Source organism: Bacillota bacterium, assembly GCA_030019365.1.
Classification (GTDB): domain Bacteria; phylum Bacillota; class Sulfobacillia; order JACIYH01; family JACIYH01; genus JACIYH01.
On the sequence record JASEFA010000001.1, the window covers coordinates 115,344 to 576,716 of the forward strand.

The 461,373-nt window shown below is 68.1% G+C and carries 432 protein-coding genes, 1 tRNA gene, 1 other RNA gene, 6 pseudogenes, 1 CRISPR repeat array and 2 riboswitches (2 of these 443 running past the window's edge); of the genes and pseudogenes, 180 read left to right on the forward strand and 260 right to left on the reverse strand.

The annotated features are described in order from the left end of the window. Positions 1-407: the 3' portion of a methylenetetrahydrofolate reductase C-terminal domain-containing protein gene (locus QME70_00545; protein ID MDI6893094.1), read on the forward strand. Its footprint begins 262 nt before the window's first position; 407 of the gene's 669 nt are visible here — the last part of the coding sequence; its start codon lies off the left edge, out of view; the stop codon is at positions 405-407. Beyond that, on the forward strand, positions 404-1,354 hold the full coding sequence (locus QME70_00550) for a methylenetetrahydrofolate reductase (protein ID MDI6893095.1): 951 nt from the start codon (positions 404-406) through the stop codon (positions 1,352-1,354). The genes QME70_00545 and QME70_00550 overlap by 4 nt, the downstream gene beginning before the upstream one ends. 435 nt (positions 1,355-1,789) lie before the next feature. Here the strand turns inward: QME70_00550 and QME70_00555 are convergent, their stop codons facing one another. Continuing rightward, positions 1,790-1,993, reverse strand: coding sequence for a 4Fe-4S ferredoxin (locus tag QME70_00555; protein MDI6893096.1), 204 nt, complete (start codon positions 1,991-1,993; stop codon positions 1,790-1,792). Beyond that, a complete protein-coding gene (locus QME70_00560) occupies positions 1,968-2,174 on the reverse strand; it encodes a histidine kinase (protein MDI6893097.1) in 207 nt (68 codons plus the stop codon). Before QME70_00560 ends, QME70_00555 begins: the two co-directional genes overlap by 26 nt. Positions 2,175-2,461: 287 nt before the next feature. Here QME70_00560 and QME70_00565 point away from each other — a divergent pair, with 287 nt between their 5' ends. Next, positions 2,462-2,719 (forward strand): hypothetical protein, encoded by a 258-nt coding sequence (locus QME70_00565; protein MDI6893098.1) that lies wholly within the window; start codon positions 2,462-2,464, stop codon positions 2,717-2,719. Here the strand turns inward: QME70_00565 and QME70_00570 are convergent. Next, positions 2,641-3,900, reverse strand: coding sequence for a GGDEF domain-containing phosphodiesterase (locus QME70_00570; GenBank protein ID MDI6893099.1), 1,260 nt, complete (start codon positions 3,898-3,900; stop codon positions 2,641-2,643). The two genes, QME70_00565 and QME70_00570, sit on opposite strands and share 79 nt — an antisense overlap. 443 nt (positions 3,901-4,343) lie before the next feature. Here QME70_00570 and QME70_00575 point away from each other — a divergent pair, with 443 nt between their 5' ends. From QME70_00575 to QME70_00640, 14 genes are all read left to right on the forward strand, one after another. Next, positions 4,344-5,186 carry a fumarate hydratase gene (locus QME70_00575; GenBank protein MDI6893100.1) on the forward strand — a complete coding sequence of 281 codons (843 nt, stop codon included), beginning with the start codon at positions 4,344-4,346 and terminating at the stop codon, positions 5,184-5,186. 71 nt (positions 5,187-5,257) lie between these two features. Next, positions 5,258-5,818 carry a Fe-S-containing hydro-lyase gene (locus QME70_00580; protein ID MDI6893101.1) on the forward strand — a complete coding sequence of 187 codons (561 nt, stop codon included), beginning with the start codon at positions 5,258-5,260 and terminating at the stop codon, positions 5,816-5,818. 150 nt (positions 5,819-5,968) lie between these two features. Further along, positions 5,969-7,306: an NADP-dependent malic enzyme gene (locus QME70_00585; GenBank protein ID MDI6893102.1), complete on the forward strand. Its 1,338-nt coding sequence runs from the start codon at positions 5,969-5,971 to the stop codon at positions 7,304-7,306. Between the two features lie 59 nt (positions 7,307-7,365). Continuing rightward, positions 7,366-8,484, forward strand: a complete 1,119-nt coding sequence (gene sucC / locus QME70_00590) for an ADP-forming succinate--CoA ligase subunit beta (GenBank protein ID MDI6893103.1) — start codon at positions 7,366-7,368, stop codon at positions 8,482-8,484. Then, a complete protein-coding gene (gene sdhC, locus QME70_00595) occupies positions 8,484-8,897 on the forward strand; it encodes a succinate dehydrogenase, cytochrome b556 subunit (GenBank protein ID MDI6893104.1) in 414 nt (137 codons plus the stop codon). Before sucC ends, sdhC begins: the two co-directional genes overlap by 1 nt. Before the next feature lie 3 nt (positions 8,898-8,900). Continuing rightward, entirely contained in the window at positions 8,901-9,245 is a 345-nt protein-coding gene (locus QME70_00600) for a hypothetical protein (GenBank protein ID MDI6893105.1), read from the forward strand. A 60-nt stretch (positions 9,246-9,305) separates the two neighbouring features. Beyond that, positions 9,306-11,000: an FAD-binding protein gene (locus QME70_00605; protein ID MDI6893106.1), complete on the forward strand. Its 1,695-nt coding sequence runs from the start codon at positions 9,306-9,308 to the stop codon at positions 10,998-11,000. Between the two features lie 13 nt (positions 11,001-11,013). Next, positions 11,014-11,895, forward strand: a complete 882-nt coding sequence (locus tag QME70_00610; protein ID MDI6893107.1) for a CoA ester lyase — start codon at positions 11,014-11,016, stop codon at positions 11,893-11,895. A gap of 3 nt (positions 11,896-11,898) precedes the next feature. Further along, positions 11,899-13,128, forward strand: a complete 1,230-nt coding sequence (locus QME70_00615; GenBank protein MDI6893108.1) for an ATP citrate lyase citrate-binding domain-containing protein — start codon at positions 11,899-11,901, stop codon at positions 13,126-13,128. Beyond that, positions 13,128-14,033, forward strand: a complete 906-nt coding sequence (locus tag QME70_00620) for a CoA-binding protein (protein MDI6893109.1) — start codon at positions 13,128-13,130, stop codon at positions 14,031-14,033. The genes QME70_00615 and QME70_00620 overlap by 1 nt, the downstream gene beginning before the upstream one ends. Before the next feature lie 103 nt (positions 14,034-14,136). Further along, positions 14,137-15,501 carry an MmgE/PrpD family protein gene (locus QME70_00625; protein ID MDI6893110.1) on the forward strand — a complete coding sequence of 455 codons (1,365 nt, stop codon included), beginning with the start codon at positions 14,137-14,139 and terminating at the stop codon, positions 15,499-15,501. A 22-nt stretch (positions 15,502-15,523) separates the two neighbouring features. Next, positions 15,524-16,420: a fumarate hydratase gene (locus QME70_00630; protein MDI6893111.1), complete on the forward strand. Its 897-nt coding sequence runs from the start codon at positions 15,524-15,526 to the stop codon at positions 16,418-16,420. Positions 16,421-16,515: 95 nt separating this feature from the next. Then, on the forward strand, positions 16,516-17,229 hold the full coding sequence (locus tag QME70_00635; protein MDI6893112.1) for a FumA C-terminus/TtdB family hydratase beta subunit: 714 nt from the start codon (positions 16,516-16,518) through the stop codon (positions 17,227-17,229). Beyond that, the gene (locus QME70_00640; protein MDI6893113.1) at positions 17,216-18,640 is read left to right on the forward strand and encodes a M20 family metallopeptidase; all 1,425 of its coding nucleotides are present in this window, start codon (positions 17,216-17,218) and stop codon (positions 18,638-18,640) included. Before QME70_00635 ends, QME70_00640 begins: the two co-directional genes overlap by 14 nt. 106 nt (positions 18,641-18,746) lie before the next feature. On the opposite strand, the gene QME70_00645 is transcribed toward QME70_00640, so the two are convergent. Next, positions 18,747-20,318, reverse strand: coding sequence for an NAD(P)/FAD-dependent oxidoreductase (locus QME70_00645; GenBank protein MDI6893114.1), 1,572 nt, complete (start codon positions 20,316-20,318; stop codon positions 18,747-18,749). Between the two features lie 222 nt (positions 20,319-20,540). Between QME70_00645 and QME70_00650 the strand changes: the two genes are divergently transcribed. Continuing rightward, entirely contained in the window at positions 20,541-21,770 is a 1,230-nt protein-coding gene (locus QME70_00650) for an aminotransferase class V-fold PLP-dependent enzyme (GenBank protein ID MDI6893115.1), read from the forward strand. Between the two features lie 87 nt (positions 21,771-21,857). On the opposite strand, the gene QME70_00655 is transcribed toward QME70_00650, so the two are convergent. The 4 genes from QME70_00655 to QME70_00670 are packed head-to-tail and all read right to left on the reverse strand — an operon-like array spanning position 21,858 to position 26,809. Beyond that, entirely contained in the window at positions 21,858-24,239 is a 2,382-nt protein-coding gene (locus QME70_00655; GenBank protein MDI6893116.1) for a glycosyl transferase family 36, read from the reverse strand. A gap of 3 nt (positions 24,240-24,242) precedes the next feature. Next, positions 24,243-24,554 (reverse strand): BON domain-containing protein, encoded by a 312-nt coding sequence (locus QME70_00660; protein MDI6893117.1) that lies wholly within the window; start codon positions 24,552-24,554, stop codon positions 24,243-24,245. 19 nt (positions 24,555-24,573) lie between these two features. Then, entirely contained in the window at positions 24,574-25,497 is a 924-nt protein-coding gene (locus QME70_00665) for a glycosyltransferase (GenBank protein MDI6893118.1), read from the reverse strand. Beyond that, positions 25,472-26,809 carry a glycosyltransferase family 4 protein gene (locus QME70_00670; protein ID MDI6893119.1) on the reverse strand — a complete coding sequence of 446 codons (1,338 nt, stop codon included), beginning with the start codon at positions 26,807-26,809 and terminating at the stop codon, positions 25,472-25,474. The genes QME70_00665 and QME70_00670 overlap by 26 nt, the downstream gene beginning before the upstream one ends. A gap of 127 nt (positions 26,810-26,936) precedes the next feature. Here QME70_00670 and mraZ point away from each other — a divergent pair, with 127 nt between their 5' ends. The 17 genes from mraZ to ftsZ all read left to right on the forward strand — a co-directional run bounded on the left by mraZ (position 26,937) and on the right by ftsZ (position 45,441). Next, the gene (mraZ, locus tag QME70_00675) at positions 26,937-27,464 is read left to right on the forward strand and encodes a division/cell wall cluster transcriptional repressor MraZ (protein ID MDI6893120.1); all 528 of its coding nucleotides are present in this window, start codon (positions 26,937-26,939) and stop codon (positions 27,462-27,464) included. Then, a complete protein-coding gene (gene rsmH / locus QME70_00680; protein ID MDI6893121.1) occupies positions 27,464-28,390 on the forward strand; it encodes a 16S rRNA (cytosine(1402)-N(4))-methyltransferase RsmH in 927 nt (308 codons plus the stop codon). Before mraZ ends, rsmH begins: the two co-directional genes overlap by 1 nt. Positions 28,391-28,412: 22 nt before the next feature. Next, positions 28,413-29,087: a septum formation initiator family protein gene (locus tag QME70_00685; GenBank protein ID MDI6893122.1), complete on the forward strand. Its 675-nt coding sequence runs from the start codon at positions 28,413-28,415 to the stop codon at positions 29,085-29,087. A 22-nt stretch (positions 29,088-29,109) separates the two neighbouring features. Beyond that, the gene (locus tag QME70_00690; protein MDI6893123.1) at positions 29,110-31,095 is read left to right on the forward strand and encodes a penicillin-binding transpeptidase domain-containing protein; all 1,986 of its coding nucleotides are present in this window, start codon (positions 29,110-29,112) and stop codon (positions 31,093-31,095) included. Positions 31,096-31,203: 108 nt separating this feature from the next. Continuing rightward, positions 31,204-32,691 carry a UDP-N-acetylmuramoyl-L-alanyl-D-glutamate--2,6-diaminopimelate ligase gene (locus tag QME70_00695; GenBank protein ID MDI6893124.1) on the forward strand — a complete coding sequence of 496 codons (1,488 nt, stop codon included), beginning with the start codon at positions 31,204-31,206 and terminating at the stop codon, positions 32,689-32,691. After that, positions 32,688-34,079, forward strand: coding sequence for a UDP-N-acetylmuramoyl-tripeptide--D-alanyl-D-alanine ligase (gene murF, locus QME70_00700; protein ID MDI6893125.1), 1,392 nt, complete (start codon positions 32,688-32,690; stop codon positions 34,077-34,079). Before QME70_00695 ends, murF begins: the two co-directional genes overlap by 4 nt. Next, complete coding sequence (gene mraY, locus QME70_00705) at positions 34,076-35,032, forward strand: phospho-N-acetylmuramoyl-pentapeptide-transferase (protein ID MDI6893126.1); 957 nt, start codon at positions 34,076-34,078, stop codon at positions 35,030-35,032. The genes murF and mraY overlap by 4 nt, the downstream gene beginning before the upstream one ends. Further along, entirely contained in the window at positions 35,014-36,189 is a 1,176-nt protein-coding gene (gene ftsW, locus QME70_00710; GenBank protein ID MDI6893127.1) for a putative lipid II flippase FtsW, read from the forward strand. The genes mraY and ftsW overlap by 19 nt, the downstream gene beginning before the upstream one ends. 14 nt (positions 36,190-36,203) lie before the next feature. Continuing rightward, entirely contained in the window at positions 36,204-37,331 is a 1,128-nt protein-coding gene (gene murG / locus QME70_00715; GenBank protein ID MDI6893128.1) for an undecaprenyldiphospho-muramoylpentapeptide beta-N-acetylglucosaminyltransferase, read from the forward strand. Between the two features lie 31 nt (positions 37,332-37,362). Next, the gene (gene murC / locus QME70_00720; protein MDI6893129.1) at positions 37,363-38,730 is read left to right on the forward strand and encodes a UDP-N-acetylmuramate--L-alanine ligase; all 1,368 of its coding nucleotides are present in this window, start codon (positions 37,363-37,365) and stop codon (positions 38,728-38,730) included. 84 nt (positions 38,731-38,814) lie between these two features. Then, a complete protein-coding gene (gene murB, locus QME70_00725) occupies positions 38,815-39,738 on the forward strand; it encodes a UDP-N-acetylmuramate dehydrogenase (GenBank protein ID MDI6893130.1) in 924 nt (307 codons plus the stop codon). 28 nt (positions 39,739-39,766) lie between these two features. Further along, on the forward strand, positions 39,767-41,050 hold the full coding sequence (murA, locus tag QME70_00730) for a UDP-N-acetylglucosamine 1-carboxyvinyltransferase (protein MDI6893131.1): 1,284 nt from the start codon (positions 39,767-39,769) through the stop codon (positions 41,048-41,050). 149 nt (positions 41,051-41,199) lie between these two features. Further along, positions 41,200-41,904, forward strand: a complete 705-nt coding sequence (locus QME70_00735) for an FtsQ-type POTRA domain-containing protein (protein ID MDI6893132.1) — start codon at positions 41,200-41,202, stop codon at positions 41,902-41,904. A 6-nt stretch (positions 41,905-41,910) separates the two neighbouring features. After that, complete coding sequence (locus QME70_00740; protein ID MDI6893133.1) at positions 41,911-42,624, forward strand: DUF881 domain-containing protein; 714 nt, start codon at positions 41,911-41,913, stop codon at positions 42,622-42,624. 1 nt (position 42,625) lies between these two features. Then, positions 42,626-42,973, forward strand: a complete 348-nt coding sequence (locus QME70_00745; protein ID MDI6893134.1) for a small basic family protein — start codon at positions 42,626-42,628, stop codon at positions 42,971-42,973. Between the two features lie 74 nt (positions 42,974-43,047). Further along, a complete protein-coding gene (ftsA, locus tag QME70_00750; protein ID MDI6893135.1) occupies positions 43,048-44,280 on the forward strand; it encodes a cell division protein FtsA in 1,233 nt (410 codons plus the stop codon). 96 nt (positions 44,281-44,376) lie between these two features. Continuing rightward, the gene (gene ftsZ / locus QME70_00755; GenBank protein ID MDI6893136.1) at positions 44,377-45,441 is read left to right on the forward strand and encodes a cell division protein FtsZ; all 1,065 of its coding nucleotides are present in this window, start codon (positions 44,377-44,379) and stop codon (positions 45,439-45,441) included. Positions 45,442-45,538: 97 nt separating this feature from the next. On the opposite strand, the gene QME70_00760 is transcribed toward ftsZ, so the two are convergent. After that, a complete protein-coding gene (locus QME70_00760; GenBank protein MDI6893137.1) occupies positions 45,539-46,690 on the reverse strand; it encodes an aldo/keto reductase in 1,152 nt (383 codons plus the stop codon). A 214-nt stretch (positions 46,691-46,904) separates the two neighbouring features. Here QME70_00760 and QME70_00765 point away from each other — a divergent pair, with 214 nt between their 5' ends. The 13 genes from QME70_00765 to ileS all read left to right on the forward strand — a co-directional run bounded on the left by QME70_00765 (position 46,905) and on the right by ileS (position 60,024). Beyond that, positions 46,905-47,537 (forward strand): Holliday junction resolvase-like protein, encoded by a 633-nt coding sequence (locus QME70_00765; protein MDI6893138.1) that lies wholly within the window; start codon positions 46,905-46,907, stop codon positions 47,535-47,537. Beyond that, positions 47,530-49,119, forward strand: a complete 1,590-nt coding sequence (locus QME70_00770) for an FAD-dependent oxidoreductase (protein ID MDI6893139.1) — start codon at positions 47,530-47,532, stop codon at positions 49,117-49,119. The genes QME70_00765 and QME70_00770 overlap by 8 nt, the downstream gene beginning before the upstream one ends. A 491-nt stretch (positions 49,120-49,610) precedes the next feature. Next, positions 49,611-50,618: a sigma-E processing peptidase SpoIIGA gene (locus QME70_00775; GenBank protein MDI6893140.1), complete on the forward strand. Its 1,008-nt coding sequence runs from the start codon at positions 49,611-49,613 to the stop codon at positions 50,616-50,618. After that, complete coding sequence (gene sigE, locus QME70_00780; protein MDI6893141.1) at positions 50,615-51,346, forward strand: RNA polymerase sporulation sigma factor SigE; 732 nt, start codon at positions 50,615-50,617, stop codon at positions 51,344-51,346. Before QME70_00775 ends, sigE begins: the two co-directional genes overlap by 4 nt. A 250-nt stretch (positions 51,347-51,596) precedes the next feature. After that, positions 51,597-52,364 (forward strand): RNA polymerase sporulation sigma factor SigG, encoded by a 768-nt coding sequence (gene sigG / locus QME70_00785; protein MDI6893142.1) that lies wholly within the window; start codon positions 51,597-51,599, stop codon positions 52,362-52,364. Positions 52,365-52,471: 107 nt separating this feature from the next. Then, positions 52,472-53,242 (forward strand): stage II sporulation protein R, encoded by a 771-nt coding sequence (locus QME70_00790; GenBank protein ID MDI6893143.1) that lies wholly within the window; start codon positions 52,472-52,474, stop codon positions 53,240-53,242. Positions 53,243-53,328: 86 nt separating this feature from the next. Continuing rightward, positions 53,329-53,559, forward strand: coding sequence for a YlmC/YmxH family sporulation protein (locus tag QME70_00795; protein ID MDI6893144.1), 231 nt, complete (start codon positions 53,329-53,331; stop codon positions 53,557-53,559). A 48-nt stretch (positions 53,560-53,607) separates the two neighbouring features. Continuing rightward, positions 53,608-54,378, forward strand: a complete 771-nt coding sequence (gene pgeF, locus QME70_00800) for a peptidoglycan editing factor PgeF (GenBank protein MDI6893145.1) — start codon at positions 53,608-53,610, stop codon at positions 54,376-54,378. 92 nt (positions 54,379-54,470) lie between these two features. Beyond that, complete coding sequence (locus QME70_00805; protein MDI6893146.1) at positions 54,471-55,430, forward strand: HlyD family efflux transporter periplasmic adaptor subunit; 960 nt, start codon at positions 54,471-54,473, stop codon at positions 55,428-55,430. A 6-nt stretch (positions 55,431-55,436) separates the two neighbouring features. Continuing rightward, complete coding sequence (locus QME70_00810; protein MDI6893147.1) at positions 55,437-56,153, forward strand: YggS family pyridoxal phosphate-dependent enzyme; 717 nt, start codon at positions 55,437-55,439, stop codon at positions 56,151-56,153. A gap of 66 nt (positions 56,154-56,219) precedes the next feature. Then, positions 56,220-56,822 carry a DivIVA domain-containing protein gene (locus QME70_00815; protein MDI6893148.1) on the forward strand — a complete coding sequence of 201 codons (603 nt, stop codon included), beginning with the start codon at positions 56,220-56,222 and terminating at the stop codon, positions 56,820-56,822. Beyond that, positions 56,819-57,121 carry a DUF167 domain-containing protein gene (locus QME70_00820; GenBank protein MDI6893149.1) on the forward strand — a complete coding sequence of 101 codons (303 nt, stop codon included), beginning with the start codon at positions 56,819-56,821 and terminating at the stop codon, positions 57,119-57,121. Before QME70_00815 ends, QME70_00820 begins: the two co-directional genes overlap by 4 nt. Positions 57,122-57,174: 53 nt before the next feature. Then, positions 57,175-60,024: an isoleucine--tRNA ligase gene (ileS, locus tag QME70_00825; protein ID MDI6893150.1), complete on the forward strand. Its 2,850-nt coding sequence runs from the start codon at positions 57,175-57,177 to the stop codon at positions 60,022-60,024. Positions 60,025-60,097: 73 nt separating this feature from the next. Here the strand turns inward: ileS and QME70_00830 are convergent, their stop codons facing one another. After that, a complete protein-coding gene (locus tag QME70_00830; protein ID MDI6893151.1) occupies positions 60,098-60,688 on the reverse strand; it encodes an HD domain-containing protein in 591 nt (196 codons plus the stop codon). 212 nt (positions 60,689-60,900) lie between these two features. Between QME70_00830 and QME70_00835 the strand changes: the two genes are divergently transcribed. From QME70_00835 to QME70_00940, 22 genes are all read left to right on the forward strand, one after another. Further along, entirely contained in the window at positions 60,901-61,719 is an 819-nt protein-coding gene (locus QME70_00835; GenBank protein ID MDI6893152.1) for an amino acid racemase, read from the forward strand. A 29-nt stretch (positions 61,720-61,748) separates the two neighbouring features. Next, positions 61,749-62,324 (forward strand): ACT domain-containing protein, encoded by a 576-nt coding sequence (locus tag QME70_00840; GenBank protein MDI6893153.1) that lies wholly within the window; start codon positions 61,749-61,751, stop codon positions 62,322-62,324. Beyond that, positions 62,315-63,031 (forward strand): NUDIX hydrolase, encoded by a 717-nt coding sequence (locus tag QME70_00845; GenBank protein ID MDI6893154.1) that lies wholly within the window; start codon positions 62,315-62,317, stop codon positions 63,029-63,031. Before QME70_00840 ends, QME70_00845 begins: the two co-directional genes overlap by 10 nt. Before the next feature lie 150 nt (positions 63,032-63,181). Then, complete coding sequence (cas6, locus tag QME70_00850) at positions 63,182-64,147, forward strand: CRISPR system precrRNA processing endoribonuclease RAMP protein Cas6 (GenBank protein ID MDI6893155.1); 966 nt, start codon at positions 63,182-63,184, stop codon at positions 64,145-64,147. Between the two features lie 237 nt (positions 64,148-64,384). After that, a complete protein-coding gene (locus tag QME70_00855) occupies positions 64,385-65,422 on the forward strand; it encodes a transcriptional regulator (protein MDI6893156.1) in 1,038 nt (345 codons plus the stop codon). Positions 65,423-65,429: 7 nt separating this feature from the next. Continuing rightward, positions 65,430-67,802, forward strand: coding sequence for a CRISPR-associated helicase Cas3' (cas3, locus tag QME70_00860; GenBank protein MDI6893157.1), 2,373 nt, complete (start codon positions 65,430-65,432; stop codon positions 67,800-67,802). Beyond that, the gene (locus QME70_00865) at positions 67,795-69,549 is read left to right on the forward strand and encodes a hypothetical protein (GenBank protein MDI6893158.1); all 1,755 of its coding nucleotides are present in this window, start codon (positions 67,795-67,797) and stop codon (positions 69,547-69,549) included. Before cas3 ends, QME70_00865 begins: the two co-directional genes overlap by 8 nt. Before the next feature lie 23 nt (positions 69,550-69,572). Next, the gene (locus tag QME70_00870) at positions 69,573-70,565 is read left to right on the forward strand and encodes a DevR family CRISPR-associated autoregulator (GenBank protein ID MDI6893159.1); all 993 of its coding nucleotides are present in this window, start codon (positions 69,573-69,575) and stop codon (positions 70,563-70,565) included. A 3-nt stretch (positions 70,566-70,568) separates the two neighbouring features. Further along, positions 70,569-71,369 (forward strand): hypothetical protein, encoded by an 801-nt coding sequence (locus QME70_00875; protein MDI6893160.1) that lies wholly within the window; start codon positions 70,569-70,571, stop codon positions 71,367-71,369. 19 nt (positions 71,370-71,388) lie between these two features. Further along, positions 71,389-72,390: a CRISPR-associated endonuclease Cas1 gene (gene cas1, locus QME70_00880; protein MDI6893161.1), complete on the forward strand. Its 1,002-nt coding sequence runs from the start codon at positions 71,389-71,391 to the stop codon at positions 72,388-72,390. Between the two features lie 75 nt (positions 72,391-72,465). Continuing rightward, positions 72,466-72,729: a CRISPR-associated endonuclease Cas2 gene (gene cas2, locus QME70_00885; GenBank protein ID MDI6893162.1), complete on the forward strand. Its 264-nt coding sequence runs from the start codon at positions 72,466-72,468 to the stop codon at positions 72,727-72,729. Between the two features lie 17 nt (positions 72,730-72,746). Then, positions 72,747-73,346 (forward strand): CRISPR-associated protein Cas4, encoded by a 600-nt coding sequence (gene cas4, locus QME70_00890; GenBank protein MDI6893163.1) that lies wholly within the window; start codon positions 72,747-72,749, stop codon positions 73,344-73,346. Positions 73,347-73,425: 79 nt separating this feature from the next. Next, the gene (gene cas4a / locus QME70_00895; protein MDI6893164.1) at positions 73,426-74,391 is read left to right on the forward strand and encodes a type I-A CRISPR-associated protein Cas4/Csa1; all 966 of its coding nucleotides are present in this window, start codon (positions 73,426-73,428) and stop codon (positions 74,389-74,391) included. A 624-nt stretch (positions 74,392-75,015) separates the two neighbouring features. Further along, positions 75,016-87,292: direct repeats of the CRISPR family, unit length 37 nt; unit sequence CCACCAAGCATCACCCGGACGTAGACGGGACTGAAAG. Positions 87,293-87,683: 391 nt separating this feature from the next. Next, positions 87,684-88,388, forward strand: a complete 705-nt coding sequence (locus QME70_00900) for a TM1812 family CRISPR-associated protein (GenBank protein ID MDI6893165.1) — start codon at positions 87,684-87,686, stop codon at positions 88,386-88,388. 765 nt (positions 88,389-89,153) lie between these two features. Beyond that, positions 89,154-89,789 carry a hypothetical protein gene (locus tag QME70_00905; protein ID MDI6893166.1) on the forward strand — a complete coding sequence of 212 codons (636 nt, stop codon included), beginning with the start codon at positions 89,154-89,156 and terminating at the stop codon, positions 89,787-89,789. Then, positions 89,786-92,818: a type III-B CRISPR-associated protein Cas10/Cmr2 gene (cas10, locus tag QME70_00910; GenBank protein ID MDI6893167.1), complete on the forward strand. Its 3,033-nt coding sequence runs from the start codon at positions 89,786-89,788 to the stop codon at positions 92,816-92,818. The genes QME70_00905 and cas10 overlap by 4 nt, the downstream gene beginning before the upstream one ends. Then, entirely contained in the window at positions 92,815-93,993 is a 1,179-nt protein-coding gene (gene cmr3, locus QME70_00915; GenBank protein MDI6893168.1) for a type III-B CRISPR module-associated protein Cmr3, read from the forward strand. Before cas10 ends, cmr3 begins: the two co-directional genes overlap by 4 nt. 17 nt (positions 93,994-94,010) lie before the next feature. Then, complete coding sequence (cmr4, locus tag QME70_00920) at positions 94,011-95,000, forward strand: type III-B CRISPR module RAMP protein Cmr4 (GenBank protein MDI6893169.1); 990 nt, start codon at positions 94,011-94,013, stop codon at positions 94,998-95,000. Further along, positions 94,993-95,481 (forward strand): type III-B CRISPR module-associated protein Cmr5, encoded by a 489-nt coding sequence (gene cmr5 / locus QME70_00925; GenBank protein MDI6893170.1) that lies wholly within the window; start codon positions 94,993-94,995, stop codon positions 95,479-95,481. Before cmr4 ends, cmr5 begins: the two co-directional genes overlap by 8 nt. Continuing rightward, positions 95,481-96,542: a type III-B CRISPR module RAMP protein Cmr6 gene (cmr6, locus tag QME70_00930; GenBank protein MDI6893171.1), complete on the forward strand. Its 1,062-nt coding sequence runs from the start codon at positions 95,481-95,483 to the stop codon at positions 96,540-96,542. The genes cmr5 and cmr6 overlap by 1 nt, the downstream gene beginning before the upstream one ends. Before the next feature lie 194 nt (positions 96,543-96,736). Continuing rightward, positions 96,737-97,843: a putative CRISPR-associated protein gene (locus QME70_00935; GenBank protein ID MDI6893172.1), complete on the forward strand. Its 1,107-nt coding sequence runs from the start codon at positions 96,737-96,739 to the stop codon at positions 97,841-97,843. 233 nt (positions 97,844-98,076) lie between these two features. Continuing rightward, on the forward strand, positions 98,077-98,775 hold the full coding sequence (locus QME70_00940) for a metal-dependent hydrolase (GenBank protein MDI6893173.1): 699 nt from the start codon (positions 98,077-98,079) through the stop codon (positions 98,773-98,775). Positions 98,776-98,862: 87 nt separating this feature from the next. Here the strand turns inward: QME70_00940 and QME70_00945 are convergent, their stop codons facing one another. The 5 genes from QME70_00945 to QME70_00965 all read right to left on the reverse strand — a co-directional run bounded on the left by QME70_00945 (position 98,863) and on the right by QME70_00965 (position 104,676). Next, positions 98,863-100,047, reverse strand: a complete 1,185-nt coding sequence (locus QME70_00945) for an MFS transporter (protein MDI6893174.1) — start codon at positions 100,045-100,047, stop codon at positions 98,863-98,865. 441 nt (positions 100,048-100,488) lie between these two features. Continuing rightward, the gene (locus QME70_00950) at positions 100,489-101,175 is read right to left on the reverse strand and encodes a hypothetical protein (protein ID MDI6893175.1); all 687 of its coding nucleotides are present in this window, start codon (positions 101,173-101,175) and stop codon (positions 100,489-100,491) included. 486 nt (positions 101,176-101,661) lie between these two features. Further along, on the reverse strand, positions 101,662-103,200 hold the full coding sequence (locus QME70_00955) for an APC family permease (protein ID MDI6893176.1): 1,539 nt from the start codon (positions 103,198-103,200) through the stop codon (positions 101,662-101,664). Positions 103,201-103,311: 111 nt separating this feature from the next. Further along, complete coding sequence (locus QME70_00960) at positions 103,312-103,959, reverse strand: histidine phosphatase family protein (protein MDI6893177.1); 648 nt, start codon at positions 103,957-103,959, stop codon at positions 103,312-103,314. Between the two features lie 189 nt (positions 103,960-104,148). Further along, positions 104,149-104,676, reverse strand: coding sequence for a spore coat protein (locus QME70_00965; GenBank protein MDI6893178.1), 528 nt, complete (start codon positions 104,674-104,676; stop codon positions 104,149-104,151). A 61-nt stretch (positions 104,677-104,737) separates the two neighbouring features. On the opposite strand from QME70_00965, the gene QME70_00970 reads away from it, so the two are divergent. Together QME70_00970 and QME70_00975 are read left to right on the forward strand one after the other, a co-directional pair. Further along, on the forward strand, positions 104,738-105,109 hold the full coding sequence (locus tag QME70_00970) for an arsenate reductase (thioredoxin) (GenBank protein MDI6893179.1): 372 nt from the start codon (positions 104,738-104,740) through the stop codon (positions 105,107-105,109). Continuing rightward, positions 105,106-106,191 (forward strand): class II aldolase/adducin family protein, encoded by a 1,086-nt coding sequence (locus tag QME70_00975; protein MDI6893180.1) that lies wholly within the window; start codon positions 105,106-105,108, stop codon positions 106,189-106,191. Before QME70_00970 ends, QME70_00975 begins: the two co-directional genes overlap by 4 nt. Before the next feature lie 93 nt (positions 106,192-106,284). Here QME70_00975 and QME70_00980 read toward each other — a convergent pair whose 3' ends face one another. Continuing rightward, positions 106,285-106,635: a hypothetical protein gene (locus QME70_00980; GenBank protein MDI6893181.1), complete on the reverse strand. Its 351-nt coding sequence runs from the start codon at positions 106,633-106,635 to the stop codon at positions 106,285-106,287. Positions 106,636-106,805: 170 nt separating this feature from the next. On the opposite strand from QME70_00980, the gene QME70_00985 reads away from it, so the two are divergent. From QME70_00985 to QME70_00995, 3 genes are all read left to right on the forward strand, one after another. Further along, complete coding sequence (locus QME70_00985) at positions 106,806-107,240, forward strand: Rrf2 family transcriptional regulator (protein MDI6893182.1); 435 nt, start codon at positions 106,806-106,808, stop codon at positions 107,238-107,240. A gap of 285 nt (positions 107,241-107,525) precedes the next feature. Next, complete coding sequence (locus QME70_00990; protein ID MDI6893183.1) at positions 107,526-108,758, forward strand: sodium:calcium antiporter; 1,233 nt, start codon at positions 107,526-107,528, stop codon at positions 108,756-108,758. A 372-nt stretch (positions 108,759-109,130) separates the two neighbouring features. Beyond that, positions 109,131-110,369, forward strand: a complete 1,239-nt coding sequence (locus tag QME70_00995) for a sodium:calcium antiporter (protein ID MDI6893184.1) — start codon at positions 109,131-109,133, stop codon at positions 110,367-110,369. Between the two features lie 128 nt (positions 110,370-110,497). Here the strand turns inward: QME70_00995 and QME70_01000 are convergent, their stop codons facing one another. The 7 genes from QME70_01000 to QME70_01030 all read right to left on the reverse strand — a co-directional run bounded on the left by QME70_01000 (position 110,498) and on the right by QME70_01030 (position 117,959). Further along, positions 110,498-110,920 (reverse strand): HutP family protein, encoded by a 423-nt coding sequence (locus tag QME70_01000; protein ID MDI6893185.1) that lies wholly within the window; start codon positions 110,918-110,920, stop codon positions 110,498-110,500. Between the two features lie 40 nt (positions 110,921-110,960). Beyond that, the gene (locus QME70_01005) at positions 110,961-112,136 is read right to left on the reverse strand and encodes an MFS transporter (GenBank protein MDI6893186.1); all 1,176 of its coding nucleotides are present in this window, start codon (positions 112,134-112,136) and stop codon (positions 110,961-110,963) included. A 114-nt stretch (positions 112,137-112,250) separates the two neighbouring features. Then, positions 112,251-114,596: a DNA translocase FtsK gene (locus QME70_01010; GenBank protein ID MDI6893187.1), complete on the reverse strand. Its 2,346-nt coding sequence runs from the start codon at positions 114,594-114,596 to the stop codon at positions 112,251-112,253. Positions 114,597-114,682: 86 nt separating this feature from the next. Next, entirely contained in the window at positions 114,683-115,510 is an 828-nt protein-coding gene (locus tag QME70_01015; GenBank protein MDI6893188.1) for an undecaprenyl-diphosphate phosphatase, read from the reverse strand. 30 nt (positions 115,511-115,540) lie between these two features. Continuing rightward, positions 115,541-116,659, reverse strand: coding sequence for a hypothetical protein (locus QME70_01020; protein ID MDI6893189.1), 1,119 nt, complete (start codon positions 116,657-116,659; stop codon positions 115,541-115,543). A gap of 157 nt (positions 116,660-116,816) precedes the next feature. Further along, complete coding sequence (locus QME70_01025; protein ID MDI6893190.1) at positions 116,817-117,029, reverse strand: YlzJ-like family protein; 213 nt, start codon at positions 117,027-117,029, stop codon at positions 116,817-116,819. A gap of 6 nt (positions 117,030-117,035) precedes the next feature. Beyond that, entirely contained in the window at positions 117,036-117,959 is a 924-nt protein-coding gene (locus tag QME70_01030; protein ID MDI6893191.1) for an ATP-dependent Clp protease proteolytic subunit, read from the reverse strand. Positions 117,960-118,303: 344 nt separating this feature from the next. Here QME70_01030 and QME70_01035 point away from each other — a divergent pair, with 344 nt between their 5' ends. The 10 genes from QME70_01035 to QME70_01080 all read left to right on the forward strand — a co-directional run bounded on the left by QME70_01035 (position 118,304) and on the right by QME70_01080 (position 126,961). Next, the gene (locus tag QME70_01035; protein MDI6893192.1) at positions 118,304-118,705 is read left to right on the forward strand and encodes a chorismate mutase; all 402 of its coding nucleotides are present in this window, start codon (positions 118,304-118,306) and stop codon (positions 118,703-118,705) included. Beyond that, a complete protein-coding gene (gene aroF / locus QME70_01040) occupies positions 118,702-119,769 on the forward strand; it encodes a 3-deoxy-7-phosphoheptulonate synthase (protein ID MDI6893193.1) in 1,068 nt (355 codons plus the stop codon). Before QME70_01035 ends, aroF (QME70_01040) begins: the two co-directional genes overlap by 4 nt. Next, on the forward strand, positions 119,769-120,728 hold the full coding sequence (locus QME70_01045; protein MDI6893194.1) for a prephenate dehydrogenase: 960 nt from the start codon (positions 119,769-119,771) through the stop codon (positions 120,726-120,728). The genes aroF (QME70_01040) and QME70_01045 overlap by 1 nt, the downstream gene beginning before the upstream one ends. Next, positions 120,725-122,110 (forward strand): 3-phosphoshikimate 1-carboxyvinyltransferase, encoded by a 1,386-nt coding sequence (aroA, locus tag QME70_01050; GenBank protein ID MDI6893195.1) that lies wholly within the window; start codon positions 120,725-120,727, stop codon positions 122,108-122,110. Before QME70_01045 ends, aroA begins: the two co-directional genes overlap by 4 nt. After that, positions 122,094-123,014, forward strand: a complete 921-nt coding sequence (locus QME70_01055; protein ID MDI6893196.1) for a shikimate dehydrogenase — start codon at positions 122,094-122,096, stop codon at positions 123,012-123,014. Before aroA ends, QME70_01055 begins: the two co-directional genes overlap by 17 nt. After that, the gene (aroC, locus tag QME70_01060) at positions 123,002-124,126 is read left to right on the forward strand and encodes a chorismate synthase (GenBank protein ID MDI6893197.1); all 1,125 of its coding nucleotides are present in this window, start codon (positions 123,002-123,004) and stop codon (positions 124,124-124,126) included. Before QME70_01055 ends, aroC begins: the two co-directional genes overlap by 13 nt. Then, positions 124,123-125,712: a bifunctional shikimate kinase/3-dehydroquinate synthase gene (locus QME70_01065; GenBank protein MDI6893198.1), complete on the forward strand. Its 1,590-nt coding sequence runs from the start codon at positions 124,123-124,125 to the stop codon at positions 125,710-125,712. The genes aroC and QME70_01065 overlap by 4 nt, the downstream gene beginning before the upstream one ends. Positions 125,713-125,807: 95 nt before the next feature. Next, entirely contained in the window at positions 125,808-126,242 is a 435-nt protein-coding gene (gene aroQ / locus QME70_01070; GenBank protein MDI6893199.1) for a type II 3-dehydroquinate dehydratase, read from the forward strand. Next, positions 126,193-126,639, forward strand: coding sequence for a spore coat protein (locus QME70_01075; protein MDI6893200.1), 447 nt, complete (start codon positions 126,193-126,195; stop codon positions 126,637-126,639). The genes aroQ and QME70_01075 overlap by 50 nt, the downstream gene beginning before the upstream one ends. A gap of 88 nt (positions 126,640-126,727) precedes the next feature. Then, positions 126,728-126,961 (forward strand): spore coat protein, encoded by a 234-nt coding sequence (locus QME70_01080; GenBank protein ID MDI6893201.1) that lies wholly within the window; start codon positions 126,728-126,730, stop codon positions 126,959-126,961. Here QME70_01080 and QME70_01085 read toward each other — a convergent pair. Both QME70_01085 and QME70_01090 read right to left on the reverse strand, forming a co-directional pair. After that, entirely contained in the window at positions 126,958-127,362 is a 405-nt protein-coding gene (locus tag QME70_01085; protein ID MDI6893202.1) for a L,D-transpeptidase, read from the reverse strand. The genes QME70_01080 and QME70_01085 overlap by 4 nt on opposite strands. 47 nt (positions 127,363-127,409) lie before the next feature. Further along, positions 127,410-127,595, reverse strand: coding sequence for a hypothetical protein (locus QME70_01090; protein ID MDI6893203.1), 186 nt, complete (start codon positions 127,593-127,595; stop codon positions 127,410-127,412). A 112-nt stretch (positions 127,596-127,707) separates the two neighbouring features. Here QME70_01090 and cobO point away from each other — a divergent pair, with 112 nt between their 5' ends. The 12 genes from cobO to QME70_01150 all read left to right on the forward strand — a co-directional run bounded on the left by cobO (position 127,708) and on the right by QME70_01150 (position 143,697). Then, entirely contained in the window at positions 127,708-128,319 is a 612-nt protein-coding gene (cobO, locus tag QME70_01095) for a cob(I)yrinic acid a,c-diamide adenosyltransferase (protein MDI6893204.1), read from the forward strand. Positions 128,320-128,405: 86 nt separating this feature from the next. Further along, positions 128,406-129,251: a class I SAM-dependent methyltransferase gene (locus tag QME70_01100; protein MDI6893205.1), complete on the forward strand. Its 846-nt coding sequence runs from the start codon at positions 128,406-128,408 to the stop codon at positions 129,249-129,251. Between the two features lie 18 nt (positions 129,252-129,269). Then, positions 129,270-130,922, forward strand: coding sequence for a urocanate hydratase (gene hutU / locus QME70_01105; GenBank protein MDI6893206.1), 1,653 nt, complete (start codon positions 129,270-129,272; stop codon positions 130,920-130,922). Between the two features lie 16 nt (positions 130,923-130,938). Continuing rightward, positions 130,939-132,093 (forward strand): acyl-CoA dehydrogenase family protein, encoded by a 1,155-nt coding sequence (locus QME70_01110; protein ID MDI6893207.1) that lies wholly within the window; start codon positions 130,939-130,941, stop codon positions 132,091-132,093. Positions 132,094-132,099: 6 nt separating this feature from the next. Then, positions 132,100-133,686, forward strand: a complete 1,587-nt coding sequence (locus QME70_01115; GenBank protein ID MDI6893208.1) for a sigma 54-interacting transcriptional regulator — start codon at positions 132,100-132,102, stop codon at positions 133,684-133,686. A gap of 15 nt (positions 133,687-133,701) precedes the next feature. Further along, positions 133,702-136,398 carry a UPF0182 family protein gene (locus QME70_01120; GenBank protein ID MDI6893209.1) on the forward strand — a complete coding sequence of 899 codons (2,697 nt, stop codon included), beginning with the start codon at positions 133,702-133,704 and terminating at the stop codon, positions 136,396-136,398. Continuing rightward, entirely contained in the window at positions 136,395-137,753 is a 1,359-nt protein-coding gene (locus tag QME70_01125) for an amidohydrolase (GenBank protein ID MDI6893210.1), read from the forward strand. Before QME70_01120 ends, QME70_01125 begins: the two co-directional genes overlap by 4 nt. A gap of 3 nt (positions 137,754-137,756) precedes the next feature. Then, a complete protein-coding gene (gene asnS / locus QME70_01130; protein MDI6893211.1) occupies positions 137,757-139,052 on the forward strand; it encodes an asparagine--tRNA ligase in 1,296 nt (431 codons plus the stop codon). Between the two features lie 109 nt (positions 139,053-139,161). After that, positions 139,162-140,004 (forward strand): DUF4115 domain-containing protein, encoded by an 843-nt coding sequence (locus QME70_01135; GenBank protein MDI6893212.1) that lies wholly within the window; start codon positions 139,162-139,164, stop codon positions 140,002-140,004. 49 nt (positions 140,005-140,053) lie between these two features. Beyond that, the gene (locus tag QME70_01140; protein ID MDI6893213.1) at positions 140,054-141,340 is read left to right on the forward strand and encodes a D-alanyl-D-alanine carboxypeptidase family protein; all 1,287 of its coding nucleotides are present in this window, start codon (positions 140,054-140,056) and stop codon (positions 141,338-141,340) included. A gap of 83 nt (positions 141,341-141,423) precedes the next feature. Then, the gene (locus QME70_01145) at positions 141,424-142,260 is read left to right on the forward strand and encodes an AAA family ATPase (protein MDI6893214.1); all 837 of its coding nucleotides are present in this window, start codon (positions 141,424-141,426) and stop codon (positions 142,258-142,260) included. A 48-nt stretch (positions 142,261-142,308) separates the two neighbouring features. Then, complete coding sequence (locus QME70_01150) at positions 142,309-143,697, forward strand: pyridoxal-phosphate dependent enzyme (protein MDI6893215.1); 1,389 nt, start codon at positions 142,309-142,311, stop codon at positions 143,695-143,697. A gap of 3 nt (positions 143,698-143,700) precedes the next feature. On the opposite strand, the gene QME70_01155 is transcribed toward QME70_01150, so the two are convergent. Continuing rightward, positions 143,701-144,462, reverse strand: a complete 762-nt coding sequence (locus QME70_01155) for a polysaccharide deacetylase family protein (protein ID MDI6893216.1) — start codon at positions 144,460-144,462, stop codon at positions 143,701-143,703. A gap of 178 nt (positions 144,463-144,640) precedes the next feature. Between QME70_01155 and QME70_01160 the strand changes: the two genes are divergently transcribed. The 3 genes from QME70_01160 to QME70_01170 are packed head-to-tail and all read left to right on the forward strand — an operon-like array spanning position 144,641 to position 147,860. Beyond that, positions 144,641-145,147: a DUF4330 domain-containing protein gene (locus tag QME70_01160; protein MDI6893217.1), complete on the forward strand. Its 507-nt coding sequence runs from the start codon at positions 144,641-144,643 to the stop codon at positions 145,145-145,147. Next, positions 145,144-146,730: an O-antigen ligase family protein gene (locus QME70_01165; protein MDI6893218.1), complete on the forward strand. Its 1,587-nt coding sequence runs from the start codon at positions 145,144-145,146 to the stop codon at positions 146,728-146,730. The genes QME70_01160 and QME70_01165 overlap by 4 nt, the downstream gene beginning before the upstream one ends. Next, on the forward strand, positions 146,727-147,860 hold the full coding sequence (locus QME70_01170; GenBank protein MDI6893219.1) for a glycosyltransferase: 1,134 nt from the start codon (positions 146,727-146,729) through the stop codon (positions 147,858-147,860). Before QME70_01165 ends, QME70_01170 begins: the two co-directional genes overlap by 4 nt. An 88-nt stretch (positions 147,861-147,948) precedes the next feature. Here QME70_01170 and QME70_01175 read toward each other — a convergent pair whose 3' ends face one another. Both QME70_01175 and QME70_01180 read right to left on the reverse strand, forming a co-directional pair. Then, entirely contained in the window at positions 147,949-149,364 is a 1,416-nt protein-coding gene (locus tag QME70_01175) for a ribonuclease H-like domain-containing protein (protein ID MDI6893220.1), read from the reverse strand. Between the two features lie 2 nt (positions 149,365-149,366). Then, positions 149,367-151,592, reverse strand: coding sequence for a DEAD/DEAH box helicase (locus QME70_01180; protein ID MDI6893221.1), 2,226 nt, complete (start codon positions 151,590-151,592; stop codon positions 149,367-149,369). Between the two features lie 68 nt (positions 151,593-151,660). On the opposite strand from QME70_01180, the gene bshB1 reads away from it, so the two are divergent. The 23 genes from bshB1 (at position 151,661) to QME70_01295 (ending at position 175,237) form a co-directional block, all read left to right on the forward strand. After that, positions 151,661-152,458, forward strand: a complete 798-nt coding sequence (bshB1, locus tag QME70_01185; GenBank protein ID MDI6893222.1) for a bacillithiol biosynthesis deacetylase BshB1 — start codon at positions 151,661-151,663, stop codon at positions 152,456-152,458. Between the two features lie 77 nt (positions 152,459-152,535). Then, positions 152,536-153,564, forward strand: coding sequence for a glycosyl hydrolase family 18 protein (locus QME70_01190; protein ID MDI6893223.1), 1,029 nt, complete (start codon positions 152,536-152,538; stop codon positions 153,562-153,564). 152 nt (positions 153,565-153,716) lie between these two features. Beyond that, on the forward strand, positions 153,717-155,168 hold the full coding sequence (rimO, locus tag QME70_01195; protein ID MDI6893224.1) for a 30S ribosomal protein S12 methylthiotransferase RimO: 1,452 nt from the start codon (positions 153,717-153,719) through the stop codon (positions 155,166-155,168). 258 nt (positions 155,169-155,426) lie between these two features. Next, the gene (locus QME70_01200; GenBank protein MDI6893225.1) at positions 155,427-155,948 is read left to right on the forward strand and encodes a hypothetical protein; all 522 of its coding nucleotides are present in this window, start codon (positions 155,427-155,429) and stop codon (positions 155,946-155,948) included. A 113-nt stretch (positions 155,949-156,061) separates the two neighbouring features. Continuing rightward, complete coding sequence (locus tag QME70_01205; protein ID MDI6893226.1) at positions 156,062-157,774, forward strand: AAA family ATPase; 1,713 nt, start codon at positions 156,062-156,064, stop codon at positions 157,772-157,774. Continuing rightward, positions 157,771-159,024 (forward strand): competence/damage-inducible protein A, encoded by a 1,254-nt coding sequence (locus QME70_01210; GenBank protein MDI6893227.1) that lies wholly within the window; start codon positions 157,771-157,773, stop codon positions 159,022-159,024. The genes QME70_01205 and QME70_01210 overlap by 4 nt, the downstream gene beginning before the upstream one ends. Positions 159,025-159,026: 2 nt before the next feature. Further along, positions 159,027-159,581, forward strand: coding sequence for an RNA 2',3'-cyclic phosphodiesterase (gene thpR, locus QME70_01215; protein ID MDI6893228.1), 555 nt, complete (start codon positions 159,027-159,029; stop codon positions 159,579-159,581). Positions 159,582-159,772: 191 nt separating this feature from the next. After that, positions 159,773-160,795, forward strand: coding sequence for a recombinase RecA (gene recA, locus QME70_01220; protein ID MDI6893229.1), 1,023 nt, complete (start codon positions 159,773-159,775; stop codon positions 160,793-160,795). Further along, entirely contained in the window at positions 160,782-161,396 is a 615-nt protein-coding gene (locus QME70_01225) for a regulatory protein RecX (GenBank protein ID MDI6893230.1), read from the forward strand. Before recA ends, QME70_01225 begins: the two co-directional genes overlap by 14 nt. Next, the gene (locus QME70_01230; protein ID MDI6893231.1) at positions 161,374-162,384 is read left to right on the forward strand and encodes a metallophosphoesterase; all 1,011 of its coding nucleotides are present in this window, start codon (positions 161,374-161,376) and stop codon (positions 162,382-162,384) included. The genes QME70_01225 and QME70_01230 overlap by 23 nt, the downstream gene beginning before the upstream one ends. Continuing rightward, positions 162,381-163,550: an AAA family ATPase gene (locus QME70_01235; GenBank protein ID MDI6893232.1), complete on the forward strand. Its 1,170-nt coding sequence runs from the start codon at positions 162,381-162,383 to the stop codon at positions 163,548-163,550. Before QME70_01230 ends, QME70_01235 begins: the two co-directional genes overlap by 4 nt. A gap of 1 nt (position 163,551) precedes the next feature. After that, complete coding sequence (locus tag QME70_01240) at positions 163,552-163,815, forward strand: hypothetical protein (protein MDI6893233.1); 264 nt, start codon at positions 163,552-163,554, stop codon at positions 163,813-163,815. 19 nt (positions 163,816-163,834) lie between these two features. Continuing rightward, positions 163,835-164,494: an ATP-binding protein gene (locus QME70_01245; GenBank protein ID MDI6893234.1), complete on the forward strand. Its 660-nt coding sequence runs from the start codon at positions 163,835-163,837 to the stop codon at positions 164,492-164,494. Positions 164,495-164,687: 193 nt separating this feature from the next. Further along, the gene (gene rny, locus QME70_01250) at positions 164,688-166,202 is read left to right on the forward strand and encodes a ribonuclease Y (GenBank protein ID MDI6893235.1); all 1,515 of its coding nucleotides are present in this window, start codon (positions 164,688-164,690) and stop codon (positions 166,200-166,202) included. Positions 166,203-166,256: 54 nt separating this feature from the next. Continuing rightward, on the forward strand, positions 166,257-167,069 hold the full coding sequence (locus QME70_01255; GenBank protein MDI6893236.1) for a TIGR00282 family metallophosphoesterase: 813 nt from the start codon (positions 166,257-166,259) through the stop codon (positions 167,067-167,069). 185 nt (positions 167,070-167,254) lie between these two features. Next, the gene (locus tag QME70_01260) at positions 167,255-167,518 is read left to right on the forward strand and encodes a stage V sporulation protein S (GenBank protein ID MDI6893237.1); all 264 of its coding nucleotides are present in this window, start codon (positions 167,255-167,257) and stop codon (positions 167,516-167,518) included. 192 nt (positions 167,519-167,710) lie between these two features. Next, positions 167,711-168,907 (forward strand): acyl-CoA dehydrogenase family protein, encoded by a 1,197-nt coding sequence (locus tag QME70_01265; GenBank protein ID MDI6893238.1) that lies wholly within the window; start codon positions 167,711-167,713, stop codon positions 168,905-168,907. A 19-nt stretch (positions 168,908-168,926) separates the two neighbouring features. Then, positions 168,927-170,090, forward strand: a complete 1,164-nt coding sequence (locus QME70_01270; GenBank protein ID MDI6893239.1) for a 2-oxoacid:acceptor oxidoreductase subunit alpha — start codon at positions 168,927-168,929, stop codon at positions 170,088-170,090. Next, positions 170,090-171,004, forward strand: a complete 915-nt coding sequence (locus QME70_01275; protein MDI6893240.1) for a thiamine pyrophosphate-dependent enzyme — start codon at positions 170,090-170,092, stop codon at positions 171,002-171,004. Before QME70_01270 ends, QME70_01275 begins: the two co-directional genes overlap by 1 nt. Further along, complete coding sequence (locus QME70_01280; GenBank protein ID MDI6893241.1) at positions 171,001-171,630, forward strand: 2-oxoacid:acceptor oxidoreductase family protein; 630 nt, start codon at positions 171,001-171,003, stop codon at positions 171,628-171,630. Before QME70_01275 ends, QME70_01280 begins: the two co-directional genes overlap by 4 nt. Before the next feature lie 111 nt (positions 171,631-171,741). Beyond that, positions 171,742-172,827 carry a dipeptidase gene (locus QME70_01285; GenBank protein ID MDI6893242.1) on the forward strand — a complete coding sequence of 362 codons (1,086 nt, stop codon included), beginning with the start codon at positions 171,742-171,744 and terminating at the stop codon, positions 172,825-172,827. Then, positions 172,824-173,732: a PHP domain-containing protein gene (locus QME70_01290; GenBank protein ID MDI6893243.1), complete on the forward strand. Its 909-nt coding sequence runs from the start codon at positions 172,824-172,826 to the stop codon at positions 173,730-173,732. The genes QME70_01285 and QME70_01290 overlap by 4 nt, the downstream gene beginning before the upstream one ends. A 14-nt stretch (positions 173,733-173,746) precedes the next feature. Then, complete coding sequence (locus QME70_01295) at positions 173,747-175,237, forward strand: TldD/PmbA family protein (GenBank protein ID MDI6893244.1); 1,491 nt, start codon at positions 173,747-173,749, stop codon at positions 175,235-175,237. Here QME70_01295 and QME70_01300 read toward each other — a convergent pair. Next, positions 175,197-175,427 carry a hypothetical protein gene (locus QME70_01300; GenBank protein ID MDI6893245.1) on the reverse strand — a complete coding sequence of 77 codons (231 nt, stop codon included), beginning with the start codon at positions 175,425-175,427 and terminating at the stop codon, positions 175,197-175,199. The genes QME70_01295 and QME70_01300 overlap by 41 nt on opposite strands. Before the next feature lie 142 nt (positions 175,428-175,569). Between QME70_01300 and QME70_01305 the strand changes: the two genes are divergently transcribed. From QME70_01305 to hfq, 6 genes are all read left to right on the forward strand, one after another. After that, entirely contained in the window at positions 175,570-176,376 is an 807-nt protein-coding gene (locus tag QME70_01305; GenBank protein ID MDI6893246.1) for a hypothetical protein, read from the forward strand. 218 nt (positions 176,377-176,594) lie between these two features. Next, entirely contained in the window at positions 176,595-178,016 is a 1,422-nt protein-coding gene (miaB, locus tag QME70_01310) for a tRNA (N6-isopentenyl adenosine(37)-C2)-methylthiotransferase MiaB (protein ID MDI6893247.1), read from the forward strand. Then, positions 177,973-180,618, forward strand: coding sequence for a DNA mismatch repair protein MutS (mutS, locus tag QME70_01315; protein MDI6893248.1), 2,646 nt, complete (start codon positions 177,973-177,975; stop codon positions 180,616-180,618). Before miaB ends, mutS begins: the two co-directional genes overlap by 44 nt. Positions 180,619-180,652: 34 nt before the next feature. After that, on the forward strand, positions 180,653-182,386 hold the full coding sequence (gene mutL / locus QME70_01320) for a DNA mismatch repair endonuclease MutL (protein MDI6893249.1): 1,734 nt from the start codon (positions 180,653-180,655) through the stop codon (positions 182,384-182,386). A 5-nt stretch (positions 182,387-182,391) separates the two neighbouring features. Next, the gene (gene miaA, locus QME70_01325) at positions 182,392-183,324 is read left to right on the forward strand and encodes a tRNA (adenosine(37)-N6)-dimethylallyltransferase MiaA (GenBank protein ID MDI6893250.1); all 933 of its coding nucleotides are present in this window, start codon (positions 182,392-182,394) and stop codon (positions 183,322-183,324) included. A 47-nt stretch (positions 183,325-183,371) separates the two neighbouring features. Further along, positions 183,372-183,629, forward strand: coding sequence for an RNA chaperone Hfq (gene hfq, locus QME70_01330; GenBank protein ID MDI6893251.1), 258 nt, complete (start codon positions 183,372-183,374; stop codon positions 183,627-183,629). A 2-nt stretch (positions 183,630-183,631) separates the two neighbouring features. Here the strand turns inward: hfq and QME70_01335 are convergent, their stop codons facing one another. The 5 genes from QME70_01335 to QME70_01355 all read right to left on the reverse strand — a co-directional run bounded on the left by QME70_01335 (position 183,632) and on the right by QME70_01355 (position 187,345). Beyond that, positions 183,632-183,901 (reverse strand): hypothetical protein, encoded by a 270-nt coding sequence (locus tag QME70_01335; GenBank protein MDI6893252.1) that lies wholly within the window; start codon positions 183,899-183,901, stop codon positions 183,632-183,634. Between the two features lie 79 nt (positions 183,902-183,980). Further along, positions 183,981-184,760 carry a 4Fe-4S binding protein gene (locus tag QME70_01340; protein ID MDI6893253.1) on the reverse strand — a complete coding sequence of 260 codons (780 nt, stop codon included), beginning with the start codon at positions 184,758-184,760 and terminating at the stop codon, positions 183,981-183,983. Next, entirely contained in the window at positions 184,757-184,894 is a 138-nt protein-coding gene (locus QME70_01345) for a CD1871A family CXXC motif-containing protein (GenBank protein MDI6893254.1), read from the reverse strand. The genes QME70_01340 and QME70_01345 overlap by 4 nt, the downstream gene beginning before the upstream one ends. Beyond that, on the reverse strand, positions 184,891-185,439 hold the full coding sequence (locus QME70_01350) for a TlpA disulfide reductase family protein (GenBank protein ID MDI6893255.1): 549 nt from the start codon (positions 185,437-185,439) through the stop codon (positions 184,891-184,893). Before QME70_01350 ends, QME70_01345 begins: the two co-directional genes overlap by 4 nt. A gap of 148 nt (positions 185,440-185,587) precedes the next feature. Then, complete coding sequence (locus tag QME70_01355) at positions 185,588-187,345, reverse strand: hypothetical protein (protein MDI6893256.1); 1,758 nt, start codon at positions 187,343-187,345, stop codon at positions 185,588-185,590. Positions 187,346-187,568: 223 nt separating this feature from the next. Here QME70_01355 and QME70_01360 point away from each other — a divergent pair, with 223 nt between their 5' ends. From QME70_01360 to QME70_01380, 5 genes are all read left to right on the forward strand, one after another. Further along, positions 187,569-189,257, forward strand: coding sequence for a peptide ABC transporter substrate-binding protein (locus tag QME70_01360; protein MDI6893257.1), 1,689 nt, complete (start codon positions 187,569-187,571; stop codon positions 189,255-189,257). A gap of 96 nt (positions 189,258-189,353) precedes the next feature. After that, on the forward strand, positions 189,354-190,283 hold the full coding sequence (locus QME70_01365; protein MDI6893258.1) for an ABC transporter permease: 930 nt from the start codon (positions 189,354-189,356) through the stop codon (positions 190,281-190,283). A 15-nt stretch (positions 190,284-190,298) separates the two neighbouring features. After that, positions 190,299-191,213 (forward strand): ABC transporter permease, encoded by a 915-nt coding sequence (locus QME70_01370; GenBank protein MDI6893259.1) that lies wholly within the window; start codon positions 190,299-190,301, stop codon positions 191,211-191,213. An 11-nt stretch (positions 191,214-191,224) separates the two neighbouring features. Further along, the gene (locus QME70_01375) at positions 191,225-192,247 is read left to right on the forward strand and encodes an ABC transporter ATP-binding protein (protein MDI6893260.1); all 1,023 of its coding nucleotides are present in this window, start codon (positions 191,225-191,227) and stop codon (positions 192,245-192,247) included. After that, positions 192,237-193,193, forward strand: coding sequence for an ABC transporter ATP-binding protein (locus tag QME70_01380; protein MDI6893261.1), 957 nt, complete (start codon positions 192,237-192,239; stop codon positions 193,191-193,193). The genes QME70_01375 and QME70_01380 overlap by 11 nt, the downstream gene beginning before the upstream one ends. On the opposite strand, the gene QME70_01385 is transcribed toward QME70_01380, so the two are convergent. Beyond that, a complete protein-coding gene (locus QME70_01385; GenBank protein ID MDI6893262.1) occupies positions 193,190-194,578 on the reverse strand; it encodes an amino acid permease in 1,389 nt (462 codons plus the stop codon). The genes QME70_01380 and QME70_01385 overlap by 4 nt on opposite strands. Before the next feature lie 223 nt (positions 194,579-194,801). On the opposite strand from QME70_01385, the gene QME70_01390 reads away from it, so the two are divergent. The 8 genes from QME70_01390 to QME70_01425 all read left to right on the forward strand — a co-directional run bounded on the left by QME70_01390 (position 194,802) and on the right by QME70_01425 (position 204,419). Then, on the forward strand, positions 194,802-195,560 hold the full coding sequence (locus tag QME70_01390; protein ID MDI6893263.1) for a hypothetical protein: 759 nt from the start codon (positions 194,802-194,804) through the stop codon (positions 195,558-195,560). 572 nt (positions 195,561-196,132) lie between these two features. Beyond that, a complete protein-coding gene (locus QME70_01395) occupies positions 196,133-196,513 on the forward strand; it encodes a metalloregulator ArsR/SmtB family transcription factor (GenBank protein MDI6893264.1) in 381 nt (126 codons plus the stop codon). Positions 196,514-197,039: 526 nt separating this feature from the next. Then, entirely contained in the window at positions 197,040-198,155 is a 1,116-nt protein-coding gene (locus tag QME70_01400) for an AAA family ATPase (GenBank protein MDI6893265.1), read from the forward strand. An 11-nt stretch (positions 198,156-198,166) separates the two neighbouring features. Next, the gene (locus tag QME70_01405) at positions 198,167-198,751 is read left to right on the forward strand and encodes a 50S ribosome-binding GTPase (protein ID MDI6893266.1); all 585 of its coding nucleotides are present in this window, start codon (positions 198,167-198,169) and stop codon (positions 198,749-198,751) included. Positions 198,752-198,903: 152 nt separating this feature from the next. After that, positions 198,904-200,625 (forward strand): GTPase HflX, encoded by a 1,722-nt coding sequence (hflX, locus tag QME70_01410; protein MDI6893267.1) that lies wholly within the window; start codon positions 198,904-198,906, stop codon positions 200,623-200,625. Next, positions 200,622-201,953, forward strand: a complete 1,332-nt coding sequence (locus QME70_01415; protein MDI6893268.1) for a methionine gamma-lyase family protein — start codon at positions 200,622-200,624, stop codon at positions 201,951-201,953. The genes hflX and QME70_01415 overlap by 4 nt, the downstream gene beginning before the upstream one ends. Next, positions 201,950-203,536, forward strand: coding sequence for a polysaccharide biosynthesis protein (locus QME70_01420; protein MDI6893269.1), 1,587 nt, complete (start codon positions 201,950-201,952; stop codon positions 203,534-203,536). The genes QME70_01415 and QME70_01420 overlap by 4 nt, the downstream gene beginning before the upstream one ends. A 58-nt stretch (positions 203,537-203,594) precedes the next feature. Beyond that, the gene (locus QME70_01425) at positions 203,595-204,419 is read left to right on the forward strand and encodes a hypothetical protein (GenBank protein MDI6893270.1); all 825 of its coding nucleotides are present in this window, start codon (positions 203,595-203,597) and stop codon (positions 204,417-204,419) included. A 336-nt stretch (positions 204,420-204,755) separates the two neighbouring features. Here QME70_01425 and lexA read toward each other — a convergent pair whose 3' ends face one another. After that, positions 204,756-205,406, reverse strand: a complete 651-nt coding sequence (gene lexA, locus QME70_01430) for a transcriptional repressor LexA (protein ID MDI6893271.1) — start codon at positions 205,404-205,406, stop codon at positions 204,756-204,758. Positions 205,407-205,635: 229 nt separating this feature from the next. Between lexA and QME70_01435 the strand changes: the two genes are divergently transcribed. From QME70_01435 to QME70_01445, 3 genes are all read left to right on the forward strand, one after another. Next, positions 205,636-206,604 (forward strand): ABC transporter ATP-binding protein, encoded by a 969-nt coding sequence (locus tag QME70_01435; GenBank protein ID MDI6893272.1) that lies wholly within the window; start codon positions 205,636-205,638, stop codon positions 206,602-206,604. Continuing rightward, positions 206,597-207,358, forward strand: a complete 762-nt coding sequence (locus QME70_01440) for an ABC transporter permease (protein ID MDI6893273.1) — start codon at positions 206,597-206,599, stop codon at positions 207,356-207,358. The genes QME70_01435 and QME70_01440 overlap by 8 nt, the downstream gene beginning before the upstream one ends. A 106-nt stretch (positions 207,359-207,464) precedes the next feature. Next, complete coding sequence (locus QME70_01445) at positions 207,465-208,199, forward strand: hypothetical protein (GenBank protein MDI6893274.1); 735 nt, start codon at positions 207,465-207,467, stop codon at positions 208,197-208,199. Positions 208,200-208,275: 76 nt separating this feature from the next. On the opposite strand, the gene QME70_01450 is transcribed toward QME70_01445, so the two are convergent. Then, positions 208,276-209,325: a GNAT family N-acetyltransferase gene (locus QME70_01450; GenBank protein MDI6893275.1), complete on the reverse strand. Its 1,050-nt coding sequence runs from the start codon at positions 209,323-209,325 to the stop codon at positions 208,276-208,278. 291 nt (positions 209,326-209,616) lie between these two features. On the opposite strand from QME70_01450, the gene QME70_01455 reads away from it, so the two are divergent. Beyond that, positions 209,617-210,183, forward strand: coding sequence for a Uma2 family endonuclease (locus QME70_01455; GenBank protein ID MDI6893276.1), 567 nt, complete (start codon positions 209,617-209,619; stop codon positions 210,181-210,183). A 419-nt stretch (positions 210,184-210,602) separates the two neighbouring features. Here the strand turns inward: QME70_01455 and QME70_01460 are convergent, their stop codons facing one another. The 10 genes from QME70_01460 to QME70_01505 all read right to left on the reverse strand — a co-directional run bounded on the left by QME70_01460 (position 210,603) and on the right by QME70_01505 (position 218,470). Next, on the reverse strand, positions 210,603-212,372 hold the full coding sequence (locus QME70_01460) for an ATP-binding protein (protein ID MDI6893277.1): 1,770 nt from the start codon (positions 212,370-212,372) through the stop codon (positions 210,603-210,605). A gap of 24 nt (positions 212,373-212,396) precedes the next feature. Beyond that, entirely contained in the window at positions 212,397-213,104 is a 708-nt protein-coding gene (locus QME70_01465; protein ID MDI6893278.1) for a response regulator transcription factor, read from the reverse strand. Positions 213,105-213,165: 61 nt separating this feature from the next. Next, complete coding sequence (locus QME70_01470) at positions 213,166-214,083, reverse strand: peptidyl-prolyl cis-trans isomerase (protein MDI6893279.1); 918 nt, start codon at positions 214,081-214,083, stop codon at positions 213,166-213,168. Positions 214,084-214,311: 228 nt separating this feature from the next. Next, positions 214,312-214,830 (reverse strand): periplasmic heavy metal sensor, encoded by a 519-nt coding sequence (locus tag QME70_01475; protein ID MDI6893280.1) that lies wholly within the window; start codon positions 214,828-214,830, stop codon positions 214,312-214,314. A 423-nt stretch (positions 214,831-215,253) separates the two neighbouring features. Next, a complete protein-coding gene (locus QME70_01480) occupies positions 215,254-215,439 on the reverse strand; it encodes a hypothetical protein (GenBank protein ID MDI6893281.1) in 186 nt (61 codons plus the stop codon). Between the two features lie 23 nt (positions 215,440-215,462). After that, the gene (locus QME70_01485) at positions 215,463-215,585 is read right to left on the reverse strand and encodes a hypothetical protein (protein ID MDI6893282.1); all 123 of its coding nucleotides are present in this window, start codon (positions 215,583-215,585) and stop codon (positions 215,463-215,465) included. A gap of 288 nt (positions 215,586-215,873) precedes the next feature. Continuing rightward, the gene (locus QME70_01490; GenBank protein ID MDI6893283.1) at positions 215,874-216,269 is read right to left on the reverse strand and encodes a helix-turn-helix transcriptional regulator; all 396 of its coding nucleotides are present in this window, start codon (positions 216,267-216,269) and stop codon (positions 215,874-215,876) included. A gap of 201 nt (positions 216,270-216,470) precedes the next feature. Continuing rightward, positions 216,471-217,652, reverse strand: a complete 1,182-nt coding sequence (locus QME70_01495; GenBank protein MDI6893284.1) for a permease — start codon at positions 217,650-217,652, stop codon at positions 216,471-216,473. Between the two features lie 82 nt (positions 217,653-217,734). After that, positions 217,735-217,980, reverse strand: a complete 246-nt coding sequence (locus tag QME70_01500) for a thioredoxin family protein (GenBank protein ID MDI6893285.1) — start codon at positions 217,978-217,980, stop codon at positions 217,735-217,737. 64 nt (positions 217,981-218,044) lie between these two features. After that, positions 218,045-218,470: a metalloregulator ArsR/SmtB family transcription factor gene (locus tag QME70_01505; GenBank protein MDI6893286.1), complete on the reverse strand. Its 426-nt coding sequence runs from the start codon at positions 218,468-218,470 to the stop codon at positions 218,045-218,047. 138 nt (positions 218,471-218,608) lie between these two features. Between QME70_01505 and arsB the strand changes: the two genes are divergently transcribed. Further along, positions 218,609-219,676 carry an ACR3 family arsenite efflux transporter gene (gene arsB, locus QME70_01510; protein ID MDI6893287.1) on the forward strand — a complete coding sequence of 356 codons (1,068 nt, stop codon included), beginning with the start codon at positions 218,609-218,611 and terminating at the stop codon, positions 219,674-219,676. A 218-nt stretch (positions 219,677-219,894) separates the two neighbouring features. Here arsB and QME70_01515 read toward each other — a convergent pair whose 3' ends face one another. The 8 genes from QME70_01515 to QME70_01550 form a co-directional block, all read right to left on the reverse strand. After that, positions 219,895-220,641, reverse strand: coding sequence for an SDR family oxidoreductase (locus QME70_01515; protein ID MDI6893288.1), 747 nt, complete (start codon positions 220,639-220,641; stop codon positions 219,895-219,897). 41 nt (positions 220,642-220,682) lie between these two features. Then, positions 220,683-221,945, reverse strand: coding sequence for a cysteine desulfurase-like protein (locus tag QME70_01520; protein MDI6893289.1), 1,263 nt, complete (start codon positions 221,943-221,945; stop codon positions 220,683-220,685). Between the two features lie 123 nt (positions 221,946-222,068). Beyond that, positions 222,069-223,304 carry a Gfo/Idh/MocA family oxidoreductase gene (locus QME70_01525; GenBank protein MDI6893290.1) on the reverse strand — a complete coding sequence of 412 codons (1,236 nt, stop codon included), beginning with the start codon at positions 223,302-223,304 and terminating at the stop codon, positions 222,069-222,071. Further along, a complete protein-coding gene (locus QME70_01530) occupies positions 223,301-224,512 on the reverse strand; it encodes a glycosyltransferase (GenBank protein ID MDI6893291.1) in 1,212 nt (403 codons plus the stop codon). Before QME70_01530 ends, QME70_01525 begins: the two co-directional genes overlap by 4 nt. Positions 224,513-224,654: 142 nt before the next feature. Beyond that, positions 224,655-224,885 (reverse strand): hypothetical protein, encoded by a 231-nt coding sequence (locus tag QME70_01535; protein MDI6893292.1) that lies wholly within the window; start codon positions 224,883-224,885, stop codon positions 224,655-224,657. A gap of 5 nt (positions 224,886-224,890) precedes the next feature. Beyond that, entirely contained in the window at positions 224,891-226,762 is a 1,872-nt protein-coding gene (locus QME70_01540) for an aldehyde ferredoxin oxidoreductase family protein (protein ID MDI6893293.1), read from the reverse strand. Continuing rightward, on the reverse strand, positions 226,762-227,175 hold the full coding sequence (locus QME70_01545) for a 4Fe-4S dicluster domain-containing protein (GenBank protein ID MDI6893294.1): 414 nt from the start codon (positions 227,173-227,175) through the stop codon (positions 226,762-226,764). Before QME70_01545 ends, QME70_01540 begins: the two co-directional genes overlap by 1 nt. Positions 227,176-227,271: 96 nt before the next feature. Further along, complete coding sequence (locus QME70_01550) at positions 227,272-227,508, reverse strand: zinc ribbon domain-containing protein (GenBank protein MDI6893295.1); 237 nt, start codon at positions 227,506-227,508, stop codon at positions 227,272-227,274. 283 nt (positions 227,509-227,791) lie between these two features. On the opposite strand from QME70_01550, the gene QME70_01555 reads away from it, so the two are divergent. Beyond that, a complete protein-coding gene (locus QME70_01555; protein MDI6893296.1) occupies positions 227,792-228,034 on the forward strand; it encodes an alpha/beta-type small acid-soluble spore protein in 243 nt (80 codons plus the stop codon). Positions 228,035-228,310: 276 nt separating this feature from the next. Beyond that, positions 228,311-229,060 carry an aminoglycoside 3'-phosphotransferase gene (locus QME70_01560; protein MDI6893297.1) on the forward strand — a complete coding sequence of 250 codons (750 nt, stop codon included), beginning with the start codon at positions 228,311-228,313 and terminating at the stop codon, positions 229,058-229,060. Here QME70_01560 and aroF (QME70_01565) read toward each other — a convergent pair whose 3' ends face one another. Beyond that, positions 229,061-229,891 carry a 3-deoxy-7-phosphoheptulonate synthase gene (gene aroF / locus QME70_01565; GenBank protein MDI6893298.1) on the reverse strand — a complete coding sequence of 277 codons (831 nt, stop codon included), beginning with the start codon at positions 229,889-229,891 and terminating at the stop codon, positions 229,061-229,063. Between the two features lie 677 nt (positions 229,892-230,568). On the opposite strand from aroF (QME70_01565), the gene QME70_01570 reads away from it, so the two are divergent. Next, entirely contained in the window at positions 230,569-231,081 is a 513-nt protein-coding gene (locus QME70_01570) for a hypothetical protein (GenBank protein ID MDI6893299.1), read from the forward strand. 139 nt (positions 231,082-231,220) lie between these two features. Then, positions 231,221-231,934 carry a hypothetical protein gene (locus QME70_01575; protein MDI6893300.1) on the forward strand — a complete coding sequence of 238 codons (714 nt, stop codon included), beginning with the start codon at positions 231,221-231,223 and terminating at the stop codon, positions 231,932-231,934. Between the two features lie 73 nt (positions 231,935-232,007). Here the strand turns inward: QME70_01575 and QME70_01580 are convergent, their stop codons facing one another. From QME70_01580 to QME70_01590, 3 genes are all read right to left on the reverse strand, one after another. Beyond that, entirely contained in the window at positions 232,008-232,892 is an 885-nt protein-coding gene (locus QME70_01580) for a phosphotransferase (GenBank protein ID MDI6893301.1), read from the reverse strand. Further along, on the reverse strand, positions 232,889-233,023 hold the full coding sequence (locus tag QME70_01585) for a hypothetical protein (GenBank protein MDI6893302.1): 135 nt from the start codon (positions 233,021-233,023) through the stop codon (positions 232,889-232,891). The genes QME70_01580 and QME70_01585 overlap by 4 nt, the downstream gene beginning before the upstream one ends. A gap of 102 nt (positions 233,024-233,125) precedes the next feature. Beyond that, positions 233,126-233,941: a hypothetical protein gene (locus QME70_01590; GenBank protein MDI6893303.1), complete on the reverse strand. Its 816-nt coding sequence runs from the start codon at positions 233,939-233,941 to the stop codon at positions 233,126-233,128. A 202-nt stretch (positions 233,942-234,143) separates the two neighbouring features. Here QME70_01590 and dinB point away from each other — a divergent pair, with 202 nt between their 5' ends. Further along, positions 234,144-235,094 carry a DNA polymerase IV gene (gene dinB / locus QME70_01595; protein MDI6893304.1) on the forward strand — a complete coding sequence of 317 codons (951 nt, stop codon included), beginning with the start codon at positions 234,144-234,146 and terminating at the stop codon, positions 235,092-235,094. A 336-nt stretch (positions 235,095-235,430) separates the two neighbouring features. Here the strand turns inward: dinB and QME70_01600 are convergent, their stop codons facing one another. The 5 genes from QME70_01600 to surE all read right to left on the reverse strand — a co-directional run bounded on the left by QME70_01600 (position 235,431) and on the right by surE (position 239,056). Further along, positions 235,431-235,823, reverse strand: a complete 393-nt coding sequence (locus QME70_01600; GenBank protein ID MDI6893305.1) for a PaaI family thioesterase — start codon at positions 235,821-235,823, stop codon at positions 235,431-235,433. 283 nt (positions 235,824-236,106) lie between these two features. Further along, positions 236,107-237,234 carry a polysaccharide deacetylase family protein gene (locus QME70_01605; protein ID MDI6893306.1) on the reverse strand — a complete coding sequence of 376 codons (1,128 nt, stop codon included), beginning with the start codon at positions 237,232-237,234 and terminating at the stop codon, positions 236,107-236,109. Between the two features lie 64 nt (positions 237,235-237,298). Continuing rightward, positions 237,299-237,694: a TIGR04086 family membrane protein gene (locus QME70_01610; protein MDI6893307.1), complete on the reverse strand. Its 396-nt coding sequence runs from the start codon at positions 237,692-237,694 to the stop codon at positions 237,299-237,301. Positions 237,695-237,789: 95 nt separating this feature from the next. Further along, positions 237,790-238,026 (reverse strand): alpha/beta-type small acid-soluble spore protein, encoded by a 237-nt coding sequence (locus tag QME70_01615; protein MDI6893308.1) that lies wholly within the window; start codon positions 238,024-238,026, stop codon positions 237,790-237,792. A 208-nt stretch (positions 238,027-238,234) separates the two neighbouring features. After that, positions 238,235-239,056: a 5'/3'-nucleotidase SurE gene (gene surE / locus QME70_01620; GenBank protein ID MDI6893309.1), complete on the reverse strand. Its 822-nt coding sequence runs from the start codon at positions 239,054-239,056 to the stop codon at positions 238,235-238,237. A gap of 52 nt (positions 239,057-239,108) precedes the next feature. Here surE and QME70_01625 point away from each other — a divergent pair, with 52 nt between their 5' ends. Beyond that, on the forward strand, positions 239,109-239,855 hold the full coding sequence (locus QME70_01625) for a 2-phosphosulfolactate phosphatase (GenBank protein ID MDI6893310.1): 747 nt from the start codon (positions 239,109-239,111) through the stop codon (positions 239,853-239,855). Here QME70_01625 and QME70_01630 read toward each other — a convergent pair. Continuing rightward, the gene (locus QME70_01630) at positions 239,815-240,867 is read right to left on the reverse strand and encodes an aldo/keto reductase (protein ID MDI6893311.1); all 1,053 of its coding nucleotides are present in this window, start codon (positions 240,865-240,867) and stop codon (positions 239,815-239,817) included. The genes QME70_01625 and QME70_01630 overlap by 41 nt on opposite strands. A gap of 161 nt (positions 240,868-241,028) precedes the next feature. Between QME70_01630 and QME70_01635 the strand changes: the two genes are divergently transcribed. Then, positions 241,029-242,228, forward strand: a complete 1,200-nt coding sequence (locus tag QME70_01635; GenBank protein MDI6893312.1) for a DUF401 family protein — start codon at positions 241,029-241,031, stop codon at positions 242,226-242,228. A 37-nt stretch (positions 242,229-242,265) separates the two neighbouring features. Here the strand turns inward: QME70_01635 and QME70_01640 are convergent, their stop codons facing one another. From QME70_01640 to QME70_01865, 46 genes are all read right to left on the reverse strand, one after another. Further along, on the reverse strand, positions 242,266-243,078 hold the full coding sequence (locus QME70_01640; protein ID MDI6893313.1) for a DUF72 domain-containing protein: 813 nt from the start codon (positions 243,076-243,078) through the stop codon (positions 242,266-242,268). Continuing rightward, a complete protein-coding gene (ndk, locus tag QME70_01645) occupies positions 243,057-243,512 on the reverse strand; it encodes a nucleoside-diphosphate kinase (GenBank protein ID MDI6893314.1) in 456 nt (151 codons plus the stop codon). The genes QME70_01640 and ndk overlap by 22 nt, the downstream gene beginning before the upstream one ends. Positions 243,513-243,589: 77 nt before the next feature. After that, positions 243,590-244,648, reverse strand: a complete 1,059-nt coding sequence (locus tag QME70_01650; protein MDI6893315.1) for a M42 family metallopeptidase — start codon at positions 244,646-244,648, stop codon at positions 243,590-243,592. Positions 244,649-244,815: 167 nt separating this feature from the next. Beyond that, on the reverse strand, positions 244,816-245,199 hold the full coding sequence (speD, locus tag QME70_01655; protein MDI6893316.1) for an adenosylmethionine decarboxylase: 384 nt from the start codon (positions 245,197-245,199) through the stop codon (positions 244,816-244,818). Positions 245,200-245,293: 94 nt separating this feature from the next. Further along, the gene (locus tag QME70_01660; protein MDI6893317.1) at positions 245,294-246,124 is read right to left on the reverse strand and encodes a fumarylacetoacetate hydrolase family protein; all 831 of its coding nucleotides are present in this window, start codon (positions 246,122-246,124) and stop codon (positions 245,294-245,296) included. A 47-nt stretch (positions 246,125-246,171) separates the two neighbouring features. Continuing rightward, a tRNA-Pro gene (locus tag QME70_01665) sits at positions 246,172-246,248 on the reverse strand. Positions 246,249-246,441: 193 nt separating this feature from the next. Next, positions 246,442-246,714 carry an HU family DNA-binding protein gene (locus tag QME70_01670; protein ID MDI6893318.1) on the reverse strand — a complete coding sequence of 91 codons (273 nt, stop codon included), beginning with the start codon at positions 246,712-246,714 and terminating at the stop codon, positions 246,442-246,444. Positions 246,715-246,920: 206 nt separating this feature from the next. Continuing rightward, positions 246,921-248,399, reverse strand: coding sequence for a stage IV sporulation protein A (gene spoIVA / locus QME70_01675; GenBank protein MDI6893319.1), 1,479 nt, complete (start codon positions 248,397-248,399; stop codon positions 246,921-246,923). 52 nt (positions 248,400-248,451) lie between these two features. Beyond that, positions 248,452-249,783: a ribosome biogenesis GTPase Der gene (der, locus tag QME70_01680; protein MDI6893320.1), complete on the reverse strand. Its 1,332-nt coding sequence runs from the start codon at positions 249,781-249,783 to the stop codon at positions 248,452-248,454. After that, the gene (locus QME70_01685; GenBank protein MDI6893321.1) at positions 249,780-251,216 is read right to left on the reverse strand and encodes a DUF512 domain-containing protein; all 1,437 of its coding nucleotides are present in this window, start codon (positions 251,214-251,216) and stop codon (positions 249,780-249,782) included. Before QME70_01685 ends, der begins: the two co-directional genes overlap by 4 nt. Positions 251,217-251,332: 116 nt before the next feature. Continuing rightward, on the reverse strand, positions 251,333-252,352 hold the full coding sequence (locus QME70_01690; GenBank protein MDI6893322.1) for a hypothetical protein: 1,020 nt from the start codon (positions 252,350-252,352) through the stop codon (positions 251,333-251,335). Between the two features lie 164 nt (positions 252,353-252,516). Continuing rightward, positions 252,517-253,221, reverse strand: coding sequence for a DUF3189 family protein (locus QME70_01695; GenBank protein MDI6893323.1), 705 nt, complete (start codon positions 253,219-253,221; stop codon positions 252,517-252,519). Next, positions 253,208-254,398 (reverse strand): stage II sporulation protein P, encoded by a 1,191-nt coding sequence (locus QME70_01700; protein ID MDI6893324.1) that lies wholly within the window; start codon positions 254,396-254,398, stop codon positions 253,208-253,210. Before QME70_01700 ends, QME70_01695 begins: the two co-directional genes overlap by 14 nt. Continuing rightward, a complete protein-coding gene (locus tag QME70_01705) occupies positions 254,395-255,081 on the reverse strand; it encodes a DUF1614 domain-containing protein (protein ID MDI6893325.1) in 687 nt (228 codons plus the stop codon). Before QME70_01705 ends, QME70_01700 begins: the two co-directional genes overlap by 4 nt. 124 nt (positions 255,082-255,205) lie before the next feature. Continuing rightward, positions 255,206-257,602 (reverse strand): bifunctional 4-hydroxy-3-methylbut-2-enyl diphosphate reductase/30S ribosomal protein S1, encoded by a 2,397-nt coding sequence (locus QME70_01710; protein ID MDI6893326.1) that lies wholly within the window; start codon positions 257,600-257,602, stop codon positions 255,206-255,208. Beyond that, positions 257,583-258,221, reverse strand: a complete 639-nt coding sequence (locus QME70_01715) for a lysophospholipid acyltransferase family protein (GenBank protein MDI6893327.1) — start codon at positions 258,219-258,221, stop codon at positions 257,583-257,585. Before QME70_01715 ends, QME70_01710 begins: the two co-directional genes overlap by 20 nt. Further along, the gene (cmk, locus tag QME70_01720) at positions 258,206-258,922 is read right to left on the reverse strand and encodes a (d)CMP kinase (GenBank protein ID MDI6893328.1); all 717 of its coding nucleotides are present in this window, start codon (positions 258,920-258,922) and stop codon (positions 258,206-258,208) included. The genes QME70_01715 and cmk overlap by 16 nt, the downstream gene beginning before the upstream one ends. A gap of 35 nt (positions 258,923-258,957) precedes the next feature. Continuing rightward, positions 258,958-259,860, reverse strand: a complete 903-nt coding sequence (locus QME70_01725) for a radical SAM protein (GenBank protein MDI6893329.1) — start codon at positions 259,858-259,860, stop codon at positions 258,958-258,960. Between the two features lie 67 nt (positions 259,861-259,927). Further along, positions 259,928-260,200, reverse strand: coding sequence for a hypothetical protein (locus QME70_01730; protein MDI6893330.1), 273 nt, complete (start codon positions 260,198-260,200; stop codon positions 259,928-259,930). Beyond that, complete coding sequence (locus QME70_01735; GenBank protein ID MDI6893331.1) at positions 260,197-261,216, reverse strand: nicotinate phosphoribosyltransferase; 1,020 nt, start codon at positions 261,214-261,216, stop codon at positions 260,197-260,199. The genes QME70_01730 and QME70_01735 overlap by 4 nt, the downstream gene beginning before the upstream one ends. A gap of 11 nt (positions 261,217-261,227) precedes the next feature. After that, positions 261,228-261,749, reverse strand: a complete 522-nt coding sequence (locus tag QME70_01740; protein MDI6893332.1) for an isochorismatase family cysteine hydrolase — start codon at positions 261,747-261,749, stop codon at positions 261,228-261,230. 4 nt (positions 261,750-261,753) lie between these two features. Further along, a complete protein-coding gene (locus tag QME70_01745) occupies positions 261,754-262,518 on the reverse strand; it encodes a pseudouridine synthase (GenBank protein ID MDI6893333.1) in 765 nt (254 codons plus the stop codon). Then, entirely contained in the window at positions 262,418-263,533 is a 1,116-nt protein-coding gene (locus QME70_01750) for a hypothetical protein (protein MDI6893334.1), read from the reverse strand. Before QME70_01750 ends, QME70_01745 begins: the two co-directional genes overlap by 101 nt. Continuing rightward, a complete protein-coding gene (locus QME70_01755) occupies positions 263,534-265,366 on the reverse strand; it encodes a cobalamin B12-binding domain-containing protein (protein MDI6893335.1) in 1,833 nt (610 codons plus the stop codon). It lies immediately after the preceding gene. Continuing rightward, positions 265,356-265,598, reverse strand: a complete 243-nt coding sequence (locus QME70_01760) for a hypothetical protein (GenBank protein ID MDI6893336.1) — start codon at positions 265,596-265,598, stop codon at positions 265,356-265,358. Before QME70_01760 ends, QME70_01755 begins: the two co-directional genes overlap by 11 nt. Before the next feature lie 134 nt (positions 265,599-265,732). Continuing rightward, the gene (locus QME70_01765) at positions 265,733-266,467 is read right to left on the reverse strand and encodes an FCD domain-containing protein (GenBank protein MDI6893337.1); all 735 of its coding nucleotides are present in this window, start codon (positions 266,465-266,467) and stop codon (positions 265,733-265,735) included. 103 nt (positions 266,468-266,570) lie between these two features. Further along, the gene (locus QME70_01770; GenBank protein MDI6893338.1) at positions 266,571-268,028 is read right to left on the reverse strand and encodes an aminotransferase class V-fold PLP-dependent enzyme; all 1,458 of its coding nucleotides are present in this window, start codon (positions 268,026-268,028) and stop codon (positions 266,571-266,573) included. 67 nt (positions 268,029-268,095) lie between these two features. After that, complete coding sequence (locus tag QME70_01775) at positions 268,096-268,629, reverse strand: hypothetical protein (protein ID MDI6893339.1); 534 nt, start codon at positions 268,627-268,629, stop codon at positions 268,096-268,098. Further along, positions 268,626-269,948: an FAD-dependent oxidoreductase gene (locus tag QME70_01780; protein ID MDI6893340.1), complete on the reverse strand. Its 1,323-nt coding sequence runs from the start codon at positions 269,946-269,948 to the stop codon at positions 268,626-268,628. The genes QME70_01775 and QME70_01780 overlap by 4 nt, the downstream gene beginning before the upstream one ends. Positions 269,949-270,012: 64 nt before the next feature. Then, positions 270,013-271,407 carry a hypothetical protein gene (locus QME70_01785; protein ID MDI6893341.1) on the reverse strand — a complete coding sequence of 465 codons (1,395 nt, stop codon included), beginning with the start codon at positions 271,405-271,407 and terminating at the stop codon, positions 270,013-270,015. 182 nt (positions 271,408-271,589) lie between these two features. Next, positions 271,590-272,111, reverse strand: coding sequence for a spore maturation protein (locus tag QME70_01790; GenBank protein ID MDI6893342.1), 522 nt, complete (start codon positions 272,109-272,111; stop codon positions 271,590-271,592). A 40-nt stretch (positions 272,112-272,151) separates the two neighbouring features. After that, positions 272,152-272,745 (reverse strand): spore maturation protein, encoded by a 594-nt coding sequence (locus tag QME70_01795; GenBank protein MDI6893343.1) that lies wholly within the window; start codon positions 272,743-272,745, stop codon positions 272,152-272,154. Positions 272,746-273,209: 464 nt separating this feature from the next. Beyond that, a complete protein-coding gene (gene ligD / locus QME70_01800) occupies positions 273,210-274,130 on the reverse strand; it encodes a non-homologous end-joining DNA ligase (protein ID MDI6893344.1) in 921 nt (306 codons plus the stop codon). 26 nt (positions 274,131-274,156) lie between these two features. Then, on the reverse strand, positions 274,157-275,176 hold the full coding sequence (gene ligD / locus QME70_01805; protein ID MDI6893345.1) for a non-homologous end-joining DNA ligase: 1,020 nt from the start codon (positions 275,174-275,176) through the stop codon (positions 274,157-274,159). 8 nt (positions 275,177-275,184) lie between these two features. Then, positions 275,185-275,979: a Ku protein gene (locus tag QME70_01810; protein MDI6893346.1), complete on the reverse strand. Its 795-nt coding sequence runs from the start codon at positions 275,977-275,979 to the stop codon at positions 275,185-275,187. Positions 275,980-275,994: 15 nt separating this feature from the next. Next, positions 275,995-276,480, reverse strand: a complete 486-nt coding sequence (ytfJ, locus tag QME70_01815) for a GerW family sporulation protein (protein ID MDI6893347.1) — start codon at positions 276,478-276,480, stop codon at positions 275,995-275,997. A 111-nt stretch (positions 276,481-276,591) separates the two neighbouring features. After that, positions 276,592-277,221 carry a hypothetical protein gene (locus QME70_01820; GenBank protein MDI6893348.1) on the reverse strand — a complete coding sequence of 210 codons (630 nt, stop codon included), beginning with the start codon at positions 277,219-277,221 and terminating at the stop codon, positions 276,592-276,594. Between the two features lie 17 nt (positions 277,222-277,238). Next, positions 277,239-277,802, reverse strand: coding sequence for an SMC-Scp complex subunit ScpB (gene scpB, locus QME70_01825; protein MDI6893349.1), 564 nt, complete (start codon positions 277,800-277,802; stop codon positions 277,239-277,241). Further along, positions 277,759-278,508 carry a segregation/condensation protein A gene (locus QME70_01830; GenBank protein ID MDI6893350.1) on the reverse strand — a complete coding sequence of 250 codons (750 nt, stop codon included), beginning with the start codon at positions 278,506-278,508 and terminating at the stop codon, positions 277,759-277,761. The genes scpB and QME70_01830 overlap by 44 nt, the downstream gene beginning before the upstream one ends. Positions 278,509-278,541: 33 nt before the next feature. After that, positions 278,542-279,528, reverse strand: coding sequence for a tryptophan--tRNA ligase (gene trpS, locus QME70_01835; GenBank protein MDI6893351.1), 987 nt, complete (start codon positions 279,526-279,528; stop codon positions 278,542-278,544). A 54-nt stretch (positions 279,529-279,582) separates the two neighbouring features. Beyond that, on the reverse strand, positions 279,583-280,185 hold the full coding sequence (locus QME70_01840) for a site-2 protease family protein (protein ID MDI6893352.1): 603 nt from the start codon (positions 280,183-280,185) through the stop codon (positions 279,583-279,585). Position 280,186: 1 nt separating this feature from the next. Beyond that, entirely contained in the window at positions 280,187-280,411 is a 225-nt protein-coding gene (locus tag QME70_01845; protein ID MDI6893353.1) for a hypothetical protein, read from the reverse strand. 113 nt (positions 280,412-280,524) lie between these two features. Then, positions 280,525-281,853, reverse strand: coding sequence for a diaminopimelate decarboxylase (lysA, locus tag QME70_01850; GenBank protein ID MDI6893354.1), 1,329 nt, complete (start codon positions 281,851-281,853; stop codon positions 280,525-280,527). A 63-nt stretch (positions 281,854-281,916) separates the two neighbouring features. Then, positions 281,917-282,100: riboswitch (Lysine riboswitch) on the reverse strand. Between the two features lie 141 nt (positions 282,101-282,241). Then, positions 282,242-283,717 (reverse strand): spore germination protein, encoded by a 1,476-nt coding sequence (locus tag QME70_01855; protein ID MDI6893355.1) that lies wholly within the window; start codon positions 283,715-283,717, stop codon positions 282,242-282,244. Between the two features lie 3 nt (positions 283,718-283,720). Beyond that, the gene (gene spoVAE, locus QME70_01860; GenBank protein MDI6893356.1) at positions 283,721-284,071 is read right to left on the reverse strand and encodes a stage V sporulation protein AE; all 351 of its coding nucleotides are present in this window, start codon (positions 284,069-284,071) and stop codon (positions 283,721-283,723) included. A 33-nt stretch (positions 284,072-284,104) separates the two neighbouring features. Beyond that, positions 284,105-285,352, reverse strand: coding sequence for a threonine synthase (locus tag QME70_01865; GenBank protein ID MDI6893357.1), 1,248 nt, complete (start codon positions 285,350-285,352; stop codon positions 284,105-284,107). Positions 285,353-285,608: 256 nt separating this feature from the next. On the opposite strand from QME70_01865, the gene QME70_01870 reads away from it, so the two are divergent. Beyond that, entirely contained in the window at positions 285,609-286,973 is a 1,365-nt protein-coding gene (locus QME70_01870) for a cyclic 2,3-diphosphoglycerate synthase (GenBank protein ID MDI6893358.1), read from the forward strand. On the opposite strand, the gene QME70_01875 is transcribed toward QME70_01870, so the two are convergent. From QME70_01875 to QME70_02180, 62 genes are all read right to left on the reverse strand, one after another. Continuing rightward, positions 286,952-287,386: a ferritin family protein gene (locus tag QME70_01875; protein ID MDI6893359.1), complete on the reverse strand. Its 435-nt coding sequence runs from the start codon at positions 287,384-287,386 to the stop codon at positions 286,952-286,954. The genes QME70_01870 and QME70_01875 overlap by 22 nt on opposite strands. Before the next feature lie 3 nt (positions 287,387-287,389). Continuing rightward, positions 287,390-287,857 carry a Fur family transcriptional regulator gene (locus tag QME70_01880; GenBank protein ID MDI6893360.1) on the reverse strand — a complete coding sequence of 156 codons (468 nt, stop codon included), beginning with the start codon at positions 287,855-287,857 and terminating at the stop codon, positions 287,390-287,392. A 129-nt stretch (positions 287,858-287,986) separates the two neighbouring features. After that, a complete protein-coding gene (gene spoVAD, locus QME70_01885) occupies positions 287,987-289,000 on the reverse strand; it encodes a stage V sporulation protein AD (GenBank protein MDI6893361.1) in 1,014 nt (337 codons plus the stop codon). Between the two features lie 34 nt (positions 289,001-289,034). Next, a complete protein-coding gene (locus QME70_01890; protein MDI6893362.1) occupies positions 289,035-289,439 on the reverse strand; it encodes a SpoVA/SpoVAEb family sporulation membrane protein in 405 nt (134 codons plus the stop codon). A 53-nt stretch (positions 289,440-289,492) separates the two neighbouring features. Further along, a complete protein-coding gene (locus QME70_01895; GenBank protein ID MDI6893363.1) occupies positions 289,493-289,729 on the reverse strand; it encodes a dodecin family protein in 237 nt (78 codons plus the stop codon). Continuing rightward, entirely contained in the window at positions 289,677-290,456 is a 780-nt protein-coding gene (locus QME70_01900; protein MDI6893364.1) for a sigma-70 family RNA polymerase sigma factor, read from the reverse strand. Before QME70_01900 ends, QME70_01895 begins: the two co-directional genes overlap by 53 nt. 9 nt (positions 290,457-290,465) lie before the next feature. Further along, positions 290,466-290,900, reverse strand: a complete 435-nt coding sequence (spoIIAB, locus tag QME70_01905; GenBank protein ID MDI6893365.1) for an anti-sigma F factor — start codon at positions 290,898-290,900, stop codon at positions 290,466-290,468. Next, the gene (locus QME70_01910; GenBank protein MDI6893366.1) at positions 290,900-291,277 is read right to left on the reverse strand and encodes an anti-sigma factor antagonist; all 378 of its coding nucleotides are present in this window, start codon (positions 291,275-291,277) and stop codon (positions 290,900-290,902) included. The genes spoIIAB and QME70_01910 overlap by 1 nt, the downstream gene beginning before the upstream one ends. 59 nt (positions 291,278-291,336) lie before the next feature. Continuing rightward, on the reverse strand, positions 291,337-292,086 hold the full coding sequence (locus QME70_01915) for a flagellar motor protein MotB (GenBank protein ID MDI6893367.1): 750 nt from the start codon (positions 292,084-292,086) through the stop codon (positions 291,337-291,339). Between the two features lie 31 nt (positions 292,087-292,117). Then, entirely contained in the window at positions 292,118-292,909 is a 792-nt protein-coding gene (locus QME70_01920; GenBank protein MDI6893368.1) for a flagellar motor protein, read from the reverse strand. Positions 292,910-292,986: 77 nt separating this feature from the next. After that, positions 292,987-294,228, reverse strand: coding sequence for a D-alanyl-D-alanine carboxypeptidase family protein (locus QME70_01925; protein MDI6893369.1), 1,242 nt, complete (start codon positions 294,226-294,228; stop codon positions 292,987-292,989). A 142-nt stretch (positions 294,229-294,370) separates the two neighbouring features. Further along, a complete protein-coding gene (locus QME70_01930; protein MDI6893370.1) occupies positions 294,371-295,567 on the reverse strand; it encodes a phosphopentomutase in 1,197 nt (398 codons plus the stop codon). Further along, entirely contained in the window at positions 295,564-296,454 is an 891-nt protein-coding gene (gene xerD, locus QME70_01935) for a site-specific tyrosine recombinase XerD (GenBank protein MDI6893371.1), read from the reverse strand. Before xerD ends, QME70_01930 begins: the two co-directional genes overlap by 4 nt. Positions 296,455-296,719: 265 nt before the next feature. Next, positions 296,720-297,829, reverse strand: a complete 1,110-nt coding sequence (gene ald, locus QME70_01940) for an alanine dehydrogenase (GenBank protein ID MDI6893372.1) — start codon at positions 297,827-297,829, stop codon at positions 296,720-296,722. 192 nt (positions 297,830-298,021) lie between these two features. After that, positions 298,022-298,639, reverse strand: coding sequence for a stage II sporulation protein M (gene spoIIM / locus QME70_01945; protein ID MDI6893373.1), 618 nt, complete (start codon positions 298,637-298,639; stop codon positions 298,022-298,024). 48 nt (positions 298,640-298,687) lie between these two features. Next, positions 298,688-299,449, reverse strand: coding sequence for an NUDIX hydrolase (locus QME70_01950; GenBank protein ID MDI6893374.1), 762 nt, complete (start codon positions 299,447-299,449; stop codon positions 298,688-298,690). Continuing rightward, positions 299,415-300,173, reverse strand: coding sequence for a hypothetical protein (locus tag QME70_01955; protein ID MDI6893375.1), 759 nt, complete (start codon positions 300,171-300,173; stop codon positions 299,415-299,417). Before QME70_01955 ends, QME70_01950 begins: the two co-directional genes overlap by 35 nt. A gap of 75 nt (positions 300,174-300,248) precedes the next feature. Next, the gene (locus tag QME70_01960) at positions 300,249-300,794 is read right to left on the reverse strand and encodes a 2-oxoacid:acceptor oxidoreductase family protein (GenBank protein ID MDI6893376.1); all 546 of its coding nucleotides are present in this window, start codon (positions 300,792-300,794) and stop codon (positions 300,249-300,251) included. A 2-nt stretch (positions 300,795-300,796) separates the two neighbouring features. Continuing rightward, the gene (locus QME70_01965) at positions 300,797-301,546 is read right to left on the reverse strand and encodes a thiamine pyrophosphate-dependent enzyme (GenBank protein ID MDI6893377.1); all 750 of its coding nucleotides are present in this window, start codon (positions 301,544-301,546) and stop codon (positions 300,797-300,799) included. Then, positions 301,546-302,598: a 3-methyl-2-oxobutanoate dehydrogenase subunit VorB gene (locus QME70_01970; GenBank protein MDI6893378.1), complete on the reverse strand. Its 1,053-nt coding sequence runs from the start codon at positions 302,596-302,598 to the stop codon at positions 301,546-301,548. The genes QME70_01965 and QME70_01970 overlap by 1 nt, the downstream gene beginning before the upstream one ends. Before the next feature lie 31 nt (positions 302,599-302,629). After that, positions 302,630-302,845: a 4Fe-4S binding protein gene (locus QME70_01975; GenBank protein ID MDI6893379.1), complete on the reverse strand. Its 216-nt coding sequence runs from the start codon at positions 302,843-302,845 to the stop codon at positions 302,630-302,632. A gap of 7 nt (positions 302,846-302,852) precedes the next feature. Beyond that, positions 302,853-303,545 (reverse strand): hypothetical protein, encoded by a 693-nt coding sequence (locus QME70_01980; protein ID MDI6893380.1) that lies wholly within the window; start codon positions 303,543-303,545, stop codon positions 302,853-302,855. 3 nt (positions 303,546-303,548) lie between these two features. Next, positions 303,549-304,619 (reverse strand): Glu/Leu/Phe/Val dehydrogenase dimerization domain-containing protein, encoded by a 1,071-nt coding sequence (locus QME70_01985; protein ID MDI6893381.1) that lies wholly within the window; start codon positions 304,617-304,619, stop codon positions 303,549-303,551. A 16-nt stretch (positions 304,620-304,635) separates the two neighbouring features. After that, positions 304,636-305,718 carry a Glu/Leu/Phe/Val dehydrogenase gene (locus QME70_01990; GenBank protein ID MDI6893382.1) on the reverse strand — a complete coding sequence of 361 codons (1,083 nt, stop codon included), beginning with the start codon at positions 305,716-305,718 and terminating at the stop codon, positions 304,636-304,638. A 286-nt stretch (positions 305,719-306,004) separates the two neighbouring features. Further along, positions 306,005-306,760 carry a sporulation transcription factor Spo0A gene (spo0A, locus tag QME70_01995; GenBank protein MDI6893383.1) on the reverse strand — a complete coding sequence of 252 codons (756 nt, stop codon included), beginning with the start codon at positions 306,758-306,760 and terminating at the stop codon, positions 306,005-306,007. Between the two features lie 114 nt (positions 306,761-306,874). After that, complete coding sequence (gene spoIVB / locus QME70_02000) at positions 306,875-308,233, reverse strand: SpoIVB peptidase (protein ID MDI6893384.1); 1,359 nt, start codon at positions 308,231-308,233, stop codon at positions 306,875-306,877. Between the two features lie 116 nt (positions 308,234-308,349). Beyond that, positions 308,350-310,086, reverse strand: coding sequence for a DNA repair protein RecN (gene recN / locus QME70_02005; GenBank protein MDI6893385.1), 1,737 nt, complete (start codon positions 310,084-310,086; stop codon positions 308,350-308,352). Between the two features lie 11 nt (positions 310,087-310,097). Beyond that, positions 310,098-310,550 carry an arginine repressor gene (gene argR / locus QME70_02010; GenBank protein MDI6893386.1) on the reverse strand — a complete coding sequence of 151 codons (453 nt, stop codon included), beginning with the start codon at positions 310,548-310,550 and terminating at the stop codon, positions 310,098-310,100. A gap of 31 nt (positions 310,551-310,581) precedes the next feature. Next, the gene (locus QME70_02015) at positions 310,582-311,481 is read right to left on the reverse strand and encodes an NAD(+)/NADH kinase (GenBank protein ID MDI6893387.1); all 900 of its coding nucleotides are present in this window, start codon (positions 311,479-311,481) and stop codon (positions 310,582-310,584) included. Between the two features lies 1 nt (position 311,482). Further along, positions 311,483-313,366, reverse strand: coding sequence for a 1-deoxy-D-xylulose-5-phosphate synthase (dxs, locus tag QME70_02020; GenBank protein ID MDI6893388.1), 1,884 nt, complete (start codon positions 313,364-313,366; stop codon positions 311,483-311,485). A 650-nt stretch (positions 313,367-314,016) separates the two neighbouring features. After that, on the reverse strand, positions 314,017-314,901 hold the full coding sequence (locus QME70_02025) for a polyprenyl synthetase family protein (GenBank protein MDI6893389.1): 885 nt from the start codon (positions 314,899-314,901) through the stop codon (positions 314,017-314,019). Beyond that, positions 314,828-315,100 (reverse strand): exodeoxyribonuclease VII small subunit, encoded by a 273-nt coding sequence (gene xseB / locus QME70_02030; GenBank protein MDI6893390.1) that lies wholly within the window; start codon positions 315,098-315,100, stop codon positions 314,828-314,830. Before xseB ends, QME70_02025 begins: the two co-directional genes overlap by 74 nt. Beyond that, the gene (gene xseA / locus QME70_02035) at positions 315,097-316,350 is read right to left on the reverse strand and encodes an exodeoxyribonuclease VII large subunit (GenBank protein ID MDI6893391.1); all 1,254 of its coding nucleotides are present in this window, start codon (positions 316,348-316,350) and stop codon (positions 315,097-315,099) included. The genes xseB and xseA overlap by 4 nt, the downstream gene beginning before the upstream one ends. Before the next feature lie 33 nt (positions 316,351-316,383). Beyond that, positions 316,384-317,238, reverse strand: coding sequence for a bifunctional methylenetetrahydrofolate dehydrogenase/methenyltetrahydrofolate cyclohydrolase FolD (gene folD, locus QME70_02040; GenBank protein ID MDI6893392.1), 855 nt, complete (start codon positions 317,236-317,238; stop codon positions 316,384-316,386). Beyond that, entirely contained in the window at positions 317,235-318,635 is a 1,401-nt protein-coding gene (gltA, locus tag QME70_02045; GenBank protein MDI6893393.1) for an NADPH-dependent glutamate synthase, read from the reverse strand. Before gltA ends, folD begins: the two co-directional genes overlap by 4 nt. Then, a complete protein-coding gene (locus tag QME70_02050; GenBank protein ID MDI6893394.1) occupies positions 318,635-319,480 on the reverse strand; it encodes a sulfide/dihydroorotate dehydrogenase-like FAD/NAD-binding protein in 846 nt (281 codons plus the stop codon). Before QME70_02050 ends, gltA begins: the two co-directional genes overlap by 1 nt. A 62-nt stretch (positions 319,481-319,542) precedes the next feature. Continuing rightward, on the reverse strand, positions 319,543-320,667 hold the full coding sequence (locus QME70_02055) for an O-sialoglycoprotein endopeptidase (GenBank protein MDI6893395.1): 1,125 nt from the start codon (positions 320,665-320,667) through the stop codon (positions 319,543-319,545). Between the two features lies 1 nt (position 320,668). Further along, a complete protein-coding gene (gene nusB, locus QME70_02060; GenBank protein MDI6893396.1) occupies positions 320,669-321,091 on the reverse strand; it encodes a transcription antitermination factor NusB in 423 nt (140 codons plus the stop codon). 10 nt (positions 321,092-321,101) lie between these two features. Next, positions 321,102-321,338, reverse strand: a complete 237-nt coding sequence (locus tag QME70_02065; GenBank protein ID MDI6893397.1) for a DUF2273 domain-containing protein — start codon at positions 321,336-321,338, stop codon at positions 321,102-321,104. Positions 321,339-321,360: 22 nt separating this feature from the next. Beyond that, complete coding sequence (amaP, locus tag QME70_02070) at positions 321,361-321,897, reverse strand: alkaline shock response membrane anchor protein AmaP (GenBank protein MDI6893398.1); 537 nt, start codon at positions 321,895-321,897, stop codon at positions 321,361-321,363. Further along, positions 321,894-322,274: an Asp23/Gls24 family envelope stress response protein gene (locus QME70_02075; protein MDI6893399.1), complete on the reverse strand. Its 381-nt coding sequence runs from the start codon at positions 322,272-322,274 to the stop codon at positions 321,894-321,896. The genes amaP and QME70_02075 overlap by 4 nt, the downstream gene beginning before the upstream one ends. 51 nt (positions 322,275-322,325) lie before the next feature. After that, positions 322,326-323,666 (reverse strand): acetyl-CoA carboxylase biotin carboxylase subunit, encoded by a 1,341-nt coding sequence (accC, locus tag QME70_02080; GenBank protein ID MDI6893400.1) that lies wholly within the window; start codon positions 323,664-323,666, stop codon positions 322,326-322,328. A gap of 137 nt (positions 323,667-323,803) precedes the next feature. Continuing rightward, a complete protein-coding gene (locus QME70_02085; protein ID MDI6893401.1) occupies positions 323,804-324,376 on the reverse strand; it encodes a SpoIIIAH-like family protein in 573 nt (190 codons plus the stop codon). Between the two features lie 22 nt (positions 324,377-324,398). Then, positions 324,399-324,995 carry a stage III sporulation protein AG gene (locus QME70_02090; GenBank protein ID MDI6893402.1) on the reverse strand — a complete coding sequence of 199 codons (597 nt, stop codon included), beginning with the start codon at positions 324,993-324,995 and terminating at the stop codon, positions 324,399-324,401. Between the two features lie 2 nt (positions 324,996-324,997). Further along, positions 324,998-325,528: a stage III sporulation protein AF gene (locus QME70_02095; GenBank protein ID MDI6893403.1), complete on the reverse strand. Its 531-nt coding sequence runs from the start codon at positions 325,526-325,528 to the stop codon at positions 324,998-325,000. A gap of 86 nt (positions 325,529-325,614) precedes the next feature. Beyond that, positions 325,615-327,030 (reverse strand): stage III sporulation protein AE, encoded by a 1,416-nt coding sequence (locus QME70_02100; protein ID MDI6893404.1) that lies wholly within the window; start codon positions 327,028-327,030, stop codon positions 325,615-325,617. A gap of 35 nt (positions 327,031-327,065) precedes the next feature. After that, positions 327,066-327,464 (reverse strand): stage III sporulation protein AD, encoded by a 399-nt coding sequence (gene spoIIIAD, locus QME70_02105; protein ID MDI6893405.1) that lies wholly within the window; start codon positions 327,462-327,464, stop codon positions 327,066-327,068. A 14-nt stretch (positions 327,465-327,478) separates the two neighbouring features. After that, the gene (gene spoIIIAC / locus QME70_02110; protein ID MDI6893406.1) at positions 327,479-327,673 is read right to left on the reverse strand and encodes a stage III sporulation protein AC; all 195 of its coding nucleotides are present in this window, start codon (positions 327,671-327,673) and stop codon (positions 327,479-327,481) included. A 22-nt stretch (positions 327,674-327,695) separates the two neighbouring features. Beyond that, positions 327,696-328,211 carry a stage III sporulation protein AB gene (locus QME70_02115; GenBank protein ID MDI6893407.1) on the reverse strand — a complete coding sequence of 172 codons (516 nt, stop codon included), beginning with the start codon at positions 328,209-328,211 and terminating at the stop codon, positions 327,696-327,698. Between the two features lie 19 nt (positions 328,212-328,230). Then, on the reverse strand, positions 328,231-329,250 hold the full coding sequence (gene spoIIIAA / locus QME70_02120) for a stage III sporulation protein AA (protein ID MDI6893408.1): 1,020 nt from the start codon (positions 329,248-329,250) through the stop codon (positions 328,231-328,233). 312 nt (positions 329,251-329,562) lie between these two features. Continuing rightward, positions 329,563-329,967, reverse strand: a complete 405-nt coding sequence (locus QME70_02125) for an AraC family transcriptional regulator (GenBank protein MDI6893409.1) — start codon at positions 329,965-329,967, stop codon at positions 329,563-329,565. Between the two features lie 91 nt (positions 329,968-330,058). Beyond that, positions 330,059-330,616: an elongation factor P gene (efp, locus tag QME70_02130; protein ID MDI6893410.1), complete on the reverse strand. Its 558-nt coding sequence runs from the start codon at positions 330,614-330,616 to the stop codon at positions 330,059-330,061. 28 nt (positions 330,617-330,644) lie between these two features. Beyond that, positions 330,645-331,715, reverse strand: coding sequence for a Xaa-Pro peptidase family protein (locus QME70_02135; protein ID MDI6893411.1), 1,071 nt, complete (start codon positions 331,713-331,715; stop codon positions 330,645-330,647). A 43-nt stretch (positions 331,716-331,758) separates the two neighbouring features. Continuing rightward, positions 331,759-333,156 (reverse strand): dihydrolipoyl dehydrogenase, encoded by a 1,398-nt coding sequence (gene lpdA, locus QME70_02140; GenBank protein ID MDI6893412.1) that lies wholly within the window; start codon positions 333,154-333,156, stop codon positions 331,759-331,761. Then, positions 333,149-333,976: a biotin/lipoate A/B protein ligase family protein gene (locus QME70_02145; GenBank protein ID MDI6893413.1), complete on the reverse strand. Its 828-nt coding sequence runs from the start codon at positions 333,974-333,976 to the stop codon at positions 333,149-333,151. The genes lpdA and QME70_02145 overlap by 8 nt, the downstream gene beginning before the upstream one ends. Next, positions 333,961-334,986 carry a radical SAM protein gene (locus QME70_02150; GenBank protein MDI6893414.1) on the reverse strand — a complete coding sequence of 342 codons (1,026 nt, stop codon included), beginning with the start codon at positions 334,984-334,986 and terminating at the stop codon, positions 333,961-333,963. The genes QME70_02145 and QME70_02150 overlap by 16 nt, the downstream gene beginning before the upstream one ends. Further along, positions 334,983-335,906 carry a radical SAM protein gene (locus QME70_02155; GenBank protein ID MDI6893415.1) on the reverse strand — a complete coding sequence of 308 codons (924 nt, stop codon included), beginning with the start codon at positions 335,904-335,906 and terminating at the stop codon, positions 334,983-334,985. The genes QME70_02150 and QME70_02155 overlap by 4 nt, the downstream gene beginning before the upstream one ends. After that, positions 335,906-337,369 carry an aminomethyl-transferring glycine dehydrogenase subunit GcvPB gene (gene gcvPB, locus QME70_02160; GenBank protein ID MDI6893416.1) on the reverse strand — a complete coding sequence of 488 codons (1,464 nt, stop codon included), beginning with the start codon at positions 337,367-337,369 and terminating at the stop codon, positions 335,906-335,908. Before gcvPB ends, QME70_02155 begins: the two co-directional genes overlap by 1 nt. After that, on the reverse strand, positions 337,366-338,742 hold the full coding sequence (gene gcvPA / locus QME70_02165) for an aminomethyl-transferring glycine dehydrogenase subunit GcvPA (GenBank protein MDI6893417.1): 1,377 nt from the start codon (positions 338,740-338,742) through the stop codon (positions 337,366-337,368). Before gcvPA ends, gcvPB begins: the two co-directional genes overlap by 4 nt. Further along, on the reverse strand, positions 338,742-339,131 hold the full coding sequence (gene gcvH, locus QME70_02170; GenBank protein ID MDI6893418.1) for a glycine cleavage system protein GcvH: 390 nt from the start codon (positions 339,129-339,131) through the stop codon (positions 338,742-338,744). The genes gcvPA and gcvH overlap by 1 nt, the downstream gene beginning before the upstream one ends. Beyond that, positions 339,128-340,240, reverse strand: a complete 1,113-nt coding sequence (gene gcvT / locus QME70_02175; protein MDI6893419.1) for a glycine cleavage system aminomethyltransferase GcvT — start codon at positions 340,238-340,240, stop codon at positions 339,128-339,130. Before gcvT ends, gcvH begins: the two co-directional genes overlap by 4 nt. Before the next feature lie 252 nt (positions 340,241-340,492). Further along, a riboswitch (glycine riboswitch) is annotated at positions 340,493-340,640 on the reverse strand. Between the two features lie 162 nt (positions 340,641-340,802). Then, a complete protein-coding gene (locus QME70_02180) occupies positions 340,803-340,970 on the reverse strand; it encodes a hypothetical protein (GenBank protein MDI6893420.1) in 168 nt (55 codons plus the stop codon). 938 nt (positions 340,971-341,908) lie between these two features. Between QME70_02180 and QME70_02185 the strand changes: the two genes are divergently transcribed. Both QME70_02185 and QME70_02190 read left to right on the forward strand, forming a co-directional pair. Then, complete coding sequence (locus tag QME70_02185; GenBank protein ID MDI6893421.1) at positions 341,909-342,091, forward strand: hypothetical protein; 183 nt, start codon at positions 341,909-341,911, stop codon at positions 342,089-342,091. Further along, complete coding sequence (locus QME70_02190; protein MDI6893422.1) at positions 342,088-343,749, forward strand: ABC transporter ATP-binding protein; 1,662 nt, start codon at positions 342,088-342,090, stop codon at positions 343,747-343,749. The genes QME70_02185 and QME70_02190 overlap by 4 nt, the downstream gene beginning before the upstream one ends. An 85-nt stretch (positions 343,750-343,834) precedes the next feature. Here QME70_02190 and QME70_02195 read toward each other — a convergent pair whose 3' ends face one another. The 15 genes from QME70_02195 to cpaB (QME70_02265) all read right to left on the reverse strand — a co-directional run bounded on the left by QME70_02195 (position 343,835) and on the right by cpaB (QME70_02265) (position 357,854). Beyond that, a complete protein-coding gene (locus tag QME70_02195; GenBank protein MDI6893423.1) occupies positions 343,835-344,860 on the reverse strand; it encodes a hypothetical protein in 1,026 nt (341 codons plus the stop codon). Between the two features lie 387 nt (positions 344,861-345,247). After that, on the reverse strand, positions 345,248-345,754 hold the full coding sequence (locus tag QME70_02200) for a hypothetical protein (GenBank protein ID MDI6893424.1): 507 nt from the start codon (positions 345,752-345,754) through the stop codon (positions 345,248-345,250). Further along, the gene (locus QME70_02205; protein MDI6893425.1) at positions 345,675-346,109 is read right to left on the reverse strand and encodes a nucleotidyltransferase domain-containing protein; all 435 of its coding nucleotides are present in this window, start codon (positions 346,107-346,109) and stop codon (positions 345,675-345,677) included. The genes QME70_02200 and QME70_02205 overlap by 80 nt, the downstream gene beginning before the upstream one ends. Before the next feature lie 214 nt (positions 346,110-346,323). Further along, a complete protein-coding gene (locus QME70_02210) occupies positions 346,324-348,114 on the reverse strand; it encodes a hypothetical protein (protein MDI6893426.1) in 1,791 nt (596 codons plus the stop codon). Then, the gene (locus QME70_02215) at positions 348,111-348,899 is read right to left on the reverse strand and encodes an ABC transporter ATP-binding protein (GenBank protein ID MDI6893427.1); all 789 of its coding nucleotides are present in this window, start codon (positions 348,897-348,899) and stop codon (positions 348,111-348,113) included. Before QME70_02215 ends, QME70_02210 begins: the two co-directional genes overlap by 4 nt. A gap of 18 nt (positions 348,900-348,917) precedes the next feature. Then, positions 348,918-349,991, reverse strand: coding sequence for a GerMN domain-containing protein (locus QME70_02220; GenBank protein ID MDI6893428.1), 1,074 nt, complete (start codon positions 349,989-349,991; stop codon positions 348,918-348,920). A gap of 738 nt (positions 349,992-350,729) precedes the next feature. Then, the gene (locus QME70_02225; GenBank protein ID MDI6893429.1) at positions 350,730-351,020 is read right to left on the reverse strand and encodes a hypothetical protein; all 291 of its coding nucleotides are present in this window, start codon (positions 351,018-351,020) and stop codon (positions 350,730-350,732) included. Positions 351,021-351,167: 147 nt separating this feature from the next. Beyond that, on the reverse strand, positions 351,168-351,719 hold the full coding sequence (locus QME70_02230; protein ID MDI6893430.1) for a pilus assembly protein TadG-related protein: 552 nt from the start codon (positions 351,717-351,719) through the stop codon (positions 351,168-351,170). Then, on the reverse strand, positions 351,719-352,192 hold the full coding sequence (locus tag QME70_02235; protein ID MDI6893431.1) for a pilus assembly protein: 474 nt from the start codon (positions 352,190-352,192) through the stop codon (positions 351,719-351,721). The genes QME70_02230 and QME70_02235 overlap by 1 nt, the downstream gene beginning before the upstream one ends. A 60-nt stretch (positions 352,193-352,252) precedes the next feature. After that, the gene (locus QME70_02240; GenBank protein ID MDI6893432.1) at positions 352,253-352,447 is read right to left on the reverse strand and encodes a hypothetical protein; all 195 of its coding nucleotides are present in this window, start codon (positions 352,445-352,447) and stop codon (positions 352,253-352,255) included. Positions 352,448-352,500: 53 nt separating this feature from the next. Next, the gene (locus tag QME70_02245) at positions 352,501-353,346 is read right to left on the reverse strand and encodes a type II secretion system F family protein (protein MDI6893433.1); all 846 of its coding nucleotides are present in this window, start codon (positions 353,344-353,346) and stop codon (positions 352,501-352,503) included. 137 nt (positions 353,347-353,483) lie between these two features. Next, positions 353,484-354,191 carry a type II secretion system F family protein gene (locus QME70_02250; GenBank protein ID MDI6893434.1) on the reverse strand — a complete coding sequence of 236 codons (708 nt, stop codon included), beginning with the start codon at positions 354,189-354,191 and terminating at the stop codon, positions 353,484-353,486. Further along, positions 354,100-355,614, reverse strand: coding sequence for a CpaF family protein (locus tag QME70_02255; protein ID MDI6893435.1), 1,515 nt, complete (start codon positions 355,612-355,614; stop codon positions 354,100-354,102). The genes QME70_02250 and QME70_02255 overlap by 92 nt, the downstream gene beginning before the upstream one ends. Positions 355,615-355,626: 12 nt before the next feature. Further along, the gene (locus tag QME70_02260; protein MDI6893436.1) at positions 355,627-357,138 is read right to left on the reverse strand and encodes a P-loop NTPase; all 1,512 of its coding nucleotides are present in this window, start codon (positions 357,136-357,138) and stop codon (positions 355,627-355,629) included. Continuing rightward, complete coding sequence (gene cpaB / locus QME70_02265) at positions 357,135-357,854, reverse strand: Flp pilus assembly protein CpaB (protein ID MDI6893437.1); 720 nt, start codon at positions 357,852-357,854, stop codon at positions 357,135-357,137. The genes QME70_02260 and cpaB (QME70_02265) overlap by 4 nt, the downstream gene beginning before the upstream one ends. A gap of 266 nt (positions 357,855-358,120) precedes the next feature. On the opposite strand from cpaB (QME70_02265), the gene QME70_02270 reads away from it, so the two are divergent. Then, positions 358,121-359,782: an S-layer homology domain-containing protein gene (locus QME70_02270; GenBank protein MDI6893438.1), complete on the forward strand. Its 1,662-nt coding sequence runs from the start codon at positions 358,121-358,123 to the stop codon at positions 359,780-359,782. On the opposite strand, the gene QME70_02275 is transcribed toward QME70_02270, so the two are convergent. The 11 genes from QME70_02275 to QME70_02325 form a co-directional block, all read right to left on the reverse strand. Continuing rightward, positions 359,772-360,164: a DUF192 domain-containing protein gene (locus QME70_02275; protein MDI6893439.1), complete on the reverse strand. Its 393-nt coding sequence runs from the start codon at positions 360,162-360,164 to the stop codon at positions 359,772-359,774. The two genes, QME70_02270 and QME70_02275, sit on opposite strands and share 11 nt — an antisense overlap. Next, positions 360,161-361,072 carry a type II secretion system F family protein gene (locus QME70_02280; GenBank protein MDI6893440.1) on the reverse strand — a complete coding sequence of 304 codons (912 nt, stop codon included), beginning with the start codon at positions 361,070-361,072 and terminating at the stop codon, positions 360,161-360,163. Before QME70_02280 ends, QME70_02275 begins: the two co-directional genes overlap by 4 nt. A 13-nt stretch (positions 361,073-361,085) precedes the next feature. Continuing rightward, entirely contained in the window at positions 361,086-362,153 is a 1,068-nt protein-coding gene (locus QME70_02285; protein MDI6893441.1) for a type II secretion system F family protein, read from the reverse strand. A 1-nt stretch (position 362,154) separates the two neighbouring features. Continuing rightward, entirely contained in the window at positions 362,155-363,576 is a 1,422-nt protein-coding gene (locus QME70_02290; GenBank protein ID MDI6893442.1) for a CpaF family protein, read from the reverse strand. Continuing rightward, entirely contained in the window at positions 363,573-364,922 is a 1,350-nt protein-coding gene (locus tag QME70_02295; GenBank protein ID MDI6893443.1) for a response regulator, read from the reverse strand. The genes QME70_02290 and QME70_02295 overlap by 4 nt, the downstream gene beginning before the upstream one ends. Positions 364,923-364,935: 13 nt before the next feature. Further along, complete coding sequence (cpaB, locus tag QME70_02300) at positions 364,936-366,303, reverse strand: Flp pilus assembly protein CpaB (GenBank protein MDI6893444.1); 1,368 nt, start codon at positions 366,301-366,303, stop codon at positions 364,936-364,938. A gap of 19 nt (positions 366,304-366,322) precedes the next feature. After that, on the reverse strand, positions 366,323-367,285 hold the full coding sequence (locus tag QME70_02305) for a pilus assembly protein TadG-related protein (GenBank protein ID MDI6893445.1): 963 nt from the start codon (positions 367,283-367,285) through the stop codon (positions 366,323-366,325). 56 nt (positions 367,286-367,341) lie between these two features. Continuing rightward, positions 367,342-367,752 (reverse strand): TadE/TadG family type IV pilus assembly protein, encoded by a 411-nt coding sequence (locus QME70_02310; GenBank protein MDI6893446.1) that lies wholly within the window; start codon positions 367,750-367,752, stop codon positions 367,342-367,344. A 109-nt stretch (positions 367,753-367,861) separates the two neighbouring features. After that, complete coding sequence (locus QME70_02315) at positions 367,862-368,059, reverse strand: Flp family type IVb pilin (protein ID MDI6893447.1); 198 nt, start codon at positions 368,057-368,059, stop codon at positions 367,862-367,864. Positions 368,060-368,207: 148 nt separating this feature from the next. Continuing rightward, positions 368,208-368,861, reverse strand: a complete 654-nt coding sequence (locus QME70_02320; GenBank protein ID MDI6893448.1) for a response regulator transcription factor — start codon at positions 368,859-368,861, stop codon at positions 368,208-368,210. A gap of 115 nt (positions 368,862-368,976) precedes the next feature. After that, a complete protein-coding gene (locus QME70_02325; GenBank protein MDI6893449.1) occupies positions 368,977-370,212 on the reverse strand; it encodes a sensor histidine kinase in 1,236 nt (411 codons plus the stop codon). Here QME70_02325 and mltG point away from each other — a divergent pair. Continuing rightward, the gene (gene mltG / locus QME70_02330; protein ID MDI6893450.1) at positions 370,192-371,241 is read left to right on the forward strand and encodes an endolytic transglycosylase MltG; all 1,050 of its coding nucleotides are present in this window, start codon (positions 370,192-370,194) and stop codon (positions 371,239-371,241) included. The genes QME70_02325 and mltG overlap by 21 nt on opposite strands. Before the next feature lie 40 nt (positions 371,242-371,281). On the opposite strand, the gene QME70_02335 is transcribed toward mltG, so the two are convergent. From QME70_02335 to QME70_02345, 3 genes are read right to left on the reverse strand one after another with little or no spacing between them, the layout of a single operon-like run. Further along, positions 371,282-371,803: a YqeG family HAD IIIA-type phosphatase gene (locus QME70_02335; protein MDI6893451.1), complete on the reverse strand. Its 522-nt coding sequence runs from the start codon at positions 371,801-371,803 to the stop codon at positions 371,282-371,284. A gap of 28 nt (positions 371,804-371,831) precedes the next feature. Continuing rightward, positions 371,832-372,530, reverse strand: a complete 699-nt coding sequence (gene sigK / locus QME70_02340; protein MDI6893452.1) for an RNA polymerase sporulation sigma factor SigK — start codon at positions 372,528-372,530, stop codon at positions 371,832-371,834. Between the two features lie 58 nt (positions 372,531-372,588). Beyond that, on the reverse strand, positions 372,589-372,762 hold the full coding sequence (locus QME70_02345; protein MDI6893453.1) for a hypothetical protein: 174 nt from the start codon (positions 372,760-372,762) through the stop codon (positions 372,589-372,591). 213 nt (positions 372,763-372,975) lie between these two features. Here QME70_02345 and QME70_02350 point away from each other — a divergent pair, with 213 nt between their 5' ends. Then, positions 372,976-373,182, forward strand: coding sequence for a hypothetical protein (locus tag QME70_02350; protein MDI6893454.1), 207 nt, complete (start codon positions 372,976-372,978; stop codon positions 373,180-373,182). A gap of 232 nt (positions 373,183-373,414) precedes the next feature. Here the strand turns inward: QME70_02350 and QME70_02355 are convergent. The 3 genes and pseudogenes from QME70_02355 to QME70_02365 all read right to left on the reverse strand — a co-directional run bounded on the left by QME70_02355 (position 373,415) and on the right by QME70_02365 (position 375,859). Then, a pseudogene (locus QME70_02355) lies at positions 373,415-373,675 on the reverse strand (DUF1292 domain-containing protein). A gap of 275 nt (positions 373,676-373,950) precedes the next feature. Next, positions 373,951-375,045: a fructose-1,6-bisphosphate aldolase/phosphatase gene (fbp, locus tag QME70_02360; GenBank protein MDI6893455.1), complete on the reverse strand. Its 1,095-nt coding sequence runs from the start codon at positions 375,043-375,045 to the stop codon at positions 373,951-373,953. 130 nt (positions 375,046-375,175) lie between these two features. Further along, entirely contained in the window at positions 375,176-375,859 is a 684-nt protein-coding gene (locus QME70_02365) for a rhomboid family intramembrane serine protease (GenBank protein MDI6893456.1), read from the reverse strand. Between the two features lie 385 nt (positions 375,860-376,244). On the opposite strand from QME70_02365, the gene QME70_02370 reads away from it, so the two are divergent. Then, the gene (locus tag QME70_02370) at positions 376,245-377,708 is read left to right on the forward strand and encodes a DUF4910 domain-containing protein (GenBank protein MDI6893457.1); all 1,464 of its coding nucleotides are present in this window, start codon (positions 376,245-376,247) and stop codon (positions 377,706-377,708) included. A 34-nt stretch (positions 377,709-377,742) separates the two neighbouring features. Here QME70_02370 and QME70_02375 read toward each other — a convergent pair whose 3' ends face one another. From QME70_02375 to QME70_02395, 5 genes are all read right to left on the reverse strand, one after another. Then, complete coding sequence (locus QME70_02375) at positions 377,743-378,546, reverse strand: S-methyl-5'-thioadenosine phosphorylase (protein ID MDI6893458.1); 804 nt, start codon at positions 378,544-378,546, stop codon at positions 377,743-377,745. A 108-nt stretch (positions 378,547-378,654) separates the two neighbouring features. After that, the gene (locus tag QME70_02380) at positions 378,655-379,179 is read right to left on the reverse strand and encodes an adenine phosphoribosyltransferase (GenBank protein MDI6893459.1); all 525 of its coding nucleotides are present in this window, start codon (positions 379,177-379,179) and stop codon (positions 378,655-378,657) included. 30 nt (positions 379,180-379,209) lie between these two features. Next, positions 379,210-380,439 carry an adenosylhomocysteinase gene (locus tag QME70_02385; GenBank protein ID MDI6893460.1) on the reverse strand — a complete coding sequence of 410 codons (1,230 nt, stop codon included), beginning with the start codon at positions 380,437-380,439 and terminating at the stop codon, positions 379,210-379,212. A 12-nt stretch (positions 380,440-380,451) separates the two neighbouring features. Further along, positions 380,452-380,919, reverse strand: coding sequence for a small multi-drug export protein (locus QME70_02390; protein ID MDI6893461.1), 468 nt, complete (start codon positions 380,917-380,919; stop codon positions 380,452-380,454). Between the two features lie 17 nt (positions 380,920-380,936). Beyond that, a complete protein-coding gene (locus tag QME70_02395) occupies positions 380,937-381,206 on the reverse strand; it encodes an IreB family regulatory phosphoprotein (GenBank protein ID MDI6893462.1) in 270 nt (89 codons plus the stop codon). 213 nt (positions 381,207-381,419) lie between these two features. On the opposite strand from QME70_02395, the gene QME70_02400 reads away from it, so the two are divergent. Then, entirely contained in the window at positions 381,420-381,788 is a 369-nt protein-coding gene (locus QME70_02400; protein ID MDI6893463.1) for a helix-turn-helix transcriptional regulator, read from the forward strand. 319 nt (positions 381,789-382,107) lie between these two features. On the opposite strand, the gene QME70_02405 is transcribed toward QME70_02400, so the two are convergent. The 8 genes and pseudogenes from QME70_02405 to QME70_02440 all read right to left on the reverse strand — a co-directional run bounded on the left by QME70_02405 (position 382,108) and on the right by QME70_02440 (position 393,952). Beyond that, positions 382,108-383,610 (reverse strand): radical SAM protein, encoded by a 1,503-nt coding sequence (locus QME70_02405; GenBank protein MDI6893464.1) that lies wholly within the window; start codon positions 383,608-383,610, stop codon positions 382,108-382,110. 305 nt (positions 383,611-383,915) lie between these two features. Further along, positions 383,916-386,657: a PQQ-binding-like beta-propeller repeat protein gene (locus QME70_02410; protein MDI6893465.1), complete on the reverse strand. Its 2,742-nt coding sequence runs from the start codon at positions 386,655-386,657 to the stop codon at positions 383,916-383,918. Positions 386,658-387,339: 682 nt separating this feature from the next. Continuing rightward, positions 387,340-387,870 (reverse strand): hypothetical protein, encoded by a 531-nt coding sequence (locus QME70_02415; protein MDI6893466.1) that lies wholly within the window; start codon positions 387,868-387,870, stop codon positions 387,340-387,342. 46 nt (positions 387,871-387,916) lie between these two features. Beyond that, on the reverse strand, positions 387,917-388,864 hold the full coding sequence (locus QME70_02420; protein ID MDI6893467.1) for a hypothetical protein: 948 nt from the start codon (positions 388,862-388,864) through the stop codon (positions 387,917-387,919). A 151-nt stretch (positions 388,865-389,015) separates the two neighbouring features. After that, positions 389,016-389,255, reverse strand: a pseudogene (locus tag QME70_02425) (DJ-1/PfpI family protein). 62 nt (positions 389,256-389,317) lie between these two features. Beyond that, entirely contained in the window at positions 389,318-391,294 is a 1,977-nt protein-coding gene (locus tag QME70_02430; protein ID MDI6893468.1) for a nitrilase-related carbon-nitrogen hydrolase, read from the reverse strand. A gap of 103 nt (positions 391,295-391,397) precedes the next feature. After that, positions 391,398-391,679, reverse strand: a complete 282-nt coding sequence (locus tag QME70_02435; protein ID MDI6893469.1) for a metal-sensitive transcriptional regulator — start codon at positions 391,677-391,679, stop codon at positions 391,398-391,400. A gap of 140 nt (positions 391,680-391,819) precedes the next feature. Further along, positions 391,820-393,952, reverse strand: coding sequence for a cation-translocating P-type ATPase (locus tag QME70_02440; protein ID MDI6893470.1), 2,133 nt, complete (start codon positions 393,950-393,952; stop codon positions 391,820-391,822). A gap of 930 nt (positions 393,953-394,882) precedes the next feature. On the opposite strand from QME70_02440, the gene QME70_02445 reads away from it, so the two are divergent. The 8 genes from QME70_02445 (at position 394,883) to QME70_02480 (ending at position 404,868) form a co-directional block, all read left to right on the forward strand. Next, positions 394,883-396,472: an FAD-binding oxidoreductase gene (locus QME70_02445; protein ID MDI6893471.1), complete on the forward strand. Its 1,590-nt coding sequence runs from the start codon at positions 394,883-394,885 to the stop codon at positions 396,470-396,472. 60 nt (positions 396,473-396,532) lie between these two features. Continuing rightward, positions 396,533-398,188 carry a glycerol-3-phosphate dehydrogenase/oxidase gene (locus tag QME70_02450; protein MDI6893472.1) on the forward strand — a complete coding sequence of 552 codons (1,656 nt, stop codon included), beginning with the start codon at positions 396,533-396,535 and terminating at the stop codon, positions 398,186-398,188. A gap of 81 nt (positions 398,189-398,269) precedes the next feature. Beyond that, complete coding sequence (locus QME70_02455; protein MDI6893473.1) at positions 398,270-399,916, forward strand: FGGY-family carbohydrate kinase; 1,647 nt, start codon at positions 398,270-398,272, stop codon at positions 399,914-399,916. A 372-nt stretch (positions 399,917-400,288) separates the two neighbouring features. After that, the gene (locus QME70_02460) at positions 400,289-401,422 is read left to right on the forward strand and encodes a YitT family protein (protein ID MDI6893474.1); all 1,134 of its coding nucleotides are present in this window, start codon (positions 400,289-400,291) and stop codon (positions 401,420-401,422) included. A 9-nt stretch (positions 401,423-401,431) separates the two neighbouring features. Next, positions 401,432-402,028, forward strand: coding sequence for a hypothetical protein (locus QME70_02465; GenBank protein MDI6893475.1), 597 nt, complete (start codon positions 401,432-401,434; stop codon positions 402,026-402,028). Between the two features lie 400 nt (positions 402,029-402,428). Continuing rightward, positions 402,429-404,009: a hypothetical protein gene (locus tag QME70_02470; protein MDI6893476.1), complete on the forward strand. Its 1,581-nt coding sequence runs from the start codon at positions 402,429-402,431 to the stop codon at positions 404,007-404,009. A gap of 93 nt (positions 404,010-404,102) precedes the next feature. Then, a complete protein-coding gene (locus QME70_02475; GenBank protein ID MDI6893477.1) occupies positions 404,103-404,258 on the forward strand; it encodes a hypothetical protein in 156 nt (51 codons plus the stop codon). Between the two features lie 190 nt (positions 404,259-404,448). After that, positions 404,449-404,868 carry an EamA family transporter gene (locus QME70_02480; GenBank protein MDI6893478.1) on the forward strand — a complete coding sequence of 140 codons (420 nt, stop codon included), beginning with the start codon at positions 404,449-404,451 and terminating at the stop codon, positions 404,866-404,868. Positions 404,869-405,165: 297 nt separating this feature from the next. On the opposite strand, the gene QME70_02485 is transcribed toward QME70_02480, so the two are convergent. Further along, entirely contained in the window at positions 405,166-406,035 is an 870-nt protein-coding gene (locus QME70_02485) for a nucleoside phosphorylase (protein MDI6893479.1), read from the reverse strand. Positions 406,036-406,728: 693 nt separating this feature from the next. Here QME70_02485 and QME70_02490 point away from each other — a divergent pair. Next, positions 406,729-407,151 (forward strand): hypothetical protein, encoded by a 423-nt coding sequence (locus QME70_02490; GenBank protein ID MDI6893480.1) that lies wholly within the window; start codon positions 406,729-406,731, stop codon positions 407,149-407,151. Here QME70_02490 and QME70_02495 read toward each other — a convergent pair. The 11 genes and pseudogenes from QME70_02495 to alaS all read right to left on the reverse strand — a co-directional run bounded on the left by QME70_02495 (position 407,148) and on the right by alaS (position 421,766). Beyond that, a complete protein-coding gene (locus QME70_02495) occupies positions 407,148-408,167 on the reverse strand; it encodes an NDP-sugar synthase (protein ID MDI6893481.1) in 1,020 nt (339 codons plus the stop codon). The genes QME70_02490 and QME70_02495 overlap by 4 nt on opposite strands. 227 nt (positions 408,168-408,394) lie before the next feature. Then, positions 408,395-409,402 (reverse strand): ketol-acid reductoisomerase, encoded by a 1,008-nt coding sequence (gene ilvC / locus QME70_02500; GenBank protein ID MDI6893482.1) that lies wholly within the window; start codon positions 409,400-409,402, stop codon positions 408,395-408,397. A gap of 22 nt (positions 409,403-409,424) precedes the next feature. Continuing rightward, positions 409,425-409,901: pseudogene (gene ilvN, locus QME70_02505) on the reverse strand (acetolactate synthase small subunit). A gap of 14 nt (positions 409,902-409,915) precedes the next feature. Continuing rightward, positions 409,916-411,568 (reverse strand): biosynthetic-type acetolactate synthase large subunit, encoded by a 1,653-nt coding sequence (ilvB, locus tag QME70_02510; GenBank protein MDI6893483.1) that lies wholly within the window; start codon positions 411,566-411,568, stop codon positions 409,916-409,918. Then, entirely contained in the window at positions 411,565-413,313 is a 1,749-nt protein-coding gene (gene ilvD / locus QME70_02515) for a dihydroxy-acid dehydratase (GenBank protein ID MDI6893484.1), read from the reverse strand. The genes ilvB and ilvD overlap by 4 nt, the downstream gene beginning before the upstream one ends. Next, positions 413,310-414,221: a branched-chain-amino-acid transaminase gene (ilvE, locus tag QME70_02520; protein MDI6893485.1), complete on the reverse strand. Its 912-nt coding sequence runs from the start codon at positions 414,219-414,221 to the stop codon at positions 413,310-413,312. The genes ilvD and ilvE overlap by 4 nt, the downstream gene beginning before the upstream one ends. Before the next feature lie 2 nt (positions 414,222-414,223). Further along, positions 414,224-415,435, reverse strand: coding sequence for a 3-isopropylmalate dehydrogenase (gene leuB / locus QME70_02525; protein MDI6893486.1), 1,212 nt, complete (start codon positions 415,433-415,435; stop codon positions 414,224-414,226). Then, on the reverse strand, positions 415,428-415,973 hold the full coding sequence (gene leuD / locus QME70_02530) for a 3-isopropylmalate dehydratase small subunit (protein MDI6893487.1): 546 nt from the start codon (positions 415,971-415,973) through the stop codon (positions 415,428-415,430). The genes leuB and leuD overlap by 8 nt, the downstream gene beginning before the upstream one ends. Next, positions 415,954-417,183, reverse strand: a complete 1,230-nt coding sequence (locus tag QME70_02535) for a 3-isopropylmalate dehydratase large subunit (protein ID MDI6893488.1) — start codon at positions 417,181-417,183, stop codon at positions 415,954-415,956. The genes leuD and QME70_02535 overlap by 20 nt, the downstream gene beginning before the upstream one ends. Positions 417,184-417,194: 11 nt before the next feature. Beyond that, entirely contained in the window at positions 417,195-418,739 is a 1,545-nt protein-coding gene (locus tag QME70_02540; GenBank protein ID MDI6893489.1) for a 2-isopropylmalate synthase, read from the reverse strand. A 234-nt stretch (positions 418,740-418,973) separates the two neighbouring features. Then, positions 418,974-421,766: an alanine--tRNA ligase gene (gene alaS / locus QME70_02545; protein ID MDI6893490.1), complete on the reverse strand. Its 2,793-nt coding sequence runs from the start codon at positions 421,764-421,766 to the stop codon at positions 418,974-418,976. 618 nt (positions 421,767-422,384) lie between these two features. On the opposite strand from alaS, the gene QME70_02550 reads away from it, so the two are divergent. Continuing rightward, the gene (locus QME70_02550) at positions 422,385-423,581 is read left to right on the forward strand and encodes a M28 family peptidase (GenBank protein MDI6893491.1); all 1,197 of its coding nucleotides are present in this window, start codon (positions 422,385-422,387) and stop codon (positions 423,579-423,581) included. Between the two features lie 109 nt (positions 423,582-423,690). Then, positions 423,691-424,383 (forward strand): DUF554 domain-containing protein, encoded by a 693-nt coding sequence (locus QME70_02555; GenBank protein ID MDI6893492.1) that lies wholly within the window; start codon positions 423,691-423,693, stop codon positions 424,381-424,383. Between the two features lie 54 nt (positions 424,384-424,437). Here QME70_02555 and ruvX read toward each other — a convergent pair. The 8 genes and pseudogenes from ruvX to QME70_02595 all read right to left on the reverse strand — a co-directional run bounded on the left by ruvX (position 424,438) and on the right by QME70_02595 (position 430,238). After that, a pseudogene (gene ruvX, locus QME70_02560) lies at positions 424,438-424,833 on the reverse strand (Holliday junction resolvase RuvX). Positions 424,834-425,026: 193 nt separating this feature from the next. Beyond that, the gene (locus tag QME70_02565; protein ID MDI6893493.1) at positions 425,027-426,028 is read right to left on the reverse strand and encodes an AI-2E family transporter; all 1,002 of its coding nucleotides are present in this window, start codon (positions 426,026-426,028) and stop codon (positions 425,027-425,029) included. Between the two features lie 170 nt (positions 426,029-426,198). Continuing rightward, a complete protein-coding gene (locus QME70_02570) occupies positions 426,199-426,390 on the reverse strand; it encodes a YtxH domain-containing protein (GenBank protein MDI6893494.1) in 192 nt (63 codons plus the stop codon). Positions 426,391-426,438: 48 nt separating this feature from the next. Continuing rightward, positions 426,439-426,657, reverse strand: a complete 219-nt coding sequence (locus QME70_02575) for a hypothetical protein (GenBank protein MDI6893495.1) — start codon at positions 426,655-426,657, stop codon at positions 426,439-426,441. Positions 426,658-426,800: 143 nt separating this feature from the next. Continuing rightward, on the reverse strand, positions 426,801-427,991 hold the full coding sequence (mnmA, locus tag QME70_02580) for a tRNA 2-thiouridine(34) synthase MnmA (protein MDI6893496.1): 1,191 nt from the start codon (positions 427,989-427,991) through the stop codon (positions 426,801-426,803). After that, positions 427,966-428,460 (reverse strand): Fe-S cluster assembly scaffold protein NifU, encoded by a 495-nt coding sequence (gene nifU, locus QME70_02585; protein ID MDI6893497.1) that lies wholly within the window; start codon positions 428,458-428,460, stop codon positions 427,966-427,968. The genes mnmA and nifU overlap by 26 nt, the downstream gene beginning before the upstream one ends. A gap of 45 nt (positions 428,461-428,505) precedes the next feature. Next, complete coding sequence (gene nifS, locus QME70_02590) at positions 428,506-429,675, reverse strand: cysteine desulfurase NifS (protein MDI6893498.1); 1,170 nt, start codon at positions 429,673-429,675, stop codon at positions 428,506-428,508. A gap of 152 nt (positions 429,676-429,827) precedes the next feature. Further along, a pseudogene (locus QME70_02595) lies at positions 429,828-430,238 on the reverse strand (Rrf2 family transcriptional regulator). Between the two features lie 410 nt (positions 430,239-430,648). Between QME70_02595 and QME70_02600 the strand changes: the two are divergent. After that, positions 430,649-430,771, forward strand: a complete 123-nt coding sequence (locus QME70_02600) for a hypothetical protein (protein MDI6893499.1) — start codon at positions 430,649-430,651, stop codon at positions 430,769-430,771. Positions 430,772-430,841: 70 nt separating this feature from the next. Here the strand turns inward: QME70_02600 and QME70_02605 are convergent, their stop codons facing one another. Next, positions 430,842-431,753 (reverse strand): NAD(P)H-binding protein, encoded by a 912-nt coding sequence (locus QME70_02605; GenBank protein ID MDI6893500.1) that lies wholly within the window; start codon positions 431,751-431,753, stop codon positions 430,842-430,844. 201 nt (positions 431,754-431,954) lie between these two features. Between QME70_02605 and QME70_02610 the strand changes: the two genes are divergently transcribed. After that, positions 431,955-434,006: a molybdopterin-dependent oxidoreductase gene (locus QME70_02610; GenBank protein ID MDI6893501.1), complete on the forward strand. Its 2,052-nt coding sequence runs from the start codon at positions 431,955-431,957 to the stop codon at positions 434,004-434,006. Positions 434,007-434,111: 105 nt separating this feature from the next. Beyond that, positions 434,112-435,212: an amidase domain-containing protein gene (locus tag QME70_02615; GenBank protein ID MDI6893502.1), complete on the forward strand. Its 1,101-nt coding sequence runs from the start codon at positions 434,112-434,114 to the stop codon at positions 435,210-435,212. A gap of 23 nt (positions 435,213-435,235) precedes the next feature. Here the strand turns inward: QME70_02615 and QME70_02620 are convergent. Beyond that, positions 435,236-436,534, reverse strand: a pseudogene (locus QME70_02620) (AAA family ATPase). A 128-nt stretch (positions 436,535-436,662) separates the two neighbouring features. Beyond that, positions 436,663-437,700: a low-specificity L-threonine aldolase gene (gene ltaE, locus QME70_02625; protein MDI6893503.1), complete on the reverse strand. Its 1,038-nt coding sequence runs from the start codon at positions 437,698-437,700 to the stop codon at positions 436,663-436,665. A 504-nt stretch (positions 437,701-438,204) separates the two neighbouring features. Between ltaE and QME70_02630 the strand changes: the two genes are divergently transcribed. After that, positions 438,205-438,537, forward strand: coding sequence for an Hsp20/alpha crystallin family protein (locus QME70_02630; protein ID MDI6893504.1), 333 nt, complete (start codon positions 438,205-438,207; stop codon positions 438,535-438,537). Between the two features lie 55 nt (positions 438,538-438,592). Here QME70_02630 and QME70_02635 read toward each other — a convergent pair whose 3' ends face one another. From QME70_02635 to QME70_02690, 12 genes are all read right to left on the reverse strand, one after another. Continuing rightward, positions 438,593-440,041: a succinate CoA transferase gene (locus QME70_02635; GenBank protein MDI6893505.1), complete on the reverse strand. Its 1,449-nt coding sequence runs from the start codon at positions 440,039-440,041 to the stop codon at positions 438,593-438,595. A gap of 298 nt (positions 440,042-440,339) precedes the next feature. Then, positions 440,340-440,663 carry a thioredoxin gene (gene trxA, locus QME70_02640; protein ID MDI6893506.1) on the reverse strand — a complete coding sequence of 108 codons (324 nt, stop codon included), beginning with the start codon at positions 440,661-440,663 and terminating at the stop codon, positions 440,340-440,342. A 264-nt stretch (positions 440,664-440,927) separates the two neighbouring features. After that, positions 440,928-441,124, reverse strand: a non-coding RNA gene (ssrS, locus tag QME70_02645) — 6S RNA. A gap of 160 nt (positions 441,125-441,284) precedes the next feature. Further along, on the reverse strand, positions 441,285-443,072 hold the full coding sequence (gene aspS / locus QME70_02650) for an aspartate--tRNA ligase (protein MDI6893507.1): 1,788 nt from the start codon (positions 443,070-443,072) through the stop codon (positions 441,285-441,287). 16 nt (positions 443,073-443,088) lie between these two features. After that, the gene (gene hisS, locus QME70_02655; GenBank protein MDI6893508.1) at positions 443,089-444,345 is read right to left on the reverse strand and encodes a histidine--tRNA ligase; all 1,257 of its coding nucleotides are present in this window, start codon (positions 444,343-444,345) and stop codon (positions 443,089-443,091) included. 66 nt (positions 444,346-444,411) lie between these two features. Then, positions 444,412-445,224, reverse strand: a complete 813-nt coding sequence (locus QME70_02660; GenBank protein ID MDI6893509.1) for a M55 family metallopeptidase — start codon at positions 445,222-445,224, stop codon at positions 444,412-444,414. Between the two features lie 69 nt (positions 445,225-445,293). Beyond that, a complete protein-coding gene (locus tag QME70_02665; protein ID MDI6893510.1) occupies positions 445,294-445,914 on the reverse strand; it encodes an MBL fold metallo-hydrolase in 621 nt (206 codons plus the stop codon). Further along, entirely contained in the window at positions 445,905-446,381 is a 477-nt protein-coding gene (gene dtd, locus QME70_02670) for a D-aminoacyl-tRNA deacylase (protein ID MDI6893511.1), read from the reverse strand. Before dtd ends, QME70_02665 begins: the two co-directional genes overlap by 10 nt. A 60-nt stretch (positions 446,382-446,441) precedes the next feature. Then, complete coding sequence (locus tag QME70_02675; GenBank protein ID MDI6893512.1) at positions 446,442-448,586, reverse strand: bifunctional (p)ppGpp synthetase/guanosine-3',5'-bis(diphosphate) 3'-pyrophosphohydrolase; 2,145 nt, start codon at positions 448,584-448,586, stop codon at positions 446,442-446,444. A gap of 122 nt (positions 448,587-448,708) precedes the next feature. Continuing rightward, positions 448,709-449,149, reverse strand: a complete 441-nt coding sequence (locus QME70_02680; protein MDI6893513.1) for a lipopolysaccharide assembly protein LapA domain-containing protein — start codon at positions 449,147-449,149, stop codon at positions 448,709-448,711. Between the two features lie 134 nt (positions 449,150-449,283). Then, entirely contained in the window at positions 449,284-451,086 is a 1,803-nt protein-coding gene (locus QME70_02685; protein MDI6893514.1) for a VWA domain-containing protein, read from the reverse strand. Between the two features lie 3 nt (positions 451,087-451,089). Further along, the gene (locus QME70_02690; GenBank protein ID MDI6893515.1) at positions 451,090-452,469 is read right to left on the reverse strand and encodes a magnesium chelatase; all 1,380 of its coding nucleotides are present in this window, start codon (positions 452,467-452,469) and stop codon (positions 451,090-451,092) included. Positions 452,470-452,703: 234 nt separating this feature from the next. On the opposite strand from QME70_02690, the gene QME70_02695 reads away from it, so the two are divergent. Then, the gene (locus QME70_02695; protein MDI6893516.1) at positions 452,704-453,276 is read left to right on the forward strand and encodes a lactate utilization protein; all 573 of its coding nucleotides are present in this window, start codon (positions 452,704-452,706) and stop codon (positions 453,274-453,276) included. Between the two features lie 62 nt (positions 453,277-453,338). On the opposite strand, the gene QME70_02700 is transcribed toward QME70_02695, so the two are convergent. From QME70_02700 to QME70_02715, 4 genes are all read right to left on the reverse strand, one after another. Beyond that, on the reverse strand, positions 453,339-453,689 hold the full coding sequence (locus tag QME70_02700; protein MDI6893517.1) for a cupin domain-containing protein: 351 nt from the start codon (positions 453,687-453,689) through the stop codon (positions 453,339-453,341). 4 nt (positions 453,690-453,693) lie between these two features. Further along, positions 453,694-454,668: an ROK family protein gene (locus QME70_02705; GenBank protein ID MDI6893518.1), complete on the reverse strand. Its 975-nt coding sequence runs from the start codon at positions 454,666-454,668 to the stop codon at positions 453,694-453,696. A 112-nt stretch (positions 454,669-454,780) separates the two neighbouring features. After that, positions 454,781-456,130 (reverse strand): MATE family efflux transporter, encoded by a 1,350-nt coding sequence (locus QME70_02710; protein ID MDI6893519.1) that lies wholly within the window; start codon positions 456,128-456,130, stop codon positions 454,781-454,783. Next, on the reverse strand, positions 456,028-456,597 hold the full coding sequence (locus QME70_02715; protein MDI6893520.1) for an ECF transporter S component: 570 nt from the start codon (positions 456,595-456,597) through the stop codon (positions 456,028-456,030). The genes QME70_02710 and QME70_02715 overlap by 103 nt, the downstream gene beginning before the upstream one ends. A 160-nt stretch (positions 456,598-456,757) precedes the next feature. On the opposite strand from QME70_02715, the gene QME70_02720 reads away from it, so the two are divergent. Further along, positions 456,758-457,159, forward strand: coding sequence for a DUF134 domain-containing protein (locus QME70_02720; GenBank protein ID MDI6893521.1), 402 nt, complete (start codon positions 456,758-456,760; stop codon positions 457,157-457,159). A 158-nt stretch (positions 457,160-457,317) separates the two neighbouring features. After that, complete coding sequence (locus QME70_02725; GenBank protein ID MDI6893522.1) at positions 457,318-457,803, forward strand: DUF6125 family protein; 486 nt, start codon at positions 457,318-457,320, stop codon at positions 457,801-457,803. 2 nt (positions 457,804-457,805) lie between these two features. Here the strand turns inward: QME70_02725 and rpoD are convergent, their stop codons facing one another. The 3 genes in view from rpoD to QME70_02740 are tightly spaced (at most 4 nt apart) and all read right to left on the reverse strand, a layout consistent with a single transcriptional unit that may run on beyond the window. Continuing rightward, positions 457,806-458,891, reverse strand: coding sequence for an RNA polymerase sigma factor RpoD (rpoD, locus tag QME70_02730; GenBank protein ID MDI6893523.1), 1,086 nt, complete (start codon positions 458,889-458,891; stop codon positions 457,806-457,808). Between the two features lie 4 nt (positions 458,892-458,895). After that, positions 458,896-460,740: a DNA primase gene (gene dnaG / locus QME70_02735; GenBank protein MDI6893524.1), complete on the reverse strand. Its 1,845-nt coding sequence runs from the start codon at positions 460,738-460,740 to the stop codon at positions 458,896-458,898. After that, on the reverse strand, positions 460,737-461,373 hold the 3' portion of the coding sequence (locus QME70_02740; GenBank protein ID MDI6893525.1) for a deoxyguanosinetriphosphate triphosphohydrolase. It continues 398 nt past the right edge of the window; the window shows 637 of its 1,035 coding nt (coding positions 399-1,035); its start codon lies beyond the right edge, outside the window; its stop codon occupies positions 460,737-460,739. The genes dnaG and QME70_02740 overlap by 4 nt, the downstream gene beginning before the upstream one ends.

Consider the following 461,373-nt stretch of genomic DNA (forward strand, 5'->3'; position numbering starts at 1 on the left):
CCATCCTCTCCCTGGGGTGCGGGGTGGGGGTCAACTACCTGGCCGAGCACTTCCCCCGCACCTGGGTGGTGCCGGGGCTGAACACCAAGGGGGCGGGAGCCACCCTGGAGGCGGGCGTATGGGAAGAAAGGTGCCTGGCCTGCGGGGACTGCATCCTGCACCTGACGGGCGGTATCTGCCCCCTCACCCGCTGCTCCAAGAGCCTGCTCAACGGTCCCTGCGGCGGCTCCCAGGCGGGAAAGTGCGAGATCTCCCCGGACGTGGCCTGCGGGTGGCAGCTCATCTACGACCGCCTGAGGCAACTCGACCGGCTCGACCTCCTGCTGGAGATCAGAGACCCCAAGGACTGGTCGCGGACCCATGACGGCGGTCTGCGCCGGGTGGTGAAGGAGGAGGCCCGGCTATGAGCCAGAACGGGTGCAAGACGGAAAGCCGGCTAGAGCGGGTACTGCGGGAGGGTCACTTCGCCGTCACCGCCGAGGTGGGCCCCCCCAAGAGCGCCTCTTCCAAGGGGATATCGCGCCACGCGGCGGCCATCAAGGAGGTGGCCGACGCCATCAACCTCACCGACAACCAGACCGCCATCGTGCGCCTGTGCAGTCTGGCCGCCGCCGCGCACGTCATGCAGGCCGGCGGCGAGCCGGTGATGCAGATCACCTGCCGGGACCGCAACCGTATCGCCATCCAGTCCGACCTGCTGGGCGCCTACAGCCTGGGCGTGCGCAACGTCCTCTGTCTGACCGGGGACCACATCAGCTTCGGCAATCATCCCCAGGCCCGCACCGTGTACGACCTGGATTCCGTCCAACTGGTGCGGCTGGTGCACGACATGCGGGAGAACCGCCGCTTCCAGAACGGTGAGGAGATCAAGGTGGCCCCGCCCCGCTTCTTCGTAGGCGCCGCGGAGAACCCCTTCGCCGACCCGGTGGAGTTCCGGGCCCTGCGCTTGGGCAAGAAGGCGAAGGCCGGGGCCGACTTCATCCAGACCCAGGCCGTATTCGACCTGGACCGCTTCGGCCAGTTCATGCGGGTGGTGCGGGACATGGGCCTGGACGAGCAGGTCTTCATCCTGGCCGGTATCGTGCCCACCAAATCGGCGAAGGCCCTCGAGCGCACCGCCACCGTGCCCGGCATGGTGGTGCCCCAGGAGCTCATCGACCGGATGAAGGGAGCAGCCGACCAGGAGAAGGAAGGCGTAGCCATCGCCGTGGAGCTCATCTCCCGCCTGCGGGAAATCCCGGGCGTGCGCGGCGTGCACATCATGGCCATCGCCTGGGAGGAAATCGTCCCCGAAATCGTCAAGGAGGCCGGCCTGCTCCCCCGTCCCCGCCTGGAGGTCGCCAGCCCCGCCTAGGCTCTGCCCCGCACGCAGGTGGGCGCACCCTCGTGGAGGCGGCCACCCCCGCCTGAGGTCAGCTGGAGGAGCCCACACATGAAGATAGCTGAGGGTATCCACAGCTGATGAGAAATCCACCGCTCTGGTATGATTTGGGTGGCGGTTTTTGCGCCGCATCCCGCTGCTGCGGGCACCCCAGGTACCCCCGGGGTGCCCGGCGTCTGGCCGATGTGTGACATAAAGCCGGGGCCGGCTGGTTATGTAACTGGCTGGCGGCCCGGACCGGGGGCAGGTGCGCCAACTGGATAATTCCTCACCGCTTCTCCCGGCCGGTAGTGATGAAAGAATCGACACCGCCGGCATGCAACTCATCAACGACGTGCTGCCGGACAGCGCCGCCAGGTGCGGGCCGAGCGGAAGGAGGGGGGGTCCCCTGCGGACCCTCCCCCATCCCTAGACCATGCGGATGGCCTTGAGCGGGCAGGTGACGGCACATTTGGCACACCCCCGGCACATGGCCACCTGATATGGCACTTCGTAGGGGCTGTCTTGCCTGAGGATGCGGTTCGGGCACACCTGCGCTGCTACGCACACGCCGCCCTCGCAGTGGGCGGCGTCGCACCTGGTGGGGTCAACGACTGCCATGGCTTTCGGCATTGCGGGCCGCCTCCCGAGCCTTCTCCAGCTTCTCTTCGAGGTCCTCCAGTTCCGTGAGCATGGCCGGCCGCACCGAATGGCGGGGCAACCGCCCTTTCAACTCCTCGATTTCGGCCTCCAGCCGCTCGATCTCCGCCTGCAGCCTGTCGGTCCGAGCCCGGGGTTCACCGTTCGCGTCCATGGTCATACCCCTGGGGGTATTATAGCGCCTGGCAGCAGCCTAGTAAACCGCCCCCCCGCGGGTTGGCGAGGGGCCAGCAGGAGGTGTGGCGAATTCCCCCGTCATCAATGTTGATTTCTCCCGTGGCAGGGCCGGGCGAGCATAGCGAACTGGGCCGGGTCCTTCACCATCTCCCGGGCTACGAATTCCGGTAGGGGTAACCGCGGATGCAGCACGTAACTCATCCACAGTCTGATCGGGTCCTCCGGCGTGCGGCACGACGCCATCGGGCCCGCGGCGGGCTGACCGTGCTGGCAGTCATGCACGACCTGAACCTGGCGGCCGCCTGGTGCGACCGTTTGCTGCTCCTGCACGAAGGCCGGGTGTTCGCGGACGGATCCCCTGAGGAAGTGATCACGCCGGAGGTGATCCGGCGCGTCTACGGGGCGGAGGTCCTGGTGCTCAGGAACCCGGTGTGCGGCTCTCCCTATGTGGTACCGGCCCTGCCAGCCCGGAGCCGGGAGACCGCTGCGGCGTCGGGGGCCGTCAGTTCCCGGGCGGGATAGGCGAACAGGTACCCCTGGGCCAGGTCCACGCCGACGGCAACCAGCGTGTCCAGTTCGGGGGGCTGTTCTACCCCCTCCGCCACCGTGGTGCATCCCAGGCGGCGGGCCAGGTGGGCCAGGGTCTCCACGACGACGCGGCGGGCGGGATCCCGGTGGCAGTTGGCCACCAGGTACCCATCTATCTTCACATAGTCTGGTTGCAGCTCCACCAGCGTGCGCAGGCTGGAGTATCCCGATCCCACGTCGTCGAGGGCTACCCCCAGACCGTGGGCGCGCGCCACCTCCACTGCCCGGCGCAGGCGTGCCAGGTCGGAGGCGGCCGAGCGCTCCGTCAACTCCAGGGTCACCTGCCCGGGCTCTATGCGGGCCTCCGCCAGCAGGTCTCCCAGCTTCTGCAGGTCGTAGGCGGGGTCGCTCAGCACCCCGGGGTCTACGTTGAGGAAGAGTCCCAGGTCGTCGAAGAGCCCGCGCACCCCGGCTATGGCCTGGCGGTGGCACAGCTCCTCCAGGCGGATGAGCAATCCATACTTCTGGGCCAGGTGGAAGAGGGTGAGAGGCTCCTGCCACCGGCTCCCTTCCGGCCCCCGGGAGAGGGCCTCGTACCCAACGGTGCGCCCATCGGTCAGGGATACGATGGGCTGGTACACGCTCTGTATCTGCCCCTGGCCCAGGATGGCCAGCATCTCCTGCCGGGAGAGGAAGTCCTCCAGGCCCATGTCGGACTTGGCCATGAGGACAGCCTCTTTCATGGCCTCGTAGATCAGGCGCTCCATGCGGCGGTCGGGACCGGCGCGGATCTCGGCGTACCCCAGGTGGACGGTGAGCTTGCGATCGAGGGGCAGGGTGCACACCGCCGCGTTGAGCCGTACCTCCAGCAGTTCGCGCAGTTGCTCCAGCTGGGGGCCCAGGTGGGGCTTTTCCCCGGGGTTGGGGAAAAAGAGCAGGAAGTCGTCCCCTCCCGTGGTGCAGGGCACGATCCCGGTGGCGTTCCCCAGGCGGAGGCCGGTGTGGCTCAACACCCTGCCCAGGGCGTCCAGGATGGAGTCCCCGGTGCTGGTACCGCAACTCTCCTGTACCGAGGCGAAGCCGACCAGGTCCACGAACACCAGCCCGAGCACCCGGTGACGGCGGGCTATCTTGGCCAGTCGCGGGATGACCTCTGCGACAGCCGGTACCTGCATGTGCAACCCCCCACCGGCGCATTCACATGCCGGTTCGACCCGGTACGCCGAACCCATTCTTCCCTCACTTAATATCGAATCCTGGCCTGTTCCTCTCCAGTTGCCTCCGACCGGGTAGCGCGTGTCAGGTTGCCCGGGAGTTGACGGTGCTGGTGGTGCTGTCCCTTTTCTACGTGGTGGCGGGATATCCGGGTTTCGTGTACATGCAGAAGACGGCCCGGCGCCGCGGTCTGGCCGCCCACTGAGAGGCGTTTCCTTGGGCTGGAAGCAGGAGGGGGCTGGCAGGTGTCGAATCTCTCCATGGCGCCCCGCCGCCCCGTGACCTGCGTTTGCGGGCCGGCGCCGGTTGCGGGCGCGCGCGGGCGGCCGGCTTCTGGGCCGTCTGGCAGACGAGGCACCCGGCGTTGAGGAGTCGGAGTCCTGGCTAGAATGGGGGGAAGGGCATGAGGGAAATCGACGTGGCACGGGTTGCGGAAGCGGTGGCAAGGCTGTGTGAGGAAGCCAGCATGGACCTGGGTGAGGATGCCTTCGCGGCGCTGGAGAGAGCTCTGGAACAGGAAGAGTCGCCGGTGGGGAAGGATGTGATCGGGCAACTGATCGAGAACGCCCGCCTGGCCCGCAAGGAGTGGGTGCCCATGTGCCAGGACACCGGCGTGGCCGTGGTGCTGGTAGACGTGGGTCAGGACGTGCATGTGGTGGGCGGCTCCCTGGAGGAGGCCATCAACGCCGGGGTGCGCAAGGGCTACCAGGAAGGGTACCTGCGCAAGTCGGTGGTGGGCGATCCCTTCGAGCGCAAGAACACGGGCGACAACACCCCGGCCGTGATCCACTACCGGGTGGTGCCTGGGGACAGGCTGAGGATTACGGTGCTGCCCAAGGGAGCCGGCTCGGAGAACATGAGCGCCCTCAAGATGCTGACTCCGGCGGACGGGCTGGAGGGCGTGATGGATTTCGTGGTGGATGTGGTGGATGAGGCGGGATCGAATCCCTGCCCCCCGATCATAGTAGGCGTGGGGGTGGGAGGTACCATGGACCAGGCGGCCCTGCTGGCCAAGCGGGCGCTGGCGCGGCCCGTGGGTCAACCCCATCGCCGCCCCGAGATAGCCGGTGTCGAGGAGAAGCTGCTGCAGCGGATTAACCGGCTCGGGATCGGGCCGCAGGGCCTGGGCGGACGGGTGACGGCGCTGGCCGTGCACATGGAGGTATACCCCACTCACATCGCCTGCCTGCCGGTGGCGGTGAACCTGCAATGTCATGCGGCCCGGCACAAGGAAGCCGTGCTCTAAGGCCGGCGGCCAGCCTCGCGTGGTGCCACGGAGCCAGGCCGGGTTGTCTTGGGCTTGAGGAGGGAGAGCAGATGTCTCTGAAGCAGGTGACCACGCCCCTGACCGACGAGGCGGTAGCGGAACTGCGGGCGGGGGACAGGGTGCTGATTTCCGGGTACATCTATGCGGCACGGGATGCCGCCCACAAGCGGCTGTACGAGCTCTTGCAGAAGGGGGAAGAGCTTCCGTTCGACATCGAGGGGGCGGTGGTGTACTACGTGGGGCCCACGCCGCCCAAGCCGGGGCAGGTGATCGGTTCGGCCGGGCCCACCACCTCGGGACGGATGGACCCTTACACCCCGGCCTTGATCCGGGTGGGACTCAAGGGGATGATCGGCAAGGGCCTCCGCTCGCAGGCCGTGAAAGACGCCATGAAGGAGCACGGGGCGGTGTACTTCGCCGCCGTGGGCGGCGCCGGTGCACTGATAGCGAAGAGCATTGTGGAGTCGGAAGTGGTGGCATACGAGGATCTGGGGGCGGAGGCGATAAGGCGGCTGCGGGTGGAGAACTTCCCTGTGGTGGTGGTGAACGACCGCTACGGTGGTGACCTGTACGAGGAGGGCAGGGCCCGCTACCGCCTGGCCGAGGAGTGAACAACCAGTGAACCACCCGCGTTCCTGTGATGGACGCCGGTCGCCCGCGAGCGAGCCGGGGATGGTCGCTGGCAGCCTGGATGACCGGTGCTGGTGGGTTGGCTGAGCGGGCGAGGGGCAGGACGTAGCAAAACTGAGGAGGAGATGGAGATGGCGACTCCGGAGGAACTGCTGGCCAAGACGAAGAAGCCGGCGCAGGATGCCATGCGGCTGCACCCATACTATCGTGGCAAGATCGAAACCTATCCGCGTTGCGCGGTGCGCAACATGGATGACTTCTCCATCTGGTACACACCCGGGGTGGCGGAGCCCTGCCGGGATATCCAGAAGAATGTCGAGCGGGTGTACGATTACACATGGAAGTGGAACGTGATCGCGGTGGTGTCCGACGGTACCCGCGTGCTGGGTCTGGGGAACATCGGGCCGGAGGCGGCCATGCCGGTCATGGAGGGCAAGGCCCTCCTGTTCAAGTACCTGGGCGGGGTGGATGCGGTGCCCATCTGCCTGCGCACCACCGACCCGGACGAGTTCATCCGCACCGTGAAGCTGCTGGAGCCATCCTTCGGGGGGATCAACCTGGAGGACATCGAACAGCCCAAGTGCTTCCGCATCCTGGAGACCCTGCGGCGGGAGATGGAGATCCCGGTGTGGCACGACGACCAGCAGGGGACGGCGGCGGTGACTCTGGCCGGCCTGCTGGGTGCCCTCAAGGTGGTGGGCAAGAAGCTGGAGGACGCTCGCATCGCCATGATCGGGGCCGGCGCGGCCAACGTGGCCTGTGCGCGGGTGATCATAGGGGCGGGTGCCGACCCCGGGCGCATCATCATGTGTGATTCCCGTGGCATCCTGCACAAGGGCCGCACGGAGCTGCGGGAGACTCACCGGGACAAGTGGGAGCTGGCCCAGAAGACGAACGCCGGGGGCCGCACCGGTGGCATCGCCGAGGCCATGAAGGGGATGGACGCCGTGATCGGGCTGTCGAAGCCCGGTCCCGGGACCATCAAGCCCGAGTGGGTGAAGGCCATGGCGCCCGACCCCGTCGTGCTCACCATGGCCAACCCCGTGCCGGAGATCTGGCCGTGGGAGGCGAAGGAAGCCGGGGTGGCGGTGGTGGCCACGGCGCGCTCTGACTTCCCCAACCAGGTGAACAACTCCCTGGGATTCCCCAGCATCTTCCGGGGGGCCCTGGACGTGCGGGCGCGCACCATCACCGACGATATGTGCATCGAGGCGGCGCGGGAGCTGGCCCGCTATGCCGAAGATAAGGGGCTGAGCGCGGAGTACATCCTGCCCACCATGGAGGAGTGGGAGGTGTACCCGCGGGTGGCCGCTGCGGTGGGGACGAAGGCCATCGAGCAGGGGGTGGCGCGCATCGCCCTCACCCGGGAGGAGCTCAAGGCCCGCGCCGAGCAGCTCATCCGCAAGGCGCGCGACGGTGCGGCCCTCCTCATGCGGGAAGGGATCATCCCGCCGGTGCCGGCCGAATGAGATGAAGGGGGCCGCCCGGCAACCGTACCGGGCGGTCCCCCTCTCCTGGAGGCGCAGTTATGAAACTTTACGAATATCTGGCCAAAGATATCTTCCGGGGCGCAGGTATCCCCGTGCCGGCCGGGCGGCCGTGCCAGGCGCCCGACGAGGCCGCCCGCGCCGCGGCCGAGATCGGGCCTGTGGCCATCAAGGCGCAGATCCTGGCCGGGGCGCGGGGGAAAGCGGGGGGCATCGCCTTTGCCGACACGCCGGAGGAAGCGCGGGAGGCGGCGGCCCGGCTGCTGGGGTCGGAGTTGCGCGGCTACCGGGTGGACAGGCTCCTGGTGGAAGAGAAGCTGATCATCGAGAAGGAGCTGTACCTGGGCATGGCGGTGGAGGGCAGCGCCCGCCGTCCTCTCGTCATCGCGTCAGGCCAGGGGGGTATGGCCATCGAGGAAGTGCCCGAGCGGGCCATCGTGAAAAAGACCCTCGACATAACCTGGGGGATGCAGCCTTACACGGCCAGGGTGCTGGCGCGCCGGCTCGGGCTGGAAGGGAGCCTGGCGCGCCAGTTCGAGGACATCGCCCTGCGCGTGTGGGGGGTGTTCCGGCGCTACGACGCCGAACTGGTGGAGATCAACCCCCTGGCGGTAGCCGCCGGACGGCGGCTGGTGGCGGCCGACGCCCGCCTGAACGTGGACGACGAGGCCCTTTACCGCCACCGCGACCTGCCCCGGGTGGAGGAGGGCACCGACCTCGAGCGGCGGGTGAGGGAGCTGGGTCTTTCCTTCGTGCAGCTTGAGGGCGACATCGCGGTGATGGCCAACGGGGCCGGGATCACCATGGCGACCCTGGACGTGCTGGCCCGCTACGGGGGCCGGCCCGCCAACTTCCTGGATGCGGGTGGGGGGGCAGCGGCGGAACCCACGGCCCAGGCCATCGGCGTGCTCCTGGAGACCCACCCCAGGGTCATCCTGATCAACATCTTCGGGGGCATCACGCGCTGTGACGAAGTGGCCCGGGCCATCGTGAAGGTGAAGTCGGAGCGAGGTCTGCCCGTGCCCCTGGTGGTGCGGCTGGTGGGCACCAACGAGGAACAGGGCACGGCGTTGTTGCGCGATCACGGCATTGCCGCCTTCCGGCAGATGGAGGAGGCAGCGGCCAGGGCAGTGGCCATAGCCAGGGGAGGTGACAGTTGATGTACAAACCGCGGGGCATCTTCATGCGCAATCCCGACCTGGTGCCGGCGTACCTGCGTCCCGGCATGTGGGGCTGGGTGCTGCACCGGGTGACGGGGCTTCTTATCCTGTTCTACCTGCTCCTTCACATCTGGGTGATCGGGCGGGCGGCGGTGAGCCCGGGAGCCTTCGACGCCATCATGGTCACCCTGGGCACGCCCTTCTGGCGGGCGCTGGAGGTGGGTCTGCTGGCCTGCGTGCTGTACCACGGCGTCAACGGCATCCGCATCATCCTGTTCGACCTGGGCTACGGCATCCGGGTGCACCGGGCCTGGTGGTATGCCACCGTGGTGGTGGTGGTGGTGCTGTTCGTGATGGGCGCGGTGCAGATGCTGATGCCGCTGTTCGCGGGGTCCACCTCGCGGGTGGCCTAGGGGGTGAAGGAATTGCGCACCTGGGCCTGGATTCTGCAGCGGGCAAGCGGTGCTGTCCTGGTCTTTGCCCTGGGATTGCACTGGGTGGTCCAGCATCACGTGTCTCCAGGGGCGGAGATCACCTTCGCCGGGGTCCACCTCAAGCTGCAGTGGCTCTTGTACCTGGTGTCCGATGTTCTACTTCTGGCGTTCGCCCTGTTCCACGGGCTGAACGGCCTGCGCACGGTCATCCTGGACTTCCGGGTGTCCCGCTCCGCGGCGGCGGTGCTGACGGTGGTACTGGTGCTGGTGGGGCTGGGAGCCCTGGTGTACGGGGTGCCACCCATCACGGCCTTGCTCAGGGGGTAGCCGACATGCGGCCTTGCTCAGGGGTAACTGACATGCCACCTTTCTCAGGGGGTAGCTGACATGCCATATCATCGCATCCTGGTGGTGGGAGCGGGACTGGCCGGACTGCGGGCGGCCATCGAGGCGGCCGGTGAGGACGTGGCGGTGCTGACGCGGGTGCACCCGGTGCGCTCCCACTCGGTGGCCGCCCAGGGGGGCGTGAACGCACCGCTGGCTAACGTTCCGGAGGGCAAGGAAGACAGCTCGGATCGTCATGCCTTCGACACGGTAAAGGGTTCGGACTACCTGGCGGACCAGGACGCGGCGGAGCTGATGACGCGCCTGGCCCCAGAGCGCATCTACGAGATCGAGCACTGGGGCTGTCCCTTTTCGCGGACCCCGGAGGGCAAGATCGCCCAGCGTCCCTTCGGCGGCGCGGGCTTCCCCCGCACCTGTTACGCGGCGGACCGTACCGGCCACGCCATGCTGCACACCCTGTACGAGCAGGTGGTGAAGCGCGATGTGCGGGTGTACGAAGAGTGGCTGATGCTCGACCTGGTCGTGTCCGGGGGCCGCTGCCGGGGGGTGGTGGCCATGGACATGGTGTCGGGGCGGGTGGAGGCATTCGGGGCCGAGGCGGTGATCGTGGCCACCGGGGGCGCCGGTCGCCTCTTTGTGCGCTCCACCAACTCTCACATCAATACGGGGAGCGCGGCGGCGTTTTGCTACCGGCGGGGGGTGCCGCTCAAGGACATGGAGTTCGTGCAGTTCCATCCCACGTCGCTTTACCCCAACAACGTGCTCATCTCCGAGGCGGCCCGGGGCGAGGGTGGGTACCTTCTGAACCGGGACGGGGAGCGGTTCATGGCCCGCTATGCCCCCAAGGCGATGGAGCTGGGGCCGCGGGACATCGTGGCCCGGTCCATCCAGACCGAGATCGACGAGGGGCGGGGGTTTGAGGACGCCTACGTGCACCTTGACCTGCGGCATCTGGGGGCGGAGAAGATCAAGGAGAGGCTGCCCGCCATCCGGGAGATCGCCATGTATTTCGCCGGGGTGGACCCCATCGAGAAACCCATCCCCATCCAGCCCGCCCAGCACTACACCATGGGGGGCCTGGACGTAGACAGAGACGGTGCCTCCGAGCTGCCCGGCCTTTATGCTGCGGGGGAGTGTGCCTGCGTGAGCGTGCACGGGGCCAACCGCCTGGGCGGCAACTCGCTTTTGGAGACGGTGGTGTTCGGGCAGCTGGCGGGGGCGGCCGCCCTGCGCTACGTGGGGGGTCTGGAGAAGACGGGTGCGGGCGACGGCGCGCTGGACAGGGCGGTGGCGGAGGTGGAGGACCGCATTGGCGAGCTCTTGGGGCGGGAAGACGGGGAGAAGATGGCCACCATCCGGGAAGAGATGAAGCAGGTGATGTTCGAGAAGGTGGGGATATTCCGGCAGGAAGGTCTCATGCGGGAGGCGGTGGAGGAGATCCGCGAGCTCAAGGAGCGGGTGAAGGGGGCGCGGGTGGAGGCCAAAGGAAGGCGGTACAACCTGGAGCTGATGGGGGCCCTGGAGCTTCCTGCCATGCTGGACCTGGCGGAGGTGATTGCCCTGGGTGCGGTGACCCGCACCGAGAGCCGGGGTTCCCACTTCCGGCGGGACTACCCCGAGCGGGACGATACGAACTGGCTCAAGCACACGGTGGCGCGCCCGACCCCCGACGGTCCCCGGCTGGAGTACCGGCCGGTGGTGATCACGAAGTGGCAGCCCGAGGCGCGCAAGTATTAGGGGGAGATGGGGCATGTCGGGACCGATCCTGAGAAGCTGGCTCTTCGTACCTGCCAATCACTCCCGGCGGGTTGAGAAAGCCCTGGGGCTGGAAGCGGACGCCGTCATCCTCGACCTGGAAGATGCCGTGGCCGCGAGCGAGAAGGGTACGGCCCGGCAGATGGCGCGGGAGGCCCTCTCCCTGCCCCGGCATCCCCGCCTGTACATCCGCGTCAACGGGCTGGACACGGGCCTGGCCCTGGACGACCTGGAAGCCGTGGTGCGGCCCGGTCTGGACGGGGTGATGATCCCCAAGGTGGAGTCGGCGCGCGACGTGCACATCGCGGCCTGGCTGCTGGGCCAGCTCCAGGGCCGGCACGGCCTGGAGGAGGGGACGGTGGAGCTGGTGGCCCTGGTGGAAACGGCCCGTGGGGTGGAGAGGGCGGGGGAGGTGGCCGCGGCCCTGCCGGCTCCGGGGCGGATTGCCTTCGGGGCCATCGACTACAGCCTGGACCTGGGGGTATCCCATGCCGGGGCGGCCGAGGCGCTGGGACACGCGCGCGCCCGCCTGGCGGTGACCTGCCGGGCGGCGGGGCTCGAGCCTCCCGTGGACACGGTGTATCCCGACATCCGGGACGGCGAGGGCCTGGAGCGGGAGGCCCGGGAGGCCCGCGCCCTCGGATTCGGCGGCAAGCTGGTCATCCATCCCGATCAGATCGCGCCGGTGAACCGGGTTTTCTCGCCCTCTCCCGAAGAGGTGGCATGGGCGCGCAGGGTGGTGGAGGCATTCACTGCCGCCGAGGAGGCTGGCTGCTCTTCCATCCAGGTGGAGGGCAAGTTCATCGACTACCCCGTGGCCGCCCGGGCCAGGCGGGTCCTGGCGCTGGCCCGGGCCGCGGGAGCGAGGGAGGAATAGGCGGTGGCAAGGCTGCTGGAAAGCCAGGCGCTGGATCTGTTGCGGCAGGCGGGCCTCACGGTTCCCCGGTACGAAGTGGCCCGCGAACCCCGGGAGGCTGAGCAGGCCGCCCTGCGCCTGGGGGGGCCGGTGGTGGTCAAGGCGCTGGTCCCCGCGGGCAAGCGGGGCCGGGCCGGAGGGATTCTCTTTGCCGGGGACGCTGGGGAGGCGGCGCGCTGCGCCGAGAAGCTGCTGGGCACGAACCTGGCCTGCTACCCCGTCGAGCAGGTGCTGGTGGAAGAGCGCCTGGATGTGGACCGGGAGCTCTACCTCGCCTTCACCATCGCTAGCGGGCGCCAGGCCACGGCCGTGATCGCCGGCAGCGCGGGCGGCATGGATGTGGAAGAGCTGAGCCGGCTCCACCCGGAGAAGGTGAGAACTATCCATGTCGACCCCCTCGACGGGCTGCCCGACTTCGCCGCCCGCCAGTTGTGGTACGACGCAGGAGTGGGAGGCAGCCTCCTGCCGCAACTGGGAAGCCTGACCGCCCGGCTGCACCGCCTGTTCGTCAGCCTTGATGCCTACATCCTGGAAGTCAACCCGCTGGTGGTGACCCGGGAGGGAAAGGCAATCCCGGCGGCCGTCCTGATGGGCGTGGACGATGCCGCCGTGTTCCGCCACTCGGAACTGGCCGGCCGGGTCCAGCCGGGCATGGAGCGCACCTGGCGGCCGCTCACGGGGCTGGAGAAGCAGGTGGTGGCGGTCAACGACGCCGATCCCTACCGCGGTACGGCCCGGTACACCGAGATGGAGGGGGGCGACATCGGCTTTCTCTGCGGCGGAGGCGGTGCCAGCCTGCTCCTCTTTGACGCCCTGCGGCAGGCGGGCGGTCGACCCGCCAACTACAGCGAGGTGGGGGGTAACCCCACCGCGGACAAGGTATACGGTATCGCCCGGGCCATTCTCTCCAAACCGGGCGTCAGAGGCCTGCTGGTGGCCCACAACATCACCAACAACACCCAGGTGGACCTGGTGGCCGAGGGGGTGGTGCGCGCCCTGGACGAGCTGGGCCTGGATGCGCGCTCGTTCCCGGTGGTGGCGCGGGAGGCTGGGGTCAACGAGGAGCGGGCGCGCAGGCTTTTCCAGGACAGGGGTGTGGAGTATTACGGCGACGAGATAACGCTGGCGGAGGCGGCCAGGCGGATCGTGGCCAGGGTGAGGGAATGCGCGGGCGCGGGTTCGGAGGTGGGATGATGGCCATCCTGGTGAACAGGCACTCCCAGATAGTCATCCAGGGTATCACCGGCAGGGAGGCTTCCATGGTGACGCGCCACACCCTGGCCTACGGCACCCGCATCGTGGCCGGGGTTACTCCCGGCAAGGGCGGGCAGGAGGTATGCGGGGTTCCGGTCCACGACACCCTGGCTGCTGCCTGCCGGTATCACCGGATCGACACCGCCGTAACCTATGTTCCTCCGGCCTTCGTTTACGATGCCGTGGCGGAGGCGGTGGCCTGCGGCATCAGGTTCGCCTTCATTCCCACGGAGAACGTTCCCCGCCACGATGCCATGAAGCTGCTGGCCCTGGCCCGCCGGGCGGGGGTCAGGGTGGTGGGCCCCAATTCCGTGGGCATCATCAGCCCCGGGGAACGGGTGAAGCTGGGCGCCATCGGGGGCGACAACCCGGAAAGGTGCTTCCTCCCCGGTCCCGTGGGGGTGATCTCCCGCAGCGGGGGGATGACAGCCGAGCTGGCCTGGATGGTGAAGAGGGCTGGCTTTGGGGTAAGCACGGCCGTGAGCATCGGGGGAGACGCCCTCATCGGGAGCACCCCCCGTGATCTGCTCCAGATGTTCCAGGCCGACCCGGAAACCCGGGCGGTGGTCATGTTCGGGGAACCGGGTACCACGTTGGAGGAAGAAGCGGCCGACTTCGTGGAACAGGGCGGCTTCACCAAGCCCCTGGTGGGTTTCGTGGCCGGTCGCTTTGTGGAGGAGCTGCCGGAAGAAACGGTGTTCGGGCATGCGGCTGCCCTGATATCGGGGAAGGTGGGCAGGCCCTCGGCCAAGATATCCCGGCTGCGGGAGGCGGGGGCGCTGGTGGCGGAGGATTTCGAAGACCTCATACCGCTGGTGCGGGAAGCCATGGGCAGGGCCGGTTGAGGCGTGGTGATCCAGCAGGGTGCCGGCCCGTGCCCGGCGGCAGTGCGTCTGGCCACGGCATGCCGCGCCTGCCGGTAACACGTCCTGCGCAGGGGGTGGTGGAATGTACCGGAGTCTATCCCACATGCTGGGGGAGTTTGCCGCCGGGGCGGACGCCGCCCGGTTGCCACCCGCGGCGGTAGCAGCGGCGCGGCGGTGTTTCCTGGACTGGCTGGGGTCGGCCATCGCGGGCAGCGCGAGCGCCCCCGGCCGCATCATGCTGGCGGTGGTGGAGGCCCTGGGCGGTCACCCCCAGGCAACCCTGGTGCCAGTCGGCCTCCGCCTTCCCGTCACCGGTGCTGCCCTGTACAACGGTGCGGTATCCCACGTGGTGGAGCTGGACGACGTCCACCGGGAGTCGATCATGCATCCCGGTGCGGCGGTCATCCCGGCCGCCCTGGCCGCGGCCGAGATGGTGGGGGCGACCGGCCGGGAGTTCATGGCCGCAGTGGTGGCGGGGTACGAGGTGGCCATCCGGGTGGCGGAAGCGGTGACTCCCTCGCATTATCGCTACTGGCATACCACCGCTACCTGCGGGACCTTCGGAGCGGCGGCGGCCAGCGCGAAGCTGCTGGGCCTGGACGGTGAGGGGATCGCTTCCGCCCTGGGGAGCGCCGGTACCCAGGCCGCCGGACTGTGGGAGTTCATCGCCGATGGGGCCATGAGCAAGCACCTTCACCCGGGCAAGGCGGCCATGAACGGGGTGCTGTCAGCCCTGCTCGCCCGGGAGGGGTTCAGCGCAGCCTCCCGCATCCTGGAGGGGGAGAAGGGCTTCTTCCGGGCCACCGCCGCGACCTTCGACGAGAGCCGGGTGGGAGAAGGCCTGGGAGAATCCTTCAAGATCACGGGAGTTTCCTTCAAGGTACACGCTTCCTGCCGGCACACCCATCCCGCCGTCGATGCCGCCCTGGAGGTGGTGCGCCGCCATCGACCTGATCCCGCCGCCGTCTCCTCCGTTCTGGTGCACACATACTCGGTCGCCCTGGACGTGGCCGGCAACCCCCGACCCGCCAGCGTGTACAGCGCCAAATTCAGCCTTCCCTTCTGCGTGGCCCTTGCCATCTGCCGGGGGAGAGCGGGGCCCGGCGAATTCAGTACCGGGGCGCTGGAGGACCCGGACATCAAGGGGGTGATGGAGCGGGTGCAAGTGGTGGTGAACCCGGCGTTCGACGCGGTGTATCCGACCCGCTGGCCCGCCCGGGTGACGGTGCGTATGAACGATGGCAGTGAGCTGACCGGAGAAACCCATCATCCCCGCGGGGACCCGGAAAACCCCCTGGGGACCGACGAACTGGAGGAGAAGTTCCGTGCATTGGTCGTGCCAGTGGTCGGGGACACAGCGGCCGAAGGACTGATCGAGCGGGCGCGTTCCCTGGAATCCGTGGCCGACATGGGCGAGCTCATGTCCTGTTTCGGGCATCAGGCGTAACGGGCCGCAGGGGGTGACGGGCGTGGGGGGCACGATCGGAGATGAACTGATTGGTGAGGTGGCCGGGCGCCTGATCCGCCAGGCGGCGGTGGTCCTGCCCGATGACGTCCGGCGGGCCCTGGCCGAAGCGTGCGACCGGGAAGAGAGCATGCTGGCCCGGCAGCAACTGGGGGCGATGCTGCAGAATGCCCGCGTGGCGGAAGAGAAGGGGGTACCCCTGTGCCAGGACACGGGGGTACCGGTTTTCTTCCTCTCCCTGGGCTCTGAGGTCAGGATAGAGGGGGACCCCGCGCGGGTGCTGGAGGAAGCTGTCCGGCGGGCAACGGAGGACGTGCCCCTGCGGCAGAACGTCATCCACCCGCTCACCCGGCGCAATTCCGGCACCAACACCGGCTGGGGGGTGCCCATCGTGCACTGGGACTTCCTGCCCGGGGCGGACTACCTGGAGATGATGTTCGTTCCCAAGGGATTCGGGGCCGAGATGCGGGCGGCCCAGTGCTGGGTTCTCACCAGCGAGGACGCCGGCCGGGCGGCGGCGAAGGCCGTGCTCGACGTGGTGCAGGACAGCATGGGGGAACCCTGTCCTCCGGTTATCATCGGGGTGGGCATCGGCGGGACGGCCGATCAATCCGCCCACATTGCCAAGAGAGCCCTCTTCCGCAGCCCCCTGGGTACCCGCCACTCCGAGCCCCAGGTGGCGGCGCTGGAAGAGGAGATGCTGCAGGCGGTCAACGAGACGGGGTTGGGTCCCATGGGGCTGGGGGGGAAGACCTATGCCCTGGCGGTCCATGTTGAGATCTGCGGGGCCCATACGGCGGTGGTGCCGGTGTCGGTTTTCATGCAGTGCTGGGCGGCGCGTTACGCAGCGGCCAGGATCTACGGAGACGGCAGGGTGCTGTTCCTGACCCACGCTGGCTGAGATGCGAGAGCGGTCCTGGCGAGGGCCATCTTCTGGTGTTCCTCACCCGCGCTGAGCGGGGGCAGGGCTCGAGCGGGAAGGGAGGCTGACGGGCGGTGCGGGAAGTCAGGCTGGAGGGGCTTCTGACCGAACAGGCTGTGCGCGATCTGAGGGTGGGGGACGTCGTCCACTACACCGGCCCGGTGCATACCATGCGCGACATGGCGCACCGGCGGGCAGTGGACATGCTGGAGCGCGGGGAGGAGCTTCCCTTCGACCTGCACCGGGGAGTGCTCTGGCACTGCGCCCCCGTGGTCAGTCGCGCCGGGGAGGAATGGGTGGTTCGGTCTGCGGGGCCCACCACCAGCTCCCGTTTCACGGAGCTGGGTGCTGCCCTGATCCGTCTTCTGCAGATCAGGATGGTCGTGGGCAAGGGTACCATGGGTGCCCCCGCTGCCAGGGCGATGGCGGAGGTCGGTTGCTGTTACCTCACCATGACGGGGGGATGTGCCGCCCTCTATGCCGACCGGGTGCAGAGGGTGGAGCATCTGGCCTGGGCGGACTTGGGGTTGCCGGAGGCGGTGTGGGTCCTGCGGGTTACGGATCTGGGACCTCTGGTGGTGGGGATCGACAGCACCGGAGCCAGCCTGTACGAACAGATGGGTGCCAGGCTGGCCGGGACTCTTCCCGAGATCTACGCGCGCTCCTCGGTCGACCCCGAACGCAGCTATGCCTACCTGCCCAGGCGCATCGCAGCCGCTCCGGCAGTTTGGCGGCCGGAATCTAGGAGCTACACTCTGGAAAGGCGGGACGGCAGTGGACCGGGCTGAGCGGGCATTTGTGTGGATTGAGGGGAGCAGGGACCGGCTGACGGAACTGAGCGACCGCATCTGGCAGTTCGCCGAACTGGGGCTGCACGAGGACCGGTCGGCCGGGCTTCTCGCCGACGAACTCGAGACAGCGGGATTCCGGGTAGAGCGGGGCGTGGCGGGCATGCCCACCGCCTTCGTGGCCACCTGGGGCGAGGGGCGGCCTGCCATAGGATTTCTGGGCGAGTATGACGCCCTGCCCGGCGTTTCCCAGAGGGTTTCTCCGGTGAGGGAGGAACTGGTGCCGGAGGGACCCGGCCACGGCTGTGGGCACAACCTCCTGGGGGTGGGGGCCCTGGGGGCGGTGATTGCCCTCAAGCAGGAGATGGAGGAGCGGGGTCTTTCTGGCACCCTCAAATACTTCGGCTGCCCGGCGGAAGAGAACTTCAGCGGCAAGGCCTTCATGGCCCGGGATGGTCTCTTCAGGGGCCTGGACGCCTGCCTCACCTGGCATCCCGGCGCCATGAACCTGGTGCGCACCGGTAGTTCCCTGGCCCTCAACTCCATGAACGTGACCTTTCACGGGCGGGCATCGCACGCGTCCGGGGCGCCTCACCTGGGCCGCAGCGCCCTGGATGCGGTGGAGCTCATGAACGTGGGCGTGAACTACCTGCGCGAGCACATCCCGGAGAAGGCTCGCGTGCACTACGTGATCAGGGACGGGGGGCTGCAGCCCAACGTGGTGCCCGCCCGGGCCAGCGTGTGGTACTACGTGCGCGCCCCCGAGCGCCACCAGGTGGAAGAGGTCTACGAACGGGTGCTGAAGTGCGCGGAGGGCGCCGCCCTCATGACCGATACCACTTACGAAGTGGAGTTGCTGGACGGCATCTACAACCTGCTCCCCAACCGGGCCCTGGAGAAGGTGCTGGAAGAGGCCATGGCGGTGGCCGGGGTGCCCCGCTTCGGGGAGGCGGAGCTGGATTTCGCCCGGCGCGTCGCGGAGAGCTTCCCTCCCGGGCAGAAGCCGGGCATCATCGACGAGTTGCCCCTTGACGAGGAATCGAAGGATCTCCTGCGGGCGCAGGTGCTCAACGACACGGTGGTTACCATGCGGGAGGATCTGCCGCCCCGCGGCTCCACCGACGTCGGTGATGTGAGCTGGTGCTGCCCCACTGCCCAGTTCACCACCACCTGCGCCGCCCTGGGCACGCCCGGGCACTCCTGGCAGTTCACGGCCCAGGCGGGCATGGGTATCGGCCACGCGGGCATGCTGGCTGCCGCCCGCGTGCTGGCGCAGGCCGGCCTGAACCTGCTCCTGCACGGGGATGCGCTCGATCTGGCGCTGGCTGAGTTCCGCAAGCGCACGCAGGCCAGGCCCTACCGCCCTGCCATCCCTCCGGAGGTGAAGCCGGCCTTCCACCAGCTGGCCTGAACCGGGCGGAGGGTCAGGTTCGGCGTCATGGTTGCCCTGGCGCTCCTGCTACCAGGCGGTCTCTGAGCGGGCCTCAGGGAGGCTTCCGGGCAGGACGGGGACGGTTTCAGCGGGTGAGCATGCGGGCCAGGGCATATCCGGAGTTGCCCATGACCCCGGGACCCGGATGGGTGGCTGCTCCGGTGAGGTACAGGCGGCGGATAGGAGTACGATAGCGGGACCAGCCGGGGAACGGCCGGAAGAGCAGGGCCTGGTCCAGGTGAAGGCTGCCCGAACCCGTGTCACCGTGCACCAGGTTGGGGTTGAGCCGCTCCATGTCCAGGGGTGAGAGCACCCGCCGGCCCAGGATCTGCCCCTTCAGATTGGGGCAGTAACGGCTGAGGATGTCGATTATCCTGTCGGCATAGCTTTCCTTGATGCGATCCCAGGCCTGGCCCCTGATTTGCCCGGCGGCATCGCCCCTCACCTGATACGGGGCCGGCCGGGCCAGGACCCAGAGCACACATTTTCCTGGCGGAGCGCGGCCGGGGTCCAGGGCGGAGTGCTGGCCCACCACCAGAAGAGGCTCGCGGGGGAGGTACCCCCGCAAGCCCTCGTTGTAGGCCAGGGACGCGTGGTCGACGGAGGGCGCCAGGTGGATGGCGGCCGCCCGCTCCAGTTCGGGGCTGCCTATCCACTCCGGCCTGGCGGCCAGGGCCAGGTCGATTTTCATCAGCGACAGGCCGTAACGGTACTTCATCACCAGGGGGACGAACCCGGCAGGCAGTCGGTCAGCCCCCACCAACTCCAGAAACAGGCGGGTGGGCGCCAGGCCCGCGATGACCGCCCGGCGCGCTTCCACCGCCGTGCCGTCTTCCAGCTGCACACCTGCGGCCGCTCCGCGGCGGACGACGATCTTCTTGACCTCCCGGCCGGTATGGATCTCGCCGCCGAGAGAGCGGAACAAACCCGCCAGGGCCTGCGCCAGGCGGTTGCCTCCTCCGGCGGGAGTGGCCAGGCCGGCTTCCGGGTCCATGCCCAGGCACATGTACAGCCAGCCCGCCAGTGCTCCCCCGACCGTTTCCGGGCCGGCATCCGTGTGCCGGGCTTTGGGGACGAACCAGGCCTGCACCCGGGGATTCTCGAACCAGTACGCCGCGAAGTCGCGGGGCGGAAGGAGGAGCATCCTGAGGAACTGCATGTTGCCTCGCGGACCCAGGGAAGAGCGGATGCCGAGCGCCTTGAGAGCGGCTGGCAGTGAAGGCGGGGGTGAGCTGAGCACTCCGGCCAGGGAATCGCGCACGCGGCTGTAGGTGGCAAAAAGCTCCCGGCAGGCCTCGGCGTCCGCCCGCGAGTAGCGGGCGATGCTGGCCCGGGTCGCCTCGACATCGCCGTAGAGGTAGATGGTTTCGCCATCGGGGAAGAGACTGGCCGAGGGGATCCGGGCGCGGATGTATTTCAGGCCGTGCTGTTCCAGCTCCCCCCGCAGTTCGCGGTAGGCGGGTGAAAGGAAGATCAGGTTGTGGAATCCGGCCAGCACGTCGTGGCGGAAGCCCGGCAGGGTAGCCTCGTCCGTCCTCAGGCAGCCGCCGATCTGGTGGTCGCGCTCGAAGATGGCCACCTTCCAGCCTGCCCGCGCCAGGTATATTCCGGTGATGAGGTTGTTGTGCCCCCCGCCGATCAGGATGCCGTCCGGCACTACCTGTTTCCCCTGCAAAGGAACTCTTCACGGGGGGTGGCGACGGCGAGCCGTCGCGAGCGACTCCCCTGATGAATGTGGCCGGTTTGCCGTCGCAGTATCCCGGCCGGCGCGGGGCCCGACACGGGACCGTGGAGGGGTGGCGCTCCCCCGTATCGCTCCGGTGGGATATAATCTGGGCGCGTGGCCGGTGAGAAAGACCCTGCCGGGAGGGGGAGGGCGATGTCGAGGGAGATCCGGCGGGACGGGATGCTGGCGGAGGGCCAGAGCCCGGAGATGCCAAAGGACCGGATGGTGGTGGAAGGGCAGATCCCGGAGAAGGCGCGGGCCGGCTATCTGAACACGGGCACCAACGGCCTGCTCCCCCAGGTGGCGGCAGAGGCGGTGGCGGACGGGGTCCGCCGCGAACTGGAGCAGGGGCGGCGCTACCCCTGGCACTCGGAATGGGGCGAACAGGTCCTGGGGGAACTGCGCCAGGAGCTGGCGGGCTTCTTCGGGGTGGGATTCCACCAGGTGGCCCTTACATACAGCACCAGCGACGCCATGAACGTGGCGCTGGCCGCCATGCGGTGGCAGCCGGGCGACGAGGTGGTGACCACGAACCTCGAACACCCCGGCCTGCTACTGCCCCTTTACCTCCTGCGCAGGCGGTACGGGGTGGTGCTGCGGGTGGTGGACCTGGGGTGGGGACATGGCACTCCCGGGGAACTCGCGGAGCGGCTGGGCCGCGCCGTGGGGCCCCGCACCCGCCTGGTGGCTCTCTCCCACGTGGCCTTCGGCACAGGCGCGGTGCTGCCGCTGGCGGAGATCACGCGGCTGGCCCACGACCGGGGCATCCCGGTGCTGGTGGACGGAGCCCAGTCGGCGGGGGCGATTCCCGTGGATGTGGGAGCCCTGGGGGTGGACTTCTATGCCGTGCCGGGCCAGAAATGGCTGTGCGGGCCGGTGGGGACGGGAGCGCTGCTGGTGCGGGACGAGATCCTCGGTGCTCTGGAGCTTCCCGCCATTGGCTACGCGGGGACGGAGCGGTGGGAGACCACAGGGTACTTCGTTCCCGTGCCGGGGGCCCGGCGCTTTGAGGTAGCGGGCAGGTTCATCCCCGCGTATGCGGGATGGCTGGCGTCGCTGCGCTGGCTGGGGTCCCTGGGCTGGGCCGAGATCCACACCCGCACCGCGTACCTGGCAACGCGGGCCCAGGCCCTGCTCGGGGGACTCCCCGGGGTGAAGCTGGTGACGCCTTCCCCAGAGCCGGGCCTGGAGCCGGCCGGCCTGGTTTCCTTCCAGGCAGAGGGATACACCCCGCAGCGGGTGCAGGAGGAGTGTGCCCGGGCGGGACTGCAGCTGCGCACCATACCGGAGCCGCCCTGCTGCCGCATCTCCACCGCCTTCTACGTGGCCGAGCGGGAGCTGGAAGCCCTGGCCGACCTGCTCTCCCGCCTTCCCTCACACTGAGGCTCGGGATGACCGCCTGGCGCCCGGAGAGTATGACTTCACCCGTCGGGGCCCGGAGTTCCCGGGCCCCTGGTCTTTCTGCAGGCGCTATGGGCTGGTGGGGCCCATGATGACGCGCACGCGGTGCTCCCTTCCGTCCTCCAGGGGGGGAAGGAGATTGGTGGGCAACTCGTCACCATCCAGGTAGACCCTCTCCACGCCGCGGCTGACGTGCCCGGGGTTTTCCACTTCGATCAGGTAGACGGCCCGGCGGAAGGCCCGGCGCAGCCGGAAGCCGTCCCATTCCGGGGGAATGGCGGGGTCGATGCGCAACCCGTCCAGCTCGGGCCGGGCTCCCAGGATGCCCTGATAACCCGCGATCTGGGCCCAGGCGGCGGTGCCGGTGGTCCAGGTGAACTCGCCCCGGCCGAACCAGGGGGAGTCGGGGCCGTGGACGTACTCGGCGTAGACATATGGTTCGGCCAGGTAGCGGTCGGGGTCGGCGGAGGCGGTGATGAAGGAGCTCTTGCGGAACCACTCGTAGGCGCGGTCGCCGCGGCCCAGCCTGGCTTCCGCCAGGATGGCCCAGGTGACCGGATGGTTGAAGACGGCACCGTTCTCCTTGGCGCCGGGGGCGAACATGGTGATGATGCCCAGGCTCTCGTCCGGCTCCTGGTAGGCAGGGAGGAAAAGGGCGGGCCCGTAAGGAGTGTCCAGATGCTTCCATACGGAATCCATGGCCGCCAGGGCGCGCTCGGGAGGCGCCAGGCCGCTGAGCACGGCCCAGGTCTGGGCGTTCACGTAGATGCGACCCCAGCGGTTGAAGTGGCTGCCGAAGGCGTCCCCCCGGTCGGTGGTGCCCCGTACGTACCACTCGCCGTCCCAGCAGTGCTCGTTCACCAGCCGTGAGATTTCGTCGGCCCGCGCCCGGTAGCGGTGGGCCGGCTCCCGGTTTCCCAGGTGATCCTCGAGGGCGGCCATATCCCGGAGCATCCAGGCCAGGAACTCGGCGGTCATCACGCTCTCGCCCCGGCCCTCGACGCCCACCTGGTCCAGCCCGTCGTTCCAGTCGGCCGCCCCTATGAGGGGGAGCCCGCGGGCGCTCACCCGTCCCAGGGTGTACTCCAGGGACCGGCCCAGGTGGTCGTGGACGGTGCCCTCGCCTCCTCCGTAGAAGGGCACCACTTCCTGAAGGAAGTCCAGGTCCCCGGTCTCCTTGAGGTAGGCGATGACGGCCAGCACGGGCCAGAGGGCGTCATCGGAGTGGCCGGTGCGGGGCCCGGTGTCGGAAACAGGGTCCCAGTTGTGCAGGCAGCCGCCATCGGAAAACTGATGGCGCAGCATTTCCCGCAGCTTACGGGCGGCCGCCCCTGGCTCCATGGGGAGGATGCCCAGCAGGTCCTGGCAGCTGTCGCGGAAGCCGATCACGGACCCGCCCCCGATGTAATACGAGACCATGCGCGACCAGTGGAAGGTGACCCAGGACTGATACTTGGACCAGATGTTGAGGGCCAGGTCGAAGTCCTCATCGGGGGTGGAGGCCCACAGGCGCCCCACGTGGTCGTCCCAGTAGCCGCATACGTGGGCATACGCCCGCCGCACTTCGTTCAGGTCCAGGTACTTTCGCCGCAGGCCGGTGATGGATCCCCGGTCGGGAGCAGCCCCGGCCAGGATGACGAACTCCCGGGTCTCACCCGGTTCCAGGCGCAGGGAGGAGTGCAGGGCTCCTGCCGCGTCCTGGCCCGGGCCCTGGGAGTTGCTACAGCGGCCGCGCTCGACGGCCACCGGGCGGGAGAGACACCGCCCCGGTCCCACGAAGGCAGCCCGCAGCCCGTCAAAGCTCTCCACGGGCAGGCTGGAACAGGTGAAAGCCACCGCCGGCCAGGAGACGTGGGGCCTGGTGGGGCGGGTGGCCACCTCCCACAGCCGGTTTTCCGCCAGGAGGGTGCTGTCGGTCCATTCCACCCGCTTGAACAGGGAGGCAAAGGTGCTTTCCAGCAGGTCGTAGGGGAAGCTGCCCAGGGCCCACTCCAGATAGGAAAACACGGCCAGGTGGCGGGGCCGGGCGGAGCGGTTGGTAAGCCTGACCCACCAAATCTCCAGGTCGTCGCCGCGGGGGACGAAGAAGGTCACCTCCTGCTCTATCTCGCCGGCCAGGCAGTGGATACGGGTGTAGCCCAGCCCGTGACGGCACTCCCACCGGTCGTATGGCGCCTGCACGGGTTGCCAGCCCGGCGACCAGACCTCCCCGGTGTCCTGGTCGCGCAGGTAGATGTAACGGCCCGGCCGGTCCGAAACCAGCATGTCGGCCGGGTGCGCTCTGGTGATGCGGTGGTAGCCGGAGCTCCCGAAAAAGGAGTAGCCTCCCCCGGTCTGGGAGATGAGGGCGCAGTAATGCCCGTTGGTGAGGTAGTTTGCCCAGGGCCGGGGGGTGTCGGGACGGTTGATCACGTACTCCCGGCCATCGGGAGAGAAGCTGCCGTAAGGCACCCTTCACACCTCCAGCCTGTCGTCTTCGTCCCGGGTCAGGGTGAAGTCGGCGTGGAAAACGCCTTCCGTGACGCCATACGGGTGCGGGAAACCGGCCGGTCCCCTCACCTCCAGCTCATTGATCACCTTGCGCACGCCCGTCAACCCGGACACGATGGTCTCCGCCAGCCGGGCTTCGCGGGCGGAACCCACCGTCCCGCGCAGCCGCACCACCCCGTCCTGGGCCACGGCCCGGATGGGTGCGCCGGAGAGCGGGGCTATCTGCCCCAGGACCTCGTGCACCCTCTGCGACAACAGGGCATCTCTCAACTTCATGCTTGAACCCCCTTGGCCGTCAGGAAGTGCCTGCCGCCGGCAGCGCCTCCGGGGTGACCTCCAACTCCCGCATGAGGACCTGGGTCCACAGGCAGGCGAGCAGGGATTCCGCCCCCTGGTTCAGGTTGACCCCCTCGGGGGTAAGGCCGTCGTAACAGCCGCCGGTGGCCGGGTCCAGCAGGGAAACCCCCAGCTGGTTCTGGCCCTGGAACCAGGCTGCCGCCCGGTGGGCCAGCTCCCGGTAGCGGGTCGCTCCGGTCACCAGGTATGCCTCCAGGTTGGCTTCCACCAGATGGGCGGCATCCAGCGGTTGCTCGTCGAAGTCGGCGGGCGCGCCGCCCCGCCGGTACCAGTGCCGGTTTCCCACCAGTTTGGCGCAGCCGGGCCGGAAACAGCAGTCGTCGAGGAAGTCCAGGCTTTCCCTGGCCACGCGCAGGTAGCTGCGGCGTCCGGTGATCACGTACGCAGCCAGCATCCCCTGGGGGAGAACGCCGTTCGCGTAGGTCATGGTCTCCTCGAACCAGTGCCACCCCGGGGCCGCTGCCGCCCGGTAAGCGGCCAGCAGGCGTTGCCCCAGGCGGTGGGCCAGCACCCCGGTGGCGTGGTCGGGGGATGCCTCGTGATGGCGCCGCAGCGCCACCAGGGTGAGGGCCTGGGCGCGGAGAGCCCTCAGGGCCGCGACGTGAGGGAGGGCCCGTGCCCAGAGACGCCCGGCCAGGAGGCGGGAGCCGGGGCCGGCCCGGGGTGAGGCCATGACCTCCACGCACGCCCCCAGGGCGCGGCCGAAGCAGTCTTCGGAGCCATCCTCGTCCAGGAAGCGCCTGGAGTAGTCCATGAAGTTGCGGAACCACCCGGTGGGGTTCTGGGCGTAAGCGAGGAAGGCCAGGTACCGCTCGGCCAGGGCAGCCAGGCGGGGGTCAGCGCACGTGCTTGGCACCCTCATCAGGAGTGCCAGGGCTCGGCTGTTGTCGTCGGTGGTGTACCCGCTGGCCAGGTCCGGCAGGGAATAGGTGGCGTGCTGGATGAGGCCGGTGCAGTCCGTCAGGCGCAGCAGGTGGTCCCAGTGCAAGATGGGGGACGGTAAGCTGTCGGACGCGCTCATACCCCTTGCTCCTTCCCGTTACCTCCCTGAACAGGCTCGCGTAGCGAGCGCCCACCCGGGGCCAGGTCATGGTCATGCCCAGGGCCGCCGCCCGTTGCCCCAGTTGCCGGCGCAGCCGGAAGGACCCCAGGATGCGGTTGACCGCGTGTTCGATGGCGTTGGCGTTGCGGAACTCCACCAGCAGCCCCCGGTTTCCCGCCAGCAGCTCCCGGGCGTGCAGATAGGGCGTGGAGACGATGGCCTTCCCCAGTCCCAGGGCGTATGCCAGGGTGCCGGATACGATCTGGTCTTCCCCCAGGTAAGGGGTGACGTACACGTCGGCGGCCAGCAGGTAGTCAGTGAGCTCCGCCTCGGTGAGGTAGGAGTCCAGGAAGCACACGTGCTCGCTCACCCCCAGGTCGGCCGCCAGGCCCGCCAGGTGCTGCCGGTAGCTTTCCCCGTAGAGCTTTCTCACCACAGGGTGGGTCTGTCCCAGCACCAGGTAGAGCACCCGCGGATGCCGCCTCACGATGCCGGGCAGGGCGCGGAGCATGTATTCGATGCCCTTGCCCGGGTTGATGAGCCCGAAGGTGCACAGCACCTGCCTTCCCGCCAGACCCAGGCGCCGCCTGATTTCCCGGCGGCTCCACGCCCGCACGGCGGGCACGCCGTGAGGTATCACCTGCACCAGGGAGGGGTCGATGCCGTATACCTCCCCGAGCAGGCGGCGGCCGGTCTCCGTCATCACCAACAGGGCAGCCGAGCGTTCCCCCAGCCTGCGGATGATCTCGCGCTGGGCGGGTAGCGGGCGGGAGAGTACGGTGTGCAGGGTTACCACCAGCGGGCGCTGCAGGCGATCCACCAGCTCCAGCACCGTCTCGCCGTGCTCGCCGCCGAAGATGCCGTACTCGTGGTGGAGGTTCACCACCGGGCAGCCGGCCCGGTTCAGGAAGTCGGCGGCCGCCCGGTAGTCCGCGGGGTGGCCCTGGCGGATCTCGCCGATGACGACCCTGCCGTAATCGTATGCGCCCCCGTGGTCGCTTACCGCGATCACCCGGCTCTGCCATCCGGCGGCCTCTACGCCGGCCATGAGGTTGGACACGAAGGTGGCCAGGCCGCAACGCCGCGGCGGAAAGGTGCTCAGGTAGCAAACCATGTTGGCGTCAACAAGCAAGGATCTTCCTCCCCGGTGCATGTTGGGCCGCCCCGGTGTAAGGTTTCCCGGCCCCGGTTTCCCTATCCTGAGGAAACCTTTCCAGATCCCCGGGACGTCGTTCCGCCCAGGAGGAATTCCAGCCCGGATGGAGAATAGGACAAGCAAAGTGGGTCAAAGTGGTGAACGGTGGGGAAGCGGACGGCGAAGGGAGGGGCGGGGCACGTTTCTCGGACAGTACGTTCACAGCATGGACGACAAGGGTCGGGTGGCCATCCCCGCCCGTTTCCGCTCTGAACTGGGGGAGCGCATGGTGGTCACCCGCGGGCTGGATAAATGCCTGTGGGTGTACCCCTGGGAGACCTGGCGCGTCATCTCCGGTCGTTTCACCCAGCTTCCCATCACGCGGGCCCGCAACCGCAACTTCCAGCGCTACTTCTTCGCGGGGGCGGTGGAGTGTGCGCCCGATGCCCAGGGACGCATCCTCATCACCCCCGCCCTGCGCGGGTACGCGGGCCTGGCCCGGGAAGTGGTGGTGGCCGGGGTTTCCGACCACGTGGAGGTTTGGGACCGGGCGGGATGGGAGGCTCTGGAGGAGCAGGTCAACGCCGAGTATGAGGAGATCGCCGAGAGCCTTTACGCCTCCGAGGACGCCCGAGAGGAGGGAGGCCGGTAGTGCACCGGCCGGTGATGGTGGCGAAGGTCCTCGACCTGCTGGGAGTGAGAGAAGGGGGCGCCTACGTGGACTGCACCGTGGGTGAAGGGGGCCACGCCCGCGCCATCCTGGAAAAGGCAGGTCCCCACGCACGCCTGCTGGGCCTGGACCGGGACGGAGAAACCCTGGAGACGGCGGCCCGGCAGCTTTCAGCCTGGGGGGAGCAGGTGTGCCTGCGTCATGAGTCCTTTTCCCGCCTGGAGAACGTTCTGGCGGTAGAAGGCTGGGGACGGGTGGACGGCGTGCTCTTCGACCTGGGCGTCTCCTCCCGGCACCTGGACGATCCCGGGCGGGGTTTCTCCTACCGGCAGGAGGGGCCGCTGGACATGCGCATGGACCGCCGCCAGGAGACCACGGCTGCGGACCTGGTGAATCGGCTGCCGGAGGACGAGCTGGCCTTCATCATATCCCACTACGGCGAGGAGCGCTGGGCGCACCGCATTGCCCGCCGCATCGCGGAAAGCCGGACGCGGGCCCCCATCCGCACCACCACGGAGCTGGCAGCGATCATCAAGGATGCTATCCCGGCCCCGGCGCGCCGGCGCGGGGGACATCCCGCCCGGCGCACTTTCCAGGCCCTGCGCATTGCCGTCAACCGGGAGCTGGCGGAGCTCGAGCAGGGTCTCGAGCAGGCCGCGGCGGCCTGCCGGCCCGGAGGCCGGGTGTGCGTGATCGCGTTTCATTCCCTGGAAGACCGCATCGTCAAGCAACGGTTCCTCGCCCTGGCCCGGGCGGGACGCGGCGCGGTGCTGACGCGCCGCCCCCTGGTGCCGGGGCGCCAAGAGGTGGAAGCAAACCCGCGGGCGCGCAGCGCCAGGCTGCGGGGTTTCCAGGTTGGGGACGAGGGCGGGCAGCCCGAACCCGGCAGCGGAGCGACCATCGCATAGGGCAGCGAGGGGAGGAATAGGCATGGTTATGGCCGATGAGGCCTGGACCGGCCGGTGGGGAGGATACGCTCGCCCGCAAAGGCAACGGGCGGGCCGGGTCCGTCCCGCGGGCGGGGCGCAGGCCCATCCCGTGCGACCCGCCCGGGTCCATGCGGCCGCGCAGGCCCATCCCGTGCGACCCGCCCGGGCCCATGCGGCCGCGCAGGCCCATCCCGTGCGACCCGCCCGGGCCCATGCGGCGGCCGGGGCTCGTGCCGGCGGGGCGGCCCGGGCCCGTCAGGCGTGGGCGGTCCGGCTGCGCACCCTGGCACGCCCGCTGGGTTCGGTGTGGGTGATGGGACCGGCGCTGGTGGGAATGGCGGTACTGGTGGCGCTGGCCCTGGTGTATCTGCACGTGGCCTGCCTGGACACCGGGCACCGCATACTGGCCCTCGAGAAGGAGCTGCGGGCCTTACAGGCCGACAACGAACGCCTGCAACTGGCGGTCCTGCGTCTGGATTCTCCGGCCCGCGTTGAGCAGGTGGCCAGGGATAAGCTGGGAATGGTGCCCGTCCGGGAGGCCCGGGTGGTGACGGCCGCGCCCGACCAGGTGCGCGAGGTCCAGCCGCCGGTGACCGTGTCCTGGCTGGAGCGGGTGGCCTTGTACCTGGCGGGGTTGCTGGAAGGACGGGGAGTGCTGGCCGGTCCGGCCCGATAGGGGCTGAAGGGGGCGCAGGGTGGTGTCGAATCCGCCTCTGAGCCTGCGCAGGCGGGTGGTGCTGCTCTTTTTTGCTTTCCTCCTGTCTTTCGCCGTGCTGGCCGGGCGGCTGGGCTGGCTCCAGGTAGTCAAGGGGGAGGAGCTGCGCAGCCGCGCCCTGGAGGTGCGCATGAACGACATCCCCGTGCAGGCCCGCCGCGGCCTCATCCTGGACCGCCGCGGGCGGGAGCTGGCCCTTTCGGTGGAAGTGAACTCCGTATATGCCATCCCGCCCCAGATCAGGGACGGGGAGAAGACCGCCCGGGAACTGGCCCGCGTGCTGGACATGGCGCCGGGCGAGGTGCTGGACAGGCTGCGCCAGCGCACCTTCTACGTATGGATCAAGCGCCGGATCGGTGAAGAGGAGGCCGCCGCCGTCAAGGCGCTCAAGCTGCCGGGGATCGGGCTCACCCGCGAAGCCCAGCGTTTCTATCCCCAGGGGCAGCTGGCCGCCCACCTTCTGGGGATCGTCGGCATCGACAACGTGGGGCTGGAAGGACTGGAGCTCATATACGATCGGGACCTGCACGGCCAGCCCGGCCGGGTGGTCATCGAGGTGGACGCCCTGGGGCGGGAGATCCCCCAGTCGGAGCGCCAGTTCGAGCCGCCGGTACCCGGCAACAACCTGGTGCTGAGCATCGACCAGGTCCTGCAGTATATATGCGAGCGGGAACTGGAGCGGGCCATGGCACGCACCGAGGCCAGGGCCGGGTCGGTAGTCTTGTTGGATCCTGCCAGCGGCGAGATCCTGGCCCTCACCAGCCGCCCCACCTTCGACCCCGGGCGGTACCAGGATTTCCCTGACTCATACCGGCGCAATCCCGTGGTTTCGGACACCATTCCCCCCGGCTCCACCTTCAAACCCATCACCGCGGCCGCCGCCCTGGAAACGGGTGTGGTTACCCCGTCGAGCGGCTTCTATTGCGGAGGGAGCATCACCGTGCCCGGGCACACCTTCTCCTGCTGGCTGGACGGCGGTCACGGGGCCATCAACTTCGAGCGGGCGGTGGCGGAAAGCTGCAACGTGGCCTTCATCCAAATGGGGCTGAGGACCGGCGTGGATGCCTTCTACCGGTATCTCCACGAGTTCGGGCTCACCTCGCCCACGGGAACGGACGCCGGCACGGGCGAGGCTCAGGGGCTGCTCCTGCCCAAGGAGGAGTGCAAGCCGGTGGACCTGGCCGCCATGGCCTTCGGCCAGACCCTCACCGTGACACCGCTGCAGCTATGCCGCGCCATCGCCGCCATTGCCAACGGGGGCGTGATGACCACCCCCCATGTGGCGAAGGAGATACGCACGCCTGCGGGGGAGCTGGTGCGTGCGTACGAGGACCGGGGGGTGCGGCGGGTCATCTCCCAGGAGACGGCCCGCGAGCTGGTGCGGGCCATGGGCCTGGTCATGGAGGAGGGGACGGGCAGGTCGGCCCAGGTGCCGGGGTACCGGCTGGCGGGTAAGACCGGCACCGCCCAGAAAGTGGAGGAAGGCCGCATCGCCTCCGGCAAGTACATCAGCTCTTTCATCGGATTCGGCCCCCTTCCCCAGCCCCGGCTCCTCACTCTGGTCGTGCTGGACGAACCCAAGGGCGAGTATTACGGGAGCCAGGTGGCGGCGCCGGTGTTTGCCGCCATCATGGCCGATGCTTTCCGCTACCTGGAGATTCCTCCGCAGGGTGTGCCCGCGCCGTCCGCGGCCCGCGGGAGCGGGACCCAGGTCGGGGCGGAGGCAAAGGCGACCGCCGGGCAGGCTGCGCCCCCCGGGCAGGCTCCGCCCCCCGGTACGGTGGCCGTGCCGGACGTGCGCGGGATGAGCATGCGGGCTGCTGCCTCGTCCCTGGAGAAGGCGGGCCTGCGCCTGGTGGCCCGGGGCACGGGCCGGGCGGTCCGCCAGGAACCTGCCCCCGGTGCCGCCTTGCCTCCCGGAGGAGTGGTGAGGGTGGAGTTCGCCCCCCCGCCTTCCCTGCCTCCGTGAGGGGGACCGGCACGACGGGGCACGTTGTGCCCGTGTCCCGCGTCACATAAAATGAACGGGGCTGAGCCACAATACTGGAAAAGTCAGGGGAAAGCGGTGGCCGTTGCTATGAACGTGGGGGAACTGGTGAGGATACTGCCCGAGAAAGACTTAAGGGGCGACCCGGCGACGGAGATCACAGGTCTGGCCTACCACTCCGGGGCGGTGCGCCCCGGGTTCCTTTTCGCCTGCTGGCGGGGGCTGAAGTTCGACGGCCACGACTTCGCGCCCGAGGCGGTGCGCCGGGGGGCGCGGGCTCTCCTGGTGGAGAGAGGCGTGGACCTCCCCCCCGGCGTGGTCCAGGTATTGGTACCTTCCTCCCGGCGCGCCCTGGCCCTGGTGGCCGCCACCTTCTGGGGGCACCCTTCCCGCCGCCTGCGGCTGGTGGGTGTGACCGGCACCAACGGCAAGACTACCACCACCTACCTGATCCGTCACATCCTGGCTGCCTGCGGCCACCGGGTGGGGCTGATGGGCACCGTGCGCAACGTGGTGTGCGACCGGGAGCTGCCGGTGGAGCGGACCACGCCCGAGTCGGTGGACATCATGGCGCTGCTCGCCCAAATGGTGGAGTGCGGGTCTGCTTACTGCTCCATGGAAGTATCTTCCCACGCCCTCGACCAGGAGCGGGTGGCCGGATGCGAGTTCGCTGTAGCGGTGTTCACCAACCTCACCCAGGACCACCTGGACTACCACCCCACCTTCGCGGATTACCTGGAGGCCAAGCTGGGGTTGTTCCGCAGCCTGGGCCGGGGATACCTGGGAAGCACCACGGGCAAGAAGCTGGCGGCGGTCAACACCGACGACGCTTCATACCCTCGCTTTGCCGGGGAGGCCCGCCGGGCGGGGGCGGGCGTGGTCAGCTACGGCATGCACCCTCCCGCCGATGTCACGGCGGCCGGCGTGCGCATGAGCGCGGAGGGGACCTCCTTCCTGGTCCGGACTCCGGCGGGGGAGGCCCCGGTGAGCCTTCCCCTGGTGGGGCGATTCAACGTATACAACGCCCTGGCCGCCCTGGCCGTGGCCGTCGGGGAGGGCGTGCCCCTGGCCCTGGCCGTGCGGGCCCTGGCTGAGGCGCCCCAGGTTCCCGGCCGGTTCGAAAGGATCAGGGAGGCGCGCGAGTTCTCGGTGATCGTGGACTACGCCCACACCCCCGACGGCCTGCGCAACGTGCTGGAGACCGCCCGGGAGATCACGCCGGGCCGGGTGATCGCGGTGTTCGGTTGCGGGGGCGACCGGGACCGGGGCAAGCGACCCATCATGGGCCGGATCGCCCGCGAGCTGGCCGACGTGACCGTCATCACCTCTGATAACCCGCGGAGCGAAGATCCCCGGGCCATTATCGGGGAAATCGAAGAGGGGGTGCGGGCTCCCGGTTACCGCTACCTGCTCGAGCCCGACCGGCGCCGGGCCATATCCCTGGCGCTGGCCGAAGCCGCCCCGGGCGACCTGGTGCTGGTGGCCGGCAAGGGGCACGAGACGTACCAGGTGATCGGGGACCGTACCCTGCCCTTCGACGATCGCCAGGTGGTGCGGGAACTGCTGGCAGGGAGGTGAGGCCGCTGCTGTTCACCGTCGCGGAAGCCTGCCACATCCTGGATGCCCGCCTCCTCTTCCCCGGTGAAAACGCGGAGATCCTGGCGGTGACCCACGACAGCAGGCGGGCGGGTCCCGGGTTTCTCTTCGTGGCCATACCGGGCGCCACCACCGACGGCCACCTCTTCCTGGAGGACGTCTTCGCCCGCGGAGCGGTGGCGGCCCTGATCTCCCGGGAGCCCCCGCGGCATCCGGGTGGTCCCTGCCTGCTCGTCCCCGACACGACCCTGGCCCTGGGCAGGTTGGGACTTGCCCATCGCCTGCGTTTCGCTCCCCTGGTGGTGGGGATTACCGGTTCCCTGGGCAAGACCAGCACCAAGGACATGGCGGCGTCGGTACTGGGGACCCGTTACCGGGTGCTGAGGAACGAGGGTAACCTGAACACCGAGGTGGGGGTTCCCCTGACCCTCCTGCAACTTGATTCGACTCACGAGGTTGCGCTCATCGAGATGGCCATGCGGGGACGGGGGCAGATCACCTACCTGGCCGGCCTGGCCCGGCCCCGCATGGGGGTAGTCACCAATGTGTCCGAGAGTCACCTGGAGCTGCTGGGGTCGGTGGAAGAGGTGGCCCGCGCCAAAGCCGAGCTGGTGGCGGCCCTTCCTCCCGACGGTACCGCCGTCCTGAACGGGGACGATCCCCGGGTGCGCGCCATGGCCGAGGAGTGCCCGGGGCGGGTGGTGTACTTCGGCCTGGGGGAAGAATGCCAGGTACGGGCCACGGGGGTGCAGTCTCTGGCCGACCGGGGGAGCCGCTTCCTCCTCCACCTGGACGGGGAAAGGGCGGAGGTGCTGCTGCCCGTTCCCGGCCGGCACCAGGTGCCCAACGCTCTGGCCGCCGCCGCCCTGGGGTGGGTGCTGGATCTCCCCGCCGCCGACATCGTGCGGGGCCTGCAGGACCCCGCCCTGTCGGGGATGCGCATGGAAGTCCTGCGGCTGGGCGGGCTGACCGTCCTCAACGATGCCTACAATGCCAGCCCCACCAGCACTTCGGCGGCCCTGGAGACTCTCGTGGAGATGCCGGGGAGCCGCCACCTGGCCGTGCTCGGTGACATGCTGGAGCTGGGGTCGCGCACCGTCCCCGGGCACCGGGAGGTGGGGAGGCTGGTGGCCCGGCTGGGGCTGGATCACCTGGTGACGGTGGGCCCCCATTCCCGGGAGCTGGCCCGGGCTGCCCGCGAGGAGGGCATGCCCGCCCCCCGCATCGCCCGGGTGGATGCCGCCCCGGAGGCGGCCCGGCTGGTGAGCGACCTGGTGAAAGAGGGAGACGTGGTGCTGGTGAAGGGGTCGCGGGGCATGAAGCTGGAGCAGGTGGTGGCCGCGTTGCGGCAGAGGTGGGGGCCCAGATGACCGTGGCCGTCCAGCCCCTGGTGGCGGCGTGGCTGCTGGCCCTGGCCGCCGGCAGCCTGATGATTCCCGGCCTGCGCCGTCTCAAGGCGGGACAGGTGGTGCGCAGCGACGGCCCCCGCAGCCACGCCGGTAAGGCCGGTACCCCTACCATGGGCGGGGTGATCTTCCTGGTGGCTCTGTCGGCGGCGGCCCTGTGGTGGGGTCCGCGCACCGGGGCTCTGTACGTCCTCCTCTTCAGCGCCTGGTCCTTCGCATTGCTGGGCTGGGCGGACGACTTCCTCAAGGTGGTGGCCAGGCGACCCCTGGGACTGCGGGCCCGCTACAAGGTGGCGGGGCAGCTGGTGCTGGCGGCGGGCATCGTGGCGGCTTCCCTTCAGCTGGGCCGGGGGACCATCATCGAGGTGCCCTGGTACGGCCCCTTCGACCTGGGACGGGCCTACTGGTTGCTGGGCATGCTGGTGGTGCTGGCCGGGGCCAACTCCGTCAACCTCACCGACGGCCTGGACGGCCTGGCGGCGGGGGCCACGGCCTGCTCCTTCCTGGCGTACGGTCTCATGGCCTGGAGCCTGGGAGAGGAGCCGGTGCTCACCTTCTGCCTGGCGGCGGTGGGGGCCCTGGTGGGTTTCCTGCGCTACAATGTGTATCCCGCTCGGGTGTTCATGGGGGATACCGGTGCCCTGGCCCTGGGGGCGGCCCTGGGGGCATGTGCCATCCTCACCCGCGCCGAGATCCTCCTCCTGCTGATCGGCGGGCTGTACGTGGCCGAGGCCCTTTCCGTCATGCTGCAGGTTTTCTGGTTCCACGTTTTCGGGCGGCGCATCCTGCGGATGAGCCCCCTGCACCACCACTTCGAGCTTTCCGGCTGGCCCGAGCCCCGGGTGGTGGAGTTCTTCTGGGCGTGCTCGGCGGTGTGCGCCTTTCTGGGGCTGCTGGTGTGGCGGGGGATGGGATAATGGCGCGCCCCGGCAGGCCCCGTCCCACCGTGAGGAGCGTGCGGGCGCGGCCCGTTCCCGCCCGGGCGGGCAGTCCCGATCCCCTGCTCTTCCTGGTACTTGTGAGCCTGGTGGCCATCGGCATAGTCATGGTGGCCAGCTCTTCGGCGGCCAAGTCCATGGAGACGCTGGGAGACCGCTACTTCTACCTGAAACGGCAGGCGGTATGGGCCGCCCTGGGCCTGGTGGTAGCCCTCTTCACTTCCCGCCTGAAGTACTGGCACTGGGTGTCGGTGGCCCGCCCCGCCCTGGTGCTCACCGTCTTCCTGCTGGTACTGGTGCTCGTTCCCGGAGTGGGGCGGGCCTCGCGGGAGGCCCAGCGCTGGCTGGGTTACGGATCCCTGGCCTTTCAGCCTTCCGAGCTGGCCAAGGTGACCATGACCATTTTTGCCGCCTACCACCTTTCCCGCCGGGAGGGGATAGCGCGTGACCTGTGGCGGGGGGTGGTACCCCTCCTGTTCTGGACGGGCCTGGCTGCGGCTCTCATCCTGAAGCAACCCGACCTGGGTACTGCGGTGACGGTGGGCGGTACCCTGTTCCTGGCCCTGGTCACTGCCGGCGCCCGTATTTCCCATGTGGCCCTGCTGGGGGTGGCGGCTGTCCCCACCACCTTCTGGGCCATCTTCGCGGAGGAATACCGCCGCCGCCGCTTTCTCGCCTTCCTGGACCCCTGGGCAGATCCGCAGGGGTCCGGGTTCCACATCATCCAGGCTCTCTACGCCCTGGGATGTGGTCGCCTGTTCGGGGTGGGCCTGGGGCAGAGCAGGCAGAAGCTCTGGTACCTGCCCGAGGAGCACACCGACTTCATCTTCGCCATCATAGGGGAAGAGCTGGGATTGGTGGGGGCCGCGGTGGTGGTGGGCCTGTTCTTCCTGTTCACCTGGCGCGGGTTCCGGGCGGCCATGCACGCGCCCGACACCTTCTCGTCGCTGCTGGCGGCCGGGCTCACGGGGATGATAGCCCTGCAGGCGGTGGTGAACATGGGGGTGGTGACCGCGCTGCTGCCCATCACCGGCATCCCGCTACCCTTCATAAGCTATGGCGGATCGTCCCTGGTGTTCTCCCTGGCCGCGGCCGGCATCGTCCTCAACGTCTCCCGTTACAGCCGTCCCCCCTGAAGGAAGGTGATGGTATGGGGGAAAGGGATCTCCGCATAGCGCTCACCGGCGGGGGGACGGGCGGGCACATCTACCCGGCCCTGGCGGTGGCAAAGGTCCTGCAGGAGGATCACGGCGCCTGCCTGCTGTACGTGGGCAGCGGCGGGAGCATGGAGGCCGACCTGGTCCCCCGGGAAGGCATTGCCTTCGAAGGGATCACGGTGACGGGGCTGCGGGGCAAGTCGCTCCGGCAGGTGATGCTGGGGACCGGAAGGGCGGCTCTGGCGGTGGGACAGGCCCTGGCCATCCTGGGACGGTTCCGCCCCCACGCCGTGCTGGGGACGGGAGGGTACGTCACCGGTCCGGTGGTGCTTGCCGGCCTCCTGCGCCGCATTCCGGCCGTTCTGCAGGAGCAGAACGTGGTCCCGGGCGCGACCAACCGCTGGCTCTCTCCCTTCTGCCGGGCCGTATGCGTCCCCTATGCCGGCTGCCTGGTGCACTTTCCCTCCCGGGCCAGGCTGGTGGTGACGGGAAACCCCGTCCGCCCCCGGGTGATCGCCCGCACCCGGGAGGAGGGCTGCCGGTCCCTGGGACTTGACGCCCGCCGCCCCACCCTGCTGGTGCTGGGCGGGAGCCGGGGCGCCCGCCGGGTGGCGGAGGCGGCCCTGGACGCCCTTCCCGCCATCAGGGAGGCTCAGCCCGGCGTGCAGGTCCTCATCATCGCCGGCCGGGACTACTACCCGGAGGCCCGCACCCGGCTGGCCGCAGCGGTGGCGGACGGAGACGTCCGCCTGGAGCCCTACGTCTATAACATGGAGGATGCGCTGGCGGCCGCCGACCTGGTGGTGGGACGGGCGGGGGCCATGACGGTGGCGGAAGTGACCGTGCGCGGGCTTCCCGCCGTCCTCATCCCTTCTCCCAACGTGGTGGGGCGGCACCAGGACTACAACGCCAGGCAGCTGGAAAAGGAAGGAGCAGCCCGTGTGATCCCGGAGGACCGGCTGGATGGACAGGCCCTGGCCGCGGCTGCGAATACCATACTGGGGGATGCTTCTCTGCGGGAGGCGATGGCCCGGAGCTCCCGCCGCCTGGGCCGGCCCGATGCCGCCCGGCGGGTGGCGGATGTGGTGATGAAGACGGGCCGGTTACCCGCGGCATACTAATGGGATGCGAGGGAAGCGGGTGGAGGAGTTCATGCCCAGAGTGCACTTCGTGGGGATAGGCGGGGCCGGCATGTCGGCCCTGGCCGGTGTTCTCCTGGAGATGGGATATGAGGTGAGCGGGTCCGACCTGGCCTCCGGCGACGCCACCCGGCGGCTGGCCGCACGGGGAGCCGCCATCTTTCAGGGGCACCGGGCCGAGCAGTTGGGCGACGCCGACCTGGTGGTGGTTTCCGCCGCGGTTCCCGAGGACAACGTGGAGGTGCGGGAAGCCCGTTCCCGCAGGCTGCCCATCCTGGGCAGGTCCGAGCTGCTGGCCCGTCTCATGGAGGAGAGGCACGGGGTGGCGATTGCCGGGGCTCACGGCAAGACCACCACCGCCTCCATGGTGGCCGTCTGCCTGGAGCAGGCCGGGTACGACCCCACCGTCCTCATCGGAGGCGAGCTCAACGACGTTCCCGCCACCTCGCGCCTGGGCCGGGGACGCTACCTGGTGGCGGAAGTGGACGAGTACGACGGAACCATCCTGCTCCTGCACGCCTACCTCGCCCTGGTGACCAACATCGACGACGATCACCTGGAACGGTATGGCTACTCCCTGGACCGCTTGATAGGGGCATTCCGCCGCTTCCTCGACCAGGTGCGCCCGGAGGGGGCGGCGGTGGTGTGCCTGGACAGCCCCCACCTGCGCCGCGCCCTGGACGGGTACGGCGGGCGCCTCGTCACCTATTCCCTGAACGGCGCCGCCGACTACACCGCCCGGGACATGCAACTCCTGCCCGGGGGGTCGCGGTTCACCGCCTGTTCGGGAGGTGAGCCCCTGGGAGAGGTAACGCTCTCGGTGCCCGGCCGGCACAACGTCCAGAACGCCCTGGGGACCATAGCTGCCTGCTCCTTTCTGGGAGTGGGTTTCCCGCCCCTGGCAGAGGCCCTGGCCTCCTTCCGGGGAGTCAGGCGGCGGTTTCAGACCCTGGGGGTGGCCAGGGGCATCCGGGTGGTGGACGACTTCGCCCACCACCCCGCCGAAGTGGAAGCCACCCTGCGGGTCGCCCGCCTGGAGGCGGGAGAGGGAAGGGTGATATGTCTGTTCCAGCCCCACCGTTACACCCGCACCGGGATCCTGCACCGGGCCTTCGGGCCCGCCCTGGCCCTGGCCGACGAGGTGGGGGTCATGGACGTGTATGCGGCGGCCGAGCCGCCCATCCCCGGGGTGACGGGAGAGCTGGTGGCACGGGCCGTCCGGGATGAGGGCAAACCGGCGCCCTTCCTGTCCACCCCCGGTGAGGCGGTGGAGTGGCTGAAGGGGGTGGCCCGGGCGGGGGACCTGGTCCTGGTGATGGGAGCCGGCGACGTGTGGAAGGTGGGGAAGGACTTCCTGCGGTGGCTCGAGGAGCCCGGGTAGGCGGGAAGCGCGGGCGGCTGGAGGGCTTCGGGTAGGCCGCAACCTCCGGTGTCCTGGTGGCGACGGGTATGGGGGGCACGTCTCTTGGAGCAGGTACTGGTGGAACAGGTGCTGGCCCGCCTGCGTAGCATGGTGCGGGGCGATGTCAGGTCATCGGAGCCCATGAGCCGCCATACCTCCTTCCGGGTGGGGGGACCGGCCGACCTGTATGTACGCCCCGCGGATTTGCCCTCCCTGGAGGCCGCTCGGGCCGTCCTGGCGGAGGCCGGGTTGCCCGTGCTGGTGGTGGGCCTGGGTACCAACCTGCTGGTCCGCGACGGGGGCGTCCGCGGGGCGGTGTTGTCCACGGCCCGTCTGAGCGGGTGGCGAGTGGACGGTACCCGGGTGGTGGCGCAGAGCGGCTCGCCCTTTCCCGCCCTGGCTCGCGAGGCAGCCCGATTGGGGCTGAGTGGTCTGGAGTTCGCCGCCGGCATACCGGGAACCCTGGGCGGGGCGGTAATCATGAACGCGGGGGCCCACGGGATGTCCCTGGCAGACGTCATCGAGCGGGTCACGGTGCGCGGCCGCGCGGGTCAGGCGGTGCTCGACGGCGATGAGCTCGGGCTGAGCTACCGGAGCAGCGCCCTGCGGGGCCAGGACCTGGTGGTCACCGAGGCCGTCCTGCAGCTGCGACCTTCGTCGAGCACCGAGGTGCAGGAGCGCATGCGGGCACTGCTGGAGGTCCGGCGGCGCACCCAGCCCCGCGGTGTGCCCTCGGCGGGGAGCTTCTTCCGCAACCCGCCGGGAGCGGCGGCCGGCTTCCTCATCGAACAGGCGGGCTGCAAGGGCATGCGGGTGGGAGGGGCGGAAGTCTCCCGGGTGCATGCCAACTTCCTGGTCAACCGGGGCGGAGCCACCGCCGGGGACATCCTGGCCCTGGCCGCCGCGGTGCGCCGGCGGGTGGCCGAGCGGTTTGGCGTCTGGCTGGAGCCGGAAGTGGAGACAGTGGGAGAGGACCTGACGATCTGACCCCCAGGGAGCACCGGGGGTGAATGGTGTGGAGCAATTCGTGATCCACGGGGGGCGGCGTCTCTCCGGTACCGTGACCGTCAGCGGTTCCAAGAACGCGGTGCTGCCCATGATGGCGGCGGCGGTGTTGAGCCCGGAGCAGTGCACGCTCAGGGGCGTGCCCCGGCTGCGGGACGTGGCCGTGATGCGAGAGATCCTGGAGAGGCTTGGCGTCCAGGTGGCGTGCCACCCCGACGGCACCCTGGAGATGTGGGCGCGGGAGCTGGGGACGTGCGAGGTGCGGGATGAGCTGAGCCGGCAGATGAGGTCCTCCATCTTCCTCATGGGGCCGCTGCTTGCCCGCGCCGGAAAGGTGAAGGTGGCATATCCGGGGGGATGCGCCATCGGGCCGCGTCCCATAGACCTGCACCTGCGGGGGCTGGAGGCCCTGGGGGCCCGGTTGCGGGAACGCCACGGGTACATCTACGGCGAAGCCCCTCGCCTGCGGGGGCAGGAGATCCACCTGGACTTCCCCAGCGTGGGGGCCACGGAAAACATCATGATGGCGGCCGTCCTGGCCCGGGGGGTGACGGTGATCGGGAACGCGGCCAAGGAGCCGGAGATCGTGGACCTGCAGAACTTCCTCAACGCCATGGGCGCCCGCATCACGGGGGCCGGGACCGACGTCATCCACGTGGAGGGCGTGCGGGAGCTGGGCGGGTGCCAGCACCAGGTGATCCCCGACCGCATCGAAGCGGGGACCATGATGGCGGCGGCGGCCATCACCGGCGGCGAGGTGCTCATCTCGGGGGTCATCCCGGAGCACCTGGAATCGGTGACCGCCAAGCTCAAGGAAGCGGGAGCGGCCATATCGTGCCCGCAGCCGGGTCAGATCCTGGTGAGGGGCCCCGAGCGGATCCTGGCCACGGACTTCAAGACCCTGCCCTATCCGGGCTTCCCCACCGACATGCAGCCCCAGGTGATGGCCCTCATGTGCCTGGCCGAGGGGACTTCGGTCATCACCGAGACGGTGTTCGAGAACCGCTTCAAGCATGCCGATGAGCTGCGACGCATGGGTGCCCAGATCAAGGTGGAGGGGCGCGCGGCGGTGGTCAAGGGCGTCCCCGTCGTCTTCGGGGCGCTGGTGGAAGCCACCGACCTGCGCAGCGGGGCAGCCCTGGTGCTGGCGGGGCTGGCGGCGGAGGGAGTGACCACGGTGGAGGACACCTCCCACATCGACCGCGGGTACGAGCACCTGGAGGCCAAGCTGGCCGGCCTGGGGGCCCACATCGAGCGCTCCCGGGCGGGGTCGGGGCCACCCACAGGCGTGTGACCGGCGGGCGGGGCGTTTGCGCTCCTCCGCGCGGCCCGGGTGGCGGGTCGGCCTTGCAACTGGCGGCCGCGAACAGGGTAGGGTACAATTAGGTGCTTGAGGGCGGGGTGTGAATGCGCACTTCGGGTGGACAGGCTGGTCGGACGAGGTTGACCTGGTGCCTTCTCCTCCTGCTGGCATCTGGGGTGGTGGTGGTCTTTGCCCAGTCCCGCTATGCCCAGTTGCAGGAGGTTGCCGTCACGGGGGCCAGCCGCCTCGACCCGGAGCAGGTGAAGGAGATCTCCGGGCTGCGCCCCGGGCAGACCGTGTTCTCCCTGCGCCCCGGACAGGTGGCCGCCCGCCTGCGATCTCTCCCCTGGGTGAAGGAAGCCCGGGTGGCCTGGGCGTGGCCGGGCCGGGCTCTCATCCGGGTGAGTGAGCGCACGCCCCTCGCTCTCCTGCCCTACCACGACCGCTTCCTGGTGCTGGACGGTGAGGGTCGCGTTCTCACCACCAGCCAGGAGGCAGGTCCCTGGGAGCTGCCCCTGGTGACCGGCCCGGTTCCCCCCGATCTGGTGGCGGGCCAGTTCATCACCGACGGGGCCGTCCTGGGAGCCCTGGCGTGCGTGGAAGCCTTCCCTCCCGCGGCCAGGGAGAGACTGGGCGAGGTGCATGCCGGCGACCGGGGAGAGCTGGTCGTGTACGACCTGGAGGGTGTTCCCGCCCTCATGGGGTTCCCCGACGCCCAGCTGCCCCACAGGGTGCAGGTCCTCCTGGCCGTCTGGGAGGACTTGCGCCGCCAGGGAGGGCAGGCGGAATACATCGACGTGCGCGACCGCGACCGGGTGGTCGTGAGGCCGGTCCAAGGGGGGTGAGGGGGTTTGCGGTCGAGAGGAGCGCAGGTGGCGGTGGCACTGGTCATGCTGGTGCTGGGGTTGATGCTGGCCCTGCAGTACCGCGTGCAGCAGCGGGCCGCCACCGACCTGGCCCACCGCCGGACCGAAGAGCTGGTGGAGCTCCTGCAGAAATCCGAGACCGAGCGGCGCCGCCTGGAGCAGGAAGTGGCCGAACTGCGCAACACCGTTACCGGACTCACCCAGGGCCAGGCTGCCCTGGGGGCCCTCCAGGAGGAGCTGACCAAGGCTCAGATCCTGGCGGGGCTGGTGCCGGTAAAGGGACCCGGGGTTAGCGTCACCATGGACGACTCCAAGCGGCCCCTGCAGAAAGGGCAGGACATCAACGCCTTTCTCCTGCATGATGAAGACGTGCTGCGCGTTGTGAACGAGCTGTTTGCCGCCGGGGCGGAAGCCATGTCCCTGAACGGACAGCGCGTGATAGCCACCACGGAGGTGCGCTGCGCCGGCCCGACCATCTCCGTCAACCGGGTGATGACGGCGCCCCCCATCGTGATCCAGGCTGTGGGTGACCCCGACGTGCTGGAGAGGGCGTTGCGCATGAGGGGGGGCGTGGTGGAGTCGCTATCGTTCTGGGGGATCGAGGTGACCGTGAAGAAGGAGACGGAGGTCACCATCCCGGCGTATACCGGCAGCCTGCGTTTCCAGTTCGGCCGGGTGGCCCAGTCGGGAGGAAAGTGAGATGTGGATTCCGCTGGCGGCGCTGGTGGCGGGGGTCCTGCTGGGGGCCAGCATTCCCCTGCAGATCCCCATCTTCTACGGGCGGTATCTGTCCGTCGCCCTCCTGGCCGCCCTCGATTCCTCCTTCGGCGGGGTGCGGGCGGGACTGGAGGGCAAGTACGACAACACCGTCTTCATCAGCGGCTTCTTCCTCAACGCCCTGCTGGCGGCAGGTCTCACCTACGTGGGCGACCGCCTGGGGGTGGAGCTGTATTTCGCCGCCCTGGTGGCATTCGGCATCCGCATCTTCAACAACCTGGGCGCCATCAGGCACCTGCTGCTGGCCGCATGGCGCAAGCGTCGCCAGTAAAGGGATGGCTGAGCCGGTGTTCAAAGGAAAAGCAGAGGGCGTTGCAGAAATCAACGCCCCGGGAGGTGCATGGGTTGCCCAGGCGCGATCTGGCGGTTGGAATTGACGTCGGGACGAGCAAGGTGGCCGCCATTGTGGGAGAAGTGCGCCGGGACGGCACCTGCGACATCATCGGATTCGGCGTGACCCCCTCGGCCGGCATGCGCAAGGGTGTGGTGGTGGACATCGAGGGCGTGTCCAGGGCCATCGCGGAGGCTGCCGAGAAGGCAGGGCGCATGGCGGGGGTGGAGATAAAGTCCGCATACGTGAGCATCTCCGGCAGCCATCTCTCCAGCCTCAACAACCGGGGAGTGGTGGCGGTGGCCAGAGACGACCGTGAGATCACCGCCGAAGACGTGGATCGGGTGCTGGACGCGGCCCGCGTCCTCAACATCCCAGCGGACCGGGAGATCGTGCACGTGGTCCCGCGGGAGTTCGTGGTGGACGGCTACGATGGAGTGAAGGATCCGGTGGGGATGCTGGGAGTGCGCCTGGAGGTGGAAGCCCACGTGGTTACGGGGGCGGTGACCTCCATCCAGAATCTCTTGAAGGGCGTGGCCAGGGCGGGGCTGCAGGTGGAAGACCTGGTGGTGGCGCCCCTGGCGTCGGGAGAAGCGGTACTGCTGCCGGCGGAACGGGAGCTGGGTGTGCTCGTGCTGGACGTCGGTGGCGGCACCACCGACCTGGGCATGTTCGAGCGGGGCAATCCCGTGTATTCGGCGGTCGTACCCATAGGCGGGGACCATGTGACCGGGGACCTGGCCGTCGGCCTGCGCACGCCACCCCCTGAGGCGGAGAGGATCAAGCTGGAACACGGGCGGGCCCGGCCCTGTCCCGAGGCAGATGACGACGTGTTCGAAGTGCCCAACGTGGGTGGCACGGGCACCCGTCAGATCAGTGGGGCTCTGGTGACCCAGATCGTTGCTCCCCGGCTGCAGGAGCTGTTCGGGCTGGTCAGGCAGCAGATAGCTCGATCCGGTCGCGGCGGGCAGATTCCGGGCGGGGCGGTGCTGTGCGGAGGATGCGCGCTCCTGCCCGGGATAGGGGAAATGGCCGAAGAGGAACTGGGGATGCCGGTGCGGGTGGGGACCCCCGGCGGGCTGGGAGGCCTGGCGGACCTGACCTCCAGCCCGGCCTTCGCCACCACCGTGGGCCTGCTCGTGTATGCCACCCGGGGCCAGCCGGGGCTGGCGCGGGTGGAGCTCAGGGGCGGCATGCTGGGGTCCCTCTGGGATCGGGTGCGCCGCGCCCTGAGCGATTTCTTCTGAAGGTCGCTCCCCGCAGCCGCAGGTGGGCCGCGCGGTCGGCCCGGGCTGCGGGGCTGCGGGTGGGCGTGCAGGGAGAGGGAATCGGGAGGTGTGGGGATGCTGGACCTGGAGCTGGAGGGGGAACCCTTCGCCGTCATCAAGGTGGTGGGGGTGGGGGGCGGGGGCAACAACGCGGTCAACCGCATGGTGGCCACGGGCGTCAAGGGAGTTGAGTTCATATCCATCAACACCGACGCCCAGGCCCTGGCCGCCTGCCACGCCACCCGGAAGATACAGATCGGAGCCCGCATCACCAAGGGTCTGGGGGCAGGGGCCGATCCGGAAGTGGGGAACAAGGCGGCCGAGGAGAGCCGGGATCAAGTCGTGGAGACCCTCAAGGGGGCCGACCTGGTGTTCATCACCGCCGGTATGGGAGGGGGGACCGGTACCGGGGGGGCGCCGGTGGTGGCGGAATGCGCCAAGGAGGCGGGTGCCCTGTGCGTGGGCGTGGTGACCAGGCCCTTCACCTTCGAGGGCCGGCGGCGCATGGCGGTTGCGGAGCGGGGGATTGCCACCCTGCGCAGCAAGGTGGACACCCTTATCACCATTCCCAACGACCGGCTGCTGCAGGTGGTGGACAAGAAGACCTCCATAGTGGAAGCCTTCCGGGTGGCCGATGACGTCCTCCGCCAGGGGGTGCAGGGGATATCGGATCTCATCGCCGTCCCCGGGCTCATCAACCTGGACTTCGCCGACGTGCGCACCATCATGGCGGAAACGGGGTCAGCCCTCATGGGTATCGGGGTGGGCTTCGGGGAGACCCGGTCTGCCGATGCCGCCCGGGCGGCCATCTCCAGTCCCCTCCTGGAGACGTCCATAGAGGGGGCCCGCGGGGTCCTGCTCAGCATCACGGGAGGGCCGGACCTGGGCCTGTTCGAGGTGAACGAGGCGGCGGAGATCGTGGCCGAGGCCGCCGACCCCGATGCCAACATCATCTTTGGAGCCGTCATAGACGACAACCTCAAGGACGAGGTGCGGGTCACGGTGATCGCCACCGGCTTCGATGCGCGTCCCAAGGCCGCGTCCGGCCGGGAGAAGCTGCCCCTGGAGCAGATCGACCTCAAGGGGTTCGCGGCCGAGGACGACCTGGACATCCCCGCCTTCCTGCGCCGCCGCTCCTGACCCGAGCCGGGTGGGTAGCACCCTGCGCCGCCCGGCGCCACCGCGGGCAGCGTCCCGCGTCACCCGGCGCCAAGCCGGCCGCAGCCTGCGGCGCCGCTCATGGTTCCGGTGGCGCCACTCTCAGGATGTCACCACGCCAGCCGTCCAGTTCCACCGTCCAGCCGGGTTTCACGGGATCGGGGCTGGGGATCTTCAGCCCCGAGGAGACGACCACGTAGTACCCGCCCCGGGGCGACGGGTGACAGTCGACCGCCGTCTCGGTGATCGCCAGCGGGGGAACAGGCGCCAGTTCGCGGCTTATCTCCTCCACGGCCGATCGCACGGCTTCCGGCAGGGCCCGCGCCGCGCCGGCGTTTTCCCACACCTGCTTCGGGCGCGTGGCGCCTGCCAGGGCGGCCACCACTCCGGGCCGGTCTATCACCCAGCGCAGGGCCAGCTGGCCCGGCGTCAAGCCCAGATCCCGCCCCAGCTCTCTCATGCGCGCCACCGCTCCTGCCAGGCGGTCGACGTAGGTCAGGGGCAGGAGGGCGCGGTGGGGATCCCCCTCCAGCTCTCCGGGCTGCGGTTCCCGGGCCAGATATCCCAGGAACAGGGGCATGTAGGCCAGCAGCCCCAACCCGTGCTCCCGGGCCAGGGGGAGGGCCTTCTCTTCTATTTCACGCTGCACCAGGCTGTACGGCATCTGCAGGGTAACCGGTCGCGACTCGGCCCGCCAGGCGGGTTGCCCGGCCAGCCATGCCTGCAGGTCGGCGATCGGGAAGTTGCAGAGCCCGATGGCGCGGGCCTTGCCCTGCTGCACCAGCCGGGCCAGGGCCCCCGCTGTTTCCTCAAAGGGGGTGGCGGGGTCGGGGTAGTGAAGCTGCAGGAGGTCGACGTAGTCAGTTCCCAGGCGGCGCAGGGAATCCTCCGTCGCCTTGATGAGATGGCGGGCAGAGCCGTCCTGGGTCGTCAAGTCCGCCCGCGCCGGCTCCTCCGCAGCCTCGCCGGCACCGCCCCCGACGCCGCGGCGGATGCCCGCTTTGGTGGCGATCACCACGTCGTGCCGGTGACCGCGCAGGGCTTTCCCGAGCGCCTCTTCCGACGCGCCCCGGCCGTAGTTGTCCGCGGTATCGAAAAGCACGATCCCGGCGTCCAGGGCCGCGTGGACCACCTGGCGGGCGCGGTCGGGATCCATACCCGGTGCTGCCAGGCGCCGGCATCCCAGGCCGACCACCGACACCCGCAGCTGCCCCACCATCCTGTACTCCACTGCCACCCCTCCATTTGGTGGGATCTTCTCGGTTGATCTTCCACCCCGGTCGCCCGTTATCCTTCGGGCGCCCAGGCTGCCTGCGCTGCGTCCGTGGGCGTCTTGCCAGGGGCCGCCACCTCGGCGTATGCTGTGCTTGCGGCTGTGGCGGCTACGAAAGGGGAATCCGGGAGCGGGGCCGGACGAACGGAGTCCGGGCGGGGGAGGGGCGGCGGTGGACTGGTTCGGGCGGTGGCTGGGGACAACGGAGCTGGTGGTAACGGTACTCGGGTTCCTCGTCCTGGTGCTCGCTGTGCTGTATGTGGTGATGCGACTGCGGGCGGCGGAACTCGCCACGTCCCTCGCGGTCCTGCAGCGCCAGTTCCAGGCCCGCGTGGAGGAGCAGCGTCGCACGCTGGAGGAACAGTACCGGGTGGCTCTGGAGTCCTGGAAGCGCGAGGTGGAGGGATCGATCCGGCAGGACGCGGTGGAGAAGAGCCGCGCCGTCACGGCGGGCAAGGTGAGAGAGCACCTGGTCCCGTACCTCCCCGGGTTCCCATACAACCCCAGGGATGTGCGGTTCATCGGGTCCCCGGTTGACCTCGTGGTGTTCGACGGCCTGGACGAAGGGGCGGTGCGCCGTGTCGTCTTTGTGGAGGTGAAGACGGGACGGTCCGAACTCAGCCACCGGGAACGCCTGGTGAGGGAGGCCGTGCTTCGGCAGGCTGTGGGCTGGGAGGAGCTGCGCCTGCCCGAGGGTCGCTCGCACAAGTCGCCGCCGGAGGGCAGGCAGCGGGAATCCCCGCCGGGGGGCGGGCCGCACGAATCGCTGGCTGAGGGCAGGCAGGAGGAGACGTGGCATGAGTGATCGATTTGAAGTGGTGGTGGTCGGTGGCGGTGGCGCTGGCTTGTGTGCGGCTGCGGCGGCCCGGGCCATGGGCGCGCGGGTAACCCTCCTCTGCAAGGCCCCGGCCGGCCTGGCCAACTGCACCGCCTACGCCGGGGGCGGCTTCACCCTGGGCGTGGAGGGAGTTACGCCTGAGCGTCACCGCACCCTGACCTGGGAGACGGGCCGGTTCATGAGCCAGCCCCACCTACTGGACGTCTTCAGCGCCGAGGCTCCGCGGCGGGTGCAGGAGCTTCGCCAGTACGGTGTTGGCCTCGATGTGCGCCGGGGCGGTGCCCGCGTGGCGGGCCACGCCCCTCCCTCGGGCCCGGGGGGCATGGGGATGACCCTGCCTCTGGTAAGGTGGGCCCGTGAGCACGGCGTGCAAATCCGCGACCGGGCCGTGGTTACCCACCTGTGCCTGGACGATGCCGGCATCAGCGGGGTCGAGTACGTCGATCTCGTCTCGGGGGAGATCAGCCACCTCGTGGCGGGGGCGGTGGTGGTGGCCACCGGTGGGGCCGGACGCCTGTATGGCCGCACGGACAACCCGGTGCGCACCACCGGTGACGGCTACGCCCTGCTGTACGCGGCGGGCCTGCCCCTCCTGGACATGGAGTTCGTGCAATTCTACCCGCTCGGATTCGCCGAGGAGGGTCTCCCCACCTGGTTCATCCCGCTGAACATCCTGGACTACACGTACCTCACCAACTCCGCGGGGGAGCGATTCCTGGACCCCCAGCTGCGGTCCTGGGGGATCTCCAGCGGCCGGGAGGCGAACCTTTTCGCGCGCGACCGCTGCGCGGTGGCCGTAGCCAGAGAGCTTGAGGGGGGGCGCCAGGTGTTCCTGCACCTGGAGGCATTGACCCCCCACCAGTGGAGAGATCCCCTGCCGGCCGACCTGCGGCGATACTTCCCGGCTCACCGCGATCCGGCCTCCGGGCCGGTCCGGGTTGCCCCCGTGCAGCACTATTTCTCGGGGGGAGTGGCCATCAACGACCGGGGCGAGACGGAGATACCGGGTCTTCTGGCATGTGGCGAAGTCACCGGAGGAGTGGACGGTGCCAACCGCATCGGTGGCAACGCCCTCACCAACATCACCGTGTTCGGGCTGCGGGCTGGGGAGGCCGCGGCCGCTCACGGCCGGAGCCGGCTGCCTCAGGTCCGGGAGCCCGCGGGCCCGGTACCGGGTGCCACCGGGACCTGGGTGGCCCGCTGGTGCTCGCAACAGACGGATATCAGCCCTGCCGGGGTGAAGAGGCGCCTTAATGCCGTGGCCGACCGGCTGCTGGGCCCGCTGCGCAGCGGCGCCGGGCTCAAGGAAGCGTTGCGGGCCATCGATGAGATCTCCGCGGATTTTCCGCTCATGACGGTGCGGAACCGCAGGGATCTCCTGGATGCCCTGGAAGTCCGGAACCTGGCGGTGGTTGCGGAGCTGGTGGCGAGGGCGGCCCTGGCCAGGGAGGAGAGCCGGGGCGTCCACTTCCGATCGGACTTCCCCCATGAGGACCCCGCCTGGCAGCGCCACATCTGTCTCCGCGCCCCTGAGGTGCTGCCCCCCTGAGCCCCTGCCCCCCTGCCCCTCTGCCCCTCTGCCTCCACCCCTGCCCCTCTGCCCTGAGCCCCGGGTGCTAGTTTTTGGCGCACCCAGCCTGTCTACACAGGCTAATATTTGGCGTAAGGCGGGGGGAGGAGCAGGTCCGCGTCGGTCTGTGGTACCCTTGTGAAACCAGGGAGAGTATGGTATCCGTACGGACTGGTGGGGGCGGCAAGGGTCCGCTGAGCATCCTGTGGGCCGAAATATGGCGCACCAGGAAGGCGCAGGTGCGCCACTTTTCGGCGTATCCGGTTCGGGGTATCCGGTTCGGCGTATCCGGTTCGGGGTATCCGGTTCGGCAGAGGGGGTGGCGGAGGCAGGCGGATTTCGCCCTGTTTTGCGGGATGGGAGGTGTATGATTCTGGTAGTTTCCCCTGTGGGGGCTGATGGCGCAGGGGATCAGGCATATGCCGGGGCAGCCGGGCATAGCCATTTAGTATGCCGGGCAGGGACGGCCGGTGGTAGTCTACGCGGACCTGTTTTTCCTCACTAACTGGGGGATGGACTACCTGCTCCTGTGGGCGACGGCCAGGTTCGCCGGCGTGCGCGCCCGGTGGTTGCGCCTGGCTGCCTCCTCCTTCCTGGGAGCAGCTTATGCCACCGCCTTCCTGTTTCCCGCCGCCCGCCCCCTTTACTCGGTGAGCGCCAAGGCCGCCTTCTCCCTCGTTATGGTCGCGGTAGCCTTCCCCGTTCGCTCCCTCGCCCACCTCGGTCGCCTGTGGGGGTGCTTTGCGGTGCTGTCCCTGGTTGCCGGTGGCGGCGCCATCGCCCTCGCGTACCTGTCCTTACCCGGTCTGGGAGGGCCGTTCCCCGGTATCCCTTCCTGGCTGGTGGGCCTGGCCGTGGCGATCACTCTGGCCATGGCCGGACGGGCGTGGGCGTACCGCCGGCAGCACGATAACCTGACCGTGCTCCCCGCGGAGGTAATCCTGGGCGCACGCAGGGTGGTGTTCCCCGCCCTGGTGGATACCGGAAATCGCCTGCGTGATCCCTTCACGGGTGCACCCGTCCTGGTGGTGGAGTATGGGACGGCCCGCCGGCTGGTGCCGCGGCCCCTGCAACCCCTCCTGCTGGGCCGGTCTGTGCCGGACGTTGAGCAGGCGGGTGGGGGCAGCCCAGCAGCTCCCCATGTGCCTGCGGATAGAGGTGCTCGGGAAGCCCCGGTAGCCCCGGACGCCTGGGATGCCCCGCAAGCCCCGGGGGCGGCAGTAGCCCCGGGAGCGCATCACCCACTGGCGGAACGGTTCTGCATCGTACCTTTCGTGGCACTGGGGAGCCAGCGGGGCGTCCTCTACGGATTCCGTCCCGACCGGGTGAGGGTGCAGCAGGAGGGGGGCTGGCAGCGCCTGGGACCCGTGGTGGTGGGGGTCTGCCCGGACGTCCTGTCCCCGGACGGGTGGTACCGGGGCCTCCTGCCCCAGGAGGCTCTGGAGAAAGAAAGAGGCGGGGGAGGCGACATGCCATGAGGTTATGGGAGGTCTTGCGCTGGCGGGTACACCTCTGGTTCCGCGGGCTGCTCGTGCGCCGGGGGGTGCCGCCGGGCATCTGGTACGTGGGCACGGCGGAGGTGCTGCCACCGCCGCTATCCGGTGAGGAGGAAAGCTACCTGCTCGCCCGGCTGGAAAAGGGAGACCTGGCCGTGCGTGGGGTGCTCATCGAACGAAACCTGCGCCTGGTGGTGTACATCGCCCGCAAGTTCGACAACACGGGGATTCCCATGGAGGACCTGGTATCCATCGGTACCATCGGCCTCATCAAGGCGGTGAACACCTTCGACCCCACCAAGAGGATTAAGCTCGCCACATACGCCTCCAAGTGCATCGAGAATGAGATCCTCATGTACCTGCGCCGCAACGGCCGTACCCGGCTTGAGGTTTCCCTGCACGAGCCGCTGAACATCGATTGGGACGGCAACGAGCTGCTCCTGTGCGACGTGCTGCCCGACACCGGGGGAGAGGCGGTGTCCAAGCGCATGGAGGACGAGGTGGACCGGATCCTCCTGCACCGGGCGCTGGCCCGGCTCACCCCCCGGGAGCGGCGCATCCTGCAACTGAGGTTCGGGCTCAAGGATGGCAAGCCCCGCACCCAAAAGCAGGTCGCCGACCTGCTGGGGATATCCCAATCCTACATTTCCCGGCTGGAGAAGCGCATCCTGAGGCGTCTGCAGGGCGAACTCACCAGCGTCATGCAATAGCAGGTGCCGGAGGTGACGCACCGGGGTGCAGCCGTCCTGCGGGTGGGAGCCGGACCCGGGGGCGATGGGGATCCTGCGGGTGGGAGCCGGACCCGGGGGCGATGGCGGTCCTGCGATGGACGGTGGTCCCATAGCTGGCGGGGGGACCCTTTGCATATTTGTCCGACTTGACATGCAACGTTGCGCATAGAGGACCTTGCCTGCGGACATACTTGTTATGCGAGATGTCCGCTGGCAGGGGGTCAGATGGATGAACCGGGTGGAGATCTGCGGGGTCGACACCGCGCGTCTGCCCGTACTCTCCAACGCCCGCATGCGAGAGCTCTTCGAGGCCGTCAAGCAAGGTGACCGGCGCGCCCGCGAGGAGCTGATATTCGGAAACCTGCGCCTGGTGTTGAGCGTCATCCAGCGGTTCAACAACCGCGGGGAGTACGTGGACGATCTCTTTCAGGTAGGGTGCATAGGCCTCATGAAAGCCATCGACAACTTCGATCTGGGCCAGAATGTGCGCTTCTCCACGTACGCCGTCCCCATGATCATCGGTGAGATCCGCCGCTACCTCCGGGACAACAACACCATAAGGGTGAGCCGCTCGCTGCGGGATGTAGCGTACCGCGCCCTGCAGGTGCGGGATGCCCTGGTGGGCAAGTACTCGCGGGAACCCTCCATCGCCGAGATCGCCCAGGAGCTGAAGCTGCCCCAGGAGGAAGTGGTGTACGCCCTGGACGCCATTCAGGAGCCCATTTCCCTCTTTGAGCCCGTTTACCACGACGGAGGGGACCCTATCTTCGTCATGGACCAGATCTCCGACGAACGCAACGAGGACATCAACTGGCTGGAAGGGATAGCCCTCCGGGAAGCCATGGGCAAGCTCTCGGACCGCGAGAAGCTCATCCTCACCCTCCGGTTCTTCGAAGGGAAGACCCAGATGGAAGTGGCCGAGGAAATCGGCATCTCGCAGGCCCAGGTGTCGCGTCTGGAGAAGGCGGCCCTCCACCACATGCGCGAACACATGTAGCACCCTGGGTGCGACACCGGGCCGGGATGGACCCCCGGGCGGGGGCTCCCGCGGCGGGGTGACACAGACGGGGTGGTAAGGGAGGAAGAAAGTAAGGTGAAGCGAAGGTGAGGCGGAAATCCGGCCGGGCGGGGCGATGGGTTCTACTTGGGATGACGGCGGTGCTGGCGGCTGCCCTGGTCGGCGCGGTGGGCCTGGTGGCCAGCGTGCGCCCGGCTTTTCCCGGGCCCCACCTGGCCTACAATCCGTACAATCTGGTCAGGCTGCACGTTCTTGCCGCCAGCGATCTCGCTGAGGACCAGGCCCTGAAGCTGCGGGTTCGGGATGCGGTGATCCAGTTTCTTTCCCCGCGCTGGGGCGGGGTGGTTGAGACTCGGGGAGCGCTGGCCGTGCTGGAGGCGAACAGGGCCGAACTGGCCCGACTGCTGGGGGACCTGGTGGCATCGGCCGGTAAGCCTTATGGTGTTACCGTACAGGTGGGTTACTTCCCCTTTCCCGAGCGCACCTATGGCGAAGTAACCCTACCGGCGGGGACGTACCCGGCCCTGCGGGTCATCCTGGGTGAAGGTGCGGGGCAGAACTGGTGGTGTGTCCTGTTCCCGCCCCTCTGCTTCCTGGACGCCCGCGTGGGTGCTCCGGGGCCGGCCCTGCTGACCCCCGCAGAAGCGGCCTTCTTCCTGGCGGCTGCGGATGGGGGACAGGTTTCCGGCGTCGCCGGTCAGCCGGCCGGACAGGAGGCCGTACTCGGGCCGTTGGCGGGGGGCCAGCCCTGCCCGCGTCCCGAGGTGCGGCTGTTCTTCCTGGAGTGGTTGCGGAAGCGGGGGGTAGATCCCGCCGTCTGGGTGCAGAGGTGGCGGCAGGACCAGGCCCGCCCCTGACCCTGTCGGGGTCGCGGGCGGGGACGTGGCCTGCCGCCCGGGGGATGGGGTGGCGGCGGGCCTCATAGATTTAAGCGGGGGTCCCCGTGCGCCTGTCGGACCTGCGCTTTCGCGATGTGGTGACGGTCAAAGATGGCCGCCGCCTCGGCTTTGTCACCGACTGGGAAATCGACCCGCAGTCCGGGAGGCTGCTGGCCATGGTGGTCCCCGGCAGTCCCCGCGCCCTGGGGTTGCTGGGCCGGGAGCCGGACTGTGTCATACCCTGGGAACAGATAAGGAAAATCGGCGAAGACGTCATCCTGGTGGAGGTGGGTTAGCAGGAGGCCGCCGGCGGGGGGACGAAACCAAACGCAGGTGGTTGTCCCGTGGATCTTTCCGGCGCTGGCGATGTGTGGCAGTTCGACTCCGTGGGCGCGGGTGTGCCGGTGCTGCGCCTGCGGCCTTTCGAAGAGGCCGGGTGCCTGGCCCTGTTCACCCTGCGTCCCCTGAGCATGGCAGGTGCCCTGCGCGGTCGGGAGGCGGTGCTGGCGGCCCGGGCTTCCCTTCAGGGTTGCCTGCCCCGCTCGCCCTTCGTGGTGCACCAGGTGCATGGGGGCCGGGTGGTGTACGTGGGGGAGAGCCCCGCCGACCCGGGCGAGGCCGACGGCATGGTCACCTGCCGCCCCGGCCTGCCGCTGGCGGTGTTCTGCGCGGACTGCGCACCCGTCTACCTGTACGACCCCCGACGGAGGGCGATAGGGCTGCTCCACGCCGGCTGGCGGGGGACGGTGGCCGGCGTGGTGGAGCAGGGGCTGGCGACCATGGCCAGGACGGCGGGCAGCGACCCCGCCCACGTGCTGGCCGCGGTGGGGCCGTGCATCGGACCGTGCTGCTACGAGATCGGTGACGACGTGAGATGCCGCGTGGAAGAACGGCTGGGCGAGGACGCCGGGCGGGTGCTGTCCGTTCGGGACGGCCGCCTGTACTTTGACCTGCGGGGGGCTATCGTCATCCTGCTGGAGAGAAGTGGGGTCCCGTCCACACACATATTTGGGTCGGGCATGTGCACGGCCTGTCGATCCGACCTCTTCTGGTCGCACCGCCGGGACGGGGGTGTGACGGGCCGGATGGCCGCCGTACTGGCCCTGCTGGCATGAGCCGCCGTTCTCGGGCCTCGAGCGGGCGGAGCCGCACGCGGGCTGCGCCCAGGCGGGGCCGCTCCGCCAGCGCCTCCAGGGCGAGGCCTTCCATGGCGCGGCGGCGACGGGGGGGTTCCTCCCGGGCCCGCCGCCACCTGCCGTTCGCCGCTCCCCGGGGAAAGTGGATCTTGGTGGTGGTGGGCGTCCTGGCGGGTCTAGCTCTGGTGGGGCTGCTGGGCTATACCTGGGCGCGGGCCGCCCTCCTGCCCCACCTGGTACGGGTGGTGGAGGCCAGGCCGGGTAATCTGGAGACTGCGGTGACCGGCCAGGCCGTGGTCATCTGGGACGAGTGGGTGCTCACGGCGCCCGCCGCCGGGATGGTGCACCTTCGGGTGAGGGAAGGGGACAGGGTGCGCACGGGCACTCCCGTCTGCCGGGTGGACGGCCACCAGGTGGTTTCTCCGGCCCCCGGTGTGGTCACCCTGTTCACGGACGGGACGGAAGGTCGGCTCTCCTTTGCCCCGGGGACATCCCCCCCTGCTCCCCAGGTCCTTGCCCTCAAGCCCCAGCCGGGGCAACTGCAGGAGGGCCAGGCGGTGACGGTGGGACAGCCCCTGGCCCGCGTGGTGGACACCAGCAGGATGCGCCTGTGTGTGGTGCTGCCTCCCGCGGAGGTCGCCGGGCTGGCCGAACGCTCGCGGGCGCTGGTGCGGTTCCCCGACGGACGGGAAATGACCATGCGGCCCGAGGCATACCATGCCGGGGACGACCGTACGTACGGTACCATCACCCTGGTGAGCGGGGAGTGGGTGGAGGATCTCCTGCGCACGCGGTTGATCACAGTGGAGATCATCAAGGATCGGGCCACCGGCCTCCTGGTGCCCAGGCGGGCCCTGGTGGAGCGGGACGGGCAGGCCGGAGTGTTCGTGGTGAAGAAGACCCTGGCCCAGTGGGTCAAGGTGGAGGTGAAGGGGGAGAAGGGTGCGCTGGTGGCCATCGGGGGAATCGCCGAGGGAAGCCAGGTCATCACCAACCCCTGGCTGGTCCGGGACGGAGCCATCGTGAGGTGAGTCGAATTGGATGTAGCTGATCGCTATCGCCGGGTGCTCGATCAGGTGGCGGAGGCGGCCCTGCGGGCAGGGCGCAGGCCGGAGGAAATCACCGTGGTGGCGGTTTCCAAGGGCATAGACGATGAGCGCGTCCGGGAAGCAGTGGCCGCCGGTGTGCATATCCTGGGGGAAAACCGGGTCCAGGAGGCTCTCAGGAAGCGGGAGCGTCTGGCGGGCCTGGTGGCGCCGGTCGGGTCCCCGGTGTCCTGGCACCTGGTTGGACACCTCCAGACCAATAAGGTAAAATTTGCGGTACAGCTCTTCGACCTCATCCATTCCCTGGATAGCGTGCGGCTGGCACGGGAAATCCAAAAGAGGGCGGAGGAGCGGGGCGCGGAGGGTCGCCGGGTGCGGGTGCTGGTGGAGGTCAACCTCTCCGGTCAGGCGTCCCGGTTCGGGGTCAAGGAAACCGGGTTGCGTCCCCTGCTGGAGGAGGTGGCCGCCCTGCCGCTGGTCCGGGTGGAAGGCCTCATGACCATAGCTCCGGTGGTGGAGCGTATGGAACAGGCCCGCCCGTATTTCCGCCAGCTCTACGAGCTGGCCCAGACGGTGCGGGAATGGGGCATTCCGGGAGTGCAGATGCGGGACCTGTCCATGGGCATGAGTGCCGATTTCCCGGTGGCAGTGGAGGAGGGGGCGACGATGATTAGAGTGGGCACGGCCATCTTCGGCCCGCGCGCGTAGGGCGCAGGACTTCGGTCGGCTCCTGTCGAAGATGGCAGAAGTTTGAAGGCAAGGGAGGTTGCCCCCGTGCTGACGCCGCTAGACATCCACAACAAGGAGTTTCACCGGTCCTTTCGCGGATACTCGGAGGCTGAGGTGGACGAGTTCCTGGATCAGGTGGTACGGGATTTCGAGGCCCTGCTCAAGGAGAAGAGCGGGCTGGACGAGCGGGTCGAGGATCTGGAGAACCGGCTCTCCAACTACCAGGCCCTGGAAGAGACGCTCAAGCAGACCCTGATCCTGGCCGAGGCCACCGCCGACGAGGTGCGTGCCAACGCCCGCCGGGAAGCGGAGATCATCATCAGGGAAGCCCAGACCAAGGCAAAGGAAATCCTGGATGACGCCGAAGCCCGCGCCCAGCTCACCGTCCGGGAGGCCCAGGCCCGGGTCAAGCGCACCCAGGACGAATACGAGGAGCTCAAGCGCCAGGTGCACACGTTCAAAGCGCGCGTGCGCAGCCTGTTCATGACCCAGCTCGACCTTCTGGGGGACGTGGCCGCCGAGCAGGCGGCGGCTGCCGACCGGGGAGCCGCCGTGGACCGGGGAGCCGACCAGGCATCGGCAGCTCCTGCGGGCTCCCCGGCGTCGTCCTCGCTGGCCGGGCCGGACGGAGATGACGACGGTCCATGAGCCTGCCCATGGGCCGGACGCGGGAGGGCGCGGTGTTCAGGCTGCGGGTGCAGCCCCGGGCCCGCTGCCAGGAGTTGGCCGGGGTGCGGCAGGAGGCCCTCCTGGTGAAAGTCACCGCCCCCCCCGAGGGCGGCCGGGCCAACGAAGCCTGCCGCCGCCTGCTGGCGAACATCCTGGACGTGGCTGCCGAGCGGGTGGAGATCATCCGGGGGCACACCGCGCGCGACAAGGTGGTGCTGATTCACGGCCTCGCTCCCGATGAAGTGGCCGGGCGCCTGAAGGAGTGTTTGCAGAAGTGAGCAAGGATGGGAAGTACGACCATACGCTGAATCTGCCCCGCACGGAGTTCCCTATGAAGGCCAACCTGGCCCGCCGGGAGCCCGAGCTGCTGCGGTGGTGGGCGGAGAAGGATCTTTACGGCAGGCTCCGCCAGGCCCGGCAGGGCAGGCCCCGGTACATCCTTCACGACGGTCCCCCGTATGCCAACGGGAGCATCCACATCGGCACCGCCCTGAACAAGATCTTGAAGGATTTCGTGGTGCGGTCCGCCTCCATGAGCGGGTACGATGCCCCCTACGTGCCGGGCTGGGACTGCCACGGTCTGCCCATTGAACTGGAAGCCTTGAAGAGCCTGGGCATCGACCACCACCAGGTGGAGTCCCTGGAGTTGCGGCGCTTCTGCCGCGACTACGCCCTCAAGTACGTGGACGTGCAGAGGGAGCAGTTCATGCGCCTGGGCGTCATGGGCGACTGGTTCCGGCCCTACCTCACCCTGGACGGCTCGTATGAGGCGCGTCAGGTGGAAGTTTTCGGCGAGATGGCCCGGCGCGGTTACATCTACAAGGGGCTCAAGTCGGTGCACTGGTGCGCCGCCTGCGAGACCGCCCTGGCCGAAGCGGAGGTGGAGTACCACGACCGGCAGTCGCCCTCCATCTGGGTGGCGTTCGCCGTCAGCGACGGCCGCGGCGTGCTCCCGCCCGACAGCCGGGTGGTGATCTGGACCACCACCCCCTGGACGCTGCCCGCCAACGTGGCCATCGCCGTGCACCCGGAGGCCACCTACGCTCTGGCGGACACCGGTCGGGGGAAGCTGGTGCTGGCCCGGAGCCTGGTGGACAACACCTGCGCCGACCTGGGCCTGGAGCACTGCCGGGTGGAAGCCACCTTCCGGGGGAAGGACCTGGAGGGTATCCGCTGCCGGCACCCCTTCTTCGACCGGGAGTCGGTGGTGGTGACGGCGGAGTACGTGTCCCTGGACGAGGGCACGGGCTGCGTGCACATCGCCCCCGGCCACGGTCCCGAGGACTTCGAGGTGGGGCGGCGCTACGGCCTGCCCGTCCTCTCCCCCATCGACAGCCGGGGCCGCTTCACCGCCGAAGCGGGCTGGCTGGAGGGCAGGTTTTACCGGGACGCCGACCCCGAGATCATCGCCGAGCTGGAGCGGCGGGGAGCCCTCCTGGGATCGGGCAAGACCCTGCATTCGTACCCGTGCTGCTGGCGGTGCAAGAACCCGCTCCTGTTCCGGGCCACCGAGCAGTGGTTCGCCTCCGTGGAGGGCTTCCGCGACCGGGCCCTGGAGGCCATCGACCGGGTGACCTGGGTACCCGCGTGGGGGAAGGAGCGCATCCGCAACATGGTGCGCGAGCGGGCCGACTGGTGCGTGTCCCGCCAGCGCGCCTGGGGGGTGCCCATCCCCATCTTCTACTGCACGTCCTGCGGCGCACCCCTGATTACTCCCGAGAGCATCGCCGCGGTGGCCGACCTCTTCCGCCGGGAAGGCTCCGATGCCTGGTACCGGCGCGAACCCGGGGAGATCCTGCCGGCCGGGACCGCCTGCTCCTGCGGCGGCACGTCCTTCCGCAAGGAAGCGGACATCATGGACGTGTGGTTCGACTCCGGGTCCAGCCACGTGGCCGTCCTGGAGGAGCGTCCCGACCTCTCCTGGCCGGCGGATTGCTACCTGGAGGGGTCCGACCAGCACCGGGGGTGGTTTCAGTCCTCCCTGCTCACGGCGGTGGCCACCCGGGGGCAGGCGCCCTACCGCACCGTGGTGACCCACGGCTTCGTCCTGGACGGCGAGGGCCGGGCCATGCACAAGTCCCTGGGCAACGTCATCGACCCCGCGGAGGTGACGGATGAATACGGCGCCGACGTACTGCGCCTGTGGGTGGCGGCCTCCGACTACCGGGACGACGTGCGCCTCTCGCCCGTCATCCTGGAGCAGCTGGCTGAGGTGTACCGCAAGATCCGCAACACCCTGCGCTACGTCCTGGCCAATCTCTACGACTTCCGGCCCGGTCGGGACGAGGTGCCCTACGACCGCCTGCTGGAGGTCGACCGCTGGGCCCTGTACAGCCTGTCCAGGGCGGTGGAGCGGGCCACGCGCGCCTTCGCCGAGTACGAGTACCACGTGGCCCAGCAGGTGGTGCACACCTTCTGCACCGTGGATATGAGCGAGATCTACATCGACGTGGTCAAGGATCGCCTCTATTGCTCGGGGCCGGCAGACCCCGTGCGGCGCGGCGCCCAGACCGTCCTCTATCACGCCGGCCGCGCCCTGGTGCGCCTGCTGGCGCCCATCCTGCCCTTCACGGCGGAAGAGGTGTGGCAGCACTTCCCCCGCCGCGAGGACGACCCCTGGAGCGTACACCTCGCCGAATGGCCCCGGCCGGAACCGGCCTGGAGGGACGAGGAGCTGGGCCGCCGCTGGGAGGTTCTGCAGGCCGTGCGCGAGGTCGTCAAGAAGGCTCTAGAGGAAGCCCGCGCCGCCAAGCACATCGGCAAGTCCCTGGAGGCTGCCCTCCACATCTATCTTCCCGAGGGGCAGGGCCTGCCTGGTGCGGCCAGCGCTGCGGGCTCGGCCAGCGCGGTGGGTGCGGGCGGCGCGGCGGGGCCGGGCGGCGCGGCGTCGTGGCCGGCGCCGGCGCCCGCGGGCGAGGTACTGCGGCGCCACCTGGAAGACCTTCCGGCCCTGTTCATCGTATCCGGGGTGGAACTGCGGGAAGGTGACCCCAACCCGGGCTGTTACCTGGGCTGGGCCGCCGGCGAGCGCGGTCCCGTCGCGGGCGTGGGGGTGGGCGTGCTCAGGGCCGCCGGCACCCGCTGCCAGCGCTGCTGGATTTACTCCGAGACGGTGCGTACCGACGCCGAGCACCCGGAGCTGTGCGAACGCTGCGCCGACGTCATCCGCCGATACTTCTGACCCGCCCCCTGAACATGCGCGGTGCATTCCATCCTTCCGCTTTGCGCCTGCAGGGTGGCATGCCCGCGCGCTGTCAGATGAGGCGAGAGAGGGCGTCGATGTAATTGAGCGCCGCCCGGTAGCCCTCCGAGGCCATCTGGCGGGCACGATCGGTATAGAGGGAGCCGTAGACGTCTTCCTGATGGCGGCGGGCCCGTGCCAGGAGGGACCGGAAGGCGGCCGGGCTCTGATCCGGGCTCTCGCGGGCAGCCTGCCACAAAACGTCCAGGGCCGTCAGCCCCGATGCCCGCTGCAGCTTGTCGGCGTCGTACAGGATCCTGGCCTCCATGCTGAGGGCCTCCCGCTCCGGTCCCCATACCGGGTCGACGTGGGCGAGGATGGCCTGGGCCACTCGCTCCACACGCTGCGGCGGTATCCCCCTGCCGGCAAGGAATCGGCGGGCCTCCTGCGCGGACCGTTGCTCGTGTCCGGGCGCGGTCCCGGTGGCGCGGCCTACGTCATGCAGGTAAGCCGCCAGGAGCAGGACCTCCCGGTCCACGGGGGTCGTGGACGGCGCCAGTTGCTGGCACAGTTCAACCACCTTCTGGACGTGCAGCCACAGGGGCGACTCTTCCCCTCCCAGCAGGTCTCGCGCCCAGGACGCAGCGGCGTCAGCGAGTTCCATGCTCATCATCCCCCCCTGATGTTCCCTGCCTCCCCGCGGCGGCGGGGCCCTTAGCCTGGATTTCGGCTCGGGAATCGGGTCCTCCTGCGCGGCCGGGCAGGACGCGCCCGGGAAGGGGCGAATCTGCTAAGCAGAGGCACTCGGCCCGGAGAAGAGCAGACATCCGGGCCGCGCAGCCGCGCTCAACTGGCACCTGCTCGAGGTGAGGTGACGTGGCGGAGATCATCGGAATCCTGGGAGGCATGGGGCCGGAGGCCACCTGCGACCTTTTCCACAAGATCATCCGGGTGACGGTCCGGTTCAAGCCGGTGGTACGGGATCAGGATCACCTGCGGGTGATCGTGGACTCCAACCCCCTCATACCCGATCGGACGGCGGCCATCCTGGGGAACGGGGAAGATCCGGTCCCCGCCTTGCAGGAGACGGCCCGCAACCTGGAGCGGGCGGGCGCCGGGCTGATAGCCGTACCGTGCAACACCGCCCACTACTTCTGGGACCAGATCCAGGCGGCAGCCGGCATTCCCGTGCTACACATGATGCAGGAGGTGGCCCGCGCCCTGGCCGCGGGTGAGCCCGGCCCGGGGGGACCCGGCGGCCTGAACCCGGGGGTGACGCGGGTGGGATTGCTGGCCACCACGGCGACGGTGAGAACCGGGCTCTACCACCGGGCTCTGGAGGTACGCGGCATGCAGTTGGTGGTGCCGGATGCTGCCAGGCAGGAGTCCGTGATGGAGGCCATCTCCCGCGTGAAGACGGGCGACCTTGAGGGTGCGCGCGACCCTCTGGTGGCGGCCGCCCGCGCCCTGGAAGCTGCCGGTGCGGAGGCCATCATCGAGGGGTGCACCGAGATCCCCCTGGTGCTGCGGGAGGGGGACGCGGGCGTGCCCCTGGTGGATGCCACCTGGGTGCTGGCGGCGGCCGCGGTGCGGACCGCCCTCGGGCAGGGGATCGCTGGCCACCCCAGGACGGCAGCCCCCGGGCAACCCGGCGGCAGCGACCCGGGGACGCCTGCGGCTGGCTGCGCGGACTGAGAGGGCAGGCGGATGGGGAGACGAAGCTGATGGATGATGGGGAGAGGACGCGCAGGCTGGTGGCTGAGGCGGCCTGGCAGGTGGGGCCCGCGGAGATCGCGATCGCGGCCTTTCCGCAGGAAGCCGGGCGCCGGGTGCTGGCCGCCCTGGCGAGCGGGGATGTGGCGAGGCCGGTGTGGTGGGCTGACGACGGTTTCGAGGTGACTGTGGTGGCACCCCGGGAGGTGCTGGAGGCGGAGGACCTGGGCAGCATCCCGGGCACCCGCGTCGAGAGGGGCTGGGCCCTCGTCACCTGCCTGACACCTCTTCCCTGGGACGTGGTGGGATTCCTGGCCGAGGTGACCGCCCGCCTGGCACGGGCGGGGATCACCTGCGGTGCCCTCTCTGCTTACTCCCGCGACCACCTGCTCGTCCCCTGGTCCCGGAGGGAAGAGGTCCTGTCGCTGCTGGCGCGCGGAGACCCGCAGCGCCTGGCGGCGAGCATTGATGACCACGTCGGGGGGAGCGAGGAGCCGGCCGCGGGCGCTGGCGGCGACGTCGGGGGGAGCGAGAAGCTGGCGGCGGGCGCTGGCGGCGACGTCGGGGGGAGTGAGAAGTGTTCCTGACGGCGGAGAAACTGGCACCGCTCATTGCCCGGTACGGGCAACCGCGGCTGGTGGACGTGACGCAGGCCGTTTCCACAGCCGAGATGGACATGGTCCTCGACAGTCGCAAGGACGGGCGCGCCCATGACGTCACCTGCTTCATCCTGGACGGGCGGGGGCAGGTGGCCGTCATCCGCAAGCATTTCCATCCCCCGGGGGTATGGCGGGCCCCCAGCGGGGGCATCCGGCTCCACGAAGATGTGGAACACGGCATCAGGCGGGAGATGCGGGAGGAGACGGGCCTCGATATCCGCCTGGAGCGTTATCTGCTCAGGATCAGCGTGACCTTCTTCGAGGAGGGCAGCAGGCGACGGGAGCAGGCCTGGACGAGCCACGTCTTCGCCGCCCGTCCGGAGCCCCGGTGGGCGGAGCCCCGGTGCGCGGGCGGGGCGGGCGCCCCTCTCGAACCCCCCGGTGCCAGCCTCGAGCCCCCGAGTGCCAGCCTCGAGCCCCCGAGTGCCAGCCTCGAGCCGCCTGGTGCCAGCCTCGAGCCCGAGGACAGGGACGAGATCGCCTCGGCCCGCTGGGCGACCATCGGGGAACTGCAGGGGCCCATCCACCGGGCCCTGCTTGCCACCGGACGCGGCCTTTTCCGCTACCGGGTGGCACTGACGGACCTGGCCGTAGCGGAGCTGCGGAAGATGGGATGGCCGCAGGCGGTGGTCTGAGGCGTCCATTCTTCTGGCACCCGAAAGATATGCCCCTGTTTACAAGTTTATCAAACGAGGGTTTGAGGGACCCTGTATCGAATCATTCTGGAGAGCGTCGAGAAAGAGGCTGGGAAGCAAAGGCGCGGGGGGACACAGGGGGCGGGGTCGTTGCTGGAGGGCCTGCGGGTGGCCGGGTACCGGTTCGTGCTGGAGGCGCGCACACCCATTCATCTGCCGCCGTACAAAGGTGGTGTGCTGCGGGGGGCGCTGGGGACGGTCCTCAAGCGGGTGAGCTGTTCCCTCAGGGACGGTGACTGCCCCGATTGCGTGCTACGGCCGTCCTGTCCTTACGGCGTGATCTTCGAGAGCGGACCGGGCCCCGACGCCGAACGCCTGCGCAACTTCGAGCAGGTGGCCCGGCCCTTCGTGCTGCGGCCTCCCTCTGACCACCGCACTGTGGTGGATGCGGGGCAGGACCTGGAGTTCACGCTCATGCTGGTGGGGCGGGCCATCGAGTACCTGCCCTATTTCATTGTGGTCTTCCGGGAGCTCGGCCAGGAGGGCATTGGCCTGTGGAGTGGGGGGAAGCGGGGACGCGCCTTCCTCCGCCGGGTGAACGGGGTCCACCCCGTGGATGGCCGGGAGGAGAGGGTGTTCGACGGCGGCTCGGGGCGGGTTTACAATGCCGACGTGGTGGTACGGGGTGAGGATCTGGAGGAGTGGGCGCGGGGGTTGCCGCGCCGCGCCCTGGAGGTGGAGTTCCTCACCATGACCCGGCTCCAGCACGAGGGGCAACTGGTGCGGGTGCCCGAGTTCCACGTGCTGGTACGGGCCCTCCTCCGGCGGTTGTCCACCCTGGCCTACTTTTACCACGGCGTGGAGGTCGACCTCGATTTCCGGGGGATGATTTCCCGGGCAGAGGGGGTGGTCACCGAGCCGCTCACCCTCAGGTGGGAAGGCTGGCAGCGCTATTCGGCCCGGCAGAAGGCGGCCATGGATCTGGGCGGGCTGGCGGGTAAGGTGTGCTACCGGGGCAACCTGGAGGAGTTCCTGCCCCTGCTGGCCTTCGGGTGGCTGGTCCACGTGGGCAAGAACGCCACCTTCGGCCTGGGGCAGTACCGCTTCTCCCTGTGACCCATACGGCTGCGCTGGTTGGGGGAGTGGCGTGCGCCGTGCGGGGGGTGGGCAGGTGCTACGGTGGTATGGCGAGTCGGTCGCGCAACAGACCGGTGTCGGCAGGGTCGGTCAGGGGGTAATGTGGTCCGTCACCTAATGACGGAGTGGGTGCGCTAAGCTGGATACGTGCGAGGCAGTGAGCCTGACGCCCCCGGGAGCGGGCGCGCAGAGTGGAGTGCTGCGGAGGTGGCGCACGTGCAGCAGGCCAAGCAGCCCGGCGTTCCGCCTGACCGCCACGTGATCTGGCGGCTCCTCACCATCCACAGGTTGATCAAGGAGAAGCGCTATCCCAACACCAGGACGCTGTCCGAAGAGCTGGAGTGCTCGCGACGGACGGCGGAGCGTTACATAGAGAAGCTGAAGATCTGGCTGGCGGCCGAGATCGCCTACGACCCGGTGAGGCGCGGGTACTACTACGTGGGTGGGACCCCGGAGTTCCCGCCCCTGCGCCTCACCGAGGGCGAGGCGGTGGCCATATTCCTGGCAGAGAAGCTGCTTCGCCAGTGTCGTGGCACCCCCTACGAGAGGGAGGTGTGCGGGGCGCTGGACAAGCTCACCGCCCTGCTGCCCGACGAGGTTACGGTGGATGCGTGCGACATGGTGGGCTGGATCACCTTCGACGTGGAGCCGCTGCGAGGAGACGAGCAGCGCGTGGCCCAGGTGTTCGCGGACCTGGACCGCGCTCGCGCTGCGCAACGCACGGTGTGGATGGAATACTACACCGCCTCCCGTGACGCCCACACCCAGCGCGAGATCGACCCCTACGGCCTGCACCTCTATGACGGGGTGTGGTACGTGATCGGGCACTGCCACCTGCGGGGCAAGGTGCTCATCTTCGCGCTGGACCGCATCGGCGACTACCGCCTCACTGACAAGACCTTCACCATCCCTGCCGACTTCGACCTGCGCCAGTACCTCTCGTGCGGCTTCCGCATCGAGCGCGGCGAGCCCCGGGACGTGGTCATCCGCTTCGCCTCCGAGCAAGCACGATACATTAAGGGAAAACAGTGGCACAAGAGTCAGGTGCTGGAAGAGGGGGAAGACGGCTCCCTGGTGATGCGCATGCGGGTGGGCGGCCTGGGTGAGGTAAAGCGCTGGGTGCTGCAGTACGGCGCCGGCGCCGAGGTGCTGGCCCCACCTGACCTCCGCCAAATGGTCGCCGACGAAATCGGTTGCATGAGCCGGACGTACGGGCTCGTGGAACAACCAACTGCTCTTACGCCGCCGGGGTAGTTCAGGTATGTCAGCCTTTATGCCCGACCGATACAGGGAGTTCTTCAGAAGTGTCGTTGGAGTCAGCCCCTACGACTATCAGGTTACGTTGGCTGAAGAACTCACCGCTGGCCATAATGTGGTATTACGTGCTCCCACAGGCGCAGGCAAGACGTGGGCTGCGATGGTCCCACTGTTCTATGAGGGGTGGGGGCAGCGTCCGGCGCGGCTGGTCTACGCGCTTCCCCTTCGAACCCTGGCGCAGGGTATCTACGTCGAGGCCTCGCGTCTCGCGCAACGTCTGGCTCAACCTGTCGCGGTTACCCTGCAGACCGGCGAACAGCCAGACGACCCATTCTTCAACAGGGGCACGATAGTGGTGACTACATATGACCAGGTCCTTAGTGGCCTCCTCTGTGGTCCTTACGGATTGTCAGATCGGCTTAGCAACATCAACGCAGCCGCAATCGCGGGTGCGTTGGTGGTCTTTGATGAGTTCCACTTGATGGAGCCGCAGAAGGCATTCCTGACCGCCGTGGCGACAATGCACATGTTCGCAGGGCTCTGCCAGAGCGTCTGGATGACGGCCACAGCTACGGAGTCCCTGGTCCGCGCTTTGAGTGAAGCCCTTGAGGTTCGCCAGGTACCTCGCGGCACCGCACAATTCGATGCGCTCCTTAGGGAACTGCCCTCCGTCGACTCGGTTTCGCGAGGATTGACCGTCGAGCAGAGTTGCCTGTCGGCTGAGTCGGTGCTCAGGGTGCACGAAAGACGCTCTATAGTCGTGTGCAACCAGGTAGGGCGGGCCCAGGAGCTATTTCGGTTGCTGCGCCAGCAGTATGATCCTCGCGAGATCGTCTTGCTTCACTCGCGGTTTCTCAAGGCTGACCGCAGCTGCAAAGAAGCCGAACTACGGAAACGGTTCGGGAAGGGGGCCGTCGGCGGGGGCATCCTGGTCGCCACCCAGGTCATCGAGGCGGGTCTGGATATCTCATGTGAACACTTACACACCGAGATGTGCCCCATCAATTCTCTGGTGCAACGTGCCGGACGCTGCGCGAGGTTTCCAGATGAAACGGGTCTGGTTCACGTCTATCCCCTCCCGCCAGACGGAAATGCACACCGCCCCTATGAGGCTTTGGAGATCCGGGTCGCCCAGGACACCATCGGCCGAGGTGCAACGAGGCTGACCCCTGAGCTGTGCGCTCGATGGGTGGAGAAGGCCCACGGCGAGTCAGACGGGCTGGCGCTCCGCGACGGGTGGCGCAGCCGCTACGAGGAATGCCTCCGCCGGATTGAGGACAATTCCCTGGGTGGCCAGCACGTGAGGGTTGCAGATCTCATCCGCGAGGTAGATAACATCCGCGTCGTTATTGCGCCTGAGCCGCCCGGGTCACCCGGGGAACTGGAGGGCGTAGCCGTCCCCAGGACGACCCTCTACGGGCTGATCGGACGACACCACACGGCTTTCCGAGGGTGGGTTTACAAAGGCGATGACGAGCAACCCTGGGAATCCGTTACTGCCGAGCAAGATGTGCGTCAAGCGTATGTGGTGTGCCTGTCACCCGCTGTGGCTGCCTACGACCGCGAGCTCGGACTTCGGCTGGGTGTCCCCGGCGAAATGACCAGCCCGAGCCGGTCAGTTCCCGACAGGCCTGGCTGGAAAACTATCAAGGGTGAAACATGGGAGCGCCATGCCAGAGAGGTGGCTTCGCAGGCGCTGGCGCGTCTGGAAAGGGAAGGCCCAGACGGGGGTCTGGTGGGTGGGGGACTGGTCAAGCGATATGGCCTTGACTGGGCTGCGGCGAAGGCTGCGGTTGGTGCTGCTTCGCTGCTTCACGACCTTGGCAAGGTCCAGACGACGTGGCAGGCGTGGGCTCGGGCCGCCATGGAGACAACCCGGCCCGGATACGTCCATGCGCGCGCCATCGCGCACACCGACTTCAACCCTGAGAGCCGGGACGATCGAAGGCGCGAGCGGGCTTTGGGTTTGCGTCGTCCTCCGCATGCTGCGGCGGGGGCGTACTACGCTGGACTGTTTCTGCCACGGCTCTTGCAGGCTCTTCCCACCGGTGTGAGGGCACAGGTTGGGGCAGCATGCGTGGTTGCGATCCTAGCTCACCACGGGGGGTGGTTGCCGGGAGACTTAGGGATGCAGGTTGCACCGCTCTGGGACGGTTGGCCGCAGGAGTTGGCTTCGGTCGTCGGTTGGGTGCCAGACGGGCAGAGGGTAGTCCGCCTTGCAAAGCACGCTGACAAGAAGGGCCTGCTCGAGCGGGTTGTGCGGGAGGTGGTAGGCCCTGATCGGATCGCATGCTGGTGGCCGTTGGTGGCATACCTGATCAGGACCCTGCGTCTGTCGGATCAACAGGCGACGGCGGAGGTGGGTTCCGATGACTGAGTTAGGAGACACGTTTGGCATTCCCAAAGTGACGGGGACTCATGCCGACGTTCTGGCGGCGGTTGGCCTTGCGGACGTCCTCGCTGAGTCCACAGCCGGGCCGGTGGTCGTAATTGAAAACGAAGCGGAGTACCGGGTCCGCCTTGGTCATCCCCTCGACGAGAGTGCCGTGGCCCGCATACCTCAACGCCCCGGCTACCCTTACCTAAAGCTGGGCGGGGCCTCCGCGCCGCCAGCAGGCGCCGGGGACGTTGTGGACTACGAGGCGGAGAGAGAGCGTGCCGATCGCTTCAGGGAGGCACGAAGCAAGCGAGCTCCGGCAGATGCGGAGCAACGGGAGTTGGAGCAGCAAGACGTGTTGCGCGGCGACTGGCGTGAGATACAGATGCTGAGAGTGCTCCAGGGGCACGAAACGGCCAACAAAGTATACAGAGCCATAGTGAGTGTCGACGGGGCCACCTTCTGGAAACAGTTGGAGCAAGGGCTGTCGGCCGTTGCCTCGGGACAGCACAGCGGGCTCAAGTGGGGTGCCACCCTGGTTCAGATCTTCAATCCCAACGCTCCGAAGGGTTATGCCCGTCTCAAGCCGGACAGCACGGACAGGAACGACAAGACGAAGGAACGTTGGACGGACCCGTTCGTGGAATGGCTCAAGTACCGGGGCTACTTCAGAGTGGCTTGGGGCTATTTCCACGGCCCGCGGGGGGAGCACGTACGCCTTATTTGCCCGGTGCCCCGCCACATTACAGTGCGGAACCTTGAGGCGGTCGCTCGAGCGCTCCGCCGGTCTCGACTGGGTGGGGGTCCGCCCAAGCACGATGCGCTCGCCGTGCTGCGCCTGGCAGAGTTGTTGATCAGGCACTCCGAGGACTACCACGTCGGGGAGGAGTTCTTCCCCGGCCTGCTCATGGGGGGCAACAGTCCGGCAGATGTAATCAGCGGAGTGATGATCACCAACTATCAGTCCCTGGGCCAAGCTCGTGCCGTGACTGAGATGATGACGCTGGAGCTGCCCGGCTGGTTTCCGATCAGGAACGCACATGACGCGGAGGCCTGGCTGGAGGTTTTGAACGAACACCAGCGCGTCCTTAGGGCTCTACGGGATAACCGATCCGATGAGATCGATCTGTTGTTACGCTACCGCCGCTTTCTGCAGGCGCGCGGTGAGTCATGTACCCACGAACTCTTGGACTTTCTCGGTCGGTACGGCTGCTTCTGGATGAGGGCCTACGGAAGTCCCCGCGACGGGGGACTTCGCCGGCCTCCCAGATTCACGGATTCGCTGGTAAGGAGGATCGTTATGGAGAACGCTAGAGGTTATTCGGCGATCCTGGATGACCCCGGTTTCAACGCGGTAGCGGCCGCAGTACGCAGGTCGACGGTGAGCGCCCAAGCCTTGAAGGCCGTGAATCGTGATCACAGAGAGATCCGGTACGATTTGTTGCACGAGCTAAGGCGCAATCGCAACCTGCCCGGGCCTGCTCTGGTGGAGACAGTCGCGGAGTTCGTTTCGGTGTACAATGCGGAGAATGCCAGGATCAGGGAGGTGAAGAAAGACCTTAGGGCTGCGCCATCCAACGTAACCACGGAGGACTTCGCTTCGTTCTGTCGGTTGGTAGAAAGGTACGGGCCCGCTCTTGTAGGTGCACTGCTCTGCGCATTCGGTTCGTGTCGCGAGGTTCGGGACGAAGTGGTCGAGGATCGGGAAGAGGAGCCGGGGTCGGAGGCTCCATCGGTGGAAAGCTAGCTTGATTCAGGGGGTGGATTCTGATGGGTACAGTGTTCTCTGTCGGGATTAGCGCGCGCCTCGTTCTGGACATGCACAGTCTGAACAACGAAGGTACCGAAGGGAACCAACAGTTGACGAGGATGGTGCACATCATCGATCACGCCGGACAGCGGGCAGTGGTAAACGCCATAAGCGGCGACATGTTCAAGCATATCTTCGTGGAACACCTGGTTCCTCTGCTGGAAGAAGCCGGGGAGCCCCTATCCCCGGGAGCGAAGATTCTAGATGCCGACCGTATCAACGCACTTAACCCCGCCTTCGTTGACTTCTGTGAAAAGGAGCAGTCCTTTACGGTCAACGGTAGAACCGAAAAGCGGATGGCAATGGAGTCCGAGATCCTCGACAAGATGCTCCAGGACTGCAGCTTGACCGACATCGCGGGTGCCCTCGTAACCCGCAGGCGTGCCGTTGGCCGTAAGTCCACCGTCGAATTCGGCTGGGTGGTGGGCCTCCCGGATCGAACCGTGACAGAACAGTATTTCCACGTCAAGTATGCCCCTGAGGGGCGGGCTGCGGCTACAGGCGCAGACACGGTTGCGGGACGTCAGGCCATATTCCATCGTCCCGCTTCTTCCGGCATATACGCACTCGTCTGCAACCTCGATGTCTGCAGAATCGGAGCAAACGATGTCACCCGGAAGGCGGCCGTCCCGGCGGCATCGCGCAAAGCACGAGCCGTAGCCGCGGTCTGGGCGCTGGCAGCGACTTTGCTCAAGCCTGCAGGGGCTCAACGAAACACGCAAAACCCCCACATTGTGGCATGTGAAGGCGCGGTCGCGGTCTCCTCGAGTTCCCTGCCTGCCCCCGTGTTCAGTCCGCTGAGCGACCGCTACGCTGACGAGGTGGGCCGAGCCGCAGAGATCCTGAACGCCATGCGTCCCGGGAGTGTGGAGGTGCGTCAGTTCAGGACCTTGTCCGAAGGGATGGAGATCCTGGCCAACATCGCTGAATCTCTGGAAGTACCGGGGGCGTGAGGCATGAAGAGCGATTCGGGACGACCCCGCGCCCCCACGGGGGCGGGCCGCGAGGACCGTTTGAACGCGCCGGGTCCGGTCGCTGGAGTCCCGGGCCCTGGCCGGTGGCTAGTCTTCGAATACGTCCCGGTGGGCCTGTTCTCCCTTAAGTCCAGCCGCGCCACCAGTGCGGTGGGCATCACGTTACTCGTACCCACTCCTTACGCGGTTAAGATGGCGTTCGTCGACGCGGCCTTCCGGGCTGGTTTCCCCGACGCGTTGTGCGGCAGCCTTCTCGAGAGCCTGTCGCGAGTGGAAATCCGCTTGTCTCCGCCGGCTCGGGCGGTGATAACCCGGACCTTCGTTAAGATCAGGCAAGAGTCCCGGCAAGGGGACCCTCTGCGGCCTTACGGGCCGAACGTGGCCTACCGCGAGTTTGTGCATTTCGCGGGAAGGTGGAGGTGGGCTTTTGACCTGGGTCTGCTGGAGGATCACATCGCGGAGGTGCTTGTCGAGTGCGCTCCGCACGTGAATTACGTGGGGAAACGTGGCTCTTTTGTGCAGTATGACGGCGTCTACCGGTTGCCGAATCTGGATGCGGCGTTCACTGAGCCTACCAACGGGCCGGCGGAGTGGACCATCCCTCCCCGAGCTCACATCGCTGAGTTGGATGATTTCGGGCCGGACGCTACGCTCGATGTGCTGAGCTCCTTTTCCCCCGCAGATGCTAAGGCTGGAAGGCACCGAGTGTTCGTACGCACGGTGATCCCCCTCGGGTTGGTCAATACCGGTCCTGGGTTTCGTGAGTACTCGATGTGGGTGTAGCCGGTAAGTGGACGGGCATGTGATTGTGGATCAATATGGGGCGTTCGTGGGGAAACGGTCAGAGCGCCTGGTGGTCCGCCAGGGCAAAGAGGTGCTGGTGGAGGTCCCGTTCGTGAGCGTAGAGCAGGTGACCATTGCCTCGGGCGGGGTGAGCGTGTCGTCCGACGCCATCCGCGAGTGCGTGGAGCAGGGGATTCAGATCAACTTCCTTTCCGGATCGGGGAAACCGTACGCAAAGATCACCTCGCCCCACCTGTCCGGCATGGTTATCACCCGGCGCGAGCAACTCCTGGCGTACTACGACGAGCGGGGCCTCCAGCTGGCACGCTCCTTCGTGGAGGGGAAAATCCGCAACCAGATCAACGTCCTCAAGTACTTCGCGAAGCACCGCCGGAGCATCGACGCCGCGCTGCACCGCCGGCTGTATGAGGCGGCCGAGAGGATGGATGCCGTCAGAGCGGAGCTGCACGATCTCGAGGCATCCAACGTGGAAGCCATACGCGGGCAGATGATGTCCATCGAAGGGCGGGCCGCGGACGAGTACTGGCAGATGGTGGGTGAGGTCATCCTGGGCAAGGTGGAGTTCGTGGGCCGGGAGAGGCGGGGCGCCACCGATCCCTTCAACTCCATGCTCAACTACGGCTACGGCATCCTCTACCAGCAGGCTTCCGGGGCCCTGCTGCTGGCCGGGCTGGAGCCATACGGAGGGTTCCTGCACGCCGACCGCTCCGGCAAGCCCAGCCTGGTCCTGGACTTCGTGGAAGAGTTCCGGGCCCAGGTGGTGGATCGCACCATCATCGCCATGATCAGCCGCGGTTTCGAGCCCCAGATGGAGGAAGGCCGCCTCACCCAGCCCACCCGCAGGGAGGTGGCCGACCGCGTCCTGGAGAGGCTGGAGTCCACCGAGCGGTACGAGGGGGAGAAGCACAAGGTGAAGACCATCATGCAGAGGCAGGCCCGACACCTGGCCACCTTCGTGCGGCGGGAGGGCAACTACCGGCCCTTCGTGGCCACCTGGTGAGGCGTGGGCGGGCGGTCTGGCGAGGAGTTGCGGGCCGGCTGGGGTGGGTGATGCTGAGGGCGGCGGGGTGATCCGGTGCAGACCCTGGTGATATACGACATCGTGGATGACCGCCTGCGCACGAAGATCTCGGAGACCTGCAAGGACTACGGGCTCCAGCGCATCCAGTACAGCGCCTTCTTCGGCTATCTCAACCGCAACCGGCGGGAGGAACTCCAGCAGAGGCTCAAGCGCCTGCTGGGCAGGAAAGAAGGGAACATCCAGATCTACCCTCTGTGCGACAAGGACATGGCGCTGCGGGTGGAGATCCAGTACAAGCCTCCTCCCGTCCGGGAGTAACCGTGGGGGCAAGGACCATGGGCCAGGATGCGACCGGCGAGATCCTGCCGCTGCGCGTGAGCGACCTCAAGCAGTTCATGTACTGCCCCCGCGTGGTGTACTACCAGTACGTGTTGCCGGTGGAGCGGAAGGTGACTCACAAGATGGAGCACGGCCAACTGGAACACCTGGAACTCGATCGCCTGGAGAAGCGGCGCAAGCTGGTTGAGTACGGCCTGGACGAGGGGGAACGCCGCTTCCACGTGCACCTGCGCTCTGATCGCCTGGGGTTGACGGGTATCCTCGACCTGTTGCTGGTCACCCCTCGCGGTTACTTCCCCGTGGAGTTCAAGTACTCCACGCGGGAGCCGGCGCTCAACCACAAGTACCAACTGACCGCCTACGCCGTACTGGTTGAGGAGCAGTTCAGTCGCGCCGTGCGGACGGGATTCCTCTACATGTCTCCCGGCAAGCGCATCCAGCCGGTGGACATCACGGAGAACATGCGCATCCACCTGCGCCGGATGATGGGTGCCATCCGCCGCATGATCGCCCAGGAAAGGGTGCCCGCCCGCACCCGGTCGGGCGCCCGTTGTCGTGACTGCGAGTACCGTCGCTTTTGCGGCGACGTCACGTAGAGCGGCAATCCCGGGCGAAGAGCAGTCCCGGCGGCGGTGAGCAAGCCGGGCGGGCACCCCGGTGGGGGAGGGAAGCACCGTGTATTTCCTGACCGAGGAGGAGCGCAAGCGCCTGCTGAAGGGCCTTATCCCCAAGTCCAGGCAGAACGAGGTGAACGAGGACCTGCGGGGCTGGAACTGGAACCGGCCGCCCCTCGAGCCTCTTTACGACGTCAAACTGGCCCTGTACGAGGTGGCTTCCCGGTACTGCCCCACCGGGCGCGACCTGTTCCTGCGCCGGGTGCACAAGGTGAAGCCTCCTCCCAACAGGGCCATGACACTCGGCTCCGTCTTCCACGACACCCTGGTCAGCATCATGGTCCGCGCCAAGAGGCTGATCTACGAGAAGGGGGTGGCCGGGTACCAGGAAATTGTGCAGACGCTGAGGGAACCCGATCCCGCGCCCCTGGAGCGCCACCGGGCATCGCTGGGAGACGAGGGCTTCGAGGAGGTAATGCGCCGGTGCCGCATCATCTGGGAGTTCGAGGCGGCCCGCATCATCGCTCGCATTCAGGAATACCTGGCCAAGCAGCCCTATATCGGGGAGGACTCGCTGGTGTCGCTGGCCATCCCGGTGGTGGTGGAGCAGAAGCTGGACGGGTCCTTCCTCGGTCTCAGCGCCAACCTGAGCGCAGACGCCTTCACATTCTCCGAGCCCATGGTGCTGGACCTCAAGTTCGGCGACCGTCGCCCCTTTCACCGGCTCACGACCGCTGGTTATGCACTGGTGATGGAGGCCCTGCACGAGTATCCGATCAACGTGGGTTGCCTGATCTATGCCGAGTTCCGTGAAGACCGCCTGGTTATCTCCAAGGACTTCCACCTGATCGACGATGAGGTGAGGCAGTGGTTCATCGAGGAGCGGGACGAGAAGATGCGCATGATCGCCGAGGAGATCGACCCCGGCCGCGCGGACGATTGCCATCCCGCCTGTCCGTACCACCCGACCTGCTGGCCATCGGATGGCCGCCAGCCCGGTCCTCGCTCCCGGCGCTCGGGCAACTGACGCCCACCGATGCGGCTCGCTGTCGGCCTCTCCAGGGGACGGCGCGGGGCTGGGGCTCCCCCGCCGCCGCCCCCGCAAGCCCCGGCCAGGCCGCCGCCGCCGCATCCACGAATTCCCTGGACAGGAAGCCCGACTGACGTATACCGTTGTGTTGGTTCTTCGTCGGAATGATCACCGCACCGCCTGCACCTCCGTAGTGGGAATCCAACGAGGCAAGCGACTGCTCCTTGACAACGGACTCGTTGTGGTGACGGGCCGGGACTGCGGTCAACGGCGGCATTCGGCCCGTCACCCTCCGACTTGGGCAGCTCTGCGAAGCTGCCGCCTGCCGCCTGGGTCGGGTACGTGGGCACGAGCTATCGCCATACCAGTCTCTGCATGGTTATGCCCCTTCCGAAGATGGCCCCTACCGGCCAGGCATGTGGCATTGGATCATACCAAACTGGCGTAATGCCGGAACACCTCGGGCCGTGAGCCACAGGCATTCCGGCCCCCGATGGCCTTTCGAAGATCGCCAGGGTATTCGCGCAATGGCTGCCCCTTCGGATTTCCGACCGATCCTTACACCGTGCGCATAGCGGCAACCCCTTGCAGGAAGCCGACCCACCCACAGCGAATACATCTCCACCAAGCATCACCCGGACGTAGACGGGACTGAAAGGGTCAAATACCTTCATGACCTGCACTGTATCCGGGTCCCACCAAGCATCACCCGGACGTAGACGGGACTGAAAGGACCTTGTACGCATGGCGGTAAGGGAAGCCTGGAATGCCACCAAGCATCACCCGGACGTAGACGGGACTGAAAGGGTTTCCATGAATTCGACGCAAACTCAATCAGATTCCACCAAGCATCACCCGGACGTAGACGGGACTGAAAGCTCACGCCGCCCTGCCCTCCTTCCGCACGTATCCCTTGCCACCAAGCATCACCCGGACGTAGACGGGACTGAAAGGCATTGACCCAAGATCGACTCCACCACCGGCAGGTCCCCACCAAGCATCACCCGGACGTAGACGGGACTGAAAGTGGGATAGAACTCACGGTCGACGACAGTAAAAGGGACTCCACCAAGCATCACCCGGACGTAGACGGGACTGAAAGTTGCCACTGCCTCTCTGCCTCCTCCTGCTCCACGGCCCCACCAAGCATCACCCGGACGTAGACGGGACTGAAAGTGGATGCTTGCACTGCCATGCTATGGACTGTTCCTCCCACCCACCAAGCATCACCCGGACGTAGACGGGACTGAAAGCCCTGTACTGGGAGTTCCATCGCATCGCTTCTGGCCTCCACCAAGCATCACCCGGACGTAGACGGGACTGAAAGCCGCTTTTCGGCGCGGCGCAGGATGCCACGGCAGGCCACCAAGCATCACCCGGACGTAGACGGGACTGAAAGTTCTTCACGACCTTGCCGCTGCCGTAGCACCCGTGGCAGCCACCAAGCATCACCCGGACGTAGACGGGACTGAAAGTTAGCTTTTTCAGCCCTACGGATTGCCCGATTTCCTCCACCACCAAGCATCACCCGGACGTAGACGGGACTGAAAGTACCCAGGCAGAAGTTTGGGGGGTGGTGCTGAGATGCCCACCAAGCATCACCCGGACGTAGACGGGACTGAAAGCTCGGCGCATTGCAAGGGTTTCCTGCGGCGTCTGCCCCACCAAGCATCACCCGGACGTAGACGGGACTGAAAGTTTTCCCCATACCAGTCTCTCCCCTCCTCAAGGAATCCCACCAAGCATCACCCGGACGTAGACGGGACTGAAAGAAGAGCTCAGGTTGCCACCGCCTCCGCAGGCAAGCGGACCACCAAGCATCACCCGGACGTAGACGGGACTGAAAGTGTGACGCGCCCCGACTTCGGCTGCGTCTGCTGGGAGGCCACCAAGCATCACCCGGACGTAGACGGGACTGAAAGGCGCTATGTACCCCCGCCCAGGGCGGGAAGCCGCTTCGTCCACCAAGCATCACCCGGACGTAGACGGGACTGAAAGGTCTGTCTTCGCGCGCCTTCTTCACCGTCACCAGTTTGCCACCAAGCATCACCCGGACGTAGACGGGACTGAAAGGTTTCGCCCCAAAACAAGAGAGACGGCGCCGCTTCCCACCAAGCATCACCCGGACGTAGACGGGACTGAAAGGTTTCTGAGCCATGGCACGCAAACGGCGGCAATCCTGCCACCAAGCATCACCCGGACGTAGACGGGACTGAAAGGCACGACCGCGACCGATTTTCGCCCGGCGCGGTCGCCACCAAGCATCACCCGGACGTAGACGGGACTGAAAGGGTGCCTCCAACAACTGCGGCTGGTCTGGCGTCGACCCACCAAGCATCACCCGGACGTAGACGGGACTGAAAGGTTCCTCACCCGGCAGGGCAGGCGGCTGACCGGGCCCCACCAAGCATCACCCGGACGTAGACGGGACTGAAAGCAGATTTTGGCATCCCGTTCCCTCCCTTTCGGGATTCGACCACCAAGCATCACCCGGACGTAGACGGGACTGAAAGGCTCATGCCCCAGGGCCTGCGCGTTGCTTTCTGGCACCACCAAGCATCACCCGGACGTAGACGGGACTGAAAGCAAGGGAAAGAACAGGCAAGAACTGGTCGAATCCCTGGCCACCAAGCATCACCCGGACGTAGACGGGACTGAAAGTGTAACCGTCATGCGGTCGGTCAAGGGCAGCGGCGCCACCAAGCATCACCCGGACGTAGACGGGACTGAAAGAGTAACGCTTGACGTGCACCAGCTTCCCCGGCAGGGCCACCAAGCATCACCCGGACGTAGACGGGACTGAAAGTGCTTAAGCTCGTACATGAAACCTTTGAAAACGTGGTACCACCAAGCATCACCCGGACGTAGACGGGACTGAAAGTCCCGTGGCGCTACTATTGGTCTGTGGAATCGGCCAGCCACCAAGCATCACCCGGACGTAGACGGGACTGAAAGCTGAGGTGTCGGGCGCGCTGGTGGCATTATATTTCGCTTCCACCAAGCATCACCCGGACGTAGACGGGACTGAAAGCTTGATCCGCCGTTACACTGGCCGCTGTGCCGTCTGCAACCACCAAGCATCACCCGGACGTAGACGGGACTGAAAGGGATCGCGGTGGTTTCTTCAGGCGTCTCAGTTGCGCCACCAAGCATCACCCGGACGTAGACGGGACTGAAAGTCTGGTCGAGAATGGCTACCGCAACTTCGCGTTTGAGCCACCAAGCATCACCCGGACGTAGACGGGACTGAAAGCGGCTCGGATTGCAGGGTGTAAGTAACAAGCCTCTCCACCAAGCATCACCCGGACGTAGACGGGACTGAAAGGGACTATCAGCCGAGCAGGGAGCAAGTGCTAGCAGACCACCAAGCATCACCCGGACGTAGACGGGACTGAAAGATCAGGCACTCCACCCAGTCCGGGTTGAGCAGGCTACCGTGACCACCAAGCATCACCCGGACGTAGACGGGACTGAAAGAGCCTTCCCCTTTGGGGCAGACGTACCCCCCAGGATGGCCCACCAAGCATCACCCGGACGTAGACGGGACTGAAAGGCTAAGCCGGAGGAAACCCCCCTCCGGTTAGACGCCCACCAAGCATCACCCGGACGTAGACGGGACTGAAAGCAACTTCGTTGAGGAGTGCCGCCCGGATCTCCTCCGGCCACCAAGCATCACCCGGACGTAGACGGGACTGAAAGAATGGTGTGGCTGTTGTGGCCCGCTGCGTGGGCACCACCAAGCATCACCCGGACGTAGACGGGACTGAAAGCCGGCGGCGGAGGCGGTATCTTGGATGGCTTGGGATACCCACCAAGCATCACCCGGACGTAGACGGGACTGAAAGCGAGGAGATTGCGAGACGCTACGGCCCGCCGAGGCCGCCACCAAGCATCACCCGGACGTAGACGGGACTGAAAGAAAAGGAGGGATACCGTGCCACCGAACGACAAGCAGGAACCACCAAGCATCACCCGGACGTAGACGGGACTGAAAGGTATCCCAGCCTTTCCAGGTTGGCTATGGCTTTGTCCACCAAGCATCACCCGGACGTAGACGGGACTGAAAGAGGGTAAATCCCAGGGGTTCATCATCCAGCAGGTATTTCTCCACCAAGCATCACCCGGACGTAGACGGGACTGAAAGCCGCCAGGACCACCAAGAAGCTACCGAATTTGCCTTCCCCACCAAGCATCACCCGGACGTAGACGGGACTGAAAGCGCTCACATTGGCAAGCCCACTGAAAGGGCCTTAACCACCAAGCATCACCCGGACGTAGACGGGACTGAAAGCTTCACGCACCAATTGGCGGATGACGCCGTCCGACCCACCAAGCATCACCCGGACGTAGACGGGACTGAAAGGGTGCCAGTCCACGCACTCGATGCCGTATACCTGCGCGTTGCCACCAAGCATCACCCGGACGTAGACGGGACTGAAAGCACAGATGCCCCCTGGGAGTACCACGAGGCGCTGGCCTCCACCAAGCATCACCCGGACGTAGACGGGACTGAAAGCAGTAGGCGGTCGCGTCGCCGTTCTGCGCGGTGACGCCACCAAGCATCACCCGGACGTAGACGGGACTGAAAGAACAGAGTTCCAAACATGCACCCTTGAAAATGGCTCGACCACCAAGCATCACCCGGACGTAGACGGGACTGAAAGCCCGCATGGCGATGGCCTTGTTGACCGCATCGCTCCCACCAAGCATCACCCGGACGTAGACGGGACTGAAAGCTCTGGGGGCCGTCTAGAGGGAGGATGCATAGATATGCCACCAAGCATCACCCGGACGTAGACGGGACTGAAAGGTCATAACAGCTCGTAGCGCACCGTCGAAATACAGGCCACCAAGCATCACCCGGACGTAGACGGGACTGAAAGTAACCTGCCCCTTGTCGTATGCGAAGGAGAAATGCTTGCCACCAAGCATCACCCGGACGTAGACGGGACTGAAAGAGGGTGGAGCAGGCGGCGACACCCAGGTAGTGGTGCCACCAAGCATCACCCGGACGTAGACGGGACTGAAAGGTATCCCAGCCTTTCCAGGTTGGCTATGGCTTTGTCCACCAAGCATCACCCGGACGTAGACGGGACTGAAAGGGTTTCCGTAAAAATCCTGCCCGGGAAAACGGGCAAGCCACCAAGCATCACCCGGACGTAGACGGGACTGAAAGCGACACACTTGTCCATTAGTTTTCCTATAAAATCTGCCACCAAGCATCACCCGGACGTAGACGGGACTGAAAGAACTCCTTGTCGTACCAGGAGCACGGCCACCGCGTCCACCAAGCATCACCCGGACGTAGACGGGACTGAAAGTGGGCTGGCGCAGCGAGATCACGACCAGCAACGGATCGCCACCAAGCATCACCCGGACGTAGACGGGACTGAAAGGCCGTCACCCGACGCTGGTGAGCTACCAGCGCGCGGTCCACCAAGCATCACCCGGACGTAGACGGGACTGAAAGCCTTAGTGGGCAAACCATGTTCCACCCCGATCATCACTCCACCAAGCATCACCCGGACGTAGACGGGACTGAAAGTGTCGCTCAACTCCTCGGGCGTGTAGACGGCCCCCGCGACCACCAAGCATCACCCGGACGTAGACGGGACTGAAAGCCGTGAACCCCAGAAACGTCATGCCTTCCATGAATTCACCACCAAGCATCACCCGGACGTAGACGGGACTGAAAGCCGCAGCATTCGCAGCATTGCTCTTCTGCGAATGCACTCCACCAAGCATCACCCGGACGTAGACGGGACTGAAAGATGGTATGATGTCCCCGGAAGTTCGAGAGGGGGTCTGGCCACCAAGCATCACCCGGACGTAGACGGGACTGAAAGTCCTCCTCGCTTCCTCTATTGTCCGCCCCCTTCCTGTCCACCAAGCATCACCCGGACGTAGACGGGACTGAAAGCCCATTCCTTTCTGTCTGGCAAGGGCGGCAGAATTGCCACCAAGCATCACCCGGACGTAGACGGGACTGAAAGCAATGCGCATCCCTTCGCGGAGGTTATCCCCTTCCACCACCACCAAGCATCACCCGGACGTAGACGGGACTGAAAGCCAGGTACCTGGAGACCAGGGTGTCCACGGCAGTCCACCCACCAAGCATCACCCGGACGTAGACGGGACTGAAAGGTTCAGCTGGTTCCAGGCCAGCAGGATGGTCTCCACCCCACCAAGCATCACCCGGACGTAGACGGGGCTGAAAGGCGGCCTGAGAGAGCCGGACGGACTGCACCAGGAACTCGCCACCAAGCATCACCCGGACGTAGACGGGACTGAAAGGCCATGACCCGCACCGTCGAGACCTACTGTGGCCGCCACCAAGCATCACCCGGACGTAGACGGGACTGAAAGGCCTTAGCCGCCCTGCGGATGATCTCCTCGGCGGTCTCCACCAAGCATCACCCGGACGTAGACGGGACTGAAAGTTTGAGGTATGAGGTGTTAATATGCCGCGGAATAAACCACCAAGCATCACCCGGACGTAGACGGGACTGAAAGGTTCAGGAAGATGCTCTTCCATGTCCGCTCGAACCACCAAGCATCACCCGGACGTAGACGGGACTGAAAGAGGCTACTGAGAAGACATTCCAGCAGCTCATCGAAGCCCACCAAGCATCACCCGGACGTAGACGGGACTGAAAGGCTACTTGCCGCGCGGCGAGGAAAACCCTCTGGAAGCCACCAAGCATCACCCGGACGTAGACGGGACTGAAAGGCGCAGATCCAGGGCATGTACTCGGCGCTGCTGGACTCCACCAAGCATCACCCGGACGTAGACGGGACTGAAAGGGTCCTCAAAGGTCTCCTTGGCGAGGTCGTACAGCCCACCAAGCATCACCCGGACGTAGACGGGACTGAAAGGCGGCCTGAGAGAGCCGGACGGACTGCACCAGGAACTCGCCACCAAGCATCACCCGGACGTAGACGGGACTGAAAGCGGCGCAGGTCGGTGCGCACATGGACTTGGTAGATGCCACCAAGCATCACCCGGACGTAGACGGGACTGAAAGGCTGGAGCGCTACGGCGCGGCTCAGCATTGCCACGAACCCACCAAGCATCACCCGGACGTAGACGGGACTGAAAGTTGCCTCTTTGCCCAGCTTGCCGATGTTGACCTTTGGCCACCAAGCATCACCCGGACGTAGACGGGACTGAAAGCAAAGTAGCGGACCAGGTCCTCGGGGTTCTCGCAGCAGGCCACCAAGCATCACCCGGACGTAGACGGGACTGAAAGTTGAGCCTGTCACCATGCAGGAAGAGCTCAAACAAATGCCCACCAAGCATCACCCGGACGTAGACGGGACTGAAAGAGCCTGCCACGCGGCGCTCCAGCTCCTTCTCGAAATCTTCCACCAAGCATCACCCGGACGTAGACGGGACTGAAAGAACTAACGATGTGCAGAAAATGCCGTTACAGCGGTTACGCCACCAAGCATCACCCGGACGTAGACGGGACTGAAAGTCAGTACCTCCGGCGTGTCCTTCCAGTAGGGGTCGTACCACCAAGCATCACCCGGACGTAGACGGGACTGAAAGACCAACTACGTACACTGAGGAGAAAACTACTTACCACCAAGCATCACCCGGACGTAGACGGGACTGAAAGTGGCATACGGGGCAGGTGGTCTTCCGCCACGCCTGTTTTCCACCAAGCATCACCCGGACGTAGACGGGACTGAAAGCTTCCTTGTCTTTGGCCTCAAGCCGCTCCTTCAGGGCCACCAAGCATCACCCGGACGTAGACGGGACTGAAAGTAATCTGATCGAAGCGAAGAAGGCCCACATCTCGAGCCACCAAGCATCACCCGGACGTAGACGGGACTGAAAGCGATGTCCGCCGGGGTCAGGGGGTCGCTGCCGCCGGAGGTCCACCAAGCATCACCCGGACGTAGACGGGACTGAAAGTGGAAGTGGATAGAGCCAGGCTCCGAGGGCGAGTTCGTGATCCACCAAGCATCACCCGGACGTAGACGGGACTGAAAGAACGTAGATGCCCATTCGATCATAACACCGACCTCCCCACCAAGCATCACCCGGACGTAGACGGGACTGAAAGTGGCCTTCCGCCGTGTCCACCTCGGACGAAGGCCAATCCCACCAAGCATCACCCGGACGTAGACGGGACTGAAAGTGGTTCCGGAAGGATCGCCTCGCCCTTGGACCAGTCGCGCCACCAAGCATCACCCGGACGTAGACGGGACTGAAAGATCACGGTCTCCATCAAACCGGGAAAGGTCGTCCTGACCACCAAGCATCACCCGGACGTAGACGGGACTGAAAGTTTCAACGTTTTCCCCATACCAGCATACGAATATCTCTTCCACCAAGCATCACCCGGACGTAGACGGGACTGAAAGCCACCTGCCGCTCGATGGACAGCCAGGGTGGCTCATCTCCACCAAGCATCACCCGGACGTAGACGGGACTGAAAGCACTACACATACCCCCCAGGGTACCTCCCTAGGGTATCCCACCAAGCATCACCCGGACGTAGACGGGACTGAAAGAGCACAACAGCTTCCGATATGATTCCCACAGGATTGGACCACCAAGCATCACCCGGACGTAGACGGGACTGAAAGTGAACACTCCGACCACGACCCCTGCAATCTCTGCTTCCCCACCAAGCATCACCCGGACGTAGACGGGACTGAAAGTCCGGCTCCCCCGGTGTCCGACATACCAGGATGTAGACCACCAAGCATCACCCGGACGTAGACGGGACTGAAAGAGGGGAACGCACGGTCATCCGGGAGATCCTGCCCCCCACCAAGCATCACCCGGACGTAGACGGGACTGAAAGAAACATCTCCAATTCGGGAATGGCGGGGAGATTAACCCACCAAGCATCACCCGGACGTAGACGGGACTGAAAGTACGTCATGAAGCATAACGAATACCCTGTTAGGCTTATCCACCAAGCATCACCCGGACGTAGACGGGACTGAAAGACGACCTTCCCGCGCCTGACGCGGATAACTTTGGGGGTCCACCAAGCATCACCCGGACGTAGACGGGACTGAAAGTGAGTGGCGTACCCGCTTCTCCGGGTTCGAGAACGCCCACCAAGCATCACCCGGACGTAGACGGGACTGAAAGCTGTGCTCAGGGGCCGGTACATACTCCATGTAGCCCACCAAGCATCACCCGGACGTAGACGGGACTGAAAGACCGTTTTCTCAACTGCTTCTTTGGCTTGGCGTGCCCACCAAGCATCACCCGGACGTAGACGGGACTGAAAGCTTCCTTCCTGGGGTTCTTCGGGAAGATTGACTCTCCCACCAAGCATCACCCGGACGTAGACGGGACTGAAAGATACTGCGAGCATAGCAGCGTATGCGTCATAGTCGACAACCACCAAGCATCACCCGGACGTAGACGGGACTGAAAGGCCCAGAGAAGATCCTGAACCTAGAGATAGAGTCCCCACCAAGCATCACCCGGACGTAGACGGGACTGAAAGCGCACGAGTGTTACCCCCACAAGCTCTTCGGCCACCTGCCACCAAGCATCACCCGGACGTAGACGGGACTGAAAGGAGCAGCCACCTCTTCCTCCTCCTCTTCCTCCTCGGAGGCCACCAAGCATCACCCGGACGTAGACGGGACTGAAAGCAAGTAATCCCACTCATTCAACCAATCCGCAGGAGTATCCACCAAGCATCACCCGGACGTAGACGGGACTGAAAGGACGGCCGAAACCCTGGCTCGGTACTCGGATGGCTTCCACCAAGCATCACCCGGACGTAGACGGGACTGAAAGCACCAAAGCAGATTGCAAGCTGGGAGACTGTTTGGGCCCACCAAGCATCACCCGGACGTAGACGGGACTGAAAGAGCGCGTAGCGCCCCTGGAACCAGTTGGGCCCATTGCCCCACCAAGCATCACCCGGACGTAGACGGGACTGAAAGCCGTTTTGATAGCCTTCGCAGGATCGAAGTTCGCCAACCACCAAGCATCACCCGGACGTAGACGGGACTGAAAGGCCTCGTTGATGGACATAGTGGCGCGCAGAAACTCATTCCACCAAGCATCACCCGGACGTAGACGGGACTGAAAGAGTTCTGGTATCCAGCCGTAGCGGGATCAATGCCGCCAACCACCAAGCATCACCCGGACGTAGACGGGACTGAAAGGTGAATATCGCGCAAGTTCTTGCGGCAATGAAATACCCCACCAAGCATCACCCGGACGTAGACGGGACTGAAAGCTGTTTCCTTTGCAGCAGGGGATATGATTTTTCTCGCCACCAAGCATCACCCGGACGTAGACGGGACTGAAAGCAAGGTTTTCGGCGGGACCATAGACAGGGTGCAGCGGGTCCACCAAGCATCACCCGGACGTAGACGGGACTGAAAGAGCACTTGGTGCGGGTCACGTAGGGCCTTGCGGGGCACCACCAAGCATCACCCGGACGTAGACGGGACTGAAAGGACCTTGTGTTCGACATCGACGGGCAGGAGGTCAGGATACCACCAAGCATCACCCGGACGTAGACGGGACTGAAAGTCCGGTCTCGCGCACGAACTCCACGGCCCCAACCTCCCTCCACCAAGCATCACCCGGACGTAGACGGGACTGAAAGTGGTTGCTTCCAACGCCAGCGGCCAGGCTGTCGCGGCCCACCAAGCATCACCCGGACGTAGACGGGACTGAAAGGATACCAACTACGCCCTTGGCTTCACAACACGAGGTCCACCAAGCATCACCCGGACGTAGACGGGACTGAAAGCCACTGCTTTGCCTTTCAGCATCGCGCTGTAGGGTCCACCAAGCATCACCCGGACGTAGACGGGACTGAAAGCGGGCCATCCATGGGTCATCATCCCCTCATTGGCTTTCCACCAAGCATCACCCGGACGTAGACGGGACTGAAAGCTTTCCACCAGCGGAGGTCGGCACTGGTGGCTGTCAGCCCACCAAGCATCACCCGGACGTAGACGGGACTGAAAGCTGGATATGTGCAACGGAAGGAGGGCGGGTACAAGCCCCACCAAGCATCACCCGGACGTAGACGGGACTGAAAGAAGAGGAGACGGTCTGGCTGGTGCCCCAGGTGGCGCCACCAAGCATCACCCGGACGTAGACGGGACTGAAAGCTGGCGGAACGTGAGGAGAAAGGACGGGGAATCGCCATCCACCAAGCATCACCCGGACGTAGACGGGACTGAAAGCGCCGCGCGGCAAGTAGCGACGGGGATGACGGAGGTCCCACCAAGCATCACCCGGACGTAGACGGGACTGAAAGACGCCGCGCCCTTTGTGCTGGAGGCCGGGCGCAAGTCCACCAAGCATCACCCGGACGTAGACGGGACTGAAAGGATTTCCTCCGGGTCGTCGAGCCCGGGGACCCAGGAGTCCACCAAGCATCACCCGGACGTAGACGGGACTGAAAGACCCCACCTCCATCATCTTCGCCAACGACACCACGACCACCAAGCATCACCCGGACGTAGACGGGACTGAAAGAATCGCATCAAGAACGGTCGCCGTCCACTTAAATTGAGACCACCAAGCATCACCCGGACGTAGACGGGACTGAAAGGGGTAACCCCATCCGCCCGGGTCATGGATGGCCCGCCCACCAAGCATCACCCGGACGTAGACGGGACTGAAAGGCCGTCGTCCAGGCAGCCTTCCCATTGCGCGGGACAAGCCACCAAGCATCACCCGGACGTAGACGGGACTGAAAGGTCCACGACATCTCGCTGCCCGCAGGAGCCGACCTCACCACCAAGCATCACCCGGACGTAGACGGGACTGAAAGTAGAGGGCGTGGCTTGGCTGCTCCGCACGGTGGCCGACCACCAAGCATCACCCGGACGTAGACGGGACTGAAAGTGGATCGTGCTCACGGTGACGTGCGGCCTCTGCTCGACCACCAAGCATCACCCGGACGTAGACGGGACTGAAAGCATAGTTCCACACGCTGGCCTGGCCCTTGACGATACCACCAAGCATCACCCGGACGTAGACGGGACTGAAAGTCGCCAGGGCGGGGAAGGAGTGAGTGACGGTGTTCTTCCACCAAGCATCACCCGGACGTAGACGGGACTGAAAGTTGATTCCCACCGTCTGCGCCGTCCAGGCACCCCCGGCCACCAAGCATCACCCGGACGTAGACGGGACTGAAAGTCACGGGCAAGCCGGTTGACGTCGGCACGGCTGGCGACCACCAAGCATCACCCGGACGTAGACGGGACTGAAAGAAGCCTTCCATGGCCGGCTACACCGAGGCCTACACCGTCCACCAAGCATCACCCGGACGTAGACGGGACTGAAAGGTAGTGTTGTGCGTAAAGGTGCCATCGGACTTGAGAAACCACCAAGCATCACCCGGACGTAGACGGGACTGAAAGGGAACTCCTCCTCGGTGAGTACCCCAGATTCCCGGAGCCCACCAAGCATCACCCGGACGTAGACGGGACTGAAAGGAGGAACCAGGCTGGGAAGTAGCGGCTCACCAGCTCGGCCCACCAAGCATCACCCGGACGTAGACGGGACTGAAAGTCTCGAGTTCCTCGGCCTTCTTGACGGCAGCTTCCTCCCACCAAGCATCACCCGGACGTAGACGGGACTGAAAGCAGCTGCGGGTCGGTTGGCTTCGGTGTTGGCGAGTACCCCCACCAAGCATCACCCGGACGTAGACGGGACTGAAAGGGTACATTGATTGGATTATAAGGGACAGCAAGGAAGGCCACCAAGCATCACCCGGACGTAGACGGGACTGAAAGAAGAAATAGCATTCAACCCGGCCACCAAAGAAAGCTTCCACCAAGCATCACCCGGACGTAGACGGGACTGAAAGGCAAGAGAGTAAGCTGGGCATTCCGAACCCTGCCCACCCACCAAGCATCCGCAGATAAGGAGGTAAGAGGCATGCCGAGGTGTTCCGTATGTGGCCGCGAGCTTCCAGGGCCATTCTTGTCGGAGGGAGGAGGTCCGGTCTGCATTGACTGCTGGGAGCAAGAACTGGTGACGGGTGCTCAGATGGCTGAGCACTTGAAGGATTGCAAGAAATGCAGGGCTGCATTCTCGCCCGCCTTTCACCATTTGCGAACCTGCTCGCCGCAGTGCAGGAAGATATTCCTGTTTGCCTTGCGGCAACTGGCAGAGGACCCGCCCAAGAGGGCAGACTGAGCACCCGGGCGAATTGAGGGCGGGCCGTCCATTGCGCCCGGGCTGGACTCTCGTGGCGGAAGCCGTCGCGGGTCCGCCACCTTCTGTCGGAGGAAACCGACAAATCTATCGCGAAAGGCAACTGGGGGATGTTGTGAAACTGGTAGCCACCATCGGGGCGGGCAAATACGAAGTCGCTACATACATACTCCAGGAGAATTCGTACGAAACCAGATACTGCCCACTGGCCATAGCCGGACTGCTGCGGCCGTCCGTGGTCCTGCTGGTCATGACCGAGCAGGCGCAGGCCAAGCACGGGGAGGGTCTTGCCCAGGGGTTGGAGGAGCTCGGGGTTCCTTTCCGTGAGGTACTCATCCCGAACGGCGCCACATGGGAAGAGATGTGGGAGCCTTTCCGCATCCTGGTGGAGCAGGTGGAGCCGGGCGACGAGGTGGCGTTCGACATCACCCACGGATTCCGCCACTTACCGTTGTTGAGTTTCCAGTGTTACGAAGTACGACTGCGACACCTGCGACGAGGTCCTGGCACTGAGGCGGACATACCAGTTCTGCTGAACCTAGCTGACGTTTTGCGCGACTCAGGCGGAGTCGACCTGGCTATTACCCGCTACCGTGAGGCCGAAGTACTCGCCAAAGCGACTAGTGCTTCCAACGCGGTGATCGCTGCGCTCGAGGGGAGGGGGTGGGTGCTGGTTCAGGCAGAAGGTACGAAGAAGCAAGGGTTTGCTTCGAGGAGGCTATCAGTCGCTACGAGTTGCTGGGTTCATCCGATGAGCCGCTTAGCCCGGAGTGTTTACCCAGCCGCCGCCTGCTGCTTGCTTTGGCCGTTACCCGCATAGCTGACGGCCGGGGTGAGTCCGGGCTCGATCCCCTGGATCGTGCGCTGGTTCCGGATCCCGCTAAGAATGGGGCACCGGGGGGGCGGGGACTGGATGACACTGATATCGCCGAGGCGAAAGATTGGTTGTGCCGGGTCCTAGAGCACAACCTCGGAGATGAGGATGCGGTCCGCGAAGCCCTGAATCGTTTGTGTATGGCGTGGGGGGATTGCAATGTGGGCGATTAGAGTGCCTCTGGAAACTGTCACGCCGCTGTTCCTGGGCGGCAGCGAGCCATGGGGATCCCCAGAATTGCGCGCAACTTCGTTTCGGGGTGCCATGCGGTTTTGGTTTCGGGCCCTGGCGGGAGCACACTTGGAGAGCATCAAGGACGTTCGCAGTGAGGAGGCCAGGGTGTTCGGAGACGCAGGGAAGGTAGGTGGCTCGCCTGTAGTGGTGCGCTTGACGGGGAATCCGCGCGCTGGCCGGTTCGAGGGAGCGCAGGGGCCCGGCGCCCGGTACCTGTTTTTTTCCTTGGCGCAGCGCGAAAGAGACCATACCGGCCGAACCATGCTCATGTGGCGTGACTGTTTTCCTCCAGGTACGCGGCTCGAAGTCAGCCTGCAGCTCCGATCCCCCGTTAGCGGCCGCGACCACGAGATCCTCGCCCGGCGAACAGCAGCGGCATTTTGGTTGCTCGTACGCCTGGGCGGGCTGGGTGCGCGCTCCCGCCGGGGGGCGGGTGGTCTACGGGCAACGGCAGATCCGACCGGGTGGCCAACTGAGTTGCCCGGGCTGGTGGTGCACGCCAGAGACCCCTCTGCCCTCAAAGACGAACTGGAAGTCGGGTTGCGCATGCTGGGAGAGGCCGTAGCGATTCCTGCTGCAGAGAGGGGCCCGATCCGCCCCACGTTCAACGTTTTGCGCCGGGGGGTGTGCGACATCGCAGTGCTGGACCGCACGTGGCAGACCTGGGAACAGGCTTTAGAGGCGGTAGGTACGGCTTTACAGAGCTTCAGGAACCGCCGCGAGCCCGACTATAACAATGTCAAGGGCGTGGTGGGGGGCCGCAGCCCGCGCCTGCAAACAGTGGAGCGCGCCGCCTTCGGACTGCCCATAGTGTTCTATTTCCGCTCGCTCGGAGGTGCGTCCGGCACCTTACAGGGCGACAAATCCGACCGGCGCGCGTCGCCCCTCTGGATCAGGGTGGTGAGGCTCACGGCCGGGGGATATGCGGTGGTCCTGACCGTCTTTCGTGCGCCGCTGCTCCAGGACCGTGAGCCTCTGAAGCTGAAAACCCGGGGGAGGCCGGCTCTGGCGCCTGCGCCCGGGCTGGCGCTGATTGACGACTTCCTGCGCGCTCTGTCTACGCCTGGGGGGCTGCACTACGTGGCGCCCCTGCTGGAGGTGGGCTACCCGTGACCGACCAACGGTTTTGGGAACAGAAGATAGTTGCCTTCCTGCACGACCCGCCCGACAAGCTTCTACTGGGTCTGGGGGACCACGAGTCGCGCACCCAAGCGTTGCTGACGCAACTGCTAGGGCGTCCCCCGGAATCAGCGGAACTCGAGTTGGCCCGCAAGGCGGACAGCGTGGCGGCGGCGATGGACCGCGCGGCCTTTCCCGCCCAGGTGGTGGTTACTCCGAGCGACGATCCAGACGGATCGCGCGCCACCAGCGGTGCCACGCTGTATTGGGCTGATCCCGAAATCCGCCACCCCATGTCTGGCTGCGAATTCAAGGATAGACCCCCGTACGCGATGAACGAACGCCTGAAGGTTTCCGATGCGTATAAGCTCGTCGTTGATGACATCGCCACGCGGTTTGCCGGCGACCCGCGACGCATGTATCTCGCCCTGTGGCGACGGTTACCCGAGGCAGTGGACCCATTTTGGCGCCTGATTCCAGGCGACACCCGCATGGTAGACCACAGCCTGTGGGACCACCTGGATGCTACGACAGCAGTGGTCGGTGCCCTGAATCGACCCGCCCTGCTGGTGCTTTCGTTGGGTCCTGCGCAGCGGTACATCTACCAGGCCCGGCGTACGCAGGACCTCTGGATGGGTAGCTACATCCTGTCGTACCTGGCCTGGGAAGCAGCGCGGGCCATCGCGGAAAGCATCGGTCCAGACGCCGTACTGTACCCAGCGCTGCGCGGCCAGCCCCTCGTGGACCGGTGGCTTGCTTCAGACGCGGTCGCCGTTTTGAAGCAAGAGGAAATCCCCGATTCGGGCCGGCTGGCGGTGGCTGCATTGCCCAACAAGCTGGTTGCCCTCGTGCCGGCAGACAGAGCCCGGGCGCTCGCAGAGGATGCGGTTGTTCCTGCGGTCTCGGCTGCGTGGGAGCGGATGGCTAATGCTGTGCTGGATTACCTGGAAACCTGGGCGTTGGTCGACGACACGTTTCGGGAAATGTGGGCGGTTCAGACAGGCGCGGGGGCTGGCGGAGAGTGGAAGAGTCATTGGGAGTTGTACTGGAGCTACCACGTGTGGCCAGCGACGCGACCACCCGGCGAGGCGGATGCGTGGCGCGAGGCAGATGATGTGCTGGCCGAATACAAGAGACTGGCGTTTCCGTCTTTTCCGGACGGCAGCCCAACTGTGCCCCCGGACTGGTACTTTGATCGGGTTTATCAGGTGTACCGGAATACCAAAGGCGGCAGGCTGGTCAACATGGGTACCGCGTACAGCCTGCTTCACACCCTTGCCGACCGAGCCCATGGGTCCCGCAAAGCGCTACGGGACTTCGTCCAGGTGGCAGAGCGGGGTGAGAAATGTACGTTGTGCGGGGAACGCGCCGCACTTCATGGCGTGGATGGCAGCAGAACGGGTGTCCGAAGGTTTTGGGGCGATCTGGCGGACGAACTGAAGCGCAGGCAACGCCACGCGGAGCTGAGGCCGGACGGACGAGAACGTCTGTGCGCTGTCTGCACAATCAAACGCTTTGTGCAGAGGGCGTTCTTCAAGAAAGAACTGGGGTTGGAGGGTGCGTTTCCTTCCACGAGCACTATTGCTGCCGCAACCTTCCGCGAACGCTTGATAGAGACCCTCAAGGATCTCCCCCCGGGTCACCCGCTGAGGGAAAGGGTTCGGGTGTTCAGGGACGAGTTGGCAAGTGCGCAGAGTGGGGATGGGGATGCGATTCCCCAGACGGTGGTCTTGGAGTCCGTCCCCCGGCTGGCGGTCCTGCTTCAAGACATCCGGGATGATGAGGCAAGAGAAGCCATGAGGGACCTCGTGCACTACGATGGAGATTTGTTCTACCCGGAAGCCTACACGGTAGAGCGCTTCCGGAACAGTTACGGGCTGGATTTCGCTCCCGAGAAGGTTGAACACCTCCGCAAGTGCTTGGGCGGACTGCTGGAGCACGCCAAGCGACCGTCGGCGTACTTCGCTGTGCTGGCCATGGACGGAGACGAAATCGGTGCCTGGTTATCAGGGGAACGGCTACCTGCTTTCCGTGACGTTCTACACTCGCGCGCGGTCGAACTGTTCGAGAAGCAGTGGGCACGTGGTAACTTGCAGGACTGGCAGGGCCTCCTCGATGGAGTCACCAGGCGCCTGCTTGGTCCGGCAAGCCATGCGGCCATCAGCCATGCCGTTGCCAACTTCGCCCTCCATTCTGTTCGCCCCGTTGTGGAGGACCTGTACCCCGGTCGCGTGGTATATGCGGGAGGTGATGACCTCCTTGCCCTGTTGCCGGCCGATAGTGCCCTTTCGGCGGCCCGCGACCTGCGCGCCTTGTACAGCGGCCAGGCGACTGTGGAAGTTGGGGAAGGCGACCGCTGGATTAGGGTCACTCCGGAACTGGTCGGTGACCGCCACGGCTTCTTGCAGGTGGGTAAAGAATGGCTGGTAACAATGGGTCCGAGAGCCGCCATCAGCGCAGGCATTGCCATCGCGCACCACCAGGCTCCACTCGACGGAGTGGTGAGGGAAGCACGGGAAGCACTCAAGTCAGCCAAAGACGCATACGGGCGGAATGCGGTCTGCGTCCACGCGCTGAAACGCTCGGGGGACGCACTGAGGGTTGGTAGTCAGTGGAGTTACTCCGGTCTTACTGATGTAATCGGCCTGTTTCTTGACATCTGCGAACGGTTGCGTGAAGGGAAACTGTCCTCCCGGTTGGTCTACGACGTGTCCGCTGAGTCCAGGGCGCTCGTCGCTGTTCCAGATGCATATGAAGCCGAACTGACGCGCCTCATCAAACGGCACGGGGGCGAAGCGGTCAAGGATAAGGCAGAGGAACAAGCGAAGTTGCTGGCGTCCCAACTTGCCAGGTGGTCCGCGGCGCTGGAGGCGCACCGGCAGCAGTGGGAGAAGTACGCGCGGTTGGCCTCCGCATCGCAGCCGGACCCCGTAGATGAGGACTACGCCCCCCAGCCAGGTTGCGTGGAAGTGGGGAAGTGGCTGCAACTTGCGCGGTTTCTGGAGAGGGGTGGGGCGGAATGAGCTGGTTGTTCATCGAGCCTGCGGACGTGTGGCTGTTCCGTGACGGCAAGGCCTTCGACGCCGGAAGTGACCATCACGCCCGCAGCGTTTTCCCTCCGAACCCCAGCACCGTTCAGGGGGCACTGCGATCCATGCTCCTCATGGCATCCGGCGCCCCTCTGCCGGACTTTGCTTTGGGCCCCACAATGGCGAAGCACCGTGTTTCCCGTGCGATCAGTGGCGTCATCGGTTGGCCCGGAGAGCCTCCGAGGTTCCGTCTGCGTGGGCCGTTCCTAGCGAGGCGGCGGCGGGACCCACAGGGGAAAGAGAGCTACGTGCGTTACTTTCCGCTGCCGGCAGACGTGGTCAAGTTAAAGAAGAGAGACGATGGGAAGGGGGTGATCCACCAATGTCTGGCGCCGTTGAGGGAAAGTCCCTTCGGCGCTAACTGGCCCGGGCGCGGCTTGCTGCCCCTTTGGGCACGGACTTGTGGCGTGCTGGAAGAAGTAGCGGAATGCTGGGTCGACGAACGCACGCTGCTCTCGTATCTTCGGGGCGGCGGGTTGCCGAGCGATGGCGTTTGCGCGGAGAAGTCCCTGTTTGTGCGGGAGAACCGCTTCGGGGTTGGCCTGGACAGCCAGACCAGACGGCCCCGGGAGGGTCTTCTGTACCAGGTCGAGTTCATCCGCCCGCGCGACGGTATAGGCCTCCTGGTTGAAGTGGATGACTCTGGTTTGCCGGAGCAGATCAGTTGGCCGGATGCCGGGTTACTGTCTTTCGGGGGAGAGAGCCGGGCGGCGCGCGTTACTGTTGTTCAGGGCTACGAGTTGGCGGAGCAGCACGGGCCCGTGCCGGGCGATACGGGGGAACGCCTGAGGGTGTACCTGGCGACGCCCGCGCGCTTTGATGACGCGTGGACTGCGGCTGACTGGAGTAAGTGGTTCTCCGGGCCGGATCTGCGGTTGGTCGCGGCTGCCGTGAAGCGAATCCACCCCATCGGCGGTGTACGGGTCGATGCCGAGAGCCAGAAGGGCGCTTTCCAGAAGACCATGTATCGGTACGTCCCGGCAGGCAGCGTGTTTTTCCTGGAGGCAGATGGACCCATACGGTACAGCGGCATGGCGGTAACGGATAGCGAGGAAGACGCCGTGATTGGATTCGGCCAGGTGTTCTTGGGTGCATGGGACTACGCCTGAAGGGAGGAACAGGGCACATGTTTGAAGCTTCGTGCCTGATGTACATGTACGTGGAGACCCCACTACACGCGGGCACCGGGCGGGGCTTGGCGGCGGTTGACCTGCCTGTTCAACGCGAACGGGTAACAGGTTATCCCCTGGTGCAGGCAAGCGGAATCAAGGGAAAAGTGCGGGCGGCAACGCACCTGCTTATCAAGCAGAGGGACCGACAGAACGGGGACGTGATCTGGAAAACGGTCTTTGGGCCAGAGACGTCGGGGGCGCCCGACCACGCGGGGGCGCTGTCTCCTGGAGACGCCAGGTTGCTTCTGTTCCCGGTTCGATCACTTGCGGGCGTATTCGCCTGGATCACCAGCCGTGACGTGCTGGCACGGTTCTTCCGCGATGCCGCCGCGGCGCGCCACCGTTTGGAGGTGGACGAAGACGGAAAGACGGTGCCGTTGCAGCTTCCCGTCCAGACTGGTGCCGATACCGCTTTGGTTTCGCCGGGCAGCACAGTAGTAGCCGGAGGCATGGTGGTGCTGGAGGAGTTCTCCTTCACGCCCAGGGAAGACCGGGCGGTGCTGAACATCGCACGCTGGCTGGCGGCAAATGTCCTGCCCACTGGCGCCGAGTACGAATACTGGCGTAGCAAGCTATTATCCGGTCTGGTTGTGCTGCCGGAGAGCGCCTTCCGCGATTTCGCCCTCTATGCTACCGAGGTGGCGACCCGCGTGCGCTTAGACCGTGAGACAAAAACCGTTGAGGAGGGAGGGTTGTGGACCGAGGAAAGCTTGCCGACCGATACGATCTTGTACGTACCGTTGCACGCAACCCGCGCTCGCAGCTATCAGAAGGGCGGGGGGCGAGTACCGGGGATCCCTGACAGTTGGTACGAAGGGCACGGGGCGGCTGACATTCTGGAGTACGTGAAGGATTTGGGCCTCACCCGCGTCCAACTCGGCGGCGATGAAACGGTTGGGCGGGGTATGGTCCATTTGCGTTTCGGGGAGGTGCACCATGCCTAGCCATCAGCAGACTCTGGAACAGAGGCGGGCTGCTGAAGCCTGGCGGTGCGTCACCGTTGCACTGGATCAGGCCAAGCAGAAAGCCAACGAGGCGCTCCAGAAGGCCCAGAAACCGGAAGAGCGTAGCCGTCTCGAGCAAGAGATTCGCAGGCTGAACACCGATTCCGGGAAGCTCTGGGCATCGTACGGCAGTCTGGCACGCAAAGTCCCGGCCCTTGTTACATCCGCCGGTTTGGGCCAAGCAATGGCGTTCCTCCGCGCTAAGGGGCAGAGCAAGGCGTGGGACCCGCATGAACTGCTTTACAGCCACGTCTCAGACTGGGTGGTCGGCCAGTTGAAGGAGACTGGCGAACTGCTCGACGTGATCCAGCACAGAAGTAGCGAAGTGTACCGCCAGGCGACCTCGGAAGCTCTTGCCTTTCTACTCTGGGTGAAGCGTTTCGCCGAGGCCAGGTTGCCCGAGGCTACGGAGGGACCATGATGGTTGGGAACCGGCATGAAAAGGATGCGAGGCCACTCTATCCCTTGCCTAAGGATACAGCGGCAACGGCTGTCCTCCGCGGCGAACTCGCGGTGTGTTTGAACCTGGGCCTGCGCTTCGACAGGTTTACCCCCTTCGGACCGGATTGGTCTCTGGAGGGACCCGCCAAGAAGAGAGCGCTGGATAACCTGGTGCAGGTTGGCAACAGCGCTGGGAAAGACCCTGGGTATCGTGATCTTGTGAGGCAGCACTACCGGCGGTGGCGAGAGATGGTGAGGGCAGGTGGCGCGCTCAACGATTGTGTTTTCGAGGCAGGGCCCGAATGGCGCATGGCGGTGGGATTGGGCCGGGGTGGCGTTCTGGAGACGGGGTTCGCGTTCCACCATGTGTACGGTTTCCCGTACCTTCCAGGTAGTGCCCTCAAGGGCCTTACTCGATCATACGTGCTGTGGGTGGTAGCCGGTAACCTGGGTGTACCTTACACTGTGCCTGGGGAGCCAAGGCCGGGGAGGACGCCCCTCCAATACCTCGAGGCCATCCTCACGGAGCCGGACGAAAGCGAGCGTCGCGCTGCGCTGGAAAGACTCCAAGACAGCCCCGGATTGCCAGAGGATGCTGTTGTGCGAACGGCGGAGGCTGTGCGCTTACTCGCAGAACACAAATTCGATGGCTCGCCGTCCTTGAGCGTCAGCCAGTGCATCCGTGTCTACCGTGATGTCTTCGGTGCGTCGGGACATAAGGGCCGGCGCGGATCTGTAGTTTTCTTCGACGCAGTGCCTGTCGAGCCTCCCGTGCTCAAGGTTGACGTGATGAACCCCCACTACGGGGAGTACTATCGAGGCGCGGAAGCCCCGGCTGACTATCTGAGCCCCGTCCCGGTTTACTTCCTCGCAGTAGAGGCCGGGAGCCGATTTGCGTTTGCAGTAGGCGGCGCCGACGAGGAACTCGCGCGCAAGGCAAAGAGCTGGCTCGTTTCCGCTCTCCGTGACTTCGGCGCCGGGGCCAAGACATCCGCGGGCTACGGCTACTTCAGCTTCCCCTCGCCAGGAGTGCGGAAGTGACGCATGGCCCCCCGACCTAGATAGGCCGGCCAAGCACGAGGTCCCGACACCCGATCTCTCTATGACCGCAGGGTTTCTCAGGAGCCTGGGCACCCCCTTCCGCTTGCTGGGAGAGCTTCCTTGATGGGGTACCGGATGTGTCAACGGCACGGGGCCGCGGGACATAGGTCCTCGGGAAGAAGGAGGGGCTGGGCGTGTCCGCTACAGTGTTGATTTGCACCGTCGGGACCAGTCTCCTGACTTACGTCCCGCAGTTGTTGGGGCGTGAAGCGGCTGACCTGGGCCGTCCGGCGGTGCAGGATGAAATCGTCGAGTCGTTGCTCTCCAGGGACCCCGCGGACAGGGTGTGCGGAGCCGAGATCAACTCCGTGCTGCTCATCGAGCGGCACATGGTTGCCACTGGGCGCTCCGTCTACTTTCTGCACTCGGAGACGGACGAGGGTCGATGGGCGGCACAGATTCTCCAGAAGTACTACGAATTGAAGCAGTGGTACGCGGAGACTCGAGAGGTGAGGGGACTCCGGGACGACAAACCCGGGCAATTCCGCTCCGAGGGTTTGCGGCGCCTGGCCCGAGAGATGGCGGCCATAGTCAGGGAGCGCGGCGCCCCCACCACCATCATCAACGCCACCGGAGGCTACAAGGCGCAGGTGGCGATCACCGTGTTGATCGGCCAGGCGATGGGCACCACGGTCTACTACAAGCACGAACGCTTCAACGACGTCATCGACTTTCCCCCGATGCCGGTTTCCTTCGACCTCAAGCTGTGGTTGCGCCACTCTGCCCTGTTCTTTGCCCTTGATCGGGGGGATCTCATAGCGTACGACGACTGCAGGGCCGAATGGGAGGAAGCCCTTGAGCCGCTTATCAAAAGGGTGTCCATAAACGGTAAATACTACCTCGAACTGACACCCGTGGGCCAGGTATTCCACGAGCGGTTGAAGACGGACCTTCCACAGACGGACACCTTAAAACCGCCGGACGCTCCCGGTCCCATGCCGGGAGTTCGCCTGAGGGATCACGACTGGCGAGGCCTGCGCGAGCGCCTGGAGAAGTGGCTGAACCGATTGCAGGCCGAGAAGCGCTACATCACCGGGATATCAGATCAGCGATTCGCCGATGGCGGGCGCCTGGGCTGCAAGGTTGTGCCGGAGGCAGCCGGCCGAGGTGCCATCCGGCTATGCGTACCTTTCGGGGATATCTGGGCGGTATTCCGGGTGAACACCACCGCCGCCACAGAGGGGCAACTTCAATGGATCACTGCCGATATCAACCAGTGGCTGCAGGACAACCCTTTCTGATCCTCTCCGGGGCACGCATGGATAGGGGGCAGTTCCGCCGTCGCGTCCGCACCAGGGTGTCGGCGATCGTGCAATCCCTGGAGGCACTTGGCCGGCGGGTGGAGAAGAGGGTATTGGAGCGCTGCTTCTCTCGCTGAGCGGTCGACTGACCGTGGGTTGAGTTGACCGCCGGGTGGCGTGGATGAGCGGCCGAATGCGGTGGCGGGTGTCGGGGTCGCCAAAGGAGGGGGCGTATGGCGCAGTCTGGGTTTCACGGGATCATCGGGGTGTACGGCAGCCGGGCGATGGCCGCGAGGAGTGTTGCCCCCGCGAAGGAGAAGGGGGACCTCAAGTTCGGGTTCGTGCTGGGGAACATCCTGCCGGACGTGGACCTGGTGCCGCTGGTGCTCTTGTACCTGTATGACAGCAAGCTGGCCATGAGCATGCATCGCACATTCACCCACAGCCTGCTGATGGCGGCGGCGGTGTACCTTTTGTTTGCGGCGCGCAGGCGGCCGGGCTTGGCCCTGGGCCTGGCCGCCGGCATGGTGTTGCACGACCTGGTGGACATGGCGGTGTGGTTCAGCGGCGTCGACTTCCTCTGGCCCCTGGGGCTGTTCGGCCTTCCCAGCGCGGTGAACCTGTGGGCCAGCTGGCAGCCGCCCGCGGTGGTGGGGAGTCTGCTGGGCGCGGCTGACTACCTGGCGTACGGGATCTACTTCGCGGTACTGCGCCGGGCAGCCCTCCGGCGGGAAGCGCGCCTTGAGTTCCTGCCCCGCCTCGGCCTGTACACCAACCTGCAGTGGGCCTTGACGGTAGTTTTCGTGGCGCTGGCGCTGGTGCTCAGCCCCTCTCTGTTCAACGTGGTCCATTACGCCCTGTTCACCCTGGTGATGATGCCGCTGGCCATCTTCGTCACCGTGAGGATGCGCCCGGTCATCGAGGAATTCTGAACCTCCGGCAGGCATGGTGCCGGGGACGCCGCCTCGCCGGGCGAGCCGAGCTTCGCATGATCGCGGAGCCTGTCGGCGTTCAGTTCGTCACCCCCTGGACGCCTGGGGACGGCGGCCGGTCGCGAGGTAGGCGACCAGGGCGAGGCCGGCGGGGATGGTCGCCGCCAGGTACATGCCAGAGTAGCCGATGGCCTGGGAGATGGTGCCCCACAGGATGGCACCCAGGCCGATGCCCAGGTCGAAGCCGATGTAGTAGGTGCTGTTGGCGGCGCCCCGGCGGTAGGGAGGCAGGCCGCGCACGGCCAGGGCCTGCATGGCCGGACCCACGGCACCGAAGCCGATGCCGGCGAGTACCGCCGCCGCCAGGAAGGTGGGCAGGCTGCTCGCCCGGGACAGCAGGGCCATGGTGGCGGCGATTACCACGAGACCCGGTACCACTGCCGCGCCGTAGCCCCGGCGGTCGGTGAGCACCCCCGCCAGGGGGCGGCTCAGGGCCAGGGTAGCGGCGTACACGGTGAAGAAGGGACCGATGTTGGCGATACCGCGCTCCATGGCGTAGAGGGCCAGGAAGGTGACGATGGAGCCGTAAGTGGTGTTGCCGAGGAGCATGACCAGGCCAGGCCGTACTGCCTGGGGTTCGAAGAAGGCGGGCCTCGCCGTCCTCGCGCTCGCCGCTACCCCAGGGGATCTTGGCGCGGTTGAGACGTAGCGGATGGGGGCGGCGAGGAGGAGCGCCGCCAACGCCAGCGATCCCGATGTTACGAACAGCAGGGTGAAGCCCCATTGGTGGATGATGAACAGGCCCAGCGCGGGGGCCACCGCCATGGCCAGGGTTCCGGCCAGCCCGAAGAAGCCCATGCCCTCGCCCAGCCGCTCCCTGGGGATGACGTCGGCGGCGATGGTTCCGGCTGCCGTGGTGGAGCAGCCCCATCCCAGCCCATGGAGCACGCGGATGCCCAGGAGAACGGCGATGGAGGGAGCCCACGCGTACGACAGGGCCGAAACCACGAAAACGGCCAGTCCGAACAGGAATACAGCCTTGCGGCCGATTGTATCCAGCGCCCATCCCACCAGGGGACGGACCCCCACCGCCGACAGAGTGAAGACGCCGGTGACCACGCCCATGATGGTCTCCTGTCCTCCCAGGAACCCGATGTAGACGGGCATGGTGGGCATAAGCATCTGAAAGCCGGTGAACACCGCCAGGTTGGCCAGGCTCGCCAGGATGAAGTCGCGCGTCCACAGGGCTGGTCTGGCCTCTTGGCTGCTCAATGCTCGCGCCTCCTCCTGCTAAGGGTGCCCTGGACGCACGCTTTGCCTCGCCGCAGGACCCCGCCTGCGGCCGCCCGCGCATGGGCATGCCCGCAGGGGCCGTCCGCTCCAGGGTCGGCGCTAGCTCCGGGCGCACCGACTGCGTCGGCGTGGCCTCCGACCGTATCGACTCCGCCAGCGAGGGGTCCGACGGTGCCGCCTCCGCCCGCGCGGACGTGACCCCTGGTCTCCGATCCGGGGAAGGAGCGGTCAGGGTAGTGCACCACCCCTGCATCGTGGGCGATCCTTCGTCCGTCGAATTACACTAGAAGTTTCGCCCTGCCACGCCCCGATCCTTCCCGCTCGGCCGGCCCGTCCGACGCCTGCCCGTCGTCCCAGAGCCCGCCCGTCCCCGGGGGACCGGGCCGTCGTCCCTGCCCCTCGGAAAATCAGGTGGGGAGATCAGCGCGGCAACCCCGGGTCGGGGCGCGGCTCCACCTTCTCCTGCTTGACGAGCACCAGGTCGCCGGTCTTGACCACGATACCGGTGTCGACGTCGTACCAGAAACGTTGCTCCGAGTCCCGCTCCTCTTTCCCCGAAGCGGGGTCGACCACCTTGATCGCCACCCGGGCGGCACGGAACTTGCCGGCCGGGACGCTGACCTCCTCGATGGCCTCGATTTCGTGCCGGAAGATGCCGCCCTCTTCTTCGGTTTCCCACTTCATCCCGACTGCCGGGTCGAGCGGGTATCGGCGCAGGGGCTCCGGCCAGGCTGCGCGGCCGTTGGGGTCGCGTGCGCCTATCTCCACCAGCCAGCCGTCCTGCTCGGCCACGTAGGAGACGTACTCCCCGTCCTCCGCGACCACGGGAATGACCTCTTTATCGTCCAGGGTGCTGGCGGCGCATTGCTCACTCCACGTCTCCTGACCGGTCTTCCCGTCCCCGTATGTGAGCTTCAGCCCGGGTTCCAGCACTGCCCACGCACGTTTCTCTTCCCCGGGCGTGGTTTCCGAAGGGGCGGGCCCGGGCTGCGAAGGCGGGACGGGCTCCCGTGCCTGGCGGCGGAAGCACCCCGGTCCCAGGGCCAGGGATGCCACCGTCACCACTGCCAGCAGCAGCGTTGCCCACCGGACGGCCCCAATTCTCATGGCGAACCTCCCCGCCCGCTCCGCGACTGGATTCCCATGCCATGCTAAGGTGCCAGCGCCAGCTTGTCAACCTCTTCACAGTCGGTTCACAGTGGGTTCACAGTCGGTTCACAGTCGGTTTTCACGTCTTCACAGTCCGCCGGCACATCTTCACGAGCCGCACGGGGAGAAAGCTCTTCCTGGCAGAGGGCCTGGGACGCCTTCATCCGGAGAAAGATCCCGCGATCGGGGAGCTTGCGCCTGCGGAAAAGATCCTGCCGGCAACACCCTTTCCCCCCGGAAGAAATCCGGCCGACGACACCCTCTGCCGGCCGGAGAAAATCGGCCGACGACACCCTCTGCCGGCCGGAGAAAATCTGGCCCAGGATACTCTGCCGGGGCCCGGTAGACTCCATGATACCTCATCCCGTGGCGTTAACCGCGTGGGGCTCACCCGGTGGGGCCCATCCCGTGGAGGTGATCCCGTGGGGCGCCAGGATCGGGGCGTCACCAGCCGCCGCGTGCTCGGGCCGAGCGGGGCCGCGCGAAGAGGGACGCTGCGGCGGGCATGAACCTGGTCCTCCAGCCGGGGCCGGTGGCGCGGCCCAGGGCGCCTCCCCCCGGGCCGGAAGCGGCGGCCCCGAGAGTAGCGGCGGCCCCGAGAGTGGCGGCGGCCGAACTCAGGTCGCCTGCGCCGACGGGAGCGGCGCCTGTCGCGGGGGGTGCTGCGGCTGCCGAAGAGACGGCCACCAGGGCGGTGAAGGTTTCCACCCACACCTCGGGGGCGGGAGCGGGGATATGGCGGCGCCCGGCGTAGAGGAGCCCTCCCATGGCTACGAGGCCCACCCCGCCGGCGATGGCCCCCGGTTCGGTCAGGGAAAGCAGGATCAGGCACGCGGCCGCGGCTAGGGCCGCCACCAGCCGGCCGGCAGGGGAGCGGCTCAACCGCCAGGCGGCCAGGGCGGTGGCGAGATAGGCGAAGGCAGAGCAGACCACGGCCGTACTGACGATGGAGAGCAGGCCCGCGGCCATGCTGGCCAGGGCGGCGGGGACGGTCAGGGCCACCAGGGCGGTGACGGGTGTCCCCAGGCGAGCATGGACCCGTCCCAGGACTGGGGGTAGCAGCCCGGCACCGGCCATGGCCGCCACCAGGTGGGTGACGGCGAAGGCGACGGCCGTGGCCGTGCCCAGGATGGACACCAGCACGCCGATGCCCAGGAGCAGCTCGGCTGCTGCCGGTGCCCCCGGCCAGAAGGGGAGAAGGCCGGTGGCGGCGTCACGGGCGCACGAGACGAGCGGGGCGGGACTTACCACCAGTTCGGCGGGGGGTACGACGAGCACGGCGGTCAGGTTCACCAGGAGATAGATGGCCGAGGAGGCGGCCATCCCCAGGATCAGGCCCAGGGGGATGGCGCGACGGGGATCTCTTACCCGGCCCGCTGGGATGCTACCCACCTCGAACCCGGCATACGCCCAAAACACCGGGACCAGCATGCCGCAGCCCGCCTGCACGGGGGGAAGCCGCAGCGGCAGGAGGTGGCCGGCGGCGCCGGCCGGGTGGAGGACGGCCCAGGTGAGGCCTCCCGCCAGTACCAACACCAGAGGCACCAGCCGGGCCAGGGTGAGGAGGTCGTTGATCACTGTGGCCAGGCGGGGGCCGTGGCACACGGCCAGCGTCACCGCCAGCAGGAAGACGACCCTGGTGGCGGGCGCGCACCAGGGCGGCCAGGCGGCTTCTCCGACGAGAGCCTGCAGGTACCGCGAAAACGCCACAGGGAGGGCCACCAGGGCGGCCCACTGGGCCACCAGGACCGCCCATCCCGCCATGAAGCCGGCCAGGGGCCCGAAGGCCCGGCGGGCGTAGAGGTAGGGCCCTCCCGTATCCGGAACCACCAGGGCACAGACGGCGAAGGCCATGATCACCGCCATGGCCATCACCGCCCCGGCCGCCCAGACAAACAGGCCGGACGAGCCCAGGTAAGCCCCCAGGGCCGAGGCCACGTACACGTCGGCCCCTATGGTCCCCCCCATCACCAGGAGGACCACCTGGCCCAGGCCCAGGAAGCGATCAGCCGGGTGGGCGCAGTCCGCCTCCCGGCTGTTGCCGGCTCGTGCGTGCAGGGACAGCGATACCCCCCGTCCAGCATATGAGGGGGGTCAGAAGTCGGTGCGATCTGGCGCTTCCAGGGGGTGCAGGTGGCAGGTGTCGTTCATCCTTACCACCTCCACCCTGTCACCCCGCCACTCCAGCACGTTCAGGCAGGCCGTATCCTGGCGGATACGCCAGAATGCCTGCGGCCCCGCACCCAGGGCCCGGGCCAGGAGGACTTTGCACACCACCCGGTGGGTGACGACCAGGATGGTCTCCCCGGAGTGGGACTCCGCCAGGCGTAGCAGGGCGGGCCAGGCTCGCTCCTCCACCCGGGTGAGGGATTCCCCGCCCGGGAAGGTGACGGAAGCGGGGTCCGTGGCCCACCTCCGGAAAAGTTCGGGATAGCGCTCCTCGACCTCCCCCCGGGAAAGCCCCTCCCATTCCCCGAAGCTGAGGTCGGTGAATGCCGCCACCACCCGCGGATCATCGCCATCCCAGCAGGCAGAAGCGATGCGGGCGGTCTCCAGAGCCCGCACGAGGGGACTGGAGAGGATGGCCGCGATCCCCGCACCGGCCAGGTGCTTCCCGAGGGCGCGGGCCTGCTGCCGCCCCAGATCGTCCAGCGGGACGTCCGTCCGCCCCCGGAAGATCTCCTCCCGGTTCCACGCCGTACGCCCGTGCCTCCCCAGATACACTCTCGTGACACCGCTCACTGTTGGACCTCGACTCCCGGCCGCACCCATGGTGCGAGGCGGCCTGTCAGCCGTATTATACCAGGTCGGCGAGGATACGGTGCGCATGATGCCCCGTGGGGGCAACGTGAAGGTGCTCTCCACACGCAAAGAGCGGCAGGCGTTGCTGCCGCTCCTTCGCTCGCGTGCTGGCCTGGCGGACCCGGCAGGTCAGGCGCGGGGGGCGTTAGCCTGCAGCCACTGGGCCACCGAGCTGACGTCCTCGGGGCGGGCCGACGGGTGCTTGTACCAGCCCTTGTCCTCCATGAACTTGTAAAGCTCGTAGGCCATGCCCAGGTGCTCGGAGGCCTGGGAGAGGAGGTCGTTGCGCAGGTTGGCGTTGGATGCCTCCGCCGCGGCCATGGTGGCCCGGGTGGCGAAGTACTTGCAGTCCTTGAGACAGTCGCTGGCGATGTCCCGGTCGGAGAAGATGCGCTCGGCAGCGCGGCCACCGAACTCGCGGGTCACGGCGCCGCCGATGGTTCCGACCTCGACGTCGGTGCCGCCCAGGCGGCCCTGCACGCCGAGGTGCCCTTCCAGCTTACGCACGTTGTTGCGGAAGCGGTTGGAGTGGCTGTCGATCATGCTGCGCAGGCGCGAGTCCTGGCACTGATCCGACAGGATGGTCAGCTTGCGGGCCGTGTCCTGCTGCTCCCTGATCATCTCGCTCAGTTCCGTCAGTTCCCTCTGGGTTGGCATTTGCCCACCTTCCTTTCCCGTGGTGATACCGTGTGTTAATCTTTCCCGGAGGGATCGGTTTATGCGCCGGCTCCTTGGTGCTGTGGTCGCGGGCGGCCACCCCGCTGCCCCGGCACGGCGCAGGGCTGCCGCGGCAGGAATTGAGCGGGCGCTGGGCGTAGACTTGTCACGCGGCGGGATCGACATCTCTGGCCAGGCGTCTGAACCCATCGACTCCGACCTCTTGCGTTCCGCCGACGTGATCGTTACTCTGTGTGGTGACGCCCGCGACCGCTGTCCGGTTACGCCTCCCCACATCCGCCGGCTGCACTGGCCGCTTCCCGACCCGGCTCGGGCGGAGGGGACGGAGGAAGAGATCATGGCCATGTTCCGGCGGGTGCGGGATGAAATACGCGAACTGGTCGGTCAACTTCTGGAGGAGGTGGAGTCGTGAATTTTGGTTTCGCGGGGGAGAGGTACACGCCCGCCCTGCAGTGGCTGGCGGACGGGTTGGGAGAACAGCTGCGCCGGCACGGTTACGTCCCGGTCGATCCCGCCAGCGAGGATGTGCGACTGGTGCTGAACTTCACCCGGGCGGATAGGCCCGAGCCCCACCGGCGCCGGTCCCAGGCTACCTTCGTGGTTTCGGTGATACAGGTACCCGAGCGGCCGGACGACATCCTGCGCGCTGCCTACCCCCTGCTGGTGCAGTCCCTTTCGAACCTCCTGATCTACCTGGTGGGGGATGAAGAGGCCGTGCGGGAGACATACTTCGTCACCCTGGAGCGCGGGTACTACCCCCTGACCGTGGCCCCGGGCGATGACGCTTACTTTGCCCGCATATACGATCGCCTGGCGCCGCTCGCCTCGTCCCGGTTGGTAATCCGGAACGAGTTCGTCCCCGATCTGGCCCCGGAGTTGTGGAAGGGAGACGAAATCACCGGGCAACTGCGGTGGGCGAGCAGGGAACTGGAAGAGCTGGATCTCCTGCCCGCGCCCTTCCCCATCCAGGAGATCCTCTCCGAGAGGGATTTCCGGCACGTGCAGCACCTTTACGGTATCGGCGGCCTGAGCTACGGGAACCTGAGCGCCCGTCACGGGCCGCGCAGCTACTGGATGTCTGCCAGCGGGGTGAACAAAGCGCGCCTGGAGACCATCGGGCGCGACATCCTGCTGGTCACCGGGTACGACCCGGAGAAGAACGCCATGATCTTGAGCGTCCCTCCGCACGTGCAGCCGCGGCGCGTGTCGGTGGACGCCATCGAGCACTGGATGATCTATACTACCCACCCCGAGGTGAAGGCCATCGTCCACGTGCACGCCTGGATGGAGGGGGTCCCCTCCACTGAGGTCAACTACCCCTGCGGCACCTACGAGCTGGCCAGCGCCGTGGCCGGGCTGGTGAACAGGAGTCCCGACCCCGCCTGTGCGGTGATCGGGCTCAAGAACCACGGCCTCACCATCACGGGGCGCAGCCTCCCCGAGATATTCGAGCGCATTGAAGGCAGGATCCTCCGCCAGGTCCCCATGTCCTGACCCCGCCCGCGGCGCCCTTCAGGAAGGACGCGCCTGGCGGCACCAGGCGGATCTGCACCGGCCAGTTCCCCAGCGCTGGCAGCGCCCTTTTCATCATGCGTCCCCCCGGTAGTTATCAGGATCGCCCGGGCGAGCATCGCCAGCGTCATGCCGACCGGGATCATGGGGGCCAGGTTCCTCCGGCGGGGGCGGCGTTCCCTCCCGCTCGCGGCGCGACGGCAGGCCCCGCGCGATTTCGGCCACGCACTGTTCGGCATAGGCACACCACGCGGCGCAGCCGGGGTCGAAGCGGGGGTTAAAAACGCGGTTCCCGCACTGCCGGCAACGGACGGAGATGTCGTCCCTCCAGAACTCCAGCACGTGACCGCAGTGCGGGCAGGGCTTGTCGAACACGTCACCCGGTTTCCAGAAGCGGGTATCCTGTCCCGGACACCTCATGGACATAAGCGATCGCCCCCGTACAAATGCTAACCAACTAAGTTATAAATAAGTGGCCGCCTCATGTCAAGACTCGGCGAGGGCCCAGGCCCGGCTCCCCGGGCGCGGCCCGTTGCGGGGAGGTCAGGGGGAGGCTATTATGTGACCGGGAAGGTTGGGAAAAAGGGGGGCGGCTGTTGCTGGTCACCAGGAAGGCCGAATACGCGGTTGCGGCACTGGCAGATCTGGCGTTGCACGGTAACGGGGGACAGAGGGTGTCCTCCCGGGATATTGCCCGTCGGCAGGGTATACCCGAGAACCTGATCGTGCAGTTGCTGGGTCCCATGCGCCGGGCCGGGTGGGTGGAGGCCGCGCGGGGTCGCCGGGGCGGGGTAACCCTGGTGCGGGACCCCGCCAGCATTACCGTGCGCGACGTCCTGGAGATGTTCGAGGGGCCGCTGGGCGTCACCCGGTGCCTGGTGAGCGACGGCGTCTGCCAGAATCAGCCTCACTGTCCCCTGCGCGGGGTGTGGGCACGTGCCCAGGCCCGCCTGCTGGAGGTGCTGGAGGGGACGACCATAGCCGACCTCGCCCGGGCACGTCGTTCCCTCGACCACAAGTCTCCGGGGTGACCACTCTGTGGGGGAACAGGAGGCTGCAGCGGCTGGCTGCGGGAACCGGCAGCGGAACCGGCGGCGGGGACCCTTGACGCTGCGGTACGTAATGTGGTATCAATTGCGAAGAAGGGGAGTAGCCCCCCGTGGAGCGGGGCGCCGGGACCGTCAGCACGGAGCGCATCCCGGTCGTGGCGACAAAGGCGAGACCTTCCGGGCCTGGTGGGGTCCGGGAGGTTTCTTGTTGTGCGCCGTTTGACACGGCCCTGCCGGGGGACACCACTATCGGGGGAGGTGCATGGTTTGAAGAGATTCTTACCGGTCATCCTGGCAGTGCTGGCGGCTCTTCCGTGGCTGGTGTGTCGGTTACTGGGCCTTCATTTCATCCCACCGGTGACGGCGGCAATTTCCGGGATGGCCATCCTGGGTGCGGCTTTCCTGCTTTCGTGGGCCGCCGAGGTCGCGCAGCTGGAGATCTCGGCCGCCCTGGCAGTGGCCATCCTGGCCCTGATCGCGGTACTCCCCGAGTATGCGGTAGACATGTACTTCGCCTGGATGGCGGGCAAGGATCCCACCTACACCCAGTATGCGGCCGCCAACATGACGGGGGCGAACCGGCTGCTCATCGGGTTGGGCTGGAGCACCGTCCTCCTGCTTTACTGGTGGAAGACCAAGCGGCCCGTGCTCCACTTTGAGAGGAAGGACGCCGTGGAGCTGGGGGCGCTGGTGGTCGCCACGGTGTACTGCTTCCTGCTGCCCATCAAGGGTACTCTCTCCCTGCTGGATACCGTCATCCTCATCGCGGTCTTCGTCATGTATATCCGGGCCACTTCCAAGCAGGGGGTGGAGGAGCCCGAGTTGATCGGTCCGGCCGAGGCACTGTCCACCCTGGCCAGGAGGCCCCGGCGGACTGCCACCGTGGCCATGTTCCTGTATGCCGCCTTCGCCATCTTGATGTCCGCCGAACCCTTCGCCGAAGGCCTGGTCCACACCGGCACCATGTTGGGCATCGACGAGTTTTTCCTGGTGCAGTGGTTGGCGCCCCTGGCTTCCGAGGCCCCCGAGTTCATCGTGGCGGCCCTCTTTGCCCTGCAGGGCCGGGGCCAACTGGGCGTGCGGGCCATGATTTCCTCGAAGGTCAACCAGTGGACGCTGCTCATCGGGATGCTTCCCCTGTGCTATGCCATCTCCCACGGCAGCATAAGCGCCATGGTCCTCGATCATCGCCAGGTGCAGGAGGTCCTCCTCACCGTGGCCCAGAGTGCCTTCGCCATCGCGGTGCTGGCCAAGATGGACTACACCGTCACCTCGGCGGTGGCCCTCATGGTGCTGTTCCTCAGCCAGCTGTTCACGCCCCACCTGCACATGTTCTTCAGTGGGTTGTACCTGGCGCTGACGGTGGGCCTGCTCATCGTGCAGAGGCAGCGGCTGGCCGGAGTGGTCATGGCGGTGGGGAGTGTGCTGCGCCCCGTGCCGGTGGCCGTCGGGGATAAGGAAAAGGGAGCACTCCAGCCCGAGCAGGCCCGCCTCCCTTAGACTGCAATCTGGCCCCGGTGTCGCTGGTGAGGTTTCTCCCCCTGGAGGGCTGGGGCGACTGCACCTCTGTCGCTCAGCGCTGGGAAAGGTTGTATGAGAAGTGTGACGTGCGGTTCTTGACGATTTCGTGCGGAATGTGATATCAATTGTGCCGAAGGGGAGTAGCCCCCCGCGGAGCGGGGCGCCGGGGCCGTCAGCACGGAGTCTATCCCGGTCACGGCGGAAAGAGCGAGACCTTCCAGGCTTTTTTGGCCCGGGAGGCCTTTTTTCTTAACCCCGGCCTTTCTCCTCTGCGGTGGCACCATTATCGGGAGAGCCGCCCACGACGGCTTGCCGTTGCCACTGCCGATAAAGAGGTTCATCTCAGGGGAGGTGCGGGGTTTGAAGAGGTTTCTGCCGGTGGTCCTGTCAGCGCTGGCGGCTCTTCCGTGGCTGGTGTGTCGGTTACTGGGCCTTCATTTCATCCCACCGGTGACGGCGGCACTTTCCGGGATGGCCATCCTGGGTGCGGCTTTCCTGCTTTCGTGGGCCGCCGAGGTCGCGCAGCTGGAGATCTCGGCCGCCCTGGCAGTGGCCATCCTGGCCCTGATCGCTGTGCTCCCCGAATACTCGGTAGACATGTACTTCGCCTGGATGGCGGGCAAGGATCCCACCTACACCCAGTATGCGGCTGCCAACATGACGGGGGCGAACCGGCTGCTCATCGGGTTGGGCTGGAGCACCGTGCTCCTGCTTTACTGGTGGAAGACCAAGCGGCCCGTGCTCCACTTTGAGAGGAAGGACGCCGTGGAGCTGGGGGCCCTGGTGGTTGCCACGGTGTACTGCTTCCTGCTGCCCATCAAGGGTACCCTGTCCCTGCTGGACACCGTTGTGCTCATCGCCCTCTTCGTCATGTATATCCGGGCCACTTCCAGGCAGGGGGTGGAGGAGCCCGAGTTGATCGGCCCGGCCGAGGCACTGTCCACCCTGGCCAGGAGGCCCCGGCGGACTGCCACCGTGGCCATGTTCCTGTATGCCGCCTTCGCCATCCTGATGTCCGCAGAGTGCTTCGCCGAGGGTCTGGTTGACACCGGGGCCATGTTGGGCATCGACGAGTTTTTCCTGGTGCAGTGGCTGGCGCCCCTGGCTTCCGAGGCGCCCGAGTTCATCGTGGCGGCCCTCTTTGCCCTGCAGGGTCGCGGCCAACTGGGCGTGCGGGCCATGATTTCCTCAAAGGTCAACCAGTGGACGCTGCTCATCGGGATGCTTCCCCTGTGCTATGCCATCTCGCACGGGAGCATCCATGCCATGGTCCTCGATCATCGCCAGGTGCAGGAGATCCTCCTCACCGTGGCCCAGAGCGCCTTCGCCATCGCGGTGCTGGCAAAGATGGACTACACCGTCACCTCGGCGGTGGCCCTCATGGTGCTGTTCCTCAGCCAGTTATTCGTGCCCTCGCTGCACCTCTTCTTCAGCATCCTGTATCTGGTGCTGACGGTGGGCCTGCTCATCGTGCAGAGGCAGCGGCTGGCCGGAGTCGCCATGGCGGTGGGCAACATCCTGCGTCCCGTGCCCGCTCCCGCCGAAGAGAAAGGCGCCGCGCTTCAGCCCGGACAGGCCCGGCTGCCCTAGGCCAGACGGCGCGCTCTTATCCGGCGTGTGCGGCCAGACGGGCAGCGAACTCCGCGAACGACTCCACGGCTGGGGGTGCCGCCAGGGTGAAGGTTCTCCGGAGATCGCCGGGGGTGCCAGCGGGGTGGCTACTCGGGGAGGGCGCGGTGGGCAAGCCCCAGGGCGACGTCGTCCAGGTGCAGGAGACCCACCCCGGCGAACACGGCCACCGCCAGATGCTCCCCTCCTTTAGCCACGCCGATCTTGCCTCCCACGTTGAGTCCCATTGCCCGGCCGCCCAATTGCGCCATGGCTTCACGGGTGGCGCCCGCCACCGCCCCCAGGTGCAGGTGGGTGTCGCGGATGACGCCTTCCCGCTTGGCGGCCACCAGGGCCCTCTCCACCGCCCTGGCGATGGTGGCGTAGAACTCGCCTCCGAAGTCCACCGCCACCGCGCGCACTCCCTGCCCGGCAAGGCTGTGCTTCAACTCGCCCTCCTCCTCGCGGGAGGCGGAGAGGGCCATGCGGATGGCCGCCCGGGCCACGGTGAGGTTATCCGGTTTGGTTGACATTGACTGCACTGCACCCCCCATGGGGATCGCCGCGGAACGGCTACGGGTCCGCCGGGCCGGCGGGGACCTGGGTGCCGGCCGGCTGGGAACAGGCTGATACGGGAGCGGTGCGGGCCTGTACGGCAGACAGGCCGGCGCTGTACCACAGGGAAGTGAAGCCCAGCAGGGCGCCGCCCAGGAACGTGGCGCCCGGACCCCACGCCGCCCACAGGAGCCCCCCGGTCAAGGGGACGAGCACGCCGGCGATGTGGTTCACCGTCCCCCCGGCCGCCAGGGTGGAGGGCACGTCCTCGGGCGGGGCGATCCTGGCCAGGTGGCTGGAGATGGCTATTTCGAATCCGAACAGGGCGCTGTCCAGGATGTAAACAAGGTAGAGCAGGCGCGGGTAGGGGAGAAACCCGTAGGCCAGGAACAGGGGGACGAGGATGGCATAGTTCAGCATGAGGCTGCGCTGCTCACCCCACCGGTCGATGAGTCGCCCCAGGAGGGGACGGGTGAGGATGGCCACCACGTTGGAGATGGCCAGCAGTATCATCATGACCGTGACCGGGGTGTGGTAAAGCTTGACCAGGGCGAAGGCGGCGAAGGTCATGTACATGTGACGGCGGGAGCCGGCCAGGAAGGTGAGCACGTAGTAGGACATGTAGGCCCGCCGGAATACCAGGGGGCGGCGGAGGCGACCGCCGCCGTCGGCCCGGCGGGAAAGGAGCACCAGGGCCCCGGCGCAGGCTGCGGCGGCGCCCACGGCGAAGAAGGCGCTGTAGTTGTAAAAGCCCAGCCCCCGGGTGAGGAGCAGCACCACCCCCATGGCCAGGAGGGAGGCGCCTGCGGTGACCGAGTTCACCTGGCCCAGCCGGGTGGCCCTTTCCTGGGGGGAGGCTATGCGCAGCACCATGGCCGACTGCAGGGGGTAGAAGAGGTGGAATCCCACCGATACCACCAGGGTGGCCACGATGAGGTGCCAGAAGGTGCTGGTGAGGGCGTAGAGCGAGAGGCCGAGGGCGGCGATGAACAGGGTCAGGGCCGTGAACGTGGACTGGCGGAAGAATACGGCGGCTGCCCCCAGCACCACGGTGAGGAGCCCCGGTATCTCCCGGATGCTCTCCACCGCCCCCAACTGCTCGGGCCCGATCCCCAGCACCTCGGCCACGAAGTTGGGGTAGACGCCCCGCTGTATGCCCAGGGCGAACTCCAGGGCCAGGGTGGCGAGAGCCACGCTGCGGAACTCCCTGGCGATAGAGGATCCCTTCGGGAGCCGGGTTTGGGCGGTGGTCGATGATTGACCCGCGCGGGTGAAATGACGCATACCGGAATGTTCGCCGCCCGGGTTTCAATCCCTGTCCGGGGGCGGGAAGAGGCGCCGGTATTCTTCCATACTCAGGAATACCTCGCGGGGCCGGGTGCCGTCATAGGCGCTCACGAACCCGCGTGCCTCCATCATGTCGATGAGACGGGCGGCCCTGGTGTATCCCACCCGCAGGCGTCGCTGCAGCAGGGATGCCGAGGCCTGCCGGGCCTCAACCACCACCCGTACCGCCTGGGGGAACATGTCGTCCTCCATCTCGGGGGCATGGTCGCCCGTTTCCACCTGCAGGATGCCCTGGTCGTACTGGGGACTGGCCTGAGCCGCGCAGTGCTTCACCAGGGCTTCCAGCTCCTGCTCGGAGATGTATGCCCCCTGGGCGCGGATGGGCTTGGAGGCTCCCATGGGCAGGAAGAGCATGTCGCCGCGGCCCACCAGGCGCTCGGCCCCGGGCATGTCCAGCACGATGCGGGAGTCCACCTGGGATGCCACGGCGAAAGCCACCCGAGAGGGGATGTTGGCCTTGATGGTGCCCGTGACCACGTCGGCGGACGGCCGCTGGGTGGCCATGACCAGGTGGATGCCGGCCGCACGTCCCATCTGGGCCAGGCGCTGGACGGCCTCCTCCAGTTCCACCGGGGCGACGGCCACCAGGTCGGCCAGCTCGTCGATCACCACCACGATGAAGGGGAGGGCGGCGGAGGGGTTGCCGTCCTTGACCATGGCCTGGTTGTACCGGCCGATGTCGCGAACGCCCGCGTCGGCGAACAGGCGCCAGCGCTGCACCATCTCCTCGACCACCCAGCGCAGGACTCCGGCTGCCTTCTTGGGGTCGGCCACTACCGGCGCCAGCAGATGGGGAATACCGTCGAAGACGCTCAGCTCTACCACCTTGGGATCGACCAGGATGAACTTCACCTCGTGGGGACGGGCCTTGAAGAGGATGCTGGAGATGATGGCGTTCAGGCACACGCTCTTTCCCGAACCGGTGGCCCCGGCGATGAGGAGATGGAGGAGGCTGTCCAGGGTGGGGACGACGGGCCGGCCGGCCACGTCCTTGCCCAGGGCGATGGTGAGGGGCGAGGGGGACTGGGTGAACTCGGGGCTTTCCAGCACGTCACGCAGGGTGACCATGGATATCTGGCGGTTGGGCACCTCGACGCCGATGGCGGACTTGCCGGGGATGCGGGGCTCGATGCGCACGTCGGCAGCGGCCAGGGAGAGGGCGATGTCGTCGGCCAGGGTGGTGATGCGGGAAACCTTGACCCCCGGTCCGGGATGAACCTCAAAGCGAGTGACGGCGGGGCCCCGGCTCACCTCCACCACCTTGGCTTTCACCCCGAAGGAGGCCAGGGTTTCCTCGATCAGGCGGGCCTTGTCGGCGATCTCCCGATCGCCGCGGGGAGCCCGCTCGCGGGGTCCCTTCTCCAGGAGGTTGAGGGGTGGCGGCTGGTAGAGCTGCAGGTCCAGGGTCAGCTGGCGCTCGTCGGGCCCCCGGGCCCCCCGCCGGACGGCAGGGTGGGAGCCGGAGACCGAGAGTGTTGCCCCCGGGGCGGCGGTCTTAGCTCGGTCCGCCACCAGCTCCGGCGGCGAAGTGGCAGCCGCTGAGGCGGTGGGGGCAGCGCCGGGTGGCGGTGCGGGCGGCGGCACGGGCGACAGGGCGGGCAGGGCCGGGATCACAGGGAGCTCGCCGGCCGCTGGCGAGGCAATCTGGGGCGGTTCGGGTGCTTCCGGCACCTCCACGAAGAAGACCCGGCGCAGGCCGCGGGCCAGCCAGCTCCAGGCCCGCACACCCAGGCGGGCAGTCCGGGCAGCCAGTCTGAGGGACCCGGCCACGGTGGCGCCCGTGAGGGCCAGGGTGCTGGCCAGAGCAGCCGCGCCTCCCACCACCCAGGCACCCAGGCTGCCGAAGGCACGGGTGAGGCCCAGCCAGACCGTGCGGCCCAGCACGCCTCCCCCCATGCCCAGTCGGGCGGCTTCCCACTCCTGCCCGCCGGCGAAACGATTTCCCGAGAGGGCCCAGGCATGCATGGCCGCCGCCACCAGGAGGAGCAGCCCGGCGGCGCCCAGCCACCGCCGGGCTCCTGCGAAGCCGCGGTGGCGCCACACCAGGCCAGCCCCCAGCAGGAGCAGGGCGGCCACCAGGCCGTAGGAAGCATCCCCCAGCAGAAGGCGCAGGATGCGCTTCAGCCAGATACCCACCGGGCCGGCGGACGAGGGGAGGGTGAGGGCAATCAGCACCAGGCCCCCTGCTACCAGGGAGGCGATGCCCCAGAGGTCGTAGTGCAGGGCGTCGCGCGCCGGTCCGCCCCGATCCGGCTCTCTCCTCCTCTGCTTTCGTACCCGACTGGTGCTGGCGCTCTGGCGGCTCAACTCGGTCCCCCCAATATATGTTCGCCCCGGCTCTCCGGATTCCTGCCACCTATCGCCTCCCGTCCCAGTTGTACCCAAGAACCCCCTCAGAGGGGGCGGAGATAGGTGCTGGCCAGGGTGAGGATGCCCGCCGCCCAGCAGTAGTACGCGAAGGGCTGCAGGCGCCCCTGCCGGACCAGGCCCAGCATCCAGCGCACGCTCGCCACTCCCACCAGCGTGGCGGTGAGCGTTCCCACCACCAGCGGTGGCGCGGGGATGGTCAGTCCCCCGCTCCGCAGCACATCCAGGGCGTCCACGGCGGCGGCACCCAGGATGGCGGGGACGGAGAGCAGGAAGGAAAAGCGGGCAGCGGCGTCTGGTTCCAGCCCGGCGGCCAGCGCGGCAGCGATGGTGAGCCCGGAGCGGGAAAGGCCGGGTACGATGGCCAGCCCCTGGGCCGTGCCCACCAGGAGGGCCTGGCGTCCCCTCACCTCCAGGAGACGGGTGCGCCCCCGCAGGAGAGAGGGGGTAACGGCCAGGATGAGGCCGGTGAGGAGCAGGGCCCAGGCCGCCGCCCGGGGAGAGGCAAAGAGCTTCTCGAAGAAATCCTTGCCGGCCAGCCCGATCACCCCGGTGGGGATGAGGGCGACCACGATCATGGCCAGGAGCCGGCGCTCGCTCCCGCGCCGGCGCAGGCGCCTGCTTCCCGGCGGGGGACGTCCCACCAGCGCGCCCAGGAGGGCTCTCACGTCGGGCCAGAGGGCAATCAGGACGGCCAGCAGGGTACCCAGATGGACGGCCACCTCAAACGTCAGCCCGGGCATCTTCAATCCGGTCAGACTCTGCAGGATGACCAGGTGCCCGGAGCTGGAGACGGGAAGGAACTCGGTCAGGCCCTGAACGATTCCCAGGATCGCGGCCCAGGTGAGGGACACGTCGCCACCCCCCATCCGGCAACGGCCCCATTATAACCTGCGGGTACGCCAGAGGGCTACGGGTAGTGCGAGGAGGACCAGCAAACCCACGTAACCCGCCAGGGGATAGATGGTCACCACCAGGCGGGGGAAGCCCAGACGGCTGGCCACCAGCGCCAGGAGGCCCATCCCCACCAGTGACGCCGCCCTTCCCCTGCTGCCCCGGGGCCGGGCGGTACCACCCAGGGACAGGGCGGTGGTACCCCTGGCCCCGCGGGAAGGGCCAGCCCCGCCGGCCCGCCCGGAGGAGCCGTCACCCCCGGGCCGCCGGGGGGTGGAGGTCAGACGCCGCTCCAGGGCGAAGAGGTTGGCCACCGCCGTGGTGTATATTTCGGCGAAGAGAACCAGGGCGTACCCGGTGCGGGCCCAGGGCGGCAGGGTTGCCGCCGCCTCCAGCATGGGGATGGCCATGCCGGCCGACGAGGGGAGGCTGCTCAGCACGCCCAGGTGCACGACCAGAGCGGCAGCGCCCAGTCCCAGTCCGCCCAGGATGCCTCCCGCCGCCACCGTGCGGAAGGAGCGGGTGCTGGCGCCCAGGGGAGCCAGCACTCCCAGGGAGAGGAACAGGTTATACGAGGCGTAGAGGACGGTGGCCACCGCCAGGGAGGGGTGGGCGGCTGCCCCCGGCTGCCACCACGTCCACCCCGGCCACATGCCCCGGGCCAGGACGCTGGAGGCGGAGACCGCCAGCACGGAGGTGACCAGCACGGGTACCACCACCCGGTTGGCCGCCACCACCCCCCGCAACCCGAACGCCACCGTCCCCACGGCGGCCACCACCAGGACCGCCGACCCCAGCCAGCTGGCCAGGCCCAGATGCTCCTGGAACAGGGCTCCCGAGCCGGCGGTCATCACGGCGGTGCCCCCGAACAGCAGGAAGGCCATGGCCCCGTCCAGGACCCTTCCCGCCACCGGTCCCCCCAGGGTGAGGAGGGCATCCCCAAAGGAGGCAGCCCGCGTGCGCCTCCCCAGCTCGCACATGGCCGCGCCTCCGGCCATGAGGAGCAGGGCAGCCCCCATCACGCCAGCCGTACCCAGTCGCCCGAAATGGCTGAAGAAGCGCAGCACTTCCTGTCCGGAAGCGAAGCCGGCCCCCACCACCGTCCCCATGTACGTGGCCGCTATCCCCCAGACCGAGGGCCCGGGCGGGTGCGATGGCGGGCTGCCGGGGCGCTGGTGATGTTGCCTCAGGATGGCACCCCCCATGGCGATTGTAGGCCCGCGCCGGGCCCGGTATTCAGCGCAGGAGCTTACCCCCGCCCGGTATTCAGCGCAGGAGCGGCACCACCCGTCCGGGCTGCAGGTCGGGGCGCAGGAAGTCGGCCGGGTCGGTGGAGATGAGCCTCACCACGCGGGCCTGGGTGGCGGAAAGCGGCTCCACCAGCAGGCGCTTCCCGTGGTAGGTGATCTCGACGATCTCGCGGTCGTAGCTGCGGGGATCGACCATCACCGCTTCTTCCGCCATCGGCGTCCACAGCATGACCCTTCACCTCTGCTCCGGCGCCTGCGTGCGCTCCCTTTTCGCGGCGGCTCGTTGCTTCTTCGCGGCGGCGCGCCGCTTTTCCGCCGCGGCCCGGCGCCTCTCCGCTGCAGCCGCCTGCTTCCGCTCGGCGATCAGCTGCTCCAGTCTGACCAGGGCTTCGCGAAGGCCCCCCACTTCGTCTATGAGGCCAATGTCTACGGCATCCTTGCCCACCAGCACGGTGCCGATGTCGCGGGCCAGCTCGCCGGTGCGGAACATGAGCTCCCGGTATTTCTCTTCCGTGATGCGAGAGTGGCTCACCACGAACTTGACCACCCGGTCCTGCATCTTCTCCAGGTACTCGAAGGTTTGGGGCACCCCGATGATCATGCCGCTCAGCCGGATGGGGTGCACGGTAACGGTGGCCGTGGTGGCGATGAAGGAGTGGTCGCAGGCGATGGCCAGGGGCATCCCGATGGAATGGCCGCCGCCCAGCACCAGGGATACGCGGGGCTTCTTCATGGAGGCCAGCATCTCGGCGATGGCCAGCCCGGCTTCCACATCCCCGCCCACGGTGTTGAGGATCACCAGCAGTCCCTCGATGGATTCGCTTTGCTCGACCGCCACCAGCTGGGGCAGGACATGCTCGTATTTTGTGGTCTTGTTTTGGGAGGGGAGCAGGATGTGCCCTTCGATCTGGCCCACCACCACCAGGCAGTGGATGTTGCTGGGCACCCCGGGAACGGAGCTGTCCTCCGCCCAAGCTGCAGCCGGGGCCGGGACGGGCTTGTCGGGTGGGCGCCGGCGCCGGCGGTCCGGAGCGGGTGCCCGGGGAGCCGGCGCGGGCACCCCGGGGGCCGTGCCGGGTGGCAGCGGCCCGTTGGGCACTTCGCGCACCGGGATGGTGGTACCGGGTTCGGGTGATGGGGCCGGGTCGGGCTGGCTCACTCAACTCCTCCCATCGGTGACCGGGAGATGAGGCGCTACCGGGGCGCCGGACCTTAGTATCTCCCGCAGCTTTCGCCACGCGCGACGCCCCGGTGGCCGGTCGAAGCTGGAATCCGCATGAGACTATTGCCACCGCTGGGCTTTCCCTGTATAATGCCGGCCAGGGAGGACGGCAGGTTCCTCGCCCCGCTACCGGGCCGGTGGCACGGGCCGCCTGGGGGCGGGGGAATACGGCGGTAGGACGGTAGGGCGGTAGGGGCCGGCAGTGAAAGCTCTGGCACCCCCTACGGGTGCTTTGCGTTTCCGGACCCGCCGCGCGCCGCGGGGAGGTGGGTGTTGCGGCCGTGGGAGGCGACGTTGCGGTACGCGGAGTCCGGGGAGCTACGGTGATCCCATCTGACGTGGCTCTGGCCCCGGGGGCGGTGCGGGATTTACTCAAAGCCATGGTGGAGGCCAACGGGATCGCAGTGGAAGACCTGGCTGTGGTTCTGTTCAGCTTTCCCCCCGAACTGGCAGAGCTCCGGGCGGCGCAAGCCGCCCGGGAGATGGGCTGGGACCGGGTGCCCCTGTTCGAACTCGATCAGCCCGCGCGCGCGGACGACCTGCCCCGGTGCCTGCGGGTGCTGTTCCTCTGGAACACCCGGCGCTCCCAGGGGGAAATCGTGCACGTATACCGGGGCGAGGCGGCTCGCCTGCGCCCGGACCTGGCCGGTCGGCCGGCGGGAGAGGAGGAGACCCTGTCATGATCGTCGTCATGTTGGCCGGGGCCACCGAAGGGGAGACGGAACAGGTGATCGCGGAGGTCCGCGGCCGGGGGCTGGAGGCCCACGTTTCCAGGGGGGAGAAGTGCACCGTCATCGGGGTGGTGGGGAACACGGCCGACGTCGACCCCGACGACCTGGGCGCGCTGCCGGGAGTGGACCGGGTGGTGCGGGTGATGAAGCCCTACCGCCTCGCCCACCGGGAGGCCCGCCCGGAAGGGACGCGGGTGACCCTCAGGTGCGACGGCGGCAGCGTTACCGTGGGGGGCCGTGAGGTGGTGCTGGCGGCGGGGCCATGCGCGGTGGAGGACGAGCGCAGCCTGCTGGACACCGCCCGCGCGGTGCGCCGGGCGGGGGCGGTCATGCTGCGGGGAGGTGCCTTCAAGCCCAGGACTTCCCCCTACAGCTTCCAGGGCCTGGAGCGGGAGGGGCTCCGGATGCTGGCCCGCGCCCGGGACGAAACGGGGCTGGCCGTCGTCACCGAGGTCATGGCGCCCGAACAGGTGCCCCTGGTGGCGGCCTGGGCCGACGTGCTCCAGATCGGAACCCGCAACATGTTCAACTATCCCCTGCTCAGGGCCGTGGGCAGGAGCGAGCGCCCCGTCCTGCTCAAGCGGGGCATGATGGCCACCATTGAGGAGTGGTTGCTGGCGGCCGAATATATCCTGGCAGAGGGAAATCCCAACGTGATCCTGTGCGAGCGGGGAATCCGCACTTTTGAAGGTTTCACCCGCAACACGCTGGACCTGAGCGCGGTGCCGGTGGTGAAATCCCTTTCCCACCTGCCGGTCTGGGTGGACCCCAGTCACGGTACCGGCCGGGCCGATCTGGTGATCCCCATGGCGCGGGCGGCGGTAGCGGCCGGCGCCGACGGGTTGCTGGTGGAGGTGCACGGTTCCCCGGTCAGCGCCCGTTCCGACGGAGCCCAGTCCCTCACTCCCGATCAGTTCCACCGCCTAGTGGAGGAGTGCCGGCTGGTGGCGGACGCACTGGGCCGCAGCCTGGCCGCACCCCGCCTGGAGGTGGCCAGCCGGGAGGCGGCCAGCTGATGGACCAAGGCGGGGTCGACCCCTTCTTTGGCTGGAAAGAGCGGGCGGTGGCGGTGATCGGCCTGGGGCTGATGGGTGGCTCCTGGGCGGCGGCCGCCCGGACCCTGGTGGGGGGCCTGCAGGGGTGTGATCCTCTTCCTGAAGCGCGGGCGGGCGCCCTGGCCCGCGGGCTGGTCGATGCGGCCTGGGAGAAGCCGGGGCCCTGGCTGGGAGAGTGCAGCCTGGTGGTGATGGCGGTACCTCCGGGGGTCGCCGGAGGGGTAGCGGCGGACTGCCTGAGGTGGATGAAACCGGGATCCATCCTGAGCGACCTGTGCAGCGTCAAGAAGGTGGTGGTCGAGGAGGTGGGGCCCCTGCTCGGGGGCACCGGGGTGAGCTACGTGCCCGGCCATCCCCTGGCGGGGAGGGAGACGTCGGGCCTGGACGCGGCCCGGGCAGACCTCTTCCGGGGCGCCGCCTGCGTGCTGTGCGATCCCCTTCCCGCCGGGGAGGGGGAGGGAGCCTGGGGCCAGGTGGCGGAGCTGGTGCGGGCCATGGGAGCCCGGCCCTTGCGCCTGGGGGCGGCCGAGCACGACCGCCTGGTGGCGGCTTCCAGCCACCTGCCCTACCTGGTGGCGGTAGCACTGGCCCGGCTGGCCGGAGCCCTGGATGCCGGCGGGGTACCGGCCACCGCCCTGGTTTCCTCGGGTTTCCGGGATACCACCCGGGTGGCCCTGTCTCCGCCCCGGCTCTGGGCGGAGATCCTGGCAGGTAACCCGTGGCTGGGCGAGGTGGCCGGCATGCTGCTCGCCGAGCTGAAGACTCTCCTGGAGGCCACCCGGCAGGGAGGTGACGGGCTGGTGCGACTGCTGGAAGAAGGCCGGGCGGTGCGGGAGCTGATCGGGCGGCACCCGTCTGAGGAACCCGGGATGCCCCCAGTGGCCACCGGAGATTCTCCCCGGGGGGAGGGAGCGAGGTGAGCGCGGTCACGGTGCATCCGGCCGGGAGGGGCCTGGAAGGAACGGTGGAACTGCCCGGCGACAAGTCCATTTCGCACCGGGCGGCCGTCCTGGCGGCCATGGCCGAAGGGGAGTCTTCCATCGGAGGGTTTTCGCCCAGCGACGATTGCGCCCGTACGCTGGCGGCACTGCAGGCCATGGGAGTCCGGATGGACTGGCAGGACGCCGTCCTGGTGGTGCGGGGCAGCGGTCCCGCCTGGGGCGAGCCGGCCGGGGTGATCGACCTGGGCAACTCGGGGACCAGCATGCGTCTCCTGGCGGGGGTGCTGGCGGGAGTGGCCGGGTTCCGGGTGCTGGACGGGGACGATTCCCTGCGCCGCCGCCCCATGGGGCGGGTGGTGCATCCCTTGCGGGAGATGGGCGCACATATCGACGGGCGCCAGGAGGGCAACCTGGCTCCCCTGGCCGTCCGGGGCGGGCGCCTGACCGGGAGGGCCTTCACCCTGAACGTGGCCAGCGCCCAGGTGAAGTCGGGCCTGCTGCTGGCAGGACTGCTGGCCGCCGGTGAGACGCGGGTGGAAGAACCCCTTCCCACGCGCGACCACACCGAGCGCATGCTGCCTCTGGCCGGCGTCGCCGTGCGCCGCCGGGGGCGCGAGGTGGGGCTGGCCGGTCCCGCCCGTCTCCATGGTTTCGACGTGCGGGTGCCGGGTGATCCTTCGGCGGCGGCGTTCCTGGTGGTGGCCGCCTGCCTGGTGCCGGGAAGTCGCGTGATACTGCCCGGGGTGGGGCTCAACCCGCGTCGCACCGGCTTCCTGGGTGTCCTTTCCCGCATGGGTGCCCGGATCGAGGTGATGGGTGCCCCAGGGGCGGGCGGGCCCGCCCGGGGCGGCCCTGGTGGAACCGGCCCGGGCGAGCGCGCAGCAGGGGAGCCGGCCGGTGACCTGGAGGTGCGCGCTTGCGGGTTGCGGGCCACCGAGATCGGCCCCGAGGAGGTGCCCTCCCTCATAGACGAATTGCCGGTGCTGGCCGTGGCCGCCTGCGCCGCCCGGGGGGTTACCCGGGTGCGCGGGGCAGCAGAGCTGCGGGTCAAGGAGAGCGACCGCCTGGCGGCGGTGGCCGGGGAGCTCGGCCGTCTGGGGGCGCGCATCACGGAGCTGCCCGATGGCTGGATCATCGAGGGGCCCTGCCGGTTGCGGGGAGGCACGGTTTGCTCCCGGGGCGACCACCGGCTGGCCATGGCCTGGGCGGTGGCGGGCCTCATCGCATCGGATGCGGTGCGGGTGACCGGGGCAGAAGCGGTGGCGGTCTCCTACCCCCGGTTCTTCGCCCACCTGGATGCCCTGGGAGCCCGCATCGATACTGAAGACGACGGAGGCGGCGGGCATGGATGGAGGGGGTAAGTGCTTTCTCATCGGGTATCCGGTGTCCCACAGTCTTTCGCCGGTGATGTTCCAGGCGGCATTTCGAGCCCTGGGGCTGGACTGGAGCTATGAGGCCGTGCCCGTGCCTCCGGGCGGGGCGGGGGAGGTGCTGCGCGGCCTGGGGGATGAGGGGGCGCTGGGGGTCAATGTCACCATGCCCCTCAAGCAGGAGGTCCTCGCCCACGCCGCCCTGGTTACCCCGCGGGCACGGCTGGTGGGGGCGGCAAACACTCTTACCCTACTTCCCGGTACGGGATGGGAAGCTGACAACACCGACTGGCCGGGGCTGGGACGGGCCATCGCCGAGGTGGCAGACCGCGGCCGGCTGGCGGGGGGCCGGGGGGTGGTGTTCGGGGCGGGGGGCGCGGCCGCTGCGGCGGCATTCTGCCTGAGGGAAATGGGGCTGGCCGTGGTGGTGGTGAACCGGGACCGGAGCCGGGGGGAAGAGCTGGCCCGGAGGGTGGGAGGATGGTACCTGCCCTGGGGGGACGGGGCGCTCCCGGATGCCCTGGCGGGGGCGGCGGTGGTGGTGAATGCCACCCCCCTGGGCATGGGGGACCGGACCCCCGGGAGGGCCGGGGAAGGCCCCGGGAGCGCCGCCCCCGCGGGCAGGGGAGATTTGAGGGGAGATAGCCCGTTACCGGCGGAGGTGTCGGTCGCGCCTGGCTGCGTGGCCTGCGACCTGGTGTACCACCCCGTGGAAACGGAGTTCCTCAGGAGAGCCCGGGCGCAGGGCGCCCTGTTGGTCACCGGCCTGGCCGTCCTCCTCTGGCAGGGCGTGCTGGCCCTGGAGAGATGGACGGGCCGGGATGCGCCGGTGGGCGTCATGCGCGGAGCCCTGGAGGGCGCCGTGGAAGGAGGACGGGCGCCTTGCGTTACCTGACGGCAGGAGATTCCCACGGTCCCGGCCTGGTGGTGATCGTGGATGGAGTTCCCGCCGGCATCCCCCTGGTTCCCGCCCACATCGAGCAGGACCTGGACCGCCGCCGGGTGGGATACGGGCGGTCCGGCCGCATGGCCGCCGAGACGGAAGAGGTGCAGGTGTGGGGCGGCCTGTATCAGGGCCTGACCACGGGAGCTCCCCTGGGGATCCTCATCCCCAACCGGGTGGGAGCCAGGGTGGCGGGTCCCGAGGTCTACCGCATCCCCCGCCCGGGCCATGCCGACCTGGCCGGATTCCTGAAATACTCTCCTCCTGACCTGCAGCCCGTACAGGAGCGCGCCAGCGCCCGCGAGACCGCCGCCCGCTGCGCCGCGGGAGCGGTGGCCAGGAGGCTGCTGGAGGAGATGGGCGTGCGGGTATTCAGCCTGGTCACCGGCATCGGCAGCGCGGGCGGGGATGGCCGGCCGGGCCAGGAGGTCGAGGACGCCGTCAGCGGACGAGAGGTGGACTGGGACGATCTGGCTGCCCGAGCGGAGGCATCTCCCCTGCGCTGCCCGTGGGAGGACCGGGCCCGGGCCATGCGGGAAGAAATCGACAGGGCTATGAGCGCGGGCGACACCCTGGGCGGTACCTTCGTGGTGGTGGCCACCGGGGTACCCGCCGGGCTGGGGAGCTACGTTCAGGCGGACAGGCGCCTGGACGGCCGCCTGGCGGCGGCGGTGATGTCCATCCCGGCCATCAAGGGGGTGGAGGTGGGGATGGGTTTCGCCCTGGCTACCCTGGCGGGGTCGCATGCCCACGACCCCATCCTGCCCGGGCTGGGTCGGGCGGGCAACCGCGCCGGGGGCCTGGAAGGCGGGGTGACCAATGGCCAGCCCCTCCTGGTGAGGGCGGCCATGAAACCCATACCCACCCTGCCGGGCGGCCTGCCCTCCGTGGACCTGGTTACCGGGCAGGAGGCACAGGCACCCGCCCAGCGGGCCGACGTGTGCGCCGTTCCCGCCGCCGCCGTGGTGGCCGAAGCTGCCGTCGCCTGGGAGCTGGCCCGCGCCGTCCTGGAACGCTACGGAGGAGACCGGGTGGGGGATATCAGGGCGGGGCTCGGCAGATGAAGATCTACCTGGTCGGTCCCACCGGTGCGGGTAAGACCACCATCGGTCAGATTGTGGCGTCCCGTCTGCGCCTGCCCTTCCTGGATGCCGACGAGCTGATCGCGGTGCGGGCGGGGAAGTCCATCGCGGACATTTTCGCCCGTGAGGGTGAGCAGGGCTTCCGGCACCGGGAGAGAGAGGCGGTGCGGGTGATCGCGGAGCTGGGGAGCGCGGTGGTGGCCCTGGGGGGCGGAGCCGTCCTCGACCCGGGCGTCCGGGAGTTGCTGGGGCGATCGGGCCGGGTGGTGGCGCTGGAGGAGGACCCCGACGTCCTGGTGGAGCGCATCCGTCGCTCGCCCCGCCCGGGCCTCCCCGATCCCTCCCACCCCGCCTTCGCCGGCGAGGCCCGGCGGGCCGTATGCAAGCGGATGGATGCCGCGCGCGGGTTGGGTCCGGCGGTGACCGTGACCGGCCTCGGGCCGGAAGAAGCCGCTGCCCGGGTACTGGCTGATCTGGGCGCCGGCCTCCGCCGGCGCCCAGCCCCGGGCTCCTGGGAGATGGGGGTCCGGGCGGGCGGAGTGGAGTGCCTGGTGCGGGGGGAGCCGGGCGGGGTGGCTGGTGCCCGATTGGAGGCTCCGGGCCGGGGGGCTTCGGCCCTGCTGGTGGTGAGTTCCCCGCTGCCCTACTCTCTCTACGGGGCGCGCCTGGTAGCGCGGTGGAGGGAGCAGGGGCGGGCCGTGGGCGTGTCGCTCGTCCCCGATGGGGAGGGGGCCAAGAGGTCGCGCTGGTTGAGGTACCTGTGGGAGACCTGGGCCCGTCACCGGGCGGACCGGGAGGCCTGGGTGGTGGCCGTGGGCGGGGGTGCGGTGAGCGACCTGGCCGGCCTGGCCGCCGCCACCTATCTGCGCGGCATACCCTGGGTGGTGATACCCACCACTCTCCTCGCCCAGGTGGATGCCTCCCTGGGTGGCAAGGTGGCCATCGATCTGCCCCGGGGCAAGAACCTGGTGGGTGCTTTCTGGCAGCCGCGGGCGGTCCACGTGGATGTGGAGGTGCTGGGCAGCCTCCCGCCGCCCCAGGTCCGTTCAGGCCTGGCCGAGGTGGTGAAGGGCGCCGTCCTGGAGGGAGAGGACTTCCTCCGGCTCCTGGAGGCACAGGTCGACCGCCTGCTTGCGGCCGACCCGGATGTCCTCACGGAGGTGGTGCGACGCTGCCTGGCTCTCAAGGGGGCTCTGGTGGAGAGGGACGAACGGGAGCAGGGGCCACGCCAGCTTCTCAACCTGGGCCACACGGTGGGCCATGCCCTGGAGCGGGAGACGGGATGGGACCACGGCCGGGCGGTGGCGGTGGGCCTGGTGGCGGCGTGCGAGCTGGCCGGGGCCGGGGAGCTGGCCGCGCGGGTACGGACCCTGCTCCTGCGGCTGGGGTTGCCCGTGGCCATGCCGGCGAGACTTGCGGGCAGGGTGGAGCGGCGCATGGGATGGGACAAGAAGGTCAGGGAGGGCCAGCCCCGCTTCGTGCTGCCCCATAGCCCGGGGGAGGTGAGCTTTGGCGTGGCCGTGGAGACAGGACGGCTGCGGGAAGTCCTGCGGAGGCTGGAAGAGTGAGGCCGGGTGCAGGCAGGGAAGAGGGCGGCGCGAGCCAGGGCCAGGCACGGACCGGAAGAGGCGAGGAAGCAAGACGCGGTGGGGAGGTGAGGGCGGTGCGGGTGTGGGTGTTGCACGGGCCCAACCTGGGGGCTCTGGGGCTGAGGGAGCCGGCGGTGTACGGCACAGTCACCCTGGCGGAAATCGACAGGCGCCTGCAGGAACGGGGCCGGGAGATCGGCCTGGAAGTGCGCTGTGCCCAGTACGACGGGGAAGGAGAGCTGGTGGGTGCCATCCACCGGGCCGGTCGGGAGGCCGGAGGCCTGGTGATCAACCCCGGGGCGTACGCCCACTACAGCCTGGCCATCGCCGAGGCCATCCGGGCCATCCCCATCCCCTGCGTGGAGGTGCACCTGAGCAATATCTGGGCGCGGGAGTCCTTCCGCCACACCCTGGTTACGGCGGGGGCCTGCCGGGGTGTCATCGCCGGGCTGGGGGTGCATGGATACCTGCTGGCCCTGGAGGCGATGGCGTCCCTGGCCCGGACGTAGCCGGGTTGCCCGCCGCGCAGTTGCGGCCCCCCGCACCCCGGCGGCGGATAAATGCCTCCGGGCTGGTGAAACTACTGCCAGATGGCCAGCAGGGGAGCGGTGCCGGGGCCCCGGAGACCGCGGTGCCGGGGCGCCGCAGACCGTTTCCCCACAAGAGGAGGTGAAGCGGGTGGCAGCCCAGATGCGGGGTGCGCAGTTGAGCGCCCTGGAGAAGTACTACGCCGAGGAACAGCTCAAGCACGAGCGGTTGTGCCTCACCAAGTGCAACACCTTCGCCAGCCAGGTGCAGGATCCCCAGCTGCGGGAGGTAATCCAGAACCTGGGGCAGCAATGCCAGCAGCACGTGCAGACCCTGAGCAACCTGCTGCAGCAGAGCGGTTTCACGCCTCCGCCCTAAGGGAACGCGGACCCCTACCCCCGCGGGCCCTGGGTGTGCAGGGCGAGGCCGTAAGCGCTCGCCGGTGGAGCGAGAAAGGAGAATCAGGATGCCGTTAGGCGGTATGAGCGACCGGGACATGCTGGGGGATCTCCTGTCCACCATCAAGGCCATGTCCAGCACCTATCACGTGGCCATTCTGGAGTCTGCCAGCAATCAGGTGCGGCAGACCATGGAGACCCTGCACGACGATCAGATCAACCAGGCCAAGGCCCTGTTTGACGCCATGCAGGCGCGGGGCTGGTACAAGGTGGAACCTGCCCGTCCCACGCCTCCGGGCTAAGCGGCGACCGGTTCCCCGGGGTAGCGGCCCACGATGCGTACGGGCGTGCCCAGGGGAACCAGGTCGTACAGTTCCTCCACGTCTTGGTTGTACATACGGATGCAGCCATTGGAGATCCAGTGCCCGATGCTCCAGGGCGCGTTGGTACCGTGGATGCCGTATCGACCCCAGGGGACGTCCAGCTCCATCCACCGGGTTCCCAGTACCGCCCACTCCGGATGTTCCACCTTGAATACCACGTGCCATTGCCCGCGGGGGGACGGGGTGGAGGGACGCCCCACGGCGCAGGGGTACAGCCTGTGAAACCTGCCCATGCGGAAGAAGGTGAGCAGGCACGCCTGCACATCGATGACGATCTCCGGGGCCTCCGCCGCCAGTACCCAGTGCCGGGGCCGGAACACGTGCGGTCACCGTCACCAGCATATGCGACCGGGAAGGGATGGGCGGCCTAGCGGCGCCATACCAGCCCTGAGCCCAGCACGCACAGGGCGACGGTGACGATCACGCCCGCGGACACCAGGAGACTCTCCTGCCAGCCGATGGTGCCCCGGTACGCGACCCCCACGAAGGTCAGCACTGCCAGGGCCACCAGGGCGGCGAATACGGCCAGGGCATCGGCACCCGGAAATTCCATTCGCGAACCCACCACCCGGTAATGCTACCACACGCGGCCGCCCTTGCCCAGATAGACAGATCTTTCCTCGCTGGGCTAAAATAGCGCGGGGAACCGGGAGGGGGGTGCGCCGGTGAGCGCGGAACTGAAGATGGGGATGGAGCTGGAAGGCGAGGTGGAGGTCAGGGCGGAACCCAAGAGGGAGGCTGGATCGCGAGGCAGGGGATTGGTGCTGGTGTACACCGGGAACGGCAAGGGAAAGACCACGGCCGCCTTTGGCCTTGCCCTGCGCGCCGTTGGGCACGGCGAAGCGGTGTATGTGGTCCAGTTCATGAAAGGGCCGGGGCGCACATATGGAGAAACGGAGGCGGCCCACCGGTTTCTGTCCGAATGGTTGACGGTGGTGCAGTCGGGTCGGGACCACTTCGTCGATCGCACCAGCCCCGCCGAAGAGGACCGGGAGCTGGCCCGGCGGGGGATGGAGCTGGCGCGGCGGGCCATGCTTTCCGGACGCTATCAGCTCATCATCCTGGACGAGGTCAACGTGGCCGTCGATTTCGGTTTGCTCTCCGTGAAGGACATCCTCGACCTCCTGGATGACCGTCCCCCGGACGCGGATGTGGTGCTGACGGGACGCTACGCTCCTCCCGAGGTGATGGCCAGGGCTGACACCGTTTCCGAGGTGCGGGAGATCAAACACCATTATCGTCAGGGAGTGGCGGCCAGGGCGGGCATCGAGTTTTGAGCCAGGGGTGGTACCATTTGCCTGCAGGGGGAAAGGGGTACGGGGGCGAACCACAGAATACTTTCCCCTGACAGGAGGAGAACGGCTTGACCGGCGACGTGCGCGACGTGCAGAGGGCGGCGTCCCGTACAGCCCGGCCCCGGGGCAGGCAGACGACGCCCGACGTGGTGGTGGAGGCCTGGGATCGTTGCGCACCCCAGTGGGCGGACTGGGTCCGCTCCGGGCGCGACGGCGACCGCGAGTGCCTGCTCGATCCGGTCATGCTCAGGTGGCTGGGGAACCTGGGGGGTGCGCGCGTTCTGGACCTGGGTTGCGGCGAGGGGTATTTCAGCCGGGTGATGGCGCTGCGGCAGGCCAGCGTGGTGGGAGTGGACATTTCCCCGGCCATGATCTCTCTGGCCCAGGCAGAGGAGCAGAGACGCCCCCTGGGCATCACATACTGCCTTGGGGACATGACCGACCTGGCCGTGTTCGGCAAGGAGACCTTCGATGCGGCCACGGCCTACCTTTCCCTGTCCGACTGCATTGACCATCAGCTGGCGCTCCGGGAGGCGGCCCGCGTCCTCAAGAAGAAGGGACGCCTGGTGTACTGCCTGCCCCACCCCTGCTTTTTCACCCCGGGCGCGTCCTGGGAGCCCAGGGACCGCCTGCGGGTTTCGGGCAGCGACCACGACAAGCTGCACTGGAAGGTGGACCGCTATTTCCACCGGGAACGGGTGGATTGGATGGTGTACCCCAACCTGCCCGCCGGTACCCCGCACTTCCACCGCACCCTGCAGGACTATCTGGATGCCACCCGGGATGCCGGCCTGCAGGTGACCGCTATGGTAGAACCGGTGCCCTCCAGGCAGCTTCTGGCGGAAAGCCCCAACTGGGAGAAGTATCTGCGCATCGGCTTTTACCTGGCGGTACAGGCGGAGAAAACCCATTAGGGTGAAGGAGGGAGTGGCGTGTCGCAAGAAGCGCCCGTCGTGCGCGCACCGCGGGGGCTCGCCCTGTCCTGCCGCGGGTGGCAGCAAGAAGCCGCCCTGCGCATGCTCATGAACAACCTGGACCCCGAGGTGGCGGAGAAGCCGGCCGAACTCATCGTGTACGGGGGGACGGGGAAGGCGGCCCGCAACTGGGAGTGCTTTCACGCCCTGGTGCGGTCCCTGCGCGACCTGGGGGAAGACGAGACCCTGCTGGTGCAGTCGGGTAAACCCGTGGGCGTATTCCGCACCCATCACCTGGCTCCCCGCGTGCTCATCTCCAACGCCATGCTGGTGCCCGCCTGGGCTACCTGGGAGAACTTCTGGGAGCTGGAAGAGCAGGGTCTGACCATGTTCGGGCAGATGACGGCCGGATCCTGGATATACATAGGGACCCAGGGCATCCTGCAGGGCACCTACGAGACTCTGGCCGAGCTGTCCCGCCAGCACTTCGGAGGTACCCTCAGAGGGAAGCTGGTGCTCACCGCCGGCCTGGGGGGCATGGGGGGAGCCCAGCCTCTGGCCATCACCATGAATGAGGGCGTGGGCATCATCGTGGAGGTGGACCCGGCCCGCATCGAGCGGCGGCTGCGCACGGGGTTCTGCCAGCGTCAGGCTCCCCTGGACGAGGCCATCCGTCTGGCGGCGGAGGCCAGGGAGAAGGGCGCCCCCCTCTCCGTAGCCGTGCCCGGGAACGCCGCCGACGTGTACCCGGAGATGGTGCGGCGCGGGGTGATCCCCGACGTGGTCACCGACCAGACCTCGGCCCACGATCCCCTGGGTGGATACATCCCCCGCGGGCTCACGGTGGAAGAGGCGGCCGGGTTCAGGCGGCGCGACCCGGAGAGCTACGTGAAGCGGGCTTACGAGAGCATGGCGGCGCACGTGCAGGCCATCCTGGACATGAAGAAGAGGGGAGCCATCGCCTTCGATTACGGCAACAACCTCAGGCAGGGGGCCTTCCGGGCGGGGGTGGAGCACGCCTTCTCCTATCCGGGCTTCGTGCCCGCCTACATCCGGCCCATGTTCTGCGAGGGGAGGGGACCTTTCCGCTGGGTGGCCCTGTCGGGCGATCCCGCGGACATCCACGTCACCGACGAGGTGGTGTGCCGGGAGTTCGCCGGGAACCAAACCCTGGTGCGCTGGATCCGCCTGGCCCAGAAGCAGGTGCCCTTCCAGGGGCTGCCGGCCCGGGTGTGCTGGCTGGGGTACGGGGAGAGGGCCCGCTTCGGGCTCCTCATCAACGACCTGGTGCGGCAGGGCAGGATCAAGGCTCCCATCGTCATCGGCCGTGATCACCTGGACACCGGATCGGTAGCCTCGCCCCGCCGGGAGACCGAGGGGATGAAGGACGGCTCGGACGCCATCGCCGACTGGCCCATCCTCAACGCCCTCCTGAATGCAGTGAGCGGGGCTTCCTGGGTATCGGTACATCACGGGGGAGGGGTGGGAATCGGGTATTCCATTCACGCCGGCATGGTGGTGGTGGCCACGGGCACGCAGGAGGCCACCTGGCGGCTGGAGCGGGTCCTCGATACCGACCCCGGCATCGGGATCGTGCGCCATGCCGACGCCGGGTACGAGAAGGCCATCGAGACGGCTCGGGAAAAGGGGATCCGGATACCCATGCGTTGAGGGGGGGCACGGGAACTTGGAGTTCGATCTGGCACCCGAGCAGAAGCAGATCAGGGACCTGGCCCGCGAGTTCGCGGAGAAAGAGCTGGCGCCCGGAGCCGCGGAAAGGGACCGCGCCGGGGAATACCCGCAGGAACTCATAGACAAGATGGCGGACCTGGGGTTCTTCGGCCTTCCCGTTCCCGAAGAAGAGGGGGGAGCGGGGGCCGGCTATGTGAGCTACGCCATCCTGGTGGAGGAGCTGGCCCGTGCGTGCGCGGCCACCGCCCTCATGATCGCCGCCCATACCTCCCTGGGATGCGGCGCCGTGCACCTTTACGGCACGTCCGCCCAAAAAGAGCGCTGGCTGCAGCCGGCGGCCCGGGGCAGGATGCTGCTCGGATTCGGGCTCACCGAGCCCTGGGCGGGGTCGGACGCGGGGGGCGTGCGCACCCGGGCCCGCCTCCAGGACGGCGAGTGGGTCATCGATGGCAGCAAGGTGTTCATCACCAGCGGGGCGCGGGCGGGAGCCGTCATCGTGGCGGCGGTGACCGACCCGGAAGCGGGTCCCCGCGGCATCTCCACCATCATCGTGCCGCGCGAATCTCCGGGATTCCGGGTGGGCAGCATCTTCGACAAGTTGGGGGTCCGTGCTTCCGAGACGGCCGAGCTGGTTTTCGAGGGGTGCCGGGTCTCGGGGGAGAACCTGCTCGGCCAGCGGGGCCGGGGCCTGGCCCAGTTCCTGAGCGTGCTGGACGGCGGGCGCATCGCCATCGGAGCGCTGTCCGTGGGGGTGGCCCAGGCCTGCTACGATGCCGCCTCGCGCTACGCGCGGGAGCGTTACCAGTTCGGCCGGCCCATCGCCGCGTTCCAGGCCATCTCTTTCCGCCTGGCGGACATGGCCACCCGTATCGAACTCGCCCGCTGGGCGGTATACCGGGCGGCCTGGATGCGCGAGCGGGGGATTCCCCACACGAAGGAGGCGGCCATGGCCAAGCTCTTTGCCTCGGAGACGGCCATGGATGCCGCCCGCGACGCCGTGCAGATTCACGGCGGGTACGGGTATACCCGGGAGTACCCGGTGGAGCGTTACTTCCGCGACGCCAAGATGCTGGAGATAGGGGAGGGTACCTCGGAGATCCTCCGCCTGGTCATCTCCCGGCAGCTGGGATTGGGTGGTGACAGGGGGTGATCTGACTTGGCCGGTAGGGTAGCCCTGGTCCTTCGTTCACCCGGCCTGCGGGCCGCGGCTTCCCAACTGCTGGCCGAGACAGGCGAAGACGCTCTGGTTTACGCGGGCGCGGAGTTTCACCCCGAGCGGGTGGTGTCCCGCGCCCTGGAGGAGGGGGCTGCGGTGATGGTCGCCCCTCCTCCCCTGGCCCGCGGGCTGCGGCAGGTTGGACTCTTGCCCGTGGTGGAGGTGGAGGCCACCTCCTTTGAGTTGCTGGAGGCGCTGGGCCGCGCCCGCCAGGGCGGGCGCCCCATCGTGCTGGTCCACTACTCCCGCGCGGGCCCCGATGCGGGCGTGCTCTCCCAGGTGGCTGGGGTCCCGGTCACCTGTCTCTCCCTGCCCCGGGACGCGGGCAAGGTGAGGGAGCACCTGGAGAAGGTGGCGCCGGGATCGGTGGTGGTGGGCGGCGAGACCACCGTGAGCCTGGCCGCTGGGTTGGGACTGGCGGGGGTGGCGGTCACGCCGGGAAAGGCGGCCCTGGAGGAAGCCCTGAAGAGAGCCCGGGCAGTCCTGGCGGCCCTGGGGCAGGCCACCGGGGGTATGGCCGGAGGGGGAGGCCTGGACGGTCCCGCCGGTGCCGGGGGCGGCGACGGGCCGCGCGGGCCCGGCGATATGGCGCCGCAGGAGATACCGGTGCGGGAAGGGGAGGAAATGAGGCCTCCGTGGGAAGAAGTGGTGGCCGGCAGCCCGGCCATGGACCGGGCGGTAGCCCTGGCCCGCCAGATCGCCGCCAGCCTCCGTCCCGCCCTGGTGTGGGGGGAGCTGGGGGCGGGCAAGAGCTTCATGTGCGCGTACATGCATTGCCACGGGCCCCTGGCGGGCCAGCAACTGGTGGTAGTTTCCTGCGGCGGCAGTCCCCACGCCTTGAAGGACAGGCTGGGGAGGGTCACGGATAAGGGCAACTCGTTCCAGGGAACCCTGGTCCTGGAACAGGTCGAGGAGCTCCCGCCCGAGTGGCAGGCGAGCCTGCTGGGCCTTCTCGAGCAGGAAGAGGGCGGTGTGCGCGTGCTGGCCACCACCAGGGGAAAGCTCAAGCAGGCCGTGGACGAAGGGCGGTTCCGGGAAGACCTGTACTGGCGGCTGAGCGAGCTGCAGCTGCGCGTCCCCCCTCTGCGCGAGCGCCTCGAGGACCTGGAACCCTTGCTGGCGGCCTTCTGGACCGAGCTGGCCGGACAACCTCTCGACCTGACGGCTCCCGGCAGGCAGCGCCTGCTGCGCTATCGCTGGCCGGGAAACGTGCGCGAGCTGCGCAACTTCGCCCACCGCTACTTCCTGCTCTGGAAGGGGTTGCCCCTGTTCCCGCCCGAGGAGCGCGAGAAGATGGCCCTGGATGACTTCCTTTCCGCCGTGGAGGAGGAATCCCTGCGGGTTCCCATCCAGGTGGTGCCGGGCACCATGGAGAGCATGCAGGCCCAGATCATGCACGAGATGGCCCGCCGCATCAAAGGGAGCAAGGCAGAGGTGGCGCGGCGGCTGGGGATCAGCCGTACCACCCTGTGGAAACGGCTGAAGGAAGCAGGACGGGCCACCGCCGGCGGAGAAGGGATATCGTAGGCTGGCGAGGAGGTGGTGACGATAAGGGAGCGCACGCGGCTGTCCCTGCTGATACTCGGAGTGGTGCTGGGCATCCTGCTCGTGGTCGCGGTTGCCGCCGCATACGTCTACACCGAGTGGCTGTGGTTCAGCCACCTGGGTTACGCCGGGGTGCTCTGGCGGGTGTGGCTCTCCCGGCTGTGGGTGGGGGCGGGGGTCGGCCTGGTGTATGCCCTCTTGCTGGGAGTGAACCTGTACTGGGCGCAGCGGCAGCGCCACCTGGGGGTTCAGGAGGCATGGGGGATACCTCCCCTGCCGGCCCGCTTCGGCATGCTGGTGTGGGTGGCCAGTATCGGGGTGGGCTTCATAGCCGGTCTGTCCTCATCGGGGCAATGGCCCCTGGTGCTGTCCTACCTGAATCAGGTGGGCTTCCGCCTGGCCGACCCCCTCTTCGGGCGGGATGCGTCCTTCTACGTGTTTTCCCTGCCGTTCTTGCGGCTGGTGTACACCCTGGCTTCCACCCTGCTGGTGCTCTGCTTTCTGGGGGCTGCCGTCATCTACTTCCTGACCGGAGGGCTGGTGGGGACGGGGGGTCGCATCTCCATCGGGCGCCAGGCCAGGTGGCACCTGTCCCTCCTGGTGGTGGGATACCTCGGGCTGAAGGCGTGGGGATACTGGCTTGACCGTTACGGACTTCTTTTATCGCAGCGGGGCGCGGTGTTCGGGGCCGGGTACGCCGACGTGCACGCGGTGCTGCCCGCCCTCAACGTGCTCACCGGGCTGGCTCTCGCGGTTGCCGCGGTGGTGGTGTTCACCGCCCGCCTGCGCAATGGGCGTCCCGTCCTGGCGGCCCTGGGTTTGCTCGTGGCCGCTTCCCTGGTGGGGGGGACGATTTACCCTGCCGCCGTACAGCAGTTTAGGGTTAACCCCAATGAGCTGGAGAAGGAGAAGCCCTTCATCAGCAATGACATCAAGTTCACCCGCCTGGCCTACAACCTGGACGCCATCAAGGAGGTGCCGTTTGCCCCCCGCGATGCGCTAACCTACGAGGATCTGGTGACAGCCCCGGAAGTGGTCGAGAACATCCGCCTCTGGGATTACCAGCCCCTGAGGCAAACCTACGCCCAGCTGCAGGAGATCCGCCTGTACTACACCTTCCCCGATACCGATGTGGACCGCTATACGGTGGGCGGTCGCTACCGGCAGGTGCTGGTGGGGATGCGGGAGCTCAACCAGGCCAACCTGCCCGAAGCAGCCCGCACCTGGATCAACGAGCGCCTGAAGTATACCCACGGTTACGGCATGGTGATGAGCCCTGCCAACCGGTTCAGCGAGGAGGGGATGCCCGAGTTCTTCATCAAGGACATCCCGCCCGTTGCCACCGCGGATGTGGGGGTCAGGGAGCCCCGCATCTACTACGGGGAACTCACCAACCAGTGGGTAGTGGTGAAGACCCGCGAGAAAGAGTTCGATTACCCCCGCGGCGACGTCAACGAATGGTATACGTACGAGGGTCGGGGTGGTCTGCCCATCGGGAGCTGGCTGAACCGGCTGGCCTTCGCCGTGCGCCTGGAGAGCTACCAGCTGCTGTTCTCCGGGGCCATCGCCCCCGATAGCCGGGTGATGCTTTACCGCAACATTGCCCAGCGTACCCGGCGCATAGCGCCTTTTCTGCACCTGGACCGCGACCCCTACCCCGTGCTGCACGAGGGGCGCATCTTCTGGATCATCGATGCCTACACCACCAGCAACAGCTTCCCTTACTCCCAGCGATCGCCCGAAGGGTTCAACTACGTGCGCAACTCCGTGAAGGTGGTGGTGGACGCCTTCAACGGCGACATCACCTACTACATGTTCGACCCCACCGATCCCATCGTGCAGACCTACGGGCGCATCTTCCCCGGCCTCTTTCGACCGGCGGAAGAGATGCCGGCCGGGCTGAGGGCGCACGTCCGCTATCCGGTGGACCTCTTCCGGTGGCAGGCCAAGATGTACGCCGCGTATCACATGCAGGACCCCTTCGTCTTCTACAACCGGGAAGACCTCTGGAACGTGGCCCAGGAGATCTTCGGCAAAGATACCGTGGAGATGGAGCCTTACTATCTGATGATGGAGCTGGATCCCCGGGTCGGTCCCGAGTACATCCTGCTCCTGCCCTACACCCCCAACGAGAAGCGGAACATGATCGCCTGGATGGCGGCCCGCTGCGACGGGACCCATTACGGTCAGCTCCTGGTGTACAAGTTCCCCAAGGAGCGGCTGGTGTTCGGCCCCATGCAGATCGAGGCGCGGATCGACCAGGATGCCCGCATCTCCCAGGACCTGGCCCTGTGGGGAGCCAAGGAACTGGTATTCCGGGGCAATCTGCTGGTCATTCCTATCAAGGAGTCCATCCTGTACGTCGAACCCCTCTACCTGCAGTCTCCCGAGACCAAGCTGCCCGAGCTCAAGCGGGTAATAGTGGGCTACGGCAACGTGGTGGCCATGGAGCGCACCCTGGAGGACGCTCTACGCGCAGCCACCCTGGGGGTGACGGGACCACCGGTCGGGCCTCCCACTGGGCCCCCGGCGGTGGAGACCATCCCCGACCTGGTCAGGCGGGCCAGCGAGCTCTATCGCACGGCCCAGGAGCGGGTGGCGGCCGCCGACTGGGCCGGGTACGGTCAGGCCCTGGGGGAGCTGGGGGACGTGCTGCAGAGACTGCGCGAACTGACCGGAGGGACATCGCCGTGACGACGGGCGGAAGCGCGGGAGGGGACAGGCCCGGGATCCCGGCGCTTAAGGACGCAGTGCGGCAGGCCGTTTCCACCCGAGCCGCGGAAGTGATCGGGTTGGCCGAGGAGGTGTTCCGCCATCCCGAGCTGGGGTTCAGGGAGACCCGTACGGCCGCGCTGATCGCCGGCAAGCTGGCGGACCTCGCCCTTGAGCCCCAGCCCGGCCTGGCCATTACCGGAGTGCGGGCGGAGCTCGATTTCGGAAGGCCCGGTCCCACGGTCGCCATCTTCGGGGAACTGGACGCCGTGGTGTGCTATCAACATCCGGATGCTGACCCCCATACGGGCGCCGTGCACGCGTGCGGTCACCACGGGCAACTGGCCGCCATGTGGGGGGCTGCGGCCGGCCTCACCATACCCGAGCTGCGTCCGCATCTTTCGGGCCGGGTGGTGTTCTGGGCGGTCCCCGCCGAGGAGTACGTGGAGATCGAGTTCCGCCAGCGCCTGCGGCAGGAGGGGAAGATCTCGTTCCTCGGGGGAAAGCAGGAACTTATCGCCCGCGGGCTGCTGGACGACGTGGATCTGGCCATGCTCTGCCACGCCGACTCGGACAACCCCGGCCGCAAGGCCAAGGTGGGGGGGACCTGCAACGGCTTCATCGGGAAGCTCGCCGCCTTCGAGGGGAAGGAGGCCCATGCCGGCGGTGCGCCCCACCAGGGTGTGAATGCCCTCAACGCCGCCATCCTGGGCATCATGGGCATCCACTGCCAGCGGGAGACCTTCCGGGACGAGGATCACGTGCGGGTGCATCCCATCCTCACCCGGGGTGGGGATCTGGTCAACATCGTCCCCGCCGACGTCCGCCTGGAGACATATGTGCGGGCGGCTACCACCGAGGCCATGGCGGACGCTAACCGCAAGGTCAACCGGGCCCTCCGCGCGGGGGCGCTGGCAGTGGGGGGGCGGGTCCGCATCGAGGACATACCCGGGTACCTGCCCATGCGCAACGATCCCCAGCTCACCCGCGTGTTTGCGGACAACCTGGGCCTTCTCATCGGTCCGGAGAACATCACCTGCGAGGAGCACATGGGTGGATCGACGGACATGGGTGATGTCAGCCACCTCATGCCGGCCATTCACCCGTCCATCGGTGGCGTGGCGGGGCGGGCTCATGCCCGGGATTTCCGGGTAGTCGATCCCGAGATGGCCTACGTCGTCCCGGCGCAGGCCATGGCCATGACGGTGGTGGACCTTCTGGCCGGGGAGGCAGCCGTGGCCTCCGGCATACTGGCTGATTTCCGGTCCCTGGCAGCGGACCGGGATGAGTACGCCAGACTGTGGGACAAGCTCATTTCCCCAGAGGAGGTTCCTTAGCCGGTGGGGGATGCGGTGCGTATTGAGGAACTGCGCGGACATGTTGGTGAAGAGGTCCGCATCCAGGGCTGGCTGTACAATCTGCGCTCGAGCGGCAAGATCCATTTCCTCATCGTCCGGGATGGGTCGGGATTCGCGCAGGCGGTGGCCACCGCCTCCGACCTGGATCCGGAAACCTTTGCGCTGGCGGGCCGGCTCACCCAGGAGTCGTCGATCCGCGTGCGCGGCAAGGTGCGGGAGGACGGCCGGGCACCTGGCGGGTACGAGCTGAGCCTCACCGGGCTGGAGGTCGTGCAGTGGGCCCAGGACTACCCCATCACCCCCAAGGAGCACGGGGTGGAGTTCCTGGTGGAGCGGCGCCACCTCTGGCTGCGCACCCCGCGCCAGCAGGCCATCATGCGCATCCGCCACACGGTCATCAGCGCCATCCGGGAGTTGCTGGATAACCGGGGCTTCCTGTGCGTGGACGCCCCCATCCTCACGCCGGCGGCATGTGAGGGCACCACCACCCTCTTCCGCACTGATTACTTCGGCACCCCGGCGTACCTGAGCCAGAGCGGCCAGCTGTACAACGAGGCGACCTGCGCCGCCCTGGGCCTGGTCTACTGCTTCGGGCCCACCTTTCGGGCCGAGAAATCCAAGACCCGCCGTCACCTCATGGAGTTCTGGATGGTGGAGCCCGAGATGGCGTACTGGGATCTGAATCAGAGCATGGCCCTGGGGGAGGAGATAGTCTCCCACGTGGTGCAACGGGTGCTCACGGACCGGAGACGAGAGCTGGAGCAACTGGAGAGGGACCCTGCTCCTCTGGAGAAGGTGGTACCGCCGTTCCCGCGCATATCATACGATGAGGCCCGCGAGATCCTGTTGCGGAACGGTCGCGACCTCCCCTGGGGGGAAGATTTCGGGGCACCGGACGAGACCGTGATTTCCCAGAGCTTCGAGAGGCCGGTGCACGTGCACCGGTACCCGGCCCGGTGCAAGGCCTTCTACATGAAGAGAGATCCGGAGCGGCCGGAGGTGGCCCTGTGCGCCGACCTGCTGGCTCCGGAAGGTTACGGCGAGATTATAGGCGGTGGGCAGAGAGAGGATGACCTCGAGACGCTGGCCGCGCGGGTGCGGGAGCTGGGTCTTCCCGCCGAGAGCTACGAGTGGTACCTGGACCTGCGCCGGTACGGCAGCGTTCCCCATTCCGGCTTCGGACTGGGGATAGAGCGGACGGTGGCATGGGTATGCGGGCTGGGGCACGTGCGGGAGGCCATTCCCTTCCCGCGCATGCTCTATCACCTGACCCCGTGACGGGTGGCCCCGGGGGAGGCCGCGGTTTCCCCCCGAGAAGCGCTCCGTCTCTCCTCCAAGGCCAGCGAGGGCGGGCTGTTTCCTGGGGCTGGGCAGGAGGTCGGATAAAATGCGGGAGATCGGGGAGTTGCTCCGGCAAACCCGGGAAGAAAAGGGACTGTCCCTGAAAGACGCGCAGGTTGAAACCAAGATCCGCACCCGGTACCTGGAAGCCCTCGAGCGCGGGGACGAGACCGTGGTGCCGGGAGAAGTGTACTTCCGGGGGTTCCTGCGTACCTATGCCAACTTCCTGGGCCTGGACGGTCAGGAACTGGCGTCACGCTACCGTGCCCTCAAGGAGGCGGAACGGGCCAGCCAGGCACCGCCCCCGGCCGCTCCCCGCAAGGTCGCCCGTTTCCCTCGCGCGTTGCCCGTCACGGCACTCGTCCTGTTCCTTCTGGCGGCGCTTTTCGTGGCGTGGTGGGCCTGGCAATCGGGGCTGCTACCCACCGGTGCCCTTCCTTCCCGCGAGGGACCGCCGGCGCCCGGCCCCGCGCCGGGTCCCACTGAGCCGGGCGGTCCGGGGACGCCTGCGCCCGGCGGTGCCGCGCCTGGGGGCCCCGGAACTACGCCCGGCGTGCCCGGAGGTGGACCTGGTGGTGCTCCGGGCGTGACCCTGGAAGAGGTGCCCGGGCCGCGCGGGGTGGTGACCCTGAATGTCCAGGGGGCTTCTTCCCTCGAAGTGAAGGCCTCCTTCCGCGACCGCTGCTGGGTGCGGGTGACCGCAGACGGCCTGGTGCGGGAGGAGACCACCTATACATCCGGGCAGGAGAAGCTGTGGCGAGCCCAGGCCAGCCTCAAGCTGCGGGCGGGGAACGCCGGTGCCATCGTGCTCAGTGTCAACGGGGTGCCCGTGGGGGAGCTGGGCGGAGCGGGAGACGTCGTCGACGTCATCGTCCAGGTCGCCCGCTAGCCGGAACATACCCGGCCGCCCGCATCCATATCTTCGTCCGGGGGGCTCCTTGATCCGGTTCCGGTACTGTGCACTTGTGCTGGCGGTGTTGTTGGGCTCCATACTTGTCTGTAACCAGCCGCACCCCCGCCCGGTCGGAGCGGAGGGTTACGAGGAGTACGGCCTCCATGGTGGCCCGGGCTGGAGTGAGGATCGGGGCGAGGGCTGGGGCGAGGACTGGGGCGAGGTGCCCGCCCTGGTGGAGCCGCCCGTCAGCGCGGAGCGGCCCCGCCTGGACTGCCGGGCTGCCGTGCTCATGGAATGGACCACTGGGGCCGTCCTCTATGCCCTCCGTGCCACGGAAGAACGGGACCCCGCCAGCCTCACCAAGATCATGACCGCCGTGGTGGCCATCGAGCAGGGTTCCCTGCCCGAACCGGTGAGGATATCCGCCGATGCCGCCTGGATGCCCGGATCGGTGATGGGCCTGCGGGAAGGTCAGGAGTATACTCTGAGGGACCTGCTGTACGGGCTGCTCCTGGAATCGGGCAATGATGCCGCCGTGGCCATCGCCCAGCACATAGCGGGGAGCGAGCAGGACTTCGCCCGTCTCATGACGGAAAAGGCCCGGGGCCTGGGTGCCATTTCCACCAGGTTTCGGAACCCCCACGGCCTGACCGAACCCGGGCATTGCAGCACAGCCTACGACCTGGCTCTCATCACCAGGTACGCCTTGACCCTGCCCCTGTTCGCCGAGATGGTGGCCACGGTGCAAAAGCAGGTGGCCGACCTGGGCGATCCCTCGTCAACGGGTACCCTGTACAATACCAACCGGCTGCTGGGTGTGTACCCCGGCATGGAGGGGGGGAAGACGGGCACCACCGCTGCCGCCGGTGCCTGCCTGATCACCTCCACCATGCGCGATGGCATGCGCCTCATCAGCGTGGTCCTCGATTCCGCCGACCGGTGGGGAGACACCCGTCGCCTCCTGGACTGGGGGTTTGCCAACTTCACCCTGGTCGAACGGGGGCACGCGGGAGAGTACTACCGGAGTATCCCCGTGGCGGGAGGTGCTGCGCGCTCGGTCGACCTGGTACTCTCTCGAGACCTGGTGGCGGTCATCCACAAGTCAGAATCGAACAGGGTGCGATTGCTTGAGGAACTGGCGAGACGCGCCCTGAGTCCGGTGCGGCGGGGCCAGCCCCTGGGGAAGCTCATCATCCTCGCTGGTGAGCGGCAGGCGGCCGAGGTGATACTGGTGGCCCGGGAACCGGTTCCCCGGGCCACCCCGTTCTGGCTGATATGGAAATGCTTTCTTCCGGCCCTCCGCTGGCTGCACGCGGCTGGCCTGACGTGAGCCAGGAGCGTTGATGGATGGAGGGCTGACTGCCATAATGAAGGCGTTCCATTCGAGTGGGCGGGATGGAGAGGGGGACGATCTTGTCTCAGCAGGGTGGAGGCGGGGACGGGGTGAAGCTGGCGGTTTGTGGTAAGGGCGGGGTGGGGAAGACCACCGTGGCGGCCTTGCTGGCAGAGGTGTACGCTCGCCGGGGGTACCGGGTGCTGGCCGTGGACGCCGACCCTGACGCTAACCTGGGGCTGGCCCTGGGGTTCGCCCCCGAGGAGCTGGCCCGGGTGGTGCCGGTGGCAGCCATGGACGAGCTCATAGCCGAGCGCACCGGAGCGCGCCCCGGGTCGGTGGGGGGCTGGTTTGCCCTCAACCCCAAGGTGGACGACCTCCCCGAGCGACTGGGGCTGGAGCGCGATCACATCAGGCTGCTGGTCATGGGCGGAGTGAAGCCGGCTGGCAGCGGGTGCGCCTGCCCCGAAAACGCGCTCCTGCAGGCCCTGCTCCGTCACCTGGTCCTGCAGAGGAATGACACCGTGGTAGTGGACCTGGAGGCGGGACTGGAGCACGTGGGTCGCGGGACGGCCCGGGGCGTGGACGCCTTCCTGGTGGTGGTAGAACCCGGGCGGCGCAGCTTCCAGACGGCACGGGCGGTGGCGGCGGCTGCCCGCGCCCTGGGGGTGAAGCGCGTGCTCGGGGTGGCCAACAAGGTTCGGCCTGGAGAAGAGGAAATCGTGCGGGCGGGGCTGGAGGAGGAGATGAAGGCCCACGGTCTGGCCCCTGTTCCTCTGGTGGCTGTTTTCCCCTACGAGCTGGAAGCGGTGAAAGCCGATGCCGAGGGCCGTCCGGTGTACGAGATGTGCCCGAAACTGCGGCGGGTGGCGGAGAACCTGTTCGGGGTGTTGCAGCAGGAACTGGCTCGGCTGTAGAATGGCGGTGTACCCGGCTGCAATTATGTTGATGGAGGGTTACGCCACATGGGAGATGCTGCGTACGTCTATGGACCCACCTTTGAAGAGATGCTGCACCCGGCGCGGATACCGGCGGATGTCAGGGCGCGGGCGCTGGCCGGCCGGCAGGAGGATCCCCTCGATCCCATCAACCTGTTCAACATCAGCTGGAAGGATGCCGGAGGCAGGGTCCGCTATGTGGTGATGGATCCCCATCTCACGGGAGTCGACACCAGCATCGTGGTGCTTTACGGCAAGGACTTTCCCACCGGCAGCCATAAAGTGGGCGCCACCTACTCCGTGGCCATGGAGAAGCAACTCGCGGGGGAAATCGTGCCGGGGAAGCACACCCTGGTGTGGCCCTCCACGGGGAACTACGGCATCGGCGGGGCCTGGGTGGGACCTCGCCTGGGTTACGATTCCCTGGTCATCCTGCCGGCCGAGATGAGCCAGGAGCGCTTCGACCTCATCACCCACTACGGGGCCCGTTACATCAAGACTCCCGGGTGCGAAAGCAACGTCAAGGAGATCTACGACCGGTGCAAGGAGCTGGCTGTTCAACCCGGGGTCAGGATCCTCAACCAGTTCGCGGAGATGGCCAACTACCGCTTTCACTATTTCGTCACCGGCAACAGCATCCTGGAGGCGGTGGCCGACCTCAAGGGCCAGGGCCTGGGTGACGGTCGGGTGGCCGCCTTCGTGTCGGCCATGGGGTCGGCGGGCACCATCGCGGCCGGAGACCGTCTGAAGCAGGTCTTTCCGGACTGTCGCATCGTGGGGCTCGAGCCCATCCAGTGCCCCACCCTGTTCCTGAACGGGTACGGGGGCCACGACATTCAGGGTATCGGGGACAAGCATGCGACCTGGATACACAACGTGCTCAACATGGACGCCCTGATGTGCATCGACGACATGGAGTGCAAGAAGGGGCTGCAACTGCTGAGCGACCCAGCGGGGGGAGAATACCTGGTGGAGGCGGGGGTGGACCCGGACCACGTCCGGCAGATTTCCAGCCTCTTCGGCATCTCGGGGGTATGCAACCTGCTGGGGGCCATCAAGGCGGCGAAGCTCTACGGCCTGGGCCCCCGCGATATCGTGGTCACCATCGCCACCGACAGCATCGACCGCTACCACAGCGTGATGGCGGACATGGCGCGCCGTTACGGACCTGTAGACCGCACCCGGGCGGCAGTGTACCTGGAGAGCATCTTCCACGGTGTGAAGCTGGACTGGATCCAGGAGGGCACCCGGCATAACCGCCAGCGCTGGTTCAACCTCAAGTACTACACCTGGGTGGAACAGCAGGGCAAGACGGTCGAAGAACTCAACGCCCAGCGCGACCCGGCCTGGTGGGCCGCCCACCAGGAGAAGGTGGCCGAGTTCGATCGCCTGCTGCGCCAGGCCCGCGGCTTCTGACCGTTACCTGCCGGACCCCGTGCTCGTGTCCAGGGGCGGGGGCGGCTGCATCAGTTCGCCCAGCCGCACCATTTCCAGGCCCTTGGCGCGGATGCCCTGGACGATGGCGGGTAGGGCGCCGGGGGTGCCGGGGGCACTGTCGGAAGCGTGCATGAGGATGATATCGCCCTGCTTGACCCGGCTCAGGATGCGTTTGGCGATCTCGTCGCTGTTGAGGCGTTTCCAGTCGAGGGAGTCGAGGCTCCAGATCACCGTCACGTACCCAAGTTCGGTGGCGGTCTGGATCACCAAGTCGTTGAAGTCACCGTTCGGAGGCCGGAAGAAGCGGGGCTGCTGGCCGGTGAGCTCCACCAGGATCTGGTGGGTGCGCCGGATGTTGTCGGTGATGAACTCGCGGCTGTACCCGGAGAGGTTGACGTGCTCGTAGCCGTGGGAGGCGATCTCGTGCCCCTCGCCGGCGATGCGCTTCACCAGGTCGGGGTAAGACCGCGCCCAGGGGCCTGACAGGAAGAAGGTGGCCCTGACCCCCTCCGCCTTGAGGGCGTCCAGCACCCGGGGCGGCATTTCCTGGCCCCAGCTGATATCGAAGGTGAGCGCCACCCTTTTCTCCCGGGTCACCGCCCGGTAGACGGGCATCAGCCGGCCGCTGACGAGCAGGTGCCGCCTGGCACTCACCAGATAACCGGTCGCCATCATGGCCACGATGAGGATGCCGGCCAGGATCAACCTGCGCCTGCCCCGGCGGGTGATCGTCACCAGGAGCACGGCCACCACCCCCGCAACGCCCCTTCATTGTTACCTATTAGGGTCGCGTCGGGACTATTCATCGGTTGCGCGGTGGTATGGCCGTGCGGTATTCTTATTGTTGTCTCCATAACGGGGGGAGGCGCTCACGACGGCTCAGCCGCCGCCACCACCCGTGAAAAGAGGGGGGCACCTCGCGTTGCTGGACAAGAAGGGCCGGCTTTTCGGGAAGATCAGCGTCGTCGACCTGGCCATCATCATCATCCTGCTGGCCGTGGCGGCGCGTTTCGCATACGCTGAGCTGGGTGCCCGGGTGGGGCGGAGCATCGCGGAGCGGGAGCACACCATCGAGGTGACGTTCCTGGTGCCCGCCATCCGCCCCACGACCGTGGACGCCATCCGGCAGAGCAAGGCCGTGTTCGAGTTCAAGACCGGCGCATACGTGGGCGACGTGGTCAAGGTGGAGACCGAACCTGCGGATGTACTTCTCCTCCTGGGCCAGGAGGTGTGGGCGCAAGTGCAGTCACCCAACCGGGTCAACGCCCTGGTCACGGTGCGGGGCAGGGCCCGCATCGGCGAAAACGTGATCACCATGGGCGGGGTGGAGATCAGGGTGGGGGCGTCCGTAGGGCTGAAGTCCAAGTGGGCGGCATTTCAGAGCAACGTGCTCACCATCAACACTGAGGTGGCAGGAGAACAGCCGTGAGCGCACGCGCCCTGCCGGCGGAGCGCCTGGTTGCTTCCTGGGCGGAACGGGCCGGCGACCGCCTGGCCGGACGGGTCGATGCTGCCTGGACGTGGCTCGAGTCTGCCTGGGCGGGCAGCCTGGCCGGGAAGACCGCGCGGCGGCTGGTGATTCTGGGACGGGAGGTCGCGTCGGTCAGCACGCTGGCAGGATGGGCCACCAGGGTCTGGACCCTCGTGCTCCCCCCGTGCTCGCCGCTCCGATGGCAGACCTGGCTGGGGATCGGCCTGGGGACGGCAGCCCTGCTACCCACCGAGGTGCCTCTGGGGCTCTTGTTCCTGTTGCTGCCCTTCTGGCTCCGGGACCGGGTCAGGGAACGGCTGAGGGACCGGCCGGCACGGGGCGGTGCCGACCTGCAAGGGGCTGGTGCGGGGTCGGGGGGTCTTCCACTTGGTGCCGTGACGGGCCGCGGGCTCCCGCCGTGGGTGCTGGTGTCGTTCTTCGCCTTCCTCGCTATGGTGGCGGGTGCCGTGCCCGGCTCGGTGCGTGCCCGGGACAGCCTGGTCGAGTTCGTGTTTTGGGTCGGGTACGCCCTGGTTTTCCTCCTGGCGGCGGATGCCGCCCTGCGGGGCCGGGGGGAAGAGGTGGTGTGGCCCCTCCTGGCCCTGGCCTCCCTGGCCGGGGTGGTGGGGATCTGGCAGTACGTCAGTGGATGGACGCCGCCCCAATCCTGGGTGGACCCCCGCTTCGAGGGGGAAATCACGCGGGTCGTGGGTACCTTCACCAACCCGACTTTCTTTGCCGAGATGATGGGCCTGGCCCTGCCCGTGACGGTGGCCCTGGCCGTGGCGCGGCGGCCCTGGCGGGAGAGGATGGTGCTGGGTGGGTTCGCCCTGCTGCAGGCGGGCGGGATGCTGCTCTCGTTCAGCCGGGGAGGCTGGCTGGGGCTGGCGATCTCCCTGGCGGTGCTGACCGTCCTGTACGACCGCCGTTTGCTCGTGCTGGGGATCGTCCTGGTGCTGGCGGCGCCCCACGTGCTGCCTCCGGTGCTGGTGGAGAGGTTCGCCTCCTCTTTCTCCCTCGAAGACACCTCCAACAGCTATCGCGTTTTCATCTGGCGGGGGTCGTGGGCCCTCGCCCGCGCCTATCTCTGGACCGGTACCGGCCTGGGGGCCGACAGCTTCGTCTACACCTACCCCGAATACATGATCATTCAGACCCCTGCCCCCCACGCCCATAGCACTTTCCTGGAGATGCTGGTGGAGCTGGGCGTGCCGGGATTGGCGGCGCTGCTGTGGTTCCTGCTCATGTGGGCGTGGGAGGTCGGGAAGGGGGTGCGCCGCTTCACAGCGACGACCGCCCTGGGGGCGGGCATCCTGGCTACGGTGGCCGGCCACCTCCTGCACGGCCTGGTGGAGTTCACCTGGTACAGCCCCCGCATCACCCTGGTTTTCTGGGCCCTGCTGGGCCTGGCCCTGGGTGCCGCCCGGTGCACCCCCGCCCGGGGCGCCGCGGCGGCGACGGGCGCTTACGATCGGGACAGGATGGTGGCGGTGGTGCGCGGGAGCAGGCCGGGGCGGGTGCGCGGGAGCAGGCCAGGATGACCCGTGCCTGTGAGCAGGGCGGCGAGCGGATGAGAGTCCTGCACATCATAACCGACACCAATGTGGGCGGCGCCGGACGCTACCTCCTGAACCTGCTGGGGTCGCGTGCCTTTGCCGGCCTGGACGTGACGGTGGCGTGCCCGCAGGGGGAACTGGCCCGGCGCGTCGATGCCCTGGGTGTGAGCCGGATGGAGGTTTCCGGCCGGGATGTTTCCTGGTCCTGGCCGCTCCTCCGGGAACTGCACGCGGCTATCCGGCGCCTGCGCCCCCACGTGGTACATACCCATGCCAGCCTGGCAGGCAGGGTGGCGGCGCGCCTCGGCGGGGTGCCTGTGGTTTACACCAAGCACAACGTGGTGCGCATCCCCACCGCCGCGGGGGTGGTGCCGCCGGCAGCGGGTCCGGCGAAGCGCCTCTTCAACCGCTGGTCGGGCCGCCTGCTGGCCGACCGCGTCATCGCCGTGTCCGGTGCCGTAGGCATGCAGCTGGCAGAGGCGGGGTTTGACCCCCGCCGGGTGGTGACCATCCCCAACGGCATCGACCTGCGCCCCTTCGTTGGAGTCGAGGCCCGCCGGGAACGGCCGTTGGGATACCGGGTGGGGACGGCCGCCCGCCTGACCTACCAGAAGGGGCTGGACATCCTCATCGAGGCGGCCGCCCGGGTGGTGGCCGGAGAACCGCGAGCGCGCTTCGTGATCGGGGGAGAGGGCCCCGAGCGCCCCCGCCTGGAGGAGATGATCCGGGCCCGCGGCCTGGAGGGCCGGGTCACGCTGGCCGGCTTCGTGCAGGACGTGCCCGCGTTCCTGGCCGGCCTGGACATATACGTGCTCTCCTCGCGTTATGAGGGATTGCCTCTGGCCACCCTGGAGGCCATGGCCGCAGCACTCCCGGTGGTGGCCACGGACGTGGGCGGGGTAGCAGAGGCAGTGGTCGATGGGGTCACCGGCCTGCTGGTGCCTCCCGGGGACGCAGCTGCCCTGGCCGCGGCCATCCTGGCCCTGTTGCGTGACCCCGAGCGGGTGCGGTCCCTGGGCCGGGCGGGACGGCAGCGCGTGGAGGCCCAGTTCGACTGCGAACTGATGGCCGCCCGCGTGGTCGATGTGTACCGGCAGGCCGCGGTCCATATGTAGCGCAAGAACTCCCTTGCGACGATACCGTCGGCGGTTTGGGGCGGGAAGATATCCTGGCGGTACTTGCCTATGCTGCCAGGTCGGGGCGTCAGTCGCCCGATGGGGGCGGCCCGGGATGGGCGGCGAGTTTGCGTTCGAGACGCCGCAGGCGGTGAAGTAGCTCGGGCACAGATGCGCCCGACCCCGGTGAAGACCCCGGTGAAGGACTTGCATCCCCGCGGAGACTCCACGGTGGGGCAGGGCGTCCGCACCGGGTGTCCGGCGTGGAGCGAGGAACCCCCATACCGGGCGGGGAGGGGGCGGCGAGGGCGGCACGATGGCGGGCCGCTTCCAGGGCGCGCAGGGTACACTGCCGGGCAGCCTCGTGGTCGCGGACGACGTGCTCGTAATACTTGGCCAGCTCCACCAGTGGGCCCGGGTGGGCCAGGGCACCGTCTGGGGCCACGGCCCGCCAGATGCGCGCTGCCTCGTGGGGCTGGCCCAGGTGGCGGTAAATCCGGCCCAACTCTTCCCCGGCGCGGGTGGCCAGGACCGGGGGCAGGCCGGCCACGGCCTTCTCCCAGAGGGGCACGGCCTGGGGAGCGTGCCCGCGCGCCCACATCATGCGGGCCAGGCCGTACAGTTCTTCCGGCTCCGCCTCTTCGGCCTGCAACCAGGGGGCGAGCAGGCGGCAGGCCAGCACCACCAGGGAAAGCAGGTCGTGGCGGTTGTGGTCCAGGACGGGAGCGAGAGTGCGGGCGGGGGCACCGCGCAGGTAGGCCCGGTAGACTTCGGGGATCAACTCGCTGGGGATGTCGCCCTCCCGGGGGCAGCGCAGGATCTCCGACTCCAGGTGGGTCAGGCGGCAGGAGGCCAGGCGGGACCGGAACAGCCAGCGGGCTGGGAAGAGCAGGTCGGCGTGCACGGGATCGGGGGGTAGGGACTGCCGGGCCAGTACCACCCGGTCCCGGATGAGGGGCCAGTCGAAGGCCCGGCCGTTGAAGGAGACGATCCCCTGGCACCCCGCCAGGTCCCTGAGCACGGCCCAGATGAGGGCGGGCTCGGCGGCGGGGTCGGGAGCCAGGTACTGGCGCACCACCAGCGTGTCCTGCGCGAAGCGGGCCAGCCCGCACAGGAAGACGATGGTGCCCGGTCCCCCCTGCAGGCCCGTGGTCTCGGTATCGAGGAAGGCCCAGGCGGAGGGGGGCAGGGCCTGCGGGGGCTGGGCCAGGATGCCCAGGCCCTCCGGGGGCAGGTTCAGGAAGGACCCCAGGTCCAGGATGCCATGGCGGTGGGTGGCGGGGTAGAAGGTCTCCAGGAAGCAGGACGGGCCGGCCGGGGTTTCCTCACACTGCAGGCCCAGGTCGGCCACCGCCCGCCGCCGCCATCGCTCAACCGCGCCAGAGCCGGGGGTCCGGGCGGGTTCGGCGCCGGGGACGTGTGCGGGTTCGGCGCCGGGCACCTGCGCCGGGGCGGCGCGCTGGGCGCGTTCCTGGAACTGGCGGAACCTTTCCCAGAGGTCCACTCTCACTCGCCTCCGGAGCGGTCGAGGGCGCGTTCCAGCAGCAGGCGGGCGGTGGCGCGGGCGTCCTGCCCGGTCTGGGCGGCAGGGCCCACGCAGGAGGGGCATCCGTCCCGGCAGGGGCAGTCGCGCAGGGCCGCCAGGGCCGCGCCCAGGAGTTGCTCGTGCAGGTCGTACAGCTTCTCCGCCAGACCCACGCCGCCGGGATAGGCGTCGTACAGGTAGATGGTGGGGAGATCGGTGTGGGGCGAGCGCACGTGGGTGGCACTGCCCAGGTCGCGGCGGTCGCACAGCAGGAAGAGGGGCGCCACGTGGGCCAGCAGGTGGGCGATGCCAGCCAGCCCCGCCTCCAGCTGGGGCGGGGGTAGGTCGGCGGTGATCTCGGGGGCCAGGCTCACCCAGTAGGCGGTGGTGGGCAGCTCCTGCTCGGGGAGGTGGATGGGGCCCGAGCCTACGTTTTCGTGGGTGTGCAGCTTGATCTTCTTGAACATGGTGGCCAGCGCCCTCACCAGCACCTGGCCCACGCCCCGGGTGGCCGGGGCCGCCCCGGAGCGCCACTCCTCCAGGACCTTCACCTCCACCGCCAGGCTGGCGTCGGTGTAGTAGTCCACCTCCACCCGGCGCACGTAGGCCTTCTTGTTGGGGTAGTCGAGCTTCTCCACCTGGAACTGTTCGCCCCCGTGCATGTAGATGGCCTCTTCGTGGAGGAGCATGGGGGCGGAGAAGGCGTCCACCTCGCCGATCACCCGCGGAGAAGACCCGGTCTGGTCCACCACCACGAAGTTCTCCGCAGCCGCCGAACGCAGGCTGATTCCCTCGGCGGGGAAGGCGTCTGCCACCCAGAAGTAGCGGTCTCCCTGCCGGTGCAGGACGCCCTCCTCCTGCAGGAAGGCCAGCATGTCCGCCGTGGTGGGCACGCCGAACTGCTCCCCGGCGGCGAAGGGGAGCTCGAAGGCGGCGCACTTGAGGTGGGACATGAGGATGTACAGGTTGTCGGGGTTGATGAGGCCGTGCTCGGGGGACTGGCGGAAGAAGTATTCGGGATGGTTCACTATGTACTGATCGAGGGGGTTGGAGGAAGCCACCAGCACGGCCAGGGACAGCCCGGCGCGGCGGCCCGCGCGCCCTGCCTGCTGCCAGGTGCTGGCCACCGTGCCGGGGTACCCCACCATGACGCAGGCCTCCAGCTGTCCGATGTCGATGCCCAGCTCCAGGGCGTTGGTGGATACCACCGCCCGCACCTGTCCCTCGCGCAGACCCCGCTCGATGCGCCTTCTTTCCAGGGGGAGGTAGCCGCCCCGGTAGCCCTGGACGGCGTCGCGACCGGGGGCACGCTCGCGCAGGTAGCGGAGCAGCACCTCCACCGCCAGGCGGGCGCGGGCGAAGGTGATGGTCTGGATACCATGGTCCAGCAGCATCCTGGCCCAGGAGACGCCTTCCAGGAGGGAAGAACGCCTGATGCCCAGCTCCCGGTTCACCAGGGGCGGGTTGTAGAAGATGAAGTGCTTTTCGCCCGCGGGGGCGCCGTTGTCGTCCACCAGCACCACCTCGTCTTCGATGAGGTGCCGGGCCAGTTCCTCCGGGTTGGCGATGGTGGCCGAGCACAGGATGAACTGGGGACGGGCACCGTAGAACGCCGAGATGCGCTTCAGGCGCCGGATGACGTTGGCCAGGTGGCTCCCGAACACGCCCCGGAACTGGTGCATCTCGTCGATGACCACGAAGCGCAGGTTGGAGAACAGCTTGAGCCACTTGGTGTGGTGGGGGAGGATGCCGGTGTGGAGCATGTCGGGGTTGGTCACCACAATGTGACCCGCCGTGCGGATGGCCTGGCGGGCCGAGGTGGGGGTGTCGCCGTCGTACGTGTACGTGCGGATGTCCCGGCCCAGGAGGCCCACCAGGTCGTGGAGTTCGGCCAGCTGGTCCTGGGCCAGGGCCTTGGTGGGGAACAGGTACAGGGCACGGGCTTCGGGATCTTCCAAGAGGGTGCTGAGGACGGGCAGGTTATAGCAGAGGGTTTTCCCCGAGGCAGCCGGGGTGACCACGGCCACGTGGTGCCCCTGCCGGGCCGCCTCCAGGGCGCGGGCCTGGTGGGAGTAAAGCTGCCCGATACCCTTCTGTTCCAGAGCCTGGCGCAGGACCGGGGGCAAGGAGGGTGGAAAAGGAGCATAGCGCCCCGGCCGCGAGGGTAGCACCTTCCAGGCAGTGATGTTGGCCCGGGTGCGGGGCATACGTTCGATTTCTTCCAGGAGTTGAGCCAGGTTCAAGCCCTTCACCTGCCGTAGGAGAGGTGGTTGAGATGTCACCAAGCGAGCCCCGTGACACCGGCCCAGGCACCGGGAGTGCTCCCGGGGAGGTCCTCACCCTCCTCGCCGTTGCTCCCGGGGAGGCCCTGGATCTCCTCGCCATCGCACCCCACCCCGACGACGCCGAGATCGGGGCGGGCGCCACCCTGGCCCTGCATGCCGCCCGCGGGCACCGGGTGGGGGTCCTCGACCTCACCCGGGGCGAGCTGGGCACCAACGGCACCCCGGAGGAGCGGTTGCGGGAAGCCGGGGAGGCCGCCAGGGTACTCGGGCTGGCCTGGCGGGGGAACCTGGGGTTGCCCGACCGCGGCCTGGCGGTCCATCCGGGTGCGGTAGCACAGCTGGCCCGAACCATACGGCGTCTGCGTCCCCGGGTGGTGCTGCTGCCGTCTCCCACGGATGGCCACCCCGACCACCGCACGGCCACCGCCCTCGCCAGGGAGGCCGTCATGTCCGCGGGCCTGCCCAAATGGGACCCGGAGACGCTGGCTCATCGGGTGGAACGGGTCCTTTACTATTTCGTCGACCCGCCGGTGCATCCTTCCCTGCTGGTAGATGGGTCCGGTTACCTGGAAGTCAAGATGCGAGCCCTGCGCTGTCATGCCAGCCAGTTCCTGCCCGGACCAGGCCGAATGCCCACGGTCCTGAATGACGGGCACTACCTGGCCCGGGTGGAGCACCAGGCCCGCTACCTGGGTGCCTCCTGCGGTCGCCAGGACGCGGAAGCATTTTCCACGCCGGCACCGCCCGTATTGTCGAATCTCGTGACCTGGACGCTGCTGTCTGGTTAAGCGCCGGGCCCTCTGCAGAGATTACTGACGGAGCGGCCGCGTGCTTCACGAGTTGCGGCCGCCCGGAGGCAACCCGGTTGGACCGCAGGTGGAAGATCGGCATAGGGGGACTGATAGCCCTATTGGTGGCGGTGGCCCTGTACAGCGCCATCACCCCCCGGGCCTTACGGCGCCCGGTGCCCTTTGAGGTGGTGGGTTACGTTCACGACCCCGCCAGCGGGCTGGCCAGCGCCCGTGCGCATCCCGATCGGCTGACGGCCCTTTCTCCCCTCTGGTATTCGGTGGGTCCTGACGGGGGGCTGGTCGATGCCCGGCCCGACCCCGCCCTGCGGGAGCTGGCCCGGGCTCAGGGCATCTCTCTGGTGGTCCTCATCAACAACCAGAAGGTGGGGGACAACTCCCAGGCCCTGCGCAGCGATGCCAGCCGCCGGCGCATGGTGAAGGAGATCACCGACCTGGTGACCAGGGAAGGATACCAGGGTGTCAACCTCGACTTTCAGCAGATTAAACCCGAAGTGAGAGACGAGCTGACCGCCGTGGTCCGGGACCTTGCCCGCAGCCTGCATGCCAGGGGGAAGATCCTGGCCCTGTCCCTGATCCCGCCCGTGGATGTTCCTCCCGAGGTCACCGGCGTGTATGATTACCGCGCCCTGGGTCAGGCGGCCGACTACGTGGTGGTGTTCGGATACGACCGGCACAATCCCTCCACCGATCCTGGCCCCATCGCCCCGCGGGAGTGGGTGGAGGCCAACATCAAGAAAGTCGTGAGCCTGGTGCCGGCCCGCAAGGTAGTGCTGGGAGTGGGGGTATACGGGTACGACTGGGCCCTGCCGCGCTTGACCACCAGGGACGTGACCCCGCTGGCGGTGCCGGATGCCCGCGAACTGGCGCGCCGGCACGGAGTGCAACCCCGGGTGCAGCCCGGAGGCCAGGCGACGTTCACCTACGTCAAGGACGGGCGCAGTCACGAGGTGTGGTTCCAGGATGCTACCAACCTGAAGGATAAGCTGGATCTGGCCCGCCGCTACAACCTCCGGGGTGTGGCCATCTGGCGCCTGGGGTTCGAGGAACCCGCCCACTGGGCCCAGTTGCCCCGGCGGCGCTAGCCGGCCCCGGTCCTGGGAAGCTGAACCACGGGCCCCGAATCGGTTGGTCGTGTGAACCGCCGGTGTCTTTCGTCGCGCCCTCGCCCCCCGCGCCCCTGCGTTGCGCGGGCGCGCAGTGAAAAGGGCGTGCACTTGCGGTAAAATCCTGTGGGATGGATGAGTCACAGGGTCGGCTGCGGGTGTGCGTTGTCTCGCTGGGTTGTGCCAAGAACCTGGTCGACTCCGAGTCGATGGTAGCCCTGCTGGAGAAGGCCGGGTTCACGCTGGTAACGGACCCGGGCCGGGCGGACGCCGTGGTGGTGAACACCTGCGGTTTTATTGCCCCGGCCAGGGAAGAGTCCCTTTCCGTGATCCGGGACCTGCGCCGGAATGGCCCGGGGCGAGTGCTGGTGGCCGCGGGGTGCCTGGCCCAGCGGGCATCGGCCGACCTGGTCGGGGAGGCTGTCGATGCCGTGGTGGGCACCGGGGAGCTGGAGAGGCTGCCCGAGGTGCTGGAGCGATGCCTGCGCGCCCGTGCCGCCGCCGATGGGGTGGGCGCGGCAGCTGCGACCGGCGCTGCCGTCGTGGCTTCGACCTCCGGTGTGGCCGCCGGCGGGGTGTGGGTGGGTAGGCCGGAGGTCCCCCTCGGGTTACCCCGCCGTCTCTCCACGGGGGCGACCGCGTACCTGAAGATCGCCGAGGGGTGCGACCGGCGCTGCACCTTTTGCATCATCCCCCGTCTGCGGGGGCGCTACCGCAGCCGCCCCGTCGAGGATCTGGTGAAAGAGACCCGCGATCTGGTGGAGCGGGGCGCCTGCGAGCTGGTGCTGGTGGCCGAGGACACCTCCCGGTACGGCCGGGATATCTACGGCCGGGCTGCCCTTCCCCGTCTGCTGGAGGAACTGGCGGAGGTGGAGGGGGTGGCCTGGATTCGGGTGCTCTACGCCTACCCTTCGGGTTTCCCCCTGGAGGTGGCCCGGCTGATGTCGCCAGGGGGTAAGGTGATGCCTTACCTCGACCTGCCGCTGCAGCACGTAAGCGACCGCATGCTCACCCGCATGGGCCGACCCTACCGTGGGGCGCAGGTGCGCCGGCTCCTCGACCGCCTGAGGGAGACGGCCCCCGATATCGTGCTCCGCTCCACCTTCCTGGTGGGTTTTCCCGGGGAAACAGAAGAGGACTTCGGCCAGTTGCTGCGGTTTCTGGAAGAGTACCGCCTGGACCGGGCCGGGTTCTTCCCCTTCTACCCCGAACCGGAAGCGCCGGCAGCAGCGTTCCCGGATCAGATCCCCGGCGATGTGAAGGAGCGGAGACTGCGGGCGGCAGAGCGCGCGCAGCAGGTAGTGGCGGTGCGCGCCAACCGCCGGCTGGTCGGCAGAGAAGTGGACGTGCTGGTGGAGGCTCGGGGGAAAGCGCGCACGCTGGAGCCCGGCCGCGATGGGCGGGCCGGGAGCCTCCCGGTGGCGGTGGGACGGTGGTGGGGGCAGGCTCCCGAGGCGGACGGCCAGGTGCACGTCCTCGGGTGCGACACGCCCCCAGGGCGGTTCGTGTTCGCCCGGGTGGTGAAAGTGCGCGGGTACGACCTGGTGGCAGTTCCCTCCAGAACCCCTACTCACCTCGCCTGAGAGTATGCCTGCGCGGTGAGGGCGCGGTTATCCGGAGGTTCCATTGTGGGATTAAATTGCCACGGGCTGTGGCAAGGCATCTTCAGAGGCATGTGCTATAATACTCGTTGACGTAATATAAGTTACGTCTTCAATGCCGGGGACGGCACCATACGGTCAGGTCCCATGGGAGAGGGGCGTGCGAGCAGGTGGCATGCGAACACGCCGCACAAGGGGAGCCAGGTTGACCCGGGAAGCTTTGCCAGGGGGTGCGACAGAGTGGCAGGCCACGTCAGGCGGGCGCTGATAGCCGCCGTGGCGGCAGCGTTTACCTTCGCCGTGCTGTGGTGGGCGGCGGTCGGCCTGGGCTGGGTACGCCAGGACCGCCCGGTCGCGCGCCTGCTGGCGGCGCGTCCTGACCTGGTTTCCCACCGGCTGACCTGGTCGGGGGACATGCTCCAGGTGGAGGTGCTCCCTGCGCCCGGAGTTGACCTGCCCGAGTTTTATGCTTCCCTGCACCGCCAGCTACAGGAGGCCCTCGGCAACCGCCCCTTCGCGCTGCGGGTTGAGGACCGCCGGGATGCGACGCTGCAGGAGGCCATGCGGGTGATGCGCCTGTACATCGAGGAGGCCCTGGTGAGCGGCCGCTTCTCCTGGGCGAACGACACGGTGCGGGAGATCGCGGCCCGCCAGGGACTGGAGTGGGCTCGCATGGGAGTGGATGCAGGCTATGTGTACGTTGAGCTCCGTCACGGTACGGCATATCTCTACGAAGTGATCCCACGTTTCAAGACCCCCTGACGTGGCCCGCCCGCTTCGGCGGGATGCGCTCGGCCAGACACCTTCGGCGGGAGAGGTTCCACGGGAAGGCGGGCGGCGGGAGAGGCTCGGCCGGAAACGGAGGAATGGGGCAGGTGCGTAAGAAGGAACTGCTGCAGTACGCGGCGCTGGGAGCAGGGGCGGGAGCGGTGGCCTACCTGGCCACCCGGGATGTCAACCTGTTTCCGGTGGTGGTGCTGGGCGGCCTGCTCTACTTCCTCATTTACTCCACGGGTGCGGGAAAGGCGCTGGGACGCCGTTTCGTGCTGCACCTTTCCGAAGGGATGTGCCCCCGGGTGACCTTTGACGACGTGGGGGGACAGGGGTCGGCCAAGAAGGAGCTTCTGGAGGCCCTGGAACTGGTCAACCGGCCCGACCGGGCGCGACGCCTGGGCATCCGCCCCATCAAGGGTATCCTGCTGGCCGGCCCGCCCGGCACCGGCAAGACTCTGCTGGCCAAAGCCGCTGCCAACTTCACCGGCTCCATCTTCCTGGCCACCTCCGGTTCGGAGTTCATCGAGGTCTACGCCGGCGTGGGCGCCCAGCGGGTGCGGGAGCTGTTCCGGCGGGCCCGCGACCAGGCGCGCCGGGCCGGGAAGAAGAGCGCGGTGGTGTTCATCGACGAGCTGGAGGTGCTGGGAGGAAAGCGGGGCCGCTACTCCGCTCACCTGGAGTACGATCAAACCCTGAATCAGCTCCTGGTCGAAATGGATGGACTTTCCGTAGAGGACGAGGTACGCATCCTGCTCATCGGGGCCACCAACCGCCCCGACCTGCTGGACCCGGCCCTCCTGCGACCCGGTCGCTTCGACCGGGTGGTGCGCGTTGACCTGCCCGATCGCGAGGGCCGGCTCCAGATCCTCAAGGTACACACCCGGGGCAAGCCCCTGGCGGCTGACGTGAGCCTGCAGGCCATTGCCCGCGAGACCATGGGGTTTTCGGGAGCGCACCTGGAAAGCCTGGCCAATGAAGCGGCCATCCTGGCCATGCGCGAAGGTTCCGGGCAGGTGGAACAGAGGCACCTGCGGGAAGCCATCGACAAGGTGATGATGGGGGAAAAGGTGGACCGCAAGCCCCGCCACCAGGAGCTTTTCCGGGTGGCGGTGCACGAGGCCGGCCACGCGGTGGTGAGCGAGCTGGTCACCCCGGGGTCCATTTCCTCCCTCACCATCTCGCCCCGCGGCAGTGCCCTGGGGTATGTGCGGCAGGCCCCCCAGGATGACTTTTACCTCTATTCCCGCAGCGAGCTGGAGGACCAGATCTGCGTGCTCCTGGCCGGTGCGGTGGCCGAAGAGCTGGTGCTGGGCGAGCCCAGCACGGGGGCGGCCAACGACTACGACGGGGCCTGCCAGGCCGCCCGCCGCATGGTATATGCGGGCCTCTCCGCCCTGGGGGCGGTTGACCCCGACCTGGTAGCGGGCGACTCGGTGCAGCGGGCCATGTCCGACATCATGACCCGGCAGAGGCAGCGCGCCCAGGAGCTGCTGGGGCCCAGGACCGAAGCCGTCCGCCGCCTGGCGGAACGGGTACTGGAGCGCGAAACTCTGGCCGGAGAGGAGATCCGGGCCGTCCTCGGCTTCGGAGCGCACGCCCGGACCAAACCTGCCGTACACAGGGTGCGCCTGGTGCGACCCGCTCCCATGCGACCCGCTCCCCTGCGGCCCGCCGCCGCCATCCCATCGGCGGTGCAAAGCCGCCCGGGGTCCCCCGGCCATCGGCAGGCTGCCGGGCCAGCCCGGTTTCCCCGCGGAGCAGGAATCCGGTGGGGGGGACAGAATTATCCTGCCGGGGTGAAGAAGCCGGTTTGATCGCGGAAATAGTGGCTGTGGGGACGGAGATCCTGCTGGGCGACATCGTCAACACCAATGCCCGGTTCCTGAGCCAGCGCCTGGCCGCCCTGGGCGTGGACGTCTACTACCAGGTAGCGGTGGGGGACAACCGGGACCGCATGGCGGCTGCCTTCCGGCAGGCGCTGGGGCGCGCCCACCTGGTGGTGGTGAGCGGGGGACTGGGCCCTACCGAGGACGACCTGAGCAAAGAGGTGATGGCCCAGGTCCTGGGGCGGCCTCTGGATTTCGACCCGGGAGTGATGGCGGGGATCGAGGACTTCTTCCGCCGCCGGGGCAGGCCCCTGACCCCGAACGCGCGCAAGCAGGCCCTGGTCCCGCGAGGGGCGCGGGTGCTGGAGAATCCCGTGGGGACGGCCCCCGGTCTCTTCCTGGAGGAAGCGGGGAGCCTGGTGGTGCTCCTGCCCGGACCGCCCGGAGAGCTGGTTCCCATCTGGGAGCGGCAGGTGGAGCCCTTGCTGCGCGAGCGGGGAGCCGGTACGCAGGTGATCCTCAGCCGCACCATCAAGGTTTGTGCCATGGGGGAGGCGGGGGTGGCCCATCTGGTGCGGGACCTGTTCGCGTCGGCCAACCCCACGGTGGCCCCCTACGCCAAGCCGGGTGAGGTGCACCTGCGGGTGACGGCGAAAGCTGCGGACGCCGCTGCGGCCCGAGAGCTCATCGCCCCCCTGGAAGATGAGGTCCGGCGCCGCCTGGGGTGGCGCGTGTTCGGGGCCGACGGGGAGACTCTGGCTCACGCCGCCGGCGAGAGGCTGGCAGCGGCCGGTCTCACCCTGGCGGTGGCGGAGAGTTGCACGGGGGGCATGCTGGGCGCCCGTATTACCTCGGTGCCGGGATCGTCGCGCTACTTCCTGGGTGGGATCATCTCGTACGCCAACGAGGTGAAGGAGTCCCAGCTGGGGGTATCCGCCGGGGTGATCCGGGAGCACGGGGCCGTCTCCGAGCAGGTGGCGGGCGCCATGGCGGAAGGGGTGCGGGATCGCCTGGGTGCCTCCCTGGCCCTGGCCATCTCGGGAGTGGCCGGGCCGGGTGGGGGCAGGCCGGGCAAGCCGGTGGGTACGGTGTGCTTTGCTCTGGCGCGACCGGAGGGCACTTTCACCTGGTCGGATTCTCTGCGGGGTGATCGGGAAGAGGTACGCGAGCGAGCCTGCCAGATTGCCCTCACCACCCTCTATCGCTATCTGGCCACCGGCAGCCCCGAGGGGGAATAGGTTTGCGGCTTTTCGTGGCGGTGGAGTTGCCCCCTTCTTTGCGGCGCGCTCTGGGCGAACTGGTGCGCCACCTGGCGGAATCCCGGGCCGACGTCAAGTGGGTGGAGGAAGAGAACTTCCACCTCACCCTCAAGTTCCTGGGAGAGGTGGACCCGGCCCGCCTTGCCGAGCTGGCGGAGGCCTTGGCCCGGGCGGCCGGGGAAATGAAGCCATTCACCTTCGAGGCTGCCGGCACAGGCGCGTTCCCGTCCCCCGGGCGAGCGCGGGTGGTGTGGGTGGGGGTGGGCCGCGGGGCAGGAGAGCTGGGCCGGCTGGCTGCCGCAGTAGACTCCCAGCTCGCGGACCTGGGTTTTGCCCCCGAGAGCAGGCCCTTTTCGCCCCACCTCACCGTGGGCCGGGTGCGCTCACCCCGCGGGGCGACCGACCTGGCCAGAGCGCTCGAGCAGGCTTCCTTCCCCGCCCGGGAGGTTGCCGTGGAAGAAATCGTGCTGTTCCAGAGCGCGCTCGGGCGCTCCGGTCCGGTATACACTCCCCTGGGGCGCCACCGGCTGGGCTAGCGAGCCGCCAGGCGGGCCGCGCCTGGTGGTTGGACAGGAGGCCCGCAGCGCACGAGGGGCTCGCCGGGGTGAGGCCGGGTCGGGGCGGTGGCCGGGGATGATGTCGGGCCGGGGTGGTGCTTGTCCCGGCGGCGAGCAGGATGATATACTCAGCGGAGGAAGCGGCTCCCGACCAGAAAGGAGGGGACCGCATGGATAGAGAAAAGGCCCTGGAGATGGCCCTTTCCCAGATCGAAAGGCAGTTCGGGAAAGGGTCCGTCATGCGTTTGGGAGAGGCGTCGGCCCGCATGCAGGTGGACGTGATCCCCACCGGATCCCTCGCCCTGGACATCGCCCTGGGGATCGGGGGGATCCCACGAGGGCGGGTGGTGGAGATTTACGGCCCGGAGGCGTCGGGCAAGACCACCGTGGCGCTCCACATCATCAGCGAAACCCAGAGGATGGGGGGAGTGGCCGCCTTCATCGACGCCGAGCACGCCCTGGATCCGGTGTACGCCCGCCGGGTGGGGGTGGACGTGGACAACCTCCTCATCTCCCAGCCGGACACCGGTGAGCAGGCCCTGGAGATCGCCGAGGCGCTGGTGCGCAGCGGTGCCGTCGACGTGGTGGTGGTGGACTCGGTGGCGGCTCTGGTGCCGCGGGCGGAGCTGGAAGGTGAGATGGGCGATTCGCACGTGGGTCTGCAGGCCCGGCTCATGTCCCAGGCCCTGCGCAAGCTGGCCGGCGCCATCTCGAAAACCCGCTGCGTGGCCGTCTTCATCAACCAGTTGCGCGAGAAAGTGGGGGTAATGTTCGGGAATCCCGAGGTGACCCCCGGGGGCCGGGCCCTCAAGTTCTATGCCTCCATTCGCCTGGAGGTGCGCAAGCAGGAGTCCATCAAGCACGGGACGGAAGTGGTGGGCTCGCGCACCCGCGTCAAGGTGGTGAAGAACAAGCTCGCTCCCCCCTTCCGGCAGGCCGACTTCGACATCATCTACGGCGAGGGGATCTCGCGCGAGGGCAGCATCCTGGACGTGGGCGTGGATATGGGCGTTCTACAGAAGGTGGGTACCTGGTACGCCTTCGGTGACGTGCGCCTGGGACAGGGTAGGGAGAACGCCCGTGACTACCTTCGCTCCCACCCGGAGACGGCGACGGAGGTAGAGCGCAAGGCGCGGGAAGCCCTCAGCCTGGGCGCGGTGAAGACGGCAGCCGCCAGTGATGACGAGGCCTGACCGCGCCGCCCGCAGGGGAGCGGGCGGGGGCTCGCAGATCGATGCCGCGCGGGAGTACGCCTTGCGGCTGCTCGAGCGTCCCCGCACCGAGTACCAGGTCAGGATGGCCCTGGCCCGGCGGGGATTCGACGGGGCCGTACAGGACGAGGTGGTGGGCCGCCTGCGGGGGCTGGGACTGCTGGATGATGTGGCGTACGCTCGGGCCTACATAGAAGAGACGCTGGTACGTCGGCCCATGGGCAGGAGGGCCCTGGCGGTCGCCCTGGCCCGGCGCGGGGTGAGCAGGGAACACGTCCGGCTGGCCCTCGCCCAGGTGGAGGAGAGCATGAGGATGGATGTGGGGGCGGATGCGGGTCCCGCGGGCCGCGAGGGGGAGCCGGACGCAGGTGCCGCGGGCCCGGAGGGGGAGCCGGGAGACCTGGAAGAGGTGGCTGCCCGGCGGGCGGGACAGGCCTGGTTGCGGCGCAACCGGCACCGTCCCGACGCCTGCCGCCTGCAGGGCTACCTCATGAGGCGCGGGTTCGGTAGGGAGCTGGCGGTGCGCACGGTGAGAGAACTGCTGGGCGAGGAGAGTGACGATGCGTTTCCTGGTGGTGGCTGACACCCACCTCCGCGGCACTTCTCCCCAGGGCCGGCGGGACGACTTCTTCGCCACCTGCCGCGCCAAACTGGAGGAAGTGGTGAACCTGGCGGAGGACCTGGGGGTGAGCGCCCTCCTGCACCTGGGGGACGTGTTCGACCGCCCCGACCTGGCTCCCGGCGTGGCACGGGAATTCATGCTTGTCCTGCGCCGCTGCCGGGTGCCCGTGTACGGCATCGTCGGCAACCACGATGTTTACGGTCACAACCCGGACAGCCTCCCCCGCACCCTGCTCGGGCTGGTGGAGGCACTGGGTGGGCTGCGGCTCCTGCGGTGCGGCGAGGTGGAGCTGCTGGGAGGTCCGGGGCAGTTGAAGGTGCAGCTCACCGGGGCCCCCTTCCAGCACGACATCGACAGCAGGGACGGGGCGGACTACGTGGTCAGCAGGGATGCCCGCGCGGACGTGGCCATCCACATGGCTCACGGCATGCTTCTCGAGAAACCCTGGGTGTCCGGGATGGACTATACGCTCATCGAACGGGTGGCACCGCGCACCGGTGCCGATCTCACCCTGGTGGGGCACTACCACCTGGGGTACTCCCGGCTTCCCCTCGAGCCCGTACCGGGGCGCCTCTTCGTCAACCCCGGTGCCATGGTGCGCCTGGAAGCCAGCCTGGCGGAGATTGCCCGTCACCCGCAGGTGGTGCTGGTGGAAGTGGAGGGGAGTGGCATCTCGGTGCGCGGCATCCCTCTGCGGAGCGCGCTCCCGGGGGATGAGGTGCTGGACCGTTCGCTCATCGAAGCGGCCGCCTACCGGGATACCCAGCTGGCCGACTTCATCCAGCGGGTGAAAGGGGCCTGGGACGGGCGCCGCCTGTTTGACCTGGAGGACATGGTGGCCGCCATCGCCGGCGGCGAAGGATACCCGGAGGAAGTGAAGAGGGAGGCGCTGCAGCGGGTGGGGATGGCTCGGGAACGCCTGGCGGGGAGGAGCGGGAGGGAAAGGTGAGGTACATAGCCAGTCTGGAGCTGGAGAACTTCCAGTGCCACGCCCGCACCCTGCTCACCTTCAGCCCGGGGCTGAACGTGATCGTGGGCCCCTCCGACCAGGGCAAGACCGCCATCATCAGGGGCCTGCGCTGGGTGCTGTACAACGAGCCGCGTGGGAGCGACTTCGTGCGCGTGGGTGCCGAGTCCTGCCGTGTAACCGTCACCTTCGACGACGGCACCCGTATCAGCCGGGAGAAAGGGCCCCGCACCAACCGCTACCTTATCGAGAAGGATGGGGAAAGACGTGAGTTCAACTCGGTCAACGCGACCGTGGAGAGCGAGGTCTGCGCCGCCCACGGCATGGCACCCCTTGCCCTCGATGAAGACCGGGAGCTGAGGCTCAATCTGGGTGGCCAACTGGAAGCTCCCTTCCTCCTGGAGGAGCCGGGTGCGCTGCGGGCTAAGGCAGTGAGCCAGATCGTGGGCGTCCACATAATCGACGCTGCCATCCGGGACGTGCTGGCGGACGAGGGGCGGGCCGCCCGCGAGGAAGCCGATCTCGGCAGGGATATCGCAGTCTGGGAGGAAAAGCTGGCCCGGTACGACGACCTGCCCGCCCACGAGCAGGCGTTGCAGCAGGCGGAAGCGGTGCTGGCCCGGGCGCGGGGGCAGCGGGAGCGGGCGGAGCGGTTGTTCGACCTGAAGAAGAGCTGGGAACGCGCCCGGGAGGATGCGGAGAGGCTGAGCCGGCTGGTGCACCTCCTGGGGGGCCTGCCCCAGGCGGAAGACCTGGCGGGGCGGGCAGGGGCGCTGGTGGATCGGTACGGTCGCCTGCGCCAGCTGTCGCTGCGGTGGCGCGAGAGCGGCTCTCGCAAGGCCCACTGGGAGCGGGTGGCGGCCGGCCTGGCGGGGGCGCCCCGGGCCGAGGGCCTGCTCGAGAGGGCGGCAGAGCTGCAATCCCGGTGGCAGAGGCTGCGGGAGGTACGGTCCCGCCTCGCCCAGGTCCGGGAGCGGATCGGGAAAGCCGTGGCCGGGCGGGACCGGGCCCGCTACCAGGAGAGAGAGGTGGGGACCCGGTACGGCGAACTGCTGGTGCGCCTGGGCAGGTGTCCCACCTGCGGGGCCGCCATCAAGCCGGACCAGGTTCCCGCCATCCTGGCGGAAATATGCGGAGGGGGGCGGTAGCTTGAGCCTGGAGAGTGACCTGGCCCTGCTGAAGCAACAGCTTCAGCAGGCCAGGACGGTGAAAGCGCGGGCGGAGGGGCAGCTTGAGGCTCTGGAGCAGGATAGGCAGCGCATCCTGGCGGAGATGGGAGAGCTGGGAGTGACGCCCGATACCATCGACGGCGAGGTGGCCCGGCTGGAGAAGGACATCGCCGGCCTCCTGGAACAGGCCCGGCGCCTCATCCCGCGAGAGCTCCTGGGCGGCCCGGGGCCGGCGGGGGCATGACGGGAGACGATCCGTGGTGATGGCGGCGGAGCAAGAAATACAGGACATGGCCGGCCGGGCCCGGAAGGCCCTGGAGCAACGCAGGGGCCAGCAGCGGCAGGTGGAGGAGGAACTGGCTCGCCTGCGGCAGAGTCTGGCCGACAGGCAAAGGCGGCGGGAGCTGTACGGCCAGGTGGCTGCCCTGCTGCGCACGGTAGCGGAACGGGCCCGGGAGGATGCCCGCGAGCAGGTGGAGATCCTGGTAACCGACGCCCTGCGCTACGTGTTCGGACCTCACCTGGAGTTCCAGGTGCTGACCGAGCAGCGGGCGGGCAGGTCTGAGGCGGACTTCTACGTGGTGTCCAGCTACGGGAGTCACCGGGTGCAGAACAGGCCCCAGGATGCCCGCGGGGGTGGGGTGGTGGACGTGGTCTCCCTGGCTCTGCGCGCGGCCCTGCTCCTCCTGGCGCGGCCTCCCCTGGCGGGTCCGGTAGTGCTGGACGAGCCGGCCAAGCATGTTTCGGAGGAGTACATCGCCCGCGTGGCTTCGTTCCTCAAGGAAACCAGTTCGTCTTTTGGACGGCAGGTGATCATGATAACCCACAACCAGCACCTGGCCCATACGGGAGACAAGGCATACCTGGTGGAAATGAAGGATGGCATCTCGCAGGTCCGGGAGCTGGCCGTATCCTTGACTTAGGGAAGGAAAATAGCTAGAATTCCTACGGATGGGAGCGCAGAGTACCGCTGTTTATCGATAAAGCTTCGGACATCCCGTGTCCGCAGGGACGGACGCATCGATAGGCACGTGGTAATCTGGCCGGAAGCTTCCGGCTTTTGTGTATGTGCCCAGAGGGGAGGTGACGGTGATCAACTGGTACACCGTCCTCGCGATGGTGGTTTCTCTGGTGGCGGGCCTGTTCACGGGGTATTTCGTCCGGCGGGTCATGGCCGAGGCGAAGATAGGGTCGGCGGAAACACAGGCCAAACGCGTCCTGGAAGAGGCGGTCGAGCAGGGGGAGGCCAGGAAGAAGGAGCTCCTCCTGGAGGCCAAAGAGGAAGTCCACCGTTTGCGGTCGGAGTTCGAGCGCGAAACCCGGGAGCGGAGGGTGGAGCTGCAGCGCATGGAGCGCCGGCTCATGTCCAGAGAGGAACAACTGGACCGCAAGCTGGACAACCTGGAGCGGCGCGAGGAGACCCTGGCAGCCCGGGAAAAGGAGCTGGCGACTGCCCAGAAAGAGCTGGCGGCCCTGCAGGCCCGGCAACGTGAGGAACTGGAGAGGATTTGCGGGATCACGGCCGAAGAGGCCCGGCAAATCCTGCTCAAGAGTGTGGAAGAGGAAGTCCGGCACGAAGCGGCCCTGCTCATCCGGCAGGTGGAGCAGGAAGCCAGGGATGAGGCGGAGAAGCGGGCCCGGGAAGTGGTGTCCCTGGCCATCCAGCGCTGCGCCGCCGACCACGTGGCGGAAACCACCGTATCGGTTGTGGAGCTGCCCAACGAGGAGATGAAGGGACGGATCATCGGGAGGGAGGGCCGCAATATCAGGACTCTGGAGACGCTCACCGGGATCGACCTCATCATCGACGATACCCCGGAGGCCGTCATCCTTTCCGGATTCGATCCCGTGCGGCGCGAGGTGGCCCGCGTGGCCCTGGAGAGGCTGGTGGCCGACGGCCGCATCCATCCGGCACGCATTGAGGAGATGGTGGAGAAGGCCCAGAGGGAAGTGGAAACCCGCATCCGGGAAGAGGGCGAACAGGCCGCCCTGGAGGTGGGCGTGCACGGGGTTCATCCCGAGCTGATCAAGCTCCTGGGCCGGCTGAAGTTCCGCTCTTCGTACGGGCAGAATGTCCTGCGGCATTCCCTGGAAGTAGCCCACCTGGCGAGCGTGATGGCGGCCGAGCTGGGCGTGGACGTGCAGGTGGCCAGGCGGGCCGGGCTGCTTCATGACGTGGGTAAAGCCATAGACCACCAGATGGAAGGTTCTCACACGGCCATCGGGGTGAACCTGCTGCGCAAGTACCGGGAATCGCCGGAAGTGACCCACGCGGTGGAGTGCCACCATGGCGATGTGGAGCCGCACACGGTGGAGGCGGTGCTGGTGGCGGCCGCTGATGCCATCTCCGCCGCCCGGCCCGGAGCGCGCAGGGAGACCCTGGAAGCCTATGTGAAGCGCCTGCAGAAGCTGGAGGAAATCGCGGATTCCTTCGAAGGGGTGGACAAGGCCTACGCCATCCAGGCCGGCCGGGAAGTGCGCATTATCGTACAGCCCGAGAAGGTTGACGACCTGGGGGCCGTGCGCCTGGCCCGCGACATGGTGAAGAAGATCGAGAGCGAGCTGGAATATCCCGGCCAGGTCAAGGTAATCGTGATCCGGGAAACCAGGGCCGTGGATTATGCCAGGTGAGAGCGGGGGGCCGCAAGGCCCCCCTTCTCCTTGGGGAAGGGAGCATACATACGGGTGCAGATACTGTTCGTGGGGGACGTGGTGGGGAAGCCGGGCCGGCAGTTGCTGGCCCAGCTTCTTCCATCTTACCTGGAGAAGGAGCAACTGGATCTGGTGGTGGTGAACGGAGAAAACGCGGCCGGCGGGCTGGGCGTCACCCCCGAGGTGGCGGCGGAACTGTTTGCCATGGGGGTGGACGTGCTCACCAGCGGCAACCACCTCTGGGACAAGAAAGAGGTGATGCCCTTCCTGGACAGGGAAGAGCGTCTCCTCCGCCCCCTCAACTGGCCGGGTGACCCGCCCGGCCGGGGATCCCTGGTGCTGCAGGGCCGGTCAGGCATCCCGGTGGCGGTGGTGTGTGCCATGGGGAGGGTTTTCGCCCCCGTTCTGCTCGACTGCCCTTTCCGTAGCCTGGCCCGCGAGGCGGAGGGCCTGCGGGCGCACACCCCGGTGATCCTGGTGGACTTCCACGCGGAGGCCACTTCCGAGAAGGTGGCCATGGGGTGGTTCCTGGATGGCCGGGTGAGCGCCGTCATCGGTACCCACACCCACGTGCAGACGGCGGACGAGGTGGTACTGCCGGGCGGGACGGCATACATCACCGATGCGGGGATGACCGGCCCCTGGCAGTCGGTGATCGGCATGCGCACTGAGACCATCGTACAGCGTTTTCTGGACCAGCTACCCAGCCGCTTCGACGTGGCCCGGGGACCGCGTCAGTTCAATGCCGTGTGCGTCGACGTGGACGAAGGGTCCGGTCGCGCCCGGTCAATCCGTCGCATCTGGTGGCGCGAAGGCAGCTCCACTGCGGACGCCGATGATTCATGAGCGGCGGGGGCCAGCCCCCGACGCCCCGGGCCAGCGGGCGGGGCGGCCGGGGGTCGGGCGCCAAACGCCCATGGCCGCCGCAGCGGGATTTCGGCACAATTGTTTTTCTATTGCCAAGACAGGTCACATATGGTAAGATAACGTCCAGAGCCAAGCCCAAAACACTCTGCGGGGAGGTAAGGGACGTGGCAGAGGTCTTGAAAGTATCGTCGCGGTCGAGCCCCAATGCGGTGGCGGGAGCACTGGCGGGAGTAATCAGGGAGAAGGGGTCGGCAGAGGTACAGGCCATCGGGGCGGGTGCCATCAACCAGGCGGTGAAGGCAGTGGCGATTGCCCGGGGGTTCGTGGCGCCGGGCGGGATCGATCTCATCTGCATCCCCGCGTTCACCGACGTGAACATCAACGGGGAGGAGAGGACGGCCATCAAGTTCATCGTCGAGCCTCGTTGAGGATGCATCCGGCACCTTCGAGGACCGGCATGCTGGCCCGCCTACCGGCGGGCTTTGCTTTTGATGCGCACCGGCGTGGCGGCACGGGCCCCTGGATTGCCGGGCCGGTCCCCGGGACGGGGGTGGCAGGTATTCGTGCGGCCCGGGAAGAAATACCCTCCGTCAGGGTACGCACGAAGGAGGGGTGTATCGGTGGATTTTGCACTGACCGATGAGCACCGCATGGTCAGGGAGATGGTGCGCCAGTTCGCAGAGAAAGAAGCCGCACCACGCATCAAGGAGCTGGACCAGCAGGGTCAGTGGGACGTGGGCCTCATCAAGCGCATGGGCGATCTGGGTATCCTGGGGCTGGTCTTCCCCGAAAAGTACGGGGGCGGAGGCATGGACTACGTCAGCCTGGCCATCGCCTGCGAGGAGCTGGAACGGATCGACACCTCCCTGCGGGTGGTGATGTCGGTGCATGTGGGCCTGTGCGGCCTGGGCATCCTGCAGTGGGGCACGGAAGAACAGAAGCAGAAGTATCTCACCCGCCTGTCCACGGGTGAGCTGATCGGCGCTTACGGGCTCACCGAGCCCAACGCGGGCACCGACGCGGCCGCCCTGGAGGCCACCGCCACCCGCACGGCGGATGGGTACATCCTGAACGGCGAGAAGACCTGGATTTCGCTGGCCGACGTGGCCGACGTGTTCCTGTTCTTCGCTCGCACCGAGCCCCCCGAGGCGGGTCACCGGGGGATTTCCGGTTTCATCGTCGAGCGCGGCATGCCGGGGTTTTCTTCGCAGCCCATCCACGGCAAGATGGGCATCCGGGCGGGGAACACCGGCTCCTTCGTGTGCCAGGACGTGTTCGTGCCGAAAGAGAACCTGCTCGGGCAGGAGGGCGAGGGGTTCAAGATCGCCATGTCCTGCCTGGATAACGGCCGCTACACGGTCGCTGCTGGCGCCACCGGACTCATCGCGGCCTCAATTGAGGCTTCCGTGAAGTACGGCAAAGAACGCAAGACCTTCGGGGTGCCCCTGGGCAAGCACCAGCTGGTGCAGCGCATGATCGGCCACATGGTGCGCGACTACGAGGCCGCCAGGCTGCTGGTATGGCGGGCGGGCTGGATGAAGAACCAGGGTATGCGCAACACCCGCGAGACCGCGCTGGCCAAGTGGTACGCCACCTGTGCTTCCTTTGATGCCGCTTCCGACGCGGTGCAGATCCACGGTGCCTACGGCTATTCGGACGAGTATCCGGTGGAGCGGTTCCTGCGCAACAGCAAGGGCGCGGTGATATACGAGGGGACCCGCGAGATCCTGGAGATCATGGTGGGCGAGTATGCCCTGGGCTACCGGCAGGACCGGCCGCTGCGCTGCGAGCTGCCGGGCTGGCCGTACGAAGGATAGGGGGGATCGGGCCCTGGCGGTGAGGATAGAGTTCTGGCAGGGTAACGAGGCTATCCTGGAGGGGGCGCTGGCTGCCGGCGCCCGGCTTTTTGCCGGTTATCCCATCACACCCTCTTCGGAGATCGCGGAACTGGCCTCTCTTCGCCTCCCCGCCGTGGGGGGCGTGTACCTGCAGATGGAAGACGAGATCGGCAGCATGGCGGCCCTGGTGGGGGCTTCCCTGGCCGGGGCGCGGGCGTTTACGGCCACCAGCGGCCCCGGTTTCTCCCTCATGCAGGAGAACCTGGGCCTGGCCATCGCCCTGGAGATCCCCTGCGTGGTAGTGGACATCCAGCGCAGCGGACCTTCCACCGGGCTGGCCACCCGGCCCGCCCAGGCCGACCTCATGCAGGCCCGCTGGGGAACTCACGGTGATCACCCGGCGGTGGCCCTGGCCCCTGCCACGGTGCAGGATTGCTACGACCTGACCGTACGGGCCTTCCACCTGGCCGATCTGCTGCGCCACCCCGTGATCCTCCTCGGGGACGAGGTCATCGCCCACGCCCGGGAGCGGGTGGTGGTGCCCGAACCCGGGGCCGGGCGGGGCGACGGCGGGGCAGCCGGCGGGCAGGGGCCCGGAGTGGGGGGACGGCCGGAACCGGACTGCCCTCCGGAAGAGTACCTGCCTTTCGGCCCCGGGCCGGACGGGGTGGCACCCCTGGCTCGCTTCGGTTCCCGCTATGTGTTTCACGTATCCAGCTCCATGCACGACGAAACGGGGTTCCCCAACTCGCGCCCCGAGAACGCAGCCCGGGTGATCGCCCGCCTGCACGAGAAGATCACCCGTCACGCCGGCGACCTGGAACTCTACCGTACCTACCACTGTGGTGGCGCCCGTTACCTGGTGGTGGCGTACGGGGCGGCGGCCCGGGCGGCCCGGGCGGCGGTGGACGAGGCCCGCGCTGCCGGCGTGCCGGCCGGGCTCTTCGTGCCCCTCGTGGTATGGCCTTTCCCGGCGGCCGCCCTGCGCCGGGCGGCGGCAGAGGCCGGCCGGGTGTTGGTGGCGGAGATGAGCCACGGCCAGCTGGCTCTGGAGGTGGAGCGCATCCTGCGCGGGGAAGTGGTGGGTATCCACCGCTACGACGGGGAGATGCTCACTCCGGAGGAAGTGCTGGCCGGGCTGGAGGGAGGGACGGCAAGGTGATGAGGGAAGGGATCCGCCCGGCGGATCCCGCCGCGGATACACCCCCGGAGGATACCCGCCCCGCGGAGGATACCCGCCCGGGGGAGGCTCGTTCCTACCTGGTGGCCCGCAACCTGCCTCACTTCTGGTGCCCGGGATGCGGCAACGGGGTGATTCTCGCGGCGGTGGCGCGGGCTTTCGCCCGGCTGGGCCTGGACCGGACCGAGACCGTGGTGGTCACCGGGATCGGCTGTTTCGGGCGGGCGGACGACTATCTGGACGTGAATGCCGTGCATGGCACCCACGGCCGGGCCCTGGCCATCGCCACCGGGATCAAGGCCGTCAATCCCGCCCTGCGGGTGGTCGCTCTCATGGGGGACGGGGACTGTGCCACCATAGGGGGAAATCACTTCCTCCATGCCTGCCGGCGCAACCTGACCATCACCGCCGTGGTGGCCAACAACCTCAACTACGGGATGACGGGAGGCCAGTACTCCGGTACCACACCCGCGGGCAGCACCACCTCCACCTCTCCCCTGGGTCATGCCGAAGAGGGGTTTGACCTCTGCCGGGTGGCGGCGGCGGCGGGAGCCATGTACGTGGCGCGGACCACTGTCTACCACGTCCACCTTCTGGACCGCTACCTGGAGGCCGCCCTCACCCACCCGGGGTTTTCCCTGGTGGAAGTGATGTCCTCCTGCCCGGTGTACTTCGGTCGCTACAACCGCCTGGGCGGCCCGGTGGAGATGATGGAGCACTGGCGCCAGGTGGCCGTCCCCCTGGAGAGGTTCCGCCAGTTGCCGGAAGGCGAACAGCGGGGAAGGGTGGCCGTCGGTGTGTTCCAGGACCGGGCCGGCATTCCCTTCGAAGAGAGGTACTGGGCGGTGCAACAGGCCGCCCGCGGGACCGGGGCCCGTGAGGTGAGCGAGAGATGAGGGGAAATGGGGCCGACCCGGTGACGACGGCACCGCCTGCCGGCGGAACGGGGCGGGAGTGGCAGGTGATCATAGGGGGTGAGGGCGGGCAGGGGGTAGTGCTGGCCGGTGCCCTGCTGGGGGAGGCGGCGGTACGGGCGGGTCTGAACGCCACTCACACCTCCGCGTACGGGATAGCCACCCGAGGCGGTTTCACGCGATCGGACGTGGTCGTGGCGCCCGCCGACCGGGAGATCGCCTACCCCCGCGTGCGCCACCCCGACCTGATGGTGGCCCTGTCCGGAGACGCCTACGCGCGCCTGCTGGCCATGTGCCGGCCCGGCGCCATTCTCATCAGGGAGGCGGGCCTGAGCGGCGTTGCCGCGAGCGCTGACGGAGGGCCGGGGGGAGCCACACCCCGGTGCCGCGAGATGGCCCTGCCGCTTGAGCAGGCAGCCGGGCAGGCGGGCGGGCCGAGGACGATCAACATGGTGGCCCTGGGCGCCGTGCTGGGTGCCACCGGCATGTTTCCACCCGCGTTTCTGGAGGAGGTGCTCCGCCACCGTTTCGGCGCCGGCCGGGGGGAGACCAACTGCCGGGCCGTGCGCGCCGGGTACCATCTGGCAACCGGCCACCAGGGCGCCTGACCTCGCCGGTGGGCCATGATATCGGGCAGGCGGGGACGACGTCCGGTGGTCGGGGATGGCATTGGGTCGACGGAATGCCCACCCCTCGGCCCCGGGGACGGAGCGAAAGGAGTGAGGAGGACGACAGAGGCGGAAAAGCTCCATCATGAGTGCCTGGTGGTGGACGGTCATTGCGACACGCTGCTGCGGCTGTGGGAGACGCGAGCCAGCCTGGCCCAGCGCCGGACCGAGGGTCACCTGGACCTACCCCGCATGAGGGAGGGCGGCGTGGATATCCAGGTGTTTGCCTGCTACATCGAACCCCAGTACAAGCCCGATCGCGGGCTGGAGCGAGCCCTGCAACTGGTTGATTTCTTCCATCAGCAACTCGAGGCGTGCCCGGAGCTTTTCCTGATCAGGACCGCCGGGGACATCGCGCGGGTCAGAGGGGAAGGCCGGCTGGGGGCGATGCTGGCCATCGAGGGCGGAGAGGGGGTCGGGGACGACCTCTCGTACCTGCGCACCCTTTACCGCCTGGGGGTGCGGCTGATCACCCTCACCTGGAACCAGCGCAACCTCATCGCGGACGGGGTGGCGGAAGAACGCACCGGGGGAGGCCTGTCCACTTTCGGAGTGCAGGTTGTTGAAGAAATGAACAGACTGGGGATGATGGTGGACGTCTCCCACCTCTCCGAAGCGGGGTTCTGGCACGTGGCGGCAACGTGCCGGGCTCCCTTTGTGGCGTCTCATTCCTGCTGCCGGGCCCTGTGCGACCACCGCCGGAACCTCACCGATGATCAGATCAGGGCTCTGGCCCGGGCGGGTGGGGTGGTGGGCATCAACTTTGCCCCCAACTTCCTGAGGGAGGACGGGCGGGCGACCTGGGAGGACGTGTTGCGGCACATCGAGCACGTGATCTCCCTGGTGGGGCCCGCCCACGTGGGGCTGGGCTCTGATTACGATGGCATCGGCGCCGCGCCGACGGGTGTGGAGGACGTATCCCGCCTTCCCGTACTCACCCGCGGCATGCTGGAAAGGGGCTTCAGCGAGGACGATGTCAGGAAGATCCTGGGAGAGAACTTCCTGCGCGTGCTGGAGCAGGTGATGGACCAGGGGACGGCGCCAGCAACGGACCAGGAGACCGCGCCAGCGACGGGACGAGCGCCGGCGACCGGTGAGGTAGCAGCTCCGGCAGGAGGGCGGGACCCGGGGCCGTGAGTGCGATCGCCGTGGACCGGGGGACCGAAGAGGGACGCAGGGCTGCCGGTGTCGGCGGGGCCGATATGGGAGCCGGGCCGGGGGAGGGACGGTTCGACCTCCACGTGCACACCACCGCTTCCGACGGCACCTGGGATCCTGCCCGCGTGGTCCGGGAGGCGGCCCGGCTGGGCTTGGCCGGGGTGGCTATCACCGACCACGACACGGTGGCGGGAGTCGCCGAGGGGGTGGCAGAAGGTGCGCGGGCGGGGATCACCGTGGTACCCGGGGTGGAGGTGGGGGCCGAGCGGGGCAGCGAAGAAGTGCACGTGCTCGGGTACTTCGTAGACGTCGACCACCGGGGCCTGCGCGCGACACTGCTCCGGTTGCAGGGTAGCAGGGAGCGGCGGATGGAACGCATGGCAGAGAGGGTGGCCCGGTTGGGAATGCCGGTTTCCCTCCAGCGGGTGAGGGAGTTGGCCGCAGGGGGTGCCCTCGGTCGCCCCCACATGGCCCGCGCCCTGGTAGAGGCGGGATACGCGACTTCGGTGAAAGAGGCTTTTGAGCGTTTCCTGGAACGGGGACGTCCCGGATATGTGCCGCGGGAGCACATCTCCCCGGAGGCGGCCGTGGGGGTGATCCGGGAGGCGGGCGGTGCGGGCGTGCTGGCCCATCCGGGTTTGTTGCGCGACGACAGCTTCATCCCGGACCTGGTGGCCTGTGGCCTGGCGGGGATCGAGGTGTACTACCCGGAGCACGGACCGGAAGCGGTGGCCAGGTACAGGGCGATGGCCCGCAGGCTGGGATTGATGGCGACGGGAGGCTCCGACTTCCACGGCGGTCCGGACTATCCGGCCAGATTGGGCCAGGTGACAGTGCCGGCGCGCGTGGTGGCGGACCTGGCCCGGCTGGCCCGGGTTCCCTGATGGGGGTGAGTGCGGTGAAGATAGGGCCCATGACGGCCGCCATCGGCCCGCGTCTCGAAACCGTGCTGGAGGCGTGTCGCGCTCAGGGGTGCAGCTACGCCGACGTCCGCTGGGTGCGGCGCGAGCAGGAGGAGATCAGGTGGCGCAACGGCCGCCTGCTGGGGGTGAGCCGGCCGCGTAGCGAAGGCTACGGTATCCGGGTGCTGGTGGAGGGAAGCTGGGGCTTTGCCGCCACAGCTTCGGCCACGAGCGAGGATCTGGCCAGGACTGCCCGGGAGGCAGTGGCCATCGCCCGGGCCAGCCGTAGCGCGGGCGGGCCTGCGGTGCAGCTGGCGCCCCAGGAACCGCAGCACGGTTTCTACGCCACCCCGGTGAAGAGGGACCCTTTTGCGGTGCCGCTGGAGGAGAAGCTCGCTCTCCTGGAGGACGCAGACCGGCTCATGCGGGCCGTCGGCGGTGCCGTGCGGGTCACGGAGGCCATGGTGGGGGCACGGCGGGAGAGAAAGGTGCTGGCCACCAGCGAGGGCACGCTGGCGGAACAGGAACTGGTGAGCACGGGCGCGGGCATGCAGGCCACTGCCGCCAGAAACGGGGAGGTCCAGTTCCGCAGCCATCCGAATGCCCACCGCGGCCACTGGGAGGCAGCCGGGTGGGAAGCGGTGGAGCGCATGCGCCTGCGCGAGCACGCGGAACGGGTAGGGCGGGAAGCCGGGCAGTTGCTGGATGCGCCTTCCTGCCCGGAGGGAATGACCACGCTTATCCTGGACGGCCGCCAGATGGCCCTGCAGCTGCACGAGTCCTGCGGCCACCCCGTGGAACTGGACCGGGTGCTGGGTCAGGAAGCGGCATATGCGGGCACCAGCTTCCTGGAGCCGGGGCTGCGGGGCCGCTACCGCTACGGCTCGCCCGAGGTGAACATCGTGGCCGACGCCACCGTCCCCGGGGGTCTGGGCACATTCGGATGGGACGACGAGGGGGTTCCCGCGCAGCGCGTTGGCCTGGTGGACGGGGGCATGTTCACCGGCTTTCTCACCTCCCGGGAGACGGCGCCGCGGGTGGGAGAGAGGTCCAACGGGGCCATGCGCGGGGACGGCTGGAACCGCATTCCCCTCATCCGCATGACCAACATAAACCTGGAACCGGGTGACTGGACTCTGGACGAGATGGTCCGCGACACGCCCCAGGGGATCTACATGGAGATCAACCGGTCCTGGTCCATCGACGATCGGCGCCTGAACTTCCAGTTCGGATGCGAGGCGGCCTGGGAGATCCGGGACGGCTCCCGTGTCCGCATGCTCAAGAACCCCACCTACACGGGCATAACCCCCGAGTTCTGGGGAAGCTGTGATGCCGTGGGCGACCAGGACCACTGGCGCATGTGGGGTACCCCCAACTGCGGCAAAGGTCAACCCGGCCAGGTGGTCAGCGTGGGCCACGGAGCCGCACCCGCTCGTTTCCACCGGGTCAGAGTAGGAGTGGGAACCCGCTCCACCCCGACCACCTGATGGGAGGATAGTCATCGTCCCAGGTGGCGGCGTCGTCATCCAGGGCTGCCGCGACGTCGCAGTCCCATGCCGTGAGGAGACGCCTGCCCGGGCAGCGCCGCGGCTGGCCGAAGTTCTCATCGTAGTATAGCGTCGCCCACCAGTCGAACCAGCCCGGCTCGTCCCCCTGCCGGTGGCGGGGTTGCAGCATGAGACGACCCTCCGGCCCTATTATGCAGGGGGGTGCCCTGCCCTATTTACGGGCCGGACACCCCGCGGCTGCGGGCCCGGTTCTTCCGGCAGGAAATCGCTCCATACAGAAAGAACCAAAGGGCGGGAAAGGGGCACCGTGCTTGTCTTCTGAACACGAGGAAGAAGATCTGGAAAAGCTGGCCGAGCTCCTCGACCGCCGCGAACGCGGGGACGTGCCTGCGGGTACTGCCGCGCCCGGGCCGGGTGCTCCTGGACCTGCCCCCGTCGTGACCGGACCGTCAGGCCAGGCGCGGGCTTCCGCAGAACCGCCGGATGGGATGCCGGCTCCGGCGCACCCGTTGGATCAGGGGCAGGTTTCGGCGGAGTCTCCGGAGCGGGGGCAGGCTGCCGCGGTGCCGCGGGCGGGGGCGGGGAGTTACACCTTTGCCGAAGTCTGTTCCCTCCTCAATCTCTCTCCCTACACGTTGCGGGGACTCCTGGCCGACTACGGGGATGTCCTGGGGGTGGCGGGGGCCGCTCAAGAGGAAGCACCAGCCGGCAAGCGGCGGCTTTCGGAATGGTCCTTTCGCCTGCTCAGGGAAGCGGTGACTCTCAGGAATGCGGGCATGTCTCGGGAGGAAATCCGGGACCGCCTGCGGGCCCTGGCCGAAGCGGCGGTGGGATTGGCGGTGGTGCCGGGCTACCAGGGCCCGGGTGGTTCCGGGCACCTGGTCCGCTACGTGGACCGAGCCACCGCCCGTGACCTTCTCCTCATCGAGAAAGTTGAGCAACTCAGCGAGCAGCTGGCCCGCAGCGAGCAAAAGCGGGTGGAGGACCGGGATCGCCTGCTCGTGGCCCTCCTGCGCACCCAGCAGGAAATCCAGCAGTTGCGTTACGAACTCGTGGCCCGGGGCACCCGTCGTGACCGCAAGCGCCGGGGGATTTGGGCCCGCCTGTTCGGCCAGTGACGCTGGCACCTGTCTTTCGTCGAACCCGTGCCGGACGGTACGTTGCATACGCACAAACCCTGTCGGGGCGCTATATTGTAAGCTGCCGGCTTGAGCCGTTCGCGGCTTGTGGGTGTGGGGACTCCCAGGTAGCTGGGTAAGTGCCAGGGCAAGTGGCGGGACGAGTGCGCTGGAACCGCCGGGGAGTGGCTTGCTCCCGGGGGGTCACTCTGCTACATTTGGGGGCGAACCGGAATAGGGGCGAAGAGGGTGAGCGGGAGCTGCGGCGCTATTACGTGGAAGCTTACGGCTGCCAGATGAACGTGCACGACGCCGAGAACGTGGCCGGCATGCTGGAGGGCCTGGGGTATGAGCCGGCCACCTCGGTGGACGACGCCGATGTGGTGGTGATTCTCACCTGCTGCGTGCGGCGCACGGCCGAGGACCGGGCCTGGGGCCGGGTGGGGGAACTGGCCCGGCTCAAGCAGCGGCGGCCCGGGGTGGTGCTGGCCCTGGGCGGCTGTATGACCCAGCAGTCGGGTGTGGTGGAGGAGGCGCGCCGGCGGGCACCCCACCTGGACCTCATCTTCGGGACCCACAACCTGTACCGCTTGCCGGAACTGCTGGGCCTGGTGCGGCCGGGGAACACGGTGGCCGAGGTATGGCAGGAGGACGGCAGCCTTCCCCCGCCCCTGCCCGTGCGGCGGGGAGCGGGCGTGCGAGCCTGGATCACCATCATGTATGGGTGCGACAACTACTGCAGCTACTGCATCGTGCCCTACGTGCGGGGACGCCAGCGCAGCCGGGCCGCCGAGGAGGTGCTGAGGGAGGCAGAAGACGCGGTGCGCGACGGCTATCGGGAGGTGTTCCTCCTGGGGCAGAACGTCAACGATTACGGACGCGACCTGCCCGGCGGGCCGGACTTCGCGGAGTTGCTGCGACGGCTGGATCGGATACCGGACCTGGACCGGCTGCGCTACACCACCTCGCACCCCCGCGACTTCACCGATGCCATGATCGAGGCGGTGGCGGAGTGCCCCAGCGTGTGCGAGCACTTCCACCTGCCCGTGCAGGCGGGTTCCGACCGCATCCTCGCCCTCATGAACCGGGGCTACACCCGCGACCAGTACCTGGACCTGCTCCGTCGCATCCGCGCCCGTGTGCCCGGTTGCAGCGTGACCACGGACATGATCGTGGGTTTCCCCGGCGAGACTGACGGGGAGTTCGCCGACACCCTGGACCTGGTGAGGAAGGCACAGTTCGACGCCGCTTTCACCTTCATGTTCTCGCCCCGCCGGGGAACCCCGGCCGCTTCCCTGCCCGGCCAGCTGCCGGTGGTCGAGAAGAAGAGGCGGCTGGCCGAACTCAATCGTCTCCAGAACAGTATTTCCCTGGAAAAGAACCGGGAGCTCGTGGGAAGCGACGTGGACGTGCTGGTAGAGGGCGTTTCCGAGCGGGACCCCGGGTATCTCACCGGGCGCACCCGCACGGGTAAGGTGACCGTATTCCCGGGACCGGCCGGGTGGGCGGCGAAGATGGTGGTGGTGAGGGTGGAGAAGGCTCTCACCTGGACCCTGCACGGCCGGGCGGTGGGTGGTGAGGTGCGCGTTGACGCCGGTGCTGAGGCAGTACCGGGCTCTCAAGGAGAAACACCGGGATAGCATCCTGCTCTTTCGCCTGGGTGACTTCTACGAGGGGTTCTATGAGGACGCCGAGGTGATGGCCCGCGAGTTGGGCATCACCCTCACCTCCCGCGAGATGGGGAAGGGGAACCGGGCCCCCATGGCGGGCATCCCCTACCGCGCCGCGGAAGGGTACATATCCCGGCTGGTGGAGCGCGGCCACCGGGTGGCCATCTGTGAGCAGGTGGAGGACGCCGGCAAGGCACGGGGCCTGGTGCGCCGGGAAGTGGTGCGTACGGTCACGCCGGGCACGGTGAGCGAGGGCCGCCTGCTGGAGGACAGGGGTCACCGCTGGCTGGCAGGCCTGTGCGTCCACCGCCGGGCCTGGGGGCTGGCCAGTGCCGATGCCTCCACCGGCGAGTTCCGCGTCACCCAGCTGGAGGGGCCGGACGCGGCCCGCCTGGCCCTGGAGGAACTGGCCCGGCTGGCTCCCGCCGAGTGTCTGGTGCCCGCTTCCCTGGCGGCCGACCCGGGCATAGGGCAGGTGATGCGAGAGGCGGGAGGCATCCTCACCCCCCGCGACGAGCCGGAGTTCGCCCCCGAGGAGGCGCGCAGCCGCCTGCTATCCCACTTCCAGGTGGCGTCCCTGGGCGGCTACGGCTGCGAAGGGCAAGCTGCCGCCGTGGGCGCGGCGGGGGCCGTTCTCAAGTACCTGGGGGAAACCCAGGGAACGTGTGCCCACGTGCGCGAGTTGGTGGCATATCAGGTGGGCGAGCATCTGGTGATCGACCCCACCGCGCGGCGTAACCTGGAGCTGTTCCACCGCTGGCCCGATGGCAGGACGGAGGGCACCCTGTGCTGGGTGCTGGATCAGACCGTCACCCCGGCGGCGGGGCGACGGCTGCGCTCCTGGCTGGAGCGTCCTCTCACCGAGCCGGCCCGCATCGAAGAGCGGCTCGACGCAGTGGAGGAGATGGCCGGCGATGCTCTCCTGCGGGAAGAGCTCCGGGACCTGCTCAGGCACACCTGCGACGGGGAACGGCTGCTGGCCCGCGCAGCCACGGGTGCCCTGACACCTCGGGAACTGGGGCATGTCCGCCGGACCCTGGGCATCCTGCCCCGCGTGCGGGAAGTGGTATCCCGCGCCACTTCCAACCTGGTGGGGCGACTGGGCGGGCGCCTGGACGCTCCCGCGGAACTGGTTGATCTCCTCAACCGCGCCCTGGGGGATGACCCCCCGGTGTCGCCCCACGAGGGGGGCATCATTCGGGAGGGGTTTTCCCCGGAAGTGGATGGACTGCGCCAGGCGGCGCGGGAAGGGCGCACCTGGCTGGCCCGGCTGGAGGCCGAGGAGCGGGAACGCACGGGCATCAAATCCCTCAAGATAGGCTACAACCAGGTGTTTGGCTACTACTTTGAGGTTACCCGGGCCAATCTCTCCCTGGTGCCGGCCGATTGGACGCGGCAGCAGACCCTGGCGGGGGCGGAGCGGTTCTTCACCGGCCGGCTGAAGGAGCTGGAGAGCACCATCCTGGGTGCCCAGGAGAAGCTGGAGCGGGTGGAGTGCGATCTCTTCTCCGGGCTACGGGAGAGGGTGGTCGATCACCGCGATACCCTGGCCGGCGCCTTCTCCGCCCTGGCCGACCTGGATGCCCTGGCCGCGCTGGCCGAGGTGGCCGTGCGCCACGGCTACGTCCGCCCCCTGGTGGACGACGGCGACGCCATCTGGATCGAGGACGGGCGCCACCCCGTCCTGGAGAGGATGATGGGCGAAGGCGAATTCGTGCCCAACAGCGTGGCCCTGGATGCGGGTTGCCGCCTGCTGGTGATCACGGGACCCAACATGGCGGGGAAATCCACCTACATGCGCCAGGTGGCCCTGGTGGTCGTCATGGCCCAGATGGGTAGCTTCGTGCCCGCCCGGCGGGCCAGGGTGGGGGTGGTGGACCGGCTCTTCGTGCGCGTGGGAGCATACGACGACATCGCTTCCGGGCAGAGCACCTTCATGGTGGAGATGAGCGAAGTGGCCCGCGCCCTGCGCCACGCCACCGCCCGCAGCCTGGTGATCCTGGACGAGATCGGCCGGGGTACGGGTACCTTCGACGGCATGAGCATCGCCTGGGCGGTGGCCGAGCACCTGCACGACCGGGTGGGGTGCCATACCCTGCTCGCCACCCACTACCGGGAACTGATCGCCCTGGGAGAACGGCTTCCTGCCGCAGCCAACTGTTCGGTGGCGGTGCGCAGGCGGGGGCGGGACATCATCTTCCTGCGCCGGGTGGTACCCGGCGGCGCCGATGCCTCTTACGGGGTGGAGGTGGCCAAGCTGGCGGGGCTGCCCGAGGCGGTGGTGGAGCGGGCTGGGGACATCCTGGCCCGGCTGGAGGCCGGGGGGAGTCATCCCCACCGGGCGGCCCTGGAGGCCGCTGCCACGAGCCCCGACCGGGCGGACCCCGGGATGGCGGGTCGGGTGCGCGAGCAGGCACCCTTGCAACTCACCTTCCTGTCCCCGCCTGCCAGTCCGCTGGTGCGGGAACTGGCCGAGCTGGACCCCCTGCGCATGACTCCTATCGAGGCCATTGCCCGGCTGCATGAACTGAGCGAGCGAGCGCGCCGCGAGATCGGCCACGGGACCGGATGACAGGGGGCGGGTAGATGGGAGTGATGGCGGTGGGGTGATCAGGCAGCTGGATGCGGGCACCGTGGCCAGGATAGCGGCCGGCGAGGTGGTGGAAAGGCCGGCCTCCGTGGTCAAGGAGCTGGTGGAGAACAGCATCGATGCCGGCGCCCGGCGCATCGTGATCACCTGTCGCCGGGGCGGGTTCGATCTCATCCAGGTCACGGACGACGGCTGCGGCATGATGCCGGAAGACGCTCCCCTGGCCTTTGCCCGCCACAGCACCAGTAAGCTCGCCTCTGCGGAAGACCTGCCCCGGGTGGTCACCCTGGGATTCCGGGGTGAGGCCTTGCCCAGCATTGCCGCCGTGGCCCGGGTGGAGCTCGTCACCTGCCCTCCGGGCGCTCCCTGGGGCACCAGGGTGGTGGTGGAAGGGGGCGAGGTGGTGCAGGTGGAGGAGGCCGCCGCCCGGGCGGGCACGCGGGTGACCGTGCGGGACGTGCTGGCGGAAGTGCCCGCCCGGCGGAAGTTCCTGGCCGATCCCCACCGGGAGGGCCTGCGCTGCGTGGACGTGGTGATGCGGCTGGGCGCGGGCTACCCGGGCACCGCCTTCCGCCTCGAGATGGACGGGCGGCTGGTCCTCAGCACCCCGGGGGACGGTCGGCTCCTGGACACCCTGGTGGCCCTGTACGGTCCGGAGACGGCCCGCGCGCTGATTCCGCTGGCGGGCGCGGGCGACTCCGACGGGCACCCCGGAGAGCCGGCCGGCCGGGGAGGAGACCGGCCCGGGTCACCATCCGTGGCCGGATACGTGGGAGGCCCGGCCACCTTCCGCAGCCGGCGGTGGGCCCAGTTGCTGTACGTGAATGGCAGGCCGGTGCGCGCCCCTGCGCTGGTGGCAGCGGTGGAGTCGGCATTCGGACCCCTCCTGCCGCCTGACCGCCACCCCTTCATCATCCTGTTCCTGGCTGTGGACCCGGGTGAGGTGGATGCCAACGTTCACCCCGCCAAGGTGGAAGTACGCCTGGCTCGGGAGGATGCGGTAAGGTCCCTCCTGGTGCGCGCCGCTACCCGGGCCCTGGCCTCCGCCGACATGTCCCGCCCGCTGCTGGGTGATGCTGCAGTCTCCCCGTCCGTGGGGGCGGGGCCAGGTCCGGATGATGAGGCGGCAGCCGGGAGCGGGCGCCAGCAGGGCGCAGGTGACCTGGTGGCGCAGGCCGGGCCGGTGTGGGAAGCGGATCTCTCCGGGATGCGTGTGATCGGACAGGCTATGGGCACCTACGTTCTGGCAGAAGGGCCCGAGGGGGTATACGTGGTGGACCAGCACGCCGCCCACGAGAGGGTGTTCTACGAAACGATGGAGTTCCCCCAGCGGAGCCAGTTGCTCCTGGTGCCCCTGGTGGTCAGGACCGACCTCCGGGAAAGGGAAGTGCTGCGCGCCTTCCGGGAGGAGATCGGCCGGGCGGGCTTCGAGGTAGAAGAGTGGGAAGGGGACGCGGTGGCCCTGCGCGCCATTCCCGCCTGGGCAGCGGGTCACGAGGAGAGAGCACTGCGGGATCTGCTGGAGGCACTGGACGAGCCCGGGCGGGGGGAGGTTCAGGAGCACCTGCGCCGGGCGACCGCGGCCTGCCGGGCGGCCGTGAAAGCGGCCATGACCCTGCACCAGGCGGAGGCGGAAGCTTTGCTTGCGCAGCTGGGTCGCTGCGAGAACCCCTGGGTGTGCCCCCACGGCAGGCCCACGGTGCTCAAAGTCACCCGGGCCGAACTGGAACACCACTTCGGAAGGCGATGACCGGGTTGCCCCTGCTGCTGGTAATATGCGGCCCCACGGCGGTGGGGAAGTCGGCTGTCGCCCTGGAACTGGCCCGTCGGCTGGGTGGGGAGATTATCTCCGGCGATTCCGCCCAGGTGTATCGTCACATGGACATCGGTACCGCCAAGCCGACCCCTGCGGAGCGGCGCGAGATCCCTCACCACCTGGTGGACATCCGGGACCCGGACCAGCGCTGGAGCGTGGCCGATTTCCGCAGTGCGGTGGACGAACTGGTCCCGCAGGTGGTCGCCCGCGGTCATCTCCCCATCCTGGCCGGAGGCACCATGCTCTACATCCGCGCGGTCACCGCGGGGTACCACTTCCCTTCGCCCGCCTGTGATCCCGGGCTACGTCAGCGGCTCTATGAGCAGGTGACCAGGGAGGGAGTGGCTTCCCTGCACGCACGGCTGGCCGGCCTGGACCCCGACACGGCAAGGCGTCTCCACCCCGGGGACGTGCGCCGCATCGTACGTGCCCTGGAAGTCTGTCTCCTCACGGGGGAGCGGATGTCGGTGCTCGCCGCCCGCCGGCAACCCGGCCCGTACCGTCCCCTGGTGGTGGGGCTGACGCGCCCCCGTCCCGTCCTTTACCGTCGCATCGATGCCCGGGTGGACGACATGCTCCAGGCGGGGCTGGTGGAGGAGGTGAGGAGGCTGCTGGCGCGGGGCTACCACCCCGGGATCCCCAGCATGCGGGCCCTTGGCTACCGGGAGATGGTCGATTACCTTTACGGGAGGACGACCCTGGAGGAGGCCAGGCGGCTCTTTGCCCGCAACACCCGCCACTTCGCCCGCCGTCAGTTCACCTGGATGAGGCGGGAAAGGGGGATGACATGGATAGATCTGGGAGAAGATAAAGAAGAAGAAGCCATCCTGCGCGTCATGGAGCTGGTGGCAGGAAATCGCTGGCCCCCGTAGAAGCAAAGGCAGGTCAGGAAGACCGCAGCAATCGGGAGGGGAAACCGTTGGCGAAGGATGCCGTGAACCTGCAGGATTTGTTCCTCAACCAGGTGCGTAAAGAAGGTATACCGGTTACCGTTTATCTTGTAAACGGCTTTCAGTTGAAGGGCCTGGTAAAGGGTTTTGACAACTTCACGGTGGTGCTGGACAACGAGGGCCGCCAGATGATGATTTACAAGCACGCCATATCCACGATCAGTCCCTCCCGCAGCGTGAACCTGGCCGCCCTGGTCTCGGAGGCGCGTAAGGACACAGCCACGTGATGTTAGAGTTTGAGCTGGCGACCGGCCGCCTCGGAGAGGGCCTTCCTCACCATGGAGCCGGGGGGGGATCCCTGGGGTCCCAGGGGACCAGGATACACGCGGCAGGCCAGGCTCCATCCTGCCATGGTGCGGAAGGCCGCATCCACGTCCAGGCCGTCTACCCGCACGGTGGGTGACCCCAGAAAGCCGACGCGCTCGGCGGTGGCAGCGTCGGCCACCGGTATCATGGTGATGGGTACCTGGAGATTCATCTCGGACAGGGTCTTTTCCACGACCGCCCGGGTCGCTTCCACGTGGGGTCAGCCCGGGCTGTGGAGGAGCTCTATCCTCAGGTGCCTCACCCCCCGGTGATCAGGTTCCCTGGCCGGCCAGGCGGACGTGGCGGCAGCGGGTGCATTCCAGGCACAGGATGCACTGGGAGGAGCGGGGATGGCGCCAGACCTCGTGATCCATGGGGCAGAGGTCCCGGCACCAGCCACATTCCGTGCAGCGAGCGTCCACCTCCAGGTGTTGCCGGCTGAACCGGTTGGTCAGCCCGTAGAAGAGGCCGAGCGGGCACACGAAACGGCAGAACGGGCGCTTGACCACGAGCACCGCTGCCACCAGCCCCAGCAGGATGGCCAACTTGATCCCGAACAGGGCGCCTGCCATCTGCCGCAGCCCGGGATCGATGGCCAGCCAGGGTATGCCCGCTTCTAGAGTCCCCGCGGGGCAGAGCTTGCAAAACCAGGGCTCGTGCAGCACGAGCGGCAGGGCGACCACCAGCACTGCGGCCACCACCCACCTGGTCCAGGCATGGCGGTTGGAAACGTGGAGGACGGGGAGGCGCAATCGCCGGCCCAGGCGGTGGCCCAGCTCCTGCAGGAAGCCGAAGGGGCACAGCCACCCGCAGGCCCTACGTCCCCACCAGCTTCCCACCGCCCCCAGCGTTCCCAGGGTGAACAGGGGGGCGCGACCGAGGGCCAGAAAGTACTGGATGGTGCCGATGGGGCAGGCCCCGATCGCCAGCGGGCAGGCATAGCAGTGCAGGAACGGGTAGGGCAGGTGCTTCAGGAAGGGCAGGGCGTACAGGTTCGCCGCCACCAGGGAAACCAGCTGCCACAGCGTACGCCGGCCCTGGGCCTTCTTCACGGTGCCAGTCCGATGCAGGAGAGACACAGGGTTACGGCGTTGCGGTAGATCAGGGCCAGTTCTCCCCGGGCTGCCCCCACCCCCAGGGCAAGCAGAGCCAGGAGCAGAGCGATCTTGCCTGTTCGCCAGTTCAATTCCCCGCCTCCACAATGAGCTCTTGCAGTTCCCGGGTCAGGTCGGCCGTACCCGGGTAGCCCTCGTGCCGGTAGCGGATGTTCCCCCGGTGGTCTATGAGCACCAGGGTGGGGATGGCCCGGATGCGGTAAGCCGCCGCCACGGCGCCCTGCTGGTCTAGCAGGACGGTGAAAGTGAGACCCCGCGATGCCACAAACCGTTCCACCGGAGCGCGCTCGGGATCCAGGCTGGGTGCCAGGATGACGACCTCTTGACCGAAGCTCTGGTGTATCTGCTGCAACTGCAGCAGTTCCGTACGGCACGCGGGTCAGGTGGTGCCCCAGAAGTTGAGCAGCACTGGCCTGCCCCGCAGGGAGTCCAGGCTGACCTGGTTCCCCGCCAGGTCGGGCAGGGTGAAGTAGGGAGCCGCCTGCCCGCCGGATTCCTCCCGGGAGCGACATCCCCCGGGGAGGGTGGCCAGGATCAGGACCAGTGCCAGAGCAAGCACGATTCTTGCTGCGTGAGATGGGAATCGGCCCGCTGACGATCGGTGCGACAACTGCATACCCCCCGGGGTTCTATTTTAGCCGCTGGCGTCGCGGGCGGCAAGTTGGGTATCACCCGCTCACCGGCCAGGTGCTTACCGGCGCCGGCTGACCCGTTGCCACCCGCAATCTTCGGCTCCCGGGCTGCCGCCTGCGCCAGGCCGCGGTTCAGCGGAAGACCGGGCCCAGGAAGAGGCAGGTGAACAGCACATCCCACAGCACGAACCTGCCCACCCGGGCCAGGCCCTGAGCATCCCGGTGGCGAAGGGCGGTGGTGAGCCCGGCCAGCCCCGCCGCCCCCAGCAGGATGGGCAGGGTGAGGGCAGGTGTGACCCACGGCGGGGCCCGCATGGCCAGCACCGGGGCGTGTAGCAGGCGCCAGAGCAGCCAGCCCTTGCCGGCCAGGTATACCCCCAGGGCCAGTATGCCCAGAGGGCGGGGATGTTGCTCCGCCCAGTTGAGGGCCACGGCGTGGGCTGCCACCAGCACCAGGAGGGCCGGCACCGTCCAGCCCAGGGCAAACAGGAAAGGCAGGTACGAGAGAAACGCTCCCGCCAGGGTTTCGCCGAGAGCCGCAGTCAGGTCGGAAAGCCGCACCCTGGCCATGGCCTGGCGGTAGACGGGGACGGAGGCCGTGAAGCGCAGCCGGAATCGTCCCGTACCGGCGGTATCCACCCAGGTGAGGAAATAGCCCCCGTCGTCTATCGCGGGACCGGCGGGGGCGGGGACCAGGTGGGGCTGGCCGGCCGCGCCCCGGGTGAGGGCGGCAAACTGGCAGTCTACCATGCGGCCCCCCAGGAACCGCGCTACCAGCACGTCTTCATCCTGCCCGCGCCTGCCCCGGTTGAGGGCGGTGAAGGCCACGGGCAACCCTCCCTGCGGGGAAGGGGCGGGGTCCGGTTCCGCCAACCAGAGGATGTGCCGGGCGGCCACGGCCGTCGCCCGCAGGGGGGCAAGGCCCCCTGCCGCCCCGGCGGGAGGCCGGGTCGCAGGCCATGCCTGCCAGTAGGTGGTGATGTCCAGGTTGCCTCTCTGCCTCTTCTCCCGGGTGACGAACACGTACATCCACTCGCCGTCGGTGCCGCATCGTACCTGCCGCAGGAGCTCGTGCTCCTCGAGGGGGTACTCCCCCAGCAGGACGGGATGCGCCGCCCCGGCGGTACCCCCCAGTTCCAGGTACTCCAGTTGGAAAGAGCCCCGTTCCTGGATCACGCCCACAACCGCCACCCGATCACGGGCGAGGGAGACCCCGTCCGCCAGCGTCATCCCCGGGCGGGGGACCCGCTGCGGCTGGCCGGGATGCCCGCTCGCGTCCAGCGGGAACCACAGGAGGCCCTCAGGACCGGCGGCCAGCAACCCGGCAGAACGTGCGGCCGGGGCGGCAGCCAGCGCGGAGGCACCACCGGCGGGTGGTGCGCCCGGACCGGCGGTGGGTGGCGCGCCCGGACCGGCGGTGGGTGGCGCGGATACGAGACGCACCATGCTGATGCCCCCGCCCAGGTGCACCGGGCTCCCGAGGGACGGTGCGGAGAGGGAAAGGGGCGCCCAGTAAAGCTCGGTGAGGGCCGGACCGGCCAGCCAGAAGAGGGCGGAGGAACCCGCCAGCAGGGAAGTGGGAGACCTGGTAGGGGTGTCGACCTGCAGGGGAATGTGGCCGCGGGCCTTCACCAGGGCCTGCGGGGAAACCAGGATGTAGTCGATACCCCCCCGGACCGACCACAGTACGAGGAGGTCCCCGTCCGGAGCGGCCTGCGCGGCAGTGGACCCCGACATGTCCGACGACGCCAGTTCCAGGGGCCGGCCGAAGGAAGGGCCGGGCGGCCGCAGCTGCTCCTGCAGGAAACGCTGGTAGTGGAACGCCACCAGCAGCAGCACGACCAGGAATGGGAAGGCGGCCCAGAGCCGCCTCTTTCCTGCCTCTTTCATGTCGCCGACCTCCTTCCCGTGCTTCGATGGAGGCCGCACGCATTCCTGCTTTCCCGTCCGCGCGCCCGCGGACCGATTTTTCTCGAAACAGGGGGAGCCAGGAGGGGGAGCGCTCAGCGATGACGAATATAAAAGGCTGAATGGGCAGAGGGGGTGGTAGCCTGCACTGCGAGGATTGAACCGGTCATGGTTGCCGGCGGTATGACAAAGGGGGGTTGACAAGGTGAAGAGAAAGGTGGCATGGCTCGCCTGGCTGCTGGTGGTGGCGATGGTAGGTACCGTGGTGGTCACGGGCTGCGCGAAGAAGCCTGCGGAACCGGAGAAGAAGCCCCCGGTGGAGCAGGTGCTCAACCTGAACCTGGGCGAGGAGCCTCCGGACCTGGACGCCAACACTTCAACCGACCAGGTGTCCTTCGAGATCCTGAACAACGTCATGGAAGGCCTGGTCCGGGTGGGCGCGGGCGAGAAAATCGAGAAGGGCTCCGGGCTGGCCCTGGACTGGACGGTATCGGATGATGGGATGAAGTACACCTTCAAGCTGCGGGACGCCAGGTGGAGCGACGACAAGCCCGTCACCGCCTATGACTTCGAGTATGGCTGGAAGCGGGCCCTGGATCCCAACACCGGGTCCCAGTACGCCTATATCATGTACCCCGTGAAGGGTGCCGAGGCCCTGAACAGTATCGACCCCAAGGCTCCGGACTCGGCGGCCAAGATCGAAGCGGCCAAGGCCGCTCTGGGTGTAAAGGCCCTGGACGAGAAGACCCTGGAGGTCACCCTGGAGTCGCCCACGCCGTACTTCATCAGCCTGATGGCGTTCCCCACCTATTACCCCATCCGCAAGGACATCATCGAGAAGTTCGCAGACGCGTATGCTGCCGAGCCGGACAAGATGGTGTACTGCGGACCCTTCGTGATCCAGGAGTGGCAGCACGAGTCCAAGCTGGTGCTGGCCAAGAACCCCAAATACTGGGATGCTGACAAGGTTAAGCTCAGCCGCATCGAGTTCGTCATGATCAAGGACCACAACGCCTACATGAACATGTTCGAAGCGGGCGAACTCGACGGGACTGGCGTTCCGGGCGACTTCATCCAGAAATACAAGGACGCCGGCAACCTGCAGACCATCCCCGAGGCCGTGACCTGGTACATCCTGTTCAACCTCAAGAGCCCCGTCTTCAAGAACAAGAACATGCGCAAGGCCTTCTCCCTGGCCATCGACCGCCAGGACTTCGTAGACAAGGTGCTGAAGAACATGTCTCTGCCGGCCACTTCTTACACGCCCCCCTCCATCACCACGCCTGACGGCAAATCCTTCGCCAAGGACATGGTGGGTGAACTGATCCCCAAGAAGGCGGACCCGGCGGCGGCCAAGGCCGCCCTTCAGCAGGGCATGAAGGAGCTCAAGCTCAAGAAGCTGCCCAAGATAGTGTTCTTGTCGTCCGACAGCAGCGTGGCGAAGAAGTACGCTGCCGCCTGGCAGGAGATGTGGAAGCAGAACCTGGGCGTGGAGGTCCAGGTGGATGCGGTGGCCTTCAAGGTGCGCATCGACCGCATGTCCAAGGGTGACTACGATGTGTGCATGGCGGGCTGGGGCGCCGACTTCAACGATCCCATGACCTTCATCGACATGTGGGTCACGGGTGGCGGCAACAACGATGCCGGCTACTCCAATCCCAAGTACGACCAGCTGGTCAAGGAAGCGAAGGCCACCGGCGATCAGGCCATCCGCTTCCGCAACATGCTGGAGTGCGAGAAGATCATCGCCGAAGACCTGCCCATCGCTCCCGTGTGGTGGCCGGTGTGGAACTTCGTGGAGAAGCCTTACCTGAAGGGCGTCATCCGCCACCCGGTGGGACCCGACCTCGACTGGAAGTACGTGACCGTCGAGGGCAAGCCGGAAAAGAAGTAGCGGAGATCGAGCCGTGCGCGGGGCATCGCCGGGGGACCGGCGGTGCCCCGCAGCGCGCCCGGTCCTGGACGGGCGCGGCAATGGAGGTCACGGGAGTTGCTGGCATATACCTTACGTCGATTCGGATACATGGTTTTCACCCTTTGGCTCATCATCACGCTGACTTTCCTGCTCATGCATGCCGTGCCCGGGGACCCCTTCACCAGCGAGAAGAAGGTCCCGGAGGCGATCAGGCAAAACCTGCTCCACAAGTACGGGCTTGATCTCCCGCTGCCCGTGCAGTACATCCGGTACCTGAACAACATCCTCCACGGCGACCTGGGCATATCCATGCGCTACCCCAACCGCACGGTGAACCAGATGATTGCCCAGGGCTTTCCGCATTCTGCGGACGTGGGTATGCGCGCCCTGGTGTTCGCCGTCAGCGTGGGGCTTACCCTGGGGGTGCTGGCCGCCTTCTATCGAGATCGCCCTCTTGACCGCACCGCCATGGTGATCGCGGTGATCGGCATATCCGTACCCAACTTTGTGGTGGGCACCCTGCTGCAGTACCTGTTCAGCGTGCGCCTCAGGCTGCTCCCGGTGGTGGGGTGGGGAACCTTCAAGCAGTCCATCCTTCCTTCCTTTGCCCTGGGGCTGGGAACGCTGGCGGTGATGGCCCGCATGATGCGGGCCAGCCTGCTGGACGTGCTCAACCAGGATTACGTGCGCACGGCCCAGTCCAAGGGGCTTTCCAACCGGGAGGTGGTTCTGCGCCACACCATCAGGAACGCCATCCTGCCCATCGTCACCATCCTCGGGCCCCTCGTGATCAATATCATCACGGGGACCCTGGTGGTGGAGCAGATCTTCGGGATTCCCGGGCTGGGCAAGCATTACGTGCAATCCGTATACAACCTGGATTACACCCTCATCATGGGCACCACCATCTTCTACGCTGCCCTCCTGCTCTTCGCCATCTTCCTGGTGGACATCGCCTATGGCCTGGTGGACCCCCGCATCCGCCTGGTCAGGCCGAAGGAGTGAAGGCCCGTGGCGGACATCGAACTCACTCCCGACCTGTTCGAACGGGAATTGGCGCCGGAAGAGGCAGCCGAAGTCATCACCCGCCCCTCCCTCACCTACTGGCAGGATGCCTGGCGGCGCTTCCGCAAGAACAGGCTGGCCTTGGTCGCCCTGGGCGTGCTGGCGTTGATCACCGTCATGGCCATCGTGGGCCCGTATATGCGTCCCTACAGCTTCTCCTACCAGGATCTTGACCACACCGGTCAACCTCCGGACCGGAACCACTGGTTCGGCACCGACGAGTTGGGTCGCGACAGCTTCGTGCGGCTGTGGATGGGAGCGCGCATCTCCCTGTTCATCGGCATCATGGCCGCCCTGCTCGACATGCTGGTGGGGGTGACTTACGGCGGCATCTCCGCCCACTTCGGTGGCTGGGTGGACGACATCATGCAGCGCTTCATCGAAATCCTGTACGCCGTCCCCATGCTGCTGCTCATGATCCTGCTCATGGTGGTGATTGGGCCGGGTCTGTCCACCATGATCCTGGTGATGGTGATCGGCGGGTGGGTGGGCATGGCCCGGCTGGTGCGCGGCCAGGTGTTCCAGCTTAAGGCCCAGGAGTTCGTGCTGGCCGCGCGGGTGCTGGGGGCTTCGCCGTGGCGCATGATCATCCGGCACCTCTTACCCAACGCCATGGGGCCCATCGTCATCTCGGCCACCATGACCATCCCCGCCGCCATATTCTTCGAGGCATTCATGAGCTTCATCGGATTGGGTATCCCCATGCCACTGGCGAGCTGGGGTACCCTGGCCAACACCGGGTACGAGTACCTCCAGCTGTACCCCTGGTTGCTCATCTTCCCGGCGGTGGCCATCGCCCTCACCATGCTGGCCTTCAACGTCGTGGGTGACGCCCTGCGGGATGCCCTGGACCCGCGGCTGCGACAGTAGGGGGAGCGTTGATGGACAGACTCCTGGAAGTAAGCGATCTGGAGGTATCTTTCACCACGTACGGTGGAGAGGTTCAGGCGGTAAGGGGGGTGTCCTTCCAGCAATACCCGGGGGAGACCCTGGCCCTGGTGGGCGAATCGGGCTGCGGCAAGACGGTGACCGTGCACTCCATCGTGAAGCTCATCCCCATGCCGCCGGGCCGCATCAAGAAGGGGCAGATCCTCTTTGACGGCCGTGATCTCACCGCCCTCAGCGGAAGAGAGATAGAGCGGGTGAGGGGAAGGGAGATCGGTATCATATTCCAGGACCCCATGACCGCCCTCAACCCCACCATGACCGTAGGGCGGCAGATATCGGAGGGCCTGATCAAGCACCAGGGTATGACCGCCCGGCGGGCCTGGGAGCGGTCCCTGGAGCTCATGCACATGGTGGGCATCCCCGCGCCCGAGGAACGCATCCGCAACTACCCCCACCAGTTTTCGGGCGGCATGCGCCAGCGGGTGATGATCGGCATCGCCCTGGCCTGCAACCCCAAGCTGCTCATAGCAGATGAGCCCACCACCGGGCTGGACGTCACCATCCAGGCCCAGATCCTGGACCTGCTCAAGGACCTGCAGAAGAAGCTGGGCACCTCCATCATCCTCATTACCCACGACCTGGGGGTGGTGGCGGGGATGGCCCACCGCACGGCGGTGATGTACGCGGGCCGGATCGTGGAGTCGGGCACCAACGACGACATCTTCTACCGTCCCCACCACCCCTACACCTGGGGCCTGATGAGGGCCATGCCGCGGTTGGACCGCGACATCAGGGAAGACCTGCACTCCATTCCGGGGAGCCCGCCCGACCTGTTCCGGCCGCCGGCGGGATGCGCTTTCGCCGCCCGTTGCCCGTACTCCATGAAGGTCTGCTTCCGGTACTATCCGGAAGAGGTGGAGGTTTCGCCCGGGCACTTCGTGTCCTGCTGGCTGGAGCATCCGGCGGCAGCCGGGGTGAGGCCGTCCCGGGAGGAGGTGGCCGCCGGTGCCCGCTGACGAGGTCATCCTGCGCCTGGAAAACCTGAGCAAGTATTTCCGCGTGGGCGGGGCGCTCCTCAAGGCGGTGGAGAACGTTTCCTTCAGCGTGCGCAGGGGCGAGGTGTTCGGGCTGGTAGGTGAGTCAGGCTGCGGCAAGACCACCCTGGGTCGCACCGTCATCAGGCTGTACGATCCCAGCCGGGGGCAAGTCTTCTATCGTGACCAGGACGTGCACGCGCTCACCGGACCCGACCTCAAGCGCTTCAACCGGAGCATGCAGATGATCTTCCAGGACCCGTATGCCTCGCTGAATCCGCGCATGACCGTGGGTGACATCGTGGGCGAGCCTCTCGATATCCACGGGCTGGCCGCGGGTGCCGAGAGGAGGCGCCGGGTGGAAGAACTGCTGCGCACGGTGGGGCTGAGCGCGGAGCACGCCCTGCGGTTTCCCCACGAGTTCTCGGGGGGGCAGCGTCAGCGCATCGGCGTCGCCCGCGCCCTGGCCGTGGATCCCGAGTTCATCGTGGCCGACGAGCCCATATCGGCCCTGGACGTCTCCATCCAGGCCCAGGTGGTGAACCTGCTCAGGCGGCTGCAGGAGGACCGGGGCCTCACCTACATGTTCATCGCCCACGACCTGTCCATGGTCAAGTACCTGAGTCACCGGGTGGCGGTGATGTATCTGGGTCAGGTGGTGGAGATGGCCTCTTCCGCGGAGATGTACAGGGAGCCGCTCCACCCTTACACCCGGGCGCTCATGTCAGCCATCCCCATCCCCGATCCCGGCATCGAGCGCACGCGCCGGCGCATCATGCTACCCGGCGAGGTGCCCAGCCCGCTCAAGCCGCCCCCGGGATGTCGTTTCCACAACCGCTGCCCGGACGTGCGGCCCATCTGCAAGGAAGCGGAGCCCGAACTCAAGGAGGCCGCCCCCGGCCACGTGGTATCCTGTCACCTGTACTAGCCGCCCGCACGGCGGCGGCCCTGGGCGTAGATGATGACGCCCACCAGGATGGTGAGCAGGGTACCGCCTATGAGCTGGATTTCGTAGGCCCACACGTTGGTGGTCTCCTCGGGGGGCATGAAGAAGAAGACGATGGCGATCAGGATGAAGAACTCGCCCAGGATGGTGGAGAGCCAGGCCCCGGCGGCGCCGCCCGGCACGGTGAAGGGCCGCGGCTGGTCCGGGCGGCGCAGGCGCAGGCTCAGGAACGCGGGGAACATGAGCAGATAGGGAAGCAGGAACACCACCGACGAGAGGGCGAAGATGGTCCAGAACACCGAGGCCGCGGTGGTGAAGGTGAGGTAGTTGCCCACCGCCAGGATGGTGGCCACCATCCCCATCATGATATAGGCGTAGTCCGGGCTGCCGTAGCGGGGGTGGATGTGCCCCAGGATGGAGGGCACCTGCCTGTCCAGGCCGGTGGCCGCGATCACCCGGTTCGCCCCCAGGCTCCAGGTCACCATGTTGGCGAGGAAGGTGGCCAGCAGCAGGGCCGCGGCCAGGTAAAACAGGCCGCCCAGCGCGGGCACGCCCTCAGTCATGGCCTTGAGGGCATCGGTGATCCCCGTCACGATGTTGATCTGCTCCAGGGGGATGGCGGCCAGCACCCCGAAGGTGGCCAGCATGTATACCCCGGCGATGACTATACCAGCCAGCAGGATGGCCAGGGGGACGTCCCGCCGGGGGTTGTGCATCTCTTCACCGGCAGCGCTCATGAGCTCGAAGCCCATATAGTTGTACACGATCACGGGCAGGAACGACAGAGTGGCGGACCAGCGGGGGACCCACTCCGCGGGGGTGAAGGAGTTGGCGGCGCCACGCGTGACGGCGTACCATGCCCCCATGCCCCCCAGCAGGAGGAGGAGCAGTACCTTGATGATGGCGCCCAGGTTGGGGATCCACTTGGCCACGCGGATGTCCATGATGCCCAGGGCCACCGTGATCCACACCAGCACCACGGTGACGATGGCCTGGCCCGCGTTACTCAGGGGCCAGAAAACGGAGGCCAGTACGCCCGCGAAAAGGACGTATACCGACGGCATCCAGTAGGCTACGTTGATCCAGTACAGCCAGGAGGTGAGGGTCCCCCAGAAGGGCCCGTATGCCTCCCTGACCCATACGTAGATGCCGCCTTCCTGGGGCCAGGCGGAGCCCAACTCGGCGGTGACCAGGCCGTAGGGCAGGAAGAAGAGGACGATGCTGAGTACCCACCACCCCATGGCCTGGACGCCGATGGCCGCCGAGGCCGCCACCGTATCCGCCACTATGATGGCTGAGGCGGTGAAGAGGACCAGGTCCACCAGGCCCAGGGCTTTGCGCCAGGGTACCGTAGCCGCAGCTTCCATCGCGTTACCCCCCAAGCATTGTCACCGTCTGAGACGCCACTATTCTTCCCCCGCATTTCCTGCAGTACCCAGGCCGGTTGCGCTCCCCACCGGGCTGCAGCCGGAGTCGGGCTTCGGCTTGGGGCTGTGGTCGGCGCTGGCTGGGCCAGGGGCTCGGGCTGGGGCGGGGGGCCGGGGCTGGAGTCGCCGTGTGGCTGTCCGATAACTACCAGAGAAGATCTCGGTGCGGGGGTGGGTGCTTGTGGCCGAATGCTCGGTGTGCGGGGCCAGCAACATGGGGATGGCCCGGGTGTCGCTGGCGGTGGTGGACAAACGCTGGTACTGCCGGCCCTGCCTGCAAAAGACGGAAGGGACGGTGAAGTGCGCCGTCTGCGGCAAGGAGGCCTTCGCGGGGGACGAGCACTTCAAGACCGTGGACGACAAGAGAATGTGCACCACCTGCCTGGAAAAAGCCGGCCTGGGCGACGCCTTCAGCGTGATCATGGAAGCGCGCATGGCCGCCCGGGCGCAGGGGCCTCAGGCGGTCACCGCAGGGGTGGGCCGGGCCGACGACCGCGCCCCGGGCGGGCCTTCCCGGGGAGGCGAGCGGGCCCAGGCGGGGCTGGACAGCGGCCTGGCCGCGCTGCTGCAGGAGAACCTCACCCGGGGGGAGCAGGTGGTAGAGGTCATCATCGGGAACGCCGGGGAAGCCGTGGCAGTGACCGATTCCCGGCTCCTCATCCTCAAAACGGGTATGGCGGCCGGTTCCCTGCTGGCCAGGCGGTGCACGGCCTTCCCGTACCGCGAGGTACGAGGCGTGGATCTGACCGTGGGTGCCGTGTACGGCTTCCTGCACGTGCTGACCACCGAGCATCCCGAAAAGGCCCAGGACGTGGTGGGAGCCAAGAAGGCCCCCAATGCGGTCACCTTCCTCGCCAACCGCCGCGGCCAGTTTGACGCTCTTATGGCTCGCCTGCGACAGGAAGGCAGGTGCCCGGCCTGACCGCCACGAGACCGTAACCCACCAGTCCAGGACGGGCACCACGACGGACTCCATCCCCAGGTGACGGTACACGGAGACGGTTCCGAAGGCCACCGAGAGCAACCAGGCTGCCTCCATGGCCGCGAAACCTCCTCCGCCCACCAGCGCGGCGGGCAGAGCTACCGCATCGCAGGGCCGACGAGCCTGCCCCGGGGCGATGGAAGCGGCACCGGCCCGGTTCAAGACCTGTTCCATCCAGAGTGACCACCGCCGGCTTGCCAGGCCGGCAACGATGCCGGGCACGCGCAGTTCCCTCAGTGTATCGGGAACCCCCGGACCCGCATTCATTACGCGATAACCCGCCTGGTGAGAGTGTCTTCGCAGGCCGCAGTCCTTATCCCACGTTCGCGACCGCGGGCGTCCGGAAGGCGGCCCGAGTGATAGCACGTATGGCGTCCACGCGTGATGGCACGGGCCGGCGACGACCTCACGAGCATGGCTCTATGAGCAGATGCCTTATGAGCAGATTGACTTCGCATCGCCTTCGGGGTACCCTGGACGGGGTAACCAGCAATTCCTCCAGGGGGATGGATATGAGGAGATCGCTGACGGACGGGCAGGCGGCACTGTTGCGGGCCCTGGGGCATCCGGCCCGGCTGCGCATCATCCAGTTCCTGGCTGAGGGAGAAGGGTGCGCCGGAAGGGGCTGCACCGGCGAGAGGTGCGTGTGCGAGATCATCCCCGCGCTGGGCATGGAACAGTCCAGCGTATCCAAGCACCTGGCCATCCTGCGGGAGCGGGGAGTGGTGGAGTCGCGGCGGGAGGGAACCCGCATCTTTTACTCGCTGGTGGACCCCCGCGTCCGGGACATCCTCCGGCTGGCAGAGGAGGTCACCATGGGGCACCTGGCCCGGGCAGAGCGCATGCTGGCGGAGGCTCGCGCTGCCGCCGCCACCGAAGACATACCGGGGTGACCCCCGGATCGGTAGCGGCCCCTTGCCGGCAGGGGTTGCGATCTTCATCGCCGCTGGCGTGGCCTGGGCAAACGGCATTCGCCCACCTTGGGCTGGGCCTGGCCCTGGTCGCCGGTCTAATTCGCTGTCAACACCGGGGGCGAGGACCAGCTGCCATCCCAGCCGCGGGGAGTTGCACCGCTCGGGTTCGGAGCATGCCGGCCCGGAGGGCACCGGGTCGCATCGCACCGGGTCGGACTGCGGGGTGTCGAAGCGCATGGGGCCGGAGCGCAGGGTCAGGGCCTGGAAGCAGCGCCAGGGGGAGAATCCCAGCCGGGCGTAAAACCCGGTGGCTTCTTCCGCCGGCTCCACCGTGAGGCGGACGCAGCCAAAGTCCCGTGCCAGCCCGGCCGCAGCTACCACGCTCGCCAGGGCAACCAGGGGAAAGCTTGATTCTCCTGCCGCGCCGCAGAGGGCAGTTCCCCGAGGGTGACCTGCTTTCTGCCGGGTCCGTATACTGTTAGCGGCCCGGCAGGAGGTACCCCGATTGGCCACTCCCCAACCCCGCAACGCCGACCAGGTGCTGGAATGGGTCCGCCAGGGCGTGGTTTCACCCGTGGAGGCGCTCGAGCTCCTGTATCATCTGGGGCCCGAAGCGAGAGCACCCGCGGGCGTGCCCCGCCCGGCATACTCCCAGGTGACCGGTGCCGTCCCTGCCGGCCTGCCCAGCGCCCACGCGGGACGGAGGACCGCCGCGGACTTACGGCCTGCCGCCTTAGCCGGTGAGCAGGGACAGGCGGGAGCGTGGTCGCCCCAGCCCGGGGTCACGGCAGACAGGGGGATGCCTGACAGGCACGCGCTGGAGGCCATCTGGCGGGAGCTGGACTCGCTGGTGGGGCTGAGGGACATCAAGGACCTGATCCGGGAGATCTACGCCTTTGCCGAGATCCAGAAGCGACGGCAGCAGGAAAACCTGGCGGCGGAGCCTCCCGTCCTGCACATGATTTTCCGCGGCAACCCGGGCACCGGCAAGACCACGGTGGCGCGCATCGTGGGCCGCATGTTCAAGGAGATGGGCATCCTGAGCAAGGGCCACCTGGTGGAGGTTGAGCGGGCCGACCTGGTGGGGGAGTACATCGGCCACACCGCCCAGAAAACCAGGGAGCAGATCAAGAGGGCCCTGGGGGGTGTTCTCTTTGTGGACGAGGCATATTCCCTGGCCCGGGGCGGAGAGAAGGACTTCGGCAAGGAGTCCATTGACGTGCTGGTAAAGGCGATGGAGGACCACCGTGACAACCTTATCGTCATCCTCGCCGGATACCGTCACGAAATGGACCACTTCGTGCGTACTAACCCAGGGCTCAGGTCCCGGTTTCCCATCCACATGGATTTCCCGGACTACTCGCTGGAGGAACTGGTGGCCATCGCCGAGCAGATGGTGAGGCAGCGCCAGTACGTGCTCAGTCCGGCGGCTCGCGCCCGGCTGGAGCGCACCCTGGGCGGGCGCCTGCAGAGTGGGGAGGGGGCTACGGGGAATGCCCGCCTGGTGCGCAACCTGGTGGAGAAGGGCATCCGCAGGCAGGCCGTCCGCCTGGTGACGGCAGGGAAGTTCACCCGGGACGACCTGGTGCTGCTGACTGAGCAGGACCTGGGGGATGAGTGAAGGTGGAGTGCATGCTGGTGGGGCGCCCCGGCAGCGGCAGAAGCTCTCTCCTGACCGCTCTCCTCCGCTCCTGGGGATGCCGCAGTCTGCCCGTCACCACCTGGTTTCCCGGGGGAACACCTTCCCGCTGGCGCCTTCGCCTACCTGACGAGGAAAGGAAGCTCCAGCGCCTGAGGCCTCCGGCGGGATTCCTGGCGGTGGAGCTGGCCGCACCGCAACTGGGATTGCCCGGCCGGCGGTGGACCCTCGTGGAGACACCGGGGATAGAGGAAGAGGCGGCGGATGACCCGGCCGCTCGCCAGGGGATGGCGGAGGCCCTGGGGAGGCTGCTGGCCACCGACCTGGTCATCCACGTGGTGGACGGGGCAGCCACGGGGGAAAGAGGAGAGGTATCAGCCCCGGACATGGCCCTGTGGCGCCTGGGGTGCCAGCGGCCCCGCTACCTGTCGGTGGTGTCCAGGATGGATTGTGCCTCGTCGGCCGCGGGGCTGGCACTGGTTCGGCAGATGGACCCGGGACTTGCACCCGTGGCAACATCGGCCTGGACGGGTCAGGGCATCCGCCAGTTGCGCAGCCTGCTCGCAGCCCGCCCGTGAGGGACGTGGTGGCCGGGCCCGGCCATGGTATAATGTAGGCGCGCCTTCGAGAGCGGCGTTCGGGGGAGGTGCCGTAGATAGCAAGAAGCGCCGAGAAGACGCTGGAACTGGTCAAGGCGCTCCGCAAGAGGGACCTGGATGCGGGCAGGGTCGTGGACAGCCAGTGGGCCCAGGACCTGGCGCGCCTGGTGGCGCGGGACAGGCAGGACTGGGCCGCCTTTTTTGACCGCCGCGGCCATCAGGTGGCCCTGTTGAGGGGTGAAGCCGCCTTCGCCCGGTGGGAACCACCTGTGCGTCGGGGGCTCTGCGGGATCCGCTGCATCCGGGCCAAGGCCGGAGGCAGTCTGGGCCGTGAGCTGGTGCTGGCGCAGGCGTGGCGCCTGGATTCCCTGGCCGTGGTCCAGGCGAAGAACGGTCGGCCCGCCGCAGTCGTGGTCGCTTACCCCAGGGCAGATGAGGCCTCGTCCCCTGTCTACCAGGTGGTGGGACCCGTCGCCGTTGAGGACGCGGCCTTCATGGATATCGCCGCGGAGGTGGAACGGGTCCACCGCATGCTGGACCATGCACCGGCCGGAAGCCCGGGAAACCGGGTGCTGGTGGTATCCCTGCGCATGGGTGACGAGCCCCCCTGGCGGGCCGAGGACGTGGCCAACGAGATGGTTCTCCTCGCCCGCAGCGCGGGAGCGGCAGCTGTTCATTCCGTCGTCGTAGACGTGCGCGAGCCCGATGCCGCCACCCTGGTGGGCAGGGGCAAGGCGCAGGAGATTGAGGCGGCCCGCCGGGAAGCGGGGGCCGACCTGGTTGCGTTCTCGTACGAGCTGGCTCCGGCCCACGTCCGCAACCTGGAGGGGATCATCGGGGGCAGGCTGCTGGACCGCACCGAGCTCATCCTGGACATCTTCGCCCAGCGGGCGCGCACCCGCGAAGGCAAGCTCCAGGTGGAGCTGGCTCAGCTCAACTACCGGCTGCCCCGCCTGGTGCGGGCGCGACCGGAGCTGGACCGCCTGGGAGGCGGTATCGGCACCCGGGGTCCGGGCGAAACCCGGCTGGAAGTTGATCGCCGCCGGGTGAGGGAACGCATCAGCCAGCTCGAGCGGGAAATCGAAGAGGTGCGCCGCACCCGCTCCCTGCAGAGGGCCGAGCGGCAGTCGGTGCCGTATCCCCTGGTGGCCCTGGTGGGATACACCAACGCGGGCAAGTCGACGCTCCTCAACGCTCTCACCGGGGCTTCGGTGCTGACCGAGGACCGCCTTTTTGCCACCCTCGACCCCACCACCCGTCTTCTCGAGCTGCCTTCCGGCCAGCGCGTGCTCATTTCGGATACGGTGGGATTCATCCGCAACCTGCCCCACCATCTGGTGGCGGCCTTCCGGGCCACTCTGGAGGAGGTCGGGGTGGCGGACGTGCTGGTCCATGTGGTGGACGCCGCTCATCCGGCGCGGGAGGAGCAGGTGCGGGCGGTGGAGGAGGTGCTGGGCGAACTGGGGGCTGACCGCACGCCCCGCCTCACCGTGTACAACAAGATAGACCTGCTTGCCCCCGGCGAAGGACAGGGGTGGAACGGTAGGTCCGAGGGCGCGGCCGCCTCTGCCCTCACCGGGGAAGGACTCGATGTTCTGCTCGACAAGCTGGACGCCTTCTTCCGTAACGGACGGCAACTGCTCGAGCTGACCCTGGCCTACGACGAGGGGTGGGCCGTATCCTGGATTCACCAGGCGGGCCGGGTGGTGGGGATTGACTATACACCCGAAAGCATGAACGTGCGGGCGGAGATGGACGGGGTGCGGGCCGCCCGCCTGCTGCGGATGCTCGACCGGCGGCACATGGGCCGCCCGCCGGGAGCCAGCCAGCAGAGCAGGAGCAACCGGGCATGAGCGTGCTGGGTTCATCTTTCTGGGAGGCGGCGGAGCCGGCCCTTTCCCTTGATGCCGACCTGGTAGCGGTGGCCAGGGAGGCCTGGCAAGAGAGCTGGCGGGAAAGAGAAGAATACGAAGAGCGGGCCGCCCTCAACCAGGTGCGGGTGGCAGTGGCCCTATCGCGTTCCGGCCTCGACGAATCGGGCCTGGCCGGCTCGTGGGGGTACGGATACGGGGATCGGGGCAGGGAAAGCCTGGAGCGGGCCTGGAGCGAGGCGTTTTCAACGGAGGCCGCCCTGGTGCGGCCCCAGATCGCCACCGGCACCCAGGCACTGGCGCTGTGCCTCCAGGCCTTGCTGCGACCGGGGGACGAGGTGCTCACTTGGCCCGGAGCACCGTACGATACCATGCAGGGAGTGCTCGGGAATCTGGTGGAGTGGGGGATAGGGGCGCGTGCCGTATCCGTGGAACCTGAAGGAGACGCAGGGCAGTGGGTGGACGCGCTGGCAGCATCTCTTGAGCCGCGCACCAGGGTCGTCCTGGTCCAGAGGTCAAGGGGGTACTCCCTGCGTCGGGCCCTGAGGGTGGGGGAGATAGGGCAGGCGGTGGAAGTGGTGCGAACTGGGTCCCGCCGGGCAGTGGTGCTGGTGGACAACTGCTACGGTGAATTCGTGGAGGAAGCCGAACCCGGCGCGGTGGGGGCCGACCTGTGCGCCGGCTCCCTGATCAAGAATCCGGGGGGCGGTCTGGCTCCCACGGGCGGGTACATAGCGGGGAGGGCCGACCTGGTGGCACAGGTGGCCGCGAGGCTCTATGCACCCGGGCAGGGCGGAGAAGTGGGACCCACCGGGAGCTGGTTGCGAATGGCCGCTCAGGGACTTTTCCTGGCCCCTCACGCCGTGGGACAGGCCCTGGGCACGGCCGTGTTTGCCGCCCACTTCTTCGCCCGGCTGGGCATGCAGGTGGTGCCCGCGCCCGGTGAGGAGCGGGGCGACATCGTGCAGTCGGTGGTGCTGGGAACCCCTGCGCGCCTGCGCTCCTTCTGCCGGGGGCTGCAGCAGGCCGGGCCCGTGGACGCCCGCGCCCGCCCGGAACCCTGGGAAATGCCGGGTTACCGGGACCGGGTCATCATGGCGGGAGGGACTTTCGTGCCGGGGGCTTCCCTGGAGCTGGGGGCGGATGCCCCCCTCCGGCCGCCATACGCCGCCTACCTGCAAGGTGGCACCGTCACCGCCCACGGAGTGCTCGGGTGCCTGCTGGCGGCCGCCCGCCTGCGGAAGGATCACCCCGACGGGTCAGATCGTCCCGAACGTTCGCGCCGGCAGCCACCGGAGGGTACGGCATGAACGCACGGGGGCGTCAGGAATCTCTCGTGCACGGAATCGCCGTGCTGGGGGTGGCCGGCTTTGTGGCCAAGCTCCTGGGAGCGGCCTACCGCATCCCCCTGACCCGCCTCATCGGGGCGGAGGGCGTGGGCATCTACCAGCTGGCCTATCCCGTCTACGTCACCATCCTCTCGGTGGCGCGAGCCGGCATCCCCGTGGCGGTATCCAAGCTCATGGCCGAGTACCACGCTCTGGGAAAGGACTCCCATGCGCGCCGGGTGTTCCGGGTCAGCCTGTACCTCCTGGTCGCGAGCGGTCTCCTTTTCACCCTGGTGCTGGGGCTGGGTGCAACAACGGTAGCTCGCTGGCTGGGGGATCCGCGGGCGGCGCTGGCGCTGGCCGCCGTGGCCCCTGCCATCCTGCTCGTGGCCGCGGGGTCGGCTTTCCGTGGCTACTTCCAGGGCCTGCGTCTCATGACCCCCACCGCCATCGCCGACGTAGCCGAGCAATGCGTGCGGGTGGCGGTGATCCTGGGGCTGGCCTGGATGCTTGCGCCCCGGGGGGTGGAGGTGGCTGCTGCAGGGGCGGCCGGAGCTGCCGTGACCGGGAGCCTGGTGTCTCTGGCGTACGTGGCCGGCCTCTATCTCCGGGGCGGAAACCGGCTGCTCGCCCCGGGGCGCGCGCCCCGGGGCGAGGATGCTGTGCTGGTACGCAGGATCCTGGCCCTGGGGATTCCGGTGGCTGCTGCCTCTCTCGCCCTGCCGCTCATGGGTTTCCTGGACGCCGTGATCGTCCAGAACCGCTTGCGGGTGGCCGGGTTTTCTCTGCGCGAGGCCACCACTCTCTACGGTCGCCTCACCGGGCTGGCCATGACCCTGGTGAACCTCCCCGCAGTGCTGGCCACCGCCATCTCCGCCAACATGGTGCCCTGGGTCTCCCAGGCTTACGCCACCGGCAACCGGCAGGAGCTGGCGCGGCGTGCTTCGCTGGGCGTGCGGGCCTGCTGCCTCTTTTCGGTGCCGGCCGCGGCGGGACTGCTGGCGCTGGCCACGCCCATCACCAGCCTCCTCTACGCCGATCCCCTGGCAGGGCCGGTCCTGGCCTGGGTGTCGCCGGCCGTGCTGTTCCTGAACCTGTACCTGGTGACCACGTCCATCCTGCAGGGCATGGGCATGCCCACCCTGCCCATATACCATATAGCGGCGGGGGGACTGGCCAAGGTCATCACGTCTTACACCTTGACCGCCATTCCGGCCTGGAATGTGCGCGGTGCTGCCCTGGGTTCGGTGCTGGCCGATCTGGTAGCCGGATTGCTGAACCTGCGGGCCGTGATGGCGAGAACCGGGCTGGCGCCCGACTGGCGGGGTTGGGTGGCAGTCCCCGCAGGCGGTTCGCTGGTCATGATACCGGTGGCCCTGGTGCTGGGGCGCTTCTGGCCGTGGGGCCGACACCCTGGTACGCTGGTAGCCATCTTTGCGGGCACCCTGGTGTACGGCGTGGTGGTCCTGCTGGCAGGTGGAGTGAAGAGGGAGGAAATCGCTTCCCTGCCCGGCGGAGCCAGGGTGCTTGATCTGGCCGGGCGCCTGCGACTCCCCATCCGCTAAACGACGGTAGCTGTTGCCCATCCGCTGAAGGCGGTGGCTGAGGAGAGGTGCGGCACGGGTGGAAGAAGCGCGGCTAGAGGATACCGGCAAGGAGCGGCTAGAGGATACCGTCAAGGAGCGGGAGCGCCAGGTGGGCGCAGCCGGGGCGCCCGGCGTGGAAGGCCAGGTTGCAGCCACCCAGACCGAGGCGGCGGGGGTAGTTGCCTCCGACACCCGGGTAGTGGTGAGGGGTAGGATCTACCGCCGGCTGCTCGTGCGCACCCACGTCATCCGGACGGGCGAGGAAGTCCCCGCGCTCATGAAAAGATACCTCGGACCTTACGTGCAACCTGGCGACATCGTCTTCGTCGGCCAGAAGGCTGCTGCCGCAGCCCAGGGCCGCGCCTATCCCGTGGACCAGATCCGGCCCCGCCTGCTGGCCCGGTTTCTATGTCGCTTCGTCCGCAAAGTGGGATATGGTATCGGCCTCGGCATCCCCGAGACCATGGAGATGGCCGTCCGGGAAGTGGGGGTATTCCGCATCCTGCTGGCGGCGGTGGTGGGAGCGATTGGCCGCCTTCTGGGCCGCCGCGGGGACTTCTACCGGGTGGCGGGGCGGGCGGTGGCGGCGATCGACGGCCCCACGCCCTACACGCTGCCTCCGTACAACCGTTACGTGGTGCTCGCCCCCCGCGACCCCGACGGTCTGGCCCGGCAAATCGCCTCGGCGTTTGCTCCCGTGCGGGTGGCCGCAGCCATCATCGATGCCAACGATATCGGTTGCAACGTGCTGGGCGCCAGCCCCCGCCTGGACCGGCGCCTGGTGGTGAGCATCATGGGCGACAACCCCATGGGGCAGGGGGTGCAGCGCACCCCCATCGGCATCATCAGGTGCGCCAGCTAACGCCCTGCGCGCGCCAGCCTGGAAGCTCCAGGAGGTCGTTCGGGAGGTGGCCGATGCCTTTGAACTCGCTTACAACCACCCAGCCGATCCGGTCCGGTCTTTCGGGCTGAGGTGCAGGTGGATCATCTCTTCTTCCCCGCCGATGCTCTCGCAATCGTCCTCGATGATCACGTCGGGGCCAAAACGCTGAACTGCGTGTTGATACCCTTCAACGCTCTGACGAAAGAGCACCTCCCCGTCCGGAGACCCGTACCGGCGCAATACGGACCTATCCTTATGCCTGTTTGCGCAGCCGTTGGGGCCCGGGGGATCCGCCCCGGGCTCCCAGCGGTACGTCTAGATGCGGCGGTAGAGACCGATTACCTTGCCCAGTACCTTTACGTCTTTGGCGCGAATGGGTGCCATGGCCGGGTTCTCCGGCTGGAGCCGCACCCCGTCCTGTTCCTTGAAGAGCCGCTTCACGGTCGCTTCCTCGCCCATGAGCGCCACCACGATGTCACCGTTGTCGGCCGACTCCTGCTGGCGGACCACCACGCGGTCGCCGTCCAGGATGCCGGCCCCGATCATGCTGTCGCCGCGCACGGTGAGGACGAACATGTTGCCCTCCGTAGTGAGTTCGGGGGGAAGGGGGACGTAGTCTTCTATGTTCTCCACCGCCAGGATGGGTTCACCCGCCGTCACCTTGCCCACCAGGGGTACCATGGCCACCTTACCGCGGTAGCGGGTGGTGCCCGGTCCCAGCACCTCGAGGGCGCGGGAAGTCATGCGACCCCGCCTGACCAGGCCCATCTTCTCCAGACGGTCGAGCTGGGTGTGCACCGACGCCGGCGACCTGAGCCCCACCGCGCGCGCGATCTCCCGCACCGACGGGGGATAGCCGCGCTCTTCCAGCGACCGCTGGATGAACTCCAGGATGCGCTCCTGCCGCTCGCTGAGTCCCTGCCTGTTCCTGGGCACCCCAATTCCTCCCTCCGTACATAGATTCATACCGCCGGGCCATTGTACCACGTCCCCGCCCCTTTGTAAACATCCATTCGTGGTGTACGAAGCCAGGTGGGCCGTCTGGAAGGTAGCTGCCAGTATGAAGGAGAATACTGCCGTGGCGTCGCCGGGTCCGGTGATGCTGTCCTCTGCGACAGACTCAGCGCCTGGCAAGCCGCCGAGGGCATCGGACGGGTGTATCGAGGAGGCGGTGGGCGGAAGAGGGGGTGGGCGAGTGGCTATCGTGGAGACGGAGCGGCTGGGCAAGACGTACCGCAAGACGTGGGCGGTGAGGGATCTCGACCTGGCAGTCAAGGAGGGGTGTATCTTTGCCCTCCTGGGGCCCAACGGTGCCGGCAAGACCACCACGGTGAGGATGCTCACTACAGCCATTCCTCCTCATACCGGGACGGCCAGGGTGTGCGGATACGACGTGCGTACCCAGTCGTTCCAGGTGAGACGCAACATTGCCCTGGTCCCCCAGGGAGGAGGCCTTACCCACCAGTTCAACGTGTATGACAACATCTGGCTCTATCTGGTATTGCGGGGTCTCTCGCCGTGGAAGGCGAAACGCCTGGCGCGCGAGGCCCTGGCACGCTTTGACCTGGCCGCCCACGCCCGCAAGCGGCCCTCGGAACTGTCGGGCGGGCTGCGGCGCCGGGTGGACGTGGGCCGGGTGCTTGCTTTGCCAGCACAGGTGGTCTTCCTGGACGAGCCCACCACCGGGCTGGATCCCGTAGCCCGGCGGACGGTGTGGAGCAGCATACGGGAGGCCCGGGAGCGGGGATCCACCGTGTTCCTCACCACCCAGGCCATGGACGAGGTGCAGGAGCTGGCCGACGAGGTTTGCTTCCTGAGGGAAGGCATGCTGGTCTGGCGGGGCTCCAAAAGGTCTCTGCTGGACGAGCTGGGGCAGACCGGTGCCTCCCTCGTACTGGAAGACGCGGGGAATGTGACAGGCGGCGTGAGCGCGTCCGAACTGGCGGAGAAAGTGCGTGCCGTGGAGGGCGTGTTGCGAGCGGAGGCGGTGGGGGAACAGCCTGTCACCCTGCGCCTGCAACTGCAGGGAAACGGGGCCTGCCTGCCCCAGGTGATTTCCCTCCTGTACGGGTGGGGCCACCGGCTGGCCGGGCTCCAGGTGGGGGCTCCCACCGTGGAGGAAGTCTACCTGCAACTTTTCGGAAGGAGGGAGGCCGGTGCTTAGGGAGTTCGGGCTCGTCCTTTACCGGGACCTGCAGGGCCTGCTGAAATGGCCCATGCGGCTCACCGTCCTGGTAGGACCCATCCTGTCCTTCCTGCTGTTTGCCCCGGCCCTGGGCCGGGCGGTGGGGAACATCCGCGTGGGGACGGTGGAGATGAACTACGCCGCCTTCGTCGTACCCGGCCTGCTGGTGGCCAACTCCATGACCCTGGGCCAGCAGGCCTGCTTCTCGGTGTGGCTGGACAAGATCACCGGTCAGCTTGAGGTGCTCTTCGCCCTGCCCCTGCGCAGGGCCACCCTGCTGGCCTCGGGTGCGGCCAAAGCGGTGTTCGACGTGATCCTCGTGAACTCCGCCCTCATGCTCATATCCGTCCCCGTGCTGGCCGGCCAGGTGAGCTGGTCCCTGCGCGCGGTCCTGCAGGTGTGGGGGGTGTCGGCACTCTCTGCCACGGCCTGGGCCCTGCTGGCCATCGGCGCCTCCGCCATCATCGAGCGCAGCGAGTCTTTCAACCTTTTCATAAACCTGCTCATCACCCCCCTCATGTTCACCTCCAGCGCCTACTACCCCCTGGCGGCCATCCCGGAGTGGGTGCGGCCCCTGGCCTACGTGAACCCCCTGACTTACGCCGTCAACCTGCTCCGCGGCCTGCTCAGCGGTGCCCGCGGCTGGCTGGGCGTTGATCTCGCCGTGCTGCTGGTCTTCCTGGTCCTCTCGGCCGCCTTTGCCGCCATCCTCTATCCGCGTTCCATCAAGTAACCGGCGTGCAGAGTGGTGGCGCACCTTTGTCCCGGCGACCGCACGGAGGAGAGAGGAGGGCAGAACTGGCGTTCGCGAGCTTGGCACAATGGAGGAGGTCGGTGCCATGGAGGATGCAGGGAAGTCGGTCTATTACTTCGCCAGGCCGGGCCCGGTGAACACGGAGAGGACCCTGGAGTTGGGTATCGCCCGGGCCGTGGAGCTGGGCGCCGGGCACCTGGTGGTGCCGTCACTGACGGGGGAAAGTGCCTGGCGCGCCTCTCAGAAACTGGAGCAACTCGGGGTGGGGGAGAAACCGGGGCTGGTATGCGTGACCTTTCGCGCCGGGGGCGCCTGGGACGTGACAGGTGACCCACCCGACGCCGCCCACTGGAGGGAAGTGCCCGAACTGAGGGCGCGCTGGGAAGAGTGGCGGCGGGAGGGCTTGAGGAGGATCACCTTCGATCGGGCCATCTGCGACAGGCTGGCGGGCCGGGGGGTACCCGTGATCCAGGGGACCGACCTGGGTTGCGAGATCGACGCTTCCATAGCCAGGCACCTCGGGGTGCCCGGGCCCAAGACGGTCATGAAGGAGACGCTGTTCCTCTTCTGCGCGGGGCTGAAGGTAGCGGTTTTCGCCACCCTGACGGCGGCCGACGCCGGGGCCATCCCGGTCGATGGGGAAGTGGTGGCCTTCGGGGGTATGGAGCAGGGCCTGGACACCGCCGTGGTCATAAAGCCCTCGTATTCCGACGTGGCATTCCATCCCAGGTACGGCCTGGAAATTCGCGAGTTGATCTGCAAGCCCCGCTCCATGCTCGGGCCGTCCGGCGTGTACTACGACCGGGCCTGGGGCGTCTGACGTTCGGACACCGGGAGAGGCTGGCGTCCGGCAGGCGAGGGCCTTCCTGGTGACAACGACGGGGCTGGCCGATTGACTACATCCCGTCAGCGGGGGTGGCGCGCATGGCTCCTGCCCGGCGGAGCAGGGTCGCGATCTCGGGCGGGGATGGCAGCTTGTGGAGGAGCATGCGCCCGTCGACGTAAACCCCATTGGCGACACCGTGCCAGCGCATGGCCGCCCGGTCGCGTGTGTCGATGCACTCCAGGCGGACACCCGGATAGCGGCCGAGCCCTGCTTCCAAAGTATGGCGGACCAGGACGGCTGCCGGGCAGCGACTGTGAAGCAGCACACGGACGTCAACGGTATCCGGCTGGCCGCCTTCGACCAGGGAGAGTTCCGCGGGTGAGAGTTCCGGCCGCGCCTTGATTAACCTGGGTGGGCCCTTAGTGATGCTACCTGCGCCGTGGGTGCGCGCCGGTGCCCTGACCCCGGCGGTGCTGCCCTGATGCGAAGGCAAGCGATCAGGGGCGGCGGCATGATACATCAACAGCCGCGGGCCGTCCCTGTCGATTGCTTCGAACCCCAGGCGGGCGAAGAAGGCAGCCGGCATGTAGTCGAAGTATCCCCACCAGGTCTCGCGATCGTATGCGATCACCGCCATCGCGGGGGTCGGCCCGTCGCGGAGATCGGGGCAGCCCGGGTCCGCGCCCACGTCGCGCAGGACTTCCCTGACCAGCCGCCTGGCGATGCCCCGGCCGGCGTACGGCGGTATGACCCATACGCAGTGGATGACCCACGCGCCCTGCGCCTCGACCGGCTCCGCCGCGTAATCCCCGGGGGCGTACTCCACCAGGCCGGCGGGAATATGGCCGCCGCGGGCCAAAGCTTCGGTAGGGATGGGACCCACCCCCGGATAGTCGATGAACGGCTCAGAGGGAGCCGGTGCCAGGGCCAGCATCACGCGCAGCCGGTCGGATGCAAGCCCGTTGCGCAGCCAGGTTCTTCTGAGCCCTGCGGCTTCTTCGAGCCCCTCGGCGGTGCCGCAAGGGGGTTGGGGCGGAGGGTAGACGCAGGGGATCAGGACCACGTCCTCTTCGCCGGGGCGAGCCCGGCGCACCCATGCCTCCGCCTCAGGCACAAGCACCACCCCCCCGCAGGCCTGTCCGGCACGCTCAACGCCATTATACCGTCTTCCCACTCCGGCCGACCCCACCCGCTCAGCTGTTCCGACCGCAGGCTGGCGGACCCGCTGTTGGCAGGCAGCCCGCTATCCGACCCGCTGTTGCCCGACTGGTGGCGAGCCGCCGGCGTCACCTGGTCGCCGGTGTCACCTGGTCGCCGGTTGACGGACCGAGGTTGCTGCCGGTAAGATCAAGGTACAAGAAGTCGCGGGTGACTCGGAAGCGGGGTGACCGCCCTGGAAAACTCTCACGTCGTGAGGCAAACGACGCCGGAATACCTGCCGGGTCCGCGTCTCACCTACGAGGATTACTGCCGGATGCCGGCCGGGCTGCGCTACGAACTGGTGGAGGGGGACCTGAGGATGACGCCGTCGCCGAGCACGATCCACCAGAAGATTTCCGGCAGGCTGGAGAGGATTCTGAGAGAGTGGGTTGAGGGACGCCAGCTGGGAGAAGTGTACGATGCTCCGACCGACGTGGTGTTGAGTGAGCACAACGTGGTCCAGCCCGACATCTTCTACATAAGCCGGGAACGGCTCGGCATCATCAAAGAGGCGAACATCCAGGGAGCCCCGGATTTGGTGGTGGAAATCCTCTCACCGAACTCGCTGGAATGGGACCGGGTGACCAAGAGACATCTGTACGCAAAATACGGCGTGCGTGAGTTCTGGCTGGTCGACCCCGATGGCCGCACCATCGAGGTGGCCGTGCTCCGGGGTGGCGAGCTTGCCACGCTCCAGGTCTACCCGATGGGGACCACGCTCGCCAGCCCGCTGCTGCGGGGCCTCCAGGTTCCTCTCGACCAAGTGTTCGGGCAATAGGCCAGGATGCGACAGGTGCTCTGCGGTTTGCTGCGGTAAGGAAAAAGTCGTGTACGTTCTTGGTGTGATGGGTTCGCCGCGCAGACGCGGTAACAGCGATCTGCTGCTTGAGGCTGCCCTCGACGCCGTAGGGCAGGGGGCGCGGGGGGACAGAGTGTACCGTACGATCTAAACATCCGTCCGTGCCGGGCCTGCGAAGGCTGCCGCGCCGGAGACGGATGTATGCAGGAGGACGACATGCAACTCCTGTGTCCCGGATCCGGGATGCGGATGGCCCCGTCATCGCCACGCCCATGTACCGCTGGGCGCGGTGGCGGGCAAGCGCGGTGAGGTCGTAAACAACCACCACGCCATGGCCAGAGCCGCTTCTAGGTCCTATAATATACATTATGTTTACATCACCAAATCGTTTACGGCGGTCACAGCGAGGCCTGGAATGTTGGGGCAGGCAATGCAAGGGTGAACAGCGAACCCTCCCCCGGCCGGCTCTGCACGGAAACGGTTCCCCCGTGCGCCTCCACGATCTGCTTCACGATAGCCAACCCCAGACCGGCGCCCCCGCTGGAACGGGTTCGGGACTTGTCCACGCGGTAAAAACGTTCCCAAATGCGCGGAAGGTCTTCGGGAGGAATGCCCGGCCCGGTATCCCTCACACCGATTATTACCCGAGTCCCCTGCCGCTCGGCGAATACCTCCACCTGACCTCCCCGCGGCGTGAACTGCACCGCGTTCGCGACCAGGTTGGTAAGGGCCTGCTCAAGTCGGTCTTCGTTCCCCAGGACCAGGAGTGGGTCACCAGGAATGCTGACGCGCGAAACGATCCCCCCTTCTGTTATCCTCGGGGCGAAGCTGGCCACCACCCGTTCCACGAGCGGCCTCACATCCACGGGGCCCACCGGCCAGCGAGTGCCGCCGGACTGCATGAGGGACAGGTCGAGCAGATCGCGGATGAGACGGTTCAGCCGTACGGTCTCCTCATGGATGGTGGCCAGATACCTGTCGCGAGTATCTTCGTCGTCCACAACCCGGTCTCTCAGAGCTTCGACGAATCCCTGGATAGAAGTCAAAGGTGTCCTCAGCTCGTGAGAGACGTCGGCCAGCAACTCCCTCCTGAGCTGCTCCAGGCGCATAAGCTCGGTTACGTCCTGCAGCACTACCACCACCCCGGAGGCCGACCCTCCGCAGCCGGACAGGGCCGAGGCATGCGCCACCAGCAAGGCGTCCCTGGTGTCGAATTCCACCGCGTCGGGGGTGCCGGAGGCGAGGACTCCCGACACCAGGTCTGCCAGGGCCGCCGCGTCCGGCAGTTCCCCTACGGGCCGCCCGATGGCCTCCTCGCCGATTTTGAGCAAGTACCGGGCACGGTGGTTAATCATCACGAGCTCACCCTCGCTGTCGGTGGCCAGCACGCCCTCAGCCATGTTGCTGAGGATGTTCTCGATTCTGGCCTTCTCGTCGGCCAGAGCGGTCACGGTTCGATCCAGTGCCGCCGCCAGGTGGTTGAAGTTGGCGGCAAGCTGCCCGACCTCGTCGTCGCGAGCAACTGCGAGTCTCTGCCGAAAGTTGCCCCTCGCCATTTCCAGCGCGGTGCGACTCATCTCGCGCAGGGGCCGGGAGATGGACCGGGACAGCAGGTATCCCACCACCCCCGCCAGCACGATGGCGCCACCGGCCGCGTAAAAGATCAGGCGCCTCACCGACGAAACCGTGGCGTTGAGCCCCGTCAGGGGGGCGTTCAACACCAGGCCGCCGACCACCTGGCCTCCCGCTTCCAGGGGTATGGCCACCGACAGCATCTCCTCGCCGAACCTGGGGTTAAAACCCAGGCTCCTCACGATCTGTCCTCTGAGGCAACCCGCCCCCTCGCCAGGAGCGAGCCGCATACCCCTGGGGGTGCGCTGCGATGTGGTGGCCAGGATGAGGCCGCTGGCATCCACCACGAGGAGCCTCGCATCCAGGAACTGATCCATCGCCTGCAGCCATATCTGGTCCGGAGGGTGCAACTGACCACCCCCGAACAGCTCCATGACGCGGGCGATCTCCTGCCCCTTTCTGACCAGTTCTGCTTCCTTGGCGGAGAAGTAGTAATCGGAAAACAGCCGTGGCAGCACCACGCCCACGACGGCGAGGGTAGTCAATACCACCGCCACGTACGAAAGGAACAGCTTGCCGAACAGGGTCCTGGTCATCCCCTGCGCACCTGCCCCGGGAATTCACCGATCCCGCCTGGGACCCGCTTCTCCGCCAACCTCAAATTTGTATCCCACTCCCCATACCGTTCGGATGTACTGTCTCCCCGCCACGCCCAGCTTCTCCCTGAGGTTCTTGACGTGGGTGTCCACGGTCCGCGCGTCCCCCAGGTACTCGTAGCCCCACACGTGTTCGAGCAACTTCTCCCGGGTGAACACCCTGCCGGGCGCTTTGGCCAGGAACCACAGCAGGTCGAATTCCTTGGGCGTGAGCGGTATCTCCGACGCGTGGCATACCACTCGCCGGCAATCGCGATCGATCAGCAGATCCCCGTACTGCAGGACCTGCCCTCTCTCGGCCCTTGGACGCGTCCTCCTCAAGACCGCCTTCACCCGCGCCACCAGCTCCCGGGGGCTGAACGGCTTGGGGACGTAATCGTCTGCCCCCATCTCCAGCCCCACCACCCGGTCGGTTTCTTCGCCCCGGGCGGTGAGCATGATGATGGGGACGGCAGAGGTCCTCCGTATCTGGCGGCACACTTCCCAGCCGTCTACCCCGGGCAGCATCAGGTCAAGTATCACCAGTTGGGGGTTGAGCGCTTTCACCTTGGCCAGGGCCTGCTCGCCGTCTTCGGCCTCCTCAACGGCAAAACCGTCCCTCTGCAGGTAAACCCGCACGATCTCGCGGATCTTGGGTTCGTCATCGACTACCAGGATTCTATCTCCGGCCACGCTCCTGTCCTCCCAGGGCTTACCTGACCAGCCGCCTGGCGATGCCCCGGCCGGCGTGTTGTCACCGCGGGGGACGGTACTCAATCCGCGCAGCGGCGCGCAGGCTGCTCAGCCACTCCGGGTACATCTCCGCGAGCTTCTCCTCCTGCAAACGCTCGATCACCCGATCCCTGACCTCCTCCAGGCTCACCTCCCTGGCTTCCCTTCTCTCCAGGACCTCGAGGATGTGAAAACCGTCGGCACCCTCGACGGGATCGCTCCACTCGCCGACCGGCAGGGTAAACGCCCTATCCTCCAGATCGGGTGGCAACTCGCCCCGCCCGACGAGTCCCATGTCGCCGCCTTCCGACGCCGTGGCTTTGTCGAGCGATCTCTCCCGTGCCAGCGCGGCGAAGTCCGCCCCCGCCCTCAGCTCGGCCAGGATTTGGCGCGCCTCGTCCTCGCTGCCCGCGACGATGCGGCGCAGGCGCACCGCTTCCTGCTGGTCGAACTCGTCCCGGTGTGCCTCGAAGTACGGCTGTATCTCCTCGTCCCCCACCTGGATCTGGGGCAAGAGCATCTTGCGGGCCGCCAGGTAGACGCGCCACTGGGCCTCCACGTCCACCCGCGTCATGCCGTAATAGTCCAGCGTCTCCAGAAACGCCTGCTCGGAGGAGTACTGCTCCTGGATCATGCGGTCGACTTCCTGCTTAACTTCCTCGTCGCTGACCACCACCCCCTGGCGGCGCGCCTCCTGCTCCACCAGGGCGGCATCGATCATCTCCTCGAGCACGTCCGCACCCACGCGGCTGTACATCTCCCGGTAAAGCTGGTCCCTGGTTATCACCTTCCCGTTCACAACGGCCGCCGCCTCCGGGGAGAGCGCCACCGCCAGGGCCGTGGCGACGCCCGCCACGCCGATACACGCCACGAGGATCAGGACCAGCACGCGGTTACCCCGCGCGCGCCCGCCGGAATCCGTTACGTTCTTTCTGGCCACCTCTTTCCTCTCTCCTCCCCATCCCTTGAGCCACCAAGATCCGCTCCCCCATGGGGACCGGCCACGCCGCCCCTGCGGATCGTCACCGCACCCACACGCTCGGGAAGTCAAGGCAAGGTGAGGGAGGGATGGCCCCTCCCCCACCGCCATCGGACCCTGCGGGGGGACATCGAGCCGGCGTATTGCCGTCCCCACTCGCAGCGCCCGGGGTCCGCGGGCAACGGCGTCCTACAGCCCGCCGGCCGTCGGGGACATGCCACCGCTCGGTGCGGGGGCACCGCGGCAGCCGCCGAAACCGCCCCATCCGTGCCGGCCGCAGCCGAAGCCCCTGATCTGGCCGAGCTTCGCCAGCTGCTCCTGGGTCAGGACAGAATTCATCTGCTCCCGGACCTCCTGGGCAACAGCATACATCTGCTGGCGAAGGGCGTTGACCTCAGACTGCTTGGCGGCGATGGCCTGCTGATCCGGGTTCTTCTGCCAGTATAGGCTCCTCAGCTCATACATCTTCTGGAAAAGCGCATCCCGGATCTCGCGCTGCTTCTCATACGCGCTGGCCTGGATCTCCTGGATCTTACTCACCTGCTCGTCAGTCAGGTTGAGGTCCTGGACGACCGTTGCCCCCGCCGCCGGATTGGCTGCCGCGCCCCGGCGGCCGAACCCGCCACCCCAGGGGGCCGCGGCGGCTACCCCGACTACACCCACCACCATCAGCGCCACCAACCCAACGAGGACAAGTTTCCTCGTCACCGATACCATTCCTCCTTCCGTTCGCTCAAACCGCCCTCCTGCGCTCATTGGCAACCGGTTCACTATGTCCTTCCCGCGCACCCCCCTTCCCCCGGGAGACCCGGCTCCCTTTGCTCCGCTCCCTCCGCCACTATCCTACCCGGCGCCTGTGAGGATTTCGTGAAGGCCTCCCGAAGAAAAGGCGAAAAGTCCTCAGCGCCTGACCAGTTTTTCCGCGACGACACCCTTCAGGTCCTCGGCTGTCCACCCGGTGCCGAGGGCCACGGGAGGAATGGTCAGAAGACCTTGCTGAGCCCGCGGCGGTGGGCAATGTAAGCTGGAGAGAGAAACAGGGCGGCAAAACCGGTCGGGGCGGCGCAGTTGACAGACCAGGACACCGCACACGGGCGGCTGGCCGAAAGACACCCGGACTCTTTAGGAATGCTAGCCAGCAGGGCTCCCACAGCCCGAACAAACTCTGGCGGTACGCTCTTTCTTCGCTACCCCGCAGAACTCTCCGACGAACATCAGGTTGTCCCATGCGGTCATGTCGACGTACACGTTGGCCAGCTCGGGAACTACCCGGCCGGGCGGTCCTGCGACCGCCCGGCCTGCACGCTTGGGAAGCATTGCCCCCCGATTCGGACTCGGTTCTACTTACTGGCTTCCAGCTCCTGGATCGCACGCTCTACCTGCTGGGCCTCCGCCCTCAAATTGTCCAGGTAGTCGCGCAGCCTGGCTAGCCGCTCGTCCTTACTGAAGAACCGGCGGCGCATCCCCTGGCCTCCGCAGCAACAGCCTCCGACTTCTGCAAACCCGTGCCAGCCGACTGACCCGTGCGGCGTACCGTGACACATCCTCCTTCCCCCCTTTCTGTGACTCTCGCAGGCGGGACGGAAGCGGCACCGCCTGCCGCCACCCTTACTGGCGGTTGCCAGTAGGTGTAGCTCGCACATAGCTGCGCCCAGTATAACCGGCCGGGGTTACCCCTGTCAACCCCTCAATGGCAGCCCAACGGCAGTCTGAGCTTGACGCGTCTCGCAGAGATGAGCAGCGTGCCACTGCTACGCTCGTGTGCGCCCTGTCAGGTCAGCGTACATACTCAAGAAACGGTCCAGCCGGAAGCGGTAGTGTTCCACTTCGGCGGCCCACCCGTGAAGCAGTTCCTCCCCTTGCTCGGTCACGCGGTACAGCCGCCGCGGAGGGCCAGCAGCAGAGAAATCCCAGCTGGATGTCACCAGCCCCTCATCCTCCATCCGGCGGAGGTTTCTGTATAGCGTACCGGGGTCCGGAACCACCCCCTGACCCGTCGCCTGGCCCAGGCGCTCAAGCAACTCGTACCCATGAGAGGGCGAAACCCTAAGCAGGAGAAGCAGCCACGCCTCCAGGAATCCCTCATGGCGCGGCCCGCGACAACCACAATGCGACCCCCGCATGTCCGCCCCGTTGCTGCCACACACGGACGAGCGCCTCCCGTTAGCTGCATTGTGCATATACCCGTGAACAGCATATCAAACGGATGGGGAGCTGACAAGCGGCCAACGCCCCCACCTCCGGGATGCGGCCGGCAGTGCGGTCCATGAGATGACGAGCAGCGCCCCCGCCAGGGCCAGGTAGATGATCTCCGCCAACTGCTTGACCCCCACGACCAAGGCCACAGTCTAGCCGGCCAAGGCCCCGAATACCATGCCTGTGACCGTGGCCATAACAACCACCAGGCCGAGGTACGTCAGCGTTTTCTTGGTGCCGATCACGCTGCGGATGACGAGCATGCTGGGCAGGCTCAGAGCTGGCCCCGCGAGGAGCAACGCCAGGGCCGGACCCTGGCCCATACCGGACCCTATCAGCCCCTGAAGGATGGGTACCTCCGTCAGGGTAGCGAAGTACATGAGAGCGCCGGCCACCGAAGCCAGCAGGTTAGCGGCCAGGGAATTGCCACCCACCGCGGCCTCGACCCACCGAGAGGGGATGAGCCCGGCATCGGTACCTGGCCGCCCCATCAACGCGCCCGCCACCAGCACCCCGCCGAACAGGAGGGGCAGTATCTGCTGGGCAAACCCCCAGGTGGCGCTCACCCACGAGGAAAACTCCGCCCGCCGGAACCACCTCACCAGCGTGTACGCCAGGACCAGGAGCAGTGCCCCGGTGAGGTACCACTTCACCTCGAACACTGCGTTCCAGAACCCAACCGGCTGCGCCGGCTTGCCCCAGGCGGCGAACACCAGGATGCCCACCATGGTCGCAAAGTAGACCAGGTTCTGGACACCGCTGCGCGCCTCGCACTGCCGCATAGCTTCCGCCACCCGCTGCGACACCGCCTCGGTGCGCTCCCTCTCCTCGCCCCGGTAGATATAGGCCATGAGCAGACCGATCACCACCGAAAAGACCACTGCGCCAAGCGCGCGTGCCAGGCCCAGTTTCCAGCCCAAGACCCTGGCCGTCAGGATGATGGCCAGGATGTTGATGGCAGGACCCGAGTAGAGGAACGCTATGGCCGGCCCCAGCCCGGCCCCCCGCTGGTATATCCCCGCCAACAGGGGGAGAACGGTACAGGAACAAACCGCCAGCACCGCCCCCGATACCGAGGCCACGGAGTAGGAAAGCCACTTCTTAGCCTGGCCGCTGAAGTATTTGATGACGGAAGCCTGGGAGACGAAGTTGGCGATCGCCCCGGCGATGAAGAGTGCCGGCACCAGGCAGAACAGCACGTGCTGCCGCGCATACTCCTGCAGCATGTGGAACGCTTCCATGATGGCGCCCGACACGCGCGGGTGACCGAACGGCACGAAATAGGCGGCCAGGAACACAACTAGCAGCCCGAGGAACTTGCGCAACTCAGCCATGGTTTCCGCCCTCTTTCCCCTATGAGAAACGATTCATGATTCTGGCGTGGTAAAAGGCCACCCGCAGGTGGCCGTTAGCTCCTTACTTTCCTGTAATCCAGCTCAGGATCTCCCGCACCGTGGCCACGCGGCCCTGCAGCTTCAGGTCGCCGTCGATGATAATGGCCGGTGTGCGGTTGACACCGCGCTGCATGATCTCGAACACGTCCTCTACCTTTACAACCTCTACAATCTCTGCCTCGAGCCCGGCCTGGGGAAGCGCTTCCTTCACGTTCCCCAGCAAAGCCTGACACTTCTGGCAGCCAGGACCCAGAACCTCGATCTTCACGACCCTTTACCCCCTTCAACTGGTTCTTTGATGTTATGAGTCTTTGCTCATTATCGCCTAACGTTCAACATGTTGTCGTGGCCTCCGCGAGGCCCAGATGCTGTCGTGCTTCTGCCAGGACCTTTTCGGCCCTGACCAGGTGTCCCATACATACTTGCCGGGCCAGTCCGAGAATATCCAAAACCCGCGCATCGGCAAGAGAATAGAATGTGCGCGTTCCCTCTCGTCTGAAGTTGACGATCCCTCGATCCCGCAGTATGGCAAGGTGCTTGGAAACACTGGATTGCTCCATGCCAAGGGCCGGGATGATCTCGCACACGCATTTTTCCCCCGAGCAATCCCTGCCCGAGCATAGGTCCCCTTCGACAAGGAACTCCACGATCCGCAAACGGGCGGGGTGCCCCAGGGCCCTCAGCACCGCGGCCATCTGCTCAAGTAAAGCCTCAGTCATTGAACCCACCACCATCTTGGAATATAGTCTTAGCTTCAAGATACCCTCCCCATAGGAGGATGTCAAGCCCTCATCGACTAGCACCTCCTTGACAGGAGGGGTTAATGAAGATATGCTCAATCAGTGATAGCCCTGTACGAACTGCGGCAAACACCTGCGAAAGGAGTGCGAGCATCCTTGACGGACAACCGTGCTGTTCGGTTCTCCCTATTGGACCGTCTGCTTACCCTCTGGATTCTCCTGGCCATGGCTGCCGGGGTGGGGCTGGGGTACGTATTTCCGGGTGTGGCAGACCTCCTGGAGAGGCTGTCCATCGGCACCACCTCCATCCCCATAGCTATCGGCCTCATCGTCATGATGTACCCGCCCCTGGCCAGGGTCAGGTATGGCGAGTTGGGCAAGGTGTTTCGAAACACAAAGGTCCTCGCCCTTTCCCTGGTGCAGAACTGGATCATCGGCCCTATCCTGATGTTCATCCTGGCCATCACTCTCTTGCGCAACTACCCCGAATACATGGTGGGACTGATCCTCATCGGTCTCGCGCGGTGCATAGCCATGGTGATCGTCTGGAACAGCCTGGCCCACGGCGATAGCGAATATGCCGCCGCCCTGGTGGCGTTCAACTCCCTGTTCCAGGTCTTCTTCTATTCCGTTTACAGCTACGTCTTCATCACCATCCTGCCCACCGTCTTCGGACTGAAGGGAGCGGTTGTGCACGTCACCATCGGCGAGGTGGCCAAGAGCGTAGCCATCTACCTCGGGATTCCCTTCGTGGCGGGCTTCCTCACCAGGATGATCCTGGCGCCGGCCAAGGGCGAGAAATGGTACGAGGAACGGTTCGTCCCCCGCATCAGCCCCCTGGCCCTCATAGCCCTGCTCTTCACCATCGTGGTCATGTTCTCCCTCAAGGGCGGCTATATCGTCCGGCTCCCCCTGGACGTGGTCAGGATCGCCATACCCCTCATCGTGTACTTCGTGGTCATGTTCCTGGCCTCGTTCTTCCTGAGCATGCGCCTGGGCGTGAACTACCCGCAGACAACCAGCCTGTCGTTCACTGCCGCCAGCAACAACTTCGAGCTGGCCATCGCGGTGGCGGTGGCGGTGTTTGGACTCAACTCGGGCCAGGCCTTCGCCGCCGTGATCGGCCCCCTCATAGAGGTGCCCGTAATGCTGGCATTGGTTAACGTGGCACTGACGTTCCGCGGCCGCTACTATCGCCCGGACGGGACCCGGGCCCGGGGCTAAGTGAACTGCTGACAGGAGCAGCACTCCCTACGGTCGCCCGGATTGACTTGCTCGCGGGGCAAGCGGCAGCCACCGGTGTAAGGGGTGACAGCACGTGCCCGGCAACCCGAGCGGGTCGAAGGCAAAACGCCTGCTCGTCCCGCCAGTCCTTCCCCTGGCCGCCATCGTCGTCGTCAAACACGAGGCTTCTGGCCGTCCGCGGCGACGGAGGGCCCGGGCTAAAGAGGGAAGCGGGCCCGAGCGCCTCCGTCCACCAGAAGAACGGAACCTGTACAGAATACGGACGCGGGACCGCAGAAGAAGAGCACGGCTTCCGCCACGTCTTCGGCACGTCCCCAGCGGCCAATGGGTGGGAGCGGCCAGGAGAGGTAGTCCTCGCCGGGCCGTTCCGGCTCCCCTGGTTTGAGCATGTAGCGCATGCCGGGGACGGTGTCGCCGGGACAAACTACGTTTACGCGGATGCGCGGTGCCAGGTCCACGGCCAGCATCTTCCCCATCATGATCACGGCGGCCTTGCTCACCGAGTAAGCGCCGATGGCGGGTTCGCCCAGCACACCGGCGTCCGAGGAGATGAGCACCACGGCGGGGTCGTCCCCCGTCAGGTGGGGGCGGGCGGCCTGGACCGCCAGGAGATAGCCCTTGACGTTGATCGCCATGATGCGGTCGAAGTCTGCTTCCCCGGTGTCGATGAGGGGTGCCACCAGGCCTACGCCGGCGTTGGCCACCAGGATGTCGATCCTCCCCCACCGGGCGGCCACCTCGGCCATGGCCTGCTCCGTCTGCGTGCGCGAGCTGGCTTCGGCGGCAAGGAACATGACATCGACCGCTTCGGCGGCCAGTTGATCCCGGGCCCGTGCCCCGCGCTGACGATCCCGCCCCGTTATGGCCACCCGTACGCCTTCCCGGCCGAGGCGCCGCGCCGTCGCCAGTCCGATGCCAGAGGTACCGCCTGTGATTACCGCCACCTTCCCAGCCAAGACCTTTGACATTGAGGTCTCCAGGCGGCTCATGCGGCCAGGTACGATTGCAGGGCGGCGATGAGGCGCTCGACCTCCTCGGGGGTGTTATAGGGCGCCATCCCCACCCGCACCAGGCCCCCGCTGTCGCGCAGGCCCAGCCTTTCCACCAGCGTGGTGGCGTAGAAGTCCCCCGCCCACACGAACAGGCCGCGGGATCCCAGGTAGGCGGCCACCCGCGCGGGGTGATGACCGGCCACCGTGAAAGATACGGTGGGCGTACGTTCTTCGCCAGGTCCCGGACCGTAGATGGTGATGCCCGGCAGGTCGGCGAGGGCGTCCAGGAGTCGCCCGGCCAGCATCCCCTCATACTCCCCGATGGCGGCCATAGCGTGCAGTATCGCCTGGCGGCGCCCGGGCACCGGTTCACCGGCCACGTGCTCCCCCAGCCAGGCGATGAAGTCCACGGCGGCGGCGGCGCCGGCCAGCCCCTCGTGGTTGAGGGTGCCGGCCTCGATCTTCTCGGGGGGCTCGGAGGACTGGGGGCGAACGCGATAGGCCTTCAGGCGGGTGAAGGCCTCCCTCCTGCCGTAGAGGACGCCCACGTGGGGTCCGAAGAACTTGTATGCCGAGCAGAGCAGGAAATCCGCGCCCAGGGCATGGCAGTCGATGGGGCCGTGGGGGGCGTAGTGCACGGCGTCCACCACGGTGGTCGCCCCCACCTGCCCGGCCAGGCGGATGGCCTCGCGCACGTCGTTGATGGTACCCACGGCATTGGAGGCGTAACCGATGGCCAGGACGCGGGTACTGGGTCCCACCAGGGAGGCCAGTTGGTCCACGTCCAGGGTGCAGCGCGGAGAGATCACCGGGACCGCCCGCACCACTATCCCCCGCTCCTGCAGCGCCCGCCAGGGGGAGATGTTGGCCTCGTGGTCGAGGTCGGTCACCACCACCTCGTCGCCGGGTACCAGGTCTCGGGCCAGGGCCTGCGACAGGGCGAAGTTGAGGGTGGTCATGTTGGCGCCGAAGGCGATTTCGTCGGGGTCGGCCCCCAGGAAATCGGCCATGGCCTCCCGGGCCTGCCGGATCACACCGTCGGTGGCCCGGCTGGTGGCGAAGTGACCGTGGGTGTTGGAGTTCTTCTCGCTGAGGTAATCGCTCATGGCCGCGATTACGGTGTCGGGCACCTGGGTGCCGCCCGGCCCGTCGAAGAAGGCGACCGGATGGCCGTCCACGCGCAACCCCAGGGCCGGAAAGCGCGGGCGGCAGATGCGGGCCAGGTCCGGAGGTTCTGCCCCGGCAGGATGCGGCAAGAGGACCACTTCCCTTCTGCTTCATTGCGGTAGCCGATTCATTACGGCAGCAGGAAATTCTCTCCCGGCCGCCGCTTCCCCTTCCTGCCGGCCTGCCGATGGGTGCGGGGATTCAGTCGCTGCCTAACCGGCTGTGGCCAGCTCGGTGGCCCGGCTGGCCAGCCCCAGGGCACGGTGGGCATCTTCCAGGGTGACAGCTGGGCGCCGGCCGGATTCGAGCAGGCAGGTGGCCAGGTCCTCCAGACCGGCCCGGATGGCACGGCGGTAAATGGCCGTACGATCCGGATACTCGATCGCCAGGCGTGCCCGGTAACGCAGCACTGCCTCCGGCACAGGTGAGCCACCGGCCTCCCCTCCCCCCGGCGGGCCGCCCTCCTCCCCCGCCCAGGCGGGATCGCGGTCCGGCTGGGGTGGCTCGACGGGGTCCACCGCCCGCCCCAGGCACTCCTCCAGCCAGCGGGCTTCGCGTTCCGTCACCAGCACCTCGCCCCGCAGGGCTGTGGGTATCCACCCCTCCATGTCCAGGAAGCCGCGGTGCAGTACCAGGTGCCAGTCTGCCCGCTCGAACCGCTCCACCGTGGTGAAGGAGTGGTAGTAGGTGGCCAGCACCGGCGAAGGGGAACCCCCGTGCAGGCAGGTGCAAAGGACCCGATCCACAGGGGCGTCTTTCCACCGGGTGCGGCGGAGGGCGAGGGCGTCCCTGACCTCCCCCATCCCGAACCACCAGTTGCCCATGTCAAAGAAGTGAACACCATGCTCCACGAAGATGCCGCCCGAGAGAGCCGGGTTCCAGAACCAGTGACCCTCGGGAAGCCGCTCGTCGTGAGCCACGTTTTCCAGCACCGCCCTTTCCACCGGTCCCAGCACCCCGCTGCCCACAATGCGCGCCACCAGGGCGGCCAGGGGGGTGCAGCGGAGGACGAAGTCCACCGATGCCGGGACACCCGCCCGCCCGGCCAGGGCGGCCAGCTCCTCCATCTCCGCAGGCCGCAGCGCCCCGGGCTTCTCCAGGAACACGGCCTTGCCCTGCTCCAGGGCCAGCCTGGCCAGGGGGTAATGGAGGTAAGGCGGCGCCAGTACCCACACCAGGTCGACGTCGGGGTCCCGGCAGACCTCGGCACCGTCTTCATAAACCCGTACCGCCGGCTCGACTGGCCGGGTGGCCAGCGAAGCCGTCGCCCCCACGGGCAGGCCGCCGCGTTCGTGCCAGACGCGCACCGCTTGCAGGCGGCACTCTTCGCGGGGGTCGGCTACCGCCACCAGCGAGATCAGCGGCAAATCAGCCACCGCACCCAGGGCAAAGCGCGCGAAAGACCCGCAGCCCACCAGGCCGATGCGGACGGGACCCGGTCGCGTCACACGTGCACCCCCCGGGCAGCATAGTGAGCGTAGCGGGCCGGGTCTCGGGCACGGCGTTGCGCCCAGCGGTAGATGTCCAGGTGACGGCGGGCCACGCGATCCCAGGCGATGACTCCGGTCACGTACCTGCGGGCCGCCCGGGAAAGCCGGCGGCGCAGGCTGGCGTCCCGTATGAGGCGCACGATGGCCTGCTCCAGTTCCTCGTCATCGCGCACCAGGAGTCCGGCCCGGCTCGCCTCCACCGAGGACTTGAGCCCCTCAATGGCGGACACCACCACGGGCAGGCCCACCTGGTAGGCGTGGGCCAGGTTGCCGGATTGGGTGGCATACGTGTACGGCAACACCATCAGGTCGAAGGCGGACAGGATGGCCAGGTAGCGGTCGGGCGAGAAGGTGCCCAGCACCACCCGGATGGATTGGGCGGCGGGTGACTCTCGGGCCAGGGAGAGGTAGTCCTGCCGCACCCGGGGGCCCGCCGGGCTGCCCGGGCGCGCCTCCCCTGCCAGGACCAGCACTGCCCCGGGACACTCTCTGCTGACGTGGGGCCACAGGCGCAGCACACGGTCGAATCCTTTGTTGGGCTCCAACCAGCCCATCATCCCCACCGCTACGGCTCTCTCCCCCACCCCGATCTCGTGCCGCACCTGCCGGCGGGCCGGGGCCGGAGGACGCTCCCGCCCGGCGCCGTGGGGGACCACGAACACGTTGTCGGGCACCCGCCCCAGGTTGTAGGGAAGGTGAGTCTTCTGGATGGGCTCGTGCACGATGTTGGCTGCCGCCAGGGACATCATGTGGTCGTAGTAAACGGCCTCCGGGTGAGTGAGGTGGGTGAACACCGAGTGGTAGGTGACCACCACCGGGCGGCGCCTGATCTGCCAGCGGAACAGGGGCACGGCCAGACGGAAGGCATCCTCGGGGGCGAAGCTGAACTCGCCGGTGGGCAGGGGCGTGGCGAAGAGCCCGAATTCGTGCTGGATGTGTACCACGTCCGGGTCGAGCCTTTCCACGGCCTGCTCCAGCCTCTCGGGCCAGCCGGGGTCGGCCTGGTCTATGACCGCCTTCACGCCCCCGATGGCGGCATCGGTGTGGGCCACGAGGGAAACGCGCATGCCGGCGCGTTGGAGGGCAGCGCACAGCTCGGCCGCATAGATGGCGATACCGCACCAGCGCGGCGCCCACGATGTGACCATGGCCACGTGCAGCGCCATCCCCTGCTCCCTCCCGTGGTCCCACCTGCCCGGCCGTACCGGAATCCTGCCGCGGCCCCTACGGGAAGCTTACCCTGGTCCCTACGGAAGCTTACCTTGGCCCCTGCCGCCCTCATGCGTTCCTGGCCGCTTCGGGACGGGGTCAGCCCCCCGAGGCGGGGCTGATCAGGAGCAGTTCGTCTGCGTCGCTCACCAGGTCGTCCTTGCTGGCCGGTCTGCCGTTGAGGAAGACCTTCATGATCAACCTGGGGTTCACACCCAGGTCGGTGATAACCTGGCTCACCGGCACCGGTTGAGGCAGGGCCACCGCATGTGCGCGGCGGCCCCCCGGGAAGAACTCAGCCACGTGTCCGTGCACGATGATGCGCGCCATACCTCTCACATCGCAGCGTGAACAGTGTCATTCGGCAGCTTATCACCCAGCGCGCGGGCCACGTCCTCTAGGCCCAGTTCCTGCAGCTTGCGCCGCGTGGGCAGGCCGTCGGAAGACCAGCCCCGCAGGCGGTAGTAGTCGTCCAGGAGGGCATCCAGGCGCTCGCGGGGGATGAACTTGCCCTGGGCCGGACCGGTGGGGACGGGTTCCTCCCACACGCGGGCGGGCGGGTAGTCCCAGCTACGCCCGAATCCCGGGATCTCCCGGACGTCGAAGCAGCGGTTCTGGTTCCAGATCTTCTCGGAGATGCGTAAGAGATCTTCCCAGGAATAGTCCCGGCCGGTGACCAGGGGGAAGATCTCCGCATAGTGCTTGAGGTCAAAGCCGATCTCCACCCACTGCAAACGGCAGAGGCCCAGGGCGTCGAAGAGGGGCCGGATGTGCTGCAGCTCGATCACCCGCTGCGCCTTACCCTCCACCTTATCCTGCCCCACCTGCACGTCGTAGGTGATGGCCCAGGCCCGGTTGTGGTGGGCGCCGATGTCACAGGTCATGTAGGCCAGCATCATGGCCGGCGCGTAGCGCGACTCGTACCCCGACAACTCCAGTCCCTTGACGTGCGGGGCGATGCGCTGCGCCTCCGGGCCCAGCTCCGCCGCCGCCTTCTTGACGCCGTCGGCCAGCAGGTCACCGATCCCCTCGCGGGCGGCGATCTTCTGTGCCAGGTAGAGGACCGCTTCCGGGTCGCCGAAGGCCAGCTCCCTCCCCACCGCCTCGCGGGAGAGAATCCCCTTCTGGTAGCACTCGATGGCGAACCCGATCACGGCACCGCCGGAGATGGTGTCGATGCCCAGGTCGTCCAGCACGTGGTTGAGGTAGCCCACATCTTCGATGTTGCCGATCCCGCAGTTGCCGCCCACCAGGGCGATGGTTTCGTACTCGGGGCCCTCCACCCACGCTTCACCCAGGCGCGACCGGGTGAAGGAGTACTTGCCGCAGGGGGTGGGACAGCCGTGACATCCCTTGTGGGTGCGCACCAGCCGGTCCAGCAGCGCCTGCCCGTTGATCTGCCTGTACGCCTCGAAGTAGGAACTGGAGAAGTTGCGGGTGGGGAAAGCACCCACCTCATTGACCCAGTCGGTCACGCCCGCCGTCCCCTGGGGCGTCCACTGGGCCAGCCCGGGGTTGTCGAAGCAGGCCCGGTACATCTCTTTGCCCTTCTCCCAGGCTTCCCGGGGACGGGCCAGAGGGATGGACCGCGATCCCCGCACGGCGATGGCCTTCACCTGCTTGTGACCCAGAACGGTGCCCACACCCGTGCGACCCGCCTGCCGGCCGAAGTCGTGGCTGATGCAGGCATAGCGCACCAGCTTCTCGGCGGCGGGGCCCACGGCGGCGATCTGGAACTCCTCGCCCAGGTCGTTCTTGAGGGCTTCCTCTGCCTTAAGACAGCCCATGCCCCAGTACCGCGAGGCGTCCCGCAGCTCCACCCGGTCATCGTCGATCACCAGCAGGACGGGGGAATCCGCGCGACCGCGGAAGATGACCATGTCGTAGCCGGCGTGTTTCAGTTCGGCAGCCAGGTGCCCGCCCATGTTGGAATCCCCGTACCCCCCCGTGGCCGGGGACCTGGTGCCGAAGTGGATCTTTCCCGAGCCGGGCAGGAAGCACCCGGCCAGGGGCCCGGAGGCCATGATGACCAGGTTATCGGGGCTCAGGGGGTCGGTACCGGGTGACAGCTCCTGCCACAGGATGCGGGATACAAATCCCCGCCCCCCCAGCCAGTTGCGCGCCAGGCTCTCCGGGAGAGGTTCTCTGCTCACCGAGCGCGAGGTGAGATCCACGCGCAGGACCTGCCCGCCGTACCCGTACAGCATCAGTACCACCTCCGTTCGGCGATCTCACCTTCGAGGTCGAAAACCGCGCTGCGCGGGCAGAACCTCATGCAGTCGCCGCACAGGGTGCACTTGAAGGGAACGTCGTCGTCGGGGTGTGTGCGCATGGCGCCGGTGGGGCACGCCTCCACACAGGCCAGGCACCCGGTGCAGGCTTCCCGGTCGATCACGTAAGCGCCGTTCTCTGCCAGGGTGATGCATTCCACCGGGCAAACTTGGGCGCACTCGCCGCACTGGTCGCACACCAGGATGCGGTACCGCCCGGGAGCGGGAAACTCGCCCTTCACCACGATGGCCGACTTCTTGGGGTTCAGTTCTCCGAACAGGTTGAGCGAACACGCCATCTCGCACGTCAGACACCCCGAACAGCGTTCTTCCTTCAGCCCGATCTTCATCCCTTACCCCCCCTGGCACCGGCATGTCCCCGCCGGCCACACTTCCTCAGGACCTGACTGCCGTCGAAGCCCAACCGGGCCCCTTGCCCATACACTTTACCGGCACGTCGAGCAGGACCGCGACGAGCAACCGGCGCAGCCACCGCCGGAACCGTTGCCACCGCCGGAGCTGCCGGCGGAGCCGCCTCCCATCACCCGGAAGGCGGATACCAGCCGGCTCAGGCTCCCAGAGCCGCAATGGGGACACTCCAGTCCCGCGCCGGTTTCTCCCATACGGCAAAGCGTTTCGAATTTGTGACCACAATTACTGCACCTGAACTCGTAAATGGGCATCTGCCCACTCTCCTTCCGCTTCATACATCTTCTGCATTGAGTGTACTTCCCCTTCCCCGGGGCTGTCAACGCGGGCCCTCAACGGCCGCCAACGCGGGCTGGCCACGGCGGGCCTCAATGGCGCCAGCGCGGGATGCCAGCGCATTGCGGGCCCGTGCATTCATGCCATCATCCCATTTCCTGGGAAATGCGGGCGGCACGTGTGACGCTGGCGGCGGGTCCAGCAAATGACGAAATGACGCACCGGGGTGCGTGCACAATATCATCCGAGGAGGTGAGGAGCGTGCCCAAATTCATGAACCAGCCCAAGGTGCTCCCAGATCACGTACTTGATAACTTCAAGTACGAGCTCGCGGACGAACTTGGCATCACGCCCAAGATCCGCGACGGGTACTGGGGTGACGTTCCTGCGCGCGAATGCGGCAAGGTGGGCGGCAAGATCGGGGGCAACATCGTGAAAGTTATGATCCGCCACGCCGAGCAGGCGCTGGAACAAAACCAGGGCCAGGGTCGCTCTAACCTCTAGCGAGGGACCGCCGGGCGCGGCCCTCTCGCGGGGGCGGGGTGCTCCCCCGCCCCCTCTCTGCGTCCGGTTTGCCGCCGGTGACAGCCCAGTCAGTGGCCTCGCTGCAAATGGAATTCGGGGTGCCGGGCCCGGCAGCGCTCGAGCATTCGGGGCGCATGAGTCGGCGAGGAAGAGGGTCGGCGGAATGGCCTGGGACGGTGAGGAACAGGGCGGTGCTGGTTGCGACCATCCGCGGGCGGGAATGGACTGCGTCCTGTTGCCTTCCTCCTTCAGGAGTTGCTCAAAACGCACACCTGGCAGCAGGTGGCGCTGGGCGCGTCATTATGCCAGGTATTTGACTTGATGCCACACGGCGGGGGACCATGCGTCTACCTGAAGGTATCAGGCCCCACGTCCGGGTGCCAAGTCAGGCGGGAACGAGACCGGTTGGTGTGGCTGCGGGGCAGGATCCCCATCCCCGAGGTGCTGGGATACGTGGAGTATGCCGGGCGGCAGTATCTGCTTACCACCGGGATTGCGGGCGTGCCCGCCTCTGACCCCTCCCTGGGAGGCAACCTGCCCCGGTTGGTGTCGCTCCTGGCTGAGGGACTGAAGCTGATCCACGCAGTGCCGTTCGAGCATTGCCCTTTTGACGCCAGGTTGGAGGTGGAGGTGGTCCGGGCGCACGGACGGATGGTCGCCGGCCTGGCGGATGAGGAGGATTTCGACCCGGTTCGTAAGGGCAAGACCGCCCGAGAGCTGTATGACATGCTCATCGAGACCCGGCCCGCCCGCGAAGACCTGGTGTTCACCCACGGTGACTACTGCCTGCCCAACGTGATCATCAACGACGGTGAGATCAGCGGCTTCGTCGACCTGGGCAGTGCCGGAGTCGGGGACCGCTACCGGGATCTTGCGCTGGCCGCCAGAAGCATCGGGGGGAACCTGGGCCTCCGTTGGGTCAGACCCTTCTTCCAGGCGTATGGCATCCACGACCCGGACTGGGCCAGGGTAGAGTTCTATCAGCTGCTGGACGAGTTCTTTTGATCAGGGAAGCCTCTTGCCCACCAGGGGGGCCAGCCGACGCACATCGTGCATGAGCGCGGCAAAGTCGAGGGGGCCGAGGGATTGAGGCCCTTCGCACAGGGCGCGGTGGGGATCGGGGTGAACCCTGACCATGAGGCCGTTGGTGCCGGCGGCCACCGCCGCGCGGGCCATGGCACAGATGAGGTCAGGGGAGCCCGGGTGGCAGCAGGGATCGGTGACCACGGGCAGGTGGCTCAACTGCCTCACCAGGGCCACTGCCGCCAGGTCAAGGGTCGTCCCTGCAGCGGTGTCAAAGGTGCGGATACCTTTCTCACAGAGGACTACCTGCGGGTTGCCCGCATCCAGGATGCACTGTGCGGCCAGCAGCCATTCCTCGATGGTGGCAGCCGGTCCCTTCTCGAGGAACACCGGCCTGCGCCCCAGTCCGACCTCCCTGAGCAGGGGGATGTTTTGCATGTCCCGTGCGGCGATCCCGAGCCCATCTGCGTACTCGAGCACCAGGCCCACGTCGCGGGGATCACCGACCTCCGTCAGAACCGGGATACCTGCCTCATCGCCCGCGTCCCGGAGCATCCTCAGGGCGTTCACTCCCAGGCCCTGGAACTCATGTGGAGAGGCCTTTGACGGGAAGACGCCTGCTTTCAGTATCGCTCCCCCCAGCCTCTTGACCACACGCGCGGCCGCTCTGATCTGCTCCTGGCTTTCCACGGTGGCCGGCCCGGCGATTACCACCAGGTGGTGGGACCCGATGGGGACGCCGCCCACGTGAACCACAGTCTCTTCGCCGGCTTCTACGCGCCTGACTCCGCCCGGGGCCTTGACCTCTAGCATCTGTACCACTCCCCCTTCTCCCAGAGGTGCCTCGCGCCCTCCGCCCCTGGCACCGGCGGTCCCCTTCCGCCCTCGCCTGCGGCGGTCACCCTCTCGCCGCGCCAGTGACGACTGCCGCTACAGGCGGCGCGGCGGACGCAAAAAGCCCCGTCCCGGCAAGGGACGGGGCTCTCACTCCCGCGGTACCACCCTGATTGCTTCCGGCGCGCCGGGCTGGCGACAGCCGGATGCCACTCCGTTCGAGTACGGGACCGGCGACGCCGATCCGTATACCCGCTTCCGTGCTAACGGTGGAAGGTCCGTCTGCGCCTACTCGGCCCGGGGTTACCGGCCGGTCCGTCCGCAGGTCGCCGGCCGGCCATCCGGCCTCCGGTACCGTTCAGGCAGCCGCTCCCGGGAGAACTTCACGTCGCCTGGAGTCGCCCGGCTTCCACCGTCCCCGGCTCGCTAGAAACCCGACGGCGAGCTACTTTTCCCGTTCATGGCGTTTACGGGGGTATGCCTGCCTTCCCCCGTATGATTTTGGGCTAATCTACCACGGGCGGTCCGGTACAGTCAATGGATAGGGATGCCAGTGCTCGCCCCGCGGGCGCATGGCGGGAGCGGAAACCGCGAAACCTATGCATCGACCGGTGGGAGGCCGAAAGCCCCTGGTGCGCAATCGGAGGTGTTGACCGGTGGCGAAAGACAAGTCCCAAAACATAGACCTGTTGCGGCAGAGCCTGGGCCCCATCCCCTCCCCCGGCAGTGCCCAGACGCCGGCGGGGTATCTCACCCAGGCCGTCACCACCATGCAGAACATCCTGCGGCAGGAGCAGTTCACCTCGGAGCAGGAACTGCAGAGCAGCCTGACCCAGTCTTCCACGAAGGTGTCGCAGTCCCAGCGTCTGGACCAGATGCTGGCCCTGGCCAACCAACTGGTGCAGACGGCCCAGGGGGGAGCCGACGCCGTGCGCCAGAACCTGCCCCACTTCCAGCAAGCCCTGCAGGAATTGAAGACGCAGATCGCCGACGAGGAAACCCAGATCGGCACCCAGGTTTCCCAGGCGTTGCAGCAGGCGGTGTCCAGCCTGGCGCAGGCCCACGCTGCCATGGTGCAGGGCCAGTCATTCCGCGACCTCAACCGCCTGGTGGCGGAAGCCGAGCACCTGGTGGGCCAGATTCAGAAGCCCACGGACGTGGTCTCCTGATACTCCCGTGACGTTCCCACTCGCCTGCAGGAAAACCGTCGCTCGGGGTCGAAGCTAGGCCTAAACGAAAACGGCGATGGGGCTCGCCATATGTTGTGGTCCGCAACTGATGGCTCCTGGCTGACAGGCCGGGAGCCATTTGCATCAGAGGAGGTGTGGGGTCCTGCTTTCTGTAGAGTTGCTTCCCCAGGTCTCCGCCTGGGTCACGGAGTTGACGCTCCCTCAGCTGCACGCTGCCCTTCAACAGGGGGCTGCGTACCTGCTGGGTCGCGACACGTTTGCCCAGGAAAGTGATCTGTGCGATTACATCGAAAGCCTGGCGGAGCTCTCGGCTCTTGCCGCCCAGGCCTTCCGTCTGGAAAGGGAACAACGGGAGCTGGAGGCGGAGGAACGGGAGCTCAAGCAAGAGGCAAATGCGCTGGCCGCCGGGCGGGTGAAGGATTGGGGCGGGCGCGTTGGGTTCCAAAGAGCGGACACAGAAAGACCCGAGGCCCGTTCGGGTTCTACACCGCGCCTGGTCGCCACCGCTGTGCCCCTCCCCGCTTCCGGGGGCGAGGGGGCAGATGCCGGCGGGGATCTGGCGGGCCGGCTGGGCAAGCTGGCGGCTGAGAAGGGATGGGATGAGGCTGCCGCAGTACGCAGCGCCCTCACGTGTGCCTTCGCCCTGGCACGGGTAAGCGTCGCTGACCGGGAGGAGTTGGCGAAGGAGAGCAAGCTGTTCGGCCGGCAGTGCGCAGTGCTCCGCTACCGCATCTGGGTTCTGCTGCAGGACAACCGCATCATCCGCATGCACCTGGCGGGACTGAGAGCGCGCGTGGCCCGCCTCCAGGCCATGGACTACGACGTTCGCTGACCGTGGGCCGCGACTCTGCTCCGGGCGTAAGGGATTGCTGGCCGGGTCGTTGCGAGTGCCCGGCGCTGGCCGGTTAGCACCGGCCGATGTGCCTTATCGCTCCGCGCAGGGCCTGTCTCCAGAGTTCGATGTGCGCAACCTGGAACGGGCCGGGCGGCACCTGCGTCATCCAGCTCTTGATCTCCCTGGCGGCGATGACGACCGCGTCCCTGTACAGGTCCTGGCGGTCCCACCGGCTGGCGAGGCTCTCGAGCAGTTCGATTCGCTCGACGGGTGGGCGCGAGAAAAGCAGAAACAGGGCGGGGTCGTAGGAAGGGGGGCGCAACGACGCATATTCCCAGTCCACCAGCCAGTAGCTCCCACCCCGGTCGAGCAGGATATTGGCCGGCAACAGGTCCCCGTGGCTCAAGACGAGTTTGGCTGCGGTGGTCCAGGACCGCGAGGCGTCCTCGAGAAACGAGAGCGTGTCGGATTCCAGTTCGCGAGCGATCACGGGCAGGTACTTCCCCAATCTGCTTCCGCGCTCATATTCCGGGCGGAGGCTGCCAGGCGGGTCCACATTCTGCAGGTGCAGCACGTCCTCCAGGATGGCGTCGACCTGCGCGCCCTCGCGGAGGCGGAAGGCGTTACGCTTTTCCGCCAGCGGTACCGCGTCCAGGCGGTCGAACAGGAGGATCACCAGGTCGTCCGAAACGTAATGGCCGCGCAGGGCCGGCACCCGCACGGGCAGGCCTGGACACGTCTGCAGGAAGCGGAGTTCGTGGCGCAACGCGCTGAGGCCGTGTGGGTCCCCCCGGGTGCGGGCCTTCACGAACCAGCGGGCCGAGGGGATGGCCACCCGGGCACTGTGCGCGAGCAGGTCGACCAGCCGGTCTACTTCCTCCGGGCCGAGGAAGGGCTCCAGCGCCGCGAGCAAGGGTTCCATCACCTGCCGCCTGCCGGCGCCACCCGGCCTCATCCTTGCTCCTCCTGCAGTTGGGAAGCGGAAAGGTGGTAGAACTCGCCCCGTCGCCGCAGCAGGACATCGGCGGTGCCGGTTTCCACCGCGGCGCGACGCACCACCCCCACGTCGACTATGGCTCCGGTCACCTCCCCACCCGAGACCAGTCAATCGCCAGGATCAGCGCTACGCGGCGGTGCAATGTGCAGTGCAGCCGCGTGACCCACGCGCGGTAGCCGGCCGAAGCGCAGTCATGCCCCGGCCAGGGCCGCCGCGTGGTCGCAGATCTCCATGAGACCGCAATATCCCGATCGGAACAGGGCCCGCAACCGGGCGGGATCGTGACGCACTTCCGACCAGCGCCACACTCCCGCGAAGAAGGCATCCAGGCTACCGGAAGGGCACCAGGGGTCAACCACGGGCAGCACGTCGGCCACGCTCCGACGCCATACCTCCAGAGGCGGTTCACCGCGCAGAATGGCGGCGTGGTACACTGCGGGCTTCACGCTCGTCCCAAACAGTCGCACGTAGGAGGCCAGCCGGGAGTCCGGTTTGTCGGCAATCCTGCCGATGAAGGCCTGGGCTTCCCGCCGCGCCCACGGGAAGAACGACCGTGCCTTCGTGACGATCTCGTCGGGCTGCGGTTGGGGCAAATCCGGAGGCAGGCTTCCGTAAACAAGCTCATACGTTCCCGGGATGGGCGGAGTCCGATCGGACGGGTAGTTCGGCCCGTCCAGGAAATAGACCTGGATGGTACTGACGCCGAACGCCTCCGGATCCAGCCCGCCCATAGCGGCCTGGAAGGCCAGAGCCCTGTCCAGGGCCGGGGTACGGCCATCCACCATGGGCACCACCGACGACCGGAGGAAAAGATGCATGTCGAAGTCCGAGTAGCCGGGGACGAAGTCCCCCTTCACCGCCGACCCCTTGAGGATGGCGGTGACCAGTCCGTCGCCGAACACCTCCAGCCCCGCCGCCAGGAGCAGGCCGGCTAGTGCTGCGCGGTCGCGCTCGGGCATGGGGGGAAGAGGATTGACGGGCACTGCCAGCCGTTCACTTCCTCTCAAGGGTCGCTGCGGTTGCCGCCGGCCGCGCCCACGGCTTGGGCAGAGCCATCCTACCACGCTCCTCCGCGGCGATCAACTCGCGCTTGCCGCGTGGGCCGGTACCTCCATGGTGGGCCCTCGGCGTTCCCTGGTTTATAATGGTCTCACGGGCCCGCCCGCGGGTCTGGTGCCGGGGTGGGCGAGCACCGCGGTGGTGGTGAGGTTGCCGGGGGACAGGCCGGGGAACGACATCCTGCTGTGCGACCTGGATGCCTTCTTCGCGTCCGTGGAGCAGCGGGACCACCCCGAGCTGCGGGGCAAGCCGGTCGTCGTCGGGGGCGATGCCTCCAGGCGGGGGGTGGTGGCCGCCTGCTCCTATGAGGCCCGCGCATACGGAGTGCGCTCCGCCATGCCCATGCGACGGGCTCTCGACCTGTGCCCTCAGGCCATCGTGCTGCCCGTGCGCATGGCCCGATACCGCGAGGCGTCCGACCGCGTCTTCTCCATCTTCGACCGCTTCACCCCCGACCTGGAAGCGGTGTCCATCGACGAGGCGTACCTGGCCGTCCCCGCGGGCCAGGGTGCGGGCATTGCCGAGCAGATCCGTGCTCTCGTGCGCAGGGAGCTCGACCTTCCCCTATCCGTTGGGGTCTCCTGCAACAAGGTGCTGGCCAAGATAGCCTGCCAGTTGGCCAAACCGGACGGGATCCGGCTGCTCTGGCCGGATCAGGTGGCCACCGTCCTCTGGCCTCTGCCGGTGGGAACCCTGCCCGGGGTGGGTCCCAAAGCGGAAGAAAGGCTGGTGCGGGCAGGCCTCCGCACCGTGGGGGACGTGGCGGCCGCCTCTTCCCAGCTCATGGAAACCCTCCTGGGGTCCGCCGGTCGCACCATCTACCAGTACGCCCACGGCCGGGATGATCGGCCTGTGCTGACGGAGCATCAGGCCCGCTCCCTTTCCGAGGAGATGACCTTCGCCACCGACGTGGGCGACCCCGAGCAGGTCCTCTCCGCCCTCATGGAAATGGCCGAGGAACTGGGTCACCGCCTGCGCACGGCCGGTCTCCGGGCCCGCACCATCGGCATCAAGTTGCGCTTCCCCGATTTCCGCACCATCACCCGGGCCACCACGCTGCGGCAGGCCACGGACAGCGATGCTGCCCTGTATTTTCGGTAAACCGGTGGTCTTCCGCGCCCGGCGCCTGCAACCTCTGGCTCAGGCCCACCAGGCGTCGCCTGTCGTCTCACCCCGCTCAAAGGTCAGCGGCCGACCGCCGGGCTCGTCGGACGTCGGCGCCTACGGGACGACCCGGGAGGAGTAGGAACTGGGCGTGCCAGAAGAAACCACCAGGGACCCGCAGCACTCCGGCGTGCTGTAACCCCTCGATCCCGGTGCGGCCTTCCCCCCAGATCCAAGACCCTTGCAACTGCTGGAGGATTGAGGGACCTCGCCCTGTGCCGGCGGGGATTGTCGCCACCGGCCACCTGGTCCGAGCGCACGGGCGAATCGATGCTACGGGGTGGTTATGTAGCGGCCGGTGGCGGTGGCCAGTTCCTGTCCCTGTGCCCCCAGCAGCCGGGCTGTGACCTCCACCATCCTCCCCTTGCGGCGCCCGGCGCGCGCCTCCACGCTCAGGGGCCGGTGCAGTGGGACGGAGGCCCGGAACCGCACCTCCAGGCGGGCCGTGTGACCCTCGCACCCGATGGCGTGCAAGGCATAGGCCATGGCCTCGTCCAGCAGGGTGCACACCAGGCCGCCGTGCACCATGCCCGGGTAGCCCTGGTGCTCGGCCCGGGGCGAGAAAGAAGCGCGCGCCACTCCATCTTCGCAGGTGAACCGCAGGGCCAGGCCGATGGGATTCTCTCTGCCGCAGCCAAAGCACAATGGATACTCACGGATGAGCACCTGCTCGCCTCCCGGTCGGAACTGGGCACCTGAAGTGGCACTCGTTGGGCACGACCGCTGCCCGCCGAAGCGCAGTCAGCGGCGCCGATGGACCGCAACGCGGGTGCCCCGGTCCAGTTCTCCGGGGCACCCGGTTACTCCTTTCCACCGTCGGCGGCGGCGACCAGCCTGCCGGGCCGTCAAGGTGGGCTGGGGATACGGGCAGGAGGGCGGCGGTCAGTAGCGGGTGCCTCCTCTCCCCTGCCCTCGGTCGCGCCGCTGGGACGGGCCGGCCGCACGAAGTTCAGGGAACGCCCAGTTCGGAGAGGGTGACGAGACGGGCGCCCGCGGCGGTGAGCAAACGCACCAGGTTGTCCACCAAGGCGGCGGTGCCCGGCCGGTCAGCGTGAAGCATCACAATGTACCCGTCGTAGCAGCGCACGGCAATGCGACGGGCCAGTTCCTCTGCAGGAAGGGGGCAGTCGTCGGTGGCTCCCACGTTGTGCCAGAGAACGGTGGTGAGGCCCTGGCGGGCAGCGGCGGCCGCGACCGCCCGATCCAAGGCTCCACCAGGGGGGCGGAAAAGCAGAGGCTTTCGTCCCGCGACCGAGGCGACGGCGGCCTGGGCGGCGGAGAGGTCCTTCTCCACGTCGGCCGGGTCGTGGCCCACCAGGATGCGATGGCAATACGAGTGGTTGCCCAGCTCGTGGCCTGCTGCGACCATCCTCAGAACCTGGTCGCGGTTCTGGGCTATCCTTTCCCCGATCAAAAAGAAGGTTGCCCTCACCCCATGCCTGGCGAGCACCTCCAGGATGGCCCCGGTGCCGGCATGGGGAGCATCGTCGAAGGTGAGGGCGACTCGGGCCCCCAGCAGGCCGGACCGTGGTGACTCCGGGGAGGATGTGCCCGGCAGGAACGTCTCCCAGGCCGGGCCTTCCTCAGGTTGGGGCGCATCCGATACCGGTTGAGATGGCGAGTCCGCCGGCTCGGGCGTGGACCGGCCCTGTTGGGCGCCGGTGCCCAGATCCCGCACCACGAGCTTCTGCCCCGGGCGAATCAGGTCGGGGTCCCTGATGCCGTTGACCTGGCACAGCCACTTCACAGTCACGCCGTAGCTGGCAGCGATCTCGTTCAGCGTGTCCCCTTTGCGCACCACATAGGTCGCCGCCGCCCGTCGCAGGGCGGCCATGGTGGTCGGGCCCACCACCCCGTCCGCCGCCAGACCGTGCTCCTTCTGGAAACGCAAGATGGCCGATTCCGTGGCCGGCCCGCGGATGCCATCGAGGGCCCCGCGGTAGTAGCCGGTCTGCTTGAGGAGGGACTGGTATTCCCTTACATAGGCGCTAGATTGAGGTGTGGCGTGGGCCGGGCTCAACGCAACAAGCTCGAGCAGCGCCACGAGCAGCGCGCAAACGAGGCAAAAGCGAGTCATGGCTACCCCCCAATCCCGGGGTAGCTTCTCCCCGCCGCCGTCCCATTATGCCGGTGCGGGACGATCAGAAGTTGACGCCCACGATGCCCCCCAGAGCCCCGAGGACAACACCGACCGCGAGTCTGATAAGCCAGGGCCACAGGGCGAAAGTTGCTCCGAAGAAGAGGACGCCGATGATGAGTGCCACGAGTGTGAACAGGAGCCCGGCGATGGCACCGTGGACGAGACCCCGCGCCCGGGCCCGCTGCCCCGCCACGAAACCGGCCACCAGAGCCCCGACTCCGCCCAACACGTCCATGATCACGCGGGCGGGACGGTCGTCGATGTCCACCCAGAGCATGACGATGGCCAGCAGGCAAAGGAGGAGCACAGTCACCAGCAGCCCCACTACCGCCCCCCGTACCACGCCGCCCAGGGCCCAGCCCGTCTCTTCCTCCCTCAGCGACCTTACCGGGCGCATCCTTTCACCCCCCGGCCCGGTATGCTATATGCCCGGCAGGCCGCCCCTATGCCATTGGAAAACGATTGGGGGGAGCCCGGGCTCCCCCCGCGGGGTCAGCCGCCCTGCCGTTGGTCGTCCTGTCCCCGCTCGCGGGCCAGGTCTTGCTCGGCGAAGCGCACCATGCGGCGCACCATCTGGCCTCCGATATGGCCCACCTCGCGGGTGGTCATGTCGCCCCACCCGCGCCGCTCCACATCGTCAGTCAGACCGAGGTCTTGGGCAACCTCGTACTTCAGCCGATCCAGCCCGCGCCGCGCCTCGGGGAGCACGATGCGACGCCTCCGTGGCATGGGCGCCCTCCTTTCCGCCCCTCCGGCGCCGGCGGCATTATTAGCTTTTGCGCGCCGCTTACGGTTATGTAAACAGCTTTCCCCAGTTTTGAGACAAGTTTGCGCGGCTTGCATGGTCGGGCCTCAGCCTTCCCGTTCAGCGGCCTTACATCCCCGCTTACCTTTGCAGTGGGGCCGCCCAGCAGGCCGTCCACCATAGGTCCCCGCTTCAGCCGGCCGGCTCAGTGTCCCGGCCCGCCTGCCCTCGCAGGCAGCGGTCCAGGGTGCCACTCAGATCCCACGCCCGCATGGTTTTTACCATGTCGTGGTGGGTGAGGTCCAGGTGGACGGGAGTTACCGAGATCAGGTTCTGGCGCAGGGCCATCACGTCCGAGTCCTCCGGCTCCTCGCCGTCCACGGCTTCCCCCGTGAGCCAGTAATACACGCGCCCGCGGGGGTCCACCCGCCGATCGAAGATGTTGCGGTAATGCCGCACGCCCAGGCGAGTGACAGCCACTCCCGCGATTTCGTAAGGCTCGAGGGGAGGCACGTTCACGTTGAGGAGGACGCCGGCCGGCCACCCCCGGCGCAGGGCTTCCCGCGCCAGGTACCGGGAGAACCGCGCCGCCAGGCCGTAATCGCCATCTTCGTATGCGGCCAGGGATACGGCCAGGGACGGTATCCCCAGGATGGTCCCCTCTATGGCCGCCGATACCGTGCCGGAATAAAACACATCGGACCCCAGGTTGGGACCCCGGTTCACCCCGGAGATGACCAGGTCGGGAGGGCGGGGCAGGACCGCCCCCACCGCCAGCTTCACCGCATCGGCCGGCGTCCCGCCCACCGACCACCCCTTCACCAGGCTGCCCGGGAAGACGACCTCTTCCACCATCAGGGGGCGGAAGAGGGTGATGGCATGACCGGACGCCGACCGCTCTTCGGCCGGAGCTACCACGTATACCTCGCAGTCCTCCTGTTGCTCCCAGGCCTCCCGCAGGGCCCGCAGGCCCGGGGCAAATATACCGTCGTCGTTGGTGAGCAAGATCAGCACCGGTGAGCACCTCGCCACGCTATGATATACTGCTCCGGGGAGGCGAGACAAGGTGCAGATTGACGTCGCCTTGCGCGCCCAGGACATCGAGCCGGACCTGGTCCGTGACTCCTGGGCCGTGGTCATAGACGTGTTGCGCGCCACCACCACCATCACCCAGGCCCTGGAGGCGGGATGTCGCGCCATCGTTCCCGCCCTTGAACCCGAGGAGGCCAGAGCCCTGGCCGCCGCCTGGGTGCGGGACGGCCGGGTGCCCCTGCTCGGGGGCGAGCGGGGATGCCGGCCCATCCCGGGTTTCGATCTCGGCAACTCGCCCCAGGCTTACGCGCCGGAGCGGGTGGGCGGTCGCCTGGTGTTCTTCACCACCACCAACGGCACCCGCGCCCTGCGCCGCTGCCGCGCCTCCCACGTGACCCTGTGTGCCTGCCTGCGGAACGCCGGGGGCGTGGTGGACTATCTCCTTGAGCGCCGGCCCGCCCGCGTGCTCCTGGCGTGCTCGGGCCGGGAAGGTGCGGTGGCACCTGAGGATATGGCGGTGGCGGGGCTGCTGGCCACCAGGCTGGCGGCACGGGGAGGGGAACTCCTGCCCCGGGCCCGGGAGGCGGCTGACCTGGCGACCTCCCTCACCGACTGGCACAGCTTCTTCACAGAGGTGCCGGCCGGGCGCAACCTGCTCGAGCTGGGATACCACCAGGACGTCTCCTTTTGCCTGGAAAGAGACTGCAGCCCCGTGGTGCCCCGCTATGTGGGGGGCGTGGTCACGAGAGCACGGTGGCCAGGCGTCCGTGGGCGATCCTGAGCTTGTCCCGGATGGGAAGCTGATAGGGGCAGCGGGTCTCGCAGTCTCCGCATTGCGCGCAGGTATCCGCCTGAGGCGCCAGCCCGGCGTATTGCTCGCGGGCCCATTCCTCCTGCCCGTAGCGCACGAAGCAGCCATCCAACCGGAAGACTGTGGGGATGCTGATGCCCACCGTGCAGGGCAGGCAGTACCCGCACTGGCGGCAGAAGTCCAGTCCCAACTCCCGGCCCTTTCGCCACAGGAACTCTTCTTCGTCGGAACTCAGGGGCCTGGGATTGTACCCCGGCTCCACATCCGTCTCCACCTCGGCCAGGGTACCCATCCCCGGCACGGCAGAGCTGACGGCCTGCCCGAGGCAGTAGCGGATCGCCAGCCGGGCGTGATCTTTGAGGGCACCCCCCGCCAGGGGTTTCATGGCCAGCACCCCGATGTCGTGCTCGGAGCAATGTGGCAGCAACGTCTCTTCCGCCCCGTATATGTGCCGGTCCACGATGTTGACGGGGACCATCACCACGTCGAACCGGTGCTGCTTCAGGATCTGGAGGAGCAGGTCCGGCCGGTGGCCGCTAATGCCCGCATAGCGCACCTTTCCCTCCTCCTGCGCCCGGCAAAGGGTCTCCAGGGCTCCCCCGGGGCCCCTGATGGTCTCCCAGGTGCTCATCCGATCCACCGCGTGGAACATCCACACGTCCAGGTAATCGGTGGCCAGGCGGCGCAGGCTTTCCTCCAGGTGCTCCCGCGACCTGGCCGCGTCGGTGGCCTGGGTCTTGGTGCAGAGCACCACCCGGTCACGTACCGCTCGCAGGGCAGGTCCGATCTTGTCCTCGCTGGCGGAGACGGGCAGATCCGCCCGCCCGTAGGCCCGGGCGGTGTCGTAGAGCGTAACCCCCAGCTCGAAGGCGCGCTTCACCACCCTTTCTGCCTCGTCGTCCGGGGCGGTGATGATGGGGATGCCACCGAAGCCGATCACCGAAACCCACAAGCCCGTCTTGCCCAGCCTGCGCTGCTGCACCTTCGCTCCCCCCGCCGTGATCGGACCCCGGCCGGGCCGGTGCGGCGTCCGGCACCGTTAGGGCGACGGGGCCGGTGCGACCCGAACCACCCTCCCGGGCTCCCTGAGCAGGAACTTTTCTTCGCCCTGCGAATTAGCTAGCGGAAAGAGGGAATCCGCCTTTGGAAACCGTCGAGCTGGCTGCTGCTTTCCTCGTCATCATCGTCCTGGCTGCCCTCCGTGTTCGTATCTCGATCACCATGGCGTCTGCCACCTCGGTCCTCCTCCTCTGGTCGGAGGCCCGCCCGGGGACAGCCCTGGCGGTAGCCGGGCGGGCGGCGGTCGACCCCGCCACCCTGGAGCTGGTGGTCACCGTCGGCCTCATCACCCTGCTGGCAGGACTGCTCCGGAACTTTGGCCTCCTGGCACCCATGAGCCGGTCCCTGGCCGGGACGCTGCGCAGCGACCGTCTGGCCTTCACCCTCGTGCCCGGCATCCTGGGATGCCTGCCCGTGCCGGGGGGAGCGGGCATGTCGGCCCCCATGGTTGACGGACTGGGCGATACCCTGGGCCTTTCCCGGCCCCGCAAGGCCGCCGCCAACATCCTGCTGCGCCATGCCTGGTTCTTCGTGTTCCCCTTCAGCCCTCCTCTTATCCTGGCCGCGCACCTCTCGGGCGTCACCGTGTCTTCCATCATCGGGCGCCAGTGGCCCCTGGCCATACTGGCCGTGCTCACGGCAACCCTACTTTTCCTCAGCGGACGTGCCGCAGGGCAGACCCCGTACGGAGCCTGGCGCGGCGAGGCCCGGGAGTTCCTCATCACTGCCTCGCCCATCCTCGTCAGCGTCGCCCTGTTCCTGGCAGCCGGGGTGCGGCTTCCCCTGGCCCTGGCAGCCGGGGTACTCCTGGCCGGGCTGGTAGCCCGTCAGCGGCACAGTTTCGCATGGAAGCTGGTGCGGGCCAGCGTTGACTGGGAGATGCCGCTGGCCACGGAGATCATCATGGTGTTTGCCGCCCTGGTGAGGGAGGCTCCCGGGCTGGGGGGCGTCATCGCGTCCGCCAGTTCGGGCTCGGTCCTCCCCGCCATCATGGTGACCTCGGCCCTGGCGGGTTTTCTCACCGCCAACCCGGTGGCCGGACTGGGCATCGCCATGCCCGCCCTGCTTCCCCTGGTACCGGGCGGTCACGACCTGGGGGCATACGCCTGCCTCATATTCGGGCTGACGTACCAGGCCTACCTGGTTTCGCCGCTGCACATGTGCCTGGTTCTCACCAACCGCTACTTCGATGTCAGCCTGGGCCGGACATACCGCCACCTGTTACCGGCGGTGATGGTGAACGCGCTCGGCGTCTTGCTGCTGTTCTTCTTCACCAGGTCCTGAAGGCCACCGGGGGTTCCCCGCTGGTCTGTCCCGGAGCTCAGGCCGGCAGATCTCCCGTGAGCAGGAGCTGCATCACGGAGGCGTTCTTTGCCGCCTGGCCGGCGTGGCAGTTGTTGAACAGGACGTATGTGCGCTCGGCCTGCCCTGCCATCTGCCGGATGCGGGGAACCCAGGACCTGAGCTCTTCCTCCGAGTAGAGGTAATCGTAGCGCTCCCAGGGGTGCTCGTGCTTCCACCACTTCCGGGCGTTGCGGCCGTGGAAACGCACGTAGGCCAGGGGCGAGGTGACCCAGGTCAGGGGAGGCATCAGCCCCTTCAGACGCGGTTCGTCCACGGCGCAGAACCCCAGCCCCGCCCGCGCCAGGGCCTGGCGGGTGTCGTCGGAGATCCACTGGCTGTTCCGGAACTCCACCACCAGGGGGAAGCCGGCTAGCAGTTCGGGCAGGCTTTCCACCAGCGCCCGGTTCTCCGGGGCGGGGCCGAAGCTCCACGGGAACTGCACCAGGACGCAGCCCAGCTTACCCGCAGCGCTCATGGGCTCCAGGGCTGAGGCAAACTGGCGACAGAGGGAACGCAATTCCTCCCCCTCCTGGGGACGCTCGTGGGTCATCTCACGGTAGGCTTTTACGCAGAACGTGAACCCCGGGGGTGTCTTGCGCTCTATCCCGGCCATGGTGCGGGGCGAAGGCATGCGGTAGTACGTGAAGTCGAGTTCTACCACCGGGAAGCGCTGGCTGTAATAGATCAGCATATCGCGGGCGGAGAGATCCGCCGGGTAGAAGGGCCCCCGCCAGTCCTCGTAGGAGAAACCCGATGTCCCTACCAGAATCAGTCCCCCGGCCAGGCCCACGGCTCATCGACCTTTCCCCAGGACAGCAACTCGTGCGGGGAGAAGAACAGGTCCACCTCGCGGGTGGCGGTTTCCACCGCATCCGACCCGTGCACCAGGTTGTGCCCCACGTCCAGGCCGAAGTCCCCCCGGATGGTGCCCGGGGCCGCCTTGCGGGCGTCGGTGGCACCCATGAGGTTGCGCACCACGGTGACCGCCTCGGGGCCCTCCCAGACCATGGCCACCACCGGGCCGGAGGTGATGAACTCGATGAGTCCGGGGAAGAAAGGCTTGCCGCGATGCACCTCGTAATGGCGCTCGGCCAGGTCGCGGCTGACCCGCATCATCTTGACGCCCACCAGGCGCAGTCCCTTCTTCTCCAGCCGCGATATCACCTCACCCACCAGCCCCCGGTGCACTCCGTCGGGCTTGACCAGAACCAGCGTGCGCTCCAACCCGTTTCCCTCCCCCAATTGGGCGGGGAGGCCGCTTCACGTGGGTACCCGGCCCCCGCCCACGGGCCCGGATCTCCCTACCTGACCAGCGATGCCACCGTGGCCGCGTCCAGCCGCCCGATTACGGCCACCAGCAATTCCACCGCCTGTTCGAAATCTGCCTGGTCGATGATGCCGGTGTGACTGTGTATGTAGCGGCAGGGGACGCCGATCACCAGGCTGGGAACGCCGGCGGCGTTGATGTGGATGCGGCCGGCATCGGTCCCTCCGCCCGGCATGGCGTTCACCTGCCAGGGGATGCCCTCTTTTTGAGCCGTCTCCATGACCAGGTCGCGCAGGCGGAAGCTGGGCACCATGGAAGCGTCATACAGAATCATGCTGGGCCCGCCTCCCAGTTTGGATTGGGCCTCGTGCTCGGCGATACCAGGGGTGTCACCCGGGATGTCTACTTCCAGGGCGAAGGCCACGTCCGGGTTCACCAGGTGGGCACTGGTGGTTGCACCCCGCAGGCCTACCTCCTCCTGCACCGTCCCCACCCCATACACGGTGTTGGGGTGATCCCGCTCCCGGAGGCGGCGCAGGACTTCCACGAACATGGCGCACCCCACCCGGTCGTCCCAGGCCTTGGCCATGAGGTAGTGACCGTTCTTCATCACCTGGAAGGGCGCATCGGGCACCACGGGGTCGCCCGGCCGGATGCCCATCCTGGTGGCCTCTTCCCGTGAGGATGCCCCCACGTCGATGAACATGTCCTTCTTCTCCACCATCTTCTTGCGGTCGTCGGGGCTCAGGAGGTGAGGCGGCTTGGCGCCGATGATTCCGGGGATATCTCCGTCCCTTCCCTTCACCAGCACCCGCTGCGCCAGCATCACGTGCTCCCACCATCCTCCCAGGGTCTGAAAGCGCAGGAACCCCTTGTCGGTGATGTGGGTAACCATGAAGCCCACTTCATCCATGTGCCCGGCCAGCATCACCCGGGGACCGCCCGCCTTCCCCTCGCGGCGCGCGATGAGGCTACCCAGCCGATCCTGTTCGATCACCTCGTCCGCCAGGTAGCTCCTGAGCACTGCCCGCACTTCGTGTTCGAATCCGGGCAAACCGGTGGCGCTGGTCAGGTCCCGCAACAGATCCTGCATGGCCACACCCCTCCTGCCCTATGTAACAGCAACCCCACCTGACAGCAGCCCTACGGCACCGCCGCCCCGCGCGCCGTAGGGCCACCAGTGTGTGGATCCTTGCTCCCTTTGCGCTTACGTCTAGGGCGCAAGATTTCACCGTCCTCCTTTTGATGCCCCTGCTCCCTTCACGACCCCACCGCCATGGCCACCGGCTGCTGGGCGAGGAGTATCCCGCGCTTGCTCTCGGTGGCGGTCATGTGAGAGGCCCGGAAGTGGGCCACGATCAGGTCGCAGGCCAGCCAGGGGTCTACGCGTTCGCCACAGGTGAATATATCCAGCGCCGCATACGCCAGCTCCGGCCAGGTATGCACGGCCAGGTGGGACTCGGAGATCACCACCACCCCGGAAACTCCCTGTGGACTGAACTTGTGGAACGCCGTTTCCCGTACCTCCGCACCGGCTTCTTGAGCCGCCCGAACCAGGATACGTTCTACGGCTCCGACGTCATTGAGGACGTTCGGATCACAACCGTAGACTTCCGCCAGCACGTGACGGCCCAGGGCTTGCATCTCATTCCCAGCCCCCTTTCGGCACACTGCCCTAATAGGGGAACGGCCCCCGGGGGAGCGGCCCGGCAGCCAGTTCCACGATGATTTTAGCAGACTAAGAGGGGGTGTCAACTGCAATGTTTACCGGGTTGGCGAGTACCCCTACCCCCTCGACTTCCACCTCCGCCACGTCCCCGGGCCCGAGAGGCCCGATCCCCGCCGGAGTGCCGGTGAGCACCACATCGCCCGGCTCCAGCGTCATCACGTCGGAGATGAACGAGATCAGCTCGGCCACCGAGAAGATCAGATCCCGCGTGTTCCCCTGCTGGCACACCCTGCCGTTGACGCGGCAGATTACTTCCAGGGCGGAGGGGTCGAGCCCCGGGGCCACCGCGGGGCCGAGAGGGCAAAAGGTATCGAAAGACTTGGAACGCGTCCACTGCCCGTCCTTCTGCTGCAGGTCGCGGGCGGTGACATCGTTGCCACAGGTATACCCGAGCACGTAATCGAGGGCCTGGCGTACCGGGACGTGCTTCACCCGCCGCCCCATCACCACCGCCAGCTCCGCCTCGTAGTCCACTCTGCTCGACACGGGGGGAAGCACGATTGCGTCGCCCGGCCCGACTACCGCGCTCGCCGGCTTGAGGAATAGCACCGGTTCTTCGGGGAGCGGGGCACCGACCTCGCGGGCGTGATCCCGGTAGTTCAACCCCACGGCCACCACCTTGCCCGGTTCCACCGGGCAGAGCAACTCCGCCTCCTTCCCGCCTATGTACGGGAACCCGTGCGGGCGTTCGCCATTGCCCCGCAAGAACGCTGCCCACTCGGGTCGATCCCACGGCCACCTGCTCCCCACCAGGTAGACGCGACCATCATCCATGACGCCGTAAAAGACCCCCGCTGCCGTTCTCACCCGCACCAGCCGGACCCCTGCGTGCTCTGACACGTCTTTTGCCTCCTGTTGCATGGCAAAGAGGGGCTCGAAAATAATGGTGGTCGGACCGCCGGGATTTGAACCCGGGACCCCTACCACCCCAAGGTAGTGCGCTACCAAGCTGCGCTACGGCCCGACCTTCATCCTGATTATAAGAGATTGCCGCCGGGAACGCAACCCGGCCAAGCGCGCGAATGGGCGACCTCACCCGATGGAGGATGACGGCGGGCGACGACGATGGAGAGTGACCAGACGGGGACGATTGGCAATCGCCCCCGTCTGATGCGAAGTATGTGCCTCTTCCCGGGCGCGGAGAATGGTCCCCGGCATCAACGTACCGCTTCCTTCAGGGCCTTGCCGGGCCGGAACACGGGCACCTTGCGGGCCCCGATCTTGATCTCCGTGCCCGTCTGCGGGTTGCGCCCTTTGCGAGCGGCGCGCCTGCGCACCGAAAAGCTGCCAAAACCCACCAGGGAAATCTTGTTACCGGCCGCCAGACCCTCGGTCATAGCATCGAACAGGGCCTCCACGAAACGAGCGGAGTCCTTCTTGGTGAAGCCGGTTCTCTCGGCCACCCTGTCAACCAGATCGGCCTTGGTCACTGCAGCACCTCCTTTCCACCGGTTGCCGTGCCCGACGCGTATCTTATTCGACGGAGAGAGCCGTTTTCCTTTGTACCCGGCCTCCGAGCACGGCCCGGCTTCCCAGACGGCAGGCGGCGCCCCGCTCCCGGCACGAGGCGGGCCGGCACCGACCTCGCGGTGCCGGCCCCTCATCGGCCCCTTGGCGCCGGGGATGATTGGTCTTCCTACAGGATTATGCAGATCAGGCCGCCCGTCCCCTCGTTCACGATACGCGTGAGGGTCTCCTGGAGCTTGGCCTGGGCGTGTTCGGGCATGCGGTACAGCTTGCTCTGCATCCCCTCCCGAACCAGTTGCTCCAGGGATTTGCCGAACAGGTGGGCCTGCCAGATCTTGTGGGGTTCGTCCTCGAACTGGACGAGGAGGCTGCGCAGGAGCTCCTCTGATTGCTTCTCCGTGCCGATCACCGGGGTGATCTCGGTGGTCACGTCCGCCCTGATGAGGTGGACGGACGGGGCACTCGCCCGCAACCTGACTCCGAAGCGGTTTCCCTGGCGGATGAGCTGGGGCTCGTCGAACTTCATGTCTTCGAAGCGGGGGGACACCACGCCGTAGCCGGTCTGCCACAGTTCCTGCAGTCCCTCCGCCACCTTGTCGTACTCGCGCCTGGCGTGAGCCAGCTCCTTGATAGCCCGGATGAGGTCGTGCTTGCCCTCCAGGGCGTATCCAGACATCTCGCCCAGCACGCGGTAGAACACCTCTTCCCGGGCGGCTATGGCAACGGCCGCCCTGCCGCTGCCCAGCTCCAGGGCTTCCAGCGTTACATCTGCCACAAAGTCGGCTTCCCGCAGCCGGGCGATGGAGGGGTCCACGTCCCGCACGCGCCTGACCCCGGGGATAACCTCCTCCACCTTCTGGGCAAACTGGCGGTGCAGCCAGTGCTCGCGGCCCAGTTCTTCCACCCACTGGGGCAGCCTCACATTGACTTCGGTGACCGGGAACTCGTAGAGCGCCTGCTCCATGATCAGGTAGACGTCGTCCAGGTCCATGGTGGCCGCATTCACAGGCACAACCGCCACGTCGTACTCGGCCTCCAGTTCCCCCGCCAGCTCCCGGGTGGCCGGGTCGTCAGGGCAGGTGGAGTTGAGGACCACCAGGAAAGGCTTGCCCAGCTCCTTCAGTTCAGCCACCAGTCGCGCCTCCGGCCCGGCGTAGGCCGGTCGGGGCAGGTCCACGATCGAACCGTCGCTGGTTATGACCAGGGCCAGGGTGGAATGCTCGGTCACCACCTTGCGGGTACCCAGTTCGGCCGCCTCCGGGAAGGGGATGGGCTCTTCCACCCAGGGGGTTTGCACCATGCGGGGAAGCCCATCTTCCTCGTACCCCAGGGCTCCCGGGATGGGGTAACCGGGGCAGTCCACCATGCGTACCTCCATGGTGACGTTGTCCCGCAGGGTTACCTGCACAGCCTCGTCGGGGATGAACTTGGGTTCCGTGGTCATTACCAGGCGGCCGGCGCCTGCCTGGGGAAGGGCATCCACCGCTCGCTCGCGCTCGTGGAGATCCTGGATGTGGGGCAGCACCAGGAGTTCCATGAACCGCCGGATGAAGGTGGATTTCCCCGTCCGCACCGGGCCCACCCCGCCGATGTAGATCTCTCCCCCCGTGCGCTCGGCCATATCCCGCAGAATATCAAACTTCTCCATGGCCCTTTTTCCTCCCCGGCACATGATGGCAGGCTGGCGCCTTTCTCCTCCACTATATGCGTCTGCCAGTCCGGGTAGACATCCCTACCCCGGCCGGACGCCAGATCATGCGCAGGGGAGCACCTTCCCACTCAAAGGCTTCGCGCAACCTGGTTTCCAGGTATCGTCGATACGAAGCAGGAACGGCATCGGGGTCGCTGGCCGTCACCACGAAGGTGGGGGGTGCACTGGCCACCTGCTTGAGCGAAGGGATTCGCACCCCACCCGGAGGAGGCGTGCGGGCCACGGCGTCGGCCAGAAACCGTGCCAGAGCGCTGGCAGCCACCTCACGCCGGTAGGCGGCCGCCACCCGGTCCACCGCCCCGAGCAGCCGGGTCAGGCCCCGCCCGGTCCGGGCGGAAACGGCCCAGAGGGGGGCGTAGGCGACGAAAGATAGCCGGGCCGCAGCCCGGGCCATCACCTCGGGGCTCTCGGGGCCGGCAACGAGATCCCACTTGTTGAGGGCCACCACCAGAGCCCTGCCGCTCTCGTGGATGTATCCGGCCAGGCGCTGGTCCTGCTGCACCACGCCCAGAGTGGCGTCTATGACCAGGATGGCCACATGAGCGCGGTCGATGGCGCGCAGGGCGCGCATGACGGCGTAGCGCTCCAGGGTGCGGCCTACCCGATCGGGCCGCCGCACCCCGGCGGTATCGACCAGAACGTAGGCCCGCTCTCCCCGGCGGAGGAGGCAATCCACCGTGTCCCGGGTAGTACCCGGCACCTCGGAGACGATGAGGCGCTTTTCCCCAAGCAGGGCATTGACCAGGGAAGACTTACCTGCGTTGGGACGCCCCACCACCGCTACCCGCACGGCCTGATCTGTCCCCGCCGGCGGTTCGCCGGCGGGGACAGGGAGCAGAGACACCACCCGGTCCAGCAGGTCACCCACCCCGCGACCATGCAGGGCGGAGACGGGCAGGGGATCGCCCAGCCCCAGGCGGTGGAACTCCGCCGCGGCGCCGGCCCGGGCGGCGTTGTCGGCCTTGCCGGCCGCCACCAGCACGGCCTTGCCTGCCCGGCGCAGGAAATCGGCCACTTCCTCGTCCAGGGGGTGCAGCCCCTCGGTTACATCCACCACCAGGATCACCAGGTCGGCTGCGGCCACTGCCGCCTCGGCCTGCTCCCTGACCTCCCGGGCCAGGTCGATGCCCCCCTCGGCCATGCCCCCCGTGTCCACCAGCACCATTTCCCGTCCCGCCCAGTCGGCCTCGGCGTACACGGGATCGCGGGTCACGCCCGGGGTTTCTTCCACGATGGAGCGCCGTTGCCCGATGATGCGGTTGAACAGGGCCGACTTGCCCACGTTGGGCCGCCCCACCAGGGCCACCAAGGGCCTGCTCACCCCTCCCCCACCTCCGCCCGCCCGACCGCGACCCCTTCCCACGGCTCCGCCCCGCGCGCGGAGCCGCCCGCGCGGCAGTCGCGCGCCGCCACCTCCGCTGCCGCCCGCGCCCCCCGCGCCGGGGCGAACCCCAGGGCGGTCCGCCTCAGGGCGGCCGGGCCGGGCGGCACCGCCCATACGGGCACCCCCAGGCTGCCAGCCAGGTCACTTACGCAGCGGTCATCCAGGAAACGGCCCCTGCTGTCCACGGCCACGCCGGGCACCAGCACCACGTCGCCCAGCGTTCCCTGGCGTGGGACCAGCGCCGCCTCCAGGTCAGTACCGGTGAGCAGCCCGGCCACGTCCACTCCCTCGCCCCAAAACGGCGAGGGCACTGCCACCACCTGCACTTCCAGCCCGCCCACGCTGCCCAGGTCTTCCGCCACCGGGCGTAGCAGGGGTGCTGCTGCCCGGCCGGTGGCGATGGTCACCCGGAAGCGGCCGCGGGGGTGCCTGCGGGGAAGGTGAGGCCGCTGCCGGGCCCAACCCCGGAGGAAACCGGCCACCATCCCCACCCCGCTTTCCCACTGGGGAAAATCGTCATAGCTGGAAGCCGGGGGAAGGGGCAGTGCGGCCCGCAGGTACACCTCGTCCGCCAGGTAGAGCACCGCCCGGCCCCACCGGCGCCGCATGCGGGCCTGGTGTGGCTCCGCCCACGCCACCAGGGCCGCCGCGCCCCCCGCGTCCAGGGGCACCAGCCCACGGCGGTGGTAGCGCGTCAGGCCCACGGGCACCACCGCCAGGGAGGCGAGCCCCGGTACCAGGGGCTCGAGGTCCCGCCAGGTGGCCTCCAGCACATCGCCGTCGTTGTACCCGGGACAGAGCACCGCCTGGCCGTGGAAGGTGATCCCTGCCCCCACCAATCGTCTCAGCAGGGGCAGGATTTCCCCGGGCGGCGGGCAGCCGAGCAGCCTTCGCCTGAGCGCGGGGTCGCTGGCATGGATGGAAACCCGCAGGGGGCTGAGCCGCTGCCTTACGATGCGTTCTACGTCGGCGGCGCCCACATTGGTCAGGGTGACGTAGTTACCGTTCAGGAAGGACAGGCGGTAGTCGTCCTCGCGCACGTACAAGGTGGGCCGCAACCCGGGCGGCAGTTGATCCAGGAAGCAGAAGAGGCAGCAGTTCTGGCACCTGCGCACCCCGTCAAAGAGGGGATGCGCGAAACGCAGCCCCAGGTCGTCGTCCCAGGCCTTGTCGGTTTCGATCCGGTACGGCCCCGCCCCCTCCCGCCACAGGTCCAGGGTGACCCTGGGTCCCGCCACCTCGAAGCGGAAATCCAGCCAGTCGCACGGGGACCTGCCGTTGACCGCGAGCAAGCGGTCGCCTGGACGTATCCCCAGGCGCCAGCCCGTACCGCCGTATCCCACCCGCTCGATCGATACTGCGCTGTGCACTCCACCGGCATTATAGCCCAGGCCCGGCCGCAGTCAACCGTCACCGCCCGTCACGGGCCACCTGCGGCGGCTCATGCCTGCGCTGCGGGAGCGGGTGGGGTACACCTGCGGTGGCGTCATGCTGGTTGCTGGGGAACCGGGGGTTCGCCGCGAGCAAGGGGAGCCACCGTGGGCCGCCGGAGTTTCAGCGCCCACAGGACGAGCAGCACCACCCCGGTGGCCAGCGTGGCCACGCCCACCAGGCGCTGGAACGCCAGCACCCCGGACGCCATCGTCTCCAGCCAGGCCCGGGCCGGAAGTCCGGCGAACGCCGGCGGCATCTGCACGGCTGCGCAACGTTGCAGCAGCCACGGCTCCGCCACCACACCGATTCCTGCCACGGTCACGCCGGCCAGCAGGAACACGCAACCCACCCAGGAGGCGCTCACCCGGGAACGTCCACAAGCCAGCCACACCATCAGGGCCAGGAGCACGGCCAGCACCCCGGCCGCCGGAACTGCCAGGGACACGGCCCGCACGACCGGGCGCACCTGCCCGAGGGTGTGCTCAAGCTGGGCCAACTGCGGCGTGGAGGTCCCGGTCAGCTCGTCGGGCACTTTCCGCACGAACTCCTTGAACCCCGCGACCAGACGCGGCTCGGCCCGGGCGGCAGCCAGGAACTGCAACGCCCGTTGCTTGGGCTCGCGCAGGTCGAGGGACAGGCCGAGCGTGTCCGTCCTGGCCCGCAAGTAGGCAAACACTTGATTGACCAGCGCTTCCACCTGGCTCTTCGTCCAGTCGGCGGGCAGTGCGTAAGCCAGGCCCTCATGCACCAGGCGGGACAGCTCCCTCTGCTTGGCGTCGTTGGCGGCCTGGCCGGCCGCCTGCCCGATGAGGGCGTCGGCGACAGCGCCCGGTAGCAGCGACGGCAGGTTCGCCTTCTCGAAGGCACCGGTGTGGAAGGTGGCGCTCAGCGCGGTGCGGTCGATCACCAGCGCCAACTCACCCAGGAGGAGCACGACCAGCAGGGTCCCACAGAGCCCTACCAGGGTGAGCACCCGGGCCACCCGGCGGGGCCACCCGGGAACCACCCACATCACCAGTAACACCAGGAGAATGAAGGCGAAAACCCCGAGGACCATCCCCGCCGGACCCATCGCCACCCGCCCCCCCTTACCAGGCTACGCCGCCCGGCAGCAACCGGTCATCGACCGTCAGGAGATGTCGCTTTGGTCGTGCCTAAGCGCATCATAGCACACGCGCACCCCGGCGGGAAGATCTGCCTTCGCTGGCAGCATTCGTATGGCGTACGACCGGGGGGCTACCCGGTTCCGCCAGGGGACCCGCGGGCCTGCTCCACCACCCGCAGCAGCCGGGGGATATCCCTGGTTATGCCCAGGGCGGCCAGGGTGCGCCCCGGCCGCACCAGGCCCAGCCGCCGCGACGTATAGCCGCCCAGCTTGGTGAGCGGTCCCGCGCAGGCCAGGGTGTCGTGGTTGGCCACCCGTCCGTCCAGGCCCAGAACGCGGAGGAGGGCACCCAGCACCAGGTCCGTTCCCCGGGAGTCCCGGCCCCTGCCCATGGCGTAAACCCGGCGCCCGCGGTCGTCAGTGCCCAGGTAGAGGGGCCACCCCCGTTCCCAGGTCGGGGTGTGGTCGAAGAGGGGAAGGCTGGCCACGTCTCGCCAGGAAGGCCGTTCCGGAAGCTTGCCCAGGTGAATGGCGCCCGCCACCACGGAAGTGTGGGCCCCACCGAAGCAGTGGTACACGACGCAACGGGTGCCGTCGGCCACCGCCTCCACCCCGGGGGGAGGGGGAGGAGCCGGCCGGTTTCCGGGGAGAAGAACCTCCACCCGGCCGGGCGCCAGAATGTGGGCCCAGGCGGAAACCACCCGCGCTGCCAGGGGCAGGTGCCGACCTACCCGCAGAATGAAACCTGGCCTTCCCTGCCCGTCCTCGCCCAGCGGAACCAGGTCACCGGCCGGGCCGGGGCGCAGGTGCAGCACGACCCTCCTATTTCCTGCCATTACCCCGGCCACCGCGCAAGGTCACTTCTCCCAGCCAGCGCTCCAGGCGACGCCGGGCCTCTTCCCAGCTACCCGTGCTCAGCCACAGGTACGCCCCGCCCAGCACACCGGCCAGCCCCAGTATCCACCACAGGGCACGCAGGGCACCCGCCGCCTCTCCGCCCCCTCCCACGGCCGGCCCGACCGCGCCTGCGGCGACGGGGACCGCATCCCCGAGCAGGCTGGCCCCCCGCTGAGCCTGCTCCTGGGTTACCTTCTCCGTCCCCACCTCGATGAGGATGTTGCGCGGATAGGTATCCTGGTTGAACTTCCCGCTCACATAGAGGATGCCCCGTACCAGCCCCGGATACATCCTGTCCGCCACCGCTTTGAGTCGCTCTGCGAAGGAGCTGTTGGCGGAGGTCTGGGGATTCTGCCGGCCAATCACGATCATGACCTGGCTGGTGGGCTGTCCGCCGATGTCGCGCAGGTATTCCTGGGCCGGGCCGGAGTCGCGGTGGACGTCGAAGATGGCCAGGGGACGGGAGCCGGCCAGGGCCACTGCTCCCCGCCGCGAGCGCTCGTAGGCCCTGCCGTCGTGGGGCAAGTAGAGGGACATGTCATGGACGGGGGTGATGCCCTTCTCCTTCAGACGGGAGGCCAGGCTGGCCCCCACCGCGAATACGCCTCCCCTGCCCTCCACGCTGGCCGCACCCTGGGAAGGCTCATAAGACTCGTCACTGTGGGTGTGATAGATGCCGACTACCCTCTGGGGAGCCTGCACGGGTTGCCCGGCGGAAACACGGGCCAGAAAGGTCCCCAGCTTCTCCCGCCAGTTGCCCGGGCGCGGGGGGAAGGAGAGGTGCCCGGTGGCGGGCGGGTAAGTGCCGAGGGCCCTGGCGACGGCCTCCTCATCGGCCGGGGTGAGCAGCGCACCCAGGTCTTCCTCACCGATCAGGCGGACCACCGCCCGCCGGTTGATCACCCGCACCACCCGGTAGCGACGGTTGTCGGCCGCCAAAAGCTCATCTCCGGGCCTCAAGACCAACCCCGTGGTCATGAGGTGCTGCCCGCCTTCGTCCACCACGGTCATGTAGGCGGGCGGTGCCAGCTCTTCCTCGGCCCGGACCGGGCGGGCGTCCACGACCCCCCACACAAGGAGCAGGGCCAGGCAGATCAGGAGTACCGGTCTCCTCATCGTTGCTCCCCCTCCTCGCCCGCGCCACCAGGTGGGGACCGGTCGCCCGGCCCCGGGGAGGGTGGGGCCGATGGGGGGCGTGGGGCTACCCTCTCCCGCAGCTCGCCGGCCAGCTCGGCCAGCGCGACGGCCAGCAGGGCCGCGATCACCACGGCGTCGAAGGCTCCTGCTCCTCCCACCCAGGTGCGGGTGGGATAGGGGCGCGCAAACCCCTCCACCCAGTGACCCAGGTCAGCCAGGATGGTACCGGTTGCCCCGGCGGCAAAGGCCGCCCGCCGGGACCGCCCGGCCAGGTAGGCTATGAGGCCGGCCACCGGACCGAATACGTAGGCGGGATCGATCCACATGGTCTGCTCCTCGGGAGGGAGTATCCGACCCAGGAGATACACCGCACCGCCTGCCAGCAGGGCTGCCAGGGTGCCGCGCCCCCGCTCCCCGGTGGTGTCGGTGGTGGCCAGGAGATACACGCTGATCCCGAGGGGAACCAGGCCGCCGCCCACGTTGATCACCAGTTCCCGCGGAGGTGGTACCAGGCGGAAATTGACCAGGCTGCCTGCCGCCATCACCAGCAGAACGACCAGGGCGGCGCGGTCACTCAGGCGCATGCGGTCCAGCACCCGGTGACCGGCCCCCAGGTAGATCAGCACCGCAACCGCGAGCAAAAGTACAGATCCCCAGGGCACGTACGACCCCTCCCCGGTCTTGGGCAAAGGTAGCTTGCCCGGCCGGGAAAGGGGCTATGCCGGCAATGAGAAGCCCCCGGCTCTGGTTTCCGGGGGCAACCCTGGCACCGGCCCAAACGGCAGGCTAATGGTTTTCTCTGTTGTTCAGCACTTCGCTCACGGCCGTGCTGAGGGGACCCGAGTTTCCCGCGGTGAGAAAGCGCTTGATCTCGGCCCGCTCCTGGTCCTGGAGCACCTGGCGCAGGGACAGGCCTATGCGCCGGTCGTGCGGGCGCATCCGCAGGATCTTGACCTTGACCTCCTCGCCCACGTTGAGGACTTCATCGGCCCGGGACACCCGGTCGCTGGACAGCTCGGACAGGTGCACCAGCCCTTCCACGCCGGGCTCCAGTTCCACGAAGGCTCCGAATGGGGCCAGCCTGGTCACCCGGCCCGTCACCACGTTCCCCACCGGGTACCGCTCCTGCACCGTCTGCCAGGGATCGGGGACCGTCTGCTTGAGCCCGAGCGAGATCTTGCCCTTCTCGCGGTCGAGACGGAGCACCATCACGTTGACCTCCTGGCCCTCGCGGAGCACCTCGGAAGGGTGGTTCACCCGTCCCCACGACATTTCGGAGACGTGCAGCAGCCCGTCCACCCCGCCCACGTCGATGAAGGCGCCGAAGTCGGTGATGCTCTTCACGATGCCGCTCCTGACCTGCCCTTCGGCAATGGTGGACCAGGTTTCCTCCCGCCTGCACCGGCGCTCCTCCTCGAGCACCACGCGCTGGGAAAGGATGCAGCGGCCCTTGCCCCTGTCCAGCTCGATCACTTTCAGGCGCAGCTTCTTCCCCGCGTACCTGCCCAGGTCCTGCACGTAACCCCGCTCGATCTGGGAGGCAGGAACGAAGCCCCGCAAGCCCACGTCCACCACCAGGCCGCCCTTGACTTCCTGGATTACTTCGGCCTCGACCACCTGGCCTTCCTGGCGCACCTGCTTGAGCTGCTCCCAGGCCAGGATCTCGTCAGCCCGCTTCTTGGAGAGCTTCAGGATCTGCTCCTGGTTGTCGACGGAGAGCACGTACACGGTTATCTCGTCCCCGGGGCGTACGATCTCGTCGGGCGAAGTGAAGCGCCGCCGGGCCAGCTCTCCCAGCGGAATCACGCCCTCGGACTTGTATCCCACGTCCACCACCACGCCCTGGGGTGTCACCTCCAGCACCCGTCCCTGTACCAGGTCCCCGGGCTGTATGAGGCCGAGGCTCTGCTCCAGGAGGCTGACGTCCGACTCCGGCACTGCGGACTCCGGGGTCTCGTCGCCGCTCTCTGCCACCGGTGCCTCGTCCGCGGCGGGGACGGCGCTCTCCTCCACCACCGGTGCCTCGTCCGCGGCGGGGACGGCGCTCTCCTCCACCACCGGTGCCTCGTCCGCGGCGGGGACGGCACTCTCCTCCACCACCGGTGCCTCGTCCGCGGCGGGGACGGCACTCTCCTCCACCACCGGTGCCTCGTCCGCGGCGGGGACGGCGCTCTCCTCCACCGGGAGCGCCTGATCCTCCCCGGGAAGGGCCTCCGCCTCAGCGGCCCTGGTCTCCTCCTCCGGTGGTGCCACCTGGGGTGCCACCACGGCCTCGGTCACCACGGCATCCAGAGCAGCCGCCTCCTCCGACGCCTCTTCCAGATCTCTGCGACCCTCCAACTCGCTGCGATCCTCCCCACCTAGCTCCTGCACCTTGGCCACGACCTCCTTTATGACCCATTCCGGGGTAGAAGCCCCAGCAACGATGCCCACCGTGCCAACCCCTTCCAGCCACCGGGGTTGGAGATCCTCCGCCCTTTCCACCAGGCGAGCGGGGCAACCCTCTGCGCGCGCGATCTCGAGCAGGCGCCGGGTGTTGGCGCTATTGCAGTCGCCCACCACCAGGACCAGATCGGCTTCCCGGGCCACCTCCCGGGTGGCCTGCTGGCGCTGGGTGGTGGCCGTGCAGATGGTGTCGGCTACCCTCAACTCGTCGCACCGCTCCCCCAGTGCAGCGGCAACCTGCTCCAGCATCTCCCGGGGAAGAGTGGTCTGGGCCACCACCCCCACCCGCCCGGCAGGACTGAGATGGTCGACCTCTTCCAGGTCGCGCACCACCCGGGCCTGCCCTCCCAGCCATTCCACCAGGGCCCGGATCTCGGGATGGGAGGGGTCACCCACCACCACCACCTGGTAGCCCTGGTCGGCCAGGCGCTGCGCTTCCTCGCGGGCGCGCCTCACGAACGGGCAGGTGGCATCCAGCACTCTCAGCCCCCGGCACTGAGCTTCCTCGTATGACGAGGGGCCCGCGCCGTGGGTGCGGAAGATCACGGTCTCCAGAGCATCGTCGAGGGACGAAACGCACCGGACGCCGGCCGCCTCCAGCTCGGCGACCACCCGCCGGTTATGGATAAGGGGCCCGAGAGTGGCCAGCGGGCCTTTCCCCGCCGCCTCCCGGGCCATGTGCACCGCTCTTTCCACCCCGAAACAGAAGCCAAAGTGCCTAGCCAGCAGTACCCTCACGACGCTTGCCTGCCTCGCTTGAAATAGAGCCTTCCAGCAACCCGGCTATCGCCCGGGCCATCTCGTCCCGGACCGCCCTCACCTTCTCCCTGGTGGGATTGGTATCCCGGCCGAGGTAGAGGGGCTTTCCGATACGGACGTGCAGCGGCTGAAACAGCCGGTAGGGACCGACGATGGCCATGGGTACCACCGCTGCCCCCGTGCGCAGCGCCAGCTTGGCTCCTCCGGTGCGCAGGGGCCCCAGCTGGCCGGTGCGGCTCCTGGTCCCTTCAGGGAACACGCCCACCGCCCGCCCCTGCTCCAGCAGTTGCAGGGACCTGCGCACGGTGGAGAGGTCTGCCCGCTGGCGGTCGACCGGATACGCGCCCAGGGCGGCGATGACGCTGCGCAGCACCGGTATCCGCCAGAGCTCCCGCTTGGCCATGAAGTACACCTGCCGGGTGGCGGCACATCCCACCACGGGTGGATCCCATGCGCTCAGGTGGTTGCAGCAGAACAGAACCGGCCCCTGGGGAGGGATGTGCTGCCGCCCCTCCACCTTCCAGAAGAACAGCACCTTGAGGACCGCCGTGACCAGATACCGCGCCAGCCGGTAGGCCAGGGTTACCCGTCCTGACACAGCCGCAACACCGCCTCCACTGTGTCTTCTATGCCCAGCCCGGTGGTATCGATCACCACTGCGTCCTCCACCACCGTCAGAGGAGCCAATCCCCGCCGGGTGTCGGCCTCGTCCCGGGATGCCAGGTTTTCCCGGACCTCCTCCAGGGACACCGCGTACCCCAGCTCCCTGAGCTCCTGCCACCTCCGCCTCGCCCGCTCCCCGAGGGAAGCCGTAAGGAAAACCTTTGGATCGGCATCGGGAACAACGCAGCTGCCTGTGTCGCGACCCTCCAGGACCGCTCCTCCAGCCCTGGCCAGATCCCGCATGCGCCGGGTGAGGATATCCCGCACCGCGCGCGATCGTGCCACCCGGCTGACGGCCGCGGAGACCGCAGGCCCGCGAATGACGGAGGCGACGTCTTCCCCGTCCAGGAGTACGTGGCCTGTGCCGGGTTGCACAGAAATGCACGAGCCGGCGGCCAGCTGTGCCAGGGCACCCTCGTCGTCCAGGTCCACTCCTGCGCGCAAAGCCTTCAAGGTGAGGGCCCGGTACATTCCCCCGGTATCGATGTAGACCAATCCCAGCCTGGCCGCTACCCGCTGCGCCACCGTGCTCTTTCCCGCCCCCGCCGGCCCATCGATGGCAACAATCCGCACCCGGCGGCTTGTTTTGCCTTCCCTTTCGACAATGAACTGCTCTTTCCCTTTTTCGCTCTTCATACAGCCCCGCCCGCCAGCCACCCTTTTCCCCGCCCTCACCCGGCCAGGCGCAGACCCGCGCGCCGCGCTGTTTCGAGGCCCGCCACGTACTCCTTCGTCGTGACCGGCCGGGCCAACTCTTCCGTTTCCCGGGCCCGATAGCACGGCCGGTACTGTCCCATGATATTCACGTAGGTGCGGGGCGAAATGTCTTCCGCCAGGAAGCGGACCACCTCCTCGGTCCCCGCCAGGCCGCGGGGCAGGATCAGGTGGCGGACGATGAGTCCTCTCCTGGCCAACCCCTGGTCCATCACCAGGTCGCCCACCTGGCGGTGCATCTCCCGCACGGCCTCCCGGTTACGCTCGGGATAGTCGGATACGCCCGACAACCGCCTGCCCACTTCCGCATCAGAGTATTTCATATCGGGCATGTAGATGTCCACTATGCCGTCGAGGAGACGTAAGGTGGAGACAGCATCGTATCCCCCGGTATTGTACACCAGCGGCAGGGCAAGGCCCTGTTCAGCCGCTATGGCTAGGGCGGAAAGGATCTGGGGCACCACGTGACTGGGGCTGACCAGGTTGACGTTATGGCACCCCCGCTGCTGGAGGGTGAGCATCATCTGTGCCAGCTCCAGGTCGCCTACTTCGCGACCCTCTCCCTCCTGGCTGATCTGGTAGTTTTGACAGTAGATGCAGCGCAGGTTGCACCACGCGAAGAATATCGTGCCAGACCCCCGCCATCCCGTGAGAGGAGGTTCCTCCCCGAAGTGTGGTCCATAGCTGGACACCACGGCCCGCCCTGCCGTCCGGCACACCCCTGCCTCCCCATGCCGTCGCCGGACCCCGCACTCCCGCGGGCAGAGACGGCAGGGGTCGGCCAGTTCCCAGGCTGCCTCGGCCCGCGCCCTTATCAACCCCGGACCGTGCCGCCTGTACGCCGGGCCACTTGCCGGCAAGACACCACCCCCCACACCGTAGAGTGCGCAGCTCACCCTGTCCGGTAGCCACACTCAAACCGGCGGGCTAGTGTCCTTTGAGACCCAGAACCAGGCCCAGGAGCAACCCCAGGAGGAACGTCCCGGCGGTGACGGCCAGGAACAGGCCGGGCCGGGCAAAGGGATTCCACTGCCGCCCCCGCGGCCGCCGGGGCGCACGGGATGAAGGCGGTCGCCGGGGCATGCGGGACGACGCCGCCGGCCGGGTCCGGTCGCGAGTCGCGTCGGGCCGGCGGGCGCCGCGGGCCCGCGGGGGTGCCGGGAATACCCGGGTAGGTTCGGCCCCGTCCCTGCCTTTCACAGAATCTTCTGCAGCCGGGTGCCGGGGGTGATGCCCGGGATGCGACCCCGCTTGGCTATCGGCTGCCCGGCAACCTCCTTCAGGTCCAGGGTCATGTCGATGGGTCTGGTCCCGGAGATGTAGCTGCCCACCCCGAAGGCATCCGCCCCTGCCTCGGCCAGCAGGGCGATGCGCGCCGGGTCAAGCCCGCCCGAGACGAAGATCTTCACATGGGAGAATCCGGCCTGGTCCAGTCGCTGCCTGACCTCCCGCACCAGGTCCGGTGTCACCCCGCCCCGTTCCGCCGGAGTATCCAGCCTGACGCCATTCAGGGCAGGACCGAGAGCCTGTGCCACCCGCAGGGCCTCCTCGGCCTCGTCCTTGAAGGTGTCCACCAGGATGATGCGGGGCGCGTCGGCAGGCATGTAGCGGTCGTAAGCCCGGGCCACCTCCACCGTGTCGCCCGCGATCAGGATGGCCGCGTGGGGTATGGTACCGGAAGGGAGTCTCCCGGCCAGCCGGGCGGCCATGATGCAGCTGGCTCCGCCGGCACCGCCCACCAGCGCTGCCCGCTCCATCACCGGTGCCACCGCGGGATGGACGTGCCGGGCCCCGAAACAGATCACCAGCCTGTCCCCGGCCGCCTTCCGGCACTCGCGGGCGGCTGTGGCCCAGGCGCAGCTGGATGCCAGAATGCCCAGCAGGGCGGTTTCCAGCAATCCGAACTCCACGTATGGACCGGCGATGCGCATCACCACTTCCTTCCCGCCGAACTCCTCTCCCTCGGGTAGAGCCCAGACTCCCACCTTGCGGCCGGCCAGGAGTTGCTGGCATTCCGGAACCCCGGCCATTACCCCGGCCCGGCTGGTGAAAATCTCGGCCACTACCGGGGTGTCGAGCCTGCCCAGGCGCTCCAGGATCTCGTACGTCCGCAGGAAGTAGATGTCGGTGGTGGCCCCTCTGGCCACTTCGTCGGGGGTGGCCGAATACAGAAGGCGGGGCCCAGGATCATAATTTGGCACTTCGGATAGGCGCATGAATGGCGGTCTCACAGCACGCGCACCCCCAGCACTTTCTCCATCTGCCCCAAAGCCCATCGGTGGGCTTCGGGATCGAAAGAAGCCACCTTGTCCGCAGGCACCTCTACCCGGTAACCCCGCATGCGCGCATCGGCGGCCGTGTAAAGCACGCAGATGTTGGTGCATACCCCGACCAGGCGTAGCCGGTCGACCTCGAGCTCGCGCAGGCTGAGATCGAGGTCGGTGCCGAAGAACCCGCTGAAACGCCGCTTGGCTGTGATCCGATCATCCGGACGTGGCGCAAGGGCCGCAACCACCTCGGCTCCCGGGGTGCCCTCGACGCAGTGGGGCGGAAACATGGCGAACTCGGGATCATCGGGCCGGTGGCGATCGCACACGTAGATCACGGGAGCTCCTTCCCGGCGTGCCTGCTGGATTTCTGCTGCCACAGGCTCGACCAGGGCGGATGCGGCCGGACCGCAGTACAGGCTGCCTTCCTCCGCCACAAAGTCCCGCAACATGTCGATTACCACCAGGGCTCGCCTCTCCATCCGCTCACCCCCCGCGCCTTGATATTCGCCTCTGCACAGGGCTTTCCTCCCGCGCCACCGCCCGGCGCAGGGCGGCCACTTCCCGCTCGGACAGGAACCGGAAGCGTCCCGGGGGGAGACGCCCGAGGCGGAGCGGCCCCATGCCGATGCGCACCAGGCGCAGGACGGGGTGCCCGACCGCTTCCGTCATCAGCTTGACCTGGTGGTATCTGCCCTCCCGGACGGTGATCTCCAGCCAGGCATCCCCCACCTCTTTGCCTGCCACGCGCACATCGGCCGGGGCTGTGCGCCTGCCCGCCACCTGGACGCCCCGGCGCAGCCGCACAAGCGCCCTGGGCGAGGGCATCCCCCGTACCAGGGCGCGGTACGTGCGGGCCACCCCGAAGCGGGGATGAGTGAGACGGAATGCCAGGGCCCCATCGTTGGTGAGCAGGAGCAACCCGGAGGTGTCCCAGTCCAGCCTGCCCACCGGATACACCCGGGTATCGCAGGGCACCAGGTCCAGCACCGTGGGCCTTCCCAGGGGGTCCTGCACCGTGCTCACGTACCCGGGTGGCTTGTGCAACAGGATGTAAACATGCTCCTGGGGGTGCACCTGGTGGCCGTCCACCGTCACCCGATCCCCGGCGGCGTCCACCGTGGTGGCCGGGTCGGTGGTCACCCGGCCGTTAACCTCCACCCTCCCCGCCCGGATCAGTTCCTCGCACCTGCGCCGCGCCCCCAGGCCGCAACGGGCCAGGTAGCGGTTCAGCCTTTCCCTGGGTCCCAAACAAGCCCTCCTCCACCGCCCGCCACAGCTCTGCGGCACCATCGTGACGGACATCCACTGCCGGCACGCGCCCGCCGGCAGCGGCCGCCACGCGGGACCGGAGATCGTGCGCATCTACGAAAGCCGCCGCGAAACGGCCCGGCCCGAGCGGCTGCGGGTAATAGGGGCTGACCGTCACCGCCAGTATAGCAGGGCCGCTCCCCACTGCCAAACCCACACCCAGGCTCCCCAGATGTCCCAGCACCGTCATAACCTGCGGGGGCGAGCCTGCGAGGAGGAGCTGTACGGGGTGGGCGAACACAATCCTCCCCCCGTGTGGCCGGGCGTCAGCGAGCAGGCCGGCCAGACTGGCCAGGGCCGGCAGGGTTACCACCCCGGGAACCAGGATTTGTTCGCCTGCGCTCAGGTACCGGACCGCCTGGCGGCAGTCTGATTCCGATTGCAGGTGATGCAGCCAGCGCCCCCGCAATGGGCTGCGGGGCAGGGAAAACACTTGGACAATGGCCCCGGTCTCCCGGGCCAGAACGTCCGGGTCGCGGGAGCGGGCCGCCCCCGTGGATATCACCACGCCGCTCGCCCCTGCCAGGGGCGAGAGCCGACCGAAGGCTCCGTCCACCAGCACCAGATCCGGACCCGCAGCGGCAAGGAGACGGCACAGGCGGCGCAGGCCGCGCCGGTATGCCGGCCCCGCCAGGATGACCCGCCCGGGAGAAGTCACCTGGGCCAGCACCAGCGGGCCCAGCGCCGTGGCGGTCCCGCAGTCGGCCAGGAGCTCCCATCCCAGAGGGGATTTCTCCAGGCAGGGGCGGGCGCTCGCCACCAGGTCTCCCGGGTGCACCTCGACCCGCGGCTTGGGAAGGCCGGTAAGGTTGTCCAGTTCTTCCCCGTCGTACCCTATGCTGGTCAGGGCCACCCCGTACCCGCGTGCCCGCGCCTCGTGCAGGATGGCGGTGAGAGCGGTGGTCTTGCCCGCGTTCTTGGCGGTGCCCACGCACCCCAGCACCGGCGGGCCCATCTACGCCGACCCCACCCGGGACACACCGCTGCCGCCGGACCGGGAGACGGTGCCCCTGCCCGCCCGGCCGGGATTGCCCCCCTCCTCGCGGCTGCCGAACACACCCGCGTAGAGGGCGTCGCAGAACGAAGGATGGTCGAGGGCCGTCTCCAGGGTGGCGGCCACGCCCCCCAGCAGCTCCTCGGCCAGGCGTTCTGCCCTGGCCGTCGGAGAGACGGCTGCCTCTCCCAGGAAGCGGAATGCCTCCCCCACCGCGCGCAGGGAATCCACCCGGGCCGCTGCGCTGATGGGGCCGCGGGAGTAGGCTTCGTCTGTGGAGGCGATGGTGATGGCATCCACGCCCAGGGAGGCGGCCAGGCCGGCATGGAGGGCCGTGGTCACCCCTGACTGCACCCGTTCCTCGGTGTGGGTGAGGAACCCGATGGGGGCTCCCGGCCACACCGGGGCGTCGATGATGCGCCGGAGGGCAATCACCTTGGCCGCATTCCAGTCCACGTAGTCGCGGTCCATGTACCCTTCCAGCATGGCCTCGGGAGAGTAGCAGAACAGGGGCTGCAGGATGGGCCGTGCCCCCAGTTCCAGGCCCGTCGCCACCACCACCAGCATGCCGGCGATGGCCTTGTGGGCCGGCACCCCGCCCAGCTCCTCGTTGGTCACCACGTCAAAGGGCAGGCCGTAGGAGGCAGCCAGACGCATAGCAGAAAGGGCATCCACCAGGAGCCGCTCCGGGTCCGTTCCCCCGCCCAGAGAACCGTATACGGGGTTGATCTTGGTCAGGTCGGCGCCGGTGATAGCAGCCCACACCACCGTCTCAGGGGTGTTCAGCCCGCGATGGGCGCGCACCTGCCAGAGCAGGTGGGTGCCGGCTGCCTGCCGGAAGAAGCGCAGGTTCTCAGGGGTATAGAAAGTGCCGTCCGCACTCCAGGAGAGCAAACCGCGGGGCAGCCCCTCATGGCGGGCACTCCAGGCGGGATCGAAATGGACGGTGCCCTGGGCGCCCCACCGGGTGGCCACCACCGCGTGCAGGGCGTCCATGATGGGGCACCCGGTACCGTACTGCACGAATACCACGGGACGGCGGTCGGGGGTTCTAACCAGCGGATGCCACCCTCTGCCCCTCGCCAGGACTTCCAGGGCCCGCTCCCCTTCCTCGGGGCCGATAAGCCGGCAGTGAGAGGGCAGTTCCCCCTGCCTCATGGCCGCCACTTCCGGGCTGCAAAGCTGGAGGTATTCCTCCTCGAGATGCCTGAGATCGGAGCCGCCGGCCCGGGCCATGGCCTGCACCAGGGCAGCCCGCCGGGTTCCCGGGGTGGTGGCACCCTCACCCCAGGCGATGAACCCGCGGGCCAGCTCCCGGGCCAGATCCCCAATGGGCGCGTCCTTCCACCCGTAACCGTAGCCGGCACACAGGCCGGGTTTCTGGAGGGTCAGAGCCTCCTCTCCGGCCGTCAGGGGCGTCCCTTCCACAAAGGCGACTGCCGCCTGCGGGGGTGTCCCCGGGCCGAACCCGGCATCGTACCCCATCTCGGCGGCCAGCTCCGGCCGCACGGCCATCCCACCCACGGCCACCCGCATGCGTGGCCTGAGACCGGCTCCGTCCAGGAGGTCGGCCAGCCGGGCCAGCAGCTCCGCCGCCTCGTATCCCACCGTGCGGCTGACCAGCAGGGCATCGGGGTGCTCGGCCAGAGCGGCCCGGGTCACCTCTTCCGGGGTGAGGTCAGGGGAGAGCAGGGTTACCCGGTGACCCTGCCCCTCGAGCTGTTTCTTGATGAGCTTGAGGCCCACGTCGTGCACGGGGTCCAGGGGCGCCAGCAGGACCCGCTTACCCGGCATGGGGCACCACCCTCTTCAGCCAGCCGTAGGTCCCGCCGGGCCGGTGTACGTAGGCACGCAGTCGCACCCTGGCCCCCAGGCCCCGGTACTGCAGCGAAATCACGTCGCACTCCGGGAGGCCCAGCTCCTCCATCAGAGCGCGCGCCAACCGGAGGCACTCTTCTTCGGTTTGCCCCAGCAAAAACGTTTCCACGTCGATGGCATCGGCCACCCGGTCCAGCGCCTCTCCCATTTGTCCGCCTCCACCTCATCACTGATGACCAGCCCCGCCTGTGGCTCCCTGGCACCGACTGAGTTGCGCCGCGCCAGCCGCAGGAGCCGCGGCCCCGGCTATGGTGGCCCCGGTCCGACTGCCGGCGGGTGGTGTCAGGTGTTCGGGCTGGCCCCGCTCGCCTGCTCCTCCCAGAACCTGAGCACGTCGCGGATGATGCTGTCGATGTGCCCGGCCATGGCCTGCTGGGCACCCTCCGGGTCGTGGGCCATCACCTTCTCCAGGATGGTGCGGTGGTCCGTGACCATGACGCTCCCCACCCGTCCCCGGATGTACTCCAGGACGGGGGAAAGCTGGCCTTCTTCCCGCACCAGCTCGCTGGCCGCCAGAAGGACGCGGTTTCCCGCCGCCTGGGCGAGCAGGCGATGGAAAGAGGCATCTTCCTGCCAGCCCGTGAGCCGGGCGCTGACCTGGGTCTGGTGACGGTTCACCGCCCCCGCCATCTGCTCCAGCAGGGCGGGCGTCGCGCGCAGGGCGGCGAGCCGGGCCACCTCGCTCTCGATGGCCCGGCGGGCCTCCAGGATCTCCAGCAGTTGCTCGCGGTTGTGGGCGCGCAGGGCCTGCAGGAAGGCATGCTGGTTCAGGGACGTCCGCCGTTCCCGCTGCAGGGCCTCCAGGCGGTCCTGCCCCCGGGGGGTGAGCACTCTCCCGCGGAAGCCCTGCCGTGCGGTGAACCCGCGCCGGTCCATCTCCCTGAGGATGCGGCCGGCGGTGGCCTCCGACAGCCTGATGCCCGCCTGCACCAGCCCGTCCCGCAGGCTCCAGGAGCCCAGGGGCTCGGGGGCCTCGGCCACGGCCTTCAAGGCCAGGTACTCAAGCTCCTGTTCCACTTTGCCCTCCCTCTCGTGCCACCTTGCCGTCTCATCTCCGTGTCAGCGATACCTGCCCGCGCCGCCGTCCTCCCCGGGCGCAGCGCGGGTGTTTAGCGGCGCCTCAGGCCAGCCCGGACCAGCGGGCCACGATGTCCAGCACCCGCACCAGGCCGCGCACCGCCAGGCGCGTGCGGTCGGGGATGAGGTTGCCCTCCGGGTCGCTGGTGCCCATGCCGGGCGAGATGAAGATGTTGGCATCGTAGCAGATGGTCGGGATGATCCCCATCTGGGAAAGGCCGGTCTGGATGAGGTGGCTGCCGGCGTACATGTCCTCGATGGAGAAGACCGGCAGTCCCATCCCGTCCTGCCACGTGCGCTCGTAGTTGATCTCGACCGTGCCCGAGTTGTACGACTTGCTGACCACCAGGCCAGCGCGCACCTTTTCGGGTAGCCCGGCCAGCTCCTCCCGCACGATGGTCTCCAGTTCCTCCACCGGACGGGTGAGTACCTCGGGCCGGTCGCGCAGCACCTTGAGGGCCTGGATCTGGGTGAGGAGCGCCTCTTTGCCCGGGTCCTGGGTGACGTAGGCCGCCTTGCCGTATGAGGCCGTGGTACCGTAACGATCCCCGTGCATGCCCAGGGCCCGCCGGATGGGTACCATCACGTCTTCGCGGCCGATGATGAGGCCGCTGGTGGCCGCCCCCGAAGCCTTGTCCATGCTGTACACCATTACGTCCGCCCCGATGGCGCGGGGGTCAGTACCCACAAAGGGGAGGCCCCAGGCGTTGTCCACCACGTACGGCACGTTGTAGCGGCGGGCCAGTTCCCCCACGTGCTTGAGCAGCACGGGCGTACCCTTCTCGTCCTTCACTCCGTAACCGTACCCGGGGGTGTCGTACCCCAGGGAACTGAACCCGCTCAGGAGGCTGCGGTGCCTCTCCGCCGCTTCGGCCAAGGCCTCCCGGCTCGCCTCCGGGTTCACGCCCAGCATGAAGGGCACCGGGTGGTACTTGATGCCGTGATTGGGGTACTGCGCTCCGGGCAGGGGGACGATGACCGTGTCCAGGTTGTTCAGCCGCTTGCCATAGAAGCCCAGCTCCCCCGCCGTGCAACCGCGGTCGGCCAGGATGTCCTTGTACCTGGGCGGGAAGGGCCGCCCGTATGCTCCCTGGTGGTGGAGGTGCTTTTCGTAAGGGACGATATAGCGGGCCCGGTAGTTGTCGCCCCGGCCCAGGTTGGGCGGCGTGCACAGGCAGTCGAAGGAAACCCAGAGGCCCGCCTCGCAGGTGTTTACCGGGCAGACGTCCCAATCGTCCCCGTAGACGTCCTTGACGATCTCCCGGATCTCGTCCACCAGGCGGGCGAGGGGGATCACCTCGCCCGCGCCCTTCTCGCTGGCCTCCAGGATGTCCTGGCGCAGGGGGGCGGGAGCACCGGAAATGGCCCCCGTGAGGCCGAACCTGCCCCGGAGCTCGGGCGGAATCCCGATCTCGTCCGCTGCCCTGCGCATCTCCTCGTAGATGCGCCCCGTGTTCTGCTGCAGGTAGCGGTAAAGCTGAAACCGATACGAGAAACCCATCCTCACCCCTCCCGATATGTTGCATAGTTCTTCATCGCCGTCCCCGGCTCACGGGCGCTGCCGCGGCTCAGGCGGGAGAACCTCCGATAACCACCTGGTCGCCCAGCCCGAAGCGCCAGGCCAGCCCGTCCAGGGCCACCCTGCCCTTGAGCACCACGTTGAGGTGGTTGGGCATGTGGGTGGCGTCAAACCCCGCTATCTCGCCTATCACCGACCCCCGCACCCTGACGTCGTCGCCCGCCACCACCACTCCCCCCTGCTTCACTTCGAAGAAGCCCAGGTAGGAGATGGCGTCCACCCGGGAACCGGGGCCAGCGTCCTCGGTGGTGAGGATGAGCTCGTGCACTTCTCCCCCGCACAAGACCCGCGACGGTTGCGGGATCAGTTCCAGCCCCCGGTCGGGCAGGGAACCCGCCAGGATCGCCACCACCACGCCGGTGACCGGGCGGTGACGCACGAACCGGGCCGGGGGAATGCCCCCGAGGTAGGGATCGCGCCTTTCCTCGCCCGCGCTCTTCCCCTCGCCCACCCTCTTCCCCTCGCCCACCCTCTTCCCCTCGCCCACCCTCTTCCCCTCGCCCACGCTCCTCCCCTTGCTCATGAGCTCTCATCCCGGGCGACGGCCGCCTCGGCCCGGGCCAGGCCGGAAAAGACGCCCTCCAGTCCCGCCTGGCGCACCCGCTGCCGGATCTGCATGCGATCGGTGGTATACAGGCCCAGGGCCTTCATGCGGGCGAAGTACACCGACCCCGAAAAGGTGTACTTCTCGGTCAACCCCTCTTCCGGCCCCCGCATGCGCTCGGTGACCTGGGCGATGGCATCGCCCACCGCCAGGCTGGTGGGCAGAACCAGCAAGGGCAGCCCCTGCGCCCGGCGGGCGGCGTTGTGGCCGGCCAGGGTACCCGTGCAGATGGCCTCGCTGTGGCCCACCACGGGTCCGGCCTTCTCCCCGCCGCAGAACAGGTTGGTCACCCCTTCCACCTTGAGGGCCTCGTCGTGGGGACTCATGGCCAGGTAGCGGATGGAGTTGCCCACCCCGGCGGCGTAGGGGTCCTCGTAGCGGGCGTTCTCCATACCCGGTATGGAACGCAGGGCTTCCAGCGGGAAGTAGCTGGTCATGAGCTTGGCGTGCCCGGTGTCCAGCAGCACCAGGTTCTCGGCGAAATCGGGCAGGGCGTACTGCTGGCACGCCTTCTTGGAGAGGTCGGCCTTGCGCAAATGGGGCGGTAGGGGCAGGACCACCACCCCGTCGCGGTCAAGTGCCTGCTGCAGTTCGCGAGCCAGGGAATCCTTGAGGATCTTGCAGGAACCGCTCATGGAACCCACCTGCCCGGCGGGGGTGCGGGCCATCTTCTCCTTTACCCCTACCCTTTCCGCCACGCTCACCCGCGGGCCGAAAGAGGGGCAGCGCAGGATGCACATGCAGCACCCGTGCCCGTACCGGGTGCAGTTTCCCTGGGGGCCGGCGCTGCCCGTCGCGTCCACGAACACGTCGCCCTCCCAGCGGTTCCTGCCCCCGGAGGAAGCAGCCTGCACGGCCTCCACCCCGCCCCCGCCCGGCTCGACCGCAGTCACCCGGTGCTGCAGGTGGATCTCTACCCCGGCATCCTGCAGTATCCTGCGCACCCGGGGTTCGATGCGGGCTACGTCGTACAGGGTGGCATGCCTGTGCCCGGGGAAATCGACGTTACGGTGCCTGGCCAGCTCGTCGCAGGCCAGGAACAGCTCGCCCGCCCCCAGGGCGATCATCTCCTCCGCGGCGGTGAAGCGGCCGTTGTTGCGCATGATCCCGCCCACCAGCCCCGTGCCCAGCAACTGGTCGGTGCGTTCCAGCAGTACCACCTCGGCACCCGCCTTGCGCGCGGCCAGGGAAGCGGCGCACCCGGACCATCCTCCGCCGACCACCACCACGCGCGCCACACCTTTCACCTCCCGTTCCGAGTGGGGAGGGGAAATCGGGCGATCTCCCCTCCCCAGTGTCCACCTAAGCCAGGAACATGGTCAAGATGGTGGCCGCCCCCAGAGCAGCCACCGTGGGGAGGAAGTTCCTGCGCGTGAGGTCCATGGGCGAAACCCCGGTGATGCCCGACACGGGCAGCACCGCCCACGGGATCAGGGTGCCGCCGCCCACCCAGATGCCGCCCAGCTGGCCCATGGCAGTCAGGGTGGCCAGGCTGCGGCCCGTGGCGGTGGCGAACACCTTGGCGGTGGAACCGGCCAGGTTCAACCCGGAGAAGCCGGAGCCGTCCAGGCCGGTGATGGACCCGACCGCGGTCTGGCCGATGGCCGCCGCCACCACGTTGAGCGGTATGGCGGCTGCCAGGGCGGCACCGAAGTCACCGAATATGCCCAGGGAACCCTGGGGCAGGAAGTCGCCCACGATGGCCTTGAAGGGACTCACCTCGCCCATCACGAAGAAGCCGTAGATGGGCAGCACGGGACCGAACACCCGCAGGCCGAAGACGAAGCCTTCCACCAGGTGCTGGGTGAGCTTCTCCAGGGCCTTGTCCCCCAGGGCCCAGAAGGAGAAGATCGCCATGATGATGAAGGCGGTGCCGCCCACCAGGGCGGTGGCATCCCCACCCCGCAGGTCGAGGACGAACATGCCCACCACGTCCAGCAGGAAGGCGATGGGCACCACGATGGCCGCGGTGCGCGAAGCCCTTTCGCTGCCGGGCACGACCTCCTGCTTCTCTGCTTCCAGGCGACCGGTCAGGTTCACGCCCGCGATCCGCCCCGCCGCCATGTCGCGCTGCAGCAGGATGTAGCCCACGATGAGGGCGGTCACACCCGAGACCAGCACCAGCGGCCAGGAAGCCACGATGACGTCGTTCACCGGGATACCGGCGGACGAACTGGTGATGCGGGGCGCCCCCTGGATCACGAAGTCCCCCGACAGCGCCGCCCCGTGCCCGGCCAGGTTGATGGCCGAAGCGAAGCCGATGGCGGGCAGGCCCCCGGCGACTGCCGCCGGCATGAGCACGGCTCCCACCAGGGCGGTGGCCGGGGACGGCCAGAAGAACAGGGAGAATACGAACATGATGACCGCGCTGCCGAAGTAGGCCAGGGCCGGGGTGCGCATGAATCCGCGGAAGGGCGCTATCATGCGCTCCATGGCCCCGATCTCGTTGAGCACCCGCGACATGGCCACGATGACGGAAATGACGGCAATGGTGCTGAAAAGGTCCACTCCCGCGAATACCACACCGTCGAAGGTGCTGCGGATCGCCCTCACCAGGCTGCCCGAGGCCACCCAGCTCACCGCCAGGATGCCCAGCAGGCAGACCGCCACCGGGTCGCGACGCTTGATCATGAACAGCAGCACCAGGACAACGAAGGCCAGGTAAACCCAGTGGTACGGTGTCAGTACCGGCATCATACCCCTACCTCACCTCCTATTGACCAGAGTAACCGGACCTCTCCCCGCTTCTTCCTCTGCCTGCCGGCGCGTCTCGCCTCCGTTCCTCCTCATCAATGAGTAGTACCCCACCCGCTTGTCCAATTCGCCATGACGCGGGGAAATCCTTCCCCACGCCGGCCGCTCCCTGCCCGGCAGCGCAGCTACGAAAGCAGCATCCGCCAGAGCAGCACTCCTGCCAGGAAGGCGATGGCATCGCCGAACAGGCACACCCCCAGGGCATAGCGGGGATGGCGAACGCCCACCGAACCCAGGTAGAGGCTCAACACGTAGAATGTGGTGTCCGTCGAGCCCTGCAGGACGGAAGCGAGCAACCCCGCCGGGCTGTCCGGTCCGTGACGGCGCAGGAGGTCGGTGGTCACCGCCAGAGCTCCGCTCCCCGACAGGGGCCGAATGAGGACCAGCGGGAGGACGTCGGCGGGAACGCCCCACCTGTCCAGCAACGGCCCCAGCAGATCCTGGACCGCCTCCAGCAGTCCGGACGTGCGCAGGGCGGCCAGTGCCACCATGATGGCCACCAGGTAGGGAAGGATGCGCAGGGAAACCTCCAGTCCCTGGGCGGCCCCTTCCACGAAGGCGTCATAGACGGGTACCCCCTTCCAGGCTCCGTACAGCGGGATCAGCACCAGCAGGGCCGGTACCATCCAGCGGCTGGCCTCCTGCATCACCTCTGCCACGGCCGCTTCCTCCCGTCCCGCGTCGTGTTCAGCGCCCTCGCGAACGCCAGCGGATGAAGGCGTCCAGCAGCATGCAGCTTACCCAGGAGATGCCACTGACCAGGGCTATCACCGGCACCACTGCCGCCGGCGCCTCCGATCTGCAGGCGGAACGGACGGCCAGCAGTGCCGAAGGCACGAGCAGGAGCACGGAGGAGTTGAGGGCCAGGAAGGTGCACATGGCGGCTGACGCCTCCCGCGGCCGGGGATTGAGCTCCTGCAGCCTGCTCATGGCGGCCAGCCCGAAAGGTGTGGCTGCGCTCCCCACCCCGAGGATATTGGCGCTCAGGTTCATGGCCATGGTCCCCAGGACGGGGTCCCCGCGGGGTATGCCGGGAAAAAGCGGACCCAGCAACCGGCACACCCCGCGGGCCAGGAGTTGGAGCAGACCCGCTTTTTCGCCGATGCGCAGGATGCCCAACCAGAGGCACATGGCCCCTACCATTTCCAGCGTGTACGTGACGGCCCGCTCTGCCGACGCGAATACTTCCGCTGTGAGAAGGTCTGTGCGACCGTGAGCGGCTGCCGCGGCGACGCCGACCACGATGAGAAACAACCATATTGCGTTGAGCAAATGCCTCACCCGGCAAACCCTACGCGGCCCCCGGTTAAAAATGCAGGGCCCGGGCACAATAGCTAGCGAGGTCCGCGGTAGCCGGGCGAAGGCTGCTGCACGTTCCCCAAGGGGACGTGCCGTGGCCGGGCAAAGGTCACCGTCGTCCTGGGTGCACGAGAATTCCTCGCTGACGATGGGCGACGGTGGCCGGAGCGCAGATCATCATGGGCCCTCCAGGGTACTGCCAGGTGCCCGAGGGCGCCTGGTGGGCCTGATTGACGGTCCATGGTGGTCGAGCCAAGTCTGACCCGGGGCCTGGCGAGATCGGTCACGCGCCGCGAGGTGCGGACCGGTCAAAGCAGCGAGGACTCCGGGCAGACGGGCCAAGGTTACCGTGTGTTCCGTAAGGGTTCATCCGGGCCGAAAGGTCCGGGTGAGCTCTGCAGGGATGCACGGTGGCCGGTGCGAAGGTTGCCGCGGGCCTCAAATCGTTACTGCAACGGGAGGGCGTGCAGGAGGTCGCTGATTTCCCCCAGCCGGTGGCCCCGCTCGAGCAGCCCCGCGGCCAGATCTCCGCGGCGCTCAAGGCGGTTGGGCATGGTGCGGACGGTGAACTCGCCCGGGGAGACGTGCTCCAACTCATCCCAGGCGAAAGGAGCCGAAACAGGAGCACCGGGCAGGGGCCGGGGGCTGTAGGGGGCCACCATGGTCTTGCCGCGGGCGTTCTGAAGGTAATCGACGTAGACCTTTCCCGTGCGCCTCTTCACCGTCCTCTCCAGGGTTATCAGGTCCGGCCGGGCGGCGTGGAGGACCCGCGCCAGCGCCTCCGCCGTCCCCGTCACGTCTTCGGGACCACCTTCTGGCACCAGGGGTATGAACACGTGGATGCCGGTGGCGCCCGAGGTCTTGGGGAAACTCCTGATCCTCAACTCCTGGAGGAGCGTGCGCACCATGATGGCCACCCGGCGCGCGTCTTCGAAGGTGGCCGGGGCCGCCGGGTCCAGGTCGATCACCAGCCGGTCGGGTCGATCGGGGTGGGATGACTTCCAGGGTGCGGGGTGTATCTCCAGGCAGGCCTGATTCCCCAGCCAGGCCAGGGTGGCGCGGTCCTGGGCAAGGACGAACCGAATCACGTGCTCCTCACCACGATACGGAAACACCCTGATCCAATCCGGAGCGTGCCCGGGCAGGTCCTTCTGGTAAAACGATTCGCCGGCGATGCCGTCGGGATATCGCGTGAAGGTGAGGGGGCGGCCCTCCAGGTGAGGAAGGAGGACGTCGGCCACCTTCAGGTAGTACTCGATGAGGTCGGCCTTGCGGATGCCATCGTCCGGCCAGAGGGGCTTGTCCAGGTTGCTCAGGCGCAGTTCCCGCCCGTCGACCAGCACCCGTCGACCTGCTCTCGCCGCCATCCCGTTTGGCCTCCTTCCCCTGTCGGTCACCACACCGGTTCGGGCGGACCCGCGCCCCCGCCCACCTCGCCCGCGTCGGTGCCCAGGTCCCGTTCCGGACCGGCTTCGCGGGGGTCAAGGTCAGGCCGCAGGCCCAGGAAGCTGGTGTGGCGCAGCATACCGTCCCGGGTGACCTCCAGATATGCAACGCTGCATACCAGCCGGGGCTCCACCCAGGTGATGTCGCGGCGCAGCTCCCCGGGGATGCGGGCGGGGGGCGGGCCCGGCCGCAGGAGCGAAAGGATGCGGCCGCCCATCGCGCGGTCCCACCCCGTCCCCACGTGTCCCACCACCCGCCATTCGCCCTCTGCCGGTATGGCCAGGGCCAGGGACCCCAGCTCACCACCGGGCGCCAGCCGGTATCCCACGATGACGCAGTCGGCCGTGCGCCTCACCTTGACCTTGAGCCAGTACCGGGAACGCTGGCCGGGCAGGTAGGGACTGCCCCGCTCCTTCCCCACCACCCCTTCCAGCCCGAGGGCGGCCGCCCGCGCGAACAGGTCCCGCCCCTTCCCGGGCACCACCGGCGAGAGGACCAGGTCGCCCGCCCCTTGGGGGTCGCCCGCCCCTTGGGGGTCGCCCGCCCCTTGGGGGTTGACGGCCGCCTCGGGGGTTACCACCCGCTCCAGGGCCTCCCGGCGCTCTTCCAGGGGCCGGTCCAGCAGCTCCCGTCCCCCGTTTTCCAGCAGGTCAAAAGCCACAAAGACCAGGCGGCCCGCCCGGGCCTGGAGCGCGGAGAAGGAGGGCCGGCCCCCTTGCCAGGCGGTGATCTCGCCGTCCAACACCGCCTGCCGTGCCCGCACCAGCCGGTGCAACCCTGCCAGGGAAGGGAGCTCCGCCGTGATGTCGCGGAGATTGCGGCTCTGCAGGCGGGTCGTCCCGGACTCCAGGAAGGCCAGGCAGCGGTAGCCATCCCACTTAGGCTCAAAGAGGTGATGGGGCGAATCGAAAGGCTCCCGGACCGCGTATGCCAGCATGGGGCGCACCTGGCCGGGATGCAGGGGCATGGGGCGGCCTACTTCCTGGCGCCTGCGGTGGCATCCTCGGCCAGGCGCACGCTTTCCCGCAGGGCCTCCAGCAGGCTCTCCACCCCCACCGGCTCCTGGGGCCGGGGCAGCTCCCATTTCTGGCCCTGGGCCTTCCTGGCCACCAACTCCAGCAGGGCCTCGCGGTACCGGTCGCGGTACTTGCCCGGGTCGAAAGACACCGTAAGACGCTCGATCAGGGTGTGGGCCAGCTCCAGCTCGCGGGGATCGACCTCCATCTCCTGCTCCGCGCCGCGCAGGGGCGAGGGGTCGCGTACCTCGTCGGGGTAGTGCATGGTCTCCAGCACCAGCACCCGGCCGCCGTACACCCGGACCAGGGACAGGTGCTCCTTCTGGCGGAACGCCACCTGGGCCACGGCCACCCGGTCTGACTCCCGCATGGCCCGCCGGAGGAGCGCGTAGGAGCGCTCCGCACCGTCCATGGGCTCGAGGTAATACGGGCGGTCAAAGTAAATGGGGTCGATGTCTGTCAGGCTCACGAAATCCAGGATGCGAATGGCGTGCCCGGCCGCCGGAGGCAGGCGCTCGAGCTCCTCTTCCTCCACGGGGACGTATACGTCCCGCTGCCACTCGTAGGCACGGACTATCTCGTCCGCAGGAACCGTCTCCCCGCAGGTGGGGCAGAAGCGCTGGTAGCGGATGGGGGTACGACACTCCCGGTGCAGGAGGTGGAAGTGGACGTCCCTGTCTTCGGTGGCGGCATAGAGGCGCACGGGGATGTTGACCAGTCCGAAGGAGATACTGCCCTTCCAGAGACTGCGCACGGCCGCCTCCGCCCCCTAGGCAGGCCGGTAGCGCCCCGGCTCGTTTTCCTGCCGCTCGCCACCCTCATGCCGCCGACGATCCCGCGTCCGTCCGCCCCCACCCTGGGTCAGCGACCAGACCTGGTCTATCACCTGGGGGGCCATGTCGATCAGGCGGTCGTAGAAGGCGCTGCGGTCCACGGGCAGAAGGCGCACATTCCCCTGCCCCACCACCAGGAATCCCACTGGTTGAACGGTGACGCCCCCCCCGCTCCCGCCGGCGAAAGGAAGGGGTCCTTCCTCTTCTGCCCCGCCTCCCCCGGCTCCGCCCCGCCCGCCGCCCCCCCCGATTTCATACTCGCCTCCCCCGGCGGCAAAGCCGAAGCTTACCCGCGACACCGGGACGATGACCGAGCCGTCGGGCGTCTCCACGGCATCGCCCACCACCGTCCCCACGTTCACCATCTGGCGGATATTCTCCATGGCGGTCTTCATCAGAGTAGCGATGGGATGCTCCGGCACGGCGTCCAACCCCCTTTGCGCGCGGATGGCCCACGACGGGACCGCCCGGCGCTCATAGCATGGGCACCGGGCGGGTGCGCTATGCGACCCCCCAGCGCGCAGACTGCCGCCTCAATCCATGGCGGACCTGCCTCGCGGCTCGGGTGATGGCCGATCTTGCGAGCAGCCACGCAGTGGAGCCAGCACCAGCAGACCCGCAGCCAGGATCCGGGCCGGCGGCACCCTCACGGTGCAGTCGAGAAAGGTGTCCAGGCCCAGGCGGCGGTAGTCGGGATATGCCCGGATGTCCAGGGGTGATAGCGGGCGGGCCCGCGAGGCCGCCAGCCCGGCCGCCGTCTGCCCCATCTGGATCGCAGTCGCCGCCAGGGCGCACAGCTCCGCATCGGGCAGCCCGACGCGCGTGTGCCAGACCAGGCGGACGACGCGCAGGTGAGCGGCCAGGTAACGGAGTCCCCTGGCCAGCGCGGGTACCAGCAGGCGGGCCCGGTCCCACGCCCCGCCCGGGAGCGAGAGCCGTCGCGCCAGAAACCGGTCCCACGGTACGGCACGCCGCCCGGCGCGGCGCCTCCCGCCGCGGGTGAGCGGGGCGGGAAGGGTCGCAGTCCAGAGCCACTTTCGCCAGACGGCCACCCGGGCAGTGACACGAAGGGCACTACCCGGCTTCACCTCTCCCCGCAATTGCAGGCGCAGGGGCCAGGGCAGTACCAGGATGAAGGCGAGGGCCACGACGCCCGCTGCCACGGCGGACCAGAGAAGGCTCAGTCTTTCTCCCCCGGATATATTGCCCAGGTGTCCAGGGGCGGCAACTGCCCCAGGTCTTCCAGACCGAGCAGGCGGAGGAACTCCGGCGTGGTACTGTAGAGAATGGGGCGCCCCACCGTGTCTTTGCGGCCGACCTCCCGCACCAGCTTGCGCTCGCTCAGGGTGCGCAGGACGGCATCGCAATCTACCCCGCGCACCGACTCGATGTCCGACCGGGTGAGAGGTTGCATGTACGCCACCACGGCCAGGGTCTCGAGGGCCGCCCGGGAAAGGGGCTGGGGCTTGGGACGCAGGAGCTTTTCTATGTACGGGGCATATTCCGGCCGGGTGGTTATCTGGTAACCACCTGCCACTCTCTGCACCTGCAGGGCACTGCCACTCCGGTACCGCTCCTCCAGCAGGGCGAGGGCAGCCTTCACCTGTTCGGGCTCCGCCCCGCTCACCTGGGCCACCTGCTCGGGGCTGACAGGCGACGGGGATGCCCACAGCAGCGCCTCGCAGACCGCGGGCAGCTCTTCAGGCGTTGGCGGGCACTGCGCCTGGCCGGCGTCCGTCTGCACCTGGCATCCCCCTCCCGGCGGGGAAAACGAGTATCTCCCCGAAAAGTCCCTCCTGGCGCACGGCGATGCGCCTCAGCCGGAGCAGTTCCAGGAGGGCCAGGAAAGTTACCACCACCTGCTCCCTCCCCGCTCCGGGAGGCAGCAGGTTCCCGAAGCGAATTCCGGCGGGGCTTCTCCGCAGGCGCCACACGATCTCCCGCATTTTCTGCCGCACGCTCACCCGTCGCCGGGCCACTTCCATCACCGGTGCCCTCTGTTTGAGCAGGGCCCGCAGCATCTCCAGCAGGCGGCTCACCGCCAGTTCCCCGGCAGCCACCTCGCCCGCAGGCGTCTTGCCCCCGCGCAGGTAGCACCGCCCCTGCCTGGCCATCAGTTCCTCCAGGTAGGCACCGGCCTGTTTGAACTTGCGATAGACGACCAGCCGCTCCACCAGGTCCTGGCGGGGGTCCGGTTCCTGCGGCTGCGCGGGCACGGGCGGACGGGGCAGCAGCATGCGGGCCTTTATCTCCAGCAGGGTGGCTGCCATCACCACGAACTCGGCGGCCGCGTCCACGTCCACGGCTGAGAGCGCGGCCAGGTACTGCAGGTACTGCTCCGCGATTTGGGCCACCGGGATGTCATACACATCCACCCGGTTGGCTTCCACCAGGTGCAGGAGCAGGTCCAGGGGACCCTCAAACACCGACAGGCGGACCGCATAGTTCATGGATGACCATATCCCGCCCTGGTACCGCCCGTTTCACAGGCGGAAGATTCCCACCGCCCGGCGCGCTTCCTCCAGAGTGGCCTTCGCCACCTGGCGCGCCCGGTCGCGTCCGGCCAGCAGGATTTCCCTCACTTCCTCGGGCCGCTGCTCCAGGGACCGGCGCCGCTCCTGAATCGGTGCCAGCCACTCCACCAGGGCATCACCCAGCATCTGCTTGCACTCCACGCACCCGCGGGCGGCCCTACGACACGCCTCGGCGCGCTCGTCCTGCACCTGGGGGGCAAAGACCCGGTAAAACATGTGCACGGAGCACTCCTCCGGGTGCCCGGGATCCCGGCGGTAGACGCGGGTGGGGTCGGTGACCATCTGGGCCACCTTGCGCCGGATTTCCTCGGGGGGATCGGCGATGTTGATCTGGTTGCCGTACGACTTGGACATCTTGCGCCCGTCGATGCCCGGCAGGATCTTGACCACGTTCAGGAGGGCCTGGGGCTCCGGGAATACGGGGCCGTACAGGTAGTTGAAGCGACGGGCGATCTCCCGCGTCAGCTCCACGTGGGGGACCTGATCCTCCCCCACCGGCACCCCGTCCGCCCTGTATATCAGGATGTCGGCTGCCTGCAGCACCGGGTACCCCAGAAAGCCGTGGGTGGAGAGATCCCGGTCCGGCATCTCCTGCATTTGCTGCTTGTAGGTGGGCACCCGCTCCAGCCATCCGACGGGGGTGATCATGGACAGGAGAAGCTGCAACTCCGCGTGCTCGGACACCTGGGACTGGACGAAGATGACGGACCGGGCCGGGTCGAGACCGGCGGCCAGGTAGTCCATCACCACCTCCCACACGTTATCCGCCAGCTCGGAGGTGTCGGCGTACCCGGTGGTGAGGGCGTGCCAGTCGGCCACCAGGAAGTAGCACTCGTGCTCCTCCTGCAGTCGCAGCCAGTTCTGCAGGGCCCCCACCAGGTTACCGAGATGCAGCTTGCCTGTAGGACGCATTCCACTCAATATACGCAAGGTCAGAACACCTCCGCCGGGTGCCGGGTGGGCGGCCGGGGCACGGCTGGCCCGTGCCGCCTACCCCAGCCACCTGGTGGCAAGATCGAGAAGGCGGTATACGTGAATGGCCAGGGGGCCCAGGATGCGGCCGATGCCGCCCGTGGCCAGGAGCAGGAGCAGGAACACCCATCCGTACCTTTCCACCGTCTCCACCCAGGAGCCGCGGGTGAACTTCTCCACCACCCTCCAGCCGTCCAGCGGGGGCACCGGCAGCAGATTGAAGACGGCCAGATTGACGTTGTAGCGCACGAAGGCGGAAAAGAGGATGGTCCCGGCCAGGCCCAGGGAGTATCCCAGTGCCTTGGTGACGGCCACCCCCAGCCAGGCCATGGTCAGGTTGGCAAAGGGTCCCGCCAGCGCCACCAGCAGCAGCCCGGTACTGCGGTTTCCCCGGAAGAAATAGGGATTGACCTGCACGGGTCGGGCCCAGCCGAAACCCAGCAGCCACAGGCAGAGAATGCCCACCGGGTCCAGGTGAGCAAGGGGGTTGAGGGTGAGTCGGCCCATCCGGCGCGGGGTGGGGTCGCCCAGGGCGTCTGCGACCAGGCCGTGGGCGTATTCGTGCCCCACGATGGCCAGGAGCAGGGCAGGCAATCCCACGATGAGGGAGATGTCGAACAACTCAGGCCTCCCGGCTTGCCTCCAGGGCCTTGCGCAGCTCGGATTCGCACACGTAGGCGGCGGTAGGCGGCCTTCCCGTCTGCGCAGGGCCCAGGGGCTCTTCGAAGCGGCGCACCTTGTGCGCCCGGCAAAGCTGAAGGAGCTGCTTGCGGCGCAAGCCGTAACGGGCGCAAGCTATGTCCATCAGCAGGAACCTCTCCTCGCCCACCAGCTTTTCCTGGTCCAAGCCCGTCACTCCCCCCGGCTCACTGGGTCCCATAGTATCATACAACGCCCGGCGGAAAAAGACCCCGTCGCCCAGGCGACGGGGTTAGAGGAGGGGTGTATGGGAAAGACTGTTCAGCTGCTGGCGGCGGCGTCGGCAGACATCCACCCGGGCAGCCGGTCGCGCGCCACCACGTCCCGGTACGTCTCGCGGGCCACCACCGTTTCCGCCCGCCCCGCCCGCGCGAACACCACCGCCGGCCGGGGCAGGCGGTTGTAATTGGACGCCATGGTGAACTGGTATGCCCCGGCGGTGAAAACTGCCAGCACCTCCCCCGCCCGGGGACGGGGCAGGGGGATGTCCCTCACCAGCACGTCTCCCGACTCGCAATTCTTGCCCACGACCCAGAAGCTGCCCGCCGGCGGTTCCGTGACCCGACCGGCCAGGCTGGCGCGGTACCTGGCCCCGTACAGGGCGGGACGGGGGTTGTCGTGCAGCCCGCCATCGACCACCACATACGACCGCCCGGGCACCTGCTTTACCGCCTGCACCGTGTACAGGGCCACGGCCGCCTCGGCCACCACGGCACGGCCCGGTTCCAGTATCAGACGGGGCAGGGGGACGCCATCCCGCTGGCACGCCTGCCTCAGACGGCAGGCGACCTCGCCCACCACCTCATGGGGGCTTACGGGATCATCTTCCTCGGTGTAGCGTGCACCCAGGCCACCTCCCAGGTCCAGCTCCCATTCCGGAGCCCAGGGGAATTCCCGCGCCACCCGGATGGCCGCGTCGGCTGCAGCCGAGAAGGGCTCTGCGACAAGGATCTGAGAGCCCACGTGGCAGGACAGCCCCGCCAGCTCCAGCACGGGCGATTCCCGCGCGGTGCGGACCGCCGCCTCCAGGTCCGAGCCCGGGAGAAAACCGAACTTGGAATGCATGGTGCCCGTGCTCAGGTGATCGTGGGCACCCGCTTCCACTCCGGGGGCAAAGCGCAGGAGCACCCTGATCCGCCGTCGCCGCGGCCGGCCCAGGCGTTCCAGGCGAGCCAGCTCCTCGTGATTGTCCACCACGATGTGGCCCACTCCCTCTTCCAGAGCCAGCTCCAGTTCATCCGGGCTCTTACCGTTGCCCTGGAAGTAGATGCGCGACGCCGGGAACCCCGCGGTCAGCGCTGTCCACAGTTCACCACCCGAGCACACGTCCATCCCCAGGCCCTCTTCGCGCACCAGGGCAGCCATGGCCACCGTGCTGAAGGCCTTGGCGGCATAGAGGACCTTCCCGCCCGGCCACCACCGGGCCACAGCCCCCTGCCAGGCCCGGCACCGCCGCCTGATTTCCTCTTCGTCATAAACGTACAAGGGAGTCCCGAAACGGGCAGCCAGATCAAGGGCGTCGCACCCCGCTATCTCCAGACGCCCTCGCCCGTCAATCCCGATCCCGGGCAATGCTTCCCAAAGATACAAGTTGCCCTCCCCCCTTCACGGCAAGGGAGGAAGGCGACCAGGGTCCGGCGCCTTGCTCCCCTGGCGTGAGATAGCGCTCCACCGGGGAGCAGGGGTCTCCACCGGTGACAGTGCTGCACCTATTCGGTGCAACCCCAGCCGCAGGAGGCGGCCTCCCTGCAGCTTCGGCGACGACCCCTTTCCCGGCGGCTCACGGCCTGCCCGGCTCCCCGCCGGTACTGATGGTCATCGCGCCTCTACCCCACCTCCAGAGGAGATGAGGCCGTTACTTGCCCCCCATCATAGCAGAAGCTGCCCCCGCCGTCAACTGCATGATCTTCCACTTGTTCCCTTCCAATGTTATCTTCCGGCTGCCTTACCTTCCAGTTCTGCTACCGTTTTCCCCGGGCTAGCGGCGGCGGGCCGTTTTCTGTTCCCTGGGCTTGAGAATGGAAGGCCGGACGTGGCGGGCCGGCGTGGGCAGCCGCAGGGTGACCGCCTTGAGGGCGCCCCAGTCCGGGGGTATGAGCGGCCACAGGTAGGGCACCCCGAAGGAGCGACTGAACCCGAGGAACACCAGTTGCAGGAGGAAGACCACCGCCACCCCCCACAACCGGAATACGCCGGCGGCTCCCAACAGCAGCAGGCGCATGAGGCGTACCGCCATGGCGAACTCCATGCTGGGGGTGGCAAACCCACCCAGTGCAGCCAGGGCCACGTAGAGCACCGTCTCGCTGGTGAGGAGGCCCACTTCGGCGGCAATCTGGCCCAGCAGGACGGTGCCGATGAACCCGAGGGCGGTGGACACCGGTTCGGGGGTGTGAATGAGGGCCAGGCGCACCAGATCGAGGACGATTTCGCCGATGAAGAACTGCAGGGGCAGGGGAACCGTGCCTGCCTTCTTGGGGCCCAGGAGCTGCCACGCCGGGGGAAGCACGTCCTTGCTGAGCACCAGGGCGACCCAGAGCGGCGGGCCAACCCAGGCCAGCATGATCCCCATGAACCGCACCAGCCGCAGGTACGTTCCCACGCAAACGTCCTCCCGGTATTCCTCGGCGTGCTGGAGGTGGTGGAAGAAGGTGACCGGCAGGATCATGGCCGAGGGGGAGGTATCGACGAGGATCACCAGGTGCCCCTCGAACAGGTGGACGGCGGCCACGTCGGGACGCTCGGTGTAGCGCACCAAGGGGAAGGGGTTCCACCACTGGGAAGGGCGGGACTGCAGGTACTCCTCGATGCTCTTCTCCGCCATGGGGATGGCGTCTACGTGGATCTCCTTCAACCGGTCCCGCACCTGGGCCACCAGCTTGGGATTAGCCACATCCTGCAGGTAGAGCAGGACCACGTCCGTCTTGGAGCGTCGGCCCACCTGGAACCGCTCCACCCGCAGGCGGGGGTCGCGGATGCGCCTTCTCACCAGGGCGGTGTTGGACACCAGGGTTTCCACGAAGCCGTCCCGCGAACCCCGCAGGACCCTCTCCAGCTGGGGCTCCTGGGGCAAGCGGGCGGGATAGGTGCGCACGTCGATGGCGAAGGCGGTGTCCATGCCGTCCACCAGCAGGACGACCGGGCCGCTCAGCACCTGGTCGATCACGGCACCGTAAGTGGTGACGGCGTTGACCTCAATGTGGGGGATTCCCTCCTGGAAGAGGGAGCGCACGGCGTCCGGAGTGAGATCCTCCCGTTGCAGGCGCAGCATGGTGCGCAGGATGTTGGTGAGGATGGTATCGTTGACCAGCCCGTCCACACCCAGCAGGGCGGCGTCCCGCCCCCCGATTCTCAGCCGCCGGGCGAGGATGTCGACGCTTACCCCCACCCCCAGCTCGCCCTCCAGGACCTGCAGGTTACCGTCCAGCTTCTTCTGCAGCTTCTGTTCCCGATCCATCCCCTAGCCCCGGGGGTTGAACAGCACGCTCATCAGCCAGGCGAAGAGGATGGCGGCAGAAAGCCCCAGGGCGGTGGCCCGCAGGCCCCCGGTGAGAAGACCCACCACACCCTTGTGGGCCACGTCCTCCGCTACTCCCTGCACCAGGGTGTGACCGAACCCCGCCAGGGGGATGCTGGCCCCCGCCCCCGCTCTCTGCACCAGGGGGCCATACAGGCCCAGGGAGCTGGTCACCGCACCCAGGACGACGAAGAGCACCATGACATGGGCGGGCTGAATCTTGGCGAGATCCAGGACGAGCTGGGCCAGGGCACACATGGCCCCTCCCACCAGGAAAGCCACCAGGACCTGCACGTGCCGTTCCCCTCCGGTGGCCTATTCTCCGCCCTACCCGTGGTCCCTATGCATGGCCTTGGCCAGGGCGCCCACGTCGGGTGGGATGTGGATGGGCTCTCCCGCCGCCCGCATGGCGCCGGCCACGTCCTTGAGGCCGTTTCCGGTGATGATGCCCACCACCACTTCGTTGCGGCCGACGATGCCCTCGCGCACGGCGCGGGCCAGGCCCGCGAACCCCGCTGCGGCCGCCGGCTCGGCAAAGAGACCCCCGGTGGATCCCAGGAGCCGCATGGCCTCCAGGATCTCGCCGTCGCTGACGGTGATCATCTCGCCGCCGGATTTCTTTACTGCGCGCAGGGCCTTCACCGGGTTGCGCGGCACCCCCACCGCGATGCTGTCCGCCATCGTCTCCTCCGGCTCGGGGACGATCTCTTCCCGGCCCGCCCGGTAGGCCCGGTAGATGGGGGCGCACCCTTCCGCCTGCGCCCCCAGGAGGCGGGGCACCCGGTCGATGAGGCCGCACGCGGCCAGGTCCCCGAAGCCCTTCCCCACTCCCGCTATGGTGCAACCGTCGCCGACGGACACGACCACCCAGTCGGGGACCCGCCAGCCCATTTGTTCGGCGATCTCCAGGGATACTGTCTTCTTGCCCTCCACCAGGTAGGGGTTGAGGGCGGCGTTGCGGTTGTACCACCCCCAGCGGCGGATTGCCTCCATGGAGAGGCGGAAGGCATCCTCATAGTTGCCCCTGACGCTCACCACCGTGGCCCCAAAAAGGAGCAGTTGGGCCAGCTTGCCCTTGGGAGCCCGCTCCGGCACGAAAATGTAGCTGGGGATGCCGGCCGAGGCGGCATTGCCGGCCAGGGACGACCCGGCATTGCCGGTGGAAGAGCAGGCGACGGCGGAGGCGCCCGCCTCCATCGCCTTCACCACCCCCAGAGCGGAGGCCCGGTCCTTGAGGGAGCAGGTGGGATTGAGCCCGTCGTCCTTGACGTAGACCTCCCTGAGACCCACCGCCCGCGCGTAGCGGTCCGCCCGGTACAGGGGGGTCCAGCCCACCCGCAGGGCGGGCCGGGGGGTGGATGGCTCGCAGGGAAGCAGGGGCAGGTAGCGCCACATGCTCAGGTCCCTGTCCGCAGCCAGGGTCTCCCGGGTCAGCCGGGACCGGACGTAATCGTAGTCGAAGAGGACGTCCAGGATGCCCTGTTCCCCGCAACGGAGACAGGTGTACGTCTCCGGCGTCGCTTCCTCCATGCCCCCACACAGGGTGCACTGCAACCCCACCACGTTTCCTCTCACGATCATACCCCCAGTAAGCAGTTGTGAACCTGCTGCAGGCTGTTCAGCAGGCTAATTCAACGGCCCCATCCCGACTCCTCCCGCTCCGCCTCCTGCCCGCGGCGGCACGATGGGCCTGGCGTCGGGACGCACCCACCCCCGCCCGGACGGCACAGCCTCCCCCCGGGTGCGAGCAAGCAGGAAACCCGGTAGGCGCCCGCGAATCATACCGGCAATGCATATGCAGACCTGCATAAAGTGGGAGGGGGAGGAGAAAATGAGCGCGCCGCCCACCCGAGTTATCATCATGGGGGCTGCCGGCCGGGACTTCCACGACTTCAACACCGTGTTCCGGGACGATCCCCGCTACCGGGTGGTGGCGTTCACCGCCACCCAGATCCCCGACATCGCCAACCGCAGTTATCCTCCCGAGCTGGCGGGCTCCCTGTACCCGGAGGGTATCCCCATCTACGCCGAAGAGGAGTTGCCCCGCCTGATCCGGGAAATGGAAGTTGCTGCGGTGGTCTTCTCGTACAGCGACGTCAGTCACCTGCATGTAATGCACCGGGCGTCCCTGGTGCTGGCCGCCGGTGCGGACTTCTGGCTCCTGGGGCCGCACCGCACCATGCTCCGGGCCCATCGCCCCGTGCTGGCCGTGGTGGCCGCCCGCACGGGATCGGGCAAGAGCCAGACCTCCCGCAAGCTGGTGGCTCTCCTGAGAGAGAGGGGATGGCGGGTGGTGGTGGTCCGTCATCCCATGCCGTACGGTGACCTGCGCCGCCAGGTGTGCCAGCGGTTCGCCTCCTACCGCGATCTGGAGGAATACAGGTGCACCATCGAGGAGCGGGAGGAGTACGAGCCCCACCTGGACCGGGGCGCCATCGTCTACGCGGGGGCGGACTACGCCCGCATCCTCCGCGCCGCCGAAGAGGAGGCGGACGTCATCCTCTGGGACGGTGGCAACAACGACCTCCCCTTCTTCCGGCCGGACTATGTGGTGTGCGTGGTGGACCCCCACCGCGCCGGCCACGAGATTTCCTATCATCCAGGCGAGACCAACGTGCGCCTGGCCCAGGCGGTGGTCATCAACAAGGTGGACACCGCCCGCCCCGAAGACGTGCTGGCCGTGCGCAACAACGTGGCGGCAGTGAACCCCGGGGCCCTCATCATCGAGGCCGCCTCTCCCGTGTTCGCGACCGACCCCGCGCTGGTGCGGGGTCGCCGGGTCCTGGTGGTGGAGGATGGGCCCAGCGTCACCCACGGGGAGATGCCTTACGGCGCGGGTACCGTGGCCGCCCGGCGCTGGGGAGCGGCGGAGCTGGTCGACCCCCGACCGTACGCGGTGGGTAGCATCAGAGAGGTCTACGAAAAGTACCCGCACCTGGAGCGGGTGCTGCCGGCCATGGGATACAGCCCCGGGCAGGTGCGGGAACTGGAAGCCACCATCAACGCCACCCCCGCCGACGTGGTCATCGTGGCAACCCCCATCGACCTGGGCCGGCTGATCACCATCGACAGGCCGGCCCTCCGGGTGAGGTACGAGCTCCAGGAAGTGGGCAAGCCGGACCTGGGCGATGTGGTCGCCCTTTTCGCGGACGTCTGCCTGACGTCCCCAGTGGGTCAGGCGGCGCCGGGGAAGTAGCGATCCAGCAGCCCCTTCAGAGCGCGGGCGTGGCGCGCTTCATCGCGGGAAGTCTCGTCGAAGAAGTCGTGGGCGGGATCCACGCCTGCCTCTTTGGCCCGCACGGCCGCTTCCCGCTTACCGCGGTTGGCCATCTGCTCACCGGCCAGCATCTTCTTGACGTTTTCGGCGGTGGAGTCCGAAATCATGCCGGCCAGCTCGGCGTAACCGGCCGCGTGCCAGGCCTCCTCCCGGGCGATGCGGACCAGAGCCTCGGCCACCTCGGGGTAACCCTCGCGATATGCCTGCCTGGCCATGGCCAGGTACAGCCCCACCTCCGAGGTTTCGCCGCGGAAGTTCTGGTCCACCGCTTCCTCGACCACCGTTCCCCTGGCCACCCCCAGCCTGACCTCGTTGATCAGATCCAGTGCCATTCCTCAAACCTCCTCTCCGGTTTGCGGGGGTTTTCCCTCTTCCCGCCGGCAGGCGGGGCAGTAACCGTAGAAGCAGGAATCCTGGGCGCGGATGTCCCAGGCCGACCGGGCCGCCACCCGCTCTCCCAGCTCCCCGAGCAGGGCGTCCAGGTCGCCGTCGCAGTCGTCCACCCGCCCGCAACCCCGGCACACCAGGTGTACATGGGGAGCCACGTTGGCGTCATAGCGGTAAACGTTGTCCTCCATGCTGATGCGGCGGAGCACTCCCGCATCCTCCAGGGAGTGCAGAGTCTGGTAGACGGTGTTCAGGCTCAGCCCGGGGTAGGCGGGCTTCAGCTCCCGGTACACCATCTCCGGGCTGGGGTGAGCCTTGCTCCCGCGCAGCAGGCGCAGGATGGACACCCGCTGCGGGGTGACGCGCAGGGCGGCCGACCTCAGAATGTCCTGCTCTGTCCCCGCCGCTCTCCTCATCCGGGATTACCCCCTCCGCAATAAATACTACCTAGGAATAGATACCGTGTCAAGGGGGGGTGGCGAAAAAGACGCCGGGCCCGCCACCGTCGGGGAAAGGTTAGACGGAAAGGACCAATTATCCTGTAATCAGGCGGGGACTTCCACCGCCACGGCGTGGGCGACCGCCGCGATCTCCTGCCCCTGCTTCCAGGAGGTGGGGCTGAAGAGGGCTCCGGTGGGAACCAGCAGCAGCCGCCTGATCTCCCCGGCCACCAGCCGGGGTACCAGGTAGGAGGTGAACACCACCGCCGAGCAGCCGCACCCCGACCCGCCCGCGTTGACCTGCTGGCGGTTGCGGTCGTAAACGAGGATACCGCAGTCCACGAAGTTCTCGCCCAGTGCCAGGCCGCGGTCAGCGAGGAGCTTCCGGCAGATGGGGTGGCCCACCGCCCCCAGGTCGCCGGTGGCTATGAGGTCGTAGTCGGCGGGCAGACGGCCCGTGTCCTGCAGGTGCTGCCAGATGGTTTCGGCGGCGGCAGGGGCCATGGCCGAGCCCAGGTCGGAAGGATCCTTCAAACCCATGGAGATCACCTTCCCCACGGTGGCGTGGGTGAGGCGGGGGCCGGGCCCAGAAAGTCCCAGCAGCACCGCCCCCGCCCCCGTCACCGTCCGCTGGGTGGTGGGGGGCCGCTGGACCCCCAGTTCGGTGGGGTAGCGATACTGCCTCTCGGCGGTGTCGTGGTGACTGGCGCAGGCCGTGAGCACGCAGCCGGCGAAGCCGCCGTCCAGGAGCATCCCCCCCAGCGCCAGCCCTTCGGCCAGGGTGGAGCAGGCCCCAAAGAGCCCCAGGAAGGGGACGCCCAGGGTCTGGGCGGAGAAGTTGGCGGTGATTATCTGGTTGAGCAGGTCCCCGGCCAGGAAGAAGTCCACCTCCCGGGGGCTCTTCCCCACCTTCTTGATGGCCAGGTCGCAGGCTTCCTCGCACAGGAGCTTCTCCGCCAGCTCCCACGACTTCTGCCCCAGCAGCCGGTCCTGCTTCACCACGTCGAAGTGCTGGCCGAGCGGTCCCTCACCTTCTTCCGGCCCGACCACGCTGGCCGTGCTCAGGATGATGGGTGGCTGCGCGAACGCCACCGTTTGCTGCCCCAGCCTCTTGGACAAACCGCTCTCCTCCCTCCCGCAGCGGTCCCCGCCCTCACGGGTGACCGGTGATCAGCCAGCGCAGGAGCACCACCAGCACCGCCGCCACCAGCCCGTAGACGATCACCGGACCGGCTATGGTGAACAGCTTGGCCCCCACCCCCAGTACGTATCCCTCCCGCTTGTACTCTAGCGCCGGCGAAACCATGGAGTTGGCAAAGCCGGTGATGGGCAGGGCAGCCCCCATCCCCCCCACCCGGCCGATGACGTCATACACTCCCAGTCCGGTCAGGAGCGCGCCCCAGAAGACCATGAACCCGGATGTGGCTGCCAGGGCTTCCTTCTGGGGCATACCCCGGCCCAGGAGGTACGAGAGGAACAGCTGGGCCAGGGCACATATCGCGCCCCCGATCAGGAAGGCCAGCACCGTGTTTCTGAAGATGGGACGACGCGGCTGCATGGCCCGCGCCGTCTCCTGGTAGGCCTGCTGCGGAGACTTCCCCTGTACCACGGTCAGGCCCCCGGTTCGATGTTCCGCCTCTGATTGTCCACCACGAACGCGACCTTCACGTTGGCCCGGTACTCGGACACCTGCTGTCCCCGCACCTCCGCCGTCCAGTTGACCACCTCGACCCCGGTGATGTTCTTCACGGTACGGGCGGCCTCCGTCACCGCGTTCTGCACCGCTTCCTGAAAGCTACTGGGCGAGTTTCCCACCAGTTCCAGCACCTTGACCACGGGCACCTGCATCAGCCTCCTTCACGACCACTAGTTTGTGCCGGTCGCAGTCGCTGGTATGCCATGCCAGCATTTCGCGCAACCGGGCCAGGGCCCGCTGTTCCAGGCGGGAAACCTGGGGCTGGGAAATCCCCAGGCGAGTCGCCATCTCCTCCTGGGTGAGGTCCTCGAAGTAGCGCCCCCGGACGATGGCCTGCTCCCGCGGTTCCAGTCGCGCCAGGGCCAGGGCGAGGTCCAGGGTCTCCTCGTCGGGGGGGCCGCCGGCAGGCGGATCACCGGCCCGACTCGCGCCGCCGGGCGGGCCCCACCCCAACCGGGCGAGGGGTGCACCCTCCTCCAGGGAACGGGGCGGCAGGCAGGCTTCCTCGGCGGCCACCAGGTCGGCGGGCTCCACCCCCAGGGCGGCCGCCACCTCCCCCAGGGAAGGTTCTGCTCCTTTTTCCTGGGCCAGCAGGGCGCGCACCTCCCGGGCCCGGGCCACCATCTCCCGGGTCGCCCCCGGCATCTTCACCCCTGTGGCCTCACGCAGGTGGCGTCGCATTTCTCCCAGGATGACGGGCACCGCATAGGTGGAAAAGGCCGTTCCCCGCGCCGGGTCATACCTTTTCCAGGCCTTGACCAGGCCCAGGCAACCCGCGGCGAACAGGTCTTCGCGCTCGGGTCCCCGCACCCCCAGCCGGTTGACCAGCGACCACACAAGGGGGAAGTGGTTTTCGACCCCGGAGTCTTCCCGTTCCACGCTCCCCGCTCACCCCTGCTCGCGTCCCGGTCGCTTGATGAGGGACACGCGGGTGCCACGCCCGGGTTCTGACCACACCTCCACCTTGTCCATGAAAGATTCCATGAAGGTGAACCCTAGGCCCATGCGATCGGGATCGGTGGTGAAGCTGGCCTCGCGGGCCCGGGTCACGTCGACGATGCCCACTCCCCTGTCCTCCACCTCTACGGCCAGCTCCCCCGCGTCCACCCGGGCCCGCACCTTCACCGGGCCCCGCCCCCCCGGGTACGCGTGGACCACGGCATTGGTGACCGCCTCGGACACGGCCACCTTCACCTCCTCCAGTTCCGCCCAGGTGAATCCCAGCTGGGCGGCAAAGGAGGCCACCGCCACCCGCGCCACCCCCGCATTGGCGGGCAGAGAGAGGAACTCCATGTGCAGGTAGTTGTGGTCTCCCACTCCCATCAGGCCACCTCCCCCCCGGTCTCGCCGCCCAGCGCTGCCAGGGCTTTGCGTTCGGAATCGAAAAGCGGGATGAGCCGGGACACCCCGGAAACTTCCAGCACCGCCTTCACGCGTCCGCCCGCGCCCGCCGCCGCCATGCGGCCGCCCCGTTCCTGGAGCCACCGGTATCGGCCCAGGATGGCACCCAGACCGGTGCTGTCCAGGAAGGCCAGCTGCCGCAATGCCAGGACCACCACCCTCGCCCCCGAGTCGCGCACGGCCTGATCGGCCCTCTGGCGGAACGTCTCCGCGGTGTAGACATCGAGTTCACCCGACAGACGCAGTACCAGCACCCGCCCCACGACTTCCTCCTTCACCTCAAGCCCGCATGCCGGCAAACTGAAAATCCCCCCGGAGGGGGAGACTTCTCCTTCCGGAAAGTTTTTCCTTCCAGCAACTAGGGCGCGTGCCCGGAGGGAGGCGGGGCAATGGGCTCGGGCCGGCTGTGGGGAAACGGCGAACGGGATAGGATCACGATGTCCACACGCCGGTTGCGGGCCCGGTTGGCTTCGGAGTCGTTGGGGAACATGGGCTGGTACTCCCCATAGCCAACGGCCAGGAAGCGGCGGGGGTTCAGCCCGTGGCGGTCCACGAAGTAGCGGACCACGCTGGTTGCCCGGCGTACGGAAAGCTCCCAGTTGGTGGGGAAGATGGTGGTGTTGATGGGCAGGTCGTCCGTGGAGCCTTCCACGCTGACGTAGTTGGGCACGCGGGTGAGGGCGACAGCTACCCGGTCCAGGATGGCGGCGGCTTCCGGGCGGATGTCAGCTTTGCCCAGGTCAAAGAGTACTGCCCCGTACAGGCTGATCACCACTCCCCGCTCGGTGCGAAACACGGCACCCTGCCCCTCCAGACCCGTCTCGGCCAGGGCCTGCGCCACCTCCTCCCCCACTGCCTGCAGCGGCTCAGGGGGAGCCTCCGTCCCCTGCATGGGCAGATCGATGAAGGAGTTGCCCACCAGGGCGCCGCGCAGGCTGTATGCCAGGGCACGGTACTTCCCCACGTCCACGCTGGACATGGCGTACATCACGATGAAGAAGGCCATGAGCAGGGTGATGAGGTCGGCATAGGTGAGCAGCCACCGCATCATGCCGGTGGCGTCGTGACCGCCGCCTCCTGCCTCCCCACCCCGCCGGGGTCGCCTCAAGCCCCTTCCTCCCCCCTCCACCGGGGTCGCCTCAAGCCGCTTCCTCCCCTTGCACCGGGCGCGCACGTCCCTCGCGGGCCGCCTTCCGCCAGAACACCTCCAGCTTCTCCCTCACCATGCGGGGGTTCTCGCCGGCCTGAATGGACAGAATCCCTTCCAGCATCAGCTCCTTTTGGGCCACCAGCTTGCGGGCCCGCAACTTCAGCTTCGCCGCGATGGGCAACCAGATCAGGTTGGCGGAAGCAATGCCGTAGAAGGTGGCCAGGAACGCCACGGCGATGGCGGGCCCCAGGCGGGAGGTATCCTGCAGGTTGCCCAGCACGTGCACCAGCCCCATCACCGTACCGATAATGCCCATGGTGGGGGCATATCCCCCCGCCGTTTCGAATATGCCCGCCTCAGTCTGGTACTCCTTGTCCTTGACGGCCAGGTCGGTTTCCAGGATGCTGCGCACCATCTCGGGATCCGCACCGTCGATCACCAGGTTGAGCCCGCGTACCAGGAAGGGATCATCCCCCTCGTGCACGTACTCCTGCAGCACCAGCAGGCCCTCTCGCCTGGCCTTCTCCGCGTGCCCCACGAGGGTTTCGATGACCTCCGCCATGGGCGGGTCCCGGGAGAAAAAGGCCTGGGCCAGTAAAGAGGGGATGCGGGCCAGTTCCGCGGGAGAATAGGACATGACGGTGGCCCCCAGGGTACCGCCCAGGATGATCACCAGAGCGGAGGGGTTGAAGAGGGCCCCCAGGTGACCTCCCTCCATGAACACAGAGATGATCAGGGCCGCGAAGGCCACCACCATGCCCAGTCCCGTGGTAATGTCCACTGTCCGCCTCCCCCGGGGCCGGACGCGAAAAGGCCCGGGCCGGACCCGGGCCTGGGAAACCGCCCCCCTCTGGGGTGTTATCGAACGGAGAAGAAACGGGCGATAGTCTGCCCTATCGCCCCGAGCAGGGTGCTCCTGGGTACGTCCCGCGCCGCCACCAGGGCGACCCGGGCCAGCTCCTTGCCGTCCAGGTGTAAGGCCATGATGCCCAGCTCGTCCCCGGCCCGCACGGGCGCGTTTGCACGGGGAACCACCTCGATCACCTTCTGTACCTTGTCGGCCCGGTCTTTCTCCACCGACAGGGCCAGATCGCCTGCTGCCACCGCCGGGAGCCACCGCTCCTTCCCCCGCACCACCCTCACCCGGGCCACCTCCTCCCCCCCGCGGGCCGCCACCACCGGAGTGAAGGTAGCGAAGGCGTAGTTAAGGAGCTGGGTGGCCTCGCGCACCCTGGTGGCCGGGTCGGGAGCCCCCAGGATCACGGCCAGGAACTGCCGCTCGTCGCGCCTGGCTGAACCCACCAGGCAGTACTGGGCTTTGGAGGTATGACCGGTTTTGAGCCCGGTCGCCCCGGGATATGTGACCAGCAACCGGTTGCGGCTTACCAGCCAGCTCTTCTTGGCAGTGTTCTGTCGGATCCAAGCCTCCCGCAGCGTAGACAGCCGCACCACCTCGGGCAGCCCCAGGGCGTATCTGGAGATCAGGGCCAGGTCGTAGGCGGTGGTCAGGTGGCCCTCGTCGTCCAGACCGTGGCAGTTCACGAAGTGGGTGTCCTTGCACCCCAGGGCCCGCGCTTTCTCGTTCATCCACTCCACGAACTTCTGCTCGGACCCGGCCAGGTACTCGGCCACCGCCACCGCCGCGTCGTTGGCCGACCCCACCGCCACTGCCAGCAGGAGATCGGAGAATGGCATCTCCTCGCCCGGTTCGAGCCAGATCTCCGAGCCCCCCATCTCCCACGCGTTTTCGCTGGCAACCACCATGTCGTCCGGCTTGACCTTGCCCTGGGCCAGGGCTTCGCATGCCAGCGCCAGGGTCAGGATCTTGGTCAGGCTGGCCGGGGCCCACTTCTTGTGGGGTTCCTTCGCGTACAGTACCTGCCCCGTCACCACGTCCATGAGGACGGCCGCCTCGGACTTCAGGGCGAAATCCACCCTGGCGGTGGCCTCGGCCAGATCCCCGCTGGTTGCAGCCCCTTCCTCCCCCGGCGGCGGCCCGTCGGCAAGCCCCGTCTCCCCGGGCCACCCGGGTCCCAGAAGGAGGAGTGCGACCAGCAGAACGGCTCCCGCCATCCTGTGAAGGCGCACTTTCGTGCGCAATACTGCCACCTCCCCGCGCCTTTTTCCCTAGCTTTCCCGCCTGGGTGGCCACGTACACCCGGCGCCCGGGCATGCGGGCTGGCGGGGGCACCGCCCTCAGTACCCCTGCGCGAGGTCGTGCCGGCGAGACGGGAGGATGCGGTCAGAAAGGCCGGGCGCCTGTTGGGGTCCAGTCCAGGGCGAACCCGCGGGCGATGGTGGCGGCCACGTCGGCTAAGGTGTGCCTGACCCCCAGGCAGCCCCGCTCTCTCCAGCGAGGGCCCGCAACCAGCACGGGTACCAGCTCGCGGGAGTGGTCGGTGCTGGGGGTGGTGGGATCGCAGCCGTGGTCGGCGGTGACGATGAGCATGTCAGCTTGGTGGGCAGTGAGCGTGTCGGTTTGCCGCAGCCGGGGCAGAAACCCGCCCAGCCAGCCATCGAACTGTTCCAGGGCCCGCGCGTATCCGGGCACGTCGTTGCGATGGCCGTACAGCATGTCGAAATCCACCAGATTGGCCACGATCAGGCCCTGCTCCAGTCCGGCGAAAGCTTCGTCCAGAGCGGCCAGTATCTCCGCATTGCCACCTGCCGGGACGCGCGTGGTAATCCCCCGGCCGGCATATATGTCGGGCACCTTGCCGATCCCCACCACCTGGTAGCCCCTGCCCGCCAGGGCATCCAGTACGGTGGTCCCCGGCGGGGGCAGGGCCCAGTCGTGCCGCCCCGCAGTGCGCCGGAAGGATCCGGCCCCGCCGGCGAAGGGGCGGGCGATCACCCTGCCCACCCGCAGGGGGCTGCGGTCCAGGACGGCCCTGATCTCCGCACACCAGCGGTAAAGGAGAGACGGGGGAACCACTTCTTCGTGAGCGGCCACCTGAAGGACACTGTCGGCCGAGGTGTACACGATGGGTGAACCCGTGCGCAGGTGCTCCTCGCCCAGCTCCGCGATGATCGCCGTGCCCGAGGCGGGCACGTTGCCGAGCACTGCCCGCCCGGTGATGCGCTCGACCTCCGCCACCAGCCAGGAAGGAAAGCCGTGGGGGAAGGTATCGAGGGGAGCATCGATGACCACCCCGGCCAGCTCCCAGTGGCCGATCATGGTTTCCTTGCCGGGGGACAGGGGAGCCATGATCCCCCAGGCCCCGCCCAGCTGCGGGATGGGCAAGAGGGGGCTCCTGGGCACCTCGGTGCAATGGGTGAGACCCAGGGAAGCAAGGTGGGGAATGCGCAGGCCGCCCACCGCGCGGGCCAGGTTCCCCAGGGTGTTCGATCCCCGATCTCCGTAGAGATCGGTGTCGGGGAGAGCCCCGACCCCCAGCCCGTCCACCACCAGCAGAATGGCGCGTCGACAGGACGTCATGCCCGCGGATGGGCCCGTGAGTATACCTCCTTCAGCCTTCCCTTGGTCACCTGGGTGTAAATCTGGGTGGTCGAGATGTCCACGTGACCCAGCATTTCCTGCACGGAACGGAGATCGGCGCCGTTCTCGAGCAGGTGGGTGGCAAAGGAGTGACGCAGGGTGTGCGGGGTGATGTTCTTCTCGATACCGGCCTGCCGGGCATATTTCTTCACGATCTTCCAGAAGCCCTGCCTGGTCAGGCGGGCCCCCTGGTGATTCAGGAACAGAGTGTGTTCGCCGGGGTCACCCAGCAGGCGAGGCCGCCCGTAGGTGATGTACTCCCTAACCGCCTTGCGGGCCATGCGCCCGAGCGGGATGATGCGCTCCCTTCCCCCTTTGCCCAGGCAGCGCACGTAGCCCAGGTTGAGGTTGGCATCCTCCAGGCGCAGGTTGACCAGTTCGGAAACCCGTATCCCCGTGGCGTACAGCAACTCCAGCATGGCCCGATCCCGCAGTCCGCCCGGTGTGGCTGCGTCCGGCTGGGCCAGCAGTCGCTCGACCTCCTTCACCGTGAGCACGCGGGGGAGCTTCCGCTCCATGCGGGGGGATTCCAGGTTGTCGGTGGGATCGCTGTCCATGTAGCGCTCCCGCACCATGAAGTGGTAGAAAGCACGCAGGGCAGCCAGCCGCCGGGCCACCGTGGCCGTGGCGCGCCCCTGCTTCTGCAGCCAGACCAGGTAAGAAACCACCGTGGCGCGGCTGGCGGTGGCCAGGTTCTGGCCCGACTGGGCCAGGAACTGCTGGTACTGGTCCAGGTCGCAACCATACGAGGCCAGGGTGTTCTGGGAGAGACCCTTTTCCGTGCGCAGGTAGTCGACGAAATGCGCAATCAGGTCGGGTACCGCCATGGCCTTACCACCCTTTGGGTGTCCCCCGCTCCTCCGGGCCGCCTCCCGGGTATTCGGCGCGGTCAAGGGAATTCCTTTCTGCTTTGCCATCAGTCCCCGCCCCTCATAGTCATGTTCCCAACCCGATAGTTATGTATTCCCCCGGCCACCTAGAACGGGGCCGGGGGATGGGATTTCGCCTGCGGTGGCACCCGCCGGACCGGGGCCGGGGGATACGGTTTCGCGCCCGCGGGGCATCCGGCGGGTCGATGAGGCTGCGCCGGAATCAGAGGATCTCCGTAAGGGCGCGGCCGGGGAGCCCGTGAGCTTCGGCCACCGCCGGGTAGGTGATGTGACCCAGGCACGCGTTGACACCGCGGGCCAAGGGGGGGTCCTCCCCCACCGCGCGCCTCCAGCCCTTGTCCGCCAGGCAGAGGGCATAGGGCATGGTCACGTTGGTGAGGGCCAGGGTAGAGGTCCTGGGCACCGCACCGGGGATGTTGGCCACCGCGTAGTGGACCACGCCGTGCTTGACGAAGGTGGGGTCCGAGTGGGTGGTGACCCGATCCATGGTCGCGACGACGCCACCCTGGTCGATGGCCACATCCACGATCACCGACCCCGCTTTCATGGCCCTGACCATGTCCTCGGTCACCAGGTGGGGAGCGCGGGCTCCCGGTATGAGCACGGCACCGACGAGCAGGTCGGCGCGCGCCACCGCCTGGGCGATGTGGTAGCTGTTGGACATGAGAGTGGTCACCTGGCCGCCGAAGAGGTCGTCCAGATAACGGAGCCGCTCGGCGCTGATATCCAGCACGGTGACCCGCGCCCCCATCCCGAAGGCGATCTTGGCGGCGTTGGTCCCCACCGTCCCGCCGCCCACGATCACCACGTCCGCGGGGGGAACGCCCGGAACCCCGCCCAGCAAGACCCCACGGCCTCCCTGGCGTTTCTCCAGGAAGTGAGCCCCTATCTGCACGGCCATCCGCCCGGCCACCTCGCTCATCGGGGTGAGCAGGGGCAGGGAACCATCGGCCAGCTGTACGGTTTCGTAGGCGATGGCCACCACCTGGTGTTCGACCAGGGCCAGCGTCAAGGCCCGGTCGGCCGCCAGGTGGAGGTAGGTGAACAGAACCTGGCCGGGGCGAAGGAGATCGTATTCCTGCGGCAGCGGTTCCTTCACCTTGAGGACCATTTCCGCCCCCCAGGCGTCCTCGCGACTGACCATGGTGGCCCCCGCCGCCTCGTAATCGTGATCGGAAAAACCGCTTCCCTCCCCCGCTCCCTGCTGCACCAGTACCCGGTGCCCGCGCCCCGCCAGGGCCAGTACTCCGGCCGGGGTAATGGCGACCCGGTTCTCGTCCGCCTTGATCTCTTTGGGAATCCCTACGATCACGTGCCCATCCCTTCCTTCGTGCCAGAACTGTGTGCAGGAACTTCTCCTGGAACTGCCACCGTTCCGAGTTTCGCATCGTGAACCACCAAGGACAATACTTCCCCCGCCGGCCGGATTCCTGCTTGCGGTCGGATTTCCCCGAGTGACACGGGGCAAAGGCGGGGGAGGAGTCCCTTGCGCCCGCCGTGCTTCCTAAGTTCCCACCAGTGAACCCAGCAATCTGATCAGGGCGGGCGTGAGGTAAGCTTCGACCAGGCTGGCCAGCCCCAGCACGCAGACCACAGTGATGCCCACACCGACGTAGGCTACCACGTCCCCCAGGAAAGCTCCCGCCCAGCGCCGGCGCCGGGCGGTCCACACCTTGCCGGCGAAGGAAAGGGAGGCAACCGCCGCCGCCCACAGGGCGGGTACCGCCAGGAGGTTGTGAGGCAGCACCGCTCCCAGGCTGAACAACACCCCGCGCCAGCCCGCCTCGCTGGCCAGGAAACCAACTGTGAAACCGATGGCAAACCCGCGTACGACCACGAGAAACAGCACCAGGGGAACACCGATCACTACCAGTCCGCCCAGCCACATGATGGCCAGGGTGCGCAGGTTCTGGTCAACCGAAGCCCGCAGGATCTGGGGCCCACCCCGTCCCTGGGCATTATCCCCCAGGATTCGACCCAACTCCTCCAGATAAGTGGTGAGCTCGGCACGCTGAGCCGCATCCAGTGCCCGCACCGCCCAGGCCCCCAGGCCCAGCCCCAGAACAAACAGCAGCACCACCACTACCGTGAGACGCAGGTGGCCTGCAAAGAAAGAGGCCACACCGCCGCGCGTGGCGGCTCACCCCTTCCCTCCGGATTCCAGTAGAGGTTATGCCCCCCCTTCGGCGGGTATGTCCTGGCCCAGGAACGGGCCGGCCAGCAGCAACCCCAGCATGGTCTTGGCGTCCTGGAGGCGACCCTGCGCCAGCCACTCCATGGCCTGTTTCCAGGGCACCTTGCCCACCTGGATGGCTTCGTCTTCTTCGGGAGAAGGCTCCCCTTCCACCAGGTTGCGGGCCAGGTAGACGACCATCTTCTCCGTACAGAAACCGGGAGTGGTGTAAAACTCCGCCAGCTCGATCCACTCCTGGGCGCGGTACCCGGTTTCCTCTTCCAGCTCGCGCCGGGCCGCCCCCGGGGGCTTCTCCCCCGGCCTCAGGGTGCCGGCGGGGATTTCCCACAGGCGGGCCCGCACGGGGTGGCGGTACTGGCGGACCAGGACCACCTCGCCTTCGGCGGTGATCGGCACCACCGCCACCGCTCCCGGGTGAATCACCATCTCCCTTTCCACCACGCGGCCTTCCACCCGCACCCGGTCCACCTGCACGTGCAGCAGCCTGCCGTGGAAGACGGTCTTGCTGGCCCGGGGGATGGGAGTGAGCAGGGGGCGAGGGCTGGGGCCCACCACCCGCACGGGCTCCTCCGGCTTGGGGCGGCGCACCCGTATTTCCGTTCCGTATGCCTCCACCGGAGGTATTACGGGTTTGGGAATGCGGACGCGACTGCCGCCTTTTCTGATGGGGGAACGCGGACTCTGCTCAGGGCGCGGACTCTGCTCAGGACGCGGAGCCTCCTCCTGCTCCCTGCTCACCGCTCTCTTCTCCTTCCGGAACCTCCGACCACTTGCGCCGCGACTGCTGGGCGCAGGCTTTGCCCAGCCTGCGGTTGGCGGCATCCAGGGTGGCCTTGACGAATGCCTCCACCCTTTCTCCCTTCACCACGGCCGCTCCCGCCAGGGCCTCGTCATCCCCCCTGGGGTTGAGCAGTATCAGGGTCACCACCGCCACCTGCTGGCCCCCCACCTCCTGGCAGGTGGCACCCTGGGCCGAGAACTCCCAGCCCGGGTCCGCCAGCTGATTGAGGGCTTTCACAGCGGCACTGGCGGCCGTGAACCAGATGGCCAGGGGCATGTCGCCGCCCTCGTCGGCTCCCTGACAGGTCAGCACCGGTTCCCCGGTGGCGGGATCGAGCAGGCCCAGGTTCACCTCCACCCGGGTCAGGTGCCGGATGGTGTTGTTCAAAACGTGAACGCTCATAAGACGAACGCGTACCCTGAAGGGGGAAGGCTCCTTCTGGACCAGCTGCGCCACGCTGATACACTTGTGATCGATGACCATGCCCCAACGCGCCATCAGGCACGACTCCACGTCCCGGACGATCTGTTTGGCGGGACGGTCGCTCCCGGCCAGGACGTGGATCTCTTCAATGGCCCCCCAGTCGGAGACCACCACGCGTACCGCCTGTACGGAGGGCAGCTGGCGGATAAGCTCCTCCACTTCCTCCACCGTGATGATCCGGCGCGGTTGTTCCTCCACAGCCCTCTCCCCGTTCCCGGCCCCTTCCTCCTATTTCTTCGTCCCGTACCCGGTACTCCTCCAGTGCCCGCGGGGTCAGGGGGCAACCAGGGCGATCTCGCGGCCCCGGCGGAGAGCGGCCTCGTTGAGGGGGATGAGATCGTGCCGGTGCACCGGGAGAGCCTTGCGCAGGGATTCGGATACCGCCGTCTCGGATACGGCCCCGGTGAGGGCGAGGAACGCCCCCAGGCAGACCATGTTGGCGATCCGGCCCGAGCCCAGCTCCTCTGCCACCTGATTGGCGGGCACGGCCACCACCTGGAGATCGCCGCGCGCCGGAGCCCGGTCAATCAGAGAGGAGTTGTAGATGAGAATCCCTCCGGGGCGCACCGACTCCTCGAACCGATCCAGGGAAGGGCGGTTGAGGATGATGGCGGCAGTCGGCTCGGTGACCAGGGGGCAGGCCACGGGCTCTTCGGATATCACCACGTGACAGTTGGCGGTTCCTCCCCGCATTTCCGGCCCGTAGGAGGGCAGCCAGGATACCTGTTTGCCGTCCAGCATACCGGCGTAGGCCAGGAGGGAACCCATCGCCATCACGCCCTGGCCCCCGAAGCCGGCCATGATCACTTCATGCGCCATGCTCACGCCTCCCCGTGCCCGGGCACCTTGAACTCACCCAGGCGGTAATAGGGGAGCATGTGCTGCTCCACCCAGCGCAGGGCCTCCACCGGGGTCATCCCCCAGTTAGTGGGGCAGGACGAAACCACCTCCACCAGCGAGAAGCCCTGATTGCTGAGCTGCACCTCGAAGGCACGGCGCAAGGCTCGCCTGGCCCGATTGACGTGGCCGGGGGCGTGAACCGACACCCGGGCCACATACGCTGCCCCGTCCAGAAGGGCGAGCATCTCGGGAATCCGCACGGGATGGCCGTGGTAGGAGGCGTCCCGCCCGCGGGGGGTGGTAGTGGTTTCCTGCCCCACCAGGGTGGTGGGGGCCATCTGCCCGCCCGTCATCCCGTAGATGGCGTTGTTGATGAACACCACCGTAATGCGCTCTCCCCGGGTGGCGGCATGGATGATCTCGGCTGTGCCGATGGCCGCAAGGTCACCGTCCCCCTGGTAGGTGAACACCACCGCGTCGGGCCGGGACCGCTTGACTCCCGTGGCTACCGCCGGCGCGCGCCCGTGGGCGGCCTGGATCATGTCGCAGTTGAAGTAGTTGTACGCGAACACCGCACACCCCACCGGGGCTATGCCCACCGCCCGCTCCCGCACGCCCTGTTCGTCCAGGCACTCCGCCACCAACCGATGCACGATCCCGTGGGGACATCCCGGACAGTAGTGAAAGGGGACTCCGGTAAGGGCCTGGGGCCGGCTGAAAATGCGCTGCATCACCACTCACCTCCCCGGCCTTCCCGGATCATCTTCAAGCAGTCCATCACTTCCTGGGGGGTGGGCACAGCGCCGCCCGTGCGCCCGAAGAAGTAGACCGGCCGCCGCCCCTCCACGGCCAGGCGCACGTCCTCCACCATCTGCCCCGCTGACATCTCCACGGTGAGGAAGGCCCGGGCCCGCCCCACCACCCGTTCGATGGCAGCGCGGGGGAAAGGCCACAGGGTAATGGGCCGCACCATCCCGACCCGCAACCCGTCCGCCACGGCCCGCGCCATCGCCGCCCGGCAGATGCGGGAGCTGGTTCCGTAAGCCACCAGGAAGTATTCGGCCTCGGGATCGACCAGTTCGTACCTGACTTCCCGCAGCTCCATCTCCCGGTACTTCTGCAGCAGGTGCTGATTGTGACGCTCGCACGCCTCGGCTTCGATGTAGAGGGAATTGATGATGTTGGGCCGGTCCCGCCCCGGGGTTCCCGTGGTGGCCCACGGCTTGGGAGACAGCGAAGGCGGCGGGCCTTCGGGAAAGCGTACCGGCTCCATCATCTGCCCCATCATCCCGTCCCCGAGCACCACCACCGGGTTGCGGTAGCGGTCGGCCAGATCAAAGGCCAGCATGGTGAGCTCCACGGCTTCCTGGATGCCGCCCGGCCCCAGTACGATGGTGCGGTAGTCGCCGTGCCCCCCTCCCCGGGTGGCCTGGAAGTAGTCGGACTGAGCGGGCTGGATGCTCCCCAGCCCCGGCCCTCCCCGCACCATGTTAACGATCACCCCCGGTACCTCCGCCCCGGCCAGGTAGGAAATACCTTCCTGCTTCAGGCTTATCCCCGGCGAAGACGAGGAGGTCATCGCCCTTGCCCCCGCCGATCCCGCCCCGTACACCATGTTGATGGCCGCGATTTCCGACTCCGACTGGATGAAGGTACCTCCCGCCTCGGGCATGCGCCTGGCCATGTACTCGCACAGTTCATTCTGGGGGGTGATGGGATAGCCGGCATAAAAGCGGCACCCGGCCCGGATGGCCGCCTCCGCAATGGCCTCGTTTCCCTTCATAAGTGCCAGTTCTGCCACGGTCTCGCCCCCCTCACCGGTATACCTCGATCACGACGTCCGGACACATGAGAGCACATATCCGGCAACTGGTGCAGCGCTCCTGCTCCACCACTTCGGCCGGATGATATCCCGACGGGTTGATGCGGTCGGGCGCCAGCCGGATGATCTTCTGCGGGCAAAAGTGGACGCAGAGCTCGCAGGCTTTGCATCTCTCCTCCGCAAAAACCACCCTCTTTTCCGTAGCCATCGCCTCCTCATTCCCACGGCAGCAAGAGGTATCGCCGCAGGGGAAAAACTTCCCGCGCCACCATCTTCTCCACCCGGTGGGCAATGTCCTGTAAGGCGGCCAGCATCACCACGGGCAGCCCGAGCAGGGAGGCGGCCTGTTCCACGAGGCGGTGGCCCCGCTCGACAACCGGCGGCGTGGTTTCCCCGCCCAGGTGGGGATTGGACACCACGCCGGTGGGCTGCAGCCTGCTGCTGCCGGTCACCTCCCGGGCAAGGGCAGCCATTCCCGCGGGAGACCCGCATCCGGGGCGATACGGGTTGAGCACTACCCAGATGTGGCAGCTGTCCGCGAGCAGAGGCCGCAGCGACCCCAGTACCCGGGCCCCGGTGTCGCCTCCCCCCACGTCCACCACTCCCGGCCCGCCGCCGCGCAGGAGCCCACTCAACCCCGGCGGCAGGACGGGCAGATCGCCCTCCCCCCAGGCGGGATCGGGGGCAACCACCCGCACTCCCTCCCGTTCCAGCTCCTCCCGCACCTCCCGGGCGCGGAAGTAAGGAGTCACCAGGTCCAGGTCGGCCAGCCAGATCCCTCCCTGCCCGCCCACCTCCTGGTGCGTGCCGCCCGTGGCCCGGGCCAGGCGGACGGAGTAGTTGACGGAGATCTCGGTCTTGCCGCTACCGTATGGGCCCAGGAACAGGGTTACACCGTCGCGTCTCATCCCCTACCGCTCCGGCAGGTATATACGGTGCAGGCGACGGATGGCGGCGATGCGGTCTTCGGCCACCCGATCGGCGGCCAGGAAGGTGGGCATCCTCTCGTCCCGGGCCACGGTGAAGATCTGCCACAGCTTGTCATATATGCCAGCTATCCTGGCAAAGGCCCGGTCGCGGTTGTAACCTCCCTCCTCGAACTCGTCGCTGACGTTGGTGACCCCACCGCCGTTGATGACGAAGTCGGGGGCGTAGAGGATGCCGCGCTCCTCCAGAGCATGGCCGTGACGGGGCTCGGCCAGCTGGTTGTTGGCGGACCCGGCGATCACCCGGCAGCGGAGTCTCATCACGGTGTCGTCGTTGATGACCGCCCCCAGGGCGCAGGGAGCGAAGATGTCGCAGGCCACGTCGTAGATGGCGTCAGGGTCCACCACCTCACCTCCCAACTCGGCCCCCAGGGCGCGCGCCCGCTCGGAGTCCACATCGGTGACGATCAGGCGGGCGCCCTCGTCCCGCAGGTGACGGGCCAGCACCGCCCCCACCTTCCCCACCCCCTGAACGGCCACCCTCTTACCGCGCAGGGACTCTGATCCCCACACCCAGCGGGCGCAGGCTTTCATGCCCCGCCACACCCCGAAGGCGGTGGCGGGAGAAGGATCTCCGGACTTCTCGCCCAGGCCGGCGACGTAGGGCGTCTCGTACCGGACCACGGCCATATCCTGCACTGTGGTTCCCACGTCTTCAGCGGTGATGTATCGGCCGGCCAGGGTGTGGACGAAACGACCGAAGGCCCGCAGCAGCACCTCGGTCTTGTCCCGGCGGGGGTCTGCCATGATCACCGCCTTCCCCCCGCCCAGGTTGAGTCCCATGGCTGCGTTCTTGTACGTCATGCCGCGGGAGAGGCGCAGCACATCCCGCAGGGCTTCCTCCTCGCTGGCGTATGGCCACATCCGGCAGCCCCCCAGGGCGGGTCCCAGAGAGGTGTCGTGGATGGCGATGATGCTCTTGAGCCCCGACGCCTCGTCGTAGCAGAATACCACCTGCTCGTGCCCATACTGGTCCATGGACTCGAACACTTCCATCATGCTACCCCCATTCTCATCTGGATACAGCCCGGGGCACCAGAATGTGGCCCAGAGTCCCCAGAGCCCGGAGCCTGCGTTCCACGTGGATGTTGGCCGCCCGGGCGGGGGAGATGTCCTGCTCCCGGGCGATCCGGAACACCTCCAGCAGCTGATCGTAGATGGCCGCCGCCTTCCGCAGGGCGCGCTCGCGGTTGTATCCGCCCAGCTCGTCGGCCGCCTGGATCACGCCCCCCGCGTTGATGATGAAGTCGGGGGCGTAGAGAATCCCCCGCTCCTTGAGCATGTCGGCATGGCGCAGCTCTTCCAGCTGGTTGTTGGCCGCTCCGGCCACCACCCGGCAGCGCAACCTGGGGATGGTGCGGTCGTTCATCACTCCCCCCAGGGCGTTGGGAGAGAAAATGTCGCATTCCACATCGTAGATATCTTCTTGGCTCACCTTCTCCATGGGTATGCGGGCGGCGACCTCGTCCAGGCGGGCCCGGTTGGCATCGCAGGCGATGAGGCGGGCACCCTCTTCGCGGAGGTGGCGGGCCAGGTGCCCACCCACCTTACCCACCCCCTGCAGGGCAACGGTCAAACCCTTGAGCGAGTCGCTACCGAAGGCCACCCGGGCGCAGGCTTTCATGCCCTTCCACACGGCGAACGCAGTGGTGAGGGAGGTATCGCCGCTTCCGCCGTATTCCTCCGGCAGCGCCACCACGTAACGGGTTTCCGCCGCCGCCCACACGAAGTCCGAGGAAACGGTACCCACGTCCGTACCGGTGATGACACGGCCGCCGAAGCCCTGCACGAAGCGTCCCACGGCCCGGAAGAGGGCCTCGCTCTTGTCCCGGGCGGGATCACCCCATATGACGCACTTGCCGCCCCCGTAGTTCAGGCCGGCGGCGGCGTTCTTCTCCGTCATCCCCCGGGAGAGGCGCAGGGCGTCGCGCACGACATCTTCCTCTCGCCCGTAGTTCCACATGCGGCAGCCCCCCAGGGCGGGCCCGATGGTGGTGTTGTGGACGGCGATGACCGCTCGCAATCCTGACCCGGGCTCCCGGCAAAAGGCAAGCTGCTCGTGACCCGCCTCGGCCATGGCTTCAAAGATGCCCATGAAATCACCTCCGCCCAACATAAAAAGCCGCCCCCTGCGGGAACGGCTCTCGCGGTATGCGCTGACCCCGGGTGCGGATCGCGACCAGGGGCAACAGCACAGGGAGCAAGCGGCATCCGCTCCTTTTGCCTTCTGGACCGCCTATATATTCTCCGAACGGCGGGTATTTCCCTTCTGGTTCCCGCGCCTTCTCCCGGCGTGGGCACGCTGGAGGCACGGCGGGGTACGAGCCGGCGCGCGCCGGTGCGCGGGTCGTGCGGTGCGACGAACGGACGAGAACAGGCGGCTAGCCAGCCTGCAGCGAGATGCGCATGCGGTCTGCCACCATGGCGATGAACTGGGCGTTGGTGGGCTTGCCTTTGTCGCGGCTCACCGTGTAGCCGAACATCTCCTCGATGGCCTCCAGGTTTCCCCGGTTCCACGCCACCTCGATGGCATGCCGGATGGCCCTCTCCACGCGCGAGGGGGTGGTGCGGTATTTCTGAGCGATGGCAGGGTAAAGGCTCTTGGTCACCGCGTTTATGAGTTCCAAGTCTTCAATGACCATCAGGATGGCGTCCCGCAGGTAGCTGTAACCCCGGATGTGGGCGGGGATGCCCACTTCGCGGATGATCGAGGTCACCTCCGCATCCAGGCTGCGGGGGCGCGGGGCCGGGGCGGCACGGGCGGGCGTTCCCCTGGCCACCTCGCGGATGCGTGCCGCCAGCACGTCCAGGTCGAAGGGCTTGAGGACACAGTAGTCAGCGCCTAACTCAGCCGCTCTGCGGGTGACGTGCTCGTGACCGAAAGCGGTGAGGACCACCACCCGGGGCCGATGGGGGGCGTCGGCCAGTTTCTCCATCACGCCGATGCCGTCCAGATGCGGCATGATGATGTCCAGAAGCAGGACGTCGGGCCTGGCTTCCTGGAGGGCGGCCAGCACCTGGGAACCGTTGTTCGCCACCTGCATGACCTGGAGATCCGGTTGCTGGTCTATGTACTCCCGTAACAACTCGCAGAACTCACGATTGTCGTCGGCGATGAAGACTTTGATCTTCTCCACGAGAGGGCCTCCTTTCAAACAGCGCCCTCATCAATTCGCCGCCGCGGGCGTCAATTCCTACTTATTCCAGGAAAAACCTTTCGTCACGAGACGACAGGATCCGGGACGCGGGTCTCAGGGGGCGCGGACGGCAGCGGTCCCGGCCATCTCCTCCCACATCCACTGGGCCAGCACTCCGTACCCGCGGGCGGGATCGTTGACGAAGACGTGGGTGACCGCTCCCACCAGGCGCCCGTCCTGGATGACGGGACTGCCGCTCATGCCCTGGACGATCCCGCCCGTCAGCTGGCGCAGGCGGGGGTCGGTGATGCGTACCACCATCCCCTTACCCTCGTAGCGCCGGTCCACCCACACCTTCTGGATCTGCGCCTGGAAGGACTCAATGGTCTGGTCGTCCACCACGGTCAGGACCTGGGCCGGTCCCTCACGTACGGTGGCGGCCGCAGCCAGGGGCACGGGGCCGGGGTAAAGGGAATTGCTGAGGGAGCGGGTCAGGGTGCCCACGATACCGCATCCGGTGTTCCGTTCGATGCGGCCCAGAACGTCCAGTTCGGGGAGGAAGACGCCCACCTTCTCACCGGGCTGGCCCCGCCGGCCCTCGTGCACGGCCACGATCCCGGCCAGCACGATGTGGCCCTCCTCCAGGCGCACGGGCCGTCCCGTTTCCGTGTCTGTCACCAGGTGTCCCAGGGCGGCAAAACGCATGGTGATGGGATCCCACATGGTGAGGGTACCCACTCCCGCCGTGCCGTCCCGCACGGCCAGGCCGATGCGGTAGGTACCGTCCGGCAGGCCCACCGGGGTCACGCTCACCTTGAAATGGCGGTCGTCTCGCTCCACTTCCAGCTCCAGGGGTTGCCCGCTCTCTCCCGCCCGCTCCACACAGCGCACCAGGTCTGCCTCATCACGAACCGGCAGGCCTCCCGCACTCAGGATGATGTCGCCGGGCAGGATACCGGCTTCCTGAGCGGGCGAACGCAGTCCCGCCACCGTGCGCACCGGCCTGAGGCCCGTGACCACCACGCCCCGGCTGGAAACCACCACGCCGATGGACTGGCCCCCCACCATCACCCTGGTGTCGGGCATTATACTCACCAGAACCGAGCGCACCGGCAACACGCCCAGGAGGCGGAACTCCAGGCGAGCCTTTCCTTCGCCCCGGGGATCGAGGGTGAGCCGGGAGCCACCTGTCAGCCAGGCGGCCATGCTCTGGGGATGGCTGGCGGTACCCCGCACCTGACCCGGAGAGTCCAGGTAGCCCCATACCCCCGGGGGCAGGCGCAGGTCGTGGGGCTGCCCGGCTACCAGGTCCAGCTCGTCAGGCAACTCGGCCAGCGGGCGGACGGCAAAGCCGGCCAGCGTGAACACGAAAAGGGCAAACAGGATGAAGCTCTTCTCCAGCACGCGGCGTTCTTTCGCCATGCAATGCTCTTTCGCCCCGCGGCGATCTTCCGCCGTCGCTCCTTTTGCCATGGCGGCGACCTCCCGGAACCGGCAAATTCCGCTTGGAGGCGGCTGCGGTCCGGCTTAAGGTTGCCGCGCGCACACGCACATATGAAAACAGCTTATCCCTGCGGGCCCGCTTCCTGTTATCCCTGCGGAGCCGCTTCCTGCCCGTGCGGCGCGGCTTCCTGGCGCAGGCGGCGGGCGTGATCGAGGGCTTCCCTGGTAATGCGGGCTCCCCCCACCATGCGCGCCAGTTCCTGGACGCGCAGGTCTTCGTCTACCAACACCTCAACTTCGACGTCTGCGCGTCCGTCGCGAACGGTCTTGTGTACGACCAGGTGATGACGGGCAAATGCGGCCACGGGCGCCAGGTGGGTGACCACCACCACCTGCCGGTGCCGGGCCACCCGGGCTAGCTTGACTCCCAGCACGTGGGCCGCGTGCCCCCCGATACCGGCGTCCACCTCGTCGAATACCAGGGTGGGTATGCCGTCCAGGTCGGCCAGGACGGTCTTCAAAGCCAGCATCACCCGGGCTAGCTCTCCCCCCGAAGCCACTCTCTCCAGGGGACGGGGGGGATCGCCCGGGTTGGCGGTGAACAGGAACTCCACCTGGTCCACACCGTGGGGGCCAATGGCCAACCACCGCCCCGCACAGGGGAGCCCGCCCGGGTCCTCCCGCTGCTCCACCCCCACGACGAACCGGGCCGAGGCCATGGCGAGCTCCTGCAGCTCGGCGGTAACGCGCTCGGCAAGTCCGGTGGCTGCCTGGGCGCGTGCGGACGAAAGCTGGTCCGCCAGGGCCACCAGGCGGGCCTCCACCGCACCCAATTCCCGCTCCAGCTCCCGGGCGGACTCATCCCCGTGCAGGAGGGCATCCCTCTGCCTGGCCGCCTCCTGGCGAAAAGCCAGGATGCCGGCTACCGTGTCGGCGTATTTGCGTTTCAACGTGTCTATGGCCGCCAGGCGCGCCTCTACCTGGGCGAGACGGGCGGGGTCCAGTTCCACCCGGTCCGCGTAGGCGGCCACCTCGCGCGCCACCTCGTCCACCGCCGCCAGCAGCTCCTCTGTTTGCGCGGCCAGGGGACGGAGGGAGTCATCCACGCGGGAAGCCTCCGCCAGCAGGCCCGCTGCCAGCGCCAGGCGATCGTGCCCGCTCCCCTCCGCCCCTCCGTAGAGCAGATCGTAGACCTGCCGGGCGGCCCCCACCAGCTTCTCCGCTGCCGCCAGCACCTGGCGCTGCCTGAGCAACTCCTCTTCTTCCCCGTCCCGCAAACGGGCCCCGTCTATTTCCCGTATCTGAAAGTCGAGCAGGTCAAGCCGGCGAGTCCGTTCCCGGGCTGACGAACGCAGTTCTTCCAGATCCTCGCCCAATCTCTTCCAGCGCCGGTACGATTCCTCCAGATCCTGTCTGAGGGAACCGGCTCCGGCAAAGCCGTCCAGGAAATCCAGATGGCTGGCGCGGTCCAGGAGAAGCTGGTGCTCGTGCTGGCCGTGGAGCTCCACCAGGCTGCGGGTGAGGGACCGCACCATGGCCACCGTGGCGGGACGACCGTTGATGCGACAGGACGAACGCCCGCCCCGCTGTACCTCCCGGGTGAGCACCAGCTCGCCCGGACTCCAACCCATTTCCCCCAGGGCGGCGGCCGCCCGCGGGTGGCGATGGGCGTCGATCTCAAACAAGGCTTCCACCAGCAGGCGGTCTTCTCCCGCGCGGATCGTCTCCGGGGAAGCCCGACCTCCCAGCACCAGCTCCAGGGCGTCAATGACGATGGACTTTCCGGCCCCCGTCTCCCCAGTGAGCACATTGAGGCCGGCGTCCAGACTCAGCCGGACCCGGCCTATGATAGCCAGGTTCTCTATGTAAAGCTCCCTGAGCACCGACGGTCCCCCTACTCGATGAGTTGCCGCAGCCGTTCCACCAGGGACTGGCCCCGTTCGCGTCCGCGGATCACCACCAGGACCGTGTTATCCCCGGCCACGGTGCCCACGATCTCCTGCCACCGCAGGTTGTCCAGGGCCTCTCCCACGGCGGGTGCCGCCCCGCTCAGGCACTTGACCACGATCAGGTTCTCCGATACATCCAGGTCAAGCACACTGTCCCGCAGCACTCTACGCAAACGGTCGGTATGACCGGCTATCACCTGATCCTGGGGAAAGGCGTAACGCTGCCGGCCATCCCCCGTGGGCACCTTTACCAGGTTGAGATCCTTGATGTCGCGGGAAACCGTGGCCTGGGTGACGGGGATACCGAGCTTGCGCAGCTCCTGGGCCAGCTCCTCCTGAGTCTCCACAGGGCGCGCCCGGATGACCTCCAGGATTTTCATCTGGCGCCGCGCCTTCATGCCTCCCCTCCCAACCGGCCCGGTCAGCCTATTACTTCTGCTCTCTTTCGTCATTTCCTGCTCCTGCGCCCTCTCCTTTGGGTCCCTCCTTCAGCTTGCGGCGCAACACTTCGTAGAAACTCCAACCCTTTTGCCTGATGAGCCGGGCCGTTTCCGCCGCTTTGCTCACCTCCAACTCGTCCCCCGGTTCCAGCCGGTAGCCCCGCTGCCCGTCGATGGTGAGGGCCAGTTCCCGGTGGGTGGCCCAGACCCGCACCCGCACCTGCTCGCGCTGGGAGATCACCAGGGAGCGGGCGTACAGGGTGTGGGGGCAGATGGGAGTGATGATCAGGACTTCCAGCTGAGGACTGACGATGGGGCCGCCCGCGGACAGGGAGTATGCCGTGGAGCCCGTGGGCGTGGCGATGATGAGCCCGTCCGACCAGTACACCTCCACCGGGCGCCCCCCGATCAGCAACTCCAGGCGGATCAGGCGGGCGAACACCCCCTTGGACACCACCACCTCGTTGAGGGCCAGAAAGCGGGCTGCTTCGGCGCCCGAGCGCAACACCCGGGTTTGGAGCATCATGCGCTCCTCGACCTCGTACTCGCCCGCCACGATGCGGGGCAGCACCTCCCACAACTGGGGCACTTCCACCTCGGTGAGGAATCCCAGGTGCCCCAGGTTGACACCCAGGATGGGGGTCTCCGCCTGGGCGACCGCCCGCGCCGCCTGCAGCAGGGTACCGTCCCCACCCAGGACAATCAGCAACTCCGCGTCCCGGGCCCAGGCGGGCACATCCCCGCCCAGGTCCGGGCGGGCGAGCAGGAGGGCGACCTCCCGGGGGAGCAGGACCGCAATCCCCCTGTCCTCCAGCCACCTCACCAGGCGACGGGTGACTTCCAGGGCGCCTGGTTTCTCCAGATTGGGGTAAATGCCTGCCCGCCGCACCTCATGCCTCCCCGCCGGCTGCTGCCCGGTGGCGGGAAACCAGCCCTCGGGCGACCTGGGCCACCCCCTGCGGAGTGAGGCCATAGTGCTCCAGCCACTCCGCCCGGGCGCCGTGGGGCACGTGCTCGTCGGGGATGCCCAGCACCTTCACCGTGACCCGCAGGCCGGCGCGGGCCAGGGCCTCCAGCACGGCACTTCCGAATCCCCCCTGGCATACATGCTCCTCTGCGGTGACCACGCGTCCCGTGCGGGCAGCCCACTCCAGCACCAGGGATTCGTCGAGGGGCTTCACGAAGCGGGCGTCGATCACGGCCGCCCGGATGCCCTCCCACTCCAGCAGCCGAGCCGCCGCCAGAGCCACCTCCACCATCGTGCCCACTCCCAGGAGGAGGACGTCGTTGCCCGCCCGCAGCAACTCACCCTGTCCCACGCCCGGGATCTGCCGGTCGGAATCACCGAGCCGGGCCGGGGTCACGGCGCGCGGGTAACGCACGGCCAGGGGACCGTCCATCTGCAGTCCCAGTTGCAGGAGAGCCTTCAGGTCGGGCACGTCCCGCGGGCACGCCACTGTCATGCCCGGGATGTGGCGCAGATAGGCGAGGTCGTACAGGCCCTGGTGGGTGGAGCCGTCTTCTCCCACCACCCCGGCCCGATCCAGGCAGAGTGCGACGGGAAGCCCCTGCCTGGCCACATCGTGCACCACCTGGTCGTATGCCCGCTGCAGAAAAGTAGAATATATCGCCACCAGGGGCCGCATACCGCCGGCGGCCAGCCCGGCGGCAAAGGTTACGGCATGGCCCTCGGCGATGCCCACGTCGAAGAACCGGTTCGGGAAGCGCCGGGCAAATTCCCCCAGTCCCGTGCCATCCCGCATGGCCGCGGTGATGGCGACCACCCGGGGATCGGCTTCCGCCATCTGGCAGGCGATGGCCCCGAATGCCTGGCTCCACGTGGTGCCGTTTCCCGGTCTGACGCGTCCCGTCTCCAGATCGTAGGGACCGGGCCCGTGGAAGACACTGGGTTCCGCCTCCGCCGGACCGTACCCGCGCCCCTTGCGAGTAACCGCATGCACCAGCACGGGGCCGTCCAGATCCCGGGCCTGCCGCAGCACCTCCTGGAGGCCGGCGATATCGTGGCCGTCCACCGGACCCAGGTATGTGAATCCTAGGGTTTCGAAGAATATGCCCGGCAGGAGGAGGTACTTGATGCTGCCCTTGATCCGTTCCACCGCCCCGATCAGGTCCACCGGCCCCACCCGCTCCAGGATCTTCTTGATGCGGGCCTTGGCTCCCCGGTAGGAGGCCGCCGAGCGCAGCCTGGCCAGGTAGCGGGCCATGGCGCCCACGTTGGGCGATATGGACATGGAGTTGTCATTGAGGATTACGATCAGGTGCGTACCGTCCTGGCCGGCGTGGTTCATGGCCTCGTAGGCCAGCCCGCCGGTGAGGGCACCGTCCCCCAGGATGGCCACCACCTGGCGGGGCTGGACCCCGAGGTCGCGGGCCTTGGCAAATCCCATGGCCGCCGACACGGACGTGGAAGCGTGGCCGGTGCCGAAATGGTCGTGTTCGGACTCTCCGCGTTCGGGATAGCCGGAAATACCGCCCTTCTGCCGCAGGGAGGAAAAGGCTTCCCGGCGTCCGGTGAGAATCTTATGGGCATATGCCTGGTGCCCCACATCCCATATGATGACGTCGCGAGGGCTGGAAAAAACAGAATGAACCGCCAGGGCGAGCTCCACTGCCCCCAGGCTGGGGCCTACGTGTCCGCCGCTACGCGAGGTCACTGCGGTGATGAGGGACCTCAGCTCGGCGGCCAGGCCTTCCAGTTGGCGCGCGCTCAACCCCTTGAGATCCTCGGGACCCCTGACGCTTTCCAGAACCACTGCCCCGTCTCCGTGGAACCATAAAGGTTGGGCAGGTGGCAACCGGGCGGGTAAAGGTTGTGGCTTAGGTCCAGCAGGCTTTCCCTACGGGACACCCGGGCGTCGCCGCGCGGGCGGTTTCCCTTTACGTCCCGCCTCGTGGCGTCACCGGCCACGGCGCTGGATCACCACTCAGCACACACTGCAATCCCCGCCCGGCCTCCCCGGTGGAAACAGCCTAGGAGTTTTCCTCCACAGCACCCGTCATCTCCTAGCCTCTTTTGCAGACGGGGTTTCGGGCAGCACCGCTGCCGCCAGCGGGCCCACCGGCGGGATGCTGAACCTGCCATCCCCCCGCCCACTCAAGGCGGGCTACGCTGCACCCCGCTTGCCGGCGGGATGCAGGTTTCCCCCGGGCCGCAGGCCACACCCGCGCGCCCGGGCCTCCCCGGGGATAGGGTCTACGCCTACATGCCGTTGTAGATCGCCCCTTCCCCTTTCCCCCAGCCCCGGCCCACAACTGGGCGTCGCAAGCCAAAACCAGGGGCTTCATCGTTGTGCCCGCGACGGATTTTTAGGCCCGTCTTCAGAGATGGGGGCACCGACTAGGATACTGCGCCACCTGCCGCAAAAGCTGTGCATTCTCAATATAACACGACCCGGCTCGCCAATCAAATGGAGCGGCGGTATCCTGCCCCCGCTCGGGCGACCAGGTACGTCAGGGCGCCGCTCCTGTAGCCCAGTGACCGCACCAGGCGCAGGCAGGCTTGCCCTTCCTCGTCCGCCCGCCGTTCGGCCTCCTCCCGGCCCCATATGGCCGCAGCGTTCATCCCCGTTGCATCCTGCCCGGACGCCCAGTCGTCCAGGTCGTCCCGCATCTGGAAGGCCCGGCCCAGGTGCAGGCCGCAGCGGTCCAGGACCTCCATCGTTTGGGGGTCCGCACCGGCGAGCAGGCCACCCATGCGCAGGCAGGCCCGGAAGAGCGCTCCGGTCTTGGCGTCAGCCACGAAATCGTAGCTTTGCGGTGATGGTTCCCAAAGTAAGTCGCCCACCTGGCCGCCGGCCAGTCCCTGGGAGCCGCACGCCCGCGCCAGCTCTTCCACCAGTCGCCCTGCCAGATCGCCGGGGTAGGACGCCAGGACGCCGAAGGCCAGCGCGAGCAGGGCGTTGCCCGCCAGCAGGGCCACCGCCTGGCCGAAAACCCGGTGACAGGTGGGGCGCCCGCGGCGCAACTCGTCGTCGTCCATGCAGGGGAGGTCGTCGTGGACCAGGGAGTAGGAGTGGACCAGCTCCACGGCACATGCCCCCGCCAGGGCAGAGGCGGCCCGGTCTCCCAGGTGGGCGGCTGCCATTACCAGCAGGGGACGCAGGCGCTTCCCTCCCGGGAAAACGGCATAGCGCATGGCGGCATGGAGCTCCCGGGGCGGTAGTTCCTCGCGCGGCAGGAGCCGTGCCAGGTGCTCTTCCACCGCCGCCCGCCAGTCAGCGAGCAGGCGGGCCGCTTCCGGATTCTCCGGGCCCCGGTCCTCCGGGCCAGGGTTCTTCGTCCGGTTCACCATCTTCACCCTGTATGAGTTTTGCCATCCTGCCCTCCGCCTCGTCCAGGCGGCGCTGGCACACCCCGAGCAACCTGGTCCCTTCCTCGAAGAGACGCAGCGACTCCTCCAGGCCGGCGTTACCCTGCTCCAGGGCGCGCACGATCTGCTCGAGCTGGGCCAGGGCTTCTTCGAAACGGGGTTCGGGAGGCTGTTTCACCGTCCATCCCCCCCTGGGAGCTCCCGGGTGGCCTGCACCCGGCAGTCCATTTCTCCGTCCTTCAGCCTCACCACCACCTCATCGGGCACTGCCACCTCGTCCACGCTGGCCACCACCTGCCGCCCGGGCAGGCGGTAGCAGATGGCATACCCGCGACTCAGCACCGCCCGCGGGTCCAGAGCCGCCAGCTGCCCCGCGCATGCCTCCACCTTCAACCGCCGGGTACGGAGGTGGTTCCCCAGGGCCCGCTCCAACCTCTCCGCCAGGAGATCCACGGCCTGGCGACGCTGCCACACCACGTCGGCGGGGCGGGCCAGGCAGGGCCGGACCGCCAGCTCATCGAGCCGCTCTCTAAGGCGGGCCAGCTGCCCCGCCACGGCCACGCGCAGGCGGCTGCGCCAGCCGCTCAGGACCTCTTCCCACCGGGCCCGGTCGGGAACCACGATCTCGGCCGCGTGGGAGGGGGTGGCCGCCCGCACGTCCGCCACCAGGTCGGCGATGGTGACATCCGACTCGTGGCCCACCGCGGACACCACCGGGAGGGCGGACCGGGATATGGCCCGTGCCACCTCTTCCGTGTTGAAGGCCCACAGCTCTTCCATCGACCCGCCCCCGCGAGCCACGATGATCACCTCCGCCAGGCGGTACCGGTTCACCAGATCCAGGGCCGCCGCGATTTCCCCCGGTGCTTCCAGGCCCTGCACCTGGACGGGTACCAGGAGCAGGTCGAAGCGGGGGAACCGGCGGTGGGCAACCCGCACGATGTCCCGGATGACGGCGCCGGTGGGGGATGTGATCACCGCCACCCGGGCCGGTACCTGCGGGAGCGGCCGCTTACGTGCCGGTGCAAAGAGCCCCTCCTCCTCCAGGCGCCGGCGCAGCTCCTCCAGGGCCTGCCACAACGCCCCCAGTCCGTCCGGGTGCATCTCCTCCACATACAGCTGATAGATGCCGTCCCTTTCGAACACCCCGATGGAGCCCCGGCACAGCACGCTTATGCCGTTGGCTGGCGCAAAGACCAGACCCGCCACCCGGGACGAGAACATCACACATGCCAGGCGCGACTCCCCGTCCCGCAGGGAGAAATAGAGGTGGCCTCGCGAGTGGTGCTTGAAGTTGGCGATTTCCCCGCGCACCCAGGTGTCCTGCAGAGGGGCCTGTTCCTCGAGAACGTGTTTGATGTGGCGGGTGATTTCGCTCACCCGCCACACCTTCTCCTCCGGCCCCCGGGGAGCCAGCTTCCAGGTCATGAGCACACCCCGCCGGATGGCACCGCTCGACGGCTAGGCCAGGCCCGCCTGCCTCCTGGCCGCCTCCACCGTGTTCTTGAGCAGCATGGCGATGGTCATGGGGCCCACGCCGCCCGGCACCGGAGTAATGGCCGAGGCCACGTCGACCGCCGACTCGAAATCCACGTCGCCCACCAGCTTGCCGTCTTCGGGGTTGACGCCCACGTCGATGACCACCGCGCCCGGCTTGATCATGTCGCCCCGGACGGCCCGGGCTTTGCCCACGGCCACCACCAGCACGTCGGCGGCACGGGTCTCCGCCCCCAGGTCCTGCGTGCGGGAATGGCAGATGGTGACGGTGGCGTGTCGGGAGAGGAGCAGCAGGGCCACTGGCTTGCCCACGATGTTGGAACGGCCCACCACCACGGCCCGCTTACCCTTGAGGTCGACCCCGGTGTGCTCGAGCAGGTGCAGGATCCCCTGCGGCGTGCAGGGGACGAAGCACCTCTCGCCGATGAGGAGCCGCCCCTGGTTCACGGGGTGGAATCCGTCCACATCCTTTTCCGGGCTGATGGCGTCGAAGCAGCGCCGTTCGTCGATATGCCCGGGCACAGGATGCTGGAGCAGGATGCCCGAGATCTCCGGGCGGGCGTTGAGCTCGCCGATCAGGCGCAGCACCTCATGCTCCGGCGTGTCGGCGGGCAGGCGGTACACTTCCGAATGGATGCCGGCGTCCTTGCAGGCCCGTTCCTTGTTGCGCACATAGGTCTTGGAAGCCGGGTCTTCCCCCACCAGGATCACCGCCAGACCGGGCAGGATACCCCGCTCCTTGAGACCGGCCACTTCCGCGCGGACCTCGGCGCGCGCTGCCTCGGCGACGGCCTTGCCGTCGATGATGCGTGCACTCATCCCTGCTTCCCCCCTTCGGACAGATAGCGGTCGATGCCCGCGGCCGCCCGGCGTCCCGCTCCCATGGCCAGGATCACCGTGGCCGCCCCCGTCACGCTGTCGCCTCCAGCGAAGACCCCGGGCCGGGTGGTCATGCCGGTTTCCTCGTCGATGATGAGCCCTCCCCACCTGGTGGTCTGCAGGCCGGAGCTGGAACGGGAAACCAGGGGGTTGGGTGTGGTGCCGATGGCAATGACGACCGTGTCCACGTCCAGATGGTACTCACTGCCCGGAATGGGCACGGGGCGCCTGCGCCCGGAGGCATCCGGCTCCCCCAGCTCCATGCGCTGGCAGACCATCCCCTTCACCCAGCCCTTCTCGTCCCCCAGGATCTCAACGGGCGCGGTGAGCAGGTGGAACTCGATACCTTCCTCTTTGGCATGGTGGATTTCTTCGCGCCGGGCGGGCATCTCCTCCCAGGTACGGCGGTATACGATGTAGACCTTTTCGGGACCCAGGCGCAGGGCGCAGCGGGCTGCGTCCATGGCCACGTTCCCCGCCCCCACCACCGCCACCCGGCGGCCGCTCTTGACCGGGGTGTCATACTCGGGGAACAGGTACCCCTTCATGAGGTTGATGCGGGTCAGGAATTCGTTGGCCGAGTACACCCCGCACAGGTTCTCGCCCGGGATGCCCAGGAAGTTGGGGAGCCCCGCCCCCGTGCCCAGGAACACGGCCTGGTAGCCGTCGGCGAAGAGGTCGTCCACGGTAAGCGTCTTTCCCACCACCGCGTCCGTCCTGATCTCCACCCCCAGGGCGCGCAGCCCGTCGATCTCCGCCTGTACCACCGCCTTGGGCAGACGAAACTCGGGGATACCGTACATCAGGACCCCGCCGGGCACGTGCAGGGCTTCGAAGACGGTAACCTGGTATCCCTTCTGAGCCAGGTCGCTGGCGCAGGTGAGCCCGGCCGGTCCGGAGCCCACCACGGCCACCCTCTTGCCGTTGGGGGAAGGCTTCTCGGCCAGGCGGAGGCCCTGCTCGCGCGCCCAGTCGCCCAGGTACCGCTCCAGGCGTCCGATGGCGACCGGCTCGTTCTTCTTGCCCATCAGGCAGTACCTTTCGCACTGCTCCTCCTGCGGGCATACCCGCCCGCATATGGAAGGCAAGATGTTGGTCGACCAGATGCTGCGGTAGGCGCCCTCCACGTCACCGCCACGCAGCTTACCGATGAACTCCTTGATGCGGACGTTGACCGGGCACCCCTGCTCGCAGGTGGGATTCTTGCATTGCAGGCAGCGTTCCGCCTCCTCCTGCGCCAGTTCGGGGGTAAGGCCCAGCGCCACCTCCCGGAAGTTGCGGATGCGTTCCTCCGGGTGCTGCTCGGGCATGGGTACCTTGGTCTTGCGGAGCGGCATCAGGCCTCACCTCCACCGTGGCAGCTGCACTTCTCGTAGTGTTCCAGGGCCAGCTTCTGCTCGGCATCGTACATGTGACCCCGCCGCACCGCCAGGTCGAAGTCCACCTGGTGGGCGTCGAAGATGGGCCCGTCCACGCAGGCGAAGCGGGTCTGGCCGCCCACACTGACCCGGCACACCCCGCACATCCCCGTGCCGTCCACCATGATGGGGTCCAGGCTGACCAGGGTGCGGATACCGTGCGGCCTCGTCACCTCCGCCACCGCCCGCATCATCACCATGGGGCCGATGGCGATGACCTCGTCCAGATGCTCGCCCCGGGAGATGAGCGTCTGCAGGACATCGGTGACCATCCCCTGCATGCCCCGGGAGCCATCGTTGGTGGAGACCAGGTAGCGGTCGCTCACCGCCTGCAGTTCCTCCTCCAGGATCAGGAGCTCGGCGGTGCGGGCCCCGTTGATAGCGATCACCTGTACGTCCCGTTCGTGCAGGGCCCGGGCGATGGGGATGATGGGGGCCACCCCGAATCCGCCTCCCACCACGGCCACGGTGCCACCCTCCCGCAGGGGACAGGGCTGGCCCAGGGGACCCACCACGTCGGCGAGGGCATCACCATCGCCCAGGGCGATGAGTTCGCGGGTGCTCTTGCCCACCGCCTGGATGACGATGCTCAAGACCCCGTCCCGGCCGGCGTCCATGATGGTGAGCGGGATGCGCTCCGACTTCTCCCCCAGCCTGACGATGACAAACTGTCCCGGCCGGGCGTGCCGGCAGACCAGGGGAGCCTCAACTTCGAACAGCACGGTGACCGGCGTCAACACTCGCTTCTTCCGGATGCGAAACACCAATCCACCCCTCCCACGTCTGATGTTACACCCATCACAAGACCGGCGCAAAAAAGCGGGGGTCACCCGCCCCGATCCTCACCGCTATTCGACGCCTGCGGTGACAAGTCCTTTCCGCCCCAAACGCGCGCGAACTCCCACCAGCCCCACCTCCCCACTCCCACGGCGTTGTCGGTGCACAGGCCGGGGGGTGGGAAATGCAGCCGCACTCCCACTGCGGGGTGGCCCAGGCGATGGCACAATCGTTCCCGCACCAGGGTCGATGCCGCCACCCCGCCCACCACCAGCACGGCCTGTGGTTCACCAGCCTCCAGAGCGGCCAGGACCATCTTCTCGAGGGCCCTGGCCACGCAGAGCAGCGCCGCCCGCGCCACCTGGGCCGGAGGTGTCCCCTTCCCGATGAGGCGCATGGCGGCCGCCTCGGGCCCGGCGAAGCTGGGCCGGAAACCGCGCACCGTGACCGGGATGGCCACTTCGGGCCCGGCCGGCGGCCCCTTTCCGGGCAGACCCGCGCCCCTGCCCTTCTCTGCCGCCGGTTCCGGCTCGCCAGGCGCTTCGGCGGCCAGGCGGTCCAGGTACGGCCCGGCGGGAAAAGGGAGGCCCAGGGCCACGCCCACCCGGTCCAGGAACTGGCCGGCGTGCAGGTCCAGGCTGGTCCCCAGGGACGCGATCTCCCAGGGAGGCCCGCCCCGCAGGCGGACCAGCTCGGTCGTGCCCCCGGAAACGTGCAGGCCCAGAAGGGTATCCGGGAGGCGCGGGAGGTTCGGGGTGGTACCCGGGAGGCCAATCTCCCACCCGGCCGCCAGATGCCCTTCCTGGTGAGAAACCGCCACCAGGGGAACCCCCAGGGCGGCGGCCAGGCTGCGTGCGAACCCTTCGCCCACCCTGAATACCGGCAGGTAGGAATCCTGCGGGGGGCGAGGGCGGCTGCTGACCGCCACCGCCTGGACCTGCCACCCCGCGCGGCGGGCCCCGTCCATGGCCTGCTCCACCAGGGCGGGCAGGCGCACCAGGTGGGCGAACACCGCCTCCCCCTGCCGCAGGCCCCTCTCCCCCGGGGCAACCGGCAGGGGAACGCGCAGATCGAGCAGCCCACCTCCCCCGGGCCCTACCAGGGAACAGGACGTGGTGTAGCACGAGGTATCCAGGCCCAGGATCACCCGGCGGTCCACGGTGCCCGGGGCCACTTCACCCCGCCGGGGCGGGAACCCGCCCCAGCCGGCGCGCCAGCTCCCCCAGCACTCCGTTTATGAAGCGCGGGGATTCCTCGGTACCATAAAGCTTGGCCAGTTCCACCGCTTCATTGATGGTGGCGCTGGCGGGGATGTCCGCCCGGTGGAGCAGCTCGTAGGCGGCCAGCCGCAGGATGTTCCGGTCCACTCCGGGCATCCGGTTGACCTTCCATCCCTCGGAGCATTCGGAGAGCAGGCGGTCGATATCCTCCCGGTGGCAGGTCGATCCCGCCGCCAGCTCCCGGGCGAATTCAGCCGACCCCGCCGGCAGGCCTTCCCCCTCTATGGCCAGAGGCCACGCTTCCTCCAGGGTGTGCCTCCCCAGATCCATCTGGAAAAGCACCTTCAGCGCCACCTCACGGGCCTTGCGCCGCGCCACGGGACCAGGATCACGTCCTTCCCGGCGGCAGGTACTTCTCCAGGAGTTCCACCCAGCGCTCCTTGTCCTCGTCGATGCGTTTCCCGACGAAATACCCGGCCGCCGTACAAATGCAGATGAAGATCGCCCACAGAAAACCGTAATGGTGAACCACGAGGGCGAAGGCAAGTCCCACTGCGCCCCCGATCAGCCTTCCCTTGAAGGGACGGATTATATGCCACCCCTGCCGCAGCCACTCGGGAGCCATGCCCGCCACCTCGCCCCCGCCGTCATTCTACGCGGCGCCGCGGCTCGGTGCTGATGTTTTCCACCATCACCTGCACCTCGACCACCCCCACGCCCACCACGTCCCGGACGTACCGGTCCACCGCCTTCTGCACTTCCTCGGACACCTTGGGGATACTCACGTCCGGGCTAACGGTCAGGCGGAGGTGGACGGAAAGGCCTGCCGCCCCGTACCTCACCCATCCCCGTACATCACGCACTCCCACGCACTGCCTGGCCACCCGGCGCACCAGGTTCTCAACGGCCACCAGGGAGACGCTCACGTCCCCCATGGAGGTCTCATGCACCACGCTCCGCGATGTGCGCTGGCTGCGGACCCCCAGGGTGAGAAAGCGAACGGAGAAGGCGAAGAATATGACGCCCAATACTCCCAGCACCCAGCGGGACTGGGGGTCGCCCAGGCTGGCCTGCAACGCGGCCACCGGGCCCTGCCATCCCCAGGCCACCGCCACCACCACCAGCGATACCACCGCCAGGCAGAGGCTGTAAAAGGCCAGAAAGACCCTGTCCGCCAGACTCATGCCGGACCCCCCCGTTCACCTTTGCGCACCGGTGGGAACACCACTCCCTGGACGTGGATGTTAACTTCCACCACCTTGAGGTCGGTCATATCTTCTACGGCCTTCTTGACGACCTGCTGGACCCGCTGGGCCACTTCCGGGATGCGCACTCCGTACCTGACCACCAGGTAGAGGTCAACGGCGGCCTCCCGCTCACCCACTTCCACCCTGACCCCCCGGGGTACCCCCCTCCGGGCCAGGGCGGAACTCAGGTCCCCCACCAGCCCGGCGGAAAGGCCGGCCACTCCCTCTACCCCGGTGGCAGCGATGGCAGCCAGGGTGGCAACCGCCTCCTCCGAGACCCTGACGGTCGCTTCGGGCCTGTCCCCCTCGGCCACGGTTTCCCCCCTGTCCGGTCCCCGCGCCCCGCCTAATGATACCACACCGGGTCAGGGATCCGCACCCCGGTCCAGGTAGGTGGTACCCGCTTCACCCCGGCTGAAAACGGGGTCATCCAGCAGCCGCAGGTGCAGGGGGATGGTGGTACGTACCCCCTCCACCACGTATTCGTGCAGGGCCCGGCGGGCCCGGGCCACCGCCTCCCGGCGGTCCTGCCCCCATACCGTGAGCTTGGCCAGCAGGGAGTCGTAGTGGGGCGGGATCGTCCACCCCGGGTAGACCCCGTCATCCACCCGCACGCCCGGGCCCCCCGGGGGGCGGTAGGCGGTGAGAGACCCGGGACAGGGGAGGAAGTCCTGGTCGGGATCTTCGGCGCAGATGCGCATCTCCAGTGCCCACCCCCGGGGGCGCAAGGCCGCCTGGCCGAATCTCAGGCGCTCGCCCGCGGCTATCCGCAGTTGCTCCTGGACCAGGTCCACCCCCCAGACCATTTCCGTCACGGGATGCTCCACCTGGATGCGTGCGTTCACCTCCAGGAAGTAGCAGGCGCCTCCCGTCACCAGGAACTCCACGGTGCCAGCCCCCCGGTAACGGGCGGCGCGCATGATCCGGAGCGCCGCCCGGGCCAGGGTCCGGCGCATGCTCTCGTCGAGGGCGGGCGACGGGCACTCCTCCAGCACCTTCTGCCGCCGGCGCTGCAGGGAGCAATCCCGCTCGCCCAGGTGCACCATACTGCCGTAGCTGTCGGCCAGCACCTGCACCTCAATGTGACGCGGCTGCTCCAGATACTTCTCCAGGTACAGCTCGGGCGACCCGAATGCCGATCTGGCCTCCTGGGCCGCCAGCTCCCACCGCCGGCGCAGGCCGTCCTCGTCGCGCACCAGGCGGATGCCGCGCCCTCCCCCCCCGGCCAGCGCCTTCAGGAGCACCGGGTAACCCAAGCGGCGGGCAAGCCCGCAGGCTTCCTCCAGGGAAGCCAGCGGGTGGCTGCTCCCCGGTACCACGGGCACTCCCGCTCGCGCCGCCACTTCCCGGGCGGCGATCTTGTCTCCCAGCAGCCGCAGCGTGGCGGATGAAGGACCCACGAAAGCGATGCCCATGGCCTCGCACACCTGGGCGAAGGCAGGGTTTTCGGAAAGGAAGCCGTAGCCCGGGTGCACGGCATCACTCCCGGTATCTACCGCCGCCTGGATCAGACGGGGTATGTTGAGGTACGAGCGGAGGGCGGGCGGAGGGCCGATGGCAACCGCCTCGTCCGCGAGCTTCACGTGCAGGGAGTCAGTGTCAGCCTCCGAATAGACGGCCACCGTCTCCAGGTCCAGTTCACGGCAGGCGCGGATGACGCGGACCGCGATCTCGCCCCGGTTGGCGATGAGGACTCTGCGCACGATCCGACCTCGCTCTCGGGCAACGGGTGAGAAGTCTTTCGGCAAAACCGTCGCCATTCCTTGTCACCGGGCGAGGTCGACCGGTCCTACGGGTGTGCTGTCCGTTCCGGTACCAAGGGGCCGGTCCGGTCCGGTACTGGCTACCGGGTGCTTCCACCGCTCGCCACCGGGGCCACGATGGCCACCTGCTCGGGCCGGCACCCTGTCACCCGGCACACGGCATCGGCGATACGGGTGGCGTCTGGTCCCTGCAAGGGATCGGGTACAACCACCGTCACCGCACCTTCCCGCACATACGCCAGCACGTCCCGGTACCCCTTGGACCTCAGGATACCTTCGATCTCCACTTCCTTTCCCATGGCGGCGATGATAGCCAGGATCTGCTCCTGGGCCCGGGTCCTGACATCCGGTGCCGTGTCGCGGGAGGACACCATTCTCTCCAGGAGTTCTATCTGCTGGCTGCGCACCCGCTCCCGCTCCATGCGGGCCTCGGCCAGGGAGCCGCCGGGCTCAAAGGGCGCCATAACCTCCGTGCTCTCCGGAGGCGGCGGGTTGGCCCCCGGCACCTGGGTGGCCCCGAGCCGCGGCCCGTGGCCCCGTGTGCGCAGGTATACCGCACCCGCGGCCAGCAGGGCGAGCAGGAAGAGCAGCACCAGGAACCTCAGCAGCTCCTTTCTCCCCAATGCGGCAAAGGTCACCGGCCGGCCGGACATCGTTCATCCCCCCTCGTGCACCTTAACGGCTGGGTACTACCTGCACCCGGTGGGCGGGCAGACCGAGAAGGGTCTGCACGGCCCGGGCCAGCATCTCGCAGACACGGGGATCGCGCGCCCCCGACGCCACCACCAGCACCCCGGCGATTTCCGGTGCCTCCTGCCGCGATACCACGGGCTGGTCCTGCCCTCCGGGCCGGGCCATGACCGCCTGTACGCTCTCCTGCTTCTCCTCAGTGACCCGGAGGGCACCCCCCGGCTCCTTTTCTTCGGTACGACGGGTGGTGCGGGACACGTCCTGGACCACATCCTGCCTGGGGCCGGAGCGGTAAGTGATGCTCACGGCCACCTGGCCGGCACCCGCTATGCGAGAAAGCACCGTCTCCAGGCTCTCTGGGGTGACTTCTCCGCGGGCGGCCACGGGAGCCATGACTTCGGTGTCCCGGCCGGCGGGGATAGGCGGTTGCGACCGCCGCTGCCCCAGCCATGAGCCCGCCAGTATGAGGATCAACCCCACCACGCCCGCCAGTACCAACCAGGGACTGGGTCGAGTGCCCTGCCCCCAGAGTCTCCACATGGGTGACCCGCTTCCGTGCGCCGATTCCATGCCCCTGCGCAATGCTATCCCTCCCCCACGCTGACGCGGTCCCGGGGTATGCCCAGGTACCGGGCAACCGTGTCCCCCAGGCGTTCCCCCTCTCCGGGGGCCAGGGATCCGGCGCGGGATCGCACCCGGACCCGGACCCCGGTGATTTCGAGGCCCTCGAGCAGCACCTCCACCCGGGCTGCGGAGACGGTGCCGGAACTGACCAGGAGGTCCCGCACCGCCGCAGCTACCCGCTCTCGGAAGGCCTCCTGCACCTGGCGGTCGCGCGCAAGCTGGACCTCATGGGCGAGATTGCCCGGCAGCGTGCCGCCCGCAAGAGCGGATGCGGTGCGGGCGGCCGCCGACCCGGCCCGGGAGACGGCGGGAGCGGGGCCACCTGCGGTCAACCAGGCCAGTACAGGCTCCAGTACGGCCAGCACCAGGATCATGCCCGCCACCAGCCTCAGGTACTGGCGGAAAGTGGACCGGGGCAGGAGCAACTCCACGCTCAGGATGAGGAGCAGCAGCAGGACTATGTTCCGCAACCAGCCCCATAGCGCCGCCATGGTCCCCTTCCCCCTTCCCCGTTCGCCCGGTCCGTCTCCCCCCGTCCGCCCCGGCACCCCGGCGGGCGGTTGCCGGCCTTCCTGCCTCAGACGGTGCGCGCCGCTCCCACCAGCATGGCGATGCACACCAGGAAGCTGAGGGCTACCATCCCCACAATCACCCCCAGCCAGCCCAGGGCGGCAGCTATCCCCCGCAGGCAGCCGGCCAGCTGGCCCGCGTCCAGCACCGCCACCAGGGCTCCCGCCAGGCGGTAGCACAGCATGAGGAGCACGATCTTGACCAGGGGTAGCATGATCACGCCCAATATGGCAAGCGCACCCGCCCATCCCAGGCCGGTCATGACCAGGCGCGTGGAGGCGAAAACCACCTCGGTGGCGTCGGAGAACATCTTACCTACCACCGGCACGAAGGTGCCCGAGAGGAACTTGGTGGTGCGCACCAGGACTCCGTCCAGGGCCCGGCCGGCGGCGTTTTGCACCACCGCCACACCCAGGAATGCGGCCATACTCAGGCCCACCGTCCACACGCTGCCCTGCCTGAGAAGGGTGCTCAGCCCCTCCAGCCGTCGCTTCTCTCCCAGGCCATCCACCAGCTCCACCAGGGCAGAACTGAAGAGGAGGGGCATGGCCACGCCCACCCCCAGCAACCCGGCTCCATTCACGGCCAGCATCAGGGCGGGGTGGAGCAGCCCGGCGCTGGCCGGCGTTCCGCTGGCTACGGTGAGGGCCAGAAAGGGTGGGATGAGGGCCAGCATGAGTGCCACCAGGCGATTCAGGACCAGCCTCGCGGCGGCAAAGGCAGTTACGAAAGCCGAAATGGCCACCCCCGCGAAAGCCAGGAAAGCCACCAGATGAGCCACTCTGGCCACCTGCCCGCCTCCGCAGGCCTCACCCAGCTGGACCAGCACCCCTGCCACCAGCGCCAGCAGCACCAGCTTCCCCAGAAGGGACAGGGTGGCGGGCACCTCCCCCCACAGCACCTGGGTCAGTCGCCGGCCCAGGGCAGGCAGGTCGACCATAATGCCCCCTTCCCTCAATCGCGAGACGATGGCCGGCACGTCCAGCGCCCCGGGCCTGCCCAGCTCCCTTTCGATCTCCCGGAGCATCTGGTCCAGCTGCAGAGACCGGGCCGCCTCCCACTGCTCCCGGGCTCCCCCCACGAGGTCGGGGCGGTCCTGCCCGGCTACCGGGCTACCAGTCCCTCCGGGTGCGGGGGAACCGGCTTCTCGGGTGACGGGGGAATCGCCCTCTCCGGCCGCCAGGACCGTCCCCCCGCCCGGCGGAGTCGCACCCGCCGGCCCCGGGATCGCCACGGCAAGGAGCAGGGCGAGGGCAAGGGCGAGGGCCCCGACCCGGAGGGCCGCCGCCCTCGCCACCGGTGCGCGCTGGCCGTGGCCTGCCCCCCGCCGGCACCCCGTCCCCCGCCGGCACCCCGTCCCCCGCCGGCTTCCCCGGCGTTGTCGTTCCCGCTGGCCTCCGCTCTGCCGCCCCCACGTCACCATGAACTGGCCCCCCGGGCGTACCTTTTCTGAACCCATCAGCGACTGGCCAGGGGGATGGCGGCCAGGATGGCGTCGGCGAGGGCCCGCACAATGGGTATGGCCAGGATGAGGATGATGATCTTGCCCGCCATCTCCACCTTGGTTGCCATGGCTCCCTCCCCGGCATCCCGGCACACCTGGCTCCCCAGCTCCGCCAGGTAAGCTATCCCCATTACGCGCAACAGGATCTGTACGTAGGTATCCCTGACCCCCGCCCGGGCTGCCAGCTCCTGCAGCAGGTCGATGGCCTGCCAGATCCGGTCCACCAGGAAGAAGAGGATGGCTGCGGCCGCGGCCAGGGAAAGCATCACCGCCATGTCCGGGCGCTGCTGGCGCAACACCACCAGGATGACGGTGACGACCAGGGCAAATCCCACCACCTGCACCAGTTCCACCAGGTACCCTCTCACTACAGTCGAAACATGGTGCGGACGGTCTCGAAGAGGCGGACCACCAGTTGGATGACCATCATGAGCACCACCACCACGCCGGCCAGGGCCACCAGCTGTCCCTGCTCCTCCTTGCCCGCCTGCTTGAGGACGGTGTAGAGGACGGATACCAGGATGCCCACCCCGGCTATCTTGAAGATCAGTTCCACGTCCACCTTTCCGCCTCCCCGCACCCTCTCACCACAGGGCCAGCAGCAGGGCCAGGGGCACCAGGATCCCCAGGTAGCGGTACAGTTTCCCCTGTCGCTCCGCTTCTTCCCGGGCGCTCTGTTCCCGCGTCGCCAGCCGTTCGCGCGTCAGGGCTATGTGCCGCGCCTGATCGGCCCTTCCGCTCGTGCCCAGGGTGACACCGAGACCCCGGAGCACCTCCAGGTCAGCTACCGTCAGGCAGAGCGGGGTGCGTGCGCAGGCTTCCTCCCAGGCCTGGCTGGCGGTGCAACCGCTCCCGTCGGACAGACGGCCTGCGGCGTGCCCCAGGAGGTCGGCCACGGAGGGACCGGCCACCTGGGCCGACCGTTCCAGGGCCACGGGCAGGGGAGTAGCCCCCACGGCCACTTCCCTCTCCAGAACCCGCAGGGCGAGACCCAGGGAGCCGAGCTCTTTCACCCTCTGGCCCAGGCGGGCGGCGAACTGCCACCCCGTTCCCGCCCCGGCGAGAAGGAGCAGCACCGCCCCCAGCAACTTAACCCCCACCTTGTCCCCCCTGCCTGCATCATATGGCCCGGCCCCTGGTGATATGCCCTGGCCCCAGCGGTCCCGGGGGCAGCGGGCGCCGCAGCAGGTTTTCCCCGCGGGCCGACCAGACTGCCTCGGTAGTCCCCGGGCCCAGCCGCCGGCTGAGCAGGACCACCAGGGGAAAGGTCCCCCGGGCCAGCAGGCCGCCCAGGTGGGGCCGGGACCTGGCCTCCTCCAGCGAGGAAGCATGGGCGGTGGCGAGGACATCCACCCCGGCGTGCAGGGCCTCTTCGACCGCGGCCACGTCGGCCGCACCTCCCAGTTCGTCGGTGGCCACCACCCGCGGTGACATGGCCCGCACCGCCATCATCAACCCGGCCGCCTTGGGCGCACCGTCCAGGACATCCGTACGCAGGCCTACATAGCGCTGCGGTTCCCCGTTCCAGCACCCGGCCACTTCGGAACGCTCGTCCACCAGGCAAACCTTTATCCCCGGAAATCCCAGGGCGGGGAGGCCGTCGGAAAGCTGGCGTACCGCGTCCCGCAGCACGGTGGTCTTTCCTCCCAGGGGGGCCGACAGGATGAGGGCTCCCCTCACCGCACCCTCGCCCACCAGGAAAGGCATGATGGGGTCCGCCGCCCCCCGTACTTCCCGGCAGACGCGGAAGCTGAGCGAGGATATGTCGACGAGGCGGGCGATGCGCCCGCCTTCCAGCACCGCCCGCCCGCAAAAGCCCACCCGGTGTCCGCCGGACACCGTCACATACCCCTGGGATAGCTGTTCTTCTACAGCGTAAAGGGAGCCCTGGAACAGAAGCTGCAGTGCGGCCTCCAGGTCCGCCCGGTTCACCCGGTACGCTTCGTCGGGGCTCGCGGCGAGGCGGCCGTCGGGGCACACGAAGGTTTCCCGGCCGTCACTCCCCACGGCCAGCGGGCAACCGATCCGCAACCGGATCTCTTCCAGACGCGCTACCATAGTGGGTGCCAGGCGTTCCAGCGCTGCACGCACCGGTCCGGCCACGAAAGGTAACAGATCTTCCTGCCAGGTTCGCCCCACGTCCCCTCCCCCCGGTCCTGAGGAACGCACCACCGGGGGCGCCGACAGCGTGCGGTCACCCGCGTCTCTCAGGCCACCTCCACCGTATTCCTCTTTCCCCAGATTATGCTAGAAAGGTTTGAGCCCCGCTGCCCGGGAGCTTCCTTGGGGGGCCCTAGAAGTTCCGGGGCTGGTGCGGGGCTCGCTGCTATAGTTTCCCACGGGCGGGAGATCTATGCGCGCCAGCGGCCAGGGCGTGATCCGTACCGACCGACCGGGCCTTCATGGGTCCGGCGGCCGGGGCCCGCTACGCGCACCCGCGGTGCTGGGCCGTCAGCGGCGCTCGGGGGGTCCTTCTTCTTCTTCGTCCTCCTCGTCGCGGTAGATCAGCTCACCGCAGTTGGGGCAGCGCAACTGCATGGGCCCCTCTTCCCCCAGCTCCTCCTCGGCGTAGGAGACCGTCTCCCCACAGTGGGGGCACTGCACCTCGAAGAACTCCTCTTCGCCCTCCTCGGTTTCCGCCACCCGCTCCTCGAGCTCGGCCACGTCCTCGTCCAGATCCTCCAGGTACTCTTCCTGTTCGTCGACCCGCCCGCGCAGGCTCTCCACTTCCTCGGCAAACTCGCCCAGCACGTCGAGGATGGCCTTGAGCAGCCGGCCTTCCTTGGATTCGGCCTCCAGGTTCAGGCCCTCCGCCAGTCCCTTCAGGTAAGCCACCCGGGAGCTCAGGTCGCCCACCGGCCCCACCTCCTTCCGCGGGCCCCCACCGGCCCGCAACCTCGTCCCGCCCCGGCACAAGCGGCACGGGGCCAGAGCAGAACCCCGACCGTCACACGCGCTCCAGGTACTGGTGGGTGCGCGTGTCCACCCGGATCACGTCCCCCACCTCCACGAAAAGGGGAACCTTTACCGTGGCCCCTGTCTCCAGCCGGGCCGGTTTGGTGCCTCCGGTGGCAGTATCCCCCTTCAGGCCCGGCTCCGTCTCCACCACTTCCAGCTCCACGAAGTTGGGCAGCTCCACCCCGATGGGGGTGCCCTCGTGCATGAGCACGTACACGGTGCAGTTTTCCTTCATGTACAGGGTGGCGTCACCCAGCCGGCTCCTATCCAGTTGGATCTGGTCGTACGTCCCGGTGTCCATGAAGAAATACTGGTCCCCCATACCGTAAAGATACTGCATCTCCCGCCGCTCCACATGGGCCTGGGGGAAGCGTTCGCCGGCGGCAAAGGTCCGGTCCAGCACGGCCCCGGTCTTTATGTTCTTGAGCCGGGTCCTCACGAAAGCCGAGCCCTTGCCGGGCTTGACGTGCTGGGCCTCCACCACCATCCAGATCTCCCCGTCCACCTCTACCGTGATCCCGGGCCTGAAGTCGTTGGTCGAAATCACCCTCCGTTACCCCCCGCTTCCCCTGGCGTTACAGTTCGATGAGCCGTTTTTCCGCCCGGGACAGGATCTCGCAACCTTCCTCCCGCACCACCACCAGGTCTTCGATGCGGACGCCCCCCCAGTCGGGTATGTATACCCCGGGTTCCACTGTTACCACCATGCCCGGCTCCAGGACGGGTTCGTCCGGCCCGGCCGCCTGGGGAGAAAGGCGGGGCGCCTCATGCACCTCCAGGCCCACCCCGTGACCCAGGCCGTGACCGAAGTGGTCGGCGTGGCCCGCCTCCGCGATCACCCGGCGCGCCTCCGCATCCACCTCCGAGCCCCGGCGGCCCGCCCGCAGGGCGGCGAGGCCGGCCTTCTGGGCCCGGGCCACCACTTCGTACACCTTTCTCTGCTCCTCGTCCGCCCTGCCCACCACCACGGTGCGGGTGAGGTCGGAACAATACCCGTCGACCGCGCAGCCCAGGTCCATGGTGACGAAACCCCCGGCCTCGATGCGGCGGGACGAAGCCCGCCCGTGGGGCAGGGCGGAACGGGGGCCGGAGGCCACGATGATGTCGAAGGCGGGCCCGGCGGCGCCCGCCCTGCGCATATGATACTCCAGTTCCAGGGCCACCTCCTCCTCCCGCACCCCGGGACGGATCACTGACAGGATGTGGGCGAAGGCGTCGTCGGCCAGGGCGGCCGCCCGCCTGATGGCCCCGATCTCCCCCTCGTCCTTGGTCATACGCAGCTTCTCCACCAGCCCACTCTGCCCCACCAGTTCCGGCCCCAGTCCGGCCAGCGTCTCGTACTGGGTGTAACTTGTGTGGTCCTTCTCGAAACCCAGCCGGCAGATACCCTGTTCCCGGAACAGCTCGCCCAGGGCCTCGCTGAGCTTCCCCTTCTGGGGATATAGCTCCCAGTCCGGGGCCTGCTGGCGGGCCTGCTCGTAGTAGCGGAAGTCGGTGACCAGCCAGCACCGCTCCGGGGAGACGAGTAGTACCCCGGAGGACCCCGTGAAACCGGAAAGGTAGCGGCGATTGGCATTCCCCGTCACCAGGAAGTACTCGATCTGTTGCCCCGCTATACCCTGCCTCAAAGCCTGCAACCGCGTCAAGGCTCCACCCCCCTCCCAGCTTTCCATACCCGGGTGCCGACGCTCAGCGCAGCCTGACCAGGTGGATGGACTGCCCGGCCGCCCCCTCGGCGGCTTCCATCACGGCTTCCGCCAGGGTAGGGTGGGCGTGGGCGATTTCCGCCACCTCTCGGGCGGTGGCCCCCATCTTGATGGCCACCGCGCCCTCGTGAATCAATACGTCGGCGCCGGACCCCAGGATGTGCAGGCCCAGCACCTTACCGGTGCCCTCCTCGACCACCATCTTCACCAGTCCTTCGGCTTCGCCCAGGGCCTGGGCGCGCCCGTTGGCCGCGTACGGGAAGCGCGCCACCTTCACGCCATGTCCCGCCTCACGGGCCGCCCTTTCCGTGAGACCCACGCCCGCGATCTCAGGCAGGGAGAAGACGCAGTAGGGGGCGCTGCGGTAGTCCATCTCTCGTCTTTCGCCCAGGATGTTGTCCACCGCCACCAGGCCTTCCGCCGAGGCCACCGAGGCCAGAAAGGTGCGTCCCACCACGTCGCCGATGGCCCACACGCCCGGCACGCCCGTGGCCATGTCGGGCCCCACCTTGATGCCCTTGCGGTCGTACTTCACCCCCAGGGTGTCCAGGTCCAGGCCGCCCAAGTCGGGCACCCTGCCCATGGCCACCAGGATGCGCTCGGCGTCGAAGTGGGTCTCCCGACCTTCCTTGTCTTGGGCCACCAGGCGGCGCCCGCCGTCGCGTTCCACGATCCGTTGCACGTAAATGCCCGTGTGCACGGTGATCCCCTGCCGGCGCAGGATGGCCATCATGCGACGGGACAGTTCCTCGTCCACGGGGGGCAGGATGAGGGGGGATCGCTTCACCATGTCCACCTTGCACCCCAGGGCCCGGTAGAGACAGGCGAACTCGACCCCCAGCACGCCGCCCCCGATGATCACCATGCTCTCCGGGATGTGGTCGGGGTCCAGGGCATCGTCGGAAGACATGCACAGGCGGAGGTCCTCGGGCGGCACGGGCGGCTGTTCCGGCGCCGACCCGGTGGCGATGATCACCTGCCGGCCCGACAGGACCTCCGTACCGCCCCCCGGCACGTCCACCTCCACCACCCCGGGGCTGCTCACGCGGGCCGTCCCCCTGACCAGCGTCACCCCCCAGGAGGAGAAGAGCCGCTCCACCCCGTCCACCAGCTGCTTCACCACCCGGGAACGGCGCTCCTTGATGCGGGGAAGGTCGATCTCGGGGGCGGACACCTTCACCCCGAATTCCGCCGCCCGCCGCGCCAGCTCCAGCACCTCGGCCGATCGCACCAGCGCCTTGGTGGGGATGCAGCCGCGGTTGAGACAGGTCCCCCCCACCTCCCGCCGCTCCACCACGGCCACGCGGGCTCCCTTCTGTGCCGCCCGGATGGCGGCCACGTAACCACCCGGACCGCTACCGATCACCACTATGTCATACACCGGCTGCGCCCTCCCTTTGCAGTTTGCCCAGCACGTTCCATTCCCAGGTCGCGTATTTCTCCTCCCGCAGCCTGGCCGCCTCCTCCTGCTCGTGGGCAGTGAGACCGCGTTCTTCGAGTTCCAGGCCCAGGGCCCGCCGGAATCCCTCCGCCAGGGCGTCGCACACCCCGGTGAAGGTGACCCCACGCCCCAGGTCACACAGGCCGGCGGCACGGGCGCTCAGGTCCTCCTCCAGGCGGGCCCGCCAGCCGGCAGGCAGCCGAAGGAGGCCAACCAGTTGCACGGGCGAGAACTCCAGCGGCACGGAACCGTGCTGCAGGAGCACCCCCTGCCTGCGCACCTGGGCGCTGCCCACCACCTTCCTGCCCTCCACGACCAGTTCGTACCAGGAAGGTGTGTCGAAGCAGGCCGCCGAGCGCAGCCCCGCCCGGGGAGGCCCCTCCTGTACCTCGGCCTGCAGCCCGAGCAGGCGCAATCCCTCCACCAGGCCGGCGCTCAGACACCGGTAGGTTTCCACCACGCTCCCGGGGAGGAGAGCCGTGGATATCACCACGCTGTAGGTGACCTCGCGGTCGTGCAGAACCGCCCGCCCGCCCGTGGGCCGCCTCACCACGTCCACCCCGGCGCGGCGGCAGCCTTCCAGGTCCACCTCCCGCTCCACCTTCTGGGCGTAACCGAGGGACAGGGCGGGCGGTCGCCAGCCGTAAAGACGCAGGGTGGGGGGAACCCGTCCCCGGCCGTGGGCCAGCATGATGGCCTCGTCCGTGGCCATGTTCGTGGCGCCGTCGTGGTATCCGTCCCGGATCAGGCGCCAGCGCACGCCCCGCTACCCCCTGTCGTGCCCCCGCCACACCCGGCACCCTGGACGGACGCCTCCAGGGACGACAGCAGGCGGTGCACCTCCCGCTCCGCCTGCCCGGGGTCGAGGGGATGGGGGTAGTTGTAGGGCACGGGCTGGCCGGGGCGCTCGTTGTAGTAGGGACGGTTGCAGTCCGGGCAGCCCGTGGTGCGGAAGGCCTCGCCGTCCGCCAGGGCGGCCTGCAGGCGGGCGGGCCAGAAACGGGGTCCGAAACCGGTGAGCCTGCCCCCGGCAAAGGTGAACTCGTCCGCCCGCGCCAGGCCCCGGCCGATGAGGCAGTGGGCAGCCTGCACCCGCCGGTACCCCTCCAGGGAGGGAGGCGGGTGATGGGCCAGGCGGGTCCCCGCCACCGGGGTGAAGGCGAACAGGCCCACCCGCACCCCCAGCTGCGCCAGGCGGTCGATGAGCAGGGCCATTTCCTCCTCGGTTTCCCCCACTCCCATGATGAGATGGGTCCCCACGCGTCCGGGGAAGGCCCGCGCCGCTTTCTCCAGGTGGGCAAGCGCTGCCGCGAACGATCCCCCCTTGACGCGCTCGTACGCCTGGGGCGAAGCGGCGTCCAGGGGAAGGGTCACCCCATCCGCCCCCGCCCGCAGGAGAGCCTCGGCCACCTTCAGGGAGGGCAGGAAGCAGGAAACGCACACGGGGAGCCCCGCAGCGGCCAGCTCCCCCACCAGGGGGACGAGGTCCACCATCTCCCGCGGGGACCCCGGCTCCACCACCTGCACGCACACCCGCCGCACGCCCGAACCAGGCAGGCGGCAGAGTACCTCCTCAGCGGGGAAGGCCGGCCAGGTGACGCGCGAGAGCAGGTCCGCCCGGCTGTCCGACCCCCGGGCCTGGGCACAAAAGGCGCAGTCGCGGCGGCACTTCTCCCCCCACATGAGGTAGGCCGTGGTGGGGGGATGGGGTTGCCTGATCGTACGCAGACCGAGTACCTGGGCGGTTCCCAGCGACACCCTCAGCCTCATCCCGGCCTCGCCACCCGTGAGCCCCATGCCGGCTTCGCCACCATCCCCAGGGCGCAGCATTCCCGCGTTTCCACCAGGGATAGCCCGCGGGCGACCGCCTCCCGGCGGGCGGAAGGTGCCGGCATGACGATGCGGTTTACCCCCGCCGCCACCGCCAGGGGATCGAGCCGTTGCCGGTAAGCACCCTTCGGCCTCATACATCCCAGGGCGATCTCCGCCCCGGGCAGCCGCGTGCGGGCGTAGGCCACTACCGCCGCCACCTCCTCGGGGTCGGGGGGAGCGCAACCCTCATAGCGGGTGCCGGGGGTGGGCGTGAACACCAGGAACACCACCGCTGCGGGCTCGAGCTCCACCAGCACTTCGATGGCCTCCCACTCCCCCACGATCCGCCCGCCCCGCAACCCCACGCATATGTGGGGGACCACCGGCAGGTAGCGGGCCAGGGCCCGGTAGGTGCGCAGGTATTCCTCCGGACCGGCCTCCAGTCCGCTCACCTCGCGCACGGTGGGGGCGTGCGCCACCCAGTCCAGGGAGGCCAACGTCCCGTGGGGGGCCAGGAGCCGGGCTTCCTCCTCCCCCACCAGGCCGGTGTGGAGGTTGAGGCGGGCACCCGTGGCCCGCAGCCGCGCCAGCAATTCCAGGTTGCCGGACAGGGGTACCCTCCCCTGCCAGTCGCACCCCCCGCTCACCAGGTAGCTGGGGGCCTCGGGCACGGGAACGTCCCCGGGGCCCCGCATCCCCTTCAGGTAGTGTCCGCCGCAGTGGGCACAGTCCAGGGCACAGGCCGTCCCTGTCACGCTGACCGGCACCGTGTCCCGGGGGCGATCCACCGCCAGCACAGGCGGGAAGCCCTCCCGTACCTCCCAGGCCCGCCCGAGGGCACCGGTGACCCGCGCCGGGACCAGGGCTGGGAAGGGCATCAGGCTCCGCGCCTCCAGCGCAGCACGGGACGGCGGGCCGCCCCCGCCTCGTCCAGCCGCCCCACGGGAGTGGTGTGGGGCGCCGTCTTCACCTTTTCCGCATCCCGCTCCGCCTCTTCGGCGATCTTCCCCAGGGCCGCGACGAAGTAATCCAGGGCCTCCTGGCTCTCCGTCTCGGTGGGCTCCACCATGAGGGCCTCGTCCACGATGAGCGGGAAGTACACCGTGGGCGGGTGCACGCCGTAGTCCAGCAGCCGCTTGGCGATGTCCAGGGTCTTCACACCGGTACGGTCCTTGATGCGGCGCGGGTTGACAACGAACTCGTGCTTGCAGTGGCGGTCGTAGGGCAGGTCGTACCACTCGAGCAGCCTGCGCATGACGTAGTTGGCGTTGAGCACGGCGTTCTCGGACACCCGCTTGAGGCCCTGACCCCCCAGGGCGCGGATATAGGCATATGCCTTCACCGCCACCCCGAAGTTACCGTAGAACGCCTTCATCTGCCCGATACTGAGGGGCCGGTCGCACTCCAGGAAGTAGCGTTCGCCGTCGAACCCCACCGCGGGCACGGGCAGGAAGGGGATGAGCTTCTCCTTCACCCCCACCGGGCCCGACCCGGGACCGCCGCCCCCGTGGGGCGTGGAGAAGGTCTTGTGGAGGTTGAAGTGCACCACGTCGAAGCCCATGTCGCCCGGCCGCGAGTAGCCCATGATGGCGTTGGCATTGGCCCCGTCGTAGTACAGGAGCCCCCCCCTGTCGTGGACCATGCGGGCGATGCGCACGATGTTCTCGTCGAATAGCCCCAGGGTGTTGGGGTTGGTGAGCATCAGGGCCGCCACCCGCTCGTCCAGCACCTTCTCCAGCTCACCCACGTCCACCCCGCCCCGGGAGTCCGACTTGACCTCCACGATTCGGCACCCGGTCATGGCCGCCGAGGCCGGGTTGGTGCCGTGGGCGGAGTCCGGGATGATGATCTTGTCCCGGTTCATCTCCCCCCGGTGCCGGTGGTAGGCCCGGATGAGGAGCAGGCCGGTGAGCTCCCCGTGGGCGCCGGCGGCCGGCTGCAGGGACACCTTGTCCACCCCGCCGATCTCGGCCAGGTACTGCTGCAACTCGTACATGAGCTGCAGGGCCCCCTGCACCAGCTCCTCCGGCTGGTAGGGATGGAGCCAGGCGAACCCGGGGAGGCGTGCCGCCCACTCGTTCACCTTGGGGCTGTACTTCATGGTGCAGGACCCCAGGGGGTAAAAGCCGATGTCCACCCCGTGGTTGAGCTGGCTCAGGCGGGTGTAGTGCCTGACCACGTCCACCTCGGAGACCTCCGGCAGGTCGGGCTCGCCCTCCCGCAGGAGCTGCTCGGGTAGGAGCGACCGGATGTCTCCCTCTGGCACGTCACAGGCGGGGAGGGAATATGCTCTCCGTCCCGGCGAACTCAGCTCGAATATGAGAGGTTCCGGGCCTTTCATGCGCATCCCTCCAGTACTTTGGCCAGGGCGTCGATCTGGGCCCTGCTCCGCTTCTCGGTGACCGCCACCAAGAGGCAGTCCTCCAGTTCCGGATAGAAGCGGCCCAGGGCCACGCCCGGCAGGATACCCCTCGCTGTCCCCCGCTTCACCAGTTCGGCGGGCGGGCAGGGGCAGCGCACGGCGAACTCCATGAAGAAGGGCGCCCCGAAGGCCGGCGCAAACCCGGGGACGGCTGCGACGGCATCCCGGGCGTAGTGCGCCTTCTTCAGGCACAGTTCGGCCACCTCGCGGATGCCGCGCTTCCCCATCATGGCCAGGTATACGGTGGCCGCCAGGGCGTTGAGGGCCTCGTTGGAGCAGATGTTGGAGGTGGCCTTCTCCCGCCGGATGTGCTGCTCGCGGGTCTGCAGGGTGAGCACGAACCCCCGCTGCCCGCGGGAGTCCACGGTGGCGCCCACGACCCGTCCCGGCAGCCGCCGCACCAGCTTCTCGGTGACGGCGAAGTAGCCGAAGGTGGGTCCCCCGAAGGAGGGGACGTTGCCCAGCGCCTGCCCATCACCCACCGCCATGTCCGCCCCGTAGCTGCCGGGCGGAGCCAAAAGGCCCAGGCTGATGGGGGAAGTGGCCACCACGAAGAGGCCGCCCCGGCCGTGGATGGCTCGTGCCATGTCGGCGACCGGCTCCAGGCAGCCGAAGAAGTTGGGATGCTGCACCAGCAGGCACGCGGGCTCGTCGCCGGAAGCGCGTTCGCCACTTGCGGCGCGTTCACCGGCCAGGACCCGTTCCAGGGCCTCCCGGTCGGTGACGCCGTCCCGGTAGGGCACCTCTGTCACCTTCAGGTCGGCCCCGGCGGCATAGGTGTGCAGCACCCGCCGGTACTCGGGGTGCACCGTGGATGACACCACGATGTGGCGCCGGCCCGTGGTGCTGCAGGAGATCAGCCCCGCCTCCGCCAGGGCAGTGGCCCCGTCGTAGTGGGAGGCCTGGGAGACGTCCATCCCCGTGAGTTCGCAGATCATGGTCTGGTATTCGAAGATGGACTGCAGCACCGCCTGGCTGACCTCGGGCTGGTACGGCGTGTAGGCGGTGTAGAATTCCGAACGCGAGATGACGTGGTCGACCACGGCCGGGATGTAGTGGTCGTACATGCCCGCCCCCGCGAAGCACACCAGGCGCCCCAGGTGGGCGTTCTTGTCGGAAAGCTCCAGCATATGCTGCTGGAGTTCCAGCTCCGCCATGGGCTCCGGCAGCCGCAGGGGGCGGTCAAGCCGGGCCTCCGGAGGGATGTCGGCGAAGAGCTCCTCGGGCGACCCCACCCCGATGGCCCGCAACATCGCCTCCCGGTTGCGGTCCGTGTTGGGGATGAAGTCCATCAGTGCGCCTCCTCCTCGCAGTGCTTCTCGTAGGCGGCCACGTCCATGAGGTTGTTCAGTTCCGCGGGGTCGGACATGCGGATGACCACCATCCAGCCTTCCCCGTGGGGGTCCTGGTTGAGGGTCTCCGGCTTGTCGGCCAGGGTGTCGTTGATTTCCACCACCTCGCCACTGACGGGGGCGTAGCAGTCCGAGACCGCCTTGACCGACTCCACCACGCCGAAGGCTTCACCCTGCTTGACCTGGCGGCCCACCTCCGGCAGCTCCACGAACACGATGTCTCCCAGGTGCTCCTGGGCGTAATTGGTGATGCCCACCCGCGCCAGGTCGCCCTCCACCTTCGCCCACTCGTGGGTCTTGGCGTAACGGAACTCCTTCGGATACATCACTTCTCCCTCCTCCTGTAGAACGGGGTCCTCACCACGCGGGCATCCACGCCCCTGCCCCGGATCTCCACCTGCACCTCGGTGCCCACTTCGGCGAGCCCCGGCGGCACGAAGGCCAGGGCCAGGTTCCTGTCCAGGGTGGGCGAGTACGACCCGGTGGTGACGTACCCCACCTTCCCGCCATCCTTCAGCACGGGGTACCCCGTGCGGGCGATGCCCCGGCCCACCATCTCCAGGCCGGCGAGCTTCTTGCGCAGGCCGGTGCGCTTCTCCTCAAGCAGGGGCTCCCGGCCCACGAAGTCGCCCTTGTCGAACTTCACGTACTTGCCCAGCCCCGCCTCCAGCGGAGTGGTGTCGTCGTCCATCTCCTGCCCGTAGAGGGGCATGGTCGCCTCGAAGCGCAGGGTGTCCCGGCAACCCAGCCCGCAGGGCCACAGCCCCTGCTCGTCGCCCTCCTCCAGCAGGGTGTCCCACAGGCCCGGGGCCTCCTCGGGCGAGCAGAAGATCTCGAACCCATCCTCCCCCGTGTACCCGGTGCGGGAGACCATGCACTTCACCCCGGCCACGTCCACGTCCTGCAGGCACCAGTAGTAGCGGATGGCGGAGAGGTCCGTCCTGGTCAGCCTGCCCAGGATGGCCTCCGAGTTGGGCCCCTGCAGGGCCAGCTCCGCCACCTGGGCCGACACGTTGTCCACGTTCGCACCCGGGAAGCGGCCTGCCAGTTCCTTCACCCAGCTGTAGTCCTTCTCGATGTTGCCGGCGTTGATCACCACGAAATAACGGTTCTCACCCAGGCGGTACACCAGCAGGTCGTCCACCACCCCGCCCCGTTGATCGCACATGGGCGAGTACCGCACCTGGTTCACCGCCATGGTGGACATGTCGTTGGTGAGGGCGTACTGCAAGAGCTCGAGGGCCTGCGGGCCCCTTATGTCCAGCTCGCCCATGTCCGACACGTCGAACAGCCCTGCCGCCCGCCGCACCTGGTGGTGCTCCTCGATGATGCTGCGGAACTGCACGGGCAGCGCCCACCCCGCGAAGTCGATGATCCTGCCGCCGTACTTGAGATGGTTGCCGTAGAGCGGCGTCTTCTTCAGCTCCTCCGTGCCCACAATCGGCACCCTCCTTTCTGCCCGGGAATCCCCCGCCTCCGGAAACCATGTCCCCGGGGTGTCCCGTCCCCGTCATGTCGGGCGGCGGGGATCCCCCGCTCCTGCGCCGCGGTACCACCCCTCCCCTCCCTGCTCCCCTTCTGGGCACGCCCTCACCTTCCGCTGCCGCCGCGCGCTCCGCTTGGGGAGCACCCTCTCGTGCCGCCGACTGTATCCTCCCCGAAAAGAGCAACAGGAGAACCCACTCAGGAAGTGAGCTCCCCTGTCCTTGCACCTGAGAGTTTCCTTCTCCTCGAAGTTGCCCCTTCGGTGGCGGTACCCCGGCGACTGCCCCGGCCGCGATGGAGTCAGGCTCCTGATCCGTTGCCACGGGTACCCGCGCCTCTCCAGAGGTTGGTCCGGCTGCGGTGCGCCCGCCACCCCGGTCCTGCGCACGGCCTGCCTGCGGCCCGTCCGGAGCCGGCCTCCCGCAACCCTCATCCCGGCTCTTCAGTTGTCGCGAGGGCTGGTATCGCAGCCCAGCTTTCTATTCGACCCCCACGCCGTTTTTCCTCCTTGGAGCTTACACGCACCCCATGACCACAGGCCCCCAGGAGAAGAGATCGGCCAGGAAGCGCGCCACGATGGGGGCCTCGATGCCGTGCCTCAGGAAGAGGAGCCCGAGGAGGACGCCGGCACCCGTCGCGTAGACCCAGTTCGTCCTCGTCTCCTGCCCCGCCGGGCACCTCACATACCTGCCCGGAAAGGTACGCCAGGACGCAGAAGATGCCTTGATACCGAAGAACCGAAATAAGACGGCGTCCTCGGCCGATTGGCACGTATGATGGAGGTCGCATGAGGTCATATGGAGAGATGGAATGACCGTGCCCCCAGCGTAGAGCGGCGATCTTCCGAAACTTGTCGCATGGGGTTGGAAAATTCATAGATATGCAGCAGGAATTGGTGGGTTGGATGGCGCATATCACTACCTGGAAAGGAGGGAGGAGTGAGCATGGAACACATTACCAAGGAAACGTGGCTTAAGAAGGAGACCACGTCTGGGCGGGTAGGTGAATGGATGGGAAATCGAAGCCGTGACGGATGGAGTAGATCTGGAATACTATGTCCCTCTCCTCAAGGAACACAGCATATCCCAGATTCAAGTTACTCTAAATGGTCCGAAGCATATACAGGACATCCGCCGCCCGTCAGCTGATGGACGGGGTTCCTTTGAGGCCATCGTCCGCTCCGTTGACGCTGCGTTGGCTGCTCAGTTGCCTATCGCAGTCAGAGTGAACGCCGACAGGCAGAATGTCGAGTATGCCCCAGAACCGGTAGATTTCTTTAGCGCACGGGGTTGGTTAGACGAATCACGGTTCGGAGCATACTGGGGTGTGACTTTCGATCTTCAAGGCCGACACCCATACTGCGCTCCGGCTCATGTGATGTTAAGAAGGGTATTGGAAATCCGAAAGCGATATCCGCTAACCAAGCGAATCAGCCTTGAGGCTTGGGAGGCTCTGCAGTTCCTTCTTTACCCCTATCTGCTTGGGGAGCCGCGGTTGCCCAAGTTCTTTTTCTGCGGGGCTCACCGGAATGAGTGGTGTTTCGACCTCTATGGAGATGGGTACTTCTGCGCAGACGGTGTAGGGCGGGGGGAGTTCAGAGTAGGGAAGTACGATCCGGTGCTTGCACTGGACCAAGGACGAGCTGCACTATGGCGGGAACACGACGTTCGCGGCCTACTGCACTGAACAGGTGTGGTCGGCGCTGGCCACCACCCTGGAGTACCTCCACAGTTCACCCGAGGTATTCGTACGCGAGGAATTTGAGCTACCAAGGAAGATGTCGGAAGGAAGAGCACAGGGATGAGAGAGCGGTACAGCCGCATCGTTCGTTTCTGGCGTGCGCATGTGTTCAGGTACCGTGCTATGTGGGGTCTCGCGCTCGCTCTACAGCTTTTGTTCTTCGCGATCAGCGGGGTCCTCCCCTTCTTCTTCAAACGGGTCATCGATGCCCTGACCGTGCTTGATGGGGGCCTCTTTGTCACCTGGATTGTCGTGTTCCTGGGCGCGGAGATTGCGCAGGTCTTGCTGCTCTACGGTCGCGGCTATGCCATGCGCCGCCTAGAGCTGAAGGTGGAACAGGACGTTCAGACCGCCATGTACAGGCGGTTCCACACCATGCCCTACGAGCAGGCGCTCAAGACCAAGGTCGGGGAGGCGCTGCAGCGTCTCACGAGCGACGTGCCGCGCTGCTCTCCGCTCATCATCAAGAGCTTCTCCGAGCTCCTCGGGCACATCGTGCTCGTGCTGATCGTGCTGGCGCTCACGTTCGTGATGGCCCCGCTCCTGGCGGGGATTTCGCTGGCGTTCGTAGCTGTCTACACAGTGGGCTTCCGGATGTATGGGAAACGGGCTGCGGTAGTCGCCACCCGCAGGCAGGAGGTCGAGGCCCAGTACATCGCCGAGGCCGAGGAAGGCCTGGGGGCCCTGTACTCGGTGCGCGTGCAGGCTGGCCTCCGCGGGGTGATGCGCCGCTTCTCCCAGGCGCTTTCCGCCTACCTTCGGGAGGGTTTTGCCCTGTACAAGCTGAACCTCCTGTTCCAGGGCGGTTTCACCACCTCGATCACCGTCGCCTCGGAGGTGGCCATCCTCCTCACCGGGGCGTGGCTCATTTTCCGGGGAGAGAACACGGTGGGGACGCTAGTCGCCTTCAGCCAGTATATTAACTGGCTGTACGTGTTCGTCAACTTCATGTCCGGCTTCGCCGCGGAGATCGAGCCGGCGCTCGTGTCGTTGGAGCGGGTTCAGGAGGTGCTGGCCTGGACCGGTGACTGGACTGTCGAGGAGCCCATCGCCCCGACCGCACTCCCCGATCACCCGTACGCCATCGAGGTGCGGGGCCTCGATTTCGCGCTGGGTGATGTCCCCATCTTCCCAAGGTTGTCTCTGCAGATCGAGCGCGGAGTGACTACGGCCGTGGTCGGCCGAAGCGGCCTGGGCAAGAGCACGCTTCTGAACATCATCCTCGGCCTCTATCCCGTCCCGCCGGGCAAGGTGTTCCTCTTCGGCCGGGACGTGGCGACGATGCCTCTTTCCGAACGCATGGGGTTCTTCGCGGTGGTGGAGCAAGAGCCGAGGTTTCTGAGCGGGGGTCTGGCCACGGAGCTCGCTTTTTCCCACATAGTAGCAGACCTTGCGGGCGTGGCGCAGAGCTTTGGGCTGGGCGAGTTTGTGGAGCGCCTTCTTTCGCGCGAGATCTCGTCAGCAAAGCTCTCCGAGCTTTCGGGCGGTGAACGCAAGCGGCTTGGCATCCTGCGGGGCCTTTTGCGCGAGGCTCCAGTGCTGCTGCTCGACGAGCCCACCGCGTTTCTCGACGAGGAAACGGCGAAACGGATCCTGGCCGGGATAAGCACGAACTACTCGGGGAGGACAATAGTGGTATTCTCCCACGATCCCCTGGTCCTGCGGTACTGCCAAGCGGTGGTGGACCTGGCGGCCACGCAGGAGCACGGGGCGAGTTCCTAGCCCAAGTTCACCCCTGAGGTTTCTGCGCAAGGGCGATACCTTATGTCATCATGTCGTTCCCGACCCGTATCTGGCAGGCACGCCGTCAACTTTCCGGCACTATCAGCCTTCCGTCACGTGTGCGGACGATCCGTTGCGCATGAGCAGCCACCTCTGGATCGTGGGTGACCACCACTATCGTAAGCTGGCATGGGTCAGCCACCCGTACAGGACCAGACCAATCCCCCCGCCCAGCCCCCCGCATACGGCAGCGACCAGCACCTCTTCCGTGAGGAATACCCGTAGCACCACCCACCAGGACAAGATGCCCCCTGCGCCGGCGCAGGCTGTACCACGCGTACCCCAGGAAGGAGAATCCTGCCCGCCCAACCGGAGACGACGAGTACCGCGCCGCCGCCACCCCCTCCCACGGGGTTACCCTCCTCAGTTCGGCGAGCACCAGCAGACCTGCCGCCAGGGCAAGCACCACGGTCACAGGTCCGGCCAGCAGGGCCTTCCCAGGGGGTATCCTTAGACCCAAGGGGCGGCTCACGACCGGTGCAACCGGAAGCGAAACACCAGCCGCCACCATTCCCACAAGAAGCAGTTCCAGAAAATTCGCCACCGCCAGCCCAGGGCAAGGAGCAGGCTGAGTTCCTGCCGCCGCCTGTTGCAGGTTGAGCCTGCTCATGTGCAGAGCAAACGCCCCGGCCGCCAGCAGCATGACGGAAGAAAGCATTACGCTGTCACCCTGGACTCTCCTGCAGACGTCCAGGTGCAATCCCTTCTGTACCCAGGGTTCTTCAATCCAGCCCACACCTTCCGCGTCGCCGTATCCGGGAAGGTACACGTTGACCCGCCGCGGCGATGAACCCGCCGTGATGTCAACATGCAGGCCCGTCACCCGGGCAATCTCAGAGGCCACCACCTCCAGCCGCCTCTGCGTTTCCGGGCTGCGCTCGCGCGCCCCCTTCACCCGCACGCGGACGGTGCTGATGCAATCGTCCCCTACCAACTGCCGGGCTGGTTCCAGCGTGGTGATGAGTACCGCCGGCAGTTGGAGGTACCCGGCGGGCTCCAGGGTGGGCTTGAGCCACCCTCTGGACGCTGAACCTCGCCCCGGCGCCGGCACCGCCCTTGCCGCCGGCGGGAAGTAGGTCTCCGGGGGGACCGGGTTCAGAGAGGTCCCGCCGGGTGCTCCTGTGCACCCACGGGCTGCGCGATGCCGCCGAGATATGCTCCCGGTTCACGATCCTGGTGCGTTCTCTCACGCCGTCGGGTCACCGGCTCGAGGTAACCGCCCTCTTTCCCGAAAGCCTCCTCACCCTCGCCACCCTCCAAACGCGTCAACACCCGCTTCGACCACGGCATCCTGGGCTGGAGCATCGCCATCTCCTTTACTCTGGCCCTGCCTCACCCAGTACTGGTCGTTCCGCGGAAACATGGCCCAACCAGTCACCCACGTCCTCCGCCAACGAGTGACGTGCCCTTCCCGCGCGCGGTGCGGGCCGCTTACGGGCTACCCAAGATCAAACTCGGACTCGTCATCACTCGCCCTTTCCATTTCGTGCAGGAACTCCACGAAACTTCGGCCCTCCTGAGCCCACAATTCCCTGAGGCGGAAGGCCTTTTTCAGCACCAGTTCCACCCTGTCCGGTTCCAGGTCAACATCGTACGCATGACGGAAGAAGTGGCGAAACGCTCTCAGCTCGTTCAGGCACCGAAACCCTTCATCCCCCACCAACGCCGGCCTCAGCCCCTTGACCGAAAGCCGCATCCTTTCCAGCAGACTCCTGTGCCACCCTCCGCTGTCAACCGCGTTCCCGAATACTTCAGCAACTGACTGAAACACTCTCTCGTACCCGGCGTAAAGCTGGTTCAGGTAAAACGCGGTTTCCACCACGCAACTGTAGTCCCCGGTAGCACGGTACCGCCGCCAGCTCTGGTCAATCCTTTCGTAGAGCCGGGCCTGCCTCCGGTTCGCGTCTTCTATTTGACTGATGAGAGTCAAGAGCTTCTCTCTCATAAACCACCACTCCCTCAGCCCGAACCTTTTCTGCGAAGGGAAGGCGGGCCAGATCCCGCACGTCGACCCCCCGCTCAAGCCGGCTATCCAGTTCCGCCCACAGGCCGAGCAGGTCTGTGAACGAAAGGTCTCCCTCTACGGCCAGATCGACGTCCGAATCAGCATGCCAGCGACCGGTCAACACGGAACCGTACAGGTAAATCCGATCGACGGAGAACCGCGGCGCTACTTCTGCTACGGCACTACTTAGACGGGCAATGATCTGCCGCCGTTCCAACTGCCTGCGCCGCTCGAGCGCCTGGCTCCTGCGCAAGAGAAGCCTGTACGCACGGGCCGCTTCCTCGGGCGAAAACACCGTACCACCTCAGTTCCACACTAAGGATATCACAGGCTTCCTGCCACCGAAAGGTCCTCGGTCCAGTGCCGCGCGCGCAAGGCAGAACCCAACACACCCGGCATTACAGCGCAACGAGGCCGGTCTATCCTGACCCCAGGAAACATCACAAAGGCTGGCCGCGTTGGCGCGGGGCGTCACCTGTTCCGAACCTCCCGGCGGCACACGCTGTGGTTCATGGATGGGAAGAAGTTGGCTCCCGGGTATCGAGGTGGCGCCCGGCCAGGGCCACCGGCACGGTCGCTGCGCAGGTACTCGATCCCAGCACGATTACCAGGCCCACCGCCCGCAGCCAGGCCCGCACCCCCGCCCAGGACCCCGCTCCCATCATCCAAACCCCGACTGCCAGGACGGCGGCATAGCCGGCTTCCAGAAGAAGGCTCAGCAGGAACGCCCAGCCCGAGGTCCGCTGGCGCGGGTCCCGGGCGGTGAAGTTAGGGTAGAGGGCGCCGGCAGCCACGTTGAGCGAAGCCAGCCCCGGCGCGACGACGAGGACGAAGACGGCCATGAGCAGCACGGCCCGGATGCCGCCCCCCAGGACCAGGCCGAGCACGGGGGCCAGCACCAGCCCCGGGACGACCACCAGGGGCATGACACCCAGGACCTTCCCCCAGAGGATCTCCTCGCCGGCCACCGGCGTGCTGCGCAAGAGAGGCCAGCCCCTGCCCTCGCGACCCACTGCCCCCACGCCCAGGTACCCGGCCAGCCCCGCCAGCAGCAGGAAGGCCGCTCCCAGGCCGGCGTACAGCCCGCCAGTACCGGCAAGGAAGCCCGGGCTCCCACCCTTCATAACGGGGACCACTACGGCCACCCCCATCACCACCACCAGGTACAGGGCCTGGGCCCACTCCCGCATGTCGCGCGCGATGCTGCGCACTTCCTTGGCCGCGAGCGCCAGCACCGGCGATGGCAGGCCCGCGGCCGGCCGCGCGGCCCTGGTGGGGGCCACACCGGCCGCGGGCGCGTGACCGACGGCGCGGGCCGCACCCGTCCCGGCCGCCCCGTCAGCAGCCTCGGGCACGGCGACTGGCGCCGGGGCGACGCGTCGCTGTCGGGGGAGCCGCCGGCGACGCTGCCGGCGGCGCACCTCACCGCTGCCCGCCCACCCACCGTAGAACGCCTTCTGCACGAGCAGGAACGACAGGGCGAAGAAAACCAGGGAACAGGCGGCCGCCAGCCCAAACCAACCGGCGAAGGAATCGGCCGGTCCCCGCACGGCAGTACGGGCGGCCTGGGCCAGCCACCAGGCCGGGGAATACCCCGCACTGGCCAGGCCAAAGCGCCCCACCATCTGGGCCAGCTCCTGTGGGCTCATCCCGGCCGCATAGCGCGGGCCCAGCTGACCCAGGGCATAGAACGCCGCCGCCAGCAGCGAGCCCAGGGCGGCGCCCAGCTCCTTCACCCGGTAGGGCGGGATGAGGCGCATGGCCAGCAGGTTCAGGGAGGTGCCCACCGCCGCGGGCAGGAATACCGCCAGGAAGGCCAGCACGAGAGCCGCCGGGTAGTACCACCATCCGGCCCCCACCCCGGCCCCGTACCCCAGGGTAACCGGCAAAACCAGCAGGATGACCCACAGGGACTCGGCCGCCAGTATCTCGGCGAACTTGACCGTGAAGACCTGCCTGACGGTAAGGGGAGCACAGAAAAGGAGGGGCAGGTCCGAAGACGAGTACATGGTCACGAAGGCGGTCCCGAAGGCGGTGAAAAGGCAGATCGCCAGACCCACCAGGTAGACGCCCGAGAGCAGGAGACTCTCCATGCCAGTGAACATGGCGGCGGCCTCCGGAGGCATCCCCGGCAGGCCCCGCGCCGTCCAACCGAACACGTAGCGCGAACCCAGGAAGGCCACCACACTCCATACCACGCCGAGGAAGGCCAGGATGAGGCTGACGGCCGCCGCCACGTGGGACCGGCGGGCCAGGGAGCGCCAGAACAGCCGGAACTTCCACGCGAACAGCCGGCTCACGAGGCGGCCTCCTCCCCCAGCAGGCGGATCACTTCCTCGTACTCGGTGCCCCCCGTAAGCTTGAGGAAGATGTCCTCCAGGGTGGCGGAATCCTCCCGGGCCTGCGCCCGCAGTTCTTCCATGGTCCCGCAGGCGATGAGGTGTCCGCGGTCGATGATGCCCACCCTGGTGCACATGCGCTCGGCAATCTCCAGGACGTGGGTGGACATGAAGACGGTCACCCCCCTGCCGGCGAGAGCCCGCAGCGTGTCTTTGAGCACGCGCGCGCTGCGCGGGTCCAGGCCTACGGTGGGTTCGTCCAGGATGAGGACGCGCGGCTCGTGCACCAGCGCCCCCGCCACCGCGATCTTCTGCCTCATGCCCCGGGAGTAAGACTGGATGAGGTCGTCCCCCCGCTCGCTCAGGCCGAAGAGCTCCAGCAGTTCCGGAATGCGCTCGTTCCTGCGGCTGCCGTCCACCCTGTACAGGTCCGCCATGAAGGTCAGCAACTCACGCCCGGTCAGCTTCTCATACAGCACCGGTTCGTCGGGCACGTAACCGAGCAGAGCCTTGGCCCGCACCGGTTGGGTCTGGATATCGTGGCCGCCGATGAGCACCCGCCCTGCCGTGGGCCGCAGCAGCCCGGTGAGCATGCGGATGGTGGTGGTCTTGCCCGCCCCGTTTGGCCCCAGGAACCCGAACAGGTCCCCCGGCCCCACCTCCAGGTTGAGATCATCCACGGCGGCCAGCGTCCCGTAGCGCTTGCACAGCCCCTCCGTCCTGATCAAAGGTGTCCCTCCCCCCATCTGCCACCGGCGCCCGCGTCAGGGCCCGCAGGCAAAAACATCCACGATGATGCGGGCCGGGTCCGCAAGAGACCACAGGCGCCAGCCGTAGGCCCGGACGGGCCGGAGGGCCAGGCTGAAAGCGTAGGCCCGATCGTCCTCCAGCGTGTCCCAGCGCACCACCTCTGCCCGCCAGTCCCCGAGTTGCACTTTCTGGCCGGGCGCCAGGGCAGCCACCTTCGTCCCCCGCACGCCGTTGATGGTGATGCCGATGACGCGGGCAGTGGCCGAGTAGGTGGCCACGGTGGCGGGGATGATCGGGGACGTCTCGCCCTCGGGTCCTTCCAGCTGGAACACCAGGCGGAACAACCCCGGGTGGGCCGACCAGCGCACCGAAGCCAGCCAGAGCCCGTCTATCGGCTCCCCCACCTCCTGCCGCGGGGAAACATCGAGGAGCGATGGGCTGCCGGACAGGCAGTCGGGAAGCCCGATGTGACCCCAGAAGTCCTCGATACGCATGCCGTCGACGGCGCCCCGGTTCTTTCCCTCGACCAGCAACTTCACCTTCTCCACCCCGCGGAACTGCGCGAGGGTGAAGTACAGGGCATTGAGCGCCAGGGCTTCGGTGGTGGAACTGGCACCGATCTCGCTCGCCCGGGTGATCACCTCCCGGCTCAGGTCCACCACGGCCACGCCGTCGGCCACCTTCACGCCCAGCACCCGCGTGCTCGCGGGAAGGACGGGTCCCAGCCCGCTCTTCTTCTCCACGGCAGTGGGGCCGGCCACCAGAGCCTGCACCGCCGCCGCCGGACACCCATCTTCCGGCACGGCCACCGAGCGCAGCGCCGGCTCCAGCTTCGTCTCCCGGGCAGAGAAAACCACGACGGGTGCCGGGGCTGGCGGCTGCCCCGGACCCCCTGGTGGCTGCTCACCGCCGCCCGCGGGGGGCGCGCTGCCCTGCGGGGGGCCCGTTTCCCCGACACCGGGACTTTGGGGAGGCGGGCCCTCCTGCCCGGGGCCGGGTGGCCGGCCGGATGATCCAGAAAGACATCCGCCCAGGATCAACAGCACCGCCATCAGCACGACCGGAACCGGATACCGGTACCTGCCCAAGAACCACACCCCCGAAGCCCCCCGCGGCTCACGCCGTGCGGGAACCGGTCCGCGGTGCCCGCCTTAGCCTACCACATCCGTGCCCAACAGGCGATCATAATGAGTAGTGGCTGCCCGGCGGGCTACAACCAGGGCTGCCGCCTGGCGGGCGGGCAGCCCGTAGGTGTCCCGTACTTGAAGTAGCCCACCAGCGAAGGGCTCTTACCTCCTTATGCTGCAAGGGGTTAACCTAATGCATATTGTGTTTACTGGAGAGGTGAAAGCCGTGAGGGCAGTCGTCATCCTGGCGCTGTTCACCATAGCCGTGCTTGCCGTGCTCTTCCTCGAGTAGGGCTGACAGTTCCGCGAGGAGGCGGGGTGAGGTCGAGGCCGCACAGTTCTGGCAGGGGGTGGCCAGGCACAGGTGGGGCGTGTCTGTGCCGCCCCCGGGTCATTCTACGGCGCCCGTTTCCTGCCGGGTGGCCGGGCCTCGGGTGCGGGAACCAGGCCGGCAAGCACTACCTGTTCCAGGTCCTCGACGATCGGGAATCGTGGTTGGAGATCGTGCGCACCGGCGCGGGGAGACTGGTAAGGACGGTGGTGTGCAGGAACGCACACGCCATATACGGCGTCTGGTCACCCCACGGATCCCGCACGGATCCCGCATTGCCTTCCTGCGGCTGGAGGACAGAAGCGCGACCATATGGACGAAATAGCGCCGCCAATCGCGCACAGGTTGGGCATCCTGGAGGTGGCAGATCAGCAGCTCAGCATAGCGATCTGTCCGTGAACCTCTTCGCGCAACGCAGCCATGCCCGCATGAACCTCTCCGCGCAGCGCGGCTACCTCCCCGCTGAGCCGCTGGTCAAGGCGGTCAAACCGCTGCTCCAGGCGGTCGGCCCGATCCTCCATCCGATCCATTCGCGGATTAAGCCGCTGCTCCATACCCTCGACCCGCTTGTCGAGGGAGTCCAGCTTCCACACAAGTACGTCCCACGGGCTCACAGTTGCGGCTTCCTGCTTCCCGGCCTCGTCGCCCACGCCGAGCACCCCGCTTCACCTCCATGATACCCGACCCTGTCCAGCCAGATCAACCGCCCGCCTCCGGTCCACCGAGCCGGCGGTTGAGCTTCCGCTGTTGAACGCCACGCCGGGGTGTCGACAGCCCCGGAACTCGTCAGGGACCCCCGCCTCGTGTCAACGCCGGGATGATCGTTTTTCGACCACACTGGCGTCCGCGTGGGCAGCCAGGCGAACCTGGTGCGTCCACCAGACCAGGTGGACGGGCACGCTCACCTCCACCCATACGGAGACGGTAGGGTCACGGATGAACCGGCCTGTGCGGGGGTGGATCGTGGGGCCCTCCGCCACGTTGATGACGTACACCTGCACGCGGCTGCTTCCCACCACCCCACCCAGGTCGCGCAGGTTTTCCGTGGTGATCCGGTCGGCCGCGAGCCTCGCCCGTTCCTCGTCCAGGTACCTCTCGCCCTCCGCCAGCCGTTCCAGGTCCACTTCCTGGGCACCCGCCAGGGCCCCCAGGTCGGCAGCCGCCTGCGCCCACCGGGCAAGCACGAAGAGCCGCCCCGTCTCCACCACCAGGGCCATGGCGGCCACCAATACGGGGAGAAAGGCCACCACCAGCACCAGTACCGCTCCGGACTGGCCGGTCACCAGGCTGGCCGGCCACGATCGCCCGGGCGCCGGCACGTCAGTGTTCGCCCCCTTCAACTGCCGCCCGGCAAGCATCAGCGCACCTTCTCGCTGCGCGTGACCGCTTCCGCCTTGAGTTCCACCCCGCGACCCCCAACCCACTCCAGGGCATGGGTGAGGAAGGTGTAGGGGTACGAAACCCGCGCGTGGACCACGGTTCCGTAACTCGCCTGGCGAGGCCAAATCTCCACCGCGGCAAGGCCGGGGTCAAGCGCCCCCAACTGGAGCGTCTCTTCCGCCCGCTGGTACGCTTTCGTGGACGCTCCACCGTCCACCGCCGCCTGCCGGGCGGCCTCCCGGGCAGCCATGCTCACCACCAGTTGCGCATCCAGCACCAGCCCCAACTCCACCATGCCCAGGAGCATGGTAACCAGGAGCCCGGCCACCAGGGCAAACTCCACGGCAGCCGCCCCCCGCTCCCCACCGGCCAGCCCCCGCCCGACAGGACCGCTGCGGACGGGCGCACTCCTGAGCCGGCAAAGATGCTGCCAGGGGGAGTCCACCCGCATAGTGCACACCCCAACCCACCTCCTGCACCTGCATCTCCGGTGACAACCCCTTGCGGTTGCCTACCGGGTCAGCTCCTGGATCACCTCCTGGAGCTTCCCGGCCACTGCATCGCGCAACTGCCCCAGGGTAGTCATGAGAGCGATAACTATCAGAGCCAGGATCAGGGCGTATTCAGCTGTGGTTGCCGCCGTCGAAGGGGCCAGGAATCCGGCAAACCGCCATAGGGCCCTGTGGATCTTCTGAATCACTGCCATGGTTGCCCACCTCCAGGTGATGGAATAGAAGCGGTAGACCATACCTCACGGCTCTACCAGCGAGAAAGGAAGACCAGCAACTGGGGCACAAGTACCAGGGCCAGCACCGAGGGCAGGAACAGGCACACCGTGCACAGCGAGAGTTTCAGGGGAGCGGTGGCGGAAGCTGCCTGCAGCCGTCGCCGGCTGGCTTCCCGCAGGCCTTCCGCCTGGGAGCGCAGGATGTCAGCCAGAGGGATGCCCAGAAGCTCCCCCTGCCGCAGGGCTCCGCCCAGCGCCCTCAGCTCAGGGGAATCGTACTTCTCCCCCAGGTCCGCCACCAGTTGCGCAGGAGGAACAGCGTCAAGGACCGCGCGCACTTCCCTGCCCAGCCTGCCCCCTGCCGCCAGAGCCCCCTCTTCCAGCGAGCCCCTGAGGTTCAGGCCTGCCTGCTGGCACACCACCAGGAAATCCAGGAACTGGGGCAGCGAGGCTGCAATTTCCCGGGCCCGCGCCCGGCGTATCCGACCCTCCGACCAGCCGGGTAGCAAACCCCCCGCCACCGCCGCGGCGAGGACCAGAAGGGGCGACGGCGCCGATCCGGCCACCAGGGCCGTCGCCGTGGCCGTCACACCCACGGCGGCCGCAGCCATCACCCTGCGGCCCAGCCGGCGGGTGTGCGTCCTGTTGCCAGGCACGGCGACACTCGACGCGCCTGCCGCGGAGACCCTGTTCACGCCCAGCCGGGACAGCAGCCGGACCAGCACCTCCCCCACCCTCTCCTCTGCAGTCGTCAAGAACCCGAACCAGTCCCGGTCCCGTTCGGGTATGGTCAGGCGCCCCAGCGGCCCCGGGGCGAAGGCGGACGACGCCGACAGCCACATTGCCATTCCGGCCAGGACAGCTGCAAGGGTCGCCACCGTCGCACCTCCCGTTTTGGCCTTGCCGGACGAAGCCCACCGGCTGCCGGACGCCCCCATGTACCGCAAGGCCCCGTGCCACTGGAAGCCGCCCTCACCCGCAGAAGTCCTCGCTGGACCTGAGGGCCCCGCCGCTCCTACCGGGGCGGCCGCAAAAGAAAGAGGGTGACCGCCACGCCCAGCAGCCACGTCATGACAGCAAAGCCAAGCGCCAGCTGACCGGCTGAAGTCTCCGCCACGACCCGCCACGTCTCGCTCTGCGATCTGGCGGTGGCTATCATCACCAGAGGTGGCACCGATGCCACCACTGCCGCGGAAAGACGTGCTTCCGCCCCCTGCGCCCAGGCGTCTTGGCGATCACGCCTCCGCCGCTCCAGAGTGGCGGCTACCTGGGCCAGTGGGGCCGACATGCTGCCACCCACCTGCCGCACCAGTTCCAGGGTGTCCACCAGAAGGTCCACGTCCCGCGATCCTGCCCGCATCTTCCAGGAGCGTAGGGCTCCCGAGAGGGAGATGCCCAGGTGATACTCCCTGAGCACCTGCTCCAGTTCCCCTCTCAGGGGACCGGATACCTGGCGGACGGCGTGCTCCAGGGCACCGGGAACACTCATCCCCACTCCCACCGCCCCGGCCAGGATTTCCGCCAGGCGGCCGAGCTGGGCCTCAATGGCACGCCGGTCCCGCCAGGAAAGCAGCACCGTCCGGAGTCGCCCCGGGCAACTCAAAGGCTTCCGCACCGCCGGTTCGCCAAGCCTACCCGCGAGCCGGCCCGGCGTCGTCCTGAGCAGCAGGTCCGCGCCCAGCACTGCCAGGAACACCACCATACTCACCCAGGGCGCCGTCATGCCGGATTCTCCCTCCCGTCGCGCGCGGCACCGGGGCCACCGCGGGGCCCCCGGGGCGATCCACAGGGGCACCGGGGCCGTCGCCCGCTGACCTGTCGATTGCAGAGGTCCCTCCCTGTCGCCAGGCGGGCACCGCCAGCCCCTCCCTTGCCATTCTTTCAGCCTGACCGGGCTCAAAGGCCGGCTCGGCCACCCGCTCGAAGCGTTCCGTGCCGCCGGAATCGGCTGCGTACCGGAAGACGGGGTGAAGGGGCAACCCGTCCGTACTAACCAGGCTCACTTCCACCACTCGCCTGCGTCCGTCGTGAAAGCGGGCCTGCTGCACGATGACATCCAGCGCGCTGCGGATTTGCTGCCGTATCGCGTTGAGCGGCAGGTTGGCCTCGGCCATCAGCACCATGTTTTCCAGGCGTGTCAGGGCCTCCGCGCTCGAGTTGGCGTGCACCGTACAGGCCGACCCCGGGTGACCGGTGTTCATGGCCTGCAGCATGTCCAGCGCCTCCCCACCCCGGCACTCGCCCACCACGATACGGTCGGGACGCATGCGCAGCGCGTTCCGCACCAGTTGTCGCATGGTGACCTCGCCCCGCCCCTCGGCGTTGGGCGGGCGGCACTCCAGTCGCACGATGTGGGGAAGATCCGCGCGCAACTCCGCCGAGTCCTCGATGGTGATGACACGCTCTCTCGCCGCCAGTGAACTGACCAGAGCACCCAGGGTGGTGGTCTTGCCCGAACCGGCCCCGCCGCTGATAAGGACGTTGAGCCGTCCGCGGAAGCACAGGGAGAGGAAGTCCGCTACCTCAACACTCATGGTCCTTAGATCGACCAGGTCCTCCAGGGAAAGGGGACGGCCCGGGAACTTGCGCACGGTGAGCACCGGGCCCACCAGGCTCAAGGGTGGGATGACCACGTTGATGCGGGAACCATCGGGGAGCCTGGCGTCGGCGTAGGGCGAGGAAACATCCACCCGCCGGCCCAGGGGTGCCACCATGCGCGTGACCAGGTGCATGAGGTCTTCTTCGTCCCGGAACGTTATCCCGGTGGGCTCGATTCTCCCCCGCCTTTCCACGAACACCTGTCCGGGCCCGTTCACCATCACTTCGGTGATCTCGGGGTCGGCCATCAGAGGTTCCAGGGGCCCATATCCCACCATGGCCGATGTCAGCTCGTCGGCCAGGACCTCCCTGCTCAACCTGGCGTGGCCCACATTGTCGCGCACCAGCGTCTGCAGGACGACCGACCTGAGCTTCTCCCGGCAGCTGCGGTCCCGCCGGGCTTCGTTGACCAGCCGGCCGTACTCGTCCAGAAGACGGGGCTGCAGCGCACGCAAGAGGTCATCCAGCCTGGGTGTGCTCTCGCCGTCGCCTCCGGGTACCCCGGCCGACGGCGGCAGGGCCGCCAGACGCTTCAACAGCCCGCCCACGAGAACCCCCCCTCAGAGCCGCGCCGGGCGATGGGATGCTCGGCGGAGAAACCAACCCCGCCTTCGTTCGGGCGCGCGCGCCGGTGCATCCGGGGCGGGGATGATGCCCTGGGCCAGGTCGAACAGGGCGGTGGCCAGGGGACCGGTGTGGCGGAGGAGGTAAGGGGTGCCCTGCATCACGGAGCGGCACGCACCGGGGTCGTCTGGCAGCAAGGCCACGGGGGCCATCCCGAGAAAGGCGTGGATGTCCCGAGCGTCGGGGGCGCCTTCATGGTAGCGATTGACGACCAGGCCTATTGCGCCCCGCTGTATTCCCAGCCTGGGCATCAGGTCCAGGAAGACCCGGGCCTGATACAGACAGGCCGGATCCTGTACCACTACCAGCAGGATGCGGGTGGCACTCTCCAGGGCCTGGCAGAGTGCCTCGTCGCAGGGGCTGGGCGCAGTGTCGATCACCACCACCGGAAAACTTCCCCTCGCGCTGGCCAGAACCGAACGCAGGTGATCCTGCCCGATGAACTCAGCCATCTCCGGGCGCGAGGGACCCTTGAGCACGTATAGCGCCGACGGAGGGTGCCTGACCAGGTGCTCGCGCAGCACCTCCGGGCTGACCTCCCGCCCGGAATTGAGGAGATCCAGCATCCCGGGTCCTCCCTGCAGGTTGAGGTGAATGCTGACGTCCGCCGAAGGCAGATCCCAGTCCAGCAAGAGCACTTCCTGTCCCCGCGAGGACAGCGCGGCGGCGACGTTCACGGCGACGAAGGTCTTTCCCACTCCCCCCTTAGGGCTGCAGACGGTCACCACCTGCGGCGTGGGAAAACCCTGCCACCCCCAGCCGGATGCTGCCACACGAGCGGCGCCAGCCGCGGAACCGGTCCGGGCCGGCTCCGGCGGGGATGGGGGCGGCCGCGATACGTCCACCGGGCCGCTGGTCGCAGCGACCCCCCGGGGAGACAGGGGTGGACGCGGCGCGTCGGCGGCGGCACCGGTGGCAGCCCTGGTCGGACCGGGCAGACTGGAGGGCAGACCCTGCACGGCGGGCTGCGGCGCAACCATTGCCGCAGAGGGCGGCGGCGCGGGCCGAGCGAGCGGCTGCGGGCCGGCCGGGGTGGATGGCGACGACTCCGGCGCCGCGGACGTTGCGGCCGGGTGGGAGCCACCACCATCGCCGCCGCCAAGCATCTGCCGGACGGTCTCGACCAGCCGGCGGTAGTCTGGCGGTGAGGGAAACACGTGCCAGCCAGCGGGCAGTTGCCCGGGGTCGGGCGCCTCTGACGCCCGCACCATCACCACGGGCAGGTCCGGGAACAACCAGGTCAGGTTGCCGGCGATGGCCCCCAGGTCGTAGGTCCCTTCCAGGTCGGGGGCGAGTACCAGCACGCGCGGCCGGTACCGGTCCAGGGCGCCGAACAGCAGCTCTGCCTGAGTAACCTCCGCCGCGGGGGGAATTCCGCTGCGCTTGAGAGCCACAGAGAGCAGCGGGTCCCGCCCGGCCACCATGACTCCGGCCCCATTCGCGCTCATGGGACGTCCTCCCGAGACGAACCCTCACCGGTGGTCTGGGCACCTGTACCGAAAAACAGGTTATCCCAGGTCACCCCGGGCGTGGCAACGACCTGGGGCTCGAACGGGCACAGCGCCAGATACAGGGAGCCATGCTCCAGGGCAAAGGCCAACCGCTCCGCCTCCTCCACGGTGACTGCCAGCAGCACGCCCAGGGGAAGGTCTTTGCCCCGCGTCCAGGCCTGCCCGCGCTCGTCGCGCACCCCCAGCACTCTGACTCCTGCAACGAGAACCCGTGCCACCTCGGGCTGGTCCGGAACGTCGCTCACGAAGACCACGTCCACCAGGCTCCCCGGCTGCAACGCACCTCCGCCCCACCGTTCCATGGGGATCGGTAGCAGCATCGCCCGCAGCTGAGGGGGCAACTCGCAACCCGGCCCCGCTTCCTCGCGGGACCGGGTCCGGCTCATCAGGACCTGTTCGCCCGCCACCAGGTCCGCGGCGGTCACCCGGCCGAGCGCATCCCGCAGAGACCTCAGCGCCTGAGCGTGTATGGCATCCCGCGGCAGCATCACCACCCGGAGGTCACCCGCCCCCAGCACCTTCCCCATCGGCACGGGGCCGGCCGCCACCACCACCGGATACCTCCGCCCCAGGCCATCCAGGTAAAAGTAAACCGTCAGGGCCGCCGCCAGCGCCAGCACCACACTGCCTGCCATCCGCCATCTGCCTGCCACAGCCCCACCTCCCCGCCAACCCCGACCACTCGCAAGAGAAGGCGCGGGGAGGCGAACAGACGCCGGCGGCTCCCGAGTCGACGCCTGCCCCTCCACGTACGGCCTGTGTGCATGCTTGCCCCCCTTCCGCTCGCGCGGCCGTCACCCCCGGGGCAGTCCGCCTCCCCATTTCGACCTTATCCTACCATGGTCCCCAGATCTTGTCAAGCACCCCGAAATATGGGAGAATAGGGGAGCCGGCGGCCCCCTCCCTGGAGGTGAGGACAGTGGGAACCGGTATGTCGAACCCGCGCAGCGAGGTGGCCGCCTGCGTCCGCCTGCTGCTGGCAGCGGTGCTGGTGGTGGGAGTGGCAGCCACCTTTCCGGCACCCGCAGGGGCTACCCACGGGGCTACGCCGGGGGACCCGTGGTACGAGGACGTGTCATCCCGCTTTTGGGCTTACCGGGACATCCGCATCATGTGGGAGGAAGAGTGCGCGGACGGGTGGGTGTTCACCCGCTGGCGATGGACGCCGTGGGGCGATTGGGAGGAGACGCTTTCCCGCTTCTACCCCAACGATCGCATCAGCCGGGCGCAGTACGCCCTGCTCATGGCCAAGACCTTTCGCCTGCAACCCAAAGATGACTCCCGCCCGACCTTTGCCGACGTTCCCCGGGGTTTCTGCCTTTACGGCGACGAGCCCGCATACGGGTACATCGAAGCCCTGGCCGCCCGGGGCTGGGTCATGGGCGTAGGGGACGACGGGTTCCTGCCCCACGAGTTCATCGAACGCCAGCACGCCGTCGCGTTGCTGATACGGGCACTGGGCCTGGGCCCCTTCGCCCGGGCGATGGCGGCCGAGGCGAGCCGATACCTGGACCGTTTCCCGGACGGCTGTCAGGTGGATCCCTCGATGGCGCCCGAGATGGCCCTGGCCATCCGGCTGAGGATCATCATCGGTTACGACGACGGCCGCCTGCATCCCCGTGACCACATCTGGCGGTGCCAGGCCGCGGCGCTCATGGTGCGATCAGCTCTCATAGACGCCACCGCCGACCCGCCCCGCCTCAGCCCCGACGGGGACGGCGTGGAGGACACCGCCACCTTCAGGTTCCGCACCCTGAAGAATCGCTCCACCCGGAAATGGAGCCTCTCCATCGGCAACCTGGAGGGCGAATGGTACCGCTCCTTCTACCCGGAGGGTTGCCCGGGCGAGCCACCTCTCTGCCTGGCCTGGGACGGCCGCGGCGATGGGGGGCGGACCCTTCCCGACGGCACCTACTTCTACCAGGCCTGGATCGTCGACTCCCGCGGCGAGACGTGGCGGTCCGCCCTCAAACCCCTCACTCTGGAAAGGAGACGACTGTGGGGACAGATCCATCCCGCCCACGTGGCTCCGGCCGAACGCCTCGTGATCGACGCGTCCACCACCGGGGGAGCCCAGCGGGTGACTGCTCACACGGGCGGCGTCCTGCTCGAACTGGTCCCCGCCTCGCCTCCTGAGATGGTAGGAAGCAACCGCTGGCACGGGACCTTCACCGCACCCGGGGACGGAGAAGAAGGATCCCGGCGGGTCAGGCTGGTGGCCCTGTTTCCGGGCACCACCCGCTCCCTCGATCTCAGCTACTACCTGCGCGACCCCCTCAGCCTCACCGGAACCCTGGACCCCAACCCCGCCCGCGCAGGCGGCCGCATACGGGTGCTGGCCTTCACCAGCCCCAACGTGTCCTCGGTGCGAGCGGACCTTCCCTGGGGCGAGCGGATCACCCTGCTCGCCCGCGAAACAGGCACCTGGGTGGGGAGCTTCCGCACCCTGCCCGACACCGCCGACGGCGCCTACCCGGTGCTCCTCGAAGCCAGGACGGGCGGAAGAAGTCGCCAGCATCCCCTCCAGCTCATCATCCAGGGCTCGTCTCTCGAGGACCTGGCCATCGTCCTCAGTGACTGAGCGGATCTCGCGCGTGGGGGTCCGCCTGGACGGCGCTGACCGCCAGCCTGTCTCCCGCCGTAGTTGCCGTGGCCATAACCGTGCCGGCAGGGAGCTCCAGCACGCACGTGGCAGCCCTGACCCATGGGCCCCATCGGTTGGGCCTCATGAGGGTACACGCCAGGATCACCCGACCGTTGCCGGCTATGTACAGCGCGTCGATAGGAAACCTCATGCCGAAGGTGTGGATGCCTCGACATGGCGTGAGGAGCAGGCCCTCTCCGGGGGCAAGACCCCGCCTGCCCAGCAGGCCCCGCAGCCGACTCAGGCAGATATCGGCCACCCACGCCCGGTCGGCCAGGATCGTTCCTCGACTGGCATTAGTAACCCGTACTGCCTTCACGGCCGGAGGAACGCCCCCAGGATATGCAGGACGGCAGGCCCCAGGATGATCACCAGCAGGGAAGGGAAGATGCAGAAGACGAGCGGGAACACCAGCTTCACGGGAGCCTGCATGGCCAGTTCCTCGGCCCTCTGCTTCTGACGCCTCCGCATCTCGTCGGACTGAACCCGGAGCGCCCGGGCCAGCCCGGTGCCGAGCTGCTCCGCCTGGATGATCGCCCCGGCAAAGGCCCTGAGTTCCGCCAGGCCCACCCGGTTGGCCAGGTGCTCCAGTGCCTCTGCCCGGGTGGCTCCCACGTTCACTTCTCGAAGGTAGACCTGCAACTCATCGCTCAAAGGTCCGGGCAGCTTCTCGGCTACCTTCTGCAGTGCTCCGTCGAACCCCACGCCGGCCTCCACGGAGACACACAGAAGGTCGATGGCATCAGGCAGGCGCTTCCTGATGGCGGCGCGTCGCCGCGAGATTACCCGCCCCAAGATGAAGTCGGGCAGGCAGTACCCCACCACCGGCCAGGCCAGGAACGACACCAGGGAAAGGCCACCCGACCCGGTCCCTGCCCAAACCAGCGACACGGCCATCCCCCCCAGGCTGCCCAGCAGCTTGGCGGCAAGCAGGCTGTCGGCGGGCAAAGGACGACCGGCATGCTCCAGCCTCTCCTGGAGTTGCCGCCTGATGCGCGTCGGGGTCCAGCGCACTGCCACCTGTCGGAGGTCCCGAAGCACTGGAGCCAGGGCCCGTTCCCGGAGAGGCGCCCGGTCAGGCCGGGGTGCTGGCGCCCCCCGGCCCATCCGCTGCAGTCGTCGGGCCAGAGCAGTCTCTTCTTCGGTGGGAGCGACGACGGCGTACGTGAGCGCCCACCCCGCCAGAAAGCTCAACGTCAGCAAACCCAGGCGCAGGTAAGCTTCCATTCCCCGAGGCCCCCTACATATCCACACTGACCAGCTTGCGGATGACGAAGAAACCGATCACGGCCAGCAGGGCAGCGGCACCCAGCATCAGTTGCCCGAGGCCACTCGTCACCAGGATCTCCAGATACTCGGGGCTGAGCCACCATATCAGCGCGCCGAGGACCAGGGGCAGGCTCCCCACGATGATCCCGGACAGTCGTCCCTGGGCGGTGAGCGTGCGGACCTCCCCCCGCAGGCGCAAACGGTCGCGGATCGTCTCGCCGACGCGGTCGATCACCTGGGCAAGATTGCCGCCGGCCTCCCGCTGAACGCTGACGGCGGCCACCACCAGATCCAGGTCAAGGCTACCGACCCTTGCCGACAGGCGGCGGAGAGCATCCTCCAGGGGGACGTTCACACGTGTCTCCTGGACCAGCCGTGACAGCTCCGGGCCGAGGGGTGCCGGCACCTCCCGGCTCACCGTGTCCGCCGCCTGCAGAAAGGACTGGCCTGCTCGCAGTGCTCCCGCTATCATGGTGAGCGCGTCCGGCAACTGGCGCTCAAAGGACGCGATACGCCGGGCCACCCGCCGCCTCAACCAGAGTGAGGGAATCGCCCCGCCTGCAGCGGCGCACGAGAGGACCAGGGCAGGCCTTTCGAACAGGAGGCCTGCAACGGTGCCCACCGCAGCGGTCACCAGGCTCAACAGGCAAAACTCCGCCGGCGTAAGTTCGATCGCCCCCCGGAGCAGGGCCTTTTCGAGCCTGCCGGGGGAGACGAGGCTTCCGAGCCCGTGCCCCACCCGCCCGTCCGGGCCACGGGTCCGCCAGACCACGCGGCGTATCCACCGTGCCGTCCGGCGTACGCCACCCGCGACACCGCCCTGGCCGTCCGGCCTGCTGCCGGCACGGTGGCGTCCGGTGCCGGGCCGCTCCGATGCCCCACTGGGACGCTCGGCTGAGCTGGTGCAATGCTCCAGCGCATCGCCCGGACGGCGGCTCGGCCGTTCCCACCTGGCCGCGGGGACCGGGCGGGCGGGCCAGATGGCCCACAGAGTGGTCAGCACGGCGGTCGCGAAAACCGACGCGAGCACCACACCCATCTTACCTCGCCTCCCTGCCGTCGGGGTTGAACAGGCCGGGCGGAAGGTCCACCCCGGTGCCGGTCAGTCGCTCCCAGAAGCGAGGCACGATGCCAGTGGGCCGGTGTACCGCAATCAGCCTGCCGTCGGGTCCGATTCCCGTTATTTCCAGCCGGAACATGTCCTGCAATACGATCACGTCCCCCTCCATCCCCTGCACCTCCGTGACGTGGGTGATGCGGCGGGTGCCGTCCTTGAGACGGGCCTGATGGATGACCAGGTCCAGGGCCGCCGCTATCTGCTCCCGGACCGCACGCAGGGGGAGGTCCATCCCCGCCATGAGGGCCATGGTCTCCAGCCTCGACAGCAGGTCCCTCGGCGAGTTGGCGTGGACGGTGGTCAGGGAACCGTCGTGACCGGTGTTCATGGCCTGGAGCATGTCCAGGGCTTCGCCCGTGCGCACCTCGCCCACCACAATCCGGTCGGGCCGCATCCGCAGGGCATTGCGCACCAGCTGTCTGATGGTGATCTCCCCCGCGCCTTCCAGGTTGGGAGGTCGTGCTTCCAGGGAAACCACGTGTTCCTGCTGCAACCTCAATTCTGCCGCATCCTCGATGGTGACGATCCGCTCGTGCCTGGGTATGAACGAGGAAAGCACGTTCAGGGTCGTGGTCTTGCCGCTACCGGTCCCGCCGGAAACCACCGTGTTGAGGCGCGCGAGCACCGCAGCCTTCAGGAAATCGCAGATGCGCTGATCCACCGTTCCCAGGCGTACCAGATCCGAAGCGGTAAGGGGCTGGCGGCTGAACTTACGTATGGTCAGCGTGGGACCGGTCACCGCCACGGGAGGGATGATGGCGTTCACCCGCGAACCGTCGGGGAGACGGGCGTCCACCATAGGGGAGGCCTCGTCGATGCGCCGGCCCAGGGGGGCCACGATGCGCTCTATGAGATCGAGCACCTCCTTGGGCCCGGAGAAGCGCACCGGGGTCGGCTCGATACGCCCGTTCCGTTCGATGTAAACCTGATACGGACCGTTGACCATGACTTCCGTGACCGTGGGGTCATCCAGGAACGCCTGGATGGGCCCGTATCCCACTATGCTGGCGGTAATGGCGTCGGCCAACCCGTCCTGCTCCAAAGGGGAAACCCCTTCCTCGCCCAGGACTGCCATGATTACTTCCCGGACCTCGGACCCCGGCGCGACCTGCTCCTTGCGGGTGGCCAGCCGTTCCAGCAACCTGGCCTGCGCCTTGGCCCGCAGCGCGGCAACTGCCGCCTGCTGGGGCTGTTCCGGTGCCCGGGGCCCCGGCGGCGGCGCAGGTTGCCGCGGAGGTTCCGGCTGGCTGGACGCACCGGGCAAGAACGGGGCACCCCGGGCGGAGCGGTCCTCCCTGCCGGGCGATTCCCCTGCTTTCTCCATGACGCGCCGATACAGGCTCATGCTCCACCCCCCTGCCACCTCATGATTCCCTCGGGGGCCCAGCCCGTCCCCACCAGACGGTCGTAAACGGAGGCGCTGCGAGCGGGTGTCGCCCGCGCAGGCCGCGGCGGCCTCCGTTGCCGGTCGCGCACAGGCTGGGCGGGTACCTCCCCGAGGCCGTCCACCACCTCCCCGGTGGCCTCCCCACCCGGCCCCGCCAGGCTCTCTCCCATCCTTACCAGGGCCCGGGCCACCTCGCTCCGGCCGCGCTTGAGGACAAAAGGTTGGCCGCGATCGGACGCCCCCAGCACCGTGCCTTCGTCTGCAGGGATGACGTAGGAAACGGGATGATCCAGGCCGCGGGATATCTGCTCGAGCTTTATCGAGCGCTGGGGATCGTACCGATTCACCACCAGGCGCACTTTCTCGGACGGGTAACCCAGCTTGCCCAGCAGCACGTCGAGGATCCGCCCCGCGCGGTAAAGCACAGGCACCTCGGCGGTCGTCACCAGCATGACGACCTGGGCAGAATCCAGGGCCGCCAGTGTGGCCTCCCGAAAAGTGCTCTGGGTATCCACTACCAGGTAGTCGCACAGACGGCGGAGGCGGGAGATGACCTGGGTTACGTACGGTCGACCCGCTTCCCTGCGTGCCTCCCCGTCCACCTCTGCAGCCAGGTGCGGTTCGGGCGGAGCCGCCAGCAGCCCGGGAAGGCCCGCCGTGCCGGGGGTAAGGACCTTGAGTATCATGTCGTCGGTGAGCTCCCCCTCGCGGCGGCACAGGTCGATGATGCTCGTGCGCGGCTCCACACCCATAAGGGGCCCGGCCACCCCGAACTCCAGGTCCAGGTCCATGAGGACGGCCTTACGCCCGCGCAAGGCGAGCCAGGACGCCAGGTTGACTGCCAGGGTGGTCTTACCCACACCGGCCGGGCCAAAAAACACCACGCTCAGCGCCCCCGAAGCGGGATGGGGAGTGGGAGGCAAGTCCCCCGTTCCATCCACCGCCGCCCTGATGGCAGCCAACAGTTCGTCGGCACCGAAGGGCTTTACCAGGTAGTCCCTCACACCCGCCCGCATGGCCCGGCGGAACTCCTCCGCTCCTGACTCAACCGAAACCACGATTACGGACGTGGGAAGCTGCCCCCGCACCGCCTCCGCCACCTGGGCTCCGTCCAGGCTGGGAAGGCGCATGTCCACCACCATGACATCGGGCCGGAGGGCGATGGCCATGGCGACCGCCTTCGTCCCGTCCTCCGCCTCGCCTACCACCTCCACATCCCCCGAGCCCCCCAGCATGGCTCTGAGGGTGCTGCGCCAGGCGGCGGAGTCCTCCGCGATCAGGACCCGGATCCTGTCTTCCTCCATGCCCGTCACTCCTTCACGGGAGAACCCACAGGAGGACCAGCATCTCGCTCGTGCCTCGCTCCACCTCGTCAGAACGGAGGCTGGCTGGCAAAGCCAGGCGGGAGAGGCCATCAGGTGCTCCCAGACACTGGGCACCCAGGAGCCCATGAATGACCAGGCAGTCCCCCACACCCAGGGTCACTGTGCCGGCCAGGCGCTCGGAGCCGGGCTGCACTTCCTCCGCCCCCAGGGTCGCTTCTGCCCGGCCGTCCGTACCTAACGCGCCCAGAAGGGGCTCCCCGTTAGACCCGGTCTGCGGCACGTCCAGATACCGGAGTTCTGCGCTGGCATCCAGCCTCCAACCCCGTTTGTCGGCGGGTACTCCCACCACCTCCAGGCGGAAGCCGTAGCTGATCCAGGCCAGGCCCCCCCGCCCGGAAACCGGCACGCTCGACTCCAGTTCCCAGCGAACCGGTACTCCGGATCCACCGGACAGCTCTCGCCGGGCGATCAGCCGACCCTTGCCCTGAGTGACGAGAGATTCCACTTCCCTCCGGAAAGACGCATCCCTGGTGATGATGCCGGCGGGCCACCCCCGCCCTAAGCCGAGCGCAGCCAGCTGGCCCGACTGCACCTCGAACATGGCCGCTACCGACCGCAGGGCCGGACCCGGAACGGGCTTGAGGCGGGCGCTTGTTCCGGCCGAAAAGGATGCGGTGGTCAGCTCGATCTCGCCTCTCGTCCACTCCCCCGTGAGCGGGCGCAGGGCCAGGCGGATGCGCCCCGTCTCCTCGGCCAGGGCCAGAGCGATGGCCTGCTCCGGAGTCACTGCCACCGTCACCGATCGCACTTCCCCGCCCGCCGCCTTGGCGGGGGGCACCACCTCCGTGGTCCGGCCCACCGCCACCACCTGGACGTCTTCCAGGAGCAAACGGGACTTGTCCGCCCCTGCCACTTCCCGCGGGAAGGTAGCGATCACGTCCACCCTGTCACCAGGCCGAAGCAACCACGCCACTGCCTTCACTTCGTCGGCAGCCACGGTGACCGCCCGGTACCCGCTGGGAAGGTGGCTGCCCAGTCCCAGGCTGGTGCCGGGATAGACCAGCTTGCTGCGCAGGACCAGCTCTCCGGGCACCAGGGGTACCAGGGTCACCTTGCCTTCCGCCTGGGTCAGGTCCGTCAGCGTCTCCGGGCCCGCCAGGGAAGGAGGCACACCCTTGAGCACCAGGTCCGCAGCCGTCAGCACGGTGCCGGACGACATGGCCCGGGCCGCAGCTACCACCCGTACCTCCTCGGGAGGACGGGGAGCCAGCTTCTGAAGATAAGCGTAGGTGGCTGAAACCGCCACCAATCCTACCAGTACCGGAAGCAGTATGAGCTTCAGTACTTGCCTGCGCGTCATGCCACCGCCCCCCGATCGTTCACCTCGTCAGCTTTACCCCCAGGGCGCGCCAAGAGGCCGCCCCCTCCCATGCCCCCAGCTCCCCCGCCGTTGCCCGGCGCAGGAAGCGCCCGTATACCCACGACTCCGACCCCTCGCCGGTGTAGTCCTCAAGAAAGAAGTAGGCGAAACCAACCACGGTGACTTCGTCCCGGCCGTGCACTCCCGAGAAGTCGACCACCGGCAGAAGCAGCAGGCGCGGAGAGTTGGGAGCATAGTCCGTAAACGTCTCTCCGGGGCGGGCCCGAGCCAGCCGCTCCTCGATGGCCCAGCCTGTGGGACCGGACATGTTGCCAGGCTCGGTTTCCAGCCGGTCCCCCACCCGCACCATCTGCTGCCAGCCTTCGGCCAGCCTCTGCTCGTAATTGCGCGCCCCCCGGCCTCCCAGGGCCAGGGCATGGAAGTTTCCGTGCTCTCCGCTCCCTCCCGCCAGCTTGAGGGCGTACCGTTCCCCCACCACGAAATCCTCCTCACCCACGCCCAAAGGCACCACCCCCCGGGCGCCGCCCAGGGGGGCCACGGACGCCTCCGCCCGCGCTCCCACCGGCATATGCTCCACCGACCATATGCGTGCAAAGGTGGTGCCCGGATCGGCGGCAGCGGTCACCCGTATCACGCTGGGCGGCTCACCCGGAGCCGGGGCCTCTCCCCGTGCTTCGCTGGCGGTCATTACGTCCACCTCTACCTGCCCGGGATCAAGGCCGTGACGGGAGGCATATGCGTGCGCCACCTGCTCGGCTGCCACCGGATCCCCCGGGAGTTCCGCTACCCCGCCCAGAGCAGCGGCATCGACCGCGTCCTGAAGCTCCATGCGAGCCAGGTAGCCCCGCCCCGCATCCAGAGCCAGCGCCGCGACCCCCATCAGGCAGGCACCCATTAACGCCGCCATGACGAGGACGTAGCCTTTCTCGTCGCGCACGGTCTCACCTCGCTCCCTCAGCACCTGCAGGCCCTCACTCCCGCCAACCCCCGCCACCAGGTACCCGCCGAGCAGCGCCGTCACTCGATGCGCATGTAGACCCGCCTTTCGACCAGGACGGTGGACCCCAGGATGGGTTGGAAGAGACCGATCAGAGGCCGGTAGGCGAAGCGCACGATGACCTCCAGTGTGTCCCCCGTGGACCGGGACGAAGCCGGGGGCGATATCACCACTTCCAGCCGGGCCGGGTCGAGGCCCGGGCACGAAGCCACCACGCGGTCTGCTATAGCCTGATCCTCCGCACCGGTAGCGCCCAGCCGGGCGCCCTCGCGGGCACCGTGTTCCACCGTCAGGTACACATTGAGCAGCATGCCGAACTCCAGGATGCCCAGGAGCAGCACCAGCAGGACGGGCAGGGCCAGGGCCAACTCCACCAGCGCCTGGCCCCGCTCGCCCGCTCCTGCACCGTGTCCTCTCACTCGCGCTCTCACCGGCTCTCCCCCCGGCCGCTTACCCCGGCGACCCTCCCGCACCGGCTCCACCCTGAAGAAAACGGGTCCCACCTGTTCGGCGGGACCCGACGGGGCGGGGCTTCCTTTCTTAGGGGCCAGGCAACTGGAGCTTGTCCTTGATCCCGGTGAAGAGGTCGCTCAGCCTGACACCCAGTGCACCTAGTGCCACGATCACACCAACTGCGATGAGGGCGATGATGAGACCATACTCGACCAGCGACTGACCGTTTTCGTCCCGGCACCGCGCCCGCAACCAGGTGATGAGGTAGTTGAGCGGGTTCAGCATTTGTGGACCCTCCTTTCCGTGCCGATTTCCCCTGCGGTTCCCTGCCGAGTCTCCGGGAACAAAATAGCAGGCCCGCAGCCTGCCCAGCATGAGTCCATCAGCCTCATTTTTCGTCCGGGACCTTTGGCCCCGGTGAGGGCCGGGGGTCCTACCGGGAAGCGTCCCGCGCCCTGATCCAGCCCTTCTGGTAACACAGGGCCAGCATCTCCGAGCGGCCTTTGACCCCCAGCTTGCTGTAGATGTTACTCAGGTGGTTTTTCACCGTTTTCGGTGCTACGTAAAGCCTCCGGGCCACGTCGGCACTGCTGAATCCTTGCGCGATCAAGCCCACGATTTCCCACTCGCGGGCCGACAGGCCCCCGGGCCCCTGCCGTTCCTGCGGCCGGCAGGGGATACGGGCCAGCTTCTGCGCCAAAGGGGAATGGATGAACAGCTGGCCGCGGGCGGCCGCCCGGATGGCGTCCACCAGGACAGGAGGATCCGCTTCTTTCAGCACGTAGCCGTTGACGCCAGCGCGCAAGGCTTCCTGCAGATACTGAGTCTCATCGTGGATGGTAAGCAGGACGATGCCCAGGTCGGGGCGGGTCTGACGGATAGAGCGGGCCACCTCGATACCGTTCAGGCCGGGCATGCTGATGTCCAGCACCACCACCCCGGAGGGCATCTCGGCCGCCTTCTCCACCGCATCCCTCCCGTCAGAGGCCTCGGCCACCACCCGGAAGGACGGTTCCAGCTCCAGTACCGCCCGGAGCCCCTGGCGAACCAGAGGATGATCATCGGCTACCAGCACCGCCACTTCCATGCGCCGCCCTCCCTTCCCTCGAACGCTCAGCGCCCTGCTGCGCCTGTCGCCATTCACGCAGGCCGCAGGGGGTGGCAGCGCCTGCAGGTGCCCCGCATGGCCTCATGCGACCTCTCTACTCCGGAGGAAGGGGGATCTCCGCCCCGACCTGGGTGCCCCGGCCCGGCCGGGACTTGATCCACCACTTCCCTCCCAGGAACTGCACCCTTTCCTTCATCCCGGCCAGCCCGAAGGTGTCGGGCGGCAGGGTGGCAGGGTCGAATCCTTTACCCCGGTCATAGACCACCAGGCGCACGCGGTCCCGGTTGGTGTGGAGGGCTACCGCTGCTCTGTCTGCACCTGCGTGCTTCCAGACGTTGTTGAGGGCTTCCTGAAGCACGCGAAAGAGGGCGATTTCCACCGCGGGAGGAAAGCGCCTGTCGGAGCCGCGTACTTCCAGCCTCACCTCCACCCCCGTTCGCTGCTGCCAGCCTCCCAGCCAGGAACGCATGGCGGGTACCAGGCCCAACTCATCCAGGCTCATGGGGCGCAGGTCGAAGATCATGCGCCGCAGGTCGAACAGGCAGGCACCAAGCAGCTCCTTCAGGTCCCCCAACTCGCGCCCTGCCCGTCCCGGGTCCTCCTCCAGGAACCGCCCGCAGACCTCCGACCGCATCATGGCCGCCGCCATGGTCTGGGCGGGCCCATCGTGGATGTCGCGGGCCAGCCGCCGCCTCTCGTCTTCCTGAGCCTTGAGCAGGCTGAGACCCAGCCGGAATCTCTCCTGCCACGAGCCCACCTGGGCGGTGAGGTCGCGCAGGTTGCCGGACAGGTAGCCCAGCACCACCCCCACCTGGGCCACCAGTTCCTCCGCCCGCCTGACCGCCTGCTCCAGTCCCCGGAAGCGGCGCTCCAGCTCTTCCCGGCGGCGCCGCAGCTCCCTTTCCCTGTCCTGAGCGGTCAGGAGTTGAGCACGGGTCTCTACCGCCCTCTGATAGGCGGCCTGCACCGCATCCTCGCCGTAAGCGGCCAGGTTCGCGCTCACCTGCATGAGCGCGACGCGGGCCGCCCGCTCCTGCTGCTCGAACTGGTCCACCAGGGCGATCTGGACGGTCACCTGCTTGCGAACCTCTTCCAGCTCTCCCTTAACTTTATCGTACTCGGACCGGGCCGACTCAGCGATGGCGTATATCTGCGCCCTGCTGCGATCGATGGCGGAGATGGTCTCCTGGATGATCCTCTCCAGGGCCTGCAACTGCCGGGTACCCAACTCTTCCGGGCGGAAGTCGGGGGAGGGAGACGAGGGCACAGTGCCGAAATCGGGAACAGGAGGATTCTTCTGCTGGGCACCTTGCTCGGACGATCCCTTCACCGGCTGCGCCACCTCCGTCCTGGCCCCGGGCGCGGTCCCCTTCTCATCCTGACCGCGTGTCTGGCACTGGTCGCGTGCATCGGGGCCTCCGTGGCATGGGCGTCACGCCCCGTTGACCCTGCGTCCCGCGCCGACGTGCGGGTGGTCATCCCGCCGGGTTCTCCCGTAGAAAGTATCGGGCAAATCCTGTACCGGGCAGGGCTGATCCGCCATCCCCTCGCCTTCCGCGCCCTGGTCGAGTGGATGGGCGTACCCACCCGGCTGCACGCGGGAGAGTACGATTTCACCCCCGCCATGGGCCTGCGGGAAATCATCCGCCGCCTGGTGAGGGGCGAGGTGGCCACCTATCCCTTTACCATCCCTGAAGGCTTTACGGTGGAGCAGATAGCCGATCTGCTTGCCCGGCAGGGTCTGGCCGACCGGGAGAAGTTCCTCGATGCCGCCCGTCGTCTGGAGCTGGCGCCGCACTCGCCTCCTGAGCCGGGGCGGGTGCGCTATCCCCTGGAAGGTTATCTGTTCCCCGATACCTACCGGGTGCCCCGGGGGACCGCCGAATCCGAGCTGATTTCCCTTATGGTGCAACGCTTCCGCGAGATCTGGGACCGGGAACTGGCCGACAAGGCCAGGGCGCAGGGGTTGTCCGTGCACGAGGTGGTCACCCTGGCTTCCATCGTGGAGAAGGAAACGGGGGTGCCGGAAGAGCGCCCCCTGGTGGCGGGAGTGTTCTGGAATCGCCTGCGACGGGGCATGCTCCTGCAGGCCGACCCCACCGTCCTCTACGCCCTGCGCAGGACGGGAGGCCTGCTGCGGCGCGACCTGCAGGTGGACTCCCCTTACAACACCTACGTGCATCCGGGACTGCCCCCCGGACCCATCGCCAACCCGGGAAAGGCGGCCCTGCAGGCCGTGCTGGAACCGGCGGCCACCGACTACCTCTACTTCGTGGCACGGGGCGACGGCACCCACCAGTTCTCCCGCACCCTGAGAGAGCACCTGGAAGCGGTCAGGCGCTATCGCACCGCCCGCTAACCTGGCCCCCCCCACCGGACCGATCAGCCCGGGGTGTCTCTCAGCGGGACGGGCCGCCCGGAGGGACTACCCCCAGGGCACGGAGGATGAGGTGCTCCGGGTGGCGGATTAGACGAGTCCAGAAGAACTCCCGGGCCGCCAGCGGGGTCACGAGTACGGTGAGAAGCCCCAGGCGGTTGCCCCCCAGGACGTCGGTGAACAGCTGGTCTCCCACCATGGCCGTTTGGGCGGGTGCGGTACCCATGATCTGCATGGCCCTCCGGAAAGCCCGCCGTCGCGGCTTGCCGGCATTGGAGATGCCGGGTATCCCGAGCAGGCCGGCAATCTCCTTCACCCTGGCCGCCCGGGCGTTGGCGGAGAGGCAGAGCTGAAAACCCCGCTCCCGGGTCCGTCCGACCCAGGCCAGCAACCGCCCGCTCACCTGGCCGCATCCCCAGGGCACCAGGGTGTTGTCCAGGTCCAGGATCACGCCCCGGATGCCGCGCTGCCAGAGGTCTTCCAGGTCCAGATCGTAGATGCTCGAAACGGTCAGCCGCGGACGCAGGTACTCCAGGAATGCCATGGTAGCGACATTATATCACGTCACGGCCCTAAACACCCTGGATGAGGGAATTCATGGTCTGGATGGCCCGCTTCTCAATGCGGCTCACGTAGGACCGGGAAATCCCCAGCTGACGGGCGATGTCCCTCTGCGTGTGCTGTATCCCATCCCTCAAGCCGTACCTCCGCTCCAGAACCTCGCGCTCCTTGCGGGGCAAGGCCTCCAGCCACTGGCGCACCCGGCCACGCTGCCAGAGCGAGTCAACCAGGTCGGGGATGGCCTCGTCGTCGGTGGTCAGCACCTCCATGAGGGTGACCTCGTTGCCCTCCCGGTCCACCCCGATGGGGTCGTGGAGGGAAACCTCCTTTCTTTTCTTCTTCCGGGCGCGCAGGTGCATGAGGATTTCGTTCTCCACGCACTTGGCCGCGTATGTCGCCAGCTTGGTTCCCCGCGCGGGGTCGTATGTGTCGATGGCCTTCATCAGACCCAGGTTCCCCACCGAAATCAGGTCCTCTATGTCTTCCCCGGTGCTCTCGAACTTCTTTACGATGTGGGCGACCAGGCGCAGGTTGTGCTCGATGAGCTTGTTGCGGGCCAACCTGTCGCCGGCCTTCGCGGCCTGCAGGTACCTGGCTTCTTCCGGGGGAGTGAGCGGCCGGGGGAAGGATCCGTTCCCCAGGTATCCGCCCCACAGCCCCAAACAACGCAAAATGGCGGCAAAGAGACCCGCCAGCATGCCAGTGTCCATGCGGACACCCCCAACCCCAGCGTCATAGTCCATCCATATGCCGCCGGAGGGTCGGGTGTTACTCGATCGGCCGGCTCAGCGTCCTCAGCACACCCGTCTCCACGACTGCCACGGGCAGGCCCTTGATCCGCCGGGGCAGCAGGCGACGCGTCTGGGTGAAGAGCTCATCCTCGACGAGAACCACCAGGCAGTCCTCACCCCGGGCATTCTTGCCCGCACCGATTCCAGCCACCCCAGGCCTCGAGAGCAGCCTGCGGCCGCGGCGCCGGACCAGGGATGAACACCTGGAATCCTGCCCGGACATAGGCTCTCCCCCGCTCCTGACTACTATATGATACGCTGCTGCCCCCTTTGGTGCCAGACCCAAAAAACGACACGGTTCGTGCCTCCCGCCCCCGTATAATCAGGGACGTGGCCCGAGATAGGCGGAAGGGGGAAGCACCCGGTGAGCAGGGCGGCAGAAAACGTGCCCGGACAGTTCGTGGGAAAGGTTACTGTGGAAGCAGGAGGTTTCCTTCCGCTTACCCCGCAGGTGCTCAGTCTCCTGGGCATAAAGAGCGGCGACTACGTGTACCTCAAGGCGGAAAGCGACCGGCTGGAGTTGCGCAAGCTGCGCCTGAGGGCCAACCCCCCTGGGCGCCGTCTGGAATAGACCTTCTGACATCGCGCCCGGAATGCCCCCGGGACGGCCCCCGGAACCACGAAATAGCGGCTCCGATACGGAGCCGCTTCTCATCTGATCCGAGAGGGAACGGCTACTTCTTGCCCCTGCCCCTTTCCGCGTCCTCCTCTTCCTCCTCTTCTTCCTCCTCTTCTTCTTCCTCTTCTTCCAGATCTTCGTCTTCCTCTTCCAGGTCCTCGTCCTCGTCGAAGTCCTCGTCCAGATCCTCTTCGTCCTCTATGAGAGCCTCCCAGGCGTCGGCTACCTTTTCCCACTCTTCATCGTCTTCAATATCTACGAGGACGTCCTCACCTTTATCATCCGTGTCGATACGCAGGATCACGGCGTCGCCCTCGTCTTCTTCTTCGCTTTCTTCGTCCACGGGCAGGAGGATGGCGTAGTCTTTGCCCTCGACCTCGATGACGTCGACGATGGCGAACTCGTGCTCTTTACCCTCTTCATCGGTGAGAACGACCGTATCCATGTCCTCATCTTTCGGCACGGGGCATCACCTCGTTCCCCCAAGATGTGCTCATTTTACCTGAGCGCTGGAAGGCTGTCAACGCTCGGCCACGCCGCGGTCCGGTGGCTCAGCCCGATCCGGGGGCGCGCGCAGCGCCGCACCCCGCTATATAAGGGTGCCCGCCCGCCCGCCTTTTAACCGCGGCGCCGCCCCCATGCTCCGGATACACAGCGGACACCGTGGGGAACAGGAGCCCCGGGGCCGCAGACCGGGAGAGCTGGGGGAACGAAACGATGCTACCCGACGGGAAGGAAGCGATTCGCCAGGCGCCTCATCACCTGAGGCATGGTGGTGTACTCCATCTGCTCCAGGTGGAGCCGGTGGGGTTCGAAGGGCCCGTGCTGCCGCATGTAATCGGCGATCTCGAGAGCCAGCTGCCGCGCGCGGTCGAAGGCGGGGTCGGCGAACAGGTCCTGGGGACCCACCAGTTGCCCCTCCGCCACCTGGAACCCCAGAGCCACCACCCGGGGAGGGCCGTCGAAGCGCGTGGGAGTGGCCTGGGCCACGCCGCAGGGCATGAGCGGTCCCACGTGGGAGCCGCGCATCCACCCCGCCACCAGGTGAGGCCAGGCGAAGGGTTCCAGCACCTCGCCCAGGGCCGGCATCCCGCTCTGGCAGCGCACCACGCACACGGGGTCATCCTTACCCACGTACCGGCCCGCCATCAGGCTGAGCCGCTGGGTGCTCACGGCTGCCGCCACCTCGCCGGTCTCTTTGCTGACTATGTGATTCAGGCAAAAGCGCGAGGGGGCCCCGATGAAGATGAGGAGGTCGTATAGCTCCTCGGGGAGGTTGAAGGTTACCACTGCCTTCTCCCGCACATCCATCACTTCAAACCGGAAGCCGGCGTGCATCTTGGGATCGATGACCAGACCGCTGGTGTTGAAGGGATCGGCGAATATCCGGTAGAGGGGGAGGTTGAAGGCCCCGGGCTCGGTCTTGTCGGCCATGAACACCACGATGGGCTCCGACGGGCGTTCTTCGAACTCCATCTCCGCCACGCCCGGCCCCATGCCCCGCACATTCCCCGCAAAGGCATCGCTGAGAAGGTCCTGACCCGCCCCGTACAGCTTCAGCTTCTTAGCCACCTCCGTGCAGGCCACGAAGGTGTTCCAGGATAGCTCATGGATGGGCGGGCTGTCCACCCCCTGCCGGTGGGTCATGATGAGGGCCAGGTCATCACCCACCGAAGACACCCGGAAGTCCACGAGCAACCCCCCGGCCGCTCCCAGGCATTCCTCTGCCCGCTCCTTCAGCGCCGGGTGTACCGAAGAATGACCCACGAACCCCCCCACGTCAGCCTTGATCACGCTCACCGTCACTCTGTCCACGCTCTTTCCTCCCTTGGCAATATGTCTTTCGCCGGCGACGGCAGGCCGTCGCGCGCGACTCCCCCGAGAACTATCCGTCCCATGAGGGGCCGCTCCGTCGCCGGTGGCGGAGCAGGATCCTCCCATCCGCCTAGCGATACAGGGCACGCCTGTCGCTCGCAAACACCCCCACCAGTACCAACCCCGCCAGGAATCCCCCGATGTGAGCCCACCAGGCTATCTGCCGGCCGCTGGGAACGCCCAGCGCCGCCACCCCGTTGGCAAGCTGCAGCAGGAACCATCCCAGCAGGAAGAGGACGGCCGGCACCTGGACCACCGTGAGGAATATCCCCAGCGGGACCAGGGTGGCCACCCGCGCTCCGGGAAAGCTGACCAGATACGCACCCAGCACCCCGGCGATGGCGCCGCTGGCCCCGATGGCGGGAACGCGCACGCCAGGGTCGGCCAGGATATACGCCCCGTTGCCGATCACCCCCACCAGCAGGTAGAACAGCAGGAAGCGCCCGTGCCCCATCCTGTCCTCCACGTTGTCCCCGAAGATCCACAGGTATAGCATGTTGCCGGCAAGGTGCATCCATCCTCCGTGCAGGAAGATGGACGTCACCAGCGGCACGAGCAGCTGCCACCGGTAGGCCAGCACATCTTCCAGCGGGAAGTAGCGGGCGGGCACCACCCCCCAGTAGTGCACCACCCCCCAGAGCTTCTGCGCCGGCAGGGACCACTCGTAGAGGAACACCAGGACACTGGTCGCCACCAGGAGCCGGGTTACCACCGGGTAGCGCCGGGAAGGTATGTCGTCGTGCAGCGGGATCAAACCGGGGCCTCCTCGCGCGCAGGCAAACGGCGTGCGCCACCTATTTCTCGGCCACCTGCAGGATTTCCTGCCCCCCCGCGGGAAATACCTCGGGTGGCCTGGGGGATGATCGCCGGCCCGACGAAGGGAGAGATACCGGTGTTCCATGGCATCCTGAATGGACTGGCGGGAGAAGTCTCGGGGGCCCGTGCCCTGGACACAGTGACAGAAATCACCAGGCACCACCGCATCCAGGCCAGCCCCGGCTTCCGGCATGCGGCCCGCGCCCTTGCCCCCCGCCTGGAGCGGGCACCTGGCCGACGCCCTCCAGTACACCTCTTTCTGGTGGGCGCCCGGGGACAGGCCTATCTGGGGATTCGTCCTTTCTCCGCGGGCAGGGGACGCGTTGAGAAAGCTGCTCAGGGAGGCGGGCCCGGAAGGCCTGCCCGTTCATGCCCGGGTGGCGGCTCGCTTCTACGCAGGGAGCATGGACGTACTGTCCGCGGTGCTGCCGGGCACCTCATCAGAGGAAATCCTGGTGATTGCGCACCTGTGCCACCCTCAGCCTTCCGCCAACGACAACGCCTCCGGGGCAGCGGCGGCGGTGGAGGCCCTGGTGAGCCTGGCGTCCCTGATCGAACGGGGCAGCCTGCCCCGCCCCCGGCGGGGAATCCGCCTGCTGCTGGTGCCGGAGATCAACGGCACTACCTGCTACCTGGCCTCCCAGCCCGGGGCGGCAGCACGAACCGTGGCGGCGGTCAATCTGGACATGGTGGGCGAACGCCAGGACCTGTGCGGCAGCGTCCTACAGGTGGAGTCGGGACCCCTGGCCACCCCCTCTTTCGCTTCCGACCTGCTGTCCCTGATCATGGCCGAGGCCCTCACGGAAGGGACCAACTGGGGTGGTACCGCCCGGCTACCCATGTTGCGCTGGACAGAAACACCTTTTTCGGGCGGGTCTGACCACTACCTGCTGGGCGACCCCACCGTGGGCATCCCCTGCCCCATGATCATCCAGTGGCCCGACAGGTTCTACCACACCTCCGCCGATACCCTCGACAAGGTCGACCCCGAAGCGCTGCGCCGGGTGGCGGTGGCCACGGGAACATACGCCATGTTCCTGGCGAACGCGGGCCTGCCGGAAGCGTGCTGGCTGGGGACAGAGATGACCGCCCGCTTCGCCCCCACCCTGCACGCCGCGGTGCGCGACAGCGTGCTGCGAAGCGAGGAAACCGGCGGGCAGGCCGGGGCGGCAGCTGGAGTCGCAGGGCGCATCGCCTTCCGGCTCGACCGCCGGCTCGCCGATCTGGCCTCATTGCACAGACTGCTCGCCCCGGAGGAAGGCGAGTCGTTCCGGAAAGTGGAGGCGTCTCTCGCAGAAGAGTGCCGGCGGGTGGCGCAGCAGGAGGAGCGCCGCATCACCATACTGAGGAGCACCACTCATCCCGCCCCAACACCGACCGCCGCCCCCGCGGGCAGGAAAGGCCGGGAAGACGGGCCACCTACCCCGCAGGGCGGGGAACCACACGGGCCCGGCGCGGCAGGCGACGGAGACCCGGAGGCGCGACGCCTGATCCCCCGGCGTCTCCTTCCCGGGCCGGTGGACCGCCGGGATGTGTTTGCCTCCCTGCCGGCATCCGAAGCTCTCGAGTTCTTCCTTTTCCGGCGGGAGCACAAGAAAGGCGCCGATTTGCTGGAAACCCGCCTCCTCTACTGGAGCGACGGGAAACGGACCCTGGCCGAGGTGGAGCGGCTGGTGGAACTGGAAACCGGCGTGCGCGATACCCCATACGCCCTCGGCTATCTCCGGCTCCTCGAGCGCGCGGGCTTCCTGGAGTTGCGACCTTCAGCTGCGACAGGTTGCCATTGAAGAGGGACGCACCCGGGAATCGACGGGCCCGGAGCTAGGAGGTCAGGCGGGCCTGGCGCGAGATCTCCTCGCACTGGCATCCCCGCTGGCGGGGCAGGTGGCTTACGATCTCCACCAGCAGGGTGCGGAGCCGCTCGTTGTTCTGGGAGAAGACCCGCAGGACCTCTTCGTGGGTGACGGGCCTGATGTCGGTCCGGCCTTCCAGCCCCACGTCGTAGTCGGTGATGAGGGATATGTTGAGGTAGCACATGCCCAGCTCCCGCGCCAGCACCACCTCGGGATACTGGGTCATGTTGATCACTTCCCAGCCCAGCTGGGAGAACCACCGGCTTTCCGCCCGCGTCGAGAAACGGGGGCCCTGGATCACCACCACCGTACCCTGGCGGTGCCCGGGAAGGCCCAGGGCCTGCATGCGCTCCCACGCCACCTGCCGCATTTCGGGGCAATAGGGATCGGCAGTGGAAATGTGGGCGACGGCCGGTCCATCGAAAAACGTATCATTGCGCCCGCGGGTGCGATCCACGAACTGGTCGCACAGGACGAATTCGCCCGGCCGGACGGGCGGCTGCAAGCTCCCCGCCGCACAGGGGCCGATGATACGGGTGACCCCCAGCTCCTTCATGGCCCACAGGTTGGCGCGATAGTTGATGGCATGGGGCGGGTACTGGTGGTGCTTGCCGTGACGGGGCAGAAAGGCCACCTCCCTGCCCGCTATTTCGGCCAGAGCGACCCGATCACTGGGAGCACCATAGGGAGTATCGACGGTGACCTCCCGTACCCCCTCCAGGAACTGATAGAAACCGGACCCCCCGAAGATGCCGATCTCGGCCTCGGCCATGAACTCATCCTCCTCCTGCGCCCGTACCCCGGGCGCACCGGGCCTTCCGGCCGACGCCCGCCCCCTGGCCCGCCGGCCCCATGTGATGAAGGACCAGGCGGGCGCCCGTCAGTCGAACTTGATGAGGGACCAAACGGGGTACCCGGCCAGCTTCTCGCGACCGCGCAAAGGTGATAGCTCGATCAGGAAGCAGAAGCCTGCCACCCGGCCTCCTTCCCTTTCCACCAGCGTGCGCACGGCGCTGGCGGTACCGCCGGTGGCGAGCAGGTCGTCCACGATGAGCACCCGCTGGCCCGGTTCCACCGCGTCGGCATGCATTTCCACCGCCGCCGTGCCGTATTCCAACTGGTATTCCTCCCGCTCCTTGGCCCAGGGCAGCTTCCCTGGCTTGCGTACGGGCACGAAACCCACTCCCAAGCGCTCGGCCACCGGCGCCCCCACGATGAACCCCCGCGATTCCACACCCGCCACCAGGTCCACCGGCACCCCCCGCCAGTGCTCGGCCAGTAGATCCAGGGCATGGCGGAAGGCGGCCGGCTCGCGCAGGAGTGGTGTGATGTCACGGAACAGGATCCCGGGCACGGGGAAGTCGGGGATGCTTCTGATCAGGCCCGCCAGACGTTCCACATCCATCGTATCTCTCCCCTCCCTGGCACCTCCGGGCTACACCGTGCCCGTCTCCCACTGCTCCAGGTAATGTTTCTGCTCCTCGGTGAGCTGCCCGAGGGCGATGCCCATGGCCTCCAGCTTCATCCGGGCCACCTGCTCGTCTATCTCGTCCGGGACCCGGTATACTGCCGGAGCAAGACCGGGCCGGGTGGACAGCCAAGCCACGGTGAGGGCCTGGTCCGCGAAACTCATGTCCATCACCTCCGCGGGGTGCCCCTCCGCCCCGGCCAGGTTCACCAGGCGCCCCTCGCAGAGGAGGTACAGGCGCCTGCCATCGGGCAGGGCGTACTCGTCCACGTTCTCCCGGGCCCGGCGCTTCCGACCCATGCTCTCCAGGGCCCCGATGTCGATCTCCACGTTGAAGTGCCCGGCGTTCGCCAGGATGGCGCCGTCCTTCATCGCGCGCATGTGCTCTCCCGAGACGGCTTTCAGGTTGCCCGTCACAGTGATGAAAAGGTCTCCCCGCGGGGCCGCCTCGTCCATGGAGACCACCGGGAAGCCCTCCATGGCCGCCTCCAGCGCTCGCAGGGCGTTCACCTCCACCACGAGCACCCGGGCCCCCATGCCCCGCGCCCGCGCCGCTACCCCCCGCCCGCACCAGCCGTATCCCACCACCACCACGGTGCTTCCCGCCAGCAGGATGTTGGTGGTCCGTAGGACCCCGTCCAGGGCCGATTGTCCGGTTCCGTACCGGTTGTCAAACAGGTACTTCGTGCGGGCGTCGTTAACGGCCACTATCGGGTAGCGCAACTGCCCGTCACGGGCCAGCGCGCGCAACCTGGTGACCCCGGTGGTGGTCTCTTCCGTCCCCCCCCACACGTCCGCCAGCAACTCCTGACGCTCCTGGTGGATCATGGCAACCAGGTCTGCCCCGTCGTCCATGGTGAGGTGGGGACGGGTGTCCAGCACTTCCCGGATGTGAGCGTAATACTCCTCCCGGCTCGCCCCCCGCCGGGCGTGCACGGCGATGCCCCGCTCGATCAGGGCAGCCACCACATCGTCTTGCGTGCTCAGGGGGTTGGAGGCACACAGAGCCACCTGTGCCCCCCCTGCCTGCAGGGTGAGCGCAAGGTTCGCCGTCTCTGTGGTGACGTGCAAACACGCCCCCATGCGCACGCCCTCGAGAGGCTTCTCAGTCTCCCAGCGACGCCTGATCTCGCCAAGTACCGGCATGCGCCGAGCGGCCCACCCGATGCGTTCCTCTCCCTCTCCTGCCAGGCTCAACCGGCACTCCCCCTATCCCCGCCCTATCGTCACCGCCGCTGCCCCCGCTCCCGCCACCAGCAACCCGGCGGCCACGACCCCCAGGGTGATGGCACCCAGGGCCGGGACGGGTCTTATTCCCAGAAAGCTGGCTGCTACCGCACCCGTCCAGGCCCCCGTGCCCGGCAGGGGAGCGGCCACGAACGCGGCCAGCCCGAGGAGCCCCCAGCGCCTGACCCGGGCCGCCAGGCGGGACGAACCCCGCTCCCCCCAGCCCTTGAGGCGACTGTGCAGCCACGGCTGCCGCTCCAACCAGTTGAGGCCGGTCCGGGTGCCCCACAGCAGGGCAGGGACCGGAAGCAAATTGCCTAGCACAGACCACATCCAGGCCTGCCAGGGGGCAAGCCCCAGCGCCAGCCCCAGCGGGATGGCGCCTCTCAGCTCCACCACCGGGGTGGCAGCAGTGGTCACCACCGCCAGCACCCGGTCCACCATGTCCATCCCCCGCCCCCGCCTTCCTAAGCCTTGCCTTCTGCAGCGGCGACGTACGCCCTCACCAGCTCTTCCAGAAGCTCGTGCCGTTCCACCTGTCGTACCAGGTTGCGGGCATCCCTGTAGCTGGTGATGTAGGCTGGTTCTCCCGAGAGCAAGTATCCCACGATCTGCTGCACGGGATCGTGAGTTCCTTTTTCCTGCAGGGCACTGTACACCCTGAGCAGGACCTCCCTCGGGTTGAGCTGCTTTTCGCCCTGGGGACGGAACACACGGGTGTCGCCTTCTCCTAGCACGGCCACTCCTCCCCTGCCGGGATGCAACAACTATGTTTTCGCCGCCCGCAGCCCCACTCCTCTCCCAGCGCCCACCAGTCACAGAACCCGTCCGGGGCCACCGGCTGCGGAACGTGTCGAAACGGCACTCCATTTTGTACATCCGGGCGACAGGAATTCCCCTACCAAGGGATAAGTATCCAGAGATAGAAGGGAGGTGACCGCTTGGAATCGATGGGAGAGCGGCTACGCCGCCTTCGGGTGAGCCGGGGTATGAGTCTCGACGAGGTAGCACAGGCCGTGGGGTGCCATTACTCCACCATAAGCGCCTACGAGCGGGGTACCCGCAATCCCAGCCAATCGACCCTGGCCAGGCTCGCCCAGCTGTACCAGGTCTCGGTGCCGTTCCTGGTCTGCGACGGCACCGACCTGGCGGGGATGCTCCCACCCGAAATGAGGGAGCTGTTCCACGTCGCCCGCGAGCGAACAGACGTTGCCCAGCTGGCGCTCCGGGCGGCTCAATGTCGGCGCGAGGTGGTATACCACATCGATGGGCTCCTGTCCTTCCTGCAGAGCGCGGCCAACCCCCTGTCGGGCGAGTAACCTTCCTGTCAGCAGGTGCATTCCCCAGCGCGAACCATCAGGTGCCCAAGATGCAATCGTCCACCACGAGCCCCACCAGCGAAAGTGCTGGAAATACATATCGGGGGCGGGCTCCGGGCGCGGCAACCAGCCGCGCCCGGTCTTTGTGCGCCCGGCATAGGCGCTGACTTGGGGGTGGAGGCCCCCCCTGGTTGGGCGAGGCAGGACGAGCCCGCGACGGGCGGAGGATGGGGGAATGCTTCCCGATCTGGTGCCTGACCTCCAGGCTGGTGTAAACGGGGCTGATGGGGGTGACGATGCCTCCCAGACTGAGCACCGGTCAGGCGCTGTGCTTGAGGGTGCGGAACAGGCGGTACAGGGGGGGCAGGTAGAGTTGCAGCCCGTAGCGCATGCGCCCCAGCAGGTGGCGGGTGGCATCCGCCCAGCGTACCAGGGCCCGCGTGGGCAGGTGCCGCCAGAGCAGCGCCCGCTCTACGATGCAGCCTGGTACGCTGTCGGGGCCGAAGAGACGGTACAGGCGCACCAGGGGGCGGAAGAAGAGGTGCAGGAGCAGTACGTCCTGCCTGGGCAGACCGGGCTGGTCCAGGAAGGTGCGGGCACGGTAGTCGAGGGGCGGGCGCACGTAGCCCTCCCGCACCGAGACTTCGTACAGGTCGGTGCCCGGATAGGGCGAGAAGACGCTCACCACCACTGCCGAGGGGCGGGCGCGGGCGTTCAACCTGGCGGTGGCCAGGACGCTGCCGCGGTCTTCCCCGGGGAGACCTACCATGTTGTAGGCGACCGTGTTCATCCCCAGTTCGTGGCAGGTGCGGAACGCTTCCACCATACGTTCGTCGCTCACCGGCCTGCCCAGCACCACCCGGCGGATCTGGGGATCCCCCGACTCGATGCCCATGTATACGGTGCGGCACCCGGCCGCCGCCAGCAGGGAAGCCCGGGCGCGGTCCACGAGGTCCGGCCGCTGGTTGCACGCAAAAGGAAGGCCGATTTCACGACGGTAGAGGTCGCAGAACTCCTCCAGCCAGTCCCGGCGCAGGCCGAATACGTTGTCCAGGAAGCGGATTTCCCTGGTCCCCGGGGACCAGGCGAGGAGCTTGCGCAGGTACGCCATGGCGCCGGCGGGGCTGCGGAAGCGGGGGTAGCGGTGGGCGTTGGGGTAGACGTCCCGCTGCCGGTGGTTAGAACAATACCCGCAGCGGAAGGGACAGCCCCGCGACACCATGGCGATGGCGGCGCGGGCGCGGGTGGCCAGCAGACGCGAGTGGTTGAAAAGCCCGAACTCGGGCAGCGGCAGGAGGTCGAGACCCTCCACCAGGGGCCGCACGGGGTTGCGCACGATGCCCGAGGGGGTGCGGAACCACATGCTGCCTACCCGAGTGGGATCGGTACCGCCTGCCAGGGCGTCGGCCAGTTCCACCATCGCCTTGTCCCCCTCTCCCAGGCAGACCGCATCCACCCCCGGAACCTCTATGCATTCCCCGGGAGCCAGGGTGGGGTGGTAACCACCCCAGACCACCGGGGCCCGCGACACTTCCTTCACCCAGGCTGTGTACTGGGCGCAATAGGACAGGGCACTAGAACGCACGGTAAGGCCCACCAGGGCGGGGTCGTGCCGCCCCACGGCTCCCAGGAACTCCTCCCTGGACGGGGGACGGGTCAGGTGAAGCAGGGCCACGCGGTGCCCGGCGTGTTGCAGCGAGGCGGCCATGGCCGCCAGGCCCTCCGCGTACCAGCCCCCCTCCTCGACCTGGTACCGCCCCGGCCGCAGGGCCACCTCCGTCACCGTGAAGTCCGGATAGACCAGAAGGACTTCAATACCCATAGGATCTACCTCTCCCCGGGAATCCTGTCCCCACTTTACAAGAGACGGACCTGGCCCCCTAACCGTTGCAACGGCGACAGGGTTCACACGCCGACTCGGGATTGCAGCCCCCAGGGGGATGCCCATGCGCACCTTGTCCCAGACCACCCGCAGCACACTGACCCGAGGGACACGCCGTACGCGCCCGAGAGCACCCCGCCCAGCCCGCGGAACAGATACGGGGTGCTGATACGGGGTGCTGAGCACGCCGCGCACGAGCCTGCCCGCCGAAGACAGGGCTACGACGTAGCGGGCGCGCCTCGGGTTCAGGGTCCCTCCGCCAGCCGGCTCAGGATGGTTGCCACCTCCGCCCGCGTGGCGGGGGCCAAGGGTCGAAAAACGTACTTCTTCCCTTGAGGGACTCCCCTTACCAGGCCCTGCTCCTCCACGGCAGCGATGCAGTCCCGCGCCCAGCTGCCCGCCACATCGGCGAACCGGCTGGTGAAGCCGGGGGACGGGGTAGTGGCACCGCGTACCCGGGCCAGCATGGCCGCCAGTTCCGCCCGGGAAACGGGGTCATCGGGACGAAACCTCACCGTACCGTCCCCCACCGGCTCGCCCTGTACGAGTCCCCGCTGCTCCAGGGCCAGGATATGCTCCCCTGCCCAGTGTTCCCCCACGTCGGCAAAGCGGGTGGCGAACCCCTCTGCAGGGGCGGTCGCCACCAGGTAACGCGCCAGCACGGTCGCCATCTCTGCCCGGGTGATGGGAGCCGTGGGACGGAAGGTGCCATCCCCGTACCCCTGCATGAGACCCAGCCGCGCCATCCCGGCCACCCTTTCCCGCGCCCAATGCCGGGACATGTCGGCGAAGGGAACCTCCGGGGACGGGAGCGGCGAAGGGGCCACCTGCAGGGCATACAGGTAGCCATCCATCGAGGGCACGAGCACGTACCCGGGCCCAGCCGTCACCCGGCCGGCAAGCAGCCGAAAGTCCAGGCGGTAGCGCCATGCCTCCTGCCCGGTCCAGCCGTTGCAGGCCACCACCTCTCCCCACAATCCGCCCAGGATGGCGTCCCCACCGTATGGCACTGCGGGTGAGTCGTACACGGTGACATCCGTGGGCAGCTCCCACCACACCTCGCCGCTCAGGGGGTGCAGGGCGGTCACCCTGCCCCCGGCGGTGTTGACCAGTAGGCCCAGGTTCTGCGCCACGGGATAGGACAGTCCCCCGGGGACGGTGCTCTGCCACACGACCTCACCGGTGGCGGCATCGAGGGCGTGCACCCCCACACGGCCGGCATGCGGGTCGGCGGGGGTGGTCACGTATACTTTGTCCAGGTAGTACAGCGGGGCACCCCCGATGGGCGCGTAGTACACCTGCCGGGCCAGGTTACGCTTCCACACCAGTCGCCCGGTGGCGGCATCGAGGGCGTAGACGTGTCCGTCCCATGAACCGAAGTACACCATGCGGCGCCCCCAGGTTGCGACGGCGCGGATGAGACCCCCAGTGGGGAAGCGCCACCTCTCCGAGCCCGTAGACGCATCCAGGGCGCGGAATACACCTTCTCCATCCCCGAAGTACACGGTGCCTGCGGCATAGAGGGGCGAGGCCACCACCGGTCCCCGCCCGGAGAACCGCCACTTCATCTTGCCGGTGGCGGCATCCACAGCCGTAAGCCGGCCATCGGTGGAGCCGAAGTAGACGGTGTCGCCGGCCAGGCAGGGCGCGGAGAGGATGGGACCGCTCGTCCACACCTGCCACCTGAGCCTGCCGTCGGTTAACCCGACGCAGCGCAGAGCCCCGTCGTTGGAGCCGAAGTACACTACGCCCCGAGCGCCGTTGACGACGGGGGTGGACTGGACACCCCCGCCGGTGCGGTACCGCCAGGCCAGCGACACCGACGCCGGTGGGGGCTCCAGGAGGACGCGCACCTCCCTGGTCCACACCTCCTCGCCCACGGTCGCACGCACGGCGAGGTCGTGGAATCCCGGCGGCAGCCCATCGATGGAGACGGTGGTCACACGCAGGGCCTGCCCGGGATCGCCCAGAGGAAGCCAGGGACCCCCACCCACCCGGTATTCCACCCCCGCCTCGGACGGAGATACCTGAACCCGGAGAGGCAAATCACTCTTCCACCGGGAACCGGCTTTGGGGCCCACCACCTTCAACTCAACAACCGGGACACCCTCGGCGGGGCTGATGGGCACGGCGGCAGACAGGGCAGATTCCTCGTCCACCGTCCTGGCCCATACGGTGAGGGCTCCCTCGGCCACGCGGACGATGGCGTACCCGCCCTCCATGGCCGCTTTGGTCATGAAGAAGGGGATGCCGTTCCGTCGCCAGGAGGCGTGGATGTGCCCGTGCCCGGTGAACACGGCCACCACCCGGTATCCCTCGACCGCCTCCAGGAAATCCTGTTCGTTGTCCAGGAAACGCTGACCCGGATAGCCCACGGGATGGTGAATGAAGACCACGACGGGCGCTTCCTTGCCCCAGGCGGCCAGCCGGCCTCGCAGCCAGTCCAGCATCAGCGGCTCGAAGTGTCCGTGGGTCTGGTTGGTCACCGAGGTGTCCAGCACCACGAAGTGGATGCCCCCGTGAGAGAAGTCATAGTAGCTGCGGCCGTAACGGTTTACGAAGTTGCCCTTGCCGGCGTCCAGCCACCTGCTCTCGTGGTTTCCAAGGGCTGAGTACACGCGCAAGCCCAGGCGCGCCAGGGTGGCGTCGTAGGCATCGTACTGGTCCCGGCCGCCCAGCTCGGTCAGGTCGCCCCCCACCACCACAAAGGCCGGCCTCTCGGGCCGGGCCGCGATCTCGCTCACCACCCGGGGCGTGAACCGGTTGCCCGCTCCCGAACCCAGATGGGGATCGGTCATGTGGATGAAGGTGAACGCCCCCGGCTGCTGGCTCTCGCCCTGCGCCCGCGCATCGGGCCAGCCCCACCCTGTCCCGGGCCGTGCCGGCCACCAGGCTGCCGCGAGAAGAAAGACGAGCAACACCAGCCACGACCGGCGGAGCAAGCCCCGTCCCTGCCGCAGCTTCCTGCGGTCCCAACGTTGCAGCACGGGTCAGACCTCCCTGTCCATTACCCGCCCTCCTATACAGACGCACCACACGCTCCCAGGTTGCAGCGCTAGCGGTGGCGAGTTGCGCCCGCCGGTCTGCCGCGTGTGCCTCGGCCGGCCCCAAGGTACCGTCAGACGCCTACTCACGGAGGCGAGGCGGGCCGTAGGCAAGTGGATTGAAGAGAACGGATGATGTGAGATGTGGTGGAGTGGACAAGGACACGGGCCGCACCGACCTGCGCCTGGCCCAGGCGTCCCTCACCGACCCGCCCGCCCTCACCCTGCCCGGCAGCAAAGATGCCCCTCAAGCCCCCTACCTCACCATCCTGGCCCAAGACGACGTCGAGGTCACAAAGGGCATCAAGGGCCGCCACGTCCTGGCGCGCTACGCACCACCCGGCGTCCCTGCCCGCGAAGTGCGCTACCTGCTGTGGCAGGACTCCCAGAACCTGTTCCTCCTGGAAGGCACCGTCTCCAGGCGGGGGCACCGTGGCAGACCTGCTGGGCCCGCGGGCAGTGTTCCTCTGCGCGGGCGTCCTGTGCCTCGCATGTGCCGCGGCGTCTCTACCCATATTGCGTGCACGCGAAGCACACCGCTTAGATCAGAGATAGACCCCGACGCTTCGAGGCCGGGGACGACAAGGTTGCATAGCGCTACCACACCATCTGACGTCGTTAGGAGTCAAGGCGTTGCGCGACCGGGCAGTTCGCCCTCCGGCCCTATCAAGCGTACGAACCAGACGAGCGGGACTACCAACGCAATACCGCCTAGGGCACCCTGCAAGAACCATGTCGCCCAGGCAAGGACAGGCCTGGTGGCCAGGAACATCCCCACGGCGGCACCGGGCCACGGAGCCCGATCGGGCGGGAAAGCGTATAACGGCCAGATCAGCAAACCCAGGCCCCAGTTGACCACGTCTGAGCCTACCGCGCCGGGGAACAGGAGAAGGCCGATGGGGTGAAACTCGCTTGACCGCATGAACCGGTCAACGGCGCTGTACGGCCTGCGGGCGGCGAGATCCGCGAAGAGCAGGGCCGCCCGTGAGGCATGCCAACCGAACTCGCCTCCGGCCGTGAACGCCGCCCCCAGCAGGCCGAACAACACACCCGTTATCAGTGCCCTGCGCAGCCACCTGGCGGACCTGAGCGCCGCTATCAGGCCACCCACCAGGACGGCGCTCGCCGCCACCCCCCACCAGACCAACGGCGCCACCCTGTGCATCCTCCCGCACAACCGCCGCTCCCCTCACCCGAGGTGATCATGGGAGCTGGGCCTGTTCTACCAAACGTTGCCTCTTGCGGCGGACATCCTCCGTCATTGCGGCGGTGCGGCGCAGCTCCTCTTCCAGCCTTCGCTGCATCGATGCCACCGCCGCTCGCTGCTCTTCGGTCCGGCTTCTTGCCTCGCTGATCCTGGACTGAACCACCCAGTCGACGATGAGCCCGTCGAAGAAGTAGTCGGCGAAAGTGAGGAAACCGCCGACGCCGACGCCGAGATCGACCCGGCCTCCCACGTCCGCCATTTCCCTCTGCAGCCGGCTCAATGACTGCTGGGCGAGAGCGGCCTTGCCCCGCGCGTCATCGATGCGGGAATGCTTGATGGCCGTCGCGAGCAGGCCTCCGCCCACTATGTCCCAGATGCCCCAGCTGGCGGCGCTACCCAGGGCGGCGAGCAGATCGTCCAGGGAAGCCAGGGCCTCCCGGGCTGCTGCCAGCGCCTCTTCCAGCTCCTTTGCCGAGCTTGAGAGCCGGCCTTCTTCCTCCGCCAGTTCCAGGAGAGCCGCGGCCGCTTCGCCCCCTCCACTCTTGAGCGCCTCTTCTTTCTGCCGGAGCAGCCGCAGGTACTCTTCCTCGGCCTGCCCCAGAGAGGCCAGCCGTTCCCGCAGGGCTGCGACCTCCTCTTCGAGGGCCTCTACCTGCCCCCGGCCCGCTTCGTACTTCAACTGGGCGGCTGCCAATTCCTGTCTTTCCCGGTCCAGCTTCTGCTCCCTCGTCCCCAAAAGGCCGGAAAGGAGGGCGGTGGGGCCGAGGCCCTGCAGCCCCTGCACATCCTGCTCTTCTTTGGCGAGCACCAGTTCCAGTTCGCGGCACCTCTCCCGGCACCGGGCCAGATCATCCCGGGCGGCCTGCAGCTTGCCCTGCAACCGGGCCGCCAGGTCCCGGCGTTCCCGCGCGCTCTCCAGTTCAGCCTCCAGAGTACGATCCATGCGCCTATCTCCTTTCCCGGTTTCAGAGCCGAGGATGTGCCGCGCGTGGCGATGCCCCGAGACGTACGGTCATCAGCCGGCGCTGCAGCAGGGCAGCCGTAGGGTAAGGCAGGCCAGGTGGCCCGGCAGCCGGCCGGTCAGGAGAGGGCGCCTCGATGATGGCCTTGCAGAAGGCGGGCAGGTCCGCGGGGGTGCGCGACGTGACGAGCTTGCCGTCCACCACCACTTCCTGGTCCACGTAGGTGGCGCCTGCGTTGACGACGTCGTCCCGGATGGCCGCCACGCACGTGACCGTGCGCCCGCGCAGGATACCCGCCGACACCAGCACGTGCCCGGCGTGGCAGATGCCCGCCACCACCTTGCCTAGCTCCCTCATGCGGCGTACAGGGTCCTCGAAGTCCTTCTCCACCAGCACCGCCACTCTGCGGCCGGGAATCTCGCCGCACATCCCTGTCAGTCCCTTCCGTAGATTCCGGGGAAGTAGCGCTCGTACAGGGAGGGGTTGAACGCCCGGTGGACCCCGTTTTCGTCGCGCAACCTGCGCAGGCCCTCCAGGTCCAGGTCGGCTACCACCACGTCTTCCCCGTGCGGATCGTCGGTCTGGGCGAGCACACCATCACCTGTGGCAGAGAGTTCCATGGGGGCCAACACGCCGCTGCGCCCGGTGAGGGTGAGACCGAACAGACTGCCCACCATGCACGACTGGATGCCGTAGACCTGCGACTCCTGCACCCGTGGCCAGATGCCTCGCAGGGCCTTCCACCAGTTGTACTGCTCCGGGTTGGCACTGGGGATGATCACCACTTCGGCCCCGCGCTGGGCCAGGATGCGGAAGGTCTCGAAGTAGGTGGCATCCATGCACACCGGGGCGGCAAACCGCCCCCAGGGGGTACCGAAGATGGCCAGGTCGTCCCCGGTCTGGAGCCCCCATGCCACTTCCATGGGGATGAAGTGGCACTTCTGCTGCTCACCCAGCCTGCTCCCGTCCGGGTCATAGACGTGGGCCACGTTCACCATGCGGCCGCGGGCGTCGGGCAGGATGGCGCTGCCGGCCACCACGTACACGCCGAACCTGCGGGCCGCTTCGGAGAATGCAGCCTCGTGGACCTGCTGCACCACCGGGGCCAGCGAGCGGAAGATGTCGGCCACCGTGGCGTCGGGGCCCATGCTCCTCACCGCCTGGCCCGGGTCGCCCGCAGCCATGATGTCGTCGATGCCGGGCAGCAGACCCAGCAGGGCGGTGGCCACGTCCTCGGGGAACGCCACCAGTCGGGCGCCCCGTTCTGCCGCCCGGGCAGCAAAACCCAGGATCCTGCCCGCGTATTCCTCGGGCGAGCGCACCAGCTCGAGCCGCATCTGTACCGCCGCCACCGTTACGCGCGCGTCCCGCAGCGCAGCGCCCGCACATGCGCCCCCGGCCGGCACCGCCGCGTCCGCACGCGGGCCCCCGGTCTCCGCTGGCGGCAGCGGGGGTGCCCCCTCCGTCCCCGGAACGCTGGAAGCAGCGGGGGCGGAGCGATAGACGGCCGGCAGGTAGCGCCGGTACAGCCGGGGATTGAGCAAACCCAGTACGGGGTACTGCCGGATGACCTCCTCCCGGGCCGCGAAGTCCAGGTGGGCGAGCACCAACCCCTCCTCATCGGGTCCATCGTTCAGGATGCCGGTCTCGCCCGGGGTCATCTCGCAGGGGGCAAAGATGGCTGTGCGCCCCTCGAACTCCACCTCGCCACACGGGAGGGCCAGGCGGCCGTGGAGGCAGCTCTCCACCCCCAAGGTCTGGTTCTGCTGCACCTCCTGCCAGATTCCGGCCAGCTGACGCCAGGATACGTACGGGCGGCGCACCGCCTGCAGGGAGAGGAGGACCTGGGCGCCCTGTAGGGCCAGGATGCGGCTCACCTCGGGATACCAGGCGTCGCTCCCCACGAGCATGCCGAAACGCCCGACTTCGGTCGGGAAAACGAACAACTCGTCCCCCGGGACCAGGCCAACGGTCCTCTCCTCGGGGAGCACATGGGTCTGGCGCTGCCCCCCCAGCACCCTCCCGTCCGGTCCGAGGAGCACGCCCACGCGCCCGCGGTCGGGCAGCCCCAGGGCCAGGTACACTCCCGCCTCGCGAGCCACTTCCCCGGCGACCCCTACCAGGTCGTCCGCCTCCCCGCCAACCGCCTCCCCGTGAACGGCGGCCCCCCGAATTGCCCCACCCGCCGCACCGACCGATTCATCGTGTGCCCCCGGAGCAGGTGTGCCAGCAGCCCGGGCGCTGTGACCTGCGTGGGGGCGGGCCAGCAGATCGCCGAGATATGGGAGGACTACCAATCTGGCGCCGGCCCGGGCGGCCCGCTCGACGGGCCCGCGCAGGAGATCCGCTACCTCGCTCACGCTCTCGCACCAACGAGGCTCAAGCTGCACCGCACCCACCAGGACGTCCAACGACCTCACCCCTCTTCTCGCACACGTCGCCGCCCGTCGTGCAGCCGTGCGGCAGCGACACCGGACCGCGCCACGTGCCTGAGGCCAGGCCGCAACCAGCGGCTCACTGACCCAGGTATTCTTTGAGCGCTTCCCGCAGCCCTTCCAGGGATTGCTCCAGGGTGCCGTCCCTGACCGCATGCACCACGCACACCTTGAGGTGCTCGTCGAACAGCATGGCTGCCACTTTGTCCCAGGCCGCTTTCACCGCCCTGACCTGATGGAGGATTTCGGGGCAGGAACGCCCCTCCTCAAGCATCCGCGCCACGGCGCGGGTGTGCCCTTCTATCCGGGCCACCCTGGCCGCCAGCTCGCGATACAGTTGGGCATGCGGGTGCTCGCCCACGGCAATCGACCTCCCCCCGGACAATCGACCTCCTCCAGGACAACAGACCCCCCGGAACGGCTTCTGGTGGCGCCTCCTCGGCCCCGGGACATCGGCCGGTGCTCTGTCGGCAACGTCACCAGCAAGCCGGTAACCCGGCCTCACCAGCGGGGGCGGTAACCCAGCAGGCGGGCCGAATTGGCCACCACCGCCGCCGATGCCACGTTGTGCAGAACGGCCCCCGCCACCGGCGTGAGGATACCGGCCCAGGCCAGGGCCATCCCCACCAGGTTCACCGCCACGGCAAAAACCCAGATGTTCTGCTTGATCACCGTCACGGTACGCCGGCCCCACTGCAGGACATCGGGCACCAGCAGGAGATCGTCGCCCATGAGCACCACGTGGGCGCTCTCGATGGCGACCTCGCTCCCCGCCGCCCCCATGGCGATACCCAGGTCGGCTGCCGCCAGGGCAGGGCCGTCGTTGACCCCATCCCCCACCATGGCGACCCCCTGTCCATTCTGCCGCATCCGGCGGATCATTTCCAACTTTTCCTCCGGCATCATGCCCGACCGGTACTCGTCCACCCCCAGGGCCTCAGCCACACTGCGGGTGCTGGCTTCCGCGTCACCGCTCAACACCAGGATACGGGCCGCACCCGCGCGGCGCAGCCGGCACACGGCCTCCTGGGACCCCTCCCGCGGACGGCCGGCCACCGCGATTCCTGCCACCGGGCGGCCGTCGATCATCACCAGCAGGGGGGTCCGTCCCTGCCTCTCCTCCCGCTGCATGAACTCGCCTGCCGCCGCCCATGACGGGGCAGGACCGTACCCGTCGGCACCACCGGGTGTCCGGGGTGCCTCCCTCTCCTTTGCCAGTTGGCCCCGCTCGCATCCGTCAGCGGGCGCCTCCTGTTGAACCGCGGCCCGCCAGAGGGCGGCTCCGCCCACCTGTACCAACTCACCGTCGAGGCGAGCGGTCACCGACTGCCGCGTGACGCTGAAGTCTTCCGGTTCGGGGATGGAGATCCCCAACTCTTCGGCCCTGGCAACGATGGCACGCGCGAACGGATGGGAGGAGTGGCTCTCCGCGGCAGCTGCCCGCCGCATGAGGGAAGTGATCGCGTCGGCCCTGTCCCCCGTGTCGGCCCCCCGCGGATCGGCGTGAGGCGCGCGTCCGCCCGCGCCGGCCCCACCCCGGCCCGGGTCGTCTCTGTCCCCGCCCGGGGCAGCCCCGTCTGTGCTGAAGGGTTCCACTTCCACCACACTCGGCGATGCCGTGGTGAGCGTTCCCGTCTTGTCGAACACCACCGTGGTGACCGCGGCTGCAGCTTCCAGGGCAGCGCCACCCCGGATGATGACGCCCCGCCGGGCCGCACCGCCCACGCTGGCCAGCACCGCCGTGGGAGTGGCGAGCACGAGGGCACACGGGCAGGCGGTCACCAGCACCGCCGCCGCCCGCACCAGTTCACCGGTCACCAGATAGGCCGCTGCCGCCACGACCAGGATGATGGGCGTAAACCAGGAGGCGAAACGATCGGCCACCCGTTGGGTGGCACCCCGGCTGGCCTGGACCTCGCGCACGATGGCCACGATGCGCCCCAGGGTGGTGTCCTGCCCCACCCGGCCGGTCTCGATCTCCAGGGCTCCCGTCTGCACCACCGTCCCCGCATAAACCGGGCACCCGGGGTCTTTCTCACCGGGGACAGACTCTCCCGTGATGCTGGACTCGTCCACCGCACCGGAACCCGCGACCACCGCCCCGTCCACCGGCACCCGTTCCCCGGCCCTGGCGAGCACCCTTTCACCCGGCCACACTTCCCATGCCCTGACCTGCGTCCACACCCCGTCGCGCCACACCGTGGCCGTATCGGGCACCAGGTTGACCAGACTGCGGATTGCCCTCCGGGTGCTATCTACCACCACGTCCTCCACCGATTCCCCCAGGATCATCATGAAGGCCACGATGGCGGCTGCCCTGGCGTCGTGCAGGTAGAGGGTGGCGGCCATCGCCACCACCACCAGCACCCCGGCGGTGATGCGGCGGGACCGCCACACCTCCACCGCGGTGGTCCAGGCGATGGTGGCGGCCCCGGCGACAGCCGCCACCAACGTGGGATTCAACCACACGTTGCCCCACGCCGGGGCCAGCCCCATCAGGATAAGAGCCAGGAGGACGACGGGAAAGGCGAACCTGATCCCGTACACCTTCGCGCGCGCGACCCATCGCGTGTCACCCGGCGCCGTGTGGTGCGGCGGGGCCTCTTCGACGATTCCGTGGTGCCCTTCGTGCATCCTGCTGCGACCTCCTACCGTCACCGAAGGCGCTGCCAGCGCCGTTGCCCGCGCCGCTGCGACCGGTAGCGTTGCACTCGCTGGCGCGACCGGGGCCGTTGCCCGCGCTGGCGCGACCGGCGTCGGCTCGATCAGCGCGATCGACGGGCGCAGCGTAGATCCCATCCCCCCGGAGGGGATAGCGAGCATATGATAGAACAAAGGGCACCGAACCGTCAAGGTGTCAGATGCATCCCGTGTTGTCGGTCTGTGATATTGTCACCCTCTAAGCGGACTGAGAAAATGTCACCCATTGCTCCTCGATCCCATCGAGCACGCCGCCCTCCACCCCCTGCTCCAGCAGGTGGGCCCGCAGCCGGGCGATGGGGCACTTCTTCCTCCAACCCCATCTCTTTCACGCGTGGATTACTCCCCGTCTTGACAGCCAGGAAACGGATAGCAATAATGGGAAGAGACGTGGTCAGACCGGCTGGGCTCCCTTGGTCTTACCTGTGCCGCCGGTGTTACCTGTGGCTCACAGCGCACCCTGGCGCGGTTGTCAGGCAATCCCGTTTTCGCCCTCATGTTGAACAGTTGCACCGGGTTGTATGTCCGCGCGGCCGAGCGCTACTTCGGGCGCCCGGAAAACCGCGCGGCCTCGCGCATGTTCTATGCTCGGCTGCTGGAGGCAGCCACCGCGCGACGTCGAGGGGGCCGCAGCCACGGTGGCCGAGGCCATGGGGGAAAGCATCATCCTGTGGCGGGAAACCGTCTCTGAGGGGGAGTCGCTCACGGCGGCGGGCGGTCGCCACCCTCGATGAAGAGCTCGACGGGGGAACCGGAGGCGTCATAGCGTGTCAGCACGATGAGCAGCGGACGGACGCTACGGGACCGCCGCAAGCCGACGGGGCTGACAGCTCCTACGGAACCGCGGCAAGGGGGCGGACAGGCGTGAGACGCTGGAATGGCTGGGGGGACGAAGCGGTCACCTATCCGGTGCCACCCGGAGCACAGCGGTTTTTGGAGGCGGCGCTGGGAGCGGGTGCGCCACCACGGGACGTCGCCCTGGCGGACGTGGTGGCCCGGGTTCCCCCCTCACGCCTGCCCGCTCATCCCCTGGTGAGCACCGATCCCGAGCAGAGGGTGCGCCACGCCCTGGGCCAGAGTCTGCCCGACTGGATCGCCACCCGCAGCGGAACGCTTGTCGCATTCCCTGACGGGGTGGCCTTCCCCGCGGGGAACGAACAGGTGCGCGAGCTGATCCGGTATGCCCGGGACACCGGCACCCGCATCATTCCCTACGGGGGAGGAACCAGCGTGCTCGGGCACCTGGCGGCACCACCCGGCGATCCCCCTGTGCTCTCCGTGGACCTGGGGCGGATGAACACCCTCCTCCACCTGGACGAAACCAGCCACCTGGCCACCTTCGGGGCGGGCGTGCGGGGGCCCGAACTGGAGCGAGCGCTCGGGCAACGAGGGTTCACCCTGGGACACTTTCCGCAGTCGTGGGAGTACTCCACCCTGGGCGGCTGGGTGGCCACCCGCTCCGCCGGTCAGCAGTCCCTCGGCTACGGGAGAATCGAGGACCTCTTCGCCGGAGGCCGGCTGGAATCCCCTGCGGGGACGCTGGTGATGCCGCCCTTTCCCGCCTCGGCAGCCGGGCCCGACCTCCGCCAACTGGTGCTGGGATCGGAAGGCCGCCTGGGCGTTTTCACCGAGGTGACGGTGCGGGTGACCCCCCTGCCCGCCGGGGAGAGCTTCCCCACCGTTTTCTTCCCCGATTTCGAGTGTGGCATGCGGGCCGTGCGCGAGATGGCGCAGACCCGCCTCCCCCTGTCCATGTTGCGCCTGAGCACTGCCCAGGAGACCACCACCAACCTGGTCCTGGCTGGCCGGGAACGGGCCATCGGACTCCTGGAGCGGTGGTTGTCCATGCGCGGGGCCGGGCCGGGTAAGTGCATGCTCCTCATGGGTCTCTCGGGCAACCGGGCGCTCTTGCGCCAGGGTCGCCGACTGGCCCTGGAGGCAGCACGTTCCCACGGTGGCGTGCCGGGGGTGGAAGCGTTCGGCCGCGAGTGGATCAGGCATCGCTTCCGCACCCCCTACCTGCGCAACACCCTCTGGGAAATGGGTTACGCCGCAGACACCCTGGAGACGGCCGCCACCTGGAGCGTGATCCCCGGCCTGCTGGAAGCGGTGGAGTGGGCGTTGCGGGAGGGGCTGGCCGCCATCGGGGAAAGGGTTTACGTCTTCACCCATCTCTCCCACGTCTACCCCGACGGTGCCAACATCTACACCACCTACCTGTACCGGCTGGCAGCCGATCCCACCGAATCGCTGCGACGCTGGCAAACCCTGAAGGGGGCCGCCAGCCGAGCCATCGTGGCCGGGGGCGGGACCATCAGCCACCAGCACGGCATCGGCACCGACCACCGGTCCTACCTCGAAGCGGAAAAGGGCGTCCTCGGCATGGAGGTGCTGCGGTCCGTGTGCCGCACCCTCGACCCGGCCGGCATCATGAACCCCGGTAAGCTGCTCTAGGGCAAGGCAGGCGACCGGGCCCGTCCCGGGGACGGGCCCATGTGGTTGGGGGGCGATACCATGCGCGATCCGGACGGTACCGTCTGCGGTCCGCCGGGGGGCGATAGCCACTGCGGTCCGTTGGCGGGCGAGACCGTAGGGGACCGCGCCCGTCGCTGGGGGACACTGGACCAGCCCTGGGACGTGGTGGTGATCGGGGGCGGGATCACCGGCGCCGGGATTTTCCGGGAGGCGGTGCTGCAGGGGTACCGTACCCTCCTCCTGGAACGGGCCGACTTCGCTTCCGGGACCTCCAGCCGTTCCGGAAAGCTGGTGCACGGCGGCCTGCGCTACCTCAAACAGGGCCAGGTGAGGGTTACCTGGCACTCGGTACGGGAACGGGAAAGACTCCTGCGGGAACTGCCCGGCCTCGTCACCCGCCTGGACATCCTGCTACCGGTGTACCGGGGGGACCCGCTGGGTGGCTTCCTGCTCAAGGTCGGCCTGGTCATCTACGACGCCATGGCCATGCGTCGCGGGCACGAGTATCACCCCGCACCTGCCTTCCTGGGTATGGCGCCCCACACCCGCAAGGAGGGCCTGCTGGGCGGGTTCCGGTACCGGGACGCCCTCACCGATGATGCCCGGCTGGTCCTGCGCGTAATACGCGAAGGGGTCAAGGCCGGCGGGGCGGCACTCAACTACGCGTCCGTCGAGGAACTTCGGCGCCCGCGCTCGGGGCGCGTGGAGGGCCTGACTGTGCGCGATGCCGTCACCGGCCGTACGGCCGAGGTGCGGGCACGCGCGGTCATCTCCGCCGCGGGTATCTGGGCGGACCGCTTGCGTGCCCGCCTGGGCAGACGGCCCCGCCTGCGGCTTCTGCGCGGCAGCCACCTCATCTTCCCCGCCGCCCGCCTGCCCGTGCCGTACGGGATCAACGTGTTCCACCCCGCCGACGGCCGGCCCCTCTACGTCCTGCCCTGGGAGGGCGTCACCCTGGTGGGCACCACCGACGTGGACCACGGAGATGATCCCGAGGGCGAACCCTGCATCAGCCCGGCGGAGGCGGAATACCTGCTGGAGGCCGTGCGTCACCAGTTCCCCGCCCTGGACCTGGGGCCCGACGACGTGCTCTCCACCTTCGCCGGGGTGCGAGCCGTGGTGGGCACCGGAAAGAAGGACCCCTCCCGGGAGTCGCGGGACTACGCAATGTGGAGGGAAGAGATGCTCACCGTGGCCGGGGGCAAGCTCACCACCTTCGGGGTGCTGGCCCGCGAGGCCCTGCGCCGCCTCCAGGCGCAGCTTCCCCGCGCGAGCCAACCGGCCGCCCAAGAGGCTGCCGCCGGGGGGGCTGCCGGACCGGGGGCCGCGTCCCTGTTGGCCCCGGGGGCCTGGTTGCGCCTGCAGGGTCGGTACGGCCGGGAAGCCGCCGACCTGGTAGGCAGGGCAGGACCGGGAGAACTCGAACCCGTGCCCGGGACGGCCACCCTGTGGGCGGAACTGCGCTGGGCGGCGGCCCGCGAGGACGTGGTGCACCTGGACGATCTCCTCCTGCGGCGGGTTCGCCTGGGCCTCCAGCTTGCCCGGGGAGCCATCCCCCTGCTCGACCGCATCCGCCCCCTGGTGCAAGGGGAGCTGGGCTGGGACGAGACCCGCTGGCAGCAGGAACTCGACCGCTACATCGCGCTGTGGGATTCGTCGTACAGCCCCGCTCTCGCTGGCGCAACCCCGGGCTGAACCCCGTACCCCACGGGGCCAGGCCGGGGCCCGATGTTAGGGCCCTGGCGGCCGGGGGTCCGCGAAGAAAGGAGGGAGCCCATGGGTGGCGAGTTGATCCTTTCCCTGGACGCAGGCACCCAGAGCATGCGCGCCCTGGTGTTCGACCCCCGGGGTCACCTGCGGTACCAGGCCCGGGTACCCGTCCATCCCCCCTACCATTCGCCGCAGCCGGGGTGGGCCGAGCAGGAACCGGACACCTACTGGGAGGCCCTGGCCCGTGCCTGCCGGATGCTGTGGGGGCAGGGGGCTCAGCCTGACTCTCTGGCTGCACTGGCCCTCACCGGCCAGCGGGCCAGTGTGGTGAACCTGGACCGGCAGGGCCGACCGCTACGGCCGGCCATCCTCTGGCTGGACGGGCGGCGGGCGGAGCGTTTCCCGCGGGTGGGGGGCCGCTGGGGGCTGCTCTTTGCACTGGCGGGGCTGCGGAGCACCCTCGAGTACCTGCAGGCCGAGGCTGAGGCCAACTGGCTGTGGGCCAACCAGCCCGACGTGTGGGAGCGCACCGCCCACTACCTCCTGCTGTCCGGCTACCTCACCCACCGGCTTACGGGCCGCTACGTGGATTCCGTGGGATGCCAGGTGGGTTACGTCCCCTTTGACTACCGGCGCCTGACCTGGTCGGCCCCTTCGGACTGGAAGTGGCAGGCCCTCCCCGTGCGCCGGGAGACCCTGCCCGAGTTGACACCACCCGCACGGAAACTGGGCGAGGTGACGGAGCCGGCGGCGCGGGCCACCGGCCTGCCTGCGGGGCTGCCCGTGGTGGCGGCCGCAGCGGACAAGGCCTGCGAGGCGCTCGGGGCCGGGTGCCTGAACCCCTCCCTGGCCTGCATCGGCTACGGGACCACTGCTACCGTCAACGTCACCTCCCCCCGCTACCTGGAACCCATCCGCCTCATCCCGCCCTACCCCAGCGCAGTGCCCGGTGCCTACAACCTGGAGTTCCAGGTATACCGCGGTTTCTGGCTGGTTTCCTGGTTTCGGGAACAGTTCGGCCAGCCCGAAACGGCCGCCGCGGGGGCGCAAGGGCCGGGCGAAGGCCCCCCGGTCGAGACCCTCCTGGACCGCCTGGCGGAAGGGGTCGCGCCCGGCAGCCAGGGCCTGGTGCTGCACCCCTACTGGTCTCCGGGCCTGCGCTTCCCGGGCCCCGAGGCCCGGGGGGCGGTGGTAGGGTTCGCCAGCTTCCACACCCGTGCCCACTTTTACCGGGCCCTGCTGGAAGGACTGGCTTATGCCATGAGAGAAGGGAGGGAACGGATCGAGCGGCGCACGGGGGTCCCGGTACGGGAGCTGCGCGTGTGCGGGGGCGGGTCGCGCAGCGACCTGGTCATGCAGATCACCGCGGACGTCAGCGACCTGCCCGCTTCCCGCCCGGGCGTGGCCGAGGCATCCGGCCTGGGCGCGGCCGTGCTGGCAGCGGTGGGCGCCGGGCTGCACCGCGACCTCCCCACCGCGGTGCGGGAGATGACGCGCACCGGGGAGCGATTCGAGCCGCGGCGTGAGGCGGTGGCCGTGTACGACGACCTCTACCGCAGGGTTTACCGGCGCCTCTATCCCCGGCTCCGCCCCCTCTACCGGGAACTACCCGGCGCGACCGGCGGGGCGGCGACCAGGGGGGCGACCACGCCAGCGGCCGGGGCGGCGAGCGAGCAGGCCCATAGCGGGGCGCCGTCAGGGAGGGCCAATTGATTGAGCCGACCCGCACGGGGTCGGCTCAATGGATGGGAAGCACTGGTGGAATCACACGAACCACATAGCGAGCACAGCGATGGTGAACACGGCCAGAATGATGATCCAGTTCCACCAGGGGCCGGGACCCGGAGCCTTGGTCTCCACCTCTTCCACCTCCTTCTCCTCAGGGACAGAATATGACGGTATCCGGCCGGGGGACAGCGGTAGTCTCACGTCTCGACCCCCTTCTGCTTCACATAATATGCAAGCGGGGTAACTGGTGACGCTCCCGCCGGGAGCGTAGGCCCCCTGCCGAGGGCACCCACCGTACCGGAGGCCAGCACCCCGACAGGGGCCACACGGGCCCCAGGGGGCGTGCGGGAAGGCCGTATGCCCTGCTATAATGGCATCGTGGCAGAAAAAGCTGCCTTGAAGGTGGCGAGATACCCCGTGCGCACCGCTGACGAGAAAGCGAGCACCGCAGCGGTCCCCGCGACAAACCGGACCGGCCGGGAGGGAGCCGACCAGCTTCGCAGCGGCCTCATGCTGGTGGCGGGAGCCGCCATATTCTCCCTGGGGCTGAACGGCCTGGTGGTGGCCAACGGACTGGCCGAAGGGGGCCTTTCCGGGATCTCAGTCATCGTGCATTACTTCACCGGCTGGCCGGTGGGGGTCCTCTACCTGCTCCTCAATGTCCCGCTGCTCGTACTCGGCTATATCTCCCTCGGCGGCCGCTTCACCCTGCGCACGCTGGTGGGTGCGGGCCTGGTCACCGGGGCACTCATCCTGACCCGATCGGTCAGGTTTCCCATGAACGACCTCCTCCTCGCCTCCCTGTACGGAGGCGTGATCAACGGCACCGGCCTGGGGCTCATGTTCCGCGCCGGCGGCTCAAGCGGGGGCCTGGACATCCTGGCCCAGCACCTCCGCCACCAGCGCGGCCTCACCGTGGCGGAGACCTACCTGGTGGCGGACGGCATCGTGCTGGCGGCGGCGGGGTTCCTGCTGGGAGCCGATACCGCCCTGTACGCCCTCATCGTCACCTTCGTGGGGGGACGGGTGGCCGACCTCATCCAGGAAGGGCCCAACCGGGCCAAGGCGGTGCTCATCATCACCGGCCGGGTGGAACCCCTCACCCACTACGTGACGTCGGTGCTGGAGCGGGGGGCTACGGTGTTTGACGTACGCGGTGCCTACACCGGGCGGCCCAGGGGCCTGGTGATGACCGTGCTCAGTCGCCGGGAACTGGCCCGCCTGAAGCAGCACGTGCGCCAGTTGGACGCCCGCGCCTTCATGGTGGTGCAGGATGCCACCGAAGTCATCGGCGAAGGATTCGGTACCATCGTGCCCCCGCACGGGCCGGCACCCGCGTCCCTACGGGCCGGGCGCCGGGTGCCGCGGCCGCGGCGGAGGACCCAGCCGCCGGATCAGGGACCGGAAATCATCCGGGATGGCGGCCCACAGGCGCAGGGAAACCGGCGGCGGCAGGCGAATGGACCCCGAAAGCGACTACCTGAGAGGTAGTGGGAAAGGCTGGCCCGTGAGGACGCGCGGGTGATGGGCATCCTGGGCCTGGGCGTGCAGGGGCGCGCCAACCTGGAGGCAGTCCGCCACGTGTGCGACATCCGGGAGGTGCGTGCCTACGACATCGTCCCCGAGCGCCGGGACGCCTACGCCCGTGAGATGGAGGAAGCCACGGGGATACGCATCATCCCCGTCGACACCCCCCGCGACGCCGTGGCGGGTTGCGACATGGTGGTCACCGCGGGCCCCATCCTGAAGCATCCCACCCCCGTCATCACACCCGACTGGCTGAGTCCGGGGGTGCTGGCGGTGCCCCTGGACTTCGACTCTTACTTCACCCCGGCCAGCACGCACGCAGTGGACTACTCCGTCACCGACGACGCCGCCCAGTACCTCTACTACCGCCAAACCGGTTACTTCGGGGGATGCCCCGACCCCCACGCCGACCTGGGAGAGGTGGTGGTGGCCAAGAAGCCAGCCCGCACCGACCCCTCCCAGAGGATCATGAGCATGAACCTGGGGCTGGCCATCGAGGACATGGCCGTGGCCCAGGCCGTCTACCGCCGGGCCGTTGACACGGGCCTGGGCACCGCCCTCCCCCTCTGACCCGAGCCGCAAAGGGCTAAAGCCCCCGAGGAGGATTCCTCGCATGACGGAGCGTTCGCGGACAGGATCAACGAAGAGATCCTGTTCTCCGCCATAGAGGGCAACAGCACCCTGAGGGAAAGCAGAGAACAGGTCGCCCGCGGGGGATACTCAGTGCCGCGTGCCCGGCCACACCGGGCGCTGCATGAAGCCATGCCACCAGAGTGTAAGGCGCGTCTGCAGGGGGAGGCGGTCCGCGTAGAACCCGATGATTTTCCCCTGGATCTGTTCAGCACCCGCGGCCACAACCTCCAGCCAGACGGGCAGCGGCTTCGTGGAGGGACTCCCGGCCCACCCGGGCGCAACGCCGCTATGCCTTCTGTCGTCTATCCGTAGGGAAGGTCACAGAGGAGGGATAGTCTTGTTAGCCCGGATAAATGAGCACCTGTTCTCAAGGAAGGGGGGAAAGGGCTCGCGAGGGCACGGGCGGCCAGGGGCGGGGCTGGCTCCCCGGATACTTGCGCTGGTCACCTGCCTGTCGCTGCTCCTTCCCCTCGTGGCAGCAGGCTGCTTCGGAAAGCCGACCGGCGAGGGCCCGGCCGGGACCGCCGGGCCTGAGCAGGAGCCACTGCGTCCGGGCGCGGTGGCCGTGCGCATGGAAGGTGCGATCGCGACGGCGGGACCCTTTCCGCAGTTGCTCTCGCCCCGGTGGGTGAGCACAGGAAAGCTGGTCGCCCTGGCCAGACACGATGGTAGTGAGTCGCTGGTCGAGTTTTCCCGCGGTGAGGGGAACACCTGGACCGGTCGCACCCTGCTCACCCTGAAGGCGGGCTCCGTGCCCGCATCGTTTTACGGGTGGGACTATCTGTACGAGGGTAAGTCCATTCTGTTTACCTCCCTGTCGGAGAATTGCCTGTGGCAATACGACATACCGCCGTCCGCGGCCCAAAGTGCCGAGCAGAAGGTCTCGCGGGTAGCGGAGGGGATCCACACCTTCAAAGTCTCGCCAGATCACACCCGGGCGGTCGTATACGGCCCCAAAGAGGCCAGCATGCTCGATTTTCGCACCGGTGGCACCACCTCCCTCCCCGACGTCCGCACCTACGAGTTTCCCTTCACCGGGCACGCCAGTAGCTGGTCCCCCGACAGCTCCCACTACCTGTACCAGTTGGTGAAAGGGCAATTGAAAACCGCCTTCGGCATCGTGAGGGCCGACACCGGAAAGACCGTCAGGAGGATTGCACCGGATGACAGTTGCGCCTTCGACGCAGTATGGTCGCCGGATGGTGTCCACGTGGCCTTCCTGCTGCTGAAGGGCAGGGGCGACGGATTCCTGGGCCCCCATGACGAATTGACCCCTCCCATCGCCCACAGGTTGGGGATCCTGAACGTGCGGACGGGCGAGGTGGCCTACCTGGCCGTCCCGCAGAAGCTGGTCTACGGGCTGCCCGTGTGGTCCCCCGCGGGCGATCAGGTGGCCTTCGCGGCCGGCACCGTGCAGGGATCGAAGCAGAAAGGCTTCCAGGCCAGTACCACCCTCTACGTGGCCTCCCGGTCCGGCAAGGAGTGGCAGGTCGGCCCGGTCACCCGGGAAACCGAAGGCGCCCGCCATGTCCCCCGGTCCTGGGCTCCCGGTGGCAAGGCCCTGGCCTTCACCTCAGGGAGGGATGAGCCGCGCCCACAATACACCTTCGGCGTGGTAACGGCCAGCACGGGTGCAGATGGCCGCCTGTCCTGGTCGGCCCCCGTCATGCTCGGCGAGGTGGACGAAAGGGTGGTCTGGCTCGACGAGCACACGCTGGTGGGACTGGTAACCCCGGCGGCGGGCAAGCAACAGATCCGCGTGTTCTCGGTGGACGGGAGCGTGGTCTCCACGCTGGAGGGACCGCCGGTACACCACTCGGAGATGGCCCTCTCCCCTGACGGGCGCTACCTGGCCTACACAGTAGTCGCTCCCGGCCAGGACACCGCCACAGTCCTCAAAATACGCCCCGCGAGATAACCAGGCGGGAGGAACGCAAGCGCTCCCGCATTCCTCCAGCCGTGTGAATTTCTTGACGCGCGACACCGAGTTGTCACAGGGAGGGGCGGTTTCATGGAACCCGGGATCAGGCGCGCAGAAGAACGGGACATCGACGCCCTGGCTGAGATGTACGTGGAATTGCACAACTTCCACGCGACGGCAATTCCTTCCCGCCTCCGTATAGTGGGTGGAGTGGACGATCGCCTGGTGCGGGCGCGATCGAGATAGAGGTGGACATCTGGGAGTTCCCGGGCGGCCCTCTCGGTTTCTACGACAAGCTCGGGTATGTGACTCAGAGACGCAGGATGGTTAGAAGGCTCTAGATCTGCAGCGGCCGGCGTTCACAGAAAGAACACCACCGCCAGGGCAAAGGTATAATGACCTGGCGGCAGCCTTCGCCCGTGGAGGAGGGATGATTGTGAGCGCCGTAGCCTGGGCGTTCCTGGCCATGCTGCTGTGGGGCGCCGCCCCCATTCTCGGCAAGCTGGGCCTCGCCCGCACGGACCCTTTCCTGGGACTTCTCGTCCGTAACGGTACCGCCTTCCTGATCCTGGTCACAGGTCTGCTGGTGGCCGGCCGCCTGCGCCTCCCCATCCCCGTCGACGCCCGCAGTGGTGCCCTGCTGGCCGGGGAGGGGATCGTGGCCTCCCTGCTGGCCCAGCTTGCCTACTACTGGGCCCTCAAGCTCGGCAGCCCCGCCCGCGTGGCGCCGCTGGCGGCCGCCTATCCCCTCATCACGGTTCTGCTGTCACTCATCCTGTTGCGGGAGCACCTTTCCTGGATGCGAGTGGCCGGCGCCCTCCTGGTAGTCGGGGGGGTCATCCTGCTCGGCCGATAGCCTTTCTCCCGCAGGGCAACCTCGCGAGCTCGCCCGGCGGCCCGGACCGGAGAGGACCACGTCCCACCCGGCTCGGCGAGAAACGCCACCCCGCGCCTCAAAGGTGTTGCTTCAACTCCTCCACAGAGGCCCGGACGAGTTCATCCCCGGTTACTTGTGGCAGGCGGCTCAACCGCCACCTCCACCCCCCATTATACTGGAAAGGTTTGCTTTCCTGCACCTCCGTTCCCGCCCGACCGACCAGCTCGCCTATCCATGCTTCCGCCACAGGATTGTCTGGCCGCTCCCGGCCGCCGGTCACCCTGAGACCTCGTCCGTCGCCCCGCAGACCACGGGCGGCGCCCGGCGTCCCAGGACACGGGGTAGGGCGTGGCAGACCGCCTCCAGGGTGGTCGCCACCCGCTCGGTCCGGTACCCCTCCTCCCAGCTTTCGCCGAAGAGTTCATCGCTGATGAAGAGCACGGCGGCAAACTCGATATGGCGGTACATGGCGATAGACATGAGGGCGGTGCATTCCATCTCCACCGCCAGAACACCTTCCCGGGCATACTGCTCGACCTTGTCCCTTGTCTCGCGGCAGGGGGAATCCATGGTCCAGACGCCCCCTTCCGTCACGCGCATCCCGGCGAGGGCTGTCCTGAGTTCCGCCAGCAGTGCGGGCGACGGCCGGCAGGCCGCACCCGGAGGGAGGTAGTGGTAAGACGTCCCCTCCTCCCGCACACCCCAGGTGGGCAGGACGATATCTCCAATCCTGCACCGCGGGCTGAGCGAGCCGGCCGCCCCCACCATGAGTATGCGCCCTACTCCCGACGCGATCAGGGCTTCCATCAACATGCCCGCTGCCGGCGCGCCGATGGAGGACAGGTAGACGGCCGCCTCGTTGTCCATCCTGCCCTCCACCGCACCCGGGAGCACGGGCGCCTCCCTGGCGTCCACAAGCCCCAACGCCCGCAGCAAGGACTGGTAAGATCTCCTCGTGAAAGACAGCACGGCCAGGTCCGCAGCAATCTCTTTCGCGAACACCGCTGGGTCTATCAGCGCCGGCGCTGCGGACAACCACATGGGTCCCGCCAGGCCTACCGGCCCGCCCTGCCCCGCCGGCCCTGCCGAGCCCGGCCCATCCGGGCACACGGGCCTTTCCCAGCCCGCAGCACCTTCTTTGCCCACAGAAGCCCCCCTTTCGCTTCGCCAGGAAAACCTTGAGCCCTAATACCCCTCGACCTCCCGTTGCGGGGCCAGTCTGCTCGGGAGGCCACAGCCCGCAGCTAAACCGAGGAGGACGACCGCGCACAGGAAGATGATGGTGAGCGCCCTGATGATCCCCGAGCTTTTGCTTCCGCGCACTCCTGCCATCCCCCTTCCCGCACGGGGTCCAGGAACAAGCCAATAACTTCCACGCCACCGGCTGGCATTTCGGCAGAGCAACATCCGATTCCTCCTGAACAGGATTGCCTCAGCGAGCGACGCGCTGCCTTCACTGCGGTTACAGGAAGCTACCATGGGGATGGTTCTCGGCCATTGCGGCAGCGGCGGTGGACGGGCATCCCGGCATCGGTCCGTCCCTGTCAGGGGTCATGTAATTCACCCACCGGGCCGCTGGAAATGCCAAGAAGTTCTGCCGCGCGTCGAGCGGGCCGTGCCTTACGTCAGAGAGAGTCCTTATAACCCCGCATCTCTCCCCTCAACAACATGTGAAGGTGGGGAGAAGCCGGGCAGGGAGCCGGGAATCATACAGTCTGCGCAGGGCAAGCAGGCGGTGTGCGGCGAGCAGGCGGTGTACGGCAAGCAGAACCGCCTTGGCGGGGGTGAGGCGCCACGCTGCGAACAGGGCGGGTGTTGGTGGGCGGGGCGGTGGGTATCGTGGCGAAAGATCTGATCTTGCAGGGGGCGGTCGCCGCGGGGTGGGCGCGTTACGACCTCTGGGCTGTCCTGGCGAGACCGGTCTTGGGCGGGGATGTGGTACCGTTCACCGCCGCCTGGTCCGTGGCCGTCACCGGTTTCTTCCTCCACCTGGCCATCGGCGTGGTCTGGGCGGAGATCGTGGAACTGGCCCGCCCCTGGTGGATACCTCTCGTGGGTCGACACCCGGCAGTACTGGCCTTGGTCAATACCGTCCTGATCTGGACGGGATGGGGCCTCAGCTTCCCGGCCGTCGGGCTGGGACCGGCGCCCTGGGCCCTGGGGCCGCTCACCACCGCCATCACCCTGGCGAGCGACCTGGCCTACAGCCTGGTGCTCAGCCGCCAGCTTGTTCCCCGGCCGCTCCCGCACCGGGCAGGTTAGCAGCGGACCATGACGCCCACGGCTGCGGCGCGCTCGTCTTCCACCACGGCGCCGTAGCCCACCACCGCGCGCTCCAGAGATACCCCACCACCCACGACGGCATCGGCCCACACCACGGTGTCCTGCAGGCGGGCACCCATGCCCACCCTGACCCGCGGGCCCACCACCGCCCAGGGCCCCACCTGGGCGCCCTTCTCCACGCGGCAGCCGTCACCCAGGACGAAGGGAGGGACGAGACGGGCGCCGCGCTCGACCACCACGTCCTCTCCCACCCACCCCCCACCCTGCCGCGCGCCCAGAAGGGGAATGGCGGCCCGGCCCTGCAGGATGTCGCGGTGCACCTGCAGGTAGCCGGCGGGCGTCCCCAGGTCGTTCCAGTACCCCACCGCGGGGAACCCGTACACCGACAGCCCCGCCTCGATGAGCCCGGGGAAGGTCTCCCTCTCCACGGAAACAGCCCGTCCCCCCGGGATTATGTCGAGGACCCGGGGATCGAATGCGTAGATCCCCGCGTTTATGTAGTTGCTGGGCGCCTCCTCCCGTCGGGGTTTCTCCACGAAGCGCCTGATGCGGCCGTCGGCGGCCAGGTCCACCACCCCATACGGGGAAGGGTCGCCCACCGGGGTGAGGGCGATGGTCACCGCCGCCCCTTTCTCCAGGTGGAACCGGTAGAGGGCCCCCAGGTCGGCACTCGACACCACATCGGCGTTGAAAACCAGGAAGGGCTCTTTGAGGCCCACCGCCGCGTTGCGGATGGCACCGCCCGTGCCCAGGGGCTCGGCCTCCAGCACCAGCGAAATCCACTCGTCCAGCCCCTGGCCGTGGAAGTGGTCCCGGATGACCTCCCAGCGGTGACAGGCCGTGCAGAGGATGCGCGTCACCCCCTGCGCCCGGCAACTCGTTACCAGCCGGTCCAGCCAGGGCTGGTTCGCCACCGGCACCATGGGCTTGGGCAGAGTCTCAGTCAGGGGGTGAAGGCGCGTGCCCTGGCCACCGGCCAGAAACACAGCATCCACGCAGGAAACCTCCTCCATGACAGGGGGCAAGGCCGGCGAGCCCGGCCTTGCCTGACTTGCAGCTTTAATCTAGATGAGGGAGCCCCTACCTGTCAATCCGGAGACAAGCCAGGCAGCGGCGGGATCACTGCAGCGCCGCCCGTCCGGCTCGGAAGACCCCGACCAGCCCTGCGGGCTCGCACCGGGCGGCGCCATGCCCGACCGGTGGCACAGGCGGGTGGCCCTGCCTAGTTTGCCCCTGCGCTTGGCGCTTTCAGCCAGGGCATCATGGCCCGCAGCTTGTCCCCCACCTGCTCGATGAGGTGAGAGGAGTCACGCGCCATCAGGTTGGTGAGCACGGGCCGGCCGGCCTGGTTCTCCAGGATCCATTCGCGGGCGAACTCCCCGGACTGGATGCGGGCCAGGGCTTCCTTCATGGCCTGCTTCACCTGGGGGCCCACGATGCGGGGTCCCATGGTGAGGTCGCCGTACTTGGCGGTGTCGGAGACACCCCGGCGCATGTGGGTGATGCCGCCCTCGTAGATCAGGTCCACGATCAGCTTGAGCTCATTGAGGCACTCGAAGTAGGCGATCTCGGGCTGGTAGCCAGCCTCCACCAGGGTCTCGAAGCCGGCCTTGATGAGGGCGGTCACACCCCCGCACAGCACGGCCTGCTCGCCCAGGAGGTCGGTTTCCGTCTCCTCCCGGAAGGTCGTCTCGATGACCCCCGCCCGCGTGCAGCCGATGGCGCGGGCATAGGCCAGGCCGATCTGGTGCGCCGAGCCGGTGGCGTCCCGGTGCACGGCCAGCAGGGCGGGAACCCCCGCTCCTTCCAGGTAGAGGCGACGTAACAGGGCCCCCGGGGCCTTGGGCGCCACCATGAATACGTCCACCTCGGGCGGCGGCACCACCTGGCCGTACAGGATGTTGAAGCCGTGGGCGAACCCCAGGGCCTTACCCGCGGCCAGGTGAGGCCGCACCTGCTCCTCGTACACCTGGCGGTGCTGGTGGTCGGGGAGCAGGAACACGATCACCTGCGCGGAAGCCGCCGCCTGCGCGGGGGTCATCACCCCGAAGCCGTCGGCCACGGCCCGTTCCCACGACCGCCCGGGCCGCAGGCCCACAACCACGTCGACCCCGCTATCCTTCAAGTTCTGCGCCTGCGCACTCCCCTGGCTGCCATACCCCAGCACGGCTACCCGCGAGCCTTGCAGCCGCCCCGGGTCGGCGTCCTGATCGTAGAGTACCCTGGCCATGCCACATACCTCCCCTTGATTCCTTGCTGCCGCGGGCCATGGCGATCTTGCCCGTGCGGACGACTTCCATAATGCCGAACTCGCGCAGGAGATCCACCATGGCCGAGACCTTCTCCTCGTCGCCAGTGATCTCCACCACCAGACTGCGCCGCGCCACGTCCACGATCTTCCCCCGGAAGATGTCCACCACCTGCATGATGGCCGTGCGCTGGGCGGGGGGCGCATGCACCCGCACCAGGGCCAGCTCTCGACCGATGGCATCGGGTTCCTCCAGTACGGACACCTTGATCACGTTGATGAGCTTGTTCAGCTGCTTCTGCACCTGCTCCAGGATCCGGTCGTCCCCATCCACCACGATGGTCATGCGCGAAAGCGAAGGGTCCTGGGTGACGCCCACGGCCAGGCTCTGGATGTTATACCCCCGGCGTCCGAACAGGCCGGCCACCCGTGAGAGGACCCCGGGCTGGTTCTCCACCAGGACGGAAAGGGTGCACTTCATGCCTATCACCCCCCTCACCAGCTCACGATGATGCGGGCCAGGGGTTCCCCGGCCGGCACCATGGGGAGCACCTTCTCGTCCGGCGGCACCAGGCAGTGGAGCAGCCCGGGACCGGGCTCGGCGAGCAGCGCCGACAGCCCTTCCTCCAGCTCGCCCGGATCGCCGCACCGCCAGGCCTTGATACCATACGCGCCGGCCAGTGCCACCCAATCGGGACCCTGCAGCGACACCGCTACCAGGTTGCCGTCGAAGAACATGTCTTGCCACTGGCGCACCATGCCCAGGCTGCCGTTGTCCAGGAGCACGATCTTGATGGGCAGATTCTCCTGCCGCACGGTGGCCAGCTCCTGCAGGTTGATCTGCAGGCTCCCGTCCCCCGTCACCAGCACCACCGTCTTGCCGGGACACCCCACCTGCGCCCCCACCGCCGCCGGCAGGCCGTATCCCATGGCTCCCAGCCCGCCCGAAGTGAGCAGGGTGCGGGGATGGTAGAAGGGGTAGTGCTGGGCCACCCACATCTGGTGCTGGCCCACGTCGGTCACCAGGATGAGGTCTCCCCGCCGGGCCGCGTCAGCCGTGGCCTGGGCCAGGGCGCGCACGGTGCGGGCGCCCATGCCGTCCTGCCCGGCCGGCGACCGGAAGGAATCAACCTGGTCCACCCACTCCTGGCGCCGCCTCTCCGGCACCAGGGGGATAAGTGCCTCCAGCACCCGGCCCGCGTCGCCCACGATGGGGATGTGGGCGGGCACGTTCTTGCCCAGCTCAGCCGGGTCCACATCCACGTGGATGATCTGCGCCTCTGCGGCAAAGGCTTCCCGCTTGCCCGTCACCCGGTCGCTGAAGCGCGCCCCCAGGGCCAGCAGCACGTCACACTCCTGCACGGCCCGGTTGGCCGCCACGGTGCCGTGCATCCCGACCATCCCCAAGAACAGGGGATGGTCCGCCGGCACCGTCCCCAGGCCCATCAGGGTGCTGGCGACGGGGAACCCCCCCTTCTCGGCCAGCCGCACCGCCAGGGGCGCGGCTTCCGCCCGGTTAACACCGCCCCCCACCAGGAGCAGCGGCCGTCTCGCCGAAGCAAGCACCTCCGCCGCCCTGGCCACCTGGGCGGGGTGGCCGTCGCGCCGGGGTTTGTATCCGGGAAGCCGGGGGGCGGCATCAACGACCGCCGGCACTTCCGCCTCCGCCACGTCCCGGGGCAGGTCCACCAGGACAGGACCGTTGCGGCCGGCCTGCGCCAGGTAGACCGCTTCGTTCAGTATCCGGGGCAGATCTTCCACCCGGCTCACCAGGTAGTTGTGTTTGGTGAGGGGCATGGTGGCCCCGAAAACGTCCGTTTCCTGGAAGGCGTCGCGGCCCAGCTGGCCGGTGGGAACCTGCCCGGTGATGGCGAGCACCGGCACCGAATCCAGAAAGGCGTTGGTCAATCCACACAGCAGGTTGAGCGCCCCCGGACCCGAGGTGGCGACGCAGGCTCCCAGCCTGCCGGTGGCGCGCGCGTAACCATCGGCCGCCATGGCGGCGGCTTGCTCGTGCCGCACCAGCACGTGCCGCAACGACCGGGGCAGCACGTCGTACACGGGGATGACCGCCCCGCCCGGATAACCGAAGATGACCTCGATCCCATGCTCGCGGAGCGAGTTCCAGAGGACTTCGGCGCCGATCATGGCCCCTCACCCGCCCTCGTCCGCCCCTCCCGCCCGACCCGACGGCCGCGACCCCGGAGGTCCCCAGCGCTGCGGCGGGCGGGGCTGGCGGTGAAGACGGCGCAGCGGGCGGCGTCGGTGACGAGCGCCCGGTAGCGCTGCAGGATGCCCGCCGGCACTTCTCGCTCGGGACGATGCCAGGCGGCCCGCCGCCGCGCCAGTTCCTCCTCGGAAACCAGCAGGTCCAACCGGCCGGCCCCCACATCCAGCGAGATGAGATCACCGTCGCGCGCCAGGGCGATGGGGCCGCCCGCGTATGCCTCGGGACTGACGTGGCCCACGGCACCACCACGGGACGCCCCCGAGAAGCGGCCGTCGGTCACCAGGAACACCTTGCCTTCCAGACCCCGACCGGTGAGCACCGAGGTGGCCTGCAGCATCTCCCTCATGCCGGGCCCGCCCGCCGGCCCCTCGTAGCGGATCACCACCGCCTCGCCCGGCCCCACCCGGCCCGCCAGGATGGCTTCCACGGCGTGTTCCTCGGCGTCGAAGACGCGGGCCCGGCCCTGCTGCTGCCAGGCCTCGGGGGCCAGGGCGCCCGCCTTGATGATGGCCCCGGCCGGGGCCAGGCTGCCGTACAGCACCCGCAGGCCGCCCGTGCCAGCCCAGGGCTCCGCCAGGGGACGCACCACCTGGCCGTCAGCTCCGGCGGCCGCGCGCAGGTTTTGCGCCACGGTGGCCCCGTTCACGGTGAGGGCCTCGCCTTCCAGGAGGCCGCCCTCGTGCAGTTCCTTCATTACCACGGGGAGACCGCCCACCCGGTCCAGGTCCTCCATGAAGAGGTCGCTGGCCGGGCTGAGCCGGCAGAGGTGGGGAGTACACCGGCTGATGCGGTCCACCAGCGCCAGGTCGAAGGGCACCCCGGCCTCCGCCGCGATGGCCCCCAGGTGCAGGATGCTGTTGGTGGAGCCACCCAGGGCCATGTCCACCGCCAGGGCGTTGGCCACCGCCATGGGGGTGAGGATGCGGGAGGCGCGCAGGTCCGCCCGCCAGGCGGCCACCGCCTGTCTCCCGGTGGCGCGGGCCAGGGCCCGCCGGCGGCTCGACACCGCCGGTACGGTGGCGCTGCCGGGGAGGGCCATCCCCAGCGCTTCTGCCAGGACGTTCATGGTGTTGGCGGTGAACATGCCGGCGCAGGAACCCGGACCCGGGCAGGCGGCCAGCTCCACCCCGCGCAGCCCGGCGGCGTCCAGGCGCCCGTCGGCGTGGGCGCCCACGGCCTCAAACAGGTCGGAGAGGTCCACCCGCCTTTCGCCCAGCCTGCCCGCCAGCATGGGCCCGCCCCCGCAGAACAGCGCGGGGACGTCCAGGCGGGCCGCCCCCATGAGCGTCCCCGGCACGATCTTGTCACAGCTCGCCAGCAGCACGATGGCATCCAGGGCGTGGGCCTGCACCATCACTTCCACGCAGTCGGCGATGAGTTCCCGGCTGGGCAGGGAGTAGCGCATACCGGCGTGACCCATGGCCAGGCCGTCGCACACCCCCGGCACGCCGAAAGCCAGGGGTACCCCCCCGGCTTCCCGCACCCCCTGGGCCACCGCCTCGGCCAGGGCACCCAGGTGCATGTGCCCCGGCACGATCCCACCCCAGGACACGGCGATACCCACCAGGGGCCGGGCCAGGTCCTCGTCTCCCAGGCCCAGGGCCCGGAGCAGGGACCGGTGGGGCGCCCGTTCCGGGCCCCGCTTGATCACGTCGCTCCTCATGATCGCTCGCCTCGCCCCCGCACCCCCACCAGATCACTGCGGGCAGCGGCCCCGGCATGGCTGCGGGTGAGCTCCCGGAAGGCGGCCGTGAGCCGGGCGGTAACGGACCCCGGCTTCCCGGTTCCCACCGGCCGGCCGTCCACCTCCACCACGGGCATGATCTCGCAGGCCGTGCCGGTGAGGAAGCACTCGTCGGCCACGTAGAGGTCGTGCCGGCAGAACAGCTTTTCCTCCACCGGAATGCCCATGCCGCGGGCCAGCTCCATCACCGCGTTGCGGGTGATCCCCTCCAGGATGCCCACGAAGGCGGGCGGCGTGACCAGGACACCGCGCCGCAGGATGAAGATGTTCTCCCCGGTGGCCTCCACCACGTACCCCTCCGGATTGAGGAGGATGGCCTCCGGGTATCCGGCCTGGAGGGCGTCCAGCTTAGCCAGGATGTTGTTAAGGTAGTTGAGTGACTTCACGCGCGGGTTCAGGGCGTTCACCCCCACCCGCTGGGTGGAGGCGGTCATGGCCCGCAGCCCCTGCTCGTACAGTTCCGCCGGGTAGAGGGCGATGTGGTCCGCGATGATGACCACGTTGGGGGAAGTGCACTTGCGCGGGTCCAGCCCCAGGTCGCCCACCCCGCGGGTGACGACCAGGCGGATGTACGCAGCCCGGAGGCCATTTGCCTCCATGGTCCGGTAGATGGCCGCCCCCATCTGTTCCACATCGATGGGGATGGCGAGCATGATGGCCCGGGCCGACTCATAGAGACGCACCAGGTGCTCCTCCATCTTGAAAACCCGGCCCTCGTAGGCGCGGATCCCCTCGAAGATGCCGTCCCCGTAAAGGAGGCCGTGGTCGAAAACGGACACGCGCGCCTCCTCCGGCGGCACCAGTTGGCCGTTGAAGTAAATGAGCATCCCTATCCCTCCCGAATGGCTTCTACTACCAGGTCCCCCATGGTCGCAGTGCCCACCGCCCGGTACCCGGCGGTGGCCGCCAGGCGGGACCCGGGTTCCTCCAGGTCGGGGGTGCGGTATCCCGCCTCCAGCACGCCCCCGACGGCCGCCTCTATGCGGAGGGCGGCTCGCAAGCCGTGCTCCCCCGCGCCACAGTACCTGAGCAAGAGAGCGGCGCTCAGGATCGCCCCCACGGGGTTGGCCCGGTCCTGCCCCGCCAGAGCGGGGGCCGAGCCGTGCACGGGCTCGAACAGCCCCGGGCCGTCGTCGCCCAGCGAAGCAGAGGGCAACAGGCCCAGAGAACCCACCAGGGCTCCTCCCAGGTCGCTCAGGATGTCCCCGAACGTGTTCTCCGTGACCAGCACGTCCAGGCGCCAGGGCCGCAGCACCATCTCCATGGCCGCGGCGTCCACATACATGTGCTCCACGGCTACGCCCGGATACTCCGGGTGCAGGTTCTCGACCCTTTCCCGCCAGAGACGGGAGGTGGACAGCACATTGGCCTTATCCACCGACGTCAGTCGGCCGGCGCGCCCGGCCGCCAACTCGAAGGCCAGGCGGGCCACCCGCTCGATCTGACGGCTCTGGTACCACATGGTATCCACGGCCAGGTAGCCGGAACCGTCGGCCCAACGCCCGCTTGGTTTGCCGTAGTAGAGCCCACCGGACAGCTCGCGTACCACCATGATGTCCAACCCGCGCGCCGCCAGGTCCCCCCGCAGGGGAGAGGTCCCCGCCAGGGCGGGATGCAGCTTCACCGGGCGGAGGTTGGCCCACAGGCCCAGCCCCTGCCGCAGGGCCAGCAACCCGGCCTCGGGTCGCCGTACGGCGGGAAGGCCGTCCCAGCGGGGACCACCCACCGCCCCCAGCAGCACGGCATCCGCCTGCCGGCAGGCCCGCAACACCTCGTCGGGCAGGGGTTCGCCCGCCTCCTCGATGGCGGTCCCGCCCACGGGCAGGTGTCGGCACCTCACAGTCAGACCCTCCACCGCCGCTGCCGCCTCCAGGGCCTTCACCGCCTGAGCGGTCACCTCGGGTCCGATGCCGTCTCCGGGCAGCACCGCCACCACGAGCGCCCGCGCGGCAGAGTCGCCTTCGGCCTGGCCGCCCCGCGCCGGACTCCTACCTTCGGCCCGGCAACCCTGTGGCGAACCCCTGCCTTCGGCCTCACTCATGCTGCATAGCCCCTTCGGCACCGGTTCCTCCTGCGGGGCCGGCCCGGGCCGCCAGGCGCTTCCTGACGTATGCCACCAGGCCTCCCGCCCCCTGTACCTCCGCGGCCGCCCCGGCCGGAAACCTCACTGGGATGGTCTCACCCGACGACAGCCGCAGGAGACCCTTCTCCCCGTCGATCTCGATCGTCTCGCCGGGTTGCACGCGGTCCACCGCCTCCGCAGACTCCACCAGGAGCAGGCCCAGGTTGACGGCGTTGCGGAAGAAGATACGGGCATAGGATGCCGCTACGACCGCCGCCACCCCACATGCCTGCAGGGCCCGGGGCGCATGCTCCCGCGAACTGCCGCATCCGAAGTTCCTCCCCGCCACCACCACGTCCCCGGGACGCACCCCGCCGGGAAACTGGGGATCGGCCACCTCCAGGCAGTGGGCCGCCAGCATCCGGGGATCGTGGGTGTAGAGATAGCGGGCCGGGATAATGACGTCGGTGTCCACGTCATCCCCGAACTTCCATGCCCTACCCGCGATGCGGGCCACCCCCGATCACCTCCTCCGGGTGCGCGATGCACCCCGCCACTGCCGTCGCCGCCGCCACTGCCGGGCCCGCCAGGTACACCCGGCTCTCCGGGTGACCCATGCGTCCCCGGAAGTTCCGGTTGGTGGTGGCCAGGCAAACCTCACCCTCGGCCAGCACCCCCATATACCCGCCCAGGCAGGGCCCGCAGGTGGGGGTGGAGACCGCGGCTCCCGCCTCCAGGAAAGCTTCGATGAATCCCGCCTTCAGGGCACGCCGGTGGACGTCCTGGGTGGCGGGGATGACGATCAACCTGACCTGCGGATGGACCTTTCGACCGGCCAGAATCCGGGCGGCCACCGCCAGGTCAGAAAGGCGGCCGTTGGTGCAGGAACCTATCACCACCTGGTCCACCGGTGTCCCGCCCACTTCCCGAACGGGCACGGCATCGGCCGGCGAAAAGGGACGGGCCACCTGCGGCTCGAGGCGCGAAACATCCCACGCGTAGTGGGCTGCCACCGCTGCCTCCCCATCGCTCTGCCATGCATCCGCCGGGACGAGCCCGGCCTTCGCCCCCGCCTCGACCGCCATGTTGCTCAGGGTCAGGCGCCCGTCGAGCGGCAGCTCCGCTATGGCCTCACCCGTGAACTCCAGGGCCACGTAGTTGGCGCCCTCCGTCCCCAGTTGAGAGAGCAGGAACAGGGCCAGGTCCTTGCCCCCCACCCACGGGGGCAGGCGCCCCCCGAACTCCACCCGCACGGTGGCCGGGACCCGGAACCAAAGTTCCCCCAGCGCCATGGCGCAGGCCAGGTCGGTGGACCCCACCCCGGTGGCGAACACCCCCAGGGCGCCGCAGGTACAGGTGTGGGAGTCGGCCCCCACCAGCAGGTCTCCCGGTCGCAGGATGCCCAGCTCCGGAAGCAGGGCGTGCTCGACCCCCATACGGCCCACTTCGTAGTAGTGCACTATGCCCTGCTCGCGGGCGAAATCCCGCATCACCCGCGCCTGGGCCGCCGAGGCGATATCCTTCGCCGGCACGAAATGGTCAGGTACCAGGACTACGCGCCCGGAGTCGAACACCCGGTCACAGCCCATGGCCCGCATCTGTTCGATGGCCAGGGGAGCGGTGATGTCGTTGGCCAGGCACCAGTCCACCCGCGCCCACACCGTCTGGCCGGGCTCCACCTGCTGCCTCCCGGCATGGGCGGCCAGGATCTTCTCCGCCGCCGTCATCGGCCTCGCCATCAGTCCACCCCCGCCGCGGCCACCTGCCGTCCCACGGGCATCCCGCTCAGCCAGCGGTTCACCGCTTGCAGGTAGGCGCGCACGCTGGCCTCCAGCACGTCGGTGCTCACACCGCGGCCGGAGTAGACGGCCCCGTCGCGCTCCACGCGCACGGCCGCCTCACCCAGGGCGTCCTTGCCCCCGGTTACCGCTTTCAGCGAGAACTCCAGCAGGTGGAAGTCGGCTCCCACCGCCCGCTCGACCGCCCGCAGCAGGGCATCGACGGGGCCGTCCCCGCAGGCGGCCTCCTGCACCACCTGGCCGTTCTTCACCAGGGAAACGGTGGCCGTGGGGAGGGAGCGGTTCCCCGTAGACACCTGAAAGCAATCGAGGCTCCACACTTCCGGTTCCTTGAGCACCTCGTTTTCCACCAGGGCCTCCAGGTCGCGGTCGGAGATGTCCTTCTTGCGGTCGGCCATCTCCTTGAAGCGGGCGAACGCCTTCTCCACGTCCTCCTCCCGCAACTGGTACCCCAGGGCCAGCAGGCGCTCCCGGAAGGCGTGGCGACCGGAGTGCTTCCCCAGCACCAGGCGGCCAGCGGGGACGCCCACGTCCTCGGGCCGGATGATTTCGTAAGTAGTCCTTTCCTTCAGAACCCCGTCCTGGTGGATGCCCGACTCGTGGGCGAAGGCGTTGGCGCCCACCACCGCCTTGTTGGGCGGGACCGGCATCCCCGTGAGGGTGGCCACCAGGCGGCTGGTCCGGTAGATCTGCTCGGTGGCGATCGCGGGCGAGGCCCCCAGGGCATCCTGCCTCACCTTGAGCGCCATAACCACCTCTTCCAGCGAGGCGTTCCCGGCCCGCTCCCCGATGCCGTTCACGGCGCACTCCACCTGGCCCGCGCCCGCCTCCACCGCGGCCAGCGAATTGGCCACCGCCAGGCCCAGGTCGTCGTGGCAGTGGACCGATATGACCACGCCGTCGATGCCGGGCACGTTCTCGCGCAGGAAGCGGATCAACTCCGCGAACTCCCGGGGGGTGGTGTACCCCACCGTGTCGGGCACGTTGATGGTGGTGGCCCCCGCGTCAATGGCAGCACGGAAGAGGGTGCACAGGAACTCGGGGCGGCTCCGGGTGGCGTCTTCGGCCGAGAACTCCACGTCCTCCGTGTACTGGCGGGCCCTCTTCACCGCCGCCACCGCCGCCTCCAGCACCTCGCGGGGCTCCTTGCGCAGCTTGTACTTCATGTGCACATCCGACGAGGCAATGAACGTATGAATCCGCTTGCGTTCCGCCCCCGCCAGGGCCGCGGCCGCCCGGTCGATGTCCACCGGGTTGGCGCGGGCCAGGGCGCAGATGACGGGACCCCTGACCTCCCGGGCGATGGCGGTCACCGCCTCGAAGTCCCCCGGGGAGGCTACCGGGAAGCCGGCCTCGATCACGTCCACCCGCAGGCGGGCCAGTTGGCGGGCGATCTCCAGCTTCTCCGCCGGGGTCAGGCTCACACCCGGCGACTGCTCGCCATCGCGCAGCGTGGTATCAAAGATGAGCACACGTCTTTCCACCAGACACCCCTCCTGAATCGCTGGCAGGCCCCCCAATACAAAAAGACCCGAAGAGGCAAGTCTCCTTCCGACCAGGAACCTGCCGCTCGGGTCTTTTGTACCCACGGTGTACCCGGGAAGGCGCCTCCTGGCCCCTCTTTCCGGGCCGATACCGCTCGGTCGCTGACCACCCGGGCCCGATGCCGGATGCGGAACCCTAGGTATCCTTCCTGCGACGACGTTTGCTGCTTTTGACTAAGCCATATACGACGTCGGTGTCAGGATTCCTCCTTCGCCGCGCCGTGATTTGCGCTGGGACCGCACCTCGGCAGCGACGCGGGCCAGGGCGTCCCCGATGCCGGCCGGGTCGCGCCCGCCGGCCTCGGCCATGTGTGGTTTCCCCCCGCCGCCCCCGCCCACCAGGGGTGCCAGGGCCTTGATCAGCCGGTCGGCGTGGAGCCCGCGCCCCACCAGGTCGGGGGACACCATGGCCAGCAGGTGGGCGCGGCCTCCCTGCTCGGCCGCCAGCACCACCACTCCCGACCCCAGGCTGTCTCTTACGGCGTCCCCCAGCGTGCGCATGGCCCCCCGGTCGGGCAGCGGACAGCGGGCGGCCACCACCTTGATCCCCTCCACCTCGGTGGCGGTGGCGGCCAGCAACCTGGCCTCCCGGCCCAGCAGGGAAGCCTGCAGCGACTCCAGCCGCCGCCCAGCCGCGGCCAGCTCTTCCCGGAGCTCGGCCACCCGGGCGGGAAGTTCCTGGGGTGCGACTCCGAGGGGCTCCGCCGCCTGCGCGAGCAGCTCCTCCTGGCGACGGACCCAGGCCAGGGCCACCCGCCCCGCCACCGCCTCCACCCGCCGCACCCCGGCCGCTACCGCCGAGGATGAGGTCAGGCGAAACATACCCACCTGCCCGGTGGTGCGGAGGTGGGTGCCGCCGCACAGTTCCAGGCTGAATTCCCCCATCCGCACCACCCGCACGACCTCCCCGTACTTCTCCCCGAAGAGGGCCACGGCCCCCATGCGCGTGGCCTCATCCCGCGAGGTATACAGCGCCTCCACGGGCAGGTCGGCCATTATCTGCTCGTTCACCAGGTCCTCCACCTGGCGCAACTCCGACGGCGAGGGTGCCTGGTAGTGCACAAAGTCGAAGCGCAGCCGGTCCGGCGCCACCAGCGACCCCGCCTGGGTGGCGTGACTCCCCAGCACCTCCCGCAGGGCGCGGTGCAGGAGGTGGGTGGCGGTGTGGTGGCGGGCAATGTCCAGGCGGCGGTCGCCGTCCACCCGTGCCCTCACCCGGTCCCCCACCCGCAGGGTACCGCGGTCCACCTCCACCAGGTGGAGGATACGCCCACCCGGCGTCCGCTGCGCGTCCAGTACGCGTGCTGACAGGGCGCCGTGGGTGATTTCCCCCGCGTCGGACACCTGCCCCCCCGCCTCGGCGTAAAAGGGGGTGCGGTCCACCAACACACGGGCCCGTCCCCCCGCCCGCACCTCACCGTGCAACCTGTCCTCCCCGGAAGGCACCCCGGTGCCGGCCTCCCCGGGCACCTGACGGCCGGCACCCTCGTGGGGGGCGTCCTCGCCCACCCCGGTGGGGCCCCCGTCGTGGGGGCCCCCGCCCGCCGGGAGCAGTGCGAGAACCACCGCTTCGTCGTCCAACCGGTCGTAGCCTACGAAATCGGTTTCGGGGTACTGGGCGAGAAGCATGTCAAGGGGCGAGCCGATGTCCCAGCCCTCCACCGCCCGCGCCGCCCGGGCCCTCTCCCGCTGCCCCTCCATGGCCTGCTCGAATCCTTCCCGGTCCAGGCCAAGGCCCTGCTCGGCAGCAATGTCCGCGGTGAGGTCGAGCGGGAACCCGTAGGTGTCATACAGCAGGAAGGCATCACGCCCGGGGAGGCGGTCAAGGCCCTTCTCTCGGGCCGCCGCCACCAGCTCCAGGGCACGCTCCGTCCCCTCCGCCAGGGTCTGACGGAAACGCTCCTCCTCGGCCCGCATGACCCCGGCCACCTGAGGGGCGGCCGCCCGCAGGTGGGTGTAGGGGTCACCCATGATGTCCACCGCCACGGGCACCAGCCGGTGCAGGAAGGCCTCCCCGATGCCCAGGGACTCCCCGTAGCGCACTGCCCGGCGCAGAAGCCGCCTGATCACGTATCCCCTGCCCTCGTTGGAGGGAAGCACCCCCTCGGCCACCGCGAAGGTGATGGCCCGCAGGTGGTCGGCGATCACCCGCATGGCAACGTCGTCCGCCTCCCGCGCCCCGTACCGCTTACCGGAAAGGCGGGCAGCTTCACTCACCAGGGGGAAGAGGAGGTCACACTCAAAGTTGGAGTCGACCCCCTGCATCACCGAGGCGATGCGCTCCAGGCCCATCCCCGTGTCGATGTTCTTGCGCGGCAGGGGAACGTGCTCGCCGCTCTCCAGGTGGTTGAACTGGCTGAACACCAGGTTCCACAGTTCCAGGTAGCGGGAACACTCGCACCCGGGGCGGCAATCGGGCGATCCGCAGCCGAAGGCGGGACCGCGATCGATGTAGATCTCCGAACAGGGCCCGCACGGCCCGGGCCCGATGTCCCAGAAGTTGGTCTCGTCGTCCACCACCTTCTCCGGGGGCAGGCCCACGTCGCGCATCCAGATCTGGCGTGCCTCGTCGTCGGTGGGATGGACGCTCGCCCACAGGTCCTCCGCTGGCAGCCCGAGCACGCCCGTCAGATACTCCCATCCCCACACGATGGCCTCGCGCTTGAAGTAGTCCCCGATAGAGAAGTTCCCCAGCATCTCGAACAGGGTGTGGTGCCGCGGCGTGTGCCCCACATTCTCGATGTCGCTGGTACGCAGGGAGAGCTGACTGGAGGCCAGCCGGTGGCGCGGCGGCTCCGCCTTGCCCGCGAAGTAGGGCTTGAGCGGCGCGACCCCGGCGTTGATCCACAGCAGGGTGGGATCGTCCCTGGGGACCAGCGGGGCGCTGTCCAGCACCAGGTGATCCCGCTCGGCGAAGAACTCCAGGAACTTCCGTCTCAATTCCTTTCCCGTCACCGTTCCCGTCATCGTGATTCTCCTCCTCACCTCGACCGCCCGCCTCGGGCTGCTCCTCGCCGCCGCGTCGCCTGCCGCAACGTTCTCTCGCCCACCGGTGAGCGCGTCGTCGCGGCGGCAGGAGCGACCGCCAACCCGGCGGCAGCAAAAGATGATCCCCCGCCCGCAGGGGCGAGGGATCGTTCGCGGTACCACCCTGTTCACCGCCGCGTCGCCGCGGCGGCCTCGGCGTGCTCGACCGGCAAACACGCTCACGCTGGCTCGCGCGCCTGCCCTCGGCCGGCACCCCTGCGCCTAACGGCGACCACCGCCGGCGCCTACTCGTCCCCTGTCCCACGCGTCGCCGGTAGGACTTTCGGCACCGGAGCTCGGGGGAGGCGTTCGACCGCTTACCCGGGAAACCTCGCAGCCATGGGCTTCCTCTCTGGGCGGCAGGGCGGCCTACTCGGCCCCGTCATCGCTTTGTCCCTGATTGTACGGGACGCGCAAACTCCTGTCAACCAGACCGCATAGCGCTGACGAGCTACAACAGGTCCGCGATTCCGCTCGTCTCGCAGGGCGGGGGGGGTTGGCCGCGGGGGCCGCTGCAGGATACAATGGCGGAAAAGCAGCACGACGGGGGGAGTGGGGATGCGGGACCCGGTGGAGCATGTTCAGGAACTGGCAGCGAAGATCGGGCCGCGGGGAGCCACCACGGAGGGAGAGCGCCGGGGCGCGGGGTACGCGCGCCGCGAAATGGAGCGCTGGGCCCACGCCGTCACGGTAGAACCCTTCTCCTCGTGCCCCACCCTCAGCTGGCCCTGGGGACTGGTGGCCGTGCTCCTGGTGGCCAGCGCCACCCTGGTCTGGTTGTGGCCGTGGGCGGCGGTGGCCGCGGCGGCGGCCGGGTTCGCCACCTTCGTGGGACTGGCGCGGGGCTCCTTTGAGGTGGGCCGGCTCTTTCCGGGACGGCCCAGCCAGAACATCCTGGGCGTGGTGAAGCCGCGCGGCGAGGCGCGTCACCGGGTGGTGCTGGCGGCCCATGTGGATAGCACGCGTTCCGCCCTCTTCTACCACCCCGCCCGGCTCCACCTCTTCCGGCTCAACCACATCCTGAACATGGTCACCGCCGGCGGCCTGCTGCTCTTCGGCCTGCTCACCGCCCTGCGAGTACCGCCGGGCCCCCTGTGCTGGCGTCTGCTCACGTTGCCCCTGGCGGCCGTCGCCCTTTACGGGGGCTACGTCCTCCTGCACCGCGAACTCTTCTGCAATTACATCCCCGGCGCCAACGACAACGCCTCCGGGGTGGCGGCCGCCCTCTGGGTGGGCGAGGCGGTGGCGGCCGAGCCGCTTGAGCACACCGAGCTCTGGTGCGCGGTAACCGGCTGCGAGGAAGTGGGATACGCGGCGGGCATGGATCGCTTCGTGCGGGCTCACCTGGGCGAGTTGCGGGGTGCCGACATCCTGGTGTTCGACTCGGTGGGCGCCGGGCACATCCGCTACCTGACGGGCGAGGGCATCATGGGTTACCTGCCCATGGCCCCGGACCTGGTGGCCCTGGCGGCCGAGGTGGCCGGGGCCTATCCAGATTGGGGGATCCGGGGCACCAGGTTCGGCCTCGGTTACACCGATGCCACCCCCGCGCTGATGCGCGGGCTGCGGGCCCTGGCCCTGTTCACCCTGGGCGAGCGCGGCCTCATCAAGAACTACCACTGGCCCAGCGACACCGCGGAGAACATCGAACCGGAAACCCTGCGGCGGGTGGCCCGGTACAGCCTGGCCCTGGTGCGGGCAATCGACCGCCGCCACGCGGGCACGCCCGCCCCGGCACCGCACGCTGTCGACTGAGCGTACCGGTACCGGCGCCGCCAGCCACAGCGGCGGCGAGGTGCTGTACGCCGCGCCCACAGGCCCCGGCCTTACCAGAGAACGCGTTCTTTCTGGAGGAATGGAAGCGGTGACAGGAACGCTCATCAACGCGGCTACTGTAATCGCAGGAGGCACCCTGGGCACACTGCTGGGCAACCGCCTCCCCACCCGGGTGCGCAGCACGGTCATGGACGCCCTGGGGCTGACCACGATCCTTATCGGGTTGAAGATGGCCTTCGAGACCTCCAACGTCCTGCTGCTGCTGGGTAGCCTCCTGCTCGGCGGCATCGCGGGGGAATTGCTGGATATCGAAGCCGCGCTCAACCGCCTGGCCGGGCGGCTGGAAGCCCGCGTGTCGCCCGGCTCAGGGACGGCCACGGGCGGGCGGTTTGCGCGCGGCTTCGTCACCGCGTCCCTGGTGTTCTGCGTGGGCCCCATGACCATCATGGGGTCCCTCCAGGACGGCCTCACCGGCGACTACAGTACCCTGGCCATCAAGGCCATGCTGGACGGCTTCGCCGCCCTGGCCTTCGCCTCGTCCCTGGGCATGGGGGTGACATTCTCCGCCCTGGTGGTCCTGGTCTACCAGGGAGGTATTACCCTGGCGGCCGCCTGGGCCCAGGCCATCCTCACCCCAGCCATGGTGGCGGAGATGACCGCCACCGGGGGACTGCTAATCTTCGCCATCGGCCTGGGGCTCCTCGAACTCAAACGCATCCGGGTGGCGAACCTGCTCCCGGCCATCTTCGTCGCTCCCCTGCTGGTCGCCCTCTTCCACTAGCTCCTGGCCCGGCACCAGCCGATGGGGGCGGCCGGCATCCGGCTCTCGCGCCCGCCGGCGGTCGAGGTAGGATTGCAGGATAAGAGCGGCGGCCGTCTTGTCGATGACCTGCCGGCGCCGCCGCCGGCTGAGGTCGGCACCCACCAGCAGTCGCTCCGCCTGACAGGTGGTGAGCCGCTCGTCCTCCAGGTGCACGGGCAGCCCGATGACGGCAGCCAGCCGGCGGGCGAATGCCTCCGCGCGCTCCGCCTGGGAACCGCGGCTGCCGTCCAGGGACAGAGGCAGGCCGACCACCACCTCGCTCACATCCCACTCCCGGACCAGTCGCAATACCTCCCCCAGGTCCTTTTCCCGATTCCGCCGGCGGATGACCCCCACGCCCTGACCCGTCCAGCCCAGCGGATCGGATACCGCCACCCCTATCGTCTTGCTCCCCACGTCCAGCGCCATGATCCTGCCCAACAGCCGTTCACCAGCAAGATAATATCATGCGCCTTGACCCCTGTCACCACGATCCCCCGCCCCGCGCCCAACGCTGTCCGCACACGCGACGGGTCCGCGGCTCGACCCCATCATGGGGGGTCTCACGGACGCGCGGTGTCCGCCCCCGCACCAACGGGCGGCCACTCTCCCGCCGGGGAAGTCAGGGCCGCGGATTGTCGACCCAGCGCTGGTAGGCAAGGGACAGCAGTGGTCGCAACGCTCCTGCCACGGGCACGGCCAGAATCATCCCTGTGAGTCCGCCCAGATAGCCCCCCGAGAGGACGGCGCCCGCCACCACCACGGGATGGAGGCCGGTCCGCTGGCCCACCATACGGGGGGACAGGAAGCCGGCCTCCAGTTGCTGGATAAGTACCAGCGCCAGCACCACCTTCAGCACCATGACCGGCCCTCTCGTGAGAGCCAGCAATCCCGCCGGAAGCCCACCCAGGACGGGGCCAAAGTAAGGGATGAGGTCGCTCACCCCCGCCACCAGACCCAGAAGCAGGGGGAAGGGCATACCCAGGAGGAACATGGCCGCCGCTACCAGGACTCCCACCAGGCCGGCCACGACTACCTGACCCCGGAAGAAGCCGCCCACGGCACGGTCCACTTCCGCCACCACCCGCCAGCCCTTCTCCGTGAGGTGCCAGGGGACCAGGCAGAACAGCCAGGCCTTGATGGCCTCCAGATCGCGGAGGAGAAAGTAGGCCAGGAAAGGTGACAGGAGCAGGCTGGCCAGCACGGGGGCAGCACCCACCACGCCACGTGCCATCTCGCGGGCGTCACTTACCATCGCCCCCTGCGCCGCCAGGAGGACCTCGTTCACCGCCGCCCGGATCGCCGCCGGCAACCAGGGAGCGGCGAGGTGCCCCTGTAAATCGGAACCCCACCTGCTCAAGCGCTCGGCATAGAACGGCAGTTGCGAGGCGGCCACCCCCATTTCCGCGAGCAACCGGGGCAGGTATACGAGGAGGAAGCCCGCCGTTGCTGCCACCCCTCCCGCATACACAGCGGCTATGGCAGCGGTGCGGCCCAAACCCCTCCTTTGCAGCCACGTCACGGCTGGGTTGAGCAGGTATACCAGCGCCAGGGCCCCCAGGAATGGGGGCAATGTGCGCCTTACCAGGTAGAGGAAGGTCACCGTCGCCAGCCCGAACCCCACCAGGGCCAGCACCCTTCTGGCGTCGCGCAGCCGCCCGACCCGGGACCCTCCAGTCGCAGGAAGATGCCCGGTGCGCGACTTCGCAGCCGCAGGCAAAAGGCCGCTCGAGGAGTCCCCGGGCGCGCGCGGTGCCCCGGCGGTAACGTACCGATGAGCCCTCCGGCGCCCTCTTACCTCACCACCATGCGCACGATACGCGACCTGATGCCTCTCCACGCGCGCCGCGCGCCCCGCCGGGCGTTTTCGCTGGCGACGTCGATGAGGCGGCGCCGCGAAGTGGCGCGCGTCTCCGGACTCATGAACAGCGCGGCTGCGATGCCCAGCACGGATCCGGCCAGCAGACCTCGCCAAAAACTGCCCACGACCATCACTTCCTTTGCCCCACCCGCTGCCTGAGGCCACCGGCAGGCTCAGGAAACCCGCGGGTGATCTCCTGACCGCCGGACACCGGTGAGTTCCCGCACTTCCTCCGGCCGGAGGTGCACAAGGGTACCGTCCTCCTCCACCCGGTAGACCTGCAGGCCCCGGCGGCCGGCGGAGAACTCCACGCAGCAGTCCCAGCAGTAGTATTGCCCGCTGCCCACCCTCCCGGTGGCCCTGCCACCGCAGACGGGGCAAACGACGTCCACAGTCCGTCCTCCCCAAAAGCATTTGAGGGACGTACCCTCACCAATCAGTATCCCGTGCTGAACAAAGTTTCATTCTTGGAAAGGGGTCGTGCGCTTGCACCCCGGCCCGCGCCACCGCCCGCGCTGCCGGAGGCGGTCGCCGATCAGTCCCCGAGGGTGCAGGCGATGGTGGCGCCGCCGACCACGAGATCCCCCTGGTAGAACACCACGGCCTGGCCGGGTGCGATGGCTCGCTGCGGCTCCCGGAAATCCACGCGGACCCGCCCCTCGCCGAGAGATGTCACCACTGCGGGAAGGGCAGGGCCGCGGTACCTGACCTGGGCCTCCACCTGCAGGGGCCCGGGCGGCCAATCAAAGGGGATGAAACGGGCCTCCTCGGCCTCCAGGGCACACCCCAGCAGATCCGTCTGCCGGCCCACCACTAGCGCGTTCTCCTCGGGCCGGATTTCCACCACGTACCAGGGCCCCGGCCGCCGGATGCCCAGGCCCCGTCGCTGCCCTACGGTGAAGAAGGCCAAACCGGGATGCTCTCCCAGCACCTCTCCTTCCCTGCTGACGATGGGACCGGCGGCGAAAACCCGGTCGCCCAGCCGCTCTCGCAGGAACTCCCGGTAATCCCCCCCGGGAATGAAGCAGATCTCCTGGCTCTCGGGCCGCCCCGCGGTGGGGAATCCGCGCCTGCGCGCCATCTCCCGCACACGCGCCTTCGTCAGGTGCCCGAGCGGCAGCAGCAGCCGCCCGAGTTCTTGCTGGCCCAGGCGATAGAGCACGTAGGACTGGTCCTTCCGGCGATCGCGCGCCCGCCACAGGAGGTACCGCCCCCGCCGCGACTCTTCGCCCGGCCCGCGGCCCTCTGGGGGGGTGGCGCGCGCCCCCGTTCGGGCGGCGGTCCCGGCTGCCCCACCGTGGCCGGTGGCGCAGAGGACACGGGCGTAGTGGCCCGTGGCCACGAAGTCGCATTCCAGGGCCCGGGCACGATCCCAGAGGACCCCCAGCTTGATCACCCGGTTGCACAACACGCACGGGTTGGGCGTGCGCCCCCGCATGTAATCCGCGATGAAGGGACCCACGACGAGCCGCTCGAAATCGTCGCGCAGGTCGACGGCATAGTGCGGTATCCCCAGGCGGGCCGCCACCTGACGCGCACCCTCGGCCGCTTCCAGGGAGCAGCACACCCCTTCTCCGCCGGTCTCGTCTCCGGGCAGCTTCATGGTGATGCCCACCACGGAGAAGCCGGCCTCCACCAGCAAAGCGGCGGCGACCGAACTGTCGACGCCGCCGCTCATGGCCGCGAGTACCCGCTTGCCGTCAGCGGGCCGCTCCACCCCGCTCATCGACCTCCCGACCTCCGGGCGCGTCTTCGTCGTGCGCGTGCCCGTCGGCTTCGTCTTGGGCATGCCCACCATCGGACTCCGTCGCGCCGCCTGCCTTCTGCCCGTTGCCGCGGGACAGGTAGTCCTTGATGGCCTCGTGCAGGGCGTCGGCCGCCAGGTTGGAGCAGTGCATCTTGATGGGGGGCAGCCCATCAAGCGCCTCCGCCACCGCCCGGTTGGTGACCTGCATGGCCTCCTCCAGGGTCTTGCCCTTCACCAGTTCCGTCACCATGCTCGAGGTGGCGATGGCGGCCCCGCACCCGAAGGTGAGGAACCTGATGTCCTCTATACGATTATCCTTCACCCGGATGGTGATCTTCATCAGGTCGCCACACACGGGGTTGCCCACCGTGCCCACGCCGTCCGGGTCGGCGATTTCTCCCACATTGCGTGGCTTGGTGAAGTGCTCCATCACTTTCTGACTGTACACTCTGATCCCCCCAATGGACTCACCTTGCAGAATGCCCACCCTGGCTTACCGCACGCGGGCATTCCACAGAGGCGACATGGCTCGCAGCCGCGCCACGATCTCCCCCAGGGACTCGGCCACGTAGGCGGTGTCCTCTTCCGTGGTGGCGGTGCCCACCGTCATGCGCAGCGAGCCGTGGGCCACCTCGTGGGGAATCCCCATGGCCAGGAGCACGTGCGACGGCTCCAGCGACCCCGACGTGCACGCCGACCCGGAGGAGGCGGCGATCCCCTTCATGTCCAGGTTCAGGAGCATGGACTCCCCTTCCACATACAGCACGCTGACGTTGAGGTTGTTGGGCAACCTCTCCGAGGGGTGCCCGTTCAACCGCACCTCGGGCACCCGCTCCTGGATGCGCTCCCACAGGAGATCCCGCACCCGCCGGTAGTGCTCCACCCGCTCGTCAAAGTGCAGCCGTGCCAGCTCGGCGGCCTTGCCCAGCCCCACCATGCCCGGCACCCCCTCCGTGCCCGCCCGGCGCTTTCGCTCATGGGCACCCCCGTGCAGAAGGGGCGTCAGGCGCACACCCCTGCGCACGTACAGGGCCCCCACCCCCTTGGGACCGTAAATCTTGTGGGCCGACAGCGAGAGCAAGTCCACACCCCGGGCATGGACGTCGACGGGGATCTGCCCCACTGCCTGCACGGCGTCGGTGTGGAAGCGCACCCCCTTCTCCTGGCAGATACGCGCGATCTCGGCCACCGGCTGCACGGTGCCCACTTCGTTATTGGCAGCCATGATGGAAACCAGGACGGTCGAAGGGGTGATGGCCCTCTCCACGTCCCTGGGGTCCACCATGCCGTATTGGTCCACGGGGAGGTAGGTGGCGCGGAACCCCTGCTTCTCCAGCCATTCCACCGCGTGCAGAACGGCGTGGTGCTCCGCGGCCGAGGTGATGATATGATCCCCCTTGTTGCGCAACTCCCAGGCCGTACCCTTGATGGCCAGGTTGTCCGCCTCCGTGCCCCCGCCCGTGAAGACAATTTCTTCAGGGTCGGCCCCGATGAGGGCAGCCACCCTGGCGCGGGCCTCATCCACGCCGGCGCGGGCCTCCCGCCCGAAGGAATGAATGCTGGATGGGTTGCCCCAATCCTGCAGCATGTAATGTCTCATTACTTCCACCACTTCCGGGTGGACGGGTGTGGTGGCAGCATGATCCAGGTAAACGCGCCTCATCTGACCTCCCCTTTCCTCCTCCGCCGGTTTGTACCGGGCCCGTCCCGCTCCCTGGCCACCCTCTCTGACGCCCCGCGGGCCGGGCAGCCGCCCCGCCCTTCCCCGTCGCGCTCACCGGCGGCCTCACCCGCAGCATCCCCCGCAGGCTCGCCCGCCTCCCGGCAGAGGTCGGCCAGGGTGATGGAATCCAGTACCCGGGCAATGCTCTCGGAAACACGCTCCCAAACGCCACGCGCCACACAGCCCTCGGCGCGACCGCACTGCTCGATGCCGGTGCCCGGTACGGTGCAGTCGGTGACGGCGATGGGGCCCTCCAGGATGCGCACCACGTCACCGACGGTAATCTCCTCGGGCGGGCGTGCCAGCTCATAGCCCCCCTGAGCACCCCGTACGCTGCGCACCAGGCCCGCTTCCCGCAGTGGGCCCACCAGTTGCTCGAGATAATGCTGGGAGAGTCCCTGCCTGCGGGCGATCACGTGCAGGGGTAGCGGTCCGGCGCGACCCGTGCGCGCCAGCTCGTACATGGCCTTGACCCCGTATCTCCCTTTCGTGGAAAGCTTCATGCCCTCCCAGCACTCCCGCAGGCTTTCCGGCAGGCTCCCGGCCCCGTCGCCGCAAGCTCTCCCGCAGCCGCTTCCACAGCAGGTCCCGCCGGGCAATCCCGAGTGAATCACTCAGGATTCCGCCCCATCTTAGCACCGCCTCCGGCCCCCTGTCAACGCCCCAGCCGCTCACACGCCCCAGCCGCTCACACGCCCCAGCCGCAGACTGCCCCAGCCACAGTTAGGTCCCGCGCAGTCAGGCTGCCCGTTGTCCGGCGGCCGCACTCGGGTGCCCGTACTCCGGGCGGTTGCCGTACTGTAGCGCGAAGGGATACAATCGTGCTGGAAAACGCGTAGCAAGGAACGGTGTGGATATGAAAAAGCTGTATAGAGCGCGTGAGAACCGATGGTTGGGCGGGGTCGCAGCAGGAATGGCCCAGTATTTGAGCGTGGACGTGACCGTCGCTCGCCTGTGCTGGGCTCTTTCCATATTTCGTGTTCGGACCCTTGGCCCCGCTGGCTTATCTCGCGGCCTGGGCCATCATACCCCCTGAGCCAGGGATCGCATAAACCGTCAACCGAGAGCTGTCCGCCCACCCACTGCCTAGCACCACTGTCACCCCCTCAGCGGTAGTGGCGGGCCACTTCGGACGCATACCGCAAACCCACCCGCCTGGCGTGCTGCGCCAGCCAGTCTGTGAACTGCACCCGCCCGGCGGGCGGCCCGTCCGACACCAGCAGGTTCATCATGAGGCCGCAGATTTCGTCACGGGTGAGGAGAACGTCGCCTACCATCAACCCGACCACACTCCCCAGGACAAACCCAGCAGCAGGCGGCAGATGCACTAGGCGGGCCCGGCTGCCCACCGCCCGCGCCACCAGTCGCACGAGCTCCTCGAACGTGAAGGTTTCCGGGCCGGCTGCATCCACCACCGTATCCGCGGTGCTTCCCCCCGCCCGCACAGCCATTTCGGCCACGTCTCCCACGAATACGGGTTGCAGGCGGTAGTCCCCCCTCCCGAACAGGGGAAACACGGGGAACTTCCTCGTTAGCCAGGCTATGTTGTTGATCAGGATGTCGCCCTCGCCGAAGACGACGGTGGGACGGATGATGGCGTACGATAACCCTGACCCAACCAGGGCCTGTTCCACCAGCGCCTTGCCGCGGAAGTATGGAAGGGGCGAGTCCTGCGACGGATTGGTGATGCTGATGTGCACCACCCGCCTGACCCCGGCCTCCCGCGCCGTGGCGAATAGGGTGCGGCTGTTCGCCACAGTTCTCTCGAAGGTGGCCGGGCCGCGCTCGAAACGAATCCAGTAAGTGTTGTACAGAGTGCTCGCCCCGCCCATGGCTTCCACCAGCCGTTGGGGGTGCCCGAAATCGAGAGGAAACACCTTCAGCCGGTCCCCGAAGGGATTGGGCCGTTCGGGGTGACCGGTGAGCGTCACCACCTGCTCGCCTGCATCGAGCAGATGCCGGGCGATGTGTCGACCGGTATAACCGAAGGCGCCTGTGACCACGCTTACCCCTGCCATGCCGTCACCTCGTCGACCGGGGCACCGCCGCGGGGCGGGGCAAGGCAGAGCCGTCCCTCCCCCTGCCAGGCCAGCTTACCCAGCCATGCGACCACACCTGGTGCACCCCCTTCTAGGGACGCCACGGCGGCCGGAAACGTTTCCCCTGCATGTGCTATACTGAACCAGCGTGGGGTGCAACAGGAGGGGGACGAGCGCCAGATGAGGAAGACGACCTGTCCGTTTGATTGCTGGGACGCGTGCGGGGCCCTGGCGGAGGTCGGAGGCGGCGGGGCGGTGCCCCTGGACGGGGACGTCACCACGTACCGGGAGGTAATCCTGCGCGGGGACCCCGAGCACCCCTTCTCCAGGGGGACCATCTGCGGGAAGCTGGCCCGCTATCCGGCCTTCCTGCGCTCAGACGCCCGCCTGAGAAACCCCCTCCTGCGCGACGGCAGCAACTGGCGGGAAGTTTCCTGGGACGACGCCCTGGACCTGTGCGCGCGCAAGCTGGAGGAGGCCGCTCGATCCGGGCCGGAGCGCATCCTCTTTGACCTGGGCAACGCCAACTGCGGCATCCTGCGCTTCTCCGGTCAGAGGCTGTTTCGCCTGCTGGGTGCGACCGTCACCACGGGCAGCCTCTGCGACATCGCGGGAGAAAAGGGCCTGGTACGCACGACGGGCGCCTGCCTCTCTCACCCGCCGGGGGACGTGCTGAACAGCCGGGCCATTGTCCTGTGGGGACGGAATCCGGCCGCCACCAACACTCACTTCTGGCGCTTCGTGCAGGAAGCCCGCCGTCGCGGGGCGCAGTTGGCGGTGGTGGACGTATATCCTTCGGCCACCGCCCGCAGGGCTGACCTCTTCCTGTGCATCCGGCCCGGCACCGACGTGTACCTGGCTCTCGGTCTAAGCCGTGCGCTCTGCGACCTGGGCCTCCTCGACGAGCACTTCCTGGACTCCCATACCCGCGGCGCAGACGAGTTCATGCGCCTGGTATCCTCCCTCACCGTGGAAGAAGCGGCGCAGGCCTGTGGCCTCGAAGCCGAAGAAGTCCGGCAACTGGGCGGCCTGCTCTCGCTGAAGCCGGCATCCATCTGGTTGGGGATGGGGATGCAGCACTACCGCTGGGGCCCCACTGCGGCCTCCTTCGTGGCTGCGCTGGGCGCCCTCACCGGGCAGTACGGAATCCCGGGGGGCGGCGTTTCGTTCTTCACCGCCAGCCTCACGCCCTTCCAGCTGGACTGGGCCAACCCGCCCCCGTTGCGCGGCATAGCGTCCGGGAACCGCACGGTGCGGAAGCCGGCTCTGGCCGCCGACCTGCTGGCCGGACCTCCCTACCGGGTGGCCTGGTTCCAGGCCAGTAACATCGTCAAGCAGGCCCCCGACTCGGGTGCCACCGCCCGTGCCCTGGCCGGGGTGGAGTTCAAGGTGGCGGTGGAGGTGCGCATGAGCGAAACCGCCCAGCTATGTGACCTGGTGTTGCCCGCCGCGTCCTTTCTCGAGTTCGAGAACGTACGCGGGTCCTATGGCACGCCCTGCGTGGGTCACATGCCAGCCCTGGTGCCACCCCCACCGGCATGCCGGCCGGAGCCCGAAATCTACGCGGATCTCGCCCGCCGCCTGGGTTGCGAGGGGGAATACCTGGCGGAAGGCGGACCGGAAGGCTGGCTGCGCCGGGCGCTGGCCCCCTTGCAACGCTACGGCGTCACCCTGGAATCCCTCCGGCAGCAGGGAGGAGCAATCGTGGCGGACGGTGGGGGTCACCTGGGCCAGGTTTACCCGCACTTGCCCTTCGCCAGGGGGGCGTTCCCCACCGCCGACGGCCGCTTTCACTTCCCGGGCCCCGAGGACCTCCGGCGCTATCTGGACCTCAGACGCCGGTGGGAGGGGGAGGGCGACACCGGCCATTATCCCCTGCACCTCATAACCCCCAAATCCCCCGACCGCATAAACTCCCATGCCCACGCCCGATCCCCCGACCACGTTTGTGGCACCGCTGACGACGGCGCCGGCGACGGTCCGCTCCCGGGGGCCCGGGTCCACCCCTCCCACCTCCCCGGGGGAAAGACGGAAGCCCTTCTCGTCACGCCCCTGGGACGGCTGCGCGTACGCCTCGTGCCAGACCCGGAAATGAAACCGGGGGTGGTGGTCATCGACCAGGGAGGCAGGGTGCCCGGTATCATCGGCATCAACGCCCGGGTGCCTGCCACCGTCTCCGAGGACGGAGAGGGAGCCTGCTACTACGAGGCCCGCTGCCGCCTCGAAAGCTAGGGGCGCGGTCCCGGCTCGAAGCCAGGCGCCGCTAATCGTTGCCGGTATGAAGCCCACGCGGCTGCATATACATGGGGCGGCACCGTGCACCGGAGTGATGCTCCCATGGCCAGTTCCAGGGTGGTCGTCACCTGTGCGGCGACCGTGCTCAGCGTGCTGGTGCTCTTCGCCTACGGCCGGGCCATGCCTGCCGTCGCAGACAGGGCCACGCTCCTGGACGAGTTGGCCGAACTGTTCGAGACCCGAACCCGCTGGCTCCTGGACGCCGACGTGCAGACCTGCTCCACCTTCTACGACCGCACCGGCCGGACGGGCGAGTGGGCTCTCCAGCAGGAGCAGCGCAAGATAAACCGCGTGCACGGGTGGGCGGCGTCGCGAGGTGTACGGCTGACGGGGGCGGAGGGGCACGCCCGGGTGGTCGACGCCGGGGTGAGTGGGGACCGCGCCTGGGCGTCGGTGTGCTACAACCTCATCCTTACCTACGCTTACGGGCAGGGTCCGGCCTCCCAGCGCATGGGGGTGCGGACCATCCACTGGCTGGAACTGGTCCGCCGGGGAGATCGGTGGCTGATCCGGCGGGACTGGTACTGGGATCCCTTCGGCAGCGGCCGCGCCTCGGGCATTTCGGAAGTGACCCTCCGGTGGCAACATCTTCCCGGCGTGGCCGAGGGCACCGGGGCAGACGGTGGCGGCCCTAAGGGGACCTACAACCGGGAGGCGGCCGTAGCCTATGCCGACCGCTACTGCGGCGTGGCGGTCCCGGGAACCAGCGGCCGTTACAACCAGCGCTACCGCGACTTCACCTTCCTGGGAGGAGATTGCACCAACTTCGTATCCCAGGTCCTGGCCGACGGCCAGGCCGGAGGGCTCCCCACCCACCCGGGCTGGTCATACCGGAACGGGAACCCCACCCCGGCATGGGTGCAGGCAAACGCCTTCGTGCGCTACATGCTGCAGACCGGCAGGGTGAGGTGCCTGCACCGAGGCACCATCGCAGAAGTCGAGCCGTCGCTGGACCGGCTTCTCCCGGGCGACCTCATCGCCGTGGAAGAAAAGGGTACCATTGAGCACCTCATGGTGGTAGTAGGCAAAGATCATCGGGGAATACCCCTCGTGGACAGCCATTCCGCCGACCGCTATCACGTTCCCTGGGACCTGGGGGGCGATCCCGGCACCGTGTTCTGGCTGCTGGAGGTGGGGCCCTGACGGCCCCTGGCCGCCTCCCACTCGGCCAGGCGGCGGCCTATCTCCCGCTCGAAACCCTGGTCGCCGGGTCGGTAGAAGGTGGCACCCTCCAGGCCGGGAGGAAGGTACTGCTGGGGCACGAAGTGGCCCGGGAAATCGTGGGGATACAGGTATCCCTTGCCGTGCCCCAGGGCGGCCCCGTCCCTTGACGCATCCTTGAGGTGGTCGGGAACCTCCAGTTCCCCCTGCTGCTGCACTTTGGCCAGCGCCGCGAAGTAGCCGCCCACCGAGTTGCTCTTGAGGGCGGTGGCCAGGTAGATGGTGGCCTGGGCCAGGTGATACTGGGCCTCCGGCATCCCCACCCACTCCAGGGCCCTGGCGCAGGCAGCCGCCACCACGATGCCCATGGGGTCGGCCAGGCCGATGTCCTCCGCCGCCAGGATGAGCAGCCGTCGCATGATGAACCTGGGATCCTCCCCCGCGTGTACCATCTTGGCCAGCCAGTAGAGGGCGGCGTGGGGATCGGAGCCGCGCACGGACTTGATGAAGGCGCTGATGGTGTCGTAGTGCTCGTCAGCACCCCGGTAGTAGCGCAGCGCCCGCTGCTGGATGGATTCCTGCGCCACCCCCAGGTCGATGCGGATCACTCCGTCCTCGCCGGCAGGCGTCGACTCCACCGCCAGTTCCAGGGCGTTGAGGGCGGCGCGGGCGTCGCCGTCGGCCACCCGGGCCAGGTGCTCCAGGGCTTCACCGGTAGCTTCGATGGGCCTGCCCCCGTAGCCGCGCTCGGGGTCGCTCAGGGCACGGCGCAGGATGAGGACGGTCTCGGCGGGGGTCAGCGGGCGGAGGCGGAACACCCGGGAGCGCGAAAGCAAGGGGGGCACCACCTCGAAGTAGGGGTTTTCGGTGGTGGCCCCCATGAGCACCACCGTCCCGTCCTCCACGTGGGGAAGGAGGGCGTCCTGCTGGGCTTTGTTCCAGCGGTGCACCTCGTCCACCAGCAGGATGGTGCGCTGGCCGTACAGGGTACGCCTCTCTTTGGCCTCGGCCACCACCCGGCGCAGGTCCGCCACCCCGGCCAGCACCGCACTGAGGGTCTCGAAGTGGGACCGGGTGGTGCGGGCCACGATCATGGCCAGGGTGGTCTTCCCCGTCCCCGGCGACCCCCACAGGATGATGCTGGAGAAGAGACGGTCGGACTCAATGGCCCGGCGCAGTAAGGTGCCGGGCCCCAGGATGTGCTCCTGGCCCACCATCTCGTCCAGGGTGCGGGGTCTCATGCGCGCCGCCAGGGGTGCCTCACGCTTCGCCCTCTCTTCCCGTGCCTGCTCGAACAGGTCCATCCCTTCCCCCACCACCAGCCTGGCCGCCGGCCACTCCGGCCGGGGACCTCACGGCCCTCCCCGCCGCGGGTCCTGCACAACCGTCCGCGCGTCATCCCATACGCCCGCGCCGGGAACCGCCGGCCCGGTCAACCGGGGAGGCGGCGGGCCTCTTCCTTCATGATGGCGGCCGCCTCTTCGACGTCGGCCCGGGAGACGTCCTTGTGGGTCACCAGGCGGATGCGGTCGGGCCCGGTGGCATTCACCTTCACCCCGCGCGCGGCTAGCCGCCTAACGTACTCAAAGGCGTCTCCCCGGGTGAGCCAGCACAGCACGATGTTAGTCTGCACGGTTTCCCTGTCCACCCGGAAAAGGGGATCTTCGGCGAGCAGGTCGGCCAGCAGGCGGGCGTGGACGTGGTCCTCCGCCAGCCGGTCCACCATGGTCTCCAGGGCCACCACCCCGGCGGCGGCGATCACCCCCGCCTGTCGCATGGCCCCGCCCACGATCTTGCGGTTACGCCGCGCCCGCTCGACGAACTCCCGCGACCCGCATATCACCGACCCGATAGGGGCCGCCAGCCCCTTGGAGAGGCAGAACATGACCGAGTCGGCGGGTGCCGCCAGTTCCCGGGGATCGCAACCGACGTACACCGCCGCGTTGAATATGCGGGCCCCGTCGAGGTGTACGGCCAGCCCCCGCCCGCGGGCCACGTCGGCCAGGGCCCGGGTGAGGGCGGGCGTCATCACCGTGCCCCCGGCCCGGTTGTGGGTATTCTCCAGGCAGAGGAGCCGGGGGGGCGGGTAGTGGATGTTCGAGGGCCGGATGGCGCGGGCCAGCTCGTCGGGGTCCATCATGCCCCGCTGCCCCCTGACCAGGCGCGGCTGGACTCCCGAGAGCACGGCCAGCGCCCCCGCCTCGTAGTAGTAGATGTGTGCTTCTTCCTGCAGGATCACCTCATCCCCCCGGCGCGTGTGGGTCATCACCGCCACCTGGTTGGCCATGGTGCCCGAAGCGCATAGCAGGCCGGCCTCCTTGCCCATGCGCGCAGCGGCCATCTCCTCGAGCCGGATGACGGTGGGGTCCTCCCCGTAGACGTCATCGCCCACCTCAGCCCGGGCCATGGCTTCCCGCATAGCAGGGGTGGGGATGGTCACCGTGTCGCTGCGCAGGTCAATGGTCCGCAAGGCGATTCCTCCTTCGACCTGGGTTGCGCATAAGGGGACGTTTGGTGCAGGGACAATAACCCGGGAAGTTGCCGCCAGGTTCTCCGGATAGCCCACCGCGGCACAAACATGACGGGAGGGAACCCCATGAGCGACCGGGAACGCGACAGGGCCAGGCGCGGACAGACGGGCGAGCGCGAGCCTGCCGGACGACAGTTCCCCGTGCGACCAGCATTCGCCGCACCTGCGCCCGGTCCCTCCTCTCCCGTTCCGCCCCCTCTGCCCGCCTACCCACCCTCGGCTTACCCGAGCGCACCGGCCGTCCCCCCTCCCGGCCCGCCGGCTGCATATCCCTCCCCACCCCCGTACGCAGGCGCGTACGGCGTGCTGCCTGCCGGGGTACCCGGCCCCGGCTTCCCTGGACCAGCCGGTATGCCGGCTCCCGGGGGCATACCCACGCCCGGCGGCCTACCCGCCCCGGCTGGCATGCCACCAGCCTCCTGGGCGTACCAGCCCGGCACGTGGATGCCCCGGGCCGACGTTTACCAGGAGGACGGGGACTACGTCATCATCACCGACGTCCCCGGCATTGACCTTGACACCCTGGACCTCACCTGGGACGGCGGGGAACTGGTCCTCGAGGCTACCATCCGGTCCCCCGAGAAGCCCGAACGCAAACCGGTGGTGCGCGAGCGCCCCAGTGGGACCTACTACCGGCGCATCCCCCTGGGAGCCGACCTGGACCCCGCGGGGGCGGTGGCCAGCTACTGCGACGGTATCCTGGAGGTACGGGTACCGCGCAAGCGCCGGCGTGCCAGGCGGGCCCGCACCGTCCGGGTCAAACGCCCGGAAGAGTGACGCCGCGTCAGCCCTGCAGGTCGACCCAGGGCTCAATGATGACGCGGTGCGCCAGCTAGGGGAGCATGGTGCCGGTGTTCTGGTAGCGGAGGTGCCAGGAGAGGGCCTCGGCCAGGAGGTGAGGGGAATGCCCGCCCTGCCGGCGGGCGCGGGCGAAGTAGTCCTCCAGCAGGGGGCGATAGGCCGGGTGGGCACAGCATGAGATGATGGCCTGCGCCCTCTCCCGGGGACTTAGACCCCGCAGGTCCGCCACCCCCTGCTCGGTGATCAGGACGTGCACCTCGTGTTCGGTGTGGTCCACGTGGGAGACCATGGGCACCACACAGGAGATCGTTCCGTCCCGTGCCGTGGAGGGACTGACGAAGATGGACAGGAAAGCATTGCGCGAAAAGTCGCCGGACCCGCCGATGCCATTTAGCATCTGGGACCCGAGCACGTGGGTGGAGTTGACGTGACCGTAAATGTCCACCTCCACCGCCGTGTTGATGGCGATCACACCCAGGCGCCGGATGGCCTCGCCGCTGTTGGAGACCTCCTGGGGACGCAGGACCAGGTGGCGCCGGTAGCGCTCCAGGTTGCGATACAGGCGCTCCTGGCCGGCCGCCGAGAGGGCCAGCGAAGTGCCGGAGGCACCGCAGGCCATGCCGGCATCGATCAGGTCGAGGACGCCGTCCTGCAACACCTCGGAGAAGAAGACCAGCCCCGGCCGCTCCCACTCGGCCAGGGCGCTCAAGACGGCATTGCCCAGGTTCCCGATCCCCGTCTGGAGCGGCAGGAGCGTGGGCGGCAACCGTCCCGCCCGCGCCTCTCCCCGCAGGAAGTCAAGGAGATCCAGGCCGATGCGGCGGGAGGCGTCATCGGGTGCTTCGAAGCTGTAGGGGTGGTCGGGCTGATGGGCCGCCACGATGGCCGCGATGCGGTCGGGGTCCACGGCGATGGCCGGCTCGCCGATGCGCTGCAGCGGTTCCACCAGGGGAAGGGGTTCGCGCCCCGGGGGCCCGGAGTAGCCCCAGATGTCGTGCAGCCCCTCCATCCCGGGCGGGTGCCAGAGGTTCACCTCCACGATGACCCGGTCGGCCACCGCAGCGTACAGGGCAGCGTTCCCCACCGAGGAGGTGGGCACAATGGCCCCGTCCTCGCGGATGGCACACGCTTCCACCAGGGCCACATCCACCTTGCCGAGATGGCGGGCCCTCACCATCTCCGCGCACACACCCAGGTGCTGATCCAGGTAGGCGATATCGCCGCGGTTGATGAGCCGGCGCATGGCACCGAGGGACTGGTAGGGGAGGCGTCGCGCGATGCCGCCCGCGCCGGCCAGTTCCTCGTCGATCTCGCCCCCCACCGAGCCACCCGACCACACACTGAGCCGGAGGGGGTGTCCCGCCCGTGCCTGCCGCGCCAGGGCCCGGGGTACCTCCTTGGGGCTCCCCGCCCGCGCGAACCCGCTCACGCCCACTACCGCTGCCTCGGGCACCAGGCGGGCGGCCTCGTCGGGAGCCATGAGCCTGCCGCGGAGCCGGGCATTGCGCACCCTGTCCTGAGCACCCGCACCTGCCCCATTCACCCTGTCTTGGGCACCCACACCTCCTCCACTCGCCCTGTCCCGGGCACCCGACCGCATCCCGACCTTCACGCTGCCGCCAGCGCCGGCGTCAGCCGCGTCCTTCGCCCCGTGCATGGCCCCTGCCCTGCCCTTTCCGCCATTTCACGCGCCGGCCCGGGTGCCCCGCCGCACCGTGCGGACGGCACCCGGGCCGCAGTTGCCCCAGCATCGCAGATTATCCCGCGAAACCCCTCGTCTAGATGTGAGGGTCCAGCTTTTTCTTCAGTTCCGCCCTGGGGACGTAGCCCACGATGCGGTCGACCGGCTGGCCGTCCTTGAAGAGGATCAGGGTGGGAATGGCCATGACGCCGTGCTGGCCGGCCAGGTTGGGGTTCTCATCCACGTTCACCTTGCCGACCCTCAGCCGGCCATCGTACTCCGCTGCCACTTCCTCCACCACCGGGGCCACCATGCGGCAGGGGCCGCACCACGGCGCCCAGAAATCAACGAGCACGGGCAGCTCGGAGTCACCCACTTCGCGAGGAAAGTTCTGCTCCGTCAGCTCCACAGGCTTGGCCACACCGGATCGCCTCCTCGGACAAACTACGCCCTATTCTACCACAGGTCTCCGCCCTCCAACAGATCAACGTGCGCGGCCACGGCGCGCAGGCGCGGCGCGGGGAGCACGCAGGGTCCCGTCCGGGCTATTCGTCCACTCCCCCGATGGGCCCGGCCCGCTACCTCCCGCATGACGGGGGCATGGGGCGGGAGTCTTTGAGAAATACCCACGCCCCCCTCGACCCTCGGGGTATTGAGGAGCAGTTCTAACAGGGTAAGTCTTGATAAAAGGCCCGCCGTGCCGCATCTCGCGCCGTTTTGAACCCGCTCTCCGCAGGTGGGTGCCTTCCTGTCTGCTTTTTGCTTCCCCGGACCGGCCCTACGCCACCGGGGGGCATGCAAGCCACAGCCAGAGACCAGGCTCCCTTCGTTTTGGTGTTGGCCCAAAACTTCGCGGCGAGACCGCGCGCACGGCAGGCTGAACCTGATGCCCTATTATTTTGTCAAATGCAGTTTAGCACACCCGGCCGCCTTTGACAAGGGGGTTGTCCCAAAATCTGGCCGCCACTCCAGAGAACGGCAGGTCAGACGGCGATACTCGGCCGCACTGCATGGGCGGTCCGATGGCCGCGCCCCGGCCGACTCAGCGCCCCGGGGTGCAGCGGGCTTGCAGGCGCAGGTGAAGCTCGTTCAGCTGGGCGGGGCTGACAGGGGCGGGGGCACCGGTCAGCGGGCAGGAGGCCCGGGCCGTCTTGGGAAAGGCGATGACGTCCCGCATGCTGGGGGCTCCCACCATCAGCATGAGCAGGCGGTCCAGCCCCAGGGCGATGCCACCGTGGGGGGGAGCCCCGTAGCCGAAGGCCTCCAGCAGGAAGCCGAAACGCTCGCGCGCTTCCTCCGCGGAGATGTCCATGGCGCCGAATACCCGCTCCTGCAGTTCCCGCCGGTGGATGCGGATGGACCCCGACCCCAGCTCCTCTCCGTTGAGCACCAGGTCATAGCAGCGCGCCCGTACCTTCCCGGGATCGGTCTCCAGCCAGGGGAGGTGCTCCTCGACGGGGGAGGTGAAGGGATGGTGCTCGGCCTGCCACCTGCCCTCCTCCTCATTCCATTCCAGCAGGGGGAAGCCCGTCACCCACAGGAAGCGCCAGCCCGGCTCCCGCGTGGCCCCCTTCTCCTCGGCCACCTGGGCGCGGAGGAAACCCAGCACCCTGCGCACCACCGGCACCGGCCCCGCCAAGATCAGGACCGTGTCCCCCGGGCCCGCGCCCAGGCGTGCGCGCCAGGCGGGAGCCTCCTCCCCCAGGAAGCGGGCCACGGAACCGCGTACCTGTCCCCCGTCTTCCCAGGCGAGCCAGGCCAGCCCCTTGCCACCGAGCGATGCGATCTCACCGGTGAGGTCGTCGATCTCGCGCCGGGTGAGAGTGATCCCGGGCAGGCGCAGGCCCCGGACCGTGCCCCCTTCGGCAAGGGCATCCCGGAAGATGCGGAACCCGATGCGCGTGGCCAGATCGGAGAGATCCGCGATCTCCCAGGGCAGGCGCAGGTCGGGCTTGTCCGTGCCGAAGCGGTCCATAGACTCGTCCCAGCTCAGGCGGGGGAAGGGCAACTCCAGATCCACGTCCAGGCAGGTGCGGAACAGGTGAGCCATCATCTCCTCGGTCACCGTGAGCACATCGCCCTCATCGGCAAAGGCCATCTCCAGGTCGATCTGGGTGAACTCGGGCTGGCGGTCGGCGCGCAGGTCCTCGTCCCGGAAGCAGCGGGCAATCTGAAAGTAGCGGTCCACGCCGGCCATCATCAGGAGCTGCTTGAACAGTTGCGGCGACTGGGGCAGGGCATAGAAATGCCCGGGCTGCACCCGGCTCGGCACCAGGTAGTCGCGCGCCCCCTCGGGAGTGGATCTGGTGAGGGCGGGTGTCTCCACTTCCCAGAAACCGCGGGAGTCCAGGAAGTCGCGTACGGCCTTCACCGCCCGGTGGCGGAAACCGAGGCGCTCCAGCATGACCGGCCGGCGCAGGTCGAGATACCGGTAGCGCAGGCGCAGGGATTCGTCCGGCTCGGCGCGACCGTCCACCTCAAAGGGAGGCACCAGGGAGGGAGCCAGCACCTCCAGGCGGGAAGGAATCACTTCCACCTCGCCGGTGGGGAGAGCAGGGTTGGCCCGGCCGGGGGGCCGCATGCCGACCTCCCCCCGCACCAGCACCACGTACTCCGCCCGCAACTCCTGGGCCCGCCGGAAGAGGTCACCCCCCTCTTCTCCCTCGGGGTGGAAGACTACCTGGACGACCCCCGAACGGTCGCGCAGGTCCAGGAACAACAGGCCCCCGTGATCACGGACGGCCCTGATCCACCCCGCCACCGCAACCTCCTGCCCGGCGTGATGCGGCCGCAACTCGCCGCAATAGTGACTCCGTAGCAATCCTGCCACCTCTCCCCGATCCTCTTCACCGGTCCGGCAGGTAGCGCCTGAGGGCTGCCTCCAGGCTGCCGGCGGGAACCCGCACCTGGTCGCCAGAGCGCATGTCCCGCACCGTGACCTCCCCCGACGCCACCTCGTCCTCCCCCACCATCGCCACCAGGGGAGCACCCAGGCGAGAGGCATGCTTCATCTGAGCCCGGAGGCTGCGGCCCAGGTAGTCGATGTCGGCCTGCCAGCCCGCCCCGCGCAGCCGGTACAGGAGGTCGAGGGCCACCGGGCGGGCCGCGTCGCCGGCGTACACCACCATCACCTGCACTTCTGCGGGTGGCGCGGGCAGTCTGCCCTCCAGCTCCAGGGTGGTGATGATCCGCTCCAGTCCGGCGGCAAAGCCCACCCCGGGGGTGCGATCGCCCCCCAGCTGCTCCACCAGGCCGTCATAGCGGCCCCCGGCGCACACCGTGCTTTGGGCTCCCAGGGCCCCGTGCATGATCTCGAACACGGTGCGGGTGTAGTAGTCCAGCCCGCGCACCAGGGTGGGATCGAGCACGAAGGGGATACCCATCCGGCCCAGGAACTCCTGCACGGTGGCAAAGTGCTGCCGGCATTCGGGGCAGAGGAAATCGGTGGGCCGGGGTGCCTCCCGCACCAGGGCCCGGCAGGAGGGCTCTTTGCAGTCCAGCAACCGCAGGGGATTGACCTCCAGCCGCCGGGTGCAGTCCGGACACAGGCCTTCCCGGCCCCGGAAGTAGGAGAGCAGGGCCTCCCGGTAGGAGGGGCGGCAACGGGGGCAACCGATACTGTTCAGGTGGACGGATAGCCCCTCCAGGCCCAGCCGCTCGAACAGGTCTCGAGCCAGGGCGATCACCTCGCCGTCCAGGGCGGGATCGTCCGCACCGAAGGCCTCCACGCCGAACTGCACGAACTGGCGGAATCGCCCCGCCTGAGGCCGTTCGTGGCGGAACATGGGACCCAGGTAGAAAACCTTCCACGGCAAGAGAGGGCGCTCGGACGCCTCCAGGTAGGCCCGCGCCACCGGAGCCGTCCCCTCGGGGCGCAGGGTGAGGCTGCGCCCGCCCCGGTCGCGGAAGGTGTACATCTGCTTTTCCACGATGTCGGTGGTCTCGCCCGTCGTGCGCTCGAAGAGTTCGGTGTGCTCGAAGATAGGCGTACGTACCTCGAGGTAGTGGTAACACCGGCACACCTGGCGGATGACATGTTCTACATACTCCCACACATAAACGGCCCCCGGCAGCACGTCCTGGGTACCCCGGGGCCGCTGAATCGCAGCCCTGGCCGCCCTGGCCACCCCCTCACCATGGCCCCATTCTAAATTGGGCACCACCTGCTGTCAACGAGCGGCAAGGGCCATGAGGGCACGGCCGGCGCGGTAGGCGGTGAGGAAATCGGGTGCCCGGTATCCCACGGTGACGTCGTCGATACGCAGGGCCCCCGGCATCAGTTCGGCCGCATCGGCCAGGCCGCTGTGGATGAACCGGGTGTGAAGCTCCACGGGCCGGTCCACGCGGAAGGGAGGGATCTCACCCGCGCGGGTGACCGCGCGGCGGGCTGCTTCCCGGAGCAGGGCGTGCACCTTCTCGGGCGGCAGGCTGGCAGCAACATTGCGGGCCACGTACTCCTTCACCGCCACCGTCTCTATGGGACCGAGCAGGGCGCGGGCCTCCTCCACCACCGTGGAATCACCGGACACCAGCACCACCGGTACCCCATACTCGCCCGCCACCGCGGCATTCATCCCCGTCTCACCCATCACCCGTCCGTTCACCCGATACTCGGCCACGCTCCCGGTGTAGGTGTGGCTCAAGACTCCCCGGCTCCCGGCGCGGGCATGGTACCCCACGAAGAAGGCGCACCGGAAGCCGCCGTCCAGCCCCTGGACCATGGAGAGGGGCTTGGGGCTGCCGCTGATCAGGCGCGCGGCCGGGTGCAGTTCCTCCAGGAGTAAGTTGCGCATGCTACCATGAGAGTCGTTCACCACCACCTCGGCAGCTCCGGCCTCGAGCGCCCCCTCCACGGCCGCGTTCACCTCGCGGGTCATGAGGCGCCGGGCCCGCTGGTAGTCCTCGCCCCCCTCCTTGCCCGTCTCATCCCAGTGCACGATCCCGCTGATGCCTTCCAGATCCGCCGATACGTAGACCTTCACCCCCGCTTAACCTCCTTCATCCTCAGCTGCCCGCCGGGGCGGCCGCCCTCACTGCAGGCACGATTGGCCTCACTGCAGGTACGGGTTACCCGCCCTCTCCTCCCCAATGGTGGTGGCGGGGCCGTGTCCCGGATACACTACCGTCTCGTCGGGGAGAACCAGCAGCTTTTCCTTGATCGATCGGATCAGGGTGACATGGGAGCCTCCGGGAAAGTCGGTCCGCCCCACGGACCCGGCGAACAGGGTGTCCCCGGAAAACACCGCCCCCTCGCCCGCCAGGCAGATGCCGCCCGGGGTGTGACCCGGCGTGTGCAGGACCCGGAAGCGCATCTGGCCCACCTCGACGAGGTCACCGTCTTCCAGCAACCGGCCGGGGGCGACGGGAGGAAGGGGGTCCCCCGCCCAGGCCGAGAGGTTGCGAGCGGGGTCTGCCAGCAGGGCGGCATCCAGGCGGTGAATGTGCAGGGGTGCTCCGGTGGCCTCCTTGATGTCCCGGTTGGCGCCGATGTGGTCGGCGTGGCCGTGGGTGTTGACGACGCATCGGACCGTGATCTTCATCTGCCCCACTACCTCCAGGATGCGCTCCGCTTCGTCGCCGGGGTCGACGATCATGCCTTCGCGGGTGACGGGACAGCCCACTATGTAGCAGTTGGCCGCAAACCACCCTACCGCCAGCGTCTCTAACAGCAACCCACCGACCTCCCCCGTGACTGTTGCGGGTGGCTGTCCAGGAGCACGGTCACCGGTCCGTCGTTGGCCAGTTCCACCAGCATATGTTCTCCGAAAGCACCCGTCTGCACCGGTACCCCCCTCCGGCGCAGATCCGCCACGAACTCCTCGAAGAGGGGAAGTGCTTCTGCGGGGGGAGCAGCATCGCTGAACCCCGGCCGCCTCCCCTTGCGACAGTCGGCATAAAGGGTGAACTGGGAAACGGCCAGCACCTCGCCCCCCACGTCCCCCAGAGCGAGGTTCATCTTGCCCACCCCGTCCTCGAACACGCGCAGGGTGGCCACCTTCTCCGCCAGATGGCGCGCCGCCGTGGCATCATCACCCCGGCCCACCCCCAGCAGGACGAGGAACCCCGGTCCGGTATGGGCGAGTTGCCGGCCCTCCACCGACACCCGCGCCCACTTAACGCGCTGTACCACCGCCCGCAAACACGTGCACCTCCTGCCCCGCGCCCCGGCTCGGCACCCTCCCGCGCGGTGGGGCCGCCATCAGGGCGTGCGGGACTCTCGCACCACCCGGTCCACCGAAACCACGTCCTTGATTTTGCGGATGCGCCGGGCCAGGTCGTCCAGTTCCCGCAGGTTGTGTACCTGCAGGACCAGGTCTATCAGGGCCAGGCCGCCCTTGTCGGCCCAGGCCCGGGCCGACAGGATGTTGGCCCGGGCGTCTGCCACCACCGCAGTGACTTCCGAGAGCATCCCCGGCCGGTCCAGGCCCCGCACCTGCATCTCCACCGGGTACCAGCCATCGGCGCCCGCGTCCCAGGACACCTCCACCAGCCGACCGGAGTCACGTGCCAGGGCCCGCACGTTGGGGCAGTCCAGCCGGTGGATGGAGACACCCCGACCCCGCGTCACGTAGCCGATGATGGGGTCGCCGGGAATGGGAGTGCAGCAGCGTGAGAAACGCACCAGCACGTCTCCCACGCCCCGGACCAGCACACCCTGGCTGCTGGTACGACTGGGCTCGGTCGGACCCGGCGCCGGCACCTCAGGAGCCAGTCGCCCCAGCCGTTCCGCCAGGCGGGTGGCCACCCGCTGGGCGCTCACCGCCCCGTATCCGATCGCAGCCAGCAGGTCGTCCCCGGCGGGGAAGTTCAGTTCCCCGGCCAACTCATCCAACCACGCGGGCCGAACCTCCCGGGCGTCCAGCCCCAGCGCCCGCAACTCTCGGTCCAGGGTCTCGCGGCCGGCGGCGATGTTCTCATCCCGGCGCTGCTTTTTGAACCAGGCCCGGATCTTGGAGCGCGCTCCCGAAGTCCTCACCATCTGGAGCCAGTCGGGACTGGGGCCCCGGCTGTGCCGCGAGGTGAGGATCTCCACGATGTCGCCGTTTTCCAGGGGGTGGTCGAGGGGGACGATGCGCCCGTTCACTTTGGCCCCCACGCACGAGTGGCCCACTTCAGTGTGCACCCGATAAGCGAAGTCCAGCGGGGTCGCTCCCGCCGGAAGATCGATCACGTCGCCTTTGGGGGTGAACACGAAGACCTGGTCGGAGAAGACGTCGATGCGCAGGGAATCCATGAACTCCTGGGCATCCCGCACGTCCCGGGACCACTCCAGCAGCTGGCGTAACCAGGAGAGCTTCTCCTCGAACCGCCGATCGGTGATCCGACCACCCTCCTTGTAGCGCCAGTGGGCGGCCACCCCGTACTCAGCCGTGCGGTGCATCTCCCAGGTGCGGATCTGCACCTCAAAGGGCTCTCCCGCGGGCCCGATCACCGTGGTGTGCAGAGACTGGTACATGTTGGGCTTGGGCATGGAGATGAAGTCCTTGAAGCGGGCCGAGACCGGCTTCCAGAGGGAATGGACGACCCCCAGGGCGGCGTAGCAGTCGGGGACGGTGTCCACGACCACCCGCACGGCGATGAGGTCGTAAATGTCGGACAGGTCGCGGCCCTGCTCCACCATCTTGCGGTGGATGCTCCACAGGTGCTTGGCCCTCCCCTGGACGTCGGCCCTGATGTGCGCGGCCTCCAGCCGCTCCTTCAATAGATCGATGACCTGTGCCAGCCGGGCCTCCCGCTCCTCGCGCCGTTTGGCAACCCGGTCCACCAGCTGCCGGTAACGCTCGGCATCCCGGTACCGGAAGGACAGATCCTCCAGCTCCCACTTGAACCGCCAGACCCCCAGCCGGTGAGCCAGGGGTGCGTAGATCTCCAGGGTCTCGTCCGCGATCTTGCGCTGCTTGTCCGCAGGCAGGTAGCCCAGGGTGCGCATGTTGTGGAGCCGGTCGGCCAGCTTGATGATCACCACACGCAGGTCCTGGGCCATGGCCAGGATCATCTTGCGCAGGTTCTCGGCCTGGGCCTCCCGGGCCGAGGCAAACCCCAGCCGGCCCAGCTTGGTGACTCCGTCCACCAGGCCGGCCACCTGCTTGCCGAACTGGGACTCGATCTGGGCCAGGGTGACGCCGGTGTCTTCTGCCACATCGTGCAGGAGGGCAGCCGCAATGCCCACCGGGTCCATCTCCAGCTCGGTGAGCAGCAGGGCCACCGCGAGGGGATGGAAGATGTAGCACTCACCCGAAGCGCGGCGCTGTCCCTCGTGGGCCCGCAGGGCAAAACGGTACGCCTTCTCCACCAGTTGCGGATCCGCTCCCGGGTAGTAAGCGCTGAGCTTCTCGACCAGCACTCCGAAGAGCTTGTCCGCCGCCCGGAGGAGTTCTTCTGTGTATTCGCTGCGTACCGCCCGTTCGGCCAGGCTCAAGCCGTCGCCTCCTCATATTCGATTATAGTCCACCGCCGCGAAGAGTGTCATCTTCCGCCGCCCGGCTCGGCCGCGCCAGGTGGGGGTGCGGACCCCTCCGTCACTCTGTCACCGGTTCCCGAACCTATCCCGGAGCCCTGGCCGGACGGACGGCGCCCTTCCTCTTCGGCTTTCTTGAGCTTTTCGGCCAGCTGGCGGGCTTCTTCCTCCGCCCCGGTTACCCGCTCGCTGAGCTGGCGCTTCTCTTCCTGCAACCTGCGCACCTGGCCCTGCAGGTCCGAGCTGCGAAGATACGCCCGCACCCGCTGCGGCAGGGCGCTCACGGCGGTGAGGAGCACGCCGGCCGCGGCAGCACCGGTGATCACCAGCGCCTGCGAAGTGCGCCACTCCCACCCCAGGAATCGGATCACCACCAGGTCCGTGTTCTGGCCGGCAAACAGGGCAATCAGGACAGCGGCCACAAACCACACCAGCCAGGCCCAGGTCACGCCCCTCGCCCCCTCAGGACATTTTTGGCAAGCCATTCGCCGCCCGGCGCCAGCATTCCTGCTCGCCCGTCTGCCCTCGTGCGGTCAGGCAGTACGGCCCGCCCGGCGGTCGGGCGCTGGAGCGTGCCAGTCGGTCAGGCGGTGAGGGCGCGCACGCGGCGCCTCTCGGCGTGGGCGATGGCCACCAGGGCCTCCTTCTCCAGTTCGTCCACGATGTACAGGTGCCCGTTGGCCCTCCGGCACAGGCCCTCCAGGAAGGCCCGGTTGGGCTCAAGACCGATGCAGGCGAAGTTCACCCGGGCTGCGGGTATGCGGTTGGCGGCGTCCAGAGCGTCGCTCAGGGGGTCGAGGGTCCACTTGGGTACGGTGGGGATGCCGTCCGAGATGAGCAGGAGGACGGGGTTGCGCGCCCGCGCCCGGCGCAGGTACTCCAGGGCCCCCATAATCCCCTCCGCCATGGGAGTGAGCCCCAGGGCGGAAATGCGGGAAAGACCGTGCTCCACCCGGCAGTAACTCCGGCACAGGGGCACATAGGTCTCCACCTGGCGTTCCTGGAACACCAGCACCGCCACCCGGTCCCGGGTGGCCAGTACCAGGTGTTGAGCCAGGAACTTGGCCGCCCGCAACCGCCGCCCCGCCATACTGGCCGAGGCGTCGATGAGCAGGCAGATGTCGATGGGATTGCCCGGCCGGTGCCGCCACACCCGCACGTCCTCCGGCCTGAGGACGATGCGCGACGGCCTGACGGCCTCGGGGGGCGGGGCCAGGAGCCCCCGGCGCACCGACTCCACCACCGTCTCGGTGACGGCCAGCTCCCGTGCCCACTCCCCCTTTTCCACCGGTTCAGGCCGCATGGCCGGTCCCCGTCCCTGCTCGGGACGACCCTCCAGCCGGCGGTTGACCCGGGCGCGGGCGGGAACGGGAGCGGGGATGCGCCGCAGCAACTTGCGGAACTCCAGCTCGATTTCTCGCCGCCGCTCCCGCACCATCTGTCGCAGGGTCATCCCGGTGGGCGTGAGAGTGACCTTCCACCCGTCCCGGCGGATCAGACCCCGCTGCTCGAGGAGGTCGAGAAAGCGCGACACCGAGCGGTGCGAGCCGGCCAGCTTCATCGCCAGAGAACGCATCCCGTCGTCGCCGGCCAGGGCATCCAGCGCCTCCTGCAGGTCCCCCACCCCGCCCAGTTCCTCGGCCAGCTCGAGGGCAGACTCCAGTTGCCGGCTGGCCTGCACCTCGGGTGAGGCCCGGTCTCCCGGGATCTCCTCCCGCAACAGGGAGTCGGACAGGGAACGATAGGGAGAAAGATCGATGTCGGGACTGCCGGGCGGCGCGGGAGGATCGCATATCACCTTCTCCACCCGGCGAATCTCCAGGCCGCTCAGGCCCACCTGCTCCTCCACCGCCGCCACGAAGTAAAGGAGCAGGCCCATCATCTCGCGGGGGATCCGGGCGGCGATGTGCACGTGGTTGGAATGGGCATAGCGCACCGATGCCCGCCTTCCGTACTTCAGGCTCCCCGTGCACCGCCCGCCGCCGGTGGCCGTCTGCACGTCCACGTAGTCGAGGATGCGGCCGGGGGCCCGATCGGGAGACTCCCGGGGCCAGGGCAGGCCGGGCGTCGCCGCCCAGGCGTCCACCGCCCGGGCGAGGGCCCGGGCCACCGCCCGGTGATCCACCGCCCCCAACTGATGGAACACATCCAGGTGGATCACCTCGCCGGGACGTCGCCGGTGGTAGAACACCTGCCCGGCGTCGGCACCCGTGAGCACGTGCAGCTCTTGAGGACGACGGGGGTCCACGGTGTGCATCTTCAGGGAAGCCACCCCTGCTTCCCCGAGGTGCACCCCCCGCGTCCCCTCCAGCGCTGCCGCCATCACCAGACCCGCCTGGCGCAGAAACTCGGCATCCGCCAGCGAGCGCACCCTGAGCAGGGACACGCTCTACTCCTCCCTGACCCAGGCGGCCAGGGGCAGTTCCACCAGGGGGCGAGCCACCGCCGGCGGGGAAGCAATGGGTGCCTGCAGGGGGTCGGTCATGGGAGATGCGCCTCCCCCACCTCGCGTTCCCGTGCCTGCCGGACCCGCCCTGCTCTCGCGGGCCCCCCTTCCGCCCGGCCCGCCGCCCGGCTCGCCCCCCAGCAATGCCTGCAGCCGTTCGCGGGCGCGGGCGAACAGCTGGCTGAGACCGGTATCGCCCCGCTCCTGGGTGGGGGCGGCAGCGGGCACCTGGGCCTCCGCCGCTCCCCCCCCTGGTTCCCGGGGCGAATCGAGCCTGGCCATAACCTCGCTGAGAGTGGGCATGTCCACCCGATGCCGCAACACCAGGGGCGCCACCGCCAGGAAATCGGCTACTTCCGCCTCTTTGCGCCCGGCCAGGCAGGCGTGAATGCGGGCACCCAGCTGCCAGGCTTCCACCGCCCGAAGGCTCTCGAAACCGAAGTCCACGTATAGCGAGGCGATCAGCCCCCGCAGGCTGTCGGGAACCAGCACCTGGGGCATCCACTGCATGAAGTGGCTCCACCGGGTGCGGTTGCGGTCCAGGTCGGGCAGACCCGGGATGGCCGGCCTGGGGCATACGCCCGGGACGCTCCCTGTCCGGAACCAGGCGTCCGACGCCTCCAGGACCCGCCTTACCGCTTCCGGGGCAGCGGGACGTCCCATATTCACCACCAGGTCAAAGCGGTCGGCCAGTTGCCGCCTGATGTCTTCCAGGGGGCCAGGGTCCTCGTCCGGGTTGGAGGCCGCCCAGACGCAGGCGTTGACATCCAGCGACACCACGGGCAGGCCCGTCTCCTCGATCTGCACCCGCCCCGGCTTGGTACCCATCACCCCCAGCAGGACGTCAGTCAGCTCGGGGGAGGTCTCGGCCAGGCGGTTGATCTCATCCACGAAAATGATTCCCCGGTGGGCCTGAGGGATGGTGCCGGGCAGCAGGGCAGCCTGGGCACCGCGGGGCGATGTCAGCCGGCCCAGGTCGATGCTGCCCACCACCGTGCCCAGCTTGGCCGAGTGGGTGATCTCCAGGAAGGGCATGGCGGTCCACTCGGTCCCCAGGGCCGCCACCTCTTCCCGGCTCAGGTCGCGGTGCTCGGGACAGTGAGGCCGATCCGGATGGCAGTTGTAGACGCAGCCGGCAATGCGCAGGATGGGGGGCAAGACCTGCCGGGCCGCCCGCAGGATGGTGGTCTTCCCCGTGCCTCGCAGCCCCTCGGCGTGCAGGTGCAGGGGGCGGCCGCACAGGGTGCCGAGGACGCTCATTTCGATGGCTTCAAACAGCGCCTGGTTTCCCGGAAAGCGAATCAGTTCCTGATACCCCAGCACGGAGCCCACCCCCTGCCTCTTGTCGCGGCATCTATTGTTTCCCGGCGGCAACCCGGCCATAAGAAGTTTGCCCGGCCAGTTTTTCCCGGCCGAGCCTCCCTTGGCAGGGGAGAATCCGGACCACCGCGAAAGTACAGCGCAGCGGCTACCCGGTCTGCGGGGTAGGGGCGGCGGCTACGCGCTCCTCCCAGCGGGAGCATCCGTGGGTGCCAGGGCACTCGGGGGGGAATGGGAATGGCGGGCGCTGAGCTGTTCGAGCTTTTCAGGCAGAGGGCGGAGCAGGCAGGGGCCCACGTGGAGCGCCTGCCGGGACCGCGGGAAGCGTGCGCGTACGTGTGCCGCATGGTCGCGGAACGGAAGCTGGCCCCGGTCCTGGTGGCAAACGGTCCCTTACTCGGGGAAATGCATCTGGTGGCCGCTCTCGCCGGGCAGGGCACCGAGGTGCTCCTGGATACGGCTCAGGGTGCGGAGCAGGCCGCCCTGGGGGTGACCGAAGCCGACCTGGGCGTGGCCGAGACGGGGAGCCTGTACCAGGATGCCACGTCTCTCGTGCTCCGGCTGGCCAGCATGCTGCCACCCGTACATGTGGCCGTGCTGCCCGCCGACCGCATCGTGGGGACCCTGGAGGAAGCTCTCCCCTACATCTTGGGCCGCGGGCAACCCCCGGCCTACGCCGCCTTCATCACCGGCCCCAGCCGCACCGCCGATATAGAGCGCGTGCTCACCATCGGGGTACACGGGCCCGCGGAACTTCACATCCTCTGCATAGACCGGCCCCAGGCCGCTCAGCGGGCCGCCTCAGCCTGACGAGCACGCCCCTTCCCGGCCCGCCCTCCGGGCTCACGCAGACCGGCGAGGGACCACCGCCGTCAACGCGGGCGCTCGCCCGCGTCCGCCGTGCGGCCGTATGCATCCTCGATCCTCACCACGTCTTCCACCTGGGGCGTGGATACCTCCACGATCTGGAGGTCCTCCTCCGCCCAGATGCGGTGCACGGTCCCGGGAGGGATGGTCACCGCCAGGCCGGGCGCAACTTCCTTTTCTTCATCACCGACCAGCAGGCGTCCCCTTCCCCGCAGGAAGTACATGCTCTCCAGCTTCTCACGGTGATACTGCAGGCTGAGGCTGTGCCCCGCTCTGACCTCGATGATCTTCCCCACGTAGGAGGGAGTGACGGCCCACCACGTCTCGCGTCCCCACGGCTTCTCCACGACCTTCACCGTGTCACCCCCCGTGTCTCCCCAGGCGATCCCGCACCAGCACGGCCGCCCCCACCACGCCCGCGTCCCGGCCCAGGGCGGCCGGCCTGATTTCCAGGTCCCGCACCAGATAGGGCATCCCCTGCTCCCGTACCAGGCGGCGCAGGGGCGCAAAGAGAAGGTCACCCGCGGCCGCCAGCCCTCCCCCTACCACCACCACGTCAGGGTTGAAGGCGTGCACGGCGGACACCACCCCCGCCGCCAGGTACTCCATGGTTTCTTCCCATGCCCGCACCGCCACTGGGTCACCTTGGCGTACCGCCTCCACCACCGCCTCCCCCGTGAGGGGCGCAACGCCGGCCAGCAGGCTACCCGCACCCTCTCCGGTCAGGGCCGACCGCGCCCGGCGCACCAGGGCCGGCCCGGAGGCGTAAGCCTCCAGGCATCCCCGCCCGCCGCACCGGCAGGGCTCGCCCCCTGCGCGCACCACCAGGTGACCGAGCTCGGCGGCCGCTCCCCTCACACCGGAGAATATGCGGCCGTCGCACACCACTCCTCCGCCCACGCCCGTCCCCAGGGTGAAGTATACCACCAGGGAGAATCCCCGCCCGGCACCGTGGCGGGCCTCGCCCAGGGCAGCGGCGTTGGCGTCGTTCTCCACTACCACCGGGAGCCCCAGCTCGTCGGCCAGGAAATCGCCCACGCGCATCCCGTCCCACCCCGGGAGATTGGGCGGGTTGTGCAATACCCCTGCCCGGGGGTCAAGAGGACCGGGAAAACCGGCTCCCGCCCCGCCCACCCGCCATCCCCGCCCGCCAGCGCACTCCACCAGCGAGCGGGCCACCGCCGCCACCTGCCCGAAAGAGACCTCGAAGCCGCCCTCGGCCAGCGTTGGTAGCTCCACGCGCTCCCGCACCTGGCCCCGGTCGTCCACCAGGGCACCGGCCACCTTGGTGCCGCCCACGTCAAGGCCCAGCCATACCCTGTCCCGGGCGGTCAAGCCCACCACCCCCGCTCATAGCGACGCGACAGCTCGTGCCTGGATGGCATTCAGCCAGGCCGGTAGTCAGCCAGCGCGTCCCCGCCCATTGTGACACGGCCACGGCCCCCGATCAAACCCTCACCGACTTCCATCGCCCCGAACGGAAACGGTGCAGGAACAGGGTCGACCGCACCACCCAGTCGGCCAGCATGGCCAGCCAGGCGCCCGGCAGCCCCATGCCCAGGCCGAACACCAGCAAGGAAGTAAGACCCAGGCGGACGACCCACATCCCCACCAGGGTGTAGCCCATCACCACCGTGGTGTCCCCCGCCCCCCGCAACGCGCCCGGGATGACGAACCCGACCGCCTCCGGGAACTGGGTGAAGGCCACTATCCGCAGCAGGGGTACGCCCAGGGCGATCACGCGGGGATCGGGGGTGTATATGCGCAGGAACAGACCGGGGATGGAGAAGAACAGCACCGCCATCCCCCCCATGGTGGCCAGGGCAAACCACAGCGCCACATAGGCGCTCCTCTCCGCATCGCGGGGGCGGCCTGCGCCCAGGTTCTGTCCCACCAGGGCGGTGGCGGCAGTGGCGAATCCCATCCCGGGCATGTACGAGAATGACTCGGCGTTCAGAGAGAGGGAGTGGGCGGCATACGCCACGGTACCCAGGCTGGCCACCTGGCGGGCGTATGCCAGCTGGCCGCCGCTGGTGAAGGCGCGCTCTGCGGCGGCGGGAACCCCCACCCGGAGGACGCGCCAGATCAAGGCCAGGTCCAGCCGGGTCATCTCCCGGGTGCCCAGGCGCAGACCCGCCCTGCCCGCCATGACCATCACCATGAGGGCCACCGCCCCCAGGCCGCGCGACAGCGAGGTGGAAAGCCCCGCTCCCACCACCCCCAGGGGCGGACAGCCCAGGTGCCCGTATATGAATACCCAGTTGAAGAAGATGTGGATGGCGTTCAGGGCCGCGTTCACGTACAGGGGCGAGCGGGTGTCGCCGGCACCACGCAGGCACCCGGCCACCACGGTGAGGACGAAGAAGAAGGGCATGCCGGGCATAACCGCGCGGATGTATGCCGCCCCCAGGGGGACAACGTCCGGCGCCGCCCCCATGAAGATGGCGATGAGGGACGCCAGCAAGAACCCAGCTCCCGCCACCAGGGTCCCGAGGGCCATGGCGACGGTAACCGTCTGGCCGGTGACCCGGGCCGCCGTGGGGCGATCCCCCGCCCCCACCGACCGTGCTACCACCGCGGTGGCACCCACCGCCAGTCCCATGAATATGGAGCTCACGAACCAGAAGGGCTGAAAGCTGAGTCCCACGGCGGTCACGGCCTCGGTGCTCAGATGACCCACCATGGCCATGTCCACTACCTGGGTGATCGTGCCCAGGGCCTGTTCGGCCACCACCGGCCAGGCCAGCCGCCATACCGCCCGGCGCAGTTCCCTTCCCGTTGCAGCTTCTTCCTGCACTCCCCCGCCACCCATCGCGACCATGTCCCGGAGCGTCCGCCCGCCGCAGGGCTCCGCGACGCCCGAGTGGAAACCGGCCGGTGAAACCCCGGCGGCGACCGGCCCGTCGTCACGGCGAGCGACGCGCGGCAGCCGGGCCGCTGGCCACAAGGTTTAGCAATTCTTTCGCCCAGGCGCATCCTTCCGTACAGGAACCCGGTGAGCAGGCCGTAGATGCCCAGCTCGAAAACCATGGCCTGGGCCACCGGGGGAGCAAGAGGCGGCATCCCGGTGAGCACGGCGCTGAGCAGGGGCGTGATCATCCCCGCCAGCAGGCCCACGGAAGGGCTGCAAAAGAAACCCGCCAGCAGCACGGGAATGTGCATGGGCAGGAAGACCTTGCCCAGGCCCACGGCGTGAAAGGCAATGGGCAGCAGGATTCCCAGGGCCACGAAAAGAGCCCCCCGGGTCAGGTTGCGCAGGCTCACCGTTCTCAACCCCCCTGGTAGCACGAGTGTTACTTATGTGCTACGAATTCGACTCCCCCGCCGCCATCTCCTGCCGGCTTCCGCGGCGCTCACCGAAATGATAAAGTAGCGGTGGTACGCAGGCAAGCCGCCCACAATTCGCCTTGGAGGAGCAACTGCCATGCCCAGGCCTCCCATCCCCAGGTTGGTAGAACACATCCCCGAAGTCACCTACTTCAAGCCGGCCGGGATACCCCTCCGGCTCCTCGAGGAAGTCGAGCTCACCGTTGACGAGCTGGAGGCCATCCGCCTCAAGGACATCGAGGGCCTGGAGCAGGAAGAGGCGGCCGGCCGCATGGGCATAGCGCGTACCACCTTCCGCAGGGTCCTGGTGTCGGCGCGGGCCAAGATCGCCGAAGCTCTGGTGCGGGGAAAGGCAATCCGCATTGAGGGCGGCACCTTCACCGCCGCCCGCGGGGAGGATGACACGGGAACGCGTCCGGCGCCCTATGGCCCCGGGCACCCCGGGGCGTACCGGCCGACCGCTGGGCGACACCGGCGCGGCCGGGCCTGGCAAAGGTAAGGGGCGTCGCCGGCGGTACCGCCCGGTTCGGGCAGACCGGGTCGAGCCTCAAGGGGATTGTGAGCGGCCGGGCCTTTTGCTGTGATACCGGGCCGCCCGCGGTGCCCGATTCGACCGCCGCCAGCTCCACCGGGAGGCGGAGGAGGGGGGACCGGGAAATGGAGTGCGGGGAGAAGCTGCTAGATGCCGCCAAGCTGTGGCTGGCCCACGACGGCCTCTGGTTCCGGGCGGTGGAAGAAGAGTTCGGGCTGGAGGCGGCCATCAGGCTGGATGAGAAGGCCATGGCCCGCTTCACCGTGCTGGAAGCCCAGCGCATCGTGCGCCGCCTGGGCCTGGAGCCCGGCGGCGGCATCCCCGCCCTGGTGCGGGCGCTGGGGGAGAGGCTTTACGCCTACATAAACGAGCAGGACGTTATCGAGCAAACCGATACCCGGGTGGTGTTCCGCATGCGCACCTGCCGCGTGCAGGCTGCCCGGCAGCGGCAGGGGCTCCCCGATTTCCCCTGCAAGTCCGTGGGTGTCCTGGAGTACTCCGAGTTCGCCCGCACCATCGACCCGCGCATCCGCACCCGGTGCGTGGCGTGCCCGCCCGATCCCCACCCGGTCGACTTCTGGTGCGCCTGGGAGTTCACAATCGAACGGTGACGCTATTCGAGGAAGTCCTTCAGCTTCTTGCTGCGGCTGGGGTGACGCAGCTTGCGCAGGGCCTTGGCTTCGATCTGGCGGATACGCTCCCTGGTCACTTTGAAGATCTGACCCACTTCTTCCAGGGTGCGGGGCCGCCCGTCGTCAAGGCCGAAGCGGAGGCGCAAGACGTCCCGCTCCCGGGGGGTAAGGGTATCGAGCACCTCCCCCAGCTGCTCCCTCAGCAGCAGGTACGAGGCGGCATCGGCAGGGGCCGGTGCGTCCTCGTCTTCGATGAAATCCCCCAGATGGCTGTCTTCCTCTTCCCCGATGGGCGTCTCCAGGGAAACCGGCTCCTGGGCGATCTTCATGATTTCCCGCACCCGCTCCACGGGGATATCCATTTCGGCCGCCAGTTCCTCGGGGAGGGGCTCCCTGCCCAGCTCCTGCAGGAGCTGCCGGGAAATCCGGATGAGCTTGTTGATGGTCTCGACCATGTGCACGGGGATGCGGATGGTGCGGGCCTGGTCGGCGATGGCCCGGGTGATGGCCTGCCTGATCCACCAGGTGGCGTAGGTGGAGAACTTGTAACCCTTGCGGTAGTCGAACTTCTCCACCGCCTTGATCAGACCCAGATTGCCTTCCTGGATGAGGTCCAGGAAAAGCATGCCGCGCCCCACATACTTCTTGGCGATGCTCACTACCAGGCGCAGGTTGGCCTCGGCCAGGCGGCGCTTGGCCTCTTCGTCCCCCTGCTCGATGCGCTTGGCCAGCTCCACCTCTTCTTCGGCCGTGAGGAGGGACACCCGGCCGATTTCCTTCAGATACATGCGCACGGGATCGTCCAGGGCGATGCCTTCGGGCAGCTCCAGGTCTTCCTCCGGCGCCCGGGCGGGTGCCTTGCCGTCCTGCCCTGGCTCAGGCCGCTGCTCGTCCACCACCTGGATGCGCTCCTGCGCCAGGCGGTCGTACACCTCCTCGATCTGGTCAGGGGTGAGATCGGCCCGGGCCAGGGTGTCCATGATTTCCCCGTAGGTGAGGGAACCGGTCTTCTTTCCCTTTTCGATGAGAGTCCCCATCAGAGCGTGCACGTCCAGGTTCTCACTCACCCCGTCATCCCTCCTTCCCGGCCCGTCTCCGACCCGGCACCGCCCTCACCAGTTCCTGGTACTCCTCCAGGATGGCTGCGGGCACCGGCTCCTTCCTTTCATCGTACTCCCTGATCTGTGCCCCCAGTTCCTCCAGACGCCGGCGACTGCGCTCGCCTTCCAGCAACGCCAGGCAATCTTCCAGGGCCCGGTCCGGATCCGCGCAGTAGAAGCTTTCCACCTGGATGCGCGCGAGCGCGCTCAGGGCCTGTTCGCTCTGCAGCCCGGCCGCCAGACCGGCGGCGAATACCTCGGGTGCCGGCGCCACGCCGGCGGCCGGGGTCCCGGGAGGAACCGCCCCTGCGGCCACTTCCATTGCCGCCGTCGCCAGTTCCCGCCAGACCGGATGCCGGAACTCCTCCGCACTGATGCGTACCTGCACCCTTTCCACCTTTCCCGGGTCTTCGAGCATGAGCCGTACCAGCATCTCCTCCGCTTTGACCAGGGCCGGGCTCCTTCCAGACTCGTTCATTTCTGCTATTCTTTCCCTGACCCCCTGGCCTTTATGCCTGCGGCGCTGACGCCCGTATGCCCTCAGCTCCTGCCACAGGGCATCCTCGGACACCCCCAGGCGTCGCGCCGCCTCCCGAACGTACTCCTCCCGCTCGACGGGGCTGGAGAGATCGGCCAACACCGGAATGATGTTCGCTACCGCTTGCAATTTTCCTTCTACCGTGGTGGCCTGACGGGAAGCCGCCTCGATGCGAAACTGAACGAGAGGAAGCGCCTGCTCCAGCACGCGTGCCAGGGCCTCCCGGCCTTCCCGGCGGATCAGGGAGTCGGGGTCGTGCCCTTCGGGCAGCGCGGCCACGTACACCCGCATCCCCAGGTCCCGCAGGATCTCCAGGCTGCGCCAGGTGGCACTCTGTCCGGCTGCGTCCGCGTCGTAGCAGATGACCACCGCGGGGCAGTACCCCTGCAGCGACCGGGCCTGCTCGCGGGTGAAGGCGGTACCCATGGACGCCACCACGGACGCGAATCCGGCCTGGTGGGCGGCGATGACGTCCATGTACCCCTCTACCACCACCGCCTGCTGCTCCCGCCGGATGGTCTCCCGGGCCAGGTGAAGGGCGTACCAGGTACTCCCCTTCTGGAACACCGGGCTTTCGGGAGAGTTGAGGTATTTGGGCTCGGCATCGTCCAGCGCCCGTCCCCCGAATCCAATCACCTGCCCGTGCACGTCCCAGATGGGGAACATGAGGCGGTGGCGGAAGCGGTCGTATACTCCTCCCGTCTCCCGGGGCACGGCCAGTCCGGATTCGGCCAGTTCCTGTTCGGCAAAACCCTGCCGGCCCAGGAACTTAACCAGGGCATCCCAGGACGCCGGTGCGTATCCCAGTCCGAAGCGCCGTACCGTCTCTTCCCCGATTCCCCGCTGCCCGAGGTAGGTCCGCGCTCGCGCCCCCTCGATACCCTGCAGCCGGGCAGCGAAGAAGTCAGCTGCCAGGGCGAGGGCATCCAGAAGGCGACGCCGGTGGCGGGCGCGCGCTTCCTCCGCGGGGGTGAGATGACGTTCCGGCCAGGGGATACCGGCCCGCCGGGCCAGGAGCCGCACTGCCTCCAGGAAGGGCAGGCCCTCTCGCTTCATCACGAAGGCAAACACATCCCCGCCCGCCCCGCAGGCAAAACAGTAAAACATCTGCCGTTCGGGAGAAACGCTCAGGGAAGGCCGGCGGTCGGGGTGGAACGGGCACAGGCCCGCGTAGTTCTTGCCGGCCTTCTTGAGGTCCAGGTACTCACCCAGCACGTCCACTATGTCGGACCGGGCACGCACCTGGTCTAAGAATGCGGAATCCAGACCTGCCCTCATAGGGGACGTCCCCAGGGAGCAGGGAGAAACAGGCGACAATACTGGGCAATGGCAAACCGGTCGGTCATGCCCGCCACGTAATCACGCACCGCTGTATCCACGTCTTCACCGGGGGGCGGACCCGCGCCCCCGTAGACCTCGCCGGGGCGGTCCAGGTAGTACCGGTACAGCATCTCCAGCATGCGCCGGGCCTTGGCCTCCTCCCGCTTGGCCACCGTGCGTTCGGTATAGACGCGGGCGAACATGAACCGGTAAAGCTCCTCGGTGGCCTCGGTCACGGCGGTACTCATCTCCACCCGCTCCGACTCCCACGAGGTGGCGATGACGTCCCGCACCATGGTGGCGATGCGCTCAGAATGGGTGCTGCCCAGCACCTGCAGGCAGGACGGTGGCAGGTCACCGGGCGCCAGCACCCCACCGCGGATGGCATCGTCGATGTCGTGGTTCAGGAAGGCGATGCGGTCCGCCAGTTGCACCACCTCTCCTTCGGGGGTGGCGGGCTGGCGGTCGGGGACATGACAGAGGATGCCGTCCCGCACCTCCCAGGTGAGGTTGAGGCCCTGGCCTCCGTTTTCCAGCACGTCCACCACGCGCAGCCCCTGCTCGTTGTGCCGGAAACCGCCGGGGTGCAGG

Coding starts and splice junctions, on each gene's coding strand:
- QME70_00665 (MDI6893118.1), bottom strand. CDS start 25,497: ATGAGGGTGCCAAGCACGTGCGCTGACCCCCGCCTGGCTGCCCTGGCC.
- rny (MDI6893235.1), top strand. CDS start 164,688: ATGGTGGTTTCTCTGGTGGCGGGCCTGTTCACGGGGTATTTCGTCCGG.
- QME70_02250 (MDI6893434.1), bottom strand. CDS start 354,191: ATGACGGCGCCCTGGGTGAGTATGGTGGTGTTCCTGGCAGTGCTGGGC.
- QME70_02460 (MDI6893474.1), top strand. CDS start 400,289: ATGCCCTGCTATAATGGCATCGTGGCAGAAAAAGCTGCCTTGAAGGTG.
- ligD (MDI6893344.1), bottom strand. CDS start 274,130: ATGGCGGCGAGAGCAGGTCGACGGGTGCTGGTCGACGGGCGGGAACTG.
- QME70_00940 (MDI6893173.1), top strand. CDS start 98,077: ATGGCGCAGTCTGGGTTTCACGGGATCATCGGGGTGTACGGCAGCCGG.
- QME70_01530 (MDI6893291.1), bottom strand. CDS start 224,512: ATGGCGCTGCACGTGGCCATGGTCACATCGTGGGCGCCGCGCTGGTGC.
- QME70_01275 (MDI6893240.1), top strand. CDS start 170,090: ATGAGGGAAGGGATCCGCCCGGCGGATCCCGCCGCGGATACACCCCCG.
- QME70_01755 (MDI6893335.1), bottom strand. CDS start 265,366: ATGCCGGGTAAGCGGGTCCTGCTGGCGCCCCTGGACCCCGTGCACGAC.
- QME70_02450 (MDI6893472.1), top strand. CDS start 396,533: ATGCGCGATCCGGACGGTACCGTCTGCGGTCCGCCGGGGGGCGATAGC.
- ilvE (MDI6893485.1), bottom strand. CDS start 414,221: ATGCTCATTTACTTCAACGGCCAACTGGTGCCGCCGGAGGAGGCGCGC.
- QME70_02155 (MDI6893415.1), bottom strand. CDS start 335,906: ATGCCCTTCCCAGCCCTGGTCCCGGCGCGGGTCACCGGTGCCCTCGGG.
- QME70_02550 (MDI6893491.1), top strand. CDS start 422,385: ATGCGGGACCCGGTGGAGCATGTTCAGGAACTGGCAGCGAAGATCGGG.
- QME70_01375 (MDI6893260.1), top strand. CDS start 191,225: ATGGACAGACTCCTGGAAGTAAGCGATCTGGAGGTATCTTTCACCACG.
- lexA (MDI6893271.1), bottom strand. CDS start 205,406: ATGAATCTATGTACGGAGGGAGGAATTGGGGTGCCCAGGAACAGGCAG.
- QME70_01855 (MDI6893355.1), bottom strand. CDS start 283,717: ATGGATCGGGAACAGAAGCTGCAGAAGAAGCTGGACGGTAACCTGCAG.
- cmr6 (MDI6893171.1), top strand. CDS start 95,481: ATGGTTGGGAACCGGCATGAAAAGGATGCGAGGCCACTCTATCCCTTG.
- QME70_01230 (MDI6893231.1), top strand. CDS start 161,374: ATGCGTTTCCTGGTGGTGGCTGACACCCACCTCCGCGGCACTTCTCCC.
- QME70_01405 (MDI6893266.1), top strand. CDS start 198,167: ATGCTGGTGGGGCGCCCCGGCAGCGGCAGAAGCTCTCTCCTGACCGCT.
- QME70_00610 (MDI6893107.1), top strand. CDS start 11,014: ATGTCGGGACCGATCCTGAGAAGCTGGCTCTTCGTACCTGCCAATCAC.
- QME70_01695 (MDI6893323.1), bottom strand. CDS start 253,221: ATGGCAGGAAATAGGAGGGTCGTGCTGCACCTGCGCCCCGGCCCGGCC.
- QME70_00560 (MDI6893097.1), bottom strand. CDS start 2,174: ATGGACGCGAACGGTGAACCCCGGGCTCGGACCGACAGGCTGCAGGCG.
- QME70_01960 (MDI6893376.1), bottom strand. CDS start 300,794: ATGGCGCATGAAGTGATCATGGCCGGCTTCGGGGGCCAGGGCGTGATG.
- QME70_02600 (MDI6893499.1), top strand. CDS start 430,649: ATGGCCCAGTATTTGAGCGTGGACGTGACCGTCGCTCGCCTGTGCTGG.
- xseA (MDI6893391.1), bottom strand. CDS start 316,350: ATGACCTGGAAGCTGGCTCCCCGGGGGCCGGAGGAGAAGGTGTGGCGG.
- QME70_01775 (MDI6893339.1), bottom strand. CDS start 268,629: ATGAGCAAGGGGAGGAGCGTGGGCGAGGGGAAGAGGGTGGGCGAGGGG.
- QME70_00555 (MDI6893096.1), bottom strand. CDS start 1,993: ATGCCGAAAGCCATGGCAGTCGTTGACCCCACCAGGTGCGACGCCGCC.
- cmr5 (MDI6893170.1), top strand. CDS start 94,993: ATGCCTAGCCATCAGCAGACTCTGGAACAGAGGCGGGCTGCTGAAGCC.
- QME70_02335 (MDI6893451.1), bottom strand. CDS start 371,803: ATGGCATTCCTGGAGTACCTGCGTCCGCGGCTGACCGTTTCGAGCATC.
- murC (MDI6893129.1), top strand. CDS start 37,363: ATGCCCAGAGTGCACTTCGTGGGGATAGGCGGGGCCGGCATGTCGGCC.
- QME70_01225 (MDI6893230.1), top strand. CDS start 160,782: ATGACGAGGCCTGACCGCGCCGCCCGCAGGGGAGCGGGCGGGGGCTCG.
- QME70_02725 (MDI6893522.1), top strand. CDS start 457,318: ATGGAGTGCGGGGAGAAGCTGCTAGATGCCGCCAAGCTGTGGCTGGCC.
- QME70_01890 (MDI6893362.1), bottom strand. CDS start 289,439: ATGCAGCCGCGTCGTCCCATCTTCAGAAACACGGTGCTGGCCTTCCTG.
- QME70_01990 (MDI6893382.1), bottom strand. CDS start 305,718: ATGGGCATCTTTGAAGCCATGGCCGAGGCGGGTCACGAGCAGCTTGCC.
- sigG (MDI6893142.1), top strand. CDS start 51,597: ATGAACCGGGTGGAGATCTGCGGGGTCGACACCGCGCGTCTGCCCGTA.
- QME70_01870 (MDI6893358.1), top strand. CDS start 285,609: ATGAGCGCGCCGCCCACCCGAGTTATCATCATGGGGGCTGCCGGCCGG.
- QME70_02635 (MDI6893505.1), bottom strand. CDS start 440,041: ATGGCTCCCGACGAGGCCGCCCGCCTGGTGCCCGAGGCAGCGGTAGTG.
- QME70_01610 (MDI6893307.1), bottom strand. CDS start 237,694: ATGCGCCCGGTAAGGTCGCTGAGGGAGGAAGAGACGGGCTGGGCCCTG.
- QME70_02230 (MDI6893430.1), bottom strand. CDS start 351,719: ATGCTTGCCGGGCGGCAGTTGAAGGGGGCGAACACTGACGTGCCGGCG.
- gcvPB (MDI6893416.1), bottom strand. CDS start 337,369: ATGAAAGGCCCGGAACCTCTCATATTCGAGCTGAGTTCGCCGGGACGG.
- QME70_00870 (MDI6893159.1), top strand. CDS start 69,573: ATGGGTACAGTGTTCTCTGTCGGGATTAGCGCGCGCCTCGTTCTGGAC.
- QME70_00685 (MDI6893122.1), top strand. CDS start 28,413: ATGGTTATGGCCGATGAGGCCTGGACCGGCCGGTGGGGAGGATACGCT.
- QME70_01735 (MDI6893331.1), bottom strand. CDS start 261,216: ATGCGCCTATCCGAAGTGCCAAATTATGATCCTGGGCCCCGCCTTCTG.
- QME70_00875 (MDI6893160.1), top strand. CDS start 70,569: ATGAAGAGCGATTCGGGACGACCCCGCGCCCCCACGGGGGCGGGCCGC.
- QME70_00745 (MDI6893134.1), top strand. CDS start 42,626: ATGTGGATTCCGCTGGCGGCGCTGGTGGCGGGGGTCCTGCTGGGGGCC.
- leuB (MDI6893486.1), bottom strand. CDS start 415,435: ATGAGTGAGGCCGAAGGCAGGGGTTCGCCACAGGGTTGCCGGGCCGAA.
- QME70_02695 (MDI6893516.1), top strand. CDS start 452,704: ATGGCGGGCGCTGAGCTGTTCGAGCTTTTCAGGCAGAGGGCGGAGCAG.
- QME70_01090 (MDI6893203.1), bottom strand. CDS start 127,595: ATGGAATTTCCGGGTGCCGATGCCCTGGCCGTATTCGCCGCCCTGGTG.
- ftsZ (MDI6893136.1), top strand. CDS start 44,377: ATGCTGGACCTGGAGCTGGAGGGGGAACCCTTCGCCGTCATCAAGGTG.
- mraY (MDI6893126.1), top strand. CDS start 34,076: ATGACCGTGGCCGTCCAGCCCCTGGTGGCGGCGTGGCTGCTGGCCCTG.
- QME70_02400 (MDI6893463.1), top strand. CDS start 381,420: ATGGGAGAGCGGCTACGCCGCCTTCGGGTGAGCCGGGGTATGAGTCTC.
- QME70_02100 (MDI6893404.1), bottom strand. CDS start 327,030: ATGGTGACGTGGGGGCGGCAGAGCGGAGGCCAGCGGGAACGACAACGC.
- QME70_01150 (MDI6893215.1), top strand. CDS start 142,309: ATGGGAGATGCTGCGTACGTCTATGGACCCACCTTTGAAGAGATGCTG.
- QME70_01385 (MDI6893262.1), bottom strand. CDS start 194,578: ATGGAAGCTGCGGCTACGGTACCCTGGCGCAAAGCCCTGGGCCTGGTG.
- QME70_01980 (MDI6893380.1), bottom strand. CDS start 303,545: ATGAGACGCGACGGTGTAACCCTGTTCCTGGGCCCATACGGTAGCGGC.
- QME70_02720 (MDI6893521.1), top strand. CDS start 456,758: ATGCCCAGGCCTCCCATCCCCAGGTTGGTAGAACACATCCCCGAAGTC.
- speD (MDI6893316.1), bottom strand. CDS start 245,199: ATGCAAGCCCTGGGCCGTCACGTGCTGGCGGAAGTCTACGGTTGTGAT.
- QME70_00770 (MDI6893139.1), top strand. CDS start 47,530: ATGAGTGATCGATTTGAAGTGGTGGTGGTCGGTGGCGGTGGCGCTGGC.
- QME70_02375 (MDI6893458.1), bottom strand. CDS start 378,546: ATGGCCGAGGCCGAGATCGGCATCTTCGGGGGGTCCGGTTTCTATCAG.
- sigK (MDI6893452.1), bottom strand. CDS start 372,530: ATGGACACTGGCATGCTGGCGGGTCTCTTTGCCGCCATTTTGCGTTGT.
- QME70_02200 (MDI6893424.1), bottom strand. CDS start 345,754: ATGAGAGAGAAGCTCTTGACTCTCATCAGTCAAATAGAAGACGCGAAC.
- QME70_00605 (MDI6893106.1), top strand. CDS start 9,306: ATGCCATATCATCGCATCCTGGTGGTGGGAGCGGGACTGGCCGGACTG.
- gltA (MDI6893393.1), bottom strand. CDS start 318,635: ATGCCGCTCCGCAAGACCAAGGTACCCATGCCCGAGCAGCACCCGGAG.
- spoIIAB (MDI6893365.1), bottom strand. CDS start 290,900: ATGGGAGTGGGAGACCACAACTACCTGCACATGGAGTTCCTCTCTCTG.
- QME70_02085 (MDI6893401.1), bottom strand. CDS start 324,376: ATGTCCGGCCGGCCGGTGACCTTTGCCGCATTGGGGAGAAAGGAGCTG.
- QME70_01020 (MDI6893189.1), bottom strand. CDS start 116,659: ATGGGGACGGTGGTGGGGGCCGGCTTCGCTTCCGGACAGGAAGTGCTG.
- ilvB (MDI6893483.1), bottom strand. CDS start 411,568: ATGATCGGCGCCGAAGTCCTCTGGAACTCGCTCCGCGAGCATGGGATC.
- QME70_01650 (MDI6893315.1), bottom strand. CDS start 244,648: ATGCAGGATCTGTTGCGGGACCTGACCAGCGCCACCGGTTTGCCCGGA.
- mraZ (MDI6893120.1), top strand. CDS start 26,937: ATGGAGAATAGGACAAGCAAAGTGGGTCAAAGTGGTGAACGGTGGGGA.
- QME70_00585 (MDI6893102.1), top strand. CDS start 5,969: ATGGCGACTCCGGAGGAACTGCTGGCCAAGACGAAGAAGCCGGCGCAG.
- QME70_01790 (MDI6893342.1), bottom strand. CDS start 272,111: ATGCAGGAGGCCAGCCGCTGGATGGTACCGGCCCTGCTGGTGCTGATC.
- cpaB (MDI6893444.1), bottom strand. CDS start 366,303: ATGACGCGCAGGCAAGTACTGAAGCTCATACTGCTTCCGGTACTGGTA.
- QME70_01170 (MDI6893219.1), top strand. CDS start 146,727: ATGACCCGTGCCTGTGAGCAGGGCGGCGAGCGGATGAGAGTCCTGCAC.
- QME70_00820 (MDI6893149.1), top strand. CDS start 56,819: ATGAGCCTGCCCATGGGCCGGACGCGGGAGGGCGCGGTGTTCAGGCTG.
- QME70_01135 (MDI6893212.1), top strand. CDS start 139,162: ATGCGGGAGATCGGGGAGTTGCTCCGGCAAACCCGGGAAGAAAAGGGA.
- argR (MDI6893386.1), bottom strand. CDS start 310,550: ATGAAGGCGCGGCGCCAGATGAAAATCCTGGAGGTCATCCGGGCGCGC.
- QME70_00950 (MDI6893175.1), bottom strand. CDS start 101,175: ATGAGAATTGGGGCCGTCCGGTGGGCAACGCTGCTGCTGGCAGTGGTG.
- QME70_01615 (MDI6893308.1), bottom strand. CDS start 238,026: ATGCCACGGAGGCGTCGCATCGTGCTCCCCGAGGCGCGGCGCGGGCTG.
- QME70_01760 (MDI6893336.1), bottom strand. CDS start 265,598: ATGGGAGAGGCGCTGGACCGGGTGGCCGATGCCATCGACGTGGAAACG.
- QME70_02260 (MDI6893436.1), bottom strand. CDS start 357,138: ATGAGCGCGAATGGGGCCGGAGTCATGGTGGCCGGGCGGGACCCGCTG.
- xerD (MDI6893371.1), bottom strand. CDS start 296,454: ATGGCGGTACCCGACCTGATTGCGCATTTCGTCGACTACCTGCGCACG.
- QME70_01965 (MDI6893377.1), bottom strand. CDS start 301,546: ATGCAGCGCATTTTCAGCCGGCCCCAGGCCCTTACCGGAGTCCCCTTT.
- QME70_02065 (MDI6893397.1), bottom strand. CDS start 321,338: ATGGCTCCCGAGTGGCTGCGGCAGGGGTGGCATATAATCCGTCCCTTC.
- QME70_01300 (MDI6893245.1), bottom strand. CDS start 175,427: ATGCTGCAACCCCGCCACCGGCAGGGGGACGAGCCGGGCTGGTTCGAC.
- QME70_02315 (MDI6893447.1), bottom strand. CDS start 368,059: ATGCTGAACCCGCTCAACTACCTCATCACCTGGTTGCGGGCGCGGTGC.
- QME70_00865 (MDI6893158.1), top strand. CDS start 67,795: ATGACTGAGTTAGGAGACACGTTTGGCATTCCCAAAGTGACGGGGACT.
- mnmA (MDI6893496.1), bottom strand. CDS start 427,991: ATGAGCGGGGTGGAGCGGCCCGCTGACGGCAAGCGGGTACTCGCGGCC.
- sucC (MDI6893103.1), top strand. CDS start 7,366: ATGAAACTTTACGAATATCTGGCCAAAGATATCTTCCGGGGCGCAGGT.
- QME70_01080 (MDI6893201.1), top strand. CDS start 126,728: ATGCCGTTAGGCGGTATGAGCGACCGGGACATGCTGGGGGATCTCCTG.
- QME70_02475 (MDI6893477.1), top strand. CDS start 404,103: ATGGAACCCGGGATCAGGCGCGCAGAAGAACGGGACATCGACGCCCTG.
- ilvC (MDI6893482.1), bottom strand. CDS start 409,402: ATGGCCAGGGTACTCTACGATCAGGACGCCGACCCGGGGCGGCTGCAA.
- QME70_01495 (MDI6893284.1), bottom strand. CDS start 217,652: ATGGCTGAGTTGCGCAAGTTCCTCGGGCTGCTAGTTGTGTTCCTGGCC.
- QME70_02405 (MDI6893464.1), bottom strand. CDS start 383,610: ATGGGTATTGAAGTCCTTCTGGTCTATCCGGACTTCACGGTGACGGAG.
- QME70_02455 (MDI6893473.1), top strand. CDS start 398,270: ATGGGTGGCGAGTTGATCCTTTCCCTGGACGCAGGCACCCAGAGCATG.
- QME70_00805 (MDI6893146.1), top strand. CDS start 54,471: ATGGCGCGGCGGCGACGGGGGGGTTCCTCCCGGGCCCGCCGCCACCTG.
- QME70_02295 (MDI6893443.1), bottom strand. CDS start 364,922: ATGGAGGAAGACAGGATCCGGGTCCTGATCGCGGAGGACTCCGCCGCC.
- QME70_01770 (MDI6893338.1), bottom strand. CDS start 268,028: ATGGGTTTCTCGTATCGGTTTCAGCTTTACCGCTACCTGCAGCAGAAC.
- QME70_00830 (MDI6893151.1), bottom strand. CDS start 60,688: ATGGAACTCGCTGACGCCGCTGCGTCCTGGGCGCGAGACCTGCTGGGA.
- QME70_01075 (MDI6893200.1), top strand. CDS start 126,193: ATGGATACCTGCTGGCCCTGGAGGCGATGGCGTCCCTGGCCCGGACGT.
- cmr3 (MDI6893168.1), top strand. CDS start 92,815: ATGAGCTGGTTGTTCATCGAGCCTGCGGACGTGTGGCTGTTCCGTGAC.
- QME70_00650 (MDI6893115.1), top strand. CDS start 20,541: ATGTCGAGGGAGATCCGGCGGGACGGGATGCTGGCGGAGGGCCAGAGC.
- rimO (MDI6893224.1), top strand. CDS start 153,717: ATGGATGAGTCACAGGGTCGGCTGCGGGTGTGCGTTGTCTCGCTGGGT.
- recA (MDI6893229.1), top strand. CDS start 159,773: ATGGATAGAGAAAAGGCCCTGGAGATGGCCCTTTCCCAGATCGAAAGG.
- QME70_00840 (MDI6893153.1), top strand. CDS start 61,749: ATGGATGATGGGGAGAGGACGCGCAGGCTGGTGGCTGAGGCGGCCTGG.
- QME70_02605 (MDI6893500.1), bottom strand. CDS start 431,753: ATGGCAGGGGTAAGCGTGGTCACAGGCGCCTTCGGTTATACCGGTCGA.
- QME70_01025 (MDI6893190.1), bottom strand. CDS start 117,029: ATGCTGTGGACGCCGATGGCGGAAGAAGCGGTGATGGTCGATCCCCGC.
- QME70_02390 (MDI6893461.1), bottom strand. CDS start 380,919: ATGGACATGGTGGACCGGGTGCTGGCGGTGGTGACCACTGCTGCCACC.
- QME70_01045 (MDI6893194.1), top strand. CDS start 119,769: ATGGACCAAGGCGGGGTCGACCCCTTCTTTGGCTGGAAAGAGCGGGCG.
- QME70_00575 (MDI6893100.1), top strand. CDS start 4,344: ATGAGGGAAATCGACGTGGCACGGGTTGCGGAAGCGGTGGCAAGGCTG.
- QME70_01180 (MDI6893221.1), bottom strand. CDS start 151,592: ATGCCCCGCACCCGGGCCAACATCACTGCCTGGAAGGTGCTACCCTCG.
- gcvPA (MDI6893417.1), bottom strand. CDS start 338,742: ATGGACTTCATCCCCAACACGGACCGCAACCGGGAGGCGATGTTGCGG.
- QME70_00625 (MDI6893110.1), top strand. CDS start 14,137: ATGTACCGGAGTCTATCCCACATGCTGGGGGAGTTTGCCGCCGGGGCG.
- QME70_01605 (MDI6893306.1), bottom strand. CDS start 237,234: ATGACTCGCTTTTGCCTCGTTTGCGCGCTGCTCGTGGCGCTGCTCGAG.
- QME70_02420 (MDI6893467.1), bottom strand. CDS start 388,864: ATGGATCGTACTCTGGAGGCTGAACTGGAGAGCGCGCGGGAACGCCGG.
- sigE (MDI6893141.1), top strand. CDS start 50,615: ATGAGGTTATGGGAGGTCTTGCGCTGGCGGGTACACCTCTGGTTCCGC.
- dnaG (MDI6893524.1), bottom strand. CDS start 460,740: ATGAGGGCAGGTCTGGATTCCGCATTCTTAGACCAGGTGCGTGCCCGG.
- QME70_01545 (MDI6893294.1), bottom strand. CDS start 227,175: ATGAAGATCGGGCTGAAGGAAGAACGCTGTTCGGGGTGTCTGACGTGC.
- QME70_01065 (MDI6893198.1), top strand. CDS start 124,123: ATGAAGATCTACCTGGTCGGTCCCACCGGTGCGGGTAAGACCACCATC.
- QME70_00970 (MDI6893179.1), top strand. CDS start 104,738: ATGCGCCGGCTCCTTGGTGCTGTGGTCGCGGGCGGCCACCCCGCTGCC.
- QME70_01485 (MDI6893282.1), bottom strand. CDS start 215,585: ATGCGCCGCCGGTTCTTCAGTAAGGACGAGCGGCTAGCCAGGCTGCGC.
- QME70_02280 (MDI6893440.1), bottom strand. CDS start 361,072: ATGGAAGCTTACCTGCGCCTGGGTTTGCTGACGTTGAGCTTTCTGGCG.
- QME70_00660 (MDI6893117.1), bottom strand. CDS start 24,554: ATGAAGTTGAGAGATGCCCTGTTGTCGCAGAGGGTGCACGAGGTCCTG.
- folD (MDI6893392.1), bottom strand. CDS start 317,238: ATGAGTGCACGCATCATCGACGGCAAGGCCGTCGCCGAGGCAGCGCGC.
- ileS (MDI6893150.1), top strand. CDS start 57,175: ATGAAGGCCAACCTGGCCCGCCGGGAGCCCGAGCTGCTGCGGTGGTGG.
- cas4 (MDI6893163.1), top strand. CDS start 72,747: ATGGGCCAGGATGCGACCGGCGAGATCCTGCCGCTGCGCGTGAGCGAC.
- QME70_02440 (MDI6893470.1), bottom strand. CDS start 393,952: ATGCACGAAGGGCACCACGGAATCGTCGAAGAGGCCCCGCCGCACCAC.
- QME70_02150 (MDI6893414.1), bottom strand. CDS start 334,986: ATGAGGCTGAGGGTGTCGCTGGGAACCGCCCAGGTACTCGGTCTGCGT.
- QME70_01245 (MDI6893234.1), top strand. CDS start 163,835: ATGGCGGCGGAGCAAGAAATACAGGACATGGCCGGCCGGGCCCGGAAG.
- QME70_02095 (MDI6893403.1), bottom strand. CDS start 325,528: ATGGCGGCGCTATGGGGCTGGTTGCGGAACATAGTCCTGCTGCTGCTC.
- QME70_01550 (MDI6893295.1), bottom strand. CDS start 227,508: ATGCCCATTTACGAGTTCAGGTGCAGTAATTGTGGTCACAAATTCGAA.
- cmr4 (MDI6893169.1), top strand. CDS start 94,011: ATGTTTGAAGCTTCGTGCCTGATGTACATGTACGTGGAGACCCCACTA.
- QME70_00620 (MDI6893109.1), top strand. CDS start 13,128: ATGGCCATCCTGGTGAACAGGCACTCCCAGATAGTCATCCAGGGTATC.
- QME70_00695 (MDI6893124.1), top strand. CDS start 31,204: ATGAACGTGGGGGAACTGGTGAGGATACTGCCCGAGAAAGACTTAAGG.
- QME70_02215 (MDI6893427.1), bottom strand. CDS start 348,899: ATGGGGGGAGGGACACCTTTGATCAGGACGGAGGGGCTGTGCAAGCGC.
- murG (MDI6893128.1), top strand. CDS start 36,204: ATGGGGGAAAGGGATCTCCGCATAGCGCTCACCGGCGGGGGGACGGGC.
- QME70_01880 (MDI6893360.1), bottom strand. CDS start 287,857: ATGAGGAGAGCGGCGGGGACAGAGCAGGACATTCTGAGGTCGGCCGCC.
- QME70_01535 (MDI6893292.1), bottom strand. CDS start 224,885: ATGGCGCGCATCATCGTGCACGGACACGTGGCTGAGTTCTTCCCGGGG.
- QME70_01055 (MDI6893196.1), top strand. CDS start 122,094: ATGGATGGAGGGGGTAAGTGCTTTCTCATCGGGTATCCGGTGTCCCAC.
- QME70_01895 (MDI6893363.1), bottom strand. CDS start 289,729: ATGCAGGTGCCCGTGGTCAAGGTGCTGGAACTGGTGGGAAACTCGCCC.
- QME70_00580 (MDI6893101.1), top strand. CDS start 5,258: ATGTCTCTGAAGCAGGTGACCACGCCCCTGACCGACGAGGCGGTAGCG.
- amaP (MDI6893398.1), bottom strand. CDS start 321,897: ATGAGTCTGGCGGACAGGGTCTTTCTGGCCTTTTACAGCCTCTGCCTG.
- aroF (MDI6893193.1), top strand. CDS start 118,702: ATGATCGTCGTCATGTTGGCCGGGGCCACCGAAGGGGAGACGGAACAG.
- QME70_01785 (MDI6893341.1), bottom strand. CDS start 271,407: ATGATGCCGGTACTGACACCGTACCACTGGGTTTACCTGGCCTTCGTT.
- QME70_00965 (MDI6893178.1), bottom strand. CDS start 104,676: ATGCCAACCCAGAGGGAACTGACGGAACTGAGCGAGATGATCAGGGAG.
- cas3 (MDI6893157.1), top strand. CDS start 65,430: ATGTCAGCCTTTATGCCCGACCGATACAGGGAGTTCTTCAGAAGTGTC.
- QME70_01280 (MDI6893241.1), top strand. CDS start 171,001: ATGAGGGGAAATGGGGCCGACCCGGTGACGACGGCACCGCCTGCCGGC.
- aroF (MDI6893298.1), bottom strand. CDS start 229,891: ATGCTAGAGGTCAAGGCCCCGGGCGGAGTCAGGCGCGTAGAAGCCGGC.
- QME70_01445 (MDI6893274.1), top strand. CDS start 207,465: ATGGAGGATGCAGGGAAGTCGGTCTATTACTTCGCCAGGCCGGGCCCG.
- spoIVB (MDI6893384.1), bottom strand. CDS start 308,233: ATGGCAAAAGGAGCGACGGCGGAAGATCGCCGCGGGGCGAAAGAGCAT.
- QME70_02240 (MDI6893432.1), bottom strand. CDS start 352,447: ATGGCAGTGATTCAGAAGATCCACAGGGCCCTATGGCGGTTTGCCGGA.
- spoIVA (MDI6893319.1), bottom strand. CDS start 248,399: ATGGAGAAGTTTGATATTCTGCGGGATATGGCCGAGCGCACGGGGGGA.
- QME70_01700 (MDI6893324.1), bottom strand. CDS start 254,398: ATGAGGAGACCGGTACTCCTGATCTGCCTGGCCCTGCTCCTTGTGTGG.
- QME70_01460 (MDI6893277.1), bottom strand. CDS start 212,372: ATGACCAGGACCCTGTTCGGCAAGCTGTTCCTTTCGTACGTGGCGGTG.
- QME70_01975 (MDI6893379.1), bottom strand. CDS start 302,845: ATGGCTACGGAAAAGAGGGTGGTTTTTGCGGAGGAGAGATGCAAAGCC.
- QME70_01830 (MDI6893350.1), bottom strand. CDS start 278,508: ATGAACTATGCGGTCCGCCTGTCGGTGTTTGAGGGTCCCCTGGACCTG.
- QME70_01930 (MDI6893370.1), bottom strand. CDS start 295,567: ATGACGTCCTGTCGACGCGCCATTCTGCTGGTGGTGGACGGGCTGGGG.
- QME70_02320 (MDI6893448.1), bottom strand. CDS start 368,861: ATGGAAGTGGCGGTGCTGGTAGCCGATGATCATCCTCTGGTTCGCCAG.
- ligD (MDI6893345.1), bottom strand. CDS start 275,176: ATGCCCCTGCATCCCGGCCAGGTGCGCCCCATGCTGGCATACGCGGTC.
- QME70_01395 (MDI6893264.1), top strand. CDS start 196,133: ATGAGGAGATCGCTGACGGACGGGCAGGCGGCACTGTTGCGGGCCCTG.
- QME70_02290 (MDI6893442.1), bottom strand. CDS start 363,576: ATGAGCCTGTATCGGCGCGTCATGGAGAAAGCAGGGGAATCGCCCGGC.
- QME70_01690 (MDI6893322.1), bottom strand. CDS start 252,352: ATGGGTCCGGCGGGGATGGTCCTCGGGGTTTTCGCCTTCATTCTCCTG.
- QME70_01540 (MDI6893293.1), bottom strand. CDS start 226,762: ATGCTGTACGGGTACGGCGGGCAGGTCCTGCGCGTGGATCTCACCTCG.
- QME70_01985 (MDI6893381.1), bottom strand. CDS start 304,619: ATGGAAGTGTTCGAGTCCATGGACCAGTATGGGCACGAGCAGGTGGTA.
- ilvD (MDI6893484.1), bottom strand. CDS start 413,313: ATGAGGAGCGACGTGATCAAGCGGGGCCCGGAACGGGCGCCCCACCGG.
- sdhC (MDI6893104.1), top strand. CDS start 8,484: ATGTACAAACCGCGGGGCATCTTCATGCGCAATCCCGACCTGGTGCCG.
- QME70_02610 (MDI6893501.1), top strand. CDS start 431,955: ATGAGGAAGACGACCTGTCCGTTTGATTGCTGGGACGCGTGCGGGGCC.
- QME70_02535 (MDI6893488.1), bottom strand. CDS start 417,183: ATGACGGCGGCGGAGAAGATCCTGGCCGCCCATGCCGGGAGGCAGCAG.
- QME70_01415 (MDI6893268.1), top strand. CDS start 200,622: ATGAGCGTGCTGGGTTCATCTTTCTGGGAGGCGGCGGAGCCGGCCCTT.
- QME70_01875 (MDI6893359.1), bottom strand. CDS start 287,386: ATGGCACTGGATCTGATCAACGAGGTCAGGCTGGGGGTGGCCAGGGGA.
- QME70_02630 (MDI6893504.1), top strand. CDS start 438,205: ATGCCCCGGGCCGACGTTTACCAGGAGGACGGGGACTACGTCATCATC.
- QME70_01000 (MDI6893185.1), bottom strand. CDS start 110,920: ATGTCAACCAAACCGGATAACCTCACCGTGGCCCGGGCGGCCATCCGC.
- QME70_00570 (MDI6893099.1), bottom strand. CDS start 3,900: ATGCAGGTACCGGCTGTCGCAGAGGTCATCCCGCGACTGGCCAAGATA.
- QME70_01580 (MDI6893301.1), bottom strand. CDS start 232,892: ATGAGGCCGGGTGGCGCCGGCAGGCGGCAGGTGATGGAACCCTTGCTC.
- alaS (MDI6893490.1), bottom strand. CDS start 421,766: ATGACGGGAACGGTGACGGGAAAGGAATTGAGACGGAAGTTCCTGGAG.
- QME70_02190 (MDI6893422.1), top strand. CDS start 342,088: ATGAGAGAGCGGTACAGCCGCATCGTTCGTTTCTGGCGTGCGCATGTG.
- QME70_02615 (MDI6893502.1), top strand. CDS start 434,112: ATGGCCAGTTCCAGGGTGGTCGTCACCTGTGCGGCGACCGTGCTCAGC.
- QME70_01750 (MDI6893334.1), bottom strand. CDS start 263,533: ATGGGCCCGCCGGTGCTGGGGTGCGTGGGCACCGCCAAGAACGCGGGC.
- QME70_00980 (MDI6893181.1), bottom strand. CDS start 106,635: ATGTCCATGAGGTGTCCGGGACAGGATACCCGCTTCTGGAAACCGGGT.
- QME70_02285 (MDI6893441.1), bottom strand. CDS start 362,153: ATGGGTGTGGTGCTCGCGTCGGTTTTCGCGACCGCCGTGCTGACCACT.
- QME70_02235 (MDI6893431.1), bottom strand. CDS start 352,192: ATGCGGGTGGACTCCCCCTGGCAGCATCTTTGCCGGCTCAGGAGTGCG.
- cmk (MDI6893328.1), bottom strand. CDS start 258,922: ATGAAGAGCGAAAAAGGGAAAGAGCAGTTCATTGTCGAAAGGGAAGGC.
- QME70_00550 (MDI6893095.1), top strand. CDS start 404: ATGAGCCAGAACGGGTGCAAGACGGAAAGCCGGCTAGAGCGGGTACTG.
- bshB1 (MDI6893222.1), top strand. CDS start 151,661: ATGTCACCAAGCGAGCCCCGTGACACCGGCCCAGGCACCGGGAGTGCT.
- QME70_01480 (MDI6893281.1), bottom strand. CDS start 215,439: ATGCTTCCCAAGCGTGCAGGCCGGGCGGTCGCAGGACCGCCCGGCCGG.
- QME70_01355 (MDI6893256.1), bottom strand. CDS start 187,345: ATGAAAGAGGCAGGAAAGAGGCGGCTCTGGGCCGCCTTCCCATTCCTG.
- QME70_02380 (MDI6893459.1), bottom strand. CDS start 379,179: ATGGATGTGGAACGTCTGGCGGGCCTGATCAGAAGCATCCCCGACTTC.
- QME70_01420 (MDI6893269.1), top strand. CDS start 201,950: ATGAACGCACGGGGGCGTCAGGAATCTCTCGTGCACGGAATCGCCGTG.
- QME70_01970 (MDI6893378.1), bottom strand. CDS start 302,598: ATGAAGGGAAACGAGGCCATTGCGGAGGCGGCCATCCGGGCCGGGTGC.
- QME70_01740 (MDI6893332.1), bottom strand. CDS start 261,749: ATGGAGAGGCGAGCCCTGGTGGTAATCGACATGTTGCGGGACTTTGTG.
- nifS (MDI6893498.1), bottom strand. CDS start 429,675: ATGAGGCGCGTTTACCTGGATCATGCTGCCACCACACCCGTCCACCCG.